This window comes from Thermocatellispora tengchongensis (assembly GCF_014202315.1).
GTDB lineage: Bacteria > Actinomycetota > Actinomycetes > Streptosporangiales > Streptosporangiaceae > Thermocatellispora > Thermocatellispora tengchongensis.
The window spans coordinates 113679-572758 of record NZ_JACHGN010000004.1 but is presented as its reverse complement, the minus strand read 5'-3'; the positions used below and the strand labels follow the sequence as shown (position 1 = coordinate 572758).

Below are 459080 nucleotides of genomic sequence, written 5' to 3'. Positions count from 1 at the left end.
GCAACACGGTTTCGCGCACCGGCCGGGGAAGCTCCAGGTGATCGTCAGCCGGCTGCCGGAGCGGCTGGACGTGCTGGTCAGCGACGACGGCAAGGGCCTGCCGGAGGACTTCGACCTGGACTCCGCGACGAGCCTGGGCCTGCAGATCGTGCGTACGCTGGTGGTCGGCGAGCTGGCCGGGCGGCTGTCCATCGAGCCCAGGCCCGGCGGGGGCACCGAGGTCAGCATCTCCGTCCCGCTGCCCGCCCCGCCCGCGTGAGAGGCTGCCTTCGAGGACAGCATCATGTGACGCGATTTGTCATGCGGCGTCCCCAGGGGGCATCCTGGGGACGCGCCGGAGGCGGGATCCGGCCGAAGGGGGGCACGGATTGCCGTAGGGGATGTGATCGTCGATTCGGCGGCGGGGGTCGTGATCAGACGTTCCCGATCAGGCGTTTCTGATCGACATCCGGATCAGAACGACGTTCCCGATCAGACGGTCGTGATCAGGGGTGCTGGTCAGGGGCAGGTCAGACGTTCGCGCGGGTGCGGTGCCGGGCGGTGCGACGCTTGAGGGCGCGACGCTCGTCCTCGCTGAGGCCGCCCCACACGCCCGCGTCCTGGCCCGATTCCAGCGCCCACTTCAGGCACGCCTCGTTCACCGGGCACTGACGGCAGACCTGCTTGGCCTCCTCGATCTGCATCAGAGCGGGCCCGGTGTTGCCGATCGGGAAGAACAGCTCGGGGTCCACGTCACGGCAGGCAGCTCGGTGGCGCCAGTCCATGCGTTCCACTCCTTCGTTGGTGGAGCTTCGGGGAGCTCCGGCGGCGTACTTTGTGAAGACTTTCACTAGCAGGGTCGAACGACTCCCGGGCCTGGGTAGGTCCCGGGTTGGTTCGGCGATCGCCGGTGACGCCCTGGGGGAGGGTCGCTCCCTCAAAGGTCCTACGTTCCGACGTCCCTTTGAGACTGTCAGCCACGCTCCGTACACGCAAGAGGTTTGGCCGTATGTTTTGCCGGATATGGCTGTCGGATGCGTCACACTATGACCGAATGTAACGCGCTAGACCATGACTTGTAACGCGTCCGGGATAGACCGGAATGCCACCTTTTCGCGTTCGCCCAGGTAGTCGCCGTCGAGCTGGAACGCCACCGGCCGGGTGGCGGTGATGGTGATCTCGGGCTCGTCGTGCAGTTGCACGAGGTGCCGCCCGTGCGGCAGACCCTCGGCCGGGGGGTTGAAGATCTGCGGCATGATGCCCATCATCGTCGGCAGCGTGAGCCGGCGCAGGCCCAGCAGGTCGAGCCCGGTCTCGAAGCTCGCCCACGGCGTGGGCTGCACCGGGCGGCTGCCGACGTAGGTCCACGGCGTGGTGTTGGACACGATCGCCAGGTAGATGCCGCTCGCGGCCGGCATGCCGGGCGCCTCGACCGTGATCGCGGGGTGCCTGCGGTCGGTCATGAAGAACTGGCGCACGGCCGTCGCGACGTACCTCGCCGGGGTGGCCCGGAAGCCCGCCCCGCGCAGCCCCTCGACCGCCCGGATCACCTCGGCGTCCCAGCCGACCCCGCCGCAGAAGGTGAAGTAGCGGCTCTCGTCGGCCCAGCTCGCGTGCCCGAGCCCGACCACCCGGCGCCGGTCGTCGCGCAGCGCCTCCAGCACCGCCCCGGTCGCCTCCACCGGGTCGTTGGGCAGGCCCAGCGCCCGTGCGAACACGTTGGCGCTGCCACCGGGGATCACCGCCACCGCGGGCCGGGACGCGGAGCCGCCGCCCTCGCCGGTGTCGGGCGTCAGCAGCCCGTTGACGGTCTCGTTGATGGTGCCGTCGCCACCGAGCACGACGACCAGGTCGAAGCCCTTGGACCGCGCCGTGCTCGCCAGCATCGCCGCGTGCCCCCGGTATCGGGTCTCCTCCACCGACAGATCCACCGCCGCGCCGAGCGCCCGGATGAGCACATCGCGCGTACGGCGGTTGGTCGTCGTCGCCTTGGGGTTGACCAGCAGCATGGCCCGCATGCCGCCAGCGTATCCGCGGGACGCGAGACCCGGGCGCGGAGGAGGGGGACGATGTGGCCGGGTAGGCTCAGCGGATGTGCCTACTCGTCCGATGAGCCTGGTGATCGCGGCGGTCGTGCTGGCCCTGGAGGGCCTCATCGCCGTGCTGCTTGGGGGATACGTCGGGGTGCAGACCGTCGTCGGCGCCCCCGAGGACGTCACCACCTCGATCGCCGTGGCCGCCTTCGGCCTCCTGGCCGGCGCCGGCCTGCTGTGGGTGGCCTACGGCGCCTTCACCGCCGAACGCTGGAGCCGCTCCCCGGGGGTCCTGGCGCAGATCTTCCTGATCCCGGTCTCGATCACCCTGATCCAGTCGGCCCACCCCGAGATGGGCATCCCCCTGATCATCGCCGCCCTGACCGGCCTGGCCGCCCTACTGTCCCCACCGACCACCCGCGCCCTGTACGGCGACGACGCCCACCACCCCTCCTAGGGGCCGGCCAAGCGCGCCCCCCAGCCCGGCCCCGCGGTACGCCCTGCGCGGGTGTGCGGCTTCCGGAATCAAGCCGCGGTGACGGGGTGGTGGTCGGCTCGGGCGCGGGTCGTGTGCGGAGTGACAAGGGAAGAGGCGCCCCTGCGGCGTGCCCGAGCCCGCACGGGCGCAGCCTCCGGCCTGGTGCCCAGGCCCTGCCCGCGCGGAGCATGGGCCATGGGCACAGCCTGTACGCGCGGGGCACGGGCCATGGAACGCCCCTACGGGGCGCCTTACGCGGGTGGGCGGGTTTCACAAAAGGGTGCGGTAAGGGGCTAGTGGTGGCTTGGGCGCGGGTCGTGTCTGGAGGAGGAGCGCAGGGAGCGCAGCGACCGGAGCGACGAGGGAAGACGCGGCCCTGAAGGGCGCCCAAGCCCGCGTATTGCGAAGCAATCGCCATAAGCACAGCTCAATCTTCGGCGGTCAGGCCCTCTCGGAGCTGGGCCAGGGTGCGGGCCAGCAGCCTGGAGACGTGCATCTGTGAGATGCCGAGCTCCGTGGCGATCTGCGACTGGGTCATGTTGCCGAAGAAGCGCAGCAGCAGGATGCGTTTCTCGCGTGGCGGCAGGCGTTCGAGCAGCGGCTTGAGCGACTCGCGGTACTCGACGCCCTCAAGGGAGTCGTCGACGATGCCGAGCGAGTCGGCCACCGCGGGTGCGTCGTCGTCGCCGGAGTCGGGGGCGTCGAGGGAGACCGTGGAGTAGGCGTTGGCCGACTCCAGCCCTTCGAGCACCTCCTCCTCGCTCATCTGCAGATGCCCGGCCAGCTCCGCGACCGTGGGCGCGCGGCCCTCGCGCTGCGACAGCTCGCTGATCGCCTTGGTCAGCGACAGCTTCAGCTCCTGGAGCCGGCGCGGCACGCGCACCGCCCAGCCCTTGTCGCGGAAGTGGCGTTTGATCTCGCCGACGATCGTCGGCGTCGCGTACGTGGAGAACTCGACGCCCCGGTCCAGGTCGAAGCGGTCGATCGACTTGATCAGGCCGATCGTCGCCACCTGGGTCAGGTCGTCGAGCCATTCGCCCCTGTTGCGGAACCGCCGGGCGAGGTACTCCACCAGCGGCAGGTGCAGCTCGACGAGCTCGTCCCGAATCCGCTGGCGTCGAGAGTCGTCCGGGGCCAACTCCGCCAGTTCCGCGAAGAGCGTGCGCGCGCGCACCCGGTCGGGCACCGCGTCGTCACTGGCGGCCATGGCACGAGTCCTTTCCGTCACGCCGGCCTCGCCGCGCCTCGGCGCTTGCGCAACACGATGGCCATGCGGTCGGGGGAATCGGTCACCGCGTCCACGTCGTCGGCCAGGGCGGTGAGGACCATCCAGGCGAAGTCATCGCGCTTGGGCGCCGTGCTGCCCACCGTGTTGACCTCCACCCGTACCTGCATCTCCTGCCCGGTCAGCTCGAACTCGGCCGTGAGGTCGGTCCCCGGCACGGCCTGGCCGAGCAGCATGGCACACGCCTCGTCGACCGCGATCCGCAGATCCTCGATCTCGTCGAGCGTGAAATCCAGCCGGGCCGCCAGCCCGGCGGTGGCCGTACGCAGCACGGACAGGTAGGCGCTCGCGGCGGGCAGCCGCACGCTGACCACATCGCGAATGCCGGCCATCCCCTCCGTACGCGTCTCGGTTTCCTCGGTCACGTTCCTCCTCACGCCTCCGCATCTCCTCGGCCGCGCATTGCCGTTGACTGCAACCTACAGCCCCCGGGGCCCAATTGGCGTCGTCAGACTCGCGATCATGGAGAAAATGGTCAGGCCCCGTGTGAGTTGTCACCACACGGGGCCTGTGATGCCGTCATCAGGCGGCCTTGGTCTCCCAGAAGATCTTCGAAATCTCGTCGATCTTGGCCAGCAGCTCGTCGGCCTTGGAGACGTCGACCGTGCCCTTGGCCCCGGCGGCCCCGGCCAGCTTCGTGGCGTCCCAGAAGAGCTGGTGGAGCTGCGGGTACTTCTCAAGGTGCGGGGGCTTGAAGTAGTCGGTCCACAGCACCCACAGGTGGTGCTTGACCAGCTCGGCCCGCTCCTCCTTGATGGTAACCGCACGCGCCCGGAACACCGGGTCCTCGTTGCCCGCGTACTTCTCCATGATGGCCTTCACCGACTCCGCCTCGATGCGGGCCTGCGCCGGGTCGTAGACCCCGCACGGCAGGTCGCAGTGAGCGGACACCGCGTGCTTGGGTCGCAGCAGTCGTGCGAGCATCGGAAATCCTTCCTTGATGCTGAATTACAGCATGGTCCGGTTACCGACCTTACTCGTACTGAACCACTGGTGCTGGAGGGGGCCCGCCGTCGTGAGAGTCCGTGTCGAAGGGGATTCCATGCTGCCCGCGCTGCGGCCGGGAGACTGGCTTCTCGTCCGCCGAGGCGCCTGCGTGCGTCCGGGCGACGTGGTGGTCGCGCGCCTTCCCGGAGACACCGCCCCGGGCCCGCCGCGGCTGATCGTCAAGCGCGCGGCGTGGCGTACGGACGAGGGGTGGTGGCTGGAGAGCGACAACCAGCGCGCCTCCGGCCGCCGCGACAGCTGGGACTTCGGCGCGCTCCCGGACGACCACCTGGTGGGCCGGGTCGTGCTGCGCTACTGGCCGCTGCGCCGGCGCCGGGCACAGCCGAGCTAGCCGACCGTCACGCCGCGCTTGCGGGCCCGGTACGCCGCGACGTTGGCGCGGCTGGCGCACCGGTCGGAGCAGTAGCGCCGCGACCGGTTGGAGGAGGTGTCCAGGTACGCCCGCCGGCACGGCGCCGCCTGGCACAGCCCCAGCCGGTTCACCCCCAGCCCGGTCACCAGGGCCGCCAGCCCCATCACCGCCCCCACCGCGAACTGGTCGGCCACCCGGCCGCCCTCGGTCAGGTGCAGGTGCCAGGGGCTGCCGTCGTGCCCGGTGATCTGCGGGTGCACCGGGTGGCGCACCAGCAGCGCGTTGATCCGCTCCACCACGTCGTGCTCGTCGCCGGCCGTGGCCGACTCGAAGATGGCCACCAGGTCGCCGCGCAGGTCGCGCAGCGCCTCCACATCGGCCCTGGTGACCCGCTGCTGGGGGGCCGAGTGCCCGGACTCGCGCAACAGCTCTCCGGCCCCCTCAAGGCTCTCCAGGCGCTCGGGGGAGTTGATGAGGAGCACCGCCAGCACGGCGTACGACGTCAGATCCACTCTGTTCCTTTGCGACTGCTTCGCAATAGGCGCGGTTCGGGCGCACCGTCAGTTGTTACCGTGCCGTCAGTCTACGTGGGTGGGGTTCAGCACGCGGCGGAGAAAGGTCTGCGTGCGCTCCTGGCGGGGCGAGCCGATCACCTGTCCGGGCGGGCCCTCCTCCACGATCACGCCCTGGTCCATGAACACCACCCGGTCGGCGACCTCGCGCGCGAAGGCCATCTCGTGCGTGACGACCAGCATGGTCATGCCGTCCTCGGCCAGCTTGCGCATCACCGTCAGCACGTCGCCCACCAGCTCGGGATCGAGCGCCGAGGTGGGCTCGTCGAACAGCATCAGCGACGGGTTCATCGCCAGCGCCCGCGCGATGGCCACGCGCTGCTGCTGGCCGCCGGAGAGCTGCCCCGGGTAGGCGCCGGCCTTGTCGGCCAGCCCCACCCGCTCCAGGTCCTCCCTGGCGATCCGCTCGGCCTCGGCCCGCCCGCGCCCGAGCACCCGCTGCTGGGCGATCGTGACGTTGCGCAGCACGGTCAGGTGCGGGAACAGGTTGAACTGCTGGAACACCATGCCGAGCCGCCGCCGGGCCGCGTCGATGTCCACGTCGGGGTCGGTGAGCTCCACGCCGTCCACGAACACCTGGCCCGAGGTCGGCTGCTCCAGCAGGTTCACGCAGCGCAGCAGCGTGGACTTGCCCGAGCCGGAGGGCCCGATCACGCACACCACCTGCCCGGCGTCCACGGTCAGGTCGATGCCGCGCAGCACCTCCAGGGTGCCGAACGACTTGCGCAGGTTCCTGATCTCCACCGAGCTCATGGCCGGTGACCCCCCTTCCGCGCCTCCAGCCGGCGCGCGAGGTAGCCGAGCGGGATCGTCAGCAGCAGGTAGACCAGGCCCGTCGCCACGATCGGCGTCGGATTGGCGAACGTGGACGCCTGGTCGTTGCCGAACTTGGCCAGCTCCACCTGGCCCGAGGTCACCCCGAAGAACAGCACCAGCGAGGAGTCCTTCAGCAGCAGCACCAGCTCGTTGGTCAGCGGCGGGATCACGATCCTGATCGCCTGCGGCAGGATGATCGACGTCATCGCCCGCATGTGCGGCATGCCCAGCGACCGCGCCGCCTCCATCTGCCCCTTGGGCACCGCCTGCACCCCGGCCCGGAACGACTCGGCCATGTACGCCGCCGACACCAGGCCGAGGCCCGCGGTGGCCATGCCGTACACGCCGAAGGGGAACACCAGGTCGGGGAACGCCAGCGGCAGGCTGCCGATCATCAGGAAGATGACCAGCGCGGGCAGCCCCCGGAACACCTCGATGTACACCGTGGCGATCCACCGGTACGGGCCGACCGGCGACAGCCGCATCAGCGCGAGCCCGAGCCCCAGCACGAACCCGACCGCGTAGCCGCAGGCGGTGTAGATGACCGTGTTCCGCAGCGCCACCGTGAACAGCTCCGGCAGCCCCTCGCGGGCCACGTCGAGGTTGAGGAACGACCGCTGGATGGCCGCCCAGTCGGCCAGCAGCGCCACCACGACCACGATGGCGACCAGCAGGACGTACTGGACCAGCCGGCTGATCTGCCGTCTCCTGCGCGGGCTGAGCCCTCCCGTACGGGGGAGGGCCGTGGAAGGCTCGCCGTTCATCGCGCTACGACGCCGCGGGCGTGGGGGCCGGGGTCGGCTCGGTGCCGAACCACTTCTTGTAGATCTGCGTGTACGTGCCGTCGGCCTTCGCCTGCTCGATCGTCTCGTCCACGACCTTCTTCAGCGCCGTGTTGCCCTTCTTCATCCCGATGCCGTACTGCTCACCGGTGTCGAGCGTGGCCACCATCTCGAACTTCGCCGCCACCTCGGGCTTCTTCAGCCAGGTCAGCACCACCGGCAGGTCCTGCACGATCACGTCGACCTGCCCCGTCTGCAGCCCGAGCAGCTCCTTGGGCGAGTCGGCGAACTCCACCGGGTCGAGCCCCCTGCCCTTCACGTAGTCCAGCCCGGTCGTGGACGCCTGCGCGCCCAGCCGGAGCCCCTTGGCCTTCACGTCGTCGAGCGAGGTGATCCCGCTGCCCTTGGGCGCCATCAGCGCCTGCGTGGCGTCGAAGTACGGCACCGAGAACGCCAGGTTCTTCTCCCGGTCGGGCGTGATCGTCATCCCCGCCGCGGCCAGGTCGCACCGCCCGGAGTTCAGCGCCGCCCCGCTCTTGATCGCCGCGAAGTCGATGTCGATGATCTCCTGCCGCACGCCCAGCTTCTTGGCGACCAGATCGACGATGTCCACGTCGAACCCCACGGTCTTGTCGCCCTGCCGGAACTGGAACGGCTCGTACGGCACGTTGGTACAGGTCGTGATCTTGCCCGGCGCGACCAGCGCCACCCCGCCCGGCGCCGTGGCGGTCGCCGGGGCCGACCCCCCGCCCCCGGAGCCGCAACCGGCCAGCAGCAGCCCCGCCACCGCGACGACCGCGACATGACGTATAGTACTGATATGATCGCGGTGAGTGACGATAGTGCGCCGCGAGAACCAGAGCGCCATCGAGGCCTCCTCAGTCGATCGGGCTCTTAACGGGCAGTTTAGAGGACATTTCAGGCATCACCCACTGCGGATTTGACCATGTGTCAGGTAATGGTTGTCAGCCGCCGCAGGCGCAACTCCCTTCACATCCGGCAAAGGCGACCATGGCCCGCCCTTGGGGCCCTCATCCCGCGCCATCGCGCGCCCGGTCGCCGGCCTTGACTCACCGGACGGGCTGTGGCGGGCTCCGAGCACAGGGGGCCGCGGGCAGCGGGCAGTGCCGCCTCGCGAGTGGGTAGTGGTGGCTTGGGCGCGGGTCGTGTCTGGAGGAGGAGCGCAGGGAGCGAAGCGACCGGAGCGACGAGGGAAGACGCGACCCTGCAGGGCGCCCAAGCCCGCCCGTGCGGAGCACGGGCCATGAGCACAGCCAGCCCAAGCCCGCCCGTGCGGAGCACCGGCAAATGAACACAGCGCGCGTGTGGCAGAATCCAGGGACGGGTGACCCCCGTACCCCCTCAAGAGACGACCGTCTGTGGCGAGGGGACCCTGGCGGCTACCGAAGCCGGGCCTTTTCGCCGTGCGGCGTCTACCGAAGGAACCGTCCGTCTGACTACAGGGGTCGCTGTGGCAGCCACGCCATCGTCCGTGCCGAAATCCGCTACCGCTTCGCTCGACAGCCTCGACCTCGATCCCGCGTTCGCGCTGCACCGCGGCGGGAAGCTGGAGGTCCGCTCCACCGTTCCGGTGCGCGACGCCGATGATCTGTCCCTCGCCTACACCCCGGGTGTGGCGCGGGTCTGCACGGCCATCGCCGACTCGCCGGAGCTGGTCAACGACTACACCTGGGTGTCCAACGTGGTCGCCGTGGTCTCCGACGGCACCGCCGTGCTCGGGCTGGGCGACATCGGCCCGGCCGCGGCGATGCCGGTCATGGAGGGCAAGGCGCTGCTGTTCAAGCAGTTCGCCAACGTGGACGCCGTCCCCATCTGCCTCGACTGCACCGACGTGGACGAGCTGGTGGAGACCGTCGTTCGGCTGGCGCCGTCGTTCGGCGGCATCAACCTGGAGGACATCAGCGCGCCGCGCTGCTTCGAGGTCGAGGACCGGCTGCGCGAGCGGCTGTCCATCCCGGTCTTCCACGACGACCAGCACGGCACCGCGATCGTGGTGCTCGCGGCGCTGCGGAACGCCGCCCGCCTCACCGGGCGCTCCCTGGGCGATTTGCGCGCGGTGGTGGCCGGCGCGGGCGCGTCGGGGGTGGCGGTCACCCGCATCCTGCTCAACGCGGGCATCGGCGACATCGCGGTGTCCGACTCCAAGGGCATGATCCACGGCGGGCGCGAGGACCTGAACCCGGTCAAGCGCGCCCTGGCCGCCGAGACCAACCGGTCCGGGTTCACCGGCTCCACCGAGGAGGCCCTGGCGGGCGCCGATGTGTTCATCGGCCTGTCGGGCTCCACGCTCACCCAGGAGGCGCTGGCGTCGATGGCCGGCGACGCCATCGTGTTCGCGCTGTCCAACCCCACGCCCGAGGTGCACCCCGACGCCGCGCGCGAGCACGCCAGGGTCGTGGCCACGGGCCGCTCCGACTTCCCCAACCAGATCAACAACGTGCTGGCGTTCCCCGGCGTCTTCCGCGGCGCCCTGGACGTCCGGGCCCGCACGATCACCGAGAACATGAAGGTCGCGGCGGCCGACGCGCTCGCGGCCGTGGTCGGTGACGACGTGCGCGAGGACTACGTGATCCCGAGCCCGTTCGACGAGCGGGTCGCCCCGGCGGTCATCGCCGCCGTGTCGGCCCAGGCGAGGCAGGACGGCGTGGCCCGGATCTGACCCGTAGCGCTCGTTTCGCCGCCCCTCGGCGTGATCTCACCAGATCTGCGCCGGGGGGCGGTGTGCTGTCCTGGCCCGCTGTGGATTGTTTGGTTACCCCCACTTTTCGGAACCCCAGAAATCAGCTACTAATAGTGCTATAACAAGAACTCTCCGTTACTGCGGCAGCGAGATCGCCGCGTGCGGATGTGTGCGGGGGAGGTGTCAGGGTAGGCGAGCGCCCGTCCTGACGGGGGAGGAGAGCGATGGAACGGCAGCCCAACCGGTTGCTCCAGCAACTCATCACCGAGTCAGGTTTCTCCCACAAGGGCCTGGCACGCCGGTTGAACGAGGTGGGGGCCGCCCGGGGGCTCGCCGGTCTCAGGTACGACCACAGCTCCGTGCTGCGCTGGATCGGTGGCCAGCGCCCACGGGACCCGGTTCCGGGTCTGATCGCAGAGATCCTCGCGCTGCGCCTCGGCCGCGCGGTCAGCGCCGAGGACATTGGTATGCCGACGGTCTCAACCCCTCTGGATCTCGGCCAGGAATTTCCGCACAACTGGGAAGATGGGGTGGCTACCGTGACCGCGTTATGGCGAGCGGACATGGAGAGGAGGCGGTTTCTCCTCGATTCCACGTACGCCATCGGGGCAGGCTCCGCCGGAGCCGTCAGATGGCTGACCCTGCCGCCCGAAGGCCGTCCGAGCGGGCAGGGCACGCGTACCGTCGGCAGCGCCGACATCGCGGCCATCCGCGAGGTGACCCGGTCCTTCGGCGAGCTCGACAACCGCTTCGGCGGCGGCCGGGTCCGCACGGCGGTGGTGAAGTACCTCGACACCGCCGTCACGCCGCTGCTGCGCGACGGCCTGTACGGCGAGGCCATCGGCCGCAAGCTGGCCGCCGCGACCGCCGAGCTGACTCGGCTGGCCGGCTGGATGGCCTACGACCTGGAGCACCACGGCCTGGCCCAGCGCTACCTGATCCAGGCGCTGCGCCTGGCCCGCGGCGCCGGCGACCACGGTCTGGGGGGCGAAATTCTGGCGGGTATGAGTCACCAGGCGACCTATATCGGCCAGCCCGCGCACGCTCTCGATCTGGCCCGCGCGGCCCAGCTCTCCGCTCGCTCCGCGGGCGTGCACAGCCTGCTGGCCGAGACGTACGTCCTGGAGGCCCACGCCCTGGCGGCGCTGGGCGAGCGCAAGGCGTGCGCCGAGGCGCTGCACCGGTCGGAGCTCGCCTTCGACCGGCGCCGCCCGCAGGACGAACCCGAATGGATCGCCTACTTCGACGAGGCGTACCTGTCGGCCAAGTTCGCCCACTGCTTCCGCGATCTCGGCGACGGCCGCCAGACCGTGCACCACGCGCGCCGCTCGCTGCGCATGGACGACCGCTACGTACGCGGGCGGATGTTCAACCTCAGCCTGCTCGCCGCGGGCCTGGTGCAGAGCGGCGAGGTCGAGGAGGCGTGCGCGGTCGCGGGCGAGGCCCTGAACCTCGCCGGCACCCTCAAGTCCGCCCGTACCCGCACCTACATGACCGATCTCCGCAAACGCCTCAGCCCGCACAGCGGCCACCCTGCCGTACGCGCGCTGAACGAGCGCACGCACGAACTCACTCCCGCCTGAGCCGCCTCTGAGACGGCCCCGAAACGACCGACGGGACCCGGCGTCCGCCCGCCGGGTCCCGCATCGGACGTACTGTCGTCCTACTTGAGCAACTCACCCTTGGGGCTGACGATCTTCGCGTTGAGCGTGCCCTGCGCCTGGTTGTAGACCCCGGCGGTCTCACCGTCGAAGTACGGCGAGCTGTTGTAGTCCACGCGGTCGTTGGCGTCCTGGTCGTGGAACAGGCTCGTCACACCGTTGACGTAGCCGAGACGCTTGCCGTTGTTGTACTTGATCAGCCACGGCGCACCATCGGCGCCACCGGTCATCGAGCACTTCAGCGCGATGTGGTTGGCCACCTTGTACGCGTCCACCGTGTACGTCTTCGCCGCGGTCTTGCCGTAGCACCACTTCGGCGTGAGCCCGGTGAACGGCTTGTCCCCGTCGGGGTGCGCGTCGGCCGGATACCCGAAGGCGTACACCTTCTGGCTCACCGGCTGGTTCCACGCGACCCCCTGGCCGCCGACTACGTCACCGAGCCGGCCCACGTCCTTGGCCAGGCCGATGAAGTAGTGGTCGCGGAAGTACAGCTCCTTGACGGAGGTCTTGACCCACTTCTTGATGTAGAACTGGCTCTTGTACCAGGCGATCTCGTTGCCGTTCTTGTCCTTGGTCGCGGTGAGCGTGCCCAGGAAGTTCCCGTCGGCCTTGGCCTTGGCCAGCTCCCGGTACTCCTCAAGGCTGATCGCGACGACGGCGCCGGACTTGCGCTCGAACTTGGCGTTGTTGTCCAAGCCCTTCGGCGCCTTGTTGTAGACGCCCTCGCTGACCTCGACCGCGGTCAGCTTCACGCCGTTGCGGCCGGTCGCGATGTACTCCTCGATGTGCTTGTCCGCGTCGGCGGGCTTGCCGACGGTCTGCACGTCCGGGTCGGAGAGCTTCTTCCAGTACGGGCCCTCGACGCCGTACTTGTCGAGCCCCTCGGCGTACTCCTTGGCGTCGATCGGCTCGGACTCGATCCACTTGCCGCCGGCCCACGCGTTGAACTCGCTCTTGACGACCTCCTTCTTGCCCGCGAACTGGACGCCGTTGTACACGGCGACGAACGCGTAGTCGCGGTCGAAGTCCTCGTACGTGGCCAGGTCGTAGTGGGTGAAGGCGGTCTGGCCGACGTAGATGCCCCAGGGGGCCTTGCCCTGGTAGTAGCCGGGGACGAAGACCCAGTTGCGCATGACGTCTTCGTTGCCGTCGATGTCGTAGACGCAGTGGCCGGCCGTGGCGACCAGGTTGCGGTAGCGAGCCTGGATGGAGGTGGCCGAGCACCAGCGGTACTCGCCCTTGCTGGTGACGAAGAAGACCTTGCCGATGGTCTTCGGCAGGTTGATGTTCTTCACCTTGGCCGCGGGGCCGCTCTGGCCGCCGATCGGGGCTACGGTGCCGGGCTTGCCGTCGGCCGCGTCGCCGCTGCCGCGTACCAGCTTGGTGACGTCCTTGGCGTCCCAGTTGTACTGGCTCGCCTTCTTCAGCGCCGCACCGTTGGCGTCGAGCCAGAAGTTCGCGACGGCGTACGCCTCGGGACGCTTGTTCGTCAGGGGGTCGCTGGACCAGTCGGGGGCGGCCTGAGCGGACCCCGCGAAGGACGCGCCGATCAGGCTACTGGTGACCAGGGCGCCGGCGAAGGGGAGGGCCAAGCGCTTTGCTGGGGTCTTCAAGGGGGAGCTCCTTGCGCTGTCGCGGACGCCTCATGCGTCCCACGCGTCAGAAAAGGGATGCTCAGGACCATACCGAGGTGATCCGCACGCTGAAAGGTCAACGATCAAAAAAGATCTACCGTTACGTGATCGTGACCGGCGGTCGGTAAACCTGGCACGGACCTGGGGTGACGTCGGGAAATCGCGCCAGAAAAGGCACAAGGCCCGGCCGAAGCCGGGCCTTGTGGTGAAGCTGTCGAGTCAGAGGTTTGGACCCTCGTCCTCGTCAATCCTCGGTCTTACTTGAGGATCTCGCCCTTGGGGCCGACGATCTTGCCGGACCACACGTTGGCGGCCTTGGCGTAGATCGCAGCGGTCTCACCGTCGAAGTAGGCGGAGGAGATCGCGTCGACGCGGCCGTTCTGGTCCTGGTCGCCGAACAGGCTGGTCACGCCGTTGACGTAGCCGAGACGCTTGTTGTTGTTGTACTTGATGAGCCACGGGCCACCGTCGGCGCCCCCGGTCATCGCGCACTTGATCGCAACGTGCTCCTCGACCTTGTACGCAGCGGCGGTGTAGACCTTGCCGCTCGGCTTGGCGCTGTAGCACCACTTCGGCGTGACACCGGTGTACGGCTTGTTGCCGTCCGCGTGGGGCGCGGCCGGGTAGCCGAACACGAAGACCGGCTGGCCGGTCTTCTGGTTCCAGGCGAAGCCCTGGCCACCGACGTTGTCGCCGAGACGGCCCTTGTCCGCCACGAACTGGATGAAGTACTGGTCGACGAAGTACAGCTCGACAACGCTGGTCTTGACCCACTTCTTCACGAAGAAGCGCTGGGCGTGCCAGGAGATCTCGTTGCCGTTCTTGTCCTTCTCGGCCCACACCTTGCCGAGGAACTTGCCGTCCGCCTTCTCGGCCAGGAGCTTCTTGTACTCCTCCTGGCTGATCGCGTAAGCCTCGGACAGACGCTCGAACTTGGCGTTGTTGTCCAGGCCGCTCGGAGCGGCGTTGTACACCGACTCGGTGACCTCAACGGAGGTGAGCTTCACACCGTTGATGCCCTCGGAGATGTACTTCTCGACGTTCTTGTCGGCGTCGGCCGGCTTGGCAACCGTCGCGACGTTGGGGTCGGACGGCTTCTTCCAGAAGGGACCGTACGGGCCGTACTTGTCGACGCCGGCCTCGTACTCCTCCTTGGTGATGGGCTTGGACTCGATGTACTTGTCGCCCTTGTACCCGTCGTACTCGCTCTTCGTCACCTGCTTCTCGCCGGCGATGGAGATGCCGTTGTAGACGGTGACGAACGCGTAGTCGCGGTCCCAGTCCTCGTAGTTGTCGAAGTCGTAGTGGGTGAAGGCCTGCTTACCCACGTAGACGCCCCAAGGAGCCTTGCCCTGGTAGTAGCCCGGGACGAAGACCCAGTGCTTGAGGACGTCACCGTTGCCAGCAACGTCGTAGACGCAGTGGCCAGCGGTCGCAACCAGGTTGCGGTACTTCGACTGGATCGAGGTGGCGGAGCACCAGTTCAGGTTGCCCTTGGTGTCGACGAAGAACACCTTGCCGATGGTCTTCGGCAGGTTGATGTTCTTGACCTTGGTCGGGGTGACCTTCTCCTGGCCGATCGGGGCGGTGAGGCCCGGCTTGCCGTCGGGGCTATAGCCGCCACCGGAGACCAGCTTCGTGACCTCCTTGGCGTCCCACTGGTACTCCTTCGCCTTCTTCAGCGCAGCGCCGTTGGCGTCGAGCCAGAACTTGGCGACGGAGTAGGCCGGAGCGCCCGCGCCCGCCAGCGGGTCGGTGCTCCAGTCGGGAGCGGCCTGAGCGGTGGTGGCCAGACCAGCAGCGAGCAGACCAGTGGCCAGAACGGCGCCACTGGCCGGGATGAGGATGCGCTTCAAGGTGACTCCTTGCGCTGTCGTGGAACGCCTCTTGCGTCCCATGCGTCAGTAAAGGGATAGCCAGAAACATACAGTGGCGATCTTGAGGATCGGAAGCTGATTCGGAGGGAAAGATCCACCCTCGGGCGCCGTGACCATTCCGTGATGTTTAAAGCGGGGTTGCGGGTGTGGCGGCATCGATCCAGATTGGCGCAGTTTCCGCAGATCACGTTTAGCGTGGTGTGGGTGTGACCGATGTGGTGTGAGTGTCACGATACGCTGCGTAACAGGCCCTATGTGACGCAGATCACATAGGTTCGATGGCACCGATCCGGGCCGAGCCACGTCTAACGCGCCCGAACGGCTGAGGCCCCGGCGAAACCGCCAGGGCCCCATAGAAGTACGTATCGGACGAACGTCGCAAAAGTCTTACGGGATGGCCACGCTCTGGGCGCGGTTGTAGATCACCTGGACGGCCGCGCCGAAGTAGGACGAGGAGATCTCGTCGTTCTTGCCGTCGGCCTTGCGGTTCCAGCTCAGGCTGTTGATGCCGTTCAGGAAGCCGAGCCTGGTCCCGCTGTTGTAGACGACCAGCCACGGGCCGCCGCTCGCGCCGGCGGTGAAGGCGCAGTTCTTGATCGCGATCCCGTTCTCGACCTGGTACGTCGGCGCGCTCACCTTGCGGGTGGTGCCGGCGCAGGTCTTCAGCTCGTGCCCGTTGTACGGCCGGCTGCCGTCGGGCTGCGGCCCCGCCGGGAACCCGAACGCCCTGGCCGCCACCGTGGCGCCGCGCCCGGCCGTGATGCCCTGCCCGCCCACGTTGTCCTGCAGCAGCCCGACGCTCACCTTCTTGTACGTCGTCTGCCCCTTGGCGTCCTTGACCGCCTCCCACCTGAAGCCCCGGTGGACGGCGATGAACGCGTAGTCGTAGTCGTAGTCGGCCAACCCCTGGAAGTCGCTGTGCATCGCCAGCGTGTGGCCGACGTAGATGCCGTCGGGCTGGGAGCCCGGCTTGTAGTTCGGCACGAACACCCAGTACTCGACCGGCTTGCCGGAGCGCACGTCGAAGGCGCAGTGGCCGGCGGTGGCCACCAGGCTGCGGTTCTGCGCCCGTACCGACGTGGCCGAGCACCAGTACTCCTTGCCGCCGGTTCGGAAGAACACCTTGCCGACCGTCTGCGGCGCCGAGCCGGTGCCGCCGCCCTTGGTGGGCAGCGCGGGCTGCACCGTCCAGGGCACCTTCCTCTTCGAGTCCTCAGCGGCCCGCACGGGCGTGAGCGAGGCGACCTGCCCCCCGGACGCCGGACGGCTGGAGGACGTCGCGGCCGGCTTGGGGTCGGCGGTCTTGGGCGTGGAGTCGTCGGCCTTGGCGAGGCGGTCGGGCTTCCAGTACTCCTCGACCGCGGCCACCTGGCTCGGCGTCGTCGCCAGCGGCACCGTCACCAGAGCCGCGGCGCCGGAGGCCGCGGCCGTCCCGGCTTGAGCACCCGTCGTGAACGCGGGCATAATGATCACACTCGCCGCGGTCGCGAGACCGCCGAGTGCGGCCACGATTCGCCGCGTTCGGGGGGACATCTGTGCCTGGCCTTTCCGCCATCATGTGCTGAGATAGGTGTTGTTTCGGCAGATTTTTCCAGATCGTCGAGACAGGCGGCATCTCGCTGGCCGGATCTGGTTCTGCTCTGTTACCTGATCGAGTGTGCCTGGAGGGGTATAAGGGCCGCATCAACCGGCACGCAACACCGGTTACCGCCTCCCTCTATACCGCATCGGAGTGACGGAGTTCACGTGAAGCCGCGCCCAGGGGACCCGGTAGAACCGGGCCCCCTGACCTGACATCACGCGTTCTTCCGGTCTCGCTCAGCCGCCGAGCTTGCCCGTCCAGAGGTTGGCCGCGTACTTGTAGATGCCGTAGGTGTCGCCGTCGAAGTACGGCGAGGTGATCCTGTCGTAGCGCTTGTTGCCGTCGGTGTCGAGCGTCAGGCTGACCACACCATTGATGTAACCGGTCCGCTTACTGCTCTTGTACTGCCAGATGAGCGGGCCGCCGCTGGCACCGGGAGTGAAGGCGCACTTGATCGCCATCTGCTCCTCGACCTTGTACTTCCCGACGGCCGGGGCCGGGTAGGTCTTGTTGTAGCACCACTTCATGGTCTGCCCGGTGTACGGCCTGTTGCCGTCGGGGTGGGACCCGGTCGGGTAGCCGAAGGCGAAGACCTTCTTGTACAGCTTCTGGTTCCACGCGAAGCCCTGGCCGCCGACGTTGTCGCCGAGGCGGCCGGCGTCGGAGAAGATCTTGATGAAGTAGCGCGTGTAGTAGTAGTGCTCCTTCACCGTGGTCTTGACCCACTTCTTGATGAAGAACTGGGTCTTGAACCAGGCGATCTCGTTGCCGTTGCCGTCCTTGGTCGCCTCAAGCTTGCCGAGGAACTTGCCGTCGCCCTTGAGCTTGAGAAGCTCCTTGTACTCTTCCTGGCTGATCGGCGTGCGCACCGTCTTGCGGACGTACTTCGCGTTGTTGTCCAGGCCGTCCGGGGCCGCCTTGTAGGTGCCCTCGGTGACCTCGACGGCCGACAGCTTGATGCCGTTGCGCCCGTCCTTGACGTACTCCTCAAGGTACTTGGCCGCGTCGGCCGGCTTGCCGACCGTCTCGACCGTCGGGCTGCTCAGTTCCTTCCAGTACGGGCCGTTGACGCCGTACTTGTCGATGCCCTTCGCGTACTCGTCGGCGGAGATCTCCTTGTCGACGGTGTACTTGAAGCCCTTGTGCTTGTCGTACTCGGACTTGACGACTTCCTTCTCGCCCGTCTGCTTGATCCCGTTGTAGACGTTGACGAAGGCGTAGTCCTTGTCGTAGTCCTCGTAGACGTCGAAGTCGTAGTGCGTGTGGACCTTCGCGCCGACGTAGATGCCCCACGGCGCCTTGCCCTGGTAGTAGCCGGGGATGAACACCCAGTTCGACACCGGCTTGTTCTTGTCGGTGTCGTACACGCAGTGGCCGGCGGTCACGACGAGGTTGCGGTACTTCGACTGGATCGAGGAGCCGGAGCACCAGTACGGCTTGCCGTCCACCTCGAAGAACACCTTACCGACCGTGGTGGGCAGGTTCACGTTCTTCGACTTGCCGGCGGACCGGGTGCCCTGGCCGGTGGGGGCGACCTCGCCGGGCTTGCCGTCGGCGGTCGCCTTGTCGGAGGAGGACTTCAGGTTGCCCGCCGCGGTGGAGTCCTCAAGGTAGTTCTTGGCGGACTTGAGCTTCTTCGTGTTCCAGTTTCCCGCGATGGACTTCGCCTCGGAACCGGACGCCAGCGTCTTGCTCTTCCGCTCTGGGGCGGCCTCGGCCGTCCCCGCCATCGAGGCGCCGATCACCGTTGAGGCGACGAGGGCGCCACCCAGCGGCAGGACCAGGCGCTTTGCTCGGGTTTTCATCTAGCTCCTTCTCAGACCGAGGCGTACGGCGGGGCCAGGTGAGGGTGTGAGGGCCGCACGGCCGTACGCACGTTGGTCATGAATCCACAAGCGCAGACCATGACCGCGTAAAGAGACAAGTCGAGACCGTACTCGCCTGATCTTGCGAGAAGCATCCCAAACATGGACAAAGGGCGAGACCGTTATCATTTCGTTATCAAATCCATGGAACCAAAATGGTGGTCCCGGCGTCGGATTTTGACCTTCGGGAGCGGCGTCGTTCCCGGTCAGAGCGGGATCGCGGGGGGAGGCTGGGGCCGGTACACGACGTAGGCGAAATCGGGGGATCGATGCGACGTCTCACTCGTCCGGCCATCCTCGGCCCGGCACTTCTCACCGGCATGACGCTGACCGCTGCGGCCCTGGCCGCCGCCCCGGCCAATGCGGCGTCGGCGCCATCGGCGCCGGCGGTCACCTCCATCCCGTTCCCGCCCGGCGAGGAGCCCGCCGGCTGGCCCCGGCCCCACAGGTGGTGGGAGACGCCCGCCCCCTGGTGGTCGGCCCCGCGTCCGGCTCCGGGCTGGCCGGTCCCGAACCACAACACCGTCCGCGGCACGCGGCAACTCGTGCTCACCATCACGCCCGGCAGGGATTCCCGCCGCCCGGGGCGCCAGGTCGTCCTGTCCTGCGCGCCGTTCTCGCCCGGCCACCCGAACGCCGTCGCGGCCTGCGCCGAGCTGTCCCGTTCCGGCGGCCTGCCGGGGGCCATGCGTACGCACTCCGGGCTGGTGTGCACCCACGAGTACAACCCCGTGACCGCCTCCGCCAGCGGCACCTGGGACGGCCGGTACATCCGCTACCAGCACACCTTCAGCAACATGTGCCGGATGCACGCCGCCACCGGCGCGGTCTACCGCTTCTAGAGAAAACGCCCCGGAGCCGGTCCCTGACCGGCTCCGGGCCGCCCTTCCCCCATGGCAAGCTAGGCGAATGACCCGCCCGAACCTTGCCAGAAGGGTCGCGGACGCGGCCGAGATCGCGCTCACCAACCGCAAGTACGTCACGATCATCGACGTCCTGACCGGCGTACGCTGGCTGCACAGCCGGCACGTCGACATCTGGCGCCAGGGCAGGGTCGCCTCCCTCGACGAGCTGACCGACGTGTCCGCCGACCGCCTGATCGACACCGCCGACCTGCTGCGCCGCTGGGCCGAGAGCAAGGGCCTGCGCCCGGTCGAGATCCCGTACGTCGCCGGCACCCGCGACCGCCGCGAGCTGCGCTTCACCGCCACCGGCGACGAGGCCGCCGAACGGGCCTTCCGCATCCAGTGGCTCTCGCCCGAGGTGAGCGAGACCCGGGCCCGCAAGCTGGCCGAGAAGGTCCCCGACCTGACGGTCGTGATCCCCGAACGCGAATGGACCTGCGCCACCTGCGGCGGCACCGGCCCGTACCTGATCATGGAAGACGACGCCCCGCACTGCCTGACCTGCACCGACCTGGACCACTTGGTCTTCCTCCCCGCGGGCAACGCCGCACTGAGCCGCCGCGCGAAAAAGGAAAGCGGTCTGTCCGCGGTGGTCGTCCAGTTCAACCGCCGCCGCAAGGTCTACCAGCGCCAGGGCATCCTGGTAGAGGAGCAGGCCCTGACCAGGGCCGAGGAACAGTGCCTCGCCGACGAGGACGCCAGAGCCCGCCGCCGCGAACGCGACCGCGAACGCCGCGCCACCCAAGACCTCGAATTCCAGGCCCGCATGGCCGCGGAGATCCGCCGCCTCTTCCCCGGCTGCCCACAGCCCCGAGCCGAGGCCATCGCCGCCCACGCCGCCGAACGCGGCAGCGGCCGCGTCGGCAGAACCGCCGCCGCCAAGGCCCTGGACGAGGAAGCCGTGACCCTGGCGGTCGTGGCCTCCATCCGCCACGAGGACACCGACTACGACGACCTGCTCATGTCCGGCGTCCCCAGAATGACAGCCCGAGAGCGAATCCGCCCCCAGCTCGACGCCAAGCTCACCGAATTCCGAGAGCACCCGAAATAACGGCCCACATCCAGCACGTCGTCATCGACCGCCCCACCCCGAAACGGCCGGCCGCTTTTCTGTTAATCACTCCTGGGCGGTGAGGTGAACCGACCCACCCGCGCTGGTCGCCCGAGCCGATCATGAGCCTAGGGAGCATGAGAAAGGGGTCCAGATGAGGTGCTCCGGGCCCCTGTGCTCCTCCCGGAGACCGTAAGGGCCTGACGCGCCGCCACCTCAAAAGTTGGCAGAGCTAGTACGACTCTCTCTTCTGCCTCTTACTCGACAAGGTCCCTTCCGGAATAGTCCTGCAAGACACCTTCTGCTCACTCGAAGTGCGCGACCAGACGTGGCTGCTGGTAACGCAGCGTCGTGACCGGCGTCGTTGCCTCCAATTCTGGTCGCTCCCTATTCGATCTATTTCCGCGCTCGGTCGCACACAGCCCGTGTCTGTGATCTATGCCACACTTGCACTGGTTGTCGGACAGAGTTACGTTTTGGGCGATTTTCCTGAGATCGCTTCGAGCCTCCGGTAGGCAGTGCGGTGCCTGAATGCCGGAGTAAGAGCGACGCAGGCGTTGTGTTCTGTGTTGTTGACCGGTGGTTCGGGGCGTGAGGGGCGTATGCGCGGGATGTCGCGTTGGTTTGGCGTGCCCAAAAGACGTTCCTGGCTCGCGTCGCTTGTCCTGGTCGCCGTCGCCCCGGGTCTTCTCTCGCTGACGGCCGAGCCGGTTGCGGCCGTCCCCACACCCATGGCCGCGGCACCGCCGGACACGCCGGACCAAATGGCCGGAGCGGCTGCCGGATTGCCGTCCCTGGTTGCCCCCGCCGCGACGACTACATCCGCCAGGGTGACCCTCCCCGAGCAACGAGCGGAGAGCCCGAAGGGCGCGCTACCCATTGAACGGGGACCAGGTGGTGTCCGTCCCTACACCAAGCCCGTGACGGGGTTGGACAAGCTGCCCTCCGGGGTGCGGCGGGCGGAGCAGAGCGATATCGCTGTTGCGTCTTCGCTGGTCGCCGCTGCGGAGTACTGCGGATCGTACGAGATATGGAGCCCAACCCGCTGGTACGGGGCCGGAACGCTGGTCGGATACAAGGGCCGAGTGTGGGAGCGCTTGACGTCGGGAAGCGGAGGGGAACCCGGCGTCAGTTTTATATGGACGGATCGCGGCGCCTGTCCTGCACCGCCACCGCCCTCCCTCGACCTGTCCAGCCTGAGCCCTAGAGGGGAACTGCTTCTTACGACCCTCACTCCCACGCTGACCGCGCAGGCCACGTCGGTGAGCGGGGCCGTACTCAACTACGAGTTCGATGTATGCCCGGCGCATATCCAGCAGGGACCGGAGTGCGTGTCCTCCGGGCAGTTGAGCAATGGCGTGAACAAGTGGAAGGTGCCGACAGGGGCATTGAAGTGGAGCGCCCAATACCAGTGGCGCGTTATCGTCACCGTCTGACCCACTTCCTAATCAAATGTCCAAGGCAACTGTCGATGCCTATGAGGATATCCGAGCGGGGCGTGGAGTTCCCGAGATTGACCCTAACACGGGAAAGCAGGGGATATTCGAAGGGCGGAAACCCCACGAAAAGCCCTGGACTGGCGCTAAAGAGTATCTGGTTCCGGGGGCAAAAGGTAATAAACACCGAATTCTAGAGAAGACGCTTCCCGGCGGTACGAAAGTCATGGGATGGACCAATGATCATTATGAGACTATACACCCGTTCAAATCGCCCCACTTCCCAGATTCTGGTTGGCGTTAGTAGCTAGCGCATACTTCCTCCGACTTTGCGCTAAGCTGGGAGGTGGCCCCCGGCGAGGGGTACGTAGGACCTGACCATCGACTGGCCGCCGCCGGGCGGCGCAAAATGGTTAAGATTGACGGGATCGAATAGTCATGCCCAACGATAAAGGCTCAGTCGTCACTCTGTATCGATTCGTTGAGGAGGGATCAGGACTAAAGTTTTTTTCGGCCGTCGATATTCAAGGATTCTTCCTGGAGTCGTCACAGGCGGCATCCGACAATATACGGATATATGGGGCTACGCTCGACGTGACGACCACTCCCGCATTCTTTGGCGATGTCGCCCTGCAGGTGATGGACATTAGGGGGGAGGCGATAGGGGAGTATTATATGAGAGAAATGCGTGTCGATGCTATATGTGAGAGCAAGACCTTGCCGGGCGCCACAGACCTGTCGGCCTCCTTTTTTGGGGTTTCGTATCCATATCCGAGAGCGGGCGAGTTCTGGCGTTATTGGGCGGCTGGTGGGCCTACCCGCTTGGGTGAATGGAAGAAGTTTCCCCCCGCGCATTACGCATCCTGGTTGCATGTAGTTCAAAATGCCTGGTTCTCCGCTGGTCGCGAGGGAATGCGCTATGGCGACACGGTCGAATGGTTTGTCGATGGCGTCGAGATGGTTAACGTGTACGGTTTTTACTGCGCTCTTGGAGAGGCGGTGAACGGGGTGGGAGGTTATTTCGGATCAAACTTGAGCGCCCTTAACGATTGTCTTAGGAAAAGCAGGTCGAACAAAGAGGCTTTCCGAATTATTTGGCGAAACTTTCTAGAATTTAAGCAGCGTGTCGGCGATGCCGAAGCCGGCGATATATTGTCGGTGTTCCGCGATCGCGAGGTTGAGGTAACCTTTCTTTAGTGTGGCGAATCCCGAAATTCTGTCTGTTGCCAGGTCCCGCCACGATTGGGTGGACGAGCAGGGAGTTCTACCGCTCGTGCTGCTACAGTAGTGCGCACCTTCGGGAGCGTGGATCTGCTTGAGCGCGTCGCGTAGGCCGGGCGGCAGTGGGTCGGCGGCGGTCAGGAGGTAGTCGTCGGCTTGGATGCGGATGGTGCGGCAGCGGCCGGCGGTGCGGACGAACTTTTTGATCGACCATTTCGGTCTTCACGACGCCGGATGGAACCTCCCCGCCTGGCCCGACCGGCCCGACTCCCTGACGTGGGTGAAACGGCATCCGCCCGAACTCACGGTGACCGGCCCTCAGGGGTGGCGCGATGCCACGGTGGCCATTGGACCGCGCTCTGGGTGCTATCTCGTGTCCATCCGCAACGGTCAAGATCTTCAACGGTCGAACGAGAACACCCGGAAAAGGTCGTTGACCTGATCGTGGCCGCTCGGCAGCGTGATCGTTGAATGGCTGGATCATCGTCGGCGACCTGGCCACGAAGCGGGTCAACGGTCGGGACGTCATCGTCAAGGCCGGTAAGTCGGGCGACATCCAAGCGGCTATCAGGGCTTGGGAAGAGACCGATCGCCGCCGGATGCTGTCGGACCTCGGAAGCGTCGGCCGTCTGGTCGATAAGGCGCTGACCCGCATGAATGCATCCGGGCCTAGCCGACGAATCGAGCACTCCGGCTGACAGCAACCATGTCATCCGATGACAACCCGACCCGAAGCGCAGGGCCTCCAGGCCCGAGCATCGGAAGCGGGGCGGCAGGGGTTTGTCCCCGGCTGACAAGTTGCCGCCTTGGTCTTCCCCACCCCAGGGCGGTGCCTCCGGGTGTCGATCCACCGGAGGGCGGGTTCCCTTGGCCGTCATCCCCCCGTAGCGGCCAAGGGGACCCAGGGGGCGGCAGCGCGGCTGTCGGCCGGCGCTTCGCGAGCATGGGCGGCGGGTGCGTCGGCAGGGCGCGTTCTGGCCCGCCAGGCGGGTGATCGGAGATGGTGGGTAATGGGTGGAGCTCAGGGCGCTAGCGTCGGGCGGAGCCCGACATTGAGAAGGGCGTCCGAGCGATAGCGAGGGCCGTTGACACGTACGGCGGGGCGTGGACTCACGTAGAAAGGGGGCCCGGGTGAGGTGGTCCGGGCCCCCTTGGGGTCGTGCTGGGCGGGCGTAATGGCCTGACGTCCGCCCTTCAGTCAGTTGTTACTTGGTCCAGCGGTTGGCGGCCTTCTTGTAGACCTGGTAGGTCTCGCCGTTGAAGTACGGCGAGGAGATGCGGTCGTACCTGTCGTTCTTGTCGGTGTCCCAGGCGACGCTGTTGACGCCGATCAGGTAGCCGGTGCGGCTGGCGTTCTTGTAGTTGTACAGGAACGGGCCGCCGCTGGCGCCGGCGGTGAAGGCGCACTTGAAGCCGATGTGCTCCTCGATCCGGTACGCCGGGCCGGCCGGCATCGGGGCCGTGGTGCCGTAGCACCACTTCATGGTGCGGCCGGTGTACGGCTTGTCGCCGTCGGGGTGGGGGCCGGCCGGGTAGCCGAAGGAGAAGACGGTGGCCTTGGTGCTGCGGTTCCACGTGAAGCCCTGGCCGCCGACGTTGTCACCCAGCCTGCCGACCCTGGTGATGTCGTCGGGAACCCACTTGCCGTTGACCTTCTTCCACTTGACCTTGATGCCGCTGTGGACGTTGACGAAGGCGTAGTCGTAGTCGAAGTCCTCCTTCACGACGAAGTCGTCGTGCGCGTTGAACCACTTCGCGACGTAGATCCCGTACGGGGTCTTGCCGTCCCACACCTGGTCGCCGTCCCAGTACGACGGGATGAAGATCCAGTTGTCGTAGAAGGTGTTGTGCTTGGTGTCGTACACGCAGTGCGCCGAGGTGGCGACCACGTTGCGGTACTTGCCCTGGATGGACGTGCCGGAGCAGTAGCGCCAGCTCGACGGGTCCTGCGGGTTCTTGCCGGGCAGGGTGAAGAACACCCGGCCGACCGTGTTGGGCAGGTTGACCTGCTTGCTCTTGATCGGCTTGGCCTTCTCCTGGCCGATCGGCGGCACCGTGCCCGCCGGGCCGTCGGGGGTCGCCTTGTGGGCGCCACTGGTGTTGCGCAGGCTGACGTCCAGGTCGCCGGTGGCGTCCTTGGCGGCCCGCATCTTCGCCGGAGACCAGAACGAGATGGCCTCCTCGACGGACGCTCCGGCGGCGCGGGTGATGACGTCGGACGGGGCGGCCTGGGTCGCCTCCGCGGTTGAGGTGGAGGCGCCGATCGCGCCGGCGGCCAGCAGCGCGCCGGTGAGGGGGATCGTGAGGCGCCGTGCTCGGGAATTCAAGGGTGCTCCTTTCGTTTCTCCGGGCTGGGCGGGACTTCCCATGCCCGGTAAACGATCGGAACGCTAACGGTCTCGATCTCCCCCTCGCCGCAGAACCAACCGGAAAGCTATCGGTGATGCGGGTCCGTTATGGATATACCTTTTCCGAATACCCACGCAACCGATATAGGTGCAGGTGGGGCGGGGTGTGGCGCAGTGGTGAACCACGCTTTTCCGGCTGATGTGCGCATCGTTCTCCGGCGTTTTTCTGATTGATTCTCGTCGCTGCGTTCACGTGTGTCACAGGCTCTCGGCCCGCGGTGGTGAACTGGAGGGTGCGTATGTTCGTGCGGTTGTAAGGTGGCTGGCCTTGGTCGGCGGTGGTCGCTACGACGTCATCGACGCGGACCCGCCTCGGCGGCGCGGCCCGGGGTGGCTGGGCGCCGTCGTCGTCGTGGGGCTGATCGCCGTGCCGGTGGCCGTGGTGATGCTCGGCCGTGGCGACGGCGCCGGGCCGCCGGCCGCCACGACCGCCACGCCGCGGCCCGCGCTCAGTGTGATCGAGACCAGGCCGAACGCCCTGGTGCCCGAGCCCCGCCGGGCCGGGCGGGACGCCGAGGCCGTGGACGTCACCTTCCCCGACGGGTCGCGGGCGCGCGTGTCCTATCCGGCGCGGCTGGGCCTGGCCGCCCTCGGCGTCCGGCCCGCGATCGGAGTGCGGCACGCCGCCTGGGACGGGTTCCGCATCCTGTACGCGCCGCTGGAGGGCGAGGCGGAGATCGCCGCGGGCGGGCAGAGGCTGCGCCGCCTGACCGACGACGTGTCGTTGTGGCCGCAGCGCGCCGGGCGCGACGGCGGGTATGTGACGGTCTTCCGCTTCGGGCGCTGGATCCTGGCCATGGACGAACCGCGCGGCGACGGGGTGGCGTTCGACGAGCGGATGGACCTGGCCCGGCACGTACGCGGCACGGTGCCCCGTCGCGGGTTCCTGGTGCTGCGCGCGGGCGGGCCGGTCACCCTCGGCCGGCCCGGCGAGACGTACGGCGACGCGCCCGTCGGCCCCCAGCTCTGGTTCGGCGGCGTGGGCGGCAGGGTCGTGGTGCTGGCCCCCACGCCCGGCTGCGACGCCCGCTCCCCGATGCCGGCCATCGTGACCGGGCAGGGCTACACGGCCAAGACCTGCAAGGGCGACATGCTCGTGGCGGTCGGGGCCGAGCGGTGGTTCGCGCAAAGGGTGCTGAAGGGCATCGAGGTGCGGGCGATGGGCGGCGGCTGAGGGGCCGCGGGGTATGGTGCCGCCATGTTCGCCGTAACCGCCACACAGACCGATCCCGACAATCCGCTCGCCGGCCTGACGCTGGGTGAGCATCCCGAGCCGAAGACGCCCGACGGCTGGACAACGGTGACCGTCAAGGCGACCGCGCTCAACCACCACGACCTGTGGACCCTCAAGGGCGTGGGCATCAGCCAGGACCGGCTGCCGATCGTGCTCGGCTGCGACGCGGCCGGGCTCGACGAGGACGGCAACGAGGTCATCGTGCACTCGGTCATCGGAACCGGCGCCGACGAGACCCTCGACCCCAAGCGCTCACTGCTGTCGGAGGTGTACGACGGGACGTTCGCCGAGCGGGTGGCCGTGCCGCGGCGGAACCTGGTGCCCAAGCCGGCCGCGCTGACGTTCGCCGAGGCGGCCTGCCTGCCGACGGCGTGGCTCACGGCGTACCGGATGTTGTTCGACAAGTCGGGGCTGGAGCCCGGCTCGACCGTGCTGGTGCAGGGCGCGGGCGGCGGGGTGGCGACGGCGCTCATCGCGCTGGGCCGGGCCGGCGGGTTCCGGGTGTGGGCCACCAGCCGGTCGGAGGAGAAGCGCGAACGCGCGCTCAGCCTGGGCGCCGACCGGGTGTTCGAGACCGGGGCGCGGCTGCCGGAGCGGGTGGACGCGGTCATGGAGACCGTGGGCCAGGCCACCTGGGACCATTCGCTGAAGTCGCTGCGGCCGGGCGGCCGGATCGTGGTCAGCGGCGCCACCACGGGGTACGCCCCGCCCGCGGAGCTGAACCGGGTCTTCTTCCTGCAACTGTCGATCAGCGGCAGCACCATGGGCACCCGCGATCAGCTCGCCCGGCTCACGATCTTCATGGAGCAGACGGGCGTCCGCCCGGTCATCGACCGGACGATGCCGCTGACCGAGGCCCGCGACGGGTTCGAGGCCATGCATCGGGGCGAGCTGTTCGGCAAGGTGGTGTTCACGGTCTGAGCCGGGATCGGCCGGCCGGTGCGGGCGTTCTGGTTCGGGTGCAGCTCACGCCGCGCCTTCCGGTACGGGGGCCGCGCACGCCGGTCGCCTGTCGCGCCCGCCGCGCCGTACGCTCGGCGCCGGGCGCGGCCTCGCACCGGCCGCCGGTGTCGGGACCGCCGGGGACGGGGCCGTCGGTGGTGGGATCGTTGGTGGTGGGATCGTCGGGGGCGGGACGAGGGTCAGGCGGGGGCGCGGGCTCTCGGGCGCGAGGACGGGGGGAGGACCCTCGGGACGCTGCTCCGCGCGCCGCACCGGCGTGAGGGGGCGGAGCAGCGGCGGCCGGAGGGCGGCCAGCATGGTCATCGCAGGGCGTCGCGGATCCGGGCGGCGGCCTCGTCGAGGACCGTACGGCACTCCGCGACCATGGCCGGGGTCAGCGCGGCATCGGACACCTCGCGGCGCACCTCGGCCACGAAGTCGGCCAGCGCCTCGCCCAGCTCGGCGTCGAGCTCGGCGCGGCGGCCCGCCTCCTCCGCGTCGTCGTTCACGTCCCAGGGCGCGCCGCTGAAGGTGGACCAGGCGTCGTTCCAGATCCGGCGCCACTCGCCGCCCCAGCGCTCGCCCTCCTGGCGGATCTGCTGGGCGTGCCTGCGCCACTCCTCGCGCTGCTCCCGGGCGAGCTGCTGCCACCGGAGCCGGTACTCGCGCTGGGCGCGCCGCCACTCGTCCTTCTGCTCCCGTTGCATGCGCTTCCAGTCGGCCTTCTGCTCGCGCCAGGTCTCACCGGACTCGCCGCCCGCCCTGCGTACGTCGCGGGCCATCTGGGTCAGCTCCTCGCGCAGCGACCTGACCGTGTCGCGCACGTCCTCCTTGACCTCGCGGGCGATGTCGCGCACCGACTCGGAGATCTCCTGCTCCAGCTCGGCCAGCTCGTCGAGCCGCTCGTTCAGTTCGGCGCGCCCCTTGTCGGTGAGCGAGAAGACCTTCTTGCCCTCCACGACCTCGTGCGTGACCAGGCCCTCCTCCTCCAGGCGGGCCAGGCGCGGGTAGATCGTGCCGGGGGAGGGGGAGTAGACGCCGAGGAAGCGGTCCTGCAGCAGCCGGATCACCTCGTAGCCGTGCCGGGGGCTCTCCTCCAGCAGCTTGAGCAGGTACAGCCTGAGGCGGCCGTGTCCGAACACCGGGCTCATCGCGTTTCTCCCTTGAGCAGAGTGACGTCGGCCGAGATCGTGGTCGCCGTCAGTGATGCCATGCCGCCGCCGAGCCTGCCGGCCAGCGTCTTGGTGCCCGGGACCTGCCACTTGGCCTCGGGGCCGTTCAGTTTGCCGAAGGAACTGCTCAGCCGGCCCGAGGCGGTGGACAAGGTGACGTCCACGTCCACCTTCTCCGGCAGTCGTACCACGATCGGCCCCGACACGCTGTTCAGCGTGACGTGGCCGGTCGGCGGGAGGCTGAGGTCGGCGGTGATGCGTCCGCTCACCGTGTTGGCGCGCAGCCGGCGCGGCGTGCCGTCGGCCACGGTCAGCTCCCCCGAGACGCTGGTGAAGGCGAGGTCGCCGGTGAGCGTGCGGCTCTCGACGTCGCCGGAGACGGTCTCGGCGTGGATGTCGCCGCTCACGCCGTCGAGCACGATCTCCCCGGACACGCTCTTCAGCCTGGTGCTGTTCTCGAACCCCGCGACGAGCGCGGACGCGGAGATCACCCCCGCCTGCACCGGGCAGTCCTTCGGCACGGTGAGGGTGAGCGTGGTCTCACGCCGGCCCGGACGCAACCAGCCCAGCAACCCGTCCCAGGTCAGATCGCGGTACGCCACCGTCAGCGCACCGGTCTCCTCCTCGTGCGTCACCACCAGCGGCGGCGTGCCGATGTCGGTCACCTCCAGCATGGGCGGCCCGTCGCTGGCGAGCACGGCCAACCGTCCCGCCACGATCCGCACGCTGAGCCTCCGCACGCTTTCGAACGTGAGCTTCTCGGGCCTGTCAATGGTCCATTGGGGCATGGCCTTCGCCCTTCCCTACACCGACAACGTACATCAAACACGATATGTCGCGTTCCTGGAAAATCAAGATGTATCGCGTCTGTGGGTGGTGGTGCGGGGGACACGCCGTTCCCAGCCTGCGGGGCGACCAGTCGGCACGCGCGGGTCCTCATCACGTCGCCTTCCGCCGGGAGAGGAGCGCGGGCGGGGGTCACAGGTCGTCGTTCGGGGTGTCCTCCTCGTCGTCCAGGCGGGCCAGCCAGGTGGCCAGGCGTTCGACCGGGATCTCGAACTCGGGGTTGAGATCCACGAAGTCGCGGAGGCGTTCGGCCAGCCAGGCGATGCTGACCTCCTCCTCGCCCCGGCGGTCGGCGAGTTCCTCGATGCCGCGGTCGGTGAAGTACATCCGTTCCTCCTCACGGTGTGGTGAACCGGTAACGCGAGGGCCCCCCGCGAGTGGTCGCGGAGGGCCCTCGGGTGGATGGGGTCAGACCGGGAAGACCTGGTCCAGGATCTCGTGCAGTTCGGCTTCGTGGGCGCTGTGGCTGCCCACGGCAGGCGAGCTGTTGGGCTTGCGGGACACCCGCTGCAGGCCGCGTCCGCCCAGCAGGTCGGGGGTCTCGATGAGCTTGAGGGTCAGGTACGGCCACGGGCCCATGTTGACGGGCTCGTCCTGGACCCAGAGCAGCTCGGCGTCGGGGGCGTACTTGGCCAGCTCGGCCCGCAGCTCCTCGGCCGGGAACGGGTAGAGCCGCTCCAGGCGGACGATCGCGGTGTCGCGCCGCTCGCGCTTGTCGCGGGTGGCGGCCAGGTCGTAGTAGATCCGGCCGCTGCACAGCACCACGCGGCGCACCGACGCCGGATCGACGCCGGGGTCGCCGAGGACCGGGCGGAAGGAGCCCGCGGTGAACTCGGCGGTGGCCGAGGCCGCGGCCTTGAGCCGGAGCAGCGACTTGGGCGTGAAGACGATCAGCGGCTTGCGCCGGCCCGACTTGACCTGCCAGCGCAGCAGGTGGAAGTAGTTGGCCGGGGTGCTCGGCTGCGCCACGGTCATGTTGTCCTGGGCGCAGACCTGCAGGAACCGCTCGATGCGGGCCGAGGAGTGGTCGGGGCCCTGGCCCTCGTAGCCGTGCGGCAGCAGCAGCACCACGGAGGAGCGCTGGCCCCACTTCTGCTCGCCCGACGAGACGAACTCGTCGATGATCGTCTGGGCGCCGTTGACGAAGTCGCCGAACTGGGCCTCCCAGCAGACCAGGGCGTCGGGGCGGACCACGCTGTAGCCGTACTCGAAGCCCAGCGCGGCGAACTCGCTCAGCAGCGAGTCGTACACGTAGAACTTCGTGGTGCCCTCGTTGAACGCCTTGAGCGGGGTGTGCTCGGCGCCGGTGACCCGGTCGACCAGCACCGCGTGCCGCTGGCCGAAGGTGCCGCGCCGGGAGTCCTGGCCGACCAGCCGGACCGGGTGGCCGTCGAGCAGCAGGGAGCCGAACGCGAGGGTCTCGCCCATCGCCCAGTCGATCGCGCCCTCGGTGACCATCTGGCCGCGGCGCTGGATGATCGGCGCCAGCCTCGGGTGCACGGTGAAGCCCTCGGGCAGGTTGAGCTGGGTCTCGACCACCCGCTTGATGGTCTCGTCGGCGATGCCGGTCGGGGTCTGCTCGTGCGACCACGGGACGACCTCGGGATCGACCGGCCGGGCGAACTCGCCGGTGTGCTCCTTGCTCGCCTCGCGGGTCTCGGTGAAGGCCCGCTCCAGGCGCTCCTGGTAGTCGCGCAGCGCCTGCTCGGCCTCCTCGACCGTGATGTCGCCGCGGCCGATCAGCGCCTCGGTGTAGAGCTTGCGGGTGGACCGCTTGGCGTCGATCAGGTCGTACATCAGCGGCTGGGTGAAGCCCGGGTTGTCGGTCTCGTTGTGCCCGCGCCGCCGGTAGCAGACCAGGTCGATCACGACGTCCTTGCGGAACGCCTGGCGGTACTCGAACGCCAGCCGCCCGGCGCGGACCACGGCCTCGGGGTCGTCGCCGTTGACGTGGAAGATCGGCGCCTGGATCATCCGGGCGACGTCGGTGGCGTAGACCGACGAGCGCGAGGACGCCGGCGAGGTGGTGAAGCCCACCTGGTTGTTGACCACCACGTGGACAGTGCCGCCGGTGCGGTAGCCGCGAAGCTGCGACAGGTGCAGGGTCTCGGCCACCACGCCCTGCCCGGCGAACGCGGCGTCGCCGTGGACCAGCAGCGGCAGCACGGTGAAGCCCTCTTCGCCGCGCTCCAGGAGGTCCTGCTTGGCGCGCACGACGCCCTCCAGGACCGGATCGACCGCCTCCAGGTGGGACGGGTTGGCGACCACCGACGCCTTGATCTTCTTGCCGCTGGGCGTGACGAAGTCGCCCTCGGAGCCGAGGTGGTACTTCACGTCGCCGGAGCCGTGGGCGCTGCGCGGGTCGAGGTTGCCCTCGAACTCGCCGAAGATCTGCGCGTACGACTTGCCGACGATGTTGGCCAGGACGTTCAGCCGGCCGCGGTGGGCCATGCCGATGACGACCTCGTCCAGCTCCTCCTCGGCCGCCGCGGAGATCACCGAGTCGAGCAGCGGGATCAGCGACTCGCCGCCCTCGAGGGAGAACCGCTTCTGGCCGACGAACTTGGTCTGCAGGAAGGTCTCGAACGCCTCGGCGGTGTTCAGCCGGCGCAGGATGTGCAGTTGCTCCTCGCGGCTGGGCTTGGCGTGCGGCTTCTCCACCCGCTCCTGGATCCAGGCCCGCTCCTCGGGGCCCTGGATGTGCATGTACTCGATGCCGACCGTGCGGCAGTAGCTGTCGCGCAGCACGCCCAGGATCTCGCGCAGCTTCATCAGCGGCTTGCCGCCGAAGCCGCCGGTGGCGAACTCGCGCTCCAGGTCCCACAGGGTCAGCCCGTGGGACTGGATGTCCAGGTCGGGGTGACGGCGCTGGCGGTACTCCAGCGGGTCGGTGTCGGCCATGAGGTGGCCGCGCACCCGGTAGGCGTGGATGAGCTCGATGACCCGGGCGGACTTGGCCACGTCGTCGTCGTGGGAGGCCGAGATGTCCTGCACCCAGCGCACCGGCTCGTACGGGATGCGCAGCGCCTCGAAGATCTCGTCGTAGAAGCCGTCCTCGCCCAGCAGCAGCCGGTGGATCTGGCGCAGGAAGTCGCCCGACTGCGCGCCCTGGATGATCCGGTGGTCGTAGGTGCTGGTCAGGGTCATGACCTTGCTGACCGCGAGCCGGGAGAGGGTCTCGGGGGAGGCGCCCTGGTACTCCGCCGGGTACTCCATGGCGCCGACGCCGATGATCGTGCCCTGGCCCGGCATCAGGCGCGGCACCGAGTGGACGGTGCCGATCGTGCCGGGGTTGGTCAGGCTGATCGTGGTGCCCGCGAAGTCGTCGATGGCGAGCTTGCCCGACCGGGCCTTGCGCACGACCTCCTCGTAGGCCATCCAGAACTTGCGGAAGTCGAGGGTCTCGGCCTTCTTGATGGAGGGCACCAGGAGCTGACGGGTGCCGTCGCTCTTCTGCACGTCGATCGCCAGGCCGAAGCCGATGTGCTCGGGCTTGATCAGCGTCGGCTTGCCGTCGATCTCGGCGTAGGAGTAGTTCATCTCGGGCATCGTCTTCAACGCCTTGACGATCGCGTAGCCGATCAGGTGCGTGAAGGACACCTTGCCGCCGCGGCCACGCGACAGGTGGTTGTTGATGACGATGCGGTTGTCGATGAGCAGCTTCGCCGGCACCGCGCGGACGCTCGTCGCGGTCGGCACCGCGAGCGAGGACTCCATGTTCTGCGCCGTGCGCGCGGCGGCGCCGCGCAGCCGGACCTCCTCGGCGCCCGCGGGGGCGGCCGGGGCCGCGGCGGCGGGCTTCTGCGCCGCCGGCTTCGCCGGGGCGGGAGCCGCCGGTGCGGCGGCGGGGGCCGCCTGGGGCGCCGGGGGAGCCTGCGGAGGGGTGGCCGTGGTCGCGGTGCTCGCGCCGTTGGCCGTGGCCGGCGTCCCGGTGCGGTTGGGTCCGTAATCGGGGTTGTAGTCAGCGAAGAAGTTCCACCAGGCCCGGTCTACGGACTCGGGATCCTGGAGGTACTTTTGATACAGCTCATCGACAAGCCACTCGTTCTGCCCGAAGCTTGCCAGCGGGTTTGTCCGCGACGACTCAGACGACACGGCGGAAATCGCCCTCTTCCGCAGATCGGCGTTGATGTTAGAGAACCTGTTCAAGGTTACTCGCCCAGCAAGGTGCCGGACGCCGTCCCTGCGCACGTCCCCGCCCGATCCTCCCAGGACACTCTCAAGAGGTCACCAGTGGGTGGCCCATCCAGGGGGTGTCGCCTGGGTAACTGGGGGGAGTAGGCGATCTCACCTTGCGGTGACAAGTCGTGACTCGACCTGGATGCCGGGCGAGATCTCGCGCAACATTTCGGCCAGTTCCGAAGCCGCCGCGGTCAACTCGTCGCGCTCCAACGGCGCCAGGCGCTCCAGGATGAACAGCGCGTCGGTGGTGCTCTCGGTGATCCGGGTGCGCACGCACTGCCGCCAGTTCCACCGGCGGCAGGTCACGCCCGTGTCGTCGCGCCAGACGACCTCGCCGATCTCGGGGTGCTCGGTCACCGGCTCGCCCCGGTCCACGGTGTCGAACGGCTCCTCGCCGGTCGCCCGCACCAGCCGCGCCGGGCCGGAGTAGTGGGCCAGGTCCTCGCCGCCGATCGGCAGCACGTGCTTGACGCTCACCGCGTTGTACGCGTCGACCACCGCGTTGATCTCGGGCAGCGGCATCCGGCGCAGCAGCGCGTCCACCGAGGGACGGGTGCGCTGCGGCTTGGCCCCGAACGCCCGGTAGGCCGCCCGCCACGCCTCGACCTTCTCGTGGTCGGGGGAGACCGCGCCCGCCGCGGCCTCGGCCAGCCAGGCGCGGGAACGGTCGTCGGAGGGGCTGTTGGCCAGGCCGCGCACGGTCATGAGCAGCACCTCGAAGTCGGGGCGCAGGGCCGTGACGGCTTCGTCGATCCAGATGTCCTCGATCCGCACCCGCACCACTGTAGTGAACCCGGGCGCGCGCTCGATCGTTCACGGGGCGAGGGCACGCCGGCCGCTCAGGAGGGGGAGCGGCCGGCGTGCCCGAGCCCGTACGGCGGCAGGTCGTGCCGCCGTACGGGGATCAGCGGCAGGTCGTGCCGTTGATGGGTGTCACCCCCTGTGCGGGGGCCTCGGCGAGGTCAGGTACGCCGAGACCCAGGCCAGCGGGGAGTTCCAGTTGATGGTCAGCTCGTTGGTGGACCAGGACTCGATGTCGTCCACGTAGCAGAACTGCGGCGCGCAGCCCCGCAGCAGCCGCTGCGCGAGCGGGTCCTGAATGGCGGAGTTGGGGCCGCCGGCCAGGGTGCCCCTGGGCGGGTTGGGCAGGGAGGCGTCGAGCTGGTGGGCGTACCAGCGGCTGTGCTGGTTGCGCGAGGCCACCTCGCCGTACCCGGTGACGTACGACTGGTTCAGCGCGTTGCGGCCGAACAGGTAGTCCATGCCCTCGATCACGCCGTCGAGGTACTTGCGCTTGCCGCTGATGTCGTGCGCGAGCGCCATGACGACCATGTTGTTCAGCACCAGATTGTTGGAGCCCCAGTCGTAGGTGTTGCCGGTCGGCGCGTACGGCAGCCCGTACGGGTGCGCCTTCTGCGTGGCGAGGTACTTGTCCGCGCCCTGCAGCACCGACGCCCGCACGGCCGCCCTGCCGGGCAGCTTGCTGGGCACGACGGCGAGCTGCAGCCGGCCGAGCTGGGCGGTGTTGCCCCAGTCGAAGCCGCGATCGCGCCAGATGTCGCCGGTGTGGTGCGGCGAGGCCAGCACGAAGTCCCGGAACTCCTTCTCGCCGGTGGTCAGGTACAGCTCCGCGGCGGCCCAGTAGAACTCGTCGGTCACGTTGTCGTCGTTGTACGCGCCGCCGCCCACGCTGTCGGAGGCCGGGGCGTAGATCTGCGGGTTGGCCTTGGCCGCCGCCCACGCCTTGCGGGCCGCGGTCAGGTTCCGCGCCGCGAACGCCTTGTCGTACGGCGCGAACAGCCGGGCCGCCTGCGCCGCGGTGGCGGCGAGGTTGAGCGTGGCCGCCGTGGACGGCGGGTGCAGCTCGCGCGGCTGCGGGTCGAGGTGCGGCAGCAGCGGCAGCCCGGTCCACTCGCGGTCGTGGATCTTGTGGTGCGCCATCCCCGCGTACGGCTTGCCGTCCGGCACCTGCATGCTGAGCAGGAACTCCTGCTCCCAGCGGGCCTCGTCGAGGATGTCGGGCACGCCGTTGCCGCTTTCGGGGATGACCAGCTCGCCGTCCTTGAACACGGTCCTGCGGCCCCGCTCGTAGGCGGCCATGAGCTGGTGCACCGAGATGCCGCCGTTGACGACGTACTTGCCGTGGTCGCCCGCGTCGTACCAGCCGCCGCGCACGTCGAGCGTGTAGTCGCACACGCCCGGCTGGCACGGCACCCGGGTGTCGCCCTGGTTGGGCGCGACGCCGAGGTGGCCGGCGGGGCGCGCGTAGCCGGGCCGCAGGTCCTCGCGGATCTCGATGCCGCTGCGCTGGGTGTAGTAGAACTTCAGCGCGTCCACCCGAAGCTGCTGGTAGAACGTGCCGCCGATGTCGAACGGGCGGCTGGTCTCGCCGTCGGCCTCCAGCGTGTAGCCCGTGCCCGGCCTGGTGTACCAGGAGAAGTCGATGGAGTGCACGTTCTGGCCGGAGCTGACGTCGGTGCCGCGGGGCCGGGTCTTGCCGCTCGCGACCACCTTGCCGCCGGAGTTCTTCAGCTTCCACGTGGTGGCGGTGGTCAGCTCGGTGACGACGGTGGCGTTCTTGGGGCCGCCGGGCAGGTAGCCGACCATGTTCACGCGCACCCGCGGGCCGGTGTCGGGCTCGTACTCCTCGGGCTCGGCGCCGCCCTTGAGCGAGATGTCGTCCAGGCACAGCCGCCACGGCTCGGCGCTGCCGCCGACCTGGAAGACGACCTGCGCGTTCGGCAGGGCCACCGGCGAGGTGAAGGTGGTGGAGTGGGTGCCGCCGGACGGCGCCGGCTGCGTGTTGACCACGGCGTACTGCGTCCACGGGTCCTGCGGGAGCTGCACCAGCGCCCGCACCGGACGGCCCGGGTCGGCCGCGGCGAAGAAGGAGAAGGCGTAGGTCTCGTCCTGGACCAGCGGGACGTCGTTCTGGCCGATGATCACGTCCCAGGGGTTGGCGGTGCCGCCGGGGATGTCGGCGCACAGCCGGCCGTCCTGGACGGCGAACTCGATGTTGGAGGTGTGCCACCAGGGCGCGGTGCCGGCGTCGAAGGTGCCGTTGACGATCTGTTCGGGCCCCTCGTCGGCGCGGGCCGAGGCGCCGGGGGCGGTGGCGCCGGACAGGGCGGTCGCGGTCAGCGCCGCGGCCACGATGACGGCGAGGCGTCGGATCGGACGGGTCACGGGCGGTCCTCGGGGGGTGTCGGAACCAGGAGTGGGAGCGCTCCCAAACTGCGCAGGCCCCGATGTTTCCAGCGTGTTTCGCGTCCCGTCAATGGCCCCGGCGCGGCCGGGGTCCCGCCCGGGGCCTGATCGGGGGCCGGTCCGGCGCTGTCGCGGGCGCGGCGACCAGAGCGAGGAGGGACGGCGCGGCCTCGGGGATGTGGGGACCGGCTCGTATGAGCCGTCGCCCGCGGGCGCTGAAACGTTCATTGCAAGGGAACCTTTGCAAAGCTATCTTTGCAATATGTCGGACAAGTCGGATAGCTATCGGATCAGCGACCCCCGCATCCTCAAGGTCGTCGCCCACCCGCTGCGCGTGCGGATGCTCGGGCTGCTGCGCGCCGAGGGCCCGGCCACCGCCACCGAGCTGGCCCGCAAGGTGGGCGAGAGCTCCGGCCTGACCAGCTACCACCTGCGCGAGCTGGCCAGGCACGGCTTCATCGAGGAGGACCCGGAGCGGCGCGACGCCCGCGAGCGCCGGTGGCGGGCCGCCCACCGCTACACCTCCTGGAGCAACGGCGAGATGGCCGCCACCGCCGAGGGCCGCGAGGCCATGGCGTTCATGCGGCACCGGCAGATCGAGGTGCTGGCCGAGGGCGCGGCGGCGTTCGGGCGCGACCTCGACGCCTGGAGCCCCGAATGGGTGGAGGCCGCCGGCATGAGCGACCACGTCGTACGCCTCACGCCCCGCTCGCTCGGCGAGCTCCACGAGGGCATCGAGGCCCTGCTCGCCCGCCTGGCCGAGCGCGACGCCGGCGACCCCGCCGCCCGCCAGGTCACCGTGCACGTCGCCGCCTACCCCCGCACACCCCCCGAGGAGTGAGACGCCATGCCCCCCGCGCTCACGGCCCGCGCGGCCGTCCGCCGCTACGCGCTGGTCAGCTTCCTGACCTGGCTCCCCCCGGGCCTGATGACGGCCCCGATGATCCTGCTGATGACCGAGCGCGGGCTCGGCCTGGGCGAGGCCGGCACGGTCATGGCGGCGTACGGCGCCGTCGTGGTGCTGCTCGAACTGCCCACCGGCGGCCTGGCCGACGTGATCGGACGGCGCGGGGTGCTGGCCGCGTCCGCGCTGGTCGGCGCGGCCGGGCTGACGGTGATGGCGTTCGCCGGCTCGTTCTGGCCGTTCCTGCTCGCCTCCCTGCTCAAGGGCGTGGCCAGGGCGCTGTCCAGCGGCCCGGCGCAGGCGTGGTACGTGGACACGCTGCACGCCGCCGAAGGGCCCGGCGCCGACCTCAAGCCCGGCCTGGCCCGGGGCGAGGCGGCGGGCTCGCTCGCGCTGTGCCTGGGGGTGCTGGCGGGCGGGCTCCTGCCGCCGGCCGTCGCGCGGCTCGGGCCGCCCTTCGGCGAGCCGCTGGCGGTCCCCGTCCTGCTCGCCGCCGTCGCCTCGGTGGGGCTGTTCGCGGTCGTGCTGGCCGCGCTGCCCGAGCCGCCGCACCCGCGCGCCTCGCTCGCCGGGGTGCTGCGCGGCGTCCCCCGTACGGTCGGCGCCGGGCTGGCCCTGGCCGCGCGTGACGGCGTGCTCGGGCGGTTGCTCCTGGTGAGCGGGGCGGTCGGTGTCGCCCTGTGCGCCGTCGAACTGCTCACCCCGGTTCGGCTGGCCCGGCTCGCGGGCGGCGCGGAGGCGGGCGGCACGGCGTACGGGCTGGTGACCGCGGTCGGGTTCGCCGCGAGCGCGGCCGGGAGCGCGCTGGCGCCGCGGGTGGCCCGGCTGGCGGGCTCCTCCGCGCGGGGCGCGGCCCTGGGCACCGCGCTGCTCGCGGTCTCGCTCGGCGTGCTGGCCGCGTCGGCGACGCTGCCGGGGGCGCCGGGGCTGGCGGTGGCGGCGGGGGCGTACCTGGCGATGTTCGCCGGCATGTCGGTCGCGGGGCTGCTCCGCGCCGAGATCATGCACCGGCGCGTCGGGGCGGCGCGGCGCGCGACGCTGATCTCGGTGGACTCGCTGGCCCTCCAGCTCGGCGCCTGTCTGGCCAACCTGGGCCTGGGCGCGCTCGCGGACGCGCACGGGCCGGGCCCGGCCTGGTGGGTGGCCGGCGGCGTCGTACTGCTCGCCACCGGCCTCTACCGTGGCGTTCGCGCGGAGGCGGCGCTCGGACGGCCCCGCTGTAGAACATGGTTCGGTCAAGGGGCAGAATCGTAAGGGTGAAAGGGGTTTGCGCATGCGGATGGTGACGGCGGCGAACGAGGCCCAGCGCGAGGCGTGGAGGACCGGTGGGTTTCCGGAGGTGGAGCGCGTCCGGCCGGGCCTGTGGTCGATCCCCGTGCCCATCCCGATCAACCCGCTCCGGTACGTGCTCGTCTACGCCCTCGAACTCGACGACGGCGTGGCGATCATCGACGCCGGATGGAACACCGACGAGGCGTACAACGGGCTGGCCGAGGGCCTGCGCGTGGCCGGCTACGGCATCGGCGACGTGCGCGCGGTGCTGGTCACCCACATCCACCCCGACCACTACGGCCTGGCCGGGCGGGTCCGCGAGGAGTCGGGCGCCTGGATCGGGCTGCACGAGGCCGACGCCCGGCTGCTGCACGGGCGCTACGACGACAGCGAGATCGGCGAGCTGATCGAGCGCGAGCGCATGCTGCTCGTACGTTGCGGCGTGCCGCCGATCGCGGCCGAGGAGCTGGCCGGCGCGTCCAAGATGATCCGGCAGTTCGTCTCCATGGCCAAGCCCGACCGGGTCATCGAGGACGGCGAGCGGATCGGCCTGCCCGGCTGGGACCTGCGCGCCCTGTGGACCCCCGGGCACTCGCCCGGCCACCTGTGCTTCGTCGAGCCCGAGCGCAAGCTGCTGTTCTCCGGCGACCACGTGCTCGCCAAGATCACCCCGATCGTGGCCGTGCACCCGCAGTCCGACGCCAACCCGCTGGCCGACTACCTCGACTCCCTCGCCAACGTGCGCAAGTGGGACGTGGAGGAGGTGCTGCCCGCGCACGAGTACCGCTTCCTGGAGCTGGCCGAGCGGGTGGACTACGTCATGGCCCACCACGAGGAGCGGCTGGCGGAGATCGAGTCGGTGCTGGCCGGTGCCGACGGGCTGAGCTGCTGGGAGGTCGCGACCAAGCTGACCTGGTCGCGGCCGTGGGAGTCGATCCCGACCTTCATGCGCCGCAGCGCCAACAACGAGACGCTGGCCCACCTGGTCTGGCTGGAGGCCAAGGGCCGGGTGCGCAAGGTCGCCGGGGAGCCCGACCTCTGGTATTCCCTATAAACCCTGTAGGAAATATTGACTTAGTGGGGAGTGCTGCGTACCGTCGAAGACGTGCGACGTTCCGGGTCGCGGACTCCCCCCGCGCCCCGGGTTCCCGTCTGAGACCTGGAGGGGCATCTCATGGCGATCCTGACCCTGGTCGGCAACCCGCGCGCGGGCTCGCGTACCCATGACGCCGCCGTCGCGGCCACCGCCGCCCTCGCCGAGCGGCTCGGCGACCCGGCGCGGACCGGCGAGGTGGTGGACCTCGCCGCGCTGGCGTCCGTGCTGCTGGCGCCGACGCCCTCCTCACCACTGGAAGTCGCATTAGAGCTCGTCAACACCTCCGACGTGCTCGTGGTGGCCTCGCCGACGTACAAGGGCACCTACACCGGGCTGCTCAAGGCGTTCCTGGACCGGCTGCCCTCGGGGGCGCTGGCCGGCAAGGCGGCGGTGCCGCTGCTGGTCATGGGCGCGCCGCAGCACGCGCTGGCCGTCGAGGTGCACTTCCGGCCGCTGCTCGTCGAGCTGGGGGCGTACGTGCCGACGCCGGGGCTGGCCCTGCTGGAATCCCAGCTCGCCGACCTCGACGCCGTGCTCGGGCCGTGGGCCGACAAGGTGGCGCCCCAGGTGGCCGCCGCGCTCAGATCGGAGGTGCGCGCATGAGCGACACCGTGGCGGAGAGGGAGGCCGTGGGCGGCGAGGGCATCGGTGGTGAGGACTTCCGGCGCGCGCTGGCCGTGCACGCCGCCGGCGTCGTCGTGGTCACCGCCCGCCCCGAAGGGGTGCCGGTGGGCCTGACCGCCACCTCGTTCTCCTCGGTCAGCCTCAAGCCCCCGCTGGTCTCCTTCTACGTGGACCAGGGCTCCACCACCTGGCCCTCACTGCGCAAGGCCGAGCTGTTCGCGGTGAACGTGCTGGCCGGCGATCAGGCCGAGGTCGCGGCCAGGTTCGCCCGCAAGGGCGTGGACCGCTTCGCGCCGCCCACCCGCTGGAGCCCCGGCGAGCGCGGCGTGCCGCTCCTGGACGGCGTGTCGGCGCACCTGGTCTGCACCATGCACACCCAGATGGAGGTCGGAGACCACCACCTGGTGGTCGGCCTGGTCAACGAGGCCCGAATCGGCCCCGCCGGGCGCCCGCTGCTCTACCACGGCGGCAGGTTCGGCCGTTTCATCCCCTACCCCTGACCGATCGCCCTCTGACCGATCGCCTAGGCGAGCCGGGCGGTGCCGGCGCCGACGGCCAGCGGCAGATCGAGGAACGTGGCGATGCCCGGCGGCGCCGCGCACACGGCCCGGATCGAGTTCACGGCGTGCGCCGCCGCCCCGGCCAGGCCGTGCGACATCTCGCTCACCGTGATCGTCATCTGCGGCACGCCCTCGATGTGCACGGTGAACCCGGGCTCGGGCCAGCGCGCCACCTTCGTGGCGTCGGCCTTGTAGACGCACTCGACCGACATGAAGGGGCGGCCGCGTACGAGACCGGAGAACACCCACCGCGAGGCGCACACCGTGCCCCGCCGCACCGTGCCGGCCGCGATCGGGAAGTCCTCGCGGGCCAGCTCGTAGTCGTCGCTCTCCTCGACCTCGTCCAGGGTCACGCCGAGGGAGTCGGCCACGAGCTGGACGCTCTCGGCGAACAGCCCCCGCTGCAACATCCGGAACGGCCGCACCGCCGCGGCGTAGTCCTTGGGCGAGCGGGTGAACCCGATCAGGTCGGTGACGATCTGCCGCGAGGGATGGCCGCGGAAGTCGGACGACTCTCGGACGAAGATGTGGTCCACCCGCGTGGACAGCCCGCTCAGCGCCAGCGGCATCAGGTCGGCCATGAACCCCGGGTTGACCCCGGTCCCGTGCAGCGTCGTGCCCCCGGCCAGGCAGGCGGCCTCCAGCCGCTCGACCAGCGCGGGCCCGTGACAGCGCGGGTAGACGAACCCGGTCGTGGTGATCACGTTCTTCCCCGAGGCCAGCAGCGCGCAGATCATCTCCACGTCGCCGGCGCGGTCGCCCCCGAAGTACGCCGAGGGCAGCGGCATGTGCAGCACGCAGTCGGCGTCGAGCGCGAGCACCCGCTCCACGTCATCGGTGCATTTCACACCGGTCGCGGGCAGCCCCACCAGATCCCCGGCGTCACGCCCCACCTTGTCGGGGTCGTACACCAGCACGCCCGCGAGCTCGAACTCGGGACGCGAAACCAAAGCGCGCAACGCGCTGCGACCGACGGCGCCCGTGGCCCACTGGACCACACGCAAGGGCGGCTGTGCGGGCATGCAAAGCCTCCAGCCCAGGGTGCTGCGGGCGGGGGTCGTAACCGATGGCCGGGGAAGTCGCCATTGACCAGCGCCCGTTTCGGGAGGTGAAAACCCTAGCAGAAACGGATACGCCCGATCACTATCCGCAACGATTCACCCCCCTCACTGCGAAAACATCACGCCCGGTAAGCCCTTTGCGGCCATCCACATGCCCCCTCCGCCGCATCCGCCCCAGCGTTTCGGGCGACAGGGAGGCCGGCCCCATGAGAACGTCGCGCCAGGCCCGCCGCCTCGCGCTGTCGCGCCCGCCGCTCCGCGCCCACCGCTTCGGGCGCTGCGCTGCCGCGCCCGCCGCCTCGCGCTGACGGGCCCACCGTCTCGCGCCCTGCGCTGACGGGCCCACCTCCTCGCGCTGCCGCGCCCACCGCTCCGCGTCCACCGCCTCGCGCCCTACGCTGCGGCGCCCTATGCGGCGGTGCTCGGACGTAGGGCGCCGCCGGGGACGTGCAGGCGGGATGGCCGAGGGCGGGAACCTGCTCGGACGCGGCCCGCTTCTCGCCTCCTGTCCGGCCCGGAGACCCCCACGGCGGTGCGTGTGGGCCTGGTTGGGGTGGGGGTGGGGGGATATGTTGGGGAGAAACAGAATGATGTTCTTCTGGAGGGCGAGGTTATGGCCGATCTTCGGTTCGACGGGAAGGTGGCGGTCGTCACCGGGGCGGGGCATGGGCTGGGCAGGGCGCATGCGCTGCTGCTGGCGGAGCGGGGGGCCAAGGTCGTGGTGAACGATCTGGGCGGGGCGCTGGACGGGACGGGCGCCTCCGCCGGGCCGGCGGACGAGGTGGTCGAGGTGATCACCAAGAACGGCGGGGAGGCCGTGGCCAACGCCGACAACGTCGCGACGCCCGAGGGGGCCGAAGGGATCGTCCGAGCGGCGCTGGACGCGTTCGGGCGGATCGACATCGTCGTCAACAACGCGGGCATCCTGCGGGACAAGTCCTTCGGCAAGATGTCGGTGGAGGACTTCGACGCGGTGCTCGCGGTGCACGTGCGCGGGTCGTACCTCGTCAGCCGGGCCGCCTTCCCGCACATGAAGGAGCAGGCGTACGGGCGGGTGGTCAACACCTCCTCGCCCGCCGGGCTGTTCGGCAACTTCGGCCAGGCCAACTACGCCACGGCCAAGATGGGGCTGGTCGGGCTGACCAAGACGATCGGCATCGAGGGGGCGCGGGCGAACATCAAGGCCAACGCCATCGCGCCGGTGGCGTGGACCCGGATGACCGAGTCGCTGCTGCCGGCCGAGTTCGAGAGCAAGCTGACCCCGGAGCGGGTCAGCGCGCTGGTGGCGTTCCTGGCGCACGAGAGCTGCCCGGTCAGCGGGGAGGTGTTCAGCGTCGGCGGCGGGCGGGTGGCCCGGGTGTTCGTGGCCGAGGGGCCCGGCTGGCGCAAGGAGGACCTCACCGTCGAGGACATCCGCGACAACTGGGACTCGATCATGGCGGAGCAGCCGTACCTGACGCCGGTGGCCCTGGGCGAGCAGGCGAACGCGTCGCTGCGGGCGATGCTGTAAAGGGCAGTGTTGTAAAGGGCAGTGTTGTAAAGGGCGATGCTGTAAAGGGCCATGCTGTAGCGGGCGATGCTGTGGCGCGCCGCGCCGCCCGCGCCACCAGGCGCGGGCGGCGGGCCCTCTGCGTCACGGCTGGGTGGTCACTCCCCGGCCGTTGAACTCGACCCAGTTGAGGTTGAACAGGCCGGTCGTGGGACCTCCGGGGACGGAGCGGAACACCAGGTACAGGCGGTGGGTGCCGCCGGGGTCGGTGATCGCCGCCTGGTGGCTCGCCCACGCGTTGTTGCCCGTCGTGGCGTTGATCGTGACCGTGCCGGCGAGGGGGCCGTCGGGGGCGTCGAGGCGGAGTTCCACCGTCGCCCTCGGCGTGCCCGCGGTGGCGGCGCTGCCACCGGCCGTGCGGAACGTGACGGCGTCGATGTTCACCAGGTTGACCGGGTCGAAGGCGATCCAGTCGCCGGCGTCGATGCCGGTCTGGTACAGGCCGCCGCCCGCGTCGCCGGTGACGGTGACCTCCACGCCCTGCTTGGCCTGGGCGTTCTCCGCCTCCTGGCGGCGGACCTGGATCACGTTCTGGTCCAGGTCGCTGAGCGCCGGCTGGCCGCCGCCGGCCGTGTCGGTGTACTCGGCGCTGATGGCGCCGAACAGGTAGCCGCCGGCGTGGTCGCCGCCGTCCTCGGGCGTCTGGAAGGTGCCCGAGCATCCGGTCGTCTCGCTGATCGCGTGGCCGTGCGTGTCGTGGCCGAGCACGAACGTCACCTTCACCCGGGAGCAGTCGATGGAGGCGTCCTCCGGGTCGGTCACGGTGACCGTCCACGGCACCGTGTCGCCCCAGGAGAAGAAGCCGCCCTCGGCCGGGGTCTCGACCGTCACGGTGGGCGCGGTGTTGCCGACCGTGATCGTACGGTTCTCGACGTCGGTCTTGCCGCTGCTGTCGGTCACCGTGAGCGTGGCCGTGTACGTGCCGTTGGCCGTGTAGGTGTGGGTGGCCTCCGGGTCCACCGAGTCCACCGTTCCGTCGCCGGTGAAGTCCCACGCGTACGTGATCGACTCGCCGGGGTCGGCGTCGGCGGAGCCCGCGCTGGAGAACGACACCGTCAGCGGCGCGGGGCCGGAGGACGGGGTGGCGGTCATCCTGGCCACCGGCGCCCGGGTGCCCTTGACGTACCTGACCACCGAGAGCTGGGCGTCGGGGTTGGCGCGGAAGAAGCCGTCGCCGTACTCCAGCATGTACAGCGCGCCGTCCGGGCCGAACTCCATGTCCATGGGGTTGTCCCAGACGAACTCGTTCAGCAGCGGGTTGATCTTGAACATCCCGCCCGTGCCGTCGAGCCGGAACTCGCGCAGGTAGTCGCGGGTGAACTCGCCGAAGACGATCGTGTCGTCGTAGTAGGCCGGAAACTTGACCGCCGAGTTCAGCCTGCGGTCGTACTCGTAGACGTCGCCGCCCATCGGGCCGACGCCGCCCGTGCCCAGCTCGGGGAAGAGCGCCGGGCAGGCGCCGGGCGGGTTGGCGATGGAGGCCGGGCAGGGGGTCTCGGCGGTGTAGCTGTACCAGACCTCCGGCCGCTCCACCGGCGGCAGCTTGGTCAGGCCGGTGTTGCGCGGAGAGTCGTTCACCGGGCCGCCCGCGCAGTCGAACGGCTGCCCGGACGTGCGGGTGGTGAAGTCGAAGTCGGTGTAGGGCAGGTCGCGGGTCGCGCAGTACGGCCAGCCCCAGTTGCCCGCCTTGCGGGCCACGAACCACTTGCCGGTGCCCTGCGGGCCGCGCCGGTGGTCGCCGGCCCTGGCGTCGGGGGAGTAGTCGGCGATGTAGAGCGTGCCGTCGGAGCCCACGTCGTACCGGAACGGGTTGCGCAGGCCCATCAGGTAGATCTCCGGCCGGGTATTGGGGGTGCCGGGCCGGAACAGGTTGCCCTTCGGGATCGTGTACGACCCGTCGGCCGCGACCTTGATCCGCAGCATCTTGCCGCGCAGGTCGTTGGTGTTGGCGGACGAGCGCTGGGCGTCGTAGGCCGGGTTGCGCGTCGCGGCCTCGTTGATCGGCGTGTAGCCGTCGGAGCCGCCCGCGTTGGTGTCGTCGCCGGTGGCCAGGTAGAGCAGGCCGCGCCCGTCGAACCGGATCTCGCCGCCGACGTGGCAGCAGGTGCCGCGGTTGGAGTCCACGCGCAGGATCTCCTGCCGGGTGGTCAGGTCGAGGTGCGGGGTGGGCTCCTCGACCAGCTTGGCGCGGGCCAGCACGTTGTAGCCCTTGAACTTGTCCCAGACGGTGGGGTCGGCGCTGTCCACCGGGGCGTCGCCCTCGTTCACGCCGGGCGTGGCCGGGTCGTCCACGGGCGTGTTCAGCGGCGGGGCGTAGTAGAAGTAGACCCACTTGTTGCGCGCGAAGCCGGGGTCGATCGCGACGCTCTGCAGGCCGTCCTCGTCGTGGCTGTACACCGGGATGGTGGTGATCACCGGGCTGAGGCCGGTCGCCGGGTCGTACAAACGGATCTGGCCGTTGCGGGTGTTGTGCAGCACCCGGCCGTCGGGCAGCACGGCCATCGTCATGGGCTCGCCGGGCTCGTCGTTCAGCGTCACTTTCTCGTAGTTGGCGAGCACGGTGGCGCCGCAGTCGCCGGTGGCCGCGCCGGACGCCCACTCGATGCCGCCGAGCAGGTGCTTGGCGAAGTTCCTGTCGGCGTACGTGCCGGCGGACAGGCCGAGCCCGGTGTACCAGGTCCGGCCGCCGCGGTAGTCGCGGCACCAGGAGATCGGGTGGTCGGCGCCCATGCCGCCGCCCGTGTACGTGCTCTCGTCCACGGTGGCCAGCACGTGCGCGGTGCCGCGCACGTTGGCGGCGTAGTCGTACCAGCGCTCGGAGATCTGCCACCGCTCCGGCAGCGGCTTGCCCGCCGGGTGGACGCGGTCGGCGACCTTGACCGTGGCCTTCGCGGCCGTGGCGGTGGCCTGGCCCGCGGTCGTGCCGACGACCTGGGTGTAGAACGACCAGGAGGGCTCGGTGGCGGCGGCCGAGGACAGGCCGACGTACCCGCCTCCGGCGGTGAAGTACTCCTCGAACGCGGCCTGCTGGCCCGCGTCGAGCAGGTCGCCGGCCCCGGTGCCCAGGAAGATCACCGCGCGGTAGTCCGCGAGCTTCTCCGGGGTGAAGGCGGCGGCGTCCGCGGTGGCGTCCACGGCGAAGCGCTGCTCTCTGCCGAGCCGCCGCACCAGGCCGGTCCCGGCCTCGGCCACCGCGGGCTCGGCGCCCTTGGTGAACACCAGCACCTTGTACGCGGGCCGGTTGCCGTGGCGGTAGTAGCCCGCGTCGTCGGGGCGCGGCGGGGCCTTGCCGGACGTCGGGGCGGATGTCGGGGTGGGAGTCGAGACGGGAGCGGGGGTGGGAGTGGGATCGGCCGCCGCGGGCGAGGCGAGCACGCCGGACAAGGCCAGCGCGCCCGCGCATGCCGGCGGGAGCACCCTGCGTAAGAAGAACATGGGGGAGGGCTCCCGGACGGGGGGTGGGAGTGAGGGGCTCAGTGCCGGGTTTCGCGCAGGCCGGTGAGGTGGTCGTGGCTGCGCTCCGCGGTGCTGAAGGAGCCCGCCGGGTTCGACGGGGCGTCGTCGCGCTCGACGATGTAGTGGTGGCGGACCTTCCGCCGGCCGCGCTTGTCGCGGTCCTGGACCGCCTCGATGAAGCGCTGGTAGTCGATGTCGCCGTCGCCCACGTCCGCGAAGCGGTAGCCGTTGGGCACGGTGGTGTCCTTCACGCCGTCCTTGACGTGGAACAGCGGGTAGCGCTCCCGGTTGCGCAGCACGTAGTCGAGCGGGTCGAACGGGGTGGGGATCGGCGGGCCGCCGTTCGGGTCGGGGCGCGAGCTGTAGAGGTACTGGCCGACGTACGCCCAGTAGATGTCCATCTGCAGGTACACCAGGTCGGGGTCGGTCTCGGCCAGCAGCACGTCGTACAGGCGGACCTCGGGCTTGTCGGTGGCGAAGCCGAACTCCCCGCCGTGGTTGTGCTGGTAGAACTTCATGCCGCGGGCCTTGGCCGCGGCGCCGTACTCGTTGAACTCGGCCGCGGCGCGCTTCCACGCGTCCACGGTGTTGCCGTAGCGTGCGGGGCTGCTGGCGGTGCCGATGTGCGGCAGGCCGAGCGCCTGCGCCTCGTCCAGCACCCGGGTGAGGTTGGTGGCGAAGGTGACGGCGTTGGGGTTGCTGGAGTGGTACCCGACGTGGCTGCCGACGCCGCGCAGGCCGTGGTCGTCGAGCAACTGCTTGATCTGCGCGATGGTGATGGGGCCCACCGAGCCCTGGGTGTAGCCGGCGAACTCCACCTCCTTGTAGCCGATGCGCTCCAGCTCGGCGAAGACGGCGGCGAAGCCGGCGCCGGCCACCTGGTCGCGGATGGTGAACAACTGGATGCCCAGCCGGTCGCGCGGCACGAGCCTGCCGCGTCCCCGGTCCCTGTTGAAGTCCCTGTTGAAGTCCCTGTCGTGGGTGCTGCCATGGCCGCGGTCGTCGTCGCCCTGGGCCGCCGCGGGCGTGGCCCAGGCGCCCACGAGGGCGCTGGCGGCGGCGCCTCCGGCGACGGCGATGAAGCCGCGCCGGTCGAGGCTGAAGTCGCGTCCCATGCTGTCCTCCTGTTCAGCCCCCCGTCCGTGTTCACTTGGCGCGCCGTTCGAACTGTGAGCCGGAGTCTCATGGGGTGTCAAGACCTAGAAGGGCGTTTCGTTAGGAGATGTGACCCCCGGACTTTGTTCGGAGGTCGGCGGAAGCCCTGCAAGGTTTCAGTCAGATCACGGCGCCGTTTGGTCTTGATTTCGCGATAAATCGACTCTTATCGTCGCGACATGACGTTCAGTTCCGGAGAGGAGCGGACGGTACCCGGCTCGCCCGGCGACGTGCTCACGCTCATCAGCGCCGGATCGGCCACCACCCGCTCCGACCTGGCCAGGGTCACCGGGCTGGCCAGATCGACCATCTCGCAGCGGGTGGACGCGCTGATCGAGCGGGGGCTCGTCCGCGAGACCGAGAGCGGCGAGTCCACCGGCGGACGCCCGCCGCGCCAGCTCCGCCTGCACACCGCCGACCACGTGGTGGCGGGCGTGGACCTCGGCGCCACCCACTGCCGGATCAAGCTGATGGACATCAGCGGCGCCGTGCTGACGACCTGCGAGGACCCGATGCTGATCGCCGAGGGCCCGGAGACGGTGCTGACGCACGTGGACGCCCGGATCGCGCGCCTGCTCACCGAGGCGGGCCGGGACCGCGGCGCGCTGAAGGCGATCGGCATGGGCGTGCCGGGCCCGGTGGAGTTCGCGACCGGGCGGCCGAACAACCCGCCGATCATGCCCGGCTGGAACGACTACCCGGTGCCCGAGTTCTTCGCCGGCCGGTACGACGCGACCGTGCTGGTGGACAACGACGTGAACGTCATGGCCCTGGGGGAGCAGCGCGACGCGTTCGAGAACAGCGGATACCTGCTGTTCGTCAAGGTCGGCACCGGCATCGGCTGCGGCATCGTCACCGAGGGCCGGCTGCACCGGGGCGCGCAGGGCTCGGCCGGCGACATCGGGCACATCCGGGTCAGCGGGCACGACGAGGCGGGCTGCCGCTGCGGCAACTCCGCCTGCCTGGAGGCGGTCGCCGGGGGCGCGGCGCTGGCCAGGCGGCTGACCGACCTCGGCTTCCCCGCCGAGTCCGCCGGCGACGTGGTGGCGCTGGTGCAGAGCGGCAACACCCAGGCCCTCCGCCTCGTACGCGAGGCGGGCCGGCTCATCGGCGAGGTGCTGGCCAGCCTGGTCAACTTCTACAACCCCGAGGTCATCGTGATCGGCGGCGCGCTGGCCCGCGTGCACGACCACCTGCTGGCCGGGATCAGGGAGACGATCTACCGCAGGTCGCTGCCGCTGGCGACGCACCACCTCACGATCGTGCCGAGCCACACCGGCGAGGACGCCGCCGCGCTCGGCGCCGGCATCCTCGCCATCGAGCACTACCTGGCCCCCGACAACATCAACCGGATCGTCAACGCCGGCGAGAGCGCGGGGGTGTCGGCATGAGCGAGCTGCTGGTGATGCGCGGGATCGTCAAGCAGTTCCCCGGCGTGCGCGCGCTGGACGGCGTGGACCTGGAGGTGCGCGCGGGCGAGGTGCACTGTCTGCTCGGCCAGAACGGCGCCGGCAAGTCCACCCTGATCAAGATCCTCGCGGGCGCGCACCTGCCCGACGAGGGCACGATCTCCCTGGCCGGCGAGGAGATCCGCCCGGCCGGCCCCACCGACGCGATCAGGCTCGGCATCTCCACCATCTACCAGGAGCTCGACCTGGTGGACGGGCTGAGCGTGGCGGAGAACATCTTCCTCGGCCACGAAAAGGCGAGCCTGGGCTTCACCCGGCGCGGCGAGACCAACGCCGCCGCCCGCGACCTGCTCGCCCGGCTCGGCCACGGCGAGATCCGCCCGACGACCGAGGTGGGCCGGCTGTCCCCGGCGGGCAAGCAGGTCGTCAGCATGGCGCGGGCTCTCTCGCACGACGCCCGGCTGATCGTGATGGACGAGCCCTCGGCCGCGCTCGCGCACGACGAGGTGGCCAACCTGTTCCGGATCATCCGCGAGCTGACCGCGCAGGGCGTCGCCGTCGTGTACATCTCCCACCGCCTGGAGGAGATCCGCGAGATCGGCGACCGGGTGACCGTGCTCAAGGACGGCCGCACCGCCGCCGTCGGCCTGCCGGCCCGTGACACGCCGACCTCGACGATCGTCTCGCTGATGACCGGCCGCAACGTCGAGTACGTCTTCCCGCCGCGCCCCGATCGCGCCGAACCGGGCCCGGAGGTGCTGCGGGTGGAGAACCTGAGCGTGCCCGGCGTGTTCGCGAACGTGTCGTTCTCGGTGCGCGCGGGGGAGATCGTGGGCCTGGCCGGCCTGGTCGGCTCCGGCCGCTCGGAGATCATCGAGGCCGTGTACGGCGCGCGCAAGGCGTCCGGCCGGGTGCTGCTGGACGGCCGCCCGGTAGGCGCGGGCACCGACCGCGCCGTCCGCCTCGGCATGGGCCTGGCCCCCGAGGAGCGCAAGGCCCAAGCCCTGCTGCTGGACGAGAGCGTGGCCCGCAACATCACCCTGGCCGGGCTCGGCCGCTACTCCCGCTTCGGCTGGCTGGACCGCCGCCGCGAGCTGGCCGACGCCCGCGCCCAGATCGAGGCCCTGGACATCCGGCCCGGCGACCCGCGCCGGCCGATCAAGACCCTGTCGGGCGGCAACCAGCAGAAGGCGGTGCTGGCCCGATGGCTGATCGACGGCGGCTCCTCCTCGTCCGGCGCACCGCTCCGGCTGCTGCTCCTGGACGAGCCCACCCGGGGCGTGGACGTCGGCGCCCGCGCCGAGCTGTACGCCGTGATCCGCCGCCTCGCCGACCAGGGCATCGGCGTGCTGCTGGTGTCCAGCGAGGTGCCCGAGGTGCTGGGGCTGGCCGATCGCGTGCTGGTCATCCGCGAGGGCGAGGTCGTGCACGAGGCACAGGCGGGCGAACTGGACGAGCACCGGGTGCTCGACCTCGTCATGGCCGCCCACCCCGCGACGCAGGAGAAGGAGGACGCCGGTGAGTGAGGCGAATCCCAAGCAGGCCGCGCCGTCCGGCGCGCCCCCGGCAGAGGAACAGGACCGGGTCGAGGCCCAGGCCCGGCGCGCGGTCGCCGCCGGCCAGGGGCCGCTGGCCCGCCTCGGCGAGTACCGGCACCTCGGCCTGGTGATCGCCCTGGTGCTGCTGGCGGTCGTCGGCCTGGTCACCAGGCCGGAGAACTTCGCCACCACCTCGAACCTGGTCACCATCCTGGCCCTGGCCTCGACCATCGGCGTGATCACGGTCGGCATGACCTTCGTGATCATCGGTGGCGGCATCGACCTGTCGGTGGGCGCGATCATGGCGCTGGCCTCGGTCTGGGCCACGACGCTGGCCACCCAGTCGTACGGGCCGTGGGTCATGGTGATGTGCGCGCTCCTGGTCGGCACCGGAGCCGGGCTGATCAACGGGTTCCTGATCGCGTACGGCCGGATGGTGCCGTTCATCGCCACGCTGGCCATGCTGGTCGCGGCGCGCGGCCTGGCCCAGCGCATGTCCGACCGGCGCACCCAGCTCGTCCAGCCCGACAACAACCTGCTGGTCGAGCTGTCCACCGGCCGCATCCTCGGCGTGCCGCCGCTGGTGTTCGTCTTCCTCGCGGTCGTCGTGGTCGGCTGGGTGGTGCTGAACCGCACCACCTTCGGCCGCCGGACGTACGCGGTGGGCGGCAACCCCGAGGCCGCCCGCCTGGCCGGCATCAACGTGCGCAGGCACACCGTGATCCTCTACGCGCTCTCCGGGCTGTGCTGCGGCATCGCCGCCGTGCTCATCATGGCCCGCACCACGACGGGCTCCTCCACCCACGGAGACCTGTACGAGCTGGACGCCATCGCCGCCGTCATCATCGGCGGCACGCTCCTCACCGGCGGCCGGGGCACGATCATCGGCTCGATCCTCGGTCTGCTGATCTTCACCTTGATCACCAACCTGTTCATCCTCAACGGCCTGAACACCAGCGATCAGCTCATCGCCAAAGGGTTGATCATCGTCGTCGCCGTGCTGCTCCAGAGGCGCAGCCTCGAAACACGAACTTAGGAGAAACGATGAGCGAGAAAGTCGGACGACGTGGCTTTTTGCTCGGTGGAGCCGTGGTCGGCGCCGGCGCCCTGGTCAGCGCGTGCACCAGCAACGAGCCCGCGGCCCAGCCCTCCTCCCCCGCCAGCGCTCCGGCCGCCGCCGCCAGTGGCGGCAACGACCAGCCCGGCCAGAAGGTGACCATCGGCTTCTCCGCTCCGGCCGCCGACCACGGCTGGATCGCCGCCATCGCCAAGAACGCCGAGGCGACGGCCAAGCAGTACTCCGACGTCACGTTCACGCCGGTCGAGCCGACCAACGACATCAACCAGCAGATCTCCGCGGTGGAATCGCTGATCCAGCAGAAGGTGAACGTGCTGGTGCTGCTGCCCAACGACGGCGAGCAGCTCAACCAGGTCGCGCGCCGGGCCATGGACGCCGGAATCCCGGTGGTCAACCTGGACCGGATCTTCCCCGACAAGCTCTCCTACCGCACCTGGATCGGCGGCGACAACTACGGCATGGGCGTGGCCGCGGGTCACTACATCGGCGCCAAGCTCAAGGAGAAGGGCGTGTCGAACCCGGTGATCGTGGAGATCCAGGGCATCGCCACGCTGCCGCTGACGCAGGACCGCAGCAAGGGCTTCGCGGACGCGCTGAAGAGCTACGGCTTCAGCGTCACCGCCAAGCAGGACGCCCAGTTCACGGTGGAGACCGGCACCGAGGTCGCCAGCAACCTGCTCCAGGCGCACTCGAAGATCGACGCGCTGTGGAACCACGACGACGACCAGGGCGTGGGCGTGCTGGCCGCGATCAAGGAGGCCGGCCGGAACGAGTTCTTCATGGTCGGCGGCGCGGGCTCGGCCAACGCCATGCGGGAGATCCAGTCGGGCTCCTCGGTGCTGGAGGCGACGGTCACCTACAGCCCCACCATGGCGTCCTCGGCCATCAAGCTGGCGCGATTGATCGCGCAGAACAAGGGCATGAGCGATCTGGTGGAGAACCAGGTGCCGCAGTCCATCACTCTCGCCTCGGAGACCATCACCAAGGAGAATGTCGAGCAGTACCTGCCGCTCGGCTTCGAGTCCTGATCGGGGGATCACACGTGCGTGACAACAGGCCGGCCCTGGGAGTCGGCATGGTGGGCTACGCCTTCATGGGGCGGGTCCACTCCCAGGCGTGGCGCAGCGTCGGCGCCTTCTTCGACCTGCCGGTACGGCCCGAGATGGCGGTGCTGTCCGGCAGATCGGCCGAGCGTACGGCGGCTGCGGCGGCCCGGCTCGGCTGGGCCGCGGTGGAGACCGACTGGAAGGAGCTGGTCAACCGCGACGACGTGGCGATCGTGGACATCTGCACGCCCGGCGACTCCCACGCCGAGATCGCCATCGCCGCGCTGGAGGCCGGAAAGCACGTCCTGTGCGAGAAGCCGCTGGCCAACACGGTGGCCGAGGCCGAGGCGATGACCGCGGCGGCCACCGCCGCCGCGGCCAAGGGCGTGCGGTCCATGGTGGCCTTCAACTACCGGCGGGTGCCCGCCGTGGCGCTGGCCCGCAAGCTGGTCGCCGAGGGCAGGATCGGCGAGGTGCGTCACGCGCGGGCGGTCTACCTACAGGACTGGATCACCGATCCGGAGTTCCCGCTAGTGTGGCGGCTACAGAAGGACAAGGCCGGCTCCGGCGCGCTGGGCGACATCGGCGCGCACATCATCGACACGGTCGGCTTCGTCACCGGGCAGCGCATCGACGGCGTCTCGGCCATCACCGAGACGTTCGTCAAGGAGCGCCCGCTCGCTGAGGAGTCGGCCGGGCTGGCCGCCAGCGGCGGCACGGCCCGCGGGCCGGTCACCGTGGACGACGCCGCCCTGTTCATCGCCCGGCTCAGCGGCGGCGGGCTGGCCTCCTTCGAGGCCACCCGGTTCGCCACCGGGCGCAAGAACGCGCTGCGGATCGAGGTCAACGGCTCGCGCGGCAGCCTGTACTTCGACTTCGAGGCGATGAACGAGCTGTGGTTCCACGACGCCACGCTGCCCGACGAGGAGGGCGGGTTCCGCCGCGTCCTGGTCACCGAGGCCACCCACCCGTACGTGGGCGCGTGGTGGCCGCCGGGCCACGGGCTCGGCTACGAGCACACCTTCACCCACGAGGTGAAGGACTTCCTGGAGGCCATCGCCGCGGGCCAGGACCCCTCGCCGTCCTTCGCCGACGGGCTGCGGGTGCAGCGGGTGCTGGCGGCGGTGGAGCAGAGCGCGGCGCAGGACAGCCGCTACGTCCGTGTGGAGGAATCATGACCCGGCCCGTCACGTTGTTCACCGGCCAGTGGGCCGACCTGCCCTTCGAGGAGGTCTGCCGGCTGGCGTCGGAGTGGGGGTACGACGGCCTGGAGATCGCCTGCTGGGGCGACCACTTCGAGGTGGACAAGGCCCTGGCCGACGACTCGTACGTGCCGCGCAAGCTGGAGATGCTGGAGAAGCACAACCTCAAGGTGTGGACGATCTCCAACCACCTGCTCGGCCAGGCCGTGTGCGACCACCCGATCGACGAGCGGCACAAGGCGATCCTGCCCGCGCGCATCTGGGGCGACGGCGAGCCCGAGGGTGTGCGGCAGCGCGCCGCCGAGGAGATGAAGAACACCGCGCGCGCCGCGGCGCTGCTCGGGGTCGATACCGTGGTCGGCTTCACCGGCTCCTCGATCTGGCACACCGTCGCGATGTTCCCGCCGGTGCCGCCGTCGATGATCGAGGCCGGCTACACCGACTTCGCCGACCGGTGGAACCCGATCCTGGACGTCTTCGACGAGGTGGGCGTGCGTTTCGCGCACGAGGTGCACCCGAGCGAGATCGCCTACGACTACCACACCACCGTGCGCGCCCTGGAGGCCGTGGGCCGCCGCCCGGCGTTCGGGCTGAACTGGGACCCCTCGCACATGGTGTGGCAGCGGATCGACCCGGTGAACTTCATCCTCGACTTCGCCGACCGCATCTACCACGTGGACTGCAAGGACGCCAAGGTCCGGCTCGGCGACGGCCGCCGCGGCGTGATGTCCTCGCACCTGCCCTGGGCCGACCTGCGCCGCGGCTGGGACTTCGTGTCCACCGGGCGCGGCGACGTGCCCTGGGAGGACTGCTTCCGGGCGCTGAACGCGATCGGCTACCAGGGCCCGATCTCCATCGAGTGGGAGGACGCGGGCATGGACCGCCTCGACGGCGCCCCGGAGGCGCTGGCGTACATCCGGCGGCTGAACGCGATCACCCCGCCGGCCGCCGCGTTCGACGCGGCCTTCTCCAGCGACTGACCGTACCGGCGGCTACGGCCGGGACGCGCTCCAGCGCGCCCCGGCCACGAACGCGTCGATCTCCGCCTGTTCCGCCGGGCCGAACGCCCGGCGGGGCAGGATGGCCGCGCTGTTGCGGTTGAGGTAGAACAGCCAGAACTCCGGGCCCGTCACGGCCTTGACGAACGTCGGCCACCTGATGGTGCTGGTGTGCGCGTCGGTGACGAACTCGGCGTGCTCGTCGGTCAGGTGGGCCCGCGTCGGCAGGCAGACCTGTGCGCGTACCTGCCGGGCCGACATCGGCACGAGCAGCGTCGCCGCGATGGCCAGCGCCGCGCCGAGGGGCAGGAACATCGCGGCGTAGAGCGGCCTGTCGAACGGGCCGTAGCACAGCCCCCCGGCGACGAGGGCGAACGCCGCCACCCCGTAGAACAGAGCCAGCTTGCGGTGCCCCACGACGAGGCGTATCGCGCGGTTCAGCTCCGCGTTCGAAAGTTCGTATTCCGCCCTGATGTCCACCGGCCCATGATGCCGCATTCAAGATCGGTGCTCGAACCGGAAAGGAAAGGGCCGGGCCCGTCGGGGGGAATGCGGGCCCGGCCCTTTCGTCCATGGGGGCGGCGGTCAGTCGAAGACGACGATCTGGCGCAGCACCTCGCCGCCCTTCAGCGCGGCCACGGCGTCGTTGATGTCGGCCAGCCTGATCCGGGAGCTGATCATGCTCTCCAGGTCGAGCTTGCCGGCCTTCCAGAGGTTGGCGAAGAACGGGAAGTCGCGTCGCGCGTCGGAGCCGCCGTACAGCGAGCTGAGCAGGTTCTTGCCCTCGAACAGCAGGCTGAACGCGGAGATCGACACCATGTCGTCGGCCGCGCCCGCGCCGACGACGATGACGTCGCCGCCGCGCCGGGCCGCCTGCCAGGCGGTCGTGATCGCCTGGGACTTGCCGACGACCTCGAAGGCGTAGTCGAAGCCCCGCCCGCCGGTGATCTCGCCGATCGCCCCGGCGAGCTGGTCGGGCGTGCACGCGTGGGTGGCCCCGACCTTCTTGGCCAGCTCGTGCTTGGACTCCAGCGGATCGACGGCCAGGATCGCGGTCGCACCGGAGACCCGCGCGCCCTGGATCACCGACAGGCCGACGCCGCCGCAGCCGATGACCGCGACCGTCGAGCCGGGGCGTACCTTGGCGGTGTTCAGCGCGGCGCCGACGCCGGTGGTGACCCCGCAGCCGATCAGCGCGGCCACGTCGTAGGGCACCTCGGGGTCGATCTTGATCGCGCCCTGCCAGGGCACCACGATCTCCTCGGCCCAGGTGCCGCATCCGGCCATGCCGAAGGCCGGGGTCTCGCCGCCGAAGCGGAAGCGGGGCTTGACGAAGCTGTCCATGACGTAGGTCATGCACAGGAACGGCTGGCCCACCAGGCACAGATCGCACTGGCCGCACGCCGGGGTCCAGTTGATGATCACGTGGTCGCCGGGCTTGACCGTGGTGACGTGGTCGCCGACCTCCAGGACCTCCCCGGAGCCCTCGTGCCCGGGGATCACCGGCAGCGGCATCGGCAGGACCCCGGTGAGCACGGACAGGTCCGAGTGGCACACACCCGTGGCCTTGACCTTCACCCGCACGTCGGCGGGCCCCATCGGGGCGAGGGTGAAGTCGTCGCGGATGTCCAGCTTGTCGTCACCGACGGCGTGCAACAGCGCGGCTCGCATGGGGGGTTACCTCCTCGGGCGGGCGCCGCCCGCTCCTTCCGGGGCTGTTCCGCTAGGGGCTGTTCCGCTGGGGGCCGTTTCGCTGGGGATCGTCCCGCCAGGGGCTATTCCTCGTCGGAACCTATTCCTCTAGGGACAGGGCGGCTTTCGGGCAGGAACGCACCGCCTGCCGGACCCGGTCGGCCATCTCGGCCGGCGGTTCGGGCAGCAGCAGGTGCAACTGGTCCTCGTCGTCGAGCTCGAAGACCTCTGGCGCGAGACCGGTGCAGACCGCGTTGGCCTCGCACACCAAGTAGTCGACTTTGACCTTCACCTGGGTCACCTCCGGGAATCATGCGCCGGCGGGCGCCGCGGCGCCGAGCTTGCGATGGTCCCATGACACCACGCGGCGCGGCTCGACGACGAAGGCGACTCGTTTGCGTCCGGTATGCGCGACGTATTCGCGGAGTTGATCGTTGACGTCGGCCTCCTGGAGCCCGGCCATCCGCCTGGTCACCGCCAGGCCGACGTCCAGGATCTCCTCGGGCGCGTCGATCAGCCGCGCCTCGCCGTAGATCATGACCCCCCGCAGCTCCGCGTACTCGTCGCCGGCCTCGATCAGGCAGGTCACCCGGGGGTCGCGGGCGATGTTGCGCGCCTTCTGCGCCTTGGCGTAGGTCCAGAAGGTGATCTTGCCGTCCCGGGTGCCATAGAACATGGTCACCATGTGCGGCGTGCCGTCGGGGTTGATCGTGCCGAGCTGGAGCTTGCGCGACTCGGCGACGACGGCCTCGACCTCCGCGGGGGACATCGCGATGCGGGCCCGTTGGTTCACGAGGTCAGTAGAACAGGTTTCAGCCAGCTCGGGCAAGGGGTCTCCGGAATGTTGTTCGGTTCGTTGCACGGCCCCGGCTCCCGGTTGGCGCGGGGGTGCTCCGACCTCGTAAGGTGCATCCTCAACTGGGTCACACACCTGCAAAAGGGGCCTGTCGATGGTCGAGGCGATCATGCCGCCGGATCTGCTCAAGGCGGCCGAGCGCGCCAAGGGGTTCATGCCGTCCGCCGAGGGCCGCGCGCTGTTCGAGACCGCGTGCGAGTACGGCTCCCGCGGGCCGCTGTGCGAGATCGGCACCTACTGCGGCAAGTCCGCGATCTACCTGGGGGCCGCCGCCCGGCTGACCGGGTCGGTCGTGATCACCGTGGACCACCACCGCGGCTCGGAGGAGATCCAGCCCGGCTGGGCGCACCACGACCCCACGCTGATGGACCTGCGCTTCGGCAAGATGGACTCGCTGCCGGTGTTCCGGCAGACCATCGCCGCCGCCGGGCTGGAGGACGAGGTGATCGCGGTCGTCGGCCGCTCCGAGCAGGTCTCCCGGCTGTGGAACACCCCGCTCGGCATGCTGTTCATCGACGGCGGGCACTCCGAGGAGCCCGCCAACGCCGACTACGAGGGCTGGGCGCCGCACGTGGTGGAGGGCGGCGCGCTGGCCATCCACGACGTGTTCGAATCGCCCGAGGACGGCGGGCAGGCGCCGTACCACGTCTACCTCCGCGCGATCGGCTCCGGCGCGTTCGCCGAGGTGCGCAAGGAGGGCTCGCTGCGCGTGCTCAGGCGCGTAGGTCCGGGGATCTGAGCGGGGCCCCGGCGAAGACGCGCTCGCGCCAGGGGTCCATCGGGCGCCCCGGGCAGTCGGCGTAGCAGGCGGTCAGGTCGGGCACGGCCGCGCACGCCCACAGCGCCGCCGCCGTCTCCGCCCGCGCCACCCCGTCGGGCCCGTACGTGTCGGTGGCCGCCGTCGGCACCCCCGTGGCGGCGGCGAGCGCCGACAGCCCGCGCCCCGGACCGGCCTCGCAGAACAGGTCGGTGGCCCCGGCGACCCGCTGCACCGCGTCCCAGAACCGCACCGGCGCGACGATCTGCGCCCGCAGCAGCACCGCCAGGTCGTCGTGCGGGCCCACCGGCTGGGCGGTCACCGTCGAGATCAGCGGCCGCTGCGCGGGCAGGAACGTCACGCCCTGGAGGCACTCGGCGAAGCCCTGCTGGCAGGCCGCCACGTACGGCGAGTGCAGCGCCCTGGTCGCCGGCAGCCGCACCGTCTCCAGCCCCTCGGCCTCGGCCCGCTTGGCCGCCAGCATCAGCTCCGCCGTACGGCCCGACAACACGTGCGCCCTGGGCCCGTCCACCGCGGCCACCACCAGCCCCGTCCCGGTGACCAGCCGCTCGACCTCCTCCCGGGACGCCGTCACGCTCAGCATGCCGGTGCCGGGGGTCCCGGCGTCGCTCATCAGCCGCCCCCGGCGGCGTACCAGCCGGCGCGCGTCCTGCGAGGTCAGGCAGCCCGCCCAGACCAGCCCGGCCACTTCGCCCACGCCGTGCCCGATGGCCGCGCCCGCGTTCAGCCCGAGCGCGTCCAGCTCGCGCAGCGCCACCAGGGCGGCCTCCAGCGCGGCCGGCTGTGCCACCGCGGTGTCCCACACGGGCTCCTCGCGGCGCCGCCAGGCCACATCCTCGGGACGTCGCAGCGGGGCGGTCTGGCCCGGGAACAGCAGCGTCACCCGGCCGCGCACGCCCAGTCCGGCCCGCACGCCCCGCCGCGTGACCAGCCTGCCCGGTGGCGGGTCGGCGGCCAGTTCCAGGCCCAGCCGGGCGCGCTCGGCCAGCAGCTCCGCCGAGCCGGCCACCAGCGCCACCCGCAGCGGGCCGCGGGGCGTCTGGTGGGCGAGCGCGCGGGCCAGGTCGAGCAGTTCGGCCTCGTGCCAGCAGGTGGCCTGGTCCGCGATCCGCTCCAGCATCGTGCGCACGTCGCCGGGGGAGCCCGAGATCGGGAACACCACCGGATCGGCCGGTGAGGGCCACGGGGTGTGCGCGTACGCCCGGGGCACCGTGCCGCCGTCGCGGGGCCGGGGCGGGGCGGCGGCGCTGTCGCGGGTGCGCGGCACGATCACCGGCTCGCCGCCGCGCTCCACCGCGCCCGGCTCGCCGGCGCGCACAGTGGCGCCCGGCTCGCGCAGCACGAGGTGCGCGTGCACGCCGCCGTGGCCCATCGCGCTCACGCCCGCGTGCCGCGGCTCCCCGTCCGGCCACGGGCGCGGCCCGGCGAGCGCGCGCAACGGCCCCTCGGGCGCGGTGACCAGCGGGTGCGGCGGCTCGTCGGCCCCGCAGGCGGGCGGCAGCACGCCGTGCGCCACGGCCAGCGCCGCCTTGATGACCCCGGCGACCCCGGCCGCCGCGCCGCTGTGCCCGATGTTCCCGCCGATCGCGCCGACGGCCGCCCACGCCCCGCCGTAAGCGCGGGTGTCCAGCGGCTGGTCTCCGGGCCGCTGATCCCCGGACTGCTGGTCCCCGGGCCGCCCATCCCCGGCCGTCGGCTCGGCCGGTGGGCGGCGCAGCAGCCGCGCCAGCGCGGCCAGGCCCGCCGTCCCGTACGGCGTGGTGGTGGCGTGCCCCTCGAACAGCCGCACGTCCTGCGGCCGGACCCCCGAATGCGCGTACGCCCGGCGCAGCGCGAGCAGCCGCCCGTCCACCTCGGGCAGGGCGGGGCCGCCCGGCCCCGGCGCCCGCTCGGCCGACACGCCCCAGCCCGCGATCTCGGCGTACACGCGCAGCCCCCGGGCGCGGGCGTCGGCGGCGCGCATCAGCGCCACCACCCCGCAGCCCTGGCCGGGCCAGAACCCGTCCACCCGGCCGTCCGCGGGGCCGCCGAACAGCGGTGCGAGCGCGCCGGTGCCCAGCTCGACCCCACCCGCCAGCGCCAGGTCCGCGCCGCCGTCGCGCAGGGTGCGGCAGGCGGTGATCAGGCACAGCAACGAGGAGCCGCGCGGGTCGTCGCCGAGCGGCCCCGCCCGGTCCACGCCCAGGCCGAGCCGGTCGAGCACGTCCCCGCCGCCCGGCTTGGGGGTGAAGGGCAGGTTGCCGATGACGACCGAGATCCGCGCCGGGTCGAGCCAGTCGCACGGCTCGCTCAGGTCGGCGAGCGCGCGGTGCGCGGTGTCCACGGCCAGCGCGCGCAGCGGGTCGCCGCCCGCCGCGTCGTCGTCCAGGACCGGTATCGGGGGCTTGGTCCCGCTCGGTGACCAGCCCTCGATCAGCGCCGTGCGCGCGCCCCGCGGGCCGCCGGGCCGGGGCAGCAGCGCCCGCCGCCGCCACAGCACGCTCTCCCAGAGGGCCTGCACCCCAGGCGCGTCCGGATACACGCACGCCATCCCGACGATCGCCACGTCCACGGGCCCGCGCGTCCCTGTCCCCGTACCGCTCACGCTTCCCCCGATGCCCCCAACTGGGCCACCGACGCTAACCGCCGCTCATGCGGCGGTTCAACGCGGGCCGCCACCGTGGCCCGCAAAACCCCGCAAAGAAAGCTTCAGGTGTGCGAGGCGGCGCGGTCGCAGCCGCACGGGGTGGCCGAGACCGCGGTCGCGGCCTGGGGCGGCGCGTCCCGGAACAGGCCCGCGGCCGGGCCGGTGCCGGCCAGCGCGTCCGCGGCCAGGACCACCGCGGCGGCCGTGTAGGACGAGCGCTCGTGCGGGAAGTGCTTGTGGTTGACGAACTGCCAGCCGGTCCAGTACGAGCCGTCCTCGTGCCGGAGGTGCTGCATGTCCGCGAACAGCTCCAGCGCCCGCTCCCGCTCGCCCAGCGCGTCGAGCGTGAGCACCAGCTCGCAGGTCTCGGCCCCGGTCACCCACGGCTGGTCCGACACGCACCGCACGCCCAGGCCCGGCACCACGAACGTGTCCCACTCGGCCGCGATCCGCTCGCGCGCCGCCGCGCCGCGCACCGCCCCGCCGAGGACCGGGTAGTACCAGTCCATCGAGAACCGGCTCTTGTCGGCGAACGCCTCCGGGTGCGCGGCCAGCACGTGCCCGAGCCGGTCGGCGGCCAGCTCCCAGTCGGGCTGCGGGTCGCCGACGTGCTCGGCCAGGCTCACCCCGCAGCGCAGGCCCTGGTGGATCGAGGAGCAGCCGGTGAGCAGCGCGTACTCCGCCGGCGTCCCGTCCGCGTCACGCTCCCACAGGATCTCCCCGCGCGGCGTCTGCAGGTCCACCACGAAGTCCAGCGCCCGCCGCACGACCGGCCACATGGCGCGGGCGAACGCCTCGTCCCCGGTGACCAGCAGCTCGTGCCAGACCCCCACCGCGATGTAGGCCGCGTGGTTGCTCTCGCCCGCGGTCTCAACCGGCCGGCCGCCGGCCAGCTTCATCGGCCAGGACCCGTCGGCGCGCTGGTGCCGCGCCAGCCACTCGTACCCGCGCCGGGCAGGCTCGGTCAGCCCGGCCACGGTCATGGCCATCAGGCACTCGATGTGGTTCCAGGCGTCCACGTGCCCCTCGGGCCAGGGCACGCCGCCGTCGGGCTCCTGTACGGCGGCGATGCTGCGCGCCGTCTGCACCACCTGCTCCCGGGTCAGCACCCCGGGCACCTCGGGCGGAGCCGTCATGCGGGCTTCCGCGCGTACACGACCACGCTCTTGCCGATGAGCGGGTTGAGCACGGACTCGGCCAGCCGGGTGATCGCCGGCCGCTCCATGATGTCCCACACGAGCAGCTTGTGGTACGCCTGCGCCAGCGGGTGGTCGTCGTTGTTCACCCCCACCGCGCACTTCAGCCACCAGTACGGGGAGTGCAGCCCGTGCGCGTGGTGGTGCGGCCCGACCTCCAGGCCCGCCGACTTCAGCTTGGCCCGCAGCTCGGCCAGGGTGTAGATGCGCACGTGCCCGCCGGGCGCGGTGTGGTAGTCCTCGTCCAGCGCCCAGCAGATGCGCTCGGGCAGGAAGCTCGGGACCGTGATCGCCGCGCGCCCGCCCGGCTTGAGCACCCGTACGATCTCCCGCATCGCGGCCATGTCGTCCGGGATGTGCTCCAGCACCTCCGCGGCGATCACCCGGTCGAAGGACTCGTCGTCGAACGGCATGGCCAGCGCGTCGCCGACCGTCGTCTCCGCCGTCGCGCCCGGCGGCACCTCGCCCGCCTTGTCCATCGCCGCGAACATGTTCGCCACGTTCTCCAGCTCCGCCGCGTCCTGGTCGAAGGCCACCACGTCGGCGCCGCGGCGCAACACCTCGAAGGCGTGCCGCCCGCCGCCGCAGCCCAGGTCGAGCACCCGGTTCCCCGGCCCGACCGGCAGGTGTTCGAAATCGACAGTCAGCACGCGCCGCTCCTCGCTGTGTGTGGGTGGGGGTTACTTGCGCGTCTTGTGGCGTTCGATGGCCTCGCGGTACGTCTCGGCGGTGCGCTTGGCGACGACGCGCCAGGTGAAGCGCTCCATCACCCGGTCGTAGCCCCGGCGGCCCACCGCCTCGCGCTCCTCGGGCGAGTCGTGCAGGCGGCGCAGCACGGCGGCCAGCTCCTCGGCGTCACCCGGGGCGACCTGCACCGCCGCGTCGCCGACCACCTCGGGCAGCGCGCCCGTACGGCTGGCGACCAGCGGGGTGCCGCACGCCATGTGCTCCACGGCGGGCAGCGAGAAGCCCTCGTACAGGCTGGGCACGACCGAGATCTCCGAGGTCGCGATCAGCTCGCCCAGCTCCTCGTCCGAGATGCCGTGCACGAAGCGCACCCGGTCGTGCAGGCTCAGCTCGCCCACCAGCTTCTCGGTGGGCCCGCCCGGCGTCGGCTTGCTGACCACGGTCAGGTTCACGTCGCGCTCGGTGGCCAGCTTGGCGACCGCCCGCAGCAGCGTGGCCACGCCCTTCATCGGGGAGTCGGCGCTGGCCACGGCCACGATCGAGCCCTTGCGCTTGGGCAGGTGCGGACGGGGGTGGAAGTAGCGGGTGTCCACACCCAGCGGGATCAGCCGCATGTTCGCCTGCGGCACGTTGAAGTCGCGGTGGATGTCGGCCAGGGAGGACTCGCTGACGGTGAGGATCGGGCTGAGCCGCGGCGCGACGTGGCTCTGCATGCGCACGAAGCCGTACCAGCGGCGCATGGTCAGCTTCTTGATCCCCTCGGCCGCCTCCAGCTCGATCCGCCGGTCCACGCTGATCGGGTGGTGGATCGTGCCGACCACCGGGAACAGCTTCTGGATGCCGAGCAGGCCGTACCCGAGCGTCTGGTTGTCCTGCACCACATCGAAGTCGCCGACCCGCTTCTTCAGCTCCCGGTACGCCCGCAGCGAGAAGGTCAGCGGCTCGGGGAAGCCGGCGGTCCACATCGTGCCGACTTCCAGGACGTCGATCCAGTCGCGGAACTCGCGCAGGCCGGGGGTGCGGAACGGGTCCTCGTCGCGGTAGAGGTCCAGGCTGGGCACCTTGGTCAGCTTCACGCCCTCGTCCAGCTCCGGGTAGGGCTGGCCGGAGAACACCTCCACGGAGTGGCCCAGCCCGACGAGCTCCCGGCTCAGATGGCGGAGGTAGACCCCTTGCCCCCCGCAGGTGGGCTTGCTGCGGTAGGAGAGCAGCGCGACCCGCAGCGACTCCGCACCTGCCACGGTAACCCCTTTCGTTCTCGCCGATGGCGACCGGTAGCCGCCCGAGTGGGGCTTGTACCGTGAAAGATGACCTTAGTCCGGAACCTTACCATTCGGTAGGTCCGTGGGGGCTGATGTGGAATTGTGCCTCGCATCACCATCACACTGTGCGAACTGGGCAGTTAGCCCGACCGAGCGTGATTCGGTGGAACGAGTTCTAGCTGGACGGGGGCCGAGACGGTGATCGCGACGGGGTCAGGCTGTACATTCGCGCTAAATGTCCCGCAACGGGTCGTGCGTCCACCGGCGCCCGAACCGTGTGCGTACGAGCGTGTGGAGGACCGTTGGCCAGGCGTGCGCTGATCACCGGCATCACCGGACAGGACGGGTCCTACCTGGCAGAGCACCTGCTCGCCCAGGGGTACGAGGTCTGGGGCCTGGTCCGCGGTCAGGCCAACCCCCGGGTCTCCAACGTCCGCGAGCTGCTCCGCGATGTGCGGCTGGTCCGCGGCGACCTGCTGGACCAGGGCTCGCTGATCTCCGCGGTGGAGAAGGTGCACCCCGACGAGGTCTACAACCTGGGCGCGATCTCCTTCGTCCCCATGTCCTGGGAGCAGGCCGAGCTGACCGCCGAGGTCACCGGCATGGGCGTGCTGCGCATGCTGGAGGCCATCCGCGTGTGCAGCGGCATCTCCAGCTCCCGCACCGCCGACCGGTCGGGCCAGATCCGCTTCTACCAGGCGTCCTCCTCGGAGATGTTCGGCCAGGTCCGCGAGACCCCGCAGAACGAGCGCACCCCCTTCCACCCCAGGTCGCCGTACGGCGTGGCGAAGGCGTACGGCCACTTCCTGACCCAGAACTACCGCGAGTCGTACGGCATGTTCGCCGTCTCCGGCATCCTGTTCAACCACGAGAGCCCCAGGCGCGGCGCCGAGTTCGTCACCCGCAAGGTCAGCCTCGGCGTGGCCCGGATCAGGCTCGGCCTGGCAGGCGAGCTGCGGCTCGGCAACCTGGAGGCCCGCCGCGACTGGGGCTACGCCGGCGACTACGTACGCGCGATGCACCTCATGCTCCAGGCCGACGCGCCCGAGGACTACGTCATCGGCACCGGCCGCACCCACTCCGTACGCGAGCTGGTCGAGGCCGCCTTCACCGCCGCCGGCCTGAACTGGGAGGACTACGTGGTGGCCGACCAGTCCCTGCACCGCCCCGCCGAGGTGGACCTGCTGTGCGCCGACCCCAAGAAGGCCCGCGCGAACCTCGGCTGGGACCCCGGCGTCAGCTTCGAGGAACTGGTCGCCATGATGGTCGAGGCCGACACCCGCCTGCTGGCCGCGGGCCCCGACCCGGCCCAGGCGACGAGCTGGCCCTGACCGCCGTGCGAGACGAGGCCGCCTTCGCGGAACTGTTCGAGCGGCACCGCGGGGAACTGCGGGTGCACTGCTACCGCATGCTCGGCTCCTACGACGAGGCGGAGGACCTGGTGCAGGAGACGTTCCTGCGCGCCTGGAAGAACCTGCCGGGCTTCGAGGGACGCTCGACGGTTCGCGCCTGGCTGTACCGGATCGCCACGAACGCCTGCCTGGACGTCCTGGACGGCCGGGCGCGCCGGGTGCTCCCGCAGGACCTCTCCGGCCCGTACGACCCGGACGCCGATCTGCCGCCGCGCACCGACATCCCCTGGTTGCAGCCGTTCCCGGACCATCTGCTGGACCAGCCGGAGACCGCGGCCGAGGCCCGGGAGACGATCGAGCTGGCGTTCCTGGCCGCGATCCAGCACCTGCCGCCCCGGCAGCGGGCGGTGCTCATCCTGCGCGACGTGCTCGGCTGGCCGGCCAGGGAGACCGCCGCGCTGCTGGACGCGAGCGTCGCGTCGGTGAACAGCGCCCTGCAACGGGCGCGGGCGACGATGCGCGAGCACCTGCCCGAGCGGCGTACGGACTGGGCGCCCGCGGCCGAGCCGTCGCACGGGGAGCGCGCCGTGCTGCGCCGCTACATGGCCGCCGTCGAACGCGCCGACCTCGCCGCCGTCGCGGCCCTGCTGGCCGAAGACGTCCGCGCCGCGATGCCGCCGTTCCCGATGTGGTACCGGGGCCGCGAGGCCGTCATGGCCACCCTCACGACGAGCTGGGACCCCGCCTCACCGCACTACACCGGCCGGTTCCGCCTGCTGCCCACCCGCGCCAACGGCCACCCCGCCGCCGGCGTCTACCTCCGCGGCCCCGGCGAGACCGCGTACGCCCCCGCCGCGATCTCGGTCCTGCGCGTGGAGGACGGCCGCATCGCGGAGATGACCGCCTTCCACACCCCCGCCCTGTTCCCCGCCTTCGCCCTCCCAGCCACACCCCCCAACTGACCGTCGCCCGAATATCGCCAGGACACAGCCGGCGTCACGCAGGACCGCCGCCATCCCGCAGGACAGCAGCCCTCCCCCAGGACACCCGCCCTTCCCCGGGACGCCAAGGGTCCCGAGAGGCTCCCACCGATGACTCCCGCCCCGATCCGCCGTCTCAACCACCAAACCCCTGAATGCGACGGAAAGACGGAAAGGCGGATCACGATGGCCAAGCTCCTGTACTCGGTCACCATGTCACTGGACGGCTTCATCGCCGGCCCCGGCGGCGACATGTCCTGGCTCACCCCGCACCTCGGGCCCAACCCCCTGGTGGACGACCTCATCACGCGCGTCGGCTCGATCCTCGCCGGCAACCGCACCTTCCGCGGCGACGACCCGTACAAGGGGACGGAGCATGAGGGCGAGGCGTTCGGCGGCGGCTGGTCCGGCCCCCAGTTCGTGCTCACCCACCACGCCCCCGCCGAGCCGGTGCCCGGCGTCACCTTCGCCGGCGACCTCGACACCGCCGTCAAGCAGGCCAAGGCCGCCGCCGGGGAGAAGTACGTCAACGTCCTGGGCGCCGACATCGCCCGCCAGTGCCTCGCCGCGGGCGTGCTCGACGAGATCCTCGTGCTCATCGCACCGGTGCTGCTCGGCGACGGCGTACGCCTGTTCAGCCACCCGGGCGGAACGGACATCCGCCTCGAACGCCTCCACATGAGCGAGGCCCCGCAGGCGGCGAACCTGTGGTACCGGGTCTTGCGGTGAATCCGCGCCGCGCTCGTCCACAGCGCGGAGGCGTCCCGGCCCGCCCACCTGCCGCTGTCCACAGAACGCCATTCGGCCCCGCCTCACCCCCTCCCACCCGGTCATCCTTGCCCCATGAACGGAGCCGAGGCCGCGACCGGCGGCGGTGATTCGCTGCTCGCACAGGCGCGTGCGATCACCGCCCGCGAGCCGTGGGCGGTGGCGTGCGGAGCCACCGCCGCGTACGTGCACGGGGTGAGCACGAGCGTGGGCGGCACCCCCGCCCTGGAGCTGGGCGTGCTCACTCCATCCGCACGCACCCACGTTCCCGGCTGGGTGGTGCGTGAGGAGCCCATCCCGGCCGAGGATGTGACCACGTGCCGGGGCGTGCGCGTCACGACGCCGGAGCGCACGGCGCTCGACTGCGCCGTGCGCCTGGACCGGGTCGAGGCCGTGATCGCGCTGGACCAGTTCCTGCGCGGTCACGGCGTACGGCGGCGCGACCTGAAGGCCCGCGTGGCCGCGCTGCCGTCGGCCCGGCACGCCCGCCGCGCCCGCGAGGCGCTGCGACTGGCCGACCCCGGGGCCGCGTCGCCCAGAGAGACCTGGCTCCGCCTCTGCCTGATCGGCGCGGGCCTGCCGCGTCCCAGCACCCAGATGCGCGTCCCGCTCGGGGCCGGCCGCATCTGCTACCTCGACCTGGCCTGGGAGGAGTACCAGTTGGCCACCGAGTACGACGGCCGCGAACACCACTCGTCCGCGAGCGACCGCGAACGCGACGACGAGCGGCGCGCGGTCCTCCGCGAACAGGGCTGGCGGATCATCCCGGTCGCCCACGACGTCATCCCGTACCGCGTCGCCGCCTACCTGCGCCACATGGCCGACGCCCTCCTCGCCCGAGGCTGGCGCCCGCCCCCAGACCACCTGGTCACCGTGCAGGCCCACATCCGCGCCGCCCGAAGACCCGGCTACCGCCCCCTGTGGCCGTTCTGACCTTCGCGCCGGCCCCCGTCACCCGGAAGGATGTCATCGGGATGAAGTAGAAAGAAAGGCACCACGATGACGGTGCGGCACCCGTTGTTCGCGCGGCTCTATCCGCGCGCCAGCGACTACGAAGACGCCCATGGAGCGCTCGAACATCGGCGAGAACTCCTCGCCGAGGCGAGCGGGCGCGTCCTGGAGATCGGGGCCGGGCACGGCGCCAACTTCCGTCACTACCCGCCCACCGTGCACGAGGTCATCGCCATCGAGCCCGAGCCCCGGCTGCGAGCCCTGGCCGAAGACGCCGCCACGCACGCCCCCATCCCCGTCCGGGTACGCGAGGGCCTCGCCGAGCACCTGCCGCTCCCCGACGACTCGGTCGACGCCGTCGTGGCCTCCCAGGTGCTCTGCTCGGTCCGCGACGTCCCCCGCTCCCTGGCCGAAGCGGCCCGCGTACTGCGCCCCGGAGGTCACCTGTACTTCTACGAACACATCCGCTCATCGCGCCCGGCTTTCGCCCGGATGCAGCGCGCCCTCGACCTGATCTGGCCATTGCAGGGAGCAGGCTGTCACCTCGCCCGCGACACCGAGCAGTCCATCACCAAGGCGGGCTTCACCATCATCCGAGCCCGCCACTTCGATTTCCTCATCAACGGCCGCACCAGGCCCAACTCCCCCTGCGTCATAGGCAAGGCGACCCTCCGATAGACCGGGCGGCACGGAACCGCCCCCCGATCGCAATCCCGGCGCAGGGCCCCTCCCGCACCCGGCCGCCCCCGCCGCGTCCACATGTCGTCCGTGCCTTCCATGCCCGCGTCGCCGCCCGTGCCCTCCCGTGTCCGGGGGTGCGCCCGGTCCTCCGGCGTTCGCGCGTGCCGGTGTCCATCCGTGCACGGCGGGGTCGGCCCGTGTCCGGGTGCCCTCCGGTGCCGGCCGTGTCGGGGTGTACGTATGGGTCTTCCCATATTCGCCCGTGCCAGTGCCCGCCGAGCGGTGCCCGCCTGTGCCCGCGCGTGCTGGTAGTGCCGCGCGGGCTGTGTCCGCCTGTGCCCGCACGTGCTGGGTCGTGCCGAGCGGGCGGTGCCGCGCCCTCGGCGGGCGGTCCGCGCCAAACCGGGCCGAGGCAGGCCATGTCACGGCAAACCGGGGCGCGTGCCGGGCTATGCCCGTGCCGTGCTGGGCTATGCCGTGCCGGGCTATGCCGCGCTATGCAGGGCCCGGCGGCCGAGGCAGGGCGGACCGTGCCGAGCTGGGCTGTGGTGAGGCGGGCCGTGTCGGCCGCGCCCCGCCCCGCCGCCCCGCGCCATGGCGAGCCGGGTCGGCCCCGCCTGCCGCGCTGGACCGCGCCGAGCGCAGTGAGCCCGGCCGCGCAGCGCCGCGTCCCTCGCGGAGCCGCCGCGCCGGGCCGCGATGGGCGACAGTCGGTGCCCAGTCAGGGCGGGGAAGCTCGTGAAGCCGGAGCGACCGACAGTCCTCAAGCAGTGCCCGCACCGATCGGCCGCCGCGCCCTCCCGTGTACGCCGTATGCATGCCGGACCGTGCGGCAGTGCCCGGCTGTGCTTGCCGTGCCCCGCCGTGCTTGCCGTGGCCCGCCGTGCTGGCGGGCCGGCCCGTGCCCGCTGTGTTCGCCCGTGTCCGGGGTACCCCCCGGTCCTCTTACCCCGTGCCGGTGCCCGCCGGGCGGTGCCGCCTGTACCCGCGCGTGCTGGTCGTGCCGAGCGGGCGGTGCCGCGCCCTCGGCAGGGCGGTGCCGTGCCAAACCGGGCCGAGACAGGACATGTCACGGCAAACCGGGCCGCGTGCCGGGCTATGCCGCGCTATGCAGGGCCCGGCGGCCGAGGCAGGCCGCGCCGTGTGGAGCCAGGCGGGCCGTGTTGAGCCGGGCTGCGGCGAGCTGGGCCATGTCGGCCGTGCCGCGCCGGGCCACGCCAGAGCGAGCTGGGTCGCCCCGCATGCCGGGCTGGACCGCGCCGAGCGCAGTGAGCCCGGCCGCGCAGTCCGCCCGCCCCCTTGCGTGCCGTGCAGCCCGTGCCAGTACCCGCCGTGCCGGTGCCGGGCTGCCTTGGCTGCCCGTGTGTGCCTGGGTTCGGCCGGTGTGAGGCGATCACCACTAGGGTGAGACCCGTCACGGCTGGGCGATTGGAGTGAACGTGACGGGCCTCGACAAGAGGATTCTCATCTGGTCCTTGAGTTTGGGTGCGCTGCTGCTGGTGGTCGGCATTGTGCTGCGTCCCGTGAACCTTCAGATCGCGACCGGTGTGATCATCGCCGGTGTCATGGGGCTGATCTTCGCCGGGGTCATCTGGCTGAACGAAGGCCCGTGGTTTCGTAACAAGCGGTGACTTTGCGGATTCGGCGGGCGGCGTACGGCGGGTGGGGGACGTGCGGCGGGGGGTCTGCGGGGCTTCCCGTATTCGGCTTCGGGGGACTTCGGGTTTCGGGTTCGGGGGATTGCGATGAAGCGTGGTGAATCGCGGCCCGGGGGTGGCCGCGTTCGTGCCTAGCGTGGGGCCTCGCTGACAGAGTCCCGAACCGAAGGAGATCCCTATGCCCGTTCTCGTGACCGGTGCCACCGGCACAGTCGGCCGTGCTCTTGTCGAGCAGCTTCATGCCGGCGGGCACGAGGTGCGTGCCCTTACTCGCAACCCCGCCAAGGCGGATCTGCCCGAGGGTGTGGAGGTCGTCGCCGGCGATCTGGCCGAGCCGGCCGGGCTGGCCGCGGCGTTCGAGAACGTCACCGCCGCTCACCTGATCTGCTTCGCCGGGGACGACTACGCGCCTCTGGCCCACGCCGAAGAGATTGTGCGCCTGGCCGAGCAGGCGGGGGTGCGCAAGGTGACGGTGCTCCGGGGCGACATCGAGAAGGGGCCGCTGGAGCGGGCCGTCGAGGCCGGTGGGCTGGAGTGGACGTACCTGTCGCCGGTGGAGTTCATGTCCAACGCCCTGGAGTGGGCCCCGTCCATCCGGGAGGAGGGCGTCGTACGCGAGGCGTTCCCCGAGTCCAGGAGCGCCATGGTGCACGAGGCCGACATCGCCGGTGTGGCCGCCGTCGCGCTGACCTCCGACGGCCACGCGGGCAAGGAGTACTTCCTGACCGGGCCGCAGGCGCTGACCGTGCCCGACAAGGTGCGGATCATCGGCGAGGTGCTGGGCCGTGAGATCAAGTACATCGAGCTCTCCCAGGACGAGCGCGTCGCCCTGTGGCGGGAGAGCGGCTACGACGACGAGACCATCGACTGGTTCCTGATGATCAGTACGAACCCGCCGGCCGTCGGCTACACCGTGCAGCCGACGGTCGAGGAGGTCACGGGCAGGCCGCCGCGGACGTTCGCGCAGTGGGTGCGCGAGCACGCCGCCACCTTCACCGCGGGGTCGTGACCGATCCGGGGGCGGTGGTCTTTCCGGAAGCGCGCGGGTTCACGCCGACGGCGCGGTGCCCGGACGGTTCGCGGCGAGGAAGCCGGTGACGAGCGCGGCGACCGCCTTCGGCTGCTCGGCGAGCATGTTGTGGCTGGCGTCCAGCTCCTCGACCTGGACGTTGGCCGGCATGCCGGCCAGGTCGCGGCGTACGCCTCTCCGGAACGCCTCCATCAGCTCCCCGCCCGACATCCCCGGCGGGTCCTGGGTCGGGATCACGACCAGTGCGGCACAGGTGACCTGACGCAGCAGCGGGATCGTGTCGCGGAACTCCGGTGTGTAGCGCACGGCTTGGAGGAGTTCCGCGTCCGGCCGCGCGTACGTTTCGCCGTCCTTCTCGGTGAGAGCCCGCTTGGGGAACATCGCCTGAAGCTCGGCGGGGAGTGGCCGGCCCATGCTCGCGGCCTGGGCGTCGAACATGGCCTTGAGCTTCGCCAGCTCCTGGTCCCGTGCGGCCGGGTCCATCCCGGGATAGTTGTCCGGGTCGTTCTCGGCCGAGCGCAACCCGTCGAGGTTGACGATGGCCGGGCATTCCGGGTGGCGCCGGGCCCACAGCACGGCGAGCATTCCGCCGAGCGAGTGCCCGGCGACGGCCGGGACGCCGAGGCCGAGATGCCGCACCACGGCCTCGATGTCGTCCAGGACCCGGTCCCATTCCCACGGCCCGTCGCCCGACAGGCCGTGGCCCCGCAGGTCCATGGCCACGGCGCGGTGGCCTTCGAGCTCCAGGGCGTCCCATGCCTCCAGGGTGCCGCCCAGTCCGTGGAGGAGGAGCACGGGTTCGCCGTCCCCGCCGTAGTCCCGTACCGCGAGGGGGATCTCGTGGTCAGCGATGGTCATGTCGTGCGGCATAACGCTCCTGAGGTTGATTCAGCCGTTCGCGTATCGACTCCGTGGTCACCCCGCCGTCGGGATGCCGGTCGAGCTTCGCGCGTTTGACGAGGTCGTGAACTCCCTGCCGGGTGATGCCGAGCATCGCCCCCGCCGTGGCGAACGACACCGCGTCCTTGCCCGGGTGGCCCGCGCGTCTGGCCACCGCCCTGCCGAAGGCGGTGCGCCACCACTCGTCGGGAGGATCGAACGGGCCGTCCCCGGGGAAGACCGCCGCGATCAACCGCGCTGCCGTGCGCACCGCGAGCCTGTCGTCGCGTCCCAGCAACTGCGCGGCCCACACCTCGGCCTCGATCCGCAGTCGCTCCCTGACCGGGCCCACCTGCTCGTCCGAGCCGAACAGGATCTCCAGCGGATCGACGATCCGCCGCTCGATCAAGGTGAACAGCTCACGGGCCAAGGCGACATGCTCGCTCGTACTCACTTGACGGACAATAGCAAGTACTTGCTCTCGGTCGTCAAGTAGTATTCGTGGGGTCTGTGGCGGTCTCCGGTCGCGCGATTCTTTACGCGCCTACGTATGTCGGGGGGATGCGTGGGTGCGGGGCGCATGCGTGCGTACGGAGCGTGTGCTGCGTACGGAGTGCATACCTGCGGGCGTGTGCGTGCCGGGGGTGCGCCGGGGCGGGCGGGCTCGCTCGCTGGGCCGGTGTTTCCCGTCCGGAGGCGGGAAATGGCAACGGCCCCTCCGTTGGGGAGGGGCCGGGAAAGGGGGCGGGCCGTCAGGAGAGGGCGACCGGGAGGTCCTTGATGCCGTTGATGAAGTTGGAGCGCAGGCGGCGGGCCTCGCCGGTCTGGCGGAGGCCGGGGAAGCGGCGGGCCAGGGTTTCGAACAGGACGCGGAGTTCCAGCTTGGCGAGGTGGTTGCCGAGGCAGAAGTGGGCGCCGCCGCCGCCGAAGCCGATGTGCGGGTTGGGGTCGCGGGTGATGTCGAAGGTGAAGGGGTCGGTGAAGACGGACTCGTCGCGGTTGGCGGAGGAGTAGAAGACCACGACCTTGTCGCCCTCGCTGACCTTCTGGCCGCCCAGGACGGTGTCGGCGGTGGCGGTGCGGCGGAAGAGGTTGACCGGGGAGACCCAGCGGACGATCTCGTCCGCGGCGGTGCGGGCGCGTGAGGGGTCCTCGGTCAGCAGGCGCCACTGCTCGGGGTGCTCGAACAGGGCGAGCATGCCGCCGGAGGCCGCGTTGCGGGTGGTCTCGTTGCCCGCCACCACCAGGAGCAGCACGAACAGGTCGAACTCGTCCTCGCTCAGCGTCTCGCCGTTGTCGTCGGGCTGGAGGAGCTTGGTGACGATGTCGTCGCGCGGGTTCTCGCGGCGTAGGGCGGCGAGCTGGTTGGCGTACGCGTAGACCTCCATCGCCGCCGCCTGGCCCTCCTCGGGGCTCGTGGCGAAGTCGGGGTCCTCCGAGCCGATCATGCGGTTGGACCAGGCGAAGATCTTGTCGCGGTCCTCGACCGGCGCGCCCAGCAGTTCGCAGATCACGTACAGGGGGAGGGGCGCGGCGATGTCGCGGACGAAGTCCACTTCGGGCAGGGCGGCGGCCTCGTCCAGCAGGCTCTCGCAGATCTCGCGGATGTGCTGCTCCAGCGCGCCGATCGCGCGCGGGGTGAAGCCCCGGTTGACCAGGGAGCGGCGGCGGGTGTGCTCCGGCGGGTCCTGGTTGAGCATCATCATCCGCTGGAGCGCGCGCTGTTCCTCGGGCATCTCGTTGAACAGCGCGAGCCGGCGGGCGGAGGAGAACAGGTCGGAGTTCCGCGACACGTGCACGACGTCCTCGTGCCGGGTCACCGCCCAGAAGCCGGGCCAGCCGCGCTCGTCGTCGCCCTTGTGCCGGAACACCGGCGCGTTCGCGCGCAGCCACGTGAACTGCTCGTGCGGGGCGCCGGCGGTGGCGTACCGATCCTGGTCGACGAGGTCGATGTCCGAAGGATTCATGATCGGGATACCTCCGCCGGGATATGGACCATGTATTTGAGCGAGCGTTTGGTTGTGGCGTATCTAGAACGTGTTCTATTACTTGTCCGAGCTTACGTCAAGGCGGTCGTGTCGCCGCCCCCTGACGTTCATGATCGTATAAGGCCGCCCCGGGTGGAGGGGTGGTGAAGCGAGGACATCCGATCTCTGAAGTGTCCGCTACGGCCGAATCAGCATGTCGCATCTTGACAGGAGCCGCTATATCGATCACTATCGCGACATATCATCCGATGTATGCTGCCGGAGGTGGCCGCGGTGCCCTACCGGATCGTCGCGATGGAGACCCATGACATCCGCTTCCCCACCTCGCGGGAGCGCGCCGGGTCCGACGCGATGAACCCCGACCCCGACTACTCCGCCTCCTACGTGGTGCTGCGCACCGACGACGGTGCCGAGGGGCACGGGTTCGCCTTCACCATCGGACGCGGCAACGACGTGCAGACCGCCGCGATCCGGGCGCTGGAGCCGTACGTGCTCGGGCGCGACGCCGAGGACATGGGCGCCCGCTACCGGGAGATGATCGGCGACTCGCAGCTTCGCTGGCTCGGGCCGGAGAAGGGCGTCATGCACATGGCCGTCGGCGCGGTCGTCAACGCCCTGTGGGACCTGAAGGCCAGGCGGGCGGGGCTGCCGCTGTGGCTGCTGCTGGCGGAGATGTCCCCGGAACAGCTCGTGGAGCTGCTCGACCTGCGCTACCTGTCCGACGCGCTGACCCGCCAGGACGCCCTGGACATCCTGCGCGCGGCCGAGCCGGGCCGCGCGGACCGGATCGAACGCCTCCGGCGGCACGGCTACCCGGCGTACGCCACCTCCCCGGGCTGGCTCGGCTACTCCGATGACAAGCTGCGCCGCCTGTGCGCGCAGGCGCTGGCCGACGGCTTCCCGATGATCAAGCTGAAGGTGGGGGCCGATCTGGGAGACGACCGGCGCAGGCTGCGGATCGCCCGCGAGGTGTGCGGCCCGGGGTTTCCCATCGCGATCGACGCCAACCAGCGCTGGGACGTCGGCGCCGCCATCGCCTGGGTGCGCGAGCTGGCCGAGTTCGACCCGTGGTGGGTGGAGGAGCCGACCAGCCCCGACGACGTGCTCGGCCACGCCGAGATCGCCCGCGCCATCGCGCCGATCCGGGTCGCCACCGGCGAGCACGTGCAGAACCGGGTGATCTTCAAGCAGATGCTCCGGGCCGGCGCGCTCGGAGTGCTCCAGCTCGACGCCGCCCGCGTCGGCGGCGTCAACGAGAACCTGGCCATCCTGCTGCTCGCGGCGAAGCACGGCGTTCCCGTGTGCCCGCACGCGGGCGGGGTGGGGCTGTGCGAGCTGGTGCAGCACCTGGCGATGTTCGACTTCGTCGCGGTGAGCGGCTCCACCGAGAACCGGATGATCGAGTACGTCGAGCACCTGCACGAGCACTTCGTCGACCCGGTCGTGATCAAGAACGGCGCGTACGCCGCCCCCGGCGCCCCCGGCTTCAGCGCCGCCATGCGCCCGGAGTCGATCGCCCAGTACACCTGGAGGACCACGTGACCGACATCAAGGACTTCGCCGGGCTCAAAGCCCTGGTCACCGGGGGTGGGTCCGGCATCGGGCTGGCCACCGCGACCCTGCTCGCCGAGCGCGGCGCGGCGGTGGCCTGCCTGGACCTCGCGCCCCCGGGCGAGCCGTTCACCGGCGTGAAGGCGGACGTGACCGACGACGAGTCCGTACGCCGCGCCGTCGCCGAGGCGGTGGACGCCCTCGGCGGCCTGGACGTCCTGGTGAACAACGCCGGCATCGGCGCGGCGGGCACCGTCGAGGACAACCCCGACGAGGAGTGGCGGCGGGTCTTCGACGTCAACGTCTTCGGCATGGTGCGGGTGGCGCGCGCCGCCCTGCCGCACCTGCGCCGCTCCCGGCACGCCGCGATCGTGAACACCTGCTCGATCGCCGCGACCGCCGGGCTGCCGCAGCGGGCCCTGTACAGCGCGACCAAGGGCGCGGTGCTCTCGCTCACGCTGGCCATGGCCGCCGACCACGTACGCGAGGGCATCCGGGTCAACTGCGTCAACCCGGGCACCGCCGACACGCCCTGGGTGGGGCGGCTGCTCGACGCCGCCGAGGACCCGGAGGCCGAGCGCGCGGCGCTGAACCGGCGCCAGCCGATGGGCCGCCTGGTCACCGCCGAGGAGGTCGCCGCCGCCATCGCCTACCTGGCCGGCCCGCTCGCCTCCGCCACCACGGGCACCGCGCTCGCCGTGGACGGCGGCATGCAGGGCCTGCGGCTGCGGGCGGAGTGAACCTTGATCCGAGAGGATGGCGAGTGTCGTGCCGGTTCAGCCTGAGCACAGCCCGATGGCCCCGATCACGCTGCCGGCGTACGGGTTCGGCGCGGCGCCGATCGGGAACCTGTTCCAGGCCGTCTCCGACGAGGAGGCCCGCGCCGCGGTGGACGCCGCGTGGGAGGCGGGCGTACGCCTGTACGACACCGCGCCGCACTACGGGCTCGGCCTGTCGGAGCGGCGGCTCGGCGCGGCCCTGCGCGAGCGCCCGCGGGAGGCGTACGTGCTGTCCACGAAGGTCGGACGGCTGCTGGTGCCCGACCCCGCGGCCGGGCCCGACACCGAGGGCTTCGACGTGGCGCCGGGCCTGCGCCGCCTGTGGGACTTCTCCCGCGACGGCGTACGCCGTTCGCTGGAGGAGAGCCTGGACCGGCTGGGCCTGGACTCGGTGGACGTGGCCCTGATCCACGACCCCGACGACCACTGGCGGCAGGCGGTGGAGGAGGCGTACCCGGCCCTGGCGGAGCTGCGCGACCAGGGGGTGATCAAGGCGGTCGGGGTCGGCATGAACCAGTGGCGGATGCTGGCCGGGTTCGTCCGCGAGACCGGCGTGGACGTGATCATGCTGGCCGGCCGCTACACCCTGCTGGACCAGTCGGCGCTGGCCGAGCTGCTGCCGCTGTGCGCCGAGCGCGGGGTGCGGGTGCTGGCCGCGGGGGTGTTCAACAGCGGCCTGCTGGCCACGCACGACCCGCACGGCACCTACGACTACGCCCCGGCCCCCGCGGAGATGCTGGAGCGCGCCCGCCGCATCGCCGCGGTGTGCGAGCGGCACGGCGTCACCCTGCCCCAGGCCGCGCTGGCCTTCCCGCTGCGCCACCCCGCGGTCGCCTCGGTCGTGGTGGGCACCCGTACGGCCGCCGAGGTCGAGCGCAACACGGCCCTGGCCGCGGCGCCGGTGCCCGAGGAGCTGTGGGCCGATCTGGCCGGCGAGGGCCTGCTCGCCAAGGACGCCGTGACCTTCGGGGCCCCTTAGGCCAGAGTGCGGCGCAGCCAGTCCTCGACGCCGGCGATGTGGACGGTGGCCCAGGAGCGGGCCACCTCCGGCTGGCGGGAGGCGATGGCGTCGTAGATCGCGACGTGCTGCTCGCGGGTCTTCTCCAGAGCGCCCTCCTGGGTGAGCCCGCGCCAGATCCGGGCCCGCGTGGTCGGGCCGGACAGGCTCTCGATCAGCGAGCCGAGCACGGCGTTGCCCGAGCCGGCCGCGATGCGCTGGTGGAACTTCAGGTCGTTGGCCACCAGCTCCTCCACGGTCGGCTCGGCGGGGAGCGAGTCGAGGATCGCGCCCAGGTCCTCGACGTTGGCCGGGGTCATGTGCACGGCGGCGAGCGCGGTGGCGGCGGGCTCCAGGATGCGGCGTACCTGGAAGAACTGCAGCACGGTGTCGTCGCGGTGGAAGTCGACCACGAACGACATCGCGTCGAGCAGGAGGTGCGGCTCCAGGCTGGTGACGTAGGTGCCGTCGCCCTGCCGCACGTCCAGCACGTGGATCAGGGCCAGCGCGCGTACGGCCTCGCGCAGCGAGTTGCGGGACAGGCCCAGGCGCTCGGCCAGGTCGGCCTCCTTGGGCAGGCGGTCGCCGGGGGACAGCTCTCCGGAGATGATCATCTGCTTGATCTTGTCGATCGCGGCGTCCGTGACCGCCACCCGCCCACCGTCCCTCACACTCGGGTCAAACATCCGATGTCTAGTGTAGGCGGCGGGGGCGCCGGGTCAGAGACGTTCCAGGATCGTCCCGGTGGCCAGGGCGCCGCCCGCGCACATCGACACCAGCGCGGTCGCGGCGTCGGCGCGCTCCAGCTCGTGCAGGGCCGTGGTGACCAGGCGGGCCCCGGTGGCGCCGACGGGGTGGCCCAGGGCGATGGCGCCGCCGTTGACGTTGACCTTGTCCAGGTCGGGCTCGTGCACCGACGCCCAGGACAGTACGACCGCGGCGAACGCCTCGTTCACCTCGAACCGGTCGATGTCACGAATCGTCATCCCGGCCGCGGTGAGGACCTTGGCGGTCGCGTCCACCGGCCCGTCCAGGTGGTAGTACGGCTCGGACCCCACCAGCGCCTGGGCCAGGATGCGGGCGCGCGGGCGCAGGCCGTGCCGCAGCGCGGCCTCCTCGCTCGTCAGCAGCACGGCCGCCGCGCCGTCGGAGATCTGCGAGGACGTGCCCGCGGTGTGCAGCCCCTGCTCGCCGAGCACCGGCTTGAGCCGGGCCAGGCCCTCCACCGTGGTCTCGCGGAGCCCCTGGTCCATGGTGACCCGGCGGGTGTCGCCGGTGGGGGTGCCGTCCTGGCCGAGCAGCGGCGCGGCCACCGGGACGATCTCGCGGGTGAACCGCTCGTCGGCCCACGCCTTGGCGGCGAGCTGCTGCGAGCGCGCGCCGAACCAGTCCAGCCGCTCGCGGGTCAGCCCGCGGCGCTGCGCGATCCGCTCGGCGGCGGTGAACTGGTCGGGCAGGTCGATGGACCAGTCGTCGGGACGCGGCTTGGCGGGCAGGACGTTGCTGCCCAGCGGGCACCGGCTCATCATCTCCACGCCGCAGGCCACGGCCACGTCCACCACGCCGGCCTGGATCATCGCCGCGGCCAGGTGCACGGCCTGCTGGGAGGAGCCGCACTGGGCGTCCACGGTGGTGACCCCGGTGGTGTAGGGCAGGCCGGCGTACAGCCAGGCGTGCCTGCCGACGTGGCCGCCCTGCTCGCCCGCCTGGGTCACGCAGCCCGCGAAGACCTGGCCGACGGCCGCGGGGTCGATGCCGGCCCGGTCGATCAGGCCGTTGAGCGCCGCGGCGAGGAGCGCCTGCGGCTTGAGCCCGGACAGCCAGCCGCCACGGCGGCCGATCGGGGTGCGTACGGCTTCGACGATCACTGCGCCCATCGGTCGCTCCAGAATGTCGCTCTAGTCCTGGAACGACTGTAACCGGTTCTACTTTGCCCCGGAAGGGCCGTCCGGGGCGGCGGACCGGGGGGTGAACCGGTTCCGGCCGGTCAGCCGAAGTCGGCGAGCAGGCGGCTGGCCGCGATCTCGATGCGGTGCTGGATCTGCTCGTACGTACGCCTGCCGCGCAGCATCTCCAGCAGCTCGTGCACCCACACGCTGGCCAGCGAGCCGGTGAGCGCGAGCTGCTCGTCGGTGGCCGACTCGGCGGTGAGGCCGGCCGCGGAGACCCGCAGCAGCAGGCCGGCCATCCGGTCGCCGAACGGGGTGTCGACCTCGGCCATGATCAGCGAGCGGATCAGCGCGTCGGCCAGCTCAGGCTCGCGCATCAGGCCCCTGGTGGCCCGCATCAGCACGTCCACCGCCCGGCCCGCGGCGGTGCCGGCGCTCGGCGGGCGGCGCTCGATGCTGCTCTCCAGCAGATCGATCTCCTCGCTGACAACCGCCACGACGAGATCCATCTTGGAGGGGAAGTAGCGGTACAGCGTGCCGAGCGCGACCCCGGCGCGCTCGGCGACCGTGCGCATCTGCATCGCCTCGACGCCGCCGCGCGAGGCCAGCGCCGCCGCCGCCTGGACGATCCGCTTGCGCCGCTGGTGCTGGCTGCGGGTGCGGACGCCGGAGCCGCCCGCGCCGGTGGTCGGCTGGGTGTCCACCATGGCGGTCCCCTCGGTCTGGCTGGGGGCGGACGTGCGGGAACGGTGCGGAACGGTGGGCACCGGGGCGGTCGCATGCGAGCTGCGCATAAGAACACGTTATCCCATTTCCGCAGCGCGCGGCTGGTTACTCGCCAGTACTAAAGAACCCCCGCTCAGCTATGACTTTCCTGTTACACCGACATGTCGGAAGTTGCCGGAACAGCCGCCCACTGGACACAGAATGAAATGTGTTCTACTTTGCCATTCGACTGACCAAGCAACCGTTCGGTGAAGCGATCGGGGAGCGCCGGTGGACTTCGACCTTGACGAGACGCAACGGGACCTGAAGGCGCTGGCCTCGGAGGTGCTGGGCAAGGAGGCCGCACAGGCGCGGATCGAGGAGCACGAGCGCAGCGGACGGCCGTACGCGGAGGGGATCTGGACCGCGCTGGCCGGCTCGGGCCTGCTGGGCGCGTGCCTGCCGGAAGAGGCGGGCGGCGCGGGCCTCGGCCCGGTGGAGCTCGCGGTGATCCTGCGCGAGGCCGGGGCGCACGTCGCGCCGGTGCCGCTGCTGCCCTCGCTCGTCGCGGCGCTCGCCGTCGCCCGGCACGGCACGCCCGAGCAGAAGTCGGCGCTCGCGCCGCTCGCCGACGGCCGGGCCGTCCTCTCCTACGGCTACCGCGAGCCCGGCGCCGACCCCGCCACCGGCCCCGCCGCCACCGCCACCCCCGACGGGAGCGGCTGGCGGCTCGACGGCCGCAAGAGCGCCATCCCGTACGCCGCGCAGGCCACCCGCGTGGCCGTCACCGCCGCCGCCCCCGACGGGCCGGGCCTGTTCCTGGTGGCCCCGCAGGCGGCCCGCGTACATCCGGAGCCCACCGCGACCGGGGAGCCGTCCGGGACCCTGGCGCTCGACGCCACCCCGGCCGAGCGGGTCGGCGGGCCCGAGGCGGCCGGCGACCTGCGCGACCTGGCGCTCGCCGGGATCACCGCCGCGGCGTCCGGCGTGCTGGCCGCCGCGCTCGCCCTCACCACCGAGCACATCAGGAACCGCAGGCAGTTCGGCCGGGCGCTGGCCGAGTTCCAGGCGGTCACCGTGCAGATCGCCGACGTCTACATCGCCGGACGGGCGCTGGACGTCGCCGTCTGGTCGGGCGCGTGGCGGCTGGCGAACGGCCTGCCCGCCACCGGGGACCTCGGCGTCGCCGCCCTGCACGTCACCGAGCCCGTGCTCCAGGCGCTGCACACCTGCCAGCACCTGCACGGCGGGCTGGGCCTGGACGTCACCTACCCGCTGCACCGCTACTTCGCCTGGGGCAAGCGGCTGGCCCACCTGCTGGGCGGGTCGGCGGCCCAGCTCGACCTGATCGGAGCGCACGCCTGATGCTGATCGACCTCACCCCCGAGCAGCACCGCCTCCGCGCCGAACTGCGCGAGTACTTCCAGGGCTGCCTGTCGGCCGAGGACCGCAAGAAGATCTCCGAGGACCCGTTCGGGCAGGCGTACATGGAGCACTGCCGCAGGCTGGGCCGCGACGGCAAGCTCGGCCTCGGCTGGCCCAAGGAGTACGGCGGGGGCGGCTACGGCCCGCTGGAGCAGCAGATCTTCGCCAACGAGATCGCCCGCGCCGAGGTGCCGTACCCGATCATCACCGTGCAGACGGTCGGGCCGACCCTGATGCAGTACGGCACCGACAAGCAGAAGGAGTTCTTCCTGCCCCGCATCCTGGCCGGCGAGTGCCACTTCGCCATCGGCTACAGCGAGCCGGAGGCGGGCACCGACCTGGCCTCGCTGCGCACCACGGCGGTGCGCGACGGCGACCACTACGTCGTCAACGGGCAGAAGATCTTCACCAGCGGCGCCCACTACGCGCAGTACATCTGGCTCGCCGCCCGCACCGACCCCGCCGCCAAGAAGCACCGCGGCATCTCCATGCTGATCGTGGACACCACCGACCCGGGCTTCTCCTGGACCCCCATCGTCACCATGGACGGGCGGCACCACACCAACGCCACGTACTACTCCGACGTACGGGTGCCGGTGGACATGCTGGTCGGCGAGGAGAACAAGGGCTGGGACCTGATCGTCAACCAGCTCAACCACGAGCGCGTCACCCTCGGTCCGGCCGGCAACATCGCCCACACCTACGACCGCTTCGCCCGCTGGGCCGAGCGCGCGGGCCTGACCGGCGAGCCCGACGTACGCCGGGCGCTGGCGCGGGTGCACGCCTACTTCCGCACCAACGAGCTGCTCAACTGGCAGGTCGCGGCGAACATGGGCCTGGGCTGGCTGGGGGCTCCCGACGCGTCCGCGACCAAGATCTACGGCTCGGAGCGGGTGCAGGAGGCCGGCCGGCTGGTCGGCGAGGTCCTGGCCAGATACGGCGACCCGGCCGATCCCGAGACCGCCGACCTGATGGAACGGGTGGACCGCGGTGTCAAGGGCGCGGTCGTGCTCACCTTCGGCGGCGGCGTCAACGAGGTGCAGCGCGAACTGATCGCCATGCTCGGCCTGAGCCTGCCCCGCCCCCCGCGCTGACCGGCCCGCACACCACCTCCCGGCAGCCCGTCCCCGGCAGCCCGTCCCCGGCAGCCCGTCCCCGGCAGCCCGTCCCCGGCAGCCCGTCCCAGGCAGCGAGGAGCAGATTTGACGACCGTCCTCACCACGCCCGAGTCCGTACGCGAGCTGCTGGCCGCGCTGGCCGAGCGCCAGATGGCGGCCGGCGAGACGCCCGGCGCCCCGGCCCCCGACCCGGTCAACCTGCCGATGATCCGGCACTGGACCGCGGCCATGGGCGACCGGAACCCGGTCTACACCGACGAGGAGTTCGCGGCGCGCAGTGTGCACGGCGGCATCGTCGCGCCGCCCGCCATGGCCCAGGTCTGGACGATGCCGGGGCTCGGCGGCGAGCGCTCGCCCACCCCCGTGGACGACGTGCTGGCCGCGCTGGACGAGCACGGCTTCACCGGCGTCGTGGCCACGAATTGCGAACAGACATATCACCGCTATTTGCGGCCGGGGGATCGGCTGGTGCCCGCCACCCGAATGACCGGCTTCGCGGGGCCCAAACGGACCGCGCTCGGCGAAGGATACTTCGTCACCTGGGAAGTCACCTGGTACGCATCCGGCGAAGCGGTCAATTCAATGGTGTTCCGGGTGCTGAAGTTTCGTCCTCGGGAGAGAAAATCCCAGCCCGGGATTCGCAAGTCGTATCCGCTGCGTCCGGCGGTCAACAGGGACACCGAGTTCTTCTGGGAAGGTGTCCGCAAGGGCGAGCTCCGTATCCAGCGGTGCGCGCGGTGCGGTGAGCTGCGGCACCCGCCGGGGCCCATGTGCCCCCGGTGCCGGTCGGCGGACCGGACCCATGTGACCGCCTCCGGCGTGGGGACGGTCTACAGCTACGTGGTCCACCATCATCCGCCGGTGCCGGGACGGGAGACGCCTTTTGTGGTCGCTGTTGTGGAACTTCCGGAGGGAGTGCGGATCGTGGGCAACGTAGTGGACTGCCGATATGAGGAAGTGGGTATCGGTATGCCGGTGCGTGTCGCTTATCGCCGAATGGACGAAGACCTGATCCTGCCGATGTGGGTTCCCCGGGAGTCGTGATGCGGACGCTGAGCCAGGGCCAGATCGCGGTCGGGACCGATCTTCCCGAACTGTCCATCGACCTCACGCCCACGATGGTCATCTCCACCGCCCTCGCCACGATGGACTTCACGCCGGTCCACCACGACGTGGCCGCGGCCCGCGCCCAGGGGTCGCAGGACATCTTCGTCAACATCCTCACCACCATGGGCCTGGTCGAGCGGTACGTCACCGACTGGACCGGCCCCGAAGTGATGATCACCGCCATCAACGTGAAGCTGGGCGTCCCCGCGTACGCCGGCGACCGCCTGGTGTTCACCGGCACGGTGACCGCCGAGTCCGGCGGCGAGTACACCGTCGAGGTGCGCGGCCGGGTCAGCCTCGGCGACCACGCCGTGGGCACCGTCCGCTTCCGTCCGCCGGGAGAGTCCGCGTGACCATCGCCAGCGCCATCGCCGGCATCGGCGCCACCGAGTTCTCCAAGAGGTCCGGACGATCGGAGCTCCAGCTCGCCGCGGAGGCGGTCTTCCGCGCGCTCGACGACGCCGGCCTCCCGCCGTCGGAGGTGGACGGCCTGGTGACCTACTCCCAGGACGCCAACCAGGAGATCGCGGTCGCGCGCGAGACCGGCATCGGCGAGCTGTCCTTCTTCTCCCGCATCCCGTACGGCGGCGGCGCGGCCTGCGCCACCGTGCAGCAGGCCGCGATGGCCATCGCCACCCGCCAGGCGTCCACGGTGGTGTGCTACCGCGCCTTCAACGAGCGCTCCGGCCGCCGGTTCGGCCAGCCCGACGCCACGATCGGCGGCGAGCCCAGCTCCCAGGGGCTGGAGATGAGCTGGCACGTGCCGTACGGCCTGATGACCCCCGCCGCCTGGGTCGCCATGTTCGCCCGCCGCTACATGCACACCTACGGCGCCGGCTCGGAGGACTTCGGCAGGGTGGCGGTGGCGATGCGCAAGCACGCGGCCACCAACCCGGCCGCCTGGTTCTACAAGCGCCCGATCACCCTGGAGGAGCACCAGGCGTCGCGCTGGATCGTCGAGCCGCTGCACCTGCTCGACTGCTGCCAGGAGAGCGACGGCGCGGTGGCCCTGGTCATCACGTCCCTGGACCGGGCGCGCGACCTGCGCCACAGCCCCGCGCTGATCGCCGCCGCGACCCAGGGGGCGGGCGCGGGCCAGATGATGATGACGAGCTACTACCGGGACGACATGACCGGCTTACCCGAAATGTCAGTGGTCGGACGCAAACTCTGGGAAATGTCCGGCATGTCGCCCAGCGACATCCAGACCGCCATCCTGTACGACCACTTCACCCCCTTCGTCCTGCCGCAACTGGAGGAACTCGGCTTCTGCCCCCGCGGCGAGGCCAAGGACTTCATCGCCGACGGCGGCATAGAACTCGACGGCCCCCTCCCGGTCAACCCCCACGGCGGCCAGCTCGGCGAGGCGTACATCCACGGTATGAACGGCATAGCCGAAGCCGTCCGCCAGATCCGCGGCACCGCCGTCAACCAGATCAAGAACGCCCGCAACGTCCTGGTCACCGCCGGCACCGGCGTCCCGACCAGCGCCCTGATCCTCACCACCCCCTGACGCCCCGAGCAGGGGTCAGTCGCGATACCTCGCCCGCCTGACCTGGAGGCCGAGCCTGGCCGCGATCAGGAGCACGACCTCGGCCAGCAGGTTGGGGGCCAGGTCGCCGAGGGAATGGCCGGGCGCGTTGAGCCACTGAACGAGTGAGGCCACCGCCACCGCGGCCAGCAGCGAGATGGTGAGCACCGCGAAGAGCCGGCTCGACAGCGCGCGCGTCACGCCGGAGACGGCGCGGACGGCGAGCCGCGGCAGCGGCTCCCCGAAGTTGAAATCCAGGACCTCGGAGAACGCCTGCCACACGCACGCGTAGGTGCGGGTGGACAAATGGCTCCCCGAAGCGTCGTATCGGAACCCGGCCGGCCCCGATATCTGCCGTGCGATGTCACAGAGCTTTCTCTGCACGACGATCCCGTTGAACCTGGTCAACGGGAACAGCCTGGCGCACGCCTGCACGAGGTAGATCTGCCACGGCACCCGCACGTAGTCCTGCTCGCCGCAGCGGGTGTACTCGTGATTCGCCTCCGCGTGCCCGTGGAACTCGGCCCGCAGGGCGGTGAAACACTCCCGCCACGATGACTGAAGTGACGCGCGATCACGGTCCGGGTCGTAGGTGGCGAGAACCAGAAGGACGAAGCAGCGGACGTAGACGTCACTCCCGTCGCTCAGGTACTCGCGCAGGTAGCGCCAGTCCTCCGGCCTGGTGGGCAGATTGTTCGCCGCCAGGCAGCGAAGGGCGTGGGCGGTGGCGAGAGGGTTCGCGGCGCCTCCCTCGACGCCGACGGCATACCCGGCGGGGTCGAGCCGCGCACCGTCGAGGGTCTTCTGGACGAGCGCCAGCGCCTCGGTCCTGCCGGTCGCCGCAGGAGTGACGAAGGAGACGGCGAAACCGATGTCCGCCATCCGGAAGACATCCGTCCTCTGCAGCCGGATTCTGCGCCCGACGAGCTCTCGGTACAGGGTGCCGCTCACCGCGGCCCGCTCGGCCTGGCTGCGATTGACGACGTAATAGAGCAGCTTCGACACCTGCTCCGCGACCGCGGGGTCGCTCGTGGCACGACGGGCGAGGACGCACATCGTGGCCGCCGTGCCGTAAAGCCCGCGCTGGTCGTAGTCGGGGTGGTCCAGGTACTGCCCGGACGCCAGAGCCTTCTCGGGCAGCCGCCCGGCCTCCTGTCGCAACCGCAGGTGAATCCGCCGCTCGATCTCACGCTGGGCGTCCACCAGCATCTGACGCGTCAGCAACGGCCTCACCCCGGCCCGCGCGCGTCGGTGCCCGCACACGGTGTCCGCACGTCCATGGTGCGTCCTCGAAAGACGGGCCGCTAGAGGTTGGCCAGGGCCATCGCGAGGGGCTCGCGAGCGCTGGGGATGAGATCGAGGCCGAGGATCGAGTCTCTGTCGAACCAGGCGTACTTGTCGATGAAATCGTCCTCGTCGTGCCGGCTCATGTCCACGGCGACGTCGTTCGCCGTGCAGTGCCGGACGATGGCGACGACGGTGGGCGCGTCGGCTTCGCTCCCCAGCCGCCACGACCAGACCGCGAGGGGACGGCCGGGATCGACCTCCAGACCGACCTCTTCGCGCACTTCGCGGACGAGCGCTTCGTCGGGCGACTCGTTCTGCAGCAGCCGCCCGCCAGGTAACTCCCATTTGCCGGGCTGATGGGGGTCGTCCTGGCTCTTCTTGACGAGGAGGAGCTTTCCCTCCCACTCGATGACGGCCTTCTGCGCGAACTGGACGTACAGGGGGGCCTTCCGCGCCGAGCCGGTCGGGCGCCGGGGCGCATCCGCCTCGGTCTCCCCCTGGGGGAAGGGGTCTGCTCGCAGTTGATCCAGGAACTCGGACCTTCGCATGTGCACTGCCTCCGTCTCCGGGTCGCGCTTCGCCCGCAGCTTCGCGCGTAGGCGCCGATCGCGAGCGAGGACGAGTTCTCTTTCTCCGGCGCTGAGCCTGATCGCCGTGGCATTCCGATCGGCCTGGTAGCCGAAAACCGGCATCTGATCGCGGGTGATGTCCTCGACCGCCCGCACCACTTCGGGATCTGCCGATTCCCGGTAGGCCGCGACCCGGTCACGGCGGATCGGCCGGTCGAGATTCGCCCACAGCTCCGACAGGGCCGCGGCGGATCGGGCCTCCGGCCGGCGGTGGAATTCGAGGGCCCGAGGAGACCAGGGGAGCACGAGACGGTCGCACAGCGGCTTGAGCGCCTTCTCCGGGTCGGCCACGAGGTCTTCGTACCGCAGGGTGAGCCAGTCGCCGTCTCCGACGAGGCCGCGTGCCGTCAGGCCGGCCTCCTGGTCGTCGAGCCAGCGCAAGGCGATGGCCTGTGGGTCCTTGGGGCCTATCGGGGCGCGGAGGAATGAGGCCGCGACATCCCGCGGATCGCGAACCAGATGGACATAGAGGATGGGCAGCCCCGTCTCGGCGAGTTGCTCCACCAGATGGACGTTCTCCAGGCACTTGCAGACCCACACGTCCTTGTCCAGATGGCGGGCGTGGGCGTCGTAGAAGGCCAGAACCGCGTGCGCGAGCGAAGATCCCCTCATCTCGGCCAGGACCGCCCGCGTACGTCCGGGGATGCGCGGCCAGCGAAGGGCGTTGAGATCGACGAGGCGGCCCATGTCCTCGACGAGAGCCTTCCGGCCGCGAAGCTCACGCAGGCGGCCGTATCGGGGGACCAGGTCCTGGAAGTCTCTCAGCTTGTGCGCGGACGGCGGGGCGAACACGTCTGGCAGCGAGCCGAGGAGAAGGCGCAGCAGATTCGAACCCGAACGCTGGGTCCCCACGAGCTGAACGCGTCTCACGCCACGTCCTCCCGCACCTCGGCCAGCGCCTCCCGGAGAATCCGGGCGGCCGCCTCGGGAGGAAGGGGGTTCAGATAGACGCCCAGCCCCAGTTCCATGCCGCCCGGTCGTTTGAGAGTGTCGGCGTCCTTGTGCAGTGGTACGAGCTCGATGCGCAGATGGTGGGAGATGTCGCCCTTCGGGGCCTGCATCACGTTGATCAGGTACGGCGGCGTCTTCCCGCCGTAGGTCAGACGGCACAGCCGCAGGCCGGTGTGCAGCAGGCCGGCCGTCGAGGTCATCTCGGCCGGGGACAGCGACGCGAGGTCGGGACGATGCTCCGTCGGCGTGATGACCATCTCGAAGGGAAGCCGCGCCCAGGGCGGCGCCCACAGCCGTGCGTGGCCGGTCACCACGACGTCAAGGTCCGGCCGGTCGATCTCGGCACATGCGACGCACCTTCGCCGTTCTGCCCCCAGAGTCAGGCGTCTCGGGACGAATGGCAGGCCGACGAGTTGTCCATGCGGATGGGCGACCGTGGGCCCGAAGTGATCGCCCACGGATTCGAAGGCGAAAACCGCCTTCACCGAGGAATTCCGGAAAAGTTCGGTCGTCTTACGGGCTGTGAGTTCCAGAAATCGCAGGGTGATCTCGGCGGGAAGGTCGCCGAGCCTGTGGGCGTGAGAGCGCCCGTAGACGATTACCCAGTGGAGCGGCTCCGCTCCGCCGGGGCCGTGCGCCGCTGCGGGCGTCATCGGATGCTTGCTCGGAACCAGACGGGCGGTGATGCTCGCCGGCGTGCCCCCGACTGCAGGACAGAAGGGACATTCAGGGGATGAAACGGCACCATTGTAGGTATCTGCCTGTGCCGCCAGATTCCGGCGGCCCGGAACGCGTAACAGCCACTCCTGCTCGACGGGGCTCCACGCCGCCGTGGGCTCGCTAGACATGAATGGTCCTGGCCGCGCGATATGTCATAGCCGATCCCGTGGTCTCGGCGAATGAACGACATTCGCGAGTCTAGCAGCTTCGAAGTAAAGAGAAAGTCCGGACTTTCACGCCGAGCCTCCCGGCGTCGAAGGCGGTTGGTAGGGTCAGGTATGGCTTCCCGGTTTCGGCGCCGCAAAGGAGCGGTTTCGGACATTCGTGCGACAAGCATCGGAGGCGGGGCATTGCTCTCATCCAGCACCGCTCCGGCGGTTCTTACGCATGGGGCCGACGTCGACCAGCTCCACCTCTGGAACAGCCTGCACCGCAGATACTGGAACAGTGAGGAACGCGAGACCCCGACCTCGCTCGCGCGCTTCCTCGCCCACCTTCTCCCTGACCGGCAGCGTATTCTGGAGCTGGGGTGCGGCAGCGGGAGAGACGCCGTCTTCTTGCACGGGCAAGGACACGCCGTCACGGCGACGGATTTCTCACAGTACGCCATCGACGAGAACGTCCGGTTCCATGGCGACTCCGGGGTCGAGTTCCGGATACAGGACCTGAGGACGCCGTTCGGGTTCGCCGACGGCGCCTTCGACGCGGTCTACGCGCGCCTCTCGCTGCACTATTTCTCCGACGAGGTCACCCGGGCCGTCTTCCGCGAGATCCACCGTGTCCTGCGCCCCGGCGGCCTGCTCCTGTTCACGTGCAGGTCTACCGACGACCCGCTGCACGGCGAGGGAGATCGGCTGGGGCCGTCCATCTACAGCAGCCAGGGCCAGATCAGGCACTTCTTCACCGTGGACTACACCCGCGAGGTCCTGTCCGGCGAGCGCCGCTTCGAGATCGACGACCTCGTGCTCCGCGAGGAGCGGGTGTACGACTCCCGGTCCAGCATCGTGCGATGCCTTGCCCGCCGATCCGGCCACTAGCGACGGAGCCGCCCGGCGGCGCGGATCAACTGGTCGCGGATGGAAAGGGCGTCCGCCCAGCGGACGCAGTCGCGCCAGTTCCACAACTGCTTGGACCCTCCCGCCCGGGTCATCACGCGTCGCAGATACTGGGTGGCGCATGCGGGGGCGTCCACTCCGAAAACAGGATCGAAATCGCGGGCGAAAATCAGATAGGCCCGGCCGGCGAAGTGGTCGAGTGCCTGTTCGTATTCCGGGAACGACTCGATCCCGGGGTGGTCGCGCGCGACATGGGGGAGCAGGTCGCATCGTCCCGGCACCAGATGCAGGTGGGCGTGGTCTATGCACGCGCCCGCGTGTCTGGCGAAGCTCGCGGCTCCGTGCTCGAAGTAGGTGAACGGCCCGTACTCCGCTCTGAGCCTGTCCTGAACGGCTCTCCTCATCAGCGCCAGCTCTTCGCGCTCGGATTCGGGCAGGGCCGCGAGTGAGGTCAGATGGGCTTTGCTGACGATGAGCACGTGACCTTCCGCGAGCGGGGCGGTGTCGAGGACGGCCAGAAACGATTCGGATGCGAGTATCACCTCGTCATGCTCTGTGCCGGGAAACAGATGCGCCCATACCGGTGACCGGCCGTCCGAGACCAGGGCACAGAAGGGGCACTCCGCAGCACCTTCGACCATGAACACCATCCCGATGCGGATGCCGGTCGTCTCGTCCTTAACCCAAAAAGACGGTACATGTCTCATAGTGCGGCGACAAGACATAGCTTTACGTGCTTATGTTGCTACATTTAGGTTGTGGCGATTTGGTGTGGCGGAAAAGGGTCGGTGACCACACGAAATGCGTCAGTCCATGCCGTGGCACCGGAGCAGTCGCGGCGAGGTATCCATAACGGGCTGAGTGTCCGTTTTGTGGGGCGACTGAACCTTTTCCAGCCTCATTCCCTCTGAGTGAGCGGCAAGGCCCGAAAGAATGGCGGAAGGTGTGCGGGTTCGCCCTGGTCGCAGGTCGATGCCCCGCCTGCGAGCACGAGGATGGCCGCCTCGGCGTGCCGGAATGCCGCCGGAGCCGTCGGGGTCCTCGTGATCCGCCTGGCGTCCGGGCGGGCGACGGCGTCGTCACCGGCCGGGGCCGGCGCGGCGGCCGTTGCGTGACTCCGGCGTCACGCCGCCGCTATCCGGTGACGATCGTGGGCACGGCGAAGAAGACGATCATGGCTATCGCCAGGGCGATGGCGAAGCCGATGAGTTCCCAGGCCCAGTCGTAGTGGTGTTCGCCGATCTTGATGGGCTTGAGGCGCTTGGGGCTGTCCGGCTGTGGTTCGGCGTCGGGCTCGGGTTCGGGCTCGGCTTCCGCCTCGGGCTCGGGGGCCTCCTGGGGCGGCTCCTCGGGGGCGGGAGCCTCCTGGGGCGGCTCCGGGGGGAGGTCGATGACCGCGAAGACGTCGGTGGTCTCGCCGGGGAGCGGGTCGTCCGCGGCGGGGGGTGAGGGCTCCGGGGGGAGGGGCATGAGGTAGACCGGCTCGTCGGCGCGTACGCGTTTGGGGCCGGGGGTGAACAGGCTCGCGCCGGAGTCCTCGGCCGTGTGCGGCGGGTCGAGCACCGCGGCCGGCTGGGCGGGGGCGGCGGGTTCCTCCGGGACGGGCCGGGGCGCTTCCTCCAGGGCGGGGGGCGTCTGGGAGGGGAAGGGCTCGGTGGTGAGCTCGTGGCGGGAAGGTGTGGAGGGGACGGGGTAGACGCCGGTGGTGGAGGAGGCGTCGTCGGGATCGACGAGGGGGAGGGGCCAGGAGGGCGTGGTGGGCCACAGTGGCTTCACCGGCAGCGACCGCTTGACGGCGGCGCGGGCCTCGGCGGGGGAGAGGCCGGCGTGGACCATGGCGCGCAGCGCCGGCGGGGGCGGGCGCCAGGGCAGGCGGGCGAGCACGTCGCGGATGGGGGCCACGGTCAGGGCGCCGTAGATCTCGGCGAGGTGGCCGGGGACCCGCCCGACGGAGGCCAGGGTGTGCTTGAGCGCCTGGAGGAAGCGGTGCTCGGCGCTGCCGGTGAGGTCGGCGGCGGTGTCGCAGGCCACGTCGAGCACCCAGGCCAGCTCCTCCACCTCCAGCCCGCACACCGCCGAGAGCAGCAGCACCTCGCGCTGGTGCGGCCGTAGTTCGCGCAGGACCCGTTCGATCAGCGCGGACGCCGGGTCGGCCACGGGATCGACGCTGGGCGGGGCGTAGACGATGTCGCGCCGGTAGATCTCGCGGCGGGCGAGCGCGTACAGCGCGGCGCGCGGGGGCTGCACGGTGGTGACGCCCGCGAACACCGACACCAGGGCGTCGGCGGCGGAGTCGGCGTCGCCGAGCTGGTCGAGGCAGTACGCGAACAGCCCGGCGGCGTGACGGTCGTAGAGCTCGGCGATCAGTTCGCCGCGCGAGCGCTGGTCAGTGCTCGGTTGGGTCACGGGCCGGTTCCTCTGGAGGTCGGGCGGACGCGGGACTGCGGGTCCGGGATCTTCCCGGCGACGTGCGCAATCATGTCAAGTCATACCGCGCCCCCGCAGCCCCGGATACCCATTCGATAGATATCGCGTGGCTTTTCCATCACTGTGATCTACCACAATTCCCGATATTTCGGGATTTCGCTGGTGAGAGGCGGTGCCGTACGCCGTACGCTCCCCTGGGGGCCGGGAGGACAGAAACCCTACCGTCACCGTAGGCTATCCCCAGGGTAGATCTTGCAAATAGATCTTGCCGCCAGACCTTGACAGGACGCGGCGGGGGAGACCCGGCCAGGCGGGGGCCATTCGGCGGGAAGCACGAGGACGCGCGTGATCAGATTCGACGGTGTCACCAAACGGTACGCAGACGGCACGGTGGCCGTCGATCACCTGGACTTGGAGGTGCCCACCGGGGAGATCACGGTCCTGGTGGGGCCCTCGGGCTGCGGCAAGACCACCTCGCTGCGCATGATCAACCGCATGATCGACCCGTCCGAGGGCCGGATCATGCTGGACGACGTGGACGTGCGCACCATCGACCCGCCCACGCTGCGGCGCGGCATCGGCTACGTCATCCAGCAGGCGGGCCTGTTCCCGCACCGCACGATCCTGGACAACATCGCCACCGTGCCGTACCTGCTCGGCTGGGACCGCAAGCGGGCCCGCAGCACGGCACTGGAGCTGCTGGAACGCGTCGGCCTCGCCCCCGAGATGGCCCGCAGGTACCCCTTCCAGCTCTCCGGGGGCCAGCAGCAGCGCGTCGGCGTGGCCCGCGCGCTCGCCGCCGACCCGCCCGTGCTGCTGATGGACGAGCCGTTCAGCGCCGTCGATCCGGTCGTGCGGGCGAGCCTGCAAGACGAGCTGATCCGCCTCCAGGCCGAACTGCACAAGACCATCGTCTTCGTCACCCACGACATCGACGAGGCGATCAAGCTGGGCGACCGGGTCGCGGTGCTGCGCGTCGGCGGGAAGCTGGCCCAGGTGGCCGACCCGGCCACGCTGCTCGCCGCGCCCGCCGACGGCTTCGTACGCGAGTTCCTGGGCCGCGACCGGGGCATCCGCCGGCTGTCCTTCGTCGCCGACACGGGGCTGCGGCTGCGATCCGACCTGGTCGTGCCGGTCACCTCCGACCTGAGCAGGGTGGCGGGCGTCGCCGCCGACGTGGAGTCGCCGTGGCTGGCCGTCGTGGACGAGGACAACCGGCCGCTCGGCTGGGTCGCGCCGGCCGACCTGCCCCGGGCTGGCACCCTGCGCGACGTGCGCCCGCTGCCGTACGGCACGTTCGTCCGCGGCAAGGACTCCCTGCGCACCGCGCTGGACGCGGCGCTGCTGTCGCCGTCGGGCTGCGCCATCGCGGTGAACGGCGACGGCAGGGTGATCGGCGTGGCCACCCGCGAGTCGCTGGACGAGGCGCTGGCCCTGGCCGCCTCCGAGGCGCCGGAGCCGCACGACGCCCCCGTCCGGGAGGACGCCGATGGATGAGGAACCGCTGGTCCGCTGGGACTGGATCGCCCGCAACTGGAGCACCGGCCGGGTCGGCAGCATCTCCTCGCTCCTGGTGGACCACATCGTCATGTCCGGGCTGCCGATCGTGCTCGGGCTGCTGGCCGCGCTGCCGATCGGGCTGGCCTGCGTACGCTGGCGGAGGCTGTACCAGCCCACGGCCGGCGTGATGAACGTGATCTACGCGCTGCCCTCGCTGCCGGTGTTCATGTTCCTGCTGCCGCTCACCGGCCTGACCAAGGCCACCGTGATCATCCCGCTCACCTTCTACGCGGTCGCCGTGCTGATCCCGGCCGTGGTGGACGGCATGACCGCCATCCCCGACCACGTACGCCAGTCGGCCGTGGCGATGGGGTTCAACCCGCTGCGCCGGCTGCTCCAGGTGGACCTGGTGCTGGCCATGCCGGTGGTGCTGGCCGGGCTGCGGGTCGTGGCCGTCTCCAGCATCAGCCTGGTCAGCGTCGGCGCGCTGATCGGGCAGGGCGGGCTCGGCAACCTGTTCACCGACGCCTTCAAGCGCGACTTCCCCACCCCGGCGGTCGTCGGGATCGCGCTGATCGTGGCGCTGGCGCTGGTCGCGGACGGGGCGCTGGTCTTCCTGCAGCGCATGCTCACGCCGTGGGCCAGGGTGAGGAGGAGCGCGTGAACTGGCTGATCGAGTTCTTCTCCGACCCGGCCAACTGGTCCGGCTCGTCCGGCATCCCGGTACGCCTGCTGGAGCACCTGGAGTTCACCCTGGCCGCGCTGCTGCCCGCGGCGCTGATCGCGATCCCGCTGGGCCTGCTGATCGGGCACACCGGGCGCGGCGCGCTGATCGTGGTGGTCTCGGCGAACCTGGCCCGCGCGCTGCCCACGCTCGGCCTGCTGGTGCTGATCGTGCTGCTGCTCGGCACCGCCACGGTGCTGCCGGTGCTGATCCCGCTGGTCGTGCTCGCGATCCCGCCCATCCTGGTCAACACGTACGAGGGGATACGTGGCGTAGATCACGACCTTCGTGACGCCGCGTACGGAATGGGGCTGCGGGGGCCGCAGGTTCTTGTGCGTGTGCTCGTTCCCGTCGCGCTGCCGCTGATCCTGCTGGGGCTGCGGCTCGCCGCCATCCAGGTCGTCGCGACCGCGACCGTGGCGTCGTACGTGAGCCTGGGCGGCCTGGGCCGCTACATCATCGACGGTCTCGCCACCAAGGACTACCCGAGTGTGGTCGGCGGCTCGGTGCTGGTCGGGGGGTTCGCGCTGGCGATGCAGGGGTTGTTCGCCCTGGCCGACCGGCTCCTGGTCTCACCGGGAGTGAGCCGCCGAGTCCGAACCGCGAAGATCCGATAACCTGGTATACCCCCTGATTTGGAAGGGAAAAGCGGATGAAACGCTTGTTCAGCACCGCGGCGGTGCTCCTGTCGGCGATGCTCGCCGTGTCCGCATGCGGCGGCGAAGATCCGCTGTCCTCCGCCTCGCCCAGCGCCGCCCCCAGCGGCTCGGCCTCGGCGGGAGGGGGCACGGTCGTGGTCGGCTCCTTCGACTTCCCCGAGAGCGTGCTGCTCGGCTCCATCTACGCCCAGGCCCTCCAGGCCAAGGGCGTGACCGTGGAGGAGAAGCCGAACATCGGCGCGCGTGAGATCGTCTACGACCAGATCAAGAGCGGCGGGCTGACCGTGCTGCCCGAGTACAACGGGGCGCTGCTCGCCTTCATCGACCCCGAGACCAAGGCGGCCTCCACCGAGGAGGTCAACGCGGAGCTGAAGAGCAAGCTCCCGCCGGAGCTGGAGATCCTCGCCTCGGCCGCGGCCGAGGACAAGGACTCCCTGACCGTGACCAAGGAGACCGCGACCAAGAACAACCTGACCACCATCGAGGACCTGGCCAAGGTCTCCAAGGACTTCGTGGTCGGCGGCCCGCCGGAGTTCCAGAAGCGCCGGGAGGCCCAGTTCAAGGACGTCTACGGGCTCACCTTCAAGGAGTGGAAGCCGACCGGGGCGACCACGGCCGACGCGCTGAAGAGCGGCACCATCCAGGTCGGCAACGTCTTCACCACCGACCCGAAGATCGTGCTGAACGACCTGGTGGCGCTGCAGGACCCCAAGAACGTCTTCAGCTCGCAGAACATCACCCCGCTGGTCAACAAGGCCGGCGTGAACGACACCGTGCGCACCACGCTGGACGCCGTCAGCGCCAAGCTCGACACCGCCACGCTGGTGGACATGATGAAGAGGATCGCCGTGGACAAGGACGACCCGCCGGTCGTGGCCAAGGAATGGCTGACCACCAACGGCCTTGCCTGAACCGCACGTCACGGCGCCGCGCCGCCCCCACGCCGTGGGGGCGGTGAGGCCGTCGTGACCGGGCACGTCCCCGCCGACTTCCTGGAGTCGATGCGCCAGGTGGCCGCTGCCGTCACCGTGGTGACCGTACGCGACGACCGCGACGACCTCGGCGGCACGGTCAGCACCTTCGCCTCGATCTCGCTGGACCCGCCGCTGGTGATGGTGAGCCTGGCCGGCTACCTCAGGGAGGTCCTGCTGCGCCGCGACCTGTGGGCCGCCAGCGTGCTCTCGGCCGGTCAGAAGGCCATGGCCAGCAGGTTCGCCACCCCCGGCCGCCCCAGCGCCCGCCTGCTCCTGGCCGGCACCCCGCACCACCGCGGCGCCGTCAGCGGCGCCCTGATCGTCGAGGGCGGCCTGACCGCCCTGGAGGCCGAGACCACCCAGGCGATCCCGGCGGGCGACCACACCATCTTCCTGGCCCGCCCGCTGGCGATCGACTACGTGGACGCCACCGCCCACCCCCTGCTGCGCCACCGCTCCCGCTACACCACCCACACCTGACCGCGGCGGCGCTTACCCGTAAAGCGCGTGGCAGGCCCGGTTGCGCACCGCGTAGGCGGGGTCGCCCGGCGGGAAGAGCCGGTCGCAGTTCCCCGACACCAGCGTCCGCGCCCCCGTCTCCGGAGACGCGGGAGCAGGCGCGGGAACGGGAGCAGGCGCGGGCGCCGGAGCCGGCCGAGGCATCCGGGTACGCGGCTTGGGCGCGGCAGGCGAGCCCCGCCGCGCCGGCGGCGCCTTCACCCCGCCCCGCTCGCCGTCCGGACGCGCCCGCCCCCGCGGCACCACCACCGGCACCGACACGCCCCGCGCGCCATCCCCCACCCTGTCAGGCCCCCGATCACCGGCCCTGTCGGGCGCACGCCGCCGCTCACCATCACGCCGCCCACCATCGCGCCGCGCCGGCGGAGTGACACCATGCCCCGGCGCGGGCACCGGCACCGCCTCCTCGTACGGCCGCCAGGTGCTCGGCCCGCCGCCCGCGGTCGCCGGTGTGGGCGCGGGCACCCGCGGCGAGGCCGGCCCGCGCCCGGCGGTGAGCTCCACCGTGCGCGGCACGACCGCCGCCGCCACCGCACACGCCGCGAACACCCCCACCGTCACCAGGACCGTCCGCGCGATCGAGAACCGCCGCGGCACCGGCTCCACCTCGTACGCGGTGGTCCGGCGCACCCGCGGGAACTCCTCGGTGACCTCCGACGGCGACACGTACGGCATCCGCGGCGGCAACACCACCCGCCGGTCCCCCTCGCCGGGCGCCCCGTACGGGTGCCGCCGAGAGCGGTCGTCACGCGCGTCCACCAAGCCTCCCGCGAGAGCGCCGCACCGTGAAAAGCGTCCTACCTTACAGTAGCCGCCCGATCACACGCCGCGCCGCCAGACGGCCAACTCCGCCGGCCTTTTATCGAACCCGGCGTAGATCCTTTATCGCATCATTTGCCGGACAAGTTCCCAATTTCCACTAATTGCTCGGAATTTTCGAAGACGGATGTGCGGCGGTTATTCTTGACACTGAATTGACTTCGGGTGGAGGAATCATGGCAGAGCAGCCCTCCCTGTTCGCGCCGGATCCTGACGCGGTTCAGAGCAAACCGCCGGGAACGCAATTCGAGCGGATGAAGATCCTGATCACGGTCAAGGCCGCGCCCAACCCCTCGGCCACCTACGGTGAGACGGTGTGTGTGGCAGGACTGCGGCTCGACCTCGATCGCCCGGGCTGGGTCCGGCTCTATCCGATCAACTACCGCGAACTCGATGGCGACAGCCGGTTCCGGAAATACGACGTCGTGAACCTGTATGCGAAACCGAGCGCCAACGACCCGCGTGTGGAGAGCTGGCGGCCGCGTATCGACAGCTTCGTCGTGGAGAAACATCTCGACGGTTGGAGCAAGCGCATGCCCTATATCGGTGACTACATCGAAGAATCGATGTGCGGGCTCATCGCGGACGTGAAGGAGCGTCCACCGGCCCGCTCTCTGGCGGCCGTCCGGCCCGCGGAGATACTCGCGCTGGACATCGAGCCCCATCCGGGTTGGACGCGTGCGGAGCAGGACAAGATCGACCAGTACGTCCGCCAGCTCGATCTGTACGACACCGCGCCGCGCACGGCCCTGGAAGCCCCCCGGTTCAAGGCGTGGTACCGCTATCGGTGCCGTTCTCGCGGCTGCAACACCCACCGTCAGGGCATCTTCGACTGGGAGCTCGTCGCCCTGCAGCGCAGCGTCCGCGATCGGGGAGACGCCGCGACGGTGGCGGCCATCCGAGAGAAGTTCTGGGATCTGATGTGCGCGCCCGATCGAGACACGATCTTCTACGTCGGCAACCAGCAGGCGCATCCCCAGAGCTTCATCGTCCTGGGTGTCGTGTATCCCCCGAAGACGGCTGGGAGGCGTCCGACAGGTCGTTGAGGGCGCCGAGCACGAGCCGGCGGTGACAGCGGCGCTCGTCCGCCTCGAAGCACATGATCGCCACGGTCTCGCGCCGCGCCGCTTCGGCGATCCGAGCCAGGGCCTCCTGCGCGGCGGGGGCGCCCAGCGTCTGATCGATGTAGACGCCGCGTGCGGCCTCAAGCTCGGCGGTGTCGCCGCCGAAGCCCGCACGGTTCCACTTCGGGTTGCCCAGCGCCCGCATGTGCTGGTAGCCGATCCCCGCGTCGGCCAGGGCCGCGGCGAGCGCGGTCTTGCTGAAACCGCGCTTGCGGGAGATCGGGTTCAAACGCACGTCCACCAGCAGCGTGATGCCTTCCCGGCCGAGCTGGGCGATGAACTCGCCCAGCTCACATCCCTCGTAGCCGAATCCGAAGATCGCCGCGTGCCGTTGGATCGTGAGCATGACCAGCACTCTTTCATGCTCCGGGCCCCGGCGTCAGCGGATGTGCCAGGTGCCGGGGAGGAGGAGGGGGCCGTGGGCGGGGAGGCCGAGGTCGGTGGCGAGGCGGGTCAGGGGGCCCCAGGCTTCCAGGCGGATTCTGGCCAGGGCGGCGGCCTTGTCCTCGCTGGACTCCGGGGGGAGGAGGCGTTCGAGGGGGTTCATGCGGGGATAGGTGCGTACGGGGGCGTCGGCGGGGAGGCCGGCCTTCTTGCGGGCCAGGGCGAGGGCGTCCTCCAGGCCGCCGAGTTCGTCGACCAGGCCGGAGGCGTGGGCGTCGGCGCCGGTCCAGACGCGGCCGCGGGCGAGGTCGTGGGCGCGGTCGCGGTCGAGGCGGCGGCCTTCGGCGACCTTGCCGACGAAGTCGTCGTAGACGCGGTCGAGCCAGGCGTTGATGCGGGACCACTGGGTCTCGGTGAAGGGGCGGGAGGTGGAGAACATGCCGGCGTTGGCGCCCTGGTTGACGGCCTCGGTGGTGATGCCGAGGCGTTCGAGCAGGCCGTTGAGCACGGGCTTGCCGCCCAGGACGCCGATGGAGCCGGTGAGGGTGCCCGGCTGGGCCACGATCAGGTCGGCGGCCACGGAGACGAAGTAGCCGCCCGAGGCCGCGAGGTCGCCCATGGAGATGATGATCGGCTTGCCGGCCTTGCGCATCAGCACGACCTCGCGCCAGATGGCGTCGGAGGCGACGTAGGAGCCGCCGGGGCTGTCGACCCGGAAGACGACCGCCTTGACGTGGTCGTCGCGGCGGGCGGCGCGCAGGGCGGCGCAGATCGTGTCGGAGCCCATGGCCCCGCCGCCGCCCATGGGGCTGCGGCCGCTGCGGCCGAGGCGGATCATGCCGATGCCGTGGACCAGGGCCACGGTCTGCTCGCCCGGGTGGGGGAGCTTGCGGGCCAGGGCGCTCTTGGTGTAGCGGGAGACGAACTGCAGGTGGGCCTCGGGGCCCGCCTCGGCGCGCACCTCGTCGTAGACCTCGTCGCGGTAGGCGAGCTTGTCGACCAGGCCCGCCTCGACGGCCTCGGGGCCGATGAACGGGCCCTGGTCCACCAGCTTGCGCACCTTGCCCGGTTCGAGCCGGCGCCCCTCGGCGATGCCGGCCACGATCTGCTCGGTGACCGACTCGGCGATGCGGGTGACGGACTCCTTGTGCGGCTCGGTCATGTGGTTCTGGGTGAAGGTGTTGGCCGCGGTCTTGTACTCGTGCCGCTGCCCGACCTGGTACTCGACGTTCAGCTTGCCGAGCGCGTCGCCGAAGAAGCGCTGCTCCAGGGAGATGCCGGTCAGGCCGACGTCGCCGCTCGGCTGGAGGTAGATGCGGTCGAAGACGCTGGCCAGGTAGTACGGCACCGTGCCCGCGCCGAACTCGCCGAACGTCTCGGCGAACGCGTACGCCGGCTTGCCCGCCGCCCGGAACCTGGCGACCGCCCCGCGCAGCTCCTGCACCATGCCGAAGCCGAGCGGCTGCCCGCCGATCTTGACGATCAGCGCCTTGACCCGCGAATCCTGCCGCGCCCGCTTCAGCCCCGACAGCACGTCGCCCAGGCGCGTCTTGCGCATGGACAGCACCGCGCTCAGCGGGTCGCTCGGCGGCCCTTCGGTGAGCCCTTCGGTGAGGTCGAGCTCAAGGACCAGCGGCGCGGTGCGCCGCTGGCGGAACCGGTCAACGGAGTGGATGATCGCCTTGGTCGCGTCCATGTGCCCCACCCTAAGCGACCTGCTGGAGGTACGCGGGAGGTCGGCGGCGGTCGCGGTCTTCGGCTACTTGTTGACGTGTTTCCTGAGGGTGGTGGTGCTCCGGGATATCTGCGCCGGCGTCGTACGCGCCTCGCGCCGGTGGTGCTCGGCCACCGTCAGCGCCGACTTCAGCGTGGCCGAGCCGGTCACCTTGGCGGTGATGTTGCGGGCCCCGCTGGCCCAGTTGAGCCAGGCGGCCAGCAGCTCCCGGTCCAGGCCGGCCTTCTTCTTGGCCGACGCCTTCGACTTGAGGATCTTGGCCGCGGCGGCCGGGGTGGCCGCCTTCTTGACCTCGGGGAAGACCGTGCTCGCCTTGGCCACCAGGCTCAGGTAGCAGGTCAGCGTGGCGTCGTCGTAGGCGGCCTTGCCGGCGGCCATCTCCTTGGCCCACTTGGCCGCGGTGAGCGGCGTGCGGGAGGTGCCGCGGGTGCACACCTGGGGGGCGCCGGTCGAGGGCGGCGACGGGGTCACCGTGATCGTGACGGTGACGGTGACGGTCGGCAGCGGTACCGGCGTCGGGTCGGGGGCCGGCGTCTCCTCCGGCTCGGGCGCGGGGGCCGAGGTCGGGTCGGGCGTCGGGCTCTCCTCGATGTCGTCGCCCGGGTCGTCGCCGGTGCCCGGGTCGTCGGGCGCGGGCTGGTTCGACTCGCCCGGGTCGGGGGCCTGGGTCACCGGCGGCGAGGGGGAGGCCCCGGTGAGCGCGGCGTTGACGTCGATGCGGGGCGTGGTCACGTTGCCGTACACGATGCCGCGGCCGGAGGCCCGGAGCTTGTCGATCAGCTCGGTGACCGGCGCGTCGGGGAACTTCTCCTTCAGCAGCGCCAGCGCGCCCGCGACGTGCGGGGCGGCCATGGAGGTGCCGCTGTAGCCGGTGTACGCGTCGTCGGGCACCGAGGAGTCGATCTCGACGCCCGGCGCGAAGAAGTCCAGCAGCGGCCCCCGGTTGGAGAACGGCGCGATGGCGTCGCCGTCGTCGGTCGCGCCCACGGTCACCGCCGAGGAGATGCAGCCGGGGAACGCCGAGCCGTCGAACGCCTCGTTCCCGGCCGCGACCACGGTGGCGACGCCCTGGGCGAGCAGCGCGTCGATCTTCGGCTTGAGGTCGGCCGCCTCCTCGGCGGTGTCACAGGCGACGTCGCTCAGGCCGCCGCCGAGGCTGAGGTTGACCGCGGCGATCTTGTGCCTGCCGGTCAGCGTGGCGACGTGGTCCAGGCCGAGCCGGAGCGTGGAGTCGAAGGCGAGCAGGCAGGACGCCGTGCCGCCGCAGGTCTCGGGGTCGTTGACCCGGCTGAAGATCTGGATGGCGATGATGTTCGCGCCCGGCGCGACCCCGGGGCCCGGCGCGCCGGCCACCCCGGCCCCGGCGGCGATGCCGGCCACGTGGGTGCCGTGGTCGCACAGGTTCACCGTGCCGTCCAGGCACTTGGCGGTCTCCGCGTCGGCCGAGCCGGGCCCGGTCTGGCTCGCCTGCCCGTTGGGGCACAGCGACTCCAGCGGCAGCCCTTCCTCCGAGGTCGCGGAGAAGCACGCCTCGTCCACCACCCGGCCCGCCAGGAACGGGTGGTCGCGGTCCACGCCGGTGTCCATGACCACGATGGTCTGGCCCGCGCCGGTGGTGCCGGCGGCGTGCGCCTGGTCCGCGCCGATGACCTTGATCGAGGAGGCGAGCGAGGGCGGGTACGCCCGGTCGCGCCGGATGGAGACCACGCGCGGGTCGGCGGCCAGCTCGGTGAGCGAGTTCCCGGTGCCCTCGACCACGATGAAGGAGTCGTTGTCCGGCTTGAGCACCACCTCGGAGCCCGCCAGCCCCTCGGCCTGCTCGGCGACCGGGGCGGTCTCGGCCTCGTCGCGCAGTTCGACGATGACCCGGCTCGGCGTCTTCTCGCCGGCGAGGCCGACCTCGATCTTCTGCTCCGGGGTCCTGGGCGGCTCGCTCTCGGCGGGGGCCGGCGTCTCGCTGGGTAACGGCGCGGGCGACTCCACGGGCGACACCGTCGGCGATCCTGTGGGCGAGGCGGCCGGGGCCGGCTCCTCGGCCGCCGCGGGGACGGCGGGACCGAGCGCCAGCAGCGCCACGCAACCGAGCAGGACCGTTCTGGTGGCGAGCCGTCGCAGTCGCACACGTCCTCCGGGGGGCAGGGGAGGTGACCTTATGCCGGAAGCGAGTCTAGATCGGATCTTGTATCCCAGTGAAGGCGTTACCCGGCATGTACGGAGAAAGGTGCAGGAAGGTAGGGGAAACTCCCAGGTAAGGCTCAGGAAAACCCGGGCGTAAATGGCTCGACCCCCCGCGGCGTGTTCGCGCACGGAAGGCCGAGCGATCGCAATCGTAGTGCAGGCGGTCTACTCCGCCACAGCGGCCCCGCCGCCTCCGGACGACTCCTCCACGGCGTCCTCCCCGGCTCTCTCCCCGGTGTCCTCCTTGGTGTCCTCCGTCACGCGGCGCAGCCACAGGGCGCCCAGCGGGGGCACGCGCAGCCGGGTGGAGTACGGCAGGCCGTGGTACGGCTCGGGCACCGCCTCGACGCCGCCCAGGTTGCCCACGCCGCTGCCGGCGTACTCGTACGCGTCGGTGTTGAGCAGCTCCTCCCAGCGCCCGCCCTCGGGCAGGCCGAGCCGGTAGTCCTCGTGGGGGCCACCGGAGAAGTTGACCACGCACGCCAGCGGCGAGCCGTCGGCGCCGTACCGCAGGAAGGAGAACACGTTCCCGGAGGCGTCGTCGGCGTCGATCCACCGGAAGCCCTCGTAGGTCGTGTCGCGCTGCCACAGCGCGGGGGTCTCGCGGTAGATCCGGTTCAGGTCGCGCACCAGCCGCTGCGCGCCCTTGTGCACGTCGAAGTCGAGCACCCACCAGTCCAGGCCGCGCTCCTCCGACCACTCCGAGCCCTGGCCGAACTCGCTGCCCATGAACAGCAACTGCTTGCCCGGGTGCGCCCACATGAACGCGTACAGCGCGCGCAGGTTGGCGAAGCGCTGCCACTCGTCGCCGGGCATCTTGCCCAGCAGCGACCCTTTGCCGTGCACGACCTCGTCGTGGCTGAGCGGCAGCACGAAGTTCTCGGAGTAGGCGTACATCAGCGAGAACGTCATCTGGTGGTGGTGGTACTGCCGGAAGATCGGCTCGTGCCGCAGGTAGGCCAGGGTGTCGTGCATCCAGCCCATGTTCCACTTGAACCCGAACCCCAGCCCGCCCAGGTAGACCGGGCGCGAGACGCCGGGCCAGGCGGTGGACTCCTCGGCGACGGTGACGATGCCGGGGGCCTCGCGGTAGCACACGGTGTTCATCTCCTTGAGGAACTCCACCGCGTCGAGGTTCTCCCGGCCGCCGTACACGTTGGGGGTCCACTCGCCCTCGCGCCGCGAGTAGTCCAGGTACAGCATCGAGGCCACCGCGTCCACGCGCAGGCCGTCGATGTGGAACTCCTTCAGCCAGTACAGCGCGTTGGCGACCAGGAAGTTGCGCACCTCGCGGCGGCCGAAGTCGAAGACGTAGGTGCCCCAGTCGGGGTGCATGCCGCGCGAGGGGTCGCCGTGCTCGTACAGCGGGGTGCCGTCGAAGCGGGCCAGCGCCCAGTCGTCCATCGGGAAGTGGGCCGGCACCCAGTCCAGGAACACGCCGATCCCGGCGCGGTGCAGCTCGTCCACCAGGTGGCGGAAGTCGTCGGGCGTGCCGAAGCGGGCGGTCGGCGCGTAGTAGGAGGTCACCTGGTAGCCCCACGAGCCGCCGAACGGGTGCTCGGCGACCGGCATGAACTCCACGTGGGTGAAGCCCATGTCGGTGACGTACGCCACCAGCTCGCGGGCCAGGTCGCGGTAGGACAGGCCGGGGCGCCAGGAGCCGAGGTGCACCTCGTACACGCTCATCGGCTCGGTCAGCGGGCGCTTGTGCGGCCGGGCCCGCATCCACTCCTCGTCGCGCCACTCGTACGCCGACCGCTCGATCACCGACGCGGTGGCCGGCGGCGCCTCGGTGCGCCGGGCCATCGGGTCGGCCTTGTCGCGCCACACCCCGTCCACGCCGAGCACGGCGAACTTGTACCGCTGCCCCTCGGTCAGGCCGGGCACGAACAGCTCCCACACCCCCGAGCGGCCCAGCGAGCGCATCGGGTGGCCGGTGCCGTCCCAGTGGTTGAAGTCGCCCACGACCCGGACGCCGCGCGCGTTGGGCGCCCACACCGCGAACGCGACGCCATCGACGTCCTCGTGCCGTATCACCCGGGCGCCAAGGGCCTCCCACAGCCGTTCGTGCCGGCCCTCGCTGATCAGGTGCAGGTCCACCTCGCCCAGCGTGGGCCAGTGCCGGTACGGGTCGGCCGTCTCGTACGGCTCGGCCCCCTCGTACGTCACCCGCAGCCGGTAGTCGGGCACCTTGTCCAGGCCGGGCACCGTGGTCTCGAACACCCCGTGGGCGACGTGCCGCAGCTCGTGCACGCCCTCGTCCGTGACCACCTCGACCCGCCTCGCCAGCGGCCTCAGCGCGCGGAAGGTCACCCCGCCGCTGCCCGGGTGGGCGCCGAGGATCGAATGGGGATCGTGGTGCGCCCCGCCGGCCAGCCGGTCGAGGTCGGCGTTGCTAGTCATCGGATCGCCCGCCACTCCTAGTCGTCGTCCATCTCCATGGCCGCTGATCGCGTCCATGGCCGAGATTGCCCTATGGGGATGTCCGGCTCATTCCCATGTCCGTATTCACCATGCGCCCGTCACAGGAATGCGGCCAGCGGGATCGTGATCCACGACGGCCGGTTCCTGGCCTCGTAGACGACCTCGTAGACCGCCTTGCTCAGCTCCAGCGCGTGCAGCAGCGCCGCGTCCTCCTCGTGCAGCCGGCCGCCGCCCTCGCAGTAGCCGGTCAGGAACGCCGACCGGTTGCGGTCGGCCCACTCGCGGGCCCGCCCCTCCAGCGACGCGGCGTCGGGGTGGTCGGCGAGCATGTGCCGGGCCGCGTAGTCGAACGAGCGCAGCATGCCGGCCACGTCGCGCAGCGGCGAGGACAGCGCGCGCCGCTCGGCCAGCGGCTGCCCCGGCTCGCCCTCGAAGTCCAGGATGATCCAGTCGGTGGGCGTGCGCATGACCTGGCCGAGGTGGTAGTCGCCGTGCACGCGCTGCACCGGCACCGGCCCGGTGATGTCGGCCAGCCGGTTGTACGCCTCGTGCGCGGCGTCCGCGCGCTCGCCCAGCGCGGGCACCTCGGCGATGGCGCGGTCGAGGCGGTGCCGGAACGACTCGGCCAGCCGTTTGACCTCGGGCGGCTCCACGACCCCGGTCGGGAAGGCCGCGGCCAGCTCGGCGTGGACGCGGGCGGTGGCCGCGCCGAGCCGGTGCGACTCGGCGGCGAAGTCGCCGCCCGCGTCGGACGCGGGGAGCCCGGGCATCGAGGCGTACAGGTCGCGGACGCTGGTCAGGGCCAGCGCCCACCCGTCGCTGGCGGCCGACAGGAACTGCTGCATGATCGCCAGCGTGGTGTTCTCGCCGTCGAGATCGGCCTCGATCCAGCCGTACGGCTGCGCCACGTGCGGCGAGCCGCGCCTGGCCAGCGCCGTGACGATCTCCAGCTCGGGATTCACCCCGGGCGTGAGCCGCCGGAACAGTTTCATGATGTACGCGTCGCCGAACACCAGCGAGGTGTTGGACTGCTCGGCCCCGATCACCAGGCTCCGTTGCCCGGTGTCGATGACCGCGCCGTCCATGCGCCGGAACCGCAGCGGGCCGATGTCGGCGTTGGCCGCCATCGCCTCCAGCAGGGCGCCGGTCAGCTCGGCGTCGTGCGCCGCGTCGTACACGGTGGGGGTGACCCGCACGTGCGCGAGGCGCGGCGGCAGCGGTTCGCGCTCGCCGAGCAGGATCTGGTACCGGTCGCGGTCGCCGTCCTGGGCGACCGCGACGATCAGGTGGCGAAGCCCGGGGGAGAGTTCGACGTCGCTGTCGATCGTGACTTCTTCGATCGCACGCCCCTTACCGGCGAACCACCGCTGCTCGGCGATCCATCCGGTAAGCGGGCCCGTGAGAGAAGTCGTCATGCCTCCTTGAGGGTCGTACCGGCCCGGGGGGCGGCCGGCGGCAGGGTGAACCAGTAGAACCCATGCCCAGGAAGCGTCAAAAGATACGGAAGTTCGCCAATTGGGGGAAAAGGCACGCCGCCCATGCACTCCACCGGCGTGACCTGCTCGAACCGGCGCAGGTCGAGCTCCACCGGCTGCGGGAAGCGCGAGAGGTTGTTCACGCACAGCACCCTGTCGTCGCCCAGCTCGCGCACGAACGCCAGGACGCTGGGGTTGGAGCTGTTCAGCTCGGTGAAGGCGCCGAGCCCGAACACCGGGTGCCGCTTGCGGATCTCGATCATGCGCTTGGTCCAGTGCAGCAGCGAGCCCGCGTTCTTCTGCTGCGCCTCGACGTTGATCGCCTGGTAGCCGTAGATCGGGTCCATGATCACCGGGAGGTACAGCCGGCCCGGGTCGCAGTCGGAGAAGCCCGCGTTGCGGTCGGGGGTCCACTGCATCGGTGTGCGGACGCCGTCGCGGTCGCCCAGCCAGATGTTGTCGCCCATGCCGATCTCGTCGCCGTAGTAGAGCACCGGCGAGCCCGGCAGCGACAGCAGCAGCGCGGTGAACAGCTCGATCTGGTTGCGGTCGTTCTCCAGCAGCGGGGCCAGGCGCCGCCGGATGCCGACGTTGGCGCGCATCCGCGGGTCCTTGGCGTACTCGGAGTACATGTAGTCGCGCTCCTCGTCGGTGACCATCTCCAGGGTCAGCTCGTCGTGGTTGCGCAGGAAGATGCCCCACTGACAGTGCTCGGGGATCTTGGGGGTCTGGGCCAGGATCTCCGAGATCGGGTAGCGCGACTCGCGGCGCACGGCCATGAAGATGCGCGGCATCAGCGGGAAGTGGAAGGCCATGTGGCACTCGTCGCCGCCCGAGACCGGGTCGCCGAAGTACTCCACCACGTCGCTGGGCCACTGGTTGGCCTCGGCGAGCAGCACCCGGTCGGGGTAGAGCCGGTCAACCTCGGCCCGGATGCGCTTGAGGTAGGCGTGCGTGGCCGGCAGGTTCTCGCAGTTGGTGCCGTCCACCTCGAACAGGTAGGGCACCGCGTCCAGCCGGAAGCCGTCGATGCCGAGGTCCAGCCAGAACCGCAGCACCTCCAGCATCGCGTCCTGCACGTCGGGGTTCTCGAAGTTCAGGTCGGGCTGGTGGGAGAAGAAGCGGTGCCAGTAGTACTGGCCGCGCACCGGGTCGTAGGTCCAGTTGGAGGTCTCGGTGTCGACGAAGATGATCCGCGCGTCGCGGTACTTCTCGTCGTTGTCGGACCAGACGTAGAAGTCGCCGAACGGGCCCTCGGGGTCGTGCCGGGACGCCTGGAACCATGGGTGCTGGTCGCTGGTGTGGTTCATGACGAGGTCGGCGATGACCCGCATGCCGCGTTTGTGCGCCTCGTCCACCAGCTTTACGAAGTCCCCCAGATCACCGAACTCCGGGAGGATCTTCATATAGTCCGAGATGTCGTAACCGCCGTCACGAAGCGGCGATTCGTACAGCGGAAGCAGCCAGAGGCAGTCGACGCCGAGCCATTGGAGGTAATCCAACTTGCCGATCAGCCCGCGGATGTCTCCGGTGCCGTCTCCGTTGGAATCGGCGAAGCCCCTGATCAGCACCTCGTAGAAGACCGCCCGCTTGTACCAGTACGGGTCGTTGGGCTTCTCACGCGTGAACGTGTTCGGGACTGGTTGAGGTGTCGAGCTCACCTTTCGGACTCCCCGCTGTTTCGATAGCTCGCCACTCCACGGGGCCCCGGCCCGGGGCCCCGTGGACGCTCGCTGGTCCTACGCTCGCGGCACCGGCTACCTCGGGCTGGCCGCCGCCGCTCGCACCGTGAAAATGTGGGCTGGTTGGATGTGGGGGTCGAGACGCACGTAGTTGGACTGCCGCCAGCGGTAGGACTCGCCGGACAGCTCGTCGTCCACGACGAACTCGGCATGCCAGTCGAGACCGAGGGCGGGCATGTCCAGGTGGACGGTCGCCTCGCGGGTGTTGTGCGGATCCAGGTTGACGACAGCCAGGACCACGTCGCCCAGGCCGTGCCGCCACGTGGCCGTGTCATGGGCGCCGTTCGGCCGTTCCGGAGCGAGCCGCTTGGACAAGCAGATCAGGTCCGGCTGATCGACGTTGTGGAACCGTAGATTACGCAGTTCCTGCAGGGCCGGATGGGCTCTTCGGAACAAATTCAGTTGGGTGATGAAGGGGGCGAGGCTGCGGCCCTCGCGTTCCGCTTTCACCCAATCGCGGGGTTTATACTGATATTTCTCACTATCTAGGTATTCTTCGCTACCCGGGCGTACCGGGACATTCTCCGCGAGTTCATAACCCGAGTACACGCCCCAGGTCGGCGCGCCCAGCGCCGCCAGCACCGCCCGGATCTTGAACGCGGGCACTCCGCCGTGCTGGAGGTACTCGTGCAGAATATCCGGGGTGTTGACGAACAGGTTGGGGCGCAGGAAATGGGACGTCTCGTGCGCCAGCTCGCTCAGGTACTCCTCGACCTCCTGGCGGGAATTGCGCCAGGTGAAATAGGTGTAGGACTGGTGGAAGCCGATCCTGGCCAGCGTCTGCAGCATCGCCGGGCGGGTGAACGCCTCGGCCAGGAACAGCACGTCGGGGTTGGTGGAGTTGATGTCGGCCAGCAGGCGGTCCCAGAAGTTCACCGGTTTGGTGTGCGGGTTGTCCACCCGGAAGATCCGCACCCCGTGGTCCATCCACAGCTTCACGACCCGCTTGACCTCGGCGTAGATCCCCTCGGGGTCGTTGTCGAAGTTCAGCGGGTAGATGTCCTGGTACTTCTTGGGCGGGTTCTCGGCGTACGCGATCGAGCCGTCGGCCCGGATGTTGAACCACTCGGGGTGCTCCTTGACCCACGGGTGGTCGGGGGAGCACTGCAGCGCGAGGTCCAGCGCGATCTCCATGCCCAGCTCGCGGGCCCGCGAGACGAACATGTCGAAGTCCTCGAACGTGCCCAGGTCGGGATGGATCGCGTCGTGGCCGCCCTCGGCCGCCCCGATCGCCCACGGCGAGCCGGGGTCGTACGGCTCGGGGTTCAGCGTGTTGTTGCGGCCCTTGCGGAACGCGGTGCCGATCGGGTGGATCGGCGGCAGGTAGACGACGTCGAACCCCATCGCGGCGATGGCGGGCAGGCGCTTGGCGGCCGTGCGGAAGGTGCCCGACTTGGGCGCCGCGCCCTCCTCGATCACCGCGCCCTCGGAGCGCGGGAAGAACTCGTACCACGACCCGAACAGCGCCCGGCGCCGGTGCACGACCACCTGGTAGCGGGCCGACCTGGTCACCAGGTCGCGCAGCGGGTGGGCGGCCAGCAGCGCCGCGGTCTCGGGCAACTGCGCGACCGACAACCTGGCCCGCGGGTCCAGATCCTCATCGCGCAGCCGCGCGGCGACCGCCTGCAACGCGGCCCGGTGCCCACAGGCGCCGCCCGCGGCCTTGCCGCCCCCCGTGCCGCCCCCGGGGCCGCCCTGGGCGCCGCTCGCCCGGCACTCCGACGGGCGCACCGCCTTGGCCGCGCGGTCGAACAGCCGCGCGCCCTCCTCGCACATCAGATCGACGTCCATGCCGCGCGGGATCTTGATCGCGGCGTCGTGCAGCCAGGTCGTGATCGGGTCGCTCCACGCCTCGACCCGGAAGTGCCACACACCCTCGGTCGCCAGGGTGACCGTGGTGGCCCACCGGTCGGTGCCCGGCGCGATCTCGCGCATGGGCAGCAGCGGCCCGCGCACGCCGGCGGGATCGGTGAGCACCACTCCCGCGGCGACCGCGTCGTGCCCCTCGCGGAACACGGTCGCGGCGATGTCGAAGGTCTCGCCCGCCGCGGCCTTGGCGGGGCGCCCGCCGCACTCCACCACGGGATGGATATCGAGTATCGGGATTCGTCCAATCATCGCGTCTCAAGGTAGCGACGGCGCACTCGGTGCCGCCGGGAATTGTGAGGCAAGAAACGATCTCTGCATGGTCTGTGTGAGGACAGGCAGCGGCAAACGCTGCCGCGGATTCTCGTAGCGGTGTCCGGGCAGTGCTGGTGATACTTCAAAGGAGGTGCCCCAATAGTCCCTCTTCATGCGCTCCGAAGAAAGAGCGTGTGTCCCATCCTCTCGGGCGAGTTGTCCGCAGGGTGGGGCCCGCACATGATCGGGAACTGCTGGGGCGTACGGTCGCGTATCGGCGGTAGATCGTTGGTTTGAGGGGGTTTAGTGCTGGTGAAGGGGAGACGCATGAGAGACGTACGGCCCGCAGCAGTGTTTCGGTCGCGCCTCGTGGCGCTGAGTAACTAGGGTCTGGCACCGTGAGAGCAATCCGCAGGTTCACCGTCCGCACCGTCCTCCCCGGTGAGCTCGCCGCGCTGGGCGAGCTCGTCCAGAACCTCCGCTGGTCCTGGCACCCCGAGACCATGGACCTCTTCGCCGAGGTGGATCCGGTCGTGTGGGAGCGCGTCGGCCACGACCCGGTAGCCCTGCTCGGAGCCGTCGAGGCCGATCGCCTCCGCGAGCTGGCCGGCGACCGGCGCTTCCTGCGCAGGCTCGCCGACGCCGCCGACGACCTGCACGAATACATGACCGCCCCCCGCTGGTACCAGACGCTCTCCGGCGTCCCACGGGCGATAGCGTACTTCTCTCCGGAGTACGGCATCGCCGCCGCGCTGCCGCAGTACTCCGGCGGCCTCGGCATCCTCGCCGGCGACCACCTGAAGGCCGCCAGCGACCTCGGCGTGCCGATCCTGGCGGTCGGCCTGCTGTACCGGCACGGCTACTTCACCCAGTCGCTGTCGCCCGAGGGCTGGCAGCTTGAGCACTACCCGAGCCTCGACCCCGGCGGCCTGCCGCTCACGCTGCTGAAGGAGGCCGACGGCACGCCCGCGCGGGTCCGCATCGAGCTGCCCGAGCAGCGCGTCATGCACGCCCAGATCTGGGTGGCCCGGGTCGGCCGGGTGCCGCTGCTGCTGCTCGACTCCGACGTCGCCGACAACGACACCGCCGCCCGCGACGTCACCGACCGCCTGTACGGCGGCGGCACCGACCACCGCCTGCTCCAGGAGCTGCTGCTCGGCGTCGGCGGCGTGCGCGCGATCCGGGCCTACTGCCGCATCGCCGGGCACGAGGAGCCCGAGGTGTTCCACACCAACGAGGGCCACGCCGGCTTCCTCGGCCTGGAGCGCATCCGCGAGCTGACCGAGGCCCGGCTGTCCTTCGACGAGGCGCTCGAAGCCGTGCGCGCCGGCACCGTGTTCACCACGCACACCCCGGTCCCGGCCGGCATCGACCGCTTCCCGGCCGACATGATCGCCCGCCAGTTCGGCGGCGGCAACGCCTGGCCCACCGTGCCGGTGGACCGCATCCTGGCGCTCGGCGCCGAGCCGGGCGCGGCCGAGGGCGACAAGGCCGTGTTCAACATGGCCGTCATGGGCATGCGCCTGGCCCAGCGGGTCAACGGCGTCTCCGAGCTGCACGGCGAGGTCAGCCGCGAGATGTTCCAGGGCCTGTGGCCCGGCTTCGACGTCGCCGAGGTGCCGATCGGGTCGATCACCAACGGCGTGCACGCGCCCACCTGGGTCGGCCGCGAGATCATGGAGCTGGCCGGGCGCGAGCTGCCCTCGCTGGTCGAGCGCGCCCAGGGCTGGGAGGGCGTGCAGAAGATCTCCGACGCCGACATCTGGGAGATCCGCCGCAAACTGCGCGCGCGGCTGGTGGAGGCGGCGCGCGTACGGCTGCGCAAGTCCTGGCGCGACCGGGGCGCCTCGCAGGCCGAGCTGGGCTGGATCGACGACGTGCTCGACCCCGACGTGCTCACCATCGGGTTCGCGCGCCGGGTGCCGTCGTACAAGCGGCTGACCCTGATGCTGTCCGACCCCGACCGGCTGCGCCGCATCCTGCTCCACCCCGAGCGCCCGGTGCAGATCGTGATCGCGGGCAAGGCCCACCCCGCCGACGAGGGCGGCAAGAAGCTGATCCAGCAGATCGTCGGCTTCGCCGACGCCGAGGACGTCCGCCACCGGATCGTGTTCCTGCCCGACTACGACATGGCCCTGGGCCAGCTCCTCGTGCAGGGCTGCGACGTGTGGATGAACAACCCGCTGCGCCCTCTTGAGGCGTGCGGCACCAGCGGCATGAAGGCCGCGCTGAACGGCGGGCTCAACCTGTCCATCCGCGACGGCTGGTGGGACGAGTGGTACGACGGCACCAACGGCTGGGCCATCCCCACCGCCGACGGCGTCGCCGACCCCGAGCGCCGCGACGAGCTGGAGGCCGCCGGCCTGTACGACCTGATCGAGCACGAGGTCGCCGACCGGTTCTACGACCGCGCCGGCGACGGCCCGCCGCGCCGCTGGATGGAGATGGTCAAGCACACCCTGACCTCGCTCGGGCCCAAGGTCCTGGCCGGGCGCATGCTGCGCGACTACGTCACCGAGCTGTACGCCCCGGCCGCCAGGTCCGCCGGCGCGCTCGCCGCCGACGGCTACGCCGCGGCCCGCCACTTCGCGGCCTGGAAGCTGCGCGTGAGCGGCGCCTGGCCGGGTGTGCGGGTGGAGCACGTCGAGACCGGCGGCGTCGGCGACACCCCCCAGCTCGGCGCCACCCTCGACCTGCGCGCCACGATCGCGCTCGGCGAGCTGGAGGCGTCCGACGTGCGGGTGCAGGCGGCGTACGGGCGGGTGGGCGCGCACGACGAGCTGGAGCAGCCGGAGTACACCGACCTGAGCGTCGAGACCGTGTGCGACGACGGCACCGCGTACTTCACCGGCGCGGTCCCGCTCAGCCGCACCGGCTCCTTCGGCTACACCGTGCGCGTGGTCCCCTCGCACCCGCTCATGGCCTCGCCCGCCGAGCTGGGCCTGATCGCGGTCCCCGAGGAGCCGGCCGGCATGACCAACGGCACCCTGCGATGATCGTCGCGCCGCGCTCATCGCGGGTAAAGTGCCGATGACGCGGAGGTGAAGCCGATCACGGACAGGCGGGCGGCCATGGCAGAGACCGAGGACCACCGGAGCGAGCCGGCTCGCCCGCCCGCGGGCTTCGGCGGCGGCGAGTGGCCGGCCGAGACCCTGGTGGCGACGGTGCGCGGCGTGCTGCCGTCGCTCACCCCCGCCGCCCGTACGGTCGCGCGGCTGATCCTGGACGATCCCGCGATGGTGGCCCGCAGCACGATCACCGAGCTGAGCAGCGCCTCGGGCACCAGCGAGGCCACCATCGTGCGCACCGCCCGCGCGCTCGGCTTCGCGGGCTACCCGCAGCTCCGCCTGGCCCTGGCAGCCGCCTCCGCGGGCCGCACCCCCGACCGGCTGGTGCCCGGCGACGTGGGCCCCGACGATCCGCTCGCGGACGTGATCCTGAAGGTCTCGCGGGCCGAGTCCGAGGCGATCAAGGACACCGTGGCCCAGCTCACCGCCGAGCGCCTGGGCCCGGTCGTGGACTCCATCGCCGCGGCCCGCCGCGTGGACGTCTACGGCGTCGGCGCCTCGGGCCTGGTCGCGGCCGACATGAGCCAGAAGCTGCTGCGCATCGGCGTGGCCGGCAACGCCTTCACCGATGCCCATCTGGCCCTGACCAGCGCCGTCCTGCTCCGCCCCGGTGACGTCGCGGTGGGCGTCAGCACCAGCGGCGAGACCCCCGACGTCCTGGAGCCGCTGCGCACCGCCCGCGACGCCGGCGCCACCACGGTGGCGATCACCAACAACCCGCGCAGCTCCATGGCCGCCCTGGCCGAGCACCTGCTCATCTCCGCGGGCCGCGAGACCGCCTTCCGCCCCGGCGCCCTGGCCAGCCGGATCAGCCAGCTCCTGGTGGTCGACTGCGTCTTCGTGGGCGTGGCCCAGCGCACCTTCGACCGCTCCCAGCAGGCGTTGCAGGCCACCCGCAAGGCCATCGACGCCTTCGTCACCGAGACCCGCCCCCCGTCGCGCCGGTAGCCGGGGGCGCGTGGCCGTGCCCTCGTCCGGTCTCGTAGGTTGGGGCCGTTGATCGCGGGCTAGCGAGGAGGGGTGCCGTGGGGGAGTTCGTGCGCATCGAGAAGGACGGCGCGGTCGCCACGATCAGGCTGGACCGGCCGAAGATGAACGCCATCAGCTCGGCGCTGCACCGCGAGCTGGCGGAGTGCGCGCGTGAGGTGGACCGCGACCCGGAGGTGGGCGCGGTCGTGCTGTACGGCGGGGAGCGGGTGTTCGCGGCGGGCGCGGACATCAAGGAGATGGCCGGGATGTCGTACGGCGACATGTCGGCGTACTGCGCGGCGCTCCAGGGCTCGTTCGACGTCGTGGCCGCCGTCGGCAAGCCCGTCGTGGCCGCGATCACCGGGTACGCCCTCGGCGGCGGCTGCGAGCTGGCCCTGTGCGCCGACTTCAGGGTCGCGGGCGAGAGCGCCAAGCTCGGGCAGCCGGAGATCCAGCTCGGCATCATCCCCGGGGCCGGCGGCACCCAGCGGCTGCCGCGGCTGATCGGGCCCGCGCGGGCCAAGGACCTCATCTTCTCCGGACGCCACGTCGATGCCGGCGAGGCGCTGGCGATCGGGCTGGTGGACAAGGTCGTGCCGGACGCCGAGGTGCACGCCGCCGCGGTCGCGCTGGCGGCCACGTATGCCGGGGGCCCCGCGCTCGCGCTGCGCGCCGCCAAGCAGGCCGTGGACCGCGGCCTGGAAGTGGACCTGGCGACCGGGCTGGAGATCGAGCGGCTGCACTTCTCCGGCATGTTCGCCACCGAGGACGCCGGGATCGGCATGCGCGCGTTCATCGACAAGACCAAGCCGGAGTTCACCGGCCGCTGATCGCCATAACGATAGATGCGGTTGGACCAGGTGAACAATCGGTTGCCAGTATCGTGACGAATTATGGTGCTGTTGTGGAAGAGGGCGCCGGTGCCCGCGCGGCTCCGGCGTGCCGTTCGTGCGTGGTTGGACGCCAGGTACGTCACGCGCGTGGACCATCGCCACGACATCAAGGACGCGCTTCGGGAGGTCCAGGCGGTCGGGCGTGAGCTCGCGACGCTGCGCCGTGAGGTCGAGCGGCTGCGTACGCAGGTGACCGCGCTGGCCGCCGAGCCGAAGCAGCCCGCGCCGCCCGACTCCGCCCGTCGGGCGAAGTGGGACGAGGCGCACCGCCTCGCCACCGAGACCGCGACCGCCATGGACCGGCTGCTGCAGAACGAGGTCCTGCTCTGGCAGGCCGTGGACCGCATCGACGCCACGCTCGGCAAACGCGTGGAGGGCGTGGCATGAGCGGGTTCCTCTCTCTCGCGCGGCCGGCGAAGGAGGCGGCGTGAGAGTCGCCTGGACGGCCGACGGGGAGTCGTGGCGGCTCGACTTCCGGCTCGATCCGGAGGACTCGCTGACCGGCACGGTCACCGACGGCGCGCGGGTGCTGCTGGCCACCAACTCCTGCGCCGTGCGGCTGCCGCGCCCGCTCGCCGACGTGCACCCCGACCTGCTGGCCCTGGCCGCGTGGACCGTCGTCGCCCCCTACACCAGGCGGCGGATCGCCTTCGACCGGCCGGTCTCGCCCGGCGTGGCGGCGGCGATCGAGCTGGGCTGGGGGATCGAGGCCGGGCCCGTCGGCGGCACCCCGCGCGACGGGAGCAGGCTGGCCGTGTCCTACAGCGGCGGGGCCGACTCGGCGGCGGTGGCGGCGATCCTGCGCGACGCGCCGCTGGTGCACTTCCAGCGGGTCTCGCACCCGCGGGTGCCGAACCGGTGGGCCCACTACCGCTCCGACGTGCTGGCCCGGCTGGCCGTCGCCACAGGGCGCGAGCTGGCCGTGGTCCGCTCCGACCTGGAGTTCACCCTGGCCGAGCCGCGTCCCGGCTATCCCGAGCACCACGCCGTGGCCGCCGGGGCCGCGCTCCTGGCCGACGAGCTGGACCTGGGCGGGATCGCGTTCGGCTACGAGATGGGCTCACGGTGGCTGGGCGGCGGGCGCTACCTGCTGCGCTACACCCCCGACAACCCGATGTGGTCGGCCACCGGCAAGTGGGGCACCCTGTTCGCCGCGGCCGGGCTGCGCCTGGTGCTGCCGGTGGGTGGGGTGAGCGAGGCCACCACGATGCGCATCGCGCTCGGCTCCGAGCTGCGCGAGCAGGTGCGCTGGTGCCTGCGCGGCGACGACGGCGGCGCGTGCGGCACCTGCGGCAAGTGCCTGTACAAGGAGCTGATCCGGGCGGCGATCGAGCGCCGCCCGCTCGACACCCCCATCACCGCCGACCGGCCGGTCGCGGCGAAGTGGCAGAAGCCGCCGCCGTACGGCGGGCAGGAGATGATCGAGTACGGCTGCGCCCGCGTGCCCGGCATCGAGAGCACCCCGTTCGCCACCGCGGCCCGCCACCTGGGGGCCACCGTGGAGTCCACGAGCTGGCTCGACCGCTGCTACCCTCCCGCCCTTGAGGAGATACCCGATCCCTGGCGCAAGCAGGTCGAGGACTTCATGGCCGAGGAGGTCGGGCTGATGAGCGAGGACGAGGTGCGGCGCGTGGAAAGCTGGGGCGCGCGGTGAGGATCTACCTGTCGGTGGACATGGAGGGCGTCACCGGGCTCACCGATCCGGAGGAGATGCACGCGGGCCTGCGCGGGTACGAGCGCGGCTGCGAGCTGATGACCGCCGACGCCAACGCCGCCATCGCGGGCGCGTACGAGGCGGGGGCGAGCGCGGTGCTGGTCAACGACGCCCACGGCTCGACCAAGAATCTGCGCATCGACCTGCTCGACCCGCGGGCCACGCTGGTGCGCGGCCCCGGCAAGCCGATGCGGATGGGCCAGGGCCTCGACGCCGGTCACCGCGCGGCGATGTTCGTCGGCTACCACGCCCGCGCCGGGGTGCCGCACGGCGTGCTCAACCACACCTGGATGGGCAAGGAGATCCAGAACGTCTACCTCAACGGCGAGGTCTGCGGCGAGACCCGGATCGTGGCCGCGTACGCCGGGTTCCTGGGCGTGCCCGTGGCGCTGGTGACCGGCGACGAGGCGGTCTGCGAGGAGGCGCGGGCGGTGCTCGGCGACGTCGAGACCGTGGCGGTCAAGAAGGGCGTGGACAAGTTCTCCGCCGAGCTGCTGCCGCCGAGCGTGGCCCAGGAGCGCATCCGGGCGGGGGCGCGGCGGGCGCTGGAGCGGCTCGCCGGGTTCACGCCGTACCGGGTGGAGCCGCCGTACGTGCTGGGCGTGGAGTGGAACTCCACCGCCATCGCCTCCGCCTGCGGGCTGATCCCGGGCGTGCGCCTGGCGGGGTCGCGGCACGTCGAGTTCGCCACCGACGACTTCGCGCAGATCATGGGGCTGTTCGGGCTGTTCGCCATGCTCGGCGGTCAGGTGTCCTGCGGCAGCGGCCGGTACGGCTGACGCATGCGGGACAAGGGGATCACCCGGCGGGCGCTGCTGGTCGGCGTGGGGGCGGCCGGGGGCGCGGGTGCGATGTACGCCGCGATGGGCGCGCTCGGCCTGGCGCCGGGCGAGCAGCGGGCGGAGTTCGCGCCGCCGCAGGCGTCCGACTTCCGGCTGCGCGGCGCCTCGGCGGCGAAGGTGGTGGTGCTGGGCGCCGGGGTCGCCGGGCTGACCTGCGCCTACGAGTTGGGCAAGGCCGGTTACCACTGCACGGTGATCGAGGCGCGCGACCGGGTGGGCGGGCGCAGCCTGACCGTGCGCGGCGGCGACACGGTGTCCGAGCTGAACGGCGCGACGCAGACGGCGGAGTTCGGCGAGGGCGTGTACTTCAACGCGGGTCCCGGGCGGATCGCGCAGTGGATGGTCGCCCTGGACTACTGCCGCGAGCTGGGCGTGCCGATCGAGACGTTCGTCAACAACAACGCCTCGGCGTACATCTACAACCAGGGCATGGCGGCGCCGGTGCGGGCCCGCACCGCCCGTGCCGACTTATACGGATATATCGCCGAATTATTGGCTAAAGCCACCGACGCCGGCGCGCTCGACCGGCGGCTCACGCCCGACGACAAAGAGCGCCTGCTCGAATTCCTGCGCCGCTTCGGCGACATCGGCCCGCGCAACACCTACGAGGGCTCGCAGCGGCGCGGCTTCCAGGTCTATCCGGCGGTCGGCGAGGGCACCCCGCTCCCCGGCCCCGGCCCGCTGGCCCAGGTGCTGTCCAGCGGGGTCGGCCGCGCGGTCACCGTGGACTTCGGCTTCGAGCAGGCCATGCCGATGTTCCAGCCGGTCGGCGGCATGGACGCCATCGTGCGCGCGCTGGCCGACGCGGTGGGCGATGACCGGCTGCGCCTCGGCACCCGGGTCACCAAGATCACCAGCCTGGCCGACGGCGTCGAGGTCGAGGTCCGCGGTCCCGGCGGCGCGGAGGTCGTGCGCGCCGCCTACTGCATCGCCGCGCTGCCGCCGCACCTGCTGGCCAAGATCCCCGGCAGCCTCCCCGCCGACGTGCGCGCCGCGCTCGCCACGCCCCGCCCGGTCGCGACCGGCAAGATCGGCCTGGAGTACGGCCGGCGCTGGTGGGAGCTGGAGGACCGGATCTACGGCGGCATCACCGAGACCGACCTCGACATCACCCACATCTGGTACCCGTCCTACGGCTACCACGGCACGCGCGGCCTGGTCGTCGGCTACTACAACACCGAGGAGCACGCGGCGGCGTACGGGGCGATGACCCACCGCGACCGCCTGCGCCGCGCGCTCACCCAGGGCAAGAAGATCCACGGCGAGAAGTACCGCACGGGGGTGCTGTCGTCGGTGTCGGTCGCCTGGGAGCGCCAGCCGCACATCGAGGGCGGCTGGGTGCGCTGGCCGTCCTTCACCGGCGCGTTCGAGCTGCTGCAGCGCCCGGCGGGCCGGGTCTACTTCGCCGGAGACTGGCTCACCCACCTGATCGCCTGGCAGGCCGGCGCCATGGAATCGGCCCGGCGCGTGGTCACCGACCTGCACAAACGCGCCCTGACCGAAACCACCTGACCGCGTTCCACGGGAACGAATCCGCTCCGCGGCGCTCGCGGGCGGGTGGGCTGGCGTAGGGTTTCTGGGAGACCCGGGACGTGGGGGAAACGGGAAAGGCTGATCGCATGGCACTTGGCACTCTCGACTGGGCGCCGGCGCCCGCCCGGCTCGACCTGCTGGCCGAGCCGGTGGCGGCGTACGTGCGCGCGCTGGGCGAGGCCGAGGGGTCGGCGCTCCAGGTCGCCGAGATCGATCCGGAGCTCGCCGACACGGCGGCGTTCTGCGAGCGCTACTCGGTGGGCATGGACGAGTCGGCCAACTGCGTCATCGTCGCGGGCAAGCGCGGCGGCGAGGTGCGCTACGCGGCGTGCATGGTGCTGGCCACCACGCGGGCCGACGTCAACGGCGTGGTGCGCAAGCACCTCGACGCGCGCAAGGTGTCCTTCGCGCCGCAGGCCGAGGCGGTGCGGCTGACCGCGATGGAGTACGGCGGGATCACCCCGCTCGGCCTGCCCGACGACTGGCCGGTGCTCGTGGACGAGGCGGTGGCGGCCCATCCCATGGTCGTGATCGGCAGCGGCCTGCGCCGCTCCAAGCTCGCCCTGCCCGGTGCGGCCCTGGCCGCGCTCAAAACCGCGGAGGTGCTCCGTCTGGCCAACTGACGCCGTTTCGAAGCCTGTTTGTGACCCTTGTTTGGGAAACCGAATGAGCCTGCGGGAACGTTGTACGAGCGGGAATGTGGCCTCGCGGTTCATCTCAGGGGCGGTGTTTGAGCCGGTATGGTGCTTCATGCCATGAATGACGACCGACTGGGACCCTACCGGCTGCTGCGGCGGCTCGGTGAAGGCGGCATGGGTGTCGTCCACCTCGCGGTCGATCCTCAGGGTCGCCAGGTGGCCGTCAAAGTGCTGCGCGCCGAGGTCACCGGCGACGACGTCGCGCGGCGGCGGCTGGCCCGCGAGGTCGAGACCATGCGCCGGGTGCGCAGCGAGAACATCGCCGAGGTCCTCGACGCCGACGTCACCGGGCACCGTCCGTACATCGTCACCCGTTACGTCCAGGGTCAGCCCCTCGACGACCTGGTCAAGCAGGACGGCCCGCTCGACCTGCCGGCCCTGCTGCGGGTGGCCAAGGGGGTGGCCTCGGCCCTGGCCGCGGTCCACTCCGTCGGCGTGATCCACCGCGACCTCAAGCCGGGCAACGTCCTGATCATGAACGGCGAGCCCGTGCTCATCGACTTCGGCATCGCCCAGGCGGTAGACGCGACCCGGCTCACGCAGACCGGCATGTTCATCGGCACGCCCGGATACCTCGCGCCCGAGATCATCGAGGGCCAGGTCGCGGGCCCCGAGGTCGATGTGCACGCCTGGGCGGGCACGCTGCTGTTCGCCTGCACCGGCCAGCCGCCCTTCGGCAAGGGCACGCTGGAGATGATCTTCTACAACATCACCGCGGGCAAGGCCAACATCGAGGCCGCGCCGCCCCCGCTCCAGCCGCTGCTGCGCGCCGCGCTCCAGCGCGACCCGGCCAAGCGGCCCACCGCCGCCGAGCTGGCCGAGCGGGTGAGCGCGCTGCTGCCCAAGCCCGAGCGCCGCCCGCCCGACGAGATCACCACGGTGCCCGAGATCGGCGCCGCGAGCCGGGCCGACGCCGACATCCCCACCCCGCCCGTGGGGCCGCAGCGTGCCCAGGTGCTCGGCCGCGGCACCTCCACCGGCCCCGCCCTGGGCACCGGCCCGCGCCCCGGCGGCCCCAGCGGCCCCGATTCCGGCTCCGACCAGGCGTACGTCTCGCTGCTCGGCCAGCAGCCGGTCACGCCGGTCACGCCCGTGCCCGCGACCGGGCAGCAGGCCACCCCGCTCGCCCCGCCCGCCGCGCCCGACGAGGGCGACCCGTGGCCCACCCGCAGGGTGACCCCCGAGGAGCTGCGCCAGGCCCGCACGGCCGGCGAGCTGCCGGTCTCGGGCGGCTTCCCGCCGGGCCTTCCCGGCAGCCTGCCCGGCGACGGCCAGGGCGCGCAGCCCTGGCAGGGCCCGGGGGCCGCCGCGGTGCCGTCGCGCCCGTGGGACCTGCCCGCGTCCGGCGACGGCCAGGCGCAGAGCTGGGACGTCCCGACCCAGGCCGACGCCTCCGCCGCGCCGTCCCAGGCCCTGCCCGCCCAGTCCGCCGCGCCCTCCCACTCCGCGCCCTCCGCGCCCTCGCAATCATGGGACGTGCCGACCCAGGCCGATCCGGCCGCCGCCCCGGCCCCCGTGCGGCCCGAGGGCGACGTGCCGACCCAGCGGGTGCGGCCCAACGACCTGCCCGAGTACATCCGCAACTACGGCCAGCCGGGGCAGCAGGGCTACCCCGGCACCTCGTCGTACCCGCACGGGGGCCAGGCCGCGCCGCCCTACGGGCAGGGCGCGGCCGGCCAGGCCACGCCCGCGTACGGGCACGCCGCGAACCAGGCGCCGCCCGCGCGCCCGCAGCAGGGCGCCCAGCCGCCCGGCCGGCAGGCGCCGGGCTGGCCCCAGCAGGGCGGCGGCTACCCGCCGCCCTATCCGCCGCAGGCCCCGCCCGGCGGTCGTCCCGCCGAGCCCTACGCCGGCTACGCGCCCCATGCCCCGGATCAGCCCGCCGCGCACGCCCACGGCGGCCTGGCCGCCGGCACCCAGGCGCCGCCCGGGCCGCAGCAGCCGCCCGCGCTGCACCCGGGCCAGCGTCCCGGCCAGCCGCTGCAGCGCTCCAAGGCCTACGCCGTCGCGGCGATCCTGCTGCTGGTCATCATGACCGCGGCCGCGGTGCTCGCGCCGGTGCTCGTCGCCGCGGTGGCGATCCCGGTCGCGGTGCTGCTGCGCGCGGCCGACATCGCCCAGCCGCAGCTCGCCGGGCAGCGCGCCGCGGGCGCGGCGGCGCTCGACGTGGTCCGGGTGCTCGGGCAGCCGGTGGCGCTGGCCAAGTCGATCGGCATCACGATCGCGCTGGTGCCGTACGCGCTGATCCTGGGCCTGCCGGTGACCCTGCTGCTCACCGTGCTGGTGCAGGGGATGGAGGCGGGCACCGCGCTGAGCTGGGGCATGGCGGTCGCGCTGTGGACCATCTGCGCGGGGCCCGGAGTCGAGGGGCCGAGCCGGCAGATGCGCCGCACCCTCGCCTCCCTTCTGCCGTCCCGCAACGCGGCGATGGGCCTGGCCGGCGTGCTGGCCGTCCTCGCCGCGGTGGCGGGTCTGTTCGTGATCGGCACGCGCGGTGTCGGCGGCGGCTCCGTGGTGTGGTCGCCGATCGACGTCTCGCCGATCACGGATCAACTGACCGTCCTTCACCGCAAGGCGGCGCGATGACACGGGGGGCGCCGCCGGATGGAGTGAGGCCATGACAACGGGGGAGACTCAGGCGCCTGAGAGGCTGGGCCCATACCGGCTGATCCGCAAGATCGGCGAAGGCGGTATGGGCGTCGTGCATTTGGGGGTGGACGAAGAGGGCGGCGAGGTCGCCGTCAAGGTGCTCCACCCTCACGTCGCCGCCGATCTCAAGGCGCGCGACCGGCTCACCCGCGAGGTCGAGACCATGCGCCGGGTGCGCAGCCCGCACGTCGCCGAGGTGGTGGACGCCCAGCTCGGCGGGCCGCAGCCGTACGTCGTGACCAGGTTCGCGCCGGGGCGCACCCTGGAGGAGACCGTCCTGACCGACGGGCCGCTGGACACGCCCGCCCTGCTGCGGCTGATCCGCGGCATGTGCGCGGCGCTGGTCGCGATCCACCAGGCCGACGTGATCCACCGCGACTTCAAGCCGTCCAACGTGATCCTGGTCGGCGGCGAGCCGCTGGTCATCGACTTCGGCATCGCCCACCTGGTCAACGCGACCAGGCTCACCCAGACCGGCATGTTCGTCGGCACGCCCGGCTACCTCGCGCCCGAGATCATCAGGGACGCCGAGATCACCCAGGCCGCCGACGTGCACGCCCTGGCCTCCACGGTGTTCTTCGGCGCCACCGGCAAGCCGCCGTTCGGCACCGGCTCGTTCGAGGCGGTCTGCTTCAACATCATGGAGGGCCGGGCGCAGATCGACCTGGCCCCGGTGTGGCTGCGCGCCTGGCTGCGCGCCGCGCTGCAGGTGGACGCCGCGGCCCGGCCCTCGGCGTCCGAGCTGTACCGCATGGCCCGCGCGCTCGACCCGACCGTGACGGCGTTCAACGAGAGCCCGACGCTCGGCGAGGCGCCGACCAAGCGCACCCCGCCGCCCCACGGCGGCACCCAGGTGCTCCAGCCCGACGAGCCGCCGCCCCCGCCGCGCAACGGCACCCGGGTGCTGTCCCCCGACGACTTCGCCGACCTGCTGCCGCCGGTCGAATACGCCCCGCCGCCCAAGCGGCGCAAGCCCGACCCCGCGCCGCCCCCGCCCCGGCAGGCGAGCGTCGCGCCGCCGGTCGCGCCGCCTCCGGCACCGCCCCCGCCCTACTCGCCGTACGGGGCGCCCTACCCCGACCAGCGGGTGGCCGGCTACCCGCCGCCGCCCACCGCGCCGCCGCAGCCGTACCCGCCGCCGCCGACCGCCCCCGGGCGGCCCTACCCGCAACAGCCGCAGGCCCGGCCGCCGGCGCCCGAGCCCCCGCGCGAGCGCACTCCCTACCGCGTCGGCCACCCGATCCTGGCCGCCACCCTGCTGGTGGTGATCACCGGTGCGGCGTGCATGTACCCGGTGCTGGTCAGCGCGTTCGCGATCGTGCTCGTGCTGTGCCTGCGCGTGGGCGAGAACCTGTTCGGCGACATCGCCGAGCGGCGCCGGGTGCGCGGCAGCAGCGGCGCCGACCCGGTCATCGCGGTGCTCGGCACGCCGTGGGCGCTGATCCGGGCCACGCTGGGCACTCTGGTCCACGTGCCGCTTTCGGTGATGTTCGGCATGTGCGTGTGGGGGGTGCTGGCCTACGGCGGCGGGCTCGACACCGACACCGCCGCCGCGTACGCCGCGGGCGCGTTCACCGCGGGCCTGTTCGTGCTGCCCGGCGCGGGCAAACCGCGCAAGGCGGTGGCCCGCACGCTCACCGCCGTGGTGCGCAGCCCCGGCGCGGGCATGGTCATGGCGATCATCCTGGGCACGCTGGCCCTGTTCGTGGTGGCGGGCGTGCTGAGCATGGAGGCCGCATCCTTCGCTCCGTGGGACAAACCATCCGACGTGATCGACCGGATCACCCTGGAGTTCCAGCGCCGCACCGACCAGGTGTCGATGGGCGCGGTCGATCTGATCACCGGGCTGGTGGACGACCTGCTGCGCAGCATCGGCCTGGGCTTCCTGTCCCCCTGGTCCTGAGCAGGTCACTCCTCCCCCCACAGGTACGTGCCGGCGGCCTGTCCCGGCAGTTCGATCTGCGGGACGCCCCGGTGGCCGGCCGCGGGCGTGGTCTCCCTCCTGACAGGCGCGCTGCCTGCGACTTCGCCGGGGCGACCCGGGCCGCTTGGCCGCGACATGGGACTCGCGGGGGAGCCGGGTTCGAGTGCGGATCGGCTCCATCTGGGGCACGATGTCAGTAAGCCGCCGCCTGAGGAGGGGCATTGGGAGCGCCGCCTGATCCCGGCCAGATGGGCCCGTACCGCCTGCTCTCGCTGATCGGCGCCGGAGGGTTCGGGGCGGTGCACATCGCCCTCGACCCCAAGGGGCACACGGTAGCGGTCAAGGTGCTGCACCCGCACGTCGCCGCCGACGCCACCGCGCTGGCCAGGCTCGCCCGCGAGGTCGAGACCATGCGCCGGGTGCGCGGGGCCAACGTCTCCGAGGTGCTCGACGCCGAGCTGAGCGGTGAGCGGCCCTACATCGTCACCCGCTACGTCCAGGGACGCGCGCTCAACACGGTCGTCAACGAGGAGGGCCCGGTCGCGGGCGAGGACCTGGTCCGGCTGGCGCGCGGGCTGGCCGCGGCGCTGGCCGCCATCCATGGGGCGGGCGTGGTGCACCGCGACTTGAAGCCGGCCAACGTGATCCTGGCCGACGGCGAGCCCGTCGTGATCGACTTCGGCATCGCGCACGCGCTCGACTCGGTGTCGGTCACCATGTCCGGCGCGGTGCTGGGCACGCCCGGCTACCTCGCGCCCGAGGTGATCAAGGACGGTGAGGCCGGGGAGGCCGCCGACGTCTTCTCCTTCGCCGCCACGCTGGCCTTCGCCGCGACGGGCCGCCCGCCGTACGGCGTGGGGCCGGCCACCGCCATCGCCTACCGCGTCGTGCACGACGAGCCCGACCTCGACGGCGTGCCCGAGTGGCTGGAGCCGATCCTGCGCGAGTGCCTGGCGCACGACCCGGCCGCGCGGCCGACGGCCGTCCAGTTGTGCGCCAGGCTGGGCGCGGTCGTCCCGCCGCCCGCGCCCGTGCCGTCGCGCTCGCCCGGCGGCACCGCGGTGGGCGAGATTCCGCCGGTGCGGCCGGAGGACGGCGTGCACGGGCTGGCCACCCAGGCGCTGGGCCAGGATCGGCGGCCCGCCGAGCGAGGCGGACGGCTCTCGCCGGAGGAGGCCAGGGCCCGCCATGTCGCCAAGATCCGCACCCGGTGGGTGATCGGCTCGGGGCTCGTGGTGGGCCTCACCGCGGCGGCGGCGCAGGAGCACCTGTCCGAGGTGTCGCTGCTCGTGCTCGCCGTCTACTCGGTGGCGGTGCTGGTGGACGCCGGGTTCGCCCTGTTCTCCCGCAATGGGCGGCAGCGCGGCCGGCTGGCGGTCGATCTGGGCAGCGTGGCCGGCACCGTCGCCCTGTGGTTCGTGCTCAACGCCGTGTTCAGCACGTTCACCCTGGTCCTGGCGCTGGGCACGGTCCTGGCGGTGCTGCTCGTCGTGGTGATGGCCAGTTAGGGCCGGGGCGGTGACGTGCTCCGGAACATAATTCGGTATCGTCGTGGATAAGGCCGTCGGGCCGGCGGATATCCGCTGATCTGCGGGTTTGCGCCGAAGCTACCCATGGGTAACATGGCGGCGGGGGGATCGGGGCCGTACGTGCCCGGACCACCCGCTGCCGAGGGCCCGCGGGGCACCTGGCAGTCTTGGCAGAACGCGACCGTCTCGGCGGGTGCGTACCCAGACCGGCGCCGCCGCGCCCGCGCGGAGGGGCCGGGGGAACAACGGGATATCGTCCGGAGGCCATGGACCCCATGAACATCGTCGTCTGCGTGAAGCAGGTCCCCGACACGGCGACCGAGCGCAAGCTGAGGTCCGATGACAATACGCTCGACCGCGACGCCGCGGACGGTGTCGTCAACGAGCTCGACGAGTACGCGGTCGAGGAGGCACTGCGGCTCAAGGAGGCGCACGGCGGCGAGGTGACCGTCCTCACCATGGGGCCGGACAAGGCCGCCGACACCATCCGCAAGGCGCTGGCGATGGGCGCCGACAAGGCCGTCCACCTCGTGGACGACGCGCTGCACGGCTCCGACGCGCTGTCCACGTCGTACGCGATGGCCCAGACCCTGAAGAAGATCGGGTTCGACCTGGTCATCCTGGGCTCGGAGTCCACCGACGCGCGTACCGGCGTGCTGGCCGCGATGCTGGCCGAGCGCCTGGGCGTCGCCCAGCTCACCCTGGCCAACAAGGTCGAGGTCGAGGGCTCGGCGGTCACCATCCAGCGGGTCACCGACTACGGCTACGACAAGGTGCAGGGCTCGCTGCCCGCGGTCATCTCCGTGGTCGAGAAGATCAACGAGCCGCGCTACCCGTCGTTCAAGGGCATCATGGCGGCCAAGAAGAAGCCGGTGCAGAAGCTGGGCGCGGCCGAGGCCGAGCTGGCCGCCGACCAGATCGGCCTGGGGGCCGCGTGGAGCGAGGTGACCGAGGCCGCCGCCGCCCCGCCGCGCGCCGCGGGCACCGTGGTCAAGGACGAGGGCGACGGCGGCGTGAAGACCGCCGACTTCCTGTCGTCGAAGAAGTTCATCTGAGAACGGGGGTTGTGCTGAAATGTCGGAAATTCTCGTTCTCGTCGAGCACGTGGACGGCGAGGTCAAGAAGGTCACGCTGGAGCTGCTGACCCTCGCCCGCTCCCTGGGCACCCCCGCCGCGGTGTGGGCCGGCCCCGGCTACGGTGAGCCCGCCAAGGCCAGGCTCGCCGAGTACGGCGCCGAAAAGGTCTACCTCGCCGACAGCGCCGAGATCGTCGACTACGTCGTCGGCCCCAAGGCCGAGCTGCTGGCCACCCTGGTCGCGGAGAAGTCCCCGGCCGCGGTGCTCATCGCCGCCACCCCCGAGGGCAAGGAGATCGCGGGCCGCCTGGCGATCAAGACCGACTCCGGTGTCATCACCGACGCCGTGGGCCTGAGCGAGGGCTTCGTCGCCGACCAGTCCATCTTCGGCGGCGGCGTCAACGTCAAGTCCCGGGTCACCAAGGGCACGCCGATCATCGCCGTACGCCCCAACTCCACCGCCCCCGAGGCCGCCCCCGGCGCCGCCGCCGAGGAGCAGGTCACGGTCACGCTGTCCGACGCCGCCAAGGCGGCCAAGGTCGTCGAGCGGGTCAAGCAGGAGAAGGGCGCCCGCCCCGAGCTCACCGAGGCCGCCATCGTGGTCTCCGGCGGGCGCGGCGTGGGCTCGGCGGAGAACTTCGCCATCATCGAGAAGCTCGCCGACTCCCTGGGCGCGGCGGTGGGCGCCTCCCGCGCGGCCACCGACGCCGGCTGGTACCCGCACCAGTTCCAGGTGGGCCAGACGGGCAAGACGGTCTCGCCCCAGCTCTACATCGCCGCGGGCATCTCCGGCGCGATCCAGCACCGGGCCGGCATGCAGACCGCCAAGACGATCGTGGCCATCAACAAGGACCCCGAGGCCCCGATCTTCGAACTGGCCGACTTCGGCGTGGTCGGCGACCTGTTCCAGGTCGTCCCCCAGCTCACCGAAGAAATCGAAAAGCGCAAGTAACCTAAAAGCGGCGGGCGGCACGCGTCGGCGCGTGCCGCCCTCCACGCTGCGCCCGGAAATCGCCTTCGCTCCGCTCAGCCGCTTTGTTTTTCGAAGGCCGGGCTCCGCCCGGCGCTGGCGCCCTCCGGTGTCCGTCTACCTGCGGGGGATGCCCCCCGGCCCACCCGCTGCTGGCCTGGTGCCCGCTCGTCCGCGTGCTGTTGCGTGCGGAATTCGCTCAGCCGCTCTTACAACTGCGAGGGCTTCACCCGGCGCCGGCGCCCTTTCCACCCAAGGCCGTCATCGGCCGCAGACCACAAGATAGAGCCCTACGGCACCCAGACATTTGCCGGCAACTGATGCGGGACAGACCATTCTGCCCGCGTCTTCCCATCGACGCCGCGGGACGATCAGAGGCCGGGTTCGCCGCAGCGATCGCATAAGAAGAGCCCTGGCAATAGCCTGAGGTTGTCAAGACGCCAGGAAGGCCAGGGCCTATGGGGGACGTCAGCACGATCGGTGCACATCTCAAAGCGATCCGAAACGAGCGCGGGCTAAGCCAGGAAGCGCTCGCGGAGCGCGCCGGGCTGTCGAAGGACCTGATTTCCAAGCTGGAGCAGGGACGTCGCCATTCTTGCCGCATCACCTCCCTGATGAAGCTCGCGAACGCGCTCGATGTCGAACTCACCGCGTTGACCGGCAAACGCGAACGGCTGGGCAGCGACCGCGACGGCGGCAGTGTGCTCGCCATCCGTGATGCCATCTTGTCCCCCTCGCTCCTGCCCGGCATGCACGGGATGGATCACGATGACGAGGGGGAGCCGACCCCGCAGCCCCGCCTGGCCGCCGCCCTCGCCTCCTGCTGGAACCAGTACTGGGACGGTGACTTCGGTGCGCTCACGGCGGCCACACCGGGGCTCATCGCGGAGGCGCGCCTGGCACACCGAGCCCTGGGGCCGGAGGCCGTCGGGGCGCTCGCGCAGTCCTACCAGCTCGCCGCCAACCTGATGGTGCACCTCGGCAAGACCGACCTGGCCGCGGTGGCCGCCGAGCGGGCCATCACCACGGCCGTCCAGGGCGATGACGAATGGCAGTGGGCGTCCGCGCACGCCACCTATGCCTGGGTGCTGGAGCACCAGGCACGCCTCGACGAGGCCGAGGCCCTCGCAGTACGGGTGGCCCAGCGTATCGAGCCGTCGTTCAGCGCGCCCGCGCCGCACGTGGCGGTGTGGGGCAACATGTTGATCACGGCCATCGGCGCCGCCGCGCTTCAGGGCGAAGCGGTCACCGACCGAGTGATGGAGTACGTGTCGCTCGCCGCGGCCGGCGCCGAGCGGCTCGGACGTACGATCGCGGCGTATCAGACCACGTTCGGGCCGAGCAAGGTAGCGGTGAATGAGACCCGCGCCTGGGCGCTCCTCGGCGAACCCAAGCGTGCGCTGACGGCCGCCCAGAAGGTGCGGGCGGCCGACCTGCGTCCCATCGCCTATGGGCATTACCTGCTCGACGTGGCGCAGGCGAGCATGGACGCGCGCCAGTACGCCGCCGTCGAGAGACGGTTGAGCGAGGCCGAGCGAATCTCGCCCGTGTGGTTCCGCCATCAAGGGGCGGCACGCGCCCTGGTGCGTGAGATCCGTGAAGTCGTGACCCGGCCATCGCCGACGGTGCGACATCTGGTGAAAGCTGTCGGCCTTGACTAGGACATCGCGTCCTACCAGTCCGGCGAAGCCCTGACCGAGTCGAACGTTGCGTCCCACCGCGTCCGACTGGCCACTCTGGGTATAGGGCAGGGCGTCCCGGCGCGCCCGCAGAAAGATTCGGAGAGTCGGACAGTGTGCCCGTGGTCAGGAGATGCCTGCGGAACGTAACTTTCCGTTCACATCACACCAACCGTAGGTGACGGAGCCCGCCGAAACGCCGCAGACGCTCGACGGGCCCTTGGCCAGGAGGTGACCCTGACCCGTGGAGCACTCAAGGACGGCCCGCCGCACCGACGGGCGATCTTCCGCCGCATTCCGCGCCGCCGCAAGGGGGTGGCGGTGATGCCGGTGAACATCATCAGGCGCGAGCTCGCCGGAACGGCCCGTGCCCCTCGCGATGGCCGGGAGTTCGTCGCCAAGGCGCTGGTCGGCCAGCCGCGTGCCGACGACCTCGTACAGATCGCCTCCGAGCTGATCACCAACGCGATCCGTCACTCGCATTCCAAGCGGCCCGGTGGCCGGGTCGCGGTGACCGTCATCGAGGGGATCGACTTCGACGGAATCGGGTTCGCCGGGGTGAAGGTCACCGACGACGGCTCCCAGTCGCAGCCGCACGTGAAGCGCTCCGCGCGCCTGGAGGAGTCCGGATACGGGCTCGCCCTGGTGGAGGAGTTGTCCGATCGGTGGGGCCACTACGTCATCGGCCACCGCCGTACGGTGTGGGCCGCGGTGGCGAGCTCGTGACGCATTCGCGCCCTCGGCCTCGGAGGATTCCCTTGACCTGCCAAGAGGCTCTCTATCTGCACCTCGTCACCTCCACCTGGCCTGTCTGGGTCATCACTGCCGGGCCCACATGGTGGGCGGTCCGCCGTGCCTCCCTACCCGAGCGACATCGCGCCGCAGGGCTGCGGCCCATCATCGGCCGGCCGATGGCGGTGGAACTACTCACGCACCGGGAAATCGCCGCGGCTTGAGGCTGCCTGATCCGCTTCGGGTGGGTGAGGGCGGCTGGTCTTGCCGAGGATGCGGCGCAGGGCGGCGATGTCCTGGCCGTCGAGGCGAGAGCCGATGAGTTCGTCGTAGATGGCGCACTGGAGGTCTTTCGCCTCGGCTGTCTGCCGTCGTCCCTTGTCGGTCAGGACGGCGAGGATGACCCGCCGGTTGCCGGGCTCTGGGTGCCGTTCGACCAGGCCCTTGCCGACCAGGCGGTCGATGAGACGGGTCACGCCGCCGCGGGTGACGAGCAGGGCGTCGGCGAGTTCGTGCATGCGCAGGCCGTCGGGGTGGGGGAGGAGGGCGGCCAGCAGTTCGTGCTCAAGCAGCGAGGTGCCGAAGGCGGCTTCGAGACGTCTTCCGATCTCCGTCTTGACCTGCCCGTCCATGTGCTGGAGCTGGGCCCATACGCCGAGCTTCTCCCATGCGTCGTCGTCCATCCGCGATCAGGACCCTAGGCCCTCGTCCTCCTTTCGGCGTCCGCCTCATGATAGCGCCGACCGTTGACGTGTTCACAGTTGACATGGAAACAACCTGGCGCTAAGGATTGACGCGTCAACAGTTGTCGTCTCAACACCAAGGGGTGTGACGTGAACGACGTCACCGTCGCCCGGGCGGGATGGCGGGAGTGGACCGGGCTCGCCGTGCTCGCCCTTCCCACCTTGCTGGTCTCCATGGATCTGACCGTGTTGCACCTGGCGGTCCCTCATCTGACCGCCGACCTGGCGCCAAGCGGTACGCAGTTGCTGTGGATCGTGGACATCTACGCCTTCCTCGTCGCCGGGCTTCTGATCACGATGGGAACCCTCGGCGACAGGATCGGGCGCCGCCGGCTCCTGCTGGCCGGCGCCGCCGCGTTCGGGGTCGCCTCGGTCCTGGCCGCCTACGCCGGCAGCGCCGAGATGCTCATCGCCGCGCGAGCGCTGCTCGGCATCGGCGGCTCGACCCTGATGCCCTCCACCATGTCGTTGATCCGCACGATGTTCCACGACGACAAGCAGCGCACCGTCGCCATCTCCGTGTGGATGATGAGCTTCATGACCGGCGGCGCGATCGGCCCGCTGGTCGCGGGCTTCATGCTGGAGAGCTTCTGGTGGGGGTCGGTGTTCCTGCCGGCCGTGCCGGTGATGGTGCTGCTGCTGGCCCTGGGGCCGGTGCTGCTGCCCGAGTATCGCGACCCGTCACCGGGACGGGTCGATCCGTCCAGCGTGCTGCTGTCCATCGTCTCGGTGCTGGCCCTGGTCTACTGCCTCAAGCAGATCGCGGCAGACGGCCTGTCCTGGCAGGCTTCGGTGTCCTTCGCCGTCGGCCTGGTCGCGGGCGTCGTGTTCGTCAGGCGCCAGATGAGGCTGGCCTACCCCCTCATCGACGTCCGGTTGTTCCGCGACCGCGTCTTCACCACCTCGGTGGGCACCCTGCTGGTCAGCATCATGGTCATGATGGGCGTCTACTTCTTCACCGCCCAGTACCTGCAGTTGGTGGAGGGACTGTCCGCGCTGGAGGCGGGGCTGTGGACGCTGCCCAGCACCGCCGCGGGGATCGCCGGGACCATGGTGGCCCCGGCGCTGCTGAACCGGCTCCGCCCCGTCTACGTGATCAGCGGCGGGATCGTCGTCGCGATCATCGGTCTGGCGATGCTCACCCAGGTCGGGACCTCCGGCCTCGCCCTCATCATCACGGGGTCCGCGGTGCTGTCCATCGGCATCGCACCGGCCACCGTCCTGGGCACCGACATGATCGTCGGAGCCGCCCCGGCCGAGCGGGCCGGGGCGGCCTCGGCCGTCTCCGAGACCAGCAGCGAGCTGGGCGGAGCGCTCGGCATCGCGGTTCTCGGCAGCATCGCCACCGCCGCGTACCAGAGCCGTTTGACGGACACTATCCCCGCGGGACTCGCACCCGAGGCGGCGGACACCGCGCTCAACACCCTCGGCGGCGCACTGGAGACGGCCACAGACCTGCCCGCCCGTCTCGGCGACCAGTTGGTGGCCGCGGCCCATGGCGCCTTCGTCCACGGGTTGCACGTCATCGCGGTCGTCAGCATCATCACCATGGCCGTCTTCGCCGCTTCGGTCGCCGTCGTGCTCCGCAGGCTGCCCTCTTCTTCCGCCGGCCAGGAGCAAGCGATCCCTTCGACCGCCGAACCGAAGCCCCGCTAGGCGAAGGGGATTCGCTCGCGTGTGGGCGGGGGCTCAGGCGGCTACGGGGTGTTCGTCCTTGGCGTCTCCGGCTGGGACCGCCTCGTGGTCCCGCGCGGCCGCGGTGGCGGGCAGGAAGCGGGCGGTCACGGCGATCAGCGCTCCGAGCACCACGGCGGTGAACATGGCCGTGCGCAGCGAGGCGTGCTCGGCCAGGAAGCCGATCAGCACCGGGCCCAGCAACAGTCCGGCGTAGCCCATGGTCGCCGTCTGGGCGATCGACGGGCCGGGGGTGGCGGTGGCCGTACCGGCGAGGGACAGTGCCAGGGGCGTGATCGTCGCCACGCCCAGGCCGACGAGCAGCATGGACGCCACCGCGACGCCCACCACGGGTGTCGTGATCACGGCCGTGAACGTCACCGCCGTGATCAGGCCCGAGCCGACCAGCAGCGCGCGGGCCCCGAACCGGGTGCGCAGGCGGTCACCGCCGAGCCGTCCGAGCAGCATCCCGAACTCGAACACCGGGTACCCCAGCGCGGCGACGGCCTCCGGCGCGCCCACGGCGTCCCGCAGGAACAGGCCGTTCCAGTCGGCGACCGTGCCCTCCACCATGAAGGCGCAGAACGCGATCAGGCCGAGCAGGTACACGCTCCCCGGCAGTCGCCGCCGCGGCCCGCGCGCGCCGGACGCGGCTGCCGCCACGCGCGGCTCCGGCAGGTACCAGCGTCCGGTGAGCACCATCAGCGGCATCGCGACCAGCGCGGTGACCGTGAGGTGCGCCTCGAACGACATCCCCGCCGCGATGGCCGCGGTGCCGAGCACTCCCGCCGAGATCGCGCCCACGCACCATCCGGCGTGCATCCCGTTCATCAGCGGCCGTCCGGCCCGCCGCTCCACGATCGAGCCCTGCGCGTTCATCGCGATGTCCACGGTCCCGAACGTCAGCCCGAACACCGCCGAGGCGGCCAGCAGCGCCGGCAGACCGGGCGCCATCGCGACCAGCACCAGCGCCGCCGCGCACAACGGTCCCCCGATCCGCAACACGGCCCGGCTGCCGGCATACGCCATCACCCGCCGCATCGACTGCATCGTGACGAGAGCACCGATCCCCCACGCGAGCAGAACCCCGCCCACATGCGCCTCGGTCAGCCCCAGCCGGTCCACCAGAGCCGGAATGCGCACGGTGAAGGTTCCGCACAGCAGGCCGGCCAGGACGAACGTGAAGATCGCCCCAATTCGCGCCTGCCGCAGGTCGCGCGTCATCGTCCCCTCCTCCAAATAATGTTGACAATCGTGTTTACGCTCCCGCCAAAGGGGAACACAGCCTCCGGTCGCCCTTACGGCCCGGGCCGCGAGGGCGACCACCAGCCCCTCGCCGGCCCCCCGACCAGGCCCGATCCCGCGCTACGCCCCTTCCGTACGGCCCGATCCCGCGCTACGCCCCCTCCGCACGGCGCGCCCTGGGCCGCCGGGCGTGCGGTCACAGGGCGCCGGCGTCGTCGGGCGCGCGGCCACACGGCGCTTGTGCCGCCCTCGGGTGCGCGGTCACACGCCGCCAGCGCCATCGGCCACATGCCGTTGGGCGTGGCCACATGCCGTCGGCCAGCGGGCGTCCGCCCTGTTCTGGGTGTCGCCACCGCACGTCGTGCTTCGTCCGCCCTGCTCTGGTGTCGCCACCGCATCGCGCTCCGCTCGTGGCCCGTATGGCGCACCGTGGGGGGCCCGCATCGGATGCGGGCCACCGGTGCGCATCGCGTAGAAGGCCCAATCGCCTGGCCCTCTGCCTGAGGGAATCTCGTGGCCTGTGCGCCGTCCGGCATTGACCTCGGCGTGCTCGCATCGGCGGGCATGCGTCCCGGCCGCCCCGCCCCCGCGTAGGTCCTGGCCGGCGGCCCCTATGTGAGCATGGACATCAGGTGGTGTTCCAGGGACGCCTGGGCTTCCTGGTCGTACAGGGCGGGGGCGTGGGTGGCCACCTCCCAGAGGCCCTCGCAGGCCAGGCGGACCACCTGGGCGGTCATTCTGTCGCCGTCCTGGTCCAGGCCCTCGCTGTTCCAGCGGATCATGGCCTCGCGGAGGGGGGCCAGGAGGGTGGGGTCGCCGGCGGCGCCGGTGACGACGGCCCAGCGTCTCAAACGGCCGCTGCGGACGGCGGCGAAGGTGGCGGCTACGTAGCGTTTGGTGTAGGTGTCGTGGTCCTGGGTCGCCATCAGGTCGTCGAAGTCGGCGATCAGCCGTTCGACCATGGCGCGGACCAGGGCGTCCTTGCTGTTGAAGTGGTAGAGAAGGCCGCCCTTGCTGACGCCGGCGCGCTCGGCCACCGCCGCCAGGGTGAGGGCGTGCGCCCCCTGGTCGGCGAGCAGGCTTTCGGCCGCGTCGAGCAGTTCGTCCCTTCTCATGCCTTTTACTGTACCGTCCGGACGGTTCAGTGGCAAAGGGCGGCAGTGGGGAATCCCCGGGGCGCGGATACCCTTGGAAAGTCGTGTCCGATATCGGCTACTGGACATGTTTCACGGCGGTCTCGTGACGGCCGGAGGGCTGGAGGGAATGCGGTGGTAGAGCCGGCCTATCTCGATCATGCGGCGACCACGCCGATGATCCCCGAGGCGATCGAGGCCATGACGGCCCAGTTCGCCCGGCCGGGCAACGCGTCCTCGCTGCACGCCTCGGGCCGCCGTACGCGCAGGGTGGTCGAGGAGTCGCGCGAGGCGGTGGCCGCCGCGTTGGGCGCGCGGCCGAGCGAGGTCGTCTTCACCGCGGGCGGCACCGAGGCGGACAATCTCGCCATCAAGGGCCTGTACTGGGCGCGCCGGGCCGCGGGCGCGACACGGGTGCTGGTCAGCTCCGTCGAGCACCACGCCGTGCTCGACCCCGCCCACTGGCTGGCCGACAACCAGGGCGCCCAGGTCGAGCTGCTGCCGGTGGACGAGTTCGGCCGCGTACGCCCCGACACGCTCCGGGAGGCGATCGAGCGCGATCCCGGCAGCGTGGCGCTGGTCAGCGTGATGTGGGCCAACAACGAGGTCGGCACCGTGCAGCCGATCCGGGTGCTCGCGGCCATCGCCCACGACCACGGCATTCCGTTCCACACCGACGCGGTGCAGGCGATCGGGCAGCTCCCGGTGTCCTTCTCCGGTGCGGGGGTGGACGCGCTCACGCTGTCCGGGCACAAGGTCGGCGGGCCGATGGGGGTGGGCGCGCTGCTGCTCGGCCGGGGACTGGAGCCCGTGCCCGTGCTGCACGGCGGCGGGCAGGAGCGCGAGGTGCGCTCCGGCACGATCGACGCCCCCGCCGTCGCCGGGCTGGCCGCCGCGGTCACCCATGCCGTGGCCCGGCAGGAGGCGCTGGCCAAGCACCTGACCGAGCTGCGCGACGACCTGATCCGGCGCGTACGCGAGGCCGTGCCCGACGTCGTCGTCAACGGCGATCTCGCCGACCGGCTGCCGGGGAACGCGCACTTCGCCTTCCCCGGCTGCGAGGGCGACGCGCTGCTGATGCTGCTCGACGCCAAGGGCGTGGAGTGCTCGACCGGGTCGGCCTGCTCGGCCGGGGTCGCCCAGCCCTCGCACGTGCTGCTGGCCATGGGCGCCGACCCGGCCGCCGCCCGGGGGTCGCTCCGGTTCAGCCTCGGCCACACCTCCACCCAGGCCGACGTGGACCGGGTGGTGGAAGTGATCGCGCCGGTTGTGGAACGTGCCCGCCGGGCGGGGCTCACCTGAGCCGAGGGCTCAGGCGCCGGTCAGGAAGCGGCGCAGCTCGCGGGCCACGACGTGCGGACGGCCGCCCTGGTCGCGGTTGCCCGTGGCTCCGTGGTGCAGTCCGGGCAGCTCCACCAGCCGTGCCCGCGGCAGCACCCGGGCCAGCGCGTCCACCGCGTCACGCAGGTATTGCGGGCTCCTGCTGCCCTTGAGCAGCAGCACGTCCGCCTCGATCGCCCGGTACGCCTCCTGCGTGCGCGCCATCTCCACGACCAGCTCGCCGTCGTAATGCAGGGTCGGCGCCAGCTCCTGGAAGGAGGGCGCCTCCCCGCCGCCGGTGCGGCGCATCATCAGGCGTGTCAGCAGGACCAGCACCGGCCGCGGCACGTACGCGAGCGCCGGCGGGCCCATCTGCGCGCCGAGCATCCCGCTGACCAGCGCCGCCGCCACCTTGCCCGCGGCCATCTCGCGGTCGTGCCGGCGCAGCCAGTCGGTGGGGGCCGGGCCGTCGGTGAACAGCGGCGGCTCGAAGATCGCCGCCCTGCGGATCGCGCCCGGCAGGGTGAGCGCCGCCCGCAGCGTGATCAGTGCGCCGGAGCTGACCCCGAGCACGTCGCGGGCGCCGGTGGCCGCGAGCACGGCGGCGAGGTCCTCGACCTCGGTACGCATGCCGTGGTCCTCGCGCCACGGCCCGCTCAGGCCGCGCCCCCGCCGGTCGGGCAGGTAGACGGTGAAGTCGCCCGCCAGCTCCTCGGCGAGCTGGACGTGGCTGTAGGACGACTGCATCGCGCCGTGCAGCGCCACCAGGCCGGGGCCGCGCCCCAGGACCCGGTAGCCGATGGGGGTGCCGTCGCGGGAGGTCGCGTGGGCGACGGTGGACGTGATCGCGGATGGGCCGGTCGCGGATGGGCTGGTCATGGTGTTGTCTCCCCTTCGGGTGTGATCGGTCCCGGAGGGGAGCCCGGCTATCCTTGCGATGCCACCTTGCGGCCGGGGTTCACCCTCGCGGGTCTCGGTCGGAGGTCACGCTCGGCGGGGTGTTGCAGCACCCCGCCGGGCGCATGCCGGGTCAGTCGCTCGTGCCGCCCCTTTCCGCCAGGTCGGCGAGGCCGGGCGGCAGGGGCTCGCCGTGGTGGTAGGCCCGCCATGTGTCGAGGCCCGGGAACTCGCCGCTGCGCAGCTCGGCCAGCAGGCCGCGCACCCAGGCCGCCTCCGCCTCCCGCACCGCCAGGTCGTACTCGTCCTCGACCAGGAACAGCCGGGGGATCTGCGTGAGCTGCCGGGCCAGCGACTCACGGCGTACGGCGAGGTCCTGTTCCAGGCGGTGCAGCCGCCGCTCCAGCAGGGCGACGACCTCGTCCGGACCGAGGCCGCCCATCACCGACAGCCCGGCCTGGAACCTGGTGTGCTCCGGCTCGGGCTCGGCCAGCAGCTCCCGGGTCCAGTCGGCCAGCTCGGCCCGCCCGGCCGCGGTGATCGCGTACGTCGTGCGCTCGGGCCGCCCGCCCTCGCGCTCGCTGCCGGTGGCGGTGATGAGGCCGTGCTTGTCCAGGTTCGCCACGACGGTGTAGAGCGAGCCCCACTTGATCGGCATGTCCTGGTCCTTGCCGCGGGCCCGCAACACGGAGGCCATCTCGTACGGGTGCATCGGCCGCTGCGCCAGCGCGGACAGCACGGCCAACGCCAGCAGGTTGCCCACTTTGCGGCGCTTCGCCATGTCATGCCCCTCGTAGGCGGATATTCGTCCACGAGTATACGGCCGCGAGCGGGCCACCGCCAGCCCCTAAGGGGACGGAGTGGGTCAGTCGAGGAAGGGGGCCACGGCCGACCAGGCGGGGTCGGTGGTGACGTTCACCTGGGGCGTGCCCTCCTTCCAGGTGGCGGCGAGGTCGTGGGCGCGGGCGGCGGCGTCGGTGGCCGGGTCGGCGTAGAGGTGCAGGACGCGGCGGGACTCGGCGCTGATGTGCGCGGCCAGCAGGGCGGAGCCGCCGAGGCCGGCCAGGGTCTCGGCGAGGCGGTCCTCGAAGGCGCGCAGGGAGTCCAGCGACGGGCCGGCCGGCAGGCCGTCCTCGGTGGCGTGCTCGTACGGCAGCGCGATGGCGATGTGCTGGTCGAGCAGCGGGTGGTCCACCGGGCGCAGCGGGAAACGCGCCGTGGCGACCAGCTTGGCCCCCGAGCCCGTCTGGCCCTCCAGCAGGGCCCACTGCTCGTCCTGGTAACCGGAGGCGAGGTCGGCGACCACGGCGGACAGGTGGGCCGCGGCCACGGCGTCGATGGGCGGGAACGCGGCCGGGGTGATCTCGCCGATCCAGCGGGCGACGTCGTCCTCGCCGAGCAGCCAGTCGAGGGCCAGCAGGGTGGCCTCCATGCGGGTGTCCTCGTCGAGCAGCGTGAAGATCGGGTGGTACGCCACCACGTCCAGGCGCGGCGTGCCGCGCGGCACGTGCAGGCCCAGCGAGAGCTGGTCGAGGTCGAAGTCGTAGCCGCCCACGTCGAGGGTGAGCTCCAGCGCCTCCGGGTTGGCCTGGCGGGAGGGGTGGAACTCCCAGCGGGCGTCGGCGGGCGGGGCGGCGCGGGCCCAGCGGTGGGCCAGCGGGCGCAGCTCGGCGTCGCCGGCGGCGGTGACCACCAGGGCCTGCTTGGCGGTGCGTCCGGGCGCGATCTCCCAGACCAGGGACGGGTGCAGCGCGGCCACGGCCGGGGTGATCCGCTCGGCGAGCGCGTCGGCCTGGTCGGCGTCGACCATCGCGTCCAGCTCGGGGCGCGCCTCGGCCCACCAGCTCCAGAAGCCGGCGATGGGGCCCTCGGACTCGGACTCGGGTACATCGGCCCTGCGGCCGAACAGTCGCATGGCCGCTGATTCTCCCAGGGAGACGGCGCCGATGCCAACGGGGAGGCGGGGCGTGGCGCAGCGGGTAGCCTGGTGATGTTATGGGTCTTCGTGTGCTTGCCGCCATGTCCGGCGGCGTCGACTCCGCCGTGGCCGCCGCCCGCATCGCCGAGGCGGGCCACGATGTCACCGGCGTGCACCTCGCGCTGTCGGCCAACCCGCAGTCCTACCGCACCGGCGCGCGCGGGTGCTGCACGATCGAGGACTCGCGCGACGCCCGCCGCGCGGCCGACGTCATCGGCATCCCGTTCTACATCTGGGACATGGCCGAGCGGTTCCACCGCGACGTGGTGGAGGACTTCGTCGGCGAGTACGCCGCGGGCCGCACCCCCAACCCGTGCCTGCGCTGCAACGAGAAGATCAAGTTCGAGGCGGTGCTGGACCGGGCGCTCGCCCTCGGCTTCGACGCGGTGGCCACCGGCCACCACGCCCGCCTGGAGGACGGCGTGCTGCGCCGCAGCGTCGATGCCGCCAAGGACCAGTCGTACGTCCTGGGCGTGCTCACCCGCGAGCAGCTCGCCCACGCGATCTTCCCGCTGGGCGGCTCGACGAAGGCCGAGGTGCGGGCCGAGGCCGCCCGGCGCGGGCTGGCCGTGGCCGACAAGCCCGACAGCCACGACATCTGCTTCATCGCCGACGGCGACACCCGCGGCTTCCTGGCCGAGCGGCTGGGCGCGGCCGAGGGCCCGATCGTGGACGCGCTGTCGGGCGAGGTGGTGGGCAGCCACCAGGGCGCCTACGGGTTCACCGTGGGCCAGCGCAAAGGGCTGCGCCTGGACCGCCCGGCGGCCGACGGCCGGCCGCGCTACGTGCTGTCGATCGAGCCGGTCTCCAACACCGTGCGGGTCGGCCCGAGATCGGCGCTGGAGGTCACCGCGATCGAGTGCGTGCGCCCGGTGTGGAACGGCCCCGTGGCCGAGCCGCGCGAGCCGCTGGCCTGCACGGTGCAGCTCCGCGCCCACGGCGAGGTCTACTCCTGCCGCGCCCACGTGAGCGGCGACACGCTGCGCGTCGAGCTGGACCGCCCGGCCACCGGCGTGGCGGCCGGCCAGGCCGCGGTGCTCTACGACGGCGACACCGTGCTCGGCTCGGCGACCATCGCCTCGGCGGGCGTGCCCACGGCGGCCTGACCCTACAGCTCCACCGACTCGCCGGGCGTCAGGCGGCGGATGTCGGCGCGCTGCTTGCCGGCCTCCATGCCCAGCCAGGTGTCCACCAGCTTCAGCCCGGTCTCGTTGTAGATCCCGTCGTGCGTGGAGTACGCCCGCGCCGGGCGTACCGTGCGCAGGAACTCGATCACCTCGGGCAGCTTGAGCCAGGGCGCGGTCATGGGGACCAGCAGCGTGCCCACCTCGCCGCCCGGCAGCGTGAACGCGTCGCCCGGGTAGTACACATCGCCGTCCACCTTGAACCCGACGTTCTGCACGATCGGCATGTCGGGGTGGTTGAGCGCGTGCCACTCGCCCACGACGTCCACCCGGAACCCGGCGGTCTCGAACCCGTCGCCGTCGCGCACCGTACGCACGGTGGCGGCCACCTCGGTGAGCCGCCCCGCGACGGCCTCGCAGGTCCAGATCTCGGCCGTGGCGGGCAGCCGGGCCAGCCGCTCGGGGTCCAGGTGGTCGAAGTGCTCGTGCGTGATCAGGACCGCGTCGGCCCCGTCGAGCGCCTCCGCCTCGCTGAAGGACCCGGGGTCGATGACCAGGACCCGCCCGTCCTTCTCCAGGCGTACGCACGCGTGCGTGTACTTGGTGAGCTTCATGCGGCCTAACCTAGCTGCCGTGAGCGAGTATCCCTGGAGTGAGGCGGTCGCGACCGGCGTCGGGTCGCATCCCGGCGAGGACCACCTCGAAGCGCAGCGCGTGGTGTTCGGCGAGCTGCCCGGCCTGCCCTATCTGGTGGAGCTGCCGGCGCGCGGCGTCGGGGCCGACATGGTCGGGCGGACGGCCTCGATGCTGGTGGAGCTGCCGGTGGAGGTGCGGCCGTCGGGGTGGCGGTTCGCCGACCGGCCCGGACGCGACATGCGGCGGGCGGCCGAGCACCTGTCCCGGGACCTCGACGGGCTGGAGGAGGTCGCCCAGGGGTACACCGGGCCGCTGAAGGTGCAGGTGTGCGGGCCGTGGACCCTGGCGGGCGCGATCGAGCTGCGCCACGGCGACAAGGTGCTGGCCGATCCGGGCGCGGTGCGCGACCTGATGGAGTCGCTGGCCGAGGGCCTGGCGGCCCACCTCACCGAGGTACGCCGCCGCGTGCCGGGCGTGTCGCGGATCGTGCTCCAGCTCGACGAGCCGGGGCTGCCCGCCGTGCTGGCGGGCACGGTGCCGACCGCCTCGGGGTTCGGCCGGCTGGCCGCGGTGGAGGAGCCGGTGGCGGTGGAGCACCTGCGCACCGTGCTGGAGGCGGCGGGCGAGGAGTTCACCGTGGTGCACTGCTGCGCGCCCGAGGTGCCGTTCGCCGCGCTGCGCCGGGCGGGCGCGCAGGGGGTGTCGGTGGACGCCTCGCTGCTGCGCCGCCGCGACGAGGACGCGATCGGCGAGTCGATCGAGAACGGCGTGGCGTTCTTCCTGGGCGTGGTGCCGGGCACCGATTCCCGCCTGCCCGACGTGGGGGTGGTGGCCAAACCGGCGCGCGAGCTGTGGCGGCGGCTCGGCTTCGCCCCGGCGACGCTGGCCAGGCAGGTGGTGCTGACCCCGGCGTGCGGGCTGGCAGGGGCGTCGCCGGCGTACGCGCGGGCGGCGCTCGCCCGCTGCCGCGAGTCGGCCGTGGTCCTGCGCGAGGACCCGCCGGAGTAATCAGGCGATCGACCCACAAGCGGGCTGCAAGCGCCACTGGATATCCCTGACGATGCAACTACCATCGAACTGGGAGATCCACACCATGCGTACCGGCGCTCGCGTCCTGCTCCTCGGCCTGGCCACCGCCGCCTCCGTCGGGCTCGCCCTGCCCGCCTCGGCGGCCACGGCCGACACCTGGAGCTGGGGCACGGCGACCAGGATCACCGGCTCGTGCTCGGCGTGGGACGGCATCTGGGCCCAGGGCGGCTGATGGCCGGAGACCTGCGGACGGCCCGGGCGCTGCTGCTCGGCACCGGCGCCCACGCGGGCTCCTCCGGCCTGCCCGACATCCCCGCGATCGGGACCACGCTCGCCGACCTGAAGGCCGCGCTGCACGAGCGGTGCGGCCTGGCGCCCGGCGCCGTACAGGTCGCACTGGACCCGGCCACGCCGCTGGAGATGGGCGAGGCCCTGGCGGCGTTCACCGAGGCCGGCGAGGGCGGGCCGCTGATCGTCTACTACGCCGGGCACGGCCTGCTCAGCCGTACCGGCTCGCTCTACCTCGCCACCGCGGCGGCCGACCCGCGGCGCAACCGCCTGGAGCACACCGCGCTCCCGTACGCCGTGCTGCGCCGCTACCTGCTCGACGCCGCCGGGCCCGTCGTGGTGCTGCTGGACTGCTGCTTCTCCGGCCGCGCGGTCTCGGCGATGGCCGACCCGGAGGACGAGGTGGCCGCCCTCGCCGAGATCGGCGGCGGCTACGTGATGACCTCGGCCGGGGGCAACGAGGTGGCGCTGGCGCCGGAGGGGGCGCGGCACACGGCGTTCGCGGGCGCGCTGCTGGGCCTGCTGGAGCATGGCGACCCGGACGGGCCGCGCGATCTGAGCCTGCACCACGTCTACCGCTACCTCGCCCGTACGCTGCCTGCCGCCGGGTACCCGCGCCCCCGCTGCCGTACCGCCGGTCCCGTCGGCGACCTGGTGCTCGCCCCCAACCCGGCCCACCGCCCGCCCGCCGCCGTGCGGCCCGCGCCGTCCGGGAGCGGGGCGCCGTGCCCGTACCGGGGGCTGGCCGTCTTCGAGGCCCGGCACGCCGAGGCGTTCCACGGCCGCGAGCGGCTGACGGCCGCGCTGCTGGCCCGGCTGGCCGAGCGCGCCGGCGATCCCCGGCCGCTGCTGGTGGGCGGCGCGTCCGGGTCGGGGAAGTCCTCGCTGCTGCGCGCCGGGCTGCTGCCCGCGCTGGACCGGGGTGCGCTCGGCGGGGCGCGCGGGGTGCTGTTCACCCCGACCGCCGACCCGCTGGGCGCGCTGGCCGCCGCCCTGCCGCCCCCGGGCGGGGAGCGCGTGGTGCTGGTGGTGGACCAGTTCGAGGAGGTCTTCACGCAGTGCGAGGACGAGGCCGGCCGCGCCGCGTTCATCCGCGCCCTGCACGCCGCCGCCTCCGACGGCTCGGCGCTGGTGGTGGCGGCCGTGCGCGCCGACTTCTACGGCCGCTGCGCCGAGTACCCCGAGCTGCGGGCCGCGCTTGAGGGCGGCCAGGTCGTCGTGGGGCCGATGACCCCCGCCGAGCTGCGCGCGGCCATCGAGCGGCCCGCCGCGTCCGCGGGGCTGGAGCTGGAGCCGGGGCTGGCCGAGGTGCTGCTGAACGACTACGGCGGCTCGGAGGCCGGGCGGCTGCCGCTGCTGTCGCACGCGCTGCTGGCCACCTGGCGGGAGCGCTCGGGAGACACGCTGACCGTGGCGGGCTACCTGCGTACGGGCGGCATCGCGGGCGCGCTGGCCGCCACCGCCGACCGCGTGCTCGCGGGCCTGGACGAGCCGGGCCGTACGGCAGCGCGCGAGCTGTTCCTGCACCTGGTACGCGTGGGGGAGGGCGCGCAGGACACCCGGCTGCGCCTGGACCGCGGCCGGCTCGCCGCCGAGCTGCCCGACCCCGCCGCCGCCGAGAAGGCCCTGGCCGCCTTCGCCGCCGACGACGCCCGCCTGATCACCATGGACGAGCGCTCGGTGGAGATCACCCACGAGGCGCTGCTGACCGCCTGGCCCACCCTGCGCGGCTGGCTGGACGAGGGCCGCGCCGGGCTGCTCGCCGCCCAGCACCTCGCCGAGGCCGCCCGCGCCTGGGAGCGCGAGGCCCGCGACCCCGGCGGGCTGTACCGGGGCACCCGGCTCGCCCTGGCCCGCGAGTGGGCGGAGCGGGGCGAGCGCCGGCTCGGCCCGCTCGCCAGGGAGTTCCTGGAGGCCAGCGTCGAGCGCGAGGCCGCCGAGGCACACGCCGCGCGGCGGCGGGCCCGGCGCGGGCTGGTCGCCACCGCCGTCATCGCCGCGCTGGCCGTGCTGGTGCCGTCGATGGCCGCGCTGGCCCTCTACAGCCGCTCCGAGGCCGAGAGGCAGCGGCGCGTCGCCGAGGCCCGCGACCTGGCGATCGGCGCGGACCTGGTGGAGGAGGTGCAGCCCGAGCTGGCGCTGCGGCTCGGCATGGCCGCCGTCTCGCTCAGCGGCAGCGCCGACGACCGGGCCCGGCTCGCCTCCCGGGTGATGGCGTACGCCCCGGTCTCGACGCTCGCCGGGCACGGAGACGAGGTGCGCGCGGTCGCGGTCGCCCCCGGCGGGCGCGCCGCCGCCACCGGCGGGCAGGACGGCACGCTGCTGCTGTGGGACCTGGCCGACCCGTACCGGGTGCCCGCCCCGGCACGGGTGGCGGTGCCGATGCGGGTGGTCAGGTCCCTCGCGTACGCCCCGGGCGGCGACCTGCTGCTCGCCGGCGGCGACCGCCGCACCGCCGTGCTGTTCCGGCTGGTCCCGGGCGGGCCGCCGGTCGAGGTGGCCCGGATGACCGGCGAGTCCACCTTCGTCAACGCGGTCGCCTTCGCGCCCGACGGGCGCACGGCGCTGCTCGGCGGGCTGCCGCCGAGCCTGTGGGACCTGTCCGACCCGGCCCGGCCGCGGCGGCTGCCCTGGCGGGCGGAGGCGGCGTTCGCGGCGGCGTACGGGCCGGGCGGGCTGCTGGTCACCGGCGGCCAGGACAGCTCGGTGACGGTCTGGGACGCCCGCGACCCGCGCGACCCGCGCGAGCTGGCCACCATGCGGGGCCAGCCGGAGGGGCGGCGGACGACGGGGCTTGCGCTCAGCGGCGACGGGCGGGTGCTCGTGGCCGGCGACCAGGGCAACAGCGCCAGCGTGTGGGACCTGGCCGAGCCCGCCGCGCCCAGGCGGGCGGCGCTGCTGGCCGGGCACTCCGGCGAGGTCGCCGCGGTCGCGTTCGCGGGGCGCGACCCGGTGGCCCTCACCGCGGGCGACGACCGGCGCGCGTACCTGTGGGACCTCGGCGACCCCTACCACCCGCAGCAGATCGAGGCCCTGACCGGGCACGACGGGCCGATCGCCGCGGCGGCGTCCGACCCCTCGGGCCGGTACGTCGTGACCGCGAGCGCCGACCGGTCGGCCGTCGTGTGGCGGGCCTCCGGCGTGCCCAGGCTGGCCACGCTGCGCGGCGAGCCCGGCCACGTGCTGCACGCTGCCTTCGCCCCCGACGGACGCCGCGCCCTGACCGCCGGCACGGGCGGCGGCGCCGCGCTGTGGGACGTCGCCGACCCGCGCAGGCCCGCCCGGCTGGCCACGGTGGGCGAGGAGGTCGCGCAGGCGGTCTTCGCCGGGTCCTCCGGGCGGGTGCTCACCGCGTCCGGCGACGGGGCCGCGCTGTGGGACGTCGCCGGCCCGGCCTCGCCGCGCGAGCTGGCCGCGCTGCCCGACCCCGAGGGCGGCGTCCTCGGCGTCGCCGCCGCGCCGGACGGGCGCACCGCGCTCACCTTCGGCGAGAACGGCCGGGTCCTGCTGTGGACGCTCGCCCCCGGCGCCGCGCCGCGCGCCACCGCGCTCACCGGGCACCCCGGGGTCGTGCTCGCCGCCGCCTTCTCCCCGGACGGCCGCCGGGCGCTCACCGCCGGCGCCGAGGGCGCCGTGCTGCTGTGGGACCTCCCGCAGGGTGCGCCGCCGCGCCTGGCGGCCCGGCTCGCCGGGCACCGGTCGGACGTGCCCGCGGTGGCGTTCGCGCCGGACGGCGCCAGGGCCCTCACCGGCGGCGCGGACGGGCGGGCGATCCTGTGGGACCTCACCGCGCGCCCGCCCGCCCGGATCGCCGTGCTCGGGCACACCGCCCAGGTGGACGCGGTCGGGTTCGGGCCCGGCGGGATCACCGCGATCACGATCGGCTTCGACGACGCCGGCAGCGTGTGGAACCTCACCGACCCGTCCCGGCCGCGCGAGCTGGCCACCGTACGGGGGATGGCGGCCACGGCGGCGTACGCGCCCGGCGGGCGCGCCCTGCTCACCGGCGGACGCTCCGGCGCGGCCGTGCTGTGGGACGCCGGCCTGACCGAGGACGTGGCCCGCGACCCGATGCGCGCCGCGTGCCGCCTGGCCCGCCGCGGCCTGGACGCCGCCGAGTGGCGCCAGTACGTCACGGCCGAACCCGTGGCCGAACCGTGCGCGAGGTGATTGGCTGAGCGCGACGGCTACATCGATCCCCCCGGGAGACGAGATGGCGGCAGTTGAGGAAGAGACGCTCGCGGAGATGTCGGCGGAGGCGAGCGTGGTGGTGCCGCCCACCCGCTTCGAACCGGTCGCCTCCCCGTACCTGGCGCGGATCAGGGTGCGGGTGATCCGGGTCCGCAACGCCGCCGGCACGGCCGACGACCGCTACCGCGTCGAGTACTGGCTCGCCAACGAGAGCACCTCGTCCACCTCCCAGGCGTGGGCCAAGTTCCGCTACAAGGTCAGGGGCCGGTGGAAGAAGAGCGGCGCGCTCAAGAGCCGCGACCGCACCCCGTCCATGAAGTCCATCGACGGCGGCGCGCTGACCGGGATGACCGAGCTGGAGGTGTGGGTGTCGGCGGGCAACCTGCGCCGCGCGTTCAGCCCGGAGAGGTACCAGGACGTGTGGGGGTAGTCCCGCGGCGGCGCTAACGTTCTGCCCAGGGGCAACGCCCGCGGGGCAGCCACCCGGGGCGACGGAACGAGGGGAGACGTGCGATGGCCGCCGACGCCGAGGGCATGCCGGTGACCGCGCAGACGCGGCACGCCGAGCTGGCGGAGCTGATCGACGACGCCAACTGGCGCTACTACGTCCTCGACGCGCCGACGGTCAGCGACAGCCAGTACGACGCGTGGATGCGCGAGATCCAGGCCCTGGAGGAGGAGCATCCGGAGCTGCGCACCCCCGACTCGCCCACCCAGCGGGTCGGCGCGCCGGTCTCCACCGAGTTCACCGAGGTCGAGCACCTCCAGCGGATGGAGAGCCTGGACAACGCCTTCCAGCGCAACCAGCTCGAAGCCTGGCTGGCACGGGCCGAGAAGCTGGCCGAGGGCGACCCCGGTCCCTACCTGTGCGAGCTGAAGATCGACGGGCTGGCCGTCGCGCTGGTCTACGAGCACGGGCGGCTGGTCCGCGCGGCGACCCGCGGCAACGGGCGTACCGGCGAGGACGTCACGCCGAACGTGCGCACGATCCGCGACGTGCCCCACCGCCTCACCGGCGACGGCGTGCCCGACCTGCTGGAGGTGCGCGGCGAGGTGTTCCTGCCGGTCGAGGGCTTCAAGCGGCTCAACGAGCAGCTTCTCGCGGCCGGCAAGCCGCTGTTCGCCAACCCGCGCAACTCCGCGGCGGGGTCGCTGCGGCAGAAGGACCCGCGCGTCACCGCCCAGCGCGAGCTGCACCTGATCGCCCACGGCTTCGGCGTGTGGCAGGGCGGCGGCCCGGCGCCCGAGACCCAGTCGCAGGTCTACGAGCGGCTGCGCGAGCTGGGCCTGCCGGTCAGCGACCTGTACCAGGTCGTGGACGGCCTCGACGGCATCCTCGGCTACATCGAGCACTACCGCGCGCACCGGCACGAGCCGGCGTACGAGATCGACGGCGTGGTGGTCAAGGTGGACCGGCTCTCGGTGCAGCGGGAGCTCGGCTCCACCAGCCGGGCGCCGCGCTGGGCCATCGCGTACAAGTACCCGCCGGAGGAGGTCAACACCAAGCTGCTCGACATCCAGGTCGGGGTGGGCCGCACCGGGCGGGTCACGCCGTACGGCGTGATGAAGCCGGTCAAGGTGGCCGGCTCCACGGTCGAGCGCGCCACCTTGCACAACGCGCAGGAGGTGGAGCGCAAGGGGGTCCTGATCGGCGACACCGTGGTGCTGCGCAAGGCGGGCGACGTCATCCCCGAGATCGTCAAGCCGGTCGTGGAGCTGCGCGACGGCGCCGAGCGGCCGTTCGTGATGCCGACCCACTGCCCCGAGTGCGGCACCGAGCTGCGCCGCGAGAAGGAGGCCGACGTCGACATCCGCTGCCCGAACGCGCGGTCCTGCCCGGCCCAGCTCCGTGAGCGGATCTTCTTCGCCGCGAGCCGCGCGGCGTTCGACATCGAGGGCCTGGGCTATGTCGCGGCCACCGCCCTGACCAGCCCGCTGCCGCCCCAGCAGCCGCCGGTGCGCACCGAGGCCGACCTGTTCGACCTCACCCTGGAGCAGCTTCTGCCGATCAAGACGGTGGTCCGCGACCCCGAGACCGGGCTGCCCAGGATCGACCCCGAGACGGGCGAGCAGAAGGTCGTCTCCTTCTTCGCCAACATGAAGGGCGAGCCGAAGAAGACCGCCGAGCTCATGCTCGACCAGCTCCGCGAGAAGCGGGCGAGCCAGCCGCTGTGGCGGGTCCTGCTGGCCCTGTCGATCCGCCACGTCGGCCCGACCGCAGCCCAGGCGCTCGCGGCCGAGTTCCGCAGCCTGCCGCGGATCTTCGGCGCCTCGGAGGAGGAGCTGGCGCAGGTCGAGGGCGTCGGGCCGATCATCGCCGCCTCGGTCAAGGAGTGGTACTCCGTCGACTGGCACCGCGAGATCGTCGAGCGCTGGGCGGCGGCCGGGGTGCGCATGGAGGACGACGAGCTTCCGGAGGCTCCCGAGGTCCCGCAGACCCTGACCGGTCTGACCTTCGTCGTCACCGGCACCCTGGCGGCCTTCACCCGCGAGGCCGCGGGCGAGGCCATCGCCGCCCGCGGCGGCAAGGTCACCGGCTCGGTCTCCAAGAAGACCAGCTACCTGATCGCGGGCGAGAACGCCGGCTCCAAGTACGACAAGGCCGTCTCACTCGGGGTCCCGATCCTGGACGAGGCCGCCTTCCACATCCTCCTCGACAAGGGCCCCGAGGCCCTGCCCCCGATCCCCGCCCCCGAGTGACCGGGGGTGGCCCGGATCACAATGCGCGCCGAAATCATGTTCTGAAATTTTCCCGAGATTTCGGTCACGTAGCGTGAGGAAATGAGGGCGAAGAGGAGGGTGTGGCAACCCTGCGTATACCAAACGCTCATTAATGGTGACATCTGGCGAGAAATCGCCAGTAACGCAACGTGCCCAACCGGTTTCGCGAAGTGGCCCAGAGGTCGTACCCTCCCATAGTGACCTCCTGGGGGTTTCGTTACTCATGACCGAACCGACCGATCCGCGAGACAGCGGACCCCGCATCGGCTCACCGCTGTGGGCCTACCTCGCGGGCGTCACCACGATCGGCTTCACCGCCCTGGTCGTGGCCATGGCGCTGCTCGGCCTGGACGACCTGACCATGCTGGCCGGGCTGCCGCTGTTCTGGGTGCTGGCCGTGCTCGTCGTACTGGGCGAGCTGCGGCCGGTGATGGTCTCCTCCTCGGCCGTGGTCAACGGCACCTACCCCTCGGCGATGTTCACCTTCGCCGTGCTGCTGCACTTCGGGCTGCCGGTCGCGGTCCTGCTCCACGCCGTCGCGGTCGCCGTCAACGGCGTGGTCACCCGCAAGGCGTGGCACCGCGTCATGTTCAACATCGCCCAGGTCACCCTGGCCAGCACGGCCGCCGCCGTCGTCCTCGGCCTGTTCGGCGTACGCCCCGGGCCGGGCCACCCGTGGGTGCCCACCGGCGCCGACCTGCTGCCGATCGCGCTGGCCGGCGCCGCGTACTTCCTGGCCCGCGCCGTGCTCGTGTGCGGCGCCGTCTCCCTGCACGAGCGCCGCTCCATCTCCCGCGTCGTCCGCGCCACCATCGGCGGCCAGGCCCTGGTGTACGCCGGGCTGCTCGGCCTGGCCCCGCTCGTCGTGGTCGTGATGTCCCACTCCCCGGCCCTGGTGCCGCTGTTCGTCGCCCCCCTCGCCGCGGTCTACTTCACCGCCACCCTGTCCATGCGCCGCGACCACCAGGCCATGCACGACGGCCTCACCGGCCTGCCCAACCGCAAGCACCTGGTCCTGCGCACCGAGGAGGCGCTGGCCGAGGCCCGCGGCGACGAGCGCGTCGGGCTGTTCCTGCTCGACCTGGACCGGTTCAAGGAGGTCAACGACACCCTCGGCCACCCCGTCGGCGACCGGCTGCTGCAGATCGTGGCCCACCGGCTCAGCCACAGCGTGCGTCCGGGCGACGTCGTGGCCAGGCTCGGCGGCGACGAGTTCGCGGTGCTGCTCCCCTCCGTGCGCGACGCCGTCGCCGCCCGCGAGGTGGCCGCCCGGCTGCGGGTCGCGCTGACCGAGCCCGTACGCCTCGAAGGCATGACCTTCGACCTGGACGCCTCCGTCGGCATCGCGCTGCACCCCGACCACGCGCCCGACTTCGAGCTGCTGCTCCAGCGGGCCGACGTGGCGATGTACCTGGCCAAGGAGGGCCGCACCGGCGTCGAGCTGTACCAGGCCGAGAAGGACCGCAACTCGCCCGAGCGGCTGCGCCTGCTCGGCGACCTGCGCCGCGGCCTCGACTCCGGCGAGCTCCGCCTGCACTACCAGCCCAAGATCGCCCTGGGCACGGGCCGCGTGGTCGGCCTGGAGGCCCTGCTGCGCTGGTCGCACCCCACCCGCGGGCTGATCTCCCCGGCCGACTTCGTGCCGCTCGCCGAGCAGTCCTACCTCATGCGCCAGCTCACCCAGCACGTCATCGACGCCGCCCTGGAGCAGGCCGCCGAGTGGTGGCACGCCGGGCTGCGCACCCAGGTCTCGGTCAACGTCTCGGCCCGCGACCTGCTCGACGGCGCCCTGCCCGAGCGGCTGGCCGCCGGTCTCGACCGCTACGAGCTGCCCCCCACCGCCATCCAGCTCGAGGTCACCGAGCGCATCCTGATGACCGACCAGGCGTACACCGGCGACACCATCCGCGCGCTGGCCGCCCTCGGCGTGCCGCTCGCGCTGGACGACTTCGGCACCGGCTACTCCTCCCTGGTCCGCCTCCAGCGTCTCGCCGTCTCCGAGGTCAAGATCGACGCCTCGTTCGTGCGCCGCCTGGCCGGGCCGGGGGAGGACGGCGAGCCCGGCGCGTCCGCCGACGAGGACCGCATCGTACGCTCGATCATCGACCTGGTCCGCTCGCTCGGCCTGCGCTCGGTGGCCGAGGGCGTCGAGACCGACGAGGTGGCCGGCCGGCTGGCCGAGATGGGCTGCGACGTCGGCCAGGGCTGGTGGTTCTGCGAGGCCATGCCCGCCGCCGAGGCCACCCTGTGGCTGCGCGCCCGCCGGTCCCTGCTCGCCGCCCCCGAGGGCCCCGCCGTCCACCTGCGCGCCGACACACCCGGCGCCGCCATCCCCGCGTCCGTGCCCACGGCCAGAACCACCCCCGACACCGACGGCCTGGCCATGGCCGACACCCGATGACCCGCCCGATGACCTGATCGTCGTGGGTCGATCGCGTTAACCGTTCGGACGCGCTCGGTGACGGGCCCTAGGATGACAAGTGTCCAATCGCCATTCATGAAACGGGTTCAACGACTCATGTCCGCCATAACCCGCGACGAGGTCGCCCATCTGGCCCGGTTGTCCCGGCTGGCGTTGTCCGATGAGGAGCTCGACCACTACGCGACCCAGCTCGATGTGATCATCGGGTCCGTGGCGCGGGTGTCCGAGGTCGCCGCAGAGGATGTGCCGCCGTCGTCGCACGCGCTGCCGCTCACCAACGTCTTCCGTCCCGACGAGGTACGCCCCTGCCTGACGCCCGAGCAGGCGCTGTCCGGCGCGCCGGCGGTCGAGGACCAGCGTTTCCGCGTACCGCGGATCCTGGGGGAGGAAGCATGAGCCTGACGCGTAAGAGCGCCGCCGAGCTGGCCGCGCTGATGGCGAGCGGAGAGGTCTCGGCGGTCGAGGTCACCCAGGCCCACCTGGACCGCGTCGCCGAGGTCGATCCCAAGATCAACGCGTTCCTGCACGTCGATGCCGAAGCGGCGCTGGAGCAGGCGCGCGCGATCGACGCCCGGCGCGCGGCGGGCGAGGAGCTGGGGCCCCTGGCCGGGGTGCCGATCGCGCACAAGGACGTCTTCACCACGATCGACATGCCGACCACCGCCGGGTCCAGGATCCTGGAGGGGTGGCGGCCGCCGTACGACGCGACGGTGACCCGCCGCCTGCGCGAGGCCGGCCTGGTCATCCTGGGCAAGACCAACCTGGACGAGTTCGCGATGGGCTCCTCCACCGAGAACTCCGCCTACTTCCCGACCCGCAACCCGTGGGACCTGTCCCGGGTGCCCGGCGGCTCCTCCGGCGGGTCCAGCGCGGCGGTCGCCGGCTACGTCACGCCGCTGTCCACCGGCACCGACACCGGCGGCTCCATCCGCCAGCCGGCCGCGGTCACCGGCATCGTCGGCATGAAGCCGACCTACGGCGGCTCGTCCCGCTACGGCCTGATCGCGTTCGCGTCCTCGCTCGACACGCCCGGCCCGTTCGCGCGCAACGTCCTGGACGCCGCGCTGCTGCACGAGGCGTTCTCCGGGCACGACCCGCTCGACTCCACCTCCATCGACGCCCCGGTGCCGCCCGTGGTCGAGGCCGCCAGGCACCCCGACGTCGCCGGCCTGCGCGTCGGCGTGGTGAAGGAGTTCGCCGGCGAGGGCTACCAGCAGGGCGTGCTCAACCGCTTCCACGACTCCGTCGAGCTGCTCGAATCGCTCGGCGCCAAGGTCGTGGAGGTGTCCTGCCCGTCGTTCACCACCGCGCTCCCGGCGTACTACCTGATCGCGCCGTCCGAGTGCTCCTCCAACCTGGCCCGCTTCGACGCCATGCGCTACGGCCTGCGCGTCGGCGACGACGGCACCCGCAGCGCCGAGGAGGTCATGGCGCTGACGAGGGCCGCCGGGTTCGGCCCGGAGGTGAAGCGGCGCATCATGCTCGGCACGTACGCGCTGAGCAGCGGTTACTACGACGCCTACTACGGGCAGGCGCAGAAGGTGCGCACCCTCATCGCCCGCGACTTCGAGGCCGCCTTCCAGCAGGTGGACGTCCTGATCTCGCCGACCACGCCCACCACCGCCTTCCCGATCGGCGAGCGCGCCGACGACCCGATGGCGATGTACCTCGCCGACCTGTGCACGATCCCGGCCAACCTGGCGGGCAACGCGGCCATCTCGGTGCCGTGCGGCCTGGCCGACGAGGACGGCCTGCCGGTCGGCCTGCAGATCATGGCCCCGGTCCTGGGCGACGACCGCTGCTACCGGGTGGGCGCCGCCGTGGAGAAGGCGTTCGAGTCCCGCTGGAACGGCCCGCTGCTGAAGGAGGCTCCGGCACTGTGACCACGACGACGACCCTCATGCCGTACGACGAGGCGTTGGAGCGCTACGAGCCGGTCCTCGGCCTGGAGACCCACGTCGAGCTGGGCACGGCGTCCAAGATGTTCTGCGGCTGCGCCACCACCTTCGGCGCCGCGCCGAACACCCAGGTCTGCCCGGTCTGCCTGGCCCTGCCCGGCGCGCTGCCGGTGGCCAACGAGAAGGCCATCGAGTCCACGATCCGGATCGGCCTGGCGCTGAACTGCTCCATCGCCTCCTGGTGCAGGTTCGCCCGGAAGAACTACTTCTATCCGGACATGCCGAAGAACTACCAGATCAGCCAGTACGACGAGCCGCTGTGCACCGACGGCTACCTCGACGTCGAGGTCGATGGCACGGTGGTCCGGGTCGGCATCGAGCGCGTGCACCTGGAGGAGGACACCGGCAAGTCCACCCACGTGGGCGGCGCGACCGGCCGCATCCACGGCGCCGACTACTCCATCGTCGACTACAACCGGGCCGGCATCCCGCTCGTCGAGATCGTCACCAAGCCGATCGAGGGCGCCGACAGGCTCGCCCCCGAGGTGGCGCGGGCGTACGTCACCGAGCTGCGCGAGCTGATGCGCGCGCTGGGCGTCTCCGACGTGCGCATGGAAGAGGGCTCGCTGCGCTGCGACGTCAACGTCTCCCTGATGCCCCGCGGCTCCTCGGAGTGGGGCACCCGCACCGAGACCAAGAACGTCAACTCGCTGCGCTCGGTCGAGCGCGCCGTCCGCCACGAGATCGAGCGCCAGGCCGCGATCCTGTCCGAGGGCGGCCGCATCGTCCAGGAGACCCGCCACTTCCACGAGGACACCGGCACCACCACCTCGGGCCGCTCCAAGGAGGAGGCGCAGGACTACCGCTACTTCCCCGAGCCCGACCTGGTCCCGATCGCCCCCGACCCGGCCTGGGTCGCGGAGCTGAAGGCCGCCCTGCCCGAGCTGCCGTCGGTCCGCCGCAAGCGGCTCCAGCAGGAGTGGGGCGTCTCCGACCTCGACATGCAGGCCATGCACAACGCCGACGCCATCGACCTGGTCGAGGCCACGGTCGCCGCCGGCGCCCCGCCCGCCGACGCCCGCAAGTGGTGGATGGGCGAGCTGGCCCGCCGCGCCAACGAGGCCGCCGTCCCCCTGTCCGACCTGCGGATCACCCCCGACCAGGTGGCCCGGGTCTGCGCCCTGGTGGCGAGCGGCGCCCTGAACGACAAGCTGGCCCGCCAGGTCCTGGAAGGCGTCCTGGAAGGCGAGGGCACCCCCGACGAGGTGGTCGCCTCCCGCGGCCTCCAGATCGTCAACGACGAGGGCGAGCTGAGCCGCATCATCGACGAGGTCCTCGCGGCCAACGCCGACGCGGCCGACAAGGTCCGCGGCGGCAAGATCGCCGCCGTCGGCGCCCTGGTCGGCGGCGTCATGAAGGCCAGCCGAGGCAAGGCCGACGCCGCCCGAGCCCGCGAACTCATCCTGGAGAAGCTAGGCGTCTCCGCCTAACAGGGGCCGGGTCGGCACCCGGCGCTTCGCCAGGCCCAAGGGCATGGCCTTCGGCACCCGGCGCTTCGCGCAAAGGGGCCTCAGCCGCTGCTCCCCAGGGGGCTTCGCCCCCCTTCGCCCCCCCGGCGAGGGGGCCTACCGGCCCCCTCGCGCTCCCCCGGAACCCAGGGTGCTCAAGCCCAGCCGATTCCGTCCTGGACAAGAGATGACTTCTACGCGGACGACGTGGAAGAAGACCCACGAGGAACTGTCCGCCAAGGGGATGGAGTTCCCGGCCCCGCCGGTGCTGGTGGGCGTGGTCCCACCGTCCGCCGCCGCAGGCTCGCGGCAGAGCTTCGCGTCCTGCGAGAGCGCGCCGGGCTCACCGGAGAGCAGGCCGGCGAGCGACTCGGATGGTCCGTCAGCAAGATCAGCCGTATCGAAACCGGCCAGGTCGGAGTCAGGAACCGGGATCTCGCCGCACTTCTCGACCTCTACGAGGCACCGAACGGTAAACGAGACGCGCTCACCGAACTTGGGCGGACCGCTGCACAGCGAGGTTGGTGGGACACGTACGAGTCGATCCCCACGGAGTACGCGAACTACATCAGCCTGGAGTCCGAGGCAAGCTCCATCAGATGCTTCTCACAGACACTCATCCACGGCTTGTTGCAAACCGAGGACTACGCCCGAGCCGTCATCAGAGCAGCGCTGATACCGTTCGCGCCCGCCTCCGAGATCGACCGTCGCGTCGAGGTCCGCATGACTCGCCAGAAGGTGCTGCACCGCGACCCTCCCCTTGCCATTTGGATGGTTCTGGACGAAGCGGCCCTTCACCGCATGGTCGGCAATCCTGAGATCATGAGAGCGCAGTGCGAGTCCCTGATCCGGCAGGCGGAGCTGCCGAATGTGACAATTCAGGTCCTCAGCAGCGCTGCGGGCGCTCATCCCGGAGCCAATACCCCTTTCTCGATCCTGGCGTTCCCTGAGCTGTACGACCCTGATGTGGTCTATATCGAGACGATGATGAGTAATCTGTGGATCGAGGACGACGGCGAGGTCCATCGCTATAGCCTCGCCTTCGACCAACTACATGCCATGGCGCTCAGCCCAGACGACTCAAGAACGTTCATCTCTCAGGCGGCCAGACGCCTCTAGATGGAAAGAGGGACCTGGCACACCAACCCGATCGACCCCGCCACTCTCACCTGGCGGAAGAGCCGGCGAAGTGACGGGGGTAACGGCTGTGTGGAAGTCGCGGTTGCCGACAGTGCACCAGCCGATGCTCCCCACAAGGCCAACCGGGGCCCTCTAGTGCTCATTCGAGACAGCGAAAACCCCACCGGCCCGGTCCTGGCCTTCACCGAGTCTGAGCTCCGGGCATTCTTCGATGGCGTCAAGGACGGCGAGTTCGACGACTTGATCTGACCTCCACACCTCAACAAAAACGCCCGATCATCGGGCCGGTGTCGGGCGCTTTCAGGTGCTGCCATGCCTGATGAGCGGATAGCCGACCTCGAACCGCTCAGCGTCCAGCCGCGTGTCGTTGACCTCAAGCGGGAGAGCGCCCCAAGGTATCGGGGGGCGACTCTTGCGGCGGGAGGCGCGCTTGTCGCACTCCACGCGAAGGCCCTTGAGCCGGAGCGCTCGATCGTGGGTACGCTCACGGAAAAGCCACTGCCCGGCAAGGAAGAACGCCACGGAACGCCGCCGCCTTCTGCAGATCGCCGCCGCAGGCCTCGGCTCCGGCGCGCTCGGTCTCACAGGTGAGCCGGTCCGTCAGCTCCTCGACATGGCGCTGGAGTACGGAGAGCGCGCCGTGGAGGACTGGGAGCTGACGTGTTCGGACCACCTGTACGCACTCCGCACCCGCCCACCGGCCCAGGTCACGGCGGATCTCGTGACCGACCTGCTGGCACTGCAACGTCAGATCGACACCGCCGGTCCCGACACACTGCCCGGCCTGCACCGCGCCGCCGCGGCCCTTTCGGCGATCCAGGCCAACGCGCTCACCCGCCTGGGTGAGCACGGGCCCGCCCTCCGCTGGTGGCGTACGGCGCGGGCGGCGGCGGACGCCTCCGGAGACCTGGAGACGCGCGTCCTGGCCCGCGACGAGGAGGCCGGACACGGCCTGTACGGGCAGCGCGATCCCGCCACGGTGCTCCGGCTCGTGGACAACGCGACCCAGATCGCCGGACGGCCGACCGTCGGCTTGCTGACCACGCGGGCGAAGGCGCTGTCCCTGCTCGGCAGGAATGACGACGCTCGCCGCGTCCACCGCGATCCGCGAACTCGCGGACGCGGGCGTCACCCCCCAACCCCCTCGGGTTCTGGAGTGCGAACCAGATCCACTTCGCCGAGAGCTGGGTGTACGCGGCCTCGGGCGACGAGAGCCGAGCCGACTCCGCACGCGACAAAGTGCTCGCGCAGACACGCGACTACCAGTACCGCGCCAACGTCATGCTCCACCAGGCGCTGTGCACGGTGGCTCAGGGCGGGGTCGATGAGGGAGCGCGCAACGCGGCAGCCGTGATCGACTCTCTCGGTCCCTCCTATCGCAGCAACCACATCATCGAGACGGGCAGGATGGTGCTCCAGGCGGTTCCGAAAGAGCATCGCGAACGGCCGCCGGTGGCGGAGTTGCGTGCCGTCCTCACCGCAGGCACGTGATCAGCAGGCGGACCGGGCCTCAGACCCGATGACCTGGTCCGGCGTGTCGAGCCACACCTCCTGACCGTCGGCGTGCACGGTCATGCCGAACCGGTCGCGCCCAGGTTCGCCCCAGCCCACCCACCGGAAGTACGCCGCGACGACCTCCTCCCACACCGGCCGGTCGCCGACCTGGTAGATCTGGTACTCGTCCTGGCCGGGGCGCCAGACGGCCACTGCCCAGGAGCGCGGCACCGCCGGGTCGGACACCCACAGCCGGTATCGTGGCCCGTCCTCGTCCTGGTCCGCCTGACCGAGGGAGTCCAGCCCCGTGAGCGCCGCTATCGCGAGGTCCGCGCCGGCGGGGGCGTGTCCGATGGTACGGGGGTCCACGCGGGTGGTGAGGTGGTGCTTGTCGGCGTCGGTGCGGGCGGGCTGGTCGCGCTGCGGTCGCTGGGCGCGCATCGTCATATAGGACGCGAAGCCCGGGAATCGTCCGTACGCCATGCCGTCCGGTGTGACGACGAGGCGCAGGGCGTGGTCGGTGCCGAAGCCCGGGCAATACGGCAACACGATGACGGCGCCCGGCCGTGACTGTTCGATCCAGGCGTACGGGACGCGCCGGATGCCGCAGGTGACGTGCACCCGGTCGTAGGGAGCGCGCTCCGGGCAGCCCAGGGCGCCGTCGCCGACCACCAGGTACGGTGCGTGCCCCGAGGCGGCGAGGTTCGACGCCGCCTGCGCGCCCAGGACCGGGTCCACCTCCACAGAAGTGACGTTGGCCGCGCCGACGAGGTGGGACAACAGGGCGGCCGTCCACCCGGTGCCGGTGCCGATCTCCAGTACGCGGTGCCCCGGCGCGAGCTCCAGCCGCTGGAGGAGATCGGCGACCGTACTGGGGGCGGAGCTGGAACAGGTGTAGTCGCCGCTCCCGGCGCGGATGTCGGTGGCGCCGTCGTCGAGCTGGGTGACGATGGACGCCCGGGAGTAGACCGCATCCCACCACGCGTCCGGATCGGCGTCACGGTCGATGATCTGCGGCCCATCGTCCCGGCAGGCCAGGGCCACCGGTGGGATGAACAGGTGCCGGGGCACCGCGCGGAACGCCTGCTCGACCGCCTCGCTCAGGCCGTCGGACGCGTGGGCGTCGAGCAGACGCTCGATGTGCGCACGGACCGGAATGTCCACCTACTCCGCGCCGTCCTTCCGGCCGTCGCCGGCGTGCGCACCCCCGGGACGCACCTCCTGATCATTGTTCGGCTTGTCCGGCTTGAGCTCCTGGTCCTTGGGGCTGTCGGGGTCGCTGTGCTTGCCCATGTCGCGATCTCCTGTGTCCAGGCCGAACCCTTACCGTGATCGTACGATCACGCTGAGGCGTGGGCAAGCGGTTATCGTTTTCGCGGCCTAGGGAGCGGCGTGGTCGGGAGCCCCCGGTGGTGGGTAGGGTGCTCCGGGCGGTTTCGTGGCGCAGTGGGAGCGGGCGGCGGCAGCGGAGTTCCGGTCCTCGCCGTAGGCGAGTGATCGGCGGGAGCGCCCGGGAAGAGGACCGGAGACAGGGGAGGTGCCTCATGGGCATCCAGGGTGTGAAGAAGGTCATCGTCGGGGTCCGGGACCAGGAGCGGGCGAAGCGGTTCTGGACCGAGGTCGCCGGGTTCTCGCTCACCACCGACGCGCCGTACGACGACCAGGGCAACCGGTGGGTGGAGGTGACCTCCCCGGACGGCGGGGTCGCGCTGGTGTTGAGCGCGGACCCCGAGGACGCGTTCCGCTTCCCCACGCGTGAGGACCTGCCCACCGCGAACTTCTTCCTCTACGCCGACGATGTGGAGAAGACCTACGAGGAGCTGTCCGCCAAGGGGGTGGAGTTCCCGGCCCCGCCGGTACGGCAGCCGTGGGGCTGGTGGTGCATGTTCCTCGACTCCGAGGGCAATCGGTTCGCGCTTCAGGGCCCTGAGTAGGGCTCGGAGCCGATTACCTGGTCCGGCGTGTCCAGCCAGATCTCCTGGCCGTCGGGCCGGACCGTCATGCCGAATCGGTCGCGGCCCGGCTCGCCCCAGGCCACCCAGCGGAAGTAGGCGTCCACGGTCTCCTCCCACACCGGCCGGTCGCCGAGCTGGTAGACCTCGTACTCCTCCTCGCCGGGCCGGTAGGTGACCGCGGCCCACTGGCTCGGCATCTCCTGGTCGATCACCCACATCCGGTACTGGTCGCCGTCCTGGGCGGTGACCGCGCGCAGGCCGGTGACGGCCGCGATGGCGAGGTCGGCCCCGGCGGGCGCGAACCGGATGGTGCGGGGATCGACGCGGGTCGTGGACCGGTGTCCGTTCCCGTTGTCGGAGTGCCAGGGAGCGGCGCGCTGGGAGCGCATCATCATGTACGAGGCGAACCCCGGGAACCTGCCGTACGCCGTGCCGTCCGAGGTGACGACGAGCCTCAGGGCGTGGTTCAGCCCGAAGTTCGGGCAGTACGGCGCCACGATCACCCCGCCGGGCCGGGTCTGCTCCACCCACGCGTACGGCACGCGGCGGACGCCGCAGGTCACGTGCACCCGGTCGAACGGCGCCCGTTCCGGGCAGCCGAGTGCCCCGTCACCCACGACCAGGTGCGGTTCGTGCCCGGCGGTGGCCAGGTTCTTGGCCGCCCGCTCGGCCACCGCCGGATCGATCTCGACGGAGGTGACCTCGCCCGCGTCGCCGGTGAGATGGGTCAGCAGGGCGGCCGTGAACCCGGTGCCGGTGCCGATGTCCAGCACCCGATGCCCTGGTTCGGGGGCCAGCCAGTCGAGCAGGGCGGCGACGGTGCTGGGCGCGGACGCGGATGACGTGGCGCTGCCCTCTCCCGCGCCGATCGGTGTCGCACCGTCGTCGAGCTGCGTGGTGATGGTGGTGTCGCTGTAGACGGCCTGGAGCCAGTCGTCGGGGTCGAGGCCCCGGTTGATGACGCGCTCGGTGTCGTCGGGGGCGCACGCCAGCCCGACCGGTGGGACGAACAGGTGGCGCGGTACGGCGTGCAGCGCGGCCCGCGTGCGTGCGCTGTGCGGATGCACGGTGGAGATGGCGGCGATCATGTCGTCGATCCGCCGTGTGACGTCGGGGACGATCACGTTACTTCTTGCCGCCGCTGTGCTTGCCGTCGCTCGTCTGGGCGGTGTCGTTGCCGGCCGGGTCGGGCTTGGGCGGTGTGTAAGGCTTGGGCATCGGCTTCGGGTCGCCCTCGTGCTTGCCGTGCCTGATGCTCATGTGACCTCCCTCGCCTAGGCCGTTTGCTTACCGTAAGCGTACGGCTACATCTCGCGGTCGCGAAAGGGAGGCTCATGTAGCTCTGCCTCTGCGGAGCCGGAGCAGGTGGCGGGCTGCCGGGAGCAGGAGGATGAGGAGGGACAGGGCCAGGAGGGTCGCGGCTATGGGGCTGCGGATGAGTGTGGTGGGGTCGCCGGCGCCGATGGCGAGGGCGCGGCGGAGTTGGATCTCGGCCATGGGGCCGAGGATGAGGCCGATGACGGCGGGGGCGATGGGCAGGCCGAAGCGGCGCATGGCGTAGCCGAGCAGGCCGAGGACGTACAGGATGATCAGGTCGATCCATGACGCGTTCAGGGCGTACACGCCGAGCGCGGCGAAGGTGATGATGCCGGCGTAGAGGTACGGGCGGGGGATGTGCAGGACCTTCGCCCAGGCGGGGGCGAGGGGGAGGTTGAGGACCAGGAGCATCGCGTTGCCGAGGAACAGGGAGGCGATCATCCCCCAGACCAGGGCCGGGTTGTGGTCGAAGAGCTGGGGGCCGGGCTGCAGGCCGTACTGCTGGAAGGCGGCGAGCATGATCGCGGCTGTGGCCGAGGTGGGCAGGCCGAGGGTCAGGAGGGGGACCAGGGTGCCGGCGGCAGAGGCGTTGTTGGCGGCCTCGGGGCCGGCCACGCCCTCGATCGCGCCCTTGCCGAACTCCTCCTTGCCGGGGCCGCGGGCCAGGCGCTTCTCGATGGCGTACGACAGGAAGGTGGGGATCTCCGCGCCGCCGCCGGGCAGGGCGCCGAAGGGGAAGCCGAGGGCGGTGCCGCGCAGCCAGGGGCGCCAGGAGCGGGCCCAGTCCTGGCGGCCCAGGAAGGCCCGGCCCACGGGGATCACGTCGGGGGCGGAGTGGCGCAGGCGGCTGGCGACGTACAGGACCTCGCCCACGGCGAAGAGGCCGACGGCGACGATCACGACGTCGATGCCGTCGAGGAGTTGCGGGATGCCGAGGGTGAGCCGGGCCTGGCCGGTCTGCTGGTCGATGCCGATCAGGCCGATCACCAGGCCCAGGCCGAGCGCGGCCAGGCCGCGTACGACCGAGCGCGACAGCACCGACGACACGGCGGTGAAGGCCAGCACCGCCAGCGCGAAGTAGTCCTCGGGGCCGAAGGAGATCGCGAACCGCACGACCAGCGGGGCGGCGGCCACGAGCAGGGCGGTCGCGATCGTGCCCGCGACGAACGAGCCGATGGCGGCCGTGGCCAGGGCCTGGGCGGCGCGGCCCCGCCGGGCCATCTTGTTGCCCTCCAGGGCCGTGATCATCGAGGCGCTCTCGCCGGGGGTGTTGAGCAGGATCGAGGTGGTGGAGCCGCCGTACATGCCGCCGTAGTAGATCCCGGCGAACATGATGAACGCGCTGGCGGGCGGCACGTTGAAGGTGATCGGCAGCAGCAGCGCCAAGGTCATCGCCGGGCCGATGCCCGGCAGCACGCCGACGAGCGTGCCGAGCGTCACGCCGACCAGGGCGTACGCGATGTTGACCGGGGTGAGCGCGGTCGCGAAGCCGTCCAGGAGGAGGGTGAGGGAGTCCATCGCTTCAGAGCACTCCGGTGAGGAGGCCGGCGGGGAGGGTGACGCCCAGGCCCTTGACGAAGGCGAGGTACGTTCCGGCGGCGAGCGCCACCGCGATCAGCGCGGCCCGCAGCCGGTGGGTGGCGCCGAGCGTCACGGCCAGGCCGAAGAACAGCAGCGACGCGCCGACGATCCAGCCCAGGAAGTCCAGGGTCACGGCGAACGCCAGGAAGATCCCGCTCACCAGCGCGACGCTGCGCAGGTCGGCGGGCACCGCGGCGTCGATGTCCTCGCTCTGCTCCGGGTCGCCGTGGCCGCCGCGCAGCACGTCCACCACGTACGCGACGCCGATCAGGATCAGCGCCGAGCCGACCAGGATCGGGAAGAAGCGCGGGCCGAGGCCGAGGGTGGAGGCGGCGGCGGTGACGCCGGACGTACCGGCGATGACGAAGCCGCCCAGCGCGAGCACGATCAGGGCGAGCACCAGCTCCGCGCCGGGCCGGGTCCGGCCGGCCGGGCGCGGGGTGGCCTTCTCCGGAGAGGACATCAGGAGACCAGGCCCATCTCGGCGATGATGGCCTTCACCCGGGCCTGTTCGGCGGCCAGGTAGTCGGCGAAGGCCGGGCCGGTCTGGAAGGAGTCCACCCAGCCGTTCTTCTTGATCGCGTCCTGCCAGGGCCGGGAGGCGTGCATCTTGGTGACCAGGTCGGTCAGCGCCTTGCGGTCGGCCTCGCTGATGCCCTCGGGGGCGACGAACCCGCGCCAGTTGGCGACGACGACGTCCAGGCCGCCTTCCCTGAGGGTCGGCGCGTCCACGGCGTCCACGCGCTCGGGGGCGGTGACGCCGATCGCGCGCACCTTGCCCGACTTCACGTGCTCCGACATCTCGCTGATGCCGCTGATGCCCATCGCGACCTTGTTGCCGAGCAGCGCGTTCAGCGCCTCGCCGCCGCCGGAGTGCGCGATGTAGTTGATCCGCTTGGGGTCGATGCCGGCGGCCTTGGCCATCAGCCCGGCCGCGATGTGGTCGGTGCCGCCCGCCGAGCCGCCCGCGATGGCGATCTTGGCCGGGTCGGCCTTCCACGCGGCCACCAGATCGGCCACCGACTTGTACGGCGACTGCGCCGGCACCACGACGATCTCGTAGTCCTCGGTCAGCTTGGCGATCGGCGTGGTCTGCGCCAGCGTGACCTGCGACTTGTTCTGCTCGATGGCGCCCACCATGACCAGGCCCATCGTCATCAGCAGGTTGCCGTTGCCCTTCTCCCCGGCGAGCTGGGCCAGCCCGATCGTGCCGCCCGCGCCGGGCACGTTGAACACCTCCACCTTGCGCGCGGGGTCGGCCGCCTTGATGGCCTGCTCGGCGGTGCGGGAGGTCTGGTCCCAGCCGCCGCCGGGCGCGGCGGGCGCCATGATCCGCAGGGCCGTCGAGCCGGAGCCCGCGTCGGTGCCGGCGCCGCAGGCGGTGGTGAGTACGGCGGCGGCCGCGGCCATGACCAGGGCCGCGAGCCGGCCGGGGCGTGTGCGCATGGGAACTCCAACAGCGAGTGGGCGAACTTGTGAGGATGCTCGGCGCGCCACCCGGCCCTGTCGATGCTTTGCGTGCTTGCCGTCGTATTGGTGGTATTGGTCACAACGGCCGCGACCGGGTTGTTACCTGGGGCGGCCTACATTGGCCCCGCCTGTCAGCGCAGGTCGTCCAGGTTGTCCAGGTCATCCGGGCTGGAGGGGTCGTGCGACGTGTGACCAACGCCTCCCTCGGCACGCAGCTCTTCGTGCTCCAGATGGTGATCGTGTTCCTCGCGGTCGGGGGCACGGCCGGGGTGTGGGCGCAGCACACCAGGGAGCAACTGGCCGAGCAGTACCAGGAGCGCGCGCTGGCCATCGCCGAGTCCGTGGCGGGGCTGCCCGAGGTGCGGGCGGCGTTCCGCTCGCCGCGGCCCGAGCTGACGCTCCAGCCGATCGCGATGGGCGTGCAGCGGGCCACCGGGGCCGACTACGTCGTGATCGCCAACCGCGACCAGATCCGGTACGCCCACCCCAACACCGCCCTCATCGGGCGGCGGTTGTCCACCGACGGCTCGGAGGTGCTCAGCAGCGGCAGGAAGTGGACCGGCGTGCAGACCGGCACGCTCGGCCGTTCCGTACGCGGCAAGGCGCCCATCTTCGACGAGGCCGGGCGGGTCATCGGGCTCACCTCGGTGGGGGTGCTGGAGCAGACCGTCTCCGAGCAGCTCGGCGCGGCGCTGCCGCCGCTGCTGTGGACCGTGCTGGCGGTGCTGGTCTCGGGCTCGGGCGCGGCGGCGCTGATCACGCGGCGGGTACGCCGCCAGACGTTCGGGCTGGAGCCCCGGGAGATCGCCGCGCTGCTGGAGCAGCGCGAGGGGGTGCTGCACGGCGTCAAGGAGGGGGTGCTCGCCCTGGATCTGGACGACACCGTCACGTTGGTGAACGACGCCGCCCGCGACCTGCTCGGCCTGTCCGCCGATGTGGTGGGCCGTTCCCTGGATGAGATACCGCTGTCCGAGCGCATCCGGGACGTGCTGGGCGGCGACGACCCCGGCGAGGACCGTATCGTGCTCAGCGGCGGGCGGGTGCTGGTGCTCAACCGCACCCCCGTCGCCGTACGCGGCCAGCACCGCGGCTGGGTGATCACCTTGCGCGACCGCACCGAGCTGGTGCGCCTGGCCCGCGAGCTGGACAGCGCCAGCAGCGCGACCGAGGCCCTGCGCGCGCAGGCGCACGAGTTCGCCAACCGCATGCACACCGTGGTCGGCCTGCTGGAGCTCGACGAGCACGAGGCCGCCATCCGCTACATCACCCAGACCACCCAGGCGTACAGCGACTACGCCGCCGGCATCCGGGAGCGGGTGGCCGACCCGACGTTGGCCGCGCTGCTGCTGGCCAAGGCGGCCGAGGCCGCCGAGCGGGGCGCGTCGCTGATCCTCACCGAGGACTCGGCGGTGGAGGAGGGCGCGCTCGGCGACCCGCAGGACGCCGTGCTCGTCGTCGGCAACCTGGTCGCCAACGCCCTGGACGCCCTGGACGCGCTCGACGGCGGCGGGACGGTCGAGGTCACGGTGCGCACCGACGCCGAGGGCCTGCACGTACGGGTGCGCGACTCCGGGCCCGGCATCACGCCGGAGCTGGCCGAGGAGGTGTTCCGCGACGGGTTCACCACCAAGGCCGCTCAGGCGGGGCGGCGCGGCCTGGGGCTGGCGCTCACCCGGCAGGCGTGCCGGCGGCGCGGCGGATGGGTACGTGTGGACAATCCGGGCGCAGGCGAGGGCGGCGCGGTGTTCACCGCGCTGCTGCCCGTGGCGCCGGCCGCTCCTTCGGAGGTCAGCAAGTGATCCGCGTGGTGGTCGTGGACGACGACTTCATGGTGGCCAGGATTCACGGCGGGTACGTCGCGCGGGTGCCGGGCTTCACGGTGGCCGGCACCGCGCACACCGGGAGGTCGGCGCTCGCCGCGGTGGCCGAGCACCGGCCCGACCTGGTGCTGCTCGACATCTACCTGCCCGACATGTCAGGACTCGACGTGTTGCAGGCGCTGCGCCGGGCCGACCAGCCGGTGGACGTGCTGGTCATCACCGCGGCGCGCGACGTGGCCACCGTACGGGCGGCCATGCGCGGCGGGGCCGTCAACTACCTGATCAAGCCGTTCACCGCCGCCGCGCTGACCGAGCGGCTCGGCGCGTACGCCGACACCCGCAGGCGGCTGGCCGCCCTCGGCGGGGAGGCCGGGCAGGACGAGGTGGACCGGCTCTTCGGCGGGGTGCGCGGCGGCACCGCGCCCCTGCCCAAGGGGCTGTCGGCCGCCACCTGCACCCTCGTCGCCGACACCCTGCGCGAGACCGGCACCGACCTGTCGGCCGCGGAAACCGCGGCCCTCACGGGCCTGTCGCGGGTGAGCGCGCGCAGATATCTTGAATATCTCTGCGTATCGGGCCGTGCGGAGTTGCGTCCGAGATACGGTACGGCAGGGCGTCCTGAACACCGGTATCGGTGGACGGGATAGCGGTGTAGCGGGACATCTCGGCCAGACTGCAGCGTGTCGGGAAATGGTAGCTTTCTGCGGCGTATGCGGATGGCTGTGCTTTAGGGTTCTCTGAGGAGCGGCCACGAACCGAGAGGACGGAGGCGTGCGGAACGCCGGAGCGTCGATAGACCCACCGACGGACCCGTTCGCCGCGGTTCCCCAGCCCAAGCCACACGAGGTGGACGGGTCCGCCGGAACCGCGGAAGGGCCGGCCGGCCCCTCCGCCGCGCCCCCTGCCGCCCCTCCTGAACCCACCGCGCACGGCCCCAACGGCGTGCCGTACCAGGCGAACGGCGCGACGTACGGACCGAACGGGGCCCGATACGGCACTGAAAGCGCATCTAGGACGATAAATGGTGTAAATGGGGCGAAATATGGCGCTAACGCCACAAATGGCGCGGCACACGGTGGCCGCCGCGACCACCGCGACCACGACACGGCGTACGGCGTGAGCGACGGCGCGCACGAGCTGGACGACACGGCGCACGACCCCGACGACCCGGCACCGGGTCCTCGGGGCCGCAACGGCGCCCGCTACCCGGCCAACGGCTCCCGCTACCCCGCGCCGCCCGAGTCCGCCCCGCGCAACGGCTCGCGCTATCCCGCGAACGGCTCGCGCTACCCCGCGCCGCCCCCTCCGCCGGACCCTTCGCCCTCGCCCGCGTCCCCGGACCAGGCGAACGGCATGCCGTACGCCCCGGGCCGCTCCCCCTTCGACGGCGACTCCTTACCCGACCTGTCCGACCTGCCGCGGCTCAACGGCGCCCCGTTCGGCCTGAACAACCCCAACCGCGGCAGCGGTCCCGCCGTGCCCCCGCAGCGGGGCGGCCCCAAGGGCGGACGTCGCCTGCCCCCCGGCGTTTCCCCCGACATCTTCGGCCGCAGCACCCCCGCGCCGCCCGGCGCCAACCCCCGCTCCGCCCCGCTCCCGCCCGTGCCCCAGCCGGCCCAGACGTGGCGCCTTGAGGGCAGGGCCGAGCGCCGCAACCCGCCCGTCGCCCCGGTGGGCCCGGCCGGCGAGGACGACGGCGAGCCGGGCGCGGGCCGGCTGGACCTCGGCCCCGAGCCGGTGCGCCGCCGCCGTGGACGCGGCCTCGTCATCACGCTCGTCCTGCTCGTGCTGGCCCTGGTGCTCGCGTACGTCGTGCCCGCGATCGTGATGTCCGGCATGCTGCTCCCCGGCACCACCGTCAACGGCGTGGACATCGGCGGCCTCACCGCCGCCCAGGCGGCCGACCGGCTGCGCGAGAAGCTGGACGCGCGCGCCCGGCAGCCCATCCTGGTGCAGGCCATGGGCGTGCGCCGCCAGGTGCTGCCCGAGGACGCCGGGCTCAGCCTCGACGTCGTCGGCACCATCGAGCAGGCGCCCAGCGGGCTGCCCACCCCCGCCGAGGTGTGGCGCGGCCTGTTCGGCACGACCCCGATCACCCCCAAGGTGGACGTCCAGCCCGCCAAGCTCGTCGGCGCCGTCGAGACCCTGGCGGGCGAGATCGACCGCTCCGTACGCGAGGGCGAGATCCACTACAAGGGGCTCACCCCCGAGGTGGTCACGCCGCGCGACGGCCGCGCCGTGGAGCGCGACGCCGCCGCCGAGGTGATCCGCCGGGCGTATCTCACCACCACCGAACCGGTGCAACTGCCGGTCTCGGTGCTCAAGCCCCGGCTCACCGCCGAGGCGTTCGAGGACGCCGTGGTCACCGCCCGCCGCGCCGTCGCCGCGCCGTTCACGCTGACCAGCGGCACCAAGCGGGTGCAGCTCCCGCGTACGACCCTCGCCGCCCACCTGCGCTTCGTCCCCGACGAGCAGGGCAGGCTGGTGCCCAAGTTCGACGCCAAGAGCGCGCTCGCCGAGCTCGAAAAGCACCTCGTCGATCCGGCCAAGGCCCCGGTGGAGCCGACCTACGACATCGTGAACGGCAAGCCCAAGCTGATCCCCGGGCGCGCCGGCCAGGGCGTCGATGCCGAGAAGCTGGCCGCGGCGGTCGCCGAGACCATCCAGGACGGCGGGCGGCGTACGATCGAGGTCACGCTCACCACCGTCAAGCCGCGCATCAGCGAGAGCGAGGTGCGCGCACTGGGCATCAAGGAGCAGATCAGCTCCTTCACCACCCACCATCCGTGCTGCGCGCCGCGCGTGACCAACATCCACACCATCGCCGACATCCTCGACGGCTACCTCGTCAAGCCCGGCGAGACGTTCTCCCTCAACGAGATCGTCGGCCAGCGCGACAAGGCCCGCGGCTTCGTCGAGGCCCCCCAGATCACCGCGGGCCGCCTGGTGAACGAGGTGGGCGGCGGCATCTCGCAGTTCGTCACCACGATGTACAACGCGGTCTTCTTCGGCGGGCTCAAGGACGTCAAGCACACCGCCCACGAGTTCTACATCTCCCGCTACCCTGCGGGGCGCGAGTCCACGGTGTCGTACCCGCAGCCCGACTTCCAGTGGCAGAACGACTCCAAGTACGGCGTGCTGATCAAAACCTCCTACACCGACACGTCGATCACGGTCACCTTCTGGAGCACCAAGCGGTACGACGAGATCAAGGCGATAACCTCCAAGCCGCACAGCTTCACCGACTTCCCCAGCGAAACCGACGACAGCCCCGACTGCATCCCGATGGTCGGCCAGCGCGGCTTCACCATCGAGGTCACCCGGGTCTTCTACAAGGACGGCGCCGAGGTCAAACGCGACCCCACCATCCGCACCGTCTACCGCCCCGAAACCAACCTGACCTGCACCAACCAATCCGGCACCACCCGCCGCTAAGAGGCGCGCCCAGCAAGCCCCCCCAAGACCACCCGCCGCCCCCGGCCCCGGCCGTGCCGGGCGCTACCGGTGCGCCCCGGTGCGGCGGTACCCCGGCGCGGGGCGCCACCTGCACGCGCGAACAGGCCCGGCTCCCTGGAGCCAGGCAATACCTGCGCGTGCGAGTGCGCCCGGGCCCAAGACCGGGCGCTACCTGTACCCCTCGGATGGGGCCGCCCCCTGGACTGGGCGATACCTGCGGGCCGGATGAGGCCCTGTCCCCGAGGTGATCACGCACCTGACCGACCTGGTGTTCGCGTTCCCGCAGATCATCCCGGCCATGGCGGTCACCGCCGCCTTCGGGCCCAGCCCGCCAACGCTGCTGACGCAACCTGCGCCACAGACGAGCGGCACGCCCGTGCGGGCCTGCGTCCCTGGGGTTGACGTTACGTACGCCTGCGGAGCAGGCGGCGCGCTCGAACGGGCCGCGTCTCCCAGAGCGCGCTACCTGCTCCTGGCGACGGGGGCGCGCCTGGGTGGGCCCGCGTCCCGGGGGCTGACCTTGCCTGCGCCTGCTGACGGGTTACGCCCGGGTGGCCTCCGGGTCTCCCACCACACACGCTGCCTAGGTCAAACGCGACCCCACCATCCGCACTGCCTGCCACCCAAGGCCAACCTGACCTGCGCCAACCATCCGGTGCCACTCGCCGCCAAGGGGTGCGCCCGGCAAGCCTCCCAAGACCGCTCACCAAACCGGCAGCCGACCCCACGCCCCGGCATGCCGCCCGCCACCTGCACGCGCGAAATATGCCCGGCTTCCTTGGGCCGGCGACACCGACGCGTGCGAGTTGCGCGTGACCCCGTGACCGCGCGCGCTACCTGCATCCGACGAGGCGCCCCGGATCGCCAGAGTGGGGCGACACCGGCCGGCGCACGTGGTCCTGGCTATCGGCGTCAGCGGCGGGCGGGTAGCACGATGATGCGGTCGTCGGCGGGGTCGGGGTCGCCGCGGCCGTCCTTGTTGCTGGTGCTGATCCACAGCGAGCCGTCCGGGGCCGGGGTGGCCGCCCGGATGCGGCCGTACTCGCCCTCGAAGTGAGCGATCGGCCTACCGGCCTCGCCGTCCGCCGAGAGCGGCACCTGCCACAGACGCGCCCCGCGCAGGGCCGCCGCCCACAGGGACCCGCCCGCGTACGCCAGGCCGGAGGGCGAGGCCTCGTCGGTGGACCAGGTCAGCAGGGGATCGACGAACCGGTCGTCGCCCCCGACGCCCTCCACCTCGGGCCAGCCGTAGTTCGCGCCCTTCTCGATCCGGTTGATCTCGTCGAAGGAGTTCTGGCCGAACTCGGTGGCGAACATCCGCCCCTGGGAGTCCCAGGCGAGCCCCTGCACGTTGCGGTGCCCGTAGCTCCACACCACCGATCCCTCGAACGGGTTCCCCGGCGCGGGCCGCCCGTCCATGGTCATCCGCAGGATCTTGCCCCCGAGCGACTCGCGATCCTGCGCCAGCGGCTGGTCCCCGGCCTCCCCGGTCCCGGCGTACAAGTGGCCGTCGGGGCCGAACGCGATCCGTCCGCCGTTGTGGATGCCGCTCTTGGGAATGCCGGAGAGGATCACCTGCCGGTCGGATAGACGATCACCGTCAAGCTGATATCGGACAATTCGGTTGTCATCATCTGCGGTGAAATACACGAAAATATACTGATCGTCCGCATATGTCGGAGAGACCGCCACCCCGAGCAGCCCGCCCTCTCCGGCCGCCGACACCCCTTCGATCGTCCCGATCGCCGTGGCCCTCCCGTCGGGCGACACCCGCAGCAACCGCGCCGAATCCCGCTCGGTCACCAGCGCGTTCCCGTCAGGCAGGAACGCGATGTCCCACGGCACCGCCAGTCCTTCGACCAGAGTCCTGGCGCCGGAGACGTCCACAGCTCCTTCCGGCGACACCGACGGCGACGACGTAGGAGAGGTGCCGGTATCGGGAGATTCAGCGGCGGCCACCCCCGGAGTGGGCGTACGCCCCACCCCGACCTCGGCAGGCCCGCCTCCCCCCGAACACCCGCCCAACACCACCGCGGCGACCACGGCGACCACCGCCACCGCCGCCCTCCGCACTCCGCCGCCACCCGGCCACGTCATCCCGACCTCCTCGCCCGACGCTCCTGCACTCGCTCACTCGTTCCTACGCACCCCACCCGCCCCACGTTCCCACACCCCCCGGAAACACCGCGTAAACCACCCACCCGCCCCTCAACCGAGTGCGGGAGTGGTGAATCCCGTCAGGTTGCGGCAGACGGGGTGCCTGGGCAGGGCGTGTCCGGGCAGGGCGTGTCCGGGCAACGGTCGATCTTCCGCAAGGCGGATTGGGGGTGGACGCCGGAACCTGCGGAAACGTGACGCCCTCCCGCCCTCTCCTCCCGGACCCGGACAGCCCAGGAGTGCGGCAGGGGCCGCGGGCGCAGGTATTGGCGGCCCTGGGGGCGCGGCCTCTTCCGGCCCGCAGGCGTCGTCCGCCCTGAGCCGGCCCCGTCCTGGGGTACAGGTAGCGCCGGGTCTCAAGGGCTCGGGGTGCACTCGCATGCGCCGGTATCGCCCGGCCTAGGGAACCCTGGGGCTATCCGCGTGCGGGTAGGGCCCGGTGCCGGGGAAGCGGCGCATCCCGGTAGTGCCCGGTCTCCGGGGCGGCTTTTGTCGCCCACCCCTTCAGCGGCGGTGAGTCAGGCGTCGCGGGGTGGGGGCGGGTCGCCGCCGAAGGCCTTGATGGCCAGGGCGTGGACCTCGCGGTCGAGGGATTCGAGCTTTTCCAGGCGGCGGTCCATCTGGTCCATGCGATGGTTCACTGCCTCGAAGCGGGCGTCCATCAGGTTGCGGAGCCCGCCGATCTCGGATCTCACTGAGCCGATCTCGGATCTCACTGAGCCGATCTCGGCTCTGATGGTCCTGAGGACCAGGGCGATCATCGTCAGGAGCACCGTGGCCAGGGTGGCGATCGTCGCCCAGGTCTGTGCCATGGTCATGATGGTAGGCCCTTTCTGTCGCAGCGTCACTCCGGTATCACCCAGGGTGATGCGAAGCGGTGGGCCGCTGCGGGGGCGAACGGGGTTCTGTGGATAGTGGCGGGCGGTGGGGGGCGGGCTGTGGATAGTGGCGGGCGGTGGGGGAGGGGCTGTGGATCGTTAGGGTGTGCGGCATGAGGATGTGGGTGCCTTCGGGGGAGATTGCAGGGGTTTTGGGGGACTTGCCGGCGGTGGAGTGCGTCGTGTTCGACGGCTCCGGGCCCATGCCCGACGGGGAGGAGGTGGAGGTGTGGGTGCCGCCGCTGATCCCCGTCGCGGACGTGGCGGGGGTGATCGGGCGGTTGCCGAAGTTGCGGCTGGTGCAGGCGGTCAGTGCGGGGGTGGAGCCGTACCGGGGGCACATTCCCGACGGCGTGGTGCTGTGCAACGCGCGGGGGGTGCACGACGCGGGGACCGCGGAGTGGGCCGTCGGGGCGATGATCGCGGTGTTGCGGGAGTTCCCGGAGTTCGCGGCGGCGCAGCGGGAGGGGCGGTGGGCGTACCACCCGACCGGGGCGCTGGCCGACTCGACGGTGCTGATCGTGGGGTACGGGTCCATCGGGGCGGCGCTGGAGCGGCGGCTGGCCGGGTTCGAGGTGGACGTCGTACGGGTGGCGCGTACGGCGCGGGAGGCGGAGGGGCCCGGCGGGCTGCCCGTGCGGGTGCACGGACAGGACGAGCTGCCGGAGCTGTTGCCGCACGCCGACGTCGTGGTGCTGCTGGCCCCGGCGACCCGTGACACGGCGGGGATGGTGGACGCCGCGTTCCTCGCCAGGATGCGGGACGGCGCGGTGCTGGTCAACGCGGCCCGGGGGAGCCTGGTGGACACCGAGGCGCTGCTGGCCGAGGTGGGGCGGGGGCGGCTGCGGGCGGCGCTGGACGTGACCGATCCCGAGCCGCTGCCGCCCGGCCACCCGCTGTGGGAGGCGCCGGGGGTGCTGATCACGCCGCACATCGGGGGCAGCACGCCCGCCTCGCAGCGGCGGCTGCTGAGGCTGGTGCGGGAGCAGATGCGCCGGTACGTCTCCGGGGAGCCGCTGCTCAATGTGATCAGCGGAAACTACTGAGCCGATGAGCGTGATCACGGGAACACAGTGAGCCAATAATGGATTCCGGAACGTGGCTGCCTCGTGACCTTATGTGCGTACGGTGGGCCACACCACGAGTAAGCCGTGGGGTGAAGCCGCGATCCGGACCACGCACGGCTGCCGGTGGGACGCGCGCGAGCCGATCCTGGCGCCGGTCCCGTCGTTCTGGCGAGGGCGGGGTTGGTCGGATGAAGCGGTCGCGGTGGGGCGATCCACCGCAAGCGGGTCATCCGGTCGAGCTGGTTATCAGATCGATGACAACTGAGACGTTGTGGCCACGCGCGAGCGCGTGAGCGCACACACTGACGACGAAGCTGTTGCGCGGTCTCAAGGACGAGCACCCGCGACGGGCAGGTGAGTTGAGAAGACGCCGACCATACGGCCGAAGTGCCGTCAGGAGCGGGCGTCCCGCCGACAGCGTGTGTCGGCGACGGCGCCGACGAGACACCGGATGGGCAGACGAATTTGATCCGCTGGCGTGATCCCCGGGTTCCGCTGACCGCCGCCGCCGTGACCGGGGCGGTGGGGCTGGTGGCCGCGCTCCTCATCGACGCGCGCACGGTCGTCGTGGGCGCGGTGGCGGGTGTCGCGGCCGGGGTGCTCGCCTGCGTGTCCCTCATCGCGGCGGCGATCCGGGTCGGGCCGGGCCACCGGCGTACGGTGCTGGCCTGGCGCTGGCTCGCCTCGGGCGCGTTCGCCTGGATGCTGGGCGTCGGGCTGCGGCCGGTCGCCGGCGACGCCTCCTTCACCGTGACCTTCGCCGATCTACCGCTGATCACGGGTGCGATGCTGCTCGCGGTCGGCTGCTACCTGACGGCGGGACCGCCCCCGCACGGACGCGCGGTGCTACGGCACGTGACCGACGCCTACCTGTGCGCGGCCTCGCTGTTCGTGATGAGCTGGGTGGTGGCGCTGGGCCCGCTCTACCGGGATCTGGGCGAGTCGGCCGGGTTCGCGCTGCCGCTGGCCGCGCCGATGTTGTGCCTGCTGGCCGCCTGCGCGGTGGGCCCCGGGGTGGTGGTGAGCCGATCCTCCGCCTGGCCGGTCGGGCTGGCCGGGCTCGCGGTGCTCGCCGCGGTCACGACCGGCGAGATGGCCACCGCCGTGGCCCGGGTGGGGGGCGACGATCCGCCGCTGGCCGGGGTGTGGCTGGCGCCGGTGGCGTTCCTGCTGCTCGCCGCCTCGCCGTGGAGCGGGCGCAGGTCGCGTTCGGTGGACATGGACGACGAGCCGCGGCGCGCCCCCGGGCCGATCGCCGCCGGCGTCATCGCCGCCATCCCGCTCACGCTGGTGGCCCTGGCCACGGTGCTGGTCGTGGTCAGCGTGGTGAGCGGCAACACGGGCGCGCCGACGCCGCTGATCTCCTCCGTGATCGCCTCGGTGGTGCTGGTGCTGCTGGTACGGCTGTTCGTGGTGCTGGCAGAGAACGGCGAGCTGCGCCGCCTGGTCGCCACCGGCGAGCGGCAGCTCCGCGAACTGGCCGAGAGCACCGGCGACGTGGTGCTGCTGTGCGACCACGAGGGCGTGGTGCACGAGATCGGCGAGCAGGTCGAGCGGGTCTACGGCTACCGCCCCGCCGACCTGGTCGGCGGCTCGATCTTCGACTACATCCACCCGGAGGACGTGCCGGGCATCCAGGCCGCGCTGCGCGCGATGAACCTGGACGAGGAGCCGTCCGACCCGGGCGGGGCGTGCATGATCGCCTGCCGCGTACGGGCGTCCGACGGCACGTGGCGGCCCACCGAGTCGGTGGCCACCCGCCACTCCCGGGGCGAGGACCTGCTGCTGGTCTCCACCCGCGACATCAGCGACCAGGAGGCCCTGCGCAACCAGGTCAACCACCTGACCTTCCACGACGGCGTCACCGGCCTGCCCAACCGGGCGTACTTCGAGGAGCGCACCCGCGAGGTGCTGGCCGGGCGGGCGGCGGGCCGCAGCGCGGTCGTCTTCCTCGATCTCGACGGGTTCACCGCCGTGAACGACTCGGTGGGCCACGCGAGCGGCGACTACCTGCTCGGCCAGGCGGCGCGCAGGCTGCGCTCGGCCGTACGCTCCGACGACACGCTGGCCCGCTGGGGCGGCGACGAGTTCGCGGTGCTGGTGGAGAGCGGCACCGAGGCGCAGGCCGTGGTGGACCTGGCCGAGCGGCTGGTGCGCGCGGTCTCGCAGGAGCCGTTCCGGGTCGCCGACCGCGACATCGCGCTGACGGCGAGCGTCGGCGTGGCCTTCGCCGAGGACGGCGTGCCGTCCGCCGACCTGATCCGCAACGCCGACGTGGCGATGGCGCGGGCCAAGGAGCTGGGCGGGCGCCGGGTCGAGGTGTTCGCCGCGCACATGCACACCGACGTCGTACGCCGCCTGGAGCTGGCCGCCGACCTGCAGCGGGCGCTGCTGGAGAACCAGTTCGCGGTGGAGTTCCAGCCCGTGGTGGACCTGGCGACCAGCCGGGTCACCGCGGTCGAGGCGCTGGTGCGCTGGTGGCGGGGCAGCGCGTTCGTGCCGCCGGAGCAGTTCCTCGGCCCGGCCGAGGACACCGGGCTGATCGTGCCGCTGAGCGAGTGGATCCTGAAGGAGTCCTGCCGCGAGGTGGCCGCGTGGCGGGCGTCGTCCTGGGACATCGGCCTGTCGGTGAACCTGTCCGCCCGCCAGATCACCGCGCCCAGGTTCGTGGAGACCGTCTCCGAGGCGCTGGCCGAGAGCGGCCTGCCGCCGAGCGCGCTGACCCTTGAGGTCATCGAGGAGATGCTGGTGGACGACGCGGGCGAGACGATCCAGCGGCTGTCGGAGCTGCGCCGGCTCGGCGTGCGCCTGGCCATCGACGACTTCGGCACCGGCTACGCCTCGCTGGCCTTCCTGCGTCAGCTCCCGGTCGACATGATCAAGATCGACCCGTCGTTCGTGTCGGGCCTCGGCCACGACGACACGCTCACGCTGCTCACCCGTACGATCGTGCGCCTGGGCCACGACCTGGGCCTGATCGTGGTCGCCGAGGGCATCGAGCGGCCCGAGCAGCTCGAACTGCTGCGTGAGATGGGCTGCACCCGCGGCCAGGGCTACCTGGTGGCCCGGCCGATGGCGGCGCGCGGCGTCGATACGCTGATGCGGACCAGCCTGCAGAGCACGGCCTGAGCGCGGTGGACACGCAACGTCCGTATCCTGAGACGTGCGTCCCACCAAGTTGACATCGTGCCCGCGAGAGCGGCTATGGTAGGGGTCATGCTTCGCAGGGACATTCTCGTAGTACTTCGCTGGCGCGCAGGCCGCTAACGCGAAGCACTTCGACCTGCGCGCCGCCCCAGCTCCGCCCCACCGGGCGGGTGGGGCATTTTTTATGCCAAGACGCCAGCAGCAAGCTCAGCCACGCAAGGAAACGAGCCGATGACCGAACGGATGACAGGTGCACAGGCCCTGGTGAAGGCCCTGGAGCACGTCGGTGTCGACACGGTGTTCGGGATCCCGGGCGGCGCGATCCTCCCCGCCTACGATCCCCTCCTCGACTCGACCAAGGTCCGGCACGTGCTTGTACGGCACGAGCAGGGCGCCGGTCACGCCGCCGAGGGCTACGCGCAGGCGACCGGCAAGGTCGGCGTCTGCATGGCCACCAGCGGTCCCGGCGCGACCAACCTGGTCACGCCCATCGCCGACGCGTACATGGACTCGGTGCCGATCGTGGCGATCACCGGGCAGGTGGCCAGCAACGCCATCGGCACCGACGCCTTCCAGGAGGCCGACATCGTGGGCATCACGATGCCGACCACCAAGCACAACTTCCTGGTCACCGACCCCGCCGACATCCCGCGCACGATCGCCGAGGCGTTCCACATCGCCTCCACCGGCCGCCCCGGCCCGGTGCTGGTGGACATCGCCAAGGACGCGCTGCAGGCGATGACCACCTTCTCCTGGCCCCCGGTCATGCAGCTCCCCGGCTACCGCCCGGTGACCCGCCCCCACTCCAAGCAGATCCGCGAGGCCGCGAAGCTGATCGTGGAGTCCAAGCGCCCCGTCCTGTACGTCGGCGGCGGCGTGCACAAGGCCCGCGCGTCGCAGGAGCTGCGCAAGCTGGCCGAGCTGACCGGCATGCCGGTGATCACCACGCTGATGGCCCGCGGCACCTTCCCCGACAGTCATCCCCAGCACCTGGGCATGCCGGGCATGCACGGCAGCGTGGCGGCGGTGGGCTCGCTGCAGCGCGGCGACCTGATCGTGGCGCTGGGCGCCCGGTTCGACGACCGGGTGACCGGCGATCTGGCGACCTTCGCGCCGTACGCGAAGGTCGTGCACGCGGACATCGACCCGGCCGAGATCTCCAAGAACCGCCACGCCGACGTCCCGATCGTCGGCGACTGCCGCGAGGTGATCGGCGACCTGATCACCGCGGTGGAGAACGAGTACGCCAACGGCCGCCGCGGCGACTACACCGAGTGGTGGGCCACGCTGAACAACTACCGTTCCACCTACCCCCTCGGCTACGAGGAGTACGAGGACGGCACCCTGGCCCCGCAGTACGTCATGGAGCGGCTGAGCGCGATCGTCGGCCCCGACGCCACGTACGTCGCCGGGGTGGGCCAGCACCAGATGTGGGCCGCGCAGTTCATCGGCTACGAGCACCCGGGCACGTTCATCAACTCCGGCGGCGCCGGCACGATGGGCTTCGCGATCCCGGCCGCCATGGGCGCCAAGATGGGCCGCCCCGAGCGCACCGTGTGGGCCATCGACGGCGACGGCTGCTTCCAGATGACCAACCAGGAGCTGGCCACCTGCGCCCTGGAGGGCGTGCCGATCAAGATCGCTGTGATCAATAACGGCAACCTGGGCATGGTCCGGCAGTGGCAGACCCTGTTCTACAACGAGCGTTACTCCAACACGAATCTGCAGACGGTTCGCCGGATCCCCGACTTCGTCAAGCTCGCGGAGGCGTACGGTTGTGTCGGCCTGCGCTGCGAGCGGGCCGAGGACGTGGATGCCACCATCAAGAAGGCGATGGAGATCAACGACGTGCCCGTGGTGATCGACTTCGTCGTGCACCAGGACGCCATGGTCTGGCCGATGGTCGCGGCCGGCACCAGCAACGATGACATCAAGGTCGCCAGGGACATGGCCCCGAAGTGGGACTCGGAGGACTAGGCACATGAGCAGGCACACTCTGTCGGTGCTCGTCGAGAACAAGCCCGGCGTGCTCGCACGGGTCGCGGCCCTGTTCAGCCGCCGGGGCTTCAACATCGACTCGCTCGCCGTCGGCCCGACCGAGCACGATGACATCTCCCGCATGACCATCGTGGTCAACGTCGAGGACCTCCCGCTGGAACAGGTGACCAAGCAGCTCAACAAGCTGGTCAACGTGCTGAAGATCGTCGAGCTGGACCCGGCGCAGTCGGTGCAGCGCGAGCTCATGCTGATCAAGGTCAGGGCCGACGCGGAGACGCGCTCTCACGTCCTTGAGCTGGTCAACCTGTTCCGGGCCAGGTGCGTCGACGTCGCCGCCGACGCGGTGACGATCGAGGTGACCGGCACGCCCGACAAGCTCGAGGCGTTCATCAAGGTGCTCGACCCCTTCGGGATCAAGGAGCTGGTGCAGTCGGGCATGGTGGCCGTCGGCCGCGGTGCCCGCTCCATCACCGACCGCTCGCTCCGTGCGCTCGACCGCAGCGCGTGATCGTATTTCAGGAAAGGTAACAGATTCAGTGACCGAGATCTTCTACGACGACCAGGCCGACCTGTCGATCATCCAAGGTCGGCACGTGGCCGTCCTGGGGTACGGCAGCCAGGGTCACGCGCACGCCCTGTCGCTGCGCGACTCCGGGGTGGACGTCCGGGTCGGTCTGCCGGAGGGGTCCAAGAGCAGGGAGAAGGCCGAGGACGACGGCCTGCGGGTGCTCACCCCGGGTGAGGCGGCCGAGGAGGCCGACCTCATCATGATCCTGGCGCCCGACCACCTCCAGCGCGACCTGTACGCCAACCACGTCGCGCCGAACCTGGTCGAGGGCGACGCGCTGTTCTTCGGCCACGGCCTGAACATCCGCTACGGCCTGATCCAGGCGCCCGAGGGCGTGGACGTCGCCATGGTCGCCCCCAAGGGGCCGGGCCACCTCGTACGCCGTCAGTTCTCCGCCGGCCGCGGCGTGCCGTGCCTGGTCGCGGTCGAGAAGGACGCCAGCGGCCGGGCCTGGGACCTCGCCCTGTCCTACGCCAAGGGCATCGGCGGCACCCGCGCCGGCGCGCTGAAGACCACCTTCACCGAGGAGACCGAGACCGACCTGTTCGGCGAGCAGGCCGTGCTGTGCGGCGGCGTGTCCGAGCTGATCAAGGCGGGCTTCGAGACCCTGATCGAGGCCGGCTACCAGCCCGAGGTCGCCTACTTCGAGTGCCTGCACGAGATGAAGCTGATCGTGGACCTGATGTACGAGGGCGGCATCTCCAAGATGTACTGGTCGGTCTCCGACACCGCCGAGTACGGCGGCTACACCCGCGGCCCGCGCGTGGTCACCTCCGAGACCAAGAAGGAGATGCAGCGCATCCTCGCCGAGGTCCAGAACGGCACCTTCGCCCGTGAGCTGGTCGAGGAGTTCGACGGCGGCCAGAACAACTTCCGCAAGTTCCGCGAGGAGCTGTCCCAGCACCCGATCGAGCAGACCGGCGCCAAGCTCCGTCCGATGATGAGCTGGCTGAAGGAGCAGTAAGCCCTTCCGCACACGAACGGCTCGCGGGCGCGCCCCGCGAGCCGTTTCGCATGTCCTGCGGCGTGCCCTGCCGGTTGCCCGGCCTGCCGGCTAGTGCCTGCCGAAGTCCTGCGTCCAGTACGGCGTGTCGCCGCGCTTGGCCATGCCCACCCCGATGTGGGTGTAGGAGCAGTTCAGGATGTTGGCGCGGTGCCCGGAGCTGTTCATCCACCCCTTGACGACCTCGGCCGGGGTGCGGTAGCCGTAGGCGATGTTCTCGCCCAGCGCCCGGATCGGGGCGAAACCGGCCTCCTTGATCCGCTGGTCGAAGGTCTTGCCGCTGCGCGAGGTGTGCGAGAAGTAGTTGTTGGCCGCCATGTCCTTGGAGTGGTTCAGCGCGGCGGTGTGCAGCTTGGCGTCGTGGACGAGCGCCTTGCAGCCGGCCTTGGCCCGCTCGGCGTTGGTCAGCCGCACCACCTCGTTCTCCTCCGCGGTGCCCACCGTCGCGCCGTCCTGGGTCGGGCTGGGGTTCGGCGTGGTCGTGGTGTCGGGGGTGGGCGCCGGGACGGGCGTGCTGCCCTCGGGGGCGCAGGTGAGCTTGGCCGGCCGCGACCGGGTCACGTTGCCCTCGGTGTCGGTGGCGACGACGTAGTACGTACGCGGCCGCGTGGAGCACCGCGCGGACGTCGTGATCTGGCCGTTCTCCAGGACCTTCTTCCCGCGGCGCACGCTGGTGTCGGGCCCGAACCTGGCCACCTTGATCTGGATGCGCACCAGCGCCGGCTCGGTGCACCCGGCGCGGACCACATTGGCGCGGATCGAGGTCTCGGTCGCGACGGGCCGGGCCGAGACGAGCCGGCACGCGTCGGTCGCCGCCTGCCCGGCTCCGGATGCGGCTTGGGCGGGAATGCCGGTTACGGGGATGCTCAGCGCCGCCAGACTGCCGACGCACACAAGTGCTCGGGAGAGTCTGCGCATGTGGTCCTCCATGAGGGGGTGGTGACACCTGACGGGAACCGCATTCTGGCCGGGACGCATCGGGCATGTCTCGTAAATGACGAAATTAGTGTGACTAGAGGTAAACCTGGGGCGGGCTATACGCGTCTGGAACGATCACGGTTCAATCACCGCCCGAGAAACTTCCGGAAATTATCTCGATCTTCGTATCCCCTGTCGTTACGGACGTTCCGCCACCGGGCGCCCCTCGCCGCCCCTCGCGCGCCCTCCGCGCGAGGCGTCCGCAGCGCACGCCGGCCGGGCGCCGACAGTGACGGAAATCACACCCCAAGACAGGCGAAGTGAACGGCCCCACGCCCGGCGCCGGTACGGCCCGAACCCGCCGCGGCCGACCGGTACCTACCCCACCCGCACACCCCGCACCCCGTCCTCCACACGGGGACCGGGGCGCGCGTGATCTCCATCCACGACCTCCCGGACTCGCCCGCCGGCCTCCCCACGGCACCAGGGCGCATGCTCGCGCACGGGATGGGCACCACTCACACCACGCCCCGGCCTCGTGGGCCACCTGGGGCGACTCAGCAGGGGGCGGGCTTGCGCCAGGAGCATTCCAGGTCGCCCGCGTCCTGGCCGCCGGCCGTCCGGGCGCGGGTGGTGGCGGGGACGTCGGCGGGGGTGGTGCGGCTGAAACGGGCCAGGCGTACGGCGATCTGGTCCTCGATGTCCTTCGGCGAGGCCGAGAGGTACTGGTTGATCATGATGGAGAAGACCAGGGGCTCGCCGTCGGCGCTGGTCACGTAGCCCGACAGGGAGGTGACGCCGGTCAGGGAGCCGGTCTTGGCGTGGACGTTCCCGGCGGCGGGGGTGCCGCGCATGCGGCTGCGCAGGGTGCCGCCGACCATGCGGCCGGGCTCGCCGGCGACGGGGAGGGCGGCGTACCAGGTGGGGAACCACGGCTTGGCGCGCAGCGCGATGAGCAGGGAGGTCAGGCCCGCCGGGGTGAGGCCGTCCACGCGGGACAGGCCCGAGCCGTCGCGCAGCCGTGAGGTGGTCACGCCGTTGGCGCGGGCGAACTCGCCGATCGCGGCCAGGCCGGCGCTCCAGGTGCCCGCGTTCGCGACCTTGCGCCCGATCGTCTTGGTGAGGATCTCGGCGTGCATGTTGTTGCTCAGCTTCAGGAACGGCACCAGCAGCTCGCTCAGCGGCATCGACTCGCGCGCGGCGAGGGATCTCGCGCCGGAGGGGGCGGCGCCGCGCCCGGTCGGGCCGAGCACCCGTACGCCGTGCTTGGCCAGGCCCGCGCGGAACAGCGAGGCCGCGTACCCCGTCGGGTCGTCCACCGCGACCCACTCCTCGTAGGCGCCGGCCACGGTGCCGGTGATGACCACCGTGTTGGTGCCGTGCTGCCGCTGCACCACGACGTCGGTCGAGTCGCCGGTGGTGGCCCGGTTCACGATCTTCAGGTAGCCGGTCTCGGGGGTCGTGGACACCTTGGCCGGCGTGCCCGCGGCGCCGCCCGGCGCCACCGAGACGATGACGGAGCCTGCGTCGTAGTCGGTGTCGGGGGAGGCGGTCAGGGCGGAGATCTGCGCCGCGTAGTAGTACGGCTCGTCGTCCCAGGCCCAGTCGGTGCCCAGGCGTACATCGTCGAACCAGGTGTCGTCGGCGACCAGCCTGCCGGTGACCACCTTCACCCCGGCCGCGGCCACTTCGGCGGCCAGGGCGTCGTAGTCGGCGGCCAGCATGGTCGGGTCGCCGGTCCCCTTCAGGTACAGGTCGCCGGTCAGGACGCCGCCCGCCCTGCGGCCCGAGGCGAGCACCTCGGTGCGGAAGCGGTGGTCCAGCCCGAGGATGTCCACGGCGGCGGCGGAGGTGAGCAGCTTGGTGTTGGACGCGGGCGTGAAGATCTTGCCGGCGTCCTGGCCGTACAGCTCCTCGCCGGATTCGGCGGCCCGCACCACGACGCCGGCGCGGGCCGCGTCCAGCCGCGAGTCCGCGAGGATCCGGTTCAGGTCCTGGGCCAGGTCGGCGACGCCGGGCGCGGGGTCGAGCGCGGTGGCGGCGGGCAGGGGCGCGGAGGCCCAGGCCAGGCCGGTCACCAGCGCGCCGGCGAGGAGCACGGCGGTCCGGGAAGACACGGTCCTGGAAGGCACGGTCCGGGAAGACACGGGCTGGCTCTCCTGCACTGGAGGGGGCGATGCAGCGATCATCGAGAACGCCGTCCTCCCCGGCAATACGCAAATCAACGTATCTTCGCGAGACCGCATCACGTTCGGGGCTACCCGCGGGTGATTCCCTCGTGTTCAATATGGCAATGGTCACATCGGCGTCCGCCCCCGCCGTGGTCACCGTGCCGCGCTCGGTGCGTCTCGGCTACGGAGTCGGGTCCTTCTGCACCGGGACCTTCGGCACCGTCCCGGGCCTGCTGCTGCTCTACTACATGACCAACGTGCTGGCCGTCCCCGCCTGGCTGGCCGGCCTGGTCGTGTTCCTGCCCAAGGTGTGGGACCTGTTCATCAACCCCTACGTCGGCCAGCGTTCCGACCGCACCACGTCCCGGTGGGGCGCCCGGCGGCCGTGGCTGCTGCTCGGCGCGCTGACCCTGCCGGTGACGTTCGCGCTGACCTTCGCCGGGCCGCCCCTGACCGGCGGCGCCGCCGCGCTGTACGTCGGCGTGATGTTCTTCCTCACCACGACCGCGTTCGCGTTCTTCGAGGTGCCCTACAAGGCGATGCCGGTCGAGATGACCGACGACTACCACGAGCGGTCCTCGCTGCTCCAGTGGCGGATGGTCTTCCTCGGCGTGGCGATCCTGCTCAGCGGCGCGGTCGCCCCCGCGATCACCAACGCCGAGGCGGCGGGCGGCACGGTCGGCGGCTACCGCACGATGGGCCTGGCCGTGGGCGCGCTGCTGCTGGTCGCGATGCTGGGCACGTTCTTCGGCACGGCGTCCGCGCCGGTCGTGCGGCGCACCGAGGCCGAGGGCACGATCATGGCCCAGTTCAGGGTGGCGCGCACCAGCAAGACGTTCCTGGTGCTGCTGGGCTTCAGTTGCGCGCAGATGCTCGCGGCCGGGCTGATGCTGGCCGGCGCGCCGTACCTGGCGACGTACCTGCTGGACGCCCCCGAGGCCACCACGACGCTGTTCGTGGCGCTGGTCGGGCCGATCCTGCTCACCATGCCGCTGTGGGTGTGGCTGTCCAAGCGGCTGGAGAAGCGCGGCGCGATGATCCTGGCCTCGGCGCTGTTCCTGGCCGGCGGCGTGGCGCTGGTGCTCACCCCGCAGCTCGGCGCGGTGTACGCGCACGTGTGCGTTGCGGTCGTCGGGGTCGGGTACGCGGGCTTCCAGCTCCTGCAGTACTCCATGCTGGCCGACGTGGTCGTGCACGACGCCCTGGTGTCGGGCAGGTCGCGGGCGGGGGTGTTCACCGGGCTGTGGACGGCCTGCGAGACCGTCGTGTTCGCGTTCGGCGCGCTGGTGCTGGGCTGGGTGCTCGGCGCGGCGGGCTTCGTGGAGTCGGACGCCTCCGAGCGGGTCGCGCAGCCGGAGTCGGCGATCATGGCGGTGACGTACGGCGGCACACTGCTGCCCGCGGCGGCGATGGCGCTGAGCATCGTGCTGGTGATGCGCTACCGGCTCACGGCCGGCGAGCTGGCCAGGGCGCAGGCGCAGGCCGACGCGCGGGCGGAGCAGGGGGCGAAGGGCTAGACGGTCACCTGGCCGGCCGCCACCAGGAAGGCGCAGTCGCCGAAGGAGATCTCGTCGCCCGGCCTGACCCGGGCCGGGCCGACGAGGCGCCAGCCGTTGAGCCGGGTGCCGTTGAGCGAGCCGAGATCGATCAGCATCCAGCCGCCGTCCTCCTCGCGGCGCAGCTCGGCGTGCACGCGTGAGACGGTCAGGTCGGCGAGCACCAGGTCGCAGGCGGAGCCGCGGCCCACGACGTAACGCGGGCGGTCGTCGCCGGGCAGGGGCAGGCGCGGTAAGCGCGGGCGGCGCCAGGCGCTCTGCACCCGCACCGTGAAGTCGGAGACCGCGCCGACCGCCTCGGTCAGCCTGCGCCGCCAGCGCCCGCGCGGCGGCAGGTCGGCCACCAGCTCGTCCAGCTCGCCCCGGCTGCGGGCGCGCAGGGCCATGTCGACGCGTCCCAGGAACGTGTCGTGGGACAGCCGTCCTTCCACCGCGCGGTCGCGCAGCTCGTTGATCGCGCGGTCGCGATCCCCGTCGGACGCGCGAAACGGGGGCGGCGGCGAGCTCATGTTCATGAGTATCGGTCCCCGGACGGTTTCGTGTCCAGAAGGTGTACGGACCAGCCCTGCCGCTTGCGCGGGGCATACTGAGTATGCATACTCGGTACGCATGTCGATCAGGCACGGGCTGCTCGCCTTGCTCAGCGCGGGGCCGCGGCACGGGTATCAGTTGCGCGCGGAGTTCGTGGCGTCCACGGGGGCGTCCTGGCCGCTGAACATCGGCCAGGTCTACACGACGCTGTCGCGCCTGGAACGCGACGGCCTGGTCGTCCAGGGCGAGGAGGACGCCCAGGGCCGCGTGTCCTACGCCATCACCGACGACGGCCGGGCCGAGCTGGAGCGCTGGTTCCGCACGCCCCTCGTCCCGGCCGACCGCCCGCGCGACGAACTGGTCATCAAGCTGGCCATGGCGATGACCACCCCGGGCGTGGACGTCGCCGCCGTGGTCCAGGCCCAGCGCGCCGCCACCATGGCCGTGATGCAGGACCTCACCCGCGCCAAGCGCGCGGAGGGCATCACCACGGCCCACCGGCTCGTCCTGGATTCCATGATCTTCCGCACCGAGGCCGAGCAGCGCTGGCTCGACCACTGCGAGGCCGTGCTGGCCGCCACACCACAGGAGGGACGGGCATGAGCGTCGTGGTCGAACTGGCCGAGGCGGCCAGGGCGTACGGCGAGGGCGAGGGCGCGGTGCACGCGCTGAAGGGGGTGAGCCTGTCGGTCGCGGCCGGCGAGCTGGTGGCGGTGATGGGGCCCTCGGGCTCGGGCAAGTCCACCCTGCTCAACCTGGCGGGCGGGCTGGACCGGCCGACGTCGGGCCGGGTCACCGTCGAGGGCGCCGACCTCGGCGCGCTCGCCCCCAAGGCGCTGGCCGCGCTGCGCCGCCGCCGCGTCGGGTACGTCTTCCAGGAGGTGAACCTGATCCCGTCGCTGAGCCTGCTGGAGAACGTGGCGCTGCCGCGCGAGCTGGACGGCGTACGGGCCGGGCGGGCGCGCGAGGAGGCCCGCGCCGCGCTCGCCGAGGTCGGCGCCGGCCACGTCGCCGAGCGGCTGCCGGAGGAGGTCTCGGGCGGCCAGCGTCAGCGCGCCGCCATCGCCCGAGCCCTGGTCGGCGAACGCCGCCTCGTCCTGGCCGACGAGCCGACCGGCGCGCTCGACACCCACACCGGCGACCAGATCCTCGGCCTGCTGCGCGCCCGCTGCGACGCCGGCGCCGCGGTGCTGCTGGTCACCCACGAGCCCCGGTACGCCGCCTGGGCCGACCGCGTGGTGTTCCTGCGCGACGGCGCGGTGGACACCGCCGCAGCGGCGGTGAGCGCCAGATGATCGCCGGATTCGGTATCGCTGGATTCGGTGTCGCTGGATTCGGTGTCGCGCTGCGCCTGTCCTGGCGCGGCATCCGCCGGGCGAAGGGCCGCAGCGCGCTGATCGCCGCCATGGTCGGCCTGCCGGTCCTGGTCGGCACCGCGCTCGCCACCGTCACCGCGACCGGCGACGTGTCGGTCAAGGAGGCGCTGGCCTGGCACGTCGGCGCCGCCGACGCGCGGATCGAGGACGCCGGGCGCACCCGGGTGGAGCAGTCGCCCGACGGCGAGATCCAGGTGGGCCGCGGCGGGCCGGCGCGGCCGTGGACGCAGGCCGAGGTGGCCGCGCTGCTGCCGCCCGGCACCCGCCTGCTGCCGGTGCTCCAGGGCGGCGCTCCCTACCGCGCCGGCCGCTGGTATCCGCCCGCCACCATCGTCGAGGCCGACCTGCGCGACCCGCTGACCCGCGGCATGTTCCGGCTCGAACGCGGCCGCCCGCCGGCCGCCGGGGGAGAGGTCGCCGTCACCCCCGCCATGCTGGAGCATGGCGTCCGCCTTGGCGGTTCGCTGGTCATGCGCGGCAGGGCGCCGCAGCGGATCGTGGGTGTGCTCGAACCCGGCACGCCCATGCGGGCCGACGTGATCGTCGCCGCCGCGGGCAGCGGCCTGGCCGGGCCCACCGCCACTCGCTCCTGGCTGGCCGACACGCCCCGTCCGATGCTCTGGGACGCCGTCTCGCCGCTCAACGCCAAGGGCCTGGTCGTCCGCTCGCGCGCCGTGATCGAGGACCCGCCCGAGGTGCGCATGCACCCCCGCGCGGTGCCCAGCGTCGCCGGGGTCACCGGCGGCGGCGTCCTCGCCCTGGCCGGGCTGGTCGTCTCGATGATCGTGCTCCAGGTGGCCCTGCTGGCCGGGCCCGCGTTCGCGGTCGGGCTGCGCCGCCGCCGGGCCGAGCTGGGCCAGGTCGCCGCCCAGGGCGGCGACGGAAGGCACCTGGGCGCGATCGTGCTCGCCGACGGGTTCGTGCTCGGCGTGCTCAGCGCCCTCGCGGGGGCGGCGCTGGGCATCGCGGCGGCCGGCGCCGGCCTGCCGTTCCTGACACGGCTCGGCGTCGCCACGGCGGGGCCGTTCGAGGTGCCGTGGGGCCAGGTCGCCCTGGTGGCCGTGCTCGGCGCGGCCGGCGCGGTCATCGCCGCGGTCATCCCCGCACGGCAGGCGGCGCGTACGGACGTGGCCGCGGTGCTCGGCGGACGGGCCGAGCGGCCCCGCGCCCGGCGCGGCCTGCCGATCGCCGGCGTGATCCTGGTGCTGGCCGGGACGGCGCTCACCCTCGCCTCCGTCCTGGCGCGCACCGGCGGCAGCGTGTACGCCCAGCGGGGCACGCTGGCCCTGGTGGGCGGCGTCCTGGTCACCCAGCTCGGCCTGGTCGCGCTGGCGCCCACGCTGGCCGGGCTCGCCGCGGCGGTCGCCGCCCGCCTGCCCCTGCCTCTGCGCCTGGCCGGGCGCGACGCCGTACGGCACCGGGGGCGCACCGCCCCCGCCATCGCGGCCGTGATGGCGGCGACCGCAATCGCCACCGCCACCGCCCTGGCCGCCTCCAGCGAGGCGGCGGCCCGCGAGCAGAGGTACGCGCCCAGAGAGGTGCCCGGTGCGGCGGTGATCGGGGGCTGGGCGCTCACCGATGCCGACTGGCGCGAGGTCCGGCGAGGGCTGGCCGCCCGCCTGCCCGGGGTCACCCCGATCGAGCGGTGGTCGGCGCCGCAGGGAGAGCGCACCGGCGTGCTCGCCTGGCTGGAGACCCCGGACTGCCGGAGAGAGGGCTGCGCCGTCTCCACCCCCTCGGTGCCGGTCGGCGACGTACGCCTGCTGCGCCACCTGCTCGGCCGGGCCGACCCGGAGGCCGAAGCGGCGTTCGCGGCCGGGAAGGCCGTCGTCTTCGACCCCGCGCTGCTGCGCAACGGAAGCACGGACCTGGTGCTGACGTCGTACGGGGAGGCGGGCGAGGAGGAGCGGCGCGTCGTCCCGGTTCCAGCCGTCGCGGCCCGCCCGCAGACCAGGACCGTGCAAGCCGTGCTGCCCCGCGCGGCGGTCGAGCGGGCCGGGTACGAGGTGACGCTGGAGGCGCTGATCGTGGACCCGGGCGAGCACCGGATCACGCCCGGCGAGGAGGAGGCCATCGCCGGGGACCTGAGCCGGGTCTACTACAGCCTGAGCATCTACGTCGAGCGGGGCCCGCAGAGCGGCGTGGCGCCGCAGCTCCTCGCCCTGGCGGTCGCGGTGGCCCTGGTCGTGCTCGGGGCCACGTTCACCGCCACCGGCCTCGCCGCCGCCGACGCCCGGCACGACCTGGCCGTCATGCACGCCGTCGGCGCGACCGCGCGCACCCGCCGGGCCTTCGTCGCCGGGCAGGCCGCGATCATCTCCGGGGCGGGGGTGCTGCTCGGCCTGCTCGCGGGCCTCGTCCCCGGCGTGGCCGCCGCGTGGCGGCTGACCGCGCGCTTCGGGACGGCGTGGGGCTGGCCGCTGTCGCCGGAGCCGGTCACCCCGACGATCGAGGTGCCGTGGGCGCTGCTGGGCGGTGGGGCGGTCGGCCTCCCGCTGCTGGCCATGCTGGTCGCCGCGGCGTTCGCACGCGGCAGGATCGCCCTGCCGCGCCGGATCGCCTGACGCTCACCGGGCCTCCCGCCCGCGAGCGGGCGGAAACCTCACTCCTTGGTGATACGGATCTTGGACTGCTTGTGGGGCAGCTTCTCCCAGTCGTCCATGAACCTGGCCGCCAGCCCGTATCTGGCGGCCAAATCGAGCAGCGTCTCGGTGCGGTAGTAGAAGTCCTCGCGCAGCACCTGGTGCTCGCGGCCCTCGGTGCGGTCGAAGGTGAAGTCGAACCAGCCGCCCGGCTTCATCACCCGGCCCACGTGCGCGAAGCACTCCTCGATCACGTGCAGCGGGGAGTGCGAGAAGACGCTGTGCGCGTGCACCACGTCGAAGTGCTCATCGGGCAGGAACGCCAGGCGCAGGTCGCGCACCGGGGTCAGGCGCGGCAGCTTGTCCTGCAGCTTGTACTGCACCAGCACGTCCTGCGCGGCCATGAGGATGTCGGGGGAGATGTCCACGCCGTAGTAGTCGCCGGCGTCGAGGTAGTCGATGAACAGCCGGCCGGCGCGCAGGTTGCCGCAGCCGATCTCCAGCATCCGCATGCCCGGCTTCAGGCCGTGCCCGACCAGGTAGTCGAACTGCATCTGGCCCAGCGCGAGCCAGCGGGCGTGCGACTTGCTGCCGACCGCGGCCTCGGGGCTGCGCGCGGTGTCGGACTTCATCACCCGGCGGTAGTAGCTGACGTGGTCCCGGGTGCGCAGGCGGAACCAGGCGTCCCTGGTGAGGCGGCGCAGATGCGGCAGCACCTTCGCCGGATGGCGTACGGCGTAGCGGACCTGATACAGAGGGTTGGAGCGCGTCATGCCACCTGTTGTGCCCCTTCCTCGCCGCTTCCGCAACGAACCACGCCGCTACTCGGCGTGGCGGATTGCTTTCAGTCGGTCACATCGGCACAGACCACGTGCGCGCCGAGCTCGACCATGCGCCGCTCGCTGCGCGCGTCGGCGACCCGGGCCATCAGGATCGGCGCCTCGCTGGCCGCGAGCTGCGGCAGGCGGGCGCGCACGCCGCGGTGCAGGTCGCGTACGACGTCCTCGGCGGCCGACATGTGCACCTTGACGTGCAGCATGATGCCGGGCGCCCCGGACGCGGTGCGGGCCTCGGAGATCCACACGTGGTGCACCAGCGGGAAGTCGGCCAGCAGCTCGGCCAGCGCCTTGCGCAGGCCGGGCAGGATCGGGTGGGTGCAGCGCCGGTAGCCTGGATCGACCTGCTGCATCGGCCCCGACAGATGGGGGCGCGGCGCGGGGATCCACGACTGCGGGGGAGCCGCCGGCATCGAGGACATCGAGGGCATCGAGGGCATCGAGGGCGTCGCCGGCATGGACGGCATCGCCGGCATGGACGACATGGGCGGCATGGACGGCATCGGCGGGGCCGGTGCGGGCGCGGGCCTGGGCGCCGGCTGCGGGGGCGCGCCGCGCATGGTCGTGGCCGTGCGGTTCACCGTGGCCATCGCGCCCGTCGCGTACGCGGTGGGCGCGGCGCCGGACAGCACCGGCGTGGGTCCCGTCCGGGTGGAGCGGAGGAACCGTTGCAGGTCCTCGATGGGAATGGCCGCGGCGGCCGGACCCGCCGCGTCGATCACGATCTCGCGCACCCCGGTGACCCGCTGGATGTCGAGGATCGTGTCGGCGTCGCACTCGGACAGGGAGTGGCTTCCCCGGTGCCGCGCGTACGTGTCGGGCCCGGTGTAACCGAGCAGGACGCGGTCGCCGGCCTGGGTCGTGCCCAGTACGACGGACCGGTCGGGGCGCACGGCGACCAGGACTCCCCCTTCGGCCAGTGCCGCCAGAAGCCGGTGCGGGCTGCCGTGCTGCGCGAGCACTTCTCCGAGAGCGGGGTTCCCGATGCTCATATGGTGAACGATAGGTAGTAGACCACGGCTTATCAGGGTAATCGGGAAGATTTCTTGCGATCAATACCAAGATGGCGGCCGGGGGGATGGAAGTCCGCCGAACTGGGTAACGCCCCCACGCTACGCCACCCCGGCGATGTGGCGGATGTCGCAGGTGAAGAAACCTCCACCTCTCGTGAACGCTTTCACAAGCCTCAGTAGACTGGGTGAGGTTCATGCCCGCCCGCTCACGAAGGATCACTCGTGAACAAGCCCGTTGTCCTCGTCGCCGAGGAGCTCTCCGAGGCCGGTCTAGCCGTGCTCGGTGCGGACTTCGAGGTCCGCCACACCGACGGCGCCGATCGTAGCCAGTTCCTGCCCGCCCTCGCCGAGGCCGACGCGCTCATCGTACGCAGCGCCACCCAGGTGGACTCCGAGGCGCTCGCCCACGCGCCCAAGCTCCGCGTCGTCGCCCGCGCCGGCGTCGGCCTGGACAACGTGGACGTCGAGGCCGCCACCAAGGCCGGCGTCATGGTCGTCAACGCGCCGACCTCCAACATCACCAGCGCCGCCGAGCACACCATCGCGCTCATCCTGGCCAGCGCCCGCAACGTCGCCCAGGGCCACGCCGCGCTCAAGGGCGGCGAGTGGAAGCGCTCGAAGTACACCGGCGTCGAGCTGGACCAGAAGGTCGTCGGCATCCTCGGCCTCGGCCGCATCGGCCAGCTCGTGGCCCAGCGGCTGCAGCCGTTCGGCGTCGAGCTGATCGCCTACGACCCCTACCTCCAGCCGGCCCGCGCCGCCCAGATGGGCGTGCGGCTGGTCAGCCTGGAGGAGGTGCTGCGCGAGTCCGACTTCATCACCGTGCACCTGCCGAAGTCCAAGGAGACCATCGGCCTCATCGGCGACCGCGAGCTGCACATGGTCAAGCCGAACGTGCGGATCGTCAACGTGGCGCGCGGCGGCATCGTGGACGAGGGCGCCCTGTACTCCGCGATCAAGGAGGGCCGCGTGGCGGGCGCGGGCATCGACGTCTTCGCCAAGGAGCCCTGCACCGACAGCCCGCTGTTCGAGCTCGACAGCGTCGTCGTCACGCCCCACCTCGGCGCCTCCACCCACGAGGCCCAGGAGAAGGCCGGCACCCAGGTCGCCCGCAGCGTCAAGCTGGCCCTGGCGGGCGAGTTCGTGCCCGACGCGGTCAACGTCCAGGGCGGCGCCGTCGCCGAGGACGTCAAGCCGGGCCTGCCCCTCGCCGAGAAGCTCGGCCGGGTCTTCACCGCCCTGGCCCGCGAGACCGCCACCAAGCTGGACATCGAGGTGCGCGGCGAGATCGCCGCCCACGACGTGCGCGTGCTGGAGCTGGCCGCGCTCAAGGGCGTCTTCACCGACATCGTCGAGGACGCCGTGACCTACGTGAACGCCCCGCTCCTGGCCCAGGACCGCGGCGTCACCGTCGAGCTGGTCACCAGCTCCGAGAGCCCCGACTGGCGCAACGTCATCACCGTACGCGGCGTCCTGGCCGACGGCCGCGCGGTCTCGGTCTCCGGCACGCTGTCCGGCCCCCGCCAGATCACCAAGATCGTCGAGGTCAACGGCTACGCCACCGAGATCGAGCCCACCGACCACCTCGCCTTCTTCACCTACTCCGACCGCCCCGGCATCGTCGGCATCACCGGCCGCATCCTCGGCGACCACTCCATCAACATCGCCTCGATGCAGGTGGCCCGCGATGAGAAGGGCGGACGCGCCCTGATCGCCCTCACCGTCGACTCGGCGATCCCCGACGAGGTGGTGGAGCAGATCATCCAGGAAATCGGCGCCGACGACGGCCGCGCCGTAGACCTGGCCGAGGACTGACCCACCCCACCCGCTGACCCCCGCCACTACGGCGGGGGCCCGCCCCAACCCCGCCCCGCCACCTCCGCCGGGGTCCGTCCGAACCCCGCCCCGCCCACCACCGGCCGGGCCCACCCCGGGCCCCGCCGGCAGTGAGCGGCGGGCCCGGCCGAGGGCCGACCTGCTCCGCCCCAGCACCGGGCGGTTCCGCGCCGGTCCTGGCCGGCTACGGGCGGCGGCCCGGGCCGTGGCCTGACCCGCCCCGTCCCGGCACTGGACGACGGGACCATGTCGGCCGGCCCGCCTCCGCGCGGCAGGCCCAGCCGAGGACCGGCCGCCTCGTCCGGTAGGGGAGGCCCACATCTGGGCCACCCCCTTCCGGGGGTTTCGGGGGGACGCCGACCGTGCTTGCCGGGTGCCGGGAGGGCCTTCTGGGGGTCGCTGACTGCGTGCCGGGCGCGGCCGAGGACCGGCCGCCTCGTGTCGTGTGGGAGGTCGGCACCGGGGCTTGCCGCCTGTGTGCGGCGGACCCGGTGGAGGATGGCCGGTTTTCTTCACCTCAAGCCCGGGGCTCGTCGATCTCCGTGACACTCCGAGCGGAGTCGCGGCGTGCCCTGCTTCGGGTCGCTTCACCGTGTCATCGCACATTGTGCGGCCCATGGGGCCCGGGGCGGTCGTATCGCACCACCTGCGACCGGCCGCCCCCTGCCCCGTACCCCGGCCCTGTCCATATTGTGAGACGAGGGGTCGGGGGACAAGACGGACGCGCGGTGGCGAGGTACCCTTGTGAAGTAATGCGCCAGGTACTTGTGATCATTACCTGCCGCGACGGGGCCTGATCAGGGCAGGCCGGCGACCCGTCGCGGAGTGCGCGCCTGCTGGCCGACGCCCGCGCCCGCGTCCGTGACCCGGATGGCGAGAGGCGTGGAGCATGCCCCGGGTTCGTGACCGGAATCCGCACAGATCATCCATATCGGCGCGTGTCGCCGCGCGCCTCGAATCGCAGAGCGAGATCATCACCATGTACGACATGTATCCCTGGAACCGTTCCGAGGACGACAACGACGAGGCCGCCGAGGCGCTGCAGTTCGCGCTGGACCGGCGTGACAACGGGGGTTCCCCGGCCCGCTAGGTTGGGAATCCGGGCGGAATGTCCGGATTCTGAGACGGTTGTTCAGGAACCGAGACGGGCAGGTAAGGTACGCGCATGGAGTCACGCAGCATCCGTCTGGCAGTCATCCCCGGAGACGGGATCGGCACCGAAGTCGTCGCCGAGGGCCTGAAGGTCCTTGAGGCCGTGGGGCAGAAGGTGGAGTCGACCACCTACGACCTCGGCGCGAAGCGCTACCACGCGACCGGTGAGACGCTTCCCGACGCGGTGCTCGACGAGCTGCGCGGCTACGACGCGATCCTGCTCGGCGCCGTGGGCGACCCGAGCGTGCCGCCGGGCGTGCTGGAGCGCGACCTGCTGCTGCGGCTCCGCTTCGAGCTGGACCACTACGTGAACCTGCGCCCGGTGAAGCTGTTCCCCGGCGTGGCGACCCCGCTGGGCGAGGCCCGTCCCGAGGACATCGACATGGTCGTGGTCCGCGAGGGCACCGAGGGCCCCTACACCGGCGCGGGCGGCGTCATGCGGCGCGGCACGCCGCAGGAGATCGCCACCCAGGAGTCGTTCAACACCGCCTTCGGCGTGGAGCGCGTGATCCGTTACGCCTTCGACAAGGCCCGCTCCCGGCCGCGCAAGAAGCTCACGCTGGTCCACAAGACCAACGTGCTCACCTACGCCGGCGACCTGTGGTCCCGCACGCTCCAGCGCGTCGCGGCCGACTACCCCGACGTGACCACCGACTACTGCCACGTCGACGCCGCCTCGATGTTCTTCGTCAACCAGCCCGAGCGGTTCGACGTCATCGTCACCGACAACCTCTTCGGTGACATCCTCACCGACATCGGCGCCGCCATCGCGGGCGGCATCGGGCTCGCGGCCAGCGGCAACGTCAACCCCGACCGCACCGCGCCGAGCATGTTCGAGCCGGTCCACGGCAGCGCCCCCGACATCGCCGGCCAGGGCAAGGCCGACCCCACCGCCACCATCCTGTCCGTCGCCATGCTCCTCGACCACCTCGGCCTCACCGAGGCCGCGGCCAAGGTCGAGCAGGCCGTCGCCGACGACCTGCTGGAGCGCGGCGGCAACTGGACCGCCCGCAGCACCCGCGAGATCGGCGACGACATCACCGCCCGAGTAGCCGGCTAGGGCGGGCCGCCACACACGTCCAGACGCGCACGGTGGCCCCGACACGGGGCTCCGTGCGCGTTTTCGTGTCCGCGCCCCCTGCCTGATGCGCCGGTTGATGCAGTAACTTCCCATACGCTCCTCGATACCTAACGCAAGCCCGACTCAGCGCACAATGGAGTCAGGCGCCGCCCCCGCAGAGAGAGATAAGGACCATCGTCATGACCGCCACCCAGAAGCTCAGCTTTGACGTGCAGCTATCCGACCACGCTCGCACCGCGGCCGAGCGGGCGGAGGTACTGGCGAATCCCGGGTTCGGCACCTACTTCACCGATCACATGATCTCCATCGACTACACCGAGGGAGAGGGCTGGCACGACGCCAGGCTCATGCCGTACGGGCCGCTCAGCCTCGACCCGGCGACGTCGGTCTTCCACTACGCGCAGGAGCTGTTCGAGGGGCTCAAGGCGTACCGGCAGAGCAGCGGCGCGATCGTCATGTTCCGGCCGTACGCCAACGCGGCCCGCTTCAACACCTCGGCGGCGCGCATGGCCATGCCGGCGCTGCCGGAGGACGCGTTCGTCGAGTCGCTGGAACTGCTGGTGCAGACCGACCGCGACTGGGTGCCGACCGCCGAGGGGCACAGCCTCTACCTGCGCCCCTTCATGATCGCCACGCAGCCGGCGCTCGGGGTGAACTACCCCTCGCGCACCTACAAGTACATGGTCATCGCCTCCCCCGCGGCGTCGTACTTCTCCGGCGGCGTGCGCCCGGTGTCGGTCTGGCTGTCCACGGAGTACACCCGCGCCGCCCCGGGCGGCACCGGCTTCGCCAAGTGCGGCGGCAACTACGCCGCCGCCTTCGTCGCCCAGCGCCAGGCCGTGGAGAACGGCTGCGACCAGGTGGTCTGGCTCGACGCCCACGAGCACCGGTACGTCGAGGAGATGGGCGGGATGAACCTGTTCTTCGTCTTCGGCGACAAGCTGCTGACCCCCGCCCTCACCGGCACCCTGCTGCCGGGCATCACCCGCGACTCGATCCTCACCATCGCCGGCCAGGTCGGCCTGGAGGTCGAGGAGGGCCGCATCTCCATCGAGGAGTGGCAGGCCGGCTGCGAGTCGGGCGAGCTCACCGAGGTCTTCGCCTGCGGCACCGCCGCCGTCATCACCCCGGTCGGCTCGGCCAAGGGCGCCGACCGCGCCTGGACCGTCGGCGACGGCACCCCCGGCCCGGTCACCCTCAAGCTCCGCGAGGAGCTGATGGGCATCCAGTACGGCACCCGCCCCGACACCCACGACTGGATCCACAAGATCTGCTGATGCCCACGCGCGGCCCTGTGCACCCCGGGAACGCGCGGCCCTGTGCACCCCGGGAACGCGCGGCCCTGTGCACCCCGGGAACGCACGGCTCCGTGCACTCGGGAACGCACGGCCCCCGTGCACCCGGGGAAGGGGTGCACGGGGGAGTGTCGGGGCAGTGCTCCTGCTTCACGCTCGCGCTTCTGCTTCACGCTCGCCGAAGGGCCATCTCCTCTGGATTCCACCCGCCTCCAGAGGGCCCGGCCAGGTCTTCGCGCTAGGTACAGCTAGGGCGTGAGTCCGGTGGTGTCGAGCGTGATCTCCCATGGGGCGGGCAACTCCAGTGGCTCGCCCAGGCGGACCCCGGTCTCGGCGGCATAGCGGCCGTCCTTGGGCATGCTGAACAGCCGGGCCGTGCGGTCGAACGGGTCGACGATCAGGTAAAGCGGCACACCTCCTCCGGCGTATGCGCGTGGCTTGTGGAGATGGTCGTTCCTGATGCTGCTCTTCGACACCACCTCGACGGCGAGCAGGGCGTCGTCGCTGAAGACCTCGTCGTCGCCCCACATCCGTGCGTTGTCACTGATCACGCTGAGATCTGGAATGGCGCGATCGGACTGTGGGCCGAAGTGCAGCTTGATGTTCTGCAGCACGTGCCAGCCGCGGCGCCTGGCCGTCTCGTTGAGACGCGACTGCAACTCGTTGACGGTCTTGGCGTGATTGATCGTGGGCATCGGGTTCACCACGATCCGGCCGTTGATGATCTCGACGCGGAGATTCTCTGGGAACGCGTCGCAGACCTGCTGATAGACGACGTCGAGCCGTTCGGGCGGGAGATCGGGCACGACGACGCAGTCGTCATCGAGGAGTTCGACGGCGTCTCCGGGCGGCAACAGGTCACGGACGACGCTGTAGTTGTACCGCGCGGAGTAGGTCGCGGTCGTCGGGCGATCGAGCACCTTGGCCATGATTCCATCATCCCCTCCGGGCCTGTGGACGTAACGTTAGCAGTGCGGCACTGAATGTAGTGGCCGTCGGCCGTGTTCGCCCGAGGAACGGGAAAGAATTCGTCAGTTCTTTCGAATCAGGGTCAGGCCGTCGGCGAGGGGGAGCAGGACGGTGGTCACGCGGGGGTCGGTCATCACCTTGTCGTTGAAGGCGCGCATGGCCTCGGTGACGGGGTCGGTGGTGTCGGGGTCGGCCACGGTGCCGCGGCGGAGGGTGTTGTCGCACAGGATGACGCCGCCCGGCGCCAGGCGGTCCATGAGCAGGTCGTAGTAGACCGGGTAGCCGCCCTTGTCGGCGTCGATGAAGGCCAGGTCCACGGGCTCCGCGGGAGTCCAGGCGGCCAGGGTCTCGGCCGCGGGGCCGAGGATCAGGTCGATGCGGTCGGCCACGCCGGCCTCGCGCCAGTGGCGGCGGGCGATGGAGGTCCACTGCTCGCTGACGTCGAAGCAGGTCAGACGGCCGCCGGGGGCCAGGCCGCGGGCGATGCAGATGGAGGAGTAGCCGGTGAACGTGCCGATCTCGACCGCGTTACGCGCGCCGGCGATCTGGGCGAGCATGGTGAGGAACGGGCCCTGCTCGGGGGAGATCTGCATCTCGGAGTCGCCCCCGGTGGCCTCGACGGTCTCCTTGGCCAGGGCCTCCAGCACCTCGTCGGGCTGGGTGGCGTGGGCCAGGACGTACTGCCCGACACGGGGGTCCAGATAGGTCGCCTTCATGCCGACCATTCTGGTCGAGGAGCCCGCGCGGGGTCCGGGCGGGCGGATGGTGAGATCGATGTGCCAGATGGTGGCCGAGTGTGGCAGACTGGCAGGCATCATGTTCTCTGGTCTGCTCATTATCAGCAGGCGCGCCGGCACTTAGCCCGAAGGACCAGCCGGCGCGCAGACCTCTCACGTCCGTGAGGGGTCTTTTTGTTTCCCAGGAGATGTCACAGATCATGGCCGACGATCGCTTCCACGTGTACGACACCACGCTGCGCGACGGCGCGCAGCAAGAGGGCCTCAACCTGACGGTGGCCGACAAGCTGGCCATCGCCCGCCACCTGGACGGCCTCGGCGTCGGCTTCATCGAAGGTGGCTGGCCGGGAGCGAACCCCAAGGACACCGAGTTCTTCCGGCGGGCTCGAACAGAGCTCGACCTGAAGCACGCGCAGCTCGCCGCGTTCGGCGCGACCCGCCGGGCCGGGGTGAAGGCGGCCGACGACCCACTGGTCGCCGCACTGCGCGAATCCGGCGCGCCTGTCGTGACCCTTGTCGCCAAGAGTCACGACAGGCACGTCGAACTGGCCCTCCGCACGACCCTTGAGGAGAACCTCGCGATGATCCGCGACACGGTCTCCCACCTCCGTGCGGAGGGCCAGAGGGTCTTCCTCGACGCCGAGCACTTCTTCGACGGCTACAAGTCCAACCCGGCGTACGCCCTCGAAGTCGTACGCACGGCCGCCGAGGCCGGCGCCGACGTGATCGCGCTGTGCGACACCAACGGCGGCATGCTCCCCGACGAGCTGGCCGAGGTCGTGCTGGCGGCCGTCGCCACCAGCGCCCGCGTGGGCATCCACTGCCATGACGACACCGGCTGCGCGGTCGCCAACACCCTGGCCGCGGTCAAGGCGGGCGCCACCCACGTGCAGGGCTGCGCCAACGGATACGGCGAGCGGTCCGGCAACGCCAACCTGTTCACCGTGGTGGCCAACCTCCAGCTCAAGCGGGGCTTCGACCTGGTGCCGCAGGAGGCGCTCGCCGACATGACCCGCATCGCGCACGCGATCACCGAGGTGACCAACGTCACCCCCAACTCCCACCAGCCCTACGTCGGCGTGTCCGCCTTCGCCCACAAGGCCGGCCTGCACGCCAGCGCCATCAAGGTGGACCCCAACCTGTACCAGCACATCGACCCGGCCCAGGTCGGCAACGACATGCGCATGCTGGTCTCCGACATGGCCGGGCGCGCGTCGGTCGAGCTCAAGGGCCGCGAGCTTGGCTACGAGCTCGACGCGACGGAGTCGCGCGAGCTGGTGGAGAAGGTCAAGGAGCTGGAGGCCCGCGGCTACACCTTCGAGGCCGCCGACGCGTCCTTCGAGCTGCTGCTGAAGGACACCCTCAACGGCGAGCGCCGCCGCCACTTCACCGTGGAGTCCTGGCGCGCCATCGTGGAGCGCCGCCCCACCGGCGAGGTGGTCAGCGAGGCCACGGTCAAGGTGCACGCCAAGGGCGAGCGTATCGTCGCCACCGGCGAGGGCAACGGCCCGGTCAACGCGCTGGACCGCGCGCTGCGCCAGGCGCTGGAGCGGCTCTACCCCGAGCTGGCCGCGCTGGAGCTGACCGATTTCAAGGTGCGCATACTCGAAGGCACTCACGGCAGCGACGCCATCACCCGCGTGCTGATCACCTCCAGCGACGGCAAGGGCGAGTGGGCCACGATGGGCGTCGCCGAGAACGTCATCGAGGCGTCCTGGCAGGCGCTGGAGGAGGCCGTGACGTACGGGCTGCTCCGCGCCGGGCGCGAGTGCGACTCCCTGTAGACGGGGCCTCCCGGGGTCAGCCCGGCCTCAGGAGAGCCCGCCTGCGGCGGTGGCGCGGAACGTGACCGTACCGTCGGTCGTCTCCACCGAGACCTTGCCGCCGCCGCAGCGCACCTCGGGCCGGTCCACTCCCGGGACCACGATGGTCAGCAGCGGGTCGGCCGACGCGGGCGAGAGCACCGCGGGCGCGGGCCGCTTCTTCAGGTACGCCGGGGAGACCCAGCCCTGGTACGGCCTCGTCTGGCCGCGCACCACCTTCAGGCCGCTCACCGGCTTGCACGACGGCAGCGCGTACTGCAGGAGGGTGGCCTTCCAGCCCCCGCCGTCCTTGACCACGACCGCGCCGCCGCTCGCCGAGACGGTGGTCAGGTCGTGGGCGAAGTGCCAGATGTTGCTGATCTCGCGTCCGCCGGAGGCCGAGTCGAGCACGGCCATCACGTCGCTGCCGTGGTTGACCAGCACCGAGCGCGTACGGCTCACGCCGTACGCCCGGTCGGTCAGCCGGTAGCTCTGCCGGTCGCCGCCCGTGGACGCCTTGACCAGCTTCGTCGCCGTACGCGGCCGGAACGCCTCGCCCACCACCACCGGCACGTTGTGCGCCTCCGGGGCGTTGGTCCACTTGCGGTACGCGGTGTCCTCGTAGGAGTGGAACCCGACGTCCACCAGCACGTCGTGGCCCTGCGCGTAGTAGGTGACGCCCAGGTGGTCCTCGTGCCCGTGGTACATCTGCCCCGGCCCGAACCTGATCGAGTAGTACGCCGACGCGGGCTTGTCCCACGCCGTACGGCCGTAGACGTAGCCGCCGCGGAAGACCTTCACCGTCTCCTTCGGGTGGTCGAACGCCTCGGGCCGCACGTCGGGCCCGCCGTCGCCGATCGGCACCATCTGGCCGTTGGGCTGCGTGGAGTGCGCGATGAACCCCTCCAGCGACTCCCACCGCTTGACGATCTCGGCCGGGACCTTGCGCCCGCACGCCTTGATGTTGTCCATCGCGACCCGCAGCCGCGAGTGCACGTACAGGGCGTAGCGGGGCGCCTGCTCGCGCAGCGCGCCCTGGGAGTCCACGTCCAGCTCGACCGTCTCGGTCAGCCGCCTGATCGCCAGGCTGGACCACTCGGCGCGCTTGTACCGGCAGCCGATGCCGAGCAGCGCGATGTCCTGGTCGATGCCGTGGTTGTGGCCCTTCTCGTACAGCTTGGGGTTCGACAGCATGCGCGCGTGCTCGGCCAGGCTCTTGGTCAGCCAGTCGGCCTTGACGTGCATGCTCAGGCAGACCAGCGCGGGGGCGCGCAGCGCGATCGGGTGCTCTTCCCACGCGTACGGGCTCGTGGTGCGCCCGCCGCGCGGGTTGTCCCGCACCCAGTCCTTGGCGATCTCGGTGGCACGGGCGAGGTACGCGGCGTCGCCGTTGCTCTCGTAGTCGGCCACCAGCCGGCCCATCCAGCGCAGCGAGTGGAAGACCATGTCCCAGGACCGGTTGTTGTACGGGCTCCACCGCCAGTTGACGTCCTTGCCCACCTTGACCGCGGGCAGGTCCAGGAAGGACAGCTCGCCCTTCATGATCTCCTCCGAGGTCGGCGTGGCGGGCAGCCAGTCGCCCGAGCACTCGGCGGTGCGCTTGACCGCCTCGGGGGCCGTCGCGGCGCTCGCCGTGCCCGTCGCAGTCCCCGTCGCCGTGGCCGCGGTCACGCAGGAGAGCAGCATGGCGAACGCGAGGCTGAGGGCACGTGTGCGGGCGGGCACGCCAGAGTCCTTCCGGGCCGGTCGAGGGGGATGGCGGATCATGTTCCCGGAGGTCGGCGCCGCGGGTCAAGTTAACGTCCGGCACAACAGTCACATCGTTATCAGTCTCCCAGGTACGCCCGGTCGCGCCGCCGGGCGGAGGGCCCGACAGAATGGGAGACGTCCGTTACGCCGATGCCGTCGCGAAGGAGCCGCCCGCATGAGCGTCGTGAAGATCAACGTGCTGACCGTACCCGCCGAGATGCGCGAGTCGCTGGAGCGCCGGTTCGCGGGCCGGGCGGGCATGGTGGAGTCGTCGGACGGCTTCGAGTGGTTCGAGCTGCTGCGACCGGTCGAGGGCACCGACCGCTACCTCGTCTACACCCGCTGGCGCAGCGAGGCCGACTTCGAGCGCTGGCAGAAGAGCCAGGCGTTCCAGGCCGGCCACGCCCAGGCCGCCGCCGAGGCCCAGGCCCAGGGCGGCCCCGGGCACGGCCAGGGCGGCCCCGGGCACGGCCAGGGCGGCCCCGGGCACGGCCAGGGCGGTCCGGGGCACGGGCAGGGGGGCCAGGGGCACGGGCACGGCGGCCCGGCCGCATCCGGCTCCGAGCTGTGGTCCTTCGAGGTGGTGCAGAGCGCCGGGCCCAAGACCGCCTGAGCGACGCGACACCCATCCGGCCGTCGGCGGCGTCGGTCGGCGGCGCTGGTCGGCGCTGCGGTCAGCGGTGCTGTCGGCGCCGCCGGTCGGTTCCCTAGGTCAGCGCAGGGTGCGGGTCTTGCGCCGGTGTGGTTCCAGGCGCAGCCGGACCTCCGCCGGCAGGTGCTCGACCTCCAGGCTTTCGCGCATCCGGGGGATCGCGCGGGCGCCGAGGTGGTGGCGCAGCTCGTCCACCGGGGCCTCCTCGTCGGCCACCATGCGCAGCCGTACGCCCGGCTCCGCGCCGGTCCCGGTTACGGCGGCGCGGGCGCGCAGCACGGCCGGGTGCTCGGTGACGTCCGACTCCAGGGCGTTCGCCACGCCGCTCGACTCCACCTCGGTCACGCCGCCGGGTCCCTCGGCGAGGCGCAGGCCCGTGGGCGCGTCCCGGCGGGCCTGCACGAGCAGCCAGCGCAGCGCGAGCAGCGCCAGGATCAGCGCCACGGCCGCGATCACCCACCAGATCCACGGCGAGCGGGCGAAGAACACGATCTCGCGCGGGCCCGCGATGCGTTCCATCGCACGCAGGGCCCCGAACGCGCCCAGGCCGCGGGCCAGGGCGTAGCCGCCTCCGGCGAGCAGCACCAGGCCGAGCAGGGTGAGACCGAGCCGGTTGCCGCGGGCGGTCGCGCGTTCCTTGGCCATCGCCGTCACTTCCTCCGCACCTTCACATCGACCGGCGGCTCCACCGCCGGTGCGAGCGATCGCAGCTTGCCGTACACCGCCTCGCGTACCGACTGCTCCAGCCCGCCCGGGTCGTGCATCGCGGAGGAGGCCGTGATCAGCACCCGCCCGCCCCGCATCCGGGCCCGCGCCCGGGTGACGCCCGGCACCGTCTCGGCCGCCCGTTCCAGCGCGCGGGCGAAGCTGCGCCGCTGCATGCCCATGATCAGTTCCGGGTCCTCGGTACGCAGCGGCACGTGGCTCGGCCGTCCGGGCACCAGTCCCAGCAGGAGCAGCAGCAGGCCCACCAGCGCCACGATCGCGGCTCCCGTCAGCACGGCGGCCTCGTTCCACCGGGTGGTGGCCGCCCAGCGCAGCATCGCGTCGTACGGGATGATCCGGGCGGGCCGGCCGACCAGGCCGGACACCACCTCGATCAGCACGAGCAGCGAGACCGCCAGCAACACCGCCGCCGCGATCGTCGCGGGGACGATCCGGCGCGGCCTGAAGCGGCGCATGGCCGCGCGCCGCGCCCTGCGCACGGTCCTGGCCGGCGGGTGCGCGGCGGCTCCCTGCCCGCCCGCGCCGATCGCGGTCATGCCTCACACCTCCCGGTAGTCGTCCCGCAAGGGCCGCGTCTCCGGCCCCTCCCCGGGGCGCCGGCTCTCCGGCCCCTCACCGGGGCCCTGAGGCGGCTCCGGCCCTTCCCGGGTCATCTCGGCGGCCTCCGCGGGCCGTGAGCCCTCGGGTTCCCGGCCGGGCTCGGGGATCTCCCGCGGGGGCGGGGCCGGGCGCTGGCCGGGGACGAGCGCGGCCACGTCCACGTCGATGTGGTCCACGATCAGGCCGGTCAGCTCGTGCACCCGGGTCGCGACGTGGCGGCGCAGTTCGTCGGCGACCGTGCGGATCGGCGCCGGATAGGCCACCGAGACGTCCATGCTCACCGAGGCCACGTCGCCGTGCACCGAGGCGCGGGCCGTGCCGCCCCACGGGCCGCGGGCGTGGCGGCGGCGTACGTCGAGCACCCCTTCCACCTCGGCGGCGGCGTGGGTCGCGATCCGGGACACCACGTGGTCGGGTATCCGGGTCACACCGCGCCGCTCCGCCGGCTCGGGCCCCTCCGGCTCGGCGGTCCCGCCGTACTCGCCGGTGTTCATCGCCGTCTCGCGGAGAACTGGGACAGGTCGATCTGCCCGCCCTCCATGATCCGGCCGACGAGCAGGCCCACCACCCCGAGCACCAGCACGAGCAGGAAGGCGCCCAGCCCTCCGAACGCCCCGACCACGCCGAGCACCATGCCCACGACGAGGCCGACGATCGGCCACACCGGGAAGGTTTCCATCGCTTGGCCCTCCGTGTTCCTCTCGATCCCCGCACGTCGCGCGTGCGGACGTTCACGCCGCCGCCGTCTCCGGCAGCTCCAGGTCGTCAATGGCCACGTTCACCCGGCGCCCGCCGGCCAGCGGGGCGACGGCGTCGCGCACCTCGTCGGCGATCTCGGGCAGCGGACGGCCGTACCTGGCCACGATGGCGATGTCGATCTCGCCGTCGCGCACCGCGACACCGGACACCTTGACCCCGGGCAGGTAGGTCGCGACGGTCCCGAACGGTCCCAGCGACAGCGCCGCGACGTCCGGGCACCGGCGAACCGCCTCCGCCATCTCCCCGGCCAGATCCTCCACCCGGTCCCCGGCCTGGGTCTCCGTACGCTCCTCGCCGGCCCGGTCCTCAGGACGGGCCTCGCGCGGACGTGGCATCTCCGGGGCGGGGGCGGCCGGCGTCTCCCGCCCCTCGGAAGGTCCTCCGCGCGGCGCACTCTCCCCGATCGGCGTGCCCTCCGTGCCCTCCGTGCCGGACGTACGCTCGGTACGCCGTGCGCCTTCCGCGCGCTCCCGGAAGGGCCCGCTCTCTTTGTGCTCTCTGTGCGGCGTGCCCTCCGGGGGCGGGACGCCGGCGGTGCCCCCGCCTCCGCCGGCGCCGCCGGCCGCGGGCGCGGCGGGCCGCGGGCCGGGGGCGGCGGGGCTCCCCGGCTCGTCGCGGCGGGTGGCGGGATCGGGGGCGCGGGAGGCGCGGCCGCGGTCCCGTTTGCGGCCGGTCACCGGACCCTGGGCTCCTCGGGCTGGGACTTCTGCCTGTCCTCCTCGGGCAGGTGGATGTCGTCGATCTTGAGGTTCACCTCGGTGACCTCAAGGCCGCACATACGCTCCACGGCGGCGATCACGTTGCGGCGTACCGCGCTCGCGAGGTCGGGTATGGCGACGCCGTACTCGACCACCACGTCCATGTCCACAGCCGCCTGGCGCTCGCCCACGTCCACCGAGACGCCCTGTGCCGGGCCCGCCTGGCCGCCGCCGACCATGCCGCGCATCGCGCCCAGGGCGCGGGCGGTGCCGGCTCCCATGGCGTACACGCCCCGTACCTCGCGCGCCGCCATGCCGGCGATCTTGGCTACCACGCCGTCGCTGATGGTGGTCGTCCCCCTGCCGGTGACCAGGGTCTCCCCGGCCGACCCCGACCGGGCGCGGGGCACCCCGGCTTCGGTCGTCGTGTTGTGCATGGTGTCGGACACGTCGTTTCCTTCCCCCAGTCGTTATCCACACCATTGCCGCAGGTCAGCCGGGTAATCCGGGACTAAGTATGTTTTCTGCATATATGGCTATAAATTTGGCTATAAGGGGAAATTCGGGCGGCCTGCCGCGGGGCCGCCGTCACCTCCCCCGGGGAGGCGTCCCCGAGTACCCCCGGCGGCTCAGTAGGCTGCATGCCGTACGGCATCCGACTCTCAGGGGTAGTCACCAGTGCGTATCGCGAGGTTCTCCGCCGGCGAAGGTGTGACCTACGGCGTGGTCGAGGGCGGCCCGGGCGAGGAGTTCGTCTCGTCGGTCGCCGGTCACCCGATCGGCGGGGTCCAGTTCACGGGGGAGCGCTTCCCGCTCGCCGAGGTGCGGCTGGTCGCGCCCATCATCCCCACCAAGATCATCGCCATCGGCAAGAACTACGCCGACCACGCGCGCGAGATGGGCGGCGAGCCGCCCGCCGAGCCGGTCATCTTCAGCAAGCCGTCCAGCGCGGTGATCGGGCCGGGGGAGGCCATCGTCTACCCCGAGAAGCTGTCGGAGCGGGTCGACTTCGAGGGCGAGCTGGCGGTGGTCATCGGCCGGCTCTGCCGTGACGTTCCGGTCGAGCGCGCCAAGGAAGTGATCTTCGGTTACACCTGCGCCAACGACGTCACCGCCCGCGACCTGCAGGCCAAGGACGGCCAGTGGACCCGGGCCAAGGGCTTCGACACGTTCTGCCCGCTGGGCCCGTGGATCCAGACCGACCTCGACCCGTCCGACCTGGCGATCACCACGACGGTCAACGGCGAGATCCGGCAGAGCGCGCGCACCTCGCAGCTCATGCACGACGTGCCCGCGCTGATCGCGTACGTGACCGCCGTCATGACGCTCATCCCCGGCGACGTGATCCTCACCGGCACCCCCGCCGGCGTCGGCCCGCTGAGCATCGGCGACGAGGTCGGTGTCGGCATCGAAGGTATCGGCACTCTCACCAACCGGGTGGTCTCCCGTGATTAGGGTTCGTTTCGCCCCGTCCCCCACCGGCATGTTCCACGTCGGCGGCGCCCGCTCCGCCCTGTACAACTGGGCGCTGGCCGAGCAGTCCGGGGGCCGGTTCGTGCTGCGCATCGAGGACACCGACGCGGCCCGCAACCGGCCGGAGTGGACCGAGGGCATCATCTCCGCGCTCGCCTGGATCGGCATCCACGGCCAGAACCCGGTCTTCGAGGGGCCCTACTTCCAGTCGGCGTACGAGCCGCAGCACCGCGCCGCCGCGCAGAAGCTGGCCGCCGAGGGGCGGGCGTACTTCTGCGACTGCACCCGCGAGCAGCTCGCCGCCCGCACCGGCTCCGAGCAGCGCGGCTACGACGGCTTCTGCCGCGACCGCGGCCTGACCGAGGGCCCCGGGCGCGCGCTGCGCTTCCGCACGCCCGACGAGGGCGTCACGGTCGTGGAGGACGTGATCCGGGGCCGGGTGGAGTTCCCGAACGAGGCGATGGAGGACTTCGTCATCGCCCGCGCCGACGGCTCCCCCCTGTACGTCCTGGCCAACGCGGTGGACGACATCGAGCAGCGGATCACGCACGTCATCCGGGGCGAGGAGCACCTGTCCAACGCCGGGCGGCAGCAGCTCCTGTGGCCCGCGCTGGGCGCGACCCCGCCGGTGTGGGCCCACCTGCCGGTGATCGTGAACGAGCAGCGCAAGAAGCTGTCCAAGCGGCGCGACAAGGTGGCCCTGGAGTCCTACCGCGACGAGGGCTACCTGCCCGAGGCCATGGTCAACTACCTCATGCTGCTCGGCTGGGGCCCCGGCGACGACCGCGAGATCATGCCGTGGTCGGAGATGATGCCCCTGTTCCGGCTGGAGGACGTCAACCCGTCCTCGGCGTTCTTCGACGAGAAGAAGCTGCGCGCCTTCAACGGCGAGTACATCCGGGCCCTGCCGCTGGAGGAGTTCATCGCCCGCTCCCGCCCCTTCCTCGACCCGAGCTGGGACGTCGAGACCTACGCCAAGGTCGCCGAGCTGGTGCAGACCCGGGTGGCGGTGCTGTCCGAGATCGCCGCCAACGTGGACTTCCTGTTCCTCCCCGAGCCGGTCTTCGACCAGGCGAGCTGGGACAAGGGCATGAAGCACGACGCCTCGGCCGAGATCCTCGCCGGCTATCTCGCCCGCCTGGAGGCCGTCTCCTTCGACCCCGAGTCGCTGAAGACCGCGCTGGAGGAGGTCGGCCTGGCGCACGGCCTGAAGCTGGGCAAGGCGCAGGCGCCCGTACGCGTGGCGATCACCGGCCGTACCGTCGGGCTGCCGCTGTTCGAGTCCATCGAGGTGCTGGGCCGCGAGCGCGCCATGGACCGGCTGCGCGCCGCCCTGCGGCGTCTGGAGGCCGCCGCGGCCGAGACGGTGGCCGCAGAAGGGGCCTGACCGGGCGCGGGGTCCCGCCGGTACGGTGCCATGCATGGCAAGCGGTGATCTCGCGCTCCCGATCCTCGGCTTCCTGGGGGAGGAGCCGATGCATGGTTACGAGTTGAAGGCCCGGCTGGACGAGCTCAGCGGCCACGTGCGCCGGGTGAGCGACGGCGCGCTCTACCCGGCCATCGCCCGGCTGGAGGAGAAGGGCCTGCTGCGGCGGCACGAGGAGACCGGCGCGTCGGCGTCGCGGCGCCACGTGCTGACCATCACGGAGGCGGGGCGCGCCGAGCTGCACCGCCGCCTCCGTGAGCCGAAGGAAGCCGAGATCTGCGACCAGGTCAGGTTCTTCGCGCTGCTGGCCTTCCTCGGCCAGCTCCCCGACCCGGCCGACCAGGTACGCGTGCTGCGGCAGCGCCTGCGGTTCCTGGAGCTGCCCAGCACGCTGTTCTACCGCACCATCCGGCCCCAGCGGCCCGACGGCCAGGTGGACCGTTTCCGGCACGGCATGGCCCTGGTCGCCAAGGCCGCCGGCACCGCCGAGAGAGACTGGCTGCGCAAGACCATCGCCGAGCTGGAGGCGGCCCAGCCCCGGCGCCCCTGACGCGGCCCCGAGGGCCTACAGCAGGCCGCGCCGGGCGAGCAGCGGGGTCAGCTCCGGGTCGCGTCCGCGGAAGGCGCGGAAGGCCGTCATCGGATCGACGCTGCCGCCCCGGCTGAGCAGCGTACGGCGGAAGTGGTCGCCGTTCTCCCGCTTCAGCCCGCCGTTCTCCTTGAACCACTCCACGCTGTCGGCGTCGAGCACCTCGCTCCAGATGTAGGAGTAGTAGCCCGCGCTGTAGCCGACGGCCCAGATGTGGGCGAAGTAGGTGCTGCCGTAGCGCGGCGGCACGAGCGGCAGGTCCACCCCGGCCTCGGCCAGCGCCGCACGCTCGAACGACACCGCGTCGCCCGGGTCGGTGTCGGCGTCGATGGTGTGCCAGGCCCAGTCGAGCAGCGACGCGGCGAGGTACTCCACCGTGGCGTAGCCCTGGTTGAACCGCTCGGCCTCGAGCATGCGGTCCACCATCTCCTGCGGCATCGGCTCGCCGGTCTCGTGGTGGCGCGCGTAGTTGGCCAGGACCTCCGGCCACACCGCCCACATCTCGTTGACCTGGGAGGGGTACTCCACGAAGTCGCGCGGCACCGACGTGCCGGAGAAGCGGGGGAAGCGCACGTCGGAGAACAGCCCGTGCAGGGCGTGGCCGAACTCGTGGAACAGCGTGTTGACCTCGTCGAAGGTCATCAGCGTGGGCTCGCCCGCCGGGGGCTTGACGATGTTCAGGTTGGTGGTCACCACCGGCCGCTCGCCGAGCAGGGCCGACTGCTTGACCAGGCTGCTCATCCAGGCGCCGCCGCGCTTGGACTCGCGGGCGTAGAAGTCGGCCAGGAACAGGCCGAGCGGGCTGCCGTCCTCCTCGAACACCTCGAAGACGCGCACGTCGTCGTGGTAGCCCCGCAGGTCGGGCCGCTCGGTGAAGCTCAGGCCGTACAGCTTGCCCGCGGCGTGGAAGACGCCGTCGCGCAGCACCCGGTCCAGCTCGAAGTACGGCCGCATGGCCGCGCCGTCGAGGTCGAAGCGCGCCTTGCGCACCTTCTCGGCGTAGAACGCCCAGTCCCACGGCTCCAGGTCGAAGCCGGCCTCGGCGCGCAGCTCCTCGGCCTCGCGGTGCGCGTTGGCCACCGCCGGGGGCACCAGCTTGGCCAGCATGTCGGTGACGGCCGCGGTGCTGGGCGCGGTCTGGTCGGCCACGACGTACGCCGCGTGGGTGGGGTAGCCGAGCAGCTTGGCCCGGCGCGCCCGCAGCCTGGCCATGCGCACCACGACCTCGGCGTTGGACTCGGCGCCCCGGCCGACGGACGCCTTGTGCAGCCGCTCGCGCAGCGCCCGGTTCGTCAGCGAGGCCAGCGGCGGCTGCCCGGTGGGCAGCACCAGCGTCAGGACGTACTTGCCGTCGAGCCCGCGCGCCCTGGCGGTCTCGGCGGCGGCCTCGACGGACACGCCGTCCAGCTCGGCCGGGTCGTCCACCACCACGGCGGCGGCGTTGGTGTCGGCCAGCAGGTTCTGCTCGAAGGCGGTGGACAGCTCCGACAGCTCCTCGTTGAGCCGGACCAGCTCCTCCTTCTCGCGCGGGCCGAGCTTGGCCCCGGCCCGTACGAAGTCGGTGTGGTAGCGCTCCAGCAGCCACGCCTCGTCGGCGGGCAGCTCGTCCTTGGCGGCGTACAGCGCCTCGATCCGGGCGAACAGCCCCTGGTCGAGGTGGATCGCGTCGGCGTGCTTGGCCAGCCGCGGGGTGATCTCCTTCTGCAGCTCGCGCACCCCGGGCGTGCTGTTGGAGGAGACCTGGGTGAAGAACACCGTGGACACCCGCTCCAGGATCCGCCCCGACCGCTCCAGCGCCCCGATGGTGTTGTCGAACGTCGGCGGCTCGGGATCGGCCGCGATGGCCGCCACCTCGGCGAGCTGGTCGGCCATCCCGCGTTCGAACGCGGGAAGGTAGTGCTCCTCGCGGATCTCGGCGAACGGCGGCAGGTTGTACGGCAGGGGGCTCGGCTCGAAGAACGGGTTGGCGGCCAAGTGGGGTACTCCTCCCAGGGGTGGGGCTCGGTCCCATTCTTCCTACGTGAGGACCCCGCGGGCGGCCAAGTCGCCATTCGTTTTGGTCCTCACCCCGAAGCTGGGCTATTCTTTCGGAGGTCGCCAGGCGGACCCGGCAAGGGGCCGATCTTGGTGGGGTATGGTGTAATTGGCAGCACGACTGATTCTGGTTCAGTTAGTCTAGGTTCGAGTCCTGGTACCCCAGCTCTGCGGCCGGTGTCTTTCCCGACACCGGCTTTCGCGTTTCACAGGGCCTTGGCCAGGCCGTCCAGGATCTCCACGATCTTCCCCCAGGCCCCGCGCGTGGGCGCGTGCGTCGCGGCCACCGTGTGCACGTCGAACCGGTTGCGCGGGTTCAGCTCGTCGGCCTCCCTGATCATGCGGTCCTGCAGCGCCGGCGGGATGCACGCGTCCCGCGAATGCCGGATGTACGTACGCGGCACCCGCCCCCAGGTCCCCGGCCGCCCCCTCGCGTCGGCGCCCGAGACGTGCAGGGTGTCGTCGGGCAGCGAGGAGTTCAGCATCGCCAGGAACTCCGCCTCGCTCGCGTCGGCCATCAGCGCCTGCTTGACCCCGTTCAGGAACGTCCGGTCGGCCGTGCGCCAGTTGATCCGCACCGCCCCCAGTTTCGCGGGATCGCCCACCGCCCCCGGCAGGATCGCGCCGAACCTGCTCGTCCGGGCCTCCGGCGTGGCCAGGCACTCCTCGATGCTGCGCAGCTTCGCGCAGCAGAACGCCGAGACGTACACGAGCCTGTCGATCAGCTCGGGCACCGCGTTCGCGGCCCCGGTGATGGTGGCCCCGCCCATGCTGCCGCCGACCAGGATCACCGGCCCGTGCCGCGCCGCCCGGCGTACGACGGCGACCGTCGCCGCCACGTAGTCCGCCAGCGTGATCCCCGCCATCGGCGAGGGCGCGGCGGCCAGCGCGGCGAGGTCCTGCGGCGCCTGGTAGGCCGCGGTGAACTGCGTCGCCTCCGGCCCGTGCCCCGGCAGCTCCACCGCGACGGTCCTGTGCCCGCGCAGGGCCAGCTCCGGGTCCGCCTGCGCCGACCCGTTGGCCCCGGTGACGAACACGAACGTCACCACGCCCCGGCGCCGCGCCGGGACCGACGCGGTGAGCGACGCGGCCAGCACCGCCCCACCGGTGGTGATCGCCCCACGCCGTGTGATGCCCATCGTCATGCGTCCTTTCGCCGTTCTCGTCGGAGCCCCAGCATCGTCCGCGGGACCGGGACCGCGGATCGCCCGGCCGGCTCCTCATCCGGCCGGCCCCCCTCCACCGATCGGTGGATGCCGCGAATCCACCGATCGACCGTCCTACGGGACGATCCGGCGGCGTGCTCCCGCTCCGCACCATGGCCGCATGGCGGTCACCGCCGCCGTCTTCGCCCTGCTGTCGGCGAAGATGTTCGGGTGGGGATGAGGCGAGGATGACCTGGATGGGCCCCGACGAGGAGGCCGACCCCGGCGGGCTGCGGGGACGGTGGGTCTACCTCGGCCTGGGCTGCCTGCTGCTGGCCGCCGCCACCGCGCTGGCGGCGGCCACCGGCGGGCTCACCCCCGGCGCGTCCGGGCTGGTCGTCCTGTCGGCCGTCTGGCTGGCACCGCTGGCCTGGCTCTACCCGCGCAAGCGCACCCACCTGCCGCTGGTGACCCTGCACTACGCGGGGCTGCTGGCGCTCGGCGGCGCGCTGGTCGCCGGCTCCCAGGCGTTCACCGCGTTCGCCTCCCTGGGCTATCCGCTGGCCATCGCGCTGTTCCCCGCCAGGCTGCGCATGGTCGCGGTCGCCGCCACCGCGATCGTGATGGTGGTGGCGCAGGGCGGCGCGCTGGACGGCTCGCTCACGGTGGTCATCCTGGGCGTCGCGGTGCCGCTGCTGGTGGCGGGCTGGCAGGTGGCCGCGGAGAGCGAGCGCAGCGAGAAGACCGCCGGACGCCTCCGGCGGGCCCTGGCCGAGAACGCCGGCCTCCAGGAACGGCTCCTGACCCAGGCGCGCGAGGCGGGCGTGCTCGACGAGCGGCAGCGGTTGGCCCGCGAGATCCACGACACCATCGCCCAAGACCTGGTCGCGCTGATCACGCAGGTCAGGGCCGCCGACGGCGTACGTGAGGACGCGGCGCGGTGGCGGCGGCACATGGACCAGGTGGAGGCGCTGGCCGCGCGCGGCCTCACCGAGGCCCGCCGCTCGGTACGCGCGCTGCGCCCCGCGCCGCTGGAGGAGTCGCACCTGCCCGGCGCGCTCGCCGAGATGGCCGCCAGATGGGCCGAGACCGCCCGCGTCGGGCACACCTTCGAGGTGACCGGCACGCCCCGCGCCCTCGACACCGCCACCGAGGTCACCCTGTTCCGGGTCGCCCAGGAGGCCCTGGCCAACATCGCCAAGCACGCCGGCGCCACCCGAGCCGGGATCACCCTGTCCTACCTGGACGACGTGGTCCTGCTCGACGTACGCGACGACGGCGCCGGCTTCACGTACCCGCCCGTGAAGGAGCCCGCCGCCGGTTACGGCCTGGAGACCATGCGCGAGCGCGTCCACGCCGCGGGCGGCACCTTCACCATCGAGACGGCCCCCGGCCAGGGCACCGCCGTGGCCGCGGCCATCCCCACCCAGCCGGAGCAGCGATGACCACACCGATCAGGCTCCTGATCGCCGATGACCACCCGATCGTCCGCGACGGCCTGCGCGCCGCCTTCACCGCCGAGCCCGGCATCGAGGTGGCGGGGGAGGCCGCCAACGGCGCCGAGGCCGTGCGCCTGGCCACCGCCCTCGGGGTGGACGTCGTGCTGATGGATCTGCGGATGCCGGAGATGGACGGCGTCCAGGCCATCAGGCGGCTGCGCGCGGAGCGGCCCGAGATCCGGGTGCTGGTGCTGACGACGTACGACACCGACGCCGACGTGCTGCCCGCGATCGAGGCCGGCGCCACCGGCTACCTGCTCAAGGACGCCCCCACGGCCGAGCTCCTGCGCGCCGTGCGCGCCTCTCACCGAGGCGAGACCGTGCTGTCGCCCTCGGTGGCCGGTGTGCTGGTCGGCCAGGTCCGCAAGCCCGCACGCGGCGCGCTCAGCCCGCGCGAGCTGGAGGTCCTGCGCCTGGTGGCCGGCGGCGCCACCAACCGCGAGGCCGCCGCCCGCCTGTTCATCAGCGAGGCCAGCATCAAGACCCACCTGCTCCACGTCTACGCCAAGCTCGACGTGCGCGACCGCGCCTCCGCCGTCGCCGAGGCGTACCGGCGCGGCCTGCTGCCCTGAGCCGGGCACGCGGCCGGGAACTCGTTTTGTGCAGTCCTCAAGGTGCGGTAGAGTTACACCCGTTCCCGGGGAGCACCGGAAACAAACGGGGAGGACAAAGCGTTCTCCCCGAAAGCACGACCTGCTGGTCCCGTCGTCTAGTGGCCTAGGACGCCGCCCTCTCAAGGCGGTAACGCCGGTTCGAATCCGGTCGGGACTACATAATCCGAAAGCCCTCAGGTGGTTTCACCTGAGGGCTTTCGGCGTTTCCATCCCGCCCGCGCGCAAGCCATCCGCCGTCCGGGCTCCGGCGAGCCGGGCGGCGGCCGGTTCCCCGCCCGCACGCCTGCCGGCCCTGACCGCTCCGGATGAAGTGGTCAGGGCGTAGTACTACGCTTGAAGTGGTGCAAACGGCGAGCCTCAGGAGACGACAGCGATGCGGCAGAATCCGGCACGGCGGGCGGCGCTTCTCGATGCGGCCATCGAGGTCCTGGCCAGGGAAGGGGCGCGTGGTCTCACCTTCCGCGCCGTGGACGTCGAGGCCAAGGTGCCCAACGGCACCGCCTCCAACTACTTCAGCAACCGCGACGACCTGCTCACCCAGGTCGGTCACCGCTTCTACGAGCGCTTGGAGCCCGACCCCGGCCTTCTGGCCGCCGCCGCGGAGGGGCCGCGCGACCGGGACCGGGTGACCGAGCTGATGCACGACCTGGTGGCGCGGATCAGCGGCTTTCCCTCGGGGTACCTGGCCCTGCTGGAACTGCGCCTCGAAGCCACCCGCCGCCCCGAGCTGCGCCGCCTGCTCACCGAGCGCATCCGTGCCGACATCCAGGCCAACATCGACTACCACACCAAGTCCGGCCTCCCCGGCGACGCCACCACCGTCATCGCGCTCTACCTCGCCCTGAACTGGCTGATCGTGGAGCGCCTGACCCTGCCCGACGTCTTCCCCGAAAGCGAGATCCACCGGCTGGTCACGGACGTGGTGGAGCGCATCCTCCCCGGTCCCCGCCGGGACACCTGACCGGGCGCGGCCTGGCGGCGGATGTCCGGAATATGCAAGCCGCCAGGTCCACCACGGGAAAGACGGCATCGGCCCCGCCGGGATTCACTTCCGGGAAACACGCTGCGAAAGGGGTCGTTCACATGCCCGACATGCCCACCGGTGAGTTCTGGAAGGACCTCAAGCCGATCGAGAACTCCTTCCGGCCCGACGCCCTGCCCGAGGTCTACCTGTCCAAGGTCGCCACCGACGACGACCGCTACTACGTCCCCTTCACCGAGACCGTCGGGTCCCGGCCGCTGTGGATCAACGTCAAGGACAACAGCTGGGCCGACATCCTGCGGGCCAAGGAGGCGGGGCTGGTCAACCGGCACTACCACCCGCACGAGGTGTTCGCCTACACGATCTCCGGCAAGTGGGGCTACCTGGAGCGCCCCTGGACCGCCACTGCGGGCGACTTCGTCTACGAGGCGCCCGGCGAGGGGCACACGCTGGTGGCCTACGACAGCGGCGAGCCGATGAAGACGTTCTTCATCGTCAAGGGGCCGCTGGTGTGGCTCGACGAGAACGGCGAGGCCGACGGCTTCTTCGACGTGCACGACTACATCAAGATGTGCCGCGAGCACTACGAGAAGGTCGGCATCGGCGCCGACTACGTCAACTCCCTGTTCCGCTGATCGCCGGCCCGTCGCATCCCCCGAAATGAGTTCGTCATGACGCACACCGCGACCGCGCCGGACACCGCGGCGGCCAACAGGTACGAGAACCGGCTGCTGCTCATCCTGTTCCTGGCCTTCGGGTTCGTCTTCTTCGACCGCCAGGCGCTGTCCTTCCTGGCGCCGTACATGGACCGGGACTTCGGCCTGTCCAACGCCGAGCTGGGCACGCTCTCCGGCGTGCTCGCGCTCACCTGGGCGCTGGCCGGCATGTTCGCGGGCCGGCTGTCCGACGCGCTGGGCCGGCGCAAGCCGATCCTGGTCGCCGCGGTGGTGCTGTTCTCGCTGTTCTCGGCCTCCTCCGGGCTCATGGGCGGCTTCGCCGGCCTGCTGGTGGCCCGGGCGCTGATGGGCACCGCCGAGGGCGCGGTGCTGCCGATGGCGCAGTCGCTGATGGTGGAGGCGTCCAGGGAGAGCCGCAGGGGCTTCAACATGGGCCTGCTGCAGGGCTCCTCTGCGGGCCTGCTCGGCGGCATCCTGGCGCCGCTCGTGGTGGTGTGGATCGCCGAGGCGTACGACTGGCGCGTCGCCTTCTACGTCACGATCCTGCCCGGACTGGTCATCGCCGCGCTGATCTGGAAGTTCGTACGCGAGTGGTCGCCGCGGACGCCGGTCGCCCCCGCGCAGGAGAAGGCGCCCGCGGTCAAGGTGCCGCTGGGCCAGGTGCTCAGGCTGCGCAACATCGTCGTGTGCATGCTCATCGCCTGCTGCTACCTGACGTGGTTCGTCACCATCATCACCTTCACCCCGACGTACCTGACCGAGGTGAAGGGCTTCACCCCGGGCACCATGAGCGGCGTCATGACCTGTCTGGGCGTGGCCTGGGTGCTGTGGGGGTTCGCCACGCCGGCGATCTCCGACCGCATCGGCCGCAAGCCCGCGCTGATCGGGTTCACCGCGCTCGCGGTGTGCTGCCCGCTCGCCGTGGTCTACGTCGGGGACCCGGTGCTGCTCGGCGCGATCATGGTGCTCACCTACACCGGGCTCGGCTGCTTCACGCTGTTCATGGCCACGATCCCCGCCGAGACCGTGCCGCGCGCGGCGCTGGCCACCGCGCTCGGCGTGATCATGGGCGTGGGCGAGCTGGCAGGCGGCTTCCTCGGCCCGATGATCGCCGGGTGGGCCTCCGACCAGTGGGGGCTGCAGGCCGCCATGTTCATCGCCGCGGGCGGCGCGCTGGCCGTGGTGGCGCTCTCCTTCGCGCTGAAGGAGACGGCCCCCGCCGTGCTGCGCAGGGCGGCGGCATGAGGGCGGCCGTCTGGCACGGGGCCGGGGACGTCCGGGTCGAGGACGTCCACCTCGCCCCGCCGGGTCCGGGAGAGGTGACGATCGAGGTCGCGTACTGCGGGATCTGCGGCAGCGACCTGCACGAGTACGCCGACGGGCCGCACGCGATCCCGGTGGCAGAGCCGCACCCGGAGTCCGGCGCGACCGCGCCGCTCGTCCTCGGCCACGAGTTCTGCGGCACGGTCGTGCGGGCCGGTGACGGCGTCACCGGCCTGGCGCCGGGCGACCGGGTGGCCGTGGAGCCGCACTACCGGTGCGGGCGCTGCCCGCGCTGCCTGGCCGGCGAGTACAACATCTGCCGCCACTTCGGGTTCGCCGGCCTGATGGGCGACGGCGGGCTCGCCGAGCGGGCCACCGTGCCCGCGTACATGCTGCACAGGCTGCCCGAGTCGGTCCCGCTGGAGCAGGCGGCGGTGTTCGAGCCCGCCGCGGTCGCCCTGCACGCCGTACGGCGGGCCGCGATACGCCCGGGGGAGACCGTCGCGGTGCTCGGCCTCGGCCCGATCGGGCTGCTGGTGACGCTGTTCGCCGTCAGGTGCGGTGCGGTGCGGGTCGTCGCCGCCGACCGGTCCCCGGTCCGCCGGGAGCTGGCCCGCCGGATGGGCGCCGAGGTCGTGGCGGGCGACCTGGCCGAGGCGGTCGCCGCCGCGGCCGGCGGGGAGGGGGCGGACGTCGCCTTCGAGGCGGCCGGCTCGCAGGAGACGCTGGACGCCTGCCTGGCCGCCACCAGGCGTGGTGGCCGGGTGATGTTCCTGGGCCTGGCCGGCACGGTGAGCCTGGACGCCTTCGCCCTGGTCAACAACGAGCAGACGATCATGACCAGCGTCGGCTACCGCGACGCCTATCCGGAGCTGATCCGGATGGTGGGCGAGGAAGGCGTCGATCTGGCCGCGATCGTCACGTCCACGATCCCGCTCGACCACGTCGTACGGGACGGCTTCGAGGCGCTGCTGCGCGGACAGGAGCAGGTCAAGGTGCTGGTACGACCGGGGGAGGGGCGATCGTGACCGAGGGTTTCGCGCCCGGCCTGTTCGCGGGCAGGCGGGCGATCGTGACCGGGGGCACGTCGGGGATCGGCGCCGCGACCGCCGTGCTCCTCGCCGAGCTGGGCGCCGACGTGCTCGCGCTCGGCCTGCCGCCCGCCGACCCCGGCGACCTGCCGGACCACCCGCGCGTACGCGTCGTGGAGCACGACGTGCTCGACCGGGGCGGGCTGGCCCGCCTGATGTCCTCGGGCGACCGGCTCGACGCGCTGGTCAACTGCGCCGGGGTCAGCCACGACCGGCACGAGTACGACCTGGAGCGCTGGCAGCGGGTCATCGAGATCAACCTGACCGCCACCATGGTGGCCTGCCAGGCCGCCCGCCCCGCGCTCGCGGTGAACGGCGGCTCGGTGGTGAACGTCTCCTCGATGTTCGCCTTCTTCGGCAGCAGGGACCGGCCCGCCTACAGCGCGAGCAAGGGCGGCGTGTCGCAGCTCACCAAGTCGCTGGCCGCCGAGTACGCCGCCGACGGCATCAGGGTCAACGCCGTCGCGCCGGGCTTCGTCGTCACCCCGCTGGCCCGCGGTGTGCTCGACGATCCGGCGGCGTCGGCCGGGGTGCTGGCCCGCATCCCCGCCGGGCGGTTCGGCGGGCCGCGCGAGGTCGCCACCGTGGTGGCGTTCCTGTGCTCGCCCGCCGCCGCCTATGTCACCGGAGCCGTCGTCCCGGTGGACGGAGGCTTCCTCGCCGTCTGACGCGCCACTTAAGCTGTGTCCTTCTGACATGCACGAACGCCAGGAGGTCGTCGTATGTCCGCCGTTTCCGTGATCTCGCGGGCCACGACCGAGCACGTAGCCCCCGCCGAGCGCATCCACTACTGGGAGGACTACAACCGAAAGGCGCTGGTGGGCCTGTCCTGCACCTCCTACTCCGAGCGGGGGTTGCTCGCCAGGCAGACCAACATCAGGCTGGCGGAGCTGCGGCTCGCCGACATCGCCGGGAACGCCCACGTCATCGAGCGCAGCCCCCAGACGGTCAGATCCACGCCCAAGGACTCGGTGTTCGCGACCCTCCTGCTCAAGGGCGAGGCGGTGTTCCTGCACGAGAACGGCTGCCTGCGGGTCTCGGCGGGCGAACTGGTCGTCTACGACACGCGCAGGCCGTACCTGTTCGGGTTCTCCTCCTCGATGAGGCAGATCCTGGTGGACGTCCCGCAGGAGCTGTTCGCGCGGGCGTCGGTGCCGGGCGGGCTGCCGGCTCCGATGGTGTTCGGCAGGGAGACGGCGCGTGAGGGGGCCCTGGTCGCCGCGCTGGGCTCGCTGGTCGGCGGGCTGGCCGCGCTGCGCTCGGGCCCCGGCGCCGCCGACGCCGAGCGCGCCGTGCTCGACCTGCTCGGACGGCTCGCCGAGGAGCGTACGGGAGGACGGCCGAGCCCCGGCGCGTACCGGTCACAGTTGATCGTGGCCGAGGACTACATCGAGCGGCACCTGCACGACCCCTGCCTCGGCGCCGCCCAGGTCGCCGGGGTCATGGGCATCTCCGTGCGGCACCTGGCCCGCATCTTCGAGCACACCGGCACCTCGCCGGCCAAGCACATCATGGAGCGCCGGCTGGTGCGGGCGCACGAGGAGCTCACCGGCCCCGGCGCGCTCAAGACCACCATCGCCGACGTCGCGCACCGGTGGGGCTTCTCCAGCCAGGCCCACTTCGCCCGCCTCTTCCGCGCCAGGTTCGGCCTCACCCCCAGCGAGGCCCGCGCCCAGACCCTGGCCGACCAGGGCGTCCGAGCGTAGCGAGGCTTTCCTGCTGGCCTGTGCAGGCCAGCAGGAGGGGGAGGCGGGCTATTTGGTGGAGCGGGCCTTGAAGAGGGCTCGCTTGGCGGCCTTGCCCACCTGGCGGTCGGGGTGCATGGTGCTGATGGCGTCCAGAAGCTCCTCCAGGTGGGGGTGGGGGACCTTCCAGATGACCTCCAGGAGGCCGGTCAGCATGGACGACGGGCCGATGTCGTGCAGGCTGCTGACGAACTCCTGGCGGCCCAGGCCGGCGGAGATGGTCCACATGTCGAGGATCAGCCAGTGGGTGTCGGACTGGGTGGGTTCGGGGGCGTCCTCCACGTCCAACTGGGTGAGGTGGGTGGCCGCGTACGGGCGGAGGCTGGGGTGTTTCAGGGCCTCCTGCCACGCCGGGATCGCGGCCTCGCCCAGGGAGCCGACGAGGCTGGCGGCCTGGACGCGGATCAGGGCGTCGGCGTCGTCCTCGGCGGCGGCGCGCAGGAGCTCCTTGGCGGCCTCCTCGGGCTCGCGCAGCTTCAGCCAGTCGGCGAACTCGGCGTCGGCCTCGTCCTCGGGCAGCTCCGAGCCGAAGGACAGCAGGTCCAGGGCGGTCATGGCGTCGATCGCGGGGCGGGCGTCCACCTCGATGTCGGCGTCGTCGATCAGGTGCACCACGCCCTCGACGCCGAGCGGCGTCAGGCGTACCACGGCCTCGTCGCCCTCGCCCTCGACCTCCGCCATGCCGTAGCCCTTCAGCCACGCGAGCACGGGCTTGAGGGGGTCGCCCAGCTCGGACGTGGCGGCGGCCCACGCCTCGGCGCCGAGGTCGTCGAGGTCGGCGGCGGCCTCCTCCAGCTCGGTGCGCAGCCCGGCGAGGGGGCGGGAGCCCTGGGCGAGCAGCAGCCGGACCAGCAGGCCCCGGGTGAGGCCCGACAGGGCCAGGGTCAGCTCGTCGTCCTCGAGCTCGGGGTCGCCGTAGTCGATCGAGTGCAGGCCGAGCATCCAGGCGTCCAGGACGTCCTCGTCGTCCTCGAACGGCCAGGCGGCGGTGTCGTCGTCCACGCTGACGGTGTCGGCGCCCACGGGGGTGAGGAACTCCAGATCCACCGCGAGGTTCCAGATGTTCCACAGCGCCGGTACGGCCTGCGCCAGCGGGATGTCCGTGCGCTCCGGCCGCGGCAGGCCGATGGCGTCCAGCGCCTCGATGATCTCGTCGTCGTCGAGCAGGCTCTCCTCGCCGACGACCCGCTCGGTGCCCACCCAGACCGCCAGGTCGCGGGCCGACGCGATGAGGGGGACCGCCCTCGCCGCGGTCGCCAGCTCCGCATCGGGCCGCAGGCGGATGGTGGGCAGGGCGCCGAGCTCGTCGGCGAACGGCTCGAAGTCGCCGAGGCCCTCGTCGTCGGCCTCCTCCAGCTCCTCGTCCTCGGCCAGGTCGTCGTCGTCCTCGGAGTCGGCGACCTCCTCCATGGCCTCGACGAAGTCGTCCTCGATCTCCTCCAGCTCGGCGAGCAGGTCGCCGATGGCGTCGGAGTTCCTGGCGAGGCGTCCGGTGTCGGACAGGAACGCGAGATAGGCGCGCACGGCCGGCACCATGCCGTCGGCCGCCCTGTCGGGATCCTCGACGACCTGCGGCATGCGCTCCAGCAGGACGGTACGCAGGTCGGCGCGCCTCCAGCGGTGGATGTCGCTGGAGGCGGCCAGGCGATGCCACAGGGCGGCGTGGCCCACCAGGTCGGGATCGCTGTCTGGCGCGTGCTCAGGCGCCCACAGGATGAACTCTTGGAGCAGGGGACGCAGCTCAGCGGCGGCTGCCTCGATGCGATCTGTCACTCGCCCAGGCTAGTCGGCGCCAGAGGTGCTCGCCTCCCGATATCCCCCGGCATATCCCTCGGTTCCGCACCGGTTTCCGCCTCGTTCAGTCGCGAATCCCCACTGGTCGGAGCGGCGCGTCTAGTTGGAGCGGCGCATGGCCTCGGTGATGCGTTCGGCGGCGGCGACGACCGGGGCGGCGTGCAGGCGGCCCGGCGTACGGGTCAGCCGCTCGATCGGGCCCGAGACCGACACGGCCGCGATGACCTTGCCGCCCATGCCGCGTACGGCGGCGGAGACGCTGGCCACGCCCTGCTCGCGCTCGCCGACGCTGTGGGCCCAGCCGCGCCGCCGTACGCTGGCGAGCGTGGCGGCGGTGAACTTGGCCCCGCGCAGGCCCCGGTGCAGCCGGTCGGGCTCCTCCCAGGCCAGCAGCACCTGGGCGGCGGAGCCCGCGGTCATCGGCAGCGCGCTGCCCACGGGCACCGTGTCGCGCAGGCCGCTGGCGCGCTCGGCGGCGGCCACGCACACCCGCTCGTCGCCCTGGCGCCGGTAGAGCTGGGCGCTCTCGCCGGTGAGGTCGCGCAGGTGGGTGAGCACCGGGGTGGCCACGGCGAGCAGGCGGTCCTCGCCGGCCGCGGTGGACAGCTCCGACAGCCTGGGCCCGAGGACGAAGCGCCCCTGCGTGTCGCGCGAGACGATCCTGTGGTGCTCCAGCGCGACGGCGAGCCGATGCGCCGTGGGGCGGGCCAGTCCGGTGGCCTGCACGAGCTGTGCCAGCGATGCCGGTCCCGCCTCCAGGGCGTTGAGCACGAGAACGGCCTTGTCCAGTACGCCGACTCCGCTAGAGTTGTCCATAAGCCGATACTGCAGTCTCGGCATATGAGAAAGCAAGTCCGGGATGTCCGCGAGCGCACAGGGCACTGGGACTCCATCAGGGCACAGGGAGGCGACGGCAATGGGCCGTACACTGGCCGAGAAGGTCTGGGAGCAGCACGTCGTACGGCGTGCGGAGGGCGAACCCGACCTGCTCTATATCGACCTGCACCTCGTGCACGAGGTCACGAGCCCGCAGGCGTTCGACGGCCTTCGCATGGCCGGACGGCCGGTGCGCAAGCCCGAGCTGACCATCGCCACCGAGGACCACAACGTCCCGACCCTGCTCGGCCCGATCAAGGACCCGGTCTCGCGCACCCAGGTCGAGACGCTGCGCAAGAACTGCGCGGAGTTCGGCATCAGGCTGCACCCGATGGGCGACGCCGGTCAGGGCGTGGTGCACATCATCGGCCCCCAGTTCGGGCTGACCCAGCCCGGCATGACGATCGTGTGTGGCGATTCTCACACCTCCACCCACGGCGCGTTCGGCGCCATCGCGTTCGGCATCGGCACCTCCGAGGTCGAGCACGTGCTGGCCACCCAGACCCTGCCGGCCTACCGGCCCAAGACCATGGCCATCGAGGTCAACGGCGAGCTGCCCCCGGGCGTGACCGCCAAGGACCTGATCCTGGCCATCATCGCCAAGATCGGCACCGGCGGCGGCCAGGGCCACATCGTGGAGTACCGCGGCGAGGCGATCCGCAAACTCTCGATGGAGGGCCGCATGACGGTCTGCAACATGTCCATCGAGGCGGGCGCGCGCGCCGGCATGATCGCCCCCGACGAGACCACCTTCGAGTACCTCAAGGGCCGCCCCCACGCTCCCAAGGGCGAGCTGTGGGACCAGGCGGTCGAGTACTGGAAGTCGCTGCGCACCGACGACGACGCCGTCTTCGACACGGTCGTGGAGCTGGACGCCTCGACGCTGACCCCGTTCGTCACCTGGGGCACCAACCCGGGCCAGGGTGCGCCGCTCGGCTCGGTCGTGCCCAGCCCCCAGGAGTTCGACGACCCGATCCAGCGCGCCGCCGCCGAGCGGGCGCTGCAGTACATGGACCTCAAGGCCGGCACCCCGCTGCGCGACATCGCGGTCGACACGGTCTTCGTCGGCTCCTGCACCAACGGCCGCATCGAGGACCTGCGCGCCGCCGCCGAGATCCTGCGCGGCCGCAAGGTCGTCACCCGTACGCTCATCGTCCCCGGCTCCATGGCCGTGAAGAAGGCCGCCGAGGAGGAGGGCCTGGACGAGGTGTTCAAGGCCGCCGGCGCCGAGTGGCGCGAGGCCGGCTGCTCGATGTGCCTGGGCATGAACCCCGACACCCTCGCTCCCGGCGAGCGCAGCGCCTCGACCTCCAACCGCAACTTCGAGGGCCGGCAGGGCAAGGGCGGGCGCACCCACCTCGTCTCGCCCGCCGTCGCCGCCGCCACCGCCGTCACCGGCCGCCTGACCGCCCCCGCCGACCTGTAAGGACCACGATGGAAGCGTTCACCACCCACACCGGGCGCGCGGTCCCGCTGCGCCGCAGCAACGTCGACACCGACCAGATCATCCCGGCCGTCTGGCTGAAGCAGGTCAGCCGCACCGGCTTCGAGAAGGGCCTGTTCTCCGCCTGGCGCGAGGACCCCTCGTTCGTGCTCAACGACCCGGCCTACGACGGCGCCTCGATCCTCGTCTCCGGCCCCGACTTCGGCACCGGCTCCTCCCGCGAGCACGCGGTGTGGGCGCTGCAGCAGTACGGGTTCCGCGTCGTCATCGCCGCCAGGTTCGGCGACATCTTCCGCAACAACTCCACCAAGATGGGCCTGCTGCCGGTCGTGCTGCCCGGCGACGTCGTGGAGGAGCTCCAGGCCGCCGCCGAGGCCGACCCGAAGACCGAGGTCACCGTCGACCTGGCCGGACGCGAGGTCCGCTGGAACGACCGGGCGGTCTCCTTCGAGATCGACGACTACACGCGCTGGCGCCTGATGGAGGGCCTGGACGACATCGGGCTGACCCTGCGTGCGGCCGACGACATCGCGGCGTACGAGAATGGTCGGCAGCCATGGCTGCCGACGACCGTCTGACCGAGCCCGCGAGCCCCGACGAGGTGGCGCGGCGGTTGCGCGACGCGCACCGCCGCGTCCGCGCGCTGGGGCTGCCAATCGACGCCAAGAAACGCCTTGTACGCCGCCTCCTCGCGATCTGCGACGTCTCCAAGCGCGATCTCCAGTACGCCGAGCCGCGGCTTGCCGCGTTCCTCGATGATCTGGCCCGGCTGGAATCCAACACGCCCGGCGGGCAAAACAATGGCCCAGGTGATTGAGTCCTGGGCGTCCGTCCCCTAATTTCAAGCGAGTAAGGGGTTTCTAACCGTTGCCTGGTGTGCTGGAACCCCGACCGCGACAGGGGGAGCAACCAAACGATGAACAAGCGGGAACTCGTCGACGCCATCGCTGATCGCGTCGGCGACAAGAAGACCGCCACGGAGGCCGTGAACGCCGTGCTGGAAGCCATCCAGAAGGCGGTCGCGGGCGGCGACAAGGTCTCGATCACGGGCTTCGGCGCGTTCGAGATGGTGCACAAGCCCGCTCGCACGGCCAGGAACCCTTCGACCGGCGCGCCGATCAAGGTCGCCGAGAGCTGGGCTCCGAAATTCCGCCCCGGCGCCGATTTCAAAGCGCTGGTCGATGAAGGCGGCAAGAAGACGGCAAAGAAGAAGTAAATTCCCCGGCAAAAGCCGCCGCATATACGACGCCCGGTCACCGCGCGCACCGCGCCCGGTGACCGGGCGTCGCGGTGTCATCGGTGCCGCTGGTTTCATCGATGCCGATGGTGCCGCGCGGGCGCTATCGCGGCAGCGGGAACGTGCTGAGCGTGATCACCGAGATCGCGCCGTCGTCGTCCAGGCGGATGTTCACCCGCTGACCCGGCCGCAGCAGCCGCAGCGGCCCCGCGTCGAACGCCTCGGTGCCGAAGGCGAGCTGCGTACCGTCGTCGAGGAACACCGACCCCGACCGGGTCTCCGGGTCGAACGACCGCACCGTGGCCTGCATGCCCCCAACCTTAAGCCCCGGAAAAGCGTTTGCCTCCTCCACGCCGCGACGGGCCGGGGGAGTGCTGGCCGAGGGGCTGGGACCGCGCGCGGCGCTGTGGGCGGGGCTGATCGGCCTGTTCGCGGCCCATCTGCCGATCCCGACCTCGCGGCGGGTATTGCGGCTCACGACCCCCGCGCGATGAGGGCCGCGATCTCGGCGGTGCGGGGGCCGACGCCGAGGCGCAGGGCCTCGGCCAGGTCGGCGGGGGTGTCCACGTCGCGGCGCAGGCTGGGGATGCCGTCGATGGTCAGCTCCTTGGCGCCCCGGCTCAGGTGCCTGGCCCGCGACTCGCCGCCGAAGCCGGGACGGAACGGCACCCCGGGCGCGACGCCGTAGAACGTGGTGCCGATCTCGGCCGCGTCGGGCACGAACGCCTGCTCGAACTCCGCCGCCGCCTCCAGCGCCGTGGCCAGCTCGGCCGGGCGCAGCGCGGGCAGGTCGGCCTGGAGCGCCCCCACCGGCGCGTACGGCGCGAGCCCGCGCGCCTCGGCGGCCCCGTGGCGCAGCGCGGCGTTCAGCCCGGCCTCCGGGTCGCCCACCACGTGGGCGCCCACCTCGGCCAGCGGGCCGGCCGCGAGCGGGTCGCCGGTCACGACCACGACCCGCGCCACCGCCGGGCAGGCCAGCGCCGCCGCCACCGTGTCACAGGCCACCGCGACCGCCAGCGCGGCGCGGTGCGGCCCGGCCGCCTCCGCGAGCCGGGTCTTGGCGGCGACCAGCGTCTTCACCGGCACGACGAGGGTCCAGCCGGGACGTAGCGCAGGGTGCATACCCTTAAGCATCGCGCCTCGACAGCCTTACCGGGCAACCGGGAGGATGATGGCGCGAACCGTGTGTCATGTGGAGGTGCCGATGAGCCGGCCGGAGCGCCCGCCGTGGTTCTGGGAAGCCGTGGCCGTGGCCATCTGCAAGCCGCTGATGCTGCTGCTGACCAAACGCGACTGGCGCGGGGGCGAGCACCTGCCCCGCAAGGGCGGGATCATCATCGTCACCAACCACCTGTCCTGGACCGACCCGGTCCTGCTGTCGCACTTCCTGTACGACAACGGGCGCTGGCCGGTGTTCCTGGCCAAGGCGGGCGTGTTCCGGGCGCCGGCGGTCGGCAAGATCATCCGCTGGCTGCGCACGATCCCCGTCTACCGCGGCTCCACCGAGGCGGGGAAGTCGCTGGCCGCCGCCGAGCGGGGCATCCGCGACGGCGCGGCCGTGATCTTCTACCCCGAGGGCACGGTCACCCGCGACCCTGACCTGTGGCCGATGACCGGCAAGACCGGCGCCGCCCGGCTCGCCCTGGCCACCGGCGCACCGGTGATCCCGATCGCCCACTGGGGCGCGCACGAGCTGCTGCCGTACGGATCGAAGAAGCCGAACCTGTTCCCGCGCAAGACCTTCCACGTCAAGGCCGGGCCGCCGGTGGACCTGTCGAAGTACGCCGGGCCGCCGGTGACCGCCGAGGTGCTGCGCGACGCGACCGCCGACATCATCGCCGCGATCACGGCGCTGCTCGCCGACATCCGCGGCGAGAAGCCGCCGGAGACCCCCTATCCCGCCACCCCCCGGATCGACCCCGCCGCCGATCCCGGCGATGGCGTGGAAAAGTCCGCCGAGGCGTGACGACGGCGTACGGTGAAGCAATGACGAAGGCCGCCGTTTTCGGAACCGGTTCGTGGGGCACCACGTTCGCCATGATCCTCGCCGAGGCCGGCACCCAGACCGTGCTGTGGGGGCGCCGCGCCGAGATCGTCGAGGCCATCGACGCGCGGCACGAGAACCCCGACTACCTGCCGGGCATCAAGCTGCCGCCCGCGCTGCGCGCCACCACCGACGCCGAGCACGCGCTGCGCGACGCCGACTTCGTGGTGCTGGCGATCCCGTCGCAGAGCCTGCGCGGCAACCTCGCCGCCTGGGTGCCGCACATCCCGCGCCGGGCCGTGCTGGTCAGCCTGATGAAGGGCATCGAGCTGGGCAGCGCCAAGCGGATGAGCGAGGTGATCCGCGAGGTCGCGGGCGTGGGCGAGGACCGCGTGGCCGTGATCTCCGGCCCCAACCTGGCCCGCGAGATCGCCGAACGGCAGCCCGCGGCCACGGTGGTGGCCTGCGCCGACCAGTCGGTGGCCGAGCGGCTGCAGGCGGCCTGCCACCTGCCCCCCTGGTTCCGCCCCTACACCAACACCGACGTCGTGGGCGTCGAGCTGGGCGGCGCGGTGAAGAACGTGATCGCGCTGGCCGTGGGCGTCTCGGCGGGCATGGGCCTGGGCGACAACGTACGCGCGATGCTGATGACGCGCGGCCTGGCCGAGATCTCCCGCCTCGGCGCGGCGCTCGGCGCCGACCCGCACACCTTCGCCGGCCTGGCCGGCATGGGCGACCTCGTCGCCACATGCGCCTCCCCGTTGTCCAGGAACCGCACTTTCGGCGAGAATCTCGGACGCGGTATGACCCTGGCGGAGGTCGTCGCCGCCACCAAGCAGACCGCCGAGGGCGTGAAGTCCTGCGAGGCGGTGCTCGAACTCGCCAGGAAACATGACGTGGAGATGCCCATCACGGAGGTCGTGGTGGGCGTCGTGCACGACGGAATGACCCCCAGCGAGGCGGGAGTGCTGCTCATGTCACGCACTCCAAAGCCGGAACGGTACGGAGTGTGACCAGCTCACGACGTATGCCGCGCAGGCGTGGTGAGAACACGCGCGCCGCGCATCCGCCCAGCCCGCACGTTCCCGAGCGGCCCGGTCTGGGCCAGCCCGTCTGGCGCAGTGCGGCGTGGGGCTTCGACAGCGCCGCCGAGCACGCCGATGTCGTCACCGGCCGGTCGGGCGGGTACGCCTACAGCCGGCTCGACAACCCGACCACCGCCTCCTTCGCGGCGGCCGTGGCCGCGCTGGAGGGGGCCGCGGCGCCCGAGGACGTGGCCGGGCAGGCGTACTCGTCCGGCATGGCGGCGATCACGGGAGTGCTGCTGACCTTCCTGCGCGCGGGATCGCACGTGGTGGCGCCGCTGCCGGTGTCGGGCGGCACGTACTCGCTGCTGACCAAGGTGATGTCCCGGTTCGGGGTGTCCGCCGACTTCGTGGCCGCCGGCGACCTCGGCGCGGTGCGCGCGGCCGTGCGCGGCACCACCAAGATCGTGCTCGTGGAGACGCTGGCCAACCCCACGCTCGCCGTGGCCGACATCCGCGGCCTGTACCGGATCGCGCGTGCCGCGGGCGCGCTGCTCATCGTCGATTCCACACTGGCCACCCCGATCCTGTGCCGCCCCCTGGAGCACGGCGCCGACCTGGTGGTGCACTCCGCGACCCACTTCCTCGGCGGCCACGGCGACGCGACCGGCGGGGTGGTGGTGGGCCGCCCGGCGCTGATCGAGCGGCTGCGCGAGGTGCGCGCCGACATCGGCGGCTCGCTCTCGCCCGACGACGCGTTCCTGCTGCGCCGCGGTCTTGAGACCCTGACCCTGCGCGTACGCCGCATGTGCTCCACCGCCATGCTGTTCGCCGCCGCGGTCGCCAAGCACCCGGCCGTACGCCGGGTCGACTATCCGGGGCTGCCCGGCCACCCCGGCAACGAGCCGGCCCGCCGCCTGTTCGACTCCGGTCCCGAGGGCACCAGGTACGGCGCCTGCGTCACCGTCACGCCGCACGGCGGCTACGAGGCCGGGCTCGCGCTGGCCGGCGGGCTGCGCCTGGCCGCGGTCGCCTCCTCCATGGGCGGCGCCCGCACCACCGCCGCCCACGTCGCCTCCGCCACCCACCACCAGCTCGACGACGACGCGCTCGCCGCCGCCCGGATCGACCCCGGCGCCGTGCGCTTCTCCATCGGCCTGGAGGACGCCGAGGACCTCATCGCCGACGTGACCAGCGCGCTCGACGCGCTGCGCATGCCGCGGCAGGTCGGGCCGACACGCGCCTGACAGCGGGATTGACCACCCAGACGCGATAGATTCGGGCATCATGAACGAAGAGCGGGAGTCCCGGCCGAGGGTCGCCATCGTCTTCGGTGGCCGCAACTCCGAGCACGCGGTGTCGCTGATGGGCGCGGGCAGCGTGCTCCAGGCCATCGACCGGTCCAAGTACGACGTCATCCCCGTGGGCATCGCCCGCGACGGACGCTGGGTCCTCGCCAGCAGCGAACAGCAGTTCGCGATCGAGGCGTCGGTGGACGAATCCGGCACCGCGCTGGCGCTGCCCTCGGGCGGGGCGTCGCTGGTGGCGCTCGAACCCGGCCGCATCCCGGTCGAGCTGGGCCACGTGGACGTGGTGTTCCCGGTCCTGCACGGCCCCTTCGGCGAGGACGGCACCATCCAGGGCCTGCTGGAGATGGCCGGCGTGCCCTACGTCGGCTCGGGGGTGCTGGCCAGCGCCGTCGGCATGGACAAGGGCTACATGAAGATGGTCCTGGCCGCCTCCGGCCTGCCCGTCGGCCCGTACGTCGTGGTCCGCGACCGCGACTGGAGGCTGGAGCGCGACCGGGTGCTGAAGGAGATCCAGGAGCTGGGCTGGCCGGTGTTCGTCAAGCCGTCGCGGGCCGGGTCCAGCCAGGGCATCTCCAAGGCCACCGGCCTGGACGAGCTGGAGGGCGCGGTCGAGTTCGCCCGCGAGCACGACCCCAAGGTGCTGGTCGAGGCCGCGATCACCGGCCGCGAGATCGAGTGCGCGGTGCTCCAGTCGCTCGGCGACGAGCCGCCCGCGGCCAGCGTGCCCGGCGAGGTGCTGCCGCGCGAGGACCACGAGTTCTTCGACTTCGCCGCCAAGTACTACGAAGGACACATGTCCTTGCAAGTACCCGCCGACCTGCCCGCCGAGACCGCCGAGCGGCTGCGCGCGATGGCGGTGCGCGCCTTCGAGGCGCTCGGCTGCGAGGGCCTGGCCCGGGTGGACTTCTTCTACACGCCGCAGGGCGAGCTGATCCTGAACGAGATCAACACCATGCCCGGCTTCACCGCGCTCTCGGTGGCCCCGCAACTGTGGGCGGCCAGCGGCCTGCCGTACTCCGGGCTGGTGGACCACCTGATCCAGCTCGCCCTGGCCCGCCCGACCGGCCTGCGCTGACCCCCGCCCTAGCCGGGCAGCGCCTTCTTGATCGGCGCGGCCAGCTCGCCCAGCACGATGCCCGGCTGGTGCTCGCGGGAGATCGTCACCTCGACGTACCCGCTGCCGGTCACCGCCGTGAACAGCGTGTCGGCGCGCGGGTCGGCGAACCAGCCCACGCCGTCGATCGTGGAGAGCTGGTCGGTGGGCGCCATGGCCGCGGGCCGCGGCACCCCGCACCTGAGCGCGATCTCGCCCTCCCCCCACACCGCGACGTACGGGGAGGGGGGCTCCGACTCCACCCGATCGGCGCCGTCGAGCCGCTGCGGCAGCAGCCCGGCGAGCGTCTTGCAGGCGGCGGCGGCCGTGGGGTCGGGGGCCGGCGGATCCACGCGTACGGCGCCGCCGCACCCCGCCAGCGCGAGGGCGGCGGCGGCCGCGAGAAGCAGGGATCGGGAGCGGCGCGGCGGTCTGATCAATGGCGGTCCAACGTCGGGAGCGGTCAGATGTGCACGATGGGGCACGTAAGAGTACGCGTGATCCCCTCCACCGCCTGAATCTGGGCCACCACGAGCTTGCCCAGCTCGTCCACGTTGCGGGCCTCGGCTCTGACGATCACATCGTACGGGCCGGTGACGTCTTCCGCCTGCGTCACACCGGGTATCGAGGCGATCTCGCGGGCTACGGCCGCGGCCTTGCCGACCTCGGTCTGGATAAGGATGTAGGCCTGCACCATCACGTCCTCCCGGGCGGGCTGAGCTGGATTGGATCAGCCCGAAGGGCCACCGTACCCTGAGTTGCGTCAGGAGGTGCACCATCACAGTCGGAGATCTCGGCGAATTCGGAGTTGTTGCACGGATTGCCGGGCGCTTGCCGCAGGGCCGGACCGTATTGCTCGGCCCGGGAGACGACGCCGCGCTGGTCAGCGCGCCCGATGGGCGGGTCGTCGTGACGACGGACTTGTTACTTGAGGGTAGGCACTTTCGCCGCGATTGGTCCAGCGCCTACGACATCGGGCGCAAGGCCGCGGCCCAGAACCTCGCCGACGTCTCCGCCATGGGCGCCGAGCCGACCGCGATCGTCGTCGGCCTCGGCCTCCCGGCCGCCACCGGAACCGCCTGGGTGGACGGCCTCGCCGACGGCTTCCGCGAGGAGTGCGCCCTCGTCGGCGCCAGCGTCGTGGGCGGCGACATCGCCCGCTCCGCCGACGGGGTGGTAATCGGCGTCACCGCCCTCGGCGACCTGGGCGGCCGGGCGCCGGTCACCAGATCGGGCGCGCGCCCCGGCGACCTGGTCGCGATAGCGGGCCGGCTGGGTCACGCCGCCGCCGGGCTGGCCCTGCTGCTGGCCGGACGGGAGGGCTTCCCGGAACTGGTCGAGGCCCACCGCCGCCCGCGCCCGCCGTACTCGTGCGGGCCGGAGGCGGCCCGGCTGGGCGCCACCGCGATGCTGGACGTGAGCGACGGCCTGCTGCAGGACCTCGGCCACATCGCCGAGGAGAGCGGCGTCTCGATCGACCTCGACCCCGCCGCGCTGCCGCTGCCCGGACCGCTCACCGAGGCGGCCGGGGCCCTGGCCGCCGACCCCCTGGAATGGGTGCTCACCGGCGGTGACGACCACGCCCTCGCGGCCACGTTCCCGCAGGACACGCCGCTTCCCCCGCACTGGCTGGTGGTGGGCCGCGTGGGCGAGGGGTCCGAGGTCACCGTAGGCGGCCGCCCGGCGGGGCCCGGCGGCTGGGATCACTTCAGAGAGTGATCAGGTGCTGGTACTTAAGTGATATTTGTGACAAAGAAGTATTAAAGATGTTATGAAGATGGGCGGCCATGGTTCCCGACAGGAAGGGCTGTGATGGGCCGCCACGGCGAAGAAGGATCGGAGCAGTCGCGCAGGAGGGGAAGGCGCAGGTCACGCCCCGCGCCGGACGCTCCCGAGCCGACCGCGCCGTCCTCGCTGGAGCCGACCGGACCCCGCCGGCTCCCCGACGACGACGAGGACGAGGCCGCGTCCTGGACCGCGGAATGGCGCGCCATCGACGACGAGGCCCCCGGCGAGTCCACCGCCCAGTGGACCCCGCAGTGGTCCACCCCGGCCCCCGCCCAGCCTGCCCCCGGCTGGCCGGAACCGCCCCCGCCGAGCACCCCGGCCCCCGACCGGCCCGCTGACGGCCGGTCCATCTCTACCCCGGACTGGTGGCCCACCGAAGGCCGCCGCACGTCCCCGGACTGGTCGGCCGAGGGACGGCCCGTGGGAAGCACGGCCCCCGACTGGCCGACCCCGCACGACCCCACGGCCTTCACCGCCGCGCCCCACCAGGAGCCCACGGCCTTCGCCGCCCCGCACCACCAGGGCCCCGAGACGCCCCCAGGCGCGCCCGGCGCAGGCCCGGGAGACGTCCTGTCGTCCTCCTGGCCCGAGAACCACGCCCCAGGAGCCCCGGCCGCCGACCCCCTGTCCCCAGGCACCCCGTCCCCCGAGGGGCCCAGGAGCGGAGGAGAAGGAGAGGGCGTCTCCACCCCGCCCTCGGACCGCCTGGTCTACTCCAGCCGAACCGGCGCCCCCGACCCGACCCAGCTCTCCCCCCTCCCCGAGGCGTTCCGCACCAACCCCGCCGGCCCCGCAGGGGGCGGCCCGTCGGGCGGCGGGGAGGACTTCCTGGACCCCAAGTGGGACGACCCGCAGGGATCACCCCGCAAGCGGATGCGGGTGACGATCCTGTCGGTCGCCGCCGCGGTGGTCCTGCTCGGGGGCAGCGCGGCCGGCCTGCAGTTCATGAACCGCTCCACCGAGAAGGCCGCGGCGAGCTGCGCCCAGGGCGAGACCTGCGCGATCGTCACGCCCACCGCGTCCGGGCCGCCCGCCGCGATCGACGAGCCGGCCGATCCGCTGGAGGAGGAGAGCCCGCCGGAGGACACGCCGTCCGAGGAGGCGGCGTCCGAGGACGACCCCACCGAAGAGGCGGGCACCGGGGAGACCCCGACCACCGGCCCGACGACCAACGTCAACCGCCCCACCACCGACCGCGGTCCGGCGGCGAAGAAGACCAACACCCCCAAGCCCGACCCCGAGCCCGAGATCGACTCCCAGGAGACGCCCCCGCCGGACGTCGAGATCGAGGAAGAGGAGGACCAGCAGCAGCTCGGCGCGCCGACCCCGACCGCCACGACCGGCACCCCGCAGGCGGTGGTCACCACCCAGCCTCCGACGGTGCCCCAGCCCCAGCAGCCCGGCGGCGAGGACGTGGCCGCGGGCGGCGCGGCCGTACGCGTCGGGTTCGACGTGGTGAACCGGGCGCTCGTCAGCTACACCGCCGAGCTGAAGGTCGTCAACGACACCACCGACGACCTGGCGCGCATGCGGCTCAGCCTGCCGGTGGGCGGCGTGGTCAGCTCGGTGCCCGGCGTGGAGTGGGACCAGCGCGGCGACACCCTCGTGCTCGACTACGACGCCGAGGTGCCCGCGGGTGAGGAGGTCGTCATCACCTTCACCGCCGTGGGCGAGGCCGAGGCCCCGGACGACTGCAAGGTCACCGGAGCCACCTGCGCCGTCGAGTAGGCGCCGCGCCTGGTTATATGGGGCCATGACGCTGACGACCCCTCCCCGCGTCCTGACCGTGGCCGGTTCCGACTCGGGCGGCGGCGCGGGCATCCAGGCGGACCTGAAGACCATGCTGGCCCTGGGCGTGCACGGCATGAGCGTGATCGCGGCGGTGACCGCGCAGAACTCGCTGGGCGTGCAGGGCTACTGGGAGCTGCCCACCGAGGCGGTACGCGCCCAGCTCGACTCGGTGCTCGGCGACATCGGCGCCCAGGCCGTCAAGACCGGCATGCTCGCCTCCCCGGCCCTCGTGGAGACGGTCGCGGGCGTCCTGGCCGGCCTGGACGTCCCCGTGGTCGTCGATCCGGTGGGCGTGTCGAAGCACGGAGACCCCCTGCTGGCCCCCGAGGCGGTCGAGACCGTCAAGACCCGCCTACTGCCCACCGCGACCGTGGTCACCCCCAACCTCTGGGAGGTCGCCCAGCTCACCGGCGTCAAGGTGGAGGACGAGAGCCGCATGCGCGAAGCGGCCGAGGCCATACTCTCCCTCGGCCCGGCCTGGGTCCTGATCAAGGGCGGCCACCTCCCCGGCGAGCCCGTAGACCTGCTGACGAACGGCACCGAGGAGCACCGCTTCACCGCCCCCCGCCACGACAACCGCCACACCCACGGCACCGGCTGCACCCTCGCCTCCGCCATAGCCTCCCACCTGGCCCTGGGCGAAGAGATCCCCGAGGCCGTCCGCAAGGCCAAGGAGTACGTGACGGGCGCCATAGCCCACGGCTTCCCCCTGGGCGCCGGCATCGGCCCGGTAGACCACGCCTGGCCCTGGCGCCCCCACCCCCCAACCACCTGACGCGCCCCCACCCAAACATCACGCCGATTCCCCGAAGGAGCCGACACCCCCACCAACCGAACCGCCTGAGGGACATCACGCCCCCGCGAAGAGGACCGGACGAGGGGTCGGCGGGCATCCCACACACCGTGAGGCTACGGCCCCGCCAACCGGCCGCCTGACGGCGGGCACGGTCCTCTTCACGGGGCTGCGTGAGGGAGCGCCGACGGCCCTGCCAACCAGGTCGGCAAGAGGGAGGCTCCAGCGGCGCCGACCAGCGGAACCCGAGGGGACGCCACGGACCCCGGCCCGGCATCGGGCGCGAACCCCGCTGTCCTGCCTGTGAGGGGCCACGCCCGGGATGACCCGCATGCCGGCACCACGGCTCTCACCGCGAACACCTGGCCCGCCGGCCGGTTGTCGATCTTCACGATGTCGTCGGGGTCGGCGGTGACGCCCTCGGCCCGGCTCGCACGGCCTGGGTGACGGCCGGGGCGGCCTGCGCGCCGGAGCGCCTGGGCGTATGGCGGCCGGCCCGGCCGGGGTGCGCTGTCCGCCCGCGCCGCCGCCGGGGTCCTGCGGCGGCCGGGCCGCGGCGCTGTGCGCCCGCAGGGCCAGGATGGTAGGGCGGCCTGGCCGGGGTGCGCTGTGGCCCGGAAGCGCACGGGCTGTGAGGCGGCGTCGTCAGGGTGTGCGGCGGACCTGCGGCGCCCGTCAGGGTCGTACGCCGGTCTCGTCCGGTGCGCGGTGCCCGAGGGTGGGGGCATGCGAACAGCCCGGTCGTCCGGAGACGCCGGGCTGGAGGCGGTGGTGCTAGGGGGAGGTCAGCGGGTGACCTTGCCCGCCTTGATGCAGGAGGTGCATACGTTCAGCCGCTTCGGGGTGCCGCCGATCTTGGCGCGGACCGACTGGATGTTGGGGTTCCAGCGGCGGCGCGTGCGGCGGTGCGAGTGCGAGATGTTGTTGCCGAACGTCGGCCCCTTGCCGCAGACGTCGCAGACGGAAGCCACGGTATCGCTCCTTAGATCAGTCGATAAGCCCGCGCCTCGGCCCTGAAGGGCGGCTCGCGGGCATGCCGGGACAACCGGCTGGCCACACGAGGATATCCGATGCGCGACGGTGGTCGCCAACGTGAGTGGTCGGCGCCGCCTGACGGGATAATCTCCAGACACAACCGTAGCGCATCGGCGACGGAGGGCACCCCACATGCTCAAGGTTCTCGACCCGCCGGCCGTGCGGCGGTGGGCTCGGCTGTCGGCCGAGGCGCTGGGGCGGGCGAGGGCCGACATCGACGCGATCAACGTTTTCCCGGTGCCCGACGGCGACACGGGGACCAACCTGCATCTGACGATGCTGTCGGCGGCCGAGGCGGTGGAGGAGCTGCCCGACGACGCGGGCGGCGACCTGGTGTGGCAGACCCTCGCGTACGGCGCGCTGCTGGGCGCGCGCGGCAACTCGGGGGTGATCGTCAGCCAGGCGCTGCGCGGCATGGCGGAGGTGCTGCGCTCGGCCGAGGGCGACGCCGAGGGGGTGCGCTCGGCGCTGCTGCGGGCCGCCGAGCTGGCCCGGCAGGCCGTCGCCCATCCCGTCGAGGGGACGGTGCTGACCGTGCTGGACGCGGTGGCGGCGGCCGTGCGCGATCCCGGCCGCGACCGGCTGGCCGAGGTCGTGCGGGCCGCGGCGGAGGAGGCGGCGCGGGCGGTGCGCCGTACGCCGCGGCAGCTCGGCGTGCTGGCGGGCAGCGGCGTCGTGGACGCCGGCGGGGCCGGGCTGGCGATCATCCTGGAGACCCTGGCCGCGGTGGTCACCGACTCCTACGTCGAGCGGTTCGAGTTCCTGGGCAGGCGGTCGGGGGCGCTGCCCGCGCCGGGGGAGTGCGCCGCGGAGGCGCGCTCGTACGAGGTGATGTACCTGCTCGACTGCGGCGAGGAGGCGTCGGTGGCCCGGCTGCGCGGGGAACTGGACGCCCTGGGCGACTCGCTGGTGGTCGTGGGCGGCGAGGGGCTGTGGAACGTGCACGTGCACGTGGACGACGCGGGCGCGGCGATCGAGGCGGGCATGCGGGCCGGGAGGCCGCACCGCGTCCGGGTGACGTATCTCCCCGCCGCGGCCGACCGCGCCCACCCGCACGCGGCGCCCGAGCAGGCGGTCCCCGCGCGCGGCGTCGTCGCGGTGGCCGCGGGCGACGGCCTGGCGCGGCTGTTCGAGCAGGCAGGGGCCGTGGTGGTGCGCAGGGAGCCCGGGGCCACGCCGCCGCTGCCGGAGCTCGTGGCCGCGATCGGGCGGGCGGGCCGCGAGGTGGCGGTGCTGCCGAACGACGGCGCCGTACGCGAGGTCGCCGTCGCCGCCGCGGAGGTGGCCCGCGAGCGCGGCGCGGTGGTGAGCGTGCTGCCGACCAGGGCGTCGGTGCAGGGCCTGGCGGCGCTGGCCGTGCACGACCCGATGCGGCGCTTCGACGACGACGTGGTGGCCATGACCGACGCCGCCGGCCACACCCGCCACGGCCACGTCTGGGTGGCCGACCGCGCCGCCGTGACCAGCGCGGGCGTGTGCGAGCCCGGCGACGTGCTCGGGATCGTGGACGGCGACGTGGCGCTGATCGGCACGTCGGTGACCGGGGTCGCGGTCGAGATCACGGCGCGCATGGTGTCGGGCGGCAGCGAGATCGTGACCCTGGTGACCGGGCGCGACGCGCCACCGCACCTGGCCGAGGCCGTACGCGCCCATCTGGCCGCCGACCGCCCCGACCTGGACGTGGTGGTCATCGAGGGCGGTCAGGGCGGCTACCCGCTGCTCATCGGGGTCGAGTGAGGGTGAATGAATCTGTCGGGCCGGCAGGGTAGAACTGGTTGACGTGACGAGCTTCGACGAGCCGCTTGCCACGGCGCTCGACCGCCGCACGGCCGCGCTCCTGGAGAGCGTGCTCGGCCTGACCACCGTCGGCGATCTGCTCCGCCACTACCCGCGCAGGTACGCCGAGCGCGGCGAGCTGACCGACATCGACGCCCTGGCCGTGGACGAGCACGTGACCGTGGTGGGCGAGGTGTCCCGGGCGATGCGCAAGCCGATGCGCAACAAGGGCGGCACCTGGCTGGAGGTCGAGGTCTCCGACGCCCGGCGCAACCGGATCTACCTGTCCTTCTTCGGCAAGGCGTCCCACGCGGTGGAGTCGCGGCTGAAGCCGGGGCGGCGCGGCATGTTCGCCGGCAAGGTGACCATGTTCGGGCGCGGCGGCAAGGCGCGCTGGCAGCTCGCCCACCCCGACTTCGAGCTGTTCGACGAGGCCGACGGCGACGCCGACGCCCAGGAGTTCGCCACCGCGCCGGTGCCGATCTACCCGGCGGGCAAGGACCTCAGCTCGTGGGTGATCCGGCGCGCGGTCGGCATCGTGCTCGACACGCTGGGCCCGCTCGACGACCCGCTGCCGGCCGGCATCCGGGCCCGGCACAAGCTGCCCGGCCTGGGCGAGGCGCTGGTGGCGATCCACCGGCCGCGCGACTTCGCCGACGTCAACCGGGCGCGCAAGCGGCTGAAGTTCGACGAGGCGCTGCTGCTCCAGGCGGTCCTGCTGCAAAGGCGCATGGCGGCCACGGCCTGGCCCGCCCGGCCGCGCCCGAGGCGTGCCGGCGGGCTGCTCGACGCCTTCGACGAGCGGCTGCCGTTCTCGCTGACCGACGGCCAGCGCGCGGTGGGCGAGGAGATCGCGGCCGACCTGGCGAGCGAGCACCCGATGCACCGGCTGCTCCAGGGCGAGGTCGGCGCGGGCAAGACCGTGGTGGCGCTGCGCGCGATGCTCCAGGTGGTCGATGCCGGGGGCCAGGCGGTGCTGCTCGCGCCCACCGAGGTGCTGGCCCAGCAGCACCACCGCTCGATCACCGCCATGCTCGGCGACCTCGCCGCGGGCGGCGTCTTCGGCGGCACCGGCGTGGCGCTGCTGACCGGCTCGCTCGGGGCCGCGGCGCGGCGCGCGGCCCTGCTCGACGCCGCGTCCGGCGCGGCGGGCATCGTGGTGGGCACCCACGCGGTGCTGCAGGAGCATGTGCAGTTCGCCGATCTCGGCCTGGTGGTGGTGGACGAGCAGCACCGCTTCGGCGTGGAGCAGCGCGACGCGCTGCGCGAGAAGGCCGACGGCGGGCGTCCGCACGTCCTGGTGATGACGGCCACCCCGATCCCGCGCACGGTCGCGATGACGGTCTTCGGCGACCTGGAGGTCTCCACGCTCTCCCAGCTCCCGTCGGGGCGGGCGCCGATCAGCAGCCACGTCGTGCCGGCCGCCGAGAAGCCACACTACCTGGAGCGGGCGTGGGAGCGGGTGCGCGAGGAGGTCGCGCTGGGCCGTCAGGCGTACGTCGTGTGCCCGCGCATCGGCGACCTGGAGGGCGACGAGGGCGACCTGGAGGCGCGCGACCCGGGCGATTTCGGCGGTCCCGGCGGCCCTGGCGATCCCGGCGATTTCGGGGATGCCGGCGGCTTCGGCGAGGGCGGCGAGGAGCGGCGGGCGCCGCTGGCGGTGCTCGACGTGGCGCCGCTGCTGGCCGAGGGCCCGCTGCACGGCCTGCGGGTCGCGGTGCTGCACGGCAGGCTCCCGCCGGAGGAGAAGGACGCGGTGATGCGCTCCTTCTCCAAGGGCGAGGTGGACGTCCTGGTCGCGACCACGGTGATCGAGGTCGGCGTCGACGTGCCCAACTCCTCCGTCATGGTGATCATGGACGCCGACCGCTTCGGCGTCTCCCAGCTCCACCAGCTCCGCGGCCGGGTCGGCCGGGGCGGCCTGCCGGGCCTGTGTCTGCTGGTCACCGACTCCCCGGCCGGCAGCCCCGCCAGAGACCGCCTCGACGCGGTGGCGCGCACTCTCGACGGCTTCGAGCTGTCGCGGGTGGACCTGGAGCAGCGCCGCGAGGGCGACGTGCTGGGCGTGGCGCAGTCGGGCCGCAAGTCCTCCCTGCGGATGCTGCAGCTCCTGCGCGACGAGGAGGTCATCGCGACCGCCCGCGAGGAGGCCGCGGCCCTGCTCGACGACGATCCCGCCCTGGGGGCGTACCCCGGGCTGCGCGCCGAGATCGAGAAGCTGCTGGCCGACGAGCGCGCCGACTACCTGGAGAAGACCTGACCCCGCGCGCATCGCGCGCTCCCGCGCCCCGGGCGCACGTCCAGCGCGTGTCGCCTGGGTCCGCGCGGTCGGGCGCGGTCGGCGGGGTCCGGTGTGGTGATTCGGTGTGGTCGCGCGCGTCCAGCGCGTGTCGCGTGGGTTCGTGCGGTCGGGCGCGGTCGGCGGGGTCCGGTGTGGTGATTCGGTGCGGTGGCGCAGGTCCAGCGCGTCTCGCCGCGCGCCCGGTGGGTCCAGGGCGTGTCCCGTGGGGCCGCGCGCGTCCCGCGCGTCTCCGGTCCCGCGTCTGGCCCCAGCGCCGGGGACGGCCTCCCCCCGAATGCCGTCCCCGGCTGGGCCCACCCTCGGGTCAGGTGCCGAGGGTTCCGGTGTGCGGAAGGGCTCACGATCACACCGGGCGGCCTTCCCTGGGTCACCTGAAGGCCGCAGAACTCATCTTGCGCACGTCCGGTGTGGAAGGGAACGACCCTGGCGCGATTTACGCCAGTCCTTGCCCAGACTTGACGGTGCCCCCGCCCGGATAGATTGGGGGGCATGACGCGGGTGATCGCGGGGAGCGCGGGGGGCAGGCGGCTGGCGGTGCCCGCGGGCAGGGCGACCCGGCCGACCAGCGACCGGGCGCGCGAGGGGATCTTCTCCACCGTCGGCTCGCTGCTCGGCCCGCTTGAGGGGGCGAGCGTGCTCGACCTGTACGCCGGCTCCGGCGCGGTCGGGCTGGAGGCCCTGTCGCGCGGTGCGGCGCGGGCCGTGCTCGTGGAGTCCGACCCCCGCGCCGTCAAGGCGATCCGGGCCAACATCGCCGCGCTCGGGCTGCCGGGCGCCGAGCTGGTCGCCGACCGGGTCGAGCGGGTGCTCGCCCGCGAGGCGCCCGGCCGGTTCGACCTGGTGTTCGCCGACCCTCCGTACGCGCTGGCCGACGACGTGGTCGCCGCCGTGCTGGAGCGGCTGCGCGACGGAGGCTGGCTGGCCGATGACGCGCTGGTCGCGGTGGAGCGCGAGAGCCGCGGCCCGGAGCTGAAATGGCCCGCCGGGTACCTTGAGGAGAGGGTGCGTCGTTACGGTGAAGCGGCCGTTTGGTACGGTCGCGCCGCCGGGAACCCGTAGATCTGGGGGTGCGCCTTGCGCCGTGTCGTCTGCCCGGGGTCCTTCGACCCCGTCACCAACGGTCACCTGGACATCATCGGCCGAGCCTCGCGGTTGTACGACGAGGTGGTCGTGGCCGTTCTGATCAACATCGAGAAGAAGAGCCTGTTCACGGTGGAGGAGCGCATCGAGATGCTCCAGGCCGTGACCAAGGAGTACGGCAACGTGCGCGTGGACAAGTTCCACGGGCTGCTTGTGGACTTCTGCAAGCAGCAGGAGATCCCCGCGATCGTCAAGGGCCTGCGCGCGATCAGCGACTTCGACTACGAGCTGCAGATGGCGCAGCTCAACTACCGCATGTCGGGCGTGGAGACGCTGTTCATGTCCACCAACCCGGAGTACTCCTTCCTCTCCTCCAGCAGGATCAAGGAGATCACCCGGTACGGCGGCGACGTCTCGGGCCTGGTGCCCGACCTGGTGCACGAGCTCCTCGTCGAGCGGCTCAGGGGCTGACCAGCGACTGGTATCCTTTCTAATCGGCCTTGCACGACGGCGGTGATTCGCCATGCCTAACGAGAGCAGGATGACTTCGCAACATCTGGACCCCCGGGCCCCGTGGGTGATCTCGACCCACGAGCTGGGGCGGCGGCCGGGTTCGATGCGGCGGATGGTCCTGAACCTTCCGGCGGCTGAGGATCTCGGCGTCGACATGATCGGCGTCCCCAAGGACGCCGATGTCGAGCTGGACATCCGGCTCGAAGCCGTGATGGAAGGCGTGCTCGTCACGGGCACGGCGCAGGCGCCGCTCCGCGGCGAGTGCGCCCGGTGCCTGGAGCCGCTGGCCTCGGAGGTCGAGGTCGGGTTCCAGGAGCTGTTCTTCTACTCGGCGCAGGACGCCGCGGAGGACGACCAGGTCCTCGACGGCGATCTGCTCGACCTTGAGCCGGCGTTCCGCGACGCGGTGGTGCTCGCGCTGCCGCTCAGCCCTGTCTGTTCCGACGACTGCCAGGGCCTGTGCGTGGAATGCGGGGTCAGGCTGGCCGACGCCGGCCCGGACCACCGGCACGAGCGGATCGACGCCCGCTGGGCGGCGCTGCAGGGTCTCGTAAGCGACAACGACAGCAACAACGACGATCAGGAGGGCTGACGTGGCCGTCCCCAAGCGGAAGAAATCGCGGAGCAACACCCGCGCCCGCCGCGCCCAGTGGAAGGCCGCCCCGGTGGCCCTCGTGGCCTGCCCGCAGTGCCGGGCGCCCCGGAGGCCGCACGTGGCGTGCCCCAACTGCGGCACCTACAACCGCCGTCAGGTCATCGAGCCGTCGGCCTGATCGCGCGCTGAGCCGAGGGGGGCCGGCCGCGCGCCCGACCAGGCGCCGGCCGGCCGCTCCCGCGGCGGCGCGAGCGGTGGCCGACCGCCCGCGGCCGTGGTGGACGCCGGGATCACCGTGATCCCTCCCGGCGTCCACCACGTCTTCGGGGTCTCCAGGGCACGAGGGCCGCGACCCTTCCCGGGCATCCACGCACGCGGAGCACCGGGCTCCGGCTCCTCCCGCCCGCGCCACCGCAGACCCGTGGCGGCACAGGGCCGCACCACGGGCGCAACGGCCGGATCAACCGCCCGGAGGAGGAGACGTGGGCGCAGGTGCCAAGCCGGTGGCCGTGGAGGTCGCCCAGGACGAACTTGAGCGGGTCCTCGCGGTACGCCTGGACGCCGCACTGCTTGAGCGGGCCCTGACGCACCGCTCGTACGCGTACGAGAACGGCGGGCTGCCCACCAACGAGCGCCTGGAGTTCCTGGGTGACTCGGTGCTGGGCCTCGTCGTGACCGACACGCTCTACCGCAACCATCCCGACCTGCCCGAGGGGCAGCTCGCCAAGCTGCGCGCCGCCGTGGTCAACATGCGCGCGCTCGCGGATGTGGCGCGCCAGCTCGACCTGGGCCGCTTCCTGCGCCTCGGACGGGGCGAGGAGGGCACGGGGGGCAGGGACAAGTCCTCGATTCTCGCCGACACCCTGGAGGCACTGATCGGCACCGTCTACGTGGACCAGGGCCTGGACGAGGCGTTCCGCGTGGTCCACATGCTCTTCGACCCGCTGATCACCAGGTCCGCCTCGCTGGGGGCCGGGCTCGACTGGAAGACCTCGCTGCAGGAGCTGACCGCCTCCGAGACCCTCGGCGTGCCCGAGTACCACGTCGAGGAGAGCGGCCCCGACCACGCCAAGTCCTTCACCGCCGTGGTGCGGGTGGGCGGCGAGGACTACGGCTCGGGCTCGGGCCGCAGCAAGAAGGAGGCCGAGCAGCAGGCGGCGGAGGCCGCCTGGACCCGCATACGCGGCCTTCGCGACCAGGCGGCCAGCCACGAGCCGGCCAGGTAGCCGCCGATGCCCGAGCTTCCCGAGGTAGAGGTGGTGCGCCGGGGCCTGGAGCGCTGGGTGACCGGCCGTACGATCGCCTCGGCCGAGGTGCTGCACCCGCGGGCCGTGCGCAGGCACGTGCCGGGCGGTGAGGAGTTCTCCGCGCGGCTGAAGGGCCGTGAGATCGCCCAGGCCGAGCGGCGGGGCAAGTACCTGTGGCTGCCCTTCTCCGACGGCCAGGAGGCGCTTCTGGCGCATCTGGGCATGAGCGGGCAGCTCCTGGTGGTCGAGCCCGACTCGCCGTTGGAGCGTCACCTGCGGGTGCGGCTGACCTTCGACGACGGCGGCCCCGAGCTGCGCTTCGTCGATCAGCGCACCTTCGGCCATCTCCTGGTCACCGACCTCGTACGCCCCGAGCCGCGCCCCGGGCAGGCGGGCACGGCCGAGGAGGAGCGACCGGTGCCCGGCACGATCGCCCACATCGCCAAGGACCCCATGGAGGAGTCCTTCGACGAGGACGAGTTCACCCGCCGCCTGCGCGCCAGGCGCAGCCAGGTCAAGCGGGCCCTGCTGGACCAGTCGCTGATCAGCGGGGTCGGCAACATCTACGCCGACGAGTCGCTGTGGCGGGTGAAGCTGCACTGGGCCAGGCCGGCCAACGCGCTGAGCCGGCCCAAGGTGGAGGAGCTGCTGCGCGCGATCCGGGCGGTGCTGGGCGAGGCGCTGCTCCAGGGCGGCACGTCCTTCGACAGCCTGTACGTCAACGTGAACGGCGAGAGCGGCTACTTCGACCGGGCCCTGGCGGTGTACGGCCGGCGCGACAAGCCGTGCCGGCGGTGCGGCACCCCGATCGTTCGCGAGCCCTTCATGAACCGTTCGTCATATTCGTGCCCCCGTTGTCAACCCCGTCCGAAGGCCCGCTCGTGACCGAGAGCGACGAGCGGGTCCGGTTGACGGCCTGGGTGCGCGGCAGGGTCCAGGGAGTGGGTTTCCGCTGGTGGACCCGGTCGCGCGCGCTGGAGCTCGGTCTGGTGGGCTGGGCGCGCAACACCGAGGACGGCCGGGTCGAGGTGGTGGCCGAGGGGCCCCGCTCGGCCTGTGTCAAGCTCCTTGATCGTCTCCGTGGTTGCGACACGCCGGGGAGGGTCGATGGAGTTGTAGAACGCTGGAGTGAAGAACGAGGTAGTTTGACGGGCTTCGTGGAGCGGTAGCCGCTTCCGTTAAACCCCCCAAATGCGGTATATTTGTATGTCGGGAGTGCCCACTGGTACATCCAGCCGGAGCGTTCAACTTGACCGCTCTCAGCACCGGTGCGACTCTTGATAGGAACCACGCGCACCCCTCCCGCGGCATGAAGTGCGCGAACCAGTCTGGTCACTCAGCGTGGAGGACCCTTAACCATGGCGAAGGCTCTACTCGGCCACGTCGGCGGTCCTGACCCTCGTATGGTCTCGGAAATGCGCCGTCTCCAGCAGCGAATCCGGGATCTGGAGGCAGAGCTCATCCGGCTCCAGGCACAGAACGACGCACTTTCGGCGCAAAGCCGTGAGGAGACGTTCACCCGCCTGCAGGATCGCGAGCCGGCCCTCACGTAGAGGTCCGGAGAGCACAACATTTGTCCAGGGGCGCCTCAGTGGAGGCGTCCCTTGTCATTTCCGGCGGTCCTTTCGCACCGGGAAACGGTAAGAGCCCTGCCATGGGGTAGTGAAGGCGTCACACTGGGGCGGCATGCGAGGCAGCATGGGGCGTGTGGCGGCGGGCGATCACGATGACCCGATAGTCTTCGGCCGAGCCGCGCGCGGGCGCGGGCTCGTGGTGGCTGCCGGCTGGCACGGGAGGGGGCGCGCGAATCCGTGTATCTGAAGACCCTCACGCTGCGCGGGTTCAAATCCTTCGCCTCGGCGACCACCCTCCGCTTCGAGCCGGGCATCACGTGCGTGGTCGGGCCGAACGGCTCGGGCAAGTCCAACGTCGTCGACGCGCTGGCCTGGGTGATGGGCGAGCACAGCGCCAAGTCGCTGCGCGGCGGCAAGATGGAGGACGTCATCTTCGCCGGCACGTCCTCCCGGGCCCCGCTGGGCCGGGCCGAGGTCACGCTGACCATCGACAACTCCGACGGCGCGCTGCCGATCGACTACACCGAGGTCACGATCAGCCGGCTGATGTTCCGCTCCGGCCAGAGCGAGTACGCCATCAACGGCGACACCTGCCGCCTGCTGGACATCCAGGAGCTGCTGTCCGACTCCGGCATCGGCCGCGAGATGCACGTCATCGTGGGGCAGGGCCAGCTCGACACGGTGCTGCACGCGGGCCCCGAGGAGCGCAGGGCGTTCATCGAGGAGGCCGCGGGCGTCCTGAAGCACCGCAAGCGCAAGGAGAAGGCGCTGCGCAAGCTCGACGCGATGCAGGCCAACCTCACCCGGGTGCAGGACCTCGCCACCGAGCTGCGCCGCCAGCTCAAGCCGCTGGGCCGCCAGGCCGAGATCGCCCGCAAGGCGGCGGTGATCCAGGCCGACCTGCGCGACGCCCGGCTGCGGCTGCTGGCCGACGACGTGCTGACCCTGCGCGAGATCCTGGAGCGCGAGGCCGCCGACGAGGCCGCGGTGCGCGCCAGGCGGGCCCAGGTGGAGGCCGAGCTGGAGCAGGCCCAGGCCCGTGAGGCCGATCTGGAGGCCGCCGAGACCAGCGCCCAGCCGCGGCTGCGCGCGGCGCAGGAGGCGTTCTTCGGGCTGTCCTCGCTCCGCGACCGCATCCAGGGCCTGGCCGGGCTGGCCGCCGAGCGGCACCGCAACGCGCTCGACGCGGCCTCGGTCGAGCGGCGCGGGCGCGACCCGGAGGACTACGAGCGTGAGGCCGCCGAGATCCGCGAGCAGGAGCGTGAGCTGGCCGAGGAGCTGGCCGTCGCCCAGGAGATGCTGGACCAGGCGGTGGCCCGGCGCACCGAGGCCGAGGCGGCGCTCGCGGCCGAGGAGCAGCGCCTGTCCGCCGCCGCCCGCGCCGCCGCGCGCAGGCGCGAGGAGCTGGCCGCGCTGCGCGGCCAGGTCGGCGCCGTACGCAGCCGCGCCGCCGCCGCCGAGGAGGAGATCGGCCGCTTGGCCCGCCGCGTCGCCGAGGCCGAGGAGCGCGCCGCGCGGGCGGCCGAGGAGCACGAGGCCCAGCGGTCCGCCGAGCCCGAGAGCGACCCCGAGCTGGCCGCGGAGCTGGAGCTGGCCCTGGAGGGCGTCGAGGCCGCCAAAGAGGCCGTGGAGGCCGCCAAGGCCGCCGTGGAGGACGCCAGGCGCGGCCTGGAAGCCCCGCGCCAGGCCCTGGCCGCGGCCAAGGCCGCCGTCACCGCGGCCCGCGCCGAGGACCAGGAGGCCCAGCGCGCGGTGGCCGCGCTGGAGGCCCGCAGGGAGGCCCTGGAGCTGGGCCTGGCCCAGGGCGCCGACGGCGCGGCGGCCCTGCTCGCCGGGGGCCTCGACGGGGTGCTCGGCCCGCTGGCGGCGATGATGACGGTCAAGGCGGGGGCCGAGACCGCGATAGCCGCCGCGCTGGGCGGCGCGGCCGAGGCGGTCGCGGTGGGCTCGCTGCCCGCGGCCGTGGCGGCGGTGGAGTTCCTGCGCGCGGGCGAGGCCGGGCAGTCCACGCTGGTGGTCGCCTCCGGCGGCGCGCCCGGCGACGGCGTACGGCCCGAGGTGCCCGGCGAGTGGGCGGCCGACCTGGTCACCGCGCCGGGCGAACTGGGCGCGGCGGTGGCCCGCCTGCTGGGCGACGTGGTCGTGGTCGCCGACCTGGCGACGGCCCGAGCGCTGGTCGAGGCGCACCCCGGGCTGCGCGCGGTCACCCGCGACGGCGACCTGATCGGCGCCCACCTCGTCCGGGGCGGCTCGGCCGACGGCACCTCCGCGCTCCAGGTGCGCGCGGTGCTGGACGCGGCGGTGGCCGACCTGGAGCAGGCCCGCGCCACCGCCGAGCTGACCGGCGAGCGGCTCGATGGCGCGGTGGAGGCCGAGCGCGCGGCTCAGGCGGCCGTTGACGCCGCGCAGGCGCGCGTCGCCGAGGCCCAGGCGGGCGTCAACAGCGCCCAGAGCGGTGTCAGCGCCGCCCAGGCCGCCCTCGACCGCGTACGGGCCCGGCAGCGCGACTCCGACCAGAAGGCCGCGGCGGTGGCCCGCAGGCTGGCCCAGCTCGCGGCGGCGGCCGAGGCGGCGCGGGCCGAGAGCGCCCGCCTGGCCGAGGGCGTCCGCGCGGCCGAGGAGGCCCGCGACCGCGAGGTGGCCGGGCTCGCCGAGCTGGAGGAGCGCCTGGCCGCGGCCGAGTACGCCGAGGAGCTGGAGGAGGAGCCCGGCACCGAGACCCGCGACGAGCTGGCGGCGGCCTGCGAGACGGCCCGGCAGGGCGAGATGGAGACCCGGCTCGCCGTGCGCACCGCCGAGGAGCGGGTGCGCGGCATCGCGGGCCGTGCCGACGCGCTGATCCGCGCCGCCGAGCGCGAGCGGGCCGAGCGCGCCGCCGCGGCCGAGCGGCGCGAACGTCGCAGGCGGCAGGCCGCCGTCGCCCACGCCGTCATGACCGGCGCCGAGCGGGCGCTGACCGCCTTGGAGGGCTCGATCCGGGCCGCGGCGGAGGAGCGCGACGCCGCCGAGCAGGCCCGCGGCGAGATCGACGCCGAGCTGAAGGCGGTGCGCGCCCGGGTCAGAGAGCTCACCGCCGAGCTGGACAAGCTGGTCAACCGGGCCCACGGCAGCGAGGTCGCCCGCACCGAGCAGCGGCTGCGCCTGGAGCAGTTGGTGGCGCGGGCGATGGAGGAGTTCGGCGTCGAGGAGGACGCCCTCCTCGCCGAGTACGGCCCGTCGGTCCCGGTCCCGGCCGACCCCGAGCCGGTGCCGTACGTCCGTGAGGAGCAGGAGAAGCGGGCCCGCGCCGCCGAGCGGCAGATGGCCCAGCTCGGCAAGGTCAACCCGCTGGCGCTGGAGGAGTTCGCGGCGCTGGAGGAGCGGCACGCGTTCCTGACCTCCCAGCTCGAAGACCTCAAGAAGACCCGGCGCGACCTGCTGCTGGTGGTCAAGGAGGTGGACGAGCGGGTCGAGCAGGTCTTCGCCGCCGCCTTCGAGGACGTCGCCCGCGAGTTCGAGACGATCTTCACCCGGGTCTTCCCCGGCGGCGAGGGCCGCCTGCTGCTGACCGACCCGTCCGACATGCTCACCACCGGCGTCGAGGTCGAGGCCCGCCCGCCGGGCAAGAAGGTCAAGCGGCTGTCGCTGCTGTCGGGCGGCGAGCGCTCGCTGACCGCGGTGGCGTTCCTGATCTCCATCTTCAAGGCTCGCCCCTCGCCCTTCTACGTCATGGACGAGGTCGAGGCCGCGCTCGACGACACCAACACCCAACGCCTGCTGACCCTGTTCGAGGAACTGCGGCAGAGCTCCCAGCTCATCGTGATCACCCACCAGAAGCGCACCATGGAGATCGCCGACGCCCTCTACGGCGTCTCCATGCGCGGCGACGGCGTCACCCAGGTCGTCAGCCAACGCCTACGCGAACGCGAACCCGCCTGACCCCACCCTCCCCACCCCGCCTCCGCGTCCCGGGGGCGGGGTGGGTCTGCGGGGTGCTCGTGCTGGGTTGGGTAGGCCGGGCCGGATGCCCTGCGCTCTGGGTGGGGCGGGCAGGCTTCGCTCCCGCTCCGGACGCCGGGCGGGCCACGGGACGTCGGCACCCGGATCGGGCTGACTCGCCCCATGCTCGCGCCCTGGGCGTGCCGGACCTGTTCCGCCTCCGCTCCCCGGGGTGGGCTCGCGCGGGCGACATGACCGGAGCGCGCTTCCCCACGCTCCGCGAGTTGGCCTTCGCCCCGTTCCCCAGATCTGATGGGCCGCACGTCGCTCGCTCCCGGGTTGGTGGGCCGGGGCGGATGCCTGTGCTCTGGGTGGGGCGGGTGTGCTTTGCCTCCGCTCGGGGCTGCGTGGGTTTACGGGGCGTTCGTGCTGGATTGGGCGGGCTCGGTCCGGTGCCTGCGCTCTGGGTGGGGCGGGCCTGCTTTGCTCCCGCCTCGGACACCGGGCGGGGCCGCGGGACGTCGGCGTCCGGATTGGGGGGCCGGGTCCGATGCCTGGGCCCTGGGCGTGCCGGGCCCTTCGTGACGGTTCCCGGCGGGGGAGGTCAACCCGGCAGAAGTGGCCTAACCGGGCGGGGCGGGTCGGAGTATTGACGGGGGTCTGGAAAACTTGGCGTCGTGGAGAGTTACCTCGGCATCGTCGTGATCGTGGTCGTCGTCGCGCTGCTCGCGGCCGGCGGGCTGTTCCTGCTGTTCCGGCCGGGTGGCAGGGCCGCTCCGCCGATGGAGCCGCCGAAGGCGCCGCCGCTGCCTGAGGAGGAGCGCGAAGCGCCATCGGGGTCCACGGCCGTGGGGGAGGAGGCCACCACCACGGTGCCGCCGCCCACGGTGCCCGTCCAGGCGCCGCCGGTGGTGGTGCCCGAGATCGAGATTCCGCCGCCGTCGGCGGGGCGCATGGTGCGGCTGCGTGCGCGGCTGGCGCGGTCGCAGAACGCCCTGGGCCGGGGGCTGCTCGATCTCCTCTCCCGTGACCGCCTCGATGACGACGTGTGGGACGAGATCGAGGAGGTTCTGATCACGGCCGACGTCGGCGTCTCGCCGACCCGCTCCATGGTCGAGGACCTGCGCACCCAGGTGAAGGTGCTGGGCAGCCGCACCCCCGAGGAGGTCCGCGCCCTGCTGCGCAAGGAGCTGCTGACCCAGATCAACCCCGACATGGACCGCACCCTGCACACCACGCCGCACGGTGAGCGGCCCGCGGTCGTGCTGGTCGTCGGGGTCAACGGCACCGGCAAGACCACCACCACCGGCAAGCTCGCCCGCGCCCTCATCGGCGACGGCAAGAAGGTCGTGCTCGGCGCGGCCGACACCTTCCGGGCCGCCGCCGCCGACCAGCTCCAGACCTGGGGCGAGCGGGTCGGCGCCGACGTCGTGCGCGGGCCCGAGGGCGGCGACCCGGCCTCGGTCGCCTTCGACGCCACCGCGCGGGGCATCGAGGAGAAGGCCGACGTCGTGATCGTCGACACGGCCGGGCGGCTGCACACCAAGACCGGCCTGATGGACGAGCTGGGCAAGGTCAAGCGGGTGATCGAGAAGAAGGCCACCGTCGATGAGGTGCTGCTGGTGCTCGACGCGACGACCGGCCAGAACGGCATGCGCCAGGCGCAGGTGTTCGCCGAGGTCGTGGACGTGACCGGGATCGCGCTGACCAAGCTCGACGGCACCGCCAAGGGCGGCATCGTGATCTCGGTGCAGCGGGAGCTGGGCGTGCCGGTCAAGCTGGTCGGCCTGGGCGAGGGCCCCGACGACCTGGCGCCCTTCGACCCCGAGGTGTTCGTGGACGCCCTGCTGGGCGAGTGAGGGTCAGGTGGTGCGGCGGGAGCCGATCGGCACGACCAGCGGGGTGCCGGTGACCGGGTCGTCGATGACCTTGGCGTCGAGGTCGAACACCTCGCGCAGCAGGTCCTCGGTCAGCACCTCGTGCGGGCCGCCCGCCGCCACCACCCGGCCCGCGCGCATCGCCACCAGCCGGTCGGCGTAGCGCGCGGCGAGGTTCAGGTCGTGCAGCACCATCACGATCGTGCGCCCGGCGTCGCGGTGCAGGCGGCCTACCAGCTCCAGCACCTCGACCTGGTGCGACAGGTCCAGGAACGTGGTCGGCTCGTCGAGCAGCAGCAGGTCGGTGCCCTGCGCCAGGGCCATGGAGATCCAGGCCCGCTGCCGCTGCCCGCCCGACAGCTCCTCCAGCGGCCGGTCGGCCAGGTCGAGCAGGCCGGTCATGGCCAGCGCCTCGGCCACCGCCGACTCGTCGCCGGACGACCACTGCCGGTACCAGGTCTGGTGCGGGTGGCGGCCCCGGGCCACCAGGTCGGCCACGGTCAGGCCCTCGGGGGCGACCGGCGCCTGCGGCAGCACGCCGAGCAGCCGGGCCACCTCGCGGGTGGGGATGCGGTCGATGCGCTTGCCGTCGAGCAGCACCTCGCCGCCCGAGGGACGCAGCAGCCGGCCGAGCGCGCGCAGCAGCGTGGACTTGCCGCACCCGTTGGGGCCGATGATCGCGGTCACGGTGCCGGACTCGACGCCGAGGTCGAGGCCGTCCACCACGATCCGGTCGCCGTAGCCGAGGCGCACCCCGGCGGCGGTCAGGCGGGTGTTCATAGCTCGCTCACGTTCGTCTCTCCCGGCGGGCGCGGATCAGCAGGTAGATCAGGTACGGTGCGCCGAGTACGGCCGTGACCACGCCGACCGGCAGCTCGGTGGGCGCGAACAGCGTACGGGCGATCAGGTCGGCCGCGCACACCAGGACTGCGCCCACGACGGCCGAGACCAGCAGCGGCGGCTGGACCGCCCCGGCGAGCCGCAGCGCGATCTGCGGCGCGGCCAGCGCCACGAACGCGATCGGGCCGGCGGCGGCGGTGGCCACCGCGGCGAGCAGCACCGCGGCCACGATCAGCAGGCCCCGGGCCAGGTTGGTGCGTACGCCGAGCGCGGTGACGGTCTCGTCGCCGAAGCGCAGCGCGTCCAGGGAGCGCGTGCCGAGCAGGGTGGCCGGGACCAGCGCGCCCAGCGCCAGCGCGACCGGGACGGCCTGCTCCCAGCCGCGCCCGTGCAGCGAGCCGCTGATCCAGGTCATCGCCCGGCTGGCGTCGTTGACGTCGCCGATGGTCAGCAACCAGAACTTGACGTTGGTGAACACCGTGGACACGCCGATGCCGACCAGGACCAGGCGGTAGCCGTCCAGGCCCTTGCGCCAGGCCAGCGCGTACACCAGCACCCCGCCGGCCAGCCCGCCGGCCAGGGCCAGGACGGGGACGCCGACGGCGGCGAGCGCCCCGCTGACGCCGCCGTACCAGGCGCCGCCGGCCACCATGACCGCGACGACGGCGACGCTGGCGCCGGTGGTGACGCCCAGGATGTCCGGGCTGGCCAGGGGGTTGCGCGCGATGGCCTGGGTGATCGCCCCGGCCAGGCCGAGCGCCGCGCCGACCAGGGCGCCGGTCAGCGCGCGCGGCAGGCGCAGCTCCATGACCACGAAGTGCGCCGGGCCGTCGGAGACGATCGCGGACACCACCTCGCCGAGGCCCATCTCGATCTCGCCGAGGCGCATGCCCAGGGCCATCAGCAGCGCGAGCGCGCCCAGGCCGAGCAGGGTGACGGTGATGGCGCGGGGACGCAGCCGCCAGGAGGCGCCGCCGAGCCGCACCGCGGCGCGCGTGCCGCGCACGGCCGTCACAGCCGCACCGGCTTCCTGCGGCGCACAAGCGCCACGAAGAACGGCGCACCGAGCAGCGCGAGCACCACTCCCACCTCCAGCTCGCCCGGCCGGGCCACGACCCGGCCGAGCACGTCCGCGAACAGCAGCAGGGCCGCCCCGGCCAGCCCCGAGTACGGCAGCAGCCACCGGTGGTCGGGCCCCGCCAGCGGGCGGACGAGGTGCGGGACCATCAGGCCGACGAACGCCACCGCGCCGCAGGCGGCCACGGACGCCCCGGTCAGCAGTGTGATCGCGGCGACGCCCACGGCCCTGGTGCGGGCGACGTTCTGGCCGAGGGCGCGGGCGACGTCCTCGCCGAGGGAGAGCGCGTTCAGGCCGGGGGCGTTGGCCAGGGCCAGCACCAGCCCGGTGATCAGGAACGGCAGCACCTGCCCGATGACGGCGGTGGGGCGGCCCGCGATCGAGCCCGCCTGCCAGAACCGGAAGGTGTCCATGGCCTGCTCGTCCAGCAGCACGATCGTGGAGGTCAGGGCGTACAGGAAGGCGCTCACGGCGGTGCCGGCCAGCGCCAGGGTGACCGGGGTGGGCCCGCCGCGGGCGGTGCCGCGCCCGCCGAGGGTGCCCAGGGCGAAGACGCCCACGCTGGCCAGCAGGGCGCCCGCCAGGCCGAACCAGATGTAGCCGTACAGGTCGCCGATGCCCAGGAGCACGATGCTCGCGACCATGGCGAACGCCGCGCCCTGGGTGACGCCGAGCAGGCCGGGGTCGGCGAGCGGGTTGCGGGTGTGGCCCTGCATCAGGGCGCCCGCGCAGCCGAGGGCGATCCCGGCCAGGACGCCCAGGATGGTCCTGGGCACCCGCAGCGAGCGGATGACGATGTCGTTCTCGGTGCCGGTGGGGCCGGTCAGGGCGTGCCAGGTGTCGCCGAGCGGCACGGGTTTGGCGCCGATGGTGAGGCTGAGCAGCGTGGCCAGCACGAGCGCGGCGAGGAGGGCGAGCAGGACGAGCACGCGCCGCCGCCACCGGCCGGCGAGGGGGCGTACGGGCGGTGCCGGCGCGATCGTGGTCACCCGTACTTCTCCTGAGTGTTTCGGGCCTTTGGGGGGCGAAGGTAAGCCCTGCGTAGATTATCCCAACTTAGGGTTGGCTAAGCTCACTGAGGCCAACCTTACCGGGCGGAACCGGTACTTCACGGAGGGACAAGCGATGAGAGCGTTCAGGGCTCTGGCGGTGGGCGTGGCGGGAGCCGTGCTCTCCTTGGGCTTGGCGGCGTGCGGGGGCGGCGGCGAGACCGCCACCGAGGCGCAGCCGTCGGCCGGCGCGTCCGGCGCGTCCGGCGGGGCGTGGCCGCGTACGGTCCAGCACGCGATGGGCACCACCACGATCCCGGCCCAGCCCAAGCGGGTCGTGGCGCTGGACCAGAGCTTCGTGGACGCGGTGCTGACGCTGGAGACCGAGGTGGTCGGCTACACCACCTACCGCGCCATCGACGAGAAGCTGCCCGGCTACCTGGGCGAGCCGCTGGCCGCGTACGGCAAGAACGCCACGCCGGTCGGCACGCTGGAGGCCCCCAGCCTGGAGCAGATCGTCGCGCTCAAGCCGGACCTGATCGTCTCGGCCAAGGTCAGGCACGAGGCCCTGTACGACAAGCTGACCCAGATCGCGCCCACCGTGTTCAGCGAGACGACCGGGGCCATCTGGAAGGACAACCTGCGTCTCATGGGCCGGTCGCTGGGCAAGGAGGAGCTCGCCGAGAGCAAGATCACGGCGTACGAGCGGCGGGCCGCGGCCATCGGCGCCTCGATCAAGGAGAAGAACGGCGGCGAGATGCCGACCGTCTCGGTCGTCCGCTTCGCCGGCGAGCCGACCGTCCGCCTGTACGTCGAGAACTCCTACTCCGGGCTCGTGCTCAAGGACGTCGGCTTCACCCGCCCGGCCGACCAGCCCACCACCACCGAGACGATCGCGGTGGACATCAGCCAGGAGAACATCGGTCAGCTCGACGCCGACCACATCTTCGTGGCGACCTACCCCGACCCCTCGGTGGAGGAGACCAAGAAGAAGTTCGAGGGCAACCCGCTGTGGGACCGGCTCAAGGGGGAGAAGCGCGAGGTCAGCGACCTGACCTGGATGAGCGCGGTGGGCATACTCGGCGCCCACGCCATGCTGGACGACCTGGCGGGCTTCTTCGAGGTGGACCCGGCCAAGACCGCCTGACGCGCGCCGCGCGACCGCCGAGACCGCGCCGGGCCCCGACCAGGGGGCCCGGCGCGGTTCGCGTTCCCGGTGAACCGATGGGGCCCGCCCGATCGTCTACCAGAGAGAGGTTTACGGCCCGCCCACAGGGCAGCGAAAACACATGGAGGCGGGTGTCCCTAGCCGGTAGCCTGTGATGCCGGCCACACTTTGCGCCGTATTGAAAAAAAGGTGTTACTCTAATGAGACTTACCCGGCAGGCAGCGTGAGTGCGACCGCTGCTGCCCGGATGAGCTGGGTACCCCCTGAGCAGGCAGAACCCTTAACGAGGTACTTACGCGTGCTTTGGGAACATGAAACACGCCGTCATGAGGATCGATAGTCACCATGCGCGGGTCCGGACGGTCAACGGGGGGAGAGTGCGAGGGGGATTGAGATGATCTCTATGACCGAAGAGCAGCGCCAGGAGTGGTTCGAGCGCGACGTCGTGCCCGTCACCGCTCAGCTCTACGCCTCGGCGATGCGGCTGACGCGCAATTCGGCCGACGCGGAGGATCTCGTCCAGGAGACTGTAGCGAAGGCTTACACCTCGTACCACCAGTTCCGCGAGGGCACGAACCTCAAGGCGTGGTTGCACCGCATCCTGACCAACAACTTCATCAACGACTACCGCAAGCGGCAGCGTTCGCCCAAGCTGTCGGCCACCGAGGACATCGAGGACTGGCAGCTCGCCGCCGCCGAGTCGCACATGTCCAGCGGGCTGAAGTCGGCCGAGACCGAGGCGCTGGACGCGCTGTCCGACAACGTGGTGATGAACGCGCTGCGCTCGCTGCCCTCCGACTTCCGCGAGGCCGTCTACCTCGCCGACGTCGAGGGGTTCGCCTACCGCGAGATCGCCGAGCGCATGGGCACCCCGATCGGCACCGTGATGTCGCGGCTGCACCGGGGGCGCAAGCAGCTTCGCGCCATGCTGGAGGACTACGCCCACGAGATCGGCGCCCTGCGCCTGCCGGCCCAGCGCGCCGCCGCCTGACGCGCCTCGACGCGCTCCTCGCCACGCCGGCCGGCACGCCCGTCGCCACGCCGGCCGGCGCGCCGGTGAGCCCGGTCGGCACTGCCCCGGCCTGGGGCAGCGCTGCCCCGGCCCTGACCTGACCTCGGTCAGCCGCGCCGGGGCAGGAACATGTGCAGCCGCACGCGCAGCACGCCGTCGGCCGTACGCGTCTCGACCAGGTCGCAGAGCTGGCGGCTGATCCACAGGCCGTAACCGCGCGGCGACTCCGGGCGGGGCGGCAGGTAGCCCGGCAGGGGCACGTCGAGCTGCCCCGCCGGGTCGGCGATCTCGCAGATCAGCTCGTCGTCGTCGGTCCACAACTGGACGGTGCCGTGGCCCGCGCCGTGCTCCACGGCGTTGGCCGCGATCTCCGAGGCGCTGAGCACCAGCGAGCCCGCGGTGTCGCGGTCGAGCCCCGCGCCCGTCGCGGTCGTCTCCACCAGGTGCCGCATCTGGGTCAGCTCGCGGGAGGTGAACCCGGCCCGCACCGCCGAGCCGGGCGGGTCGCGGAACGGCTGGTCGTCGCCGTTGACCGAGAACTGCCGCGGTGGCACGTATCCGGGGTTGGGGCGTGGCCCGGAGGAGCCCTCCAGCAGCCACGGGTGCGCGCACAGCGCCTGCTCCAGCACCTCCGGCGGCGTCGTACGCCGGTCGAACAGGCACATCGCCACGATCGGCGCGCCCTCGAAGGCGATGTTCAGCGCCGCCTCGTAGCGCAGCCACTCGCGCACGTCGCGCTCGTCGCGCCCGGCCCAGACCGGCTCGCCGACGAACAGGGCCTGCCGCTTCGCCCACGGCTCGGCGTACTCGTGGTACGCCGTGAGCGTGCGCGCCGGATGGGTGTACCAGGTCGAGCGCAGCCGCCGGTCGATCCGCCGCGCGTCGGGGCCCAGCCGCTCGGCCAGCAGGTCCAGGTTGGCCTGCCCGGTCACCACCAGAGTGTCGCGCCCCTCCTTCAGGGCGTCGCCGACCGCGGGCAGCACGAGATCCAGGTAGGCGTCATCGGAGCCGTACAGCGCAGCGATGTGCGCGAACGACCCTGACGCGAAAGTTGCCCGCTCGGGCTGCACGGGCACGAACGTAACAAGGTCCCCCCGATGCTGACAACGCCGGGCCGGGCGGCGGCGGCCGTCAGGCCGTCGCGATCAGCCCCACGGCGACCAGCGCGGCCACCACGCCGGCGATCTGCACCGGGTGCAGCCGCTCGCCGAGCACGTACCTCGCCAGCACCAGGGTGCTCGCCGGATACAGCGACACCAGCACCGCGACCAGACTGAGCAGGCCCTGCTGGGCCGCGAACAGGTAGAGCACGTTCGCCGCCATGTCCAGCACGCCCGCGGCGGCGATGACGCGCAGCGAGCCCCGGCCGGGACGCAGCGCCCTGCGGGTGGCCAGGGCGAGCAGCACGACCACCGTGATCGAGGCGACCCTGGCGCCGAGCAGCGGCCACAGGCCGGTGCCCTGGGGCGCGTGCGAGAGCAGGATGAAGAAGCCGCCGAACCCCGCGCCCGACACCAGCGCGGCCAGCAGCGGCGCCAGGGTGCTCCGCGACGCGCCGGCGGACGGGTCGCGGCTGACCAGCAGCACCGCCGTGATCGCCACGACCACCCCGGCCAGCGCGACCGGCTCGGGCCGCTCGCCCACCGCCAGCCCGTACGCCACCGGCACCGCGGCCGACATGGTCGCGGTGGCCGGCGCCACCACCGACATCACGCCGTTGGCCAGCGCCCAGTAGAACAGCACCAGCCCGGCCGCGCCCGCGAGCCCGGCGGACATGCCCCACAGCAAGGCGCCGGGCGAGAACGAACCGGGCAGCACGGGCAGCAGGGCCAGTACGAACGCGAGCCCGGCGAGCTGCGACAGCGCCACCACGGCGAACACCTGCGACCGTTTGGTGGCCAGGCCGCCGAGGAAGTCAGCCGTGCCGTACACGACGGCGCAGGCCGTGGCCAGGACCACAGCGGTCACGGAGTCCTCCAGGGTTCACTGGATTGCCCTGTTAGTACAACAGAAGAGTGCAATATAGTGCAAATCAGTTTCACTAGACTGCACCCATGCCGGAACCGGGTACTCTCGCCGCCGCCATCGCCAACAACGTGCGCGCCCAGCGCGCCCACCGCGGCCTCACCCTCGACGAGCTGGCCGCCCGCTCGGGCGTGAGCCGGGGCATGCTGGTCCAGGTCGAGCAGGCGCGCACCAACCCCAGCGTGAGCACCCTGGCCCGCATCGCCGACGCCCTGGGCGTGACCGTCGCCCGGCTGGTCGAGGTCGCCGACACCCCCGTCGTACGCGTGGTGCACGCCGAGGACGTCGTGACCTTCACCCACGGCCCCGGGAGCGCCCGCCTGCTGGTCGGCACCGACGCGCCCGCCATCCTGGAGCTGTGGGACTGGCGCCTCGGCCCCGGCCAGCACCACGACGGCGACGCCCACCCGCCGGGCACCCGCGAGATGCTCACCGTCCTGGAGGGCGAGCTCACCCTGACCGTCTACGGCGCCACCCACGTGATCCGCACCGGCGAGGCCGTGCTGTTCAGCGCCGACCGCCCCCACGTGTACGCCAACACCGCCGACCGCGACCTCAGGTTCATCATGGTCGTCACCGAACCGGCCGCCACCCCCGACCACTGAGCCCCGTTCCGGGCCGGGGAGTTGGGTGGTTACGGTGGGTGGTGATGGGAAGTGCGGCGCTTCGGGGTAGTGCGTAGTGGGGTACACCTCTCGTTGTGCGGTGCGCGGCTTCGGGGCGGGGGTTCACGAGGGGGTTGGCCGATGAGTGAGTCGGCGGCGGCGATAGACAAGCTCAGGGCCGAACTCGTGAACCTGGGGGCGGCCGAGGCGTACGATGTGGGCGACGAGGCCACGCTCTCGGTCTGGATCGGCCTGGTGGTGCGCTACCGCGACGGGTACTTCCGCTGGCGCGAGGGAGCGGTCAACCGGCGGCATCAGGGTAATGATCCGGTCGGATGTGCCGTACGGGTGGCGCGTCGGTATGCGGAGCTGCGCGAGCACGTCCCACCATGGTGGGACGGCCCGGCCGCCGTCCAGCGGGGCGACGCGGCCGAGGCGCATCCGTGACCTGACCCCGCGCCCCGCCCGCGGCCGAGCCTCGTGGGCGGGCCGGCGTGCTTTCAGGGGGAAGCGTGCGGGGAACCCGCGTACGCTCGGCGGCGATGGTGCTGGCCGCGGCGCTCGCGCTGACGTCGTGCGGAGACGCGGGCGCGCCGCCCGTGGACCTGACGCCGCCCGCGCTCGGCATCGAGGGCCGCGCGCTCGCGGTCGCGCTCAGCGCCCAGCAGACCGACGGCGTGGGCACCCGCTCGCCGTCGGCCGGGTTCCGGCCGCGGGCGATCGACTGCTCCCGGCTCAAGTGCGTGGCGCTCACCTTCGACGACGGGCCCGGCGAGTACACCGGGCGGCTGCTCGACGCGCTGGCCGCCTACCGGGCCAAGGCCACGTTCTTCCTGGTCGGCCAGATGGTGACCCGGGAGCGGGTGGGCGACGTGCTGCGCATGGTGGCCGAGGGCCACGAACTGGGCAACCACTCCTGGGACCACGCCCTGCTCCCGGCCCTGCCCCCGAGCCGGATCGACGCCGAGCTGGCCAGGACCATGCGGGTGGTGTACGCGGCCACGGGCGTACGGGTGCGGCTGATGCGCCCGCCGTACGGCTCGACCGACCGGCGCGTCGCCAGGATCACCCGGCGCGAGGGCCTGGCGCAGATCCTGTGGAACCACGACACCTTCGACTGGCGCGACCGCGACCCCGAGCTGATCGCCCGCCGCGCCGTGCGCGCGCGTCCCGGCTCCATCGTGCTGATGCACGACATCCACAAGACCACCGTGCAGGCGGTGCCGCACATTCTGGCCCGGCTGCACGAGCGGGGCTTCGTCTTCGTCACCGTCTCGGAGCTGTTCGGGCGGCATCAGCCGGCCCCCGGCAGACGCTACAGCCAGCGGTGAGAACCGTCGGAGCGGCATGGCAGCATTGGCCCCATGGAATTCACCGGTTTCCCCGACGAGGCGTTCGTGTTCTACGAGGGCCTGGAGGCCGACAACTCCAAGATCTACTGGGGGCGGCACAAGGCCCTCTACGAGCAGGCCGTGCGCGCGCCCATGCTCGCCCTGGCCGAGGAGCTGGCCGGGGAGTTCGGCGAGGTGCACCTGTTCCGCCCCTACCGCGACGTGCGCTTCGCCAAGGACAAGTCGCCCTACAAGACCCACCAGGGCGCCTACGCCGCCACCGTCGAGGGCATCGGCTACTACGTCCAGATCGGGGCCGACGGTCTGCACGTGGCGGGCGGCTTCTTCGCGGGCGGCGCCGAGCAGCTCGGCCGCTACCGTGAGGCCGTGGCCGAGGAGCTGACCGGCCCGGTCCTGGAGCGCATCGTCGCCGATGCCAGGGCGGCCGGCTTCACCATCTCCGGCGACCGGCTCAAGACCCGCCCGCGCGGCTTCCCGGCCGACCACCCGCGCATCGAGCTGCTGCGGCACCGCTCCCTGCACGCCGGCCGGACCTACGAGCCCGAGCCCTGGGTGCACACCCCCGAGGTGCTGCCCCGGGTCCGCGACGACTGGCGCGCCCTGCGCCCCCTGGTCGACTGGCTCACCACCCACGCCAAGCGCTGACGGACGCGCCGCCACTGGGCGCCGTCAGGCCGTGCGGGGCGGGGGCAGGGGGGCGATCTCGCGGGCGAAGTAGGCGCGGAAGTCCTCACCCAGTGCGAACAGCTCCGCCAGCTCCTCCGTGCACACCCGGATCACGTCCCGGTCCTCGATCCGCCGGCCGCCCATGTGGCCGCCGGCGTCGTCGTACAGGATCTCGTACATCACGTCGGGGCCGATGATCAGCAGCTCCGGCAGCGGCCCGTCCGTCTCGACGCCCGCCACGGCCTCCGCGTCCAGCACGCGGATCGTCTCCCCGGCGTCGGTGCGGGCCAGGAACACCTGCATCTCCCACTGCAGGTACGGCGACGGCGGCCGCTCGGCGATCCGCGTGCGGCGCAGCCGCGACAGCGACTGCGACATGGCCCGCAACCCCGGCCGCATCCCCTCGATGAGCTCCAGCGCCCGCCGCCAGTCACCTTCGTGCGCCGCCACCCAGCTCGGCACGTCGGGCTCGCTGAAACTCTGCATCCGCTCCAGCTTCCACAACGGATGGGCGCCGCCCAGCACCCGCGGGATCACCTCGTCGTTGTAGGGCTCTCTCGGGAGCACCCGTCCGGGGGTCTCGCGGACCAGGGGGCCGAGCCGGGTGCCGCGCGCTGTGAGATCCGCCACTTGATGAACTCCTCGCACAGAAGGTGATGATCACCCCCGTCGCCCCCGAGTGCGCCTCCATGCAAACACCCGCCGCAATCCCTGACAAGGCACCCGTCCCGGTGGGCATCGGCCTGGGTGTCGGCCTGGCGCCCCAGGCGGCGGCCGGGCGGCGGCGAGGGCCATCATCGGCGGGGCGTGGGACGGGTCCTGCGGGGGCCGGCGTGCGCCTCCTGTGGGGGCCGGGCTGCGTCGGCTCGCGCGTCCTGTGGGGCACCGGCCTGCGCCGGTCTGTGCCTCCTGTGGGGGCCGGGCTGCACCGGTCTGCGCGTCCTGCGGGGGCCGGGCTGCACCGGTCTGCGCCTCCTGTGGGGGCCGAGCTGCGTCGGCCTGTGCCTCCTGGGGGGCCGCGGCCTGCGCCGGCCTGTGCCTCCTGTGGGGGCCGGGCTGCGCGCCGGCTCGCGCCTCCTGCGGGGCCCGCCTGTGCCCGCCTGGGCCTCCTGTGGGGCCGGGCTGCGCCCGCCTGTGGGGCCGGGCTGCGCCCGCCTGTGGGGCCGGGCTGCGCCCGCCTGTGGGGCCGGGCTGCGCCCGCCTGTGGGCCGGGCCTGCGCCTCCTGTGGGGGCCCGCCTGTGCCGGCCTGGCCCTGCTCGCGGTGGGCGCCAGGATCTCGCCGATGTGCTTTCCGCGTGAGTGGCCGGGCGGCAGCCCTCGGGCGAGATGTGGAGACCGTCCCTGGTAGTGGGCGGACCGGCAAGCGTGCCGCAAGTCGCGGATGCGCGGTGGTCCTGTGGCCGGCCGGGCCGGAACGGCCGGGGGCGGCAGGAGGACCGGCGGTGCGAGGTCCACGCCTCTCGCCGTACCGGCCCGGACCGGGCGGATACGCGAGCAGGACGAACCGGTGAGCCCCGTGGCGGACATCCGAGAGCGCGACGGGACCGGCTCGGCCAGGACGGGCACCCTCGGCTGAAGGGGGGCGGAACACGTCCTGTCCGCTGCCGGAGCAGCCGGGCCCGGCCCGGCCATGCGCGCTCACCCGGTGCGCTGGGCGGCGGGCTTCCTGTTCGTCGCGGGGTTCGGGCGGAACCTGCCGGCCGGCCTCAGCCGCGCTTGGCCCTGGCGGCGGTGCGGGCCCGGGTGGCGGCGTCGAGCACCACCTTGCGGATGCGCACCGTCTCGGGGGTGACCTCCACGCACTCGTCCTCGCGGATGAACTCCAGGGCCTGCTCCAGGGACAACACGCGGGGCGGGATGACCTTCTCGGTCTCCTCCGAGGTGGAGGAGCGCATGTTGGTGAGCTTCTTCTCCTTGGTGATGTTGACGTCCATGTCGTCGGAGCGGGAGTTCTCACCGACGATCATGCCCTCGTACACCTCGGTCGTCGGGGAGACGAACAGAGTGCCGCGCTCCTGGAGGTTGAGCATGGCGAAGGCGGTGACGACGCCGGCGCGGTCGGCGACCAGGGAGCCGTTGTTGCGGGTGCGCAGCTCGCCGAACCAGGGCTCGTAGGAGTCGAAGACGTGGTGGACCAGGCCGGTGCCGCGGGTCTCGGTCAGGAACTCGGTGCGGAAGCCGATCAGGCCGCGGGCGGGCACCACGAACTCCATGCGGATCCAGCCGGTGCCGTGGTTGGTCATGTGCTCCATGCGGCCCTTGCGGACGGCCAGGAGCTGGGTGACCGCGCCGAGGTACTCCTCGGGGCAGTCCACCGTCAGGCGCTCCACGGGCTCGTGCAGCTTGCCGTCGATCATCTTGGTGACGACCTGGGGCTTGCCGACGGTCAGCTCGTAGCCCTCGCGGCGCATCTGCTCGACCAGGATGGCCAGCGCCAGCTCGCCGCGGCCCTGGACCTCCCAGGTGTCGGGCCGGTCGGTGGGCAGGACGCGCAGCGAGACGTTGCCGACCAGCTCCTTGTCCAGGCGGTCCTTGACCATGCGGGCGGTGACCTTGGAGCCCTTGACCTTGCCCACGAGCGGGGAGGTGTTGGTGCCGATCGTCATCGAGATGGCGGGCTCGTCCACGGTGATCAACGGGAGCGGGCGCGGGTCGTCGGCGTCGGCCAGGGTCTCGCCGATCATGATGTCGGGGATGCCGGCGATGGCGATGATGTCGCCCGGCCCGGCCTCCTCGGCGGGCTTGCGCTCCAGGGCGTCGGTCATCAGCAGCTCGCTGATCTTGACCTTCTGCACCGAGCCGTCGGTGCGGCACCAGGCGACCTGCTGGCCCTTGCGGATCGAGCCCTGGTGCACCCGGCACAGCGCGATCCGGCCGAGGTAGCTGGAGGCGTCGAGGTTGGTGACGTGGGCCTGGAGCGGGGCCGACGGGTCGTACACCGGGGCCGGGATCGTCTCCATGATCGTCTGGAACAGGGGCTCCAGGTCGGGGGAGTCGGGCATGGTGCCGTCGGCGGGGCGGTTCAGGCTGGCGCGGCCGGCCTTGGCCGAGGCGTACACGATCGGGAAGTCGATCTGCTCCTCGGTCGCGTCGAGGTCGATGAACAGCTCGTACGTCTCGTCCACCACCTCGGCGATCCGCGCGTCGGGGCGGTCCACCTTGTTGATGCACAAGATCACCGGCATCTTGGCCGCCAGCGCCTTGCGCAGCACGAACCTGGTCTGCGGCAGCGGCCCCTCCGAGGCGTCCACCAGCAGCACCACGCCGTCGACCATGGACAGGCCGCGCTCCACCTCGCCGCCGAAGTCGGCGTGGCCGGGGGTGTCGATGATGTTGATGGTCACATCGCCGTGCCGGACGGCGGTGTTCTTGGCGAGAATGGTGATCCCCTTCTCGCGCTCCAGGTCGTTGGAGTCCATGACCCGGTCCTCCACGTCCTGGTTGGCGCGGAACGCGCCGGACTGCCAGAGCATGGCGTCCACCAGCGTGGTCTTGCCGTGGTCAACGTGCGCGATGATCGCGATGTTCCGCAGGTCGTCGCGGCTGTTCAAGGGCATGATGGAGTCTCGCTCTGCGATCGTGGAGGCCGGCCGCCGACTGTGCGGCCCCCAGTATTTTAGGCGATCCCGGGCCACCCCGCCGACCTGCGCCTTCTGCGCTCTCGTAGGCTGATCTCCATGTCACTGGCTCCTCACTTCCCGGTGACGCTGCGCACCAAGGACGGCGTGCGGATCGACGCCGCCCACACTCCCTCGCGCGGCGCCCCCGACCTCGGCATCGTCGTGGGGCACGGGTTCACCGGCGGGTGGCGCGAGCGCACCACGCGCCGCATCGCGCACGTCCTGAGCGGGTTCGCCGGGGTGCTCTGCCTGGACTTCCGCGGGCACGGCCGGTCGGGCGGCCACACCACGGTCGGCGACCTGGAGGTGCTCGACCTGGACGCCGCGGTGCGGCACATGCGGGTGACCGGCTACTCCAGGGTCGCCTCGGTGGGGTTCTCGATGGGCGGGGCCGTGGCGGTGCGGCACGCGGGGCTGCACGGCGGCGTGGACGCCGTCGTGTCGGTGAGCGCCCCCGCCCGCTGGTACTACCGCGACACCCGGCCGATGCGCCAGGTGCACTGGGCCATCGAACGTCCGATCGGCCGATTGGCGGCGCGGATCGCCAAGCGCACCCGGATCGCCCGCGGCCGGTGGGACCCGATCCCGCTGGCGCCGTACGAGGCGGCCACGCTGGTCACCCCGGTGCCGCTGCTGATCGTGCACGGCGACTCCGACGCCTTCTTCCCGCTGGACCACGCCGAGCAGTTGTTCGAGTCGGCCAAGGACCCCAAGGAGCTGTGGGTGGAGCGCGGCTACGGCCACGCCGAGACCGCCGCCACGCCGGAGCTGATCCGGCGGATCGGGGCCTGGGTCGGCGCCGCCACCGCGGGCGCCTGAGCCCCGCGCCCCCTGCCGGGAGATGTCCGGATATCGGGCGGCCGTGGCGGCTTGAAATCATGAGGACTGGTTGATTACGGTCAGAACGGTGTCGGCTACTCTCCGGCACTGGCGTCTCCCCCCGGTTCACATCTCGATCGGGGGCGACGGTGCGAGGCATCTTTGTGGCGGGACTCGGGCGCGGCGACGGCCACGGGCTGGTCGAGCTCGGCCTTACCGAGCTGCTGTCCAGGAGGGTCGAGCGGCTGGGGGTCTACCGGACGATCGCCCGTGAGGAGCGCGCGGCCGGCCCGCCCGGCGCGTACGCCCCGCGGGACGAGCGCGACGCCGACCGCGAGCTCGACGCCGGGTTGGAGCTGATCCGGGGGCGCTACCGGCTGAGCCGGGTCGTGGGCGGGATCAGCCCGGCCGAGGCGGCCAGGATCGGCGAGGACGAGCTGCTGACCCGGCTGGCCGACGGCTGCGAGGCCGTGGTGGACGAGTGCGACGCGCTGCTGGTGTTCGGCGGGCACGGCGCGGGGCCGGGCGGGCTGGGGTTCGACGCGCGGCTCGCCGCCAAGCTGGGCGTCCCGGTGGTGCTGCTGGCCGGCGGCGGTGCCGCCGCGCCGCCCGGCCGGGTCGTGGAGCGGGACAAGGCCGTCGTGAAGGCCGGGGCCGCCGTCAGGCCGGCGCGGACGGGCAGGACGGCCGAGGAGATCGCGGCGGAGCTGCGGGCGGCGTACACGCTGTTCTCCGACGCGGGCTGCACGGTCATCGCGGCGATCGTGAACCGGGCCCGGCCCAACCTGGCGCTCGACGCGGGACTGCCGGTGCCGTGCTACGTGATCCCGGAGAAGCCCGCGCTGGCCGCGCCGACCGTGCGCCAGGTGGCCGCCGCCGCGCGCGCGGCGCACATCCAGGGCGACGACGACGGGTTGCAGCGCGACGTGCTCGGCTTCGTGTTCGGCGGCGCCACCCTGTCGGTGTTCCTGGAGCACCTGACCGACGGCGCGTTGGTGATCACGCCCGGCGACCGGGCCGACGTGCTGCTCGGCGCGATGGCGGCCGACATGGCGGGCACCGCGCAACCGGCCGGGGTGATGCTGACCCTGGGCGAGCGGCCCTCAGAGACGGTCCGGACGATCACCGCCAAGCTCGCGCCGCAGATCCCGGTGCTGTCCACGGCGGCCGACAGCTTCTCGGTGGCGTCGATGCTGAGCGGCCTGGAGGGCGGGATCACCCCGGAGGACCACCGCAAGGTGGAGTCGGCGCTGGGCCACTTCTCCGCGCACGTGGACGCCGCCGCGCTCGCCGGGCACATCGAGCCGACCCGCTCGGAGCGGGTCACGTCCCGGATCTTCGAGCATCTGATCGTGCAGCGCGCGGTGGCCGACCGCAGGCACATCGTGCTGCCCGAGGGCGAGGACGAGCGGGTGCAGCGCGCCGCGGACATCGTGCTGCGGCGCGGCATCGCCGACGTCACCCTGCTCGGCCGCCCGGACGTCATCCGGCCCCGCGTGCACGCGCTGGGCCTGGACCTGCACGACGTGCGGGTGCTCGACCCGCTGACCTCCCCGCTGCGCGACACCTTCGCCGAGCGGTACGCCCTGCTGCGCGAGCACCGCGGCATGACCCCGCGCCGGGCCCGCGACATCATGGGCGACCCGAACTTCTTCGGCACGATGATGGTGCACGCCGGGGTCGTGCACGGCATGGTGTCGGGCGCGGCCGGAACCACCGCGGCCACGATCCTGCCCGCGTTCCAGGTGATCAAGACGGCCCCGGGCACGCCCGCCGCCTCCGCGGTGGTGTTCGCCTGCCTGGCCGACCGGGTGGTGCTGTTCGCCGACTGCGGGATGCACGCGATGCCCGGCGCCTCCGAGCTGGCCGACATCGCGATCTGCACCGCGCGCACGGCGAAGCTGTTCGGGGTGGAGCCGCGGGTGGCGATGTTGTCCTACTCCAGCGGCCCGGCGGGCGCGGGCGGCGACATGGAGCGGGTGCGCGAGGCGACCGAGCTGGTGCGCTCGCGCGCGCCCGAGCTGCCCGTCGAGGGCCCGATGCGGTACGACACCGCGATCGACGGCGCCCGCGCGGGGCGCGACCCGGAGGGGTCGCCGGTGGCGGGCCGGGCCACGGTCCTGGTCTTCCCGGACGCCGAGATCGCGGCGAGCGCGTGCCGGGCGGTGCGCGGGGCGCCGGGGACGGTCGCGTACGGGCCGGTGCTGCAGGGCCTGCGCCAGCCGGTCAACGACCTGGACCGGGACGCCACGGTGGGCGACATCGTGGACATGGTGGCGATCACGGCGGTGCAGGCGCAAGCGGTCGCGCTCTGAGCCGCGGACCCCTGCCCGAGCTGCGGAAACACGCTCCAGGGAACGTTCCGGGCCGGAAACACAAAGAAATATCGCGATATCTCCGAACCAACCGCGAATAAGGGTCGTCTACCAGAAGCGGATGGATCGAAACCACCGGGAGAGTTCCAGGGGAACGAGGCCGGGACCGCTCCGGCCCGATGGGACATCCTTGGTGTGGTCCTGAAGCGGTCCAGCGTCGCGGGGGCGCGCTGGGAGCGCTGATACGACCATTTCCGTTCCGTCCGGCGGCGCGCGGTGACCGCGACACAGCCCGCGCGCCGCCCCGGGGACCGAACCGGGCCGCCGCACCCCCGCGCGGGTGCGGCGGCCCCGGCGCCCGCGCCTCAGCCGAGGCGGGCGATCGACTTGTACTCCAGGTACCCCGCCAGCCCTTCCGGCCCCAGCTCCCGGCCGAGGCCGCTGGCCTTGTAGCCGCCGAACGGGGTGGACGGTTCCAGGGTGTTCATCATGTTCACCCCGTACGTCCCGGTGCGCACGCGCCGCGCGATGTCCATGCCGTGCTCGGCGTCCGCCGTCCAGACGGTGCCCGACAGGCCGTAGTCGCTGTCGTTGGCGATGCGGACGGCGTCCTCCTCGTCGGTGTAGGGGATCACCGCGAGCACCGGGCCGAAGATCTCCTCCCTGGCGATGCGCATGTCGTTGGACACCCCGGCGAACACGGTCGGCGCCACGTACCAGCCGCGGTCGTGGGGCCGCTCCAGGCCGCCGACGACCGGCTTGGCGCCCTCGTCGATGCCGATCTTGATGTAGCCCTCGACCCGGTCCTGCTGCCGCTTGGCCACCATGGGGCCGATGCCGGTCCCCGGGTCGGCCGGGTCGCCGACCACCTGGCCGGAGACCATGTCGGCGACGGCCTGGACGACCTCGTCGTACCGGTTGCGGGAGGCGAGGATGCGGGTCTGCGCCACGCACGCCTGGCCGTTGTTCATCAGCGAGGCGATGGACAGGAAGCCCATCGCCGCGGACAGGTCGCAGTCGTCCAGGATGATCGCCGCGGACTTGCCGCCCAGCTCCAGGCTGCACCGCTTGAGCTGCTCGCCGCAGATGGCGGCGATGCGGCGGCCGGCGGCGGTCGAGCCGGTGAAGGCGACCTTGTCGATGCCCGGGTGGGAGACCAGGTGCTCGCCGGCCTCGCGCCCGGCGGCCACGATGTTGACCACGCCCGCCGGGATTCCGGACTCCTGGATCATCTCGGCCAGGAGGTAGGAGTCGAGCGGGGTCTCCGGCGCGGGCTTGATCACGACGGTGCAGCCGGCGATGAGCGCCGGGGCGAGCTTGGTCATGATCACGAACTGGGGGACGTTCCACGGCACGACGGCCGCGACGACGCCGACGGGCTCGCGGCGTACGGTGACCGGGCCGAACAGGCCGGGGCGCTGCTCCTCCACCTCGAAGGTGGCGCCCAGTTCGGCGTAGTACTTGAGCATGCCGAGCGGCTGGGGCGCCTGGGCCATCCGGGAGAACGTGATCGGCGAGCCCATCTCGGTGGTGATCAGCTCGGCCATCTCGCCCTGGCGGGCCTCGTACAGCTCGGCGAGCCTGCCCACGACGGCCGCGCGCTCGGCCATGGTCATGCGGGGCCAGGGCCCCTCGTCGAAGGCCGCGCGGGCGGCGGCCACGGCGCGGTCCATGTCGGCGGGGGTCCCGTCTGGCACCCGGCCGACGACCTCCTCGGTGTGCGGGGAGATGACGTCGATCGTCGCGGTGCCCGCGGGGGCCACCCAGTCGCCCCCGATGAACAGCCGGTCGTGCTGCAGCATGTCTCCTCCTGGTCGGGCGGGCCGGGCCGGTTGGTTGACCGAATGCTTGCTTGTTTGACTCTGCCGCCAGTCTCGTCCCGGCCGTGCGCCGGGCACAAGGCCGGGGCCCAAAGTGACCGAATCATGTTCTGTAGTTGCTTGGCAAGGTTACCGGGTGGGACGTCCGGCGGAAGGAGCAACGATCCCCATCAGATCGCCCGATACTTCGCTAAAGGGGCGTCAGTTCCCCGGTTCGGGTGGCAGCGATCAAGATCACCTTCTATAGTTCCGGTCAGCCTGGTTGGGATCGCCGAGGGGAGGACGCGCGTGAAACCCGGCCGTGGGCCGCTCCGCCCCGTAGCCGTGGCGTCGCTGCTCGCGTGTTTGCTCCTCCTCACGCCGGTGGCCCCCGCCTCCTCGGCCGCCGCGAAGCCGCCTCCCCAGAACGAGCTGGACAAGCTGACCAAGCAGGCCGCCGCGCTGAACAAGCGCTACCGGGGCCAGGTGCAGAGCCTGGAGGAGGTGCGCGTGCAGGCCAAGAAGGCCGCCGACCGCGCGGCCATGCTCAAGCGCCGCCTCGCCACGGCCGAGCGCGAGGTCGCGGCGTACGCGCAGCAGACCTACATGGGCGGCTCGCTCGACTCCGCCGCGATCTTCGCCATCAACGGCGACCCGTCCTCGGTGCTCGGCCCGGCCGCCACCATGAGCCACCTCGCCACCGAGCGCGCCCAGCAGCTCCAGCGCATCCAGGATCTCGTCGCCTCGGCGAAGAAGGCCGAGAAGGCCGCCGAGGACAAGATCGACAACCTGAAGAAGGAGATCGCGACCCTCAAGGGCAAGCGCCGCGACATCGAGAAGCTGCTGGCCAAGTACGGCTTCCAGACCCCCGGCGGCGCCGAGGGCCTGACCCAGCGCATGGTCTCGGTGCGCAACGCGGTGCTCGGGCAGTTCCCGATGCCCTACGGCTACGGCTGCCTGCGCCCCGGCGACCCCGGCGACCACGGCTCCGGCCGCGCCTGCGACTTCATGATGAGCAGCGGCGGCCGCATGCCCAACCAGATCGACCTGGAGCGCGGCGACGCCCTGGCCCAGTGGGCGATCACCAACGGCCCCCGGATCGGCATCATGTACATCATCTGGAAGCAGCGCTACTACGACGTGCGCACCGGCGCCGGGTGGCGCCCGATGTCCGACCGCGGCAGCATCACCGCCAACCACTGGGACCACGTGCACATCTCGGTGTTCTGACGCTCACCTGCTCGCGATGTGGCGCTTGAGCCAGTGGAAGGACTCCTTCGGGGTGCGCCGGCCGGTGGCGAAGTCCACGTGCACCAGGCCGAAGCGCTGGGTGTAGCCGTGTGCCCACTCGAAGTTGTCCAGCAGCGACCAGACGAAGTAGCCGCGTACGTCCACGCCCTCGGCCACGGCGGCGTCCACGGCGCGGATGTGCGCGTCGAGGTAGTCGATCCTGGCCGTGTCGCGCACCCGGCCGGAGGCGTCGGGCTCGTCGGGGTAGGAGCAGCCGTTCTCGGTCACGTAGACGGGCGGGAGGGCGGCGCCGTACCTGGCGCGCAGGCCGGTGAGCAGTTCGCGCAGGCCGTCGGGGACCACCGGCCAGCCGAAGCCGGTCACCGGGTATCCGGTGATCTCGGCGTTCTCGAACGGGAGCGTGCCGGGCTCGGCAGGGGCCGCGATCCGGGTGGGGTTGTAGTAGTTGACCCCCAGGCCGTCCAGCGGGGCGGCGATGGTCCGCAGGTCGCCGTCGCGGACGAAGTCCGGCGCGCTCACGCCGTACGCGGTCAGGTCCGGGTATTCCGCCAGCAGCACCGGATCGGTGAACAGCCGGTTGTGCAGGATGTCGTACGCCTCCGCGGCGGCCAGGTCGGCCGGGGAGCCGGAGGCCGGCCACACCGGCGTGCAGTTGTTGGTGATCATGACCTGGCCCGCGCCCCCGGCCCGCAGCGCGCGCACGGCCAGGCCGTGGCCGAGGAGCTGGTGGTGCGCGGCGGGCAGCGCGCCGGTGAGCAGGGCGTGCCCGGGGGCGTGCAGGCCCATGGCGTACCCCCAGGCCATGTGCACGAACGGCTCGTTGAGCGTGATCCACAGCCCCACCCGGTCGGCCAGCCGCTCGGCCAGCACGCCCGCGTAGTCGGCCAGCCGGCCGGCGGTGTCGCGGTTCAGCCAGCCGCCCTCGTCCTCCAGCGCCTGCGGCAGGTCCCAGTGGTACACCGTGGCCACCGGCACCACGCCCGCGGTGCACAGCGCGTCCACCAGCCGGTCGTAGAAGTCCAGGCCGGCCGGGTTGACCGGGCCGCGTCCGGTGGGCATGACCCTCGGCCAGGAGATCGAGAACCGGTACGCGCCGGCACCCAGGTCGGCGAGCAGCGCGATGTCCTCGGGCCAGCGGTGGTAGTGGTCGCAGGCGACGTCGCCGGTCTGCCCGTCGGCGATCCGCCCCTCCTGGTGGCTGAAGGTGTCCCAGATGGAGGGGCCCTTGCCGTCCTCCGTCGCGGCGCCCTCGATCTGGTAGGACGCGGTGGCCGTACCCCACAGGAACATGCGCGGGCCCTTCCGCAGGGAATTGCGAGTGTCGCTCATGTTAACGCCTTTGGTGAGGTATCGGGTGGATGATGGGGGAATGACGAACGTCTCGGGAGGAACGCTGCGCCGCCGGCCCGCGCAGCGCCGCAGTCTGGAGCGAGTCGAGCGGATGCTCGACGAGTGCGCGAACCTGCTCGACGCGGTGGGGTATGAGGCTTTGACCACCAAGGAGGTCGCGCGCCGGGCCGGAGTGCCGATCGGGACCTTCTATCAGTTCTTCCCCGACAAACAGGGCCTGGTACGCGCGCTGGCGTTGCGCAACCTGGAGGCGTTCCTGGCGCGGATCACGGCCCGGCTGGGCGAGGCCGAGCTGTCCCACTGGACCGACGTGGTGGACCTCGCCGTGGACGAGTTCGTGGAGATGAAGCGGACCATCCCCGGTTTCCTCGTGGTGGACTTCGGGGAGGTGCTCACCGCCCCCGGCGGACCGGCGCTCAAGGGCACCGACCGCATGCTCGACGCCGCCTTGGAGAACAACGAGGTCGTGGCCGATCGGCTGCGCGCGCTGACCGTCGAGCGGCTCGGCGTGCCCGCGGGGGCCGCGCTCGACCGGGCGCTCCTGGTCGCCGTCGAGGCGGCCGACGCGGTGCTCAAGCTGGCGTTCCGGGTCGATCGCCAGGGCGACCCCGGCCTGATCGCCGAGTGCAAGCTGCTGGTACGCCGCTATCTCGCCGACCATCTGCCTTGACCTGGAGCCCACTCCAGGTGAAATCCTGCTGCGTGTGAGTGTCTACACGCCAGGACAGGTTGCAGAGGAAACCGGGTTCAGTCTGGACACGCTGCGTTACTACGAGCGGATCGGGCTGCTCGAACCCGTCGGCCGCAACGCGGCGGGCCAGCGGCGGTTCACCGACCGCGACATAAGCTGGCTCGGCATGGTGCGCTGCCTGCGCGACACCGGCATGCCGATCGCCGAGATGATCAGGTTCGCCAAGCTCACCCGCGCCGGCGACCACACGATCGCCGACCGCATCGCGGTCCTCGGCGAGCACGACCGCCGGGTGGAGGAGCAGATCGCCCACCTGCGCAACCAGCAGCAGGCCATCAAGAGGAAGATCCACTACTACCGCGACGCCCTGGCCGCCCAGCAGGCCGCGGAGCCCGACGCGTGCGACGGGCTCCCTGAGGTCCCCGAGAGCCCGGCGGGCCTGTCCGAGGCCCATCCCGTCGCGCGATAGGCCGCCCCGCCCGCCGCGTCCCTGATTCGTGGATGAGGGCGGGGTTCGGCCTTGCCCTGCTCCGGGCACGCGGCCACCACCGCGGCGACCCGCACCGCGTCACCCGCCGATCAGGGTGCGGTCGAGACGGAAGACGGCTGGCCCCTCCGAGGCGCCGCATTGGAGCGGGGCGCCGCGGTGGCCCGCAGCAGGGCGACCGAGTAGAGCACGCCTGCCGCTGCCGACACCATGGACGCGACCAGCAGGGGGACGCGGACGACGCCGTCGTGGCCGAGAGCTGCGAAGGTCGGTCCGGACAGGGTGGCCACGCTGCAGCCGACCCAGGTCGCCACGATCGCCCGGCGCGGATGCCGGGCGACGAACCCGCGCGCAAGCGGGGTGGCGTAGCCGATCGCGACCAGCAGGCCGTTGATCACCAGCACGGTCCGCTGGGCCGGGCTCTCGAATCCGGCCGGCCCGCCGGCCTCAGGCCCTGCGACCGCCCAGACCAGCAGGGCCAGGGCGTATCCGAGCAGCGGGGCCGCGCAGACCGCGGTGATCGTCCAGCGGGGTGGCCGAGGGCCGGTCGCGAAGATCCGTGGCCAGCGTTCCATCGCGTGCAGGAGGACCAGCACCGCCAGGCAGCAGCCGAGCAGGCCGAAGCCGCCGTAGATGACGGCGAACACCCAGCCGGCCAGCCCGTCTCCACTGCCGGCCGGGACATCCGTGCCGCTGATCAACTGGATCAGGAGCCCCGCCGGGAGGCCGAGCGCGATCGGGGCCAGCAACCCGGTTGCTCCCCAGGCGGGCACCAGCACCAGCCAGGCCGGCAGGCGGTGGCTGATCGGCCGCCCCAGCACCACCGCGAGCCCTATCGCGAGCAGGTCCATCCCCACCGTGAGGTAGTTGCCGGCGACGTGACGCGGATCGTTCATCAGTGCCCGGCCTTCGGCGCTGGTGATGCCGATCGTCGCTCCTGACAACCAGGCCAGCTTGAAGACCAGGTACGGCACACAGGACAGGACCGCGACGATCATCACGGTCCGCCGTAGAACCCGGCCTCGCTCCGCCGATTCCATGATCACCCCACGAATTAGAGAGCATTCTCTAGAATAAGGGTAGCGGCTAAGCTCGTGACGATGCCCAGGAGTCCGTCGTTCACCCATGATCAGATCCTCGATGCGGCCCGGGACGCGGCCTTCGAGCACTGGCGGTCGGCCACGGTCGGCCACGTCACCGCCCTGCTGGGCGCACCGTCGGGATCGATCTACCACCGCTTCGCCTCAAGGGACGTGCTCTTCGGATCGGCCTGGATCCGCTCGATCAGGGCCTTCCAGGCCGGGCTGACGCCGGCGGCCGAGACCGGCGACCCGATCGAGGCGATCGTGCGAACGGCCTTGTGGATCCCCGAGTTCTGCCGCCGCCACCCGCGTGACGCCCGGATGATGACCGTCTTCCGGTACGCCGACCTGGTCGCCACCGGCCCGCCCCAGCTCCAAGAGGAGCTCCGGCACCTCAACGACCCGGTCCTGGACCATCTTCGGCGACTGACCGAGCGACGCTACGGACGCATCACCCCGCACGGGCTGGAGGTGGTCACGCTGGCATGCCACGACTCACCGTACGGCATCGTCCGGCCGATCATCGGCGAGCGCATCCCGGCCTGGATCGACGACGCCGTACGCGTGACCAGTACCGCCCTGGCCCATCTGGACGACACCGCTCATCCCTGATCGGAGGCGGTGAGGGCCTTGGCCTGATTCTGGGCGGGGGCGGGGTTCGGCGTTGCCCGGCATCGGGGTACCGGCGGGTCGGGAGGGGCGATGGCGGCGGTGCGGGCGAGGCGGATGAACGTGCCGCTGCGCCGCGTCGCGTACGCGTGTGGGCTGATGTTCTTCGCGCTGCTCGCGGCCCTGAACCACGTGCAGGCGTTCCGGGCCGACGGATTGCGTGCCGACCCCCGCGACCCTCGGCTGCGCATCGAGCGGCTCGACCGGCCGCGTGGCGACCTGCTCACCCGCGAGGGCAGGCTGATCGCCACCAGTCGCAGGACCAGCGGGCCGTACTCCCATCGGCGTCACTACCCCGCCGGGCGTGTGTTCGCGGCCGTCACCGGGCACGTCTCGCTCAACGGGGCTCGGGGGGTGGAGCTGGCCGGGGAGGCGGTGCTCACCGGTCAGGACCCTCGGGTGCGGGCGCGCTCGCTGGTCGGCGGGGGCGATGTGGACGGGGCGCCGCAGACCGGCACGATCAGGCTGACCATCGACGCGGCGGTGCAGCGGGCGGCGTACCGGGGGCTGCGGGCCGCCGGGCGCAGGGGAGCGGTGGCGGCGCTGGACCCGGCCACGGGCGCGATCCTCGCGCTCGCCTCGTACCCGACCTACAACCCCAACCGCTACGCCACCTTCGACCCCGCCAGGCTGGAGCGGGTGGAGCGGCGGCTGGGCGCCGCGCCCGGCACGCCGCTGCTGAACCGGGCGCTCCAGCGCACGTACCCGCCCGGCGCCGCGTTCCAGATCGTCACCGCCGCAGCCGCGCTCGGCCGCGGCGGCCACACCCCGCTCACCAAGGTCTCCGTGCCGGCCGGCGCCCCCGGCTCGCCTACGGCCTGTTCGGGTACCCGGATGGCGCTGGCGCGGGCGTTCGCCGCGTCCTGTGGCACCGCCTTCGGCCGGCTGGGGGCGGAGTTGCGGCCCGGCGTGCTGCGTGAACAGGCCGAGGGCTTCGGCTTCAACGCCGGTGACCTCACCGTGCCGCTTCGGGTCGCGCCCAGCGTCTACCCGGCCCGGCTGGACCGGGCCGGGAGCGCGCCGGCGGCCATCGGACGCGGTGGGGTGCGCGCCACGCCGCTCGGCCTGGCCATGACCGCCGCCGCGGTGGCCAACGGGGGCGCGCTGATGCGGCCGTACCTGGTGCAGGAGGTACGCCTGGCGGACGGCACCTCCGTGGAGGGCGCGCGGGTGGCGCAGTACCGCAGGCCGATCTCGCTCGGCGTCGCCGGGGAACTGGCCGCGATGCTGGCCGAAGCCGCCCGACCGGGCGGCGCCGCCGAGAACGTGGCGCTTCCCGGCGTCGAGGTGGCCGCCATGGGCTCTCCTGCCGCGCCCATGACCGGCCCGCTCGGCCCCGCGGCGTTCGGCGAGCGCATCCTCGGCCTGGCCGAACCCCCGGTCGCCGGCGCCCACGGGCGTGCCGGGGCCGTCCCCCCGCCTGTGGTGCCGTCGCGCACGGTGGCGTCGGATGTGGTGGGGTCGGGTGTGGTGGGGTCGGATGTGGTGGCGCCGGAATCCGCGCCGTCGGTGCTGGTCGCGTTCGCGCCCGCCGACCGGCCGGTGATCGCGACCGCCGTGGTGCTGGAGGCGCCGGCGGGGCCGTACGACCCGCGTAAGGAGGCCGCCGCCACGGCGCGGGTCGCGCGGGCGGTGCTGGAGGCCGTTCTGTAGTCATCTGTACGCCTTGACGGGCGACGTGTAGAGGCCGCAAGCGTGCCGGGCCCCGGGCCGCCGCGCCGGAGGATCTGCGGCGGCGGCGCCGGGAGAGCGCTCTCGTATGCGGAGACGTTACGCCACACACCTTGACGCCGGAGTTGGTGAAGTGGGTTGATGGGCCTAACTGACAACGTTGTCAGGATTGACCGACGACGGTGCTCGGGGGACGCGCGCTCTGCGCGTGTCCGGTCTACTTCAACCCCTGAAGGGACGGATATCGATGCGACGACGGTGGGTCTCGGCCGTCGCGATCACCATGGCGGGCCTCCTGTCTCTCACCGCTTGCGGCGGCGGCGAGGACGGGCAGGGCGCGTCCGGCGGTGAAGCGGCCAAGAAGCAGGTTGAGGTCTTCTCGTGGTGGACGGGCCCCGGCGAGGCCGACGGGCTCACGGCCATGCGCGAGATATTCGAAAAGCAGAACCCGAACCTGACGTTCTTCGACGCCGCCGTCGCGGGCGGCTCCGGCGACAAGGCGCGGGCGCTGCTGACCACCAAGCTCCAGGCCGACACGCCGCCGGACACCTTCCAGGGGCACGCGGGCGCCGAGCTGCAGGGCTACATCAAGGCGGGCGACCTCGAACCGGTCAACTTCCTCTACGACGAGCTGAAGCTGCGCGACGTCTACCCCAAGCAGCTCATCGACCAGATCACCGTGGACGGCAACATCTACTCGGTGCCGGTGAACATCCACCGCTCCAACGTGCTGTGGTTCAACCCGGCCGTGCTCAAGGAGGCCGGGGTCGCCGGGGCGCCGAAGACCATCGAGGAGTTCATCACCGCCCTTGAGGCCGTCAAGAAGACCGGCAAGGTCCCGCTGTCGATCGGCTCGGAGTGGACGGCCGTCCACCTGCTGGAGAACGTGCTGCTCGGCTCGCTCGGCACCGAGGCGTACAACCAGCTCTGGACCGCGAACTCCGACTGGAGCGGCCCGGCGATGACCAAGGCGCTGCAGGACTTCCAGAAGATCATGTCGTACGCCGGCACCCCGCAGGACGACTGGCAGCCCGCCGCCAAGCAGGTGGCCGACGGCGAGGCCGCGTTCAACATCATGGGCGACTGGGCGTACGGCTACTTCCACAACCCGCCGGAGGGCGGCCTCGGCAAGACCTCCAAGACCGACTTCGACTGGGCGCCCGCGCCCGGCACCGAGGGCACGTTCATGTGGCTGTCGGACAGCTTCACCCTGCCCAAGGGCGCGCCGAACCGCGACGGGGCCATCGCCTGGCTGAAGGTCGCGGCCAGCAAGGAGGGCCAGGACGCCTTCAACCCGAAGAAGGGCTCGATCCCGGCCCGTACGGACGCCGACAAGTCGCTGTACACCGACTACCTCGCCGACGCCCTGTCCGACTGGAGCAGCAACAAGCTCGCCGGCTCCATCCAGCACGGCGTGGTCGTCAACGACGCCTGGCGTACCGCGATCAACGAGGCCGTCGGCCTGTTCCAGCAGGACCAGGACGTCGCCAAGTTGCAGCAGGCCCTGGCCGCCGCCGCCAAGAGCAGCGGGCAGTGAGCGGCGGACAGTGCGTTCGGCCGCGGGGCTGACGGCCGGAAAGGTTGACGGGCACGTCTGATCGGGATGCGGGCGCCCGAGCCGAACGCCTCGGCTCGGGCGCCCGCCCTGCGTGAAGAGGAGTCTTTGCCGGTGAGAAGCGTGCGCAGGTGGCTGCCGGGCCTGCTGCTGGTGTCCCCCTCGATCGTCGCGATAGCGGTGTTCGTCTACGGGATGCTCGGCTGGAACTTCCGGCTCGCCATGACCGACAAGCACGATGAGATATCCGAGGGGCAGTTCGTCGGGCTGACGAACTTCGTCGAGCTGTGGGACCAGCCGCGCTGGACGATCTCGGTGAACCACGCGATCGTGTTCACGATCGTGTTCGTACTCGGGGCGCTGCTGCTCGGCCTGCTGCTGGCGTTCCTGATGGAGAAGGGGATCAAGGGCGAGGGGACCTTCCGGGCGATCTACCTGTTCCCGATGGCCGTCTCGTTCGTCGCCACCGGCATCGTGTGGCGCTGGCTGATGAACGCGGGCCAGGACGAGCGCGCGGTCGGCCTGAACCGGCTGTTCGACGGGCTGGGCCTGGACTTCCTGCAGTGGCAGTGGTTCCGCGACCCCGACTGGGGCATGGCCGCCATGGCGATCCCCGCGATCTGGCAGATGTCGGGCTACGTGATGGCGCTGTTCCTGGCCGGCTTCCGCGGCGTGCCCGAGGAGCTGCGCGAGGCCGCCCGCGTGGACGGGTGCAACGAGTGGCGGGTCTACCGCTACATCGTGTTGCCCTACCTGCGCCCGGTCACGCTCTCCGCGCTGATCATCCTGGGCCACATCTCGCTCAAGGTCTTCGACCTGATCGTCGCGGTGGCCGGCAAGCAGATCATCACCGACGTCCCCGCGGTGTTCATGTGGGTCGCGGTGTTCGACTCGCACGACCCGGCCAAGGGCGCGACGATCGCCGCGTACATCGTGCTGTCCGTGACCGTCTTCGTGGTGCCGTACCTGATCTGGTCGGTGCGCAAAGAGAGGAAGGAGAGGCGGTCATGAGCACCACTGTGGCGCAGGTGGGGCGGCATGAAGCGCCGGTCGAGAGGTCGAGGGTACGCGGGCGGGTCGCGCTGACCGTCCGGTACGCCCTGCTCATCCTGTTCGTGCTGGTGTTCCTGATCCCGGTGTACGTGCTGCTGGCCACCAGCTTCAAGCCGCTGACCGAGGCCGACCCGAGCCAGGCGTGGAACCTGCCGCAGATTTGGACCTTCGAGGCGTGGCGGGTGGCCTGGGAGAAGCTGAGCCCCGGCCTGTGGAACAGCGTGCTGCTGGCGGTGCCGGGATCGCTGATCTCGGCGATGCTCGGCTCGATGAACGGCTACGTGCTGTCGAAGTGGCGCTTCCCCGGGGCCGACCTGGTGTTCACGCTGTTCCTGTTCGGGATGTTCATCCCTTATCAGGGGGTCATGATCCCGCTGGTGCAGTTGATGGTGAACCTGGACATCTACGGCGACATCCCCGGGCTGATTCTCGCGCACGTCGTCTACGGCATCCCGATCTGCACGCTGATCTTCCGCAACTACTACGTCACGATCCCCGACGAGCTGATCGAGGCGTCGCGCGTGGACGGGGCGACGATGCTGCGCACGTACCGGTCGGTGATCCTGCCGGTGTCGGGGCCCGCGTTCGCGGTGGTGATCATCTGGCAGTTCACGTCGCTGTGGAACGACTTCCTGTTCGCGGTGTTCCTGACCGGGCCGCAGAGCTGGCCCGCCACGGTGCTGCTGAACAACATCGCGGGGGCGCAGGCCACGCCGTACAGCCAGCAGATGGCCGCGGCCATCCTGGCCTCGGTGCCGACCATGATCGTGTACGTGCTGCTCGGCCGGTTCTTCATGCGCGGGCTGATGGCGGGCGCGCTCAAGGGCTGAGCGAGGGCCCCTCCCCGGCCCGCGCCAGCAGGTCGCCCAGCTCGGTGCGGTGGTACAGCACCGAGCGGCCGGTACGCGTGCCCGCGACCGCGCCCGCCGCGCGCAGCGCGGCCACATGCTCGCCCGCGGTGCCCAGGCTCACCCCGAGCACCGCGGCGAGCTGGGTGGTGGTGGCGGGCTCGGCCAGCTCGGCCAGGACGCGCGCCCGGGTGCGCCCGATCAGCGTGGCCAGGCCGCGCGGGGCCGGCCGCGGCACGCCGACGCCGCGGGCCGGGTAGATCAGCGCGTACGGCCACGCGTCGTCCAGGAACGCGGCCACCCGCCGGTTGAACACGGTCGGCAGGAACAGCAGGCCCCGCCCGCCCAGTTCGTGCCGCCGCATCTCGTCGGCGGGGCCGATGGCCAGCTCGATGTGCCCGGCGCGCCAGCGCACCTGCTCGCCCAGGTCGTCCAGGGCCTCCCCCCACCCGTACGCCGCCAGCCGCCCGGCCCGCTGCACCACGTCGCGCTCCAGCACGGCGCGGAACCGGGGCCACTCGGCGGCGACGATCTCGGTCCAGGCGGCCTCGAACGCCTCGGCGATCACCCGTACGACGTCGGGCCCGCGCAGGATCTCCAGCACCCCGGGGGAGGGCGGCCGGGGCAGCCGGGCCAGCACCCGCTCGATCTCCGCGTGGGCCAGGGACAGCGGGGTCCCGCGCATCCGGGCCAGCTCGTCGGCGAACGCGGCCCGTACGCCCGTGGGCGGGGGCGCGATGAAGTCGACGTTCGCGCTGCCCCGGTTCCCGGAGATCGCGGCGATGGCGTCCAGTCCCGGGTGCCGCCGGGCCAGCCGTGCGTACGCGCCCCGCCACCGTGCCACCCAGGCCCGGTGCGGGCCCGCCTCCGCCCGTCCCGACAGCGTCCACAGGGCGTGCATGGTCTCCAGCAGCGGGGACACCGCGAACCTGGACGCCGCGAGGTCGGCGGAGGTGACCTCGATCCGGATCACCCCAGCCCGTCCTTTCGGATATGTCCGAAAGCTTAGCCAGGTGCGGCCCGCCTCACGCAGCATCGACGCCGGGTCTCGGGCACGGGACATCGGCGGGCGGAAGGAGCAGGCCGTGGAGGCTGCGGCGCGGTTCCGCGACGTGTTCGCGGTCCGGGAGTTCCGGGTGCTGTTCGGCGGCTTCGCGCTGCTCGTCATCGGCGAGCAGGTCAAGATGCTGGCGCTGTCGGTGCTGGTCTACGCGCGCACCGGATCGGCCGGGCTGTCCGCGCTGGCGTACATGGCGGGCTGGCTGCCGTACCTCGCCGGGGGCACGCTGCTGCTCGCCCTGGCCGACCGGCTGCCCCCGCGGGGCCTGATGGTCGCCGGCGAGCTGACCCGGCTCGTGGTGTGCCTGGCGCTGGCCTTCGCCGGGCTGCCCATCTGGGCGATGCTCGCGCTGGTGCTGGTCACCGGCCTGTTCGCGCCGGTGTTCGGCGCGGTCAGGAACGCGGTGCTGCCCGACCTGCTGCCCGGCGACGCCTTCGTGCTCGGCCGGTCGCTGCTCGGCGTGACCTCCGCGAGCGCGCAGATCGCCGGGCTCGCCGTGGGCGGCGCGTTCATCGCCCTGACCGGGCCCGAGGGCGCGCTGGCCGGCACGGCCGCCCTGTCGGGTGTGGCGGCGGTGGTGCTGCGGCTCGGGCTGCCCGGCCTGCCGGCGCGCGGCGAGAGGCGGGCGGGCACCGTACGCGCGACGCTGCGCGGCAACCGCGAGCTGCTGGGGGACCGCCGCGTACGCGGCCTGCTGCTCGCCCAGTGGCTGCCGGTGCTGTTCCTGGCCGGCGCGGAGGCCATGTTCGTGCCCTACCTGACCGGGGCGGCCTCGGCCGCGCTGGCCGCGGCGGCGGCCGGGATGGCGGCGGGGGAGTTCGCCGTGGGCCGCTTCGCCCGCCCGGCGCTGCGCGAACGGCTGGCGTTCCCGCTGGCCGCCGCGCTCGGGCTCCCGCTCACCCTGTTCGCGCTGCGCCCCGGCCCGGTGGCCGCCGCCGCCCTGGCCGCGCTCGCGGCGGCCTGCCTCGGCTACAACCTGGGGCTTCAGCGCCGGTTCGTGGACGCCGTGCCCGAGCGGGTGCGCGGGCAGGCGTTCGGGGTGGCCTCGGCGGGCCTGATGACCGGCCAGGCCGTCGGCGCGGCCCTGGTGGGCGTACTCGCCGAGCTGACCACGCCGCACCACGCCATCGCCCTGTCCGGCCTGGGCGCGGTGGCCGCGGCCCTGGCGCTGCGCCGCCACCTCACGCCCGTACGGGAAGGCGTGGAAAGTGTCGGAGCGGCTCACTAGTGTCCGCGGCATGGACCACTGGGGCGAGATCGAGAAGCTGATCGAGCAGCGCTACGCCGCCCGGCTCGCGGAGCGGGTCACCGAGCTGGACTCCGCCGCGCGCAAGGACGTCGCGGCCCGATTACCGGGCCTGCTCAAGAAGCTGAAAGGGCGGTTCGAGGAGTCCTGGGACGGCGCCCTGGCCCCGTACGCGACCGTGCTGCGGGTGGCCGGGGCGGCCACCCTGGGCGGGGCCGCCGCGGTGGCCTCCTGGCTCTACCGGCGCGACTTCGCCCCGCAGTGGGACGGCCCCGACAACGACGTGGAGCTCATCCTCGCCGTGACCGCCGACCGGCCCGCCGCCTGGCGTGCCGACCTGGCCGAACGGCTGGTCCTGCGCATGCGCACCGGCGACGATCGCGGCATGCCGCTCGCGCTGGCCATGGTCCGTCAGACCGGCATCGACCCGCCGCGGCACGACCCCCTGGTGGTGGGCTGGGTGCAGGAGGTCCCGCCGGAGCCGCCGTACGCCGACCCGCTGATCGACACGCTGCTGCCGCGCCTGTTCGAGGCCGAGGGCGTGGGCCGGGCGCTGCAGTGGTGGCGCGAGACCGACCAGGGCTGGCTCGGCGCGCTGCTGAAGATGGCCGAGGCGGGCCGGGTCGGGCGCGAGAGCCTGATCGAGGGCTGCGTGCACCGCTTCCTGCTCGGCGGCTCGGCCACCGACCTGCGCTTCTTCGCCCGCCTGCACGAGGCGCTGGCCCCCGCCCCGGAGGAGGTCGAGCCGCGCGTGCGCGACTACGTGCGGCTGCTGGCCGCGTCCCCCGGCCCGGTCGCCGAGGCGGCCGTGAAGCACCTGCGCGCGCAGCCCGCCCTCGACCCCGGCCACCTCGCCGAGATCTGGGATTCCCTGCTGTTCCGCCCCGAGCGCAAGCTCGTCAAGGCCGGTCTGACCTGGCTCGACCGGGCCGTACGCCGTGATCCCGCACTCGCCGGCCGCATCGCCGCGCCCCTGGCCCGCGCCTTCGCCGCCGAGTCGGCCGAGTTGCGGGAGCGGGCGGTGACCCTCGCGCTCGCCCACGTGGCCGCGATGGGCGAGCAGGGCCGCGCCACCGTACGCGAGGCGATCCCGCTCCTGCCGGCCGAGCTCGGCGAGCGCGCCGCGGCGGCCTTCCCCGGCGCCGAGGTCGCGGTGGAGGAGGCCGAGCCCGCGCCGCCCCCGCTGCCCGAGCCCCCGCCGCGCGCCACCCGCCTGCCCGCCCCGATCGAGACCGCCGCCGAGTTCGCCGAGGTGCTCGCCGGTGAGCGCGACTGGGCGGCGTGGGAGCGGCTGCTGGCCGGGTTCGTCGTGCTCGCCCACCGCGACCGCGAGGCCCTGCTCGCGGTGCTGCGCGGCGAGATGTACCGCAACCACTACGCTCGCCTGCACGTCTACAAACAGTGGGACCACGCCGACTACTGGCTGATGGCCGCGGCCCGCACGCTCGACGGCGCGTCCCCGGTGGCCGGGGCGTGGCGCGACCGGTTGCCGCGCGACCGCCCGATCGCCCCACCGGCGCTGCTGCTGTTGCACCGGGTGGCCGAGATCCACAAGGCCGCCGAGGAGGGCACCCTGCCGCCGCTCCTCCTGGCCACGCCCACGTTGTCCACCGGGCACGTCGAGGCGGCCGAGCTGGTGCGGCGGCTTGAGGTCCTGGAGGCCGCCGGGGTCAAGCCGCCGGCCGCCGACCTCCAGCAGGCGCTGCTCCGCCTGCCCCGCACCCCCGACCCCGAGGCCATGGCGCGGGCGGGCCGGCTGACCTCCGGCGCGGCCCGCATCGTCGCCGCCTGGACCTGTCCCGAGGCCGAGGTCTCGGTGCGATGGCACGCGCCGGATGAGTGCTTCGAGCCGGAGGCGAACGCGGCGCCGACCGGGCTGCCGCTGGTGGACCTGGTGCTGGGCAAGGTGCGCCACCACGACGTCCAGGGCACCCATCTGGCCTGGTGGCCCGCCACCCTGCCCTCCCACCGCGAGGTCGCCGCGGCCCACCTGCTGCCCTACCTGCTGCCGAGCTACTGGAGCCCCGTGCTCGGGGATGAGGTCACCCGGCTCGTACGGGCCGAGGGGCCGGTGGGATCGGCGCTCGCGCTGCTGCTCGCCCGCATGCTCGCCGACCCCCGGCGCCCCGAGGAGGTCGAGCCGGTGCTGGAACTGGCCGCCAGGGGCGAGCTGCCGGCCGCCGAGCTGGGCCGTCAGCTCGCCCTGCTCCTGCGGGTCGGCCGGGTCCGGATGGGCGAGCTGGTCACCGGTCTCGACACGCTGGCCCGCGAGGGCGGCCACGCCCAGGCATGGCAGGCGACGGCCGCCGCGCTGCCGCTCCTGCTGCCCGCCACCGGGAAGCGCCCCCGCCACGGCCTGGCCGGCCTCCTGGCGCTGGCCACCACCCTGGCCACCTGGTGCGGCGCGCGCGGCGAGATCCCCGAAGTGCGCGACACCGCCGCCCGCGCCGGCTCCAGCGACCTGGTGCGCGAGGCCCGCCGCCTGCACGCCCTGCTCACCGCCCCGAAGGAGGCATAGGCGCCATGGGTCCGTCTTACGGTTCGCGCCATCACCAGGCCCACGCCCTGCGCATGCGGATCGGCGACCTGGCCCGTGCGGCCGCCGCCCCAGGCTGGTCCCGCCTCACCGTACGCCGGGCGCAGGTCGGCACCCTCGCCCGCACGACGGTGACCCGCGACGGCGAGCCGATCACGGTCGCGGGCCTGGACGAGCCGTTCCAGCGCCTGCGCGAGGTCTCCTGGACCGAGGGGGCGGGCACCTGGTTCACCTGCGAGCTGACCTTCACCCCCGGCACCCGCGGCTACACCGGCCGCGTGGACGACACCGACCGGCCGTTCGAGGACACCGTGCCCGGCCTCGTCGCGCTCGGCGAGCTGGCCGCCCACCCGCGGGATCGGGTGCCGCCCTGGCTGCTGGACGCCCTCCCCACGGCAGTCCCGCTCCCGCTGCCCCAGCAGCCCGGCCACCGCGACACGGCGTCATGGCCCGGCGGCGGGAAGCCGGTGCCCGCGATCTCCGGCGAGCTGGCCTACGTCCCCGCCACGCGCACGACCGTAGGCGGCTTCGAGCTGGTCGAGGAGCGCGACCGGACCACACTCGTGTTCACCGACGGCCGCGCCGGCCATGACCGCCTGATCTGCGTGGGGCACGGCAGCGCCTACTGGATCGCCCGCCCCGAGGCCAGCGGCACCAACACCGGCGTGCGCTCGATCACCCTCGACGGCGCCGTACTCCGCTTCGACCTCACCACGGAGGCCGCCGACGCGATGTGGACCGGCCCCACGTTCGAGGTGCGTCTCGACCTCCCGCCCGACCGGCTCACCGCCCTGCGGGCCGCGCTCGGGCGGGTCCTCGCCGCCACCTCCCTGAAGGAAGCCCTCGTCGGCCTGTGACGGGATCACGGTGGGGGCAGTTCACCGCTGCCGCGGGCGATGAGGTGGGTGGGCAGGCGGATGCGCCGGGCCGGGCCGGTGTGGCCCGACAGGCGCCGGAAGAGGAGTTCGGCGGCCACGCGGCCCAGGCCGGAGGAGTTCTGCGCGATCACGGTGACGCCGGGGACGATCAGGTCGGACAGCTCGAAGTCGTCGAAGCCGACCAGGGCCGGATGCGGCGGGGGCCGGGTGGCCAGGACGCGCAGGGCGGTGACGGTGAGGCGGCCGTTGCCGGTCAGGAGGGCGGTGGGCGGGTCGGGGAGTGCGAGCATCCGGGTCAGCTCGACGGCCATCCGGGCCTGGCCGGGCGGGCCCATCGAGATCAGGCGGTCGTCCGCCGGGATGCCCGCGGCCTCCAGGGCGGTGCGGTAGCCGTGGAGGCGTTCGGCGGCGGTGAAGATGGCGGGGTGGTCGCCCAGGAAGGCGATCCTGCGGTGGCCGTGCCGGATCAGGTGCTCCACGCCCTGCCCGACCCCGCCGGCGTTGTCGCACAGCACCGCGTCCAGGTCCAGGCCCGGCTCCGGAGGGCGGTCGGCGAAGACGGCCACGGTGCCGGCCTTGAGCTCGGGCAGCAGGTACGCGTGGTCGTTGCCGGCGGGCACGATGATCAGGCCGTCCACGCGGCGGTCGCAGAACGTGAGCACCAGCTCCCGCTCGCGGGCCGGGTTCTCGGCGGAGGAGCCGGTGAGCACCAGCGAGCCGTTCCGGGTGGCCACGTCCTCCACCGCGCGGTTCAGCGCGGAGTAGAACGGGTCGGAGACGTCCTCGATCACCAGGCCGATCGTGGCCGTGCGGCCCCGGCGCAGCACCCGGGCGCTCTCGTTGCGGCGGTAGCCGAGCCGGTCGATGGCGGCCCTGACCCGGGCCGCCGTCTCCGGGTTGACTCCCGGCTCGTCGTTGACGACCCGGGAGACGGTCTTGAGCGCCACCCCGGCTGCGGTGGCGACGTCCTTCATCGTGGGGCGCCCCCGCGCGGCATCGGTCACGCACCGATCATCCCGCATCACGGGCACGGCTGACAACGTTGTCAGCGGCAGGATCGCGAGGTCAGGGCGCCGACAGCCGGGAGCCGGTGGCCTTGGTGGCGTGCAGGTCGGCCTCGATCCTGGCCGCGGTGGCCAGCAGCGGCGGCAGCAGGTCGCGGCGGGCGGAGTCGAGGCTGGTCCGGCTGGCGTGGGTGGAGATGTTCACCGCGGCCACGACCTTGCCCGAGCGGTCGCGGATCGGCGCGGCGATCGAGCGCAGGCCCTCCTCCAGCTCCTGGTCCACCATCGCCCAGCCCTGCGCCCGCACCCGGGCCAGCTCGGCCGACAGCGCCGCCGGGGAGGTGATCGTACGCGCCGTCATCCGCCGCAGCCCGGCCGACTCCAGGTAGGCGTCCAGGCCGGGCATCCAGGCCAGCAGCACCCGGCCCATCGAGGTGCAGTGGGCCGGGAACCGGGTGCCGATGCTGATCGTGACCCGCATGATCCGGCTGGTCGCGACCCGGGCGACGTACACGATGTGGTCGCCGTCGAGCACCGCGACCGAGGCCGACTCGTGCACCTCGGCCACCAGCCGCTCCAGGTGCGGCTCGGCGACCTCGGGCAGCGAGAGGCTGGACAGGTAGGCGTAGCCCAGCTCCAGGATGCGCGGCGAGAGCGCGAACAGCCGCCCGTCGGTGCGCACGTAGCCGAGCTCGGTCAGGGTGAGCAGGAACCGCCGCGCCGCGGCCCGGGTGAGCCCGGTCTCCCGGGCGACCTCGCTCAGCGTCAGCTCGGGGGTTTCGGCGCTGAACGCCCGGATCACCGCCAGGCCCCGGGCCAGCGACTGGACGTAGTCGGAGCCGCGGTCAGCCGGCTCGTCCATCGGCCCCTCCCGCCTCGATGGCGCCCTCGGCCGCCAGGACCTCCTGCGCGATGGCGAAGGCGGAGTTGGCGGCGGGCACACCGGCGTACACGCCGGTCTGCAGCAGCACCTCCTTGATCTCGTCGGGGGTGAGCCCGTTGCCCAGGGCCGCGCGCACGTGCATGCCCAGCTCGTTGTGGTGGCCGAGCGCGGTGAGCAGCGCCAGGGTGACGCAGCTCCGGGTGCGGCGGTCCAGGCCGGGGCGGGTCCAGATCTCGCCCCAGGCGTAGCGGGTGATGAAGTCCTGGAAGTCGGCGGTGAAGGAGGTGGTGCGCTGCTTCGCCCGGTCCACGTGCTCGTCGCCGAGCACGGCGCGGCGGGTGGCGTCTCCGGCGGCCCACTGGTCCATGTGTTCAGCTCCCTGCGAGGTGGTCGAGAAGGTGGCCGGTCACCGCGCCGGGCTGCTCCACGTTGGCCAGGTGGGCGGCGTCGGGCACGACGACCAGCCGGGCGCCGGGGATGCCGTCGGCGATGACCCGCCCGTCGGTCTCGGGCGGCGTGGACGGGTCGTCGGCGCCGGCGAGCACCAGGGTGGGCGCGGTGATCCGGCCCAGGTCGCCGGTCTGGTCCATGGCGCCGATGGCCCGGCAGCACGCGGCGTAGCCGTCGTCGGGCGTGTCGGTGATCATCTTGGCGTACACGGCGGTGACCTCGGGGCGGCGCTCGGCGAACCCGGGGGTGAACCAGCGGCCGATGGCCGCCTCGGCGAGCGTGCCGGTGCCCTCGGCGAGGACCAGCGCCGCCCGCTCCTCCCACATCTGCGGGGTGCCGAGCTTGGCCGAGGTGCACAGCAGCGCGAGCCGGTCGATCCGCGCGGGCGCGTTGGCGGCCAGCCACATGCCGGTCATGCCGCCCAGCGACAGCCCGGCGAAACTCGCGCGCGCCACGCCGAGGTGGTCGAGCAGGGCCAGCACGTCGCCGCCCAGGTCGGCCACCGTGTACGGCCCGGGCGGCACCGGCGAGCGGCCGTGGCCGCGGTGGTCGTACCGGATCACCCGGAAGCGGTCGGCGAGGGCGGTGAGCTGGGGGTCCCACATGGCGGCCGTGGTGCCGAGCGAGCTGGACAGCACCAGCGGGGGAGCGTCGGGGTCGCCGATGATCTCGTAGTGGACGGGGGCGGTCATCATGCTCCAGTTGCGTCGTGGTGGTGGGCGGCCAGGGCGCGGTCGATGAAGACCTCCGCCGAGCCGAGGTATCCGGCCGGGTCGAGCGCGGCGTCGATCTCCTCGGGCGTCAGCGCCACATTCTCCTCGATCAGCGCCTCGCGCAGCGGCACGCCCCGCTCGACGGCGGCGGCGCAGGCCGCGTCCACCGTACGCCGGGCGTCGGGGCCGCCGCCGAGGGCCGCGACGACGTGTTCGGCCATCGGCAGCCCGCCGGTGAGCTCCAGGTTGGCCCGCATGCGTTCCGGATCGACGCGCAGCCCCTCCAGCACCTCGCGCATCCAGGACGCCGCGCTGCCGGTGAGCCGGAGCAGGTCGCCCAGGGTCTCCCACTCGGCCTGCCAGGGGCCGGCGGCCCGCTCGTGCTCCTGGGCCATGCCGTCGAGCACCGAGGCGACCAGCCCCGGCACCCGCTGCGCGCAGGCCAGCGCGGACATCGCGCCGACCGGGTTGCGCTTGTGCGGCATCGCGCTGGAGGCGCCCCGGCCGGGGGCGGCGGGCTCGGCGGCCTCGGCCACCTCGGTCTGGGCGAGCAGCTTCACATCGGTGGCGATCTTCGCCAGGGTGCCGCAGGTCATGCCGAGGGCGCAGGCCAGCTCGGCGACCGGGGTGCGGTCGGTGTGCCAGGGCAGCACCGGCTCCTCCAGGTCGAGCTCGGCGGCGAGGCGGGGGATCACCTCGTGGCCCCGGCCGCCGAGCGCGGACAGGGTGCCGGCCGCGCCGCCGTACTGGACCGGGAGCCGCAGGCCCACCAGGGCGGCCCGGTCGCGGCCGAGCGCGGTGAGCCAGCCCGCGGCCTTGAGCCCGAAGGTGACCGGCACGGCCTGCTGCCCGACCGTGCGCCCGGCCATGACCGTGCGCCGGTGGGCGTCGGCGAGCGCGGCGCAGGCGTCGCGGATCGCGTCGAGGTCGGCGATGAGCGGGGCCAGCGCCCGGCGCGCGACCAGCATGGCGGCGGTGTCGTTGACGTCCTGGCTGGTCGCGCCCCGGTGGACGTGCTTGCGGTGCTCGGGCGGCACCTGCTCGCGCAGCGCCGCCACCAGCGGGATCACCGGGTTGCCGGCCGGGCCGGCCAGCTCGGCGAGCTTGCCCACGTCGTACCGCTCGGGCGCGCACGCGTCCTCGATGGCCGCGGCGGCCTCGGGCGGCATCAGGCCGAGCCCGGCCTGCGCGACCGCGAGCGCGGCCTCGACGTCGAGCATCGCGGCCAGCCAGCCCGCCGCGGACACCTCGGGCGCGGTCGAGCCGCGCGCGAAGGTTCCGGAGAACAGGTCCATGAGCACCCCCGGGTCCTCAGACTCCTTCGAGGACGACGGCCAGACCCTGGCCGACGCCGATGCAGATCGCGGCCAGGCCGTAGCCGCCGCCGCGCCGGTGCAGCTCCCAGGCCAGCGAGCCGAGGATGCGCGCGCCGGAGCAGCCGAGCGGGTGGCCGATCGCGATGGCGCCGCCGTTGACGTTGACGATCTCGGGGTCGAGGTCGGGCCACTCGGCCAGGCAGGCCAGCGACTGGGCCGCGAACGCCTCGTTCAGCTCCACCGCGCTCAGGTCGGACCAGCCCAGCCCGGCCCGCTTGAGCGCGGTGCGGGCGGCCTCGACCGGGCCGCTGCCGAACAGGTGCGGCTCCACTCCGGCGGCGGCGCGGGAGACGATCCGGGCCAGCGGGCGGCGGCCGGACATCTCCGCGCCCGCCTCGTCGCCGATCAGCAGCGCGGCGGCGCCGTCGTTGAGCGGGGAGGAGTTGCCCGCGGTGACGGTGCCGTTCTTGCGGAAGACCGGCTTGAGCCGGGCCAGCGCCTCCAGGGAGGATTCGGGGCGGATGCCCTCGTCGCGCTCCAGCTCGGTGCCGGGGACGGGGACCACCTCGTCGGCGAAGACGCCGCGCTCCCAGGCCGCCGCCGCCTTCTGGTGGCTGCGCAGCGCGAACGCGTCCTGAGCCTCGCGGGTGACGCCGTACTTCTCGGCCAGGATCTCGGTGCTCTCGCCGAGGGAGACGGTCCACTGCTCGGGCATGCGCGGGTTGACCATGCGCCAGCCGAGCGCGGTGTCGTGGAGGGTCTGCGGGCCGCGGGCGTACGCGCGCTCGGGCTTGAGCTGCACCCAGGGGGCGCGGGTCATCGACTCCGAGCCGCCCGCGACGACCAGGGAGGCATCGCCCACCGCGACCGCGCGCGAGGCGGCGATGGCCGCCTCCAGGCCCGAGCCGCACAGCCGGTTCACGGTGCTGCCGGGCACGGTCACCGGCAGCCCGGCGAGCAGCACCGCCATGCGGGCGACGTTGCGGTTGTCCTCGCCGGCGCCGTTGGCCGCGCCGAAGATCACGTCGTCGATGCGGGCCGGGTCGAGCTCGGGCGCCCGGTCGGCCACGGCGCGTACGACGTGCGCGGCCAGGTCGTCGGGGCGGACGCCCGCCAGCGCGCCCCCCACCCTGCCGATGGGCGTGCGCACGGCGTCGAGCACGAAGACGTCGGTGGTGGTGGTCGGCGGCGTCACGGGTCCTCCTGTCAGCTCCATCATGCGGCACACCGCGAACGCGGTACGCGACCGGGGCGTTCGTATGGCGAACCGCAGTTCGTCGGTGACCTTACGCAGGTCATAACAGCCCGGTCAACGCGGCCACAACGCTCCTTGACACTCCAGGAAAGAGCGGCGTAACTTCCGCGATATCACGATGTTCGGTCAAAGAATATCTGTACGGATCGCGAACAGGCGGGAGCCTCTATGCGCCGTTCCCTCACCCCCTTAGCCGCCTTGACCGCCGGCATCCTGCTCACCGCCACCTCGGCCTGCGGCCCCTCCGGCTCCGGCGGCACCGGCGGCACCGCCCAGGGAGGCAAGGACAAGGTCAACGCCGGTGTCATCGCGATCGTGGACACCGCGCCCATCCACCTCGGCAAGGCCAAGGGCCTGTTCGACAAGCAGAACATCGACCTGACCATCACCCCGGTGCAGGGCGGCGCCGCCGCCGTCAGCGGCACGGTCAGCGGCCAGTTCCAGTTCGCCTTCGCCAACACCACCTCGCTGCTCACCGCCAAGGAGCAGGGGCTCGACGTCAAGGTGGTCGCCAACGGCGTCTCCTCCACGGGAGAGCAGGGCAAGGACTTCAGCGCCGTCCTGGTCAAGCAGGACAGCCCGATCAGGTCCGCCAAGGACCTCGCCGGGCGCAAGATCTCGGTGAACCAGCTCCGCAACATCGGCGACACCACCGTGCGCGCCTCGGTACGCAAGGCGGGCGGCGACCCGTCCGGCATCGAGTTCGTCGAGCTGGCCTTCCCCGACGCGCCCGCCGCGCTGCAGAACGGCCAGGTGGACGCGATCTGGGTGGTCGAGCCGTTCGTCAGCCAGGCCCGCGCCCAGGGCGCGCGGCCCGTCGCGTGGAACTTCGCCGACGCCGCCCCCGGCCTCACCGTGGCGATGTACTTCACCACCAGCAAGACCGATCCCGACCTGGTCAGGCGGTTCAGCGCCGCGATCAACGAGTCGCTCCGGTACGCCGACTCCCACCCCGGCGAGGTCAGGGAGATCCTGAAGACCTACACCAAGATCGCGCCCGAGGTCATCGCCGAGATGAACCTGCCCAAGTGGCCGGCCGAGGTCAACAGGGAGTCCGTGCAGACCATCGCCGACCTCGCGCTCGCCGACGGGGTGCTCAAGACCAGGGCCGACGTCGCCTCGCTGATCCCATGAGCGGCCTGCCCCGGTGGGCCCACGGGGCGGTCGGCCTGGCCGTCATGCTCGGCGTCATGGAGGCCGTGCCCCGGCTCGGCCTGGTGGACCGGCGGTTCCTGCCGCCCGCCTCCGAGATCCTGGCCACGCTCGCCCGGGAGCTGGCCACCGCCGAGCTGTGGCTCGCGCTGGGCGAGACCATGCGCGGCTGGGCCATCGGCCTCGCCATCGCCTTCTGCGCCGCCGTCGTGCTGGGCGTGATCATCGGTACGGTCCCCGGCCTGCGCGCCGCCACCCACTCCACCGTCGAGTTCCTGCGCCCGATCCCGTCGGTGGCGCTGATCCCGCTCGCCACGCTGCTGTTCGGCGCCTCCCTGGGCTCCACACTGCTGCTCGTCGTGTACGCCTCCTTCTGGCAGGTCCTGATCCAGGTCCTGTACGGCGTGGCCGACGTGGACCGGGTCGCCTACGACACCGCCCGCTCGTACGGGCTGTCGGCCTGGTCCCGCGTCCGGCACCTGATCTGGCCGACGGCGCTGCCGTACGTGATGACCGGGCTGCGCCTGGCCGCCGCGGTCGCCTTCATCCTGGCCGTCACCGCCGAGCTGGTCATCGGCGGTCCCGGCCTCGGGCTGTCCATCCAGGTCGCCCAGTCCAGCGGCGCGGTCTCCACGGTGTACGCCCTGGTGGTGCTGGCCGGGCTGGTCGGCATCGCGGTCAATTCGGCGGTGCGGCTGCTGGAACGCAGGGTCCTGGCCTGGCACCCGTCCGTACGCTCGGAGGTCCCCGCGTGATCGTCAGGTTCGCTGCGCGTGCTGGGCCTGCCCATGCTGCTCGTGCTCGGGTGGTGGGCCGTCAGCGCGTCCGGCGGCACCTTCTACCTGCCCACCCCCGGCGAGGTCGCGGCCACGTTCGCCGAGACCTGGTTCTCCCAGCGCCTGCTGGACGACGTGCTGCCCAGCCTGGCCCGCCTGCTCGCCGGATACGTCCTGGCCACGCTGCTCGGTGTCGGCCTCGGCGTGCCCATCGGGCTCTCGCCCCGGCTGCGCGCGACCGCCGAGCCGGTGCTGGAGTTCTTCCGCGCGATCCCGCCGCCGATCCTGGTGCCCCTGGTCATGCTGCTGGCCGGGATCGACAATGCGATGAAGGTGCTGGTGATCGTGTCCGGCTGCGTCTGGCCGATCCTGCTCAACACCGTCGAGGGGGTGCGCGCCCTGGACGAGGTGCTCTCCGACACCTGCCGCATGTACGGCGTGCGCGGCCTGTCGCGGCTGCGCCGGTTCACCCTGCGCGGGGCCAGCCCGCAGATCATGGCCGGGCTGCGCCAGGCGCTGTCCATCGGGATCATCCTGATGGTCATCAGCGAGATGTTCGCCAGCAGCAGCGGCCTGGGCTTCACCATCGTGCTGTTCCAGCGCCAGTTCCAGATCGCCGAGATGTGGAGCGGCATCGTGCTGCTCGGCCTGCTCGGTTTCGCGCTGTCGGTGCTGTTCCGGTGGCTGGAGCGCAGGGTGCTTTCCTGGTACTACGGGCGGGGGGGCGAACGTGCTTGAGGTCACCGGACTGAAGAAGGTCTACCAGGCGCCCGGCCGCAGCGTCGAGGCGCTGCGCGACCTGACGTTCCGGGTGGACGCCGCCGAGCTGGTCTGCGTCGTCGGCCCGTCGGGCTGCGGCAAGACCACGCTGCTGCGGTGCGTCGCCGGGCTGCTGCCTGCCACGGCGGGAACCGTGCGGGTGTCCGGCGAGCCGGTCAAGGGCCCGCCGCCGAGCATGGCCGTGGTCTTCCAGGAGTACGGCCGCAGCCTGTTCCCGTGGATGACCGTGTGGCAGAACGTCGAGCTGCCGCTGCAGGAGAAGAAGGTCCCGCGCGAGGAACGCCGCAGGCGGGTCGCCGAGTCGCTGGAGGCCGTCGGGCTGGCCGAGGCCGCCTCCGCCCACCCCTGGCAGCTCTCCGGCGGCATGCAGCAGCGGGTCGCCATCGCGCGGGCGGCGGCGTACGAGCCGAAGGTGCTGCTGATGGACGAGCCGTTCGCGGCCGTGGACGCGCAGACCCGGGCCGACCTGGAGGACCTGATCCTGCGGCTCTGGCGCGACCTGGAGGTCACCACGCTGTTCGTCACGCACGACATCGACGAGGCGGTCTACCTCGGGCAGCGGGTGATCGTGCTGTCCTCCTCGCCCACGGTCGTGATGGAGGACCTGAAGATCGACCTGCCGCCGCAGCGCGACCAGCTCACCACCCGGTCGCTGCCCCGCTTCGCCGAGCTGCGCGGCCATGTGTACGCCCAGATCCAGCGGGCGCGCGGCGTACGGGAGGCGGGACCGGCCGAGCAGGAGGCACGATGACCGGTCCCCGGACCGTCCGCGAGGCCGCCTTCGACGTGCTGCGGCGCACCGGCATGACCACGATCTTCGGCAACCCCGGCTCCACCGAGATCCCGCTGCTCACCGGCCTGCCCGACGACCTGGCCTTCGTGCTCGGCCTGCACGAGGGGGCGGTGGTGGGCATGGCCACCGGCTGGGCCATCGCGCGCGAGCGGCCCGCGCCGGCGCTGCTGCACACCACGGCCGGGCTCGGGAACGCCGTCGGCGCGCTGGCCACGGCCCGGGTCAACCGGGCGCCGCTGGTGGTCCTGGTGGGCCAGCAGGACCGCCGCCACCTCGCCCTGGAGCCCTTCCTGGCGGGCAGGCTGGACGGCCTGGCCGGGGAGTACCCCGTCTGGACGGCCCAGCCCGCCCGCGCCGCCGACCTGCCGGGCCTGATCGCCCGCGCGTACCACGAGGCGTGGACGCACCGCGGGCCCGCGCTGGTCGTGGCGCCGATGAACGACTGGACCGAGCCGTATGACGCCCCTGAGGTGGCCGCCCCGGAACGGGTCGTCCGTCCCACGCCGGTGCTTGATGAGGACGTGGCCGGCCTGATGGCCTCGTTGCTGGAGGCCCGCGCCCCGGCGCTGGTCGTGGGCGCGAGGGCGGCCACGGCCGAAACCTGGGCCGCCCTGGTCGAGATCGCGGAGAAGCTGAACTGCCCGGTCTGGCAGGAGTCCTTCGGCGCCCGCGCCGGATTCCCCCAGGACCACCCGCTGTTCGCCGGGTTCCTGCCCTCCGGCCGTGCCGGGCTGCGGCGCGCGCTCGCGCCGTACGACGTGGTCGTGGCGGTCGGCGCGCCGGTGTTCCGCCAGTACGGCTACGAGCCCGGCCCGCTCACCGAGCCCGGCACCGCGCTCGCCGTGGTCACCGACGACCCCGACGAGGCGCACCGCAGCCCGGTCGCGCTGGCGCTGCTGGCCTCCCCGGCGGCCGTGTGCGCCCGCCTGGCCGCCCTGCTCCCCGGGCCGCGCACCCGCCCGGCCCCGCGCCCGCCCCTGCCGCCGCTCGCGCCGGGCCCCGGCGAGCCGCTGCGCGCGGCCCACGTGCTGCGCGCCCTCGCCGACCGCCTGCCCGCCGACGCGATCCTGATCGAGGAGACCCCGTCCTCCCGCCCCGACCTGCACCGCCTGGTCCCGGCGCGCACCCCGCTCGGATTCGTGTCCGCGGCCATGGGCGGCCTCGGCTTCGCGCTCCCGGCCGCGATCGGCCTGCGCATGGCCGAGCCGGACCGCCCGGTGGTGGCGGTCACCGGCGACGGCGCGGCGCTCTACGGCATCCAGTCGCTGTGGAGCGCGGCGCACTACCGGATCGGCGCGCTGTTCGTGGTGCTGTCCAACGGCAGGTACGCCGTGATGGACCGCCTGGCCGAGAGCGGAGGCGCGGGCAAGGCCCCCTGGCCGCCGTTCACCGAGGTCAGCATGCACACCCTGGCCGCCGGCCTGGGCTGCCCGGCGCGCCGGGTGACCGCGTACGAGGAACTGGTCGCGGTGCTGGACGAGGTGATCCCGGCGCTGGCCGCCCGGGAGACGCCGCTGCTGCTGGACGTGGCCGTCACCCCGGACGGCACGTTCACCCCCTGAAACGCCTCACCACCCCGATGAAACGCCTCACGCGGCCCCGCGGGCGCGGGAGCGCCACAGCAGCCAGACGAAGTACGGCGTGCCGATCAGCGCGGTGACCAGGCCGGCGGGGACCTGGGCCGGGGCGATGACGGTCCGGCCGAGGGTGTCGGCCAGGCTCACCAGCAGCGCGCCGAGCAGGGCGGCGACCGGCAGCACCCGGGCGTGGTGGCCGCCGACCAGGGCGCGGGCGGCGTGCGGGGCGACCAGCCCGACGAAGCCCACCACGCCCACCGCCGACACCGCCGTGGCGGTGAGCAGCACCGCGCCGCCGAGCGCGGCCAGCCGTACCGGCTCCAGCGGCACCCCCAGGATGCGGGGCGAGTCCTCGTCCAGGGAGAGCAGGTCCAGGTCGCGGCGCAGCCACACGACCAGCGGGACGACCAGGAGCAGCGCCAGCGTGACCGGGATGAGCTGCGCGGGGACCCGGCCGTAGGTGGAGCCGGACAGCCAGGTGAGCGCCTTGGCCGTGTTCCACGGGTCGGACTCCACGATGATCAGCACTGTGATGGCCGTGCATGCCTGCTGCATGGCCACGCCGATCAGCACCAGCCGGTCCGAGCTCAGCCCGCCCCGCCAGGACAGCAGGTACACCAGGCCGAACGCGACCAGCGCGCCGAACCCGGCGACCGCGGACATCGACCAGATCCCGGCCAGCGGGACGAGGGAGAGCAGCGTGATCGCGCCGACGCCCGCGCCCGCGGTGACGCCCAGCACGCCCGGCTCGGCCAGCGGGTTGCGGCACACCGCCTGCACGGCGGTGCCCGCCACGGCGAGCGCGGCCCCGGCCAGCACGGCCGCCAGCACCCGCGGATAGCGCTGGTCCAGCACGTACGTGAGCGCCCGTCCGGTACGCCCCTGCAGCCAGTTCGCCACGTCCCCGGTCAGCAGCCAGGTGTCGCCGCCGAGCATCCCGAGGACCAGCGCCCCGGCGAGCAGCGCCGCGCACACCGCGACGACCGTCCAGAACGCGGCCCGGGAGCGGACCGTGGTGGTGCGCACGGTGGGCGGCCGGCGGGCGGGTCCCGCGTCGCGGTAGCGGCGGGCCAGCCACACCATCACCACCGCGCCGAGCACCGTGGTCACCACGCCGGGCGGCACCTCCACCCCGGCCTGCGCGCCGAGCACGGCCCGCAGCGCGATGTCGGAGCAGAGCACGATGAGCACCCCGGCCAGCGCCGAGAGCGGCACCAGGACCCGGTGCCGGTTCAGCCCCAGCGCGGGCGGCAGCAGGCGCACGATCACCGGCGCGCACAGGCCGACGAACCCGATCGGCCCCGCCACCGTCACCGCCGCCGCCGACAGCAGCACCGCCAGCAGGGTCGCCCCCAGGCGCACCCGCCGCACGTTCACTCCCAGGACGGACGCGGTGTCGTCGCCGAGGGCGAGGATGTCCAGTTTCGGCGCGGCCACCAGTGCCGCGAGCAGCGCCAGCGCGATGACCGGGCCGACCTGGGTCACGGCGTCCAGGTCGGAGTGCGTCAGCGAGCCACTGCCCCAGGCGAACAGGCCGGTCGTCTGCTCCTCGAACAGGATCATGAGCAGGTTCGTCAGCGAATGCAGCGCCAGCATCGTGGCGGACCCGGCCAGGATCAGCCGGGTCGTGCTCGTCCTCCCGCCCGCCGACAGCGCCAGCACCAGCCCCGCCGCGGCGAGCCCGCCGGCGAAGGCCAGCCCGCCCGACATCGGCAGGGGCAGCGTCAGCCCGAACGACGCCGCGGCGACGACCGCCAGGTACGCGCCGGAGCTGACGGCCAGCGTGTCGGGCGAGGCCATCGGGTTGCGCGCGATCGACTGGAGCAGGGCCCCCGCCGCGCCCAGCGCGAGGCCGACCGCCACCCCGGCCAGCAGCCGGGGCAGCCGGGAGGCGACCAGCACCCGGGCCGCGTCCTGGTTCTCCGCGCCGAAGGCGAGCTGGAGCAGGTCCAGCGCGCCGATCGACGAGGTGCCCTGGGTCACGTGGACGGCCGCGACCACGACCGTGGCGGCCAGGGCGATGGCGAAGACCCCGGCGGTCCCCAGCCGGCGCAGCGGGGTGGCCGGGGGCGCCGCCGTCAGGGTGGGGGTGCTCAAGCGGTGTAGGCCTTCACGAGCGCCTCGGCGTACTGCTTGCACGACAGCGGGCCGCCGAACGTCCAGATGCCGTCGGGCAGCTTGGTGACCTGCCCCTTCTCCACGAACGGGAGCGACTTCCAGATGGCGTTGTCCGCCAGGCCGTCGGCGAAGACGTCCACGCCGTCGGAGGCGTTGTAGAACATGCGCGTGTCGGGGTCCTTCAGCACGGTGAGCCCTTCGACGTCGGTGGTGCCCAGGCCCCAGCCCTCGTCCACCTTCCCGGTCCAGGCGTTGGTCAGGCCGAGCCGCTCGGCGACGTCGGAGACCAGCGAGCCCTTGCCGAACAGGCGCACCGAGATCGTGCTGCCCTCCTTCCACCCGTCGGCCATCACGAACGGCTTGCCCGCGGCGCCGGCGGCGGCCAGCTTCTGCTTGCCGTCGGCCAGGGCGGCGTCCAGGTCGGCCATGAGCTTGCCGGCCTCCGCGGTCTTGCCGACCGCGGTGGCGATCATCATCAGGTCCTCGCGCAGGCGCTCCATGTTGCGGGTCGCGTCGCTGCCCTTGGTCACGATCACCGGGACGATCTTCTCAAGCTGCCCGATCAGCGGCGAGTCGCGCTCGGCCTCCATCACGACCAGGTCGGGCTGCAGGGCGGCGATCGAGTCGACGCTCGGCTCCTGGCGCGTGCCCACGTCCTTGACCGAGGAGTCCAGCTTGGCGGCGGTGACCCAGGTGCCGTAGCCCTTGACGTCGGCGACGCCGACCGGCATCACGCCCAGGCTGACCAGCATCTCGACCTCGCCCCACTCCAGCCCGACGACCCGGGTCGCGGGGCGGTCCAGCGTGACCTGCTTGCCCCTGCTGTCGGTCACGGTGACGGGTCCGGCGGCTCCAGCGGACTCGGCGGGGGCCGCTGCGGGGGTCTCGGTGGTGCCGCAGGCGCTCAGAGCCAGCACGGCGAGCACCCCGGCAAGGGCGCGGCGAAGGAGGGGCATGGGAATTCCTGTCATTTTCTCGCGGGGATGTTCTGCGTGTGCCGCCCGATCGGCCGGGTGCGCACCGCTCCGGTGCGGGGATCGTGCGTGACCTCGATGCGGATGCCGTACGCGCTGGTCAGCAGCTCCTCGGTGAGGACCTCGGCGGGCGTGCCCTCGGCCCGGATGCGCCCGTTGTGCAGCAGGACGACCCGGTCGGCGATCTCCGCGGCCTGGTCGAGGTCGTGCAGCACGACCCCCACCGCGACTTGGTGCAGGTCGGCCAGGTCGCGCACGAGCTCCAGCAGCTCGACCTGGTAACGCAGGTCGAGAAAGGTCGTCGGCTCGTCCAGCAGCAGCACGTCGGTGTCCTGCGCCAGGCAGGTCGCCAGCCACACGCGCTGCAACTCCCCGCCCGACAGCTCGTCCACCGGCCGCTCCGCCATCGCCGCGACCCCGGTCAGCTCCATGGCCCGTACGATGGCGGCGGCGCCGTCGGGATCGCCGGCCTTCCACCGCCCCCGGTACGGATGCCGCCCGTACCCGACGACATCCCGCACGCGCACGCCACTGGGCACGGGCCGGCTCTGCGCCAGCAACGTCACCCGCCGGGCGAAGTCGCGTGCCGACAGATCCAGCGCGGAGGTCCCGCCGTCCAGCGTCACCGTGCCCTCGTCGGGCCGGTGCAGCCGCGCGAGCGCCCGCAGCAGCGTGGACTTCCCACTGCCGTTCGGCCCGACGAGGGCCGTCACCCGCCCCGGCCGCAACCCGACACCACAGCCCTCGACCACGGTGCTGCCGTGGTAACTGAGCCGCAGGCCATCACCGCGCAGCACAACACTCTCGGTCACGGAGATTAGGTTAGCCTAACCTTTTAGCCAGTCAATATGTCGCCTTTAATGTGTGATGGGCTAACCGAAGTACGCACCCGCGCCCGGAGTGGCCAGAAGGATGATCACGAAGAGTGAGCCCAGGGTGGCGAGGCCGAAACGCGCCACGACCAAGGGCCGCAGCCAGGCGGGAAACCGTCCGCTCGCGGCGGCGATCACCCGTCGTGCGTCCACGGCCCGCGCGGCGGCGTCACCCGACTTCGCCAAGACCGCCTCGGCGTACCGGCCCGCGAAGACCTGGCCCGCCCCCGGCGGGCCCGCGATCACAGAAAACGATCGGTGAAGTCGGGCTCCGGTTCCTCGCCGAGGTGGTCGTAGTTGCCCGCGCCCACCACACGGTCAAGGGTTCGCAGCACCTGCCTGGGGTTGTCGTACGGTCCCGGAACGTAGCAGGGCCGCCCCTTCCCGTCGAACGTCACGGCTCCTCTGAAGCGTGGAGACGGTCCTGTGCCACAGTGGCCATCAGCAGGGCCGTTGATGCCTGCCTGTCCTCGATCATCTGACGCTCGAATGTGACGGGCGGCTACCCGTCGTCGCGTTGTCGCCTAGGCCGCTACCGAAGGCCGGCGCCCATCACCGCACCTCGCCGGCTACGTGGGGAGGAAATCGGCATGACGCTGTCTAACCGGCCACTCATAGTGTGCACCGCTTAAACACAAATACCGGCTCCCGTCCATTGTCGGGTTGTGTGACAAACATCACGCTCTCTTCGTGTTCCCGCATCTCAGGGCGTGACATGGATGAAACGCGTGACGCACCTGCCTGATCACTCAAGGTAATGAGTAACCTTTGTGGCCGATCTTGCCTACTTGACCGCGATTGATCAGTATGTCGATGGATCTCCTTAACTTTCCTTTATGACGTCGACTGTCGTTGGGTGCCGTACGTCGGCATGTCTGCAGGGATGTGGCATACGTGGGTCGGTCGCGTTGGTTACTGGGGCGTTCGCGTACCTTCTATTGGTTCACGGCCGTGCTGGTGTTCGTGGTGACGCCGGGTATGCTCCAGCTCCCCGTATTCCCGGCTTGGGCGGAGCCGCAACCCGCCCCGCTTGTCACTCCACAACAGTTCATCGGGTCGGCTGCCGGTCTCCCGGAATTCGTCGACGCCGCCGCGACCAGGGCGAAGGAAAGCAAAGAGAAGAAGCCGGCGGCGAAGGCTGAACGCCCGGAGGGGGCCTTGGCGCCGGATCTGCGCGATCCCGCCAAGGTCGATCATCGGCCGTCACTGTCGGCTCCCGGTCTGATGGGTCGTGACGGGCCGGTGGGGCAGGAGGCCGCGCGAAAGCGGGTGCCCTCGGCCTCCGACCTGCTCACCTCCGCCGGCGCCCTTCTTCCCACGATCGGCGCGGTGTACCCCGAGGACCAGTCCGAGGTGGACAGTCTGACGCCGCAGTTGCGGGCCCAGGTGTACGCCTCGGCGAGCTCGCCGTGGTGGGAGGTCGAACGCCTCTACCGGATCTGCGAAGTAACCGATGGCGGTAATACCGGTGCCTGTCTGGAATCGGAATGGAAGGACTCCTACGAGCCCTATTGGCAGGTTCCGAGCGGGTTCCTCAAATGGGGGGAGAGCTACCTTTGGGAGATTCGGGCCCGGGACACCATCACCGGTGAGACCAGCATCGTACAGGACATCAGTTTCACCACGGCGGTCCGCCAGCCGGGGGTGAGCTCGCAACTGGCCAGCCGCGGAGTGAACGGGCAGGAGTTCCACCATCTCGCCGGGAACTACACCACCACCTTCTCCGACGTCTCAGTAGCGGTCGTGGGCCCTCCGCTGGCCGTAGTCCGCTCCTACAACAGCCTCGACCCCCGGAAGGACGGGTTGTTCGGCGCCGGGTGGTCCACGCGTTACGACATGAAAATCGAGTCCGAGGGCGGGTCACCGGAATCGCTTCTGGTGACGTTTCCGGACGGCCGTCAGCTCCGTTTCCGGCAGAAGGGAAGCACGACGAGTTACCAGTCGCCGGCCGCCATGCATTTCACGCTGGCGAAGGTCTCCGGCGGCGGGTGGCGGCTGATGGACAAGGCGTCCACGGTCTATGAGTTCGACGCGCAGGGGCGGCTGCTCAAGCTGAGCGACAGCCGGGGACGTGGCCAGGACCTGACCTACGGCACCGACGGACGGTTGCAGAAGGTGACCGCGACCGGCGGACGTTCGCTGACGTTCACCTGGAGTGGTAACCACGTGGGCTCGGTCGCCACCGATCCCGTCGACGGCACCGCGATGACGTGGACCTACCATTACGACGGCGACCGGCTGACCCAGGTGTGCTCACCCGCCGCCGCGCCGAACTGCACCGTCTATACCTATGGGACGGGCTCGCGGTACCGGGAGGTCGTGCTGGATGACCGCCCTGTCGGCTACTACCGGTTGGGGGAGCGCAAGCCGGAGGCGTTAGGGTTCGACTGCTACCCAGATGAAACCAATCAGCGTGCCTGCCTCTTCGCCTCCGAGGGCGTGCAGACCGATCGCCCGGGTGTGCTGGCGGGGACGACGAACACCGCCGCGGGCTTCCAAGGGAACGGCACCTCGTCCTTTCTGGAACTGGGTGGTGTGGTCCCCCAACTAGGGGAGAGCCTGTCGGTCGAAGCGTGGTTCAAGACGACGGGGCCGGGATTCATCTTCTGGGCCGGCCAGGGCGAATGGGATCCAGCCGAGCCCCGGCCCGGCGCGCCGGGCCTGTATGTCGGCACCGACGGCAAACTCCGCGGCCAGATGACGGTCGCCTCTTGGTGGGGAGAACCGCTCGCGCCCGTCACCTCGCAGAACCGGGTGGACAATGGGCAGTGGCACCATGCGGTCATCACAGTGGCGGACGGTGTGACCACTCTTTACGTGGACGGCGCCGTGGCAGGCACGTCCAACGTGGGCGTTGAGACCTACAACTGGCTGGACACCGCGCTCATCGGAAGCGGAGCCGCCGACTCCTACCTTCCCGGCACGCCGCCGGAGAACGACGTGCCCGCCGAGTTCGCCTTCACCGGTTCCATCGACGAGTTCGCCTTCTACGATCGCGCGCTCAACGCGCAGCAAGTTCAGGCGCACTACCAGGCGCGTACCGAGGCGCCGTACACGCTGACGAAGATCGCGCTGCCGTCGGGGCGCACATGGATGTCCAACACCTACGACCCGTCCAGCGGCCGGGTGGTCACGCACACCGACCAGCACGGTGGCACCTGGACGGCCGGCACGCGCACCTATGACTGGTGGACGGGCCTGAGCACGGTCACCGTGACCGACCCGCACGGCGGCACCTTGAAGTACGAGCACGACGTCTGGCGTGGCAACCGCCTGGTGTCGGAGACCGATCAGCTCGGCCACAAGACGTCCTACAGCTACGACACGGGTGGTTACTCCACAAAGGTGATCGACCGGAACGGTAACACGGTCGAGCGGACCACGGACGAGCGAGGAAACGTCCTCAGCAGTACGACATGCCGAACTACATCGGACTGCCAGACCGAGTACTACACCTATTACGTCAACACGCAGAACGAGTTCGACCCGCGTAACGACCAGATGATCGCCTCTCGGGACGCCCGTTCCGCGCACATGTTCGACAACACCTTCGCCACGAAGTGGGAGTTCAACGAATACGGCGATCTGGTCAAGGAGACAACGCCTGCCACCGACGACTTCCCCAACGGCCGTTCCAGCACCTCGACGTATACCGACGGCACCGAACCGGCGGTACCGACCGGGACCACGCCGGCGGGGCTGCTGAAGTCGGAGAAGGACGCCAAGGGCAACGAGACCACCTACCGCTACACCGCGGCCGGTGACGTGGCCGAGGTCACCGACCCCTCCGGGCTGGTCATCCGATTCACCTACGACGCGCTGGGCCGGACGACCTCGCGTACGGAGATCTCCGACGCCCATCCCGATGGTGTGACGACCCAGTTCCGCTACGACTCCGCCGGACGTCTCAGCGCCCACACCGGCGCGCCGGTCAAGAACGAGATCTCCGGTGTCACACACCAGCCGGAGACCCGCTACACCTACACCCCTGACGGGCATCGCGCCACCGAAAGCGTGGTGGACCTGACCGGCGGGGATCCTGAGCGGAAGATCTCCTACACCTACGACGACTACGGTCGCGTCGCGTCGATCACGGGACCCGAAGGCGGCGTGGTGCAGTACACGTGGGACCACACCGGGGCGCGTACCAGTGTCACCGACGAGCTGGGCAACGTCTTCCACTACGCCTACACCGCACGCGGCGAATTGAAGTCCCGCACGCTGAAGAACTGGACCGGCAGCCCGGTCTCCCCCAAGCCGCCCACCGATCTGATGCTCGAGTCCTACACGTACGACCCGGAGGGCCGCCTGGCGGCGGAAGCCGATGTGCTAGGCCGCAAGCTCGCCTACAAGTACTTCGGTGACGATCTGCGCGCCGAGGTGATGGCCGACGACGTCAGGCTGAACAACTTCACCACACCCCAGGACGTGGTGCTGGAGTCCAACGCCTATGACGATGCGGGCAACCTTACCGGGCGGGCGCTCGGCGGCGGCAAGCAGAACATCGCCATGGCGTACGACGAGGCCAACCGCCTGGCCTGGGAGATATTCGACCCGCTGGGGTTAGGCAGGCAGATCGAATACACCTACGACGCCAACGACAACGTGACGTCGGAGACCATGACCGCCACCGGCACTGGCCGTACCGAACGCACCGAGTTCGCCTACAACGCCGATGACGCGCGTATCCGCCGGACCGTGGAGAACGGGGACACCGACCTGGTCACGACGTGGACGGTCGACGACCGCGGCCTGGTCACGAAGATGACCGACCCGCGCGGCAATCTCCCGGGGGCCGACGCCGCCGCTTTCACCACCGACTACCGCTACGACGCCGCAGGACAACTGGTCGAGGTCAGCGCTCCACCGGTGAAGGTCGAAGAATCGGGGACGTCGGCCGTCACGGCTCGCCCCACGGTCGCGTTCGGCTACGACAGCGCGGGCCGCCGCACGCATTCCCGTGACGAGAAGGGGCGCGTCACCACGGTCGGTTACGACCGGCTCGGCCGCGCCACAACGGTCACCGAGCCGTCCTACACCCCGCCGGGCGGCAGCACGCTCACTCCGGTCACCACCTACGCCTACGACGCGGCCGGGCGCGTGACCCAGTACACCGACCCTCGCGGTTCGACCTGGAAGACGGAGTACGACGCCTTCGGCAACCGGGTGCGGGTCACCGAACCGGGTCCGCAGGGTCAGCCGGGCGGTGCCTGGATCTACGAGTACAACAACGCGGGCGAGCTGCTGGCGAGCGTCGACCCGACCGGCGCACGTAACGAGGCCACCTATGACGGCCTCGGCCGGCAGGTCACCGTAACCATGATCGAGCGCAAGCCGACCACCAAGGCGCTGACCACGACCATGGAGTACGACACCGCCGGTCACAAGATCAAGGAGGTCGCCCCCGGAAACCGGACGACCCTGTACGAGGTGAACCCGGCCGGTGAGGTGACCAAGGTCACCGACCCGCTGGGCGACACCACCGAGTACGCCTACGACCTGGCCGGCCGGAGCATCGAGACCGTCGACCCACTGGGCAACGCCACGGTGCACGAGTACGACCTGGCCGGACGGGAGATCGCGGTCAAGGACCTGGACGACGCCGGTCAGGTCCTGCGCAGCATCGGCTACGAGTACGACGCGGTGGGCAACCCGATCGCCGAGACCTCCGGCGAGGGCAACAGGGTCCAGCGGGTCTACGACGCCACCGACGCGCTCGTCGAGCTGATCGAGCCGGTCTCCGCCGATGCCTCGGTCACCACGACGTACGGCTACGACGCGACCGGCGCGATGACGCGCACCACCGACGGGCGCGGCAACACGGTGTGGACCACCTACAACAGCCTGGGGCTGGCCGAGTCGGTCATCGAGCCGGCCACCGCCGCCCACCCGCAGCCGGCCGACCGTACCTGGACCAACATCTACGACGTCGGCGGCAACCTCACCGCCGTGCTTCAGCCCGGCGGGGTGCGCATCGACCGCGAGTACGACCATCTGGGCCGGTTGGTGAAGGAGAGCGGGACCGGCGCACAGGTGGCGACCCCCGTACGTACCTTCGGCTACGACCTGGCGGGTCGCGACACCGCGATCGGCGACTACACCCTGGAGTACAACGACCGGGGCCTGATCACCAAGGTGAGCAGGGGCACCACCCAGGTGGCCGCCTTCACCTACGACGACATGGGCAACGTCACCCAGCGGGCCGACACCAGCGGCACGGCCGCCTTCGGCTGGGACAACGACGACCGGCTCCGTACGGCGGCCGACCCGGTCAGCGGCCGGTCGTTCACCTACACCTACGACGATGCCGACCGGGTCACCTCACTCACCTCGGCCAACCCCACGACCACGCAGAGCTTCTCCTACGACGCGCTGGACCGCCTGATCAGCCACACGCTGAAGAACAGCGGCGGCACCGAGATCGCGAAGATCACCTACGGGTGGGACAAGGACGACCAGCTCGTCTCCAAGGTGACCTCCGGCACGGCCGGCGCGGGCACCAACAGCTACGGCTACGACCGGATGGGCCGGCTCATCTCGTGGACCGCCCCGAACGGCAACACCACCCAATATGAGTGGGACCCGGCGGGCAACCGCACCAAGGCCGGGGACGCGACCTTCACCTACGACGAACGCAACCGGCTGCTGTCCGGCGGCGGCGTCGAGTACACCTACACCCCGCGCGGCACAGTCGCGACCGAGACCGAGAACGGCGTCACCCGCAACCTGACCTTCGACGCCTTCGACCGGCTCGTCGCCGACGGCCAGGCCACCTACACCTACGACGCCCTCGGCAGGCTGGCCTCCCGCAGCACGGCCGGCGGCACTGAGAACTTCCACTACTCCGGAACCGCGAACGACATCGTCTCGGTCACCGACGGCACGGGCGCGGTGCAGGCCACCTACGGCCGCACCCCGACCGGCGAGCTGCTGAGCATGAAGGAGGGCACCGGCCCGGCGCTCGGGGTGCTGTCCGACCAGCACGGCGACGTGGTCGGCACCTTCTCCGGCACCGCGCTGGTCGACTCCACGGCCTACGACCCCTTCGGCGAGGTCACCGCACAGACCGGCACCAAGCGGCGGCTGGGATACCAGGGCGAGTACACCGACCCGGACACCGGCAAGGTGAACATGCACGCCCGCTGGTACATCCCCGGAACCGGCGGCTTCGCCTCCCGCGACGACATCACCCTCACCCCCTACCCCTCGGCCAACCTCAACCGCTACGCCTACGCCCTGGGCGACCCGCTGTCGCTGGACGACCCGACCGGCAACTGCCCGTTCTGCATCCCGCTGGCGTGGATGGCCGCGCGTATGGCGGCGCAGATCATCGCCCGGCAGATCGCCCAGCGACTCGCCGCGGAGGCCGCCAAGCGGTTGGCCATCGAGGCCGCCAAACGCGCCGCCGCGCAACTGGCGCAGAAGACCGCCCAGCAGGCCACGAAGAAGGTCGCCCAGACCGCGGGCAAGAAGCTCGCCCAGACGACGGCGAAGAAGGGCGCCCAGAACACGGTGAAACGGGGCGCCCAGCAGTCGGCGAAGAAGGCGGTCAAGGACAAAGCCAAGCAGCAGGTCAAGAACAAGGTCCGGGACCAGACCAAGAAGCAGATCAAGAAGGAGATCAAGAACAAGGCGAAGGAGAAGAGCAAGCAGCAGAGCAAGCAGCAGGCCAAGGACAAGGCCAAGGAGCGCGCGAAGCAGAAGGCCAAGGAGAAGGCCCAGCAGCGCGCCAAGCAGAAGGCCAAGGAGAAGGCCAAGCAGAAGGAACGCGAAAAGGCCAAGAAGAAGGCCGAAGCGGCCAAGAAGAAGGCGCAGTCGACCAAGAAGAAGCAGCAGAACAAGCCGACCGGCGACAGCCGCTTCGAGATCCTCGAGTCCTATGTGGAGGAGTCCGGCATCGAGCCGCTCGGCGACATCGACGGCTGCGTGAGCTTCAAGGGCTGCGCGAAGGAAGTCGTCGAGGACATCGTCGAGGACACCACCGAGTCGCTGATCGAAGACGTCATCGATGACGTCGCCCCGGACCTGCCCCTGGTCGGCACCCCCGGCGACGGCTCCGGAAGCTGCGAGCGCCGTCCCAACAGCTTCGTGCCCGGCACCCGGGTCCTGATGGCCGACGGCACCACCAAGCCGATCGAGGACGTCAAGGTCGGCGACCATGTCCAGGCCACCGACCCCGAAACCGGTCGCACCGAGCCCAGGTTAGTCACCACGTTGATCACCGGCGACGGTGTCAAGCACCTGGTCGAGCTCACCATCGACATCGACGGCGACCACGGCGACGCCACGGATGTGATCACTGCCACCGACGAACACCCCTTCTGGGTCCCCGACCTACGGGAATGGGTCCCGGCCGGCCAGTTGGACAAGGGCACCTGGCTCCAGACCTCGGCTGGCACGTACGTTCAGATCACCGCCGTCAAGGAATGGACCGCCACCCAACGCGTCCACAACCTGACGATCTACGACCTGCACACCTACCATGTGGTGGCAGGCGACCAAGCGGTCCTTGTTCACAACACAACTCCTCGCGGTGACTGTGGGCCCATTGATGACGATGCCGGCGCACAGGCGAGATGTAAACGGGATGATTTAGGCAACGCTCTTGGAAAGAAGCATGCCACTTATTGCGGTGGCTACGATTCTGATGGTAATGCATATGCTGGATGCTCTGGCAATCCGACCGGATGTGCAGAGAACGATATTGAGCGCCAGGCGGGTAGGGGTCCTGGCGGTGTAAGGTTCGAAGGGGCTTTCGGCTGGCGCCAAGGTGAATGGACCGAAATCCCAGTTTGTGAGAGGTGTCAGGAAAGATATGATAGAGATCAATTTCCTCCGGGCATAACATTTGACCCTGGAGGGAGGTGGAGTCGTGAGCGCTAATATAGTGAGAACGGAGCTGAGCCGTCACAACTGGGGGTCGCTGCGGGCGATGGGAGGTGAGGCTGACCGTGTACCGGAGAGCATCCTGGCGCTCCTCTCAAGTGAAACTGAGGATGACGCCTGGGCTGCATACTGGGAACTTGAGAACTATGTCGTGGTTCAAGGGCAGTTGTTCGAGGCATCGCAGTACGTGGTTCCTGTCTTGCTCGCTGCCCTGGCGGAGGAAATTTCACAGGTAGCTCGGAAGGCTGTTCTTGAACTACTTTTTCAGCTAGTTTCTGGCGAGTCCGACACGGAAGAGGTGGAAAGAGGAAATCCGGATCTCGGATCCATTTGTCGGCAAAACGCCCAGGAAGGAATCTGGGTGATTTACCGAGAGTTGTGTTCGGGTCATTATGATCTTGCCAGAGATATTCTTGAGGTGATTGATCGAGATAGAGATAGATTTGCTCATTTTGTGGACGCCTATCCGCGCGGCAGGCGCAAGAAGCAGCGCGGGCGAGTTGGTTAGAAGAGATGAAGGGATTCCATGCCTTGCTCTTCCGGGTATGCAGCATGGGACCTCATCGACGAGGACGGGGTCTGGTGCGCCAGCGCTCTCCTACGCCGCAGTGATATCGGGCCCCGAGGTGGAGGCGCCAGCGTCCTTACCGGTCGAACTCGCCATTCATGGCACCGTCGACCTCGATGACTCAGCCCGCAGGCGTCTCGGCTGAGTCAACCGGTGGGGCGGAGGTTTCCGCCTGATCATCCGTTTCGGTTCGGCGTGTGGGGTGGCGTCGCTGCCCGAGTCGCTCGGGTGGGCGGCGGTTTCCACGGGGCCGCGGGTGTCTTGCCGCTCCTTTCTATGGAGAAGGGTCGTTTTCGTGCTGGTCAGCCGGGTGCCGGGAGCGCGCAGAGCCGCTGCCGGCAGATGAGGAAGGCGTTCTTCCACGGCCAGGTAGCGCTGATCTTTAGGACGCGCTGGCGGGCGTGGGAGGCCAGGCGCGCGGGCAGGTGCCACAGACAGTAGCGGAGGGTCTGCGGTTCGGCGCGGGCAAGGTCGGCGTCGTCGTGCAAGCCCAGGAGCCGGGTCCAGGCGTCCAGGTCGGCGGCGAGGTTGGCCGCCAGGACCCAGCCGACATTTACCGTCCAGGTCTTGCTCGGCAGGTTACGCAGCCCCATCGCCTTGTTGCAGCGCACCCGGTCTTCGACCTCGGCGTGGTCGCGGTGGACGGCGTCCAGGAACTGGATCTGGTGGCTGCCGCCGATGCCGCGTAGCCCGCGCGGGCCGACGTCGGTGGCGACGATGCTGTATTTCCAGCCGGTCTTCTTCTCCAGGGCGGTCAGCTGGGCGGTGTCCCGGCGCGAAGGCTTGACCCGGCGGACCAGCAACCTGACGCCCCAGCGCGCGGCCCGCTCGTCCAGGCCGGACAGCTCGGCGACCTCGGCATGCGGGTGGACGCTGCCGTCCTGGCGCAGCGCGGCCTGCCACGCGTCGGCGGGGAGCTTGGCGATCGCGACCTCGTCGATGTCGGTGATTTTCCAGCCGACGGTGAAGTGGACCGTGCGCCGGGTGGTGTTCAGCCCCTTCATCCGTTCGGCCAACTCGTGGGTGGCGCCCGCGCCGTCGATCCGGATCCAGAGTTTGGCCCGGTAGGCGTCGGGGATCTGTGCGATCGCCTCGGCCGGCACGGTCAGATGGTCGGCGACGGTGTTAGAGCCGGCATTGCCCGGCCGCAGCAGCATCGCCAGGCACTCGTGGGTCTGGGCGCACCAGGCGGCCAGTGGGTGGAAGCCGTAGCCCTTCTTGAAGGTGGCCGCCGCGCCCTGTTTCTCCGAATGCGCGGTGATCAGCGTGGCGTCCAGGTCGATCACGACCCAGCCGGTCAGCACCTTTCCGGCCACCATCAGCCAGGGGAACCCGGTCTCGGTGGCGGCGATCAGCGCCCACACGTGCCGCCGTGCCCGGGCCCGTGCGCGGGCGAGTCGTCGGCGTGTCTGCTCATCGGCGCCGATCGGTTCCAGGGTCCGGCGGATGGTGGAGTCGGAGGGTGGCGTGCCGAAGACACCCTCGTGGTGCGCCAGTAACGCGATTTGCCGCATGCTGGACGCGCCGAGCGTGATCGCCACCGCCAGTTGGATGACGACAACGCCTCGGTCCCATACCGGCGAGCCGTCCAACCGGGCGAACACCGCGCTCAGTGCGCTGGTTAACCCGGTCTGATCAGCGCATTTGCGCAAGAGCACGGCTCCGGCGTGGCCGGGGAGTCCCTTGCCATCGCCGCGTACAGACAAGCGGCGGTCCCATGCCGTAGCGTTCACCCGGAAGGTGCGTCCGTTCTGTGCGATGTTCGTGATCTAGACAGTCAGATCATCGCAGCTCGGAGGCACCTTCTTCAGTTATCGATCTTCAGGGCAAAATTCCGGCTGAATAGCCCAGGCTAGTGGAGAGCCGGGCCGACAGTCATATGATCTGGTTCGGCCCGGACTATCCCGCGATCGCCGCCAGGATCGGCGATTTCCTCGCCGCCGGTTGAGTGCGAGAGTAGGGAAGCCGACGCCTTTACAGGTCGAACTCGCCCTTCATGGCTCCGTCGAGGAACGCGTTCCACTCTCCGTGGGTGAAGGTGAGTACGGGGCCGGTGGGGTTCTTGCTGTCGCGTACTGCGACGATTCCGGGGAGGTTGGTGGCGACTTCGACGCATTGGCCGCCGCCACCACCACTTGCGGTTGCCTTGCGCCAGATGGCCTGGTCCAGGTTCACTTCGCCCATCGCTCTATCGCATCCTTAATGATCCGCAGCGACTCGCGCTGTGAGTACGCGTCCGTTCGTATGCTGTCATACCGCTGGTGCAGGCGGGTGACAATGTCCGCGTCTGCTGTCACCAACCCCTCGTGCGCGGCTTCCACCGTCGCCATGTCCTGGTATGGGGGCAGTTGGGCCAGTGCGAAGCCTGAGATCATCCCTGCCGCGCACCCCGCCGACGTGGGCACTATCTGCACATTGACGTCCGGCCGTTCTGTCGCCCGCAAGAGGTGTCGGAGTTGTTCCACAAGCACATCGCGGTCACCGATCGGGCGGTGCAGGACGCTCTCTTCGACCAGTGACAAGATGATCGGTGGCCTCTTCTTGTCCAGGATGGCTCGTCGTGCCATTCGGGCCGCTACGCGCTCCTCGATCCATGCGCGTGTCGCCCGTGGTTCGGCTTGGAAGATCGCGGATGCGTAGCGCTCCGTCTGGAGTATGCCGGGAACCAATAGGGGGTCCCAGAACTTCAGGGTGGTGGCCTGGGGCTCCACCTGCTCGGCCCAGCGCAGAAACCAGCGTGGGCTCTCCGCCTCGCGGAGGACGCGCTCGTAGAGAGCGACGAGGGTGTCGTCCTCGGTGAGCCCGTAGATCTGGTCGAGCCGCCGCACGTACTCGCGCCCCGGAAGCGTCCGCCCCGTCTCCCACTGGCTGACCAGGGTCTGGTGTACGTCCAGCCGCATGGCCAGGGCCGCCTGGGACCAGCGCCGGCTTCTCCGCTGCTCGACAAGCTCCACCCGGAACCGCAGAGCCGCTGACATCGGTGCGTTGGGGAGCAATGTCTGGTTTCCTCCATTGCCTAAGAGCCGCCCTGAGGCGGCTAAGAGAAATTCGAAAAAAAGGTCACCTGGCCAGTCTTAATGAATGTCGTCGGTGCTCTATCGGTAATCGATGCATTACCAACCTCTCGGTTGGCAATCTGATTGCACAGTGATTCGGCGCGAAAGCAAGGCGGGCAAGCCGGACATAGCCCTATAAGCAGGGTGCAACATGCTGATCGACCTCATCAAAGTGCGCGCGAGAAGTATCAAGCTCGTCGGACTCCGTAGTTCCATTCCACTGGGGCGGCGTTACGTTGAGGACACGCTCACCCGATGGGGATATCGCGACCCGGCCTTCCGCGCCGATGCCGCGCTCATCGTCTCCGAGCTGGTCACGAACGCAGTCCTCGTCCTGGACGCGCTGGACGGCGCGTTCCGGGAAAGGCATCCCTACGCCGGCGTCATCTCGTCCGAGTCGACCTCCGGGAACAGGAGCGGTGTCTGCGTATCGGCGTTTGGGATTCGGTGCCGATTGTGCCGGGCGGATGGGTGATGCCGGATGCTGAAGCCATCAACGGACGCGGGCTTCCGATTGTGGACGAGCTGGCGAAAGAAACCTACGTCGTGAGCCTGGACGATCCAGCGACCAGCGGAAAAGTCATATACGCGACACTGCCCTATCCCTAGACCAGGGCGCCGCGAAACCCGTTCTCCATACGGGTGTCGCGAGTTCCGCCCTGCCGGGCCGTTTCGAATCCCCCCGGCTCGAAACGGCCGCCCTTCCATATGAAGGGCGGCTTCCCGGGGCCGTCGTCCCCACCAACGAGGCCCCGGGAAGCCCTGGTGGCATCCGGACGGGCGGGCGGCCTAGGGTTCGAGAGGTGATGATGATCGAGCAACGGCGGAGCACGGCGGCGTACGTTCTGCTGGTGGCGGGGTTCGTGGTGGCCTCGTTGAACCTGCGGCCGGCGTTGGCCGGGGTTTCGCCCCTGCTGGATGAGATCATGCGGGATCTCGGGCTGAGCCCGGCGGCGGGCGGGGCCGTGACGACCGTGATGGTGGTGTGCCTGGGGGTGCTGGCGCCGCTCGCGCCGCTGTTCGCGGGGCGGATCGGGCTGGATCGGACGTTGCTGGCGGGGCTGCTGATTCTGGCCACCGGGGTCGTGTTGCGCAGTTCCGACGGGGTGGCGGGGCTGTACGCCGGGGCGGCCGTCGCGGGGTGCGCTATCGCGATCATGAACGTGGTCATGCCGGCCGTGGTCAAGCAGCACTTCCCGGAGCGGGTGGGGCTGTTCACCGGGATCTATGTGTCCGGGCTGGTCGTGGGGGCGGCGGGTGCGTCCGGGTTGATGGTGCCGCTGGAGCGGGCCACCGGGCAGGACTGGCGGGTGGTGGCGGCGTCGATCGCGGTGCCGGCCGTGGCGGCGGCGTTGTTGTGGCTGCCGCAGGCGGTACGGCCCGCGCCACGACGCGGCGGGAACAACGGGCCGCGGCCGTACGCCGCGCTGCTGCGGCGGCGGGTCACCTGGTACGTCACCGCCTTCATGGGGCTGCAGTCGCTGACCTTCTACGTGATGCTGGCCTGGCTGCCCACGATCTTCGTGGAGGCCGGGCTGCCCGCCGACCAGGCCGGATACCTGCTCGGGCTGACCAACCTGGCCCAGGTCATCGCCACCCTCACCGTGCCGGTGCACGCGGGGAAGGCGGCCACCCAGGTGCCGCACGTGCTGGGGGCGGCGCTGCTGACGGTGGTCGGGTATCTGGGCGTGTGGTTCCTCCCTACCACCGTGCCGTGGGTGTGGATGCTGGTGCTGGGGGTCGGGCAGGGCGCGTCGATCGCGCTCGCGCTGCTGATCATCACGTTGCGCGCGCCCGACCCCGCCTCGGTGACCGCGTTGTCGGCGGTGGCCCAGGCGTGCGGGTACGTGCTGGCCGCGCTGGGGCCGCTCCTCATCGGGCTGCTGCGTCAGCTTTCGGGCGGGTGGACGCTGCCCCTGGCGGTGGGGGTGGGGTTCTGCCTGGTGCAGATGGCGTTCGGGGCCCTCGCGGGCCGGCCGCCCGCTCGGTGATCAGCCCGCGGCAGGCCCCGGGTGACGGCGGTTACGCGGCGGTCGGCCTGGGAGCTGTGGCCAGGCGCCGCAGCGGCTCGTCGGTCAGGCGATAGGTCGGCCACTCGTCCAGGCGCACCGCGCCCAGCTTCTCGTAGAAAGCGATGGCGGGCTCGTTCCAGTCGAGCACCGCCCATTCCAGCCGCTGATATCCGCGCTCCGCGCAGATCCTGGCCAGTTCCCGCATCAGGGCCAGTCCGTGGCCGCCCTTGCGGTGCCGCGGGCGTACGTAGAGGTCCTCCATGTGGATGCCGTGCACGCCGCGCCAGGTGGAGAAGGTGAGGAACCACAGGGCGAAGCCCGCCACCTCGCCGTCCTGCTCGGCGATGTGGGCGAAGGCGGCCGGGTTGTCGCGGAAAAGGGCGTCGTGAAGGTGCTCCTCGGTCACGCGCACTTCGTGGGCGGCCTTCTCGTACTCGGCGAGTTCGCGGATCATGCTCACGATTTCGGGCACGTCGGCGGGTAGTGCGGGACGAATCATGCGTCCAGAATATGGGTTATTGAACCGACATTTATGGGCGGTGTGTTGGCTGGTCGCGGCGGCATGCGCGTCTGGCACGTACACATTTAGAGACTGTCGGATGGGGCTGCTAGTTTGTGGGCGGTCGATCGCACAACGGAGTGCCCGATGTCGCTTACCCTGTTCGCCCGGCCCGGTACCCCTACCGAGGCCGATCCGCTGGCCGGTCTGCGCCGGCTGCTCGCGCGGTTCGCCGCGTCCGCCGAGGGCGGGCTCGGTGTGCTCCCCTCGCTGGTGGCGACGGGGGAGCAGAGCTGGACTCCGTCGCGGGAGCTGGCACGCGAGCCGTACGAGCTGCTGGGCGCGCTCATCGACGCCACCGCCGAGCGCCGGGACGGCGGGATGCCGCGGCATACGGCGGGAGCGCTGCTGTGGCGGACGTACGCCTACTGGCACACGCTGCCCATGGCGCTCGGCTGGGCGCTGAACCGGCGGGTGCCGATCATGCGGTTCGGCGACACCGTGTTCCGGCTGTCCGATGCGGGCGTCACGGTCGCGGCGGTCGCGGTCACCACCGCGGTGCTGCCCGGCGACCCGCACGCGGGCGAGCCCGGCACGGCCGTCGTGCCCGACCTGGGCGCGGTGATCCGGGAGGCGCTGCTCGACGGGCAGGGGCCGCTGGTGTCGGCCATCGCCCGGCTGACCGGGGTGGACGAGCGCGCGCTGTGGGGGTCCACGGCGGAGGCCCTGGCCCACCCGCTGGCCACGCTGGCCGGCGTGCTGCCCGGCGAGCCCGCGACGACGATCCCGGAGCTGCTGGCCGCGGTGGGCCGGCCGGTGGCGGGGTTGCTCGCCTTCACCGGCGCGACCTACCGGCGCGTCACGTGCTGCCTGTCCCGGGGCGGGGCTGAGGGCGACGCCTGTGCGTCCTGCCGCCTGTCCCGGGGTGGGGCTGAGGGCGACGCCTGCGCGTCTTGTCTGTCTCGGGGTGGGGTGGACGGCGCCTGTGCGTCCTGCCGCCTGTCCCGGGGCGAGCCGGCGGACGTCTGTGCGTCCTGCCGGCTCGCTGGGAATCCCTTCTAGGCCACTTCCACGGGGCGCAGCTCGTCGGCGTAGCTCACCGACACCCGGCGCATCACGCCGCTGTCGTCGATGGAGTACTGGCCGAGCCGCCACAGCGGCGGCGAGTACGCGTGGATCGACACGCTGCCGTGCACCGCGCCGGTCAGCCGGTGGATGTGGTCGGGGCCGAAGGAGAACGACTCGCCCTCGGAGACGACCGTCTCCAGGTGCTCGCCGCCGATGCGCGGGTTGCACTCCTTCAGCGCGCCCGCCACCACGCGTACGGCGCCGGAGGAGATGTCGTGGTCGTGCCAGCCGGTGTCGTCCTCCGCCCGCCAGCACAGCAGCCACACATCCACATAGGCGTCGCGGTGCAGGGAGGCGTAGTGGCGACCGCCCTCCTCGGGGAACATGACGTGCTCGGCCCACCGTTCCGGGTGCGCGGCCAGCTCGTTCACCAGGTCGCGCAGCTCGCGCCGGTCCAGGTTGCGCTCCGGCAGGTCGAGTTCCCCGTTGTCGAGGAGCCGCGTCGGGGACGCACACGGCTCACCGCCTCGTACGTGGTGCTTCATGGGTGCGACTCCTTTCCTGGTCGTGCTCTTTGCGGTCGGTTCAGAAGACGGATCGGGTTGGCGGTGCGTACGGCGTGCTCGGCCGCCGCGCCCAGGCCGGTGGCGGGCGCCTCGGCGTACGGCTGGTCGGAGCCGTTGACCACGACGTCGATGCCCAGTTCGCGGACGATCGCGTCGATGGCGCGCGGGCCGTACGAGGAGGTCTCCACGTACAGCCCCGGGTCCACCTCGCCGCGCCCGGCGCCGCCGCGGTTGCGCAGCCGCTCGGAGTGCAGCGGCGCGAGCCCGGCCAGCAGGGCGAAGCACACGCGCAGCCGCGGGTGCCGCGCCCGGCCGAAGGCCCGGAAGGCGTACCAGGCGGCGTGCATCTGCTGCACGTACGGCACCACCGCCGGCCACCATCCGGGCCCGGCGTCTCCGTGCGCCGCCGGGCCCGGGTGGACGAACAGCGGCAGGTCGTACGCCTCCAGCACGTCGAGCAGCCCCGCCGCCGCGGCGAGCCCGCCGGCGTCGGACATCGCCGTGGCCGGGAGTTGCAGCCCGGCCGCGCCGGCGTCCAGCTCCCGGGCCAGGCGGTCCGGGTCGGGGTCGCCGGCGCAGGCCGCCGCCCAGTAGCCGAACGGCTCGGGCAGGGCCCGCGCGCCCGCATGGTAGGCGTCGATGAGCGGCCACGCCTCCCCGGGCGGGAGGTGCTCCACGCCCAGCGGGCTGGACAGTGACACCAGCGCGAGTTCCACGCCGCCGTCGCGGTTGAGCCGCGCGCGCCGCGCGATGTCGTGGTCGCGCGGGTCCACCTCGTACGGCGGTTCGCCGTCGAGGAGCAGGGTCCATCCGTCGAGCCGGGGTGGCGCGGATCGGGCGCGAAGCGCGTCGAGGAACTCCGTCGGCCATACGTGCTGATGCACGTCGAAGCCCATCGACCCGCTCCCTCCGGCCTGCTACCCTAATTCCCTACTCACAATACATGTAATCCCCTCGCTCTGGAGAGGAAGGCTCGTGAAGCGTTTCAGTGATACGGTTCAGTGAACCGTTTCACCTCGCCTCCTGTCAACCGCCACGGCCCCCGCATCCCGCCCCCCGCGGGCCGAATCGGCATAAGCTTGCGAGGTGACGCAGCCGCGCAAGAGAGCGACGATTCGTGAGGTGGCAAAGGCGACCGGCCTCTCGCCGGCCGCCGTTTCGTATGCGCTGCGCGGGATGCAGGTCTCCGAGGAGACGATCGAGCGCGTCCGGCGTGTCGCGGCCGAGCTGGGCTACGAGGCCGACCCGATCGCGCGGGCCCTGGCCAGCGGGCGTACCGGCATGATCGGCCTGCTGTGCGGCTCGCTGGAGGACCTGTGGCAGCAGTCGCTGGGCGTCGGCATCGGCAGGGCCCTGAAGGACAAGGACCGCTACGCGCTGATGCTCGACGCCGCGGGCGACCCCGTACGCGAGCGCACCCTCGCCCAGCAGCTCCGCGACCAGCGGGTGGACGGCCTGATCGTGCAGCCCGTCGATCCCGCCGCCGGGTTCTGGGCCGAGCTGTGCGCCACGCTGCCCGTCGTGGCGATCGGCGACGCGCTGGCCGGGGCGCGCACGGCCGGCGAGGTCGTCTTCGACAACCGGCGCGGCACCACGATGGCGTTGGAGCACCTGCGCGACAACGGCCACCGCCACCTCGCCGTGCTCACCCCCACCATGGCCAGCACCCCCGACCGTCCCGCCGACGTCTACGTCGCCGCCGAGGCCGAGCGCCTGGGCCTGGAGATCGACCTGGTCACCGCGCCCCAGTCGCTGACCGGGGCGACCGAGGTGGCCCGCCGGGTCCTGAGCGCGGAGCACCGGCCCACCGCGTTGTTCTGCTTCGCCGACTCCATCGCCTACGGCGTGTACGCCGCCGCCGACGAGCAGGGCCTGCGCATCCCCGAGGACATCTCGGTCATGGGCTACGACGACCATCCGATGTCCGGCCTGCTCAAACCCGCGCTGACCACGGTCGACTGGGACATCGACGGCATCGTGCGGGCCGCGGTGCGGCTCGTGGTCGCGGCCACCGACGGCGCCACCCGCCGCCGGCGCATCGTGCAGGCGCCCGAGCTGCGCCAGCGCGCCTCGGTGGCCCGGATCACCCGCTGAAGCGCCCGGCGGCCTCGCCGATCAGGGCCCGCGCCGCCTCGATGTCCGCGTCCAGCACCCGGTCGCCCGTGGCCGGGTCGAGCCCCCGGGTCAGCTCGTCCTCCTGCCGGGGCGCGCGCAGCCGGATCGCCCGCGCGGCGGCCACCAGCTCGCAGGCCAGCACGATCTCCAGCGGCTCCACCGCCGCCAGCGCGCGCCGCGCCGCCTGGGTGGCGAACCCGGCGTGGTCCTCCACGCCGTGCGACATCGTGGCCGAGCCCGTCGTCACCGGCGCGGCCAGGTGGCGCAGCTCGGCCAGGGCGTCCTGGGCGACGTACTCCAGGATCATCAGCCCGGAGCGGCCCGGCTCGTCGGCCAGGAACGGCAGCAGGCCGGTGTACCCCGGCTCCATCAGCGTGGCGAGCCGGGTGACGCTGAGCGAGGCGGCCTGCACCACCGCCGCGCGGGCCGCGTCGAGCGCGAGCGCGATCGGCGCGGAGTGGAAGTTGCCGTTGTGCCAGGCGCGGCCCTCGGCGATCAGCGGGTTCTCGGTGGCGGCGTTCATGTCCACCTCCACGGCCCGCGCCGCCGCGCCGAGCGCGTCCAGCGCCGCGCCGTGCACCTGCGGGAACGCCCGGTAGCCGTACGGGTCCTGCACCCGGCCCGTCGCCGGCGCGGTCAGCCCGTACGCCGCCGGCTCCGGCCGCACCGCGTCGCCCGCCAGGCCGGGCAGCAGCTCGCGCACCCGGGCCGCCACCACGGCCTGGCCCGGATGCGGCCGGGCGGCCTGCACGGCGGGCGCGAGCGGTTCGGCGGAGGCCGCCACGGCGGCGAAGGAGCGGGCCGCCACGTCGATCCCGGCGTGCAGCAGCGCGCGCAGCCGGTGGCAGCCCAACGCCGCGTCGCCCAGCGTGGCGGCGCCGGAGCTGATGAACGCCAGCGCCTCGGCCACCGCGTACCGGGGCGGCGGACCCGCCTCGCCCTCGGGCGCCCGCCACGCCACCTCGCCGAGCAGGCACAGCGCGGTGGTGGCCAGGGCGGTGAGGTCGCCGGTGCCGATCGCGCCGTACGTGCGCACCGGCGGGGTGAAGCCGCGGTTGAGCGCGTCGGCCAGCGCGTACGCCACGCCGGGGTCGGCCCCCGAGCCGCCCGCGAGCACCTGGTTGGCCCGCACCAGCAGCATGGCGCGGGCCCGCTCGGGGGAGACCGGCGGCCCGGCCCCGCCCGCGTGGCTGCGCAGCAGGTCGAGCCCGCCCGACTCGACCATGACGTTCTTGTTGGCGCCGACGCCGGTGGTGCGGCCGTAGACGGGGCCGGTCAGCGACCCGGCGGTGAGCCAGGCGATCCGGGCACGCTCGGCGGTGCCGACCTCGACCCGGGCCGCCGCCGTGCCGGGGACCGGCCGCGCCCGCGCCACCTCGTGCACCCGGGCGCAGGTCAGGCCGGTCCCGTCCAGGACGAGGCGCACCCTGCGCCGCTTCAGTCGGGGATGATCAGGTCGAGCACCCAGCTCACCACGCCGACGACGATCGCGCCCCACAGCGCGGCCCAGAAGTCGGCGACGTGGAAGGGCAGTGTGAGCTGCTCGGCGATCCAGCTCGTCAGCAGCATCAGCGCCGCGTTGACGATCAGGGCGAACAGGCCGAGCGTGAGTATGTAGAACGCGCAGCCGATCGTCTTGATGATCGGCTTGAGCACGGCGTTGACCACGCCGAAGATGATCGCCACCGCGATCAGCGTCAGCACGTTCATGGTGGCCGTCCGGCCCGAGACCGTGATCCCGGACACGAACTCGGTCGCCACCCACAGGGCCGCGGCCACGATCAGGATCTTGATGACGATTTTCACGCTCGGGCATCCTCCCATGCGGATCGGCGGGCGCGGCGGCCCTGATCAGAGCCTAGCCCCGCGCGGGCCGCGACTCGCGGAACGAGCGGGTTACGGCCGGCTTCACCTGGGTACCGTGCGTGATCACGACGGACTCGGGTAAGGCCACGCAAGGGGGTGGGCATCCGATGGACGCGGACGAGCTGGAGTCGCTGTCGGCGAGGGAACTGCACGATCGTGCGGTGCGCTACGCCGTACGCCACGGTGACCTGGGGTTCCTGTGGGACCTGCTGAAGGTGATCCCGGCCGCGGAGGCGGCCGGGGGCAACCAGGACGAGGCGGCCAACGACCTGAGCCGGGTCTCGGCCCTGCTCAGCGACGCCGTCGTCGCCGGCGAGGGCCGGCTGGGCGAGTCGTTGCGCCCTATCTACATCGACTATCTGGCCAGGCACCCCGACGCGTGATCCGGATCATCCGGCCATGCGCCGGGCCCAGGCCGTGGGGGCGTACCGGGCGAGGCCGGGGGTGCTGACCGCGCGCCGCTCGGCGTCCACCAGCAGCACCTGGTACGGCCCCTCCGCGCCGAGCCGCGCGGCGTACCTCCTGGCGGGCAGCAGCGGCATCGCCGCGATCTCGCCCGCGTGCGCCTCCGCCGCCGCCAGATCCGGCCCCACCACCGTCACCGACTCGACCGACGACAGCCCTCCGGCCGTCGCCACGGCCAGATCGTGCGCGAACAACATCTTGCGCACCGCCCCCGTACGCGGGTCGCGCACCCCGATCCGCCACCGCTCGCCCGGCCGCGCCGAGCCGCGCACCCGCACCGCGTTCCCCGCGTCCACCCGGTGATCGACGACGCCCGCCGTGCTCAGCCCCCGCGACAGCCGCTCCAGCACCTCCCCGAGCCGCGCGTCAGGCGCGTCCTCCATCCGGCGCAGCCACCTGAACGCGTCGTTCAGCAGCGGACCCAGCTCCCGTGCCGGCAGCGCGGTACGCGCCTCGACGACCAAGGGCAGGCCCAGGACCCGCCCGACACGGGTGGTGCCGGGAAACCGGGGAAACGCCATCCGTCCGACTCCTAACGTCGCGACACATCGTGACTTCCAGCATGACAGGCGCCGCGTAACGTCCCCCTAAGCTGCGGGTCTTTATCCCACTTTGCTACCGATGGCGCTATCCACCTGTCATAGGCCAGGTACCCTCCTAAACGCCTGGTGCAAAAGTGACGTGCAGGGTCGCCGCAGCTCAAAAGGGGGTCAGGTGGCCGAGACCGAGACCAACGCCCGGCTTCTCGTCGTGGATGACGAGCCAGAGTTCCGCAACGCGCTGTCGCGCGCGCTGCGCCTGGCGGGCTACCGCGTGGCCGTCGCGGCCGACGGCCAGGCGGGCCTGGGAGCCGTCGCCGAGGGCCGGCCGGATCTCGTCGTGCTCGATCTGATGATGCCCAAGATGGACGGCATCGAGGTCTGCCGCACGCTGCGCCAGAACGGCAACGGCATGCCCGTGCTCATGCTCACCGCGCTCGACGGCGTACGCGACCGGGTCGCCGGGCTCGACGCCGGCGCCGACGACTACCTGGTCAAGCCGTTCGCGCTGGAGGAGCTGTTCGCCCGGGTGCGGGCCCTGCTGCGGCGCACGCCGCCCAGCGAGGACGAGCCGCCGCCGGCGTACGGCGACCTGTCGCTGCGCCCCCACGACCGCCAGGGCAGGCGCGGCGAACGGGTCTTCGACCTCACCCGCACCGAGTACGCCCTGCTCGACCTGCTCATCCGCAACGGCGGCCAGGTGCTGCCCCGTGAGGTCATCATGGACAGGATCTGGGGCTACGCCTCCACGCCCGGCTCCAACTCCCTGGAGGTCTACATCCGCTACCTGCGCCGCAAGACCGAGGCGGGCGGCGAGCCGCGCATGATCCAGACCGTCCACGGCCTCGGCTACGCCCTCAGGAAGCCGGCATGACCAGCGCGACCCTGCCACGGGCGCGGCGCCTCCTCGGCCCGATCGCCGGCATCACCCGCCTCCCCCTGCGCCTCCGCCTCGCCCTGACCGCGGGCGTCGCCGCCGCGCTCAGCGTGATCGCGGTCATGACCATGGCGTACTACGTGGCGTGCAACCGCGTACAGCAGACGTTCGGCACGCCCGTCCCGCCCGAGACCGCCCCGCCCCGCGACATGCTCGACCGCGTGGCCTCCCTGCAGACCACCCTGGGCTGGCCGTTCGTCGTCGTGTCGGTGGGCGGCCTGGTCGTGGCCGCCGTGCTCGGCTGGATCGCCGCCCGTACGGCCCTGAGCCCGGTCGCCGACCTCACCAAGGCCGCCCGGCACGTCGCCGAGACCCGCGACCTCAAGCTGCGCATGACCGTGGACCGCGACGACGAGCTGGGCAGCCTGGCGCGCAGCTTCAACACCATGCTCGACGCCCTCGAACGCTCCGCCGACGCCCAGCGTCAGCTCGTCGCCGACGCCTCCCACGAGCTGCGCACCCCGCTGGCGGCGCTGCGCACCAACGTCGAGCTCATCCTGCACGCCGACCGCCTCGACCCCGCCGACCGGGCCGACCTGAACCGCGCCGTGATCGCGGGCTTCGAGGAGCTGACCGCCCTGGTCTCCGACGTGGTGGAGCTGGCCCGCGACGAGGAGCCCGCCGCGCTGGTGGAGGACGTGCGCTTCGACCACGTCGTGCTGCACCAGATCGAGCGCTCGGCGGCGTACTGGCCGGACATCCGCTTCCGCCACGACCTGGAGCCCATGATGGTACGCGGCGTCGCCGACCGCCTCTCCCGCGCCGTCGCCAACCTCCTGGACAACGCCGGCAAGTACGCCCCTCCCGGCACCGAGGTCGAGGTCCGCCTCCACCGTGGCGAGCTGACCGTACGCGACCACGGCCCCGGCATCGACCCCGAGGATCTGCCGTACATCTTCGACCGCTTCTACCGCGCCCCCGGCGCCCGCTCCCGCCCCGGCTCCGGCCTGGGCCTGGCGATCGTCCGCCAGGTCGTGGACACCCACGGCGGCCACGTCTCCGCCGAGCCGGCCCCCGGCGGCGGCACCCTGGTCCGCCTCACCCTGCCCCGGGCCCGCCCCACCGCCCAGCACCGCCGCCGCTCAGTCCTGCACGCCTGAGCCCTGGCGCCAGCCACAGGCGTAGGCCGGGGACATAGGCTGCGGACATGGCCAAGGTAACGGTGCAGCGCACAGACGACGGCTTCGTGGCCCGCAACGGCAGAGGCGCCGAGATCAAACTGGGCAGTTCGGCCGAGGAGGACGTCTTCACCCCGGTGGAACTCCTCCTCGCCGCCGTCGGCGGCTGCAACATCGTCAGCGTCGAGCCCCTCACCGCCAAGCGCGGCCACCGCCTGGTGCGCCTGGCCATGACGGTGGAGGCCGAGAAGATCGAGCCCACCCTCCTGGGCCCGGTCACGGTCACCTACGAGGTCGAACTCCCCGAAGGCGACCTGAAGGCCGACGAGGTCTTCCGCGCGGTGGCGCACCGCGTACACGACCGCCACTGCACCGTGACCCGCTCCCTGGAACGGGGCACCAAAGTGGAGATCGTCCTGCCACCTGACGAACCGCTGTGATGCCCATACCGCCCCATCTACGCCTGTAGCCCGAAATACGACCCGGACGTGACGAGCCCATTGCCCGCCTCTCGATAGAGTCGTAGCAGGTCAAGAGCTTTCTGCCGAAGCGGGTGCGAAGGGGGAACGCACCCGCCCAGCGGCGCCGCCGATCTCTGGGGGGAGGAATCGGCAGTACCGCGGTAGATCGGGGCCGGGCCGGTTTTGGGGGAAGCCGGCCCGGCCCCGAGTCACGTCCGGACCTTATGGATGTGCACTCCATGTCCGCGTGCTGCTAGAGTTACACCCGTCGCAAGCGCCGCTAGCTCAGTTGGTCAGAGCAGCTGACTCTTAATCAGCGGGTCCGGGGTTCGAGTCCCTGGCGGCGCACCCAGGCAAAAAGCCGCCTCCCTGCGCGAATGCACAGGGAGGCGGCTTTTTCCTTCGATGGAGATTGTGACAGCGCCGCAGACGTGTACGTGAACCGCGCGGGCTCATGGCGATGTCCCTGGGGGAGCCGGTGCGCCGACCGTCGGCGCTTGATCCGCCGGCGCCGTTGGCCGCGCTCGAAGCGTTACTTACGGGCCCCTGTGCGGGGCGGAGCCACCTGCCGGACGTTCGCGTCGGATCTCGTACGAGCGCGCAACTCGCGGAACGTGCGGGCGACGTCCCGCAGGAACGCGGTGTCGCTGTCCAGGTCCACCCCGCCTGGGATGTCCGGCGCGTGCTCGCGGGCGGCGGCCGTGCCGGCGGCCCTGGCGCGGAGCGCCGCGTGGAGGGAGGCGGCTTCGACGGCCGCGTCCAGCGCCTGGCCGGTGGCGCCGGTCCCGGCGGCCCACGCGCGCGCGGCGGCGGCGACATCAGGATCGAGGTAGGGCATCAGCGCCAGGCGGCCGTCCCTGATCTCGATGACCCGGCGGTACAGGCGGAACCTGAGATCGCGTACCGCCACGAGGTCGAGCAGCACCGGAGCCGCCGGCGTGAGCGCGATGCGCGGGTCCGCCGCGTACAGAGCCCGCCACAGCGGACGCAGCGCCTGGTAGGCGCGGTAGTCACGGAGCCAGGCGAGCCACGCGGGCGCGATCAGGAGCCGCCCCCATGTCGGCAACGTCGCTCCCGCGAGCACCAGCAGGTGCGCGGCGAGCGGCAGGATGCCGTCGGGCAGCACGTGCCCGCTGGGAGGATAGGGGAAGCCGTAGCGCGCGGCGGCGAAGGCGAGCGCCTTGTGCGCGAGGTAGCCGATGGCCAGGAACGCCCCCGTGGCGACCAGGCGCAGGCCCACGCGGAGCAACGGCCCGTTGCTCATGCGCGCGTACTGCCACCCGAGCACGACCACGCTGGCGAACGACGGCGTCAGATAGGCGATGTACACCAGCCAGTACTCCAGGACCCACGGCGTGGCCGCGTAGCGCCCCGCGAAGCGGACGTCATCGACCGGGGTGTCGGCCAGCGCGAACAGGACGCACATCGCCGCGAACGTGACCGCCAGCGCGGCCAGGTGCAGCCGGGTGCGCGGGCGCGCGACGGCGACCGGATGGCTCAGGTGCCACAGGAACGTCCTGGCCGACCAGGCGACGACCAGCATGCTGCCGTGGGCGAGCAGCCTGGCCAGGTTCGGGGTGCCGGACACACTGCCGACGAACGCGTACACGGCGGGGGTGAGGAGGGTGAGCGACAGCGACAGCCCGAGCAGGACCAGCCACACCGTGCCCCTGGCCGGGTCGGGCGGGCCACGCCACCCCTTGACCAGGCGGAACGCCAGCAGCACGCAGGCGATGGCGGCCGGGCCGTAGTGACGCAGCGTCTCGGCCATGCTCAGGGCGCCCCGTCGGGCCGATCGGAAGCGGACCAGTCGAGCAGGGTCTTGATCCGGCGGGTCAGGGCGTTGGTCTCGGGCGCGTCGCCGGGCGGCGTGAGCTGGGCCGCGCGCTGCTGGATGAGCGAGGCCAGTAGTTCGGCCTCCTGCTCCTCGACCTCGGTGTAGGCGGTGCGGCCCAGCATGCGGTGCACCATCCGCGGGTCGAGGTCCGGCAGGAGCAGCCGCCAGTGATCGGGCTCGGCGACGCCCGACGGGTAGTGGTCGCACAACAGGTGGCTGAGCTCGTGCAGGATGATGTGTTGCTGGTGCGGCGAGGTGGTGGCCCGCTCGTAGAAGATCAGGTCGACGTCGTCGGCCAGCACCCACATGCCGCACACATCGACGGTCCGTTCCATCGGCAGCAGCCTGATCGGCCGGCCGCGCTCGGCGGCCACGAGCTCGCACAGCGCCTGCGCGCTGAACGGCGCTGGGAGCGGCAGGGCGGCCAGCCTGGCCTCACACCGGCGGCGTAGCCGTCTCCACGGAACTGAGGACATCATGCCCCTTCGGTCGCGTCCGGCAGTCCTTCCAGCTCGCGAACCCGCTCGACCATCTCGGTGATGGCGTTGAGGCTCTTGGGGGAGAGGCCCGACGCGCGCAGGGCGATCTGCCTGACCGACGCGTCACGCAGGGCGCTGAGCAGTTCCAGTTCGGCGTCGATCCTCTCGGCCGCCCCCTCGTCGAAGAAGTAGGCCGGGGGCACTCCGAAGAATCCCGCCAGCGCCTCAAGGTGGCGTTTGGTCGGGTTGTCGCGCAGCCCCTTGCGAAGCTGCCAGATGTAGGTGGCCGAGATCGTCGGACCGCCGCTCTCACGCAGCGCCGCGGCGACCTCCTCATGGGAGTATTCGCCGCCTTGGCGAGGGCGCACGGTGCTGAAGAGATGGTTGAGCTTGGCCGCCAGGGTGCGCCTGGGCTCCGCCGACCCGTTGCTCATCCGCCCCTCCCGCCTGTGTCCAGCCGCCATCCTAGCAGCCGGGCAACTGAGATGGCTGGTCGCCTCGAGCTCCGCTCATATCAGTTGACGGGGGCTTGTGCGCGAGTTTACGGTGATGCCTATCTCTATAAACTGAGATGAATGCGCTACAGGTCCGGCCGGCCCTCTCGTCGCCATCCGCGCACAACACGGGAGTCGTTCATGCGCAAGGCAAGAATCGTCACATCGTCGCTGGTCACAGCTGCGGCGCTGCTGGTCACACTGGTACCCGCCGCACCGGCGGCGGCAAGACCGGCCGACTGCTCCATCGTCGCCCGGATCAGCCCCGACCCCGGCTCCATGTACGCCAGAGCGGAAGTGAACTGCCCGAAGAAGGAGCACTTCAGCGTCACCATCCGCATCCGCCGGGACGACTGGCACGGCAACACCGTCGTCGCCACCAGGTACAAGGGGACGCACCACCAGGGCTTCTTCTCGCTGTCCACCAGCGAACCCTGCTCGGACGTCGAGCCCGGCAAGAAGTACTTCGCCGAGGCGGAGCTCAACGACACGCGCTTCGGCCCTCCCATCGAGATCCGAACCGTCAAGAGCCGTACCGTCTCAGGTCACTGCTAGCCGCTGACCGGGCACCCGGCCCGGGCTTGCCGTTCGCGCGGCAGCCCGGGCGGGCAGTTGCGGGTCCATTTTTTTTGATCACCTCGTGTACAGCGGGCTTGCCGCGCCGGTGAGGTATCAGGTCAGTCGGCAGGGCTGTACAGCGGGCGGATGTCACATGGGGAAGACGCCGCAGCGCGAGGCTCGGTGCGGGCTCGGACGTGCCACGCTGCGCCGTCAGAGCCCGATACTGCCTGGTACAGAGACTGGTGATCGTCAAGCGTACGAGACGGGGTAAAACGCTATTCGCCGACAGCCCTCGGCACCCGCCGGCAGCCCGAACGGGTGACTCTAGATCAGCGGGCCCGGGGTTCGAGTCCCTGGCGGCGCACCCAGGCAAATGGCCGCCTCCCTGCGCGAACGCGCGGGGAGGCGGCCTTTGGAATTTTGTTCTGGCGCTTGCGGGCTCGCGTGTACGTCGCCGTGTACACGATCAGCAGTCCGGCCTGCCGGCGCCGGCAAGCACCGGCGCCTGCCCCGGGATGATGGACTTGGTCCGGCTCGTCTGCGCTTTCGCCGGTCTCCTTTAGACGGTGACTCATTTGGTGAGTCGGCGGTAGCAGATGAGAGCGGCGGCGAGGGCGACGAAGGACGCGAAATGGTCGGCCCGGCGCTCGTACCGCCGGTGTAAGCGGCGGCAGCCGGTCAGCCAGGAGACGGTTCTCTCCACCACCCAGCGGTGGCGTCCCAGTCGCCGGCTGGACTCGATCCCGCGACGCGCGATACGCGGGGTGATGCCCCGGCCGCGCAGGAAGGTCCGCAGGTGAGGATAGTCGTAGCCCTTGTCGCCGTGGAGCTTGGCGGGACGGCGGCGTCCTGGCCCGAGCCGGCCGCGTGCCTGCAACGCCTTTCGTTGGGGTGGGCACGTGGCCGCCACGTGGTCATCGGGACGCTGGCGGTGCTGATCCTGTGAGCCGGCCGGCGGCGTGCGGCACGCGTTGATCGGCGCCGTTTCCGGGTACGAGCGGCGGATGTTCGACGACTTCGCGACCGGCATGATCGACGTGGGGGAGACGGAGCTGTTCGTCCGGTACGGCGGCTCGGGCGCCCCGCTCCTGCTCCTCCACGGCCATCCTCGCACGCACGCGACCTGGCACCGCGTCGCCCCGCTCCTCGCCCCGCACCACACGGTGGTCTGCCCCGACCTGCGCGGCTACGGCCGCTCCGGCAAGCCGCCCACGACCCCCGACCACGCCCCCTACTCCAAGCGGGCCATGGCCGGCGACATGGTGGCTCTGATGCGGGCGCTGGGCCACGACCGCTTCGCGGTGGCGGGCCATGACCGCGGCGCGTACGTCGCCCACCGTCTCGCCGCCGACCACCCCGCGGTCGTCACGCGCCTGGTCGTGATGGACGCGATCCCCATCGGCGAGGCGCTGGCCCGCGCCGACGCCCGCTTCGCCACGGCCTGGTGGCACTGGTTCTTCCTCGGCCAGACCGCCAAACCCGCCGAGCGGGTCATCGACGCCGATCCGGACGCCTGGTACGCCGCGACCGCCGAGCAGATGGGCGAGGAGGCGTACGAGGACTTCCGCCGGGCCATCCACGACCCGGCCACCGTCCACGCGATGTGCGAGGACTACCGCGCCGGCCTGACCGTGGACCGCGCGGCCGACGACGCCGACCGCGCCGCGGGCCGCCGGGTCACCTGCCCGGCCCTGTTCCTGTGGTCCGCCAGGGACGACATGGAGGACCTGTACGGTGACCCGCTGGCGATCTGGCGCACGTGGGTCGACGACGTGACCGGCCACCCGATCGACAGCGGCCACCACGTGGCCGAGGAGGCCCCGGAGGAGCTGGCGAAGTCGCTGCTGGCATTCCTGCGTTCGTGAGCCGGGGTCACAAGGTGGATGATCCGTCCGGGCGGTGACCCTTCTCGATCCGGTGCCCGCCTGGTTCGCCCCGGACGGTCGAGCGATGCGCGTTCGCCGCGAGAAGCGGGGTAGGGCGCGACCGCCGGGGCCGTCGGCCGGTCAGCCCGCGCTCTCGTCTCGACGCTTGGATCACCACCGCCCGCGTGGCCCTCACCTTGGCTCGGCCTGGGCCCGAGGGCCGACGTCGCGTTCAGGACCGACTTCCCCGACCGGGCCGCGGTGATGGCCTACTCGAAACACGCGGCGCGGCGGCGGCCGGCGATTCCGCGAATACGTGGATATGTGAATACGTGAAAACGGGGTCGGAATAAAGCGTGATTCTATCTCCGCCGTCCCGCGGTGCCGCGAGCGGGGTCCGTCAATGCTCCTGCCGGCGCGGACATCGCTTAACTGGCAAATGTCACCTTTTCCTTGGCCGCGGCGTCTAGGTAGGCGGAGGGAGCGACAAGGAGGCGATATGCCCGCGGCGGCCGATGCGGAGGTCATACCGGGCGCCCACTTTGAGAACGCCCGAAACCTGGTTTCCGGCGTGATCTGGACAAGCTCGGCGGCGTCGGCGCGGAGCGCGGGCGCCGGCGCCGCCGTTCTCGTCGGCCACTAGAGCACCCGGGAGAAGCGACACAGGACATGACGGATCACAACATCGAACAGCGGGGCGAGCGCGCCGTGCCGCGGCGCGTCGCCGGCACCCCCACGGCCGGGGCGCCGATGCTCGGCGGTCCGGAGGAGCGGGACGGGGAACGCGACCGGCCGGGGGTCGTCCCGCAGGACGAGCGGCAGGCGCGCAGGGCGGAGAAGATCGTGGTGCTCTGCTTCACGACCACCTCTGTGGCCGCGCTGGCGTTCGTCGTCTTCTACGTGACGCTCCAGGTCGGCAGCCCCGACGCGACCGGGCTGTCCAACCTCGCCCTCGGCGGCTCGCTCACGCTCGCGGTGCTGGCGCTGGCCGTCGGCGTCGTGGTCTGGGCCCGCCAGATCATGCCGAAGTACACCCTGACCCAGGAGCGCCACCCGATGGTCTCCGACGAGGAGGACCGCGCGGCGGTGGCGGAGTACTTCGTGCAGGGCGCCAATGAGAGCGGCTTCGTACGGCGCAAGCTGCTGCGGCGCGCGCTGCTGCCGGCGATGGCCGCGCTCGGGCTGGTGCCGCTGGTGCTACTGCGCGACCTGGACAACACCAAGACGGCGGGCGCGAACGCCCACAAGCGGCTCCGCCACACCGTCTGGGGGGAGAGGACCAAGGATGGCAGACGGCCCCGGCTGGTCGTGGAGGGCACGGGCAAGCCGATCAGGGCGACCGACTTCAACAGCCCCGGCGGCCTGCTCTCCGTGGTGCCCGAGGGCCACGAGCACGACCTGAACGCGCTGGCCAAGGCCACGGTGATCCTGGTCAACCTCAGGCCGGAGGAGATCAAGCCCGGCACCAACAGGAACTGGACCCACAACGGGATCGTGGCCTACAGCAAGATCTGCACCCACGTCGGCTGCCCCGCGGCCCTGTACGAGCAGAACACCCACCACATCCTGTGCCCCTGCCACCAGTCGACCTTCGACGCGACCGACGGCGCGCGCGTCGTCTTCGGCCCCGCCGCCCGGCCGCTGCCCCAGTTGCCCATCGGCGTCGACGCGGAGGGCTATCTCATCGCCATGGGCGACTTCCCCGTGCCGGTCGGGCCGAGCTACTGGGAGCGCGGCGACGCCGAGGCCGGGGCCCACGGAGGAGGATCATGACGGAGCTGAACACGGTCCCGAGCCGCATCGCGCACGCGTCGAGCCACCTGGACGCGCGCCTGGGCGGCGCCTCGTTTCTCCGGCGCAACATGCGCAAGATCTTTCCCGACCACTGGTCGTTCCTGCTGGGGGAGATCGCGCTCTACTCGTTCGTCATCCTGCTGCTCACCGGCACGTTCCTGACGTTCTGGTTCAAGCCGAGCATGGGCCACGTCCTGTACGACGGCCCGTACGAGCCGCTGCGCGGCGTGATGATGTCCGAGGCGTACGCGTCGGCGCTGGAGATCACCTTCGAGGTGCGCGGCGGCCTGCTCGTACGGCAGATACACCACTGGGCCGCGCTGGTGCTCATGTGGCGGCAGAAGCACACCCAGATGCCCGGCAAGGGGCGGACGAACCGTAACGTGGTCGGCGCGCCGTTCTACCCCTCGTTCATGGCCAAGTCGGGCGCGTACTTCCTGTTCACGCTCGGGGTGATCGCGGGTCTCGCCACGTTCGCCCAGATCAATCCGATCTGGCTGTACGGGCCGTACACCCCCGCCGACGTGTCCGCGGGCTCCCAGCCCGACTTCTACCTGGCCTTCCTCGAAGGCGCGCTGCGCATCATGCCGGCCTGGGAGATCAACCTCTTCGGCACGGCCGAGGCGGGCACCCTGCCGATGAGCGTGATCATCCCAGGGCTGGTGCCGCTGGGCGTCATCCTCGTGGGCCTGTCGCTCTACCCGTTCGCCGAGCGCTGATCACCGGTGACAGCCGCGAGCACCACATCGCCGACCGCCCGCGCAACAACCCCCACCGCACCGCGATCGGCATGGCCGGCGTGGCGTTCTACGGCGTGCTGTGGCTGTTCGGGGCCAACGACGAGATCGCGACGTTCTTCCACGTGAGCCTGAACATGACCACGTACGCCGGGCGGGTCCTGGTCATCGCGGGCCCCGGTGCTGGCCTACGCGATCACGTACCGGATCTGCCTGGGGCTGCAGCGCTCGGACGCCGCACTGGTCGGCCACGGCGTGGAGACCGGAGTGATCAAGAGGCTGCCCGACGGCAGGTTCGTCGAGGTCCACGCGCCGCTGCCCGAGGACGCCGCGGCGCACATCGGCGCCAAGGAGCCGGTGCCGGAACTGGCGGTCGCCGACAACCGCGAGGGCGTGCCGCCCACCGCCGTACGGGGAGTGCTCGGCAGGCTGCGGGGCCGCATGTCCAGGGCCTACGGGGGCGAGAAGGTCCCGCTGGTCAACGGCCACGGCGAGGAGGAGCGCGCCGCCGTCGCCGCGGGGGATCGGCCCCTCACTCACTGACGTCGCCGGGCGCCCGTCCGGTGCCGCGTCAGCGCGGCGGTTCCCGCGTCCCGGCGCCCGAGGGCCGGATCTCGCTGAACAGCGTGAGCGTCACCGGGCGGAGCCGCCGCCACGCCTCGGCCGGCCAGTGGAGGCTGGAGGAGGGGAAGACCGTCTCCAGGACGATCTTGAAGTAGGGCCGCCCCGCGGGTACCTCGGCGCACAGTCCCCACACCGGGGTGAACGTCTCCCGCCGCCCCAGCCGCAGCCGGGCGCGCCCGCCGACGTTGCTCGGCGGCCCGCCGGCGGAAAGGCCCACCGACTCCCACGACAGCAGCGGCGGCTCCTCCGCGCGCAGCCACGCCGGGCGGGCCCCCGGGGGCAGCGGCAGCCGCAGGGCGAATCCCGCGAGCAGGCCGGCGCGCGACAAGGTGAACGAGCCGTGAAAACGAGGCAGTTCATGAAGGAGACGCGACCCCTTCGAGGTGTTCATCGACAGTTTTCCCGCGCTGGCCTCGGTGGCGACACGCCATGAGACGGGATCGGCATGGGAGCCGTCAGGAACGAAGTCCATGCGGATTCACCTCGCTGTGCTGCCTGAAGCTCGCTGTGCTGCCTGAAAGAGGACGGCCTTGACCCGTCCTTCCGGGCGGGGGTTCGGCCATCAGAAAAGACGCGGCGCGTTCTCGGAAGGTGACATCGCCATGGAGAATTTCCGGCCGGGAGGTGGAGAGAAACTATCTGATCCGGCGTCGGCGGGGTACATTACCGCAGATTGCCGAAGTGGGTTGGAAATCGTTGCCCGGCGACGCATCCACGAGGAGGGCGCATGGGGGCCGAGTATTCTTCGGACCGGCCGCTCGACAGGGATCACGGCATGGCGGAAACCTTCCGGCGACACGTGCCCTTACTTTATTCTGTGGCCTACGGCATGCTGGGGGACCGCCAGGAGGCCGACGGGGTCGTCCAGGAGGCGCGCGCCCGCTGGCTGGCCGCCGCCGAGCGGAACGTTGCGCAGCCCCCGGTCGGGCTCACCGCGCTGGTCACCGTCCTGGCGCTCGCCCGGCTGCGGGCCGCGCGGAGCGACGGCGAGGCCCACATCGGCCCGTGGCTGCCGGAGCCGCTGCGGAACGAGTCCGAGCTGAGCCTGGCCGAGTCGGTGTCCGCCGCCCTGGCCGCCGTTCTCGACGCGCTGAAGCACGAGGAGCGTACGGTGTTCCTGCTGCACCACGGGTTCGGGATGTCCTACGCCGACATCGCCGCGCTGATCGGCACGTCGGAGCCGAGCGTCCGCCGCATCGACGCCAGGGCCGAGGCGCGGGTCCGCTGCGAGCCGCGACCGCCGGACGGCGACGGAGCCCGGTCGTGACCGTGCCGCCAGGGCGGGCGGCGCCGGCCGCGTGTGCAAGTGAGGGAACCTGGCAGTTGCACACCTGGAGCCCCGCCGGGACGCCACGGCGGCGGTCGCGGCGCGGTGAGCGCCGGGCCGCCCTACCGGCCCCGCTGCGTCAGGCCGTACACGTTGCCGTCGTGGCCGCGGATCTGCGCCCAGCGCGCGCCCTCGCGCCACGGCGCCGCCTGCGGCTCCACGGTGAACTCCACGCCCTTGGCGCGAAGATCGGCGCAGGTGGCGTCGAGGTCGTCGCAGTCGAACCAGCCGTGTGCCATGCGCCCCGCCTGCTCGTGGACGGCGTCGAGGACAGCGGGCTCGATCGCGGCGATCACGACGCGGGTCTGCGCGCCCGGCGGGCGTACCTCGACCCAGCGCCGTCCGCCGGCGTGGGGGACGTCGGCCGCCAGCTCGAAGCCGAGCGTCCCGGTGAGGAAGTCCACGGTGGCGCTCTGGTCCTTGACGTACAGCACGGCGAGCCTGGGGTTGGTGATCACGCGTGTGCCTCCCGCCGGTCAGGGCGCGGGCGCGGGGTCGGCCAGGGCGAGGTGCAGCGCGCGCAGGCGGCCGGGGTCGGCGACGACGTCGATGGCGGTGATGCGGTCGCCGTCGATGGTCATGCGCAGGACGAGCCGCAGCCGTCCCTCCGGGGCCACGACGACGCCCATGGCGCCGTCGACCAGGATGGGCCGGGCGTAGAAGGCGCGCGCGGCGTTGCTGAGGGTCTCCCGCGCGACGTCGTGGGCGCCGCGGAGCTCGGTGCGGGCGGGCCTGCGCAGCGCGGCGGCGTCGGCATGCCGTACGACGTCGGGGGCCAGCACGGCGAGCAGCGCGGGGAGGTCGCCCGCGCGCGAGGCGGCGAGGAACGCCTCGACCACCCGCCGCTGCCTGGCGAGGTCGGCGGCGGGAACGGCGGCGGTGCCGTGGACCCGGTGCCGGGCGCGGCTGGCCAGCTTCTTGGCGGCGGCGGGGGTGCGCTGCAGGATCTCGGCGATCGCGTCGAACGGAACCGCGAACAGGTCGTGCAGCACGTAGGCGATCCGCTCGGCGGGCCCGAGCGTGTCGAGGACCACCAGCAGGGCGAGGCCGACGGAGTTGGCGCGCACCGCCTCCTCCTCCGGTCCCGGATCGTCATGGGCGATGATCGCATCCAGGTCGGACATGTCGGTGAACTCCTCGCGGCGGCGCCGCCGCGAGCGCAGCATGTCGAGGCAGATGCGCGCGACGATCGTGGTCAGCCACGCCGTCATGTCGGCCACGCCGTCGGCGCCGCCGCGGCAGGCGCGTAGCCAGGCGTCCTGCACCGCGTCGTCGGCCTCGTCCGCGGAGCCGAGTATGCGGAACGCGACCGCTCTGAGATGGTTGCGGGACTTATCGAAGTGCTCGGCCAGCTCGGCCAAAGTCGTGTCCATCGGTCACCTTTCGTCGTCGCGGTTCGTCATATCAGTGGACGAGATGAACGGCGCGAGGTCGGCTAGAGCGGGGCTAACCAGGTGACCGAGGCGACCTTCGCGGACTTACAGGCAGAGCGGTCGAAGGACGTTTGATATGTACACTATTGCCGCCTTGACAGTACCACCTCCGTGTTACCCACTGGGGCGCGATGTGCTTGTCGAAATCCTAATGACCGCGGCGCGCGACAGCGACGCGACGGGGCCGTGTCGGCCGCAGCCGCGGGGATCACCGCGGATCATCACCGGCTGACGACCCGAACGGCCTTGATATCACGATAATTCGCCCGTCTGGGCGAATCGACCCGCCATTGCCGGTCAACCGCACCGCCCGCGCCGGCCCGGCCGTGCCGCCCGTGCGCGGCGCCGCCGAATTCCCGGGGGGTGAATATTCGGGGGTATTGACAAGTCCGGCGCCGCTGCGGTCACATCTCAGCCTGAGACAGGCGTTTCACCCCGGTCCCCGGCGCGGCGCGCCCTGGCGGGCCTTCCGCAGCTCGGCCCGATGAGCAATCACGCGGGCGCCTCTCGTCCCGGCGCCCGTTCCTGGCAGTACATTTCACACCGCACATCTCACACCGCGGAACGGCCGTGTGACGCGACAGGCGAGCCGATGCGCGGTTGCGCTCCAGTGAAGCAATCACCCTTGCTCCCCATCCTTCGTAGGGAAGGTTCAGCAGTGACACTTCACGTTGCCGAGATCAGCCACAAGGCCGACGTCCCCCTAGAGGTGTCCGACCTGCTCAGGGATCTGCCGAAACAGATCGTCCCGATAGCGGACCTGCGGCCGTCGTTCTCGCCGCGGCAAAGGGGGGAGGACCCCGCGCACGTTCGCCTGCTCGTCGAGACCGGCGGCGGCGACGACCCGCTTCTCGTGCATCGTCCCACCATGCGGGTGATCGACGGCGCCCACCGGTTGCGCGCCGCGGCCGTCAGGGGCCGCACCGAGATTCCGGTGCAGTTCTTCGACGGCAGTGAGGCGGACGCGTTCGTCCTTTCCGTGCAGCTCAACGTCAGGCACGGTCTGCCGCTCACGCTGGATGAGCGCAAAGCCGCCGTGCGGCGCATTCTCGGCTCCCATCCCCACTGGTCGGACCGCGCCATCGCCGCGCGTACCGGGCTGAGCGCCTACACCGTGGGCGACCTGCGCCGCCGGGCGGGCAGGGAGACCGCGCCGCCGAACTCCCGCATCGGCAGGGACGGCAAGGTGCGGCCGGTCAGCAGCATCGAGGGCCGCCGCAGCGCGGCCGCGCTGCTGATGGCCAACTCCGAGATCTCGCTGCGGGAGCTGTCGCGGCGAACGGGCCTTTCCGTGGGAACCGTACGTGACGTGCGCGATCGCCTCAGCCGCGGCCAAGATCCGATCCCCCAGCGGCTGCAGGGCGCGCGGAACGGGCCCGCCGCCGTCGCCACGCCGTCGCCGGGCCAGGAGGGCGAGCCGCCGGACGTCGCCGGCGCGGCGCCGCCCTCGCCCACGCGGGGCCGTCCCGGCCGGCCGCGGAGCGAGCGGGCGACGGCCGTCGAGACCGCCTCGGCGGTGCGCAAACTCGCGCGCGACCCCTCCATGCGCGCGACCGAATCAAGGCGGACGCTGCTGCGGATTCTGCTGGCCACGGAAATGGATCAGTCGCAATGGGAGCAGATCGCCGAGGCGATTCCGCCGCATTGCGTGCCGCTCATTCGCGCCATCGTGCTCAAGCGCTGCGAGGACTGGAAGAAGCTGGCGAACATGGTGCCGCGTCACGCGGATCAGGCGACATGACCTGATTCGAACATCCATGCCACGGTCATCGCAGTTGCACATTCTTTCCGTTTCGGGGCGCGTGGAATATCCTCGCGAAAGAACAAATTGGCGGAGGATCATCATGGCGCACACCACGTACCCTTCCCGAAATGAGGCGGAAGCCGAGCTCCGTAAAATCAACCGAACGACCGTGGAAAAATACGTGAACACGCGGGGGCGGGATCGCCTGCGCCGGCACCTGCTGTTCACCGAGGACGGCGTCGGCGGCCTTTGGACGAACGACACGGGCCGGCCGATCGCCATCCACGGCCGGGACCGCCTGGCCGAGCACGCGGTCTGGTCGCTGCGGTGCTTTCCCGACTGGGTCTGGAAGAACATCCAGATCTTCGAGACGCAGGACCCGAACTTCTTCTGGGTGGAGTGCGACGGCGAGGGCGCCATCCGCTTCCCCGGATATCCCGAGGGCCACTACAGCAACCACTTCCTCCACTCCTTCCTGCTGGAGAACGGGAAGATCAGGCAGCAGCGGGAGTTCATGAACCCGTTCGAGCAGCTCCGCGCGCTCGGCATCCCCGTTCCCGAGGTCAGGCGCGAAGGGATTCCCACCTAGACCAGGGCGAGGCCGCCCGCAATGTCGCACGTCCCTTCGAGCAATGGAGACCCGTGGACGACACCATGACCGGCATCCGGCTGAGTACGGCGCCGCAGCAGCCGGAGTGGAGCGATGTCTCGCAAGTCCAGCGCGTCAGGGAGGTGCCGGCCTCGCGTCCCCCGCTGGTACGGGCGGCGGACGTACGGACCCTGCGTGCTGCCCTCGCCGAGGTCGCCGAGGGCAGGTCCCTGGTCGTACAGGCCGGCGACTGCGCGGAGGACCCGGAGGAGTGCACCGCGGAACACGTCAGCCGCAAGACGGCCGCCCTGGACGTCATGGCCGGCGCGCTGAAGATGATCGGCCACAGGCCGGTGGTCCGGGCCGGGCGGATCGGCGGGCAGTTCGCCAAGCCGCGCTCCAGCCCGGTGGAGGAGGTCGGCGACCTCACCCTGCCGGCGTACCGCGGGCACCTGGTGAACGGCCCGGAGCCGACGGCCGACAGCAGGCGGCCCGACCCGCTGCGCATCCTCACCTGCTACATGGCCGCCAGCGACATCATGGAGCACCGGGCTCGCGGCCGGGGTCGAGGCCGGCTCGGCGCCGCGCCACGAGGTGCTGGCGATCATCCCGTACCGGCAGATCCGCGAACGGGGCTTCTCCTGCGCCGGCGACGGCGCGCCGCTGATCGCGATGACCGTGACCGGGCAGTGTGCGGTGCCGGTCGCCGAGGCGCTGACCCGGATTCCCGACATCCCCATCGCCGTGTCGGAGGGGCACTTCGACGTCGCCGACGACGACTACGCGGAGACCGTGCGCAGGGTGGTCAAGGAGGCGATCGGCGAGGGCAAGGGCGCGAACTTCGTCATCAAGCGGTCGTTCGTCGTCGACATCGGCGGCTACACGCCGCGCAGCGCCCTGGCCTTCTTCCGGCGGCTGCTCCAGATCGAGTCGGGCGCGTACTGGACCTTCGTCGTGCACACCGGGACGCGGACCTTCGTCGGCGCCTCCCCTGAACGGCACATCACGCTGCACGGCGGCATCGTCACGATGAACCCGATCAGCGGCACCTACCGCTACCCGCCGTCCGGCCCCACCGTGCGCGACGTCATGCGCTTCCTCGCCGACCGCAAGGAGTCGGAGGAGCTCTACATGGTCCTGGACGAGGAGCTGAAGATGATGACGCGGATCTGCGAGCCCGGCGTACGGGTGGTGGGACCGCGGCTGAAGCAGATGGCGCGGCTCGCGCACACGGAGTACTTCATCGAGGGCGACAGCCGCTGGGACGTTCGCGACATCCTGCGCGAGACGATGTTCGCGCCGACCGTCACCGGCAGCCCGCTGGAGAGCGCCTGCCGGGTCATCGGGCGGCACGAACCGCAGGGCCGCGGCTACTACAGCGGGGTCGCCGCCCTCATCGGGCGCGACGCCTCCGGCGGGTGGACGCTCGACTCCTCCATCCTCATCCGCACCGCCGACATCGACAGCGCGGGCCGGGCCAGGATCGGCGTCGGCGCCACGCTCGTACGCCACTCCGACCCGCTCTCGGAGGTCGCCGAGACCAGCGCGAAGGCGGCAGGGCTGCTCTCGGCCCTGAGAACCGGCGAGGCCGGGCGGCTCGACGCGCACCCCGAGGTGCGCGACGCGCTGGAGCGGCGCAACGCCACCATCGCCGGCTTCTGGCTGGGCTCGGCCACCGGGCGTACGCCGGCCTCCCCCGGCTGGCCGGCCGCGAGACGCTGATCATCGACGCCGAGGACACCTTCACCTCGAGGCTCGACCACCAACTGCGCGCGCTGGACATGTCCGTGACCGTGCGCAGGTACGGCGAGGCCGTCTCCTTCGACGGCTACGACCTCGTCGTGCTCGGACCGGGACCCGGCGATCCTCGCGACGCCCGGCACCCCAGGATCGCCTACCTGCGCGCGGCCGTGGATGCCCTGCTGGCCGAACGCCGGCCGTTCCTCGCGGTCTGCCTGAGCCACCAGGTCCTGTGCGTCAGGCTCGGGTTCCGGATGCGCCGCAAGGACGTGCCCAACCAGGGCCTGCAGAAGGAGATCGACCTGTTCGGCGTGCGCGAGCGCGTCGGGTTCTACAACACCTTCGCGGCCCGCTCCGAGCTGGACGGCGCCGAGATCGGCGGCGTCGGCGCCGTGAGGATCTGCCGCGACCCGGCGACCGGCGAGGTGCACGCGCTGCACGGCCCGTGGTTCTCCTCCCTGCAGTTCCACGCCGAGTCCGTGCTCACCCAGAACGGCCCGGGCGATGTTCTACTTCGCGGGGCTGCGGTCCTACCGCGAGAAGCTGGCCGAGGTGGCCGCGGCCGACCACGAGGGATTCGGCATGAACGGCGGCTGACCGCCGCCGGGAACAAAGCGGGAAGGACGATTCGGCACTCGTCCGAATCGTCCTCTTCAAGCATATTCAACGGCACGCTCCGACATGCAAAGTAAAGGCATGGGGTGTGCAACTGACAGGGTGTGCGACCAACTAAAAAACTGGTTTATCGCATCTATTCTCGTTAATGTTGGGCCCATGAGTGAAACCGTGATTCGCGCCGACGACCAGCTCGTCACTTTCATCAATGTCATCGACGTCGACCCGGAGAGGCAGCAGGAGCTCATCGCCGTCCTGAACGAGGGCACGGAAAAGGTGATGCGGCAGCGGCCGGGCTTCATCTCGGTCAACATCCTCGCCGGCAAGGACGGCAAGCGGGTCATCAACTACGCCCAGTGGCGCAGCCCGGAGGACCTCCAGGCCGTGATGGGCGACCCCGAGGCTCAGGCGTTCGCCAAGAAGGTCGCCGAGCTGGGCACCCCCGGCCCCGGCGTGTACTCCGTCGCATCCGTCCACCACGCCTGACCGCCACGGCATCCGCCCCGCCGGCCGCACGCCGGCGGGGCACCGCGCGGCCGGCGGCCCGCCCCCAGACGCGCAGGGAGCACACCCTCCATGAGCACCGACAACACCGCTGACATCGTGATCGCCGGCGCGGGCATCGGGGGCCTCACCGCGGCCCTCGCCCTGCACGCCCGTGGCATCGGCGCCATCGTGCTGGAGGCCGCCGACGAGATCCGGCCGCTCGGGGTGGGGATCAACATCCAGCCCGCCGCCATCGCCGAGCTGACCGCCCTCGGGCTGGGCGAGGCGATCGCGGCCACCGGCATCCCCACGCGCGAGCACCGCTACCTCGACTACCGCGGCCGGGTGCTGTGGGCCGAGCCCCGGGGGATCGCGGCCGGGCACCCCTGCCCGCAGTACTCCATCCACACCGATGGTCGACCGCGACCCCCTGCCCTCCTGGGGCCGCGGCCGGGTCACCCTGCTGGGCGATGGCGCCCACCTGATGTACCCGATCGGCGCCAACGGCGCCTCGCAGGCCATTCTGGACGCCGCCGTCCTCGCCGCCGAACTGGCGGCCCCGGGCGACACCCCGGCCGCCCTGCGACGTTACGAGGCGGCGCGCCGCCCCGCCACCACGGCAATCGTCCATGCCAACCGCGATATGGACGACGCGGAACGCGCCATTGCCGTCGGCCGCGACGAGAACAAAGCCGGCGCGATTGCGGGCATCACGAGAAATTACCGAGCCGTGGTCGAGCAGCGGCACGGCATCAACTGACGAACGAACGAATTCCTCCGGCGGCGCGACGTTTTATACGGCTCACATATATGACGAACGGCGGGCGGTAAAGGTGACACGCACGCCGTCGTCCCGTCACGCCTCGCCGTCCGGGAGGCGCGCGGCCAGCGCGGTGACCGCCGACCTGGCCGCGGCGAGCGAGCTCGCCCCCATCGACCGGAAGCGGGCCAGCGCGGGATTGTCGGCCGCCCTGGTCATCTCGGCGCACACGAAGTGCAGGTTTTCCTCGCGCACCCCCAGATCGGTGAAGTAGGCCCGCAGGTAGCGCGCCTGGAACTCGAACCCCTCCCTGGGGGTGCCGGGCCGGTAGCAGCCGCCGCGGGCCTCGACCACCACCACCTTCGTACGCTCCAGCAGGCTCTGCCCGGTGCCGGGATCGGTGAACGCGCCGGGGAAGGTGATCCGGTCGATCCACGCCTTGAGCGCGGCGGGCACCGTGAAGTTGTACATCGGGACGCCGAGCAGCACGGTGTCGGCGGCGAGCAGCTCGTTGATCAGCGGCAGGGTCAGGCCCCACTCCCGCGCCTCGTCGTCCCCCCTCACCAGCGACGGCACCACGGCCAGTGGGACGGGACCGTGCCGCTGCGCCCGCCGGCCGAGGGAGACGAAGCCGGGGGATATCAGCGGCACCGGGTCCGCGGCCAGGTCGCGATACCGGTAGTCGTAGCGGTCATCGCCGCGCCGCCCGCGCCAGGTGTCGGCGAACAGCCCGGTCAACTGCCTGCTGACCGAGTCGCGGGAACGACTGGCGCTGGAGTCCAGATGCAGCAGCGACCGCGCCACCGCGCCCCCATCGACCTCGCCCGGCCGGTACGTCGGACGGCGCAAGACGTATGTTTCCGACATTATGCTCACCTCATGTGATCGTCCCTGGTAGTCGCCCGTCATCTTGGTGACGTACCGTGATCAGGAAAGGTGACCGACCCGAAGGTAAAACCTGCGCCCCCATACGCGGCGGGCCCTGCCGCCCGCCTCCGGCCGCGCGGCGGCGACCGCGCCCGCCAGGGAGCGCGCCAAGGAGCGGTGGCGTCAGGCCCGATCTGGGCCGGGGCGGCGGGAGGCCGGCGGGGCCGAGCCGCAGGAGTGGGCCGAGTGGATGCGGCGGACGTGGCGCGGCGACCGTGCGGCGGCCCGGACCGACCGGTCTTCCCGGGCGCGCGGCACGACGACCGGCGGGGATGTCCAGTTGAAGTGTCACGCAAGCCGGTGATCATTTCCGGTCGGAGCACTGGGTGCCCGGTCGAGCACGCGCGACTACCTGCGGGTGTCGCCGCCGGCTCCGGGCGCGGTCGCCGAGCCGGCCGCCGGGCGGGCGCGCGGGGCGATGCCGCTCGACCGCGCCGACCTGGTGGAGGCGGTCGGGGTGCTCACCTTCCGGGACGAGGCCAAGCTCGCCGGCACGGGCCTGCGCCGGCGCGACCAGGCATCACCGACATTGACGCCCATCCCTTGTGCCCGATTTTTGCTATGGCATATGGTGGCCGCGTGCCATTGGACTCCTTGGCCGGTGTGGTGGCTGCCGGTTTGGCCGATCGGGTGCGCGGCTGCGTGCCGCGGTGCAGGGCGGCGTGCAGGCCCGCGGTGAGAAGGTCGCCGAAGTCGCGCGACAGGTGAAAGCGCCGCGTCCCTGAGTCCCGCTGCCTCGTCGAAGGGAAGTGGTCTGCGGCCAGGTCGGCTATAGCAAATTGCAAGGAGTCGGGCATGCGACGAGCGACGTACGGGCCGCTACCGGAGCGGCACGGCAGCCGGGCCCCGTCTGTGCTCACCCGCCGGGCCGCACACCGTCCACAGGGGAGGAAGTGATGGAGATTCCCACGATGACCGAGGAGATCCGTTCGCAGAACGCCGGGGCCCTCATGCGCACCGCGCTGGAGCGTGCCCGGTGATCCGCGTCGCGGACCTGCCCGCCGGCCACCCCGGACGCCGCCTGCTCACCGGCCGGACGATGTTCTTCGCCGCTCCCTCCGAACAGCGCTGCTCCTACTGCCTGTACGTCCCCGCCCAGTGGGCGCCGGAGACGAAACTGCCGGTCCTGGTCGCCGTCCACGGCACCGGCCGGCGACCGGAACAGCTACGCGAAGCCCTCGTCCCCTTCGCCGACGAGCACGGCGTCATCGTGGTCGCGCCGCTGTTCCCCGCCGGCATCGGCGACCCCGACGACGTCCACGCCTACAAGTTCCTCGACGGCCACGGCGTGCGCTACGACCTGGTGCTGCTCGACATCGTCGAGCAGGTCGGCCACCGCTGGAACGCCCGCGTCGACCGGATCATGCTCTACGGCCACTCCGGCGGCGGCCAGTTCGCCCACAGGTTCCTCTACCTGCACCCCGGACGGCTCGCCGCGGTCGCGATCAGCGCCCCCGGCCGCGTCACCCTCCTCGACGACACCCTTCCCTGGTTCACCGGCGTCGCCGACACCAGGTCCCGCTTCGGCATCGAGGTCGATCCCAGGGCCATCGCCCGCGTCCCCGTCCTGCTCACCATCGGCGCCGAGGACGACGGGATCGCCGACCTCACCGTCGTCTCCGACGACGGCGGCCGTCAACCGGGAACCACCCGCCGCGAACGGCTCGACCGCCTCGCCGACTCCTTCACCGCCCACGGCGTCCCCTGGACACAGGCCGTCATCCCCGGCGGCGGACACGACACCGCCGCGACACTGCCCGCCGTCACCCGGTTCCTGGCCGACGCCCTGAGCAGGAGCGAGGAGCCGGCCGCCGAACCGGCCCGCGGGCGGTGACCGGAGTCAGGGTCATCGAGCGCTCGCGGGATCTGCGGCGTGGTCAGTCGGGGAAGCGGCTTGCGATCCGGGAGGTGTTCGAGCTGTGACTGTGGGCCCTCATCAGTTCTTCGGCCCGTTCTCCGTTGCCGGCGGCGATGGCGTCGTAGATGGCGCGGTGCTGCCGGTATCGCTCATCGACGATCGTCCGGTGTTCGCCCCGCACCTCCGACAGGAGGCTGTCGTGCCGCTCCGCCGCACCGAAGGCGTCAACGGTGCGCAGCATCTGCATCAGAGTCGCGTTGCCGCTCGCCTCGTCCACGAGCGAGTGGAAACGCCGCATCAGGCTCTGGATTCCGATCACCAGGTCCCGCTCTCTGTCGGTCCCTGGGGCGACCTCGCGCAGTTCGCCGCGCAGCGCGTCCGCCTCGTCCAGGCACGCGCACATCTCGCGCCGCTGCGCGGCCGTCGATTTCTCCGCGGCCAGCCGGGCGGCGAGCGCCCGGAGCGCATCCTCGATCATGGTGAACTCGCGCAGCTCCTCCTTGCCGAACTGCGCGATGCGGACGGACCTGGGGCCCGTCCGTTCCACCAGCCGATCCTGCTCCAGTCGCCGCAGTGCCTCGCGGACGGGGGTCGCGCTGATGGTGAGCAGTTCCGCCAGGCCGCGCTCCGTCACCTTCTCCCCGCGCTTCAGGGAGCCGGTGACTATGGCCTCGCGGATGGCGGCGTACGCCTGGTCCCCGAGAGTCACCGGTGCCGAGAGCTGAGGAAGCCGGGCCATGGGCAGCATGGTATTTGCTACAGCATTGATGTCAACCGGCGTTCGCGCACAGCGCCCTGCGGAGGGCGCTGTGCCGGTATGAGCGGACCCGTACGCTCAGCTCGGCTTCGGGCGCGAGACTCTCTCCTCCGTGGATGCCGCCGGGATAGACGTGCAGTTCGACGGGAACCCCGGCCCACATGAGTCTTCGCGCGAAGTCCATGGCCTCGTCCCGGAACAGGTCGAGGTCGCCGACGTCCACGTACGCGGGCGGAAACCCGGTGAGGTCGCCGGCGCGCGCCGGCGCCGCGTAGGGCGACACCCGGTCGGTGCCGAAGTCCTCGCCCAGGAACGCCTGCCAGGACCGGAGGTTGGCCTCGCGGCTCCAGGCTCCGAACCCGGTGTTGGTGAGGGTGGAGGGTGTGGCGGAACGGTCGTCCAGCATGGGGGAGACGAGCATCAGGTAGGCGATCTCGGGGCCGCCGCGGTCGCGGGCGAGCAGGGTGGTGGCCGCCGCCAGGCAGCCGCCCGCGCTCGGTCCGTAGAGCGCGATGCGGTCAGGATCGATCCGTAGTTCCCGGTGGCTCTCCGCTGTCCAGCGGAGAGCGGTGAAGCAGTCGTCCACCGCGGCGGGATACGGGTTCTCGGGCGCGAGACGGTACTCCACCGACACCACGACGCAGCCGGTCTCTCGGGCGAGCTCGGCGGCCTTGGCGTCGTCACCGTCAACGCTCCCGGCGACCATCCCGCCGCCGTGGATGTAGCAGACGCACGGCGCGGGTGCCGGGCCGCCCGGGGGCCGGTAAACCCGCACCCGGACGGCCGGATGCGGGCCGGTGCCCACCGGGATCGAGTGGTCGCGGACCTCGACGCCGCGCGGTGCGGCGGCTCTCGAACGGAGGGCGGCGAGTTCGGCCTGCCTCCGCCGTCGCTCCGCGATGTTCTCGATGCCGCTCAGCCCTTGGGGGCCCACGATGCGGAGATACCGGTCGAGGCGGGCCCGTACCTGCGGGTCTATGCGGTCTGTGATGTCTCTGCTGTCTCTGATGTTCATGTCCGGCCGGTGCTCCCGGGTTTCGGGGGCGGGTCAGGCGGGTCCGAAGACGCGGATCGCGTCCGGCGGGAGCTCGACGATCAGCTCGGAGCCGTGATCGACGGGCGCCAGCGTCCGGACCACCAGCTCACGCTCCCCGAGGTCCGCCACGTATCGGTAGTGGTCGCCGAGGAAGGCCCGCGAGCGGACCTTGACCGTCACCACATTGACCGCGTCCGCGGGAGCGCCGCTCGACGGGTGCACCACGATGCGCTCCGGGCGCACGGTGAGCCGCACGTCGCCATCGAGGCCCGCGCCGGCGGGAACGACGAGCGGCAGGCCCAGGCCGTCCAGCCACACCTGCGCGGTGCCGTTCGCGCCCGGCGCCGCGCGCCCCGGGAGCACGTTCACGGTCCCCACGAAGTCGGCGACGAACACATCGGCCGGCTCCTGGTAGATCTCCTCCGGGGTGCCGACCTGCCGGACCCGGCCCTGGTCCATGACCATGATCCGGTCGCTCATCGAGAGCGCCTCGTCCTGGTCGTGGGTCACGAAGACGGTGGTGACGCCGATCCGCTGCTGCAGCGCGCGCAGCCACTCCCGGGCGCGCTCCCGCAGCTTGGCGTCCAGGTTGGAGAACGGCTCGTCCAGCAGCAGCAGGTCGGGCGGGTACGCCAGCGCGCGGGCCAGCGCCACCCGCTGCTGCTGCCCGCCGCTGAGCTCGTGCGGGTAGCGGTGCTCCAGGTGCGCCAGCTCCACGAGCTCAAGCACCTCCCGGACCCGGGCCGCGCGGGCCGGGCGCCTCTCCTTGCGCAGTTTGAGCGGGTACGCGACGTTGTCGTGCACCGACAGGTGCGGCCAGACGGCGTAGGACTGGAACACCACGCCGCAGTTGCGGCGCTCGGGCGCCACGTCGATCCGGCCGCCGTCGAACACCACCCGGTCACCGAAGGCGATGGTCCCTCGGTCAGGCGAGTGCAGACCGGCGATCGACCACAGGGTCGTCGACTTGCCGCAACCGCTGGGACCGAGCAGCGTGAACAGCTCGCCGTCGCGTACGTGCAGGTCGAGGTCGTGGAGCACCACGTTGACACCGAAGCTCTTGGCGACCTTGGTCAGTGTCAGATCAGGCATGCGCCCGCACCCCCAGGAAGATTCGTCCGGCAGCGAGCACCGCGAGGGTGATGACCATCTGGATCACCCCGAAGGCGGCCACGGCGCCGCCGGTGCTCGTCGCCGCGAGTTGCAACATGGTCAGACCCATGACCGGTGTCCGGTCGGTGACCAGGAAAACGGCGGGGTCGGCGTCGTTGAGCATCGACACGAACAGCAGGACGAAGCACGCGGCCATGGCCGGGGCGCTCAGGCGGAGCACGACGCTCACCGAGGCCTGCCACCAGGTGGCCCCGGACGTACGGGCGGCGCGGTCGAGGTCCTCCCCGATCGCGGCCAGCGCCGGGTAGAACACGCCGTAGCCGAGCGCGAGGCTGCGTACGGCGAACGCGAGCCCGATCCCCCACAGGCTGCCGCGGACGGCGCCGCTCGGGTCGAGGATCGCGAACGACCAGAAGAACGCCATGCCGGTCACCAGTCCGGGCATCATCCGCGGCCACACCACCGCCTGCTGCAGCGATCCGCGGAACCGGAAGGCCGAGCGGTGGGCGACCACCGAGACGACGGCGATGGCCGCCGTCGCCAGCAGCCCGCCCACACCGGCGATGAGCAGGCTGTTCACGATCGACTCCGACCAGATCGGATTGCCGGCGATGGCCGCGAAGTTCGCGGTGGTCAGCACCGACCACGGCGTGATGTACGGGGTGAGGATGCTGGTGAAGGCCGACATGACGACACCGGCCAGCGGGACGACGACGAGCACCCCCAGCACGGTGGCGAACACGGCCGCCAGCGGCCAGCGGACGGGCCCGAGGTCCACCACCCGCGTCCCGGTGGCCTTCCCGGTGACCGTCGTGTACCGGGAGACGTCTCCGACGAGCCGGTTGCGGAGGACGAGAAGCCCGGAGACGCACAGGAGGAGGAAGACCGCGCCGGCGGACACGAGCCCCTGGTTCGGCGGCGCCGCGTTGATCCAGTTGTCGTACAGATAGGTCGACACGAACGTGATGTCGTTGGAGAACCCCAGGATCAGCGGCAGGCCCAGCACCTCGAAGGAGACCGCGAAGACCAGGAGCGCGGAGTTGAGGACGGCCGGCCGCAGCAGGGGCACGGTCACCGAGACCAGCGCCCGCAGCGGGTGCGCGCCGGCGCTGCGCGCCGCGTCCTCCAGCGCGGGGTCGATGGCGAGCACGGTGGTGCGGCAGAAGAGGAACACGGTCGGCGCGGCGACGGTGGTCGCCACCAGCGCCATGCCCGGCAGGGTGTACAGATCGACCGGGAACCAGAGCACCGTGTTGATCTCAAGCCAGGAGCTGACGTATCCGGACGGCGCCCACATCGCCATCCAGCCGACGATGAGCACGAGTCCGGGCAGCATGACCGGAAGGATGAGGACACCGGCGAACAGCCGGCGGAACGGCACGTTCGTACGGGTCAGGAGCACGGCCGCGCCCACGCCGAACAGCACGGACGACACCGTCGTGAGGGCGGCGAAGGCGGCGCTGTTACCCACCGCGCTCCACCAGGCCGGGTCCGTCAGGAGGTCGCGGAAGTTGCCGAGCGTGAGGTGACCGCCGGATCGGTAGAGCGGAGTCGACCAGAACGACGCCAGGGTGATCGGGACCACGGGGCCGACGACCACGACCAGGGTCACGATCCAGATCAGGTAGTGACCGGCGGTCGCCGGCACGAACCGGCGCCGCGGCCGGCGGGTGCGGCCCGACCCCGGAGCCGCCGCTCCGGGCCTCGGCTCTGCCGTGACCGTCATCGGCGGAAGGCCCTGTTGAAGCGGGCGACGATCTGGTCGCGCTCTTCGGCGAGCTTGGGGGAGAACGTTCCGATGGTGAGGTTCTCCTCGCCGACCGCGGCCTTGATCTGGGGCAGGCCGAAATCGCACCTGACCCCGTCGCGGTAGGGCGTGAAACCGCCCTGGCACGCGGCCTCCTGGCCCTCGACCGACAGCAGCCAGTTGACGAAGACCTTGGCCGCGTTCGGGTGCGCGGCCTCGGCGGTCACCCCGATGCCGCGCGGCAGCAAGGGGGTCCCGTCCTTGAGGTAGCTGTAGTTGACCACCTTGGCGACGTCACCGGTGATGAACGCCCGGACGGTGCCGGCGACGAAGAACTCCGCGGCGTACTGGCCCTGGGCGAGCTTGGTGACCAGCGGGCCGTTGTCCGACTCCACGGCGGCGTGAGCGCCGATCTTCTCCAGCGTGGCCCACCCGGCCTCGCCGTACTTGTCGAGGTACGCGCTGGTGGCCCCGAACTGGATGACGTTGCTGATGTCGGTCGTCGCGATCTTCCCGTCGAGCTGCCGGGCCATCGCCGCCAGCTCCACCAACGTGGTGGGCTGCTTCGACTCGGGGAGCAACGCCTTGTTGAACACCGCGACGACCGGATCCACCGACAGGGAGTAGACGCCCGGGCCCAGCAGGGCGTGCTCGGGCAGGTTCGGCGTGTTCGGGTCGGTGTAGTTCTCGACGTTGCCGTTCCGGATGAAGGACAGCCAGCTCACCGCGTCGCTGCTCATGATCGCGTCGGCCGACGTGCCCCCTGATGCCACCTCGGTCTCATACCGCTGGAACATCTCCCGGTTGCCGAGCGAAAGGCTCCGGACCGTGATGCCGGGGTGTGCCTTCTCGAACGCCTTCACCAGCGGCGCCATCTGCTGCTCTTCGCTGTTGGTGTAGATCAGGACCTCTCCCTCCTCGCGCGCCGCCTTGAGGGTGGCGGCGTCCACGGGGGTGACCGCCGAGGGCCGCCCGACGTCCGCCGTCGCCGCGGGCGTCGTGGCGGCGGTGTCACCGGCCGAGCTGCCGCACGCCGCGAGAGTCAGGGCGCAGGCGAACGCGAGGGGCAGAAACGCGGTCCTTCTCATGGTGTTCCTCGGGTTTTCGACGGCGAGGTCGCCGGGTCGGACTCGGAGGGCCGTGCAGACAGTCGGTCACGGTCGACTCACTGTGATACCCGCTATCTTGTGAATGCTATTGCAAAACTGTCAATAGTTGCAGAGTCCTTTTGCCATGGAACTTTCGGGGGTGCGGCTGCGGCGGCGGTGGCGACAGAAGGTGGAGCCGCTGTGGCGCTGTGTAACGGCGTGAGGGCGCACGAGGCGGCCCATCGCCGCCGATGGGCCGCCTGAGGGTCAGCCGATGGCGCGGGCCGCCGCGCGGCCGGCCACGCGGCCGGAGAAGAGGCAGCCCCCGAGGAACGTGCCCTCAAGGGCGTTGTAGCCCATCATCCCGCCGCCGCCGAACCCGTTGACCTCGCCCGCGGCGTAGAGCCCCGGGAAGGGGGTGCCGTCGGCGCGCAGGCATCGGCCGTCAAGGTCGGATTCGAGACCGCCGAGCGTCTTGCGCGACAGGATGTGCAGCCGGACGGCGATCAGCGGCCCGGCCTTCGGGTCGAGCAGCTTGTGCGGCGCCGCCACCCGGCTCAGCTTGTCGCCGCGGTAGTTGCGCGCGCCCCGGATCGCGGTAACCTGGGCGTCCTTGGTGAACGCGTTGTCGATCTCACGGTCGCGCGCCTCGATGAGGGACCGGAGCGTCGCCTCCTCGATCGGCGGCGCGTCCGGGTCGGCGAGCTTGTTCATGCCCGCGACCAGCTCGGTGAGATTCTCGGCGACGACGAAGTCGGCGCCGTGCCGCTTGAACGCCTCCACCGGGGCCGGCGCCCCGCCCCTGACGCGCGACAGGACGAGCCTGATGTCCTTGCCGGTGAGGTCGGGATTCTGCTCCGATCCGGAGAGCGCGAACTCCTTTTCGATGATCTTCTGGGTGAGCACGAACCACGAGTAGTCGTAGCCCGTCTGCCGCAGGTGGCGGAGAGTTCCCAAGGTGTCGAAGCCCGGGAAGCACGGTGCGGGCAGCCGCTTGCCCGTGGCGTCGAGCCAGAGCGACGAGGGGCCGGGGAGGATGCGGATGCCGTGGTCGTCCCAAATCGGGTCCCAGTTGCGCAGGCCCTCGACGTAGTGCCACATCCGGTCGGGGTTGATGACCCGAGCGCCGGCCGCCTCGGCGATCCCCAGCATCCGGCCGTCCACGTGCGCCGGTACCCCGGCCACCATCGTCCGCGGCGGCGGCCCGAGCCGGGCCGGCCAGACCTTGCGGACCAGGTCGAGATCGCCGCCGATGCCGCCGCTGGTGACGATCACGGCCTGGGCGCGCAGCTCGAAGTCGCCGATGGCGGTGCGCGACGTCGGGCGGCCACGGTCCGCGGACGTCGGCTCAAGCACCCGTCCGCGCACCCCGGCCACCGCGCCGCCCTCGATGACGAGACCATCGACCCGGTGGCGGAAGGCGAAGCGGAGCCGGCCGCGGTCGGCATGGGCGCGTACGCGGCGCTCGAAGGGCGCGACCACACCGGGTCCGGTCCCCCACGTGATGTGGAAGCGCGGGACGGAGTTGCCGTGGCCGTCGGCGCGGCCGTCGCCGCGCTCGGCCCAGCCCACCAGCGGGAAGACCCGGTGCCCCATCCCCCGGAGCCAGGCGCGCTTCTCGCCGGCCGCGAAGTCGACGTACGCCTCGGCCCACGCCCGGGGCCAGCGGTCCTCCTCGCGGTCGAACTGCGCGCTGCCGAGCCAGTCCTGCCAGGCCAGCTCGCGCGAGTCCCTGATGCCCATCCGGCGCTGCTCGGGGCTGTCCACGAAGAAGAGCCCGCCCAGGCTCCAGAACGCCTGCCCCCCGAGCGACTGCTCGCCCTCCTGCTCCACCAGGACGACCGAGCGGCCGGCGTCGGCGGCCTCGGCGGCCGCCACCAGGCCGGCGAGGCCGGCACCGACGACGATGATGTCGGCGTCGGCTGTGTGGGCGTCGGCTGTGTGGGCGTCGGCTGTGTCGGCGTCAGCCATGACGCACGCCCGGAGTCGTGCCCGGCAGGGGGAGCAGGGCGAGGGGGACGTGGTGCTGGCCGGCGTGCATGTCGCGGTCCCGCAGCGACCCCTGTGAGACGGGCCGCGGGAAGGAGATCTTGACGACGTTGAGCGACGGGATCCGGAACAACTGGATGGTGGCGGCGTCGATGCGGTAGAGCTCGGCGATCACATGCTCGTTGATGAACGTCTCGTCCGCCACGATCCGGTAGCCGTCCGCGTCCCGCATGAACAGCTCCATCGTCACCCAGAAGGGGCCGGCGTTCTTGGACCGGACCTCCAGCGCGAGGTCACCGACGGTGCTCGGAGGCGCCGCGGGAGTGGTGTCAGCCATGGTGGTTGTCTCCGTACTCGATCCGGAACATGCCGGTGGGCGTGATGCTCTCCACGACGTGGTTGAGCACGAACTCGTAGGCCGGGCCCCGCTCGACCTCCGCCGGCGAGAACGGGAACGCGAAGCTGGGCAGGTAGTGCATCTCGGGCATCGGCAGATGCAGCATCAGCGGGTTGGCGAGCTTCGCCACCGCCGTGGCCGTGGCCTGGTCCGGGGCGTTGACGAGGAGCATCACGCCCACCTCGCGCGGCGGGCCGGCGTCGGGCTCTAGGTCGTCCAGCACCGCGTTGTGGCCGTAGAGGCGCAGGTCGAAGGCGTACTCGTCGTCCGCGAGCCCCAGGGTCTGCCCCACCCGCCGCCGCAGATGCGTGCGCAGCAGATCCGCCCAGGACTCGATGCCGGCGAGAATGAGCGGATCGCGGACGGCGGTGAAGGACATGGTCTCGTAGCCCGTGACCCTGGCCCCCTCCAGCTTGATCGTGTGCCGGTCGGCGACGTGGAACCGCGATCCCTCCACCCGGACCCTGCGGTCGTCCACGGCGACGTACGTCGCCTCGCGCACGTCCAGGGTGCCGGCGGGCTCGCGCATCTCGAACGGGTTGACCGTCTCGTAGAGCATGTGGGCGGCGACGGTGTACGGCGTGCACGCGTTGCCCGGGTCGAGCGGCTCGATCGTGAACCCGCGCGCGTCGATCGTGGTGTACACCCCGCCCGCGCGTGGGTCCGTGGTGCACTGGCCGCCGCACTCGACGATCTTGGCGGCGTGCCAGCTCGGCCCGGCCGGCATCCCCTTCATCAGCGGGTACGCCGCCGCCACCGCCGTGTCGGTGGCGCGGCCCGCGAGCACGACCTGGGCGCCCGCCTCAAGCGCCTGGACGATCGGCTCGTGTCCCATCATCCCGACGATGTGGGTGCAGCTCTCCAGCGTCTCGGCCCGGAGCTCGCCCATGGGCGGCAGCGGGTGGATCCGGCCGGCGTCGAGGTGCTCCTTGAGGTCGGCCGGGTCCTGCTCGCTGTAGATCCGCGCGACCTTGAGGTCCAGGCCCTCCTCCGCCATGATCTCGCCGACCATGCCGGCGACCCAGTCCACGCCGCTGTCGGTGCCGCTGGTGCCGCACGAGCCGATGATCAAAGGCGCGTCCGCGCGGGCCGCCGCCCTGAGCAGGCTGCGCAGGTCGCGGGCCACGGCCTTCGCGGGCGTCTTCGCCGTCGCCGACCCGAGGTAGTACGGACCGGAGTCGGTGGACCCGCCGTCCACCGTGATCACGTCGATGCCGAGGGCCAGCCCGCGCTCGATCGTCGCCTCGTCCCATCCGGCGCCGAGCATGCCGACGGGCGTCATGATCCGGACGGAGCCGGCCGGTGTGTTGTCCATGGTTCGCTTCTTTCTGCGACGGGAGGGGTCGGATCGCCCGGCCTGCCGGCCTCACGCCGGCAGGGCCGCGAGGACCGCCTCGGTCATCTCCTGCGTGGTCGCGGTGCCGCCGAGGTCGGGGGTACGGACCGTACGGTCGGACAGGGTCCGCTCGATGCCGGTCAGAAGGGCGCGTGCGGCGTCCGCCTGGCCGAGGTGGTCGAGCATCAGCGAGGCGGACCAGAGCGCCCCGGCCGGGTTGGCGATCCCCCGGCCCGCGATGTCCGGAGCGGAGCCGTGCACGGGCTCGAACATCGACGGGAACGTCCGCTCCGGGTTGATGTTCGCGGAGGGGGCGATGCCGATGCCGCCCGCTATCGCGGCCGCCAGGTCGCTGAGGATGTCCCCGAACAGGTTGGACCCGACGATGACGTCGTACGCGCCGGGCGTCAGGACCAGCTTGGCGGCCAGGGCGTCGATGTGCTCCTGCCACCAGTCCACACCGGGGTGCTCGGCGGCGCGTTCGCGGACGATCTCGTCCCAGAACGGCATCGTGTGCACGATGCCGTTCGACTTGGTCGCCGAGGTCAGCCGGCCCCGTCGCGTGGCGGCCAGCTTGAACGCGTAGTCCACGATGCGCGTGACCCCGGGGCGGGTGAAGACGGCTTCCTGCACCGCCATCTCATCGGGAAACCCGCGGTTGAGCCGGCCGCCGATCTCGCTGTACTCGCCCTCGACGTTCTCCCGTACGACGACGAAGTCGACCCCCTCGGAGCCGCGCAGCGGCCCCGGCAGCCCCTCCATGACCTTGATCGGCCGGAGGTTGACGTATTGCCGGAACCCCCGCCGAATCGGGATGAGCAGCCCCCAGAGCGACACGTGGTCCGGCACACCGGGCCATCCGACGGCGCCCAGCAGGATCGCGTCGTGGCCGGAGATCATGTCGAGCCCGTTCCCGGGCATCATCCGGCCGGTCTCCAGGTAGCGCCGGCAGGACCAGTCGAAGTGGTCGAAGTGGAGCGAGAAGCCGAAGCGATCGGCCAGCGCCTTGAGCACCGTCAGCGCGGCCGGGATGACCTCGGTCCCGATCCCGTCGCCCGGGATGACCGCGATCCGGTACCCCGTGCTCGTGCTGCTCATGCCCGCACCGCCGCGGTCCGCGCCGCTTCCGGACGGGTGACCGCGAACCGGGGCGCGCCCTTGAGCGCGGCCACGAGCTCGGCGGCGCCCTCCAGCCCCGCGGCCCGGCGGGCCTCGGCCGACTGGCCCGCCAGGTGGGAGTACACCACGATCCCGTCCACGCCGCGCAGCGGGCTGTCCGCGGGCAGCGGCTCGACGCACACGACGTCCAACGCCGCGCCGGCGATCACACCGGAGCGCACGGCATCCACGAGCGCCTGTTCGTCCACGATCGGCCCGCGCGCGGTGTTCACGAGCACGGCGCCCGGCTTCATAAGCCGGAACGCCGCGGCGTCGAGCAGGCCGCGGGTCCGCTCGGTGAGCGCCGTGTGGACGGAGACGTAGTCGGAGGCGGCCAGGAGCTCGTCGAGCTCGACGAAGCGGACCGGCTCCTCGGACCGCTCGCCGGCGGGCACGCTCGTCCTGCACAGCACCGACATGCCGAACGCCCGCGCGAGCGGGACGACCGCCCGCGCGACGGCGCCGTACCCGATCAGGCCGAGCGTCGCGCCCCGCAGCTCGCGCCCGTCCTGGCGCGGCCACTCGCCGGCGGCGACGCCCGCGGCGCTCTGGACCAGGCGGCGGGCGGCGGCGAGGAGCAGCCCCATCGTGTACTCCGCCACCGCGTTGGCGTTGATGCCCGGGAGGTTGCTGACCGTGATGCCCAGCCGTGCGGCGGCATCGGTGTCGATGGAGTCGTACCCGGCCCCGGTGCGTACGATCACGCGCAACGACGTCGCCCGCGCGAGCACGTCGGCCGTCATCGGCTCGTTCGCGACCAGAGCCGCGTGGACGTCACGCAGCGCGGCTGCCAGCTCTTCCGGGTCGCGCCGCCCGCGCATCGGCAGGTGCACGGTTTCGTGTCCGTGCCGGCGCAGGTAGTGATCGACCTCGTCATCCGGCCGCAGATAGTCGGTGGTGATCAGGACGCGAGACACCATGTCCTTCCTGGAGCGTCGAGGGCGTGGCACCACACGCTACTTTTGCTATAGCAAGTCAGTCAAGCATTGCCTATGACGCTGCCATGGTGGGCGGCTATGCTACGGCTGTGGCCACCGAATCCCTCGCGACGCTCAGCACCGACACCCTCGCCGACCAGGCCTACCGGTCGGTAAGGGCCGCCATCGTCACCGGCGAGCTCCGGCCGGGGCAGAAGGTGACCGAGCGCGGGCTGGCCGAACGGCTCGCCGTCAGCCCGACACCGGTGCGTGAGGCGATCAGGCGGCTCGAACACGAGGGCCTTCTCGAACGCACCGGGCCCCGCACGGTCAAGGTCTCGACCATCGGCGACACCGCGCTGCAGGACCTCGCCGAAGTCGAGATCGCCCTGCGCGGCATGGTCGCCCGGTTCGCGGCCCGCCACGTCACGCCCGAGCAGCTCGACAATCTCGACGCCATCCTCGACGAGGCCGACGACCTGCTGATCCTCATCAAGCAGCGCCATGCGCAAGGCGCCCCGGTGACCCGGCACGTCAACCAGCTCCTGGACACGATGGAGCGGTTCAACGACGCCGTCAGCGCCTGTGCCGGCAATCCGGTCCTGGTGCGTCTGCTCGACCAGAGCCGGGTGTTCTCCCGCTCCGAGACCCGGGCCCGGCGTCTCGAACGCGTCGCCCAGGACCCGAACTTCGGTCTCGACCGCTACGCCAGCCACCGTGCGCTGGTCCGCGCGCTGCGCGCCGGCGACTCGGCGGCGGCGGAGGCGGTCGTCATGGAGGACGCCCGGGGCGGCCTGAACGCGCTGCTGTCCGGCCGCGACGGATCGGGGCCCGACCTGCCCCGCACCTGACGGTCCCCGCTCAGCGCGATGTCTCGGGCACTGGGTCCGGGGACGAGGCGGCTGCCTGGGGACGGACATGGTGGCGGCCGATGGGGAGCATCAGCGGGCGGCCGGAGACGGGGTCTTCGATGATGCGGCTGTCGAGGCCGAAGACCGTGCGGACGTTGTCCTCGGTGAGGACTTCGGCCGGGGTGCCGGAGGCGTGCAGGCGGCCGTCGGCGAGGGCGATGAGGTGATCGGCGTAGCGGGCGGCGAGGTTGAGGTCGTGCAGGACCATCACGATGGTGGTGCCGCGGGTGCGGTTCAGGTCGGTCAGCAGGTCCAGGACCTCGATCTGGTGGCTGGCGTCGAGGAAGGTGGTGGGCTCGTCGAGGAGGAGCAGGTCGGTCTGCTGGGCCAGCGCCATGGCGATCCAGACCCGCTGACGCTGCCCGCCGGACAGTTCGTCCACGGCGCGGCCGGCGAGGTCCGTCGTCCGGGTGGCCTCCAGGGCGGCCGCCACCGCGGCGTCGTCCTTGTCGTTCCAGCGCGAGAAGATCCCCTGGTGGGGGTGGCGGCCACGGCCGACGAGGTCGAGCACGGTGATGCCCTCGGGCGCGACCGGCGACTGAGGCAGCAGCCCGAGCGTGCGGGCCAGCTTCTTGGCGGGCATACGGTGCACCTCCTTGCCGTCCAGGACGACCCGGCCCTCGCGGGGGGCGAGCAGCCGCGACAGGGAGCGCAGGAGCGTCGACTTCCCGCAGGCGTTCGCGCCGACGATGACCGTGATCTCGCCGGGCGGCACGACCAGGTCGAGCGACTCGACGACGACGCGGTCGCCGTAGCCGAGCGTGACGCCCTCGGCCGCGAGGGAGTGGGACGCGGTCATAGTGAGCCTCCGGCCCGATGGGTGCGGACGATCAGGTAGACGAGGTACGGCGCCCCGAGGACGCCGGTGACGACGCCGACCGGGTAGCGGGTGTCGAAGGCGAACTGGCCGGTGAAGTCGGCGACGAGGACCAGGAGGGCGCCGACGAGGCCGGCGGGCACGAGCAGCGAGCCGCCCGCGCCGAGGAGCCGGGCCGCGATGGGGCCGGACAGGAACGCCACGAACGCGATCGGCCCGGCCGCCGCCGTGGCGAAGGCGATCAGGCCGACGGCGGCGACGATCACGGTGACCCGGGTGCGTTCGACGCGGACCCCGAGGGCGGAGGCGGTGTCGTCGCCGAGCTGCATCGCCGACAGGTTGCGCGCCCGGGACAGCAGGACGGGGGTGAGGACGGCCAGCGCGACGAGGGCGGGCAGGACCTGCTCCCAGGTCGTGCCGTTGAGGCTGCCGGTCAGCCAGCGCGTGGCCTCCTGGAGGTCCCATTCGGCGGCCTGCGACAGGACGTAGGCGGTGATGCTGTCCAGGATCGCGGAGATCCCGATGCCGATCAGGATCAGCCGCGTGCCGGCGACGCCGTCCCGGAACGCCAGGGTGTACACCAGCAGGGCGACGGCGAGGGCGGAGACGATGGCGAGGACCGACACCTGCGTACCGCCGAGGGACAGCGACACGATCGCGACGGCCGCGGCGGCGCTCGCCCCCGAGCTGATGCCGATGATGTCCGGGCTGGCCAGCGGGTTGCGGAGCATCGTCTGGAAGGTGACGCCGGCCAGGCCGAAGCTGAATCCCGCGATCACGGCGAGGACGGCCCGCGGCAGCCGGAGCCGTCCGACCGTGAAGGACGCCCCCGGGACCTGCTCGCCGAGGATCACGCGGAGCACGTCGCCGGGCGGGTAGAAGGTCTGCCCGGCCATCAGGGTCACGGCGAACCCGGCGACGACGAGCACCGCCAGCGTCAGGATGACCAGGCGGCGGCGGGAGGCGTTGCGGCGCCGGCCGCGGGCGACGGCCCGGACGACGGACGGCGGGGCGGCGGGGACGCCCGGGGCCTCCTTCGCCGGTTCGATGAGCAGGCCGCCGTGCCCGCCGGTTCGTTCGCTGCGCTCGGTCACAGGTCACGCACCTTCTGCCGGCGGACGATGTGGATGAAGAACGGGGCGCCGATCAGCGCCGTCACGATTCCCACCTCTACGTCCGCGGGGCGTGCCACCATGCGGCCGACGACGTCGGCGGCGGTGAGCAGCGAGGCGCCGGCCAGGGCGGAGAACGGCAGCAGCCAGCGGTGGTCCACGCCGACGAGCAGGCGGCAGGCGTGCGGGACGACGAGCCCGACGAAGCCGATCGGCCCGGCGACGGCCGTGGACGCGCCGCACAGCACGACGGCGCCGAGGGCGGCCGTGGCCCGGACGACGGCGACGCGCTCGCCGAGCCCGGCCGCGAGTTCGTCGCCCAGGGCGAGCGAGTTCAGCGCCCGCGCGGACAGCAGGCAGATGGCGAAGCCGACGGCGAGGAACGGCAGGATCTGCCCGATGCGCTCGTACGACGCGCCGCCCACGCCGCCGATCTGCCACAGCCGGAAGCCCCCGGCGATGTCGTTGCGGGGCAGGACGACGGCGCTGACGAGGGACGCGAAGGCCGCCGACGTGGCGGCGCCCGCGAGCGCGAGTTTGAGCGGCGTGGCCCCGCCGCGCCCGAGGGACCCGACGGTGTACACGAACGCGGCGGCGAGGGCGGCCCCCGCCATCGCGACCCAGATGTACCCGGTCGGCGACGTGAGCCCGAAGAACGCGACGGCGGTGACGACCGAGAGCGACGCGCCCATGTTGACGCCGAGGATGCCCGGGTCGGCCAGCGGGTTGCGGGTCACGCCCTGCATGACGCCGCCGGCCAGGCCGAGCGCGGCGCCGATGACCACCGCGAGCAGGGTGCGCGGTATCCGCTTGGTGACCGCCGCCTGTTCGAGGGAGCCGTCCACGCCGGCGAGCCCGGCCCAGACGTCGGACCAGGCGACGTCGCGCGAGCCGAGGGCGACGGAGGCCGTCATGAGCACGGCCAGGACCAGGACCGTGACGAGCAGCCACAGGATCCGGACACGCGCCGGACGCCGCACCACGAGGGCGGCGTCCGGCAGGCGATCGGTGCCGACCGACGTCACTTGACCTTGTCCGCGGCCTCGGCGAGCGCCTTGACGTAGTCCTCCAGCACCCACGAGATCGACAGCGGGGTCGGGTTCGCGGCGGTGCCCAGCGGCTTGCTGTCGGGCAGCAGGTACACCGAGCCGCGCTTGACGGCCGGGATCTTCGACAGCAGCGGGTCCTTGCTGATCTTGTCGAGCAGTTCGCCCTTCTCGTCGCCGTATCCGGTGATGATGTCGACGTCGTCGAACACGTCGATCTGCTCCGCGCTCCGGGTCAGGGCGAACTTGTCCGTGCCCTTGGACGCCTCGGCGATGCTGCCCGGGATCGTCAGCCCGAGGTCCTCGAAGAACAGCGTGCGGGTGTCGTGGGTGGTGTAGAAACCGATCTCGCTCACGTCGTTGGGGTCGACGTGCGTCATGAACATCGCCGACTTGCCCTTGAGCTGCGGGTACTTCGCGACGACCTGCTCGATGTCGCCCTCGATGCCGGCGATGAGCTTCTCACCCTCGGCGGCGAGCCCGATGGCCTTGCTGTTCATCCGGATGATCTCGCGCCACGGAGTCGCCCACGCCGCGTCGGGGTAGGCCACCACGGGCGCGATCTGGCTGAGGGTGTCGTAGTCCTGCTGGGTCAGGCCCGAATATGCGGCCAGGATCACGTCCGGCTTCGTGTCGGCGACGGCCTCGAAGTCGATGCCGTCGGTCTCGTCGAACAGGACGGGCGTCTTGGCGTTGAGCTCCTGCAGGCGCTCCTCGACCCAGGGCAGCAGCCCGTCGCCGTCGTCGTCGCCGAAGTTCGCGGCGGCCATGCCGACCGGGACGACGCCGAGGGCCAGCGGCGCTTCGTGGTTGGCCCAGTTGACCGTGGCCACCCGCTCCGGCTTCGCCTGGATCGTGGTCGTCCCGAGCGCGTGCTTGATCGTCATGGGGAAGGCGCTGGAGCCGCTGCCGCTCGCGGCGCTGCCCGGGTTCTCGGCCGGGGTCTCCGCCTTGCCGCCGCAGGCCGCGAGGCCCAGCAGGACGGCCGCGACGGCGAGGATGCGAAGGCTGCGTGGACGCTTCAATCCGTACTCCACTTTCGAAGTTCCGCTGGTGCCGGCCCTCGCACGTCTGGATCGCGGTATGCGTCCGTGGAGCGGTGCACCGTACTGCGGCAAGCTCCCGCACTGTTAGGTAAGGCTTGCCTTTCCTGCACCTTAAGAGAAATGACTGACTTGTCGCAATCAATCGTTTGAGACACCCGTTGTCGCGATCGGGACACGGCGAAGCGCGGGCGTCCCGAGCCTCAGCGCGCCCGGAACGCCCCCGGGGTCAGTCCGGTCGTCCGCCGGAAGGCCGCGCCGAACGCGCTCGCCGACCGGTAGCCGACCTCCTCGGCCACGGCCTCGACCTCCCAGCCCCTCGCGAGCAGCGCGACCGCGTGCTGGGCGCGCACCGCCGCGACCCAGCGCGCGAAGCTGGTGCCCGTCTCGGCGTTGAAGGCGCGGGTGATCGTACGGGCGCTCACGCCCAGGTGGGAGGCCCAGTCGGTCAGAGTGCGCGGATCGCCGGGATTCTCGCGGAGCGCGTCGGCGATCGGGCGCAGCAGGTCGGAGGCCGGCACGTGCAGGAGCAACTCGCGCGAGGAGGGGGTGAGCACGTCGAGCACCATCGCCTCGGTCACCGCCCGCGAGTGAGAGGACAGCTCGGTATCGGCGAGCCGCTCCAGCAGCAGCCGTAGCAGCGGGGTGATCTCGACGCCGACGGGCGTCGGGGAGATCGAGGTCATGGTGCCGAAGCCGAAGAAGTTGGCGCGGCACCAGGTCCCGGCGACCGCCAGGCCGGAGTGCAGCGTGCCCGCGGGCATCCACAGGCCCAGGGTGGGGGTCACCGTCCAGACCCGCGCCCCCACCACGGCCGTGGACGCGCCCCGCTCGTTCCACAGCAGCTCGTGGAAGGGGTGGGAGTGCTCGTTCCATGCGGTGTCGTGGGCGAAGTCCTCACTCCAGCTCACGATCGCGAACGGCATCTCGACCGGCCCCGCCGCGAGAGCGGGCAGCGTGCGGGTCACTCTGGCCATGGGAGGACACGGTCGGTCATGGGAGGACACGGTCGGTCATGGGAGGACACGGTCGGTCATGGGAGGACACAGTGCGGCACGAGCGGCATGCCACTCACCCTAGTACCGCCCTGATCGGTCGCCCACAGCCGAACGCCCCCACCGGTTTCGGCCGGTGAGGGCGCCGGCTCGGGGCGGGGCCGTCAGTCGCGCAGGCCCGGCACGTCGATGACGATCACTTCGGTGTCGTCGGCCCGGCCCGGGATGCGGCCGTCGTTGCCCGGGAAGTTGTTGTCGTTGGCGACCACGACCCGGTCGCCGTGCAGCGGCAGCACCGACTCGACCGACTGGAGCGGGAACGAGAACAGCGGGCCGACTCCGTACTCGCCGGGGCGGGCCGGGGTGGAGACGCCCTTCGGGTCGGCGATGCGGAGCAGGTCCACCGCGGTGCGGCGCGGCAGGACGCCGTCCTGCCCGGCGGCGTCGAGGTCGGTGACGACCAGCCGCTTGATCCTGGCGCTCGGGCCCATGTCGTTGTCCCGCTCGATCAGCAGCAGCTTGCGGTCGTCGAGCACCGCCGCGTCGCCGACGACGAGCGCCGGGTCGTCCACCCGGAAGGTCCAGGTGCGGCCGGTGTAGGCGCCGGCGCGTACGTCGAACTCGTACACGACGCGGCGCCGCTGGTCGGCGTCGCCGACCTTGGCGCCCTCCAGGATCGGGTAGAGGGTCCAGCCGTCCTCGCTGACCGCCATGGCCTCGAAGCCCCGGCTGGCCGGGAGCGTGGCGCTCTCGCCGGGGGCCAGGTCGGGCGACTGGGGCGACTTGGTGCCGTCGGGCAGCGGGATCGGCGCCTGGAGCACCTTGCCGGTGCGGTCGGTGTGCACCAGGTACGGCCCGAACTCCTCGCCGATCCACAGGTGGCCGCGCGCGTCCCAGGCCAGCGACTCGATGTCGAAGTCGGCGCCGGTCAGCAGCCGGTCACGGGTGTCCTGGTTGACGATCGGGAACGGCACCTTGCGGTCGGGGTCGCGGAAGCCGATGTGGCCGCGCACGTCGATCTCGCCGGTGCGGTAGTCCGGCTCGATGACGTACGCCCGCAGCAGGAAGTCGGCGGAGTTGTTCTTCGCCCCGAAGCCGTTGTCGGGCATCGCGAGCAGGCGGTCGGTGGAACGGGAGTGCGGGGTGGCCGGGATGACCGCGGAGAAGCCGGGGATCGGCTGGCCCTGGAACGGCGGCGTGACCCCGTTGACGGTGGTGGGCGGCAACTGGGTGCCCGACACCGGGCCCGGCTGGTAGTCGGTCGCGGACAGCAGCGCGCGGGCGGTCAGCCGCGCTTCGCCGGGCAGCCGGACGCTGAGCGCGTACACGCGGGTGGTCTGCGCCGCGTTGTTGTTGTCGTCGGACACGAGGTAGAGCGCGCGGCGGTCGCCGCCGAGCCGCCCGCCCAGCGCCATGCCCTCGATGTTGTCCAGCAGCGGGTTCGGCTGGGGCTGCTTGGCCGTCGCCCCCGACGGCGGGCAGTCCACCAGGTCCACCAGCAACTGCTTGCCGAGCCAGGCGCGCGGGTCGGTCAGCGTGGCGAGCGACTCGACGCCGGAGACGTCCGGCGCACCGGTGGCCGAGACCCGATAGACCCGCACCGTGTTGCCCACCCCGGCCGTGAAGCCGCGCTCCAGGGCCAGCAACTGGCCGTCGCCGAGCGCCACCAGCTCGACGAGCCCGAGCCCGGCGTCGGTGCGGTAGGCGTACTGCGCGGCGGGGGCGTAGACGCCGCCCGGCCTGCCCTCGTACTTCAGAATGCGCTGCAGGCCCCGGCCCGCGGCGTCGCGGCCATCGGCCGACAGCGGCCCCTCCATGCCGGCGTACAGCACCCGGCCGTCGGGCGTGGCCGCCAGCGACTCGAAGGTCTGGTTGACCGCCGCCTGGCCCGCCGGGGTGACCCGGAACCGATCCGGCACGCCGAACTCGGCGACCTGCCGCCCGTCCGACAGCCGGAACCGGCGGATCGACGGCTCGGTCTCGGAGCTCGCCAGCACGCTGCGGCCACCGCGCTCGACGACGAGCCCTTCGCCGTCGAAGTCGGCGCCGGTGTACGGCGTGCCGTCCGGCCGCCGCAGCGTGGTCATGCCACGCACCTCGGCCGAGAGCGGCTGCTTCCGGCCGCTGCCGATCGCGAGATCGTACAGGCGGGCCGGGGTCGTGCCGATGTTGTCCGTCAGCGCCAGGGCCCGCGACGGCCCGGTCAGCGCGAGAGCGGACAGACCGGCCACGGCCGTGCCCTGGTACGTGGTCTTGTCCAGGCTGTCGGTGAACCCGAGCAGGGACGCGCCGGCCGAGCAGCGCGCGCCGGCGTCGGGCGTGGAACGGCTCGGTGCGGTCGCGCCGGCTGGGGCGGCCACACCGAGGACGGCGATGGCCGCCGCCGCGATGGCCAGCGCGGGCCGCCGTGTGCTGCGCACAAGTACCTCCGGGGAAAGTCGTGGTGCTCGCTCCCGGCGATCGAAGTGCCCGCATCCCGCCAACGCAGAACCGGACACAGAACACGTAATGAACAGATGTTGTATCTGTGGCGATCAGCGCTGGATCCTTAGTGGAGGGCCGAGGTCTGCCACGTCGGATGGCGTTCCTCGCGCTGCGCCGAAGCGATCAGCGTTAGTGTTTCGAACTGTTCGAATTCGCGGCCCTGGTCGCGGTATCGTGAGGCCGTGGGATCCCGCATGGGTAACATCGCTGGCATGCCATTGGAGCTGCGTGAACGTGCCGCGCTCGTGGCGCTGCTCCAGCGTCCCGGTGCGAAATGGGGCGAGGTCGCCCTGTCGGTCTTGGAGCGGGGGAGCGCGGTCGCCGTGCTCGCCGAGGCGATGCGGGTCCAAGAGGCGCTGTTCGCGGAGGCCGATCCCATGGAATCGGCGATCGAGGAGGCCGGGCGGGCGCTGGCGGAGTGGGAGGCCGCGGGTATCGGCGTGCACACCTGCCTGGATGAGCGATACCCGAGCCGGCTGCGAAGCATTCACCAGATGCCGCCGATCCTGTTCTCTCGCGGGCGGTTGGCTGCCGACCAGCGGGCGATTGCCGTGGTGGGGACCAGGCAGGCCAGCGATAACGGGCTGCGGATCGCCTCGGCGGTCGCGCGGGAGCTCGCGCTCAACGACGTGACCGTGGTGAGCGGGCTGGCCAAGGGGATCGACACGGCGGCACACTGCGCTGCTCTGGAGGCGGGCGGCCGTACGGTGGCGGTCATCGGGACCGGGATCAACAAGTTCTATCCAGCGCAAAACCGGGCGCTGCAGGAGAGGATCGCCCGAGACGGTCTGCTGATCAGCCAGTTCTGGCCGGACACTCCGCCCAACCAGCGCAACTTCCCGATGCGCAACGCGGTGATGAGCGGCTACGCGGCGGCCACGGTGGTGGTGGAGGCGCCCTGGAAGAGCGGGGCGCGTATCCAGGCGAGGCTGGCGCTGGAGCATGGCCGCCCGGTGGTGATGCCGGATCAACTGCTGGAGCATGACTGGGCGCGCGAGTATGCGGAAAAGCCCGGTGTTCACGTTGTTTCCGGTCTGCGGGAACTGCTCGCCGTTGTGGAACAATTGATCGCGGAACTCAACGCAGGCCCCGACTCGCTTCCGGAGATCTCCGCCCTTGTCTGGAGCAGTTGACCCGTGGAATGCAGTACGCCGGCGTGTCGCTCAGCAAGCTCACTATCTGCGCAACCCACTCGATCCCGCACCCGGCGTCTGCTACGTCTGCCGGGGGCCCTCGGGAGCCGAGTGGAGTCGCTGCTACACATGCGATCAACACCTCCGGGCGGCGCGGGCAGGTGCGGCTGACGCGGTGGTGCCGATCTCGTATGCGGTCAAGGGGCAGCAGCATGCCCACGCGCTCGCGGCGTACAAGTCGGCATTCCCTTCCCGAGATATCCAGACCAATCTCCTCACCCTGCTGCTGGTCTTCCTGACGGACCACTACGGGTGCGTCGCCAGGGCCGCTCACGCCGACCAGGTGACGCACGCGGCGGTAGTCCCCAGCACCAGGGGGCGTCCCGGCCCGCATCCGCTGCGTGCCCTGATCGGGGATCGGATGCGGTTTCCGTGGGTGCCGCTGATCGCAAATACCGAGATATCGCCTGATCTGCGGGAGTTTCACCCGGACCGGTTCAGGGTCAATGCGGGGGATCTCGACGGTGCCTGTGTACTGCTCCTGGACGACACCTGGACCACGGGCGCCCGCGTGCAGTCAGCGGCGTACGCGTTGAAGCGGGCGGGCGCGGTCAAAGTCGCGGTCGTGGTGTTAGGCCGGCACGTGAATCCGGGGTATGCGGGGTGGAAGCCGATCCTTGATGCGATCAAGGACCGGCCGTACCAACAGAAGGTCTGCGCGGTTCACGCGTGATGACGGGGCCGGAGTGGTCCATGGGTTCAGGCGCCGACGGTGCCGTCGATGCCTTCGCGGAGGAGGTCGGCGTGGCCGTTGTGGCGCGCGTACTCGTGGATCAGGTGCAGCATCACCATGCGCAGTGAGACGTCCTTTCCCCATCGGGCCTGGTGGCCGATGACGTCGAGCGACTCGGCCTCGGCCTCGATGCGGCGTGAGTGGGCGACCTCGGCCTCCCAGGCGGTGAACGCCTCCTCCCGGGTGCACCCGGTCGCGTCGTAGGCGGCCTGGTAGTCCCCGGTGTCCGACCAGACCAGGGGAACGTCCTCCCGGTTGATGGTCCTGCGGAACCAGGCGCGCTCCACCTCGGCCATGTGCCGTACCAGCCCGAGCAGCGACAACGAGGAGGGCGGCATGGAGCGCCGCCGCAGTTCGTCGTCGGTCAGCCCGTCGCACTTCATGGCCAGGGTGGCCCGGTGGTAGTCGAGGTGGGCGCGCAGCATCTCCCGCTCTCCGGCGATGAGCGGCGGCCCGATTCTCCGCGTGGTCACTTCGCGTTCCTATCACAGGGCGTTATTGACAAATGCGTTTGTCCAATGTGAGGCTGCGGGCATGGCGGGTGTGGTCGAGGTCGTACGCGGTGAGGGCCGGCTGCGAGGTGGGCTGTCGCCGTTGCGGCGCAGGCTGCTGGAGGAGCTGCGGGAGCCGGCCTCGGCGAGCGCGCTGGCCGAGCGGCTGGGGGAGAAGCGGCAGCGGGTCAACTACCACCTGCGGGAGCTGGAGAAGAGCGGGCTGGTCGAGCTGGTCGAGCTGCGGCCCCGGCGCGGCTTCACCGAGCGGGTGGTGCGGGCGACCGCGCGGGCGGTCGTGGTGCAGCCCGAGGTGGCCGGCGATCTGGAGGGCGTGAGCCAGGACCGGTTCGCGGTGGACATGCTGCTCGCCGCGGCGGCACGCACGCTCGGCGACGTCGCGGCCATGCGGGAGCGGGCCGAGGCGGCGGGCAAGCGGCTGGTCACGTTCACCATCGAGGCCGATGTCGGCTTCGAGCGGCCCGCCGACATCGAGCGGTTCGCCGCGGAGCTGACCGAGCTGGTCGCGGGGCTGGCGGAGAAGTACGAGTCGGGGCGCGACCGGCATCGATACCGGATCGTCGTCGGAGGGCATCCGGCCGGGCGACGAAGCGAGGAGGAGTCATGAGCGATCCCAGGCCCTTCCAGGTCGAGGTGGGCATCGGCGTGCCGCGGGAGGAGGTGTGGCGGGCCGTCACCGAGCCGGAGCGCATCCGGGAGTGGTTCGGGTGGGACTACGACGGGCTGGAGGACGAGATCCGGCTCATCTTCGGCGAGCACGCCCGGCCGGTGCCGCCCGACCGGATCGAGTTCGGGGACCAGCGGTTCGAGCTGCTCTCCGACGGCGCGCGGCGCACGATCGTACGCGCGATCATGCCCGGTTCGCTGGACGACGCCGACTGGGACGACGTCTACGACGAGTTGGAGGAGGGCTGGCGCACCTTCCTGGAGCAGCTCCGGTTCCGGCTGGAGGTCCACCCGGGCGAGCACGAGCGGCGGCGTACGCTCCGGCTGGCCGGCACCGCGGCCGGCGGGGCCGTGATCCAGGCGCTGGCCGCGCTCGGGACCAAGGAGGTCTGGCACGACAGCCTCCGCCAGCACATGGTCGTCGATCGCGAGGGGTTCCTGGCCGGGGTCGCCGCGCAACGGCCGCTCGCCGACCCCCAGGCGGGCCCACTGGCCGTGACGGTTACGGCGTACGGGCTGGGCGAGGGCGAGTTCGCCGAGGTCAGGGAGCGCTGGAGCGCGTGGTGGCGGGGCCTGGTGCCCGACGGGACGGTGGCCCCGTGAGCGTGCTGGCCGGCAAGACGGCGCTGGTCACCGGCGGGTCGCGCGGGATCGGGCGGGCGATCGTGGAGCGGCTGGCCGAGGACGGCGCGGAGGTCGTCTTCGGCTACCGCAGCGCCCGCGAGGCCGCCGAGGAGGTGGAGGCGGCCGCCAAGGGCCGCGCGTACGCGGTGCGGGCCGACCAGGGCGATCCGGCCGAGGTGCGCCGCCTGTTCCACGAGGCCGAGGAACGCCTCGGCGGCCTGGACATCCTGGTCAACAACGCCGCGATCAACCCGACCGCGCCCATCGCCGAGTTCACCGACGACGACTTCGACCGGATCATGGCGGTCAACGCCAAGGCGGTGTTCGTCGCCATCCGGCTCGCCGCCACCCGGCTGCGCGACGGCGGCCGGATCGTGAACGTCTCCACGCTGAACACCGTCCTGCCCGCCCCCGGCGTCAGCCTGTACGCCGCGAGCAAGGCGGCGGTGGAGCAGGTCGGCGCGGTCGCGGCCAAGGAGCTGGGCGGGCGCGGCATCACGGTGAACACGGTCGCCCCCGGCGCGGTGGACACCGACGCGCTGCGGGCGGTCAACACGCCGGAGCAGGTCGCGCAGTGCGTGGCGTTCACCGCGCTGGGCCGCCTCGGCGAGCCGGCCGACATCGCCGCCGTCGTGTCCTTCCTGGCCGGCCCCGACGGCCGCTGGATCACCGGCCAGACCATCCGGGCGACCGGCGGGTACGTCCTGTGAGCACCGGAACGAACCGGGGCATCGCGCCCGGCGTCCTACCCGCGTAGGGCACGACGCTCCGGGGAGGCCGGGTTGAGGGAAGACGACCGCTGGAAGGTCCTGATCGAGGAGCTGGAGGGGAGCGAGCGGGAGTGGCGGCTCACCCAGGTCACCGCCGCCGGGCCGGAGCGCGCGGGGGCGGTCGGGCTGGCCGAGCAGATGGCGCGTACGTACGTTCCGCGGCATCCGTGGTCCCCGCGGCGCCGCCACCTCTACCGCGTGGGCGAGGGCACCTGGCTGGTGGAGGTGGAAGGGGCCACGCGCGACTTCCACTTCCGCGTCACGCTCGCGGAGTACGTGGAGACGATATAACCCCATAGGGGTTATAGTTGGGGGTATGTGGGCGATGCGCGTGCTCCGGGTGGCGATCGTGGTCCTCGTCGTGGCGGGGGCGCTGCTGGGCGCGGCGTGCTGACCGCGCGGTCGGCTCACCAGCGCTGACGGCGCACCGGGCGCACCGCCGTACGGGGGAGGCCGCCTCCGCCGTACGGCGGAGACCGGGGGCGCGCGGCTCCGCGTCCCGGCTGTCGCGGGCGCGTCCGAGGGCCGGATAGGGTCGGGCCGTGCTCGCGCCCGGACGGAACCCCCGATGACGATCAGGCTGGTCATCGCCGATGACCACGCCATGATCCGGGCGGGGCTGCGGCTGGTCGCGGAGAACGCGCACGGCATCGAGGTGGTCGGCGAGGCGGCCGACGGCGGCGAGGCCGTGGCCGTCACCCGGCGCGAGCGTCCGGACGTCCTGCTGCTGGACCTCGCGATGCCGGACGTGGACGGCCTGGAGGCCGCCCGCACGCTGCTCGCCGGCCCCGCGCCGCCCAGGATCGTGATGCTGACGACGTTCGGCAGCGACGAGAACCTGCACCGCGCGCTGCGTACCGGCGTCAACGGGTTCCTGCTGAAGAGTTCACCGCCCGAGCACCTCATCGAGGCGATCCGGGTCGCGGCGGCGGGCGACGGCCTCATCGACCCGGCGGTCACGATGCGGGTGGTCGCCTCCTTCGCCGCGCGGCCGGTGCTCGCGCCGCCGCCGGAGCTGGACACGCTCACCGAGCGCGAGCGCGACGTGCTGCACCTGCTGGCGCGCGGGCTGTCCAACCGCGAGATCGCCGCCGAGGCCGGCGTCGGGGAGGCCACGGTGCGCACCCACGTCGCGCAGATCCTGCGCAAACTGGGGCTCCGCGACCGGGTGCAGGCGGTGGTCCTGGCCTACGAGTCCGGCATCGTCCGCCCGGGGGAGCCGTGACCGCCCCGCGCCGGTGGTGGCCGAGCCGGATGGACGTCCTGCTCGCCCTGGCCGTGGCGGTGGCGGGGCAGGTGGAGTCGTTCGGGCGGCAGGGCCCGGAGCCGGGCCAGATCCACCATCCGGTGCCGCTCGCGGTGGGCGCCGTCGCGGCCGGCGCGCTGCTGGTGGTGCGCCGCAGGTTCCCGGCGGGCGCGCTGCTGGCGCTGGTGGCGACAGGCATCGGGGTGCGGGCCGTCACGGGCGGCCTGTACTACCCGGCCTGGCACTTCTACTCCCTGCTGATCCTGGTGCACACCGTGGCGGGCGCGGCGGAGCTGCGCAGCCGGCGCGGGGCGGCCGGCCTCGCCTGCGTGGTGCTCGCCTACGTCTGCCTGCAGACGTTCCAGTACAACGACCTGGCGGAGGTGCTGATCAGCGCGATCTTCGTCGGCGTCGCGTACGCCAGTGGCATCCTGCTGCGCCGCCAGATCGACCAGACGCGGCGCCTGGCCGGGCAGGCCGCCCGGCTGGAGGTCGAGCGCGAGGAGCGCGCCCGGCGGGCCGTGGCCGAGGAGCGGGCCAGGATCGCCCGCGAGCTGCACGACATCGTCTCGCACAACGTCAGCCTGATGACGCTCAACGCGGGCGGGGTGCGGATGATGCTGGGCGAGGAGGCGCGGCGCGAGCGCGAGCTGCTGCTCGGCGTCGAGCGGGCGGGCCGCGAGGCGGTGGAGGAGCTGCGGCTCATGCTGGGCATGCTCCGCGATCCCGGCGGGACGGGCGTCGAGCCGCCGCCGGCCGGGCTGGACCGCCTGGACGCGCTGGTCGCGCAGGTCGAGGCCGCCGGTGTGGCGTGCCGCGTACGGGTGGAGGGCGAGCCCCGGCCGCTGCCGCCGGGGCTCGGCCTGTCGGCGTACCGGGTGATCCAGGAGGCGGTGACCAACGCGCTGAAGCACGCCCGCGCCGGGCGGATCGACGTCACCGTCACCCACGCGCACGCGGCGCTGACCCTGGAGGTCGCCGACGACGGCGCCGGCGGGCAGGACACGGGCGGCGGGCAGGGCACGGGCGGCGGGCAGGACAGGGGCGGCGGGCAGGGCACGGGACACGGGACGGGACACGGCCTGATCGGGATGCGCGAGCGGGTCGCGATGCACGGCGGCGAGCTGACGGCGGGCCCGGCTCGGCGCGGCTATCTCGTACGCGCCCGGTTCCCGCTCGGCCCGTCGGCGGAGACGGGGTCGGCCGGCGGACGGACGACCGGCGCGGCAGGCCCGGCCTAGCGTCCACTCCTGCACTTCGTCGTCAGGGAGGACGCTCATGCCGTCAGATCCGAACCGTTTGCGCCGCCTGGCGGCCGGCGGCTGCCTCATCGCCGCGCCCGTCCTGTACGTCGCGGGCGTGATCGCCGACCCCGCGCTGCGGCTGGGCGAGGCCGGCGAGAACGTGGGCGTCTACGGGCAGAACCTGGAGCAGGTCTCGCTGAGCGCGGCCGTGCTGCACTGGAGCTGGGTGCTGCTGGTGCCGGGCATCGTGGGCATGATCCATCTCGTCCGGCGGCGCGCGGTGGTGCTCGGGCACGTCGCGGGCGCCCTCGCCCTGCTCGGCGTGGTGAACTTCTCCGCCCTGATGCTGGGCGACTTCTTCTACGCCCGCCTGGAGCACGACCTGCCGCCCGCCACCGGGGCCGCGCTGGCCGACCGCGCCATGGCCGACCCGGGCGCGGCGTTCGGGTTCCAGATCCCGGGCTTCGCGGGGCTGGCCGGGCTGCTGCTGCTCGGCCTCGTCCTGGCCTACGCCCGCCAGGTGCCGTGGTGGGCGCCGTTCGCCATGCTGGCGGGCGTCTTCACCGCGCCGGTGTTCTGGGTGGGCACCCTGATCGGCGGGCTGCTCTACCTGGCCGGCTCGGGCGTCATCGGGCTGCGCATGATCCGGATGAGCGACGCGGAGTGGTCCGGGACGCCGGGCTGACGCGTCGGCGTCCGGGCAGGCTGGCGCCTCGCCCGCGCCGGGGCGGGAATGGACAATGGGGGCCGGGTGTTGTGCCGCGTAGCGGTTGAAGTTTCAACTACTCAGCCATCCGGAGGGGTCATGCCTGCCATCACCGCCGACACTTTGACACTGCCGCGCGTCACCGCGCCCGATCCGGCGGTGATCGCGCAGCGCCCCGTCCGCGCCGTCACCACCGCGCCCAGCGGCTTCGAGGGCGAGGGCTTCCCGGTGCGCCGGGCGTTCGCGGGCGTCTCGATGCAGACGCTCGACCCGTTCCTGCACATGGACCAGATGGGCGAGGTCGAGTACGCCCCCGGCGAGCCCAAGGGCACCGACTGGCACCCGCACCGCGGGTTCGAGACCGTCACCTACATCATCGACGGCGTCTTCGAGCACCAGGACTCCAACGGCGGCGGCGGGGTGATCACCAACGGCGACACCCAGTGGATGACCGCCGGCGGTGGGATACTTCACATCGAAAGGCCGCCGGAGCACCTGGTGGTCTCGGGCGGCCTGTTCCACGGCATCCAGCTCTGGGTCAACCTGCCGAAGGCCAACAAGTTCAACCCGCCGCGCTACCAGGACATCCGGGGGCGCGAGGCGTCGCTGCTGTCCTCCCACGACGGCGGCGCGCTGCTGCGGGTGATCGCCGGCGACCTGGACGGCCACACGGGGCCGGGCTCGACGTTCACCCCGATCACGCTGGTGCACGCCACGATCAGCCCCGGCGCGCGGCTCAGCCTGCCGTGGAACCCGGAGTTCAACGCGCTGGCGTATGTGCTGGCCGGGCAGGGCACCGTCGGCGCCGAGCGGCGCCCGGTGCACAAGGGGCAGCTCGCCGTGTTCGGCGCGGGCGGCGCCCTCACGCTGGCCGCCGGCACCACCCAGCCGTCGGCCGAGCCCAACCTGGACGTGCTGCTGCTCGGCGGCCGTCCGATCCGCGAGCCGGTCGTGCACTACGGCCCGTTCGTGATGAACACCAGGGCCGAGATCATCCAGGCCCTGGAGGACTACCAGGCGGGCCGTCTCGGCGCCATCCCGGCCGAGCGGATGCCGCACACCCAGGAGTGAACCATGGACACCCTGCTGCTCGAATTCGAGCGCGGCCGGATGTACTTCGAGGCCAAGGACTACATCGGCGCCGCGCGCGTCCTGGCCGAGGTGGTCGAGGCGGCGCCGGAGCAGACCGGCGCCCGGCTGCTGCTCGCCCGCGCGTACTACCACTCGGCCCAGCTCCGCCGGGCCGAGGCGGAGCTGCGCCGGGTGCTGGAGCGCGACCCGGCCGACACGTACGCCTGCCTGCTGCTCGGGCGCACGCTCCAGCGGCAGAACCGGCACCGGGAGGCGCAGCCCTACCTGCGCATGCACGCCGCCATGACCGGGGCCCCGGAGTCCTACGGGTCCTCGGGGTCCTCCGGGGCCTCAGGGTCCTCCGGGGCCTCGGGGGACGCGGCCCCGGCCTGACGGTGGCGCGGCCTCACAGGCCGTAGCGGGCGCGGGCCTCCTTGACCGTCTCGGGCTTCACCTCGCCGCGGCGGGCCAGGGCGGCCAGCGCCGCCACCACGATCGAGTGCGGATCGACCCGGAAGTGGCGGCGCACGTCCTCGCGGGTGCCCGACAGGCCGAAGCCGTCGGTGCCCAGGGAGTGCCAGTCCTGCGGCACCCACTGGGCGATCTGGTCGGGCACCGCGCGCATCCAGTCGCTGACCGCCAGGACCGGGCCGGGCGCCCCGTCGAGCACCCGGGTCACGTACGGGACCCGGTCCTCGCCGTCGAGCCGGGCCGCGTCGCACTCCAGCGCGTCGCGGCGCAGCTCGCTCCAGGACGGGGCCGACCACACGTCGGCGGCCACGCCCCAGTCGGCCGCCAGCAGCTCCTGGGCCGCCAGCGCCCAGTGGATCGCGGTGCCGGAGGCGAGAAGCTGCATCCGCGGCGCGTCGTCCGCGGCGGGGGCGGCCGGGCGGAACCGGTACAGGCCCTTGACGATTCCCTCCTCGATCCCCGGCTCGTCGGGCATCGCGGGCTGGACCTTGGGCTCGTTGTAGACGGTGAGGTAGTAGAAGACGTCCTCCGGCTGCGGGCCGTACATCCGGCGCAGGCCGTCGCGGACGATCACCGCCACCTCGTAGGCGAAGGCCGGGTCGTACGCCAGCGCCGCCGGGTTGGTGGACGCGATCAGGTGGGAGTGGCCGTCGGCGTGCTGCAGGCCCTCACCGGTCATGGTGGTACGCCCGGCGGTGGCGCCGATCAGGAACCCCCGGCCGAGCTGGTCGGCCAGCGCCCACATCTGGTCGCCGGTGCGCTGCCAGCCGAACATCGAGTAGAAGATGTAGAACGGGATCATCGGCTCGCCGTGCGTGGCGTACGACGTGGCGGCGGCGGTGAAGTCGGCCATCGAGCCGGCCTCGGTGATGCCCTCGTTCAGGATCTGCCCGTCGGTCGCCTCCTTGTAGTACAGGAGCATGTCGCGATCGACCGACTCGTACGTCTGGCCCAGCGGGGAGTAGATCCCGGCGCTGGGGAACAGCGACTCCATGCCGAACGTACGCGCCTCGTCCGGCACGATCGGCACCCACCGTTTGCCGGTCTCCTTGTCGCGCATGAGGTCCTTCACCAGGCGGACGAACGCCATGGTGGTCGCGACCTCCTGGCTGCCGGACCCCTTGAACAGGGCCTCGAACGGCTTGGCGGGCGGCTCGGGCAGCGCCACCGGATGCACCCTGCGGGCCGGGGCGGGACCGCCCAGCGCGGCCCGGCGCTCCTGGAGGTAGCGGACCTCGGGCGAGTCGGGGCCCGGGTGGGCGTAGGGCACCAGGTCGCCTTCGAGCGCGCTGTCGGGGATGGGCAGCTCCAGCAGGTCGCGCATGGCGCGGAACTCCTTGCCGGACAGCTTCTTCATCTGGTGGTTGGCGTTGCGCGACTCGAAGCCGGGGCCGAGCGTGTAGCCCTTGACGGTCTGGGCCAGGATCACGGTCGGGGCGCCGGTGTGCTCGACGGCGGCGAGGTAGGCGGCGTACACCTTGCGCGGCTCGTGCCCGGCGCGCGAGGTGTGGAAGCACTCGGCGATCTTCGCGTCGCTCAGGCCCCGGGCCAGCTCGGCGAGCGCGGGGTCGGCGCCGAAGAAGTGCTCGCGGATGTAGGCGGGCTCGCGGGTGGCGTAGGTCTGGAACTGGCCGTCGGGGACCTCGCGCAGGCGGCGTACGAGCGCGCCGCTGACGTCGGCGGCGAGCAGGTCGTCCCAGGCCGTGCCCCACAGCGCCTTGATCACGTGCCAGCCGGCGGCCCGGAACTGGGCCTCAAGCTCCTGCACGATCTTGAAGTTGGCGCGCACCGGGCCGTCGAGCCGCTGCAGGTTGCAGTTGATCACGAAGGTGAGGTTGTCCAGGCGCTCGCGCCCGGCCAGGGCCAGCGCCGCCGTGGACTCCGGCTCGTCCATCTCGCCGTCGCCCAGGAACGCCCATACTCGCGACGCCGAGGTGTCCTTGATGCCGCGGTCGCGCAGGTAGCGGTTGAACCGGGCCTGGTAGATCGCCGACAGCGGGCCGAGCCCCATCGACACCGTCGGGAACTCCCACAACCAGGGCAGCCGGCGCGGGTGCGGGTAGGACGGCAGGCCGTCGCCGCCGGTCTCCTGCCGGAACCGGTCCAGGTGGGCCTCGGTGAGCCGCCCGTCGAGGAACGCGCGGGCGTAGATGCCGGGGGAGGCGTGGCCCTGCACGTAGAGCTGGTCGCCCGACCCGTCGCCCTCCTTGCCGCGGAAGAAGTGCTGGAAGCCGATCTCGTACAGCCAGGCGGCGGAGGCGTAGGTGGCGATGTGCCCGCCGAGGCCGAGGCGGCTGCCCCTGGTCACCATCGCCGCGGCGTTCCACCGGTTCCACGCCGTGATCCGCCGCTCCATCTCCTCATCGCCGGGGAAGGCCGGTTCGGCGGCGGTGGGGATGCTGTTGATGTAGTCGGTCTCCAGCACGCCCGGCACGGCGAGCCCGATCCGCTCCGCGTGTTCCAGCGTGCGGCGCATCAGGTACGAGGCCCGCTGCGGCCCGGCGGCCCCGGCGACGGCGTCGAGGGAGGCCGCCCATTCGGCGGTCTCCTCCCGATCGCGGTCGGGGAGCTGGTCGAGCGAGCTCGGCCGGTTGCGGGTGGCATCGGTCATCATGGCCGCCTTCCAACTGGTCCGGCCCTCCCGCCGGGTTCGACGGGAGGTCCGAGACGGTGAGAAAGGGCCCTGCCGCCGGGCAGGGCGGGGCCGGTAGGCCCACCGGACACTTTATGTCTGATCGATGATCGATCAAAATACCCAAGGCACGACTTTTTCCGATCAAAGTATGCGCGAGGGTCAGGAGGGGTCGGTGACGGGGGTGGGCGCACAGGCCAGGACGTGCGCGTTGACCAGCTCGCCGACCCGCGGGTCGCGCCGCCTGAAGGCGTCGATGACCTCCTGGTGCTCCTCGGCGTACGCGCGGCGGCTGGTGCCCAGCCACCGGATCGCCAGCACCGTCCACACGTCGATGCCCAGCGACTCCCAGGTGTGCAGCAGCACCGCGTTGCCCGAGGCGCGCACCAGCTCCCGATGGAACGCCACCGTGTGCCGGGCCTGCGCCTCCACGTCCCCCGCCCGGTCGGCGGCCCACAGCGCCGCCACATGCGGTTCGAGCGCCGACGCGTCCTCGCCCAGCCGCGCCGCCGCCAGCTCCGCGGCCACCCGCTCCAGCCCGGCCCGCACCGGATAGATCTCCTCCAGCCCCGCCGCCGACAGCCCGCGCACCCGCACACCCTTGTTCGGCGCCGACTCGATCAGCCGCAGCGCCTCCAGCTCCCGCAGCGCCTCCCGCACCGGCGTCTGGCTGACCTCCAGCTCCGTCGCGATCCGCCGCTCCACGATCCGCTCGCCCGGCTTCCAGCGCCCGCGCACGATACCCTCGACGATGTACTCGCGGATACGCTCGCGCAGCGACGGTGGGACGACGGGCGAAGCCATGGGCGCTCCTCGGCGAAGGGCTGCTGCGTAGACAATACGCGCTGCCGCCACCGACCACTCTCCCAGGTGAACGCCCGTACGAGCTCCCCGCGGGGTGCGCCCTTCCCATGCCGCGGGCTCCCCGTGTGGTGTCGCGTTCCGGTGGTACGCGGTGCGCAGTGGTTCATGGTTTTTGCGGGACATTGGCTCTTATGTGGGGCCGATGCTCACTTCTAGGGTGGGGCACTGTGAGCAGGCGTGGGTGGGTGCTTTTCGCCCTGATGAGTGTGATCTGGGGCATTCCCTATCTGATGATCAAGGTGGCGGTGGACGGTGTGTCCGTGCCGGTGCTGGTGTTCGCGCGGACGGCCGTGGGGGCGGCCGTGCTGTTGCCGCTGGCGCTGCGGGCGGGCGGGCTTGGGCGGCTGCGGCCGTACTGGTTGCCGCTGCTTGGTTTCTGCACCTTCGAGATGATCGTGCCGTGGTGGTTGCTGTCCGACGCCGAGCGGAACCTCACCAGTTCCATGAGCGGGCTGCTCATCGCGGCCTCGCCGATCGTGGCGGTCGTGCTCGCGCGGCTGAGCGGTGACGACGAGCGGCTCAGCCTGAAGCGGTGGGCCGGGCTGGGGATCGGGCTCGCGGGGGTGGCGTTGCTCGCCGCGCCCGAGCTGACCGGGGGCGACGCGTGGTCGATCACGGAGGTGCTGCTGACCGCCGTCTGTTACGCCATCGCCCCGCTGATCGCGGCGCGTGTGCTGCGGGACGTCCCCTCGCTGCAGATGACCGCCGTGTGCCTGACCGCCGCCGCGCTCGTCTACACGCCCCCGGCGGTGCTGACCTGGCCGGACGCGCTGCCCAGCGCGCAGGTGCTGGCCGCGCTCGCCGGGCTCGGCCTGGTCTGCACGGCGCTGGCGTTCATCGTGTTCTTCGCGCTGATCCGGGAGGTCGGCCCGTCGCGGGCGCTGGTGTTCACCTACGTCAACCCGGCGGTGGCCGTCGTCGCGGGCGTGGTGGTGCTGGGCGAGCCGCTGACCGCGTCGATCCTGGTCGCGTTCGCGCTGATCCTCGGCGGCTCGGTGCTGGCCACCTCGCGGGCCGAGACGCCCGGGGCGGAGCCCGCCGCCCCGGTGGAGGCCGAGGTCAGACCGAGTACGTCGCGATGAGCCCGATGGTGACCCCCACCACCGAGACGGCGGTGAGCACGCATCCCGCGATGACGGCCTTGCGCAACTGACGCCGGGTGCTGCGGGGCAGCCAGTACAGCACGACGTACGGCAGGAAGCCGAACATCCCGATGCTGAGGAACGGGAGCGTCAGCGTGGTCAGCACGCCGCGCGTCCCCGCCACGACCGCCCGGTCGCCCTCGGGCGCGAGCTGAGCCGTGACGCGGTCGCCCGCCTCCAGGTCGCCCGGGGCGGAGACCGTGAGCGCGGGGCCGCCGCCGTCGGGGGTGAAGGTCCCCTCGCAGTCGTATCTGCCCCGGCCCACGCGGACGCAGCTCTCGACGGTGAGCGTGCCCGGGGTGCCGTAAGCGCCCGCCGCGAGCTGGATCAGGGGCACGGACAGCGGGATCGGGGCCACGGAGATCCCCGCCCACATCACCACGATCAGCACCTGGAGGATCGGCCCCGGCGACCTGCCCGTCTTGACCGGCGGCTCGGGCCGTGCCCCGGGCGCCGGCGGGTCGGCGACGGGCCGGACGCCGCCCCGGTTCTTCCTGTAGTGGGCTCGGCCCCCGCTTCGACGTCTGCTCACGCCCACGAGGATGCCGGGCCCGGCTTGCAGGCGAGTTGCCGTCCACCGGTCACGCCGGGGGCTTGCGGGCCCCGTCGAGGAAGAGCGTGATCAGGGTGGCGCTGGCCTGCTCCACGCCGAGGCGGCGGCGGGCGACCAGGCGCAGCGACTGGCCGAGCAGGCCGGAGAACAGCTCCAGCAGCACGTCCACCGGCACGTCCGCGCGGAGCGTGCCGTCGGCCACGCCGCGCTCGAGCAGGGCGAGCACCGGCTCGGCGAGGGTCTTGTCGATGTCCTCGGCGTTTTCCCCGGCGGTGTCGTCGCGTTTCTTGCCCACCTCGGCGAGCGCGGCGTACTTGCCGCCGGCGGTGATGAAGCCGCGTGCCAGGCGGGCGATGCCCTCGGGGACCGGCACCGAGTCGAGGTCGGCGTCGGCGATCCGGGCGCACACCTCGTCGAAGGCGGCCTTGGTCAGGCCCTGGAGCAGCGCGTCGCGGCTCGGGTAGTAGCGGTAGAGCGTCGCGCGGCCCACGCCGGCCGCCTCGGCGATCTCCGCCATGCTGGCCGTCGGGCGCTCGGCGAGCACCTCCGCCGCGGCGTCGAGGATCGCCGCGGCTATCCGATCGTGCAGTGCGGGATGCCTGACCATGACGGACAGTCTAGGCCCTGTCTCTCCTGTGGACGCCTATGCCTAGTGCTGAGATATCTCTGTCTCATCTCGCGATTGACATGTCTGTCCCCCATTGAGATGCTTCTGTCTCACGAGGTGGAGGTGAGGCAATGCGCAGGCGCAGACTCGGCGCGACCGAGTTCGAGATCACGCCCATCGGGCTGGGCTGCATGCAGTTCGCGGGCCCCGGCCTGGTCGAGGGCTTCTATCCGGCCATCGGCCAGGAGACAGTCACCGCGATCGTGGGCGCGGCGCTGGCGGGCGGGGTGAACTGGTTCGACACCGCAGAGATGTACGGCAAGGGCGCCTCGGAGCGGGCGCTCACCACCGGGCTCCGTGCCCACGGCGTCAAACCCGGCGAGGTGATGATCGCCACCAAGTGGACCCCGACCCTGCGCACCGCCGCGAGCATCGGCCACACGGTCGGAGACCGGCTGGCCGCGCTCCAGGGCTTCCCGATCGACCTGCACCAGATCCACCAGCCCGTGGGCTCGCTGTCCGGCATCCCGCGGCAGGTGGAGGCCATGGCGAGGCTGTGCCGCGAGGGCAGGATCACGGCGGTGGGGGTGAGCAACTTCTCCGCCCGCCAGATGCGTACGGCGGCGGTGGTGCTGGCCGCGCACGGGCTCACCCTGGCCTCCAACCAGGTGCAGATCAGCTTGCTGCACCGCGATGTCGAGCGCGACGGCACCCTGCGGACAGCCCGCGAGCTGGGCGTCACCCTGATCGCGTACTCGCCGCTGCGCAGCGGCCTGCTCACCGGCAAGTTCCACGAGAACCCGGAGCTGGTGCGCAAGCTGCCCCGCGTACGCAGGCTGATGGGCGGCTTCAGCCCGGCCGGGCTCAAGCGCACCGCGCCGCTCGTGGCCGAGCTGAACGCGATCGGCAAGGCGTACGGCGTGTCGGCCGGGCAGGTCGCGCTGGCCTGGCTGACCGGCTTCTACGGCGACACCGTCGTGGCCATCCCCGGCGCGTCCAAGCCCCGGCACGTCGAGGAGAGCGCGGCCGTGCTGGACCTGGAGCTGACCGAGCGGGAGCTCGACCGCCTCGCCGGACTTTCCCCTGCTCGATCCTGACCTTGGAGATGTGCGGATATGGAGCAAGCATCCGAGCCGGAGCGCGGCGTCTCGCGCCGGGGCTTCCTGGCCACCTCCGCCGCCGCGGCGGCGCTCGCGGCCGGCACGGCGGGAGCCCCGTCGCCCGCCGCCGCGGCGACGGCCGGCCCGGCCCGCGCCGGCGCGAGCGTCGTGCGGGTGACCCTGCGGGTGAACGGGCGCGAGCGCACGCTGAGCCTGGACCCGAGGGTCACCCTGCTCGACGCGCTGCGCGAGCGGCTGGACCTGACCGGCACGAAGAAGGGCTGCGACCGGGGCCAGTGCGGCGCCTGCACGGTGCACGTGGAGGGCAGGCGGGTGCTGTCCTGCCTCACCCTGGCCGCCGGCCTGGACGGCAAGGCCGTCACCACCGTCGAGGGCCTGGCCCGCGGCGACGAGCTGCACCCGGTGCAGCGGGCGTTCCTGGAGTGCGACGGCCTCCAGTGCGGCTTCTGCACACCGGGGCAGATCATGTCCGCGGTCGCGTTGATCCGCGAGGGGCACGCCGGGTCGGAGGAGGAGATCAGGGAGTTCATGTCCGGCAACATCTGCCGCTGCGGGGCCTACCCGGGGATCGTGGCGGCGGTCAAGGCCGCGGGTGAGCGCGGATGAGGCCCTACACCTACGCCGCGCCCGGCACCGTACGCGAGGCGCTGGCGCTGGCCGGCGACGGCTCGGCGTACCTCGCGGGCGGCACCACCCTGGTGGACCTGGTGAAGCTGGAGGTGATGACGCCCGAGCACGTGCTCGACATCACCCGCCTGCCGCTGCGCGGCGTCGCCGTGCGCGACGGGGCCCTGCGCATCGGCGCGCTGGAGCGGATGGCCGACGTCGCCGAGCACCCGCTCGTCGCCGGGCCCTACCCCGTCCTGGCCGAGGCGCTGCTGCGCAGCGCGTCGCCGCAGATCCGCAACATGGCCACGATCGGCGGCAACCTGCTGCAGCGCACCCGGTGCGGCTACTTCCGCGACACCGCCTCTGCGTGCAACAAGCGCGTGCCCGGCTCCGGCTGCCCGGCGCTGACCGGGGAGAACCGGATGCACGCGATCCTGGGCACCAGCGACGCCTGCGCGGCCACCCACCCCAGCGACCTGGCCGTGGCCCTGGTCGCGCTGGACGCCTCGGTGCACCTGGCGAGCCGCGACGGCGAGCGCAGCGTCAAGCTGGCCGACTTCTACCTGCTGCCCGGCGGCACCCCGGAGAAGGAGAACGCGCTGCGGCCGGGCGAGCTGATCACATCCGTGTCGGTGCCCGCGCTGGCCTGGGCCGAGCGCTCCACCTACGTCAAGGTGCGCGACCGCAGCTCGTACGAGTTCGCGCTGACGTCCGCGGCGGTGGCGCTGGACCTGCGCGACGGCGTCGTACGGGCGGCGCGGGTGGCCGCCGGCGGAGTCGGCACCCGGCCCTGGCGGCTGCCCGCCGTGGAGGCGGCGCTCACCGGCGCGCCCGCCCGCGAGGACGCCTTCGAGGCCGCCGCCGCCAAGGCCGCCGACGGCGCGCGCCCGCTGGCCCACAACGCGTTCAAACCCGAGCTGCTGCGCCGGACCGTCGTCCGCGCCCTACTGGAGCTGGCAGGCCGATCATGACGAGGACATCGCTGGGGGCGCCGCTGGACCGCGTGGACGGCCGCGCCAAGGTCACCGGGGCGGCCAGGTACGCCGCCGACAACAACCCCGCCGGGCTCGCCCACGGCTACTTCGTGCTGAGCACGATCGCCAAGGGCACGATCCGGTCCATCGACGCGGCCCGCGCCTCGGCCGCGCCGGGCGTGCTGGCCGTCTACAGCCATGCCAACCCGCTGCGGCTGCTGCCGCCCAGGTCCTACATCGCGCAGTTCATCGGCGAGCCGCAGCGCGCCATGCAGGACGCCGTCGTCCGCCACTACGGGCAGATCGTGGCGATGGTCGTGGCCGAGACCTTCGAGCAGGCCCGCGACGCCGCCGCCCTGGTCACGGTGGAGTACGACGCGCAGCCGCCGGCCGCCGACTTCCTGGCCGGGGTGCCCGGCGCCCGCGACCCGCAGACCCCCTTCGGGCACCCGGTGACGATCCTGGCCGACGGGGTGCCCGACATCGACGCGGCGCTGGCGGCGAGCGAGGTCACGCACACCGCCGTCTACACCCAGCCGCCCGAGCATCACAACCCGATGGAGCCGCACTCGGCGGTCGCCATGTGGGACGGTGGCAAGCTGACGATCCACAGCGGCTCGCAGGGGCCCGCGCTGCACGCTCTGGACCTGGCCGAAGGGCTGGGCGTGCCGCAGGAGGACGTGCACGTGATCGGCCCGTACGTCGGCGGCGGCTTCGGCGGCAAGGCGACGAGCTGGTCCCCGACCCTGCTCGCCGCCGCGGCGGCGCGGGCCCTGCGCCGCCCGGTCAAGGTGGTGACCACCCGGGAGCAACTGTTCACCGTCACCGGGCACCGCACCGCCTCGCACCTGACGGTCACCCTGGGCGCGCGCCGCGACGGCACGCTGACCGCGGTGAAGAACCTGGCGGTCACCACCTTCGAGATCGAGAACCCGGCGAGCCCGCCGACCGCGGCGTACAAGTGCCCCAACCTGGACCTGCGGCTGAAGGTCGTCGATCTGGACATCCCGCGCCGCACGATCATGCGCGCCCCGGGCTACGCGGCGGGCACGTTCGGGCTGGAGTGCGCCATGGACGAACTGGCCCACGAGCTGGGCCTGGACCCGATCGAGCTGCGCATGCGCAACTACGCCACCGCCAGCCCGGACAAGGGGCTGCCGTACGCGAGCAAGCACCTGGACGAGTGCTACCGCGTCGGCGCCGAGCGGTTCGGCTGGTCGCGGCGCAAGGCCGAGCCCCGCTCGGTGACCGACGGCCAATGGCTGGTCGGCATGGGCATGGCCACCTGCGTGCTGCCCTCGAGCCAGCACGCGGGCGCGGCGCGGGTGCGGTTCCGGGCCAACGGCACCGTCGAGGTGGCGTGCAACACCGCCGACCTCGGCACCGGCGCGATGACCGTGCTGGCCATGGCCGGGGCCGACCGGCTCGGCCTGCCGGTGGGCCGGATCAGGCCCGCCCTCGGCGACTCCACCCTGCCCGTGGCCGCCGAGGGCGACTCGTTCATGGGCGCGGTCGGCTCCGCGGCCACCTCGACGATCCTGTCGGCCGTGCACGACGCCGCCGGCGAGGCGATCACGGCCCTGATCGCGCACGCCGTGTCCGACGCCCGCTCGCCCTTCCACGGCATGGACGCGCAGGACGTCCGCTACTCCTCCGGCGTCCTGGAGGGCGGCGGGCGGCGGGCCGGGTTCGGCGAGCTGCTGACCACGACCGGGACCCCCGGGGTGGAGGCCGTCACCACGGCCACCCTCGGCGAGGACACCGAGCGGTACGCCTTCATCACCTCCGGGGCGCACTTCTGCGAGGTGCGGGTGCACCGCCTCACCGGTGAGGCCCGGCTGTCGCGGGTGACCTGCGTGGTGGACGCGGGCACCATCGTGAACGGCAAGACCGCGCGCGGCCAGATCGCCGGCGGCGTGGTGATGAGCGCCGGGCAGGCGCTGCTCGAAGGCGCGTACGTCGAGCCGGCCACCGGCCGCATCGCCAACGCCAACTTCGCCGACTACCTGGTCCCGGTCAACGCCGACATCCCCGCGGTGGACGTGCACTTCCTCGACCACCCCGACACCCGCTACAACCCGCAGGGCGCGCGCGGCCTCGGCGAGCTGACCGGCACCGGCGTCGCCGCCGCCATCGCCAACGCGATCTACAACGCCACCGGCACACGCGTCCGGGACCTGCCGATCACCCCGGACAAGCTGCTGTCGTAAGGTGAGGGCCGGCGGAAGGGAGCGGTGCGGTGGCGGCGTGGCGGACGATCAGGCTGGACTCCTACGACGACGGGGTGCGCGTCATCACGCTGGCCGATCCCGAGCGGCGCAACGCGCTGGGCGAGCGCATGCGCGACGAGCTGGCCGCCGCCGTCCAGCGGGTCCGCGACGACTCCGCCGCCCGCGCCCTCGTGGTCGGCGCCGAGGGCACCGCGTTCTGCGCCGGCGCCGACCTGCCCGCGATGTTCGGCGACGCGGGGGAGCGGCCGGTCGGCGAGCTGCGCGCCACGCTGCGGGCGTACTACGACGCCTTCCTGGCCGTGCTCGCGCTGCCGATCCCGACGATCGCGGCGGTGCAGGGGCCCGCGGTCGGCGCGGGCCTGAACCTGGCCCTGTGCTGCGACATCAGGATCGCCGGCCCCGGCGCCCGCTTCGCCGCCACCTTCACCAAGATCGGCCTGCACCCCGGGGGCGGGTGCACCTGGTTCCTCACCCGCGAACTGGGCCCGCAGCGGGCGCTGGCGCTGATGCTGGAGGGCGGCGCCCTGTCCGCCGAGCGGGCCCTGAGCGAGCGGGTGGTGCTCTCCGTGGAGCCCGACCCCCTCGCCACCGCCCTCGGCCTGGCCCGCTCGTACGCCGCCCTCCGCCCCGCCCTGGTACGCGACCTGAAGCGTTCGGTACGCCTCGCGGCCGGCGGCGCCGACCTGGACGCCGTGGTGGAGTTCGAGGCCTGGGCCCAGGCCGAGTCGGCCACCCACGACGAGGTGCGCGAGTTCGCCGCCAAGTTCGCCAGGTGACCCGCGGCGCCCCCTCCCGATAGCCGCCGCGTCACCGCCGGATGCGGCGGCCCGTGACCTGTTCGGTGCGCATCACGATGAAGTGGTCGCGGACGCCGGGGGCCCAGGTGGTCAGGGGGAGTGCCGACAGGCGGGCGATCTCCGCGGGTTCGCGGGCGATCCGGGCGTTCCCCACCGCCGTGACCGACCAGCCCGTGTGCCGTACCGGATCGACCTCGTCGGCCTCGAAGGCGACGACGGCGTCGCGGGCGGCGGCGGAGAGCTTGGAGCCCTCGCCGGTGCGGATCACGACGTCCTCGCCGTCGAGCACGAAGTTGACCGGCTGCACGGCGGGGAGGGCGCGCTCGGTGAACACGATGCGCCCGATGGTGGCGGAGCCGAGCAGCGCCATGCACTCCGTGCGGGAGAGCACCTCCAACCCGGCGGAATCGACCTTCATGGGCTCCAGCCTGCGGCTTGACGCGCCGGGTCGGTTAGGGGCGAAGGTCCCGGCTTCGGGTCCCGACGGCCACCCGACGGCCGCACAACGGCCACTGCCGGACACCCGGCGGCCACTGCCGGACGCCCGCCGCACGCCCGCCGGACCTCGCCGGTCTCGCCGCTGGTCACACGCCGTTGACCGGCCGGTAGCGCGACTGTAACATCTCATCACTGCTCTGCAAAAATCTTGCAAAGCATCGTCGAGTTCCTAGCCGTTCTCCGCAACTTCCTCGCTTGGCGACACGGCGACACGTGCCGCCGCTCTCACCCCCCCACCTCGGAGAGGCGCATGAGAAAGACGCACCGGATGTTACGGCCGCTCGCGGCACTGGTCGCGGCCTGTCTGGTGGCCGTCGCCGGGCCGCCCGTCACGGCGACGGCGGCAGGCGGGCCCAACCTGGCGGCGGGCAGGACCGCCACGGCGAGCAGCTCCAACTCCCCCTACACGGCCGGCAACGTCAGCGACGGCGACCAGGCCACCTACTGGGAGGGGACGAACAACGCGTTCCCGCAGTGGGTCCAGGTGGACCTGGGCGCCGCCACGTCCATCGACCAGGTCAGGCTGAAGCTCCCCGCGAGCTGGGAGGCCCGCACCCAGACGCTGTCGGTCCAGGGCAGCGCGACCGGCAGCGGGTTCGCCACCATCGCCCCCGCGGCGGAGCGCTCCTTCGGCCCGGCCAACGGCAACGCCGTGACCATCGACTTCGGGGCGACCACCACCAGGTACGTACGCATCCAGATCACCGCGAACACCGGCTGGCCCGCCGCGCAGCTCGCCGAGCTGGAGGTGTACGCGGCCGGCGAGTCCAGCGGCAACCTCGCCCGGGGCCGCCCCTTCACCGCCAGCGGCGCCACCGCCCAATACACCGCGGGCAACGCCGGCGACGGCGACGCGGCGACGTACTGGGAGAGCGTGAACAACGCGTTCCCGCAGTGGCTCCAGGTGGACCTGGGCGCGGCCGTCGCGGTGAACCGGGTGGTGCTGAAGCTGCCGCCGAGCTGGGAGGCCAGGACCCAGACCCTTTCTTTGCAAGGAAGCGGCAACGGCTCGGCATTCTCCGACATCGTCGCGTCGGCCGGATACCAGTTCAGCCCGTCCAGCGGCAATGTCGTGACGATCGATTTCAACTCCGCCACCACCCGCTACCTGCGGGTGCGGATCACGGCCAACACCCGGTGGCCCGCCGGGCAGGTGTCGGAGCTGGAGGTGTACGGCCCGGCGACCGGCGACACCGAGGCGCCGACCGCCCCGGGCAACCTGGCGTACACCGAGCCCGCGACCGGGCAGATCCGGCTGACCTGGAGCGCGTCCAGTGACAACGTGGGCGTCACGGCGTACGACATCTACGCCGACAACGAGCTGCGGACCAGCGTCGCGGGGAACGTGCTCACCTACACCGACACCCAGCCGGGCAGCGCCACCGTCTCCTACTACGTCAAGGCCCGCGACGCGGCGGGCAACCAGTCGCCCAGCAGCAACACCGTCACGCGTACGGGCTCCTCGGGCGACACGCAGGCACCCACCGCGCCGGCCGGCCTGGCGTTCACCGAGCCCGCGACCGGGCAGATCCGGCTGACCTGGAGCGCGTCCAGTGACAACGTGGGCGTCACGGCGTACGACATCTACGCCAACAACGTGCGGCGCGGCAGCGTCGCGGGTGACGTGCTCACCTACACCGACACCCAGCCCGCGAGCGCGACCGTCTCCTACCACGTCGTGGCCAAGGACGCGGCCGGGAACGAGTCGGCGCCGAGCAACACCGTGACCCGCAACGGCACCGGGGGCGGCTCCAACATGGCCGTGGGCAAGCCGATCAGCGCGTCGTCCTCGACGTTCACCTTCGTCGCGGCCAACGCCAACGACAACGACGTGACCACCTACTGGGAGGGCGCGGGCCATCCCAGCACGCTGACCGTGCAACTCGGCGCCAACGCGAACATCACCTCGCTGGTGCTCAAGCTGAACCCGGCGCCGGTGTGGGCCACCCGCACGCAGACCATCCAGGTGCTCGGCCGCGAGCAGAGCGCGACGACGTTCGCGAACCTGTCCTCGGCCGCCCAGTACACCTTCGACCCGGCGAGCGGGAACACCGTGACGATCCCGCTCACCGCCACCGTGGCGGACGTGCAGCTCCGCTTCACCGCCAACTCCGGCGCGCCCGGCGGGCAGGTGGCGGAGTTCCAGGTCATCGGCACGCCCGCGCCGAACCCCGACCTCGCCGTCACCGCGCTGACCGCCTCGCCGTCCTCGCCGGTCGAGACCGACGCGATCACGCTGTCGGCGACCGTGCGCAACCAGGGCACCGCGGCCTCCGGCGCGACCGCGGTCACCTTCCACCTGGGCGGCAGCCCGGTGGGCACCGCGCAGGTGGGCGGGCTCGCCCCAGGGGCGTCGGCCACCGTCACCGCGAACATCGGCACCCGCGACGCGGGGTCGTACCCGCTGAGCGCCAAGGTGGACGAAGCCAACGCGGTCATCGAGCAGAACGAGACCAACAACGCCTTCACCGCCGCCGGCCCGCTGACCGTACGGCCGGTGGACAGCTCGGACCTGGTCGCCGCGCCGGTCGCCTGGACGCCGAGTAACCCGTCCGGCGGCGACACGGTCACCTTCACGGTGGCGGTCAAGAACCAGGGCACGGTGGCCTCGGCGAGCGGCGCGCACGGCATCACGCTCACGATCACGGACGCGGCCACCGGCGCGGTGGTGCGCACGCTGACCGGCGCGCACACCGGCGTGATCGGGGCCGGCGACACCACCTCGCCGGTCAACCTGGGCACGTGGACCGCGGCGAACGGCAAGTACACCGTCAAGGTGGTGCTCGCCCCCGACGCCAACGAGGTGGCGGTCAAGCGGGCCAACAACACCACCGAGCAGCCGTTCTACGTGGGCCGCGGCGCCAACATGCCCTACGACGTCTACGAGGCCGAGGACGCGGCCGTCGGCGGCGGCGCCACGGTGGTCGGCCCGAACCGCACCATCGGCGACGTGGCCGGCGAGGCGTCCGGGCGCAGGGCGGTGACGCTGAACTCGACCGGCAGCTACGTCGAGTTCACCACCAAGGCCGAGACCAACACCCTGGTCACCAGGTTCTCCATCCCCGACGCGCCGGGCGGCGGCGGCATCAACAGCACGCTCAACGTCTACGTCAACGGCGCGTTCCTCAAGGCGATCAACCTGACCTCCAGGTACGCCTGGCTGTACGGCGCCGAGGCGAGCCCCGGCAACTCACCGGGCATGGGCGCGCCCCGGCACATCTACGACGAGGCCAACCTGATGCTGGGCACCACGGTGCCGGCGGGCAGCAAGATCAGGCTGCAGAAGGACCCGGCGAACACCACGACGTACGCCATCGACTTCATCAGCCTGGAGCAGGTGGCCCCGATCCCCAACCCCGACCCGGCGGCGTACGCGGTGCCGACCGGCTTCACCCACCAGGACGTGCAGAACGCGCTGGACCGGGTGCGAATGGACACCACCGGCACCCTCGTCGGCGTCTACCTGCCGCCCGGCGACTACCAGACGTCGAGCAAGTTCCAGGTGTACGGCAAGGCGGTCAAGGTGATCGGGGCGGGGCCCTGGTACACCCGCTTCCACGCACCGTCGAACCAGGACAACACCGACGTGGGCTTCACCGCCTCCAGCAGCGCCAACGGCTCGACGTTCGCGAACTTCGCCTACTTCGGCAACTACACCTCGCGCATCGACGGCCCCGGCAAGGTGTTCGACTTCAGCAACGTCAGCGACATGACGATCGACAACATCTGGAACGAGCACATGGTGTGCCTGTACTGGGGCGCCAACACCGACCGGATCACGATCAAGAACTCGCGTATCCGGAACATGTTCGCCGACGCCATCAACATGACGAACGGCAGCACCGACAACCGGGTCGTCAACAACGAGTCGCGGGCGAGCGGCGACGACAGCTTCGCCCTGTTCTCCGCGATCGACGCCGGCGGCGGTGACGTCAAGGGCAACGTGTACGAGAACCTGACCTCGATCCTGACCTGGCGCGCCGCGGGCGTGGCGGTCTACGGCGGCTACGACAACGTCTTCCGCAACATCCACATCGCCGACACGCTCGTCTACTCCGGCATCACGATCAGCTCGCTGGACTTCGGCTACCCGATGAACGGCTTCGGCGCCGACCCGCCGACCCGGTTCGAGAACATCTCGATCGTCCGGGCGGGCGGTCACTTCTGGAACGGCCAGACCTTCCCCGGCATCTGGCTCTTCTCCGCCTCGAAGGTGTTCCAGGGCATCCGGGTCAGCGACGTGGACATCGTGGACCCGACCTACCACGGGATCATGTTCCAGACCCAGTACCTGGGCGGGCAGCCGGTCAACCCGATCAAGGACACCGTCTTCACCGACATCTCGATCACCGGGGCCCGCAAGAGCGGCGACGCGTACGACGCCAAGTCGGGCTTCGCGATCTGGGCCAACGAAATGCCCGAACCCGGCCAGGGCCCGGCCGTCGGCTCGGTCACGTTCAACAACCTGCGAATGAGCAACAACGCCGTCAACATCCGCAACACCACCTCCACCTTCACGATCAACATCAACCCGTAACCCCGCCACGACCAGGACACCGGGCGCGTCCGGGTGCGCCCCCGTTCGGGAGGGGGAGGGCGCCGTTCCGGCACCCACCCCCATCCCGCCTTACGGAAGATCCACCCCGTTCCCCGACACTCCCAGGACGCCGCCGCTCCCCGAGAGGGGGCGGCGGCGTCCCCCTTGGGCGTGTCACCGTTCGGGAGGAGGCGGCCGGAGGGCGTCGCGTTTCCGCAAGTTCCGGCATCCACCCCCATCCCGTCGGGCGCAAGATCCACCGTTGCCCGGACACTCCCTCCTGCTTTGGGCCGAGCGCGGCGAGGGCGCGAGCGCGGTGGCCGAGAGTGCAGTGGGCGCGGTGAGTGCGCCGGCGGCGAGTTCGGCTAGTGCGGCGATCGGCAGGCACGGTGAGCGCGGCGAGTGCGGTAAGCGCGGCGTGCGGGCCGTGCGGCGGGGGCGGTGGGCGGTGAGCGCGGCGTGCGCGGCGAGCGCGGCCAGCGCGGCCAACATGGCATGCGTGGCATGCGCGGCCGGTGCGATGCGGCCAGTGCGGCAGGCACGATGAGCGCGGCGAGTGCGGTAAGCACGGCGTGCGAGCTAGTGCGGCGGGGGCGGTGAGCGCGGTGAGTGCGCTGGGCGGTGAGCGCGGCGTGCGCGCTGATCGCGGCCAGCGTGGCATGTATGGCATGCGGGGCCGGGGGCGATGCGGCCAGTGCGGCAGGCATGGTCAGTGCGGCGGGGGCGGTGGGTGGGGTGAGTGGGCAAGACGGTGAGCGCGGCGAGTGCGCGCGGCGTGCGCGGCCGCCTCGGTGAGCGCGGCACGCGCGGTGGGCCCGGCGAGTGCGGTAAGCGCGGCCTGGTCGGCCTGGAGTCCGAGGCGTGAGGCACGCCAGTGTCGCCGCCTCGATCGGCGGCCTGCGCACGGCCGTGCGCGCCGGGTGTCCCGGCTTCTCCTGGGCGGGCACGACCCCGGCGACAGGGCCGGGGTACTGCACCGCCCGCCGCACGAGCCCCGCCGCGCCTGCCGCACTCATCGCACTGGCCACGCCCGCCGCGCATGCCGCGCTCGGCGCGCATGCCGCCCCACCGCACTTCCGCACTCAGCGCGCTCGCCGTGCTTGCCGTGCACGCCGCCTGCCGCCCCACCGCACTTGCCGCGCTCAGCGCGCTCGCGGTGCTTGCCGCACTCAGCGCGCTCGCTGCGCTGGTCGGCGAGGTCGTCGCTCAGTTCGGGGCTGTTGGGGCAGGTGAGGGGGACGCATCGGTGGCCGAAGGGCTTGTTGGGCGCGGGGGCGACGGTCGGGGCGGCGGCTGTGATGCCGGTCGGGGGTTCTGCGCGGCTCCTCGCGGGTGGTCTTTGCGCGTCACCTTGCGTGCTGGGGAGAAGTGATGGAAACCGGGAGCTTGCCAGGCAATTGCTTAGTAAGGTTTCCTATTTATAAAGCGCTTGACCTCCGACAACCCCCCTAGGAGGAGTTCGTGCACGTGAGAAACAAGGTCGCCGCCGGGGCCGCCGCCGTGGTCGCCGCGGCATCCGCGCTCGTTCTGCTGCCCGCCGGTCCGGCGGGGGCGCACGGTTCGATGTCCAACCCGCCGAGCCGGGCCTACGTCTGCAAGACCGAGGGGCCCGAGACGCCCAAGTCCGAGGCGTGCAAGGCCGCGGTCGCTGCGGGCGGCACCCAGGCGTTCTACGACTGGCACGAGGTGTCGCGGCTGGACGCCGGGGGCCGGCATCGTCAGATCATCCCCGACGGGCAGCTCTGCTCGGCGGGGCGGGAGAAGTACCGCGGGCTCGACCTGGCCAGGGCCGACTGGCCCGCCACCCGGGTCTCGCCCGGCCCGCTGACGATCACCTACCACGCCACCGCGCCGCACGCGAACAGCAACTTCGAGTTCTACATCACCAAGCAGAGCTGGAACCCGTCCCAGCCGCTGCGCTGGTCGGACCTGGAGCACATCGTCACCTTCACCAACCAGAACCCGACCACGTTCACCAACTGGACGATCAACCTGCCGCAGCGGACCGGCCGCCAGCTCATCTACTCGATCTGGCAGCGCGTGGTGGGCAGCGAGGAGGCGTTCTACACCTGCTCGGACGTGGACTTCGGCGGCGGCGGCAGCACCCCGACCCCCACGCCGACTCCCACTCCCACTCCCACGCCGACGACGCCGACCCCGACGCCCACGCCGACCGTCACCGGCGGCACCTGGGCGCCCGGCACCACGTACGCCGTCGGCGCCGTGGTGACGTACGGGGGTGCCGGCTACCGGTGCCGCCAGGCGCACACCGCCATCGCGGGCTGGGAGCCGCCGAACGTGCCGGCGCTCTGGGAGCGCGTCTGACCGTCCGGGGCCGGTCCTGCCGGGCCGGCCCCGCCCATCCGGAAGGAGCCCCATGAGGCACACGGCGACGGCGGCGCTCGCCGTCGTGCTGCTGCCGCTGGCGGGCTGCGGCGGCCTCACCCCCGAGGAGGCGCGGGCGGCGGGCCCCGTCCCGGCCGCCGGCGTCCGCTCCGGCGCGGCGTACAACGGCGAGGACGTGATGTTCGCCCAGATGCTCCTCGCGCACAACCGGCTCGGCGTCCGCATCGCCAAGCTGGCCGAGGGCCGCCGGGTGCGCGGCGAGGTCGCCACCCTGCTCGCCGCGATGGCCACCACCCAGGCGGCCGAGGCCAGGGACATGGCCGTCTGGCTCGCCGGACGCGGCCTGCCCGCCACCGCCGACCCCGCCGAGCACGCGGCGCACGGCGGCATGCCCGGCGCGGGCGAGGAGGAGATCGCCGCGGTCGAGAACGCGCCCCCCGCCCAGTTCGAGCGCAAGCTGCTCGACATGCTCATCGCCCACCAGGACGACGCGGTCCAGCTCGCCAGGGCCGAACTGGTTGCCGGGACCGACCCCGGCATCAGGAAGGTCGCGCAACGGGTGGACGTCTCCCGCTCGGCCCAGATCGACGCGCTGCTCGCCCTGCGCCCCTGACGCGGCCCTGACCCGTCCCCTGGTCCACGACGCGAGGCCGGCCCCGCCGTTGGGCGGCGGGGCCGGGCCGGGGGGTGACGTCAGGTGAAGTTGACGTCGCTGCAGATGTAGTACGCCTGGTCCATGTGGGACGCCTGCCAGATCGTGAAGATCACGTGGCGGCCGGAGCGGCCCGGCGCGCTCGCGTCGATCGTGATGTTCTGGGCGGGTGCGTACCTGCCGGTCGTGCGGACCAGTTCCAGGTTGCTCCAGCGCAGCGGCTGGGTGGTGGCGTCGTAACCCTGGCGGGTGACGTACACCCGGAAGTAGTCCGCGCCGTGGCTGGCCTGGTCGTACAGGCGCAGGGTGAAGTTGGTGCCGATGTTGGTCATCCTCCACGGGCCGACGGCGTCGAGGGCGTTGTACCGGCCGCCCTCCGTGCGGCCGCCGCTGCACAGCTGCCCGTCGGGCACGGCGGCTTGGTGGTTGCCGCCGACGCCGTTGCGGTACAGGCCGTTCCAGTTCCACATGGCGTTGGGGTTGGCCTGCCACGCCTGCCAGCACATCGGGTCCTGCTGCTGCATGTTGGGGTTCAGGTGGTCGTTGCCCCAGCGCTGCCAGCAGCCGTAGTTGCGCGAGGCCGGATCGACGATCGAGCCGTGCGCGAACGCGGTGTCGCCCCAGGGGAGCAGGCCGAGCATGGCCACGGCCGCCAGGAGCAGGCCGCGCAGGGTCCAGCGGGTGCGTCCCGCCTGATGATGACGGTGCATGGTGCGGTCTCCGATTCGTCGGGGGGTCTTCGGCGCGCCGCTTGACAGAAACAGTCACGGGGTGCCTCGCCGGGTGTCAACCGCGTTGACCCGGGTACGCCGCGGGCCTGCCGTCCGGCATGAAATCTCCTGAAAACAACGGGTGACGGCGCAGGCCGGATGGGGAGGGCACCGGGGGAGGGGGTGGTGGCCGTGCAGACGTTCCTGCCGTACCCGGGGTTCGCGGACAGCGCCCGGGTGCTCGACCCGCTGCGGCTGGGCAAGCAGCGGGTCGAGGCGTTGCAGGTGTTCCGGGCGCTCACGGTGCCGGGTTACGGATGGCGGCATCACCCGGTCGTCGCCATGTGGGCCGGGTACGAGGAGGCGCTGGTCCGGTACGGCCTGGAGATGTGCGCCGTGTGGACCGGCCTGGGCCGCGCCGACACCTGCGCCGGCACCGTCGTACGGGAGCTGGCCGAGCGGTGCGGGGTGGCCGCCGCGCGCGGCCAGGACGAGCTGGCCCGCGCGGGGGAGCTGCCCCCGTGGCTGGGCGAGCCCGCGCTGCACCGGAGCCACCGCTCGGCGCTGCTGCGCAAGGCCCCCGCCTTCTACCGCCCGCTGTTCGGCGACGCCGAGCCGGACGACCTGCCGTACGTGTGGCCGTCGTCCGGCCGGGCGCCCGCCTGCATGCCCCCGGCGCCTGGCTGACGGGCGCCCCCCGGCGTCAGGACGCCGTGCAGGTCACCGGGGACGGTACGCCGTTGTTACCGTTCCAGCTCGCCAGGAACCCGGCGGCGGTGCCGGCGCCCGGCCCGAGCGAGCCGTTCCAGGTCTCGTTGCGCACGGTGACCGAGGCCCCCGACTGGGTGTGGCGCCCGCCCCACATCTGGCTGATCGTCTGCCCGTTGGGGAAGGCGAAGGTGACGGTCCATCCGGTGATGGGCGCCGTGCCGGAGTTGCGCACGGTCAGCTCGCCCTGGAACCCGCCCGACCACTGCCCGGTGACCCGGTACGCGGCCGTGCACCCACCGGCCGTCGGGCTCGTCGTGGGGGTCACGGTGGAGGTCACGGTGGGCGTCACCGTGCGGGTCACGGTCGGGGACGCGGTGCCGCCGCCGTCCGGCGGGACGCGGATGATCCGGTCGTCGTCGGCCGTGGGGGTGCCGCGTCCGTCGCGGTTGCTCGTGGTGATCCACAGCCAGCCGTCCGGGCCCACCGCGACCGCGCGCAGCCGCCCGTACCTGCCCTGGAGCTCGGCCACCGGGGTGCCCGCGCTCCCGGAGGCCGTCACCGGCACCGTCCACAGCCGGTTGCCGCGCAGGCCGGCGGCGAACAGGGTCCCGTTCGCGTACGCCAGGCCGCTCGGCGACGCCTCGGCGGTGGTCCAGGTGACGATCGGGTTGCGGAAGGACGCGTTGGAGCACGTGCCCTCGCAGGTGGGCCAGCCGTAGTTGCCGCCCGCGACGATCGCGTTGATCTCGTCCCAGGTGTTCTGGCCGAACTCGGTGGCGTACAGGCGGCCCTGGGAGTCCCAGGCGAGCCCCTGGACGTTGCGGTGGCCGTAGCTGTAGACCGCCGAGCCTGCGAACGGGTTGTCCGGCGGGATCGTGCCGTCGGGCCGCAGTCGCAGGATCTTGCCGGCCAGGCTGGACAGGTTCTGCGCGTTGCCGGTCGCCGCGGCGTCGCCGGTGGCGACGTACAGCATGCCGTCGGGGCCGAAGGCGATCCGGCCGCCGTCGTGGATGGCCGCGCTGGGGATCCCCGACAGCAGGACCTGCGGCGACTGGGCCGCGTTCAGCCGGAACCGCACCACCCGGTTGTCGCTGGCGGTCGTGTAGTACGCGTACACCCACTGGTCCTGCGCGTACGTCGGCGACACGGCGATGCCGAGCAGACCGCTCTCGCCCGAGGCCGACACGCCGGGGAGCGTCGCGACCGCGACCGGGGCGGCCCCGGGGCGCACCTGCATGATCCGCCCGGTGTTCCGCTCCGAGACCAGCCCGCTGCCGTCGGGCAGGAACGCCAGCGCCCAGGGCACTTGCAGGCCGGTCACCGAGACCTGGGCCCGGGTGAAGTCGAACCCGCCGGTCGCGGCCGAGCGGGCCCCGGCGGCGGGTGTGGTGGCCATCGCGAGGATCGGTATCACCGCCGCGACGATCAACGCGAGAACCAGGACGGGGACGGAGCGCTTGGGCATCGTCGGACTCCTGACGGGGAATTCGGCCTGCGCCTGTGGTGGCACGGCACGCGCGCCCGTGTCCAGCCGGACACGGCGGCCCTGCGGGCCCGGCTCACGCCGCTCCCGCGTGACCAGCGCCTACGCTCCGCCGCTCCGCCTGAGAGCCCGTCTCATGAGCGAAACTTTCACGCCGGGGGGCCCTATCGCGGCGGAGGTCACGGGAGATAACAAGGATGAAATTAGATCGTTAGCCTTTCGCGGCGAGGTTTCGTCAACCTCACCAGCCTCCGCGGCGTCTTCTTTACCAGAAGCACCCTCAATACCCGGCCATACACGAGGAATGCGATCAATCATGAATCGACCGCTTGCCACCACGGCGCCCCCGGCCACCGAGCCCGGGGCCGCCTCCTGCGAGGCTCCCCCACGGCACCGCCGCCGGGCCGGGGAGCACATGAGCGAGGAGGAGCGCCGCCGCCACCTGCGCAGCCTCGTCCAGCACCGCATGGGCGCCCGCGGGCTCCAGGGCGTTCTCGACGATCTGGACGACATCGAGGACGAGCTGCTGACCACCCGCGGCATCGACTGGCACTGACGCCGGCCCCTCCTCGCACCCGACGGCGCGTCCGGCCGAAACCCCCCGTCCCGAGCACGACCGGAGCACGCCATGCGGCATACCTCGACAGGCCGCCATGCCCCGTCCCGGACATGGCGGCCTTCGTCTTCATCGGTTCAGGGTGAGGCTTCCTCCGTCCAGGGCCGGTCTTCGTCCGCCCGGGGCGGTCTTCGTCCGTCCAGGGGCGGCCCTGGCCGCTCGGTCGGCTTGGCCGCTCGTCAGTCCGGTCGCTCGTCAGCCCGGTCGCTCGGTCAGCCTCGCCGTGAGCCGCGCCTTCTCCGATTCGAGGGCGTCGATCAGCGCGCTCTGCTCCTCGATCCGGGCGAGCTCCGAGCCCGCGTCGCCGAAGTCCTTGGGGTCGTCGGAGCGGCTCAGCTCGCCGCGCAGGTCGCGGAGTTCCCTGTCGATCGTGGCGAGCCTGTCGCGGATCGCCGCCTCGTCCTGATACTCGTCGTCGAACTCCATGTGCAGCCCCTACCCATCCCGGCATCCCGGCAACATCGGGAAGGACGGCGACATATCGGGTTGAGAAAGGTGTACGGGGCCGTTCGCGCGGGTGCGCGAATCGCGGTATAGGGTGCGCCGGGGGAGGCCGTCAGTGATCCCGGCGCGTTCCGGAGCGCCGCGGATCGGGGGAGGAGTTCGATGGCCGGTTCGCCGTTACGGCCGGGGGATCCCGAGTTCGTCGGGCCGTACCGGATTCTCGCCAGGCTGGGGCAGGGCGGCCAGGGGGTCGTCTATCTCGGCCGGCACCGCGACCAGGGCGACGACGGGGAGCGCGTCGCGGTCAAGATGCTGCACTCCACGCATGCCCAGCGGCCGGAGTCGCGCGCCCGCTTCCTGCGCGAGATCGAGGTCGCCAGGCAGATCGCGGAGTTCTGCACCGCGCGGGTGCTCGACGTGGGCGAGTCCGGCGACGCGCTGTACGTCGTCAGCGAGTTCATCGAGGGTGTGTCGCTGCAGAAGAGCGTGGAGGAGGACGGGCCGCGCCGCGGGGTCGCGCTGCAGCGGATCGCGGTGGGCACGGTCACCGCGCTGGCCGCCATCCACGAGGCGGGCATCGTGCACCGCGACTTCAAGCCGCACAACGTGCTGCTCGGCCCCGACGGGCCACGCGTGATCGACTTCGGCATCTCGCGGGCGCTCGACTCGGCCGCGGCGCAGACCAGTGGGGCGGTGGGCACGCCCACGTACATGTCGCCGGAGCAGATCGCCGGGCAGCGTGTGGGGCCGCCGTCCGACGTGTTCGCCTGGGCGGTCACGATGGTGTTCGCCGCCACCGGGCGGCCGGCGTTCGGCGACGACAGCATCCCGGCGGTGCTGCACCGCATCCTGTCCCTGGAGCCCGACCTGTCCGACGTGCCCGCGGGGCTGCGGCCGCTGCTGGCCGAGTGCCTGGCCAAGGACCCGGCCGCGCGCCCGTCGGCCTCCGAGGTCCTGCTCCGGCTGATCGCCAACAGCGATCTGCCCGCGGCGGCGAGCGGGGCCCCGGCGACGGTGGCGGTGCCGCGCGGGCGTCATGTGCCGGAGCAGGTGCTGGCCTCGCCCGAGACGGTGCCGCACGTACGCGAGGCGCCGCCCGCGCAGCCGCCCGCGCCGCCCCACACTCAGCCGCCCGTGACGGCGCCCCCGTACGACACCGGGCCGTCCCAGCGGCGCGGGGCCGGACTGGACACCCTGCCGCCCGGCGGCGCGCCCCGGCGGCGCACCGGGCTCATCGCGGCGACCGTGGCGGGCGCGGCCGTGGTGGCGGGGGCCGCGGTGCTCGTGCCCACCCTGCTGTCCGGCGGCGACGGGGGCGGCGTGAAGACCGTGGCGGTCTCCTCGCCCGCGGTCACCGACGTGGTGACCACACCCCCGAGCACGCCGCCGAGCACCCCCGCGGCCACGCCCGCGGCCACTCCGTCCGCGGAGCCGACCCCGTCCACGGTGCCCGTCGACTTCGGCTCGGCCACGGGCCGGGCCGTGGGCGGGCCGCTGACCGGGCACGGCGACGACGTCAACGCGGTCGCCGTGACCGAGGTGTCGGGCCGGCAGGTGGCGGTCTCGGGGGCGAACGACCGGACCGTGCGGGTGTGGGACCTGGCGAGCCGCAGGCAGCTCGCCCTGCTGAGCGGGCACACCAACTGGGTGCGCGACGTGGCCCTGGCCGATCTCGACGGCAAGCCGGTCGCGGTCACGGTGAGCGACGACAAGACCCTGCGGGTGTGGGACCTCGCGGCCCGCCGCGCCCTGGGCAAGCCGATCACGGCCTCGCAGCCGCTGTTCTCGGTCGCGACCGGGATCGTGGACGGCAGGCCGGTCGCGGTCGCCGGCGGCGGCGACGGCAAGTTGTGGGTGTGGGACCTCGCCACCCGTAAGCAGATCGGCAAGGCGCGCGAGGCGTCCGGGGGACCGGTGTTCGGCGTCGAGGTGGGCGTGGTCGGCGGCGAGCCGCGGATCTTCACCGCCGGCGGCGACGGGCTGGTACGGAGCTGGGGCCTGGAGGAGGGCGACGGCGACATCGTCGCCCAGCACGACGGCCAGGTCTCCGCGGTGACCACCGCCACCCTGGACGGCCGCACCGTGGTGATCTCGGCCGGGGCCGACCAGGTGATCCGGGTGGGCGACCCGGCCAGCGGCGCCGAGGTGCGCGCGCCGATCAAGGGGCACACGGGCTGGGTCTACTCGCTGGCGGTGGCCGAGGTGGGGGAGTCGGTGGTGCTGGTCTCCGGCTCCAACGACGGCACCGCGCGGGTCACCGACCTCGCCACGCGCAAGCTGGTCGGCCGGGCGTTCAAGGACCACGACCACAACGTCTTCGGCGCGGCCGTGGCCGAGCTGGACGGGCGGGTCGTCGCGGTGACGGCCGGGGGCGACGACACCGTACGGGAATGGCGTATCACCTGAAAATCCCGAAATAGCAGCAGTATCGTGACGCGCTGACCGGCACCTCGCGCGCGCTTTCCGTTGCATGTGCACGTGTGGTGCGGTTGGTGATCTCGGGGTGGGCGAGGTCAACGGGGTGGATGGTAGCGGTTGATTCCATTTTTAGTGGAGAAACAGATGTAATTTCCTGATATAGATCGATTCTTGGCGATGTTCTTTACTTCGCTGTCAGGCGCTCTTACGGTGCAGCGGTCCCTCGGCATTCCGGTCGCCGGAACGCCCCCTACGAGGAGGATCAATGATGGCTGCCCGTGTGCGCCGACCCGGAGCCCCGGCCGTGACGCCGGCCCGCGCCGTCGCCGCGCTGCTCGCCCTGCTCTGTATGCTCGTCCCCCTGCTCCTGCCCTCGCTCCCGGCCGTGGCCGACCCCGACGACCCGCAGTGGGCCGCGGGAGGCGCGGCCGGACGGGTCTCGCCGCTGGAGGCCGCCTTCGCCGCCGCCGCCGCGAAGTACGACGTGCCGCGCGACCTGCTGGTCGCGCTCGGCTACTCCGAGACCCACCTCGACGGGCACCAGGGCCGGGTGAGCGGGAGCGGCGGGTTCGGCGTGATGCACCTGGTCGGCAGCCCGGCCGGCGACGCGCTGTACCAGGCGGCGCGGCTCACCGGGCATACCGTGGAGCAGCTCCAGAAGGACGACGCGGCCAACATCGCGGGCGGCGCGGCGGTCCTGCGCGCGCACGCCGACCGGCTCGGCCTCGACGCCGCCGCGCGCAAGGACCCGGCGCGCTGGTACCCGGCCGTGGCCGCGTACGGCGGCTCGCCCTCGCCCGAGGTCGCCCGCCTGTACGCCGACGCCGTGTACGACTTCCTCGCCACCGGCATCCAGGCGACGCTGCCGAGCGGCGAGCAGGTGACCGTCGCGGCCCGGGTGATCGAGCCCGACCGCGGCGCGTACGGCCGTACCACCGACCTGAACCGGGCCTTCGCCGCCGCGGCGGTGGACTACCCATCGGCCCGCTGGGTGGCCGCGAGCAAGAGCAACTACACCGTCTCGAACCGCCCCAGGAGCGACAAGATCGATCGCATCGTGATCCACGTGACCCAGGGCTCGTACGCCGGCAGCATCGCCTGGTTCCAGAACCCCAGGTCCCAGGTCTCGGCGCACTACGTGGTGCGGTCCAAGGACGGCGCGATCACCCAGATGGTGCGCGAGAAGGACCGCGCCTGGCACGTCGGCAACTACAACCGGCGCTCGATCGGGATCGAGCACGAGGGCTACGTCAGCGACGCCTCCTGGTTCACCGACGCGATGTACCGCGCCTCGGCCGCGCTGACCCGGAGCATCGCCGACCGCTACAAGATCCCCAAGGACCGCAAGCACATCATCGGGCATGTGGAGGCCCCCGGCGCGACGCACACCGACCCGGGCAAGCACTGGGACTGGGCCAGGTACATGAGGTACGTCAACGGCGGCGTGGCCGACAACCCGTACAAGCCGGAGATGGTCTGTGGTCCGGGCTTCGGCGTGCTGAAGTCCCGTCCGCTCGGCTCTGCAGGCACCGTCTACCTGCTGTGGAACGGCAAGAGCGGGCAGAACTGCGTGGTGACGATCAAGGCGGCCTCGCTCGGCAAGGAGACCCCGGCCACGGCGTTCCTGGAGGTCGAGGGCAAGCCGCGCACGACGGTGAGCGGGAACTTCGCCTACTACGCCGGGCCGGTGCGCGCCCCGGCCCGCGACGCCTGCGTCAAGTGGGGCGGCAAGGCCGGCTCCAGCTCCTACGCCAGCGGGTTCGAGGCGTGCCCGTGACGATCGGCGCCTACGCCGTCCCGGGCTTGGGGCGACGCCGGCGCCACGCCTGCTGGATGTGCGTGGTCATCGCCTCCGCCGCGCCGTCGGGGTCGCGGGCCAGCAGGCACTCGAAGATCCGGATGTGCCCGGCGTTGGACGCCTCGCAGTCGTCGGGACGCGGGTCGCCGACGTAGCGCAGGCTGGTCCGCGCCTCGGCGTGCACGGTGCGCACGATGGCGCGGGCCAGCCGGTTCCCCGACGCGAGCATGATCCGGTCGTGGTAGGCCACGTCGGTGTCCACGTACATCTCCGGGATGCGCGTCTGCGCGCTCAGCCGCTCCAGCACCGCCTCGATCTCGCGCAGGTCGGCGTCGGTGGCGGTGAGCGCCGCCTGCGCCGCCATCTGCGACTCCAGCGCCGCCCGGATGTCCACGAGCTGGTCGAGCACCCGCAGCTCGCTGTCGTGCCGCACCGTGGCCGAGAGCACCATCGGGTCGAGCAGGTTCCAATCGTCCTCCTCGGTCACCGTGGTGCCGGAGCCCTGCCGCGCTCTGACCAGGCCCTTCTCCTCCAGGACCTTCACCGCCTCGCGTATGGTGGTGCGGCTGACGTCGAACGTCTCGCACAGCGCGGGCTCGGTGGGCAGCGGCGTGCCCGGGGGGAACGCGCCGGAGACGATCCGATCGACCAGCGTGCTCACCACCACCGCCGCCAGCCGCTTGGGACGGCGCGGGGCGGGCGCGAGCAGCTCCGCGGTCTCGCCGTGAGGACGTGCCATCTTTCGAATCCACTCCGTTCGGGCTCCGGGGTCGGCTGCGGGCTGGGGTGGAGCAGGATCGAGGAGCCTCAGCGGAGAGTGTACGCCCCCGCCCCCTCTTGACAGCAGTCGTATGACGACTTACGTTTCATGAAAATTTCGGAAGCGTGTCCGACCAGACCCCGGGGGCCAAGCTCGTGCGGATCACTCACGTCGAGAGTTACCGGATCTTCCAGCCCGCGACGTCGCCGCCGTTCGTCTGGCGGGACGGCCTGCTGGGCAGCCCGCCCGACGGCGAGGGCGCGGTGCTGCGGATCTGCACCGACGCCGGGGTCGAGGGCGTCGCGCTGGCACCGCGCCGCGGCACCGGCCCGCTGCTGGAGGACGTGGTGAACCGGCTCCTGCGCGATGAGCTGGTCGGGCAGGACCCGATGCGCCGCGAGTGGCTCTGGCACCGCATGTGGGAGCTGGACCGCACCGAGGAGCTGCCGCTGTACCTCCTCGGCCTGGTGGACGTGGCGCTGTGGGACCTGGCCGGCCGGGCCGCCGGGGTGCCCACGTGGCAGCTCCTCGGCGGCTACCGGGAGTCGATCGAGGCGTACGCGTCCACCGTCACGTACTCCTCCATCGAGGAGTACCTCGACATCGCCGACCAGGCGCTGGAGCTCGGCTACCCCGCCATCAAGCTGCACGCCTGGGGCGACGCCCGCAGGGACGCCAAGCTGTCGGTCAGGCTGCGCGAGCACGTGGGCGACGACGTGCCGCTGATGTTCGACGGCTCGGCCGGCTTCGACCTGCCCGACGCGATCTACCTCGGCCACGCGCTGGCCGGGGCCGGCTACCTCTGGTACGAGGAGCCGATGCGCGAGTTCAGCGTCACGGCGTACAAGCGGCTGGCCGACGCCGTGGCGGTGCCGCTGCTGGTTGCCGAGACCTCCGACGGCGTGCACATGAACTCGGCCGACTTCGTGCACGCGGGCGCGGCCACCTTCGGCGTACGCGCGGGCACCCAGCTCCGCGGCGGCTTCACCGGCTCGATGCGCACGGCCCACCTGGCCGACGCGTACCGGCTGCGCGCGGAGGTGCACGGGCCGGAGATCCCCAACCGGCACCTCTGCATGGCCATCTCCAACACCACGTATTACGAGTCGCTGGTCTTCGGCAACCCGATCCGGCGCGAGAGCGGCGTGGACGAGCGGGGGCTCGTGCACGCGCCGACCGGACCCGGCGTCGCGCTGCCCGCCGGGCTCGACTACCCCCCCGTCCTTCAGCCCTACGTCGACCAGGACTTGGCGACGGCTCCGAAGGCCTAGGAACCGGGCCACGGCCGTACAGGCCGGGCCGCATCGAAAGGTCAGCTATGCGCATCCCTACGTCGAGGCGGGCTCCCGCCCTGGCCGCACTCGCCGCCTCGCTGCTGGTCCTGGCCGCGTGCGGGTCCGCCGACCCCGACCCCGCCGCCGGCGCGTCCCCCCGGGCCACGGCCTTCACGCCGGTCGAGCAGGTGCCCGGCAGCGAGCTGCTGGTGTGGGCCGACGCGACCCGCGTGCCGGGCGTCGAGGCGTACCAGAAGGCCCACCCGGACGTGAAGATCAAGATCGTCACCTACAGCGGCGACGCCAACGGGGCCAACGACCTGCAGACCAAGGTCCAGCTCTTCGACCGCAGTGGCAGCGGGTGGCCCGACGTCGCCTTCAACGTCAACTACAACGCGGTCACCTGGGCCTCCGAGGGCGCCAAGCCGTACGCCGCGCCGGTCAACCAGGGCCTGATCGACAAGTCGGTGCTCGACGGCTTCGCCGACGGCGCGCTCGCCCCGTGCACGGTGGGCGAGAACGTCTACTGCGTGCGCAACGACCTGGCGCAGGTCGTGCTCTGGTACAACAAGAAGCTCTTCGACGACTTCGGCTACGAGGTGCCCACGACCTGGGAGGAGTACCAGGCGCTGGGCGAGCGGGTGGCCAAGGAGCACCCCGGCTACCTCGTCGGCACCGCCGGCGACCCGTGGACCCCCGAGGTCTACTTCTGGGCCGGCCAGTGCCCGGCCAGCACGGTCACCGGGGCCAAGGCCGTCACGGTCAACCTGAACGACCCCAAGTGCACCCGCATGGCGACCCTGCTCGACAAGCTGATCGCGGCCGGCTCGGTGTCGAAGGACACGGTCTTCGCCTCCGGCTTCATCAAGGACCACGCCGACAAGGTGCTGATGATGCCCGGCCCGTCGTGGTACGGCCAGGTGCTGTTCAACTCCACCTTCAAGACGCCCAAGGGCCAGATCGCCGCGGCCCCGCCGCTGAAGTTCGAGGCCGACCAGGCCGCCTTCACCGGCAACGTCGGCGGCGGCGTGTGGTTCATCTCCGCGCACAGCAAGAACCTCAAGGCCGCGGCCGACCTGGTGACCTGGATGACCACCTCCACCGACTACCAGGCCACGGCCGGCACCTGCCCGGCGTACAAGGAGGCCGCCACCGCCTGGCTGAAGGGCCAGCAGGACACCGGCTACTTCGCCGAGGACGTCGCGCCGGCCTTCACCGAGGCCGCGGGCAAGGTGTGGCCCGGCTGGTCGGCCACCCGCTACAGCCACGAGGCCATCTACGCCTCCACCGTCGTGCCGGCGCTCAACGACGGCAAGACGCTCACCTCGCTGCTGGGCACCTGGCAGACGGCCATCGAGAACAAGGCCACCTCGCTCGGCTACACGGTGAACCCGTGAGCCAGGCGACCGTGCCCCGGGCCGCCGGCGCGCGCCGCGCCGCGGCCCGGGTGGCCAACCCGGCCGGGCGCATGGGCTACGTGTTCGTCGCCGGGTACTTCGTGCTGCTGCTCGCGTTCGGCGTGGTGCCCACGGCGTACGCGCTGTGGCTGTCGATCTCCAACTCGCGCGGCCAGCTCGTCGGCCTCGGCCAGTTCACCCGTACGTTCGCCGACTACCGGTTCCTGCCCGCGTTCGGGCACGTGCTGATGTACCTGGTGATCTGGCTGGTCACGCTGATGGTGCTGGTCGTGCTGCTGGCGATCATGCTGCACGGCCGGATGCCGCGCACCAGCTCGGCGCTGCGGTTCGTGTACTACCTGCCGGGCGCGCTGGCCGGGGTGGCCAGCGTGCTGCTGTGGCTGATCCTGCTCGATCCGGCGGCGAGCCCGGTGGGCTGGCTGCTGGAGGCGTTCGGCTGGGACACCCTGGCCAAGGTGATCGCACCGGACCACCTGCCGGTGCTGTTCACCGTGATCGCGTTCTGGACGGGCGCGGGCGGCTGGATCGTGATCATGTACGGGGCGCTGAACAACATCCCGCACGAGGTCATCGAGGCGGCCCGGATCGACGGCGCCAACGTGCTGCAGATCGCGCTGCGGGTGCAGATCCCGATGCTGCGCAAGTGGATCGCGTACATGCTGATCCTGGCGTTCGCGACCGGCACGCAGCTCTTCGTCGAGCCGCAGCTCGTCTCGACCGCGAGCTGGGGCATGATCCCCGACGGCTGGTCGGTGGCGCAGGTGTCGTACCTGTACGCCTTCCAGGCGGGCGACTTCCACGGGGCCGCGGCGCTCGCGGTGGACCTGGTGGTGGTCGGGCTGGCCTGCGCGGCCGTGGTGGTCTTCCGTACCGGGCTGTTCGAGAAGGACTGACAGATGACCGCCAAGAGCATCGGCGCCCGGCTGGCCTGGCTGATCACCGCCGGCCTGTTCCTGTTCTTCTTCGTGCTGCCCGTGATCTGGCTGCTGCTGGCGCCCACCAAGAGCGACGCGGAGATCATCAGGAACAACCCGTTCGCGTTCGGCTCGCTGGACGGCGTCGTGACCGCCTGGCGGAACCTGTACGCCTTCCAGGATGGCGTGATCGTGACCTGGCTGCGCAACTCGGCCGTCTACACCGGGCTGGCGCTGCTGATCACGATCGCGACCAGCATCCCGGCCGGCTACGGCCTGGCGCTCACCCAGTTCGTCGGGCGCAAGACCCTGCTCACCGTCACCCTGCTGACGATGATCATGCCGAACGCGGCGCTGGTGCTGCCGCTGTACCTGGAGATGGACGCGCTCGGGCTGGACGGCACGATCTGGTCGGTGGTGCTGCCGTTCTCCTTCTTCCCGTTCGGGGTGTACCTGACCTACATCTACTTCTCCTCCACGATCCCGCAGGACCTGCTGGCGGCGGCCCGGCTGGACGGCTGCTCGGAGTGGCAGGTCTTCCGCAGCATCGCGCTCCCGCTGGCCCGTCCCATCGTGGCCCTGGTGGGCTTCTTCGGGTTCGTCGGCAACTGGAACAACTTCTTCCTGCCGTTCGTGATGCTGCCGGACAGCGCGCAGTACCCGGCCCAGGTGGGGCTGAACAACCTGCTCACCTCCTCGGCGGTGTTCAACACCTCCAGCGGCGTGGACAACGCGATCATGCGCCCGGAGCTGGCCCTGGCCACGCTGGTCACGGTGGTGCCGGTGCTGCTGGTCTTCCTGTTCTCGCAGCGGGCGCTGGTGTCGGGCATGCTGGCCGGGGCGACGAAGTGAGCCGGGCTCGGGTATCTCGGAATGTGAGAGAACATCGCTCTGTTGCGCACCGAATCTGGCCGGACGCCTACCGTCACCAAATATCCCGATTTGTCGCTCTCGACCAGCCAATTCACCCCGCGCCACCACCCTCCGTAAGTACGACATGACGGATTTTGTAGTCAATCTGTGATTGACGGCATGTGTAGCTCTGTGGTCACCTCGTCACTTCCGACACACGGGCCACTTCGGGGAGAGAGCACCACATGCCGCGCCACCGATGGCACGCCCTTCGGCGTGCCCTCGCCACCGTCGCGATCACCGTCACCCTGACCGCCACCCTGATCGCCACCCCCGTGGCCATCCCCACCCCGGCCATCCCCACCCCGGCCACCGCCGCGACGACCGTCCCCGCCCTCGGCACGGCCCCGCCGGCGGCCGACCCCCGCCCGGAACGGCACGACGCCGTGCCTTCCACGGCCCCGAGCACCGGCGGACAAGCCGGGCCGGTGCCCCTGGAGGCGGAGGCCGGGCCCGTGCGGTCGGTGCGCCTGGATGCGGAGGCCGGACCCATGCGGCCGGTGCCCTTGGGGGCGGGGGCCGGGCCAGTGCGGTCGGCGCGCTTGGGGGCGGAGGCCGGGCTCGTGCGGCCGGTGCCCCTGGTGGGGGAGGCCGGGCCAGTGCGGTCGGCGCGCTTGGGGGCGGAGGCCGGGCTCGTGCGGCCGGTGCGCCTAGGGGCGGAGACCGGGCCGGAACTGGGCAGGCTCGGCGGCGCACGCGGGTCTCACCCGGCCGCTCCCGCCGTCCGGGCCGCGTCTGTCCGGGGCGGCGTCACCGGAGGCCCGGCCGTTCCCGTCGTCCGGCCCGTGTCTGTCCGGGGTGGCGTCTTCGGAGGTCCGGCGGCTCCCGCCGTCTCGTCCGGGGGCACGGGGGACGTGCGGGGAGAGGTGGAGCCGGTGCCGGGCGTGGGGGAGCCTGAGCCCGCGCGGGTGGGGCTGGCGCGGAGGGCGTCGCCGGTCGAGCCTTTGGACCGTGGTGAGGCGGTGGGGCCGGGGGCGATGGAGGTGACCACGCCCGGTGGGGGCGCGTTGGCGGATGAGGTCGCGGCCTCGGCTCGGGCGCATGTCGCGGGGCAGGGTGTGGCCCGGCGGGGCGGCGGGGTCGAGCCGGGCGGGCTGCTGCCGGGCTCGCGGGACTCCGGTGGGCTCGGCGTCTCGGCGCTCGGGGCCGAGCGGGTGCGTGAGGTGGCGGGGCTCGTGGGACGGCTGACCGGGCTGGACCTGGCGGGGGCCTACCGGTCGCTGCCGAAGGGGCTGCCGCTGCTGACGTACCGGGTGTGCGCGGAGTCGGACGGCGTACGGGCGGCGTGCTCGGGGCCGCTGCCGCTGCTGAAGCCGGTCGGCGTGGACGTCACCGGCGACGGCACCGCCGATGTGGTGGCCGACCTCGTGCCCGCGCCCGACCTGGGCGAGGTCGTGGCCGCGGCCCGCGCGCCGCTGGCCGCGCTGACCAGGTCCGAGGCCCGGCGCCGCGGCGAGCTGGCCGGGAAGATCAGCGCCAGGCTGGGCTTCGTGTCCTGGCGGCTGCCCGGCGGCGACACGGAGGGCGGGCCGCTGCGGGCCCAGGTGTGGGCGGAGTACGAGGTGCCCGCCTCGGCCGGGTTCGCCGCCGCCAGGCGGGTCTCGATCGGGTTCGACGGCCTCCGGCGCGGCGCGTCGCTGTCGGGGCTGGACTGGGTCCGGTTCGCCGCCGCGCCGGACGCGGACTCCCCGGCCACCGTGGTCGTGCGGGCCGAGGCGCGGCGTGAGGAGGCGGGCGCCTCGGTGGCCACGGTGGCCGGGGTCGGCGACGTGGCGGGCGATCGGCCCACACTGCTCAGCCTGGCCCAGGCGCCCGTGCCCGGACGAACCGCCATACGGGCCGCGTTCGAGAAGGGCGCGCTCGCGAGCACGGTCTCCGTCTCGTCCTCGGCCCCGGCCACGCTGGACGCGCTGGCGCTGACCCGGGACCGGTTCACCCACCTGACCCTGGACCGGCCGCGCTCGCAGGTCACCGCGACGATCGGCCGGGCCGGCGGCGGCGCGGGCGTGCGCTTCGCGGGCGGCGCCGCCGTGGACCGCGCCGAGCTGCGCGACTACGCCTACCGGGGCGGCGCGCTGGTCCGCGCGCTCGTGGCCGGGGTCACCGGGCTGCCGCCCGCCTTCGCCGCCCGGTACGAGACGCGGGGCGGCGCGCCGTCCATCACTGTCACCGGGTCCGCGCCGCACCCCAAGGCGGCCGAGCTGCTGTACTACGACGCGGCCCGGGGCCGTACCGTGGTGCGCGCCAAGGCGACCGGCCTGGCCGCCCGGCTCAGCCTGACCGCCGACCCGGCCAGGGCCGCCATCGCCGCCGAGGCCGCCGCCCCGGTCGGCTCGCTGGACGCGGTGCTCCAGCGCGGCGGCGGCGCGGTGTCCAGCCCGCGCGGCGCGCACGCGACGCTGATCAAGGACGGTGCGGCGCTCGGCGTCTCCGCCCGGCTGACCGGCGTGAAGCGGGTGGACGTGCGCTACGGCCGCCGCCCGCACGCCGCCCTGAGCGGGGTCGCGGGCGACGCCTCCTTCGTCGCCGCGGCGAGTGTGGACCGCACTCACCTGGCCCGGGTCGAGCTGTCCAACACCCCCGCCGAGGTGCGGGTGGACGTGGACCCGCGCGGGCGCCGGGCCGCCTTCCGCGCCGGCGGCGTGATCGACCGGGTCCGCGCGGCGTACGCGAACACCCGCACCGGGCCCACGATCGACGGGACCATGCGCGGCGTGCGCTCCGGCGTCGCGGCGTCCTGGGACCTGGGCGCGCGCACGGTCGCCTCGGTCGCCGCCGCCGCGCTCGCCCGCGCCGAGGTGTACGTGAACCGGGCGTACGTCACCAGGCCGGGCGGCGCCCAGGAGGTGCGGGTCGCGGTGGACGGCGTACGCGGCAGGGTCACCGCGACCGCCGACGTGCCCGGCCGCCGCCTGGACTGGACCGCCGACCGCCCGGTCACCGCCGTGTCCGCGTTCGCCCGGGTCCGGGCCGGGGACCGCGTCTACCGGGTGGCCGCGACCGCCCGCGGCGTGCCCGCGCGGTTCGAGGCGGCCTGGGGGCCGGGGACGTACCGGTTCCGGGGCCTGACCGGGCCGCTCGGCTCGGCCGCGGTCGCGGTCGCCAACCACGACGGCGCGACGGCCCCGTCCGGGCCGCACCTGGCCGCCCACTACGAGCAGGCCACCGGGGACCTCGACGCCAGCGTCCGCGTGGACGGCCTGTCCAGCGCCGAGTTCACCGGCACCGGCGCCGGGTTCACCGCCGACGTGCGCGGCAAGGGGCAGGCCGTCGCCCTGGACGCCGACGTGCGGCTCGCCGGCGACCTGCGCTTCGGCGCGCTTGGCACGCTCGGGCCGGTGCCCGGCAGACTCACGGTCACCGCCGCGCCGGGCGGCGTGATCGGCTACGACACCCACGGGGCCGCGCTCGACCTGCGCGCGGAGGTCTGGCTGGGCAAGGCCGCCGCGCTCGCGGGCGGGCACGCGCCCGGCCCGGCGATCCCCGGCACGCCGGGCGTCTCGCTGGCCGACCGCGGCTGCGCGGCCGGCTCGCCCGGCTGCGCCAAGGACACCGGCCCGTTCTGCACCCCCTCCCGCGGCTGCTTCGGCCTGCGCGGGTACGTCGGCATGCGGCTGCCCGCGAAGGTCACCGTGGACCTCGCCCGCCGGACCGCCTCCTTCTCCGGCTACCGCCCCGAGTCGGGCAGGCTGGCGGTCTACCTGGCGGGCTCGGTGCTGCCGCCGCTGCCGGTCCGGGCCGTCGCCACCCTCGACGGGCTGCCCCCGGCCGTCACCGGCCTGGCGCTGGGCCCGCTGGAGACCGGCACGGGCGCGGCCGGCGGGGCGATCAGGGCCGGGTACCGGCTGGACCCGCCCTCGGCCATCGCCTCGCTCGCGGTCACGGCCCAGGCCGATACCGGCGGCCCGTACGGGGTCGTACGCGGGCGGCTGGAGCTCGCGCCGGTGCCCGCGGCGGTCTCGGTGACCGGCACGTACGGCGCGAAGACCAGGATCGCGGTGGCGAACTCCGGGCCGATCGGGAAGCTGGTGGCCAAGGTGACCGTCGTGCCGCGCGGCGCGCGGGCGGGCACCGGCCTGGTCCGGTTCACCGACGTGCCCGCCCGGTTCACGCTCGCGGCCGACGCCGCCTCCGGCGGCCTGCGCGTGCCCACCCTGGGCTACCGTGCCGAGGGCGGCGAGAACACCCTCGACGGCCTGTTCGCGGTCGAGGGCCCGCTGGTCGCCCGGGTGCGCACGGCGGCGCGGGCCCGGCTGCTCGGCGCCTCGTTCCGGGTGCGCGACCTCGCCGCCGACACCACCGTCCGGCTCAACCCGGACCTGTCGGTGGACCTGGTGTCCCGGCCGGTGCCCACCGGGCTGCTGGAGGCCCACGCCGGGCTGAGCGTGGAACCGGTGCGGCGGCAGCGGGCCAGGGTGCGCCGGGAGATCCCGTACACCGGCGGGCTGGCCGGCTTCGCGCTCGACGGCCACGTCGGCTTCGGCCCGAGCACGATCGGCGACTTCTCCGTGGCCGTGCACCGGATGTCCTGGCTGAAGATCCGGCCCGGCAAGGTGCCGTTCGGGCTCAGCGCGCCGCCCGCGCTCGGTTACGTCATGCCGGGCTTCGAGGGCGCGTACGACCGGGTGGACGTCCGCGCCGAGGGCGTGGACCTGAGGCCGGATGTGGACATCGTGGCCAGGATCGACCGCAAGGTGGGCCCGGACGTCTTCCGCGACCGGCTGAGGCTGGGCAGGGCGACGTCGCTGTCGTTCCGCCGCTACGACGGCCGGATGCGCCCGATCAGCGCCCGCCAGCCGATCAGCGTGGGGCCGGCCGAGGTCGCCTGCCTCGCGGTCAGCACCAGGCCGGGGCCGGTCACGGGCGGCGGCGAGAACGCGATCACCCTGCGCGGCGCGGACGGCCCCCAGCTCGTCACCCTGCTCGACCCCGGCGGCCAGGTCAACGGATACGCCCTGGACCTGCTGGCCTACTTCATGTCGCCCTACCCGGGCGCCTCCTGGGAGGTCACCGGCGTCGATGCCGGCGGCTGCCGCTGAGCGCCCCAGGCGAGCGCGGAACGGTCGTCGGCACTACCATCTCGGAAGCGCCGGAGTTGCGTCCGGCGCAGGTGCGTCGGAACGGTGGAGATGGGTGAACGAGAGCTGGGAAAGCCGCCCCTGGGCCTGCCGGAGGACCTGAGGCGGCTGTTCGCCGACGGCGGGATCGGGCGCAGCCTTCCGCTCCGCCTCCCTCCCGGCGGGGTGGTGTGGCCCGATCCGGGGTACGCGCCGCACCTGACGTACGACCGGCCCGCGTTCTGGATGAGCGACGAGCCGGTCTCCGCCGCGCTGTGGGCCGAGCTGCGCGCCCGGCACCCCGAGTCGGGGCTGTGGCCGGTGCTGCTGGAAGAGACGATGCAGCCGTGGTCGGCGGGCCAGATCGCGCCCGACACCCCCGACGAGGTGAGCAACTACAACCCGGCCCTGTTCATGGCCGAGGTGTGGGACGACTGGATCGAGCAGTGCCGCGAGGATCAGCTTGAGGAGCTGGAGCCGTTCGGCCGGCACTGCCCGGGGCTCGCGGAGCCCGGCGTGCTCATGGCCGACCCCGGCTACGTCGCCGACTGGTACGCCGGGCTGCTCGCCGAGCGCCGCCTCCCGCTCGGCCTGGCCGCGGTGGACCGCGGGGCCGACGCGCTGGCCGTCATGGGCTGGCAGGGGGCGCTGCACCACAACGAGTGGACGGCGCCGCTGGCGGCGGTCGTACGGAGCTGGGAGGACCGGTTCGGGGCCAGAGTGGTCGGCATCGGGTTCAACACGCTGGAGCTGAGCGTGGCCGCGCCGCCGGTCACGCCCGAGCACGCGCTGCACGTCGCCGCCGAGCACTGGGCGTTCTGCCCCGACAGCATCATCCAGGGGCCGGGCACGCTCATCGGCTACGCCGAGCAGATCATGGGCCGCAACGCCTGGTCGTTCTGGTGGGACTGACCCCTGGGCTTGGGCTCACGTGCGGGGCGCGAGCACGCGGCCGGCCATGCGGGCGTACATGCGGTGCGGGCTGGTGACGGCGGCGGGGGTGAGGAAGCCGGGCAGCATGGGCAGATCGACGGCGAAGGGCTCCAGGCGGTCGTACAGGGCGCGGGCGTCGGCGGGGCGCCGCTCGGGCTGCTTCTCCAGCAGCTCGGCGATGAGCTTGTCCAGCTCGGCCGGCACGCCGGGCACCGGCGGCGGGCGCTCGTTGACCTGCTTCTCGTAGACGGCGTACTCGGTGGGGCCGGTGAAGAGCTGGCGGCCGGTCAGCATCTCGTGCAGGACGCAGCCCAGGGAGTACAGGTCGCTGCGCGGGCTCGCCACGCCGCGCTGGATCTGCTCCGGCGCCATGTACGCCGGCGTGCCCAGGATCTGCCCCACCCGGGTGAACTGCGTGGTGTCGGCCTCGCGCAGCATGGCCAGCCCGAAGTCGAGCACCTTGACGCCGCCGTCGGGGCAGAGCATCAGGTTGGTCGGCTTGAGGTCGCGGTGGCAGATCGACAGCGCGTGTGCCGCCGAGAGCACCGCGCAGGCCTGCGCGGCTATCGCCGCCGCCCACGGCACCGGCAGCGGGCCGTGCTCGCTGACCACGTCGGCGATCGTCACGCCGTCGATGAACTGCATCACCTGGTACAGCCGCTGGTCGGAGGCGCCGAAGTCGTACAGGACCGGCGCCCCGGGGTGCTCCAGCCGGGCCAGGATGCGCGCCTCGCGGGTGAAGCGCTGCTCCAGCTCCGCGTCGTGCCCGCCGGGCACGCGCAGCAGCTTGACGGCCACCTTGCGGTCGAGATGCTTGTCGTGGCCGGCGTAGACCGCGCCCATGCCTCCCTGGCCGAGTGGGAGGTCATCCAGAACGTAGCGGTCGCCGATGACCATCCGCCCCTCCTGTGGACCTTTCAGGGAAGCCTACGCCCCTTCGGCGTACGGCCGCAGATGACCGTCGGCCAGTCCTTCGACACCCAGCCGCACCAGGGTCTCGCCCAGTTCCGCGGTCTCGCGCACCTCGGCCTCCAGGGCGAGCAGGGTGCGGAAGGCCGCGCCGTAGGCGCGCTGCTCGGCCAGCGGCAGGCGCGGCACGCGGGCCCGCCGCGCGTCGGCCCGGCTCGCGCCCGGCCGGGTGGCCGCGGACGTGCCCGCGTGGCGCAGGTAGCCCGCCAGGAAGTCGGGGTCGAGCCGGTCGGGATCGACGCGGTACAGGGTGAGCTGGGGGCCCAGCACCACACCGCCGGGCGTGGTCTCGTCGGCGCCGCCGGGCCCGGGGGCGAGTATCGGGTCGCCGGGCCGCAGCACCCGCACCGCGCCCATGGCGCTGACCACGACGTCGCCGGGTTCGAGGCGCACCAGCCCGCGCCCGCCCGGGGTGCGGCCCGAAGGGGCCCGGCCCGCGGCCACGTCGTCGGCCTGGAGCACCGGCACCTCGCCGGAGCCCGTCGCCATCTTGAACGGCGCCTGGTGGATGGTGACCAGCCCGGCCTTGACCAGCTCGCCGACCGAGGTCATCAGCGGCTGGCGCCGGTCGGCGACCACCTCCAGCGCCGACACGGCCGCGCCCAGGGCCTCGGACGCCGCGCGCAGCCGGTCGCGGGCCGCGGTGAACTCGCGCCCCAGGTCGGCGCCGCTGCGCCGGGGCCGGTGCCGCGCCGGGCCGAGGTCCACCTCGTCGTCGAGCAGGTCGATGATCCGCACCGCGTGCCCGGGGCCGGTCGCGCCGGCCTCGGGATCGCGCAGGTACGCCCGCCAGGCCCGCTCCACCTGCGCCAGGTCCTCGCCGGCGTCCATCAGCAGCAGCCGCGAGGGCGGGCGCTCGCCGGGCTCGGGGCGGCGCAGCAGCCACAGGTCGGGCCCGGTGGGGGAGAGCGCCACCACGCCGCGCAGCGCGCCCGCGCGCAGCAGGTTGCCGCGGATGCGGCGGCCCGGACGCCGGCCCGCGGCGCCCGAGGGCATCAGGATCGCCACCGCGCCCCCCGGGCGGGTGCGGGCCAGGCAGTGCTGCACCCAGGCCAGCTCGGACTCCCCGCGCGGCGGCAGGCCGTACTCCCAGCGCGGGTCGCCGGTCAGCTCGTCGAACCCCCAGGCGCGCTCGTTGAAGGGCGGGTGACATATGACGGCGTCGGCGCGCTCCTCGCCGAACCCGTCACGCCGCAGCGAATCTCCTGAGATGATCTCCGCGTGGGACCCGCGCAGCAGCAGACGTACGGCCGTGATCGTCGCGGCGGCGGGGCTCGCCTCCTGGCCGAGCGCCCTGATGCCGCGCCCGCGCGCGCTCGCGTGCAGCAGCAGGGTGCCCACCCCGCAGGCGGGGTCGAGCACGTCGCCGCCGCCCTCGGGGACCACCAGCCGCGCCATCAGCTCGGCGACCTCGGGCCGGGTGACGTCGAGGCGGCGCGAGTGGGCCTCGGCGTAGCGCTCGCACAGCAGCTCGAAGGCCGCGACGGGGCCCAGCTCGGCCGACAGCTCGGCGATCAGCCGGGCCAGCTCGGGATCGGGCCAGCCCGGTTCGGGCGTGGAGGGCGGGCCGTCCTCGGCTTCGCGGGGCAGGCCGGGGCCGGGCGTGTGGGGCAGGTCCACGGTGGCGGCGGCCACGGCCGCGGGGAGCTGCCGGACGAAGCGGGCGTCGGGCTCGGCGGCGAGGCGGCGCCAGCCCTTGGCGTCGCGGGTGAGGTAGAGCAGCAGCGCGCCGGCGCGGGCCACCAGCTCGCCCAGGTGCAGGTCGTCGCCGGAGGCCCGCAGCCGCTGCCACACCCGGTCGCCCAGCGAGACCTCGTAGACCTTGCCGTTCTTGCGCAGCCAGTCCTCGATTTCGTGCAGCGAGAACTCCGGATTGGTGGCCGTGCCGCCCACCGGCCTGGGAAAGTCTTCATAGCGGCGACGCCAGTTGCTCACCGCGGCGCGCCCGACTCCGGCGAGCCGGGCGATGTCTCCCGCGTTGACGGTAGCGTCGCTCCTCATAGCGGCCACCCTAATTGACGGTTGTCCCGATGGTCTACAGCTTCTTTGCTTGTGAAGTGACTCAACCAGTGATTTACTTCTACTATGGCACACAACCTGCGCTACGCCGCAGCCTCTGACGTTGGCCGCCGCCGCGAGCAGAACGAGGACTCCGCGTACGCCAGTCCCCGGGTGCTCGCCGTCGCGGACGGCATGGGCGGCTACGCCCATGGTGAGGTGGCGAGCTCGGTGGCGATCACGGCCATCGCGGCTCTCGATGACAGCGTGCACGAGTCCGGGCCGGGTGTCGATCTGCAAGACGCCATGAGATCGGTGGTCAAGCAGATCAACCACACGCTGGGCGAGATGGCCGAGGAGGACCCCGGCCTGCGCGGCATGGGCACCACCCTCACCGCCATGCTGTGGGAGGGGCGCAGGTTCGCGCTGGCGCACATCGGCGACTCCCGTGCCTACCTGCTCCGCGACGGCGCGCTCTACCAGATCACGCACGACCACACGCTGGTGCAGACCCTGGTGGACGACGGCCGCATCACGCCCGAGCAGGCGTCGGTGCACCCGCGCCGGTCCATGCTGCTGCGCGTGCTGGAGGGCACCGGCGACGGCGACCCCGACGTGCGGGTGCGCGAGGGCGAGCCGGGCGACCGCTACCTGCTGTGCTCCGACGGGCTGACCGCCGTGCTCGGCCCCGAGACCCTGCACGACGTGCTGACCCGGATGGCCGAGCCCGAGGCCGCGGTGGCCCGGCTGATCGAGCTGGCCAACGAGGGCGGCGGCCCCGACAACATCTCCTGCGTGGTCGCCGACCTGATCGACATCGGCGAGGCGCGCGTTCCCCCCGGTCCCCGGCTCATCGTCGGAGCGGCCGCGCAGTGAACGCGGCGAACCCCGTGCCGCGCCCGCCCGCAGGGGGGAGCCGGGCCGCGTCGTGCCAGGTCACTTGGGTGCCGGCGCCGGGCGGCCTTCCCGCCCACGCGAGCACGGCGGGTCGCGAAGGCTGATCGGGGAGGGGCCTCCGGAGCGATCCATGAAACTTTCAGCCCTGCCGCACCGCCTGTCGCAGGTCGAGTGAAGATGCGGTAACGGGGGGTTCCCAAGTGTGCCCATGACGCCTAGTCTCGAATGGGAGCGCTCCCACAGCATTTCCCCGCCGTTCTGGAGGCAGACGTGCCACACCCCCAGCCGACCGCCGTACTCCAGGGTGTGGAGCACCTGCCCGCACGCACCGCCGCGCCCCCGTACCCGTCCGGCCCGACCCTCGTGTCCGCGCTGCCGGGCGACTTCACCGTGGTGTCCATGCTCCCGGGCGAGGTGACCAGCGCCGCCAAGGCGCGCAGGATCGTGCGCGACCACCTGCGGGTCTGCGGCGACCTCGCCGACGACTGCGCGCTCATCGTCAGCGAGCTGGTGACCAACGCGGTGCTGCACGGCGGAGGAGCCGTACGCATGCGGCTGACCGCCCGCGAGGGCTGGGTCTACGCCGAAGTCGGCGACGACGGCGCCGGGCTGCCCCGCAGGGGCGCCGGAGACCTGGACGCCACCGACGGCCGCGGCCTGCTGATCGTGGCCGGCCTCGCCCGCGAGTGGGGCGTGGTGCGCGGCCCGGACCTGCGCGGCAAGACGGTCTGGTTCGTGCTCGGCGAGCCCGGCTGACGCCTCCCGACCCTTCTCAACCCTCCTCGCCTGCCTCGCCGTGCCGGTCAGGCCGGCTCGTAGCCCAGGGCGTTGAGCACCTGCCGGGCGATCTGCTCCGGCCGCATCGTGGCGACGTCGAAGGTCATGTCGGCGATCTCCTCGAAGAACGGCCCCCTGCGGGCACGCTGCTTGGCCAGCATCGCCCGCAGGTCGCTCTCGAAGTGCGGGCGGTGGGAACCGGACGACATCCGCTCGGCCAGCACCTCGTCCGCGGCGTCCAGCCAGATGACCACCGCCGGTTCGAGCAGCGCCCGGATGTCGGCCCGCTCCACCGTGCTCGCCGCCGCCGCGATCACCGAGGGCGGCTCGTCGCGCAACGCCTCGCGCAGGTGCTCCGCCTCGCGGTCGTGCAGCACCTCCGGGCCCTCCTTCTCGGCCATCTCCGCCGCGGACGCGCCGTAGCGCTCGCGCATGTCCGGATCGCTGTCGCGCATCCTGCGGCCCAGGGCGTCGGCCAGCAACCGGGAGACACTGGTCTTGCCCGAACCCATCAAACCGACGACGACGATGGGCGCGGACGCGTCGAAGGACCTCACTTGGCCATTACCTCCCGTGTGGTCGAGCACGAACGAACAGCATCCTGCCCCTCTCGGCGCCGAACCTCCACCGGGGGCACGTTTGAGATCCGTGGAGCGGATAGAGGGCGTTCGTTGGCCGCAAGGAGGTAATCCCATGACCATCGCCGGCAGCATCGTTCTGATCATGCTGGGTGCGATTCTCACCTGGGCCGTCGAGTTCGACCTCGCCGGCCTGGACATCAACGTGGTCGGCGTCATCCTGATGGTCGGCGGGCTGGTCGGGCTGCTGTTCGGCCTGTACCGCATCAACGCCACCCGCCGCCGTACCGTCATCGACGACGACGCCGCCCACACCGACGCGTACGGCCGCCCGGTCGGCTCGGGCACCCGGCGCGTGTACGAGGAGCGCCGCCCCGACGACCCGCTGCTGTGACGCCGTTTCCCCCCGGCGTGCCGGGGCAGGCGATCCACTGTAACGGGAGGTGTTGACCAAATGCCCGCACGTGAAGAGTTGCCGTCCACGCTGCGGCGGTCCCCCAAGGACGCGCAGGAGACGTGGATCAAGGCGCACGACTCCGCGGTGGAGACGTACGGCGAGGGGGCGCGGGCTCACCGCACCGCCTTCAGCGCGCTCAAGCACTCCTTCGAGAAGGTGGGCGACCACTGGGAGCGCAAGGCCAAGAAGGGCCCCTCCGACCGTCAGGCGGAGCGCGGCACGCCCAGGCCCGGCAAGACGGCCGAGGGCGTGGACGCCAACGCGTCCAAGGAACACCTGATGGACACCGCCAAGCGGCTCGACATCCGCGGCCGGTCCCGGATGACGAAGCAGGAGCTGGTGGACGCCATCAAGAAGGCCAACCGGCGCGCGACCGCCAAGGCCCGTTCCTAGCGCCATACCTCACCGCCGCTCCGCGAAGGGCCGCCCGGGGCACCCCGCTCCGGACGGCCCTTCGCCCGCTGCACGCCGCAGCCCTACGCCCGCTGCCCACCGCCGCAGCCCTGCGACCGCTGCACGCCACCGCAGCCGGCGCCGCTCGGGGCGGCCCCGCGCTCGCTGCGCGCGCCGTTTCCCCGGGCGTCGCTCCTGGCGGCCCGGCGCTCGCTACGCGCGCCACTTGAGCCGGCGTACGGCCTCGGCGATGGCGGTCCGGTCGATCCCGGCGTCGCGCAACTGCTCCTCGGGCGTGGCCGAGCCCGGCATGCTGCGCACCGCGAGCTGGACCACGCGCGGTCCCAGGTCGGCGACCGCCGACAGCACCGCCTCGCCCAGGCCGCCCTCGGCCCAGTGGTCCTCGACCGTGATCATGTTCCCGGTCGTGGTCGCCGCCTCGCGCAGCGCGTGCACGTCCAGCGGCTTGATCGAGTACAGGTCCACGACCCCGGCCATGATGCCCTCGGCCTCCAGCGCCTCGGCCGCGGCCAGCGCCTCGTGCACCGTGATCCCCGCGGTGACGATCGTGGCCAGGTCCTCGTGCGAGCGGCGCAGCACCCGGCAGCCGCCGATGGGGAACTCCTCGTCCGGCCCGTAGATCACCGGAGTCGCGCCACGGGTCGTGCGCAGATAGGAGACGCCGTCGCGGCCGGCCATCTCCACCACCAGCTTGGCCGTCTGATTGGCGTCGCACGGGTAGAGCACCGTGCTGCCGTGCACCGCGCGCATCATCGCGATGTCCTCCAGGCCCATCTGCGACGGCCCGTCCTCCCCGATGGACACCCCCGCGTGCGAGCCCACCAGGCGGATGTCCGCCCGGCTCACCGCGGCCATGCGGACGAAGTCGTACGCGCGGGTGAAGAAGGCGGCGAACGTCGCCGCGTACGGGGTCCAGCCGCGCACCTGCATCCCCACCGCGGCCGCCACCATCTGCTGCTCGGCGATGTAGCACTCGAAGAACCGGTCCGGGAAGGACTCGGCGAACGTCTCGGTCTTGGTCGAGTCGGCCACCTCGCCGTCCAGCGCCACCACGTCGCGCCGGGCCGCCCCCAGGGCCACCAGCGCCTCCCCGTACGCCGTCCGCGTGGCGATCCGCTCGCCCACCGGGAACGCGGGCAGGCGCAACGGCTCGGACGCCGCGCCGCTCGCGCGGGTGACGGCCTCCGGCTTGGCCACCCGCACGCGCAGCGAGCGCGGCCCGCCCAGCTCCTCCACCGCGCGATCCGGGTCGGCGAGCGGCTTGCCGTGCTTGCCCTCGCGGTTCTCCACATCGCTGACGCCCTCACCCTTGCGGGTGCGGGCCAGGATCGCGGTCGGCCGCCCCCGGGTGACCCGGGCGTCCTGCAGCGCGTAGTCGATCTGGCCCGGGTCGTGCCCGTCGATCTCGATGGTGTGCCAGCCGAACGCGCACAGGCGGCGGGCGTACGCGCCGGTGTCCCAGCCGTGCCGCGTCGGGCCGCGCTGGCCCAGCCGGTTCACGTCCACGATCGCGGTCAGGTTGGCCAGCCCCTCGTAGCCGGCGTGCTCGGCCGCCTCCCAGATCGACCCCTCCGCCAGCTCGCTGTCTCCGCACAGCACCCACACGTGGTACGGCACCCGGTCCAGCCGCCGTCCCGCCAGCGCGATGCCCACACCGACCGGCAGCCCCTGGCCCAGGGAGCCGGTGCCCACGTCCACCCACGGCAGCCGCGGCGTCGGATGGCCCTCCAGGCGGCTGCCGTGCTTGCGGAACGTCAGCAGCTCCTCGTCCGTGATCGCGCCCGCCGCCTTGTACAGCGCGTAGAGCAGCGGCGAGGCGTGTCCCTTGGAGAAGATCAGATGGTCGTTGCCCACCGCGCCGGGGTCGTCGAAGTCGTAGCGCAGATGGCAGGCGAACAACACGGCCATCAGGTCCGCCGCCGACAGCGACGAGGTCGGATGGCCGGACCCGGCGGCGGCCGACGCCCGTATGGCGTCCACGCGCAACTGCGCGGCCAGCTCGCCGAGAAAGTGCAGGTCAGGGTCTGGCATGAGAAGCTCCTCGCTGGTGAACGTCCCAGCCAGCTACCCGCCAGCCCCGCCGGAAACGCCCTCCGGCCGCCCTATCGGCGCCGGGCGTTGCGCAGCAGGACCGCCGCCGCGCCGCCCGCCGCGCCCACCGCCGCGGCGGCGGTGGCCAGGCCGCGGTGCTGCGACAGCCACAGTTGCGGGCTGGTCGCGGCCGACCGCTCGTCGAAGCTGCCGTGGGCGCCGTAGTCGCGGTCCTCGTCGGCCGGCTCCCACAGGTTGGACACGCCCGAGGGCGGCTTGTCGTCCGTCTGCTGCGACTGGATGCCGCGCCGGGCGAGATAGCGGTCCACGAGCGCCGGCGCGATCCGCTGGGCGAGCAGCGTGGCGACCGTGGGGGTGCCCACCCAGTACTCCTTGCGCTCCGGGTGGGCCGCCGCGTACACGAGGGCGTCGGCGGCGACCTCGGGCTGGAAGATCGGGGGAACCGGCTGGGGATGCCGGCGCAGCCGCGACAGCACCCAGTCGAACTGCGGGGTGTTCAGCGCGGGGAGCTGGACCATGGTGATGTGGATGGGGCTGTTCTCCGCGAGCAGCTCGGTGCGCACCGACTCGGTGAAGCCCTTGATCGCGTGTTTCGCCCCGCAGTAGGCCGACTGGAGGGGGATCGCCCGGTACGCCAGCGCCGACCCCGCCTGCACGATCGCGCCCCGCCCGCGCGGTCGCATCAGGTCCAGGGCGACCTTGGTGCCCCACACGTACCCGAGGTAGGTCACCGCGGTCGTGCGCTCGAACTCCTCCGGCTTGATGTCGGTGAAGCGGGCGAACACCGAGGAGAACGCCACGTTCATCCACACGTCGATCGGGCCCAGCTCGGTTTCGACCCGCTCCGCCGCCGCCCTGACCTGGCCGTAGTCGGCGACGTCCGCCTCGAACACCAGGCCGCTGCCGCCGGAGACGCCGACCTCCACGGCCGCCGCCGACAGGCCGGCCGTGCCGCGGGCGATCAGCGCCACCTGGGCTCCCTCCTCGCCGAGCCGGCGCACCACGGCACGGCCGACGCCGCCGCTCGCCCCGGTGACGACCACGACGCGGCCGGCCAGCGGCCCGCGCTCCCGCGCCGCGGTGGCGAACGGCCCCTCGCTCAACTGCTCACTCGAACCCGGCACTACCATCCCCCTCCCTCTCCCGCGCCGCCTGGCGGCGCACGGCGAACACGATGTCCACGATGGCCCCGACCGCCACGACGGCGGTCACGGCGGTCAGCAACGGCAACCCCGCCACGAGCCCCAGCGTCCCGAGCGCGACGGCGAACACCAGCACGAACGAGCCGAGCCTGATGTGCACCACGTCCCGGGGCGTGGACGGAGCGGACATGCGTTCCCGCTCCGGCCTGTTGTGTCGAGTCATGTCCCTCTCCTCCGGCTTGGCGTTGGTCCGGTCCTGCCGGATCACACCCCCGTACCCCTCGAACCGCCCGTCATGCGGGACCGGAAGGGGCGGGGCGCGGTTTCGTGCCGCGGCAGGCGGGCAGGCGATCCGGTCGGGGAGAACCTGCGTGCTCCCCGGCGAGACGACCCGGAAACCAGCCGCGGGACTGGGTCCCGCGAGACGAGGTCCCTCGGGAGGGACGTGACGATGACCGACGAAGCCCCGCAATACGTCGCGGCGCGGGTCCAGCAGGCCCTCGCCGAGGACGAGCGGACCCACGAGCTGGGCATCCGTGTGGACGTACGGGGAGACCAGTTGTTCCTGCGCGGCCAGGTGCCGGCGCAGGAGCGCAGGGAGATCATCTCGACGGTGGCGTCCGAGGCGGCGCCCGATCTGAAGGTCCGCAACGAGATCAACGTGGTCGAGGTCCGGGACCCGGGTGAGGAGGAAGCCCTGTGAAGGCGCACATAGCGGCCGTAGGCGACATTCATCTGGGGGAGGACCTTCGCGGAAAGTACCGGGCGCAGGTGGCCGGCATCGAGCACCGCGCCGACGTGTTCCTGATCGCCGGCGACCTGACCCGGCACGGGACGGTCAAGGAGGGCAGGCTGGTCGCCGAGGAGTTCCGTGACCTGCAGATCCCGGTGGTCGCGGTGCTCGGCAACCACGACTACCACTCCGACGCCGAGGAGGAGATCGCCGACCTGCTGCGCGACGTGGGCATCACGGTGCTGGACGACAACTCCACCGTGATCGACTGCAACGGCATGCGGCTCGGCATCGTCGGCGGCAAGGGCTTCGGCGGCGGGTTCGCCGGCAAGTGCGCCAGCGAGTTCGGCGAGCCGGAGATCAAGGCGTTCGTCCGGCACACCAAGGCCATCGCCGACAGGTGGCGGATCGCGCTGAAGGAACTGGACGCCGACCACAAGATCGTGCTGTCGCACTACTCGCCCGTCAAGGACACCCTGGAGGGCGAGCCGAAGGAGATCTACCCGTTCCTGGGCAGCTACCTGCTCGCCGAGGCGGTCGACTCGGTCGGCGCGGATCTCATCCTGCACGGGCACGCGCACCTGGGCACGGAGAAGGGCAACACACCGGGCGGCATCCGGGTGCGCAACGTCGCGATGCCGGTGCTGCGGCGGGCGTACGCGTGCTACTGCCTCGACGGCGCCGGCTGAGCCGGGCGCCCCGCACGCGCAGGCGCGCGAGCCCGGGGGAGGGGGTCCGGCGCGGCGGCCGTAACCGCCGCGCCCGGATCGCCCGCCCCCGGCCCTCGCGCCCGTTCATGCCGTCTTCCATGGGGCCCGCCGGGGGCCTCATACATTGAAGATGCTCACACCGCCCGGACCCACGAGGAAGCCGAGGACGATGAGGACGATCCCCCACAGGAGATCGCGCCTTGCGAGAATGACGTAGATGCCTGCGATGACGAGTACGACTGCGATGATCCAAAGCAAAGTGGCCATGGGCCCGCAACTGCCCTGGAGCGCGGCCTTCTAACGTCGATCCGTGCCCGCGAGCCCCCGCCGGAACCGGTACAGGTCGGCGAACGGCTGCACCAGCCACAGCCAAACGCTGGCCAGCGCCACCGCCGCCGCGAACAGCGCGGCCGTCCAGTTGTTCAGCACCACCTCCACGACCAGCCCCACCGCGCTGGTCATGGCCACGGCCAGGAACACCGCGCCCGCGACCCCCAGCTCGTTGGCCCGGTGCAGCATCCGCTCCTTCAGGCCGGTACGGAACAGCACCCGGTGCTGCGCGGCCGGGGTGATGAAGCAGACCGACGCGAACGCCGCGCTCATCAGCGAGATGAAGAACAGCCACCGCCCCACGGTGTCCACCTTCGGGAACCCGGCCGCGAACGGCAGCGTCAGCAGGAACGCGAACAGCACCTGCACCCCCGTGACCGCCACCCGCAGCCCCTGCAGCAGCTCCGCGAGCTCCCGGTCCACCCGCTCCTTGTGCGACTCGCCGTCGTCGCGCTCAACCACCATGACCTTTACCTCCACATGGGAAAGCCGAGGCCGGACGACTACCCTCGCCGCCCGCGCCCATGTGCCGGAGAAATCGGCCGGTGACCGTAAGGATGTCTAGGTCGCATGTGATCGGGTAGCCCGAGCCTATGGGGAGTCACAGCCATGAGGTGACCGACGCGATCCTGGAGACGCTCAAGCGCGCCGGCACCGCCCTGAAGGACGCCGGCGTCAGGTTCGCGCTGGCCGGCGGCTGCGCCGCGTACGCCCGCGGCGCCGCCCCGTCCCTGCACGACGTCGATTTCGTCCTGGTCGAGGAGGACGTCCCGTCCGCCCTGGAGACCCTGAGAGGCATCGGCTTCCGCACCGCCAAGCCTCCAGAGGACTGGCTGGTCAAGGCGTTCGACGAGGGCCGCCTGGTGGACCTCATCTTCCGCGTCGCCGACCGCCCGGTCACCCCCGACCTGATCAAGCGGGCCGAGCCCCTGAAGGCGTCCGCCGTGATCCTCCCGGTCCTGGAGGCCACCGACCTGGTCATCTCCTGGCTGCTCCCGCTCTCGGAGCACAGTTGCGACTACGGCTCCCTGCTTCCCCAGGTCCGCGCCATGCGCGAGCAGGTGGACTGGGACCGCGTCGCCAGCGTCGTGGCCCCCTCGCCGTACGCCTACACCTTCCTCACCCTGCTCCACCGCCTCCACATCCTGGACGCCCCCGCCACCCCGTCCTCAGAACCCCTCTGGCCCTGACAGGCCCACCACAAGGGCCCGTGAGAACCCTGAGAGGCCCACCACAAGGCGCCGTGAGCAGAGGGCCGCGAGCACGAGAAGGGGGAGAGCCCCTGATGAGGCCCTCCCCCTCCGGATCGCGACCCGTCAGAACACGGTGCTCCGGGTCCCCCCGGCGCCACCGCCGTCCGGGAACCGGCCGTAGTACTCGCTCAGCCGGTCACGGTAGACGGACTCCTTGTAGTTCGCCTCGTCGAACTCCGGAGCGTTCTTGATCTCTTCCTTCGTACGCGCGACGTACAGCTTGCGCGCCTGAGGATCGATCCGCGTGACGGTGCTGGCGGGCAGCATGACCTTCTTGCCGAAGATCCACGGCCCGGTGTCCACGATGACGTAGCTCTGACCCACGTCATACGTAGCATCGTCCACATGCCCGATCCGCCCGTCGGTGGCCTCCACGGTGTAGCCCGAGAAGTCCAGGTCACCGGCGTACGAGCCGCGGACATCGCTCCGGTAAGTCCAGAGCTCGGAGGTCATCGTTCTCCTCTCCCTTCGTTTCCGTCGGGTCCGCCCCCTCCTACCCCCCGCTCCCGCCCCAACCGCACCCCAACGCCAGCCCTGCCTAACCCCACGGCAACTCCACCACTCGACCGCACGTCACCGCCATGCGGCGCAAACGCCCCTCAATCTCCGGTATGCTTCCAGAGCAGGCGCCGCTAGCTCAGTTGGTCAGAGCAGCTGACTCTTAATCAGCGGGTCCGGGGTTCGAGTCCCTGGCGGCGCACCGCAGTATCTGGGCATTCTCCACTCGATGGGGGATGCCCAGAGTCGTTTTCCGTCTACGGCAGGGGGAGGCGTCGTAGCCGGGGTTTGTGGATCTTTCCTGAGCCCGTCTTCGGCAGGTCGTCGGTGATGTCGAAATGGACGGGGATCTTGTACGTGGCCAGGCGGGGGCGGAGGAAGTCGCGCAGCTCATCGGGGGTGACACTCGCGCCGGGGCGGAGGACCACGAAGGCGCGGCCGACCTCGCCCCATTTGGGGTCGGGTACGCCGAGCACGGCGACCTCGGCGATGGCCGGATGCTCCGAGAGCACTGCCTCGATCTCGGCCGGATAGACGTTCTCCCCGCCCGAGATGTACATGTCCTTGACGCGGTCCACGACGTACAGGTGGCCGTCCTCGTCCAGGACGGCGACGTCGCCGGAGCGGAACCAGTCGCCGTCGGAGAACGCGGCGGCGGTCGCCTCCGGGTTGCGCCAGTAGCCAGGGGTGACGTTCGGTCCCTGGATGAGGACCTCACCCGGCTGGCCCACCGGCGCGTCCGTGCCGTCGGGCTGGACGACCCGTACGTTGGTGAAGAACACCGGTACGCCCGCCGAGCCCACCTTGCGCACGCTCTGACTGGCCTCCAGGAAGGTGACGCCGGGGCCGGTCTCGGTGAGACCGTATCCCTGGCAGAACACCAGGCCCCGTTCCTGGTAGGTGCGGATCAAAGCGGTGGGGATCGCCGCGCCCCCGGCCATGAGGAGGCGCAGTGATGACAGGTTCGCGCCGGCCCATCGGGGCGACCGGGCGAACGCGGCGAACATCGTGGTGACCCCGAACATCCAGGTGACCCGGTGCTTCTCCATGAGGTCGTAGCACTCGTCCACGTCCCACGACGGCATGATCACCGAGCAGCCGCCCTTGAGGAAGGTCGGCAGCAAGGTCTGGTTCAGGGCCGCGACGTGGAACAGCGGCGCGCTGATCAGCGTCACCTCGTCGCTGGTGACATCGACGCCGAGCAGGAGGTTGAAGCAGTTCCACACGAGGTTGCCGTGGGTGAGGATCGCGCCCTTGGGGCGCCCGGTCGTCCCCGAGGTGTAGAGGATGAGCGCCGTGTCGTCCAGCCGCACCGGTGTGTCGATCGGGGTGGGATCGCCCTCCGCGAGCCAGGTCTCGTAGTGCCGTTCCCCTGGCCCGGGAGCATCGAGGGCGACGATCTGCCGGAGGGCCGTGGTGTCCGGCAGGGCCCGGACCGCCTCGGCGCATTCGGGCGCGTAGATCAGGACCGTGGCGCCCGAGTGGTCCAGCATGTACCCGATCTCGGGGGCGGCCAGGCGGAAGTTCAGCGGCACGAAGATCGCACCGAGCAGGTGCGAGGCGAACATCGTCTCGGCGAAGGCGACGTGGTTGCGGCCGAGGTAGGCGACCCGGTCACCGGCCCGCACTCCGGAAGCGCGCAACTGCGACGCCAGCCGCGTCGTCCGCTCATGAACCTCGGCGTAGGTGATGGGCCGGTTCGCGAAGATGAACGCGGTCCGGTCCGGTGTCATCCGGGCCCGGCGGGAGGGCCACCCTCCCAGTCCGGCGTTGCGCATTGGTGTTCGATCTCCTGTCAAACTGGGGGGATCGGGGAGGGCGCCCTGCGGCGCCTGTGAGGCCGATCTGGTGGTCCGGCGTCAGGCGTAGTGCCGGTAGATGGCGCGGGCGACGCAGGCCGGCTTGCCCGCCCCTTCGATCTCGACGGTGAAGTCGAGGTGCATCTGCACGCCGTCGCCGGGGACGTCCTCGACGGAGGCGACGGTGGCGCCCAGGCGGACCCTGGCGCCCACCTTGACCGGGCTGGGGAAGCGAACCTTGTCCAGGCCGTAGTTGATGCTCATCTTCACGCCCTGGATGTCGAGCAGTTCGTTGAACAGCGGGATGAGCAGGGACAGGGTCAGGTAACCGTGGGCGATCGTGCCGCCGAACGGCCCGTCCTTGGCCCGGTCGGGGTCGGTGTGGATCCACTGGTGGTCGTCGGTGGCGTCGGCGAAGGTGTTCACCCGGTCCTGGGTGATCTCCAGCCAGCCGCCGTGGCCGAGATCCTTGCCGGCCAGCGCCCTGATCTCGTCGAGCCCGTACGCCGTGGTGGTCACGCGTCTGCAGTCCTCTCCTGGGTGCCGAGCCCGAGCAGGCGTACGGCGTTGTCCTTCAGAATCCTCGGGCGGACCTCGGGCTTGATCTCGAGCTTGTCGAAGTCGGCCAGCCAGCGGTCCGGGGTGATCACGGGGTAGTCGGAGCCGAAGAGCACCTTGTCCTTCAGCAGCGTGTTGGCGTACCGCACGAGCTGCGGCGGGAAGTACTTCGGCGACCAGCCCGACAGGTCGATGTAGACGTACGGCTTGTGGGTGGCCACCGCCAGCGCCTCGTCCTGCCAGGGGAACGACGGATGGGCCAGGATGATCCGCAGCTCGGGGAAGTCCACGGCCACGTCGTCCACCAGCATGGGGTTGCTGTACTTGAGCCGGATGCCGCCCCCGCCGGGGACGCCCGCGCCTATGCCGGTCTGCCCGGTGTGGAACAACGCCGGGACGCCCAGCTCCTCGATCGCCTCGTACAGCGGGTACGCCACGGGGTCGTTGGGGGCGATGCCCTGGATGTTCGGGTGGAACTTGAACCCGCGCACGCCGTGCTCACCGACCAGCCGCCGCGCCTCGCGCACGCCCGCCCTGCCCTTCCAGGGGTCGATGCTGGCGAACGGGATCAGCACGTCGGCGTGCTCGGCGCAGCTCTCCGCGACCTCTTCGTTGGAGATGCGCGGGTGCCCGGTGGCGTGCTCGGCGTCCACGGTGAACACCACCGCGGCCATCTTCCGCTCCCGATAGTACGCGGCCATCTCCGCGATGGTCGGCTGCCGGTGCCCGTGGGCCTTGAAGTAGTCCTCGGAGGCGCCGAACAGTTCCGGGCTCAGCGAGCCGTGCCCGTCCTTGGAGATCTCCGCGTGGGTGTGCACGTCGATCGCGACCAGGTCGGCGACGTTCATGGCCGTCATGTCAGGCGCCCTGCACGTCCGAGGCGGGGACCTTGGGCGCGGGGATTCCGTACGTCTCCGGCTCGGCGCCGACGCCCGACCGCCAGGAGTCGGCGATGGCCTCGGCCGTCCACCCTCCTTCGGCGAACGCGACGGCCTTCTCGCTGGGGTGCGACCACAGGGCGAGGCGGTCGCCGCCGATGCCGATCGCCTGGCCGGTCACGTCCGCGGAGGCGTCCGAGGCGAGGAACACGACGAGCCCCGCCGCGTCCTCGACCGTGCCCAGCCCCTCGTCCTTGCGCAGCCAGGCGGGGAACGGCCTGCCGGTCCGCTCGGATTCCTCGATGATCGGCGCGAACGCGGGAATGGTCCTGGTCATCTCCGTCGCCGCCACGGGCACGACCGCGTTCACCGTGATGTTCGCCCTGGCCAGCTCCATCGCCCAGGTCCTGGCCATCGCCACGATGCCGGCCTTGGCCGCCGCGTAGTTGCTCTGACCGAAGTTCCCGCGCTGGCCCGCCGGCGAGGAGATCAGGATCAGCCGGCCACCGGTCCCCTGCTCGCGCATCCGGACCGCCGCGGCCCGCGCGCAGGTGAACGTGCCGCGCAGGTGCACGTCGATCACCGCGTCGAAGTCGTCGTCGGACATCTTCCACAGGACCCGGTCGCGCAGGATGCCCGCGTTGGTGACCATCACGTCCAGCCGGCCGAACTCCTTGACGGCGGTGGCGACCAGCCGGTCGGCCACTTCGGCGGATCCGACCGGGGCGACGACGCTCCGTGCGTTGCCGCCGCTACCGGTGATGGCCTCGACGACCTGCGCCGCCGCTTCGGCGTCCACGTCGTTGACGATCAACGCCGCTCCGGCCGCGGCCAGCGCCTCTGCGTATGCGCGGCCGAGCCCGCGGCCCGCACCTGTGACCACGGCGACCTTGCCGGAAAGATCCATGGATTCCCCCTGGGGTGTGCTCGGATTATGCCGAATATAAGACTCTGCGATGACGATCGTCAAATATGTGCCCAGCATCTGAGCCGGGGGACGATCCGGGTCAGGCCAGGACGACCTTCTCCAGCCACTGACCGACGCGTTCGGCCACGTCGTCGGCGAAGGTGCGGGTGTCCACGTTGTCGGCATGGATCTCGATGACCGGGAACCCGGCCGCCTCCAGTGCCCTGGCGGTGAAGTAGCTGCCCCGGGGGTCGTCGGAGACCAGGTGGACCACGCCGTCGATGCCGTGCGAGCGGGCCTCCTTCACGTACCACTCACTCGACCACGGCGGGGTGTAGAGCTGGTCGCTGAAGGCGGCGAAGCGCGCCGCCAGCGTCCTCATGGGGTCGTCGCCATAGCGGATGTACCCGTCGGCGGCGACCGCGAGGTACATCGACCAGACGAACACCGCGCCGTACTCCTCCTGGAAGCGCTGGTAGAAGCCCATGTCGTACCAGAGGCCGCGGCCGATCCACATCAGCCGGGCACGTTCGTCCGGGCACGCGGCCTGGCCCGCGTCCACCCGGTCGCGCACCTCCTCGTAGAAGCGCTTGGCGATGTCCCGGGCCCACTCGGTGCCGCGGTGCCATTGCGGCAGCATGACGCTGGGGATGCTGTCCACGACGCTGAGCGGCGCGGGCCGGGCGCGGGCGATGAGGGCGTGCGTCTTCCGGTTCCACTCCTCCTGCTCGTTGACCAGGGCCATCACCTCGCGGAAGCGGGACTCGCGGAACCGCCTGCCGGTGGTGGTCTCCAGGAACCTGACGAGGTTCTCCAGCTCCGCGGTGAGCAGGTCCAGCCTGGCCGGGCCGACGGCCTCTTCCCACCGGTGCGGTACGAGCTCCCACCAGTTGACGGGGACCTCGTTCTCGGCGGCGCTCTCCAGGGGGTAGAAGGTGACCCCGGGCTCCTGACCCCAGACGTCGAAGATCTTGCGGGTGATGTCGCCGGAGGCGTCGCCGACGATGATGTCCGGTTTGGGCAGGCCGCCCCACGGGCCCGCCTCCGGCTCGGGGTCGAACGCGGAGCCGAGGGTGACCGAGTTGTACTGCTCGGAGTAGTCGGGGTAGCCGCGCTGCCGCACCAGCTTCAGGTAGTGCCCCGAACGCTGCTTGGCGGTCACCAGAGACGCCCACCATTGGCTGACCGCGTACGGGATGTCCATCGTGCGGAAGATCTCGTGCGGGACGTCCGCGTTCAGCAGGGCGAACGGCTCGCCGGCGGCGACCCGCCGGCGTAGGTCGGCGAACCATTCGCGCTGGTGTCTGCCCGCCTCGGCCGCCGTGTCGAGGGATTTCACACTACGCATGGATGTTCCTTCCGCAGGGCGGCCAGATCGGCACGCCCGTACTCCTGGCGCTCCAGCAGCACGGCGGGGATGTTCAGCGCCGCGCGCTGCGCGGGGAAGTCCCAGGCCGGGGCCTCGTCCGCGATCCTGGAATAGGCGACGAAGAGCTCGGCCCGGCAGCGCCGTACGGCCGCCGCCGCGTGCGCGGCGCGCTCGCCCGCCGTGGCCCGGTGGGCGGTCGGACCGCTGTGGTGGTAGTGCTCGGCCAGCGCGTCGAGGCCGGCGGCGCCGATCGGCTCGTGCACGGAGAGGTCGCCGAAGGAGTGGTCCTCGCCGACGATCACATAGCCCTCCGACTCGATGGCCTCGTACACGTGCGGCGTGTCGTGCTCGCTGCCGCTCAGGAAGACGCGCCGCCCGGCGTGTTCCTCAAGCTCTCCCGCCTCGGCCAGCAGCTGTTCCAGCAGCGCGATGTGCTCGTCCACGGGCAGGGCCGCGTTGGCCACCGCGAGGAACTGCCGCCCCGTGAGGCGGGCGGGCACGGCCCTGCGCAGCTCGGCGACGGCGGCCAGCAGACGGGACCGCTCGTTGTGCGCCGCCACCGCCCCGGCCAGGTCCAGGGGGCGGCCGGTCCAGGCTTCGAGCCTGGCGGCGAACTCGCCGATCCTGCGCCGGTTGTACCGGGCGGTCGTGCGGTGCGGCAGGTGCAGGATGTCCACCAGGTACGTCTCGGGCAGCCCCGCGCCCGGCTCGACGCGGCGCAGCTCGCGCAGCGCGTAGAACAGCCGCAGGGACGCCTCGCAGTCGTGCGAGACCACGATGCGATCCAGGTCGCCGAAGGCCCCGGCGAGCAGCCGGGCGAGCACCGAGCGGGCCACCGGGTCCACCCCGCGCCCCAGGTAACGGTCTCCGAGCGCGAAATCCGACTCCGGGTCGCCCGTGAGGCGGAAGGCGTGGACTCCCGCGGCGGTCAGCAGGACGACCGGCATGTCCGCCCCGACGTAGCCGACGACCAGCGGCCGGCCGTCGGATCGGCCTTCCGAGGCGGCCGGAGGCGCGCCCCGCCGGGCGTACGCCTCCTCCAGCGCGGCCAGTGCCGTGACCATGTCAGATCACCCCTTCCTCGGCCAGCGCCTTGAGCTCGGCGTCGGAGTAGCCGAGCAGTCCGCCGTAGATCTCGGCGTTGTGCTCGCCGAGGCCGGGCGCCGGCCGGTCGAGCGCCACCTCCGAGGCGGAGAAGCGGATCGGCACGCCGGTCCCGTACAGGTCCGCGTGGCCGCCGTGGCGCGGGTGCTCCAAGGGCACGACCTCCTCGCGCTCCAGCACGAGCGGGTCGCGTACGGCGTCGCCGGGCTCACGCACCTCGGCCGCGGGCACGCCGTGCCGGGTGAGCAGATCGAGAATCACGGCGAGCGGGCGGTCCGCCGCCCACGCGGCCACCAGCTCGTGCAGCTCGCCGGCGTTGGCCACGCGCGCGTCCCTGGAGGCGAACCGCGGGTCCGCGGCCAGCTCGTCGCGTCCCATCGCCGCGAACAGGCCGCGGGCGAAGGCGTCGGTGGGGCCGCACAGCGCGAACCAGCCGTCCGCGGCGGGGAACGTGCCGAACGGCGCCAGCCTGGGCACGGTCGTCCCCGTGCGCATCGGCAGGCCCAGCTTCTCGTAGGCGTCGAACGGCTCGCACGCGACCAGCGAGGTGAGCGCCCCCAGCATGGACACGTCCACGTGCTGGCCCCGCCCGGTCGCGTCGGCCCGCAGGACCGCGGCGAGCGTGCCGATCACCGCGTACAGCGGCGCGACCAGGTCGCCCACCGGCAGCCCGAAGCGGACAGGCGGCTCGCCGGGCGCGCCCGCGGTCATCATCACGCCGCTGAGCGCCTGGATGATGGTGTCCATCGCCTTGCCCGAGCCGGGACCGCCCTGCGCGCCGAAACCGCTGATCGACGTGCACACGATGCGCGGGTTGATCGCGCTCGCCCAGTCGTGGCCGATGCCGAGCCGCGCCGTGACGCCGGCGCTGTAATTGTCGATCATGATGTCCGACACCCGGACCAGACCGGCCAGGATGTCACGGGCCTTGGGATGCTTCAGATTGAGCGTGACGCTCTGCTTGTTGCGGCCCCGCAGGAGCATCGACACCGACATGTCGTCGTCCCCGGTGCGGGCCAGCGTCAGCCCGTCGGCGCCGACATAGGGCGCGTTGTTGCGGGAGCTGTCGCCGCCGGTCAGCGGGTTCTCCACCTTGATCACACGGGCGCCGAGCCCGGCCAGCAGCAGGGTCGCGTACGGTCCGGACAGCGCGGTGGTCAGGTCGATCACCGTACGGCCGGCGAGCGGGCGTTCAGCCACGCAGCACCACCTCGTCCCCCTCCCAGTGGAACTCCGTCTTCAGGCCCGCCTGTCGCGTGATCCGCTCGATGTACGACGCGACCCGCCGTCCTTCCTCGCCGTTCCCGAACGGCACCGGCCGACCGGCGCCGTCGATCCAGCACGGCACCAGACCGGCCGAGACCAGGCCGTTCCGGTCGAACCGGCAGACCGCGATCGCGGTGTTCCGGCTCTCGGGATGGAAGGGGTAGTACGGCATGTCCGGGTCCGGGGCGAAGCCGTACAGCTCGACTCTGCGGCGCGCCCACGCGGCCCGTTCGCCCTCGTCGCCCGTCGCGGGCGTCAACGCGCGGGTGACGGTCACGAAGTTTCCCAGCCCGTGGTAGATCGGCCTGCCGCGGTACATCTCGACGCCTCGCATGATGTGGGCGTGGTGGGCGAACACGGCGTGGGCGCCGGCGTCGATCGCGGCGTGGGCGACGGGCCGCTCGTACATCGCGATCACGGCGGGCGTGTGCCCGACGCCCTTGTGCAGCGACACCAGCACGACATCGACCTCGGTGGCGAGGGCCGCCACGTCCTCGGCCATCCGCTCCAGTGAGGCGGGGTCGGCGAAGGTGTAGACGGCGGGCGGCCCGCCGGGGCTGGCGTGGTCGAGTTCGTAGTGGGTCAGCACCTTGATGTACGCACAGCCCGGCTTGCGACTGGTCGCCCAGGACTCGCGCGGGCCCACGCAGTTGTAGCTGAGCACGCCGATCCGCTGCCCGTCGCGCTCCACGACCGCGGGACGGCGGGCCTCGTCGAGAGTCATGCCGGCTCCCGCGGTGGCCAGCCCGGCCTCGGTCGCGTGCCTGATCGTGTCGGCCACCCCCTGGTCGCCGGCGTCGTAGACGTGGTTGCCCGCGAGCGTCACCACGTGGAATCCGGCATCGGCGACCGCGGAGAGCGCGGCGGGATCGGCGGGCGGCGCGGGAACGTCGGTGCTGACCTGGGCGGTGGACGTGCTGTGGGGCACCTCGATGTGGCCGATCACCAAACCGCCCCGGCCTAGCGTCTCCCGGGCCGGGGCGAAGAAGGACGCGGGGTCGGGCTCGTCGACGACGAGGTCGCCGACGGCCATTACCGTGAGGCTCAAGAGGTGGTCTCCTCCTCAAGCGGGCGTTCGTCGGAAATGTGCGCCGCGCGCCCGGAGAAGCGCGACAAGAAGGCGCGCAGGCGGGGCGAGGCGGGGTTGTCGAAGATCTCCTTGGGAGTGCCGGTCTCGACCACCCGGCCCTCCTCCATGAAGACGCAGCGATCGGCCACCTCGCGGGCGAAGCTCATCTCGTGTGTCACGATGATCATGGTCATGCCGCCGCGGGCCAGATCGAGCACGACGCTCAGCACCTCGTCCACCAGCTCGGGGTCCAGAGCGCTGGTGGGCTCGTCGAACAGCATGATCCTCGGGTTCGTGGCCAGGGCCCTGGCGATGGCGACGCGCTGCTGCTGGCCGCCGGAGAGCATCCGGGGATGGGCGTCGGCCTTGCCGGAGAGCCCCACCCGCTCCAGCAGCCGCAGCGCCTCCTTGCGCGCCTCCTCCGGGCTCCGGCCGTGGACCGTCACCTGCGCCTCGATGACGTTGCGCAGCACGCTCCAGTGCGCGAACAGGTTGAACTGCTGGAAGACCATGCCCATGCGGCCGCGCTGGGCGGCCAGACGGCGGTCCGGCAGGGGACGCAGGTGGCCTCTGCGCATCTCGTAGCCGAGCAGCTCGCCGTCGAGGTACATGGCCCCGCCGTCGATGCTCTCCAGTTGGTGGACACAGCGGACCAGGGTGGACTTGCCCGACCCGGACGGGCCGATGACCGTGACGACCTCGCCCTCGTGCACGTCCAGGTCCACCCCGTCGAGCGCCACGTGGTCGCCGAACTGCTTGCGCACGTTACGGATTCGCAGGACCGGTGCGTCGCTCACCGCTGCCCCTTTCCGAAGTGCTGCTCCAGGCGTCGCTGGCCCAGCGACAGCACGGTGACCACGGCCAGGTACCACGCGCAGGCGACGATCAGCAGCGGCACGATCTCGTACGTCCTGTTGTAGATCACCTGCACCGAGTACAGCAGGTCGGCCATCGCGATCACGCTGACCAGCGAGGTGCCCTTGAGCAGGCTGATGAACTGGCTGCCGGTGGGCGGGACGATCACCCGCATCGCCTGCGGGAGCACCACCTTGACGAAGCTCTGCCTGGCCGTGAACCCCATGGCGCGGGCCGCGTCACGCTGCCCGCCGTCCACGGCCAGGATGCCAGCCCTGACGATCTCGGCCATGTACGCGGCCTCGTGCAGGGTGAGCCCGATGATGGCGGCGGTCAGCGAGCTGATCACGGAGTTGGTCGGCCACGAGACGAAGGTCGGACCGAAGGGCACGCCCAGCGAGATCCGCGGCAGCAGGTAACCGAGGTTGAACCAGAAGATGAGCTGGACCAGGGGCGGTATGCCGCGGAAGACCGCCACGTAGACGCCGCAGGCCCACGCGGCCGGCTTGAAGTCGCTCAGCCTGCCCGCCGCGAGCAGCACACCGAGCACGCTGCCCAGCGTCATCGCGATGACGGTGAGCAACAGCGACATGCCCAGGCCGCGCAGGATGTTCGGGTCGAACAGGTACTTGCCGGCCACTGCCCATTCGAACCGCGGGTTGGTGACGAGGAACCAGGCGAACTGCGCGACGAGCACGAGCAACACGGCTCCGGCCACCCACCGCAGGGGGCGGATGCGAGGACGGGCCGAGGCGACGTCCAGGACCTGTGGTGCCAGGCTCATTGCGTCGCCGCTGTGTTCATCTTGGGCTCCTCCACCGCCACCTTCTGGAGCCCGTACTTGTCCATGATCTTCTTGTACTCGCCGTTCTTGAAGATCTCCTTGAACGCGTCGAGCATGACCGGGCCGAGACCGCTGGACTTGGGCACGAGCATCGCCAGCTGGTCGACGCCGGCGCCCTGCTCCTCGGTCTGCGTGACGTACGTGAAGGCGTCCTTCTCCTTCCCCAGCACGTCGAGGGCCGCGCTCTCGGTCATGCCGGCCGCGTCGGCGCGGCCGGACTTGGCGGCGAGGATGGTGCCGTTCGTGTCGGCGAAGCCGATGAAGTCGATCCCCGGCTTGCCCTGCTTGACGCACCAGTCGGTCAGGCGCTTGGCCTGGTCCTCCACGATGCTGCCGGCGGTGCCGGCGACGCGCTTGCCGCACAGGTCGTCCGAGCTCTTGATGGCCGATGATCCGGCCTTGGGGATCAGATAGGAGGTCCGGGTGACCATCCACACGATCGCGTCGAACTGCTTCTCACGCTCGGCGGTGTCCTTCACCGGCCCGTTGAAGGCGTCGTACCTGGAGGCGAGCATGCCGGACAGCGCCGCGGGCAGGCCGCTGACGATCGAGATCTCGGTGCGGACGCCGAGCACCTTGCCGAGGGCGTCCTGCAACTCCTTGTCGATGCCCGTGACGGTCTTGCCGTCGTTGGCGACGATCCGATAGGGAGGGTGGGAATCCCCGGCAAATCGAATGACGCCCGCTTCCTTGATGCTGTCGGGTAGGGCGTCGTACAGAGCCGTCGCCCCGGCCGGTCGCTGCGTCTCATCGTCGCCTCCACCGCAAGCTGCGGCACCGGCGAGGGCCAAAGCCGCCACACCCGCGAGGATGGTCCTGGGCAATCTCATGGTGGTCCTTCCGCGACCGGCTAATGATGCAGTTAATTTTGCGGCCGTTGGGATAAGTGTCACACCTAAGGGTGCACACCTGTCAAGAGGCGGCTGTGCAGCGGAGACGTGCGGGGCGGGCCGGACGCCGCCCGTCGCGGGGAGCGATCAGGTGAGGGCGAGGATGGAACTGGTCCGGTGGTGGGCGACCAGCTCGGCCAGCTCGGGCTCGAACTCCGCGACGATCTGCTTGACGCGGAACTCGGCCAGCGGCCCGAGGGTGTCGTAGATCTCCACGAAGAGGTCTCTGGCCGCGGCGCGCGGCCAGTCGGCGGGCAGCAGCTCCGCCGGCAGGTCGGGGTCGTGGTTGGGGAACGTCCGCCAGGTGTCCATGATCCCCGTACGCGCCACCAGCGCCTCGGACGCGCCGACCGCGCCCTTGCGGACGCGTTCCAGGAGAGGCGCGTACTGGGTCACGAACCCCTCGTAGGTGCGCCGGAGCTGATCGAAGTCCCACGCCTCCTGTGGGGCGCGCATGCCCGGCAGATCCATGGCCTCGGCGCAGAAGACCGTGGACATGGGGATCTCCAGCTCGGTGAGCACGGCCGCCGCGCTGTCGGCGTCGGCCGTCGGCGAGACCCACAGCCCGTCGTAGAGCGGGGCGAAGCCGAGCCAGCGCAGCCTCGCGCGCAGCGCGTGGCGCAGGTCGCGCTGTTCCTCGGAGATGGAGAACGCGGCCATCACCCATCTGCCGTCCCACGCGCCCTGCTCCAGGCCGAAGGACATGATCCGCTGCCTCCCCTCCAGCATCACCGCGGCGGCCCGGTCGGTCAGCCGATAGTACGTGCGCCGCCCGGCCTTGGACGACTCCAGCAGATCCCGTTTGGTCAGGCGGCTGAGCGCGGCCCGCGCCGCCACGGCGGAGACCCCGAACTCCTCGGTCAGCCGCACCAGGGCCGCGGACGGCAACTGCTCGGGCCGGCTGATCCAGTAGTCGCCGAGAAGCGTCGTAATCAGGTGCTGCGGGGGCGCGCCCACCTGGAAGCGCGGAAAGTCGACGTCGCCTGTCTCGGGCAGCTCACGATCATTCACAACCGAAGTATATTGACAACGGTTTGGCGTGCGCTCGTTATCATGCTGTCATACTTCTGATCTGCCCCGCGTGCCGCGACCGCCGGCGTCAGCCGGTCAGGCCGCCGCCCGCGAGGAGGTCCAGGCGGTCGCGGTCGGTCGTCTCGTCGAAGCTCGTGTGACGGCGGGTCGCCGGCGACTCCAGCGCGGACACCTGCGTGAAGGTGTGGTGCGCGGCCAGCCCGGCCAGCTCGGGCGCGAACTCTGCGAGGATCTCGCGGAACCGCTGCTCCGCCGGCTCCCCGAGCGAGTCGTAGATCCGTACGCACAGCCGCCTGGCCTCGTCGCGCGGCCAGCCGGCGGGGAGCAGCTCGGCGGGGAGGTCGGGGTCGATCGCGGGGAACACCCGCCAGTCGGTCATGATCGCGGTCCGTAGCCGCAGCGCCTCGGCGGGGCACGGGCTGGACATCGCCAGCCGCTCGGCGACCGGCCGATGGGTGTCGATGAAGCGCGCATAGCGTGCGCGCAGCGCGGCGATGTCGAAGGCGCGGGCCGGCACCGGGTCCAGGTCGTCGTCGGCGACCTCGCGGGCCCGGAACACGGCCGCCCCGCGCACCCCCAGCCTCCGCACGAGTTCGACGGCCTCGTCCGTCTTGTCGTGCGGGGACACCCACACCGCGTCGAAGACCATGCCGAAATGCAGCAGGCGCAGTCCGTCGCGCAGCGCGCGGCGGGTGGCCCGCTGGTCCTCGGGCACCGAGAACGTGACGACCGTCCACTTCCCGTCCCAGCGGGGCGTGGCGGCGCCGAACGTCAGCAGCCGGCGCATGTGCGCCACGATCACGTCGTACGCCCGGGGCGGCAGCCCGTACGCGGTGGTGCGGCCGTTGCGGGAGCTGGTCAGCAGCCCTCGTGAGGCGAGCCGTCGCAGGGCGGCGCGGGCGCTGGTCGCGGTGATGCCGAACTCCTCCAGCAGCCGCACCAGCGCCGCCGACGGGATGTGCTCCTGCCGCCAGAACCAGTAGTCGCCCAGCAGCGTGGTCAGCAGCCGCTGTGGTTCGGCCCCTTGACGAGCCCTGGGCAGGGAGCCGGGTTCCGGCGACGCGGCCACCTGGCGTCCCTCCATCGTCAGACTCCTCGGCCGGTGTGGGCGCTTTGGCCGGGCGCATGCCGATCACGGGCGGGCTTACGGGCTCGACCTGCGTGAATCCTATGTGCTCCGGCCTCACGTTCGGGCTCTTCCCGGCGATCCCGGCCGCGGCCCGGCCCCGGAACGGCGATCGCGTGAGATGCCTCCTCGCTGTTCACCGCGGCACGTGAGGCCGCAGGAAACGGTCGGGGGTGTAGTGGACGAACTCCGCGGTGCCCAGGGCCGGGTCCTCGGCGGCCAGGCGTGCGGCCAGCTTGTTGAGCCGGTGGGCGTCCACGTCCGTCCAGCGGCCGGTGGTGACCCGGCTCCTCAGCGTCTCCACCGCGGCGACGAATTCGGCTCCGGTGTAGCGGCAGTGGCCGGGCCGGTCCACGAACGCCTGGCGCAGCATCGCGCCGTCCCCGGCGCGCCGCACCACATCGGAGTAGGCGCGGGCCTGGGTGACGGTGGGGTAGTTGTCGCCGCGTTCGTGCATCGTCAGGACGGGGACGCCGAGCGTGCCGCGCGGGGTGAAGTAGTTCTCCATGTAGGCGACGGCGCCGGGGTCGGCGGAGACGCGCGGCGCCGCCGCCAGGGTCGCGAGGTCGGCGTCGAGATCCAGTCCCGCGACGTCGTAGAGGCCGCGCACCTGCTTCATGCGCCCGGACTCCTGCAGCGCCCGGCGGTAGTCCACGCCGGTGTTCCAGGAGAAGTTCCCGCCTGCCCGCTGTTCCAGCGGATACCGGGGAGAGAAGACGGTCGCCATGAACGCCGCGTACTCCTGGGCCTCCTGCGCCGCCCAGTCGCGCGCCCCGGGTTCGGCGGTGCCGGGCACCGACCAGGTGGAGATCTGGGCGAAGGACGCGGCCAGGGCGATGCGGGCCCGGCCGGCCGGAGTCCGCTGGGCGGCGTCCAGGACGGCGCGGGCGGCCGTGGTGCTCCGCGTCTCCTCGTCCGCCGAGGCCGGCCGGACGAGCTTCACCGCGTCGTCGCCCGGGGCGAGCAGCGTCTTGAACGCGAAGGCCGCGTCCAAGGACTGGTTGAGCATCGCCACCGGCCCGGCGACCGAGGCGCAGTACGGCAGCGCGCCGTCGATCAGGTCGGGCCGGCGTTCGGCGAGACCGGCCGCGATGGCGCCGCCCATCGAACCGCCCCAGGCCAGGGTGGTCGTGGGCTCCCCGGCGACCTCGGCGACCTTGGCGAGCGTGTCGGCGGAGGCCCGCAGGGTCTCCTCGACGGCCCAGCCGTCCCCGTAGGGCCGGGTGCCGGCCAGGGCGTACCCGTGGGCCAGCAGCCAGTTCCGCGCGGCGGCGTTGCCGCCGAGGTCGGCCGGCAGGTGCTGCGGGCCGGCGCCCTGGCCGTAGCCCGGACTGAACGTCAGCAGGGTGCCGTTCCAGTCGCGCGGGACCTCGATCGCGTAGGTGGCGCCGCTCGGGTGGACGCCCGTGACGCTGATGGGACCGGCCTGGCCGGACGCCGCCGAGGCGTTCGAGAGGCCGGCGGCCGTCGGGAGGGCGAGTGCGAGAGCCGTGGCCGTGAGCACCGTCACGGCACGGGTCGCCCGATTGATCACTAGACGGGGATTGATGTCCGCCTCCATGGGTGGGAAGCTGCTGCGACGCGAGATGTGCAACACATTGGTGGACGCTCGTCTGATTACAGCCGCCAATTGTGCTCGACACAAATCCTACGGTCGTCACAGAAGTGTTGACAATGCCCTGGGGCCTGCTTACTTTGGCCCGACCACCTGCATGTGAGGAGCCTCGATGTTCCGAAAGTCAGCTCTGAGCGTCGTCGCGGTGGGCGCCGCGATCGCACTCCTGTCCGCCTGTGGTGCCGGCCCCGGAAGCACCCGCAGCGCATCCGCTGACGGTGGCCGGCCCGACGAGCTGGTCTTCGCCGCCATCCCGTCGGAGCAGAGCGACGACCTTGAGGCGTCGTTCGCCCCGATCATCTCCGCGCTGCGGAAGGACCTCGGCGTCCCGGTGCGGTTCCAGGCCGTCACCAGCAACGCCGCCGTCGTCGAGGCGCAGGTCGCCAAGCGGGTGGACATCGCCGTCTACGGGGCCTTCAGCTACTACCTGGCCCGCAGCCGCGCCGACGTCGAGCCCGTCGCCGTCCCGCTGGCCGCCCCGGCCGGCGAGCCCGGCGCGTACGCGTACGGGGTGACCCGCGGCGACGACAAGAGCATCACCTCGCTCAAGGACGTCGCCGGCAAGGACGTCTGCTTCACCGACCCCGGTTCCACCACCGGCTATCTGCAGCCCCTCGCCTCGCTGCGGGAAGCCGGCGTCGATGTGGACAAGGACGTCAAGACGGTGTTCACCCACGGACACGACACGGCGGTCGCCTCGCTGCTGGCCGGCGACTGCGACATCGCCTTCGTCGGCGACGTGTTCATCGACCAGCTCCTGCCCGCCCGCGGCCAGCTCAAGCCGGGGCAGGTGACCAAGGTGTGGACCTCGCCGCTCATCCCCGGGCCGCCGATCGTGGTCGGCACGTGGCTTCCGCAGGACGTCCGCGACAAGATCTCCAAGACGGTGACCGGCCTGACCGCCACCGGCGCCGCCTCCGCCGGGCTGTGCAAGGGCAGTGAGATCAAGGGGCCGAAGACCTGGGGCCAGTACGCCGACGCGACGGCCTGCACCCTCGGCACCTCCACCGCCTGGACGTTCGTCAAGGCCACCGACGCCACCTATCAGCCGATCGCGCGCATCTGCGAGATCACCAAGGCCGAGGTCTGCACGTCCGGTGGCTGAGGAAACCGCCGTGATCGGCGCCCCCGTGCTGCGGCTGTCGGAGGTCGGCAAGGGCTTCCACGGCACCACCGTGCTCGACGATGTCTCACTGGACGTCCCGCAGGGGCAGTTCGTCGCCTTGGTCGGCCCGTCCGGAGCCGGCAAGTCCACGCTGCTGCGGCTGGTCAACGGCATGTACGTGCCGGACCGCGGCACCGTGCGCACCCTGGGCGAGAACCCGGCCGCCTGCTCCCGGAGCCGGCTGCGCGCCCTGCGCGCCAGGGTCGGGTTCGTCTTCCAGCAGTTCGGCCTCGTCGGGCGGCTGTCCGCGCTGGAGAACGTGCTGATGGGGTCGCTGGCCACCCTGCGGCTGCCCAGGTACGGGGTGATGAGCTACCCACGCGCGCTGCGGGTCCGCGCGGTGGAGCACCTGGACCGGGTCGGGCTGGCTGACCAGCGGTTCCAGCGCTGCGACACGCTCTCGGGCGGGCAGCAGCAGCGGGTCGCGGTGGCCCGGACCCTGCTGCAGAGCCCCGAGCTGATCCTCGCCGACGAGCCGGTCGCCTCGCTGGACCCGGCGGCGAGCGTGCTGGTGCTTGAGATCCTCAAACGGATCAGCGCCGAGGACGGCATCTCCGTCGTGTGCAGCCTGCATCAGATCGAGTTCGCGCTCGCCACCGCCGACCGGGTCGTGGCGCTGCGCGGCGGCCGGCTGGTGTTGGACGAGCCGGCCGCCGGCCTCACCGCCGATCGGCTGCGGGCGATCTACGACGCGGCGGGGGCCCGCGATGGTTAGCACCACCTCCACCAGGCACGCTCCGGCCGAGGCGAACCCGGGACCGCTGCGGCCGCCGTGGAGTGCCCGCGCGTTCATCGCGGCGGGGCTGCTCGGCGCGGCCGTGGCCGTCACCTGGCTGACGTTCTGGTGGATCGGCCTGTCTCCCGCCTCTCTGGCCGCCGGGCTGGGCGACACCGCGCGGCTGCTGGCCCGGATGTGGCCGCCGGACCTGCCCGGCGCCGGCGACGTCGCCCGGATGATCGCCGAGACGCTGCTCATCGCGGTGGCGGGCACCGGCCTGGCGGTACTGGCCTCGGTGCCGCTGGCCTTCACCGCCGCGCGCACCCACCGCGGACCCCGCTGGCTGCGGTCGGCCGCCCGGGTGGTCGTCGTGCTGACCCGGGCCGTGCCGACGCTGGCCTTCGCGATCCTGTTCGTGCGGATCTTCGGCCTGGGCCCGCTGGCCGGCGCGCTCGCCGTCGCCGTGCACTCGGTGGGCATGATCGCCAAGATGCTGGCCGACGCCGTCGAGGAGGCCGACCCCGTCCCCGCCGAGGCCGCGCGGGCGTGCGGGGCCCGCGAGGCGCAGGTGGCCGTCTCCACCGTCCTGCCCCGCGTGTTCCCCGCGCTGACCGCCATCGTGCTGTACCGCCTCGACATCAACCTGCGTACGTCGGCCGTGCTCGGCGTCGTCGGGGCCGGCGGCATCGGCGTGGCGCTGCAGACCGCGCTGGGCAGCCTCAACTACCACCGGGCGGCGGGAATCATCTGCGTGATCGTCGTCCTGGTGCTGCTGCTGGAGCTGCTGTCGGTGGCGATCCGCCGCCGCACCAGAGCCGGCCGGTCCGCCGGGGACACGACGGGCACCGCCGCGCTGCCCGCAGGGCGCGCCCCGCACGACGTCGGCTGGGACCGCGGCCGGGCGCTGCGGGTGGGCGGCGCGGTCGCCACCGGGGTGGTCTTCCTGGTGTCGCTGTGGTCGCTGAACCCCGACCCGGGCCGGCTCTCCGGCGCCTGGACGAACCTGAGCGCCGTCCTCACCGGCATGTGGCCGCCCGCGTTCTCCGGCGAGCTGCTCATGGCGGTGCTGGAGAGCCTGCTCATGGCGCTGGGCGCCGCCGCGGCGGGCGCCGCCTGCGGCCTGGTGCTCGCCCTGCTCACCGCCGTCAACACCACCCCTTGGCGGCCGTTGTCCGCGGTGGTCCGGGTGCTGCTGGTGGTGGTCCGGGGCATCCCCGACCTGGTGTACGCGCTGCTGTTCGTGGCCGCACTGGGGCTCGGCCCGTTCGCCGGCTTCCTGGCGCTGTGGATCTCCTGCACCGCGCTGGCGGCCAAGTTCTTCGCCGACTCCCTGGAGCAGCTCGACCCGCTGCCGCACGAGGCGCTGACCGCGGCCGGCGCCCGCCGGTGGCAGGCGTTCGCCGCCGGGATCTGGCCGCAGTTCGTGCCCTCGTTCACCGGCAACGGCCTGTTCGTGGCCGACCTGGCGATGCGCGAGTCGGTCGTGCTCGGCATCGCCGGCGCGGGCGGCGTCGGCTACCTCATGCAGGAGTCGATCGCCACGCTGCGGTACGACACCACCGCCGCGATCGTCATCGCCATCGCCGTCGTCGTGTACGCCATCGAGACGCTCGCCCGGATCGCGCGCAGGCACCTGCTGTGAGCGGACGAGCTCATGACGGGAACGAAGGGACTTCACCATGACCACGACCGCCGACGGGCCCGGCCGCGCCTCCGACTGGGACCCCACCGCACCGGAGACCTTCGACAGCTCGCACCAGGTCTACGCCGAGCTGCGGCGACGCTGCCCGGTGCCGTGGAGCGACGCCTTCGGCGGCTTCTGGGCCGCCACCCGCTACTCGGAGGTGGTGCGCGTGGCCCGGGACAGCGAGACGTTCAGCACCGCGGTGCAGAACGTCGTCCCGCACGTGCCGCGCGCCCAGCGCCGGCCGCCGCTGCACTTCGACCCACCCGAGCACACGATCTACCGCGCCCCGATGGATCGGGTGCTGCGCCGCAGCGTCGTACGGCGTCTCGAACCGGCGTTCGCGGCGGCGGCGCGCGAGCTGCTCAGGCCGCTGCTGGCCCGCGGCGGCGGTGACTACTCCCAGGAGTTCGCGCTGCCGTACGCGGCGCAGTGCTTCGCGCTCTTCCTCGGCCTGCCCCTCGACCAGGTGCTGGAGATCCGCCGGATCGGGGTCGAGTACAGCGTCGCCATCCAGGAGATGGACCGGGCCCGGGTCATGACGGCCAGCGACGAGCTGTACGCCATCGCCCGTGCCATCGTCGAGGACCGCCGGGCCGCCCCCGGCGACCCGGACGAGGACCTGGTGACCAGCCTGCTGGAGGCGTCCGGCGACCCGGAGCGGCCGATCCCGCACGACCTGGTCGTGGCCACCGTACGGCAGACCATCGTGGCCGGCATCGGGGCGCCGCACGCCGTGCTGGGCAGCGCCGCCGTCCACCTGTCCCGCGACCCCGAGCTCCAGGACCGGCTGCGCGCCGACCCCGGGCTGCTGCCGGCGGCGATCGAGGAGCTCCTGCGGCTGTACGCCCCCTATCGGGTGTTCGCCCGCACCGCCACACGGGACGTCGAGCTCGGCGGCCGCACGGTGCGCGCCGGCGAGGCGATCGCGATGATCTTCCCGTCGGCGAACCGGGACGAGGCGGTGTTCGACGACGCCGACCGGTTCGACCTGGAGCGGCGGCCCAACCGGCACCTCGCGTTCGGCCGGGGCGCGCACCGCTGCCCCGGCGCGGCGATGGCGCGGCTGGAGATGACGGCGGCGCTGGGCGAGCTGCTCGCGGGCACCACCCGTATCGAACCGGACGGCGAGGTGGAGATGTTCAACTGGCTGGAGTTCGGGCCCAGATCGACACCGCTGCGCCTGGTCACCCGCGGTTGAGCCCGCTTCCGGGGGCGGCCGACGCGAGCGCCGGCCGTCGCCGTCCGCCCGGCACGACCACCGCCTTCAGACGCCGGTCCTCGGCGCGGGCGTTGCCGGGGTGCGCACTCCGGCGCGTTCCATATGACGTTTACCGATGCCGTCGCCGTGTGGACGTCGCCCGTCAGGTCATGGACCGGAGGTGTCAACCTCGCCACGGCAGGCCGGGCGGACGTCCCCGGCCGTCTGCCTCACCAGCGTAAGCAGGGCAGGCCGGGCACCGTGGAGCGACGTGCCGGCGCCGCGGCCGGCGCACGTCCCGGTCGCTCTGCCACGTGATCGAGGCGGCGATCAGGGGATTGACATGAGTGACAGAAAGCTGAACGATCGTCTCTGCTGAGACGGCCATATGCCGTACAACAGCCTGCCAGGTGCCCCGCCGGCCATTCGCGGACCTCGTCGGGCCCCCGAGCCAACACACCCCCTGCCCGTCCATCAACCGTGGAGGAAACCATGTTCGCCCGCTCCATGACCGCGCGGACCCTGCTGGCGGCGACCGTGGGGGCGGTCGTCCTCGCCGGCCCCGGCCCCGCCGCGGCCGCCCACAATCCGCCACCGCCGAAGCCCGCCACAGCCGGTTCCTCCTCGCCGACCGTGCTGCCCACGGTCCGGGAGGCCGCCGACGGGTTGCCCGGGCACACCGTCTACCGCCCGGCCGACCTCAAGGCTCTGCCGAAGGGCAGCCTGCCCGTGATCGTCCACGGCAACGGCGCCTGCGCGACGAGCAACCTCGAAGGGATCACGTTCCTCACCGGCCTGGCGTCCCAGGGATACATCGTCGTGGCCAACGGCGGGGTGGACGAGTTCCCCGTCCCCAGCACCCCCGACAAAACGACGGCGCACCCCGAGGCGCTCCTCGCGGCCGCCCGCTGGGCCACCGAGACGAAGCAGGCCCGCAAGCAGTTCGACGGACGCGTGGACACGACGCGGGTCGGCGTGCTCGGCCACAGTTGCGGCGGCATCGAGGCCCTCGCCGCCGGGACCGACCCCATGGTCGACGCGGTCGCCGGATTCAACACCGGGTACTTCCCGCAGCCGAGCTTCGGCGGCTACGGGCGCGACCGTCTCGCCGACCTGCACACTCCGACGCTGCTGGTCAACGGCGGTCCGGACGACGTCGCCTACCAGAACAGCATCGAGAACTACGCCTTGCTCGACGTCCCCGCCGTGCTGGCCAGTGACGCGGCGGCGGGCCACGTCGGCTTGATCGCGGGTCTTGAGGCGACCGAGGGCTGGCAGGTGGCCGCGGACTGGTTCGACTACATCCTGCGCGGCGACCGCGCTGCCGGGGCGCGCTTCGTCGGTCCCGACTGCGGACTGTGCGCCGAGGACGGCTGGACGATCGAGTCGAAGGGGCTTTCGCTGTGATCCGCCGCAAAGCGACCGTGTGCCTGGCCATCGCGGTGGCGACCGCCGTCGGGAGCGGAACCGCCGCCGCCGCCCCCGCCGGGCCCTCCGGCGGCACACCGTGCCTGCCGGAGTCCCCCGCCCGCCCCACCTGCATCAGCGGCACCCTCGATGACGGCACGCCGTACGAGTTCGTCGTCCCGGCCGACTGGAACGGCACCGTGGTGGTCGCCCTCGACTTCGCCGGTTCGGGCCGGAACGAGCCACTGACCGCGAGGTTGCTGGCCGACGGCGTGGCCCGCGGCGGGACGAGCCGGGCGATCACCGGCTGGGACATCCGGTCCGCCATCGACAACCAGGCCGAAGCGCTGACCCGCTTCGAGCAGACCTACGGCCCGGCCCGCAAGGCGATCGCCTCCGGGAACTCGATGGGAGGCTTCGTCGCCGCCGGCGTCGCCCAGGTCCACCCCGACGCCTTCGACGCGGCCGTCCCGATGTGCGGGGGACTGGGCGGGTCCGTCGCCCAGTGGAATCAGAAGCTCGACACGCTCTTCGTGCTTGAGCGCCTGATCGCACCGGGGCTGCCGGTCATCGACATCCCGGAGGATGTCGAGTCGGCCCGGAAGGCGTGGATCGACGCCCTCGCCGCGGCACAGCAGACTCCCGAGGGCCGAGCCCGGATCGCACTGGCCGCCGCGATCGGCCAGCTACCGGCGTGGGGGCGGAACCCCGACGGGTCCACGCCGCCGCCTCCGGACAGCGGGGACGCCGACGCGCTGGAGCGGGGCGCCTACCTCGCGCTCGCCGGTGGCCCCCTGCCCTACGTCGGGCAGGCCATGAGCAGCCGGCGCCAGATCATGGCGGTGGTCGGCGGAAACCCGTCCTGGAACACCGGCGTGGACTACACGAGGCAACTGCGCCTGGCCGATCCCGCCCTCCGGCGCGCCGTCGGCGAACTGTACAAGGCGGCAGGTCTGGAACTCGGGGCCGACTTGAGGAAGCTGGCCGCCGCGCCTCGCATCGCGGCCGACCCGGAGGCCGTCAAGCGGTTCTCCCGCGGCATCGTCCTGGACGGCGAACTGCGGATCCCCGTCCTGACCTTGTCCGGCACCGGTGACCAGATCTCCACCGTCGCCCAGCAGCAGTCGTACGGGGAGAAGGTGCGCCGGGCGGGAGCGAACCCCCTGCTGCGCCAGACGTACACCGAGACCGTCGGCCACTGCGACTTCTCACCGGCGGAGCAGCAGGCGGCGCTGGTGACGATGTTCGACCGGCTGCGGAACGGTCACTGGCCCGCGACGTCCGCCGCGGCGATGAACGCCCGCGCCGCGGCGCTGGGGGCCGGCCCCGCCCCGCGGTATGTCTCCTTCACCCCACCCCGGTTCAACCGGCCCTACCCGAGCTGAGCCGCAGGGGCCGCTGCCCGCGCCGGACGCGCCGGGCAGCGGCCCCTTTCGGAGCGCGCCGCGTCACTCGGAAACGCCCTGACGGTGCACGTGCGGTCACCACCCCCGCCGGACCGTTCAAGAACGGACCCGGCGCCATCGGCGCCCCGGTCGCGGTCGGCGGCGTGGTGTGGCGGCCGGTGACGTGCTCGTCGGTGACGCCGACGGCGTCGTCGTCCCCCGCCACCGCGTGCGGGAAGTCGTGGACGCGATCGGCGGGATCGTCGAGAAGGAGGAGGCGCTCCGGCAGCGCATCCTCGCTGGGCGCTCCGGCCGTACGGCGGCGGCCCGATGACCACCATGCTGCCCGCCTTCCGGATCGGGGAACTGCGCCGCCGGTCGCGGCGCCCGGCCCTCGCCCCGGCCTCCGAGGACGACCTGCGGATCGGGCTGGCCCGCATCGTCCGTCACCTCGGCGACGCGAGACCCTGACGAGGCCGGGCGGCACCCGCCCAGGTGATCGCCGACTGGCCTTCGGATTCACCTGCACGGCCGAATACAGGCCACTTGGAGCGGATATACTTCGCCTGCATTTCGATGAGGGGGAGGATGCCTGTGACCGATCAGCAGGCCGCCCCACGTGGGGAGCGCAAGCTGCGGAGTGACACCCGCCGCAACCGCCGGCGCCTCCTCGACGCCGTCGGCGAGCTCGCCCGCGAGGCGCCCGGGCAGCTCACCATGCAGGCCGTAGCGTCCCGCGCGGAGATCGGCCCGGCCACCGCCTACCGCTACTACTCCTCGATGGACGACGTGCTCGCGGCCTATGTGCTCAGCGTCGTCGAGAAGCTCCGCGATTTCAGCACGACATCGACCGCGGAAGGGCGACCGCTGTTCGATGCCGTCGTGGACAAATGGGTGGACCTTCTCGCCGAGCACGGCCCGGCGTTGGTGCAGCTTCGATCCCGGCGGGGTTTCCTGGAGCGGCTCCACAACGGGAACGAGATCATCGCCGCCCTGCGCGACGCCTGGAGCCGGCCGGTGCAAGGGCTGCTCGACGACCTCGGCCTCCCGGACAACATGATCGAGTACGCCCTGTTCCTCAACAACATGATGTACGACCCGCGGGAGATCCAGGACCTGCTGCAGGAGACCGACCTGTCCCGCCGAGAGGTCATCACCCGGCTGACCGAGGCCTACCTCGGCGCGTTGCGCGGGTGGGCGCGGGCCGGCTGATCGGCGGCCAAGGCGGCTGCGTGCGCGCCTGCCGGCCGCTTCGACGCGAGCGGCTCGGCCCGTACTGTCGATACGCCCCTGGGCCGATGGTCCGCCATAGCACACCACCTCGGACGCCGCCTACGAATACGGCACCCGCGAGTTCGTGACCGCGAACCAGGGGCTGGTCGGCGAGGGTGGCGCCACACTCTTCCCGACCACCGCTCAGGCCCTGGAGCAGCGCAACAACAGGCTGCGCGATCTCAGTGCCATGCCCCCCACGGAGGGCCGCCCGGCCCATTCGGCCCTCACCCTGCCCGACCTCGTGCCCGTGACGTGAGCCCTGGGCACACGCCAAACCAGGCAGTCGTGATGTGGCGCTTGTGGGATCGCGGGCGACGGTTGGCGTGCCGGGATCTGGTGCGCTGGAAAGGGCTGAATCAGCGAGACCAGGCGTCCGTGGGAATGCGGTAGAGGACGCGCGAGGCTGCGAACCAGTCCCGGTTCCTCCGTTCGATCCAGACCACATCGAAGCGGCCGTTCAAGCCGTACTCGTCGAGGAGATCCCACTGACTCTCCGGCGGCATCGCTCGCGACATGTCCGTCATCGCGCTCAGCCGGCGACCTGGGAGGCGACGCGCTGGATGGCCTTGACGGCGACATCGGGCTGATCGACGTAGATGTAGTGCTCGCTGTCGGTGGCCGTGCTCAGCTTGCTGCGGCTGGACAGCGCCAGCCACTTGCGCTGGCCCGCGGACCACGCCTTCTCCAGGCGCGGGCCGTACTCCGGCACGGCCGCCAGATACCGCTTGCCGTGCTGGATCACCTCCACCGGGATGTCCCCGGCGGAACGGACCTTCCCGTCGGGGATGACGAGCTTCTCCGGGTTGTTCCCCTGGAGCACCGCGAGGTTCTGGGCGCGCAACTCGGCCGCCGGGCCGGTGGCGGACTCGGGGATCGCCGTGGTGATGTCGGCGGTCATGGTGGGGGAGGTGGCGTCCATCAGCACCACCCCCTTGACCCTGTCCTGGTGGTCGGGGGCGTACCTGGCGGCGATCAGGCCGCCCAGGGAGTGCCCGGCCAGGACGACCGGGGCGTCACCGGCGACGCGGTCCAGGACCCCGGTCAGGATCTTCCCGGTGGCGGTGAAGTCCTGGGGGGCGTCGGGCTGGTCGCTGGCGCCCGCGCCGAGGCGGTCGTAGGTGCAGACCCGGTTCTTCTCGCTCAGGGTCTTCTGGAGGGCGGCCATCTTGTCCAGGCCGTCGCCCGCTCCGGGCAGCAGGACGATGACCGGCCGGTCGCCGGCCGGGTCGCCGGAGCAGGAGACGTTCACCGAGCTGCCCGCGACATCGATCTTCTGGGTTCCGGAGATCAGGTCGGCGTCGGCTTCGGGGGTGGCGGGGGCGAGCGGGTCCCAGTTCTCCAGGGAGCCGCCTGAGCAGGCGGTGAGAGCCCCGCCGGCCACGGCGCAGCACAGCGCGATCGCGACGGTCCTGTTCATCTTGCGCGGCATTATGTCCTCCGGTGAGCGGATCGAGGTCGGGTCGGTTTCCCCGGTGGGGTGGTGGGGTGCCGCCGTGGCGACGACGAGAACGCTACGGAATCGGCGGTGCCGGAATCGTCACCGTGCGGTGGACATTCGCCGGTAGCTCGCACGGGGGACAAGCGCGCCGGCCCATCAAAGGGACTGGCCCCTCTCGCGGGGCGGGTGGTGCCCTGGCGGGCATGTCGGCTCGGCACCGCCCGCGCCCCGCAACTAGGCGGCCCGGGGGGCCGTTTCGCGTGGCGCATCCGGTTGTCCCCCGTGCGAGCTACCCGCGAATGTCCACCCTGTGGTGACGATTCCGGGGCGTCGAATCCATAGCGTTCTCGACGTAGCCGCGGCGCTCCGGCCGCGGGATCCCGTAAAGGAGTCGTCATGCGACTGTTGAAGCAACTCGTGGCCGTCGCGGTGGTCGCCTTCGCCGGCAGCGCGGCCGTGGGCGCGGTGCAGGGGAACGCGGTGCTCACCCTGGTGCTCGGTGTCGCGACGGCGGCGCTCGCGGTGTTCGTGTACGCCCGGGTGGTGCGGTGGTCCGAGCGCCGGGCGCCGGTGGAGGTGGCCGCGAAGGGGGCCGCCCCGAGCATCGGCCGGGGGATGCTGATCGGCGTCGGGATGTTCGCGGCCGTCATCGTCAACATCGCCTTCCTGGGCTACTACCGGGTGGACGGCCTGGGATCGGTGGCGGGCGCGGCCGGGCTGTTCGGCTTCATGGCCGCCGCCGCCGTGACCGAGGAGCTGATCTTCCGCGGCATCCTGTTCCGGATCATCGAGGAACGCACCGGCACGTGGCTCGCGCTGGTGCTGACCGGCGTGCTGTTCGGCCTGTCGCACCTGTTCAACCCGCACGCCAGCCTGTGGGGCGCGATCGCGATCGCGATCGAGGCCGGTGGCATGCTCGCCGCCGCCTACGCCGCCACCCGCACCCTGTGGCTGCCGATCGGCCTGCACTTCGGCTGGAACTTCGCCGCGGCCGGCATCTTCAGCACCGAGGTCTCCGGCAACGGCACCGCGCAGGGGCTGCTGAACGCCGTGACGTCCGGCCCCGCCCTGCTCACCGGCGGCGAGTTCGGGCCGGAGGCGAGCCCGTACGCGGTTCTGTTCGGCGCGCTGCTGACGATCGCGTTCATGTGGCTGGCCCGCCGGCGGGGCAACCTGGTCCCGCTGCGGCGCGGCTCCCGGGCCGCCGCGACCGCCGGGCTCGCCCGGTGACGGTTCTTCGCCGGATCCCGGACCTGTGGCGGCGGTGTGACGTCATGGTCCGGGATTTCCCGTTGGCGCTGCTGCTGACCGTCGTGTCGCTCCTGCCGGGGTTCCACGGCGACGGGACGCAGCTCGGCGATCTGCCGGCCCGCCCCTACGACGCGCTGGCCGTCCTCGTGGTCGCCCTGGAGAGCCTCCCGCTCACCGTGCGCCGGCGGTGGCCGGCCGCCGGCCTCGTCCTGGTGTCGCTGGGTTTCGCCCTGGACCAGCTCTTCACCTACCACGCGGTGGCGGGCATCGCGCTGCCCATCGCGCTGATGAGCGCGGGCGCCCATCTGGAACGGCACCGGCGTGTCACCGTGGTCCTGCTGTCCGCGGCGTACCTGCCGCTGGTGGTCGCGCTCGACCGGCTCGGCTCGAACGAGGGGCCGGCGGACCTCGCGCTGTTCTACCTGGCGCTGGTCCTCGCGTGGGCCGTCGGGGCCTGGCTGCGCTCCACCCGGGCCGCCGAGGCCGAACGCCGCCGCCACATCGCCGAGGCCACCCGCGCCGCCGAACGCACCCGCATCGCCAGCGAACTCCACGACGTCGTCACCCACCACGTGACCGCCATGGTCGTGCAGGCCGAGGCGGCGCGCTACCTGACCGCCGCGCCCGAACGCCTCGACACGGCCCTGAGCGCGGTCACCGACACCGGCCGGCGGGCCATCTCCGACCTGCGGCACCTGCTCGACCTGCTCAACCCCGACCACGACACCGACGTCAGCACGCCGTCCACCGGTGACCTGCGCACGCTCGTGGAGCAGACCCGCTCGGCCGGGCAGCCGGTGGAGTTCGCCGAGGAGGGCACCCCGGCGGAGCCGGCCGGCAGCGCCGAGTTCGTGGCCTATCGGGTCGTGCAGGAAGCTCTGACGAACGCCCTCAAGTACGCCCACGGCAGCCGTACCGGGGTTCGCGTGCGCCATGGCCGCAAGGAGATCAGCGTGGAGATCGGCAACGACGGTTCCGGCTCGCGGACCGGCTCTCTTGGCGGGAGCGGGCGGGGTCTGGCCGGGCTCCGGGAGCGGGTCGAGGCCCTGGACGGCGAGTTCAGCGCCGACCGGCAGGCCGACGGCGGCTTCGTCGTACGGGCCCGCATCCCCACGGGGAGCCCGTCGTGACCGGTGACGGAGGCGTGCGGGGCGGGTGACTACAGGCCCGGGACCAGGCGCTCGTTGCGGAACAGGTCCACGAAGAGCTGGTGGTCGGCGCGGGCCCGCGCGCCGTAGGCGTGGGCGAAGTCCACCAGCGTCCGGGCGAACCCGGCGTGGTCGTCGCCGATGACCGCGGCGATGGCGTCCTCGGTGGAGAAGTTCACCAGGTCGTGGCTGGACTCGTCGTCGGCGACGGAGTGCATGCGGGCCACCGCGACGCCGAGGTACCGCACCACGGAGGTGAACTCCTCGGGCTCGTTGACCTCGTCCCAGTCCAGGTCGGCGGAGTAGGGCGAGACCTCCGCGACGAGCTGGCCCACGCCGTTCAGCTCGGTGTAGCCGAGCCAGGGGTCGGCGTAGGCCTGGAGGGCCCGCTGCGACTCGGCGGTGCGGTGGCCCTGGTGGCGGAAGTAGGACCGGACGCGCTCGTCGTCGATGTGCCGGGCCACGGCCGGGGTCTGGGCCTGCTTCATGTACAGGATGACGTCGTTCTCCAGGGCCTGGGTGTGGCCCTCCAGCAGCAGGTTGTACGACGGCAGCCCGGCCGAGCCGATGCCCACCCCCGTGCGCAGCGCAACATCCTTGATCTCGTGCCCGACCTCCGAGACCGCGGGCAGCGTGGTGACATAGTCGGCGAAGGCCGCCTCGACCAGGCGCCGGGTGGCGGCGTCAACGGGGAAGCGGCCCTCCATCACGCCGAACCGGCGGTCGAAGTTCTCGATCGTGGTCTCCAGGTCCAGCAGCGCGACCCGGGTGTTGAGCCGGGCCCGTTGCAGCACCCGGTGGAGCACGCCGGTCGTGGTGGCCAGCGTGAGCGCGCCCATCGCGTCGTCGCCGCCCTCGGCCAGGCCGGTCAGCTCGTCCAGGTACGCCTGCGCGAACTCGCGCACCAGGGCCGTGATCGCGTGGTCGGACAGCGCCTTGGCGTAGCCGATCAGCGCGAGGCTGGCGGCCAGGCGCTTGAGGTCCCACGTGTACGGGCCGACGTAGGCCTCGTCGAAGTCGTTGACGTTGAACACCAGCACCCCGGAGGCGTTCATGTAGGTGCCGAAGTTCTCCGCGTGCAGGTCGCCGTGGATCCACACCCGGCTGGTCTGCTCGTCGAGGTACGCCTCGTCCGCGAACGCGCCGGTCATGTCGGCGTAGAACAGGCACGCGCTGCCGCGGTAGAAGGCGAAGGGCGAGGCCGCCATCTTGCGGAACTTGCGGCGGAAGGCCGCCGGGTCGCGGGAGATGGATCGGCCGAACTCGGTGACGAGCATGTCGAGGATGTGCTGGGAACGGTCCACAACTGGTCACGATATATCTACACGGGAAACCGTGCGCGTACGGAGCGTGACCGGGGCATCAATGATCGGCGCAGCAGGGAGTCGGGTCGGGCACCTCGAACGGCGCCACCCGGCCCCCGGCGACCGGCACGGTGACCAGCGTGAGCAGGCCGTCGTGCCAGAGCGGGCGGACGAAGTCCCGGGTCTCGACCTCCACGTCCGGGCCGGGCGGCGGGCCGCCGAGCTGCGTCACCCTCTCGATGGCGCTCACCGCCAGCACCTCGCCCACGGTCAGGGTGCCGGTCAGGCGCTCCACTCCGGGGTAGAGCACCGCCCGCCCGGAGCGGCGGGCGGCGTGCTCGGCCGCGGCGCGTCCGGCCGCGTCGCGCAGCTCCGGCGCCGGCGCCGGGAGGCCGGGCGGCGGTTCGGCGACGGCCAGGCTGATCGCGACGTGCGGGTACGGCGCCTGCACCAGGTGGGTGCAGGCGACCAGGCCCGGGAGGCCGGACGGCGGCACGATCTCGCGCAGCCAGTGCTCGGCCTCCCGCTCCGTACGGTGTCCCAGGCTGAGCCCGATCAACTGGGCAGCACCCAGATCGGGTTGGCGTAGAACCACAGGTCCTCCCACGGGTCGGCGGCGCCGGCGACGTCCAGCGCGGGACCGGCCGGGTCTACCTGGGCGCCCATCAGGCCCGGTGCGCTGCGCTTGCCGTCGGTGCCGCGGATGCGCAGGTAGAACGGCTCGCTCACGCTGCCGAAGGAGTGGGTGAAGGAGACCCGGCCGGTGTTCTGGCTCACCTCGAAGGACTTCACGACGCGGGTGTTCGGGGCGGTGAAGGCGTCCGGGTCGGAGACCGGGCCGGTCACCGTACCGGCGATCACGTCCACCCGGGCCAGCCTGGGCACGAACTGCGCCCAGTTCGGCGTGGTGGCCAGGTCGATGTCGATGACCACCTCCACGCTCGTGCCCCGCCTGACCCGCATGACGCCGCCCAGCGGGGTGCCGGTGTCCCTGCGCCGGTCGCCGGCCCGCCGGACCCGGACGTCGAGCCCGCTGATCAGGCCGCCGTGGTCCACCCACACCCGGCCCGCCCGCAGCCCGTCCATCACCGCGCGGTAGCCGAAGGAGGTGGCGCCGACGTGCGTACGGCTGTACTGGCCCGGCCAGTAGTCGCCGGCGTCGGTGAGCACCGGCCCGTACACCGGGTCGTTGTACTTGCCGTTGAGGTTGAAGTCGCTGTTGGGCCCGCGCTGCGAGGTGTCCAGGTAGTTGACGTGCGAGTCGGAGTTGGCGCTGATCCACCACGGCCTGCCCTCGGCGAGCAGGCTGTCCCACAGCCCGCCGACGGTCGCGGTCATCCAGTCGAAGCCGCCCCAGGTGCGGTAGCTCTCCAGGGGATAGCCGGGGAACGACGCGGCGGAGGGGTTGTTGTCGTAGTAACCGCGGGCGCGCCCGCCGCTCGCGCGTGGCAGGCCGGCGGCCTGGTGGCCGGGGGCGCCCTCCATGCCGATCGCGACGCTGGGGTCGGCGTCGCGCCAGGCGCGCATCTCGTGCGGGGAGTCGATGCCGCGCCGGGCCGGGTGGTTGGCCAGGAACAGCGCGCCCTCGACCCGGCGCCTGCGCACCTGCTCGCCGAGGAACTTGATGCCCGCGATGGCCAGGGCCTCGTTGGCCGGGGTCGAGTCGCCGGCGCCCTTGACGCTGCCGTCGTAGGCGTTCTCGAACTCCTTGAGCACCGCCACCTCGTTGCGGCCGGGGTGGACGAACACGGTGGCGTGCTCGGCGGCCGGGATGTTCCACTCCAGGCCCTGGTAGATCAGCAGGTCCTCGATCTGCTCCCGGGCCGCGACGATGTCCGGGTTCACCTTCTCCACGCCGATCTTGGCGTGCGTGGCGCTGCCGTGGTCGGTGATGACGATCCAGTCCAGCCCGTACGCGTGCGCGTGCCGGGCCTGGTCCACCACCCGGTACTGGGCGTCGGAGCTGTACTGGGTGTGGATGTGGTGGTCACCGGCCAGCCACAGGAACCCGCCCTTCTCCTCGCGGCCTCGCCCGTGAGCGGCGGCCTGCGCGTGCGCCGGCTCCGTGGTGGCCAGCACGGTCGCGGCGACGCCCGCGCCGAGCAGCCCGGTACGACGCAGGAACCCCCGCCGGGAGGACTCCTCCGGCGACAGCTCGCTCTCCGGCACGGACAGGTCGAGCGCCGGGGGCAGGTCCCCGCCGGCGCCCTGAATGTGGTCGTGATCGTGGTGTGAGTGGCCGTGGCCCATTTGTGCTCCCCTGGGCCTTGGCCCATGTAGCTGTCCGATTCGAGCGGCGAAAAATGCCGCAGACAATCTCACGGATCTTGGGGAACGACAGGTGTTCGACCTCCGACGCCCACGCGAACACCAGCTTTCGGCTCCGCACCCGGGCGCGGCGAAGCGGGGCCGTAAGGGGGTGGGGCGCGGGGCCGTGAGCGGGTGGGGCGCGGGGCCGTGAGCGGGTGCGGCGCGGGGTCCGTACGCGGGTGCGACGCGGGTGTCACGCCCTGGCCACGGGGTGCGCCGCATTCTCGGTGAGTGATTCGCCGAGGAGGTTGTC

At 71.9% G+C, this 459080-nt stretch carries 406 protein-coding genes, 4 tRNA genes and 4 pseudogenes (1 of these 414 only partly in view); 232 read left to right on the top strand and 182 right to left on the bottom strand.

Translation table 11 applies throughout. The features are described 5' to 3' along the window. Window positions 1-259, top strand: the end of a protein-coding gene (locus HNP84_RS11930) for a PAS domain-containing sensor histidine kinase (protein ID WP_185049673.1). Its footprint begins 1226 nt before the window's first position; 259 of the gene's 1485 nt are visible here — the last part of the coding sequence; the start codon falls outside the window, past its left edge; it ends in the stop codon at window positions 257-259. Between the two features lie 250 nt (window positions 260-509). On the opposite strand, the gene HNP84_RS11925 is transcribed toward HNP84_RS11930, so the two are convergent. Next, entirely contained in the window at window positions 510-764 is a 255-nt protein-coding gene (locus tag HNP84_RS11925) for a WhiB family transcriptional regulator (protein ID WP_185049672.1), read from the bottom strand. Window positions 765-1043: 279 nt separating this feature from the next. After that, window positions 1044-1997, bottom strand: a complete 954-nt coding sequence (locus tag HNP84_RS11920) for a diacylglycerol/lipid kinase family protein (RefSeq protein ID WP_185049671.1) — start codon at window positions 1995-1997, stop codon at window positions 1044-1046. Window positions 1998-2073: 76 nt separating this feature from the next. Between HNP84_RS11920 and HNP84_RS11915 the strand changes: the two genes are divergently transcribed. Next, a complete protein-coding gene (locus HNP84_RS11915; RefSeq protein ID WP_312924493.1) occupies window positions 2074-2469 on the top strand; it encodes a hypothetical protein in 396 nt (131 codons plus the stop codon). A 448-nt stretch (window positions 2470-2917) separates the two neighbouring features. Here the strand turns inward: HNP84_RS11915 and HNP84_RS11910 are convergent, their stop codons facing one another. From HNP84_RS11910 to sodN, 3 genes are all read right to left on the bottom strand, one after another. Continuing rightward, window positions 2918-3697, bottom strand: coding sequence for an RNA polymerase sigma factor SigF (locus HNP84_RS11910; protein ID WP_221336123.1), 780 nt, complete (start codon window positions 3695-3697; stop codon window positions 2918-2920). 17 nt (window positions 3698-3714) lie between these two features. After that, entirely contained in the window at window positions 3715-4140 is a 426-nt protein-coding gene (locus HNP84_RS11905) for an ATP-binding protein (RefSeq protein WP_376771862.1), read from the bottom strand. Window positions 4141-4297: 157 nt separating this feature from the next. Next, window positions 4298-4699, bottom strand: coding sequence for a superoxide dismutase, Ni (gene sodN, locus HNP84_RS11900; RefSeq protein WP_185049668.1), 402 nt, complete (start codon window positions 4697-4699; stop codon window positions 4298-4300). Between the two features lie 16 nt (window positions 4700-4715). On the opposite strand from sodN, the gene HNP84_RS11895 reads away from it, so the two are divergent. Beyond that, window positions 4716-5114 carry a S24 family peptidase gene (locus HNP84_RS11895; RefSeq protein ID WP_312924489.1) on the top strand — a complete coding sequence of 133 codons (399 nt, stop codon included), beginning with the start codon at window positions 4716-4718 and terminating at the stop codon, window positions 5112-5114. Here the strand turns inward: HNP84_RS11895 and HNP84_RS11890 are convergent. The 4 genes from HNP84_RS11890 to HNP84_RS11875 form a co-directional block, all read right to left on the bottom strand. Continuing rightward, window positions 5111-5647 carry a CGNR zinc finger domain-containing protein gene (locus tag HNP84_RS11890; protein WP_312924487.1) on the bottom strand — a complete coding sequence of 179 codons (537 nt, stop codon included), beginning with the start codon at window positions 5645-5647 and terminating at the stop codon, window positions 5111-5113. The two genes, HNP84_RS11895 and HNP84_RS11890, sit on opposite strands and share 4 nt — an antisense overlap. 66 nt (window positions 5648-5713) lie before the next feature. Beyond that, entirely contained in the window at window positions 5714-6460 is a 747-nt protein-coding gene (locus tag HNP84_RS11885; protein WP_185049667.1) for an amino acid ABC transporter ATP-binding protein, read from the bottom strand. Beyond that, window positions 6457-7287: an amino acid ABC transporter permease gene (locus HNP84_RS11880; protein WP_185049666.1), complete on the bottom strand. Its 831-nt coding sequence runs from the start codon at window positions 7285-7287 to the stop codon at window positions 6457-6459. Before HNP84_RS11880 ends, HNP84_RS11885 begins: the two co-directional genes overlap by 4 nt. Window positions 7288-7291: 4 nt before the next feature. Further along, on the bottom strand, window positions 7292-8092 hold the full coding sequence (locus HNP84_RS11875) for an ABC transporter substrate-binding protein (RefSeq protein WP_312924484.1): 801 nt from the start codon (window positions 8090-8092) through the stop codon (window positions 7292-7294). Between the two features lie 684 nt (window positions 8093-8776). Between HNP84_RS11875 and HNP84_RS11870 the strand changes: the two genes are divergently transcribed. Next, a complete protein-coding gene (locus HNP84_RS11870; protein WP_185049664.1) occupies window positions 8777-9985 on the top strand; it encodes an NAD(P)-dependent malic enzyme in 1209 nt (402 codons plus the stop codon). Between the two features lie 245 nt (window positions 9986-10230). Next, entirely contained in the window at window positions 10231-11589 is a 1359-nt protein-coding gene (locus HNP84_RS11865; protein ID WP_185049663.1) for an NsdA family TPR-like regulatory protein, read from the top strand. 80 nt (window positions 11590-11669) lie between these two features. Here HNP84_RS11865 and HNP84_RS11860 read toward each other — a convergent pair whose 3' ends face one another. From HNP84_RS11860 to HNP84_RS11845, 4 genes are all read right to left on the bottom strand, one after another. Then, window positions 11670-13280, bottom strand: coding sequence for a trypsin-like serine peptidase (locus HNP84_RS11860; RefSeq protein ID WP_246518031.1), 1611 nt, complete (start codon window positions 13278-13280; stop codon window positions 11670-11672). A 278-nt stretch (window positions 13281-13558) separates the two neighbouring features. Beyond that, a complete protein-coding gene (locus tag HNP84_RS11855) occupies window positions 13559-15157 on the bottom strand; it encodes a trypsin-like serine peptidase (RefSeq protein WP_185049662.1) in 1599 nt (532 codons plus the stop codon). Between the two features lie 408 nt (window positions 15158-15565). Next, complete coding sequence (locus HNP84_RS11850) at window positions 15566-16642, bottom strand: trypsin-like serine peptidase (protein WP_185049661.1); 1077 nt, start codon at window positions 16640-16642, stop codon at window positions 15566-15568. Window positions 16643-16996: 354 nt separating this feature from the next. Continuing rightward, window positions 16997-18565 (bottom strand): trypsin-like serine peptidase, encoded by a 1569-nt coding sequence (locus HNP84_RS11845; protein WP_185049660.1) that lies wholly within the window; start codon window positions 18563-18565, stop codon window positions 16997-16999. A gap of 329 nt (window positions 18566-18894) precedes the next feature. Between HNP84_RS11845 and HNP84_RS11840 the strand changes: the two genes are divergently transcribed. The 5 genes from HNP84_RS11840 (at window position 18895) to HNP84_RS11820 (ending at window position 23936) form a co-directional block, all read left to right on the top strand. Then, on the top strand, window positions 18895-19467 hold the full coding sequence (locus tag HNP84_RS11840) for an SSI family serine proteinase inhibitor (RefSeq protein WP_185049659.1): 573 nt from the start codon (window positions 18895-18897) through the stop codon (window positions 19465-19467). Between the two features lie 67 nt (window positions 19468-19534). Further along, complete coding sequence (locus HNP84_RS11835; protein WP_185049658.1) at window positions 19535-20581, top strand: DUF2293 domain-containing protein; 1047 nt, start codon at window positions 19535-19537, stop codon at window positions 20579-20581. Window positions 20582-21501: 920 nt separating this feature from the next. Then, window positions 21502-22017 (top strand): hypothetical protein, encoded by a 516-nt coding sequence (locus tag HNP84_RS11830; protein WP_185049657.1) that lies wholly within the window; start codon window positions 21502-21504, stop codon window positions 22015-22017. Between the two features lie 438 nt (window positions 22018-22455). Then, window positions 22456-23214, top strand: a complete 759-nt coding sequence (locus HNP84_RS11825; protein ID WP_185049656.1) for a barstar family protein — start codon at window positions 22456-22458, stop codon at window positions 23212-23214. Window positions 23215-23705: 491 nt separating this feature from the next. Beyond that, window positions 23706-23936 (top strand): hypothetical protein, encoded by a 231-nt coding sequence (locus tag HNP84_RS11820; RefSeq protein ID WP_185049655.1) that lies wholly within the window; start codon window positions 23706-23708, stop codon window positions 23934-23936. A gap of 507 nt (window positions 23937-24443) precedes the next feature. Here the strand turns inward: HNP84_RS11820 and HNP84_RS11815 are convergent. After that, window positions 24444-25565, bottom strand: a complete 1122-nt coding sequence (locus HNP84_RS11815; RefSeq protein WP_185049654.1) for a trypsin-like serine peptidase — start codon at window positions 25563-25565, stop codon at window positions 24444-24446. 349 nt (window positions 25566-25914) lie between these two features. On the opposite strand from HNP84_RS11815, the gene HNP84_RS11810 reads away from it, so the two are divergent. Beyond that, window positions 25915-26820: a hypothetical protein gene (locus HNP84_RS11810; RefSeq protein ID WP_185049653.1), complete on the top strand. Its 906-nt coding sequence runs from the start codon at window positions 25915-25917 to the stop codon at window positions 26818-26820. Window positions 26821-26844: 24 nt separating this feature from the next. Next, entirely contained in the window at window positions 26845-27801 is a 957-nt protein-coding gene (locus HNP84_RS11805; protein ID WP_185049652.1) for a zinc-binding dehydrogenase, read from the top strand. A gap of 341 nt (window positions 27802-28142) precedes the next feature. On the opposite strand, the gene HNP84_RS11800 is transcribed toward HNP84_RS11805, so the two are convergent. The 6 genes from HNP84_RS11800 to HNP84_RS11775 all read right to left on the bottom strand — a co-directional run bounded on the left by HNP84_RS11800 (window position 28143) and on the right by HNP84_RS11775 (window position 37208). Then, window positions 28143-28973 carry a PadR family transcriptional regulator gene (locus tag HNP84_RS11800; protein ID WP_185049651.1) on the bottom strand — a complete coding sequence of 277 codons (831 nt, stop codon included), beginning with the start codon at window positions 28971-28973 and terminating at the stop codon, window positions 28143-28145. Beyond that, window positions 28970-29734 carry a DUF4097 family beta strand repeat-containing protein gene (locus HNP84_RS11795; RefSeq protein WP_312924472.1) on the bottom strand — a complete coding sequence of 255 codons (765 nt, stop codon included), beginning with the start codon at window positions 29732-29734 and terminating at the stop codon, window positions 28970-28972. Before HNP84_RS11795 ends, HNP84_RS11800 begins: the two co-directional genes overlap by 4 nt. A gap of 238 nt (window positions 29735-29972) precedes the next feature. Further along, window positions 29973-30167: a DUF6104 family protein gene (locus HNP84_RS11790; RefSeq protein ID WP_185049649.1), complete on the bottom strand. Its 195-nt coding sequence runs from the start codon at window positions 30165-30167 to the stop codon at window positions 29973-29975. Between the two features lie 81 nt (window positions 30168-30248). Next, window positions 30249-33935, bottom strand: a complete 3687-nt coding sequence (locus HNP84_RS11785) for a multifunctional oxoglutarate decarboxylase/oxoglutarate dehydrogenase thiamine pyrophosphate-binding subunit/dihydrolipoyllysine-residue succinyltransferase subunit (protein WP_185049648.1) — start codon at window positions 33933-33935, stop codon at window positions 30249-30251. 192 nt (window positions 33936-34127) lie between these two features. Next, window positions 34128-34796 carry a B3/B4 domain-containing protein gene (locus HNP84_RS11780; protein ID WP_312924468.1) on the bottom strand — a complete coding sequence of 223 codons (669 nt, stop codon included), beginning with the start codon at window positions 34794-34796 and terminating at the stop codon, window positions 34128-34130. A gap of 159 nt (window positions 34797-34955) precedes the next feature. After that, entirely contained in the window at window positions 34956-37208 is a 2253-nt protein-coding gene (locus HNP84_RS11775) for a glycoside hydrolase family 9 protein (RefSeq protein ID WP_312924465.1), read from the bottom strand. A 283-nt stretch (window positions 37209-37491) separates the two neighbouring features. On the opposite strand from HNP84_RS11775, the gene HNP84_RS11770 reads away from it, so the two are divergent. The 5 genes from HNP84_RS11770 (at window position 37492) to HNP84_RS11750 (ending at window position 41625) form a co-directional block, all read left to right on the top strand. Next, a complete protein-coding gene (locus HNP84_RS11770) occupies window positions 37492-38070 on the top strand; it encodes an ArsR/SmtB family transcription factor (RefSeq protein WP_185049646.1) in 579 nt (192 codons plus the stop codon). Window positions 38071-38076: 6 nt separating this feature from the next. Next, window positions 38077-39387, top strand: a complete 1311-nt coding sequence (locus HNP84_RS11765) for an MFS transporter (protein WP_185049645.1) — start codon at window positions 38077-38079, stop codon at window positions 39385-39387. 19 nt (window positions 39388-39406) lie between these two features. Beyond that, window positions 39407-40459: an MBL fold metallo-hydrolase gene (locus tag HNP84_RS11760; protein ID WP_246518030.1), complete on the top strand. Its 1053-nt coding sequence runs from the start codon at window positions 39407-39409 to the stop codon at window positions 40457-40459. Window positions 40460-40579: 120 nt separating this feature from the next. Beyond that, window positions 40580-41104, top strand: coding sequence for an NADPH-dependent FMN reductase (locus HNP84_RS11755; RefSeq protein ID WP_185049644.1), 525 nt, complete (start codon window positions 40580-40582; stop codon window positions 41102-41104). Then, on the top strand, window positions 41101-41625 hold the full coding sequence (locus tag HNP84_RS11750) for a flavin reductase family protein (RefSeq protein ID WP_185049643.1): 525 nt from the start codon (window positions 41101-41103) through the stop codon (window positions 41623-41625). The genes HNP84_RS11755 and HNP84_RS11750 overlap by 4 nt, the downstream gene beginning before the upstream one ends. 23 nt (window positions 41626-41648) lie before the next feature. Here the strand turns inward: HNP84_RS11750 and HNP84_RS11745 are convergent, their stop codons facing one another. Beyond that, entirely contained in the window at window positions 41649-42707 is a 1059-nt protein-coding gene (locus HNP84_RS11745) for an NAD(P)H-dependent amine dehydrogenase family protein (RefSeq protein ID WP_185049642.1), read from the bottom strand. A gap of 652 nt (window positions 42708-43359) precedes the next feature. Here HNP84_RS11745 and HNP84_RS11740 point away from each other — a divergent pair. Further along, a complete protein-coding gene (locus tag HNP84_RS11740; protein WP_185049641.1) occupies window positions 43360-44256 on the top strand; it encodes an SDR family oxidoreductase in 897 nt (298 codons plus the stop codon). A 123-nt stretch (window positions 44257-44379) separates the two neighbouring features. Here HNP84_RS11740 and HNP84_RS11735 read toward each other — a convergent pair whose 3' ends face one another. Both HNP84_RS11735 and HNP84_RS11730 read right to left on the bottom strand, forming a co-directional pair. Beyond that, window positions 44380-47730 carry a ThuA domain-containing protein gene (locus tag HNP84_RS11735; RefSeq protein WP_185049640.1) on the bottom strand — a complete coding sequence of 1117 codons (3351 nt, stop codon included), beginning with the start codon at window positions 47728-47730 and terminating at the stop codon, window positions 44380-44382. A 38-nt stretch (window positions 47731-47768) separates the two neighbouring features. Continuing rightward, entirely contained in the window at window positions 47769-48866 is a 1098-nt protein-coding gene (locus HNP84_RS11730) for a sugar phosphate isomerase/epimerase family protein (RefSeq protein ID WP_185049639.1), read from the bottom strand. 219 nt (window positions 48867-49085) lie between these two features. Here HNP84_RS11730 and HNP84_RS11725 point away from each other — a divergent pair, with 219 nt between their 5' ends. The 6 genes from HNP84_RS11725 to HNP84_RS11700 are packed head-to-tail and all read left to right on the top strand — an operon-like array spanning window position 49086 to window position 56159. Continuing rightward, complete coding sequence (locus HNP84_RS11725; protein WP_185049638.1) at window positions 49086-50297, top strand: ROK family transcriptional regulator; 1212 nt, start codon at window positions 49086-49088, stop codon at window positions 50295-50297. Then, on the top strand, window positions 50294-51841 hold the full coding sequence (locus HNP84_RS11720; RefSeq protein WP_221336121.1) for a sugar ABC transporter ATP-binding protein: 1548 nt from the start codon (window positions 50294-50296) through the stop codon (window positions 51839-51841). The genes HNP84_RS11725 and HNP84_RS11720 overlap by 4 nt, the downstream gene beginning before the upstream one ends. Continuing rightward, entirely contained in the window at window positions 51834-52889 is a 1056-nt protein-coding gene (locus tag HNP84_RS11715) for an ABC transporter permease (RefSeq protein WP_185049637.1), read from the top strand. Before HNP84_RS11720 ends, HNP84_RS11715 begins: the two co-directional genes overlap by 8 nt. 8 nt (window positions 52890-52897) lie before the next feature. After that, a complete protein-coding gene (locus tag HNP84_RS11710) occupies window positions 52898-53959 on the top strand; it encodes an ABC transporter substrate-binding protein (protein WP_185049636.1) in 1062 nt (353 codons plus the stop codon). Between the two features lie 14 nt (window positions 53960-53973). Continuing rightward, on the top strand, window positions 53974-55155 hold the full coding sequence (locus tag HNP84_RS11705; protein WP_312924462.1) for a Gfo/Idh/MocA family protein: 1182 nt from the start codon (window positions 53974-53976) through the stop codon (window positions 55153-55155). Beyond that, a complete protein-coding gene (locus tag HNP84_RS11700; protein WP_185049635.1) occupies window positions 55152-56159 on the top strand; it encodes a sugar phosphate isomerase/epimerase family protein in 1008 nt (335 codons plus the stop codon). Before HNP84_RS11705 ends, HNP84_RS11700 begins: the two co-directional genes overlap by 4 nt. Window positions 56160-56171: 12 nt before the next feature. Here HNP84_RS11700 and HNP84_RS55980 read toward each other — a convergent pair whose 3' ends face one another. The 4 genes from HNP84_RS55980 to HNP84_RS11680 form a co-directional block, all read right to left on the bottom strand. Continuing rightward, entirely contained in the window at window positions 56172-56657 is a 486-nt protein-coding gene (locus tag HNP84_RS55980) for a YcxB family protein (protein WP_185049634.1), read from the bottom strand. 105 nt (window positions 56658-56762) lie between these two features. Continuing rightward, window positions 56763-57848: a Zn-dependent alcohol dehydrogenase gene (locus tag HNP84_RS11690; RefSeq protein WP_185049633.1), complete on the bottom strand. Its 1086-nt coding sequence runs from the start codon at window positions 57846-57848 to the stop codon at window positions 56763-56765. A 121-nt stretch (window positions 57849-57969) separates the two neighbouring features. Further along, on the bottom strand, window positions 57970-58161 hold the full coding sequence (locus HNP84_RS11685; RefSeq protein WP_185049632.1) for a ferredoxin: 192 nt from the start codon (window positions 58159-58161) through the stop codon (window positions 57970-57972). An 18-nt stretch (window positions 58162-58179) separates the two neighbouring features. Then, complete coding sequence (locus tag HNP84_RS11680; protein WP_185049631.1) at window positions 58180-58662, bottom strand: pyridoxamine 5'-phosphate oxidase family protein; 483 nt, start codon at window positions 58660-58662, stop codon at window positions 58180-58182. Window positions 58663-58819: 157 nt separating this feature from the next. Between HNP84_RS11680 and HNP84_RS11675 the strand changes: the two genes are divergently transcribed. Further along, complete coding sequence (locus tag HNP84_RS11675; RefSeq protein ID WP_246518029.1) at window positions 58820-59464, top strand: class I SAM-dependent methyltransferase; 645 nt, start codon at window positions 58820-58822, stop codon at window positions 59462-59464. On the opposite strand, the gene HNP84_RS55975 is transcribed toward HNP84_RS11675, so the two are convergent. The 4 genes from HNP84_RS55975 to HNP84_RS11655 form a co-directional block, all read right to left on the bottom strand. After that, window positions 59439-62054 (bottom strand): type I polyketide synthase, encoded by a 2616-nt coding sequence (locus HNP84_RS55975; RefSeq protein WP_185049630.1) that lies wholly within the window; start codon window positions 62052-62054, stop codon window positions 59439-59441. The two genes, HNP84_RS11675 and HNP84_RS55975, sit on opposite strands and share 26 nt — an antisense overlap. A gap of 137 nt (window positions 62055-62191) precedes the next feature. After that, complete coding sequence (locus tag HNP84_RS11665) at window positions 62192-63265, bottom strand: prenyltransferase (protein ID WP_246518028.1); 1074 nt, start codon at window positions 63263-63265, stop codon at window positions 62192-62194. Beyond that, window positions 63262-63975, bottom strand: a complete 714-nt coding sequence (locus HNP84_RS11660) for a class I SAM-dependent methyltransferase (RefSeq protein ID WP_185049629.1) — start codon at window positions 63973-63975, stop codon at window positions 63262-63264. Before HNP84_RS11660 ends, HNP84_RS11665 begins: the two co-directional genes overlap by 4 nt. A 30-nt stretch (window positions 63976-64005) precedes the next feature. Beyond that, entirely contained in the window at window positions 64006-65253 is a 1248-nt protein-coding gene (locus HNP84_RS11655; RefSeq protein WP_185049628.1) for a glycosyltransferase family 4 protein, read from the bottom strand. Between the two features lie 323 nt (window positions 65254-65576). Between HNP84_RS11655 and HNP84_RS52800 the strand changes: the two genes are divergently transcribed. The 7 genes from HNP84_RS52800 to HNP84_RS11625 all read left to right on the top strand — a co-directional run bounded on the left by HNP84_RS52800 (window position 65577) and on the right by HNP84_RS11625 (window position 72673). Beyond that, the gene (locus HNP84_RS52800; RefSeq protein ID WP_246518027.1) at window positions 65577-66605 is read left to right on the top strand and encodes a GDP-mannose 4,6-dehydratase; all 1029 of its coding nucleotides are present in this window, start codon (window positions 65577-65579) and stop codon (window positions 66603-66605) included. A 5-nt stretch (window positions 66606-66610) separates the two neighbouring features. Then, window positions 66611-67588 carry a sigma-70 family RNA polymerase sigma factor gene (locus HNP84_RS52795; protein WP_312924457.1) on the top strand — a complete coding sequence of 326 codons (978 nt, stop codon included), beginning with the start codon at window positions 66611-66613 and terminating at the stop codon, window positions 67586-67588. Between the two features lie 204 nt (window positions 67589-67792). Then, window positions 67793-68335 carry a dihydrofolate reductase family protein gene (locus HNP84_RS11645; protein WP_185049627.1) on the top strand — a complete coding sequence of 181 codons (543 nt, stop codon included), beginning with the start codon at window positions 67793-67795 and terminating at the stop codon, window positions 68333-68335. Between the two features lie 114 nt (window positions 68336-68449). Beyond that, window positions 68450-69307, top strand: coding sequence for a type IV toxin-antitoxin system AbiEi family antitoxin (locus tag HNP84_RS11640; RefSeq protein WP_185049626.1), 858 nt, complete (start codon window positions 68450-68452; stop codon window positions 69305-69307). 66 nt (window positions 69308-69373) lie between these two features. Continuing rightward, on the top strand, window positions 69374-70003 hold the full coding sequence (locus HNP84_RS11635; protein ID WP_185049625.1) for a class I SAM-dependent methyltransferase: 630 nt from the start codon (window positions 69374-69376) through the stop codon (window positions 70001-70003). A gap of 1442 nt (window positions 70004-71445) precedes the next feature. Beyond that, window positions 71446-71637, top strand: coding sequence for a hypothetical protein (locus tag HNP84_RS11630; protein WP_185049624.1), 192 nt, complete (start codon window positions 71446-71448; stop codon window positions 71635-71637). A gap of 205 nt (window positions 71638-71842) precedes the next feature. Next, window positions 71843-72673 carry an NAD(P)H-binding protein gene (locus tag HNP84_RS11625; protein ID WP_185049623.1) on the top strand — a complete coding sequence of 277 codons (831 nt, stop codon included), beginning with the start codon at window positions 71843-71845 and terminating at the stop codon, window positions 72671-72673. A gap of 39 nt (window positions 72674-72712) precedes the next feature. On the opposite strand, the gene HNP84_RS11620 is transcribed toward HNP84_RS11625, so the two are convergent. The 3 genes from HNP84_RS11620 to HNP84_RS11610 form a co-directional block, all read right to left on the bottom strand. Further along, window positions 72713-73552, bottom strand: a complete 840-nt coding sequence (locus tag HNP84_RS11620) for an alpha/beta fold hydrolase (RefSeq protein WP_221336120.1) — start codon at window positions 73550-73552, stop codon at window positions 72713-72715. Beyond that, complete coding sequence (locus HNP84_RS11615; RefSeq protein ID WP_185049621.1) at window positions 73539-74027, bottom strand: hypothetical protein; 489 nt, start codon at window positions 74025-74027, stop codon at window positions 73539-73541. The genes HNP84_RS11620 and HNP84_RS11615 overlap by 14 nt, the downstream gene beginning before the upstream one ends. A 298-nt stretch (window positions 74028-74325) precedes the next feature. After that, window positions 74326-75540: a cytochrome P450 gene (locus HNP84_RS11610; RefSeq protein ID WP_185049620.1), complete on the bottom strand. Its 1215-nt coding sequence runs from the start codon at window positions 75538-75540 to the stop codon at window positions 74326-74328. Between the two features lie 273 nt (window positions 75541-75813). Between HNP84_RS11610 and HNP84_RS11605 the strand changes: the two genes are divergently transcribed. From HNP84_RS11605 to HNP84_RS11595, 3 genes are read left to right on the top strand one after another with little or no spacing between them, the layout of a single operon-like run. Continuing rightward, entirely contained in the window at window positions 75814-77103 is a 1290-nt protein-coding gene (locus HNP84_RS11605) for an enolase C-terminal domain-like protein (RefSeq protein ID WP_185049619.1), read from the top strand. Then, the gene (locus tag HNP84_RS11600; protein ID WP_312924449.1) at window positions 77100-77852 is read left to right on the top strand and encodes an SDR family NAD(P)-dependent oxidoreductase; all 753 of its coding nucleotides are present in this window, start codon (window positions 77100-77102) and stop codon (window positions 77850-77852) included. The genes HNP84_RS11605 and HNP84_RS11600 overlap by 4 nt, the downstream gene beginning before the upstream one ends. A 28-nt stretch (window positions 77853-77880) precedes the next feature. Then, a complete protein-coding gene (locus HNP84_RS11595) occupies window positions 77881-78870 on the top strand; it encodes an aldo/keto reductase (protein ID WP_312924447.1) in 990 nt (329 codons plus the stop codon). On the opposite strand, the gene HNP84_RS11590 is transcribed toward HNP84_RS11595, so the two are convergent. From HNP84_RS11590 to HNP84_RS11580, 3 genes are all read right to left on the bottom strand, one after another. Further along, complete coding sequence (locus HNP84_RS11590; RefSeq protein ID WP_185049618.1) at window positions 78867-79541, bottom strand: FadR/GntR family transcriptional regulator; 675 nt, start codon at window positions 79539-79541, stop codon at window positions 78867-78869. The two genes, HNP84_RS11595 and HNP84_RS11590, sit on opposite strands and share 4 nt — an antisense overlap. 66 nt (window positions 79542-79607) lie before the next feature. Then, a complete protein-coding gene (locus HNP84_RS11585) occupies window positions 79608-80765 on the bottom strand; it encodes a steroid 3-ketoacyl-CoA thiolase (RefSeq protein WP_185049617.1) in 1158 nt (385 codons plus the stop codon). 110 nt (window positions 80766-80875) lie between these two features. Next, window positions 80876-81484, bottom strand: a complete 609-nt coding sequence (locus HNP84_RS11580) for a TetR family transcriptional regulator (RefSeq protein ID WP_185049754.1) — start codon at window positions 81482-81484, stop codon at window positions 80876-80878. A 289-nt stretch (window positions 81485-81773) separates the two neighbouring features. Here HNP84_RS11580 and HNP84_RS55970 point away from each other — a divergent pair, with 289 nt between their 5' ends. From HNP84_RS55970 to HNP84_RS11555, 5 genes are all read left to right on the top strand, one after another. Then, entirely contained in the window at window positions 81774-82847 is a 1074-nt protein-coding gene (locus HNP84_RS55970) for an acyl-CoA dehydrogenase family protein (RefSeq protein ID WP_185049616.1), read from the top strand. After that, window positions 82847-84001 (top strand): acyl-CoA dehydrogenase family protein, encoded by a 1155-nt coding sequence (locus tag HNP84_RS11570; protein ID WP_185049615.1) that lies wholly within the window; start codon window positions 82847-82849, stop codon window positions 83999-84001. The genes HNP84_RS55970 and HNP84_RS11570 overlap by 1 nt, the downstream gene beginning before the upstream one ends. Before the next feature lie 108 nt (window positions 84002-84109). Then, window positions 84110-85069 carry a bifunctional MaoC family dehydratase N-terminal/OB-fold nucleic acid binding domain-containing protein gene (locus HNP84_RS11565; protein WP_246518026.1) on the top strand — a complete coding sequence of 320 codons (960 nt, stop codon included), beginning with the start codon at window positions 84110-84112 and terminating at the stop codon, window positions 85067-85069. Further along, the gene (locus HNP84_RS11560) at window positions 85069-85485 is read left to right on the top strand and encodes a MaoC/PaaZ C-terminal domain-containing protein (protein ID WP_185049614.1); all 417 of its coding nucleotides are present in this window, start codon (window positions 85069-85071) and stop codon (window positions 85483-85485) included. The genes HNP84_RS11565 and HNP84_RS11560 overlap by 1 nt, the downstream gene beginning before the upstream one ends. A gap of 2 nt (window positions 85486-85487) precedes the next feature. Next, a complete protein-coding gene (locus tag HNP84_RS11555) occupies window positions 85488-86645 on the top strand; it encodes a lipid-transfer protein (protein ID WP_376771865.1) in 1158 nt (385 codons plus the stop codon). A gap of 15 nt (window positions 86646-86660) precedes the next feature. Here HNP84_RS11555 and HNP84_RS11550 read toward each other — a convergent pair whose 3' ends face one another. The 3 genes from HNP84_RS11550 to HNP84_RS11540 all read right to left on the bottom strand — a co-directional run bounded on the left by HNP84_RS11550 (window position 86661) and on the right by HNP84_RS11540 (window position 90183). Continuing rightward, window positions 86661-87887 carry a hypothetical protein gene (locus HNP84_RS11550; RefSeq protein WP_185049612.1) on the bottom strand — a complete coding sequence of 409 codons (1227 nt, stop codon included), beginning with the start codon at window positions 87885-87887 and terminating at the stop codon, window positions 86661-86663. An 80-nt stretch (window positions 87888-87967) separates the two neighbouring features. Beyond that, window positions 87968-89449, bottom strand: a complete 1482-nt coding sequence (locus HNP84_RS55965; protein ID WP_185049611.1) for a sulfotransferase — start codon at window positions 89447-89449, stop codon at window positions 87968-87970. Then, complete coding sequence (locus HNP84_RS11540; protein WP_185049610.1) at window positions 89446-90183, bottom strand: HIT family protein; 738 nt, start codon at window positions 90181-90183, stop codon at window positions 89446-89448. The genes HNP84_RS55965 and HNP84_RS11540 overlap by 4 nt, the downstream gene beginning before the upstream one ends. Before the next feature lie 417 nt (window positions 90184-90600). On the opposite strand from HNP84_RS11540, the gene HNP84_RS11535 reads away from it, so the two are divergent. After that, entirely contained in the window at window positions 90601-91287 is a 687-nt protein-coding gene (locus tag HNP84_RS11535) for a class I SAM-dependent methyltransferase (RefSeq protein WP_185049609.1), read from the top strand. On the opposite strand, the gene HNP84_RS11530 is transcribed toward HNP84_RS11535, so the two are convergent. Both HNP84_RS11530 and HNP84_RS11525 read right to left on the bottom strand, forming a co-directional pair. Beyond that, the gene (locus HNP84_RS11530) at window positions 91284-91955 is read right to left on the bottom strand and encodes an HIT family protein (protein WP_185049608.1); all 672 of its coding nucleotides are present in this window, start codon (window positions 91953-91955) and stop codon (window positions 91284-91286) included. The genes HNP84_RS11535 and HNP84_RS11530 overlap by 4 nt on opposite strands. Before the next feature lie 484 nt (window positions 91956-92439). Continuing rightward, window positions 92440-93711, bottom strand: coding sequence for an RNA polymerase sigma factor (locus tag HNP84_RS11525; RefSeq protein ID WP_185049607.1), 1272 nt, complete (start codon window positions 93709-93711; stop codon window positions 92440-92442). A gap of 366 nt (window positions 93712-94077) precedes the next feature. On the opposite strand from HNP84_RS11525, the gene HNP84_RS11520 reads away from it, so the two are divergent. From HNP84_RS11520 to HNP84_RS11500, 5 genes are all read left to right on the top strand, one after another. After that, window positions 94078-95229 (top strand): ABC transporter ATP-binding protein, encoded by a 1152-nt coding sequence (locus tag HNP84_RS11520; RefSeq protein ID WP_185049606.1) that lies wholly within the window; start codon window positions 94078-94080, stop codon window positions 95227-95229. Continuing rightward, window positions 95222-95896, top strand: coding sequence for an ABC transporter permease (locus HNP84_RS11515; RefSeq protein WP_185049605.1), 675 nt, complete (start codon window positions 95222-95224; stop codon window positions 95894-95896). The genes HNP84_RS11520 and HNP84_RS11515 overlap by 8 nt, the downstream gene beginning before the upstream one ends. Continuing rightward, entirely contained in the window at window positions 95893-96573 is a 681-nt protein-coding gene (locus HNP84_RS11510; protein WP_185049604.1) for an ABC transporter permease, read from the top strand. Before HNP84_RS11515 ends, HNP84_RS11510 begins: the two co-directional genes overlap by 4 nt. 35 nt (window positions 96574-96608) lie before the next feature. Then, window positions 96609-97526, top strand: a complete 918-nt coding sequence (locus HNP84_RS11505) for an ABC transporter substrate-binding protein (protein WP_185049603.1) — start codon at window positions 96609-96611, stop codon at window positions 97524-97526. A gap of 90 nt (window positions 97527-97616) precedes the next feature. Then, complete coding sequence (locus tag HNP84_RS11500) at window positions 97617-98069, top strand: flavin reductase family protein (RefSeq protein WP_185049752.1); 453 nt, start codon at window positions 97617-97619, stop codon at window positions 98067-98069. Window positions 98070-98081: 12 nt separating this feature from the next. Here the strand turns inward: HNP84_RS11500 and HNP84_RS11495 are convergent, their stop codons facing one another. Further along, on the bottom strand, window positions 98082-98867 hold the full coding sequence (locus tag HNP84_RS11495; protein ID WP_185049602.1) for a hypothetical protein: 786 nt from the start codon (window positions 98865-98867) through the stop codon (window positions 98082-98084). Window positions 98868-99103: 236 nt separating this feature from the next. Here HNP84_RS11495 and HNP84_RS11490 point away from each other — a divergent pair, with 236 nt between their 5' ends. Beyond that, window positions 99104-99973: a DUF8757 domain-containing protein gene (locus HNP84_RS11490; protein WP_185049601.1), complete on the top strand. Its 870-nt coding sequence runs from the start codon at window positions 99104-99106 to the stop codon at window positions 99971-99973. On the opposite strand, the gene HNP84_RS11485 is transcribed toward HNP84_RS11490, so the two are convergent. The 7 genes from HNP84_RS11485 to HNP84_RS11455 form a co-directional block, all read right to left on the bottom strand. Next, on the bottom strand, window positions 99912-100397 hold the full coding sequence (locus HNP84_RS11485) for a DUF488 domain-containing protein (protein ID WP_185049600.1): 486 nt from the start codon (window positions 100395-100397) through the stop codon (window positions 99912-99914). The genes HNP84_RS11490 and HNP84_RS11485 overlap by 62 nt on opposite strands. Window positions 100398-100430: 33 nt before the next feature. Then, entirely contained in the window at window positions 100431-102131 is a 1701-nt protein-coding gene (gene sppA / locus HNP84_RS11480; protein WP_185049599.1) for a signal peptide peptidase SppA, read from the bottom strand. 63 nt (window positions 102132-102194) lie between these two features. Then, a complete protein-coding gene (locus tag HNP84_RS11475; RefSeq protein ID WP_185049598.1) occupies window positions 102195-104291 on the bottom strand; it encodes a S8 family peptidase in 2097 nt (698 codons plus the stop codon). Window positions 104292-104513: 222 nt separating this feature from the next. Next, window positions 104514-106751 (bottom strand): 1,4-alpha-glucan branching protein GlgB, encoded by a 2238-nt coding sequence (gene glgB, locus HNP84_RS11470; RefSeq protein ID WP_185049597.1) that lies wholly within the window; start codon window positions 106749-106751, stop codon window positions 104514-104516. 119 nt (window positions 106752-106870) lie between these two features. After that, the gene (locus tag HNP84_RS11465; protein ID WP_185049596.1) at window positions 106871-108187 is read right to left on the bottom strand and encodes a maltokinase N-terminal cap-like domain-containing protein; all 1317 of its coding nucleotides are present in this window, start codon (window positions 108185-108187) and stop codon (window positions 106871-106873) included. After that, window positions 108184-109908 (bottom strand): maltose alpha-D-glucosyltransferase, encoded by a 1725-nt coding sequence (gene treS, locus HNP84_RS11460; protein ID WP_185049595.1) that lies wholly within the window; start codon window positions 109906-109908, stop codon window positions 108184-108186. The genes HNP84_RS11465 and treS overlap by 4 nt, the downstream gene beginning before the upstream one ends. 96 nt (window positions 109909-110004) lie before the next feature. Then, window positions 110005-112107: an alpha-1,4-glucan--maltose-1-phosphate maltosyltransferase gene (locus HNP84_RS11455; protein WP_185049594.1), complete on the bottom strand. Its 2103-nt coding sequence runs from the start codon at window positions 112105-112107 to the stop codon at window positions 110005-110007. Window positions 112108-112508: 401 nt separating this feature from the next. On the opposite strand from HNP84_RS11455, the gene glgP reads away from it, so the two are divergent. The 15 genes from glgP to HNP84_RS11380 all read left to right on the top strand — a co-directional run bounded on the left by glgP (window position 112509) and on the right by HNP84_RS11380 (window position 132380). Next, window positions 112509-115106: an alpha-glucan family phosphorylase gene (gene glgP, locus HNP84_RS11450; RefSeq protein ID WP_185049593.1), complete on the top strand. Its 2598-nt coding sequence runs from the start codon at window positions 112509-112511 to the stop codon at window positions 115104-115106. A gap of 75 nt (window positions 115107-115181) precedes the next feature. Further along, window positions 115182-116126, top strand: a complete 945-nt coding sequence (locus HNP84_RS11445; RefSeq protein WP_185049592.1) for a MurR/RpiR family transcriptional regulator — start codon at window positions 115182-115184, stop codon at window positions 116124-116126. A 77-nt stretch (window positions 116127-116203) separates the two neighbouring features. Further along, window positions 116204-116977: an enoyl-CoA hydratase/isomerase family protein gene (locus HNP84_RS11440; RefSeq protein ID WP_185049591.1), complete on the top strand. Its 774-nt coding sequence runs from the start codon at window positions 116204-116206 to the stop codon at window positions 116975-116977. 150 nt (window positions 116978-117127) lie between these two features. Further along, the gene (locus HNP84_RS11435; RefSeq protein WP_246518025.1) at window positions 117128-117427 is read left to right on the top strand and encodes a hypothetical protein; all 300 of its coding nucleotides are present in this window, start codon (window positions 117128-117130) and stop codon (window positions 117425-117427) included. A gap of 40 nt (window positions 117428-117467) precedes the next feature. Continuing rightward, complete coding sequence (locus HNP84_RS55960; protein WP_185049589.1) at window positions 117468-118694, top strand: DUF6395 domain-containing protein; 1227 nt, start codon at window positions 117468-117470, stop codon at window positions 118692-118694. Next, window positions 118691-119533 (top strand): M55 family metallopeptidase, encoded by an 843-nt coding sequence (locus tag HNP84_RS11425; RefSeq protein ID WP_185049588.1) that lies wholly within the window; start codon window positions 118691-118693, stop codon window positions 119531-119533. The genes HNP84_RS55960 and HNP84_RS11425 overlap by 4 nt, the downstream gene beginning before the upstream one ends. Window positions 119534-119536: 3 nt before the next feature. Beyond that, window positions 119537-121108: a flavin monoamine oxidase family protein gene (locus HNP84_RS11420; RefSeq protein ID WP_185049587.1), complete on the top strand. Its 1572-nt coding sequence runs from the start codon at window positions 119537-119539 to the stop codon at window positions 121106-121108. A 107-nt stretch (window positions 121109-121215) separates the two neighbouring features. Further along, the gene (locus HNP84_RS11415) at window positions 121216-121752 is read left to right on the top strand and encodes a YbaK/EbsC family protein (RefSeq protein WP_185049586.1); all 537 of its coding nucleotides are present in this window, start codon (window positions 121216-121218) and stop codon (window positions 121750-121752) included. 132 nt (window positions 121753-121884) lie between these two features. Further along, window positions 121885-124413: a serine/threonine-protein kinase gene (locus HNP84_RS11410; protein ID WP_246518024.1), complete on the top strand. Its 2529-nt coding sequence runs from the start codon at window positions 121885-121887 to the stop codon at window positions 124411-124413. Window positions 124414-124444: 31 nt separating this feature from the next. Continuing rightward, window positions 124445-126379 carry a serine/threonine-protein kinase gene (locus HNP84_RS11405; protein WP_185049584.1) on the top strand — a complete coding sequence of 645 codons (1935 nt, stop codon included), beginning with the start codon at window positions 124445-124447 and terminating at the stop codon, window positions 126377-126379. A gap of 242 nt (window positions 126380-126621) precedes the next feature. Then, window positions 126622-127908 carry a serine/threonine-protein kinase gene (locus HNP84_RS11400; RefSeq protein WP_185049583.1) on the top strand — a complete coding sequence of 429 codons (1287 nt, stop codon included), beginning with the start codon at window positions 126622-126624 and terminating at the stop codon, window positions 127906-127908. 296 nt (window positions 127909-128204) lie between these two features. Beyond that, window positions 128205-128984, top strand: a complete 780-nt coding sequence (locus HNP84_RS11395) for an electron transfer flavoprotein subunit beta/FixA family protein (RefSeq protein ID WP_185049751.1) — start codon at window positions 128205-128207, stop codon at window positions 128982-128984. Window positions 128985-129003: 19 nt separating this feature from the next. Next, a complete protein-coding gene (locus tag HNP84_RS11390) occupies window positions 129004-129957 on the top strand; it encodes an electron transfer flavoprotein subunit alpha/FixB family protein (RefSeq protein WP_185049582.1) in 954 nt (317 codons plus the stop codon). Window positions 129958-130433: 476 nt separating this feature from the next. Beyond that, window positions 130434-131636, top strand: a complete 1203-nt coding sequence (locus HNP84_RS11385; protein ID WP_185049581.1) for a helix-turn-helix domain-containing protein — start codon at window positions 130434-130436, stop codon at window positions 131634-131636. A gap of 249 nt (window positions 131637-131885) precedes the next feature. Beyond that, a complete protein-coding gene (locus HNP84_RS11380) occupies window positions 131886-132380 on the top strand; it encodes an ATP-binding protein (RefSeq protein ID WP_185049580.1) in 495 nt (164 codons plus the stop codon). Window positions 132381-132577: 197 nt separating this feature from the next. On the opposite strand, the gene HNP84_RS11375 is transcribed toward HNP84_RS11380, so the two are convergent. Further along, a complete protein-coding gene (locus HNP84_RS11375; RefSeq protein WP_185049579.1) occupies window positions 132578-133069 on the bottom strand; it encodes a MarR family winged helix-turn-helix transcriptional regulator in 492 nt (163 codons plus the stop codon). Between the two features lie 150 nt (window positions 133070-133219). Between HNP84_RS11375 and HNP84_RS11370 the strand changes: the two genes are divergently transcribed. After that, a complete protein-coding gene (locus tag HNP84_RS11370) occupies window positions 133220-134785 on the top strand; it encodes an MFS transporter (protein WP_312924425.1) in 1566 nt (521 codons plus the stop codon). Between the two features lie 33 nt (window positions 134786-134818). Here the strand turns inward: HNP84_RS11370 and HNP84_RS11365 are convergent, their stop codons facing one another. Together HNP84_RS11365 and HNP84_RS11360 are read right to left on the bottom strand one after the other, a co-directional pair. After that, entirely contained in the window at window positions 134819-136027 is a 1209-nt protein-coding gene (locus tag HNP84_RS11365; RefSeq protein ID WP_185049578.1) for an MFS transporter, read from the bottom strand. A 632-nt stretch (window positions 136028-136659) separates the two neighbouring features. Continuing rightward, window positions 136660-137163 (bottom strand): TetR/AcrR family transcriptional regulator, encoded by a 504-nt coding sequence (locus tag HNP84_RS11360; RefSeq protein ID WP_185049577.1) that lies wholly within the window; start codon window positions 137161-137163, stop codon window positions 136660-136662. A gap of 153 nt (window positions 137164-137316) precedes the next feature. Between HNP84_RS11360 and HNP84_RS11355 the strand changes: the two genes are divergently transcribed. Next, window positions 137317-138483: a cysteine desulfurase family protein gene (locus HNP84_RS11355; RefSeq protein WP_185049576.1), complete on the top strand. Its 1167-nt coding sequence runs from the start codon at window positions 137317-137319 to the stop codon at window positions 138481-138483. Window positions 138484-138492: 9 nt separating this feature from the next. Here HNP84_RS11355 and HNP84_RS11350 read toward each other — a convergent pair whose 3' ends face one another. From HNP84_RS11350 to HNP84_RS11340, 3 genes are all read right to left on the bottom strand, one after another. Beyond that, a complete protein-coding gene (locus tag HNP84_RS11350) occupies window positions 138493-139380 on the bottom strand; it encodes an alpha/beta fold hydrolase (protein WP_185049575.1) in 888 nt (295 codons plus the stop codon). Between the two features lie 151 nt (window positions 139381-139531). Further along, window positions 139532-140179: a PadR family transcriptional regulator gene (locus HNP84_RS11345; protein WP_185049574.1), complete on the bottom strand. Its 648-nt coding sequence runs from the start codon at window positions 140177-140179 to the stop codon at window positions 139532-139534. Window positions 140180-140263: 84 nt separating this feature from the next. Next, the gene (locus HNP84_RS11340; RefSeq protein ID WP_185049573.1) at window positions 140264-141313 is read right to left on the bottom strand and encodes a DUF695 domain-containing protein; all 1050 of its coding nucleotides are present in this window, start codon (window positions 141311-141313) and stop codon (window positions 140264-140266) included. 80 nt (window positions 141314-141393) lie between these two features. On the opposite strand from HNP84_RS11340, the gene mnmA reads away from it, so the two are divergent. Next, window positions 141394-142482 (top strand): tRNA 2-thiouridine(34) synthase MnmA, encoded by a 1089-nt coding sequence (gene mnmA, locus HNP84_RS11335; protein ID WP_185049572.1) that lies wholly within the window; start codon window positions 141394-141396, stop codon window positions 142480-142482. A gap of 2 nt (window positions 142483-142484) precedes the next feature. Here mnmA and HNP84_RS11330 read toward each other — a convergent pair whose 3' ends face one another. Then, window positions 142485-143114, bottom strand: coding sequence for an MBL fold metallo-hydrolase (locus HNP84_RS11330; protein ID WP_185049571.1), 630 nt, complete (start codon window positions 143112-143114; stop codon window positions 142485-142487). Between the two features lie 19 nt (window positions 143115-143133). Between HNP84_RS11330 and HNP84_RS11325 the strand changes: the two genes are divergently transcribed. From HNP84_RS11325 to HNP84_RS11275, 11 genes are all read left to right on the top strand, one after another. Beyond that, the gene (locus HNP84_RS11325) at window positions 143134-144144 is read left to right on the top strand and encodes a methionine synthase (RefSeq protein WP_376771860.1); all 1011 of its coding nucleotides are present in this window, start codon (window positions 143134-143136) and stop codon (window positions 144142-144144) included. Window positions 144145-144196: 52 nt separating this feature from the next. Then, window positions 144197-144397 (top strand): hypothetical protein, encoded by a 201-nt coding sequence (locus HNP84_RS11320; protein ID WP_185049569.1) that lies wholly within the window; start codon window positions 144197-144199, stop codon window positions 144395-144397. Further along, window positions 144397-148623, top strand: coding sequence for a WD40 repeat domain-containing protein (locus HNP84_RS11315; RefSeq protein WP_185049568.1), 4227 nt, complete (start codon window positions 144397-144399; stop codon window positions 148621-148623). Before HNP84_RS11320 ends, HNP84_RS11315 begins: the two co-directional genes overlap by 1 nt. A 43-nt stretch (window positions 148624-148666) precedes the next feature. Next, window positions 148667-149074, top strand: coding sequence for a hypothetical protein (locus tag HNP84_RS11310; protein ID WP_185049567.1), 408 nt, complete (start codon window positions 148667-148669; stop codon window positions 149072-149074). 83 nt (window positions 149075-149157) lie between these two features. Then, on the top strand, window positions 149158-151344 hold the full coding sequence (ligA, locus tag HNP84_RS11305) for an NAD-dependent DNA ligase LigA (RefSeq protein ID WP_185049566.1): 2187 nt from the start codon (window positions 149158-149160) through the stop codon (window positions 151342-151344). A 244-nt stretch (window positions 151345-151588) separates the two neighbouring features. After that, on the top strand, window positions 151589-153766 hold the full coding sequence (locus HNP84_RS11300; RefSeq protein ID WP_185049565.1) for a putative bifunctional diguanylate cyclase/phosphodiesterase: 2178 nt from the start codon (window positions 151589-151591) through the stop codon (window positions 153764-153766). A 117-nt stretch (window positions 153767-153883) separates the two neighbouring features. Beyond that, window positions 153884-154183, top strand: a complete 300-nt coding sequence (gene gatC, locus HNP84_RS11295) for an Asp-tRNA(Asn)/Glu-tRNA(Gln) amidotransferase subunit GatC (protein ID WP_185049564.1) — start codon at window positions 153884-153886, stop codon at window positions 154181-154183. Continuing rightward, a complete protein-coding gene (gene gatA / locus HNP84_RS11290) occupies window positions 154180-155670 on the top strand; it encodes an Asp-tRNA(Asn)/Glu-tRNA(Gln) amidotransferase subunit GatA (protein ID WP_185049563.1) in 1491 nt (496 codons plus the stop codon). Before gatC ends, gatA begins: the two co-directional genes overlap by 4 nt. Beyond that, window positions 155631-157175: an Asp-tRNA(Asn)/Glu-tRNA(Gln) amidotransferase subunit GatB gene (gatB, locus tag HNP84_RS11285; RefSeq protein WP_185049749.1), complete on the top strand. Its 1545-nt coding sequence runs from the start codon at window positions 155631-155633 to the stop codon at window positions 157173-157175. Before gatA ends, gatB begins: the two co-directional genes overlap by 40 nt. 225 nt (window positions 157176-157400) lie before the next feature. Continuing rightward, window positions 157401-158312 (top strand): helix-turn-helix domain-containing protein, encoded by a 912-nt coding sequence (locus HNP84_RS11280; RefSeq protein ID WP_185049562.1) that lies wholly within the window; start codon window positions 157401-157403, stop codon window positions 158310-158312. Next, a complete protein-coding gene (locus tag HNP84_RS11275) occupies window positions 158313-158582 on the top strand; it encodes a DUF397 domain-containing protein (protein ID WP_185049561.1) in 270 nt (89 codons plus the stop codon). Between the two features lie 235 nt (window positions 158583-158817). On the opposite strand, the gene HNP84_RS11270 is transcribed toward HNP84_RS11275, so the two are convergent. Beyond that, window positions 158818-159465, bottom strand: a complete 648-nt coding sequence (locus tag HNP84_RS11270) for a hypothetical protein (protein WP_185049560.1) — start codon at window positions 159463-159465, stop codon at window positions 158818-158820. 56 nt (window positions 159466-159521) lie between these two features. On the opposite strand from HNP84_RS11270, the gene HNP84_RS11265 reads away from it, so the two are divergent. Continuing rightward, window positions 159522-159824 (top strand): hypothetical protein, encoded by a 303-nt coding sequence (locus HNP84_RS11265; RefSeq protein WP_185049559.1) that lies wholly within the window; start codon window positions 159522-159524, stop codon window positions 159822-159824. Here the strand turns inward: HNP84_RS11265 and HNP84_RS11260 are convergent, their stop codons facing one another. Together HNP84_RS11260 and HNP84_RS54860 are read right to left on the bottom strand one after the other, a co-directional pair. Next, entirely contained in the window at window positions 159825-160991 is a 1167-nt protein-coding gene (locus HNP84_RS11260) for a methyltransferase domain-containing protein (protein WP_185049558.1), read from the bottom strand. Then, complete coding sequence (locus HNP84_RS54860; RefSeq protein ID WP_281396087.1) at window positions 160992-161120, bottom strand: hypothetical protein; 129 nt, start codon at window positions 161118-161120, stop codon at window positions 160992-160994. It lies immediately after the preceding gene. Window positions 161121-161371: 251 nt separating this feature from the next. Here HNP84_RS54860 and HNP84_RS11255 point away from each other — a divergent pair, with 251 nt between their 5' ends. Then, a complete protein-coding gene (locus tag HNP84_RS11255; protein WP_185049557.1) occupies window positions 161372-161761 on the top strand; it encodes a glyoxalase superfamily protein in 390 nt (129 codons plus the stop codon). On the opposite strand, the gene HNP84_RS11250 is transcribed toward HNP84_RS11255, so the two are convergent. From HNP84_RS11250 to HNP84_RS11235, 5 genes are all read right to left on the bottom strand, one after another. Further along, window positions 161746-162906, bottom strand: a complete 1161-nt coding sequence (locus tag HNP84_RS11250; RefSeq protein ID WP_312924419.1) for a methyltransferase domain-containing protein — start codon at window positions 162904-162906, stop codon at window positions 161746-161748. The genes HNP84_RS11255 and HNP84_RS11250 overlap by 16 nt on opposite strands. Window position 162907: 1 nt before the next feature. Then, a complete protein-coding gene (locus HNP84_RS54855; protein WP_281396086.1) occupies window positions 162908-163042 on the bottom strand; it encodes a hypothetical protein in 135 nt (44 codons plus the stop codon). A gap of 72 nt (window positions 163043-163114) precedes the next feature. After that, window positions 163115-164617: a tripartite tricarboxylate transporter permease gene (locus HNP84_RS11245; RefSeq protein ID WP_185049556.1), complete on the bottom strand. Its 1503-nt coding sequence runs from the start codon at window positions 164615-164617 to the stop codon at window positions 163115-163117. Between the two features lie 4 nt (window positions 164618-164621). After that, window positions 164622-165143 (bottom strand): tripartite tricarboxylate transporter TctB family protein, encoded by a 522-nt coding sequence (locus HNP84_RS11240; RefSeq protein WP_185049555.1) that lies wholly within the window; start codon window positions 165141-165143, stop codon window positions 164622-164624. Then, on the bottom strand, window positions 165143-166126 hold the full coding sequence (locus HNP84_RS11235) for a Bug family tripartite tricarboxylate transporter substrate binding protein (RefSeq protein ID WP_185049554.1): 984 nt from the start codon (window positions 166124-166126) through the stop codon (window positions 165143-165145). The genes HNP84_RS11240 and HNP84_RS11235 overlap by 1 nt, the downstream gene beginning before the upstream one ends. A 203-nt stretch (window positions 166127-166329) precedes the next feature. On the opposite strand from HNP84_RS11235, the gene HNP84_RS11230 reads away from it, so the two are divergent. The 3 genes from HNP84_RS11230 (at window position 166330) to HNP84_RS55955 (ending at window position 171405) form a co-directional block, all read left to right on the top strand. Continuing rightward, the gene (locus HNP84_RS11230; protein WP_312924414.1) at window positions 166330-167949 is read left to right on the top strand and encodes an ATP-binding protein; all 1620 of its coding nucleotides are present in this window, start codon (window positions 166330-166332) and stop codon (window positions 167947-167949) included. Continuing rightward, window positions 167946-168617 (top strand): response regulator, encoded by a 672-nt coding sequence (locus HNP84_RS11225; protein WP_185049553.1) that lies wholly within the window; start codon window positions 167946-167948, stop codon window positions 168615-168617. Before HNP84_RS11230 ends, HNP84_RS11225 begins: the two co-directional genes overlap by 4 nt. A gap of 469 nt (window positions 168618-169086) precedes the next feature. Beyond that, window positions 169087-171405 carry a VanW family protein gene (locus HNP84_RS55955; RefSeq protein ID WP_185049552.1) on the top strand — a complete coding sequence of 773 codons (2319 nt, stop codon included), beginning with the start codon at window positions 169087-169089 and terminating at the stop codon, window positions 171403-171405. A gap of 933 nt (window positions 171406-172338) precedes the next feature. On the opposite strand, the gene HNP84_RS11215 is transcribed toward HNP84_RS55955, so the two are convergent. After that, window positions 172339-173523 carry a PQQ-dependent sugar dehydrogenase gene (locus HNP84_RS11215; RefSeq protein WP_185049551.1) on the bottom strand — a complete coding sequence of 395 codons (1185 nt, stop codon included), beginning with the start codon at window positions 173521-173523 and terminating at the stop codon, window positions 172339-172341. A gap of 578 nt (window positions 173524-174101) precedes the next feature. Beyond that, window positions 174102-174395: a hypothetical protein gene (locus HNP84_RS11210; protein WP_185049550.1), complete on the bottom strand. Its 294-nt coding sequence runs from the start codon at window positions 174393-174395 to the stop codon at window positions 174102-174104. A 248-nt stretch (window positions 174396-174643) separates the two neighbouring features. Here HNP84_RS11210 and HNP84_RS11205 point away from each other — a divergent pair, with 248 nt between their 5' ends. From HNP84_RS11205 to ilvC, 5 genes are all read left to right on the top strand, one after another. Next, complete coding sequence (locus HNP84_RS11205) at window positions 174644-175507, top strand: 2-hydroxyacid dehydrogenase (RefSeq protein ID WP_312924406.1); 864 nt, start codon at window positions 174644-174646, stop codon at window positions 175505-175507. A 531-nt stretch (window positions 175508-176038) separates the two neighbouring features. Continuing rightward, the gene (locus HNP84_RS11200; RefSeq protein ID WP_312924405.1) at window positions 176039-178657 is read left to right on the top strand and encodes an EAL domain-containing protein; all 2619 of its coding nucleotides are present in this window, start codon (window positions 176039-176041) and stop codon (window positions 178655-178657) included. Window positions 178658-178852: 195 nt separating this feature from the next. Next, window positions 178853-180652 carry an acetolactate synthase large subunit gene (locus HNP84_RS11195; RefSeq protein ID WP_312924529.1) on the top strand — a complete coding sequence of 600 codons (1800 nt, stop codon included), beginning with the start codon at window positions 178853-178855 and terminating at the stop codon, window positions 180650-180652. A 4-nt stretch (window positions 180653-180656) separates the two neighbouring features. Beyond that, window positions 180657-181181, top strand: a complete 525-nt coding sequence (ilvN, locus tag HNP84_RS11190) for an acetolactate synthase small subunit (RefSeq protein ID WP_185049547.1) — start codon at window positions 180657-180659, stop codon at window positions 181179-181181. Window positions 181182-181209: 28 nt separating this feature from the next. Continuing rightward, entirely contained in the window at window positions 181210-182205 is a 996-nt protein-coding gene (gene ilvC, locus HNP84_RS11185) for a ketol-acid reductoisomerase (RefSeq protein WP_512700962.1), read from the top strand. A gap of 90 nt (window positions 182206-182295) precedes the next feature. Here the strand turns inward: ilvC and HNP84_RS11180 are convergent, their stop codons facing one another. Both HNP84_RS11180 and dacB read right to left on the bottom strand, forming a co-directional pair. After that, complete coding sequence (locus HNP84_RS11180; RefSeq protein WP_185049546.1) at window positions 182296-183162, bottom strand: CAP domain-containing protein; 867 nt, start codon at window positions 183160-183162, stop codon at window positions 182296-182298. Between the two features lie 557 nt (window positions 183163-183719). Next, window positions 183720-185279, bottom strand: a complete 1560-nt coding sequence (gene dacB / locus HNP84_RS11175) for a D-alanyl-D-alanine carboxypeptidase/D-alanyl-D-alanine endopeptidase (RefSeq protein ID WP_312924401.1) — start codon at window positions 185277-185279, stop codon at window positions 183720-183722. 176 nt (window positions 185280-185455) lie between these two features. Between dacB and HNP84_RS11170 the strand changes: the two genes are divergently transcribed. Continuing rightward, window positions 185456-186850 carry an MFS transporter gene (locus tag HNP84_RS11170; RefSeq protein WP_185049544.1) on the top strand — a complete coding sequence of 465 codons (1395 nt, stop codon included), beginning with the start codon at window positions 185456-185458 and terminating at the stop codon, window positions 186848-186850. On the opposite strand, the gene HNP84_RS11165 is transcribed toward HNP84_RS11170, so the two are convergent. Continuing rightward, window positions 186847-187398: an FHA domain-containing protein gene (locus HNP84_RS11165; RefSeq protein ID WP_185049543.1), complete on the bottom strand. Its 552-nt coding sequence runs from the start codon at window positions 187396-187398 to the stop codon at window positions 186847-186849. The two genes, HNP84_RS11170 and HNP84_RS11165, sit on opposite strands and share 4 nt — an antisense overlap. 100 nt (window positions 187399-187498) lie before the next feature. On the opposite strand from HNP84_RS11165, the gene HNP84_RS11160 reads away from it, so the two are divergent. The 3 genes from HNP84_RS11160 to HNP84_RS11150 are packed head-to-tail and all read left to right on the top strand — an operon-like array spanning window position 187499 to window position 191360. Further along, window positions 187499-188023, top strand: coding sequence for a PadR family transcriptional regulator (locus tag HNP84_RS11160; RefSeq protein WP_185049542.1), 525 nt, complete (start codon window positions 187499-187501; stop codon window positions 188021-188023). Next, entirely contained in the window at window positions 188020-188715 is a 696-nt protein-coding gene (locus HNP84_RS11155) for an ABC transporter ATP-binding protein (RefSeq protein ID WP_185049541.1), read from the top strand. The genes HNP84_RS11160 and HNP84_RS11155 overlap by 4 nt, the downstream gene beginning before the upstream one ends. Further along, the gene (locus tag HNP84_RS11150; RefSeq protein WP_185049540.1) at window positions 188712-191360 is read left to right on the top strand and encodes an FtsX-like permease family protein; all 2649 of its coding nucleotides are present in this window, start codon (window positions 188712-188714) and stop codon (window positions 191358-191360) included. Before HNP84_RS11155 ends, HNP84_RS11150 begins: the two co-directional genes overlap by 4 nt. Before the next feature lie 38 nt (window positions 191361-191398). Here HNP84_RS11150 and HNP84_RS11145 read toward each other — a convergent pair whose 3' ends face one another. Together HNP84_RS11145 and HNP84_RS11140 are read right to left on the bottom strand one after the other, a co-directional pair. Next, a complete protein-coding gene (locus HNP84_RS11145; protein WP_185049539.1) occupies window positions 191399-192151 on the bottom strand; it encodes a class I SAM-dependent DNA methyltransferase in 753 nt (250 codons plus the stop codon). Window positions 192152-192222: 71 nt separating this feature from the next. Further along, window positions 192223-193206 (bottom strand): hypothetical protein, encoded by a 984-nt coding sequence (locus HNP84_RS11140; protein ID WP_185049538.1) that lies wholly within the window; start codon window positions 193204-193206, stop codon window positions 192223-192225. Between the two features lie 243 nt (window positions 193207-193449). Between HNP84_RS11140 and serA the strand changes: the two genes are divergently transcribed. From serA to HNP84_RS11125, 3 genes are all read left to right on the top strand, one after another. After that, window positions 193450-195042 (top strand): phosphoglycerate dehydrogenase, encoded by a 1593-nt coding sequence (gene serA / locus HNP84_RS11135; protein WP_185049537.1) that lies wholly within the window; start codon window positions 193450-193452, stop codon window positions 195040-195042. Window positions 195043-196228: 1186 nt separating this feature from the next. Further along, window positions 196229-197275, top strand: a complete 1047-nt coding sequence (locus HNP84_RS11130) for a 3-isopropylmalate dehydrogenase (RefSeq protein WP_185049536.1) — start codon at window positions 196229-196231, stop codon at window positions 197273-197275. 200 nt (window positions 197276-197475) lie between these two features. After that, window positions 197476-198573: a branched-chain amino acid aminotransferase gene (locus tag HNP84_RS11125; RefSeq protein ID WP_185049535.1), complete on the top strand. Its 1098-nt coding sequence runs from the start codon at window positions 197476-197478 to the stop codon at window positions 198571-198573. A gap of 266 nt (window positions 198574-198839) precedes the next feature. Here the strand turns inward: HNP84_RS11125 and HNP84_RS11120 are convergent, their stop codons facing one another. Then, window positions 198840-199520 carry a Uma2 family endonuclease gene (locus HNP84_RS11120; protein WP_185049534.1) on the bottom strand — a complete coding sequence of 227 codons (681 nt, stop codon included), beginning with the start codon at window positions 199518-199520 and terminating at the stop codon, window positions 198840-198842. 102 nt (window positions 199521-199622) lie between these two features. Then, complete coding sequence (locus HNP84_RS11115; RefSeq protein ID WP_185049533.1) at window positions 199623-200276, bottom strand: O-methyltransferase; 654 nt, start codon at window positions 200274-200276, stop codon at window positions 199623-199625. A gap of 221 nt (window positions 200277-200497) precedes the next feature. Between HNP84_RS11115 and cimA the strand changes: the two genes are divergently transcribed. Continuing rightward, window positions 200498-202081: a citramalate synthase gene (cimA, locus tag HNP84_RS11110; RefSeq protein ID WP_185049532.1), complete on the top strand. Its 1584-nt coding sequence runs from the start codon at window positions 200498-200500 to the stop codon at window positions 202079-202081. 27 nt (window positions 202082-202108) lie between these two features. Here cimA and HNP84_RS11105 read toward each other — a convergent pair whose 3' ends face one another. Continuing rightward, the gene (locus HNP84_RS11105; RefSeq protein WP_312924390.1) at window positions 202109-203824 is read right to left on the bottom strand and encodes a heparinase II/III family protein; all 1716 of its coding nucleotides are present in this window, start codon (window positions 203822-203824) and stop codon (window positions 202109-202111) included. Window positions 203825-204023: 199 nt separating this feature from the next. Here HNP84_RS11105 and HNP84_RS11100 point away from each other — a divergent pair, with 199 nt between their 5' ends. Next, window positions 204024-204461 carry an antibiotic biosynthesis monooxygenase family protein gene (locus HNP84_RS11100; protein WP_185049531.1) on the top strand — a complete coding sequence of 146 codons (438 nt, stop codon included), beginning with the start codon at window positions 204024-204026 and terminating at the stop codon, window positions 204459-204461. Window positions 204462-204560: 99 nt separating this feature from the next. Here HNP84_RS11100 and HNP84_RS11095 read toward each other — a convergent pair whose 3' ends face one another. The 6 genes from HNP84_RS11095 to HNP84_RS11070 are packed head-to-tail and all read right to left on the bottom strand — an operon-like array spanning window position 204561 to window position 207720. Beyond that, window positions 204561-205154: an alkaline shock response membrane anchor protein AmaP gene (locus HNP84_RS11095; RefSeq protein ID WP_185049530.1), complete on the bottom strand. Its 594-nt coding sequence runs from the start codon at window positions 205152-205154 to the stop codon at window positions 204561-204563. After that, complete coding sequence (locus HNP84_RS11090) at window positions 205151-205762, bottom strand: DUF6286 domain-containing protein (RefSeq protein ID WP_185049529.1); 612 nt, start codon at window positions 205760-205762, stop codon at window positions 205151-205153. Before HNP84_RS11090 ends, HNP84_RS11095 begins: the two co-directional genes overlap by 4 nt. Window positions 205763-205765: 3 nt before the next feature. Continuing rightward, on the bottom strand, window positions 205766-206320 hold the full coding sequence (locus HNP84_RS11085) for an Asp23/Gls24 family envelope stress response protein (RefSeq protein ID WP_185049528.1): 555 nt from the start codon (window positions 206318-206320) through the stop codon (window positions 205766-205768). Then, window positions 206317-206505 (bottom strand): hypothetical protein, encoded by a 189-nt coding sequence (locus HNP84_RS11080; RefSeq protein ID WP_185049527.1) that lies wholly within the window; start codon window positions 206503-206505, stop codon window positions 206317-206319. The genes HNP84_RS11085 and HNP84_RS11080 overlap by 4 nt, the downstream gene beginning before the upstream one ends. Window positions 206506-206557: 52 nt before the next feature. Continuing rightward, complete coding sequence (locus tag HNP84_RS52780; protein WP_246518022.1) at window positions 206558-207262, bottom strand: Asp23/Gls24 family envelope stress response protein; 705 nt, start codon at window positions 207260-207262, stop codon at window positions 206558-206560. Next, on the bottom strand, window positions 207259-207720 hold the full coding sequence (locus tag HNP84_RS11070) for an Asp23/Gls24 family envelope stress response protein (RefSeq protein WP_185049742.1): 462 nt from the start codon (window positions 207718-207720) through the stop codon (window positions 207259-207261). Before HNP84_RS11070 ends, HNP84_RS52780 begins: the two co-directional genes overlap by 4 nt. A gap of 241 nt (window positions 207721-207961) precedes the next feature. Here HNP84_RS11070 and HNP84_RS11065 point away from each other — a divergent pair, with 241 nt between their 5' ends. From HNP84_RS11065 to HNP84_RS11055, 3 genes are read left to right on the top strand one after another with little or no spacing between them, the layout of a single operon-like run. After that, window positions 207962-208738 (top strand): fumarylacetoacetate hydrolase family protein, encoded by a 777-nt coding sequence (locus HNP84_RS11065; RefSeq protein WP_185049526.1) that lies wholly within the window; start codon window positions 207962-207964, stop codon window positions 208736-208738. Between the two features lie 28 nt (window positions 208739-208766). After that, complete coding sequence (gene gltX / locus HNP84_RS11060) at window positions 208767-210143, top strand: glutamate--tRNA ligase (protein WP_221336169.1); 1377 nt, start codon at window positions 208767-208769, stop codon at window positions 210141-210143. 34 nt (window positions 210144-210177) lie between these two features. After that, a complete protein-coding gene (locus HNP84_RS11055) occupies window positions 210178-210732 on the top strand; it encodes a PadR family transcriptional regulator (RefSeq protein WP_185049524.1) in 555 nt (184 codons plus the stop codon). A 15-nt stretch (window positions 210733-210747) separates the two neighbouring features. Here the strand turns inward: HNP84_RS11055 and HNP84_RS11050 are convergent, their stop codons facing one another. Next, window positions 210748-212745 (bottom strand): M3 family metallopeptidase, encoded by a 1998-nt coding sequence (locus HNP84_RS11050; protein WP_185049523.1) that lies wholly within the window; start codon window positions 212743-212745, stop codon window positions 210748-210750. A gap of 154 nt (window positions 212746-212899) precedes the next feature. Between HNP84_RS11050 and HNP84_RS11045 the strand changes: the two genes are divergently transcribed. Beyond that, window positions 212900-212971, top strand: a tRNA-Gln gene (locus tag HNP84_RS11045). Window positions 212972-213011: 40 nt separating this feature from the next. Here the strand turns inward: HNP84_RS11045 and HNP84_RS11040 are convergent. Next, window positions 213012-213944 carry an alpha/beta fold hydrolase gene (locus HNP84_RS11040; protein ID WP_185049522.1) on the bottom strand — a complete coding sequence of 311 codons (933 nt, stop codon included), beginning with the start codon at window positions 213942-213944 and terminating at the stop codon, window positions 213012-213014. Window positions 213945-214198: 254 nt separating this feature from the next. On the opposite strand from HNP84_RS11040, the gene HNP84_RS11035 reads away from it, so the two are divergent. The 9 genes from HNP84_RS11035 (at window position 214199) to HNP84_RS10995 (ending at window position 221782) form a co-directional block, all read left to right on the top strand. After that, window positions 214199-215395, top strand: a complete 1197-nt coding sequence (locus HNP84_RS11035; protein ID WP_185049521.1) for a sensor histidine kinase — start codon at window positions 214199-214201, stop codon at window positions 215393-215395. Continuing rightward, window positions 215392-216021 carry a response regulator gene (locus HNP84_RS11030; RefSeq protein ID WP_185049520.1) on the top strand — a complete coding sequence of 210 codons (630 nt, stop codon included), beginning with the start codon at window positions 215392-215394 and terminating at the stop codon, window positions 216019-216021. The genes HNP84_RS11035 and HNP84_RS11030 overlap by 4 nt, the downstream gene beginning before the upstream one ends. 126 nt (window positions 216022-216147) lie before the next feature. Then, a tRNA-Glu gene (locus HNP84_RS11025) sits at window positions 216148-216220 on the top strand. Window positions 216221-216436: 216 nt separating this feature from the next. Continuing rightward, window positions 216437-217024: a TetR/AcrR family transcriptional regulator gene (locus HNP84_RS11020; RefSeq protein ID WP_185049519.1), complete on the top strand. Its 588-nt coding sequence runs from the start codon at window positions 216437-216439 to the stop codon at window positions 217022-217024. Window positions 217025-217146: 122 nt separating this feature from the next. Beyond that, the gene (locus HNP84_RS11015; protein WP_185049518.1) at window positions 217147-217680 is read left to right on the top strand and encodes a 2,4'-dihydroxyacetophenone dioxygenase family protein; all 534 of its coding nucleotides are present in this window, start codon (window positions 217147-217149) and stop codon (window positions 217678-217680) included. Window positions 217681-217716: 36 nt separating this feature from the next. Next, complete coding sequence (locus HNP84_RS11010) at window positions 217717-218967, top strand: MFS transporter (protein WP_185049517.1); 1251 nt, start codon at window positions 217717-217719, stop codon at window positions 218965-218967. Beyond that, window positions 218964-220013, top strand: coding sequence for a 2,3-butanediol dehydrogenase (locus tag HNP84_RS11005; RefSeq protein WP_185049516.1), 1050 nt, complete (start codon window positions 218964-218966; stop codon window positions 220011-220013). The genes HNP84_RS11010 and HNP84_RS11005 overlap by 4 nt, the downstream gene beginning before the upstream one ends. After that, on the top strand, window positions 220010-220744 hold the full coding sequence (locus HNP84_RS11000; RefSeq protein ID WP_185049515.1) for an SDR family NAD(P)-dependent oxidoreductase: 735 nt from the start codon (window positions 220010-220012) through the stop codon (window positions 220742-220744). Before HNP84_RS11005 ends, HNP84_RS11000 begins: the two co-directional genes overlap by 4 nt. A gap of 54 nt (window positions 220745-220798) precedes the next feature. Further along, the gene (locus HNP84_RS10995; protein ID WP_185049514.1) at window positions 220799-221782 is read left to right on the top strand and encodes a helix-turn-helix domain-containing protein; all 984 of its coding nucleotides are present in this window, start codon (window positions 220799-220801) and stop codon (window positions 221780-221782) included. A 48-nt stretch (window positions 221783-221830) separates the two neighbouring features. Here the strand turns inward: HNP84_RS10995 and HNP84_RS10990 are convergent, their stop codons facing one another. Beyond that, a complete protein-coding gene (locus HNP84_RS10990) occupies window positions 221831-223594 on the bottom strand; it encodes a hypothetical protein (protein WP_185049513.1) in 1764 nt (587 codons plus the stop codon). A gap of 120 nt (window positions 223595-223714) precedes the next feature. Next, the gene (locus tag HNP84_RS10985; protein ID WP_185049512.1) at window positions 223715-224431 is read right to left on the bottom strand and encodes an IclR family transcriptional regulator; all 717 of its coding nucleotides are present in this window, start codon (window positions 224429-224431) and stop codon (window positions 223715-223717) included. Window positions 224432-224531: 100 nt separating this feature from the next. On the opposite strand from HNP84_RS10985, the gene leuC reads away from it, so the two are divergent. From leuC to HNP84_RS10965, 4 genes are all read left to right on the top strand, one after another. Next, window positions 224532-225917: a 3-isopropylmalate dehydratase large subunit gene (gene leuC / locus HNP84_RS10980; RefSeq protein ID WP_185049511.1), complete on the top strand. Its 1386-nt coding sequence runs from the start codon at window positions 224532-224534 to the stop codon at window positions 225915-225917. A gap of 8 nt (window positions 225918-225925) precedes the next feature. Then, window positions 225926-226513 (top strand): 3-isopropylmalate dehydratase small subunit, encoded by a 588-nt coding sequence (leuD, locus tag HNP84_RS10975; protein WP_185049510.1) that lies wholly within the window; start codon window positions 225926-225928, stop codon window positions 226511-226513. Further along, window positions 226492-226752, top strand: a complete 261-nt coding sequence (locus tag HNP84_RS10970) for an SCO5555 family protein (RefSeq protein WP_185049509.1) — start codon at window positions 226492-226494, stop codon at window positions 226750-226752. The genes leuD and HNP84_RS10970 overlap by 22 nt, the downstream gene beginning before the upstream one ends. 99 nt (window positions 226753-226851) lie before the next feature. Next, window positions 226852-227151: an HU family DNA-binding protein gene (locus HNP84_RS10965; RefSeq protein WP_185049508.1), complete on the top strand. Its 300-nt coding sequence runs from the start codon at window positions 226852-226854 to the stop codon at window positions 227149-227151. 124 nt (window positions 227152-227275) lie between these two features. On the opposite strand, the gene HNP84_RS10960 is transcribed toward HNP84_RS10965, so the two are convergent. Then, window positions 227276-227482 (bottom strand): hypothetical protein, encoded by a 207-nt coding sequence (locus HNP84_RS10960; RefSeq protein ID WP_185049507.1) that lies wholly within the window; start codon window positions 227480-227482, stop codon window positions 227276-227278. 164 nt (window positions 227483-227646) lie between these two features. Then, complete coding sequence (gene cofC / locus HNP84_RS10955; protein WP_185049506.1) at window positions 227647-228294, bottom strand: 2-phospho-L-lactate guanylyltransferase; 648 nt, start codon at window positions 228292-228294, stop codon at window positions 227647-227649. A gap of 82 nt (window positions 228295-228376) precedes the next feature. Between cofC and HNP84_RS10950 the strand changes: the two genes are divergently transcribed. The 4 genes from HNP84_RS10950 to HNP84_RS10935 are packed head-to-tail and all read left to right on the top strand — an operon-like array spanning window position 228377 to window position 232566. Beyond that, window positions 228377-229138 carry a lysophospholipid acyltransferase family protein gene (locus HNP84_RS10950; protein WP_185049505.1) on the top strand — a complete coding sequence of 254 codons (762 nt, stop codon included), beginning with the start codon at window positions 228377-228379 and terminating at the stop codon, window positions 229136-229138. 20 nt (window positions 229139-229158) lie between these two features. Continuing rightward, the gene (locus tag HNP84_RS10945; protein WP_185049504.1) at window positions 229159-230169 is read left to right on the top strand and encodes an NAD(P)H-dependent glycerol-3-phosphate dehydrogenase; all 1011 of its coding nucleotides are present in this window, start codon (window positions 229159-229161) and stop codon (window positions 230167-230169) included. Window positions 230170-230183: 14 nt separating this feature from the next. After that, complete coding sequence (locus HNP84_RS10940; RefSeq protein ID WP_185049741.1) at window positions 230184-231428, top strand: trans-sulfuration enzyme family protein; 1245 nt, start codon at window positions 230184-230186, stop codon at window positions 231426-231428. Between the two features lie 40 nt (window positions 231429-231468). Continuing rightward, complete coding sequence (locus HNP84_RS10935; RefSeq protein ID WP_185049503.1) at window positions 231469-232566, top strand: D-alanine--D-alanine ligase family protein; 1098 nt, start codon at window positions 231469-231471, stop codon at window positions 232564-232566. An 8-nt stretch (window positions 232567-232574) separates the two neighbouring features. Here the strand turns inward: HNP84_RS10935 and HNP84_RS10930 are convergent, their stop codons facing one another. Together HNP84_RS10930 and HNP84_RS10925 are read right to left on the bottom strand one after the other, a co-directional pair. Then, window positions 232575-233024 (bottom strand): DUF3515 domain-containing protein, encoded by a 450-nt coding sequence (locus HNP84_RS10930; RefSeq protein ID WP_246518021.1) that lies wholly within the window; start codon window positions 233022-233024, stop codon window positions 232575-232577. 23 nt (window positions 233025-233047) lie between these two features. Continuing rightward, window positions 233048-233281: an Lrp/AsnC family transcriptional regulator gene (locus tag HNP84_RS10925; protein WP_185049502.1), complete on the bottom strand. Its 234-nt coding sequence runs from the start codon at window positions 233279-233281 to the stop codon at window positions 233048-233050. 56 nt (window positions 233282-233337) lie between these two features. Between HNP84_RS10925 and HNP84_RS10920 the strand changes: the two genes are divergently transcribed. The 3 genes from HNP84_RS10920 to thiD all read left to right on the top strand — a co-directional run bounded on the left by HNP84_RS10920 (window position 233338) and on the right by thiD (window position 236938). After that, window positions 233338-234303 (top strand): thiamine-phosphate kinase, encoded by a 966-nt coding sequence (locus tag HNP84_RS10920; protein WP_185049739.1) that lies wholly within the window; start codon window positions 233338-233340, stop codon window positions 234301-234303. A 93-nt stretch (window positions 234304-234396) separates the two neighbouring features. Beyond that, window positions 234397-236100 carry a hypothetical protein gene (locus tag HNP84_RS10915; RefSeq protein ID WP_185049501.1) on the top strand — a complete coding sequence of 568 codons (1704 nt, stop codon included), beginning with the start codon at window positions 234397-234399 and terminating at the stop codon, window positions 236098-236100. Window positions 236101-236125: 25 nt separating this feature from the next. Next, window positions 236126-236938, top strand: a complete 813-nt coding sequence (gene thiD / locus HNP84_RS10910) for a bifunctional hydroxymethylpyrimidine kinase/phosphomethylpyrimidine kinase (RefSeq protein ID WP_185049500.1) — start codon at window positions 236126-236128, stop codon at window positions 236936-236938. A gap of 803 nt (window positions 236939-237741) precedes the next feature. Here thiD and rpmB read toward each other — a convergent pair. After that, window positions 237742-237927 (bottom strand): 50S ribosomal protein L28, encoded by a 186-nt coding sequence (gene rpmB, locus HNP84_RS52775; RefSeq protein ID WP_185049499.1) that lies wholly within the window; start codon window positions 237925-237927, stop codon window positions 237742-237744. Window positions 237928-238123: 196 nt separating this feature from the next. On the opposite strand from rpmB, the gene HNP84_RS10900 reads away from it, so the two are divergent. The 12 genes from HNP84_RS10900 to ftsY all read left to right on the top strand — a co-directional run bounded on the left by HNP84_RS10900 (window position 238124) and on the right by ftsY (window position 252855). Then, on the top strand, window positions 238124-239728 hold the full coding sequence (locus HNP84_RS10900; protein ID WP_185049498.1) for a fatty acid kinase ATP-binding subunit FakA: 1605 nt from the start codon (window positions 238124-238126) through the stop codon (window positions 239726-239728). Between the two features lie 43 nt (window positions 239729-239771). Beyond that, a complete protein-coding gene (gene recG, locus HNP84_RS10895; RefSeq protein ID WP_185049497.1) occupies window positions 239772-242027 on the top strand; it encodes an ATP-dependent DNA helicase RecG in 2256 nt (751 codons plus the stop codon). Between the two features lie 531 nt (window positions 242028-242558). After that, the gene (gene rsmD, locus HNP84_RS10890) at window positions 242559-243128 is read left to right on the top strand and encodes a 16S rRNA (guanine(966)-N(2))-methyltransferase RsmD (protein ID WP_185049496.1); all 570 of its coding nucleotides are present in this window, start codon (window positions 242559-242561) and stop codon (window positions 243126-243128) included. Between the two features lie 15 nt (window positions 243129-243143). After that, window positions 243144-243620, top strand: a complete 477-nt coding sequence (gene coaD, locus HNP84_RS10885) for a pantetheine-phosphate adenylyltransferase (protein WP_185049495.1) — start codon at window positions 243144-243146, stop codon at window positions 243618-243620. Window positions 243621-243690: 70 nt separating this feature from the next. Next, window positions 243691-244254, top strand: a complete 564-nt coding sequence (locus HNP84_RS10880) for a YceD family protein (RefSeq protein ID WP_221336115.1) — start codon at window positions 243691-243693, stop codon at window positions 244252-244254. Window position 244255: 1 nt separating this feature from the next. Further along, the gene (gene rpmF / locus HNP84_RS10875) at window positions 244256-244435 is read left to right on the top strand and encodes a 50S ribosomal protein L32 (RefSeq protein ID WP_185049493.1); all 180 of its coding nucleotides are present in this window, start codon (window positions 244256-244258) and stop codon (window positions 244433-244435) included. Window positions 244436-244766: 331 nt separating this feature from the next. Then, entirely contained in the window at window positions 244767-245483 is a 717-nt protein-coding gene (gene rnc / locus HNP84_RS10870; RefSeq protein WP_312924523.1) for a ribonuclease III, read from the top strand. A gap of 6 nt (window positions 245484-245489) precedes the next feature. Next, window positions 245490-246389: a bifunctional DNA-formamidopyrimidine glycosylase/DNA-(apurinic or apyrimidinic site) lyase gene (gene mutM, locus HNP84_RS10865; RefSeq protein ID WP_185049491.1), complete on the top strand. Its 900-nt coding sequence runs from the start codon at window positions 245490-245492 to the stop codon at window positions 246387-246389. After that, a complete protein-coding gene (locus HNP84_RS10860) occupies window positions 246386-246673 on the top strand; it encodes an acylphosphatase (RefSeq protein WP_185049490.1) in 288 nt (95 codons plus the stop codon). Before mutM ends, HNP84_RS10860 begins: the two co-directional genes overlap by 4 nt. 189 nt (window positions 246674-246862) lie before the next feature. After that, window positions 246863-247057 (top strand): hypothetical protein, encoded by a 195-nt coding sequence (locus HNP84_RS10855; RefSeq protein ID WP_185049489.1) that lies wholly within the window; start codon window positions 246863-246865, stop codon window positions 247055-247057. Between the two features lie 258 nt (window positions 247058-247315). After that, a complete protein-coding gene (smc, locus tag HNP84_RS10850; protein ID WP_185049488.1) occupies window positions 247316-250996 on the top strand; it encodes a chromosome segregation protein SMC in 3681 nt (1226 codons plus the stop codon). A 677-nt stretch (window positions 250997-251673) separates the two neighbouring features. Further along, window positions 251674-252855 (top strand): signal recognition particle-docking protein FtsY, encoded by a 1182-nt coding sequence (ftsY, locus tag HNP84_RS10845; protein WP_185049487.1) that lies wholly within the window; start codon window positions 251674-251676, stop codon window positions 252853-252855. Window positions 252856-252858: 3 nt separating this feature from the next. Here ftsY and HNP84_RS10840 read toward each other — a convergent pair whose 3' ends face one another. Genes HNP84_RS10840 through HNP84_RS10830 form a run of 3 tightly spaced genes read right to left on the bottom strand, consistent with a single transcriptional unit; the run spans window position 252859 to window position 255780 of the window. Next, window positions 252859-253653, bottom strand: a complete 795-nt coding sequence (locus tag HNP84_RS10840; protein WP_185049486.1) for an ABC transporter ATP-binding protein — start codon at window positions 253651-253653, stop codon at window positions 252859-252861. A gap of 7 nt (window positions 253654-253660) precedes the next feature. Further along, complete coding sequence (locus HNP84_RS10835) at window positions 253661-254728, bottom strand: FecCD family ABC transporter permease (protein WP_185049485.1); 1068 nt, start codon at window positions 254726-254728, stop codon at window positions 253661-253663. Further along, window positions 254725-255780 carry a FecCD family ABC transporter permease gene (locus HNP84_RS10830; protein WP_185049484.1) on the bottom strand — a complete coding sequence of 352 codons (1056 nt, stop codon included), beginning with the start codon at window positions 255778-255780 and terminating at the stop codon, window positions 254725-254727. Before HNP84_RS10830 ends, HNP84_RS10835 begins: the two co-directional genes overlap by 4 nt. A gap of 136 nt (window positions 255781-255916) precedes the next feature. Here HNP84_RS10830 and HNP84_RS10825 point away from each other — a divergent pair, with 136 nt between their 5' ends. Beyond that, entirely contained in the window at window positions 255917-256927 is a 1011-nt protein-coding gene (locus HNP84_RS10825) for an ABC transporter substrate-binding protein (RefSeq protein WP_185049483.1), read from the top strand. Between the two features lie 415 nt (window positions 256928-257342). Further along, a complete protein-coding gene (locus tag HNP84_RS10820) occupies window positions 257343-257939 on the top strand; it encodes a sigma-70 family RNA polymerase sigma factor (protein ID WP_185049482.1) in 597 nt (198 codons plus the stop codon). Between the two features lie 128 nt (window positions 257940-258067). On the opposite strand, the gene HNP84_RS10815 is transcribed toward HNP84_RS10820, so the two are convergent. Next, complete coding sequence (locus tag HNP84_RS10815) at window positions 258068-259030, bottom strand: anti-sigma factor RsbA family regulatory protein (RefSeq protein WP_185049481.1); 963 nt, start codon at window positions 259028-259030, stop codon at window positions 258068-258070. A gap of 61 nt (window positions 259031-259091) precedes the next feature. Beyond that, window positions 259092-259928, bottom strand: coding sequence for a DMT family transporter (locus HNP84_RS10810; protein ID WP_185049480.1), 837 nt, complete (start codon window positions 259926-259928; stop codon window positions 259092-259094). An 86-nt stretch (window positions 259929-260014) separates the two neighbouring features. Here HNP84_RS10810 and HNP84_RS10805 point away from each other — a divergent pair, with 86 nt between their 5' ends. The 4 genes from HNP84_RS10805 to HNP84_RS10790 all read left to right on the top strand — a co-directional run bounded on the left by HNP84_RS10805 (window position 260015) and on the right by HNP84_RS10790 (window position 262587). Further along, on the top strand, window positions 260015-260590 hold the full coding sequence (locus HNP84_RS10805) for a helix-turn-helix domain-containing protein (RefSeq protein ID WP_185049479.1): 576 nt from the start codon (window positions 260015-260017) through the stop codon (window positions 260588-260590). A gap of 141 nt (window positions 260591-260731) precedes the next feature. Next, window positions 260732-261037, top strand: a complete 306-nt coding sequence (locus HNP84_RS10800) for a hypothetical protein (protein ID WP_185049478.1) — start codon at window positions 260732-260734, stop codon at window positions 261035-261037. Window positions 261038-261102: 65 nt separating this feature from the next. Next, on the top strand, window positions 261103-261921 hold the full coding sequence (locus tag HNP84_RS10795) for a polysaccharide deacetylase family protein (protein WP_312924359.1): 819 nt from the start codon (window positions 261103-261105) through the stop codon (window positions 261919-261921). 33 nt (window positions 261922-261954) lie between these two features. Beyond that, window positions 261955-262587, top strand: coding sequence for a DUF2461 domain-containing protein (locus HNP84_RS10790; protein ID WP_185049477.1), 633 nt, complete (start codon window positions 261955-261957; stop codon window positions 262585-262587). Between the two features lie 24 nt (window positions 262588-262611). Here HNP84_RS10790 and HNP84_RS10785 read toward each other — a convergent pair whose 3' ends face one another. Then, window positions 262612-263238 (bottom strand): DUF6879 family protein, encoded by a 627-nt coding sequence (locus HNP84_RS10785; RefSeq protein WP_185049476.1) that lies wholly within the window; start codon window positions 263236-263238, stop codon window positions 262612-262614. Window positions 263239-264315: 1077 nt separating this feature from the next. Continuing rightward, the gene (gene typA / locus HNP84_RS10780) at window positions 264316-266166 is read right to left on the bottom strand and encodes a translational GTPase TypA (protein WP_185049475.1); all 1851 of its coding nucleotides are present in this window, start codon (window positions 266164-266166) and stop codon (window positions 264316-264318) included. Between the two features lie 120 nt (window positions 266167-266286). Here typA and HNP84_RS10775 point away from each other — a divergent pair, with 120 nt between their 5' ends. Both HNP84_RS10775 and pta read left to right on the top strand, forming a co-directional pair. After that, entirely contained in the window at window positions 266287-267048 is a 762-nt protein-coding gene (locus HNP84_RS10775; protein WP_185049474.1) for an alpha/beta hydrolase, read from the top strand. 149 nt (window positions 267049-267197) lie between these two features. Next, entirely contained in the window at window positions 267198-269363 is a 2166-nt protein-coding gene (gene pta, locus HNP84_RS10770; protein ID WP_185049471.1) for a phosphate acetyltransferase, read from the top strand. A 365-nt stretch (window positions 269364-269728) separates the two neighbouring features. On the opposite strand, the gene HNP84_RS10765 is transcribed toward pta, so the two are convergent. After that, a complete protein-coding gene (locus HNP84_RS10765) occupies window positions 269729-271165 on the bottom strand; it encodes an aldehyde dehydrogenase (RefSeq protein WP_185049469.1) in 1437 nt (478 codons plus the stop codon). 306 nt (window positions 271166-271471) lie between these two features. Between HNP84_RS10765 and HNP84_RS10760 the strand changes: the two genes are divergently transcribed. Then, window positions 271472-272392, top strand: a complete 921-nt coding sequence (locus HNP84_RS10760) for a coiled-coil domain-containing protein (protein WP_185049467.1) — start codon at window positions 271472-271474, stop codon at window positions 272390-272392. A gap of 3 nt (window positions 272393-272395) precedes the next feature. Here the strand turns inward: HNP84_RS10760 and HNP84_RS10755 are convergent, their stop codons facing one another. Beyond that, window positions 272396-273742: a GH1 family beta-glucosidase gene (locus tag HNP84_RS10755; RefSeq protein WP_376771858.1), complete on the bottom strand. Its 1347-nt coding sequence runs from the start codon at window positions 273740-273742 to the stop codon at window positions 272396-272398. Between the two features lie 40 nt (window positions 273743-273782). Here HNP84_RS10755 and HNP84_RS10750 point away from each other — a divergent pair, with 40 nt between their 5' ends. Then, the gene (locus tag HNP84_RS10750) at window positions 273783-274433 is read left to right on the top strand and encodes a TetR/AcrR family transcriptional regulator (RefSeq protein ID WP_185049465.1); all 651 of its coding nucleotides are present in this window, start codon (window positions 273783-273785) and stop codon (window positions 274431-274433) included. 34 nt (window positions 274434-274467) lie between these two features. After that, window positions 274468-274923, top strand: a complete 456-nt coding sequence (locus HNP84_RS10745) for a MerR family transcriptional regulator (protein ID WP_185049463.1) — start codon at window positions 274468-274470, stop codon at window positions 274921-274923. A 110-nt stretch (window positions 274924-275033) separates the two neighbouring features. Here HNP84_RS10745 and HNP84_RS10740 read toward each other — a convergent pair whose 3' ends face one another. Then, complete coding sequence (locus HNP84_RS10740; protein ID WP_185049461.1) at window positions 275034-275939, bottom strand: hypothetical protein; 906 nt, start codon at window positions 275937-275939, stop codon at window positions 275034-275036. A gap of 102 nt (window positions 275940-276041) precedes the next feature. On the opposite strand from HNP84_RS10740, the gene HNP84_RS10735 reads away from it, so the two are divergent. The 5 genes from HNP84_RS10735 to HNP84_RS10715 all read left to right on the top strand — a co-directional run bounded on the left by HNP84_RS10735 (window position 276042) and on the right by HNP84_RS10715 (window position 281801). Beyond that, window positions 276042-276635 (top strand): TetR/AcrR family transcriptional regulator, encoded by a 594-nt coding sequence (locus tag HNP84_RS10735; RefSeq protein ID WP_185049459.1) that lies wholly within the window; start codon window positions 276042-276044, stop codon window positions 276633-276635. A gap of 90 nt (window positions 276636-276725) precedes the next feature. Further along, window positions 276726-278345 carry a penicillin-binding transpeptidase domain-containing protein gene (locus HNP84_RS10730; RefSeq protein WP_185049457.1) on the top strand — a complete coding sequence of 540 codons (1620 nt, stop codon included), beginning with the start codon at window positions 276726-276728 and terminating at the stop codon, window positions 278343-278345. A 265-nt stretch (window positions 278346-278610) separates the two neighbouring features. Beyond that, window positions 278611-279900 (top strand): ABC transporter substrate-binding protein, encoded by a 1290-nt coding sequence (locus tag HNP84_RS10725; protein WP_185049455.1) that lies wholly within the window; start codon window positions 278611-278613, stop codon window positions 279898-279900. Window positions 279901-280032: 132 nt separating this feature from the next. After that, entirely contained in the window at window positions 280033-280929 is an 897-nt protein-coding gene (locus HNP84_RS10720) for a carbohydrate ABC transporter permease (RefSeq protein ID WP_312924352.1), read from the top strand. Then, window positions 280926-281801, top strand: coding sequence for a carbohydrate ABC transporter permease (locus tag HNP84_RS10715; protein WP_185049451.1), 876 nt, complete (start codon window positions 280926-280928; stop codon window positions 281799-281801). The genes HNP84_RS10720 and HNP84_RS10715 overlap by 4 nt, the downstream gene beginning before the upstream one ends. On the opposite strand, the gene HNP84_RS10710 is transcribed toward HNP84_RS10715, so the two are convergent. Then, complete coding sequence (locus HNP84_RS10710; RefSeq protein WP_312924349.1) at window positions 281791-282792, bottom strand: helix-turn-helix domain-containing protein; 1002 nt, start codon at window positions 282790-282792, stop codon at window positions 281791-281793. The two genes, HNP84_RS10715 and HNP84_RS10710, sit on opposite strands and share 11 nt — an antisense overlap. Window positions 282793-282904: 112 nt before the next feature. Between HNP84_RS10710 and HNP84_RS10705 the strand changes: the two genes are divergently transcribed. The 3 genes from HNP84_RS10705 to HNP84_RS10695 are packed head-to-tail and all read left to right on the top strand — an operon-like array spanning window position 282905 to window position 287518. Beyond that, entirely contained in the window at window positions 282905-284107 is a 1203-nt protein-coding gene (locus tag HNP84_RS10705; RefSeq protein WP_185049449.1) for an MFS transporter, read from the top strand. A 10-nt stretch (window positions 284108-284117) separates the two neighbouring features. Next, window positions 284118-286643 carry a DUF7824 domain-containing protein gene (locus tag HNP84_RS54850; RefSeq protein WP_185049447.1) on the top strand — a complete coding sequence of 842 codons (2526 nt, stop codon included), beginning with the start codon at window positions 284118-284120 and terminating at the stop codon, window positions 286641-286643. Between the two features lie 5 nt (window positions 286644-286648). After that, entirely contained in the window at window positions 286649-287518 is an 870-nt protein-coding gene (locus tag HNP84_RS10695; protein WP_185049445.1) for a hypothetical protein, read from the top strand. Window positions 287519-287523: 5 nt separating this feature from the next. Here HNP84_RS10695 and HNP84_RS10690 read toward each other — a convergent pair whose 3' ends face one another. The 6 genes from HNP84_RS10690 to HNP84_RS10665 form a co-directional block, all read right to left on the bottom strand. After that, the gene (locus HNP84_RS10690; protein WP_312924346.1) at window positions 287524-288543 is read right to left on the bottom strand and encodes a LacI family DNA-binding transcriptional regulator; all 1020 of its coding nucleotides are present in this window, start codon (window positions 288541-288543) and stop codon (window positions 287524-287526) included. A 61-nt stretch (window positions 288544-288604) separates the two neighbouring features. Continuing rightward, window positions 288605-289405, bottom strand: a complete 801-nt coding sequence (locus HNP84_RS10685) for an IclR family transcriptional regulator (RefSeq protein WP_185049443.1) — start codon at window positions 289403-289405, stop codon at window positions 288605-288607. Next, window positions 289389-289793 (bottom strand): 4-carboxymuconolactone decarboxylase, encoded by a 405-nt coding sequence (pcaC, locus tag HNP84_RS55950; protein WP_185049441.1) that lies wholly within the window; start codon window positions 289791-289793, stop codon window positions 289389-289391. Before pcaC ends, HNP84_RS10685 begins: the two co-directional genes overlap by 17 nt. A gap of 4 nt (window positions 289794-289797) precedes the next feature. Next, window positions 289798-290571, bottom strand: a complete 774-nt coding sequence (pcaD, locus tag HNP84_RS10675; protein WP_312924345.1) for a 3-oxoadipate enol-lactonase — start codon at window positions 290569-290571, stop codon at window positions 289798-289800. Continuing rightward, a complete protein-coding gene (gene pcaB / locus HNP84_RS10670) occupies window positions 290568-291884 on the bottom strand; it encodes a 3-carboxy-cis,cis-muconate cycloisomerase (protein WP_185049734.1) in 1317 nt (438 codons plus the stop codon). Before pcaB ends, pcaD begins: the two co-directional genes overlap by 4 nt. Before the next feature lie 16 nt (window positions 291885-291900). After that, window positions 291901-293100: a thiolase family protein gene (locus tag HNP84_RS10665; RefSeq protein ID WP_312924343.1), complete on the bottom strand. Its 1200-nt coding sequence runs from the start codon at window positions 293098-293100 to the stop codon at window positions 291901-291903. A gap of 258 nt (window positions 293101-293358) precedes the next feature. Between HNP84_RS10665 and HNP84_RS10660 the strand changes: the two genes are divergently transcribed. The 5 genes from HNP84_RS10660 to HNP84_RS10640 are packed head-to-tail and all read left to right on the top strand — an operon-like array spanning window position 293359 to window position 298223. Further along, window positions 293359-294294 (top strand): ABC transporter substrate-binding protein, encoded by a 936-nt coding sequence (locus tag HNP84_RS10660; protein WP_246518017.1) that lies wholly within the window; start codon window positions 293359-293361, stop codon window positions 294292-294294. Next, the gene (locus HNP84_RS10655; protein WP_185049434.1) at window positions 294291-295067 is read left to right on the top strand and encodes an ABC transporter permease; all 777 of its coding nucleotides are present in this window, start codon (window positions 294291-294293) and stop codon (window positions 295065-295067) included. Before HNP84_RS10660 ends, HNP84_RS10655 begins: the two co-directional genes overlap by 4 nt. Window positions 295068-295085: 18 nt before the next feature. Continuing rightward, entirely contained in the window at window positions 295086-295826 is a 741-nt protein-coding gene (locus HNP84_RS10650; protein WP_376771857.1) for an ABC transporter permease, read from the top strand. After that, window positions 295819-296619 carry an ABC transporter ATP-binding protein gene (locus tag HNP84_RS10645; protein ID WP_185049432.1) on the top strand — a complete coding sequence of 267 codons (801 nt, stop codon included), beginning with the start codon at window positions 295819-295821 and terminating at the stop codon, window positions 296617-296619. The genes HNP84_RS10650 and HNP84_RS10645 overlap by 8 nt, the downstream gene beginning before the upstream one ends. After that, a complete protein-coding gene (locus HNP84_RS10640; RefSeq protein ID WP_185049430.1) occupies window positions 296616-298223 on the top strand; it encodes a thiamine pyrophosphate-dependent enzyme in 1608 nt (535 codons plus the stop codon). The genes HNP84_RS10645 and HNP84_RS10640 overlap by 4 nt, the downstream gene beginning before the upstream one ends. A 27-nt stretch (window positions 298224-298250) precedes the next feature. Here HNP84_RS10640 and HNP84_RS10635 read toward each other — a convergent pair whose 3' ends face one another. The 5 genes from HNP84_RS10635 to HNP84_RS10615 are packed head-to-tail and all read right to left on the bottom strand — an operon-like array spanning window position 298251 to window position 302600. Continuing rightward, the gene (locus HNP84_RS10635; RefSeq protein ID WP_185049428.1) at window positions 298251-300335 is read right to left on the bottom strand and encodes an iron ABC transporter permease; all 2085 of its coding nucleotides are present in this window, start codon (window positions 300333-300335) and stop codon (window positions 298251-298253) included. Beyond that, window positions 300332-301312: an ABC transporter substrate-binding protein gene (locus tag HNP84_RS10630; RefSeq protein ID WP_185049426.1), complete on the bottom strand. Its 981-nt coding sequence runs from the start codon at window positions 301310-301312 to the stop codon at window positions 300332-300334. The genes HNP84_RS10635 and HNP84_RS10630 overlap by 4 nt, the downstream gene beginning before the upstream one ends. Before the next feature lie 11 nt (window positions 301313-301323). Beyond that, complete coding sequence (locus tag HNP84_RS10625; protein ID WP_185049424.1) at window positions 301324-302142, bottom strand: ABC transporter ATP-binding protein; 819 nt, start codon at window positions 302140-302142, stop codon at window positions 301324-301326. Window positions 302143-302202: 60 nt separating this feature from the next. Next, window positions 302203-302448 (bottom strand): hypothetical protein, encoded by a 246-nt coding sequence (locus HNP84_RS10620; RefSeq protein WP_185049423.1) that lies wholly within the window; start codon window positions 302446-302448, stop codon window positions 302203-302205. After that, window positions 302445-302600, bottom strand: coding sequence for a hypothetical protein (locus HNP84_RS10615; protein WP_185049421.1), 156 nt, complete (start codon window positions 302598-302600; stop codon window positions 302445-302447). Before HNP84_RS10615 ends, HNP84_RS10620 begins: the two co-directional genes overlap by 4 nt. 553 nt (window positions 302601-303153) lie before the next feature. Here HNP84_RS10615 and HNP84_RS10610 point away from each other — a divergent pair. Both HNP84_RS10610 and HNP84_RS10605 read left to right on the top strand, forming a co-directional pair. Further along, on the top strand, window positions 303154-311085 hold the full coding sequence (locus HNP84_RS10610) for an RHS repeat-associated core domain-containing protein (protein ID WP_185049418.1): 7932 nt from the start codon (window positions 303154-303156) through the stop codon (window positions 311083-311085). 4 nt (window positions 311086-311089) lie between these two features. Beyond that, window positions 311090-311596, top strand: a complete 507-nt coding sequence (locus tag HNP84_RS10605; protein ID WP_185049415.1) for a hypothetical protein — start codon at window positions 311090-311092, stop codon at window positions 311594-311596. A 362-nt stretch (window positions 311597-311958) separates the two neighbouring features. Here HNP84_RS10605 and HNP84_RS10600 read toward each other — a convergent pair whose 3' ends face one another. From HNP84_RS10600 to HNP84_RS10590, 3 genes are all read right to left on the bottom strand, one after another. Beyond that, window positions 311959-313362 carry an IS1380 family transposase gene (locus HNP84_RS10600; RefSeq protein WP_185049413.1) on the bottom strand — a complete coding sequence of 468 codons (1404 nt, stop codon included), beginning with the start codon at window positions 313360-313362 and terminating at the stop codon, window positions 311959-311961. A 268-nt stretch (window positions 313363-313630) separates the two neighbouring features. Further along, window positions 313631-313840: a DUF397 domain-containing protein gene (locus HNP84_RS10595; protein WP_221336113.1), complete on the bottom strand. Its 210-nt coding sequence runs from the start codon at window positions 313838-313840 to the stop codon at window positions 313631-313633. Continuing rightward, window positions 313828-314610, bottom strand: a complete 783-nt coding sequence (locus tag HNP84_RS10590) for a helix-turn-helix domain-containing protein (RefSeq protein ID WP_185049411.1) — start codon at window positions 314608-314610, stop codon at window positions 313828-313830. The genes HNP84_RS10595 and HNP84_RS10590 overlap by 13 nt, the downstream gene beginning before the upstream one ends. A gap of 253 nt (window positions 314611-314863) precedes the next feature. Here HNP84_RS10590 and HNP84_RS10585 point away from each other — a divergent pair, with 253 nt between their 5' ends. Together HNP84_RS10585 and HNP84_RS10580 are read left to right on the top strand one after the other, a co-directional pair. After that, window positions 314864-315187: a hypothetical protein gene (locus HNP84_RS10585; RefSeq protein WP_185049409.1), complete on the top strand. Its 324-nt coding sequence runs from the start codon at window positions 314864-314866 to the stop codon at window positions 315185-315187. Between the two features lie 331 nt (window positions 315188-315518). Then, window positions 315519-316703, top strand: coding sequence for a CynX/NimT family MFS transporter (locus HNP84_RS10580; protein WP_246518066.1), 1185 nt, complete (start codon window positions 315519-315521; stop codon window positions 316701-316703). A gap of 31 nt (window positions 316704-316734) precedes the next feature. Here HNP84_RS10580 and HNP84_RS10575 read toward each other — a convergent pair whose 3' ends face one another. Then, a complete protein-coding gene (locus HNP84_RS10575) occupies window positions 316735-317223 on the bottom strand; it encodes a GNAT family N-acetyltransferase (protein ID WP_185049407.1) in 489 nt (162 codons plus the stop codon). A gap of 147 nt (window positions 317224-317370) precedes the next feature. Between HNP84_RS10575 and HNP84_RS10570 the strand changes: the two genes are divergently transcribed. Beyond that, entirely contained in the window at window positions 317371-318285 is a 915-nt protein-coding gene (locus HNP84_RS10570) for a hypothetical protein (protein WP_185049405.1), read from the top strand. Here HNP84_RS10570 and HNP84_RS10565 read toward each other — a convergent pair. Both HNP84_RS10565 and HNP84_RS10560 read right to left on the bottom strand, forming a co-directional pair. Beyond that, window positions 318282-318836 carry a cysteine dioxygenase gene (locus HNP84_RS10565; protein ID WP_185049403.1) on the bottom strand — a complete coding sequence of 185 codons (555 nt, stop codon included), beginning with the start codon at window positions 318834-318836 and terminating at the stop codon, window positions 318282-318284. The two genes, HNP84_RS10570 and HNP84_RS10565, sit on opposite strands and share 4 nt — an antisense overlap. Next, window positions 318833-319753 carry an amidohydrolase family protein gene (locus tag HNP84_RS10560; RefSeq protein WP_185049401.1) on the bottom strand — a complete coding sequence of 307 codons (921 nt, stop codon included), beginning with the start codon at window positions 319751-319753 and terminating at the stop codon, window positions 318833-318835. The genes HNP84_RS10565 and HNP84_RS10560 overlap by 4 nt, the downstream gene beginning before the upstream one ends. A gap of 226 nt (window positions 319754-319979) precedes the next feature. On the opposite strand from HNP84_RS10560, the gene HNP84_RS10555 reads away from it, so the two are divergent. Further along, window positions 319980-320951, top strand: coding sequence for a LacI family DNA-binding transcriptional regulator (locus HNP84_RS10555; RefSeq protein WP_312924329.1), 972 nt, complete (start codon window positions 319980-319982; stop codon window positions 320949-320951). Here HNP84_RS10555 and HNP84_RS10550 read toward each other — a convergent pair. Both HNP84_RS10550 and HNP84_RS10545 read right to left on the bottom strand, forming a co-directional pair. Further along, a complete protein-coding gene (locus tag HNP84_RS10550) occupies window positions 320941-322398 on the bottom strand; it encodes an aromatic amino acid lyase (RefSeq protein WP_185049397.1) in 1458 nt (485 codons plus the stop codon). The genes HNP84_RS10555 and HNP84_RS10550 overlap by 11 nt on opposite strands. Window positions 322399-322409: 11 nt before the next feature. Then, complete coding sequence (locus HNP84_RS10545; protein WP_185049395.1) at window positions 322410-322778, bottom strand: phage holin family protein; 369 nt, start codon at window positions 322776-322778, stop codon at window positions 322410-322412. Between the two features lie 167 nt (window positions 322779-322945). On the opposite strand from HNP84_RS10545, the gene HNP84_RS10540 reads away from it, so the two are divergent. Then, the gene (locus HNP84_RS10540) at window positions 322946-323221 is read left to right on the top strand and encodes a hypothetical protein (protein WP_185049393.1); all 276 of its coding nucleotides are present in this window, start codon (window positions 322946-322948) and stop codon (window positions 323219-323221) included. Between the two features lie 6 nt (window positions 323222-323227). On the opposite strand, the gene HNP84_RS10535 is transcribed toward HNP84_RS10540, so the two are convergent. After that, a complete protein-coding gene (locus HNP84_RS10535; RefSeq protein WP_185049391.1) occupies window positions 323228-323824 on the bottom strand; it encodes an FAD:protein FMN transferase in 597 nt (198 codons plus the stop codon). A gap of 193 nt (window positions 323825-324017) precedes the next feature. Between HNP84_RS10535 and HNP84_RS10530 the strand changes: the two genes are divergently transcribed. The 4 genes from HNP84_RS10530 to HNP84_RS10515 all read left to right on the top strand — a co-directional run bounded on the left by HNP84_RS10530 (window position 324018) and on the right by HNP84_RS10515 (window position 326706). Beyond that, complete coding sequence (locus tag HNP84_RS10530; protein WP_312924322.1) at window positions 324018-324716, top strand: response regulator transcription factor; 699 nt, start codon at window positions 324018-324020, stop codon at window positions 324714-324716. Beyond that, window positions 324713-325879 (top strand): sensor histidine kinase, encoded by a 1167-nt coding sequence (locus HNP84_RS10525; RefSeq protein ID WP_185049381.1) that lies wholly within the window; start codon window positions 324713-324715, stop codon window positions 325877-325879. The genes HNP84_RS10530 and HNP84_RS10525 overlap by 4 nt, the downstream gene beginning before the upstream one ends. A 47-nt stretch (window positions 325880-325926) precedes the next feature. Then, window positions 325927-326337 carry an OsmC family protein gene (locus HNP84_RS10520; protein WP_185049379.1) on the top strand — a complete coding sequence of 137 codons (411 nt, stop codon included), beginning with the start codon at window positions 325927-325929 and terminating at the stop codon, window positions 326335-326337. A gap of 295 nt (window positions 326338-326632) precedes the next feature. Next, window positions 326633-326706: transfer RNA gene (locus HNP84_RS10515), tRNA-Lys, on the top strand. 184 nt (window positions 326707-326890) lie between these two features. Here the strand turns inward: HNP84_RS10515 and HNP84_RS10510 are convergent. The 3 genes from HNP84_RS10510 to HNP84_RS10500 are packed head-to-tail and all read right to left on the bottom strand — an operon-like array spanning window position 326891 to window position 329108. After that, window positions 326891-328129: an MAB_1171c family putative transporter gene (locus HNP84_RS10510; RefSeq protein WP_185049376.1), complete on the bottom strand. Its 1239-nt coding sequence runs from the start codon at window positions 328127-328129 to the stop codon at window positions 326891-326893. 2 nt (window positions 328130-328131) lie between these two features. Then, complete coding sequence (locus tag HNP84_RS10505; protein WP_185049374.1) at window positions 328132-328674, bottom strand: hypothetical protein; 543 nt, start codon at window positions 328672-328674, stop codon at window positions 328132-328134. Then, the gene (locus tag HNP84_RS10500; RefSeq protein WP_185049372.1) at window positions 328671-329108 is read right to left on the bottom strand and encodes a helix-turn-helix domain-containing protein; all 438 of its coding nucleotides are present in this window, start codon (window positions 329106-329108) and stop codon (window positions 328671-328673) included. The genes HNP84_RS10505 and HNP84_RS10500 overlap by 4 nt, the downstream gene beginning before the upstream one ends. A 201-nt stretch (window positions 329109-329309) precedes the next feature. Between HNP84_RS10500 and HNP84_RS10495 the strand changes: the two genes are divergently transcribed. After that, window positions 329310-329723 (top strand): hypothetical protein, encoded by a 414-nt coding sequence (locus HNP84_RS10495; protein ID WP_185049370.1) that lies wholly within the window; start codon window positions 329310-329312, stop codon window positions 329721-329723. A gap of 577 nt (window positions 329724-330300) precedes the next feature. Here the strand turns inward: HNP84_RS10495 and HNP84_RS10490 are convergent. Then, window positions 330301-330594, bottom strand: a pseudogene (locus tag HNP84_RS10490) (transposase); the annotation flags it as partial. A gap of 139 nt (window positions 330595-330733) precedes the next feature. On the opposite strand from HNP84_RS10490, the gene HNP84_RS10485 reads away from it, so the two are divergent. From HNP84_RS10485 to HNP84_RS57050, 3 genes and pseudogenes are all read left to right on the top strand, one after another. Next, window positions 330734-331594, top strand: coding sequence for an alpha/beta fold hydrolase (locus HNP84_RS10485; RefSeq protein WP_185049367.1), 861 nt, complete (start codon window positions 330734-330736; stop codon window positions 331592-331594). A gap of 669 nt (window positions 331595-332263) precedes the next feature. Continuing rightward, complete coding sequence (gene qcrA / locus HNP84_RS10480) at window positions 332264-333367, top strand: cytochrome bc1 complex Rieske iron-sulfur subunit (RefSeq protein ID WP_185049365.1); 1104 nt, start codon at window positions 332264-332266, stop codon at window positions 333365-333367. After that, window positions 333364-334668: pseudogene (locus HNP84_RS57050) on the top strand (cytochrome b). Before qcrA ends, HNP84_RS57050 begins: the two are co-directional and overlap by 4 nt. Before the next feature lie 28 nt (window positions 334669-334696). Here the strand turns inward: HNP84_RS57050 and HNP84_RS10470 are convergent. Further along, window positions 334697-335221, bottom strand: a complete 525-nt coding sequence (locus tag HNP84_RS10470; RefSeq protein ID WP_185049363.1) for a hypothetical protein — start codon at window positions 335219-335221, stop codon at window positions 334697-334699. Window positions 335222-335476: 255 nt separating this feature from the next. On the opposite strand from HNP84_RS10470, the gene HNP84_RS10465 reads away from it, so the two are divergent. Further along, window positions 335477-336016, top strand: a complete 540-nt coding sequence (locus HNP84_RS10465; protein ID WP_312924313.1) for a sigma-70 family RNA polymerase sigma factor — start codon at window positions 335477-335479, stop codon at window positions 336014-336016. A 122-nt stretch (window positions 336017-336138) separates the two neighbouring features. On the opposite strand, the gene HNP84_RS10460 is transcribed toward HNP84_RS10465, so the two are convergent. Continuing rightward, entirely contained in the window at window positions 336139-336534 is a 396-nt protein-coding gene (locus HNP84_RS10460) for a VOC family protein (protein WP_185049359.1), read from the bottom strand. Between the two features lie 18 nt (window positions 336535-336552). Further along, the gene (locus tag HNP84_RS10455; RefSeq protein ID WP_185049357.1) at window positions 336553-337449 is read right to left on the bottom strand and encodes a sigma-70 family RNA polymerase sigma factor; all 897 of its coding nucleotides are present in this window, start codon (window positions 337447-337449) and stop codon (window positions 336553-336555) included. A 769-nt stretch (window positions 337450-338218) separates the two neighbouring features. On the opposite strand from HNP84_RS10455, the gene HNP84_RS10450 reads away from it, so the two are divergent. The 8 genes and pseudogenes from HNP84_RS10450 (at window position 338219) to HNP84_RS54830 (ending at window position 343443) form a co-directional block, all read left to right on the top strand. Continuing rightward, complete coding sequence (locus HNP84_RS10450) at window positions 338219-339250, top strand: winged helix-turn-helix transcriptional regulator (protein ID WP_312924310.1); 1032 nt, start codon at window positions 338219-338221, stop codon at window positions 339248-339250. 103 nt (window positions 339251-339353) lie between these two features. Then, a complete protein-coding gene (locus tag HNP84_RS10445; RefSeq protein WP_185049355.1) occupies window positions 339354-339842 on the top strand; it encodes a PhzA/PhzB family protein in 489 nt (162 codons plus the stop codon). Between the two features lie 65 nt (window positions 339843-339907). Beyond that, window positions 339908-340327 (top strand): annotated as a pseudogene (locus tag HNP84_RS10440) (3-deoxy-7-phosphoheptulonate synthase); the annotation flags it as partial. Between the two features lie 109 nt (window positions 340328-340436). Further along, the gene (locus HNP84_RS10435) at window positions 340437-341564 is read left to right on the top strand and encodes a chorismate-binding protein (protein WP_312924308.1); all 1128 of its coding nucleotides are present in this window, start codon (window positions 340437-340439) and stop codon (window positions 341562-341564) included. Next, complete coding sequence (locus HNP84_RS54840) at window positions 341501-342274, top strand: aminodeoxychorismate/anthranilate synthase component II (RefSeq protein ID WP_376771864.1); 774 nt, start codon at window positions 341501-341503, stop codon at window positions 342272-342274. The genes HNP84_RS10435 and HNP84_RS54840 overlap by 64 nt, the downstream gene beginning before the upstream one ends. Window positions 342275-342356: 82 nt before the next feature. Then, a complete protein-coding gene (locus tag HNP84_RS10430) occupies window positions 342357-342683 on the top strand; it encodes an antibiotic biosynthesis monooxygenase family protein (RefSeq protein WP_185049353.1) in 327 nt (108 codons plus the stop codon). Window positions 342684-342773: 90 nt separating this feature from the next. After that, window positions 342774-342938: pseudogene (locus HNP84_RS54835) on the top strand (FAD-binding protein); the annotation flags it as partial. A 157-nt stretch (window positions 342939-343095) separates the two neighbouring features. After that, window positions 343096-343443 carry an FAD-dependent monooxygenase gene (locus tag HNP84_RS54830; RefSeq protein WP_281396083.1) on the top strand — a complete coding sequence of 116 codons (348 nt, stop codon included), beginning with the start codon at window positions 343096-343098 and terminating at the stop codon, window positions 343441-343443. A gap of 96 nt (window positions 343444-343539) precedes the next feature. On the opposite strand, the gene HNP84_RS10420 is transcribed toward HNP84_RS54830, so the two are convergent. Continuing rightward, complete coding sequence (locus HNP84_RS10420) at window positions 343540-344310, bottom strand: NAD(P)H-dependent oxidoreductase (RefSeq protein WP_185049351.1); 771 nt, start codon at window positions 344308-344310, stop codon at window positions 343540-343542. A gap of 1036 nt (window positions 344311-345346) precedes the next feature. Between HNP84_RS10420 and HNP84_RS10415 the strand changes: the two genes are divergently transcribed. Then, window positions 345347-346204, top strand: coding sequence for an alpha/beta hydrolase family protein (locus tag HNP84_RS10415; protein ID WP_185049343.1), 858 nt, complete (start codon window positions 345347-345349; stop codon window positions 346202-346204). 43 nt (window positions 346205-346247) lie between these two features. On the opposite strand, the gene HNP84_RS10410 is transcribed toward HNP84_RS10415, so the two are convergent. The 10 genes from HNP84_RS10410 to HNP84_RS10365 form a co-directional block, all read right to left on the bottom strand. Beyond that, the gene (locus tag HNP84_RS10410) at window positions 346248-346967 is read right to left on the bottom strand and encodes a GntR family transcriptional regulator (RefSeq protein ID WP_185049341.1); all 720 of its coding nucleotides are present in this window, start codon (window positions 346965-346967) and stop codon (window positions 346248-346250) included. Between the two features lie 31 nt (window positions 346968-346998). After that, window positions 346999-348000 carry an alpha/beta hydrolase gene (locus HNP84_RS10405; RefSeq protein ID WP_185049339.1) on the bottom strand — a complete coding sequence of 334 codons (1002 nt, stop codon included), beginning with the start codon at window positions 347998-348000 and terminating at the stop codon, window positions 346999-347001. Window positions 348001-348033: 33 nt separating this feature from the next. After that, window positions 348034-349113: an ABC transporter ATP-binding protein gene (locus HNP84_RS10400; RefSeq protein ID WP_185049337.1), complete on the bottom strand. Its 1080-nt coding sequence runs from the start codon at window positions 349111-349113 to the stop codon at window positions 348034-348036. Then, complete coding sequence (locus HNP84_RS10395) at window positions 349106-350860, bottom strand: ABC transporter permease (protein ID WP_185049335.1); 1755 nt, start codon at window positions 350858-350860, stop codon at window positions 349106-349108. The genes HNP84_RS10400 and HNP84_RS10395 overlap by 8 nt, the downstream gene beginning before the upstream one ends. Beyond that, window positions 350857-351969, bottom strand: a complete 1113-nt coding sequence (locus tag HNP84_RS10390) for an ABC transporter substrate-binding protein (RefSeq protein ID WP_185049333.1) — start codon at window positions 351967-351969, stop codon at window positions 350857-350859. Before HNP84_RS10390 ends, HNP84_RS10395 begins: the two co-directional genes overlap by 4 nt. A 267-nt stretch (window positions 351970-352236) precedes the next feature. Further along, on the bottom strand, window positions 352237-353940 hold the full coding sequence (locus HNP84_RS10385; protein WP_185049331.1) for an FAD-binding dehydrogenase: 1704 nt from the start codon (window positions 353938-353940) through the stop codon (window positions 352237-352239). Beyond that, entirely contained in the window at window positions 353933-354295 is a 363-nt protein-coding gene (locus HNP84_RS10380) for a DUF4387 domain-containing protein (RefSeq protein ID WP_185049329.1), read from the bottom strand. Before HNP84_RS10380 ends, HNP84_RS10385 begins: the two co-directional genes overlap by 8 nt. Then, entirely contained in the window at window positions 354288-355670 is a 1383-nt protein-coding gene (locus HNP84_RS10375) for an acyclic terpene utilization AtuA family protein (protein ID WP_185049326.1), read from the bottom strand. The genes HNP84_RS10380 and HNP84_RS10375 overlap by 8 nt, the downstream gene beginning before the upstream one ends. 51 nt (window positions 355671-355721) lie before the next feature. Further along, window positions 355722-356789, bottom strand: a complete 1068-nt coding sequence (locus HNP84_RS10370; protein WP_185049324.1) for a tartrate dehydrogenase — start codon at window positions 356787-356789, stop codon at window positions 355722-355724. After that, window positions 356786-357769, bottom strand: a complete 984-nt coding sequence (locus tag HNP84_RS10365; RefSeq protein WP_221336111.1) for a phosphoglycerate dehydrogenase — start codon at window positions 357767-357769, stop codon at window positions 356786-356788. The genes HNP84_RS10370 and HNP84_RS10365 overlap by 4 nt, the downstream gene beginning before the upstream one ends. A 107-nt stretch (window positions 357770-357876) precedes the next feature. Between HNP84_RS10365 and HNP84_RS10360 the strand changes: the two genes are divergently transcribed. Beyond that, entirely contained in the window at window positions 357877-358617 is a 741-nt protein-coding gene (locus HNP84_RS10360; protein ID WP_185049322.1) for a GntR family transcriptional regulator, read from the top strand. A gap of 10 nt (window positions 358618-358627) precedes the next feature. Here HNP84_RS10360 and HNP84_RS10355 read toward each other — a convergent pair whose 3' ends face one another. The 6 genes from HNP84_RS10355 to HNP84_RS10330 all read right to left on the bottom strand — a co-directional run bounded on the left by HNP84_RS10355 (window position 358628) and on the right by HNP84_RS10330 (window position 366110). Then, window positions 358628-359476, bottom strand: a complete 849-nt coding sequence (locus HNP84_RS10355) for an ABC transporter ATP-binding protein (RefSeq protein ID WP_185049320.1) — start codon at window positions 359474-359476, stop codon at window positions 358628-358630. Further along, on the bottom strand, window positions 359473-360543 hold the full coding sequence (locus tag HNP84_RS10350; RefSeq protein ID WP_185049727.1) for a FecCD family ABC transporter permease: 1071 nt from the start codon (window positions 360541-360543) through the stop codon (window positions 359473-359475). The genes HNP84_RS10355 and HNP84_RS10350 overlap by 4 nt, the downstream gene beginning before the upstream one ends. 41 nt (window positions 360544-360584) lie before the next feature. Beyond that, entirely contained in the window at window positions 360585-361631 is a 1047-nt protein-coding gene (locus tag HNP84_RS10345; protein WP_185049318.1) for a FecCD family ABC transporter permease, read from the bottom strand. Continuing rightward, window positions 361628-362677 carry an iron-siderophore ABC transporter substrate-binding protein gene (locus HNP84_RS10340; protein WP_185049316.1) on the bottom strand — a complete coding sequence of 350 codons (1050 nt, stop codon included), beginning with the start codon at window positions 362675-362677 and terminating at the stop codon, window positions 361628-361630. The genes HNP84_RS10345 and HNP84_RS10340 overlap by 4 nt, the downstream gene beginning before the upstream one ends. Before the next feature lie 221 nt (window positions 362678-362898). Continuing rightward, a complete protein-coding gene (locus HNP84_RS10335) occupies window positions 362899-363672 on the bottom strand; it encodes a helix-turn-helix transcriptional regulator (protein ID WP_185049314.1) in 774 nt (257 codons plus the stop codon). Window positions 363673-363854: 182 nt separating this feature from the next. Further along, window positions 363855-366110 carry an esterase-like activity of phytase family protein gene (locus HNP84_RS10330; RefSeq protein ID WP_185049312.1) on the bottom strand — a complete coding sequence of 752 codons (2256 nt, stop codon included), beginning with the start codon at window positions 366108-366110 and terminating at the stop codon, window positions 363855-363857. A gap of 276 nt (window positions 366111-366386) precedes the next feature. On the opposite strand from HNP84_RS10330, the gene HNP84_RS10325 reads away from it, so the two are divergent. Together HNP84_RS10325 and HNP84_RS10320 are read left to right on the top strand one after the other, a co-directional pair. Then, window positions 366387-367307, top strand: a complete 921-nt coding sequence (locus HNP84_RS10325) for a DNA-processing protein DprA (RefSeq protein ID WP_185049311.1) — start codon at window positions 366387-366389, stop codon at window positions 367305-367307. 175 nt (window positions 367308-367482) lie between these two features. Further along, on the top strand, window positions 367483-368040 hold the full coding sequence (locus HNP84_RS10320; protein ID WP_185049309.1) for a hypothetical protein: 558 nt from the start codon (window positions 367483-367485) through the stop codon (window positions 368038-368040). Window positions 368041-368066: 26 nt separating this feature from the next. On the opposite strand, the gene HNP84_RS10315 is transcribed toward HNP84_RS10320, so the two are convergent. Next, window positions 368067-368573: a DinB family protein gene (locus tag HNP84_RS10315; RefSeq protein ID WP_185049307.1), complete on the bottom strand. Its 507-nt coding sequence runs from the start codon at window positions 368571-368573 to the stop codon at window positions 368067-368069. A 61-nt stretch (window positions 368574-368634) separates the two neighbouring features. Here HNP84_RS10315 and HNP84_RS10310 point away from each other — a divergent pair, with 61 nt between their 5' ends. The 9 genes from HNP84_RS10310 to HNP84_RS10270 all read left to right on the top strand — a co-directional run bounded on the left by HNP84_RS10310 (window position 368635) and on the right by HNP84_RS10270 (window position 375332). Further along, complete coding sequence (locus HNP84_RS10310) at window positions 368635-369219, top strand: helix-turn-helix domain-containing protein (RefSeq protein WP_185049305.1); 585 nt, start codon at window positions 368635-368637, stop codon at window positions 369217-369219. Beyond that, a complete protein-coding gene (locus HNP84_RS10305; protein WP_185049303.1) occupies window positions 369216-369881 on the top strand; it encodes an SRPBCC family protein in 666 nt (221 codons plus the stop codon). The genes HNP84_RS10310 and HNP84_RS10305 overlap by 4 nt, the downstream gene beginning before the upstream one ends. Then, complete coding sequence (locus HNP84_RS10300; RefSeq protein WP_312924294.1) at window positions 369878-370612, top strand: SDR family oxidoreductase; 735 nt, start codon at window positions 369878-369880, stop codon at window positions 370610-370612. Before HNP84_RS10305 ends, HNP84_RS10300 begins: the two co-directional genes overlap by 4 nt. A 72-nt stretch (window positions 370613-370684) precedes the next feature. Beyond that, complete coding sequence (locus HNP84_RS10295) at window positions 370685-370963, top strand: hypothetical protein (protein WP_185049301.1); 279 nt, start codon at window positions 370685-370687, stop codon at window positions 370961-370963. A 277-nt stretch (window positions 370964-371240) separates the two neighbouring features. Beyond that, window positions 371241-371897, top strand: coding sequence for a response regulator (locus HNP84_RS10290; protein ID WP_185049300.1), 657 nt, complete (start codon window positions 371241-371243; stop codon window positions 371895-371897). Next, a complete protein-coding gene (locus tag HNP84_RS54825; RefSeq protein WP_221336110.1) occupies window positions 371894-373159 on the top strand; it encodes a sensor histidine kinase in 1266 nt (421 codons plus the stop codon). The genes HNP84_RS10290 and HNP84_RS54825 overlap by 4 nt, the downstream gene beginning before the upstream one ends. A 37-nt stretch (window positions 373160-373196) precedes the next feature. Beyond that, window positions 373197-373847 (top strand): hypothetical protein, encoded by a 651-nt coding sequence (locus HNP84_RS10280; RefSeq protein WP_185049298.1) that lies wholly within the window; start codon window positions 373197-373199, stop codon window positions 373845-373847. Between the two features lie 120 nt (window positions 373848-373967). Beyond that, window positions 373968-374939, top strand: a complete 972-nt coding sequence (locus HNP84_RS10275) for a pirin family protein (RefSeq protein ID WP_185049296.1) — start codon at window positions 373968-373970, stop codon at window positions 374937-374939. 3 nt (window positions 374940-374942) lie between these two features. Next, window positions 374943-375332: a tetratricopeptide repeat protein gene (locus HNP84_RS10270; protein WP_185049294.1), complete on the top strand. Its 390-nt coding sequence runs from the start codon at window positions 374943-374945 to the stop codon at window positions 375330-375332. Window positions 375333-375345: 13 nt separating this feature from the next. On the opposite strand, the gene aceE is transcribed toward HNP84_RS10270, so the two are convergent. Next, entirely contained in the window at window positions 375346-378024 is a 2679-nt protein-coding gene (gene aceE, locus HNP84_RS10265; protein WP_221336109.1) for a pyruvate dehydrogenase (acetyl-transferring), homodimeric type, read from the bottom strand. Window positions 378025-378204: 180 nt separating this feature from the next. Then, window positions 378205-378846: a GntR family transcriptional regulator gene (locus HNP84_RS10260; protein WP_185049289.1), complete on the bottom strand. Its 642-nt coding sequence runs from the start codon at window positions 378844-378846 to the stop codon at window positions 378205-378207. Between the two features lie 191 nt (window positions 378847-379037). Between HNP84_RS10260 and HNP84_RS10255 the strand changes: the two genes are divergently transcribed. Then, window positions 379038-379988, top strand: coding sequence for a DMT family transporter (locus HNP84_RS10255; RefSeq protein WP_221336108.1), 951 nt, complete (start codon window positions 379038-379040; stop codon window positions 379986-379988). On the opposite strand, the gene HNP84_RS10250 is transcribed toward HNP84_RS10255, so the two are convergent. Both HNP84_RS10250 and HNP84_RS10245 read right to left on the bottom strand, forming a co-directional pair. Beyond that, window positions 379966-380580 (bottom strand): hypothetical protein, encoded by a 615-nt coding sequence (locus tag HNP84_RS10250; RefSeq protein WP_185049285.1) that lies wholly within the window; start codon window positions 380578-380580, stop codon window positions 379966-379968. The genes HNP84_RS10255 and HNP84_RS10250 overlap by 23 nt on opposite strands. A 49-nt stretch (window positions 380581-380629) precedes the next feature. Beyond that, entirely contained in the window at window positions 380630-381208 is a 579-nt protein-coding gene (locus HNP84_RS10245; RefSeq protein ID WP_185049266.1) for a TetR/AcrR family transcriptional regulator, read from the bottom strand. Window positions 381209-381339: 131 nt separating this feature from the next. Between HNP84_RS10245 and HNP84_RS10240 the strand changes: the two genes are divergently transcribed. The 5 genes from HNP84_RS10240 to HNP84_RS10220 all read left to right on the top strand — a co-directional run bounded on the left by HNP84_RS10240 (window position 381340) and on the right by HNP84_RS10220 (window position 386919). Beyond that, window positions 381340-382305: an aldo/keto reductase gene (locus tag HNP84_RS10240; RefSeq protein ID WP_185049264.1), complete on the top strand. Its 966-nt coding sequence runs from the start codon at window positions 381340-381342 to the stop codon at window positions 382303-382305. Between the two features lie 171 nt (window positions 382306-382476). Beyond that, window positions 382477-382935 carry a (2Fe-2S)-binding protein gene (locus HNP84_RS10235; RefSeq protein ID WP_312924516.1) on the top strand — a complete coding sequence of 153 codons (459 nt, stop codon included), beginning with the start codon at window positions 382477-382479 and terminating at the stop codon, window positions 382933-382935. Then, window positions 382932-383909: an FAD binding domain-containing protein gene (locus HNP84_RS10230; RefSeq protein ID WP_185049260.1), complete on the top strand. Its 978-nt coding sequence runs from the start codon at window positions 382932-382934 to the stop codon at window positions 383907-383909. The genes HNP84_RS10235 and HNP84_RS10230 overlap by 4 nt, the downstream gene beginning before the upstream one ends. Continuing rightward, complete coding sequence (locus HNP84_RS10225) at window positions 383906-386122, top strand: xanthine dehydrogenase family protein molybdopterin-binding subunit (protein ID WP_185049259.1); 2217 nt, start codon at window positions 383906-383908, stop codon at window positions 386120-386122. Before HNP84_RS10230 ends, HNP84_RS10225 begins: the two co-directional genes overlap by 4 nt. A 29-nt stretch (window positions 386123-386151) precedes the next feature. After that, the gene (locus HNP84_RS10220; protein WP_185049257.1) at window positions 386152-386919 is read left to right on the top strand and encodes an enoyl-CoA hydratase; all 768 of its coding nucleotides are present in this window, start codon (window positions 386152-386154) and stop codon (window positions 386917-386919) included. Between the two features lie 31 nt (window positions 386920-386950). Here the strand turns inward: HNP84_RS10220 and HNP84_RS10215 are convergent, their stop codons facing one another. Then, window positions 386951-387358, bottom strand: coding sequence for a pyridoxamine 5'-phosphate oxidase family protein (locus HNP84_RS10215; protein WP_185049255.1), 408 nt, complete (start codon window positions 387356-387358; stop codon window positions 386951-386953). A gap of 330 nt (window positions 387359-387688) precedes the next feature. Between HNP84_RS10215 and HNP84_RS10210 the strand changes: the two genes are divergently transcribed. The 4 genes from HNP84_RS10210 to HNP84_RS10200 all read left to right on the top strand — a co-directional run bounded on the left by HNP84_RS10210 (window position 387689) and on the right by HNP84_RS10200 (window position 394934). Continuing rightward, a complete protein-coding gene (locus HNP84_RS10210) occupies window positions 387689-391975 on the top strand; it encodes a discoidin domain-containing protein (RefSeq protein WP_185049253.1) in 4287 nt (1428 codons plus the stop codon). Window positions 391976-392714: 739 nt separating this feature from the next. Beyond that, window positions 392715-392840 (top strand): hypothetical protein, encoded by a 126-nt coding sequence (locus tag HNP84_RS54820; protein ID WP_281396082.1) that lies wholly within the window; start codon window positions 392715-392717, stop codon window positions 392838-392840. Between the two features lie 602 nt (window positions 392841-393442). Next, window positions 393443-394300 carry a lytic polysaccharide monooxygenase gene (locus HNP84_RS10205; RefSeq protein ID WP_221336107.1) on the top strand — a complete coding sequence of 286 codons (858 nt, stop codon included), beginning with the start codon at window positions 393443-393445 and terminating at the stop codon, window positions 394298-394300. Between the two features lie 52 nt (window positions 394301-394352). After that, window positions 394353-394934, top strand: coding sequence for a DUF305 domain-containing protein (locus tag HNP84_RS10200; protein ID WP_185049248.1), 582 nt, complete (start codon window positions 394353-394355; stop codon window positions 394932-394934). Between the two features lie 80 nt (window positions 394935-395014). On the opposite strand, the gene HNP84_RS10195 is transcribed toward HNP84_RS10200, so the two are convergent. Then, window positions 395015-395683 (bottom strand): lytic polysaccharide monooxygenase auxiliary activity family 9 protein, encoded by a 669-nt coding sequence (locus HNP84_RS10195; protein ID WP_185049246.1) that lies wholly within the window; start codon window positions 395681-395683, stop codon window positions 395015-395017. 186 nt (window positions 395684-395869) lie between these two features. Between HNP84_RS10195 and HNP84_RS10190 the strand changes: the two genes are divergently transcribed. After that, window positions 395870-396370: an MSMEG_6728 family protein gene (locus tag HNP84_RS10190; RefSeq protein WP_312924285.1), complete on the top strand. Its 501-nt coding sequence runs from the start codon at window positions 395870-395872 to the stop codon at window positions 396368-396370. A 16-nt stretch (window positions 396371-396386) separates the two neighbouring features. On the opposite strand, the gene HNP84_RS10185 is transcribed toward HNP84_RS10190, so the two are convergent. After that, window positions 396387-397859: a PQQ-dependent sugar dehydrogenase gene (locus tag HNP84_RS10185; RefSeq protein ID WP_185049244.1), complete on the bottom strand. Its 1473-nt coding sequence runs from the start codon at window positions 397857-397859 to the stop codon at window positions 396387-396389. Window positions 397860-398193: 334 nt separating this feature from the next. On the opposite strand from HNP84_RS10185, the gene HNP84_RS10180 reads away from it, so the two are divergent. Continuing rightward, the gene (locus HNP84_RS10180; RefSeq protein ID WP_185049242.1) at window positions 398194-398433 is read left to right on the top strand and encodes a hypothetical protein; all 240 of its coding nucleotides are present in this window, start codon (window positions 398194-398196) and stop codon (window positions 398431-398433) included. Window positions 398434-398688: 255 nt separating this feature from the next. Here HNP84_RS10180 and HNP84_RS10175 read toward each other — a convergent pair whose 3' ends face one another. Then, a complete protein-coding gene (locus HNP84_RS10175; protein ID WP_185049240.1) occupies window positions 398689-398919 on the bottom strand; it encodes a hypothetical protein in 231 nt (76 codons plus the stop codon). 180 nt (window positions 398920-399099) lie between these two features. Here HNP84_RS10175 and HNP84_RS10170 point away from each other — a divergent pair, with 180 nt between their 5' ends. Together HNP84_RS10170 and HNP84_RS10165 are read left to right on the top strand one after the other, a co-directional pair. Further along, complete coding sequence (locus tag HNP84_RS10170) at window positions 399100-401343, top strand: WD40 repeat domain-containing serine/threonine protein kinase (protein ID WP_185049238.1); 2244 nt, start codon at window positions 399100-399102, stop codon at window positions 401341-401343. Window positions 401344-401620: 277 nt separating this feature from the next. Then, window positions 401621-403132: an N-acetylmuramoyl-L-alanine amidase gene (locus HNP84_RS10165; RefSeq protein ID WP_246518013.1), complete on the top strand. Its 1512-nt coding sequence runs from the start codon at window positions 401621-401623 to the stop codon at window positions 403130-403132. Between the two features lie 10 nt (window positions 403133-403142). Here HNP84_RS10165 and HNP84_RS10160 read toward each other — a convergent pair whose 3' ends face one another. Then, on the bottom strand, window positions 403143-403892 hold the full coding sequence (locus HNP84_RS10160) for a FadR/GntR family transcriptional regulator (protein WP_185049236.1): 750 nt from the start codon (window positions 403890-403892) through the stop codon (window positions 403143-403145). A 146-nt stretch (window positions 403893-404038) separates the two neighbouring features. Here HNP84_RS10160 and HNP84_RS10155 point away from each other — a divergent pair, with 146 nt between their 5' ends. The 6 genes from HNP84_RS10155 (at window position 404039) to HNP84_RS10130 (ending at window position 414400) form a co-directional block, all read left to right on the top strand. Beyond that, entirely contained in the window at window positions 404039-405184 is a 1146-nt protein-coding gene (locus HNP84_RS10155) for an enolase C-terminal domain-like protein (protein ID WP_221336105.1), read from the top strand. A gap of 47 nt (window positions 405185-405231) precedes the next feature. Continuing rightward, entirely contained in the window at window positions 405232-406584 is a 1353-nt protein-coding gene (locus HNP84_RS10150; RefSeq protein WP_185049234.1) for an ABC transporter substrate-binding protein, read from the top strand. Next, complete coding sequence (locus HNP84_RS10145; protein ID WP_221336104.1) at window positions 406581-407498, top strand: carbohydrate ABC transporter permease; 918 nt, start codon at window positions 406581-406583, stop codon at window positions 407496-407498. Before HNP84_RS10150 ends, HNP84_RS10145 begins: the two co-directional genes overlap by 4 nt. Before the next feature lie 3 nt (window positions 407499-407501). Then, on the top strand, window positions 407502-408371 hold the full coding sequence (locus HNP84_RS10140; protein ID WP_185049232.1) for a carbohydrate ABC transporter permease: 870 nt from the start codon (window positions 407502-407504) through the stop codon (window positions 408369-408371). Window positions 408372-409375: 1004 nt separating this feature from the next. Further along, window positions 409376-413470 carry a hypothetical protein gene (locus HNP84_RS10135; RefSeq protein WP_185049230.1) on the top strand — a complete coding sequence of 1365 codons (4095 nt, stop codon included), beginning with the start codon at window positions 409376-409378 and terminating at the stop codon, window positions 413468-413470. A gap of 90 nt (window positions 413471-413560) precedes the next feature. Beyond that, window positions 413561-414400: a DUF4253 domain-containing protein gene (locus tag HNP84_RS10130; protein WP_185049228.1), complete on the top strand. Its 840-nt coding sequence runs from the start codon at window positions 413561-413563 to the stop codon at window positions 414398-414400. 15 nt (window positions 414401-414415) lie between these two features. Here HNP84_RS10130 and HNP84_RS10125 read toward each other — a convergent pair whose 3' ends face one another. Then, window positions 414416-415318, bottom strand: a complete 903-nt coding sequence (locus HNP84_RS10125; protein ID WP_185049226.1) for a serine/threonine-protein kinase — start codon at window positions 415316-415318, stop codon at window positions 414416-414418. 30 nt (window positions 415319-415348) lie between these two features. Beyond that, complete coding sequence (locus tag HNP84_RS10120; protein WP_185049224.1) at window positions 415349-417391, bottom strand: N-6 DNA methylase; 2043 nt, start codon at window positions 417389-417391, stop codon at window positions 415349-415351. An 84-nt stretch (window positions 417392-417475) separates the two neighbouring features. On the opposite strand from HNP84_RS10120, the gene HNP84_RS10115 reads away from it, so the two are divergent. Beyond that, window positions 417476-418264: a PP2C family protein-serine/threonine phosphatase gene (locus HNP84_RS10115; RefSeq protein WP_185049222.1), complete on the top strand. Its 789-nt coding sequence runs from the start codon at window positions 417476-417478 to the stop codon at window positions 418262-418264. Window positions 418265-418555: 291 nt separating this feature from the next. Next, on the top strand, window positions 418556-419041 hold the full coding sequence (locus HNP84_RS10110) for an ATP-binding protein (protein ID WP_185049220.1): 486 nt from the start codon (window positions 418556-418558) through the stop codon (window positions 419039-419041). A 47-nt stretch (window positions 419042-419088) separates the two neighbouring features. On the opposite strand, the gene HNP84_RS10105 is transcribed toward HNP84_RS10110, so the two are convergent. Further along, window positions 419089-419619, bottom strand: a complete 531-nt coding sequence (locus HNP84_RS10105) for a shikimate kinase (protein WP_312924276.1) — start codon at window positions 419617-419619, stop codon at window positions 419089-419091. Between the two features lie 136 nt (window positions 419620-419755). Here HNP84_RS10105 and HNP84_RS10100 point away from each other — a divergent pair, with 136 nt between their 5' ends. Both HNP84_RS10100 and HNP84_RS10095 read left to right on the top strand, forming a co-directional pair. Then, on the top strand, window positions 419756-420034 hold the full coding sequence (locus HNP84_RS10100) for a hypothetical protein (protein ID WP_185049216.1): 279 nt from the start codon (window positions 419756-419758) through the stop codon (window positions 420032-420034). 60 nt (window positions 420035-420094) lie between these two features. Beyond that, entirely contained in the window at window positions 420095-420490 is a 396-nt protein-coding gene (locus HNP84_RS10095; protein ID WP_185049214.1) for a ChaB family protein, read from the top strand. A 213-nt stretch (window positions 420491-420703) separates the two neighbouring features. Here HNP84_RS10095 and HNP84_RS10090 read toward each other — a convergent pair whose 3' ends face one another. From HNP84_RS10090 to HNP84_RS10080, 3 genes are all read right to left on the bottom strand, one after another. Then, window positions 420704-422542, bottom strand: coding sequence for a transketolase (locus HNP84_RS10090; protein ID WP_185049212.1), 1839 nt, complete (start codon window positions 422540-422542; stop codon window positions 420704-420706). A gap of 71 nt (window positions 422543-422613) precedes the next feature. Further along, the gene (locus tag HNP84_RS10085; protein WP_376771863.1) at window positions 422614-423621 is read right to left on the bottom strand and encodes an SDR family oxidoreductase; all 1008 of its coding nucleotides are present in this window, start codon (window positions 423619-423621) and stop codon (window positions 422614-422616) included. 49 nt (window positions 423622-423670) lie between these two features. After that, complete coding sequence (locus HNP84_RS10080; protein ID WP_185049208.1) at window positions 423671-423928, bottom strand: hypothetical protein; 258 nt, start codon at window positions 423926-423928, stop codon at window positions 423671-423673. Between the two features lie 228 nt (window positions 423929-424156). On the opposite strand from HNP84_RS10080, the gene HNP84_RS10075 reads away from it, so the two are divergent. Further along, window positions 424157-424408 carry a BON domain-containing protein gene (locus HNP84_RS10075; protein ID WP_185049206.1) on the top strand — a complete coding sequence of 84 codons (252 nt, stop codon included), beginning with the start codon at window positions 424157-424159 and terminating at the stop codon, window positions 424406-424408. Beyond that, on the top strand, window positions 424405-425127 hold the full coding sequence (locus tag HNP84_RS10070) for a metallophosphoesterase family protein (RefSeq protein ID WP_185049204.1): 723 nt from the start codon (window positions 424405-424407) through the stop codon (window positions 425125-425127). The genes HNP84_RS10075 and HNP84_RS10070 overlap by 4 nt, the downstream gene beginning before the upstream one ends. A gap of 138 nt (window positions 425128-425265) precedes the next feature. Here the strand turns inward: HNP84_RS10070 and HNP84_RS51045 are convergent, their stop codons facing one another. Both HNP84_RS51045 and HNP84_RS10065 read right to left on the bottom strand, forming a co-directional pair. Continuing rightward, window positions 425266-425415 (bottom strand): GPGG-motif small membrane protein, encoded by a 150-nt coding sequence (locus tag HNP84_RS51045; RefSeq protein WP_175593845.1) that lies wholly within the window; start codon window positions 425413-425415, stop codon window positions 425266-425268. A 30-nt stretch (window positions 425416-425445) separates the two neighbouring features. After that, on the bottom strand, window positions 425446-425943 hold the full coding sequence (locus HNP84_RS10065; RefSeq protein WP_185049202.1) for a DUF6328 family protein: 498 nt from the start codon (window positions 425941-425943) through the stop codon (window positions 425446-425448). 149 nt (window positions 425944-426092) lie between these two features. Here HNP84_RS10065 and HNP84_RS10060 point away from each other — a divergent pair, with 149 nt between their 5' ends. After that, the gene (locus HNP84_RS10060) at window positions 426093-426668 is read left to right on the top strand and encodes a hypothetical protein (protein WP_312924271.1); all 576 of its coding nucleotides are present in this window, start codon (window positions 426093-426095) and stop codon (window positions 426666-426668) included. A 126-nt stretch (window positions 426669-426794) separates the two neighbouring features. Here the strand turns inward: HNP84_RS10060 and HNP84_RS10055 are convergent, their stop codons facing one another. Then, the gene (locus tag HNP84_RS10055; protein WP_185049199.1) at window positions 426795-427184 is read right to left on the bottom strand and encodes a PRC-barrel domain-containing protein; all 390 of its coding nucleotides are present in this window, start codon (window positions 427182-427184) and stop codon (window positions 426795-426797) included. 173 nt (window positions 427185-427357) lie between these two features. Here HNP84_RS10055 and HNP84_RS10050 point away from each other — a divergent pair. Beyond that, window positions 427358-427431: transfer RNA gene (locus HNP84_RS10050), tRNA-Lys, on the top strand. A gap of 55 nt (window positions 427432-427486) precedes the next feature. Here the strand turns inward: HNP84_RS10050 and HNP84_RS10045 are convergent. The 14 genes from HNP84_RS10045 to HNP84_RS09980 form a co-directional block, all read right to left on the bottom strand. Further along, window positions 427487-428962 carry an acyl-CoA synthetase gene (locus tag HNP84_RS10045; protein ID WP_246518012.1) on the bottom strand — a complete coding sequence of 492 codons (1476 nt, stop codon included), beginning with the start codon at window positions 428960-428962 and terminating at the stop codon, window positions 427487-427489. A gap of 126 nt (window positions 428963-429088) precedes the next feature. Beyond that, window positions 429089-429547: a MaoC family dehydratase gene (locus HNP84_RS10040; protein WP_185049195.1), complete on the bottom strand. Its 459-nt coding sequence runs from the start codon at window positions 429545-429547 to the stop codon at window positions 429089-429091. Further along, window positions 429544-430434: an amidohydrolase family protein gene (locus HNP84_RS10035; protein WP_185049720.1), complete on the bottom strand. Its 891-nt coding sequence runs from the start codon at window positions 430432-430434 to the stop codon at window positions 429544-429546. The genes HNP84_RS10040 and HNP84_RS10035 overlap by 4 nt, the downstream gene beginning before the upstream one ends. A gap of 10 nt (window positions 430435-430444) precedes the next feature. Further along, on the bottom strand, window positions 430445-431371 hold the full coding sequence (locus tag HNP84_RS10030; RefSeq protein ID WP_185049193.1) for an SDR family oxidoreductase: 927 nt from the start codon (window positions 431369-431371) through the stop codon (window positions 430445-430447). Between the two features lie 100 nt (window positions 431372-431471). Continuing rightward, the gene (locus HNP84_RS10025) at window positions 431472-432719 is read right to left on the bottom strand and encodes a 2-hydroxyacyl-CoA dehydratase family protein (RefSeq protein ID WP_185049191.1); all 1248 of its coding nucleotides are present in this window, start codon (window positions 432717-432719) and stop codon (window positions 431472-431474) included. Beyond that, window positions 432707-433804 (bottom strand): 2-hydroxyacyl-CoA dehydratase family protein, encoded by a 1098-nt coding sequence (locus HNP84_RS10020; RefSeq protein WP_185049189.1) that lies wholly within the window; start codon window positions 433802-433804, stop codon window positions 432707-432709. Before HNP84_RS10020 ends, HNP84_RS10025 begins: the two co-directional genes overlap by 13 nt. 1 nt (window position 433805) lies before the next feature. Next, window positions 433806-435044 carry a CaiB/BaiF CoA transferase family protein gene (locus HNP84_RS10015; RefSeq protein WP_185049187.1) on the bottom strand — a complete coding sequence of 413 codons (1239 nt, stop codon included), beginning with the start codon at window positions 435042-435044 and terminating at the stop codon, window positions 433806-433808. After that, complete coding sequence (locus tag HNP84_RS10010; protein ID WP_246518011.1) at window positions 435037-436158, bottom strand: CapA family protein; 1122 nt, start codon at window positions 436156-436158, stop codon at window positions 435037-435039. Before HNP84_RS10010 ends, HNP84_RS10015 begins: the two co-directional genes overlap by 8 nt. Further along, entirely contained in the window at window positions 436155-436976 is an 822-nt protein-coding gene (locus HNP84_RS10005; RefSeq protein ID WP_185049185.1) for an amino acid ABC transporter ATP-binding protein, read from the bottom strand. Before HNP84_RS10005 ends, HNP84_RS10010 begins: the two co-directional genes overlap by 4 nt. After that, the gene (locus HNP84_RS10000; RefSeq protein WP_185049183.1) at window positions 436973-437818 is read right to left on the bottom strand and encodes an amino acid ABC transporter permease; all 846 of its coding nucleotides are present in this window, start codon (window positions 437816-437818) and stop codon (window positions 436973-436975) included. The genes HNP84_RS10005 and HNP84_RS10000 overlap by 4 nt, the downstream gene beginning before the upstream one ends. Continuing rightward, window positions 437815-438708 carry a transporter substrate-binding domain-containing protein gene (locus HNP84_RS09995; protein WP_185049181.1) on the bottom strand — a complete coding sequence of 298 codons (894 nt, stop codon included), beginning with the start codon at window positions 438706-438708 and terminating at the stop codon, window positions 437815-437817. Before HNP84_RS09995 ends, HNP84_RS10000 begins: the two co-directional genes overlap by 4 nt. Window positions 438709-438855: 147 nt before the next feature. Then, complete coding sequence (locus HNP84_RS09990; protein ID WP_312924263.1) at window positions 438856-439779, bottom strand: PaaX family transcriptional regulator; 924 nt, start codon at window positions 439777-439779, stop codon at window positions 438856-438858. Window positions 439780-439867: 88 nt separating this feature from the next. Further along, window positions 439868-440884, bottom strand: a complete 1017-nt coding sequence (locus HNP84_RS09985) for a PaaX family transcriptional regulator (protein WP_185049180.1) — start codon at window positions 440882-440884, stop codon at window positions 439868-439870. 178 nt (window positions 440885-441062) lie between these two features. After that, window positions 441063-442436: an alpha/beta fold hydrolase gene (locus HNP84_RS09980; RefSeq protein ID WP_185049177.1), complete on the bottom strand. Its 1374-nt coding sequence runs from the start codon at window positions 442434-442436 to the stop codon at window positions 441063-441065. A 217-nt stretch (window positions 442437-442653) separates the two neighbouring features. Here HNP84_RS09980 and HNP84_RS09975 point away from each other — a divergent pair, with 217 nt between their 5' ends. From HNP84_RS09975 to HNP84_RS09930, 10 genes are all read left to right on the top strand, one after another. Further along, window positions 442654-443646 carry a phosphate/phosphite/phosphonate ABC transporter substrate-binding protein gene (locus tag HNP84_RS09975; protein WP_185049175.1) on the top strand — a complete coding sequence of 331 codons (993 nt, stop codon included), beginning with the start codon at window positions 442654-442656 and terminating at the stop codon, window positions 443644-443646. Continuing rightward, window positions 443639-444421 carry a phosphonate ABC transporter ATP-binding protein gene (locus HNP84_RS09970; RefSeq protein ID WP_221336103.1) on the top strand — a complete coding sequence of 261 codons (783 nt, stop codon included), beginning with the start codon at window positions 443639-443641 and terminating at the stop codon, window positions 444419-444421. Before HNP84_RS09975 ends, HNP84_RS09970 begins: the two co-directional genes overlap by 8 nt. Next, window positions 444414-446066, top strand: coding sequence for a phosphonate ABC transporter, permease protein PhnE (gene phnE / locus HNP84_RS09965; RefSeq protein ID WP_185049173.1), 1653 nt, complete (start codon window positions 444414-444416; stop codon window positions 446064-446066). Before HNP84_RS09970 ends, phnE begins: the two co-directional genes overlap by 8 nt. A gap of 37 nt (window positions 446067-446103) precedes the next feature. Further along, entirely contained in the window at window positions 446104-447309 is a 1206-nt protein-coding gene (locus tag HNP84_RS09960; RefSeq protein WP_185049172.1) for a cytochrome P450, read from the top strand. A 492-nt stretch (window positions 447310-447801) separates the two neighbouring features. Further along, window positions 447802-448716 carry an alpha/beta hydrolase family protein gene (locus HNP84_RS09955; protein WP_185049170.1) on the top strand — a complete coding sequence of 305 codons (915 nt, stop codon included), beginning with the start codon at window positions 447802-447804 and terminating at the stop codon, window positions 448714-448716. Continuing rightward, window positions 448713-450101 carry an alpha/beta hydrolase family protein gene (locus tag HNP84_RS09950; protein ID WP_221336102.1) on the top strand — a complete coding sequence of 463 codons (1389 nt, stop codon included), beginning with the start codon at window positions 448713-448715 and terminating at the stop codon, window positions 450099-450101. The genes HNP84_RS09955 and HNP84_RS09950 overlap by 4 nt, the downstream gene beginning before the upstream one ends. A 169-nt stretch (window positions 450102-450270) precedes the next feature. Further along, window positions 450271-450435 carry an RraA family protein gene (locus HNP84_RS09945; RefSeq protein WP_221336101.1) on the top strand — a complete coding sequence of 55 codons (165 nt, stop codon included), beginning with the start codon at window positions 450271-450273 and terminating at the stop codon, window positions 450433-450435. Further along, window positions 450432-450572 (top strand): hypothetical protein, encoded by a 141-nt coding sequence (locus HNP84_RS09940; protein WP_185049168.1) that lies wholly within the window; start codon window positions 450432-450434, stop codon window positions 450570-450572. The genes HNP84_RS09945 and HNP84_RS09940 overlap by 4 nt, the downstream gene beginning before the upstream one ends. 117 nt (window positions 450573-450689) lie before the next feature. Next, window positions 450690-451313: a TetR/AcrR family transcriptional regulator gene (locus HNP84_RS09935; RefSeq protein ID WP_221336100.1), complete on the top strand. Its 624-nt coding sequence runs from the start codon at window positions 450690-450692 to the stop codon at window positions 451311-451313. 145 nt (window positions 451314-451458) lie between these two features. After that, window positions 451459-451632, top strand: coding sequence for a hypothetical protein (locus HNP84_RS09930; RefSeq protein ID WP_221336099.1), 174 nt, complete (start codon window positions 451459-451461; stop codon window positions 451630-451632). 273 nt (window positions 451633-451905) lie between these two features. Here HNP84_RS09930 and HNP84_RS09925 read toward each other — a convergent pair whose 3' ends face one another. Further along, window positions 451906-452793, bottom strand: a complete 888-nt coding sequence (locus HNP84_RS09925; protein WP_246518010.1) for an alpha/beta fold hydrolase — start codon at window positions 452791-452793, stop codon at window positions 451906-451908. Between the two features lie 417 nt (window positions 452794-453210). Between HNP84_RS09925 and HNP84_RS09920 the strand changes: the two genes are divergently transcribed. After that, window positions 453211-454044, top strand: a complete 834-nt coding sequence (locus tag HNP84_RS09920) for a CPBP family intramembrane glutamic endopeptidase (protein ID WP_185049164.1) — start codon at window positions 453211-453213, stop codon at window positions 454042-454044. Beyond that, complete coding sequence (locus HNP84_RS09915) at window positions 454041-455195, top strand: sensor histidine kinase (RefSeq protein ID WP_312924257.1); 1155 nt, start codon at window positions 454041-454043, stop codon at window positions 455193-455195. The genes HNP84_RS09920 and HNP84_RS09915 overlap by 4 nt, the downstream gene beginning before the upstream one ends. A gap of 29 nt (window positions 455196-455224) precedes the next feature. Here the strand turns inward: HNP84_RS09915 and HNP84_RS09910 are convergent, their stop codons facing one another. From HNP84_RS09910 to HNP84_RS09900, 3 genes are read right to left on the bottom strand one after another with little or no spacing between them, the layout of a single operon-like run. Then, the gene (locus HNP84_RS09910) at window positions 455225-456517 is read right to left on the bottom strand and encodes a DUF2252 domain-containing protein (RefSeq protein ID WP_312924256.1); all 1293 of its coding nucleotides are present in this window, start codon (window positions 456515-456517) and stop codon (window positions 455225-455227) included. A 58-nt stretch (window positions 456518-456575) separates the two neighbouring features. Then, the gene (locus HNP84_RS09905) at window positions 456576-457076 is read right to left on the bottom strand and encodes a hypothetical protein (protein ID WP_221336098.1); all 501 of its coding nucleotides are present in this window, start codon (window positions 457074-457076) and stop codon (window positions 456576-456578) included. After that, the gene (locus HNP84_RS09900) at window positions 457073-458767 is read right to left on the bottom strand and encodes a PHP domain-containing protein (protein WP_185049161.1); all 1695 of its coding nucleotides are present in this window, start codon (window positions 458765-458767) and stop codon (window positions 457073-457075) included. The genes HNP84_RS09905 and HNP84_RS09900 overlap by 4 nt, the downstream gene beginning before the upstream one ends. Window positions 458768-459080: the final 313 nt, after the last annotated feature.

Coding starts and splice junctions, on each gene's coding strand:
- HNP84_RS10365 (WP_221336111.1), bottom strand. CDS start 357,769: ATGGTGTCTCGCGTCCTGATCACCACCGACTATCTGCGGCCGGATGAC.
- HNP84_RS11645 (WP_185049627.1), top strand. CDS start 67,793: ATGGCCAAGCTCCTGTACTCGGTCACCATGTCACTGGACGGCTTCATC.
- HNP84_RS10935 (WP_185049503.1), top strand. CDS start 231,469: ATGAACGAAGAGCGGGAGTCCCGGCCGAGGGTCGCCATCGTCTTCGGT.
- HNP84_RS11455 (WP_185049594.1), bottom strand. CDS start 112,107: ATGATTGGACGAATCCCGATACTCGATATCCATCCCGTGGTGGAGTGC.
- HNP84_RS11080 (WP_185049527.1), bottom strand. CDS start 206,505: ATGGAAACCTTCCCGGTGTGGCCGATCGTCGGCCTCGTCGTGGGCATG.
- HNP84_RS11560 (WP_185049614.1), top strand. CDS start 85,069: ATGCGGACGCTGAGCCAGGGCCAGATCGCGGTCGGGACCGATCTTCCC.
- glgB (WP_185049597.1), bottom strand. CDS start 106,751: ATGACTAGCAACGCCGACCTCGACCGGCTGGCCGGCGGGGCGCACCAC.
- HNP84_RS10985 (WP_185049512.1), bottom strand. CDS start 224,431: ATGGACAACTCTAGCGGAGTCGGCGTACTGGACAAGGCCGTTCTCGTG.
- HNP84_RS10025 (WP_185049191.1), bottom strand. CDS start 432,719: ATGCGTAGTGTGAAATCCCTCGACACGGCGGCCGAGGCGGGCAGACAC.
- HNP84_RS10225 (WP_185049259.1), top strand. CDS start 383,906: ATGACGAGGACATCGCTGGGGGCGCCGCTGGACCGCGTGGACGGCCGC.
- HNP84_RS10090 (WP_185049212.1), bottom strand. CDS start 422,542: ATGCCAGACCCTGACCTGCACTTTCTCGGCGAGCTGGCCGCGCAGTTG.
- mutM (WP_185049491.1), top strand. CDS start 245,490: ATGCCCGAGCTTCCCGAGGTAGAGGTGGTGCGCCGGGGCCTGGAGCGC.
- HNP84_RS11300 (WP_185049565.1), top strand. CDS start 151,589: ATGACCGAACCGACCGATCCGCGAGACAGCGGACCCCGCATCGGCTCA.
- HNP84_RS10335 (WP_185049314.1), bottom strand. CDS start 363,672: ATGGCCAGAGTGACCCGCACGCTGCCCGCTCTCGCGGCGGGGCCGGTC.
- HNP84_RS11735 (WP_185049640.1), bottom strand. CDS start 47,730: ATGTTCTTCTTACGCAGGGTGCTCCCGCCGGCATGCGCGGGCGCGCTG.
- HNP84_RS11750 (WP_185049643.1), top strand. CDS start 41,101: ATGAGCGACACCGTGGCGGAGAGGGAGGCCGTGGGCGGCGAGGGCATC.
- HNP84_RS10270 (WP_185049294.1), top strand. CDS start 374,943: ATGGACACCCTGCTGCTCGAATTCGAGCGCGGCCGGATGTACTTCGAG.
- HNP84_RS11515 (WP_185049605.1), top strand. CDS start 95,222: ATGGATGAGGAACCGCTGGTCCGCTGGGACTGGATCGCCCGCAACTGG.
- HNP84_RS10630 (WP_185049426.1), bottom strand. CDS start 301,312: ATGCCCCTCCTTCGCCGCGCCCTTGCCGGGGTGCTCGCCGTGCTGGCT.
- HNP84_RS10420 (WP_185049351.1), bottom strand. CDS start 344,310: ATGTCGGAAACATACGTCTTGCGCCGTCCGACGTACCGGCCGGGCGAG.
- HNP84_RS54860 (WP_281396087.1), bottom strand. CDS start 161,120: ATGGGCAAGCACAGCGACCCCGACAGCCCCAAGGACCAGGAGCTCAAG.
- HNP84_RS11005 (WP_185049516.1), top strand. CDS start 218,964: ATGAGGGCGGCCGTCTGGCACGGGGCCGGGGACGTCCGGGTCGAGGAC.
- HNP84_RS10965 (WP_185049508.1), top strand. CDS start 226,852: ATGAACAAGCGGGAACTCGTCGACGCCATCGCTGATCGCGTCGGCGAC.
- leuC (WP_185049511.1), top strand. CDS start 224,532: ATGGGCCGTACACTGGCCGAGAAGGTCTGGGAGCAGCACGTCGTACGG.
- HNP84_RS11770 (WP_185049646.1), top strand. CDS start 37,492: ATGTCGGACAAGTCGGATAGCTATCGGATCAGCGACCCCCGCATCCTC.
- HNP84_RS10950 (WP_185049505.1), top strand. CDS start 228,377: ATGAGCCGGCCGGAGCGCCCGCCGTGGTTCTGGGAAGCCGTGGCCGTG.
- HNP84_RS10825 (WP_185049483.1), top strand. CDS start 255,917: ATGAGAGCGTTCAGGGCTCTGGCGGTGGGCGTGGCGGGAGCCGTGCTC.
- HNP84_RS10120 (WP_185049224.1), bottom strand. CDS start 417,391: ATGAGGAGCGACGCTACCGTCAACGCGGGAGACATCGCCCGGCTCGCC.
- HNP84_RS10290 (WP_185049300.1), top strand. CDS start 371,241: ATGACGATCAGGCTGGTCATCGCCGATGACCACGCCATGATCCGGGCG.
- HNP84_RS11140 (WP_185049538.1), bottom strand. CDS start 193,206: ATGAGCATCGGGAACCCCGCTCTCGGAGAAGTGCTCGCGCAGCACGGC.
- HNP84_RS11395 (WP_185049751.1), top strand. CDS start 128,205: ATGAACATCGTCGTCTGCGTGAAGCAGGTCCCCGACACGGCGACCGAG.
- HNP84_RS10465 (WP_312924313.1), top strand. CDS start 335,477: ATGGGGGCCGAGTATTCTTCGGACCGGCCGCTCGACAGGGATCACGGC.
- HNP84_RS10230 (WP_185049260.1), top strand. CDS start 382,932: ATGAGGCCCTACACCTACGCCGCGCCCGGCACCGTACGCGAGGCGCTG.
- HNP84_RS10160 (WP_185049236.1), bottom strand. CDS start 403,892: ATGGCACGTCCTCACGGCGAGACCGCGGAGCTGCTCGCGCCCGCCCCG.
- pcaD (WP_312924345.1), bottom strand. CDS start 290,571: ATGATGACCGCCCCCGTCCACTACGAGATCATCGGCGACCCCGACGCT.
- sodN (WP_185049668.1), bottom strand. CDS start 4,699: ATGCTCGCACGACTGCTGCGACCCAAGCACGCGGTGTCCGCTCACTGC.
- HNP84_RS11730 (WP_185049639.1), bottom strand. CDS start 48,866: ATGGGACGCGACTTCAGCCTCGACCGGCGCGGCTTCATCGCCGTCGCC.
- HNP84_RS11500 (WP_185049752.1), top strand. CDS start 97,617: ATGCGCCAGGTGGCCGCTGCCGTCACCGTGGTGACCGTACGCGACGAC.
- HNP84_RS11215 (WP_185049551.1), bottom strand. CDS start 173,523: ATGACGTGGCCGGGTGGCGGCGGAGTGCGGAGGGCGGCGGTGGCGGTG.
- HNP84_RS10915 (WP_185049501.1), top strand. CDS start 234,397: ATGGGCCGCCACGGCGAAGAAGGATCGGAGCAGTCGCGCAGGAGGGGA.
- HNP84_RS10095 (WP_185049214.1), top strand. CDS start 420,095: ATGCCCGCACGTGAAGAGTTGCCGTCCACGCTGCGGCGGTCCCCCAAG.
- HNP84_RS10045 (WP_246518012.1), bottom strand. CDS start 428,962: ATGACACCGGACCGGACCGCGTTCATCTTCGCGAACCGGCCCATCACC.
- HNP84_RS10570 (WP_185049405.1), top strand. CDS start 317,371: ATGTCGCTTACCCTGTTCGCCCGGCCCGGTACCCCTACCGAGGCCGAT.
- HNP84_RS10280 (WP_185049298.1), top strand. CDS start 373,197: ATGCCGTCAGATCCGAACCGTTTGCGCCGCCTGGCGGCCGGCGGCTGC.
- HNP84_RS10640 (WP_185049430.1), top strand. CDS start 296,616: ATGACCGGTCCCCGGACCGTCCGCGAGGCCGCCTTCGACGTGCTGCGG.
- HNP84_RS11740 (WP_185049641.1), top strand. CDS start 43,360: ATGGCCGATCTTCGGTTCGACGGGAAGGTGGCGGTCGTCACCGGGGCG.
- HNP84_RS11805 (WP_185049652.1), top strand. CDS start 26,845: ATGTTCGCCGTAACCGCCACACAGACCGATCCCGACAATCCGCTCGCC.
- HNP84_RS10715 (WP_185049451.1), top strand. CDS start 280,926: ATGAGCACCACTGTGGCGCAGGTGGGGCGGCATGAAGCGCCGGTCGAG.
- HNP84_RS11350 (WP_185049575.1), bottom strand. CDS start 139,380: ATGACCAGCCCATCCGCGACCGGCCCATCCGCGATCACGTCCACCGTC.
- HNP84_RS10525 (WP_185049381.1), top strand. CDS start 324,713: ATGACCAGCGCGACCCTGCCACGGGCGCGGCGCCTCCTCGGCCCGATC.
- HNP84_RS11420 (WP_185049587.1), top strand. CDS start 119,537: ATGCGGGACAAGGGGATCACCCGGCGGGCGCTGCTGGTCGGCGTGGGG.
- HNP84_RS11040 (WP_185049522.1), bottom strand. CDS start 213,944: ATGGGCATCACACGGCGTGGGGCGATCACCACCGGTGGGGCGGTGCTG.
- HNP84_RS10385 (WP_185049331.1), bottom strand. CDS start 353,940: ATGGCTGACGCCGACACAGCCGACGCCCACACAGCCGACGCCCACACA.
- HNP84_RS11580 (WP_185049754.1), bottom strand. CDS start 81,484: ATGGTGGACACCCAGCCGACCACCGGCGCGGGCGGCTCCGGCGTCCGC.
- HNP84_RS11340 (WP_185049573.1), bottom strand. CDS start 141,313: ATGCGACTGTTCGGCCGCAGGGCCGATGTACCCGAGTCCGAGTCCGAG.
- ligA (WP_185049566.1), top strand. CDS start 149,158: ATGGCCGCCGACGCCGAGGGCATGCCGGTGACCGCGCAGACGCGGCAC.
- HNP84_RS10150 (WP_185049234.1), top strand. CDS start 405,232: ATGCGCATCCCTACGTCGAGGCGGGCTCCCGCCCTGGCCGCACTCGCC.
- HNP84_RS11720 (WP_221336121.1), top strand. CDS start 50,294: ATGAGCGAGCTGCTGGTGATGCGCGGGATCGTCAAGCAGTTCCCCGGC.
- HNP84_RS10840 (WP_185049486.1), bottom strand. CDS start 253,653: ATGAACACCCGCCTGACCGCCGCCGGGGTGCGCCTCGGCTACGGCGAC.
- HNP84_RS11700 (WP_185049635.1), top strand. CDS start 55,152: ATGACCCGGCCCGTCACGTTGTTCACCGGCCAGTGGGCCGACCTGCCC.
- HNP84_RS10730 (WP_185049457.1), top strand. CDS start 276,726: ATGGCGGCGGTGCGGGCGAGGCGGATGAACGTGCCGCTGCGCCGCGTC.
- HNP84_RS10765 (WP_185049469.1), bottom strand. CDS start 271,165: ATGCTGCAGCACGACCGGCTGTTCATCGGGGGCGACTGGGTGGCCCCC.
- HNP84_RS11035 (WP_185049521.1), top strand. CDS start 214,199: ATGACCTGGATGGGCCCCGACGAGGAGGCCGACCCCGGCGGGCTGCGG.
- HNP84_RS11010 (WP_185049517.1), top strand. CDS start 217,717: ATGACGCACACCGCGACCGCGCCGGACACCGCGGCGGCCAACAGGTAC.
- HNP84_RS10000 (WP_185049183.1), bottom strand. CDS start 437,818: ATGAGCCTGGCACCACAGGTCCTGGACGTCGCCTCGGCCCGTCCTCGC.
- HNP84_RS11130 (WP_185049536.1), top strand. CDS start 196,229: ATGGAGTCACGCAGCATCCGTCTGGCAGTCATCCCCGGAGACGGGATC.
- HNP84_RS11625 (WP_185049623.1), top strand. CDS start 71,843: ATGCCCGTTCTCGTGACCGGTGCCACCGGCACAGTCGGCCGTGCTCTT.
- HNP84_RS10790 (WP_185049477.1), top strand. CDS start 261,955: ATGGAATTCACCGGTTTCCCCGACGAGGCGTTCGTGTTCTACGAGGGC.
- HNP84_RS10370 (WP_185049324.1), bottom strand. CDS start 356,789: ATGAGCAGCACGAGCACGGGGTACCGGATCGCGGTCATCCCGGGCGAC.
- HNP84_RS11160 (WP_185049542.1), top strand. CDS start 187,499: ATGTCGATCAGGCACGGGCTGCTCGCCTTGCTCAGCGCGGGGCCGCGG.
- HNP84_RS11155 (WP_185049541.1), top strand. CDS start 188,020: ATGAGCGTCGTGGTCGAACTGGCCGAGGCGGCCAGGGCGTACGGCGAG.
- typA (WP_185049475.1), bottom strand. CDS start 266,166: ATGCCCTTGAACAGCCGCGACGACCTGCGGAACATCGCGATCATCGCG.
- HNP84_RS10020 (WP_185049189.1), bottom strand. CDS start 433,804: ATGGTCACGGCACTGGCCGCGCTGGAGGAGGCGTACGCCCGGCGGGGC.
- HNP84_RS11125 (WP_185049535.1), top strand. CDS start 197,476: ATGACCGCCACCCAGAAGCTCAGCTTTGACGTGCAGCTATCCGACCAC.
- HNP84_RS10685 (WP_185049443.1), bottom strand. CDS start 289,405: ATGGACGAGCCGGCTGACCGCGGCTCCGACTACGTCCAGTCGCTGGCC.
- HNP84_RS11315 (WP_185049568.1), top strand. CDS start 144,397: ATGGCCGGAGACCTGCGGACGGCCCGGGCGCTGCTGCTCGGCACCGGC.
- HNP84_RS10355 (WP_185049320.1), bottom strand. CDS start 359,476: ATGACCGCGTCCCACTCCCTCGCGGCCGAGGGCGTCACGCTCGGCTAC.
- HNP84_RS10170 (WP_185049238.1), top strand. CDS start 399,100: ATGGCCGGTTCGCCGTTACGGCCGGGGGATCCCGAGTTCGTCGGGCCG.
- HNP84_RS11015 (WP_185049518.1), top strand. CDS start 217,147: ATGCCCGACATGCCCACCGGTGAGTTCTGGAAGGACCTCAAGCCGATC.
- HNP84_RS11885 (WP_185049667.1), bottom strand. CDS start 6,460: ATGAGCTCGGTGGAGATCAGGAACCTGCGCAAGTCGTTCGGCACCCTG.
- ilvN (WP_185049547.1), top strand. CDS start 180,657: ATGAGCAGGCACACTCTGTCGGTGCTCGTCGAGAACAAGCCCGGCGTG.
- HNP84_RS10080 (WP_185049208.1), bottom strand. CDS start 423,928: ATGACTCGACACAACAGGCCGGAGCGGGAACGCATGTCCGCTCCGTCC.
- HNP84_RS10900 (WP_185049498.1), top strand. CDS start 238,124: ATGCTCAAGGTTCTCGACCCGCCGGCCGTGCGGCGGTGGGCTCGGCTG.
- HNP84_RS09925 (WP_246518010.1), bottom strand. CDS start 452,793: ATGAACAGGACCGTCGCGATCGCGCTGTGCTGCGCCGTGGCCGGCGGG.
- HNP84_RS10755 (WP_376771858.1), bottom strand. CDS start 273,742: ATGAGCGACACTCGCAATTCCCTGCGGAAGGGCCCGCGCATGTTCCTG.
- HNP84_RS11235 (WP_185049554.1), bottom strand. CDS start 166,126: ATGCGCACACGCCCCGGCCGGCTCGCGGCCCTGGTCATGGCCGCGGCC.
- HNP84_RS10100 (WP_185049216.1), top strand. CDS start 419,756: ATGACCATCGCCGGCAGCATCGTTCTGATCATGCTGGGTGCGATTCTC.
- pcaC (WP_185049441.1), bottom strand. CDS start 289,793: ATGGACCAGTGGGCCGCCGGAGACGCCACCCGCCGCGCCGTGCTCGGC.
- HNP84_RS10970 (WP_185049509.1), top strand. CDS start 226,492: ATGGCTGCCGACGACCGTCTGACCGAGCCCGCGAGCCCCGACGAGGTG.
- HNP84_RS11710 (WP_185049636.1), top strand. CDS start 52,898: ATGAGCGAGAAAGTCGGACGACGTGGCTTTTTGCTCGGTGGAGCCGTG.
- HNP84_RS11180 (WP_185049546.1), bottom strand. CDS start 183,162: ATGCGCAGACTCTCCCGAGCACTTGTGTGCGTCGGCAGTCTGGCGGCG.
- gatC (WP_185049564.1), top strand. CDS start 153,884: ATGTCCGCCATAACCCGCGACGAGGTCGCCCATCTGGCCCGGTTGTCC.
- HNP84_RS09985 (WP_185049180.1), bottom strand. CDS start 440,884: ATGGAGGGACGCCAGGTGGCCGCGTCGCCGGAACCCGGCTCCCTGCCC.
- HNP84_RS11085 (WP_185049528.1), bottom strand. CDS start 206,320: ATGAACACCGGCGAGTACGGCGGGACCGCCGAGCCGGAGGGGCCCGAG.
- HNP84_RS10505 (WP_185049374.1), bottom strand. CDS start 328,674: ATGATGTCCTCAGTTCCGTGGAGACGGCTACGCCGCCGGTGTGAGGCC.
- HNP84_RS10925 (WP_185049502.1), bottom strand. CDS start 233,281: ATGGTGCAGGCCTACATCCTTATCCAGACCGAGGTCGGCAAGGCCGCG.
- HNP84_RS54855 (WP_281396086.1), bottom strand. CDS start 163,042: ATGAGCATCAGGCACGGCAAGCACGAGGGCGACCCGAAGCCGATGCCC.
- cimA (WP_185049532.1), top strand. CDS start 200,498: ATGGCCGACGATCGCTTCCACGTGTACGACACCACGCTGCGCGACGGC.
- HNP84_RS10130 (WP_185049228.1), top strand. CDS start 413,561: ATGGGTGAACGAGAGCTGGGAAAGCCGCCCCTGGGCCTGCCGGAGGAC.
- HNP84_RS10115 (WP_185049222.1), top strand. CDS start 417,476: ATGGCACACAACCTGCGCTACGCCGCAGCCTCTGACGTTGGCCGCCGC.
- HNP84_RS10390 (WP_185049333.1), bottom strand. CDS start 351,969: ATGAGAAGGACCGCGTTTCTGCCCCTCGCGTTCGCCTGCGCCCTGACT.
- HNP84_RS10540 (WP_185049393.1), top strand. CDS start 322,946: ATGGACGCGGACGAGCTGGAGTCGCTGTCGGCGAGGGAACTGCACGAT.
- HNP84_RS11255 (WP_185049557.1), top strand. CDS start 161,372: ATGGGCATCCAGGGTGTGAAGAAGGTCATCGTCGGGGTCCGGGACCAG.
- HNP84_RS10240 (WP_185049264.1), top strand. CDS start 381,340: ATGCGCAGGCGCAGACTCGGCGCGACCGAGTTCGAGATCACGCCCATC.
- HNP84_RS10595 (WP_221336113.1), bottom strand. CDS start 313,840: ATGGGCGAAGTGAACCTGGACCAGGCCATCTGGCGCAAGGCAACCGCA.
- HNP84_RS11850 (WP_185049661.1), bottom strand. CDS start 16,642: ATGCCCGCGTTCACGACGGGTGCTCAAGCCGGGACGGCCGCGGCCTCC.
- HNP84_RS11665 (WP_246518028.1), bottom strand. CDS start 63,265: ATGACGGCTCCGCCCGAGGTGCCCGGGGTGCTGACCCGGGAGCAGGTG.
- HNP84_RS11390 (WP_185049582.1), top strand. CDS start 129,004: ATGTCGGAAATTCTCGTTCTCGTCGAGCACGTGGACGGCGAGGTCAAG.
- HNP84_RS11865 (WP_185049663.1), top strand. CDS start 10,231: ATGGAACGGCAGCCCAACCGGTTGCTCCAGCAACTCATCACCGAGTCA.
- HNP84_RS09995 (WP_185049181.1), bottom strand. CDS start 438,708: ATGAGATTGCCCAGGACCATCCTCGCGGGTGTGGCGGCTTTGGCCCTC.
- HNP84_RS51045 (WP_175593845.1), bottom strand. CDS start 425,415: ATGGCCACTTTGCTTTGGATCATCGCAGTCGTACTCGTCATCGCAGGC.
- HNP84_RS10380 (WP_185049329.1), bottom strand. CDS start 354,295: ATGGCTGACACCACTCCCGCGGCGCCTCCGAGCACCGTCGGTGACCTC.
- HNP84_RS10580 (WP_246518066.1), top strand. CDS start 315,519: ATGATGATCGAGCAACGGCGGAGCACGGCGGCGTACGTTCTGCTGGTG.
- HNP84_RS11530 (WP_185049608.1), bottom strand. CDS start 91,955: ATGGTGTTCATGGTCGAAGGTGCTGCGGAGTGCCCCTTCTGTGCCCTG.
- HNP84_RS10165 (WP_246518013.1), top strand. CDS start 401,621: ATGATGGCTGCCCGTGTGCGCCGACCCGGAGCCCCGGCCGTGACGCCG.
- HNP84_RS10215 (WP_185049255.1), bottom strand. CDS start 387,358: ATGAAGGTCGATTCCGCCGGGTTGGAGGTGCTCTCCCGCACGGAGTGC.
- HNP84_RS11020 (WP_185049519.1), top strand. CDS start 216,437: ATGCGGCAGAATCCGGCACGGCGGGCGGCGCTTCTCGATGCGGCCATC.
- HNP84_RS11345 (WP_185049574.1), bottom strand. CDS start 140,179: ATGGCGAAGCGCCGCAAAGTGGGCAACCTGCTGGCGTTGGCCGTGCTG.
- HNP84_RS11245 (WP_185049556.1), bottom strand. CDS start 164,617: ATGGACTCCCTCACCCTCCTCCTGGACGGCTTCGCGACCGCGCTCACC.
- HNP84_RS11690 (WP_185049633.1), bottom strand. CDS start 57,848: ATGCGAGCCGCGCTGTTGCACGCCGTCGGTGACGACAAGCTGGACATC.
- HNP84_RS11375 (WP_185049579.1), bottom strand. CDS start 133,069: ATGGACGACGACGCATGGGAGAAGCTCGGCGTATGGGCCCAGCTCCAG.
- HNP84_RS10210 (WP_185049253.1), top strand. CDS start 387,689: ATGAGAAAGACGCACCGGATGTTACGGCCGCTCGCGGCACTGGTCGCG.
- HNP84_RS09900 (WP_185049161.1), bottom strand. CDS start 458,767: ATGGGCCACGGCCACTCACACCACGATCACGACCACATTCAGGGCGCC.
- HNP84_RS11675 (WP_246518029.1), top strand. CDS start 58,820: ATGGTCGAGGCGATCATGCCGCCGGATCTGCTCAAGGCGGCCGAGCGC.
- HNP84_RS11765 (WP_185049645.1), top strand. CDS start 38,077: ATGCCCCCCGCGCTCACGGCCCGCGCGGCCGTCCGCCGCTACGCGCTG.
- HNP84_RS10820 (WP_185049482.1), top strand. CDS start 257,343: ATGATCTCTATGACCGAAGAGCAGCGCCAGGAGTGGTTCGAGCGCGAC.
- HNP84_RS10245 (WP_185049266.1), bottom strand. CDS start 381,208: ATGGTCAGGCATCCCGCACTGCACGATCGGATAGCCGCGGCGATCCTC.
- HNP84_RS09960 (WP_185049172.1), top strand. CDS start 446,104: ATGACCACGACCGCCGACGGGCCCGGCCGCGCCTCCGACTGGGACCCC.
- HNP84_RS10805 (WP_185049479.1), top strand. CDS start 260,015: ATGCCGGAACCGGGTACTCTCGCCGCCGCCATCGCCAACAACGTGCGC.
- HNP84_RS10960 (WP_185049507.1), bottom strand. CDS start 227,482: ATGCAGGCCACGGTGCGGTCGTTCGACCCGGAGACCCGGTCGGGGTCG.
- HNP84_RS10195 (WP_185049246.1), bottom strand. CDS start 395,683: ATGCACCGTCATCATCAGGCGGGACGCACCCGCTGGACCCTGCGCGGC.
- HNP84_RS10535 (WP_185049391.1), bottom strand. CDS start 323,824: ATGGCGTTTCCCCGGTTTCCCGGCACCACCCGTGTCGGGCGGGTCCTG.
- aceE (WP_221336109.1), bottom strand. CDS start 378,024: ATGATGACCGATGCCACCCGCAACCGGCCGAGCTCGCTCGACCAGCTC.
- HNP84_RS10400 (WP_185049337.1), bottom strand. CDS start 349,113: ATGCCTGATCTGACACTGACCAAGGTCGCCAAGAGCTTCGGTGTCAAC.
- HNP84_RS11070 (WP_185049742.1), bottom strand. CDS start 207,720: ATGCACAACACGACGACCGAAGCCGGGGTGCCCCGCGCCCGGTCGGGG.
- HNP84_RS11585 (WP_185049617.1), bottom strand. CDS start 80,765: ATGGGCGCAGTGATCGTCGAAGCCGTACGCACCCCGATCGGCCGCCGT.
- HNP84_RS11320 (WP_185049569.1), top strand. CDS start 144,197: ATGCAACTACCATCGAACTGGGAGATCCACACCATGCGTACCGGCGCT.
- HNP84_RS10995 (WP_185049514.1), top strand. CDS start 220,799: ATGTCCGCCGTTTCCGTGATCTCGCGGGCCACGACCGAGCACGTAGCC.
- HNP84_RS10750 (WP_185049465.1), top strand. CDS start 273,783: ATGACGAACGTCTCGGGAGGAACGCTGCGCCGCCGGCCCGCGCAGCGC.
- HNP84_RS11840 (WP_185049659.1), top strand. CDS start 18,895: ATGCGACGTCTCACTCGTCCGGCCATCCTCGGCCCGGCACTTCTCACC.
- HNP84_RS11760 (WP_246518030.1), top strand. CDS start 39,407: ATGCGGATGGTGACGGCGGCGAACGAGGCCCAGCGCGAGGCGTGGAGG.
- HNP84_RS10945 (WP_185049504.1), top strand. CDS start 229,159: ATGACGAAGGCCGCCGTTTTCGGAACCGGTTCGTGGGGCACCACGTTC.
- HNP84_RS11275 (WP_185049561.1), top strand. CDS start 158,313: ATGGAAAGAGGGACCTGGCACACCAACCCGATCGACCCCGCCACTCTC.
- HNP84_RS11465 (WP_185049596.1), bottom strand. CDS start 108,187: ATGACGACTTCTCTCACGGGCCCGCTTACCGGATGGATCGCCGAGCAG.
- mnmA (WP_185049572.1), top strand. CDS start 141,394: ATGGGTCTTCGTGTGCTTGCCGCCATGTCCGGCGGCGTCGACTCCGCC.
- HNP84_RS11725 (WP_185049638.1), top strand. CDS start 49,086: ATGACGTTCAGTTCCGGAGAGGAGCGGACGGTACCCGGCTCGCCCGGC.
- HNP84_RS11800 (WP_185049651.1), bottom strand. CDS start 28,973: ATGAGCCCGGTGTTCGGACACGGCCGCCTCAGGCTGTACCTGCTCAAG.
- HNP84_RS11790 (WP_185049649.1), bottom strand. CDS start 30,167: ATGTACTTCACCGACCGCGGCATCGAGGAACTCGCCGACCGCCGGGGC.
- HNP84_RS10075 (WP_185049206.1), top strand. CDS start 424,157: ATGACCGACGAAGCCCCGCAATACGTCGCGGCGCGGGTCCAGCAGGCC.
- HNP84_RS10880 (WP_221336115.1), top strand. CDS start 243,691: ATGACTTCGCAACATCTGGACCCCCGGGCCCCGTGGGTGATCTCGACC.
- HNP84_RS10430 (WP_185049353.1), top strand. CDS start 342,357: ATGAGTGAAACCGTGATTCGCGCCGACGACCAGCTCGTCACTTTCATC.
- HNP84_RS11570 (WP_185049615.1), top strand. CDS start 82,847: ATGCTGATCGACCTCACCCCCGAGCAGCACCGCCTCCGCGCCGAACTG.
- HNP84_RS10275 (WP_185049296.1), top strand. CDS start 373,968: ATGCCTGCCATCACCGCCGACACTTTGACACTGCCGCGCGTCACCGCG.
- HNP84_RS10200 (WP_185049248.1), top strand. CDS start 394,353: ATGAGGCACACGGCGACGGCGGCGCTCGCCGTCGTGCTGCTGCCGCTG.
- HNP84_RS10585 (WP_185049409.1), top strand. CDS start 314,864: ATGCTGATCGACCTCATCAAAGTGCGCGCGAGAAGTATCAAGCTCGTC.
- HNP84_RS11620 (WP_221336120.1), bottom strand. CDS start 73,552: ATGACCATCGCTGACCACGAGATCCCCCTCGCGGTACGGGACTACGGC.
- HNP84_RS11925 (WP_185049672.1), bottom strand. CDS start 764: ATGGACTGGCGCCACCGAGCTGCCTGCCGTGACGTGGACCCCGAGCTG.
- HNP84_RS11210 (WP_185049550.1), bottom strand. CDS start 174,395: ATGGCACAGACCTGGGCGACGATCGCCACCCTGGCCACGGTGCTCCTG.
- HNP84_RS11910 (WP_221336123.1), bottom strand. CDS start 3,697: ATGGCCGCCAGTGACGACGCGGTGCCCGACCGGGTGCGCGCGCGCACG.
- HNP84_RS10560 (WP_185049401.1), bottom strand. CDS start 319,753: ATGGGCTTCGACGTGCATCAGCACGTATGGCCGACGGAGTTCCTCGAC.
- HNP84_RS10725 (WP_185049455.1), top strand. CDS start 278,611: ATGCGACGACGGTGGGTCTCGGCCGTCGCGATCACCATGGCGGGCCTC.
- HNP84_RS11055 (WP_185049524.1), top strand. CDS start 210,178: ATGGCAAGCGGTGATCTCGCGCTCCCGATCCTCGGCTTCCTGGGGGAG.
- HNP84_RS10185 (WP_185049244.1), bottom strand. CDS start 397,859: ATGCCCAAGCGCTCCGTCCCCGTCCTGGTTCTCGCGTTGATCGTCGCG.
- pcaB (WP_185049734.1), bottom strand. CDS start 291,884: ATGGACCTGTTCTCCGGAACCTTCGCGCGCGGCTCGACCGCGCCCGAG.
- HNP84_RS11540 (WP_185049610.1), bottom strand. CDS start 90,183: ATGACGCCCGCAGCGGCGCACGGCCCCGGCGGAGCGGAGCCGCTCCAC.
- qcrA (WP_185049365.1), top strand. CDS start 332,264: ATGACGGATCACAACATCGAACAGCGGGGCGAGCGCGCCGTGCCGCGG.
- HNP84_RS10175 (WP_185049240.1), bottom strand. CDS start 398,919: ATGGAGTTCGACGACGAGTATCAGGACGAGGCGGCGATCCGCGACAGG.
- HNP84_RS11120 (WP_185049534.1), bottom strand. CDS start 199,520: ATGGCCAAGGTGCTCGATCGCCCGACGACCGCGACCTACTCCGCGCGG.
- HNP84_RS10410 (WP_185049341.1), bottom strand. CDS start 346,967: ATGGCCCGGCTTCCTCAGCTCTCGGCACCGGTGACTCTCGGGGACCAG.
- HNP84_RS10030 (WP_185049193.1), bottom strand. CDS start 431,371: ATGGATCTTTCCGGCAAGGTCGCCGTGGTCACAGGTGCGGGCCGCGGG.
- HNP84_RS10575 (WP_185049407.1), bottom strand. CDS start 317,223: ATGATTCGTCCCGCACTACCCGCCGACGTGCCCGAAATCGTGAGCATG.
- HNP84_RS11405 (WP_185049584.1), top strand. CDS start 124,445: ATGACAACGGGGGAGACTCAGGCGCCTGAGAGGCTGGGCCCATACCGG.
- HNP84_RS10510 (WP_185049376.1), bottom strand. CDS start 328,129: ATGGCCGAGACGCTGCGTCACTACGGCCCGGCCGCCATCGCCTGCGTG.
- HNP84_RS10395 (WP_185049335.1), bottom strand. CDS start 350,860: ATGACGGTCACGGCAGAGCCGAGGCCCGGAGCGGCGGCTCCGGGGTCG.
- sppA (WP_185049599.1), bottom strand. CDS start 102,131: ATGGACGCGACCAAGGCGATCATCCACTCCGTTGACCGGTTCCGCCAG.
- HNP84_RS10035 (WP_185049720.1), bottom strand. CDS start 430,434: ATGAACGTCGCCGACCTGGTCGCGATCGACGTGCACACCCACGCGGAG.
- HNP84_RS10255 (WP_221336108.1), top strand. CDS start 379,038: ATGTGGGGCCGATGCTCACTTCTAGGGTGGGGCACTGTGAGCAGGCGT.
- gatA (WP_185049563.1), top strand. CDS start 154,180: ATGAGCCTGACGCGTAAGAGCGCCGCCGAGCTGGCCGCGCTGATGGCG.
- HNP84_RS10735 (WP_185049459.1), top strand. CDS start 276,042: ATGCCCAGGAGTCCGTCGTTCACCCATGATCAGATCCTCGATGCGGCC.
- HNP84_RS11385 (WP_185049581.1), top strand. CDS start 130,434: ATGGGGGACGTCAGCACGATCGGTGCACATCTCAAAGCGATCCGAAAC.
- HNP84_RS10520 (WP_185049379.1), top strand. CDS start 325,927: ATGGCCAAGGTAACGGTGCAGCGCACAGACGACGGCTTCGTGGCCCGC.
- HNP84_RS09940 (WP_185049168.1), top strand. CDS start 450,432: ATGACCACCATGCTGCCCGCCTTCCGGATCGGGGAACTGCGCCGCCGG.
- HNP84_RS10655 (WP_185049434.1), top strand. CDS start 294,291: ATGAGCGGCCTGCCCCGGTGGGCCCACGGGGCGGTCGGCCTGGCCGTC.
- HNP84_RS10455 (WP_185049357.1), bottom strand. CDS start 337,449: ATGGACACGACTTTGGCCGAGCTGGCCGAGCACTTCGATAAGTCCCGC.
- HNP84_RS10180 (WP_185049242.1), top strand. CDS start 398,194: ATGAATCGACCGCTTGCCACCACGGCGCCCCCGGCCACCGAGCCCGGG.
- leuD (WP_185049510.1), top strand. CDS start 225,926: ATGGAAGCGTTCACCACCCACACCGGGCGCGCGGTCCCGCTGCGCCGC.
- HNP84_RS54850 (WP_185049447.1), top strand. CDS start 284,118: ATGGACCACTGGGGCGAGATCGAGAAGCTGATCGAGCAGCGCTACGCC.
- HNP84_RS11165 (WP_185049543.1), bottom strand. CDS start 187,398: ATGAGCTCGCCGCCGCCCCCGTTTCGCGCGTCCGACGGGGATCGCGAC.
- HNP84_RS11640 (WP_185049626.1), top strand. CDS start 68,450: ATGAACGGAGCCGAGGCCGCGACCGGCGGCGGTGATTCGCTGCTCGCA.
- HNP84_RS11090 (WP_185049529.1), bottom strand. CDS start 205,762: ATGACCGCGATCGGCGCGGGCGGGCAGGGAGCCGCCGCGCACCCGCCG.
- HNP84_RS10260 (WP_185049289.1), bottom strand. CDS start 378,846: ATGGCTTCGCCCGTCGTCCCACCGTCGCTGCGCGAGCGTATCCGCGAG.
- HNP84_RS10485 (WP_185049367.1), top strand. CDS start 330,734: ATGTTCGACGACTTCGCGACCGGCATGATCGACGTGGGGGAGACGGAG.
- HNP84_RS11170 (WP_185049544.1), top strand. CDS start 185,456: ATGGTCACATCGGCGTCCGCCCCCGCCGTGGTCACCGTGCCGCGCTCG.
- HNP84_RS11745 (WP_185049642.1), bottom strand. CDS start 42,707: ATGCCCGCACAGCCGCCCTTGCGTGTGGTCCAGTGGGCCACGGGCGCC.
- HNP84_RS10855 (WP_185049489.1), top strand. CDS start 246,863: ATGGCGAAGGCTCTACTCGGCCACGTCGGCGGTCCTGACCCTCGTATG.
- HNP84_RS10495 (WP_185049370.1), top strand. CDS start 329,310: ATGCGCAAGGCAAGAATCGTCACATCGTCGCTGGTCACAGCTGCGGCG.
- HNP84_RS10125 (WP_185049226.1), bottom strand. CDS start 415,318: ATGGTCATCGGCGACCGCTACGTTCTGGATGACCTCCCACTCGGCCAG.
- phnE (WP_185049173.1), top strand. CDS start 444,414: ATGGTTAGCACCACCTCCACCAGGCACGCTCCGGCCGAGGCGAACCCG.
- HNP84_RS10940 (WP_185049741.1), top strand. CDS start 230,184: ATGCCGCGCAGGCGTGGTGAGAACACGCGCGCCGCGCATCCGCCCAGC.
- HNP84_RS11330 (WP_185049571.1), bottom strand. CDS start 143,114: ATGAAGCTCACCAAGTACACGCACGCGTGCGTACGCCTGGAGAAGGAC.
- HNP84_RS09955 (WP_185049170.1), top strand. CDS start 447,802: ATGTTCGCCCGCTCCATGACCGCGCGGACCCTGCTGGCGGCGACCGTG.
- HNP84_RS10310 (WP_185049305.1), top strand. CDS start 368,635: ATGGCGGGTGTGGTCGAGGTCGTACGCGGTGAGGGCCGGCTGCGAGGT.
- HNP84_RS11835 (WP_185049658.1), top strand. CDS start 19,535: ATGACCCGCCCGAACCTTGCCAGAAGGGTCGCGGACGCGGCCGAGATC.
- HNP84_RS10470 (WP_185049363.1), bottom strand. CDS start 335,221: ATGGACTTCGTTCCTGACGGCTCCCATGCCGATCCCGTCTCATGGCGT.
- HNP84_RS10065 (WP_185049202.1), bottom strand. CDS start 425,943: ATGGTGGTTGAGCGCGACGACGGCGAGTCGCACAAGGAGCGGGTGGAC.
- HNP84_RS11150 (WP_185049540.1), top strand. CDS start 188,712: ATGATCGCCGGATTCGGTATCGCTGGATTCGGTGTCGCTGGATTCGGT.
- cofC (WP_185049506.1), bottom strand. CDS start 228,294: ATGCACCCTGCGCTACGTCCCGGCTGGACCCTCGTCGTGCCGGTGAAG.
- HNP84_RS11365 (WP_185049578.1), bottom strand. CDS start 136,027: ATGACGCGCGACCTGCGGCAGGCGCGAATTGGGGCGATCTTCACGTTC.
- HNP84_RS11145 (WP_185049539.1), bottom strand. CDS start 192,151: ATGACGCGCTCCAACCCTCTGTATCAGGTCCGCTACGCCGTACGCCAT.
- HNP84_RS10305 (WP_185049303.1), top strand. CDS start 369,216: ATGAGCGATCCCAGGCCCTTCCAGGTCGAGGTGGGCATCGGCGTGCCG.
- HNP84_RS09935 (WP_221336100.1), top strand. CDS start 450,690: ATGCCTGTGACCGATCAGCAGGCCGCCCCACGTGGGGAGCGCAAGCTG.
- HNP84_RS54830 (WP_281396083.1), top strand. CDS start 343,096: ATGGTCGACCGCGACCCCCTGCCCTCCTGGGGCCGCGGCCGGGTCACC.
- HNP84_RS11240 (WP_185049555.1), bottom strand. CDS start 165,143: ATGTCCTCTCCGGAGAAGGCCACCCCGCGCCCGGCCGGCCGGACCCGG.
- HNP84_RS11445 (WP_185049592.1), top strand. CDS start 115,182: ATGGCAGAGACCGAGGACCACCGGAGCGAGCCGGCTCGCCCGCCCGCG.
- HNP84_RS11485 (WP_185049600.1), bottom strand. CDS start 100,397: ATGCTCACGATCCAACGGCACGCGGCGATCTTCGGATTCGGCTACGAG.
- rsmD (WP_185049496.1), top strand. CDS start 242,559: ATGACGCGGGTGATCGCGGGGAGCGCGGGGGGCAGGCGGCTGGCGGTG.
- HNP84_RS11895 (WP_312924489.1), top strand. CDS start 4,716: ATGCTGAATTACAGCATGGTCCGGTTACCGACCTTACTCGTACTGAAC.
- HNP84_RS11635 (WP_185049625.1), top strand. CDS start 69,374: ATGACGGTGCGGCACCCGTTGTTCGCGCGGCTCTATCCGCGCGCCAGC.
- HNP84_RS11605 (WP_185049619.1), top strand. CDS start 75,814: ATGCTGCCGGAGGTGGCCGCGGTGCCCTACCGGATCGTCGCGATGGAG.
- HNP84_RS11880 (WP_185049666.1), bottom strand. CDS start 7,287: ATGAACGGCGAGCCTTCCACGGCCCTCCCCCGTACGGGAGGGCTCAGC.
- HNP84_RS11415 (WP_185049586.1), top strand. CDS start 121,216: ATGGCACTTGGCACTCTCGACTGGGCGCCGGCGCCCGCCCGGCTCGAC.
- HNP84_RS11030 (WP_185049520.1), top strand. CDS start 215,392: ATGACCACACCGATCAGGCTCCTGATCGCCGATGACCACCCGATCGTC.
- HNP84_RS10375 (WP_185049326.1), bottom strand. CDS start 355,670: ATGGACAACACACCGGCCGGCTCCGTCCGGATCATGACGCCCGTCGGC.
- gltX (WP_221336169.1), top strand. CDS start 208,767: ATGTTCCACGTCGGCGGCGCCCGCTCCGCCCTGTACAACTGGGCGCTG.
- HNP84_RS10055 (WP_185049199.1), bottom strand. CDS start 427,184: ATGACCTCCGAGCTCTGGACTTACCGGAGCGATGTCCGCGGCTCGTAC.
- thiD (WP_185049500.1), top strand. CDS start 236,126: ATGACGCTGACGACCCCTCCCCGCGTCCTGACCGTGGCCGGTTCCGAC.
- HNP84_RS10140 (WP_185049232.1), top strand. CDS start 407,502: ATGACCGCCAAGAGCATCGGCGCCCGGCTGGCCTGGCTGATCACCGCC.
- HNP84_RS10565 (WP_185049403.1), bottom strand. CDS start 318,836: ATGAAGCACCACGTACGAGGCGGTGAGCCGTGTGCGTCCCCGACGCGG.
- HNP84_RS11825 (WP_185049656.1), top strand. CDS start 22,456: ATGCCCAACGATAAAGGCTCAGTCGTCACTCTGTATCGATTCGTTGAG.
- HNP84_RS11755 (WP_185049644.1), top strand. CDS start 40,580: ATGGCGATCCTGACCCTGGTCGGCAACCCGCGCGCGGGCTCGCGTACC.
- HNP84_RS11845 (WP_185049660.1), bottom strand. CDS start 18,565: ATGAAAACCCGAGCAAAGCGCCTGGTCCTGCCGCTGGGTGGCGCCCTC.
- HNP84_RS09975 (WP_185049175.1), top strand. CDS start 442,654: ATGTTCCGAAAGTCAGCTCTGAGCGTCGTCGCGGTGGGCGCCGCGATC.
- HNP84_RS10740 (WP_185049461.1), bottom strand. CDS start 275,939: ATGATCGTCGCGGTCCTGTCCTGTGTGCCGTACCTGGTCTTCAAGCTG.
- HNP84_RS11490 (WP_185049601.1), top strand. CDS start 99,104: ATGGCAGAGCAGCCCTCCCTGTTCGCGCCGGATCCTGACGCGGTTCAG.
- HNP84_RS10800 (WP_185049478.1), top strand. CDS start 260,732: ATGAGTGAGTCGGCGGCGGCGATAGACAAGCTCAGGGCCGAACTCGTG.
- HNP84_RS10405 (WP_185049339.1), bottom strand. CDS start 348,000: ATGAACATCAGAGACAGCAGAGACATCACAGACCGCATAGACCCGCAG.
- HNP84_RS09920 (WP_185049164.1), top strand. CDS start 453,211: ATGCGACTGTTGAAGCAACTCGTGGCCGTCGCGGTGGTCGCCTTCGCC.
- HNP84_RS11410 (WP_246518024.1), top strand. CDS start 121,885: ATGAATGACGACCGACTGGGACCCTACCGGCTGCTGCGGCGGCTCGGT.
- HNP84_RS10500 (WP_185049372.1), bottom strand. CDS start 329,108: ATGAGCAACGGGTCGGCGGAGCCCAGGCGCACCCTGGCGGCCAAGCTC.
- HNP84_RS11610 (WP_185049620.1), bottom strand. CDS start 75,540: ATGAATCCTTCGGACATCGACCTCGTCGACCAGGATCGGTACGCCACC.
- HNP84_RS10695 (WP_185049445.1), top strand. CDS start 286,649: ATGGGTCCGTCTTACGGTTCGCGCCATCACCAGGCCCACGCCCTGCGC.
- HNP84_RS10775 (WP_185049474.1), top strand. CDS start 266,287: ATGTCACTGGCTCCTCACTTCCCGGTGACGCTGCGCACCAAGGACGGC.
- HNP84_RS11920 (WP_185049671.1), bottom strand. CDS start 1,997: ATGCGGGCCATGCTGCTGGTCAACCCCAAGGCGACGACGACCAACCGC.
- HNP84_RS11505 (WP_185049603.1), top strand. CDS start 96,609: ATGAAACGCTTGTTCAGCACCGCGGCGGTGCTCCTGTCGGCGATGCTC.
- HNP84_RS11115 (WP_185049533.1), bottom strand. CDS start 200,276: ATGAAGGCGACCTATCTGGACCCCCGTGTCGGGCAGTACGTCCTGGCC.
- HNP84_RS10325 (WP_185049311.1), top strand. CDS start 366,387: ATGCCATTGGAGCTGCGTGAACGTGCCGCGCTCGTGGCGCTGCTCCAG.
- HNP84_RS10445 (WP_185049355.1), top strand. CDS start 339,354: ATGGCGCACACCACGTACCCTTCCCGAAATGAGGCGGAAGCCGAGCTC.
- HNP84_RS11100 (WP_185049531.1), top strand. CDS start 204,024: ATGAGCGTCGTGAAGATCAACGTGCTGACCGTACCCGCCGAGATGCGC.
- HNP84_RS11360 (WP_185049577.1), bottom strand. CDS start 137,163: ATGAGAAGGGACGAACTGCTCGACGCGGCCGAAAGCCTGCTCGCCGAC.
- HNP84_RS11310 (WP_185049567.1), top strand. CDS start 148,667: ATGGCGGCAGTTGAGGAAGAGACGCTCGCGGAGATGTCGGCGGAGGCG.